This window comes from Microbacterium sp. ABRD28, from assembly GCF_003850245.1.
Taxonomy (GTDB): Bacteria; Actinomycetota; Actinomycetes; order Actinomycetales; family Microbacteriaceae; genus Microbacterium.
On sequence record NZ_CP031015.1, the window covers coordinates 2,667,744 to 3,123,874 of the forward strand.

Annotated in this window: 438 protein-coding genes, 9 tRNA genes, 1 other RNA gene, 4 pseudogenes and 1 riboswitch (2 of these 453 cut by a window edge); of the genes and pseudogenes, 180 read left to right on the forward strand and 272 right to left on the reverse strand. The window is 70.1% G+C overall.

The genetic code is table 11. The features are described 5' to 3' along the window. Positions 1–168, reverse strand: the 5' portion of a protein-coding gene (locus DT073_RS12865; protein WP_124293744.1) for a general stress protein. 348 nt of this gene lie to the left of the window's left edge; only the first 168 of its 516 coding nucleotides appear in the window; its start codon is at positions 166–168; its stop codon lies beyond the left edge, outside the window. A 176-nt stretch (positions 169–344) separates the two neighbouring features. Here DT073_RS12865 and DT073_RS12870 point away from each other — a divergent pair. After that, a pseudogene (locus DT073_RS12870) lies at positions 345–928 on the forward strand (LLM class flavin-dependent oxidoreductase); the annotation flags it as partial. A 47-nt stretch (positions 929–975) separates the two neighbouring features. On the opposite strand, the gene DT073_RS12875 reads toward DT073_RS12870, so the two are convergent. After that, positions 976–2,253, reverse strand: a complete 1,278-nt coding sequence (locus DT073_RS12875; RefSeq protein ID WP_124293745.1) for an ATP-binding protein — start codon at positions 2,251–2,253, stop codon at positions 976–978. 181 nt (positions 2,254–2,434) lie between these two features. On the opposite strand from DT073_RS12875, the gene DT073_RS12880 reads away from it, so the two are divergent. The 6 genes from DT073_RS12880 to DT073_RS12900 all read left to right on the forward strand — a co-directional run bounded on the left by DT073_RS12880 (position 2,435) and on the right by DT073_RS12900 (position 6,751). Continuing rightward, on the forward strand, positions 2,435–4,081 hold the full coding sequence (locus tag DT073_RS12880) for a sulfatase-like hydrolase/transferase (protein WP_164478191.1): 1,647 nt from the start codon (positions 2,435–2,437) through the stop codon (positions 4,079–4,081). Between the two features lie 48 nt (positions 4,082–4,129). Then, complete coding sequence (locus tag DT073_RS12885; RefSeq protein ID WP_124293747.1) at positions 4,130–4,912, forward strand: isocitrate lyase/PEP mutase family protein; 783 nt, start codon at positions 4,130–4,132, stop codon at positions 4,910–4,912. A 19-nt stretch (positions 4,913–4,931) separates the two neighbouring features. Next, a complete protein-coding gene (locus DT073_RS12890; RefSeq protein ID WP_124293748.1) occupies positions 4,932–5,363 on the forward strand; it encodes an SRPBCC family protein in 432 nt (143 codons plus the stop codon). A gap of 61 nt (positions 5,364–5,424) precedes the next feature. Continuing rightward, positions 5,425–5,595 (forward strand): hypothetical protein, encoded by a 171-nt coding sequence (locus DT073_RS15855; RefSeq protein WP_164478192.1) that lies wholly within the window; start codon positions 5,425–5,427, stop codon positions 5,593–5,595. 46 nt (positions 5,596–5,641) lie between these two features. Further along, positions 5,642–6,367: a VIT1/CCC1 transporter family protein gene (locus tag DT073_RS12895; RefSeq protein WP_124293749.1), complete on the forward strand. Its 726-nt coding sequence runs from the start codon at positions 5,642–5,644 to the stop codon at positions 6,365–6,367. A gap of 105 nt (positions 6,368–6,472) precedes the next feature. Then, positions 6,473–6,751, forward strand: a complete 279-nt coding sequence (locus tag DT073_RS12900) for a hypothetical protein (RefSeq protein WP_124293750.1) — start codon at positions 6,473–6,475, stop codon at positions 6,749–6,751. 16 nt (positions 6,752–6,767) lie between these two features. Here DT073_RS12900 and DT073_RS12905 read toward each other — a convergent pair whose 3' ends face one another. The 7 genes from DT073_RS12905 to DT073_RS12935 all read right to left on the reverse strand — a co-directional run bounded on the left by DT073_RS12905 (position 6,768) and on the right by DT073_RS12935 (position 16,585). Further along, positions 6,768–10,178, reverse strand: a complete 3,411-nt coding sequence (locus DT073_RS12905; protein WP_124294520.1) for an error-prone DNA polymerase — start codon at positions 10,176–10,178, stop codon at positions 6,768–6,770. A 21-nt stretch (positions 10,179–10,199) separates the two neighbouring features. Further along, positions 10,200–11,768, reverse strand: a complete 1,569-nt coding sequence (locus DT073_RS12910) for a DNA polymerase Y family protein (protein WP_124293751.1) — start codon at positions 11,766–11,768, stop codon at positions 10,200–10,202. Continuing rightward, the gene (gene imuA', locus DT073_RS12915) at positions 11,768–12,481 is read right to left on the reverse strand and encodes a DnaE2-dependent mutagenesis accessory factor ImuA' (RefSeq protein ID WP_240638611.1); all 714 of its coding nucleotides are present in this window, start codon (positions 12,479–12,481) and stop codon (positions 11,768–11,770) included. Before imuA' ends, DT073_RS12910 begins: the two co-directional genes overlap by 1 nt. A gap of 102 nt (positions 12,482–12,583) precedes the next feature. Continuing rightward, entirely contained in the window at positions 12,584–13,852 is a 1,269-nt protein-coding gene (locus DT073_RS12920; RefSeq protein ID WP_124293752.1) for an endo-1,4-beta-xylanase, read from the reverse strand. 75 nt (positions 13,853–13,927) lie between these two features. Then, entirely contained in the window at positions 13,928–14,425 is a 498-nt protein-coding gene (locus tag DT073_RS12925) for an HNH endonuclease (protein ID WP_124293753.1), read from the reverse strand. 353 nt (positions 14,426–14,778) lie between these two features. Beyond that, entirely contained in the window at positions 14,779–15,660 is an 882-nt protein-coding gene (locus DT073_RS12930) for a M23 family metallopeptidase (protein WP_240638612.1), read from the reverse strand. 208 nt (positions 15,661–15,868) lie between these two features. Beyond that, on the reverse strand, positions 15,869–16,585 hold the full coding sequence (locus tag DT073_RS12935; protein ID WP_124293755.1) for an iron-dependent transcriptional repressor DtxR: 717 nt from the start codon (positions 16,583–16,585) through the stop codon (positions 15,869–15,871). Positions 16,586–16,704: 119 nt separating this feature from the next. Here DT073_RS12935 and serC point away from each other — a divergent pair, with 119 nt between their 5' ends. After that, positions 16,705–17,817 carry a phosphoserine transaminase gene (gene serC / locus DT073_RS12940; RefSeq protein WP_124293756.1) on the forward strand — a complete coding sequence of 371 codons (1,113 nt, stop codon included), beginning with the start codon at positions 16,705–16,707 and terminating at the stop codon, positions 17,815–17,817. 1 nt (position 17,818) lies between these two features. Here the strand turns inward: serC and DT073_RS12945 are convergent, their stop codons facing one another. Further along, positions 17,819–18,460 (reverse strand): TetR/AcrR family transcriptional regulator, encoded by a 642-nt coding sequence (locus tag DT073_RS12945; RefSeq protein ID WP_124293757.1) that lies wholly within the window; start codon positions 18,458–18,460, stop codon positions 17,819–17,821. A 173-nt stretch (positions 18,461–18,633) separates the two neighbouring features. Here DT073_RS12945 and DT073_RS12950 point away from each other — a divergent pair, with 173 nt between their 5' ends. The 6 genes from DT073_RS12950 to DT073_RS12975 all read left to right on the forward strand — a co-directional run bounded on the left by DT073_RS12950 (position 18,634) and on the right by DT073_RS12975 (position 26,440). After that, positions 18,634–20,289: an ABC transporter substrate-binding protein gene (locus tag DT073_RS12950; RefSeq protein ID WP_124293758.1), complete on the forward strand. Its 1,656-nt coding sequence runs from the start codon at positions 18,634–18,636 to the stop codon at positions 20,287–20,289. 73 nt (positions 20,290–20,362) lie between these two features. Next, positions 20,363–21,187, forward strand: a complete 825-nt coding sequence (locus DT073_RS12955) for an ABC transporter ATP-binding protein (protein ID WP_124293759.1) — start codon at positions 20,363–20,365, stop codon at positions 21,185–21,187. Next, positions 21,184–21,993, forward strand: a complete 810-nt coding sequence (locus DT073_RS12960; RefSeq protein WP_124293760.1) for an ABC transporter ATP-binding protein — start codon at positions 21,184–21,186, stop codon at positions 21,991–21,993. Before DT073_RS12955 ends, DT073_RS12960 begins: the two co-directional genes overlap by 4 nt. Further along, positions 21,990–23,093 carry an ABC transporter permease gene (locus DT073_RS12965; RefSeq protein WP_124293761.1) on the forward strand — a complete coding sequence of 368 codons (1,104 nt, stop codon included), beginning with the start codon at positions 21,990–21,992 and terminating at the stop codon, positions 23,091–23,093. The genes DT073_RS12960 and DT073_RS12965 overlap by 4 nt, the downstream gene beginning before the upstream one ends. Before the next feature lie 3 nt (positions 23,094–23,096). Beyond that, complete coding sequence (locus tag DT073_RS12970; RefSeq protein ID WP_240638613.1) at positions 23,097–24,146, forward strand: ABC transporter permease; 1,050 nt, start codon at positions 23,097–23,099, stop codon at positions 24,144–24,146. After that, entirely contained in the window at positions 24,143–26,440 is a 2,298-nt protein-coding gene (locus DT073_RS12975; protein WP_124293762.1) for an exo-beta-d-1,3/1,6-glucosidase, read from the forward strand. Before DT073_RS12970 ends, DT073_RS12975 begins: the two co-directional genes overlap by 4 nt. Positions 26,441–26,468: 28 nt before the next feature. Here the strand turns inward: DT073_RS12975 and DT073_RS12980 are convergent, their stop codons facing one another. After that, positions 26,469–27,038: a DUF3027 domain-containing protein gene (locus DT073_RS12980; protein ID WP_124293763.1), complete on the reverse strand. Its 570-nt coding sequence runs from the start codon at positions 27,036–27,038 to the stop codon at positions 26,469–26,471. After that, positions 27,022–27,405 (reverse strand): cold-shock protein, encoded by a 384-nt coding sequence (locus DT073_RS12985; protein ID WP_124293764.1) that lies wholly within the window; start codon positions 27,403–27,405, stop codon positions 27,022–27,024. The genes DT073_RS12980 and DT073_RS12985 overlap by 17 nt, the downstream gene beginning before the upstream one ends. 153 nt (positions 27,406–27,558) lie before the next feature. On the opposite strand from DT073_RS12985, the gene DT073_RS12990 reads away from it, so the two are divergent. From DT073_RS12990 to DT073_RS13030, 9 genes are all read left to right on the forward strand, one after another. Further along, entirely contained in the window at positions 27,559–27,825 is a 267-nt protein-coding gene (locus tag DT073_RS12990) for a multidrug ABC transporter ATPase (RefSeq protein ID WP_124293765.1), read from the forward strand. Continuing rightward, positions 27,825–29,558 (forward strand): helicase-associated domain-containing protein, encoded by a 1,734-nt coding sequence (locus tag DT073_RS12995; protein ID WP_205782942.1) that lies wholly within the window; start codon positions 27,825–27,827, stop codon positions 29,556–29,558. Before DT073_RS12990 ends, DT073_RS12995 begins: the two co-directional genes overlap by 1 nt. Before the next feature lie 59 nt (positions 29,559–29,617). Then, complete coding sequence (locus DT073_RS13000; RefSeq protein WP_124293767.1) at positions 29,618–31,261, forward strand: DNA repair helicase XPB; 1,644 nt, start codon at positions 29,618–29,620, stop codon at positions 31,259–31,261. Between the two features lie 7 nt (positions 31,262–31,268). Continuing rightward, positions 31,269–32,483: a saccharopine dehydrogenase family protein gene (locus DT073_RS13005; RefSeq protein WP_124293768.1), complete on the forward strand. Its 1,215-nt coding sequence runs from the start codon at positions 31,269–31,271 to the stop codon at positions 32,481–32,483. Positions 32,484–32,579: 96 nt separating this feature from the next. Continuing rightward, a complete protein-coding gene (locus DT073_RS13010; RefSeq protein WP_124293769.1) occupies positions 32,580–33,272 on the forward strand; it encodes a response regulator transcription factor in 693 nt (230 codons plus the stop codon). A 113-nt stretch (positions 33,273–33,385) separates the two neighbouring features. Next, entirely contained in the window at positions 33,386–35,077 is a 1,692-nt protein-coding gene (locus tag DT073_RS13015) for a sensor histidine kinase (RefSeq protein WP_240638614.1), read from the forward strand. Positions 35,078–35,205: 128 nt separating this feature from the next. Continuing rightward, positions 35,206–35,493: a WXG100 family type VII secretion target gene (locus DT073_RS13020; RefSeq protein ID WP_124293771.1), complete on the forward strand. Its 288-nt coding sequence runs from the start codon at positions 35,206–35,208 to the stop codon at positions 35,491–35,493. Between the two features lie 146 nt (positions 35,494–35,639). Continuing rightward, positions 35,640–37,367 (forward strand): AMP-binding protein, encoded by a 1,728-nt coding sequence (locus DT073_RS13025; RefSeq protein WP_124293772.1) that lies wholly within the window; start codon positions 35,640–35,642, stop codon positions 37,365–37,367. Beyond that, complete coding sequence (locus DT073_RS13030) at positions 37,364–38,329, forward strand: bile acid:sodium symporter family protein (RefSeq protein ID WP_124293773.1); 966 nt, start codon at positions 37,364–37,366, stop codon at positions 38,327–38,329. Before DT073_RS13025 ends, DT073_RS13030 begins: the two co-directional genes overlap by 4 nt. Before the next feature lie 10 nt (positions 38,330–38,339). Here the strand turns inward: DT073_RS13030 and DT073_RS13035 are convergent, their stop codons facing one another. The 6 genes from DT073_RS13035 to DT073_RS13060 all read right to left on the reverse strand — a co-directional run bounded on the left by DT073_RS13035 (position 38,340) and on the right by DT073_RS13060 (position 43,201). Further along, a complete protein-coding gene (locus tag DT073_RS13035) occupies positions 38,340–39,008 on the reverse strand; it encodes a DUF2461 domain-containing protein (RefSeq protein WP_124293774.1) in 669 nt (222 codons plus the stop codon). A 104-nt stretch (positions 39,009–39,112) separates the two neighbouring features. Then, the gene (gene groL / locus DT073_RS13040) at positions 39,113–40,732 is read right to left on the reverse strand and encodes a chaperonin GroEL (protein ID WP_124293775.1); all 1,620 of its coding nucleotides are present in this window, start codon (positions 40,730–40,732) and stop codon (positions 39,113–39,115) included. A 156-nt stretch (positions 40,733–40,888) separates the two neighbouring features. Continuing rightward, entirely contained in the window at positions 40,889–41,089 is a 201-nt protein-coding gene (locus tag DT073_RS13045; RefSeq protein ID WP_124293776.1) for a cold-shock protein, read from the reverse strand. A gap of 130 nt (positions 41,090–41,219) precedes the next feature. Then, complete coding sequence (locus tag DT073_RS13050) at positions 41,220–41,822, reverse strand: LytR C-terminal domain-containing protein (protein ID WP_124293777.1); 603 nt, start codon at positions 41,820–41,822, stop codon at positions 41,220–41,222. 77 nt (positions 41,823–41,899) lie between these two features. Continuing rightward, positions 41,900–42,145 (reverse strand): DUF3263 domain-containing protein, encoded by a 246-nt coding sequence (locus tag DT073_RS13055; RefSeq protein WP_240638615.1) that lies wholly within the window; start codon positions 42,143–42,145, stop codon positions 41,900–41,902. A 30-nt stretch (positions 42,146–42,175) separates the two neighbouring features. Continuing rightward, the gene (locus tag DT073_RS13060; protein WP_124293778.1) at positions 42,176–43,201 is read right to left on the reverse strand and encodes a DUF2332 domain-containing protein; all 1,026 of its coding nucleotides are present in this window, start codon (positions 43,199–43,201) and stop codon (positions 42,176–42,178) included. Between the two features lie 120 nt (positions 43,202–43,321). On the opposite strand from DT073_RS13060, the gene msrB (DT073_RS13065) reads away from it, so the two are divergent. Together msrB (DT073_RS13065) and DT073_RS13070 are read left to right on the forward strand one after the other, a co-directional pair. Beyond that, entirely contained in the window at positions 43,322–43,729 is a 408-nt protein-coding gene (gene msrB / locus DT073_RS13065) for a peptide-methionine (R)-S-oxide reductase MsrB (RefSeq protein WP_124293779.1), read from the forward strand. Between the two features lie 5 nt (positions 43,730–43,734). Further along, entirely contained in the window at positions 43,735–44,295 is a 561-nt protein-coding gene (locus DT073_RS13070; RefSeq protein ID WP_124293780.1) for a nitroreductase family protein, read from the forward strand. Positions 44,296–44,313: 18 nt separating this feature from the next. Here DT073_RS13070 and DT073_RS13075 read toward each other — a convergent pair whose 3' ends face one another. Then, positions 44,314–45,261 (reverse strand): DMT family transporter, encoded by a 948-nt coding sequence (locus tag DT073_RS13075; protein WP_124293781.1) that lies wholly within the window; start codon positions 45,259–45,261, stop codon positions 44,314–44,316. 74 nt (positions 45,262–45,335) lie between these two features. Here DT073_RS13075 and DT073_RS13080 point away from each other — a divergent pair, with 74 nt between their 5' ends. After that, complete coding sequence (locus DT073_RS13080) at positions 45,336–45,998, forward strand: hypothetical protein (protein WP_124293782.1); 663 nt, start codon at positions 45,336–45,338, stop codon at positions 45,996–45,998. Positions 45,999–46,114: 116 nt separating this feature from the next. On the opposite strand, the gene DT073_RS13085 is transcribed toward DT073_RS13080, so the two are convergent. Next, positions 46,115–46,190 (reverse strand) — tRNA-Thr (locus DT073_RS13085). Positions 46,191–46,224: 34 nt separating this feature from the next. Then, positions 46,225–47,187, reverse strand: coding sequence for a DsbA family protein (locus DT073_RS13090; RefSeq protein WP_124293783.1), 963 nt, complete (start codon positions 47,185–47,187; stop codon positions 46,225–46,227). A 260-nt stretch (positions 47,188–47,447) separates the two neighbouring features. Here DT073_RS13090 and DT073_RS13095 point away from each other — a divergent pair, with 260 nt between their 5' ends. Both DT073_RS13095 and DT073_RS13100 read left to right on the forward strand, forming a co-directional pair. Then, the gene (locus DT073_RS13095) at positions 47,448–48,554 is read left to right on the forward strand and encodes an ABC transporter ATP-binding protein (RefSeq protein WP_124293784.1); all 1,107 of its coding nucleotides are present in this window, start codon (positions 47,448–47,450) and stop codon (positions 48,552–48,554) included. Between the two features lie 67 nt (positions 48,555–48,621). Continuing rightward, positions 48,622–49,932, forward strand: a complete 1,311-nt coding sequence (locus DT073_RS13100) for a DUF4032 domain-containing protein (protein WP_124293785.1) — start codon at positions 48,622–48,624, stop codon at positions 49,930–49,932. An 8-nt stretch (positions 49,933–49,940) separates the two neighbouring features. Here DT073_RS13100 and DT073_RS13105 read toward each other — a convergent pair whose 3' ends face one another. The 3 genes from DT073_RS13105 to DT073_RS13115 are packed head-to-tail and all read right to left on the reverse strand — an operon-like array spanning position 49,941 to position 54,133. Beyond that, positions 49,941–50,582: an NAD(P)-dependent oxidoreductase gene (locus DT073_RS13105; protein ID WP_124293786.1), complete on the reverse strand. Its 642-nt coding sequence runs from the start codon at positions 50,580–50,582 to the stop codon at positions 49,941–49,943. A 60-nt stretch (positions 50,583–50,642) separates the two neighbouring features. Further along, the gene (locus tag DT073_RS13110; RefSeq protein ID WP_124293787.1) at positions 50,643–51,944 is read right to left on the reverse strand and encodes a dihydrolipoamide acetyltransferase family protein; all 1,302 of its coding nucleotides are present in this window, start codon (positions 51,942–51,944) and stop codon (positions 50,643–50,645) included. Then, positions 51,944–54,133, reverse strand: a complete 2,190-nt coding sequence (locus DT073_RS13115) for an alpha-ketoacid dehydrogenase subunit alpha/beta (protein ID WP_124293788.1) — start codon at positions 54,131–54,133, stop codon at positions 51,944–51,946. Before DT073_RS13115 ends, DT073_RS13110 begins: the two co-directional genes overlap by 1 nt. Before the next feature lie 146 nt (positions 54,134–54,279). Between DT073_RS13115 and DT073_RS13120 the strand changes: the two genes are divergently transcribed. Together DT073_RS13120 and DT073_RS13125 are read left to right on the forward strand one after the other, a co-directional pair. Continuing rightward, positions 54,280–54,810 carry a VOC family protein gene (locus DT073_RS13120; protein ID WP_240638616.1) on the forward strand — a complete coding sequence of 177 codons (531 nt, stop codon included), beginning with the start codon at positions 54,280–54,282 and terminating at the stop codon, positions 54,808–54,810. Next, the gene (locus DT073_RS13125) at positions 54,807–55,490 is read left to right on the forward strand and encodes a GntR family transcriptional regulator (RefSeq protein WP_124293789.1); all 684 of its coding nucleotides are present in this window, start codon (positions 54,807–54,809) and stop codon (positions 55,488–55,490) included. The genes DT073_RS13120 and DT073_RS13125 overlap by 4 nt, the downstream gene beginning before the upstream one ends. On the opposite strand, the gene DT073_RS13130 is transcribed toward DT073_RS13125, so the two are convergent. Then, on the reverse strand, positions 55,483–56,508 hold the full coding sequence (locus DT073_RS13130) for a ketopantoate reductase family protein (RefSeq protein ID WP_124293790.1): 1,026 nt from the start codon (positions 56,506–56,508) through the stop codon (positions 55,483–55,485). The two genes, DT073_RS13125 and DT073_RS13130, sit on opposite strands and share 8 nt — an antisense overlap. Before the next feature lie 169 nt (positions 56,509–56,677). Here DT073_RS13130 and DT073_RS13135 point away from each other — a divergent pair, with 169 nt between their 5' ends. Further along, the gene (locus DT073_RS13135; protein ID WP_124293791.1) at positions 56,678–56,989 is read left to right on the forward strand and encodes a Dabb family protein; all 312 of its coding nucleotides are present in this window, start codon (positions 56,678–56,680) and stop codon (positions 56,987–56,989) included. A 5-nt stretch (positions 56,990–56,994) separates the two neighbouring features. Beyond that, positions 56,995–58,113: a zinc-dependent alcohol dehydrogenase gene (locus DT073_RS13140; RefSeq protein ID WP_240638858.1), complete on the forward strand. Its 1,119-nt coding sequence runs from the start codon at positions 56,995–56,997 to the stop codon at positions 58,111–58,113. Here the strand turns inward: DT073_RS13140 and DT073_RS13145 are convergent. Beyond that, a complete protein-coding gene (locus tag DT073_RS13145) occupies positions 58,035–58,745 on the reverse strand; it encodes a cupin domain-containing protein (RefSeq protein ID WP_124293793.1) in 711 nt (236 codons plus the stop codon). The two genes, DT073_RS13140 and DT073_RS13145, sit on opposite strands and share 79 nt — an antisense overlap. Positions 58,746–58,762: 17 nt before the next feature. Continuing rightward, a complete protein-coding gene (locus tag DT073_RS13150) occupies positions 58,763–59,470 on the reverse strand; it encodes an SDR family NAD(P)-dependent oxidoreductase (protein ID WP_124293794.1) in 708 nt (235 codons plus the stop codon). Positions 59,471–59,643: 173 nt separating this feature from the next. On the opposite strand from DT073_RS13150, the gene DT073_RS13155 reads away from it, so the two are divergent. From DT073_RS13155 to DT073_RS13165, 3 genes are all read left to right on the forward strand, one after another. After that, positions 59,644–61,026: a M24 family metallopeptidase gene (locus DT073_RS13155; RefSeq protein WP_124293795.1), complete on the forward strand. Its 1,383-nt coding sequence runs from the start codon at positions 59,644–59,646 to the stop codon at positions 61,024–61,026. After that, positions 61,023–61,892, forward strand: coding sequence for an NAD(P)-dependent oxidoreductase (locus DT073_RS13160; protein ID WP_124293796.1), 870 nt, complete (start codon positions 61,023–61,025; stop codon positions 61,890–61,892). The genes DT073_RS13155 and DT073_RS13160 overlap by 4 nt, the downstream gene beginning before the upstream one ends. Before the next feature lie 69 nt (positions 61,893–61,961). Further along, positions 61,962–63,389, forward strand: a complete 1,428-nt coding sequence (locus DT073_RS13165; protein ID WP_124293797.1) for an amidohydrolase family protein — start codon at positions 61,962–61,964, stop codon at positions 63,387–63,389. 63 nt (positions 63,390–63,452) lie between these two features. Here the strand turns inward: DT073_RS13165 and rlmB are convergent, their stop codons facing one another. Both rlmB and cysS read right to left on the reverse strand, forming a co-directional pair. Continuing rightward, positions 63,453–64,451: a 23S rRNA (guanosine(2251)-2'-O)-methyltransferase RlmB gene (gene rlmB, locus DT073_RS13170; protein ID WP_124293798.1), complete on the reverse strand. Its 999-nt coding sequence runs from the start codon at positions 64,449–64,451 to the stop codon at positions 63,453–63,455. Then, positions 64,444–65,850: a cysteine--tRNA ligase gene (gene cysS / locus DT073_RS13175; protein ID WP_124293799.1), complete on the reverse strand. Its 1,407-nt coding sequence runs from the start codon at positions 65,848–65,850 to the stop codon at positions 64,444–64,446. Before cysS ends, rlmB begins: the two co-directional genes overlap by 8 nt. Positions 65,851–65,929: 79 nt before the next feature. Between cysS and DT073_RS13180 the strand changes: the two genes are divergently transcribed. Both DT073_RS13180 and DT073_RS13185 read left to right on the forward strand, forming a co-directional pair. After that, positions 65,930–66,862 carry a DMT family transporter gene (locus tag DT073_RS13180; RefSeq protein WP_124293800.1) on the forward strand — a complete coding sequence of 311 codons (933 nt, stop codon included), beginning with the start codon at positions 65,930–65,932 and terminating at the stop codon, positions 66,860–66,862. After that, entirely contained in the window at positions 66,862–67,326 is a 465-nt protein-coding gene (locus tag DT073_RS13185) for a GNAT family N-acetyltransferase (protein ID WP_124293801.1), read from the forward strand. Before DT073_RS13180 ends, DT073_RS13185 begins: the two co-directional genes overlap by 1 nt. 21 nt (positions 67,327–67,347) lie before the next feature. Here the strand turns inward: DT073_RS13185 and ispD are convergent, their stop codons facing one another. Then, a complete protein-coding gene (gene ispD / locus DT073_RS13190) occupies positions 67,348–68,550 on the reverse strand; it encodes a 2-C-methyl-D-erythritol 4-phosphate cytidylyltransferase (RefSeq protein ID WP_124293802.1) in 1,203 nt (400 codons plus the stop codon). A 16-nt stretch (positions 68,551–68,566) separates the two neighbouring features. Further along, on the reverse strand, positions 68,567–69,049 hold the full coding sequence (locus DT073_RS13195) for a CarD family transcriptional regulator (RefSeq protein ID WP_124293803.1): 483 nt from the start codon (positions 69,047–69,049) through the stop codon (positions 68,567–68,569). Between the two features lie 218 nt (positions 69,050–69,267). Between DT073_RS13195 and DT073_RS13200 the strand changes: the two genes are divergently transcribed. Next, positions 69,268–69,738, forward strand: coding sequence for a DNA modification methylase (locus DT073_RS13200; protein WP_124293804.1), 471 nt, complete (start codon positions 69,268–69,270; stop codon positions 69,736–69,738). A gap of 42 nt (positions 69,739–69,780) precedes the next feature. Here the strand turns inward: DT073_RS13200 and DT073_RS13205 are convergent, their stop codons facing one another. Both DT073_RS13205 and DT073_RS13210 read right to left on the reverse strand, forming a co-directional pair. Continuing rightward, the gene (locus DT073_RS13205; protein WP_124293805.1) at positions 69,781–70,464 is read right to left on the reverse strand and encodes a response regulator; all 684 of its coding nucleotides are present in this window, start codon (positions 70,462–70,464) and stop codon (positions 69,781–69,783) included. Next, positions 70,461–71,696: a sensor histidine kinase gene (locus DT073_RS13210; protein ID WP_124293806.1), complete on the reverse strand. Its 1,236-nt coding sequence runs from the start codon at positions 71,694–71,696 to the stop codon at positions 70,461–70,463. The genes DT073_RS13205 and DT073_RS13210 overlap by 4 nt, the downstream gene beginning before the upstream one ends. A 174-nt stretch (positions 71,697–71,870) precedes the next feature. Here DT073_RS13210 and phoU point away from each other — a divergent pair, with 174 nt between their 5' ends. After that, positions 71,871–72,554 (forward strand): phosphate signaling complex protein PhoU, encoded by a 684-nt coding sequence (phoU, locus tag DT073_RS13215; RefSeq protein ID WP_124293807.1) that lies wholly within the window; start codon positions 71,871–71,873, stop codon positions 72,552–72,554. Positions 72,555–72,621: 67 nt separating this feature from the next. Here the strand turns inward: phoU and DT073_RS13220 are convergent, their stop codons facing one another. Then, positions 72,622–73,374, reverse strand: coding sequence for a phosphoglyceromutase (locus tag DT073_RS13220; RefSeq protein WP_124293808.1), 753 nt, complete (start codon positions 73,372–73,374; stop codon positions 72,622–72,624). A 56-nt stretch (positions 73,375–73,430) separates the two neighbouring features. Here DT073_RS13220 and DT073_RS13225 point away from each other — a divergent pair, with 56 nt between their 5' ends. After that, positions 73,431–74,255 (forward strand): class I SAM-dependent methyltransferase, encoded by an 825-nt coding sequence (locus tag DT073_RS13225; RefSeq protein WP_124293809.1) that lies wholly within the window; start codon positions 73,431–73,433, stop codon positions 74,253–74,255. A gap of 28 nt (positions 74,256–74,283) precedes the next feature. On the opposite strand, the gene ygfZ is transcribed toward DT073_RS13225, so the two are convergent. The 3 genes from ygfZ to DT073_RS13240 form a co-directional block, all read right to left on the reverse strand. After that, on the reverse strand, positions 74,284–75,390 hold the full coding sequence (ygfZ, locus tag DT073_RS13230) for a CAF17-like 4Fe-4S cluster assembly/insertion protein YgfZ (protein WP_124293810.1): 1,107 nt from the start codon (positions 75,388–75,390) through the stop codon (positions 74,284–74,286). Between the two features lies 1 nt (position 75,391). Further along, positions 75,392–76,000, reverse strand: a complete 609-nt coding sequence (locus DT073_RS13235; RefSeq protein ID WP_124293811.1) for a nitrobindin family protein — start codon at positions 75,998–76,000, stop codon at positions 75,392–75,394. 153 nt (positions 76,001–76,153) lie between these two features. Further along, positions 76,154–76,444, reverse strand: a complete 291-nt coding sequence (locus DT073_RS13240; protein WP_124293812.1) for a hypothetical protein — start codon at positions 76,442–76,444, stop codon at positions 76,154–76,156. Between the two features lie 146 nt (positions 76,445–76,590). On the opposite strand from DT073_RS13240, the gene DT073_RS13245 reads away from it, so the two are divergent. From DT073_RS13245 to DT073_RS13260, 4 genes are all read left to right on the forward strand, one after another. Continuing rightward, on the forward strand, positions 76,591–77,307 hold the full coding sequence (locus DT073_RS13245; protein ID WP_124293813.1) for a winged helix-turn-helix domain-containing protein: 717 nt from the start codon (positions 76,591–76,593) through the stop codon (positions 77,305–77,307). 82 nt (positions 77,308–77,389) lie between these two features. After that, complete coding sequence (locus DT073_RS13250; RefSeq protein WP_124293814.1) at positions 77,390–79,555, forward strand: RNA degradosome polyphosphate kinase; 2,166 nt, start codon at positions 77,390–77,392, stop codon at positions 79,553–79,555. After that, the gene (locus DT073_RS13255) at positions 79,552–80,487 is read left to right on the forward strand and encodes an NUDIX hydrolase (RefSeq protein ID WP_124293815.1); all 936 of its coding nucleotides are present in this window, start codon (positions 79,552–79,554) and stop codon (positions 80,485–80,487) included. Before DT073_RS13250 ends, DT073_RS13255 begins: the two co-directional genes overlap by 4 nt. Positions 80,488–80,503: 16 nt before the next feature. Continuing rightward, positions 80,504–81,055: a 4'-phosphopantetheinyl transferase family protein gene (locus tag DT073_RS13260; protein WP_124293816.1), complete on the forward strand. Its 552-nt coding sequence runs from the start codon at positions 80,504–80,506 to the stop codon at positions 81,053–81,055. Here DT073_RS13260 and DT073_RS13265 read toward each other — a convergent pair. Beyond that, positions 81,049–82,335, reverse strand: coding sequence for a M1 family metallopeptidase (locus DT073_RS13265; protein ID WP_124293817.1), 1,287 nt, complete (start codon positions 82,333–82,335; stop codon positions 81,049–81,051). The genes DT073_RS13260 and DT073_RS13265 overlap by 7 nt on opposite strands. A 13-nt stretch (positions 82,336–82,348) precedes the next feature. Then, positions 82,349–86,326 carry a Pls/PosA family non-ribosomal peptide synthetase gene (locus DT073_RS13270; protein WP_124293818.1) on the reverse strand — a complete coding sequence of 1,326 codons (3,978 nt, stop codon included), beginning with the start codon at positions 86,324–86,326 and terminating at the stop codon, positions 82,349–82,351. Positions 86,327–86,489: 163 nt separating this feature from the next. Between DT073_RS13270 and pstS the strand changes: the two genes are divergently transcribed. The 4 genes from pstS (at position 86,490) to pstB (ending at position 90,561) form a co-directional block, all read left to right on the forward strand. Beyond that, positions 86,490–87,599 (forward strand): phosphate ABC transporter substrate-binding protein PstS, encoded by a 1,110-nt coding sequence (pstS, locus tag DT073_RS13275; RefSeq protein WP_124293819.1) that lies wholly within the window; start codon positions 86,490–86,492, stop codon positions 87,597–87,599. Positions 87,600–87,687: 88 nt separating this feature from the next. Continuing rightward, a complete protein-coding gene (pstC, locus tag DT073_RS13280) occupies positions 87,688–88,641 on the forward strand; it encodes a phosphate ABC transporter permease subunit PstC (protein WP_124293820.1) in 954 nt (317 codons plus the stop codon). Between the two features lies 1 nt (position 88,642). After that, positions 88,643–89,752 carry a phosphate ABC transporter permease PstA gene (gene pstA, locus DT073_RS13285; protein WP_124293821.1) on the forward strand — a complete coding sequence of 370 codons (1,110 nt, stop codon included), beginning with the start codon at positions 88,643–88,645 and terminating at the stop codon, positions 89,750–89,752. Between the two features lie 29 nt (positions 89,753–89,781). Continuing rightward, positions 89,782–90,561: a phosphate ABC transporter ATP-binding protein PstB gene (gene pstB, locus DT073_RS13290; RefSeq protein ID WP_124293822.1), complete on the forward strand. Its 780-nt coding sequence runs from the start codon at positions 89,782–89,784 to the stop codon at positions 90,559–90,561. An 87-nt stretch (positions 90,562–90,648) separates the two neighbouring features. Here the strand turns inward: pstB and DT073_RS13295 are convergent, their stop codons facing one another. From DT073_RS13295 to sigK, 4 genes are all read right to left on the reverse strand, one after another. After that, positions 90,649–91,533 (reverse strand): aminotransferase class IV, encoded by an 885-nt coding sequence (locus DT073_RS13295; protein ID WP_124293823.1) that lies wholly within the window; start codon positions 91,531–91,533, stop codon positions 90,649–90,651. A gap of 163 nt (positions 91,534–91,696) precedes the next feature. Next, positions 91,697–92,335: a DNA-directed RNA polymerase subunit beta gene (locus tag DT073_RS13300; protein WP_124293824.1), complete on the reverse strand. Its 639-nt coding sequence runs from the start codon at positions 92,333–92,335 to the stop codon at positions 91,697–91,699. A gap of 40 nt (positions 92,336–92,375) precedes the next feature. Then, positions 92,376–93,221 carry an anti-sigma factor gene (locus DT073_RS13305; RefSeq protein WP_124293825.1) on the reverse strand — a complete coding sequence of 282 codons (846 nt, stop codon included), beginning with the start codon at positions 93,219–93,221 and terminating at the stop codon, positions 92,376–92,378. Beyond that, positions 93,218–93,817 (reverse strand): ECF RNA polymerase sigma factor SigK, encoded by a 600-nt coding sequence (gene sigK / locus DT073_RS13310; RefSeq protein ID WP_124293826.1) that lies wholly within the window; start codon positions 93,815–93,817, stop codon positions 93,218–93,220. Before sigK ends, DT073_RS13305 begins: the two co-directional genes overlap by 4 nt. A 206-nt stretch (positions 93,818–94,023) precedes the next feature. On the opposite strand from sigK, the gene DT073_RS13315 reads away from it, so the two are divergent. From DT073_RS13315 to DT073_RS13325, 3 genes are all read left to right on the forward strand, one after another. After that, positions 94,024–94,695, forward strand: a complete 672-nt coding sequence (locus tag DT073_RS13315; RefSeq protein WP_124293827.1) for a fasciclin domain-containing protein — start codon at positions 94,024–94,026, stop codon at positions 94,693–94,695. Between the two features lie 141 nt (positions 94,696–94,836). Continuing rightward, positions 94,837–94,909: transfer RNA gene (locus DT073_RS13320), tRNA-Lys, on the forward strand. A gap of 80 nt (positions 94,910–94,989) precedes the next feature. Further along, a complete protein-coding gene (locus tag DT073_RS13325) occupies positions 94,990–96,585 on the forward strand; it encodes a serine/threonine-protein kinase (protein ID WP_124293828.1) in 1,596 nt (531 codons plus the stop codon). 1 nt (position 96,586) lies between these two features. Here DT073_RS13325 and DT073_RS13330 read toward each other — a convergent pair whose 3' ends face one another. The 10 genes and pseudogenes from DT073_RS13330 to DT073_RS16090 all read right to left on the reverse strand — a co-directional run. Next, positions 96,587–97,165, reverse strand: coding sequence for an isochorismatase family protein (locus tag DT073_RS13330; protein ID WP_124293829.1), 579 nt, complete (start codon positions 97,163–97,165; stop codon positions 96,587–96,589). Between the two features lie 51 nt (positions 97,166–97,216). After that, positions 97,217–97,627 (reverse strand): hypothetical protein, encoded by a 411-nt coding sequence (locus DT073_RS13335; protein ID WP_124293830.1) that lies wholly within the window; start codon positions 97,625–97,627, stop codon positions 97,217–97,219. Between the two features lie 57 nt (positions 97,628–97,684). Beyond that, positions 97,685–97,760, reverse strand: a tRNA-Thr gene (locus tag DT073_RS13340). 83 nt (positions 97,761–97,843) lie between these two features. Continuing rightward, positions 97,844–99,340, reverse strand: a complete 1,497-nt coding sequence (locus tag DT073_RS13345) for an alpha/beta hydrolase (protein ID WP_124294524.1) — start codon at positions 99,338–99,340, stop codon at positions 97,844–97,846. Positions 99,341–99,399: 59 nt separating this feature from the next. Next, a complete protein-coding gene (locus DT073_RS13350; protein WP_124293831.1) occupies positions 99,400–100,566 on the reverse strand; it encodes a DNA polymerase III subunit delta' in 1,167 nt (388 codons plus the stop codon). Positions 100,567–100,613: 47 nt separating this feature from the next. Further along, positions 100,614–101,288: a dTMP kinase gene (gene tmk / locus DT073_RS13355; RefSeq protein ID WP_240638617.1), complete on the reverse strand. Its 675-nt coding sequence runs from the start codon at positions 101,286–101,288 to the stop codon at positions 100,614–100,616. After that, entirely contained in the window at positions 101,285–104,032 is a 2,748-nt protein-coding gene (gene topA, locus DT073_RS13360) for a type I DNA topoisomerase (RefSeq protein WP_276310434.1), read from the reverse strand. The genes tmk and topA overlap by 4 nt, the downstream gene beginning before the upstream one ends. Before the next feature lie 82 nt (positions 104,033–104,114). After that, positions 104,115–104,438 carry an Rv3654c family TadE-like protein gene (locus DT073_RS13365; protein ID WP_124293833.1) on the reverse strand — a complete coding sequence of 108 codons (324 nt, stop codon included), beginning with the start codon at positions 104,436–104,438 and terminating at the stop codon, positions 104,115–104,117. 4 nt (positions 104,439–104,442) lie between these two features. After that, positions 104,443–104,784 carry a TadE family type IV pilus minor pilin gene (locus DT073_RS13370; protein ID WP_124293834.1) on the reverse strand — a complete coding sequence of 114 codons (342 nt, stop codon included), beginning with the start codon at positions 104,782–104,784 and terminating at the stop codon, positions 104,443–104,445. After that, positions 104,781–104,891 (reverse strand): annotated as a pseudogene (locus tag DT073_RS16090) (DUF4244 domain-containing protein); the annotation flags it as partial. The pseudogene DT073_RS16090 and the gene DT073_RS13370, both read right to left, overlap by 4 nt. Before the next feature lie 85 nt (positions 104,892–104,976). Between DT073_RS16090 and DT073_RS15860 the strand changes: the two are divergent. Further along, positions 104,977–105,480, forward strand: coding sequence for a GvpU-like protein (locus DT073_RS15860; RefSeq protein WP_164478099.1), 504 nt, complete (start codon positions 104,977–104,979; stop codon positions 105,478–105,480). A 235-nt stretch (positions 105,481–105,715) separates the two neighbouring features. On the opposite strand, the gene DT073_RS13380 is transcribed toward DT073_RS15860, so the two are convergent. From DT073_RS13380 to DT073_RS15865, 8 genes are read right to left on the reverse strand one after another with little or no spacing between them, the layout of a single operon-like run. Then, positions 105,716–106,024, reverse strand: a complete 309-nt coding sequence (locus tag DT073_RS13380) for a hypothetical protein (RefSeq protein WP_124293835.1) — start codon at positions 106,022–106,024, stop codon at positions 105,716–105,718. 4 nt (positions 106,025–106,028) lie between these two features. Continuing rightward, the gene (locus DT073_RS13385) at positions 106,029–106,349 is read right to left on the reverse strand and encodes a hypothetical protein (protein ID WP_124293836.1); all 321 of its coding nucleotides are present in this window, start codon (positions 106,347–106,349) and stop codon (positions 106,029–106,031) included. A gap of 37 nt (positions 106,350–106,386) precedes the next feature. After that, the gene (locus DT073_RS13390) at positions 106,387–106,920 is read right to left on the reverse strand and encodes a hypothetical protein (RefSeq protein WP_124293837.1); all 534 of its coding nucleotides are present in this window, start codon (positions 106,918–106,920) and stop codon (positions 106,387–106,389) included. Beyond that, positions 106,907–107,290 (reverse strand): hypothetical protein, encoded by a 384-nt coding sequence (locus DT073_RS13395; protein ID WP_124293838.1) that lies wholly within the window; start codon positions 107,288–107,290, stop codon positions 106,907–106,909. Before DT073_RS13395 ends, DT073_RS13390 begins: the two co-directional genes overlap by 14 nt. Beyond that, on the reverse strand, positions 107,287–108,060 hold the full coding sequence (locus DT073_RS13400) for a hypothetical protein (protein ID WP_124293839.1): 774 nt from the start codon (positions 108,058–108,060) through the stop codon (positions 107,287–107,289). Before DT073_RS13400 ends, DT073_RS13395 begins: the two co-directional genes overlap by 4 nt. Before the next feature lie 6 nt (positions 108,061–108,066). Further along, a complete protein-coding gene (locus DT073_RS13405; RefSeq protein WP_124293840.1) occupies positions 108,067–110,085 on the reverse strand; it encodes a bifunctional DNA primase/polymerase in 2,019 nt (672 codons plus the stop codon). Next, positions 110,082–110,447 (reverse strand): hypothetical protein, encoded by a 366-nt coding sequence (locus tag DT073_RS13410; RefSeq protein WP_124293841.1) that lies wholly within the window; start codon positions 110,445–110,447, stop codon positions 110,082–110,084. The genes DT073_RS13405 and DT073_RS13410 overlap by 4 nt, the downstream gene beginning before the upstream one ends. After that, positions 110,444–110,590, reverse strand: a complete 147-nt coding sequence (locus DT073_RS15865) for a hypothetical protein (RefSeq protein WP_164478195.1) — start codon at positions 110,588–110,590, stop codon at positions 110,444–110,446. The genes DT073_RS13410 and DT073_RS15865 overlap by 4 nt, the downstream gene beginning before the upstream one ends. Before the next feature lie 752 nt (positions 110,591–111,342). Between DT073_RS15865 and DT073_RS15870 the strand changes: the two genes are divergently transcribed. Both DT073_RS15870 and DT073_RS15875 read left to right on the forward strand, forming a co-directional pair. Beyond that, positions 111,343–111,516 (forward strand): hypothetical protein, encoded by a 174-nt coding sequence (locus tag DT073_RS15870; RefSeq protein WP_164478196.1) that lies wholly within the window; start codon positions 111,343–111,345, stop codon positions 111,514–111,516. 17 nt (positions 111,517–111,533) lie between these two features. Next, positions 111,534–111,689 carry a TFIIB-type zinc ribbon-containing protein gene (locus DT073_RS15875; protein ID WP_164478100.1) on the forward strand — a complete coding sequence of 52 codons (156 nt, stop codon included), beginning with the start codon at positions 111,534–111,536 and terminating at the stop codon, positions 111,687–111,689. On the opposite strand, the gene DT073_RS13415 is transcribed toward DT073_RS15875, so the two are convergent. The 5 genes and pseudogenes from DT073_RS13415 to DT073_RS13435 form a co-directional block, all read right to left on the reverse strand. Beyond that, positions 111,686–111,922, reverse strand: a complete 237-nt coding sequence (locus tag DT073_RS13415; protein ID WP_124293842.1) for a hypothetical protein — start codon at positions 111,920–111,922, stop codon at positions 111,686–111,688. The genes DT073_RS15875 and DT073_RS13415 overlap by 4 nt on opposite strands. Positions 111,923–111,938: 16 nt before the next feature. Then, positions 111,939–113,393 (reverse strand): recombinase family protein, encoded by a 1,455-nt coding sequence (locus DT073_RS13420; protein WP_124293843.1) that lies wholly within the window; start codon positions 113,391–113,393, stop codon positions 111,939–111,941. Positions 113,394–113,414: 21 nt separating this feature from the next. Then, positions 113,415–113,543, reverse strand: a pseudogene (locus DT073_RS13425) (DUF4244 domain-containing protein); the annotation flags it as partial. 53 nt (positions 113,544–113,596) lie between these two features. Continuing rightward, positions 113,597–114,511 (reverse strand): type II secretion system F family protein, encoded by a 915-nt coding sequence (locus DT073_RS13430; RefSeq protein ID WP_124293844.1) that lies wholly within the window; start codon positions 114,509–114,511, stop codon positions 113,597–113,599. Continuing rightward, entirely contained in the window at positions 114,508–115,533 is a 1,026-nt protein-coding gene (locus DT073_RS13435) for a TadA family conjugal transfer-associated ATPase (RefSeq protein ID WP_124293845.1), read from the reverse strand. Before DT073_RS13435 ends, DT073_RS13430 begins: the two co-directional genes overlap by 4 nt. Positions 115,534–116,052: 519 nt before the next feature. Between DT073_RS13435 and acs the strand changes: the two genes are divergently transcribed. Continuing rightward, positions 116,053–118,026, forward strand: a complete 1,974-nt coding sequence (gene acs / locus DT073_RS13440) for an acetate--CoA ligase (protein ID WP_124294527.1) — start codon at positions 116,053–116,055, stop codon at positions 118,024–118,026. Positions 118,027–118,158: 132 nt separating this feature from the next. Here the strand turns inward: acs and DT073_RS13445 are convergent, their stop codons facing one another. Further along, positions 118,159–118,626: a RidA family protein gene (locus DT073_RS13445; protein WP_124293846.1), complete on the reverse strand. Its 468-nt coding sequence runs from the start codon at positions 118,624–118,626 to the stop codon at positions 118,159–118,161. Then, positions 118,623–118,841, reverse strand: a complete 219-nt coding sequence (gene sp36, locus DT073_RS13450) for a Sp36 family protein (protein ID WP_124293847.1) — start codon at positions 118,839–118,841, stop codon at positions 118,623–118,625. Before sp36 ends, DT073_RS13445 begins: the two co-directional genes overlap by 4 nt. Before the next feature lie 107 nt (positions 118,842–118,948). Between sp36 and DT073_RS13455 the strand changes: the two genes are divergently transcribed. From DT073_RS13455 to DT073_RS13475, 5 genes are all read left to right on the forward strand, one after another. Next, positions 118,949–121,693 (forward strand): transglycosylase domain-containing protein, encoded by a 2,745-nt coding sequence (locus tag DT073_RS13455; RefSeq protein ID WP_124293848.1) that lies wholly within the window; start codon positions 118,949–118,951, stop codon positions 121,691–121,693. Then, positions 121,693–122,625, forward strand: a complete 933-nt coding sequence (locus DT073_RS13460; RefSeq protein ID WP_124293849.1) for a metallophosphoesterase — start codon at positions 121,693–121,695, stop codon at positions 122,623–122,625. Before DT073_RS13455 ends, DT073_RS13460 begins: the two co-directional genes overlap by 1 nt. A gap of 131 nt (positions 122,626–122,756) precedes the next feature. Beyond that, positions 122,757–124,586: a hypothetical protein gene (locus DT073_RS13465; RefSeq protein WP_124293850.1), complete on the forward strand. Its 1,830-nt coding sequence runs from the start codon at positions 122,757–122,759 to the stop codon at positions 124,584–124,586. A gap of 16 nt (positions 124,587–124,602) precedes the next feature. Beyond that, a tRNA-Pro gene (locus tag DT073_RS13470) sits at positions 124,603–124,676 on the forward strand. A 60-nt stretch (positions 124,677–124,736) separates the two neighbouring features. After that, positions 124,737–125,522 (forward strand): HAD-IIB family hydrolase, encoded by a 786-nt coding sequence (locus DT073_RS13475; protein ID WP_124293851.1) that lies wholly within the window; start codon positions 124,737–124,739, stop codon positions 125,520–125,522. 7 nt (positions 125,523–125,529) lie between these two features. On the opposite strand, the gene DT073_RS13480 is transcribed toward DT073_RS13475, so the two are convergent. The 7 genes from DT073_RS13480 to DT073_RS13510 form a co-directional block, all read right to left on the reverse strand. Next, positions 125,530–126,801, reverse strand: coding sequence for an alpha-hydroxy acid oxidase (locus DT073_RS13480; protein WP_124293852.1), 1,272 nt, complete (start codon positions 126,799–126,801; stop codon positions 125,530–125,532). After that, complete coding sequence (locus DT073_RS13485; RefSeq protein WP_124293853.1) at positions 126,798–127,553, reverse strand: FadR/GntR family transcriptional regulator; 756 nt, start codon at positions 127,551–127,553, stop codon at positions 126,798–126,800. Before DT073_RS13485 ends, DT073_RS13480 begins: the two co-directional genes overlap by 4 nt. A 63-nt stretch (positions 127,554–127,616) precedes the next feature. Beyond that, the gene (locus DT073_RS13490) at positions 127,617–128,270 is read right to left on the reverse strand and encodes a thymidine kinase (RefSeq protein WP_124293854.1); all 654 of its coding nucleotides are present in this window, start codon (positions 128,268–128,270) and stop codon (positions 127,617–127,619) included. A gap of 29 nt (positions 128,271–128,299) precedes the next feature. Next, complete coding sequence (locus DT073_RS13495; protein ID WP_124293855.1) at positions 128,300–130,288, reverse strand: DUF2207 domain-containing protein; 1,989 nt, start codon at positions 130,286–130,288, stop codon at positions 128,300–128,302. A 25-nt stretch (positions 130,289–130,313) separates the two neighbouring features. Further along, the gene (locus DT073_RS13500; protein WP_124293856.1) at positions 130,314–131,825 is read right to left on the reverse strand and encodes a malate:quinone oxidoreductase; all 1,512 of its coding nucleotides are present in this window, start codon (positions 131,823–131,825) and stop codon (positions 130,314–130,316) included. A gap of 99 nt (positions 131,826–131,924) precedes the next feature. Next, a complete protein-coding gene (locus tag DT073_RS13505) occupies positions 131,925–133,001 on the reverse strand; it encodes an aspartate-semialdehyde dehydrogenase (RefSeq protein ID WP_124293857.1) in 1,077 nt (358 codons plus the stop codon). Positions 133,002–133,150: 149 nt separating this feature from the next. Then, the gene (locus DT073_RS13510) at positions 133,151–133,732 is read right to left on the reverse strand and encodes a dihydrofolate reductase family protein (protein WP_124293858.1); all 582 of its coding nucleotides are present in this window, start codon (positions 133,730–133,732) and stop codon (positions 133,151–133,153) included. 70 nt (positions 133,733–133,802) lie between these two features. Between DT073_RS13510 and DT073_RS13515 the strand changes: the two genes are divergently transcribed. Then, the gene (locus tag DT073_RS13515; protein ID WP_124293859.1) at positions 133,803–134,405 is read left to right on the forward strand and encodes a TetR/AcrR family transcriptional regulator; all 603 of its coding nucleotides are present in this window, start codon (positions 133,803–133,805) and stop codon (positions 134,403–134,405) included. Here the strand turns inward: DT073_RS13515 and DT073_RS13520 are convergent. Then, complete coding sequence (locus DT073_RS13520; RefSeq protein WP_124293860.1) at positions 134,384–135,670, reverse strand: aspartate kinase; 1,287 nt, start codon at positions 135,668–135,670, stop codon at positions 134,384–134,386. The genes DT073_RS13515 and DT073_RS13520 overlap by 22 nt on opposite strands. Before the next feature lie 122 nt (positions 135,671–135,792). Here DT073_RS13520 and DT073_RS13525 point away from each other — a divergent pair, with 122 nt between their 5' ends. Then, complete coding sequence (locus tag DT073_RS13525) at positions 135,793–136,290, forward strand: hypothetical protein (protein ID WP_124293861.1); 498 nt, start codon at positions 135,793–135,795, stop codon at positions 136,288–136,290. Here DT073_RS13525 and DT073_RS13530 read toward each other — a convergent pair whose 3' ends face one another. From DT073_RS13530 to ffs, 8 genes are all read right to left on the reverse strand, one after another. After that, on the reverse strand, positions 136,291–137,244 hold the full coding sequence (locus DT073_RS13530) for a DMT family transporter (RefSeq protein WP_240638619.1): 954 nt from the start codon (positions 137,242–137,244) through the stop codon (positions 136,291–136,293). Then, complete coding sequence (gene recR / locus DT073_RS13535; protein ID WP_124293862.1) at positions 137,241–137,834, reverse strand: recombination mediator RecR; 594 nt, start codon at positions 137,832–137,834, stop codon at positions 137,241–137,243. The genes DT073_RS13530 and recR overlap by 4 nt, the downstream gene beginning before the upstream one ends. Next, positions 137,834–140,047, reverse strand: a complete 2,214-nt coding sequence (locus tag DT073_RS13540) for a DNA polymerase III subunit gamma and tau (protein ID WP_124293863.1) — start codon at positions 140,045–140,047, stop codon at positions 137,834–137,836. The genes recR and DT073_RS13540 overlap by 1 nt, the downstream gene beginning before the upstream one ends. Before the next feature lie 67 nt (positions 140,048–140,114). Continuing rightward, positions 140,115–142,646, reverse strand: a complete 2,532-nt coding sequence (locus DT073_RS13545) for a glycoside hydrolase family 65 protein (RefSeq protein ID WP_124293864.1) — start codon at positions 142,644–142,646, stop codon at positions 140,115–140,117. After that, a complete protein-coding gene (locus DT073_RS13550) occupies positions 142,643–143,389 on the reverse strand; it encodes an HAD family hydrolase (protein ID WP_124293865.1) in 747 nt (248 codons plus the stop codon). The genes DT073_RS13545 and DT073_RS13550 overlap by 4 nt, the downstream gene beginning before the upstream one ends. 118 nt (positions 143,390–143,507) lie before the next feature. Continuing rightward, positions 143,508–144,749, reverse strand: coding sequence for an acetate/propionate family kinase (locus tag DT073_RS13555; protein ID WP_124293866.1), 1,242 nt, complete (start codon positions 144,747–144,749; stop codon positions 143,508–143,510). After that, positions 144,746–146,899 (reverse strand): phosphate acetyltransferase, encoded by a 2,154-nt coding sequence (pta, locus tag DT073_RS13560; protein ID WP_124293867.1) that lies wholly within the window; start codon positions 146,897–146,899, stop codon positions 144,746–144,748. The genes DT073_RS13555 and pta overlap by 4 nt, the downstream gene beginning before the upstream one ends. Before the next feature lie 46 nt (positions 146,900–146,945). Beyond that, positions 146,946–147,042, reverse strand: an RNA gene (gene ffs, locus DT073_RS13565) — signal recognition particle sRNA small type. 161 nt (positions 147,043–147,203) lie between these two features. Between ffs and DT073_RS13570 the strand changes: the two genes are divergently transcribed. Genes DT073_RS13570 through DT073_RS13580 form a run of 3 tightly spaced genes read left to right on the forward strand, consistent with a single transcriptional unit; the run spans position 147,204 to position 151,738 of the window. After that, positions 147,204–148,187, forward strand: a complete 984-nt coding sequence (locus tag DT073_RS13570) for an AAA family ATPase (protein ID WP_240638861.1) — start codon at positions 147,204–147,206, stop codon at positions 148,185–148,187. Between the two features lie 4 nt (positions 148,188–148,191). Then, positions 148,192–149,442 carry a DUF58 domain-containing protein gene (locus tag DT073_RS13575; RefSeq protein ID WP_124293868.1) on the forward strand — a complete coding sequence of 417 codons (1,251 nt, stop codon included), beginning with the start codon at positions 148,192–148,194 and terminating at the stop codon, positions 149,440–149,442. Beyond that, the gene (locus DT073_RS13580; RefSeq protein ID WP_240638620.1) at positions 149,429–151,738 is read left to right on the forward strand and encodes a transglutaminase TgpA family protein; all 2,310 of its coding nucleotides are present in this window, start codon (positions 149,429–149,431) and stop codon (positions 151,736–151,738) included. Before DT073_RS13575 ends, DT073_RS13580 begins: the two co-directional genes overlap by 14 nt. 38 nt (positions 151,739–151,776) lie before the next feature. Here the strand turns inward: DT073_RS13580 and DT073_RS13585 are convergent, their stop codons facing one another. The 3 genes from DT073_RS13585 to DT073_RS13595 form a co-directional block, all read right to left on the reverse strand. Beyond that, positions 151,777–153,270: a dicarboxylate/amino acid:cation symporter gene (locus DT073_RS13585; protein WP_124293869.1), complete on the reverse strand. Its 1,494-nt coding sequence runs from the start codon at positions 153,268–153,270 to the stop codon at positions 151,777–151,779. Positions 153,271–153,492: 222 nt separating this feature from the next. Next, positions 153,493–153,581: transfer RNA gene (locus DT073_RS13590), tRNA-Ser, on the reverse strand. 42 nt (positions 153,582–153,623) lie between these two features. Next, entirely contained in the window at positions 153,624–154,121 is a 498-nt protein-coding gene (locus DT073_RS13595; protein ID WP_124293870.1) for a DUF427 domain-containing protein, read from the reverse strand. Positions 154,122–154,225: 104 nt separating this feature from the next. Between DT073_RS13595 and DT073_RS13600 the strand changes: the two genes are divergently transcribed. Then, on the forward strand, positions 154,226–154,861 hold the full coding sequence (locus tag DT073_RS13600) for an LON peptidase substrate-binding domain-containing protein (RefSeq protein WP_124293871.1): 636 nt from the start codon (positions 154,226–154,228) through the stop codon (positions 154,859–154,861). Positions 154,862–154,887: 26 nt separating this feature from the next. Next, the gene (locus DT073_RS13605) at positions 154,888–155,931 is read left to right on the forward strand and encodes an LLM class flavin-dependent oxidoreductase (RefSeq protein WP_124293872.1); all 1,044 of its coding nucleotides are present in this window, start codon (positions 154,888–154,890) and stop codon (positions 155,929–155,931) included. 13 nt (positions 155,932–155,944) lie between these two features. Here the strand turns inward: DT073_RS13605 and DT073_RS13610 are convergent, their stop codons facing one another. Continuing rightward, on the reverse strand, positions 155,945–157,018 hold the full coding sequence (locus DT073_RS13610; RefSeq protein ID WP_124293873.1) for a DNA glycosylase AlkZ-like family protein: 1,074 nt from the start codon (positions 157,016–157,018) through the stop codon (positions 155,945–155,947). A 158-nt stretch (positions 157,019–157,176) separates the two neighbouring features. Between DT073_RS13610 and DT073_RS13615 the strand changes: the two genes are divergently transcribed. The 3 genes from DT073_RS13615 to DT073_RS13625 all read left to right on the forward strand — a co-directional run bounded on the left by DT073_RS13615 (position 157,177) and on the right by DT073_RS13625 (position 161,129). Then, complete coding sequence (locus DT073_RS13615) at positions 157,177–157,368, forward strand: hypothetical protein (protein ID WP_124293874.1); 192 nt, start codon at positions 157,177–157,179, stop codon at positions 157,366–157,368. A gap of 97 nt (positions 157,369–157,465) precedes the next feature. Next, positions 157,466–160,432 (forward strand): helix-turn-helix transcriptional regulator, encoded by a 2,967-nt coding sequence (locus DT073_RS13620; protein ID WP_124293875.1) that lies wholly within the window; start codon positions 157,466–157,468, stop codon positions 160,430–160,432. A 166-nt stretch (positions 160,433–160,598) separates the two neighbouring features. Then, the gene (locus DT073_RS13625) at positions 160,599–161,129 is read left to right on the forward strand and encodes a hypothetical protein (RefSeq protein WP_124293876.1); all 531 of its coding nucleotides are present in this window, start codon (positions 160,599–160,601) and stop codon (positions 161,127–161,129) included. Here the strand turns inward: DT073_RS13625 and DT073_RS13630 are convergent. Further along, a complete protein-coding gene (locus DT073_RS13630) occupies positions 161,101–161,853 on the reverse strand; it encodes an NUDIX hydrolase (RefSeq protein WP_124293877.1) in 753 nt (250 codons plus the stop codon). The two genes, DT073_RS13625 and DT073_RS13630, sit on opposite strands and share 29 nt — an antisense overlap. Positions 161,854–162,053: 200 nt before the next feature. On the opposite strand from DT073_RS13630, the gene DT073_RS13635 reads away from it, so the two are divergent. After that, complete coding sequence (locus DT073_RS13635; RefSeq protein WP_124293878.1) at positions 162,054–163,043, forward strand: aggregation-promoting factor C-terminal-like domain-containing protein; 990 nt, start codon at positions 162,054–162,056, stop codon at positions 163,041–163,043. 18 nt (positions 163,044–163,061) lie between these two features. Here DT073_RS13635 and DT073_RS13640 read toward each other — a convergent pair whose 3' ends face one another. Then, on the reverse strand, positions 163,062–163,370 hold the full coding sequence (locus tag DT073_RS13640) for a hypothetical protein (protein ID WP_124293879.1): 309 nt from the start codon (positions 163,368–163,370) through the stop codon (positions 163,062–163,064). Positions 163,371–163,454: 84 nt separating this feature from the next. After that, positions 163,455–164,267: a cation-transporting ATPase gene (locus tag DT073_RS13645; RefSeq protein WP_124293880.1), complete on the reverse strand. Its 813-nt coding sequence runs from the start codon at positions 164,265–164,267 to the stop codon at positions 163,455–163,457. A gap of 224 nt (positions 164,268–164,491) precedes the next feature. Here DT073_RS13645 and DT073_RS13650 point away from each other — a divergent pair, with 224 nt between their 5' ends. Genes DT073_RS13650 through DT073_RS13660 form a run of 3 tightly spaced genes read left to right on the forward strand, consistent with a single transcriptional unit; the run spans position 164,492 to position 167,198 of the window. Further along, on the forward strand, positions 164,492–166,282 hold the full coding sequence (locus DT073_RS13650; RefSeq protein WP_124293881.1) for a TIGR03767 family metallophosphoesterase: 1,791 nt from the start codon (positions 164,492–164,494) through the stop codon (positions 166,280–166,282). Beyond that, complete coding sequence (locus DT073_RS13655) at positions 166,279–166,632, forward strand: hypothetical protein (RefSeq protein ID WP_124293882.1); 354 nt, start codon at positions 166,279–166,281, stop codon at positions 166,630–166,632. The genes DT073_RS13650 and DT073_RS13655 overlap by 4 nt, the downstream gene beginning before the upstream one ends. Then, complete coding sequence (locus DT073_RS13660; RefSeq protein ID WP_124293883.1) at positions 166,629–167,198, forward strand: hypothetical protein; 570 nt, start codon at positions 166,629–166,631, stop codon at positions 167,196–167,198. The genes DT073_RS13655 and DT073_RS13660 overlap by 4 nt, the downstream gene beginning before the upstream one ends. Before the next feature lie 3 nt (positions 167,199–167,201). On the opposite strand, the gene DT073_RS13665 is transcribed toward DT073_RS13660, so the two are convergent. The 4 genes from DT073_RS13665 to DT073_RS13680 form a co-directional block, all read right to left on the reverse strand. After that, positions 167,202–168,911 carry an ABC1 kinase family protein gene (locus tag DT073_RS13665; RefSeq protein WP_124293884.1) on the reverse strand — a complete coding sequence of 570 codons (1,710 nt, stop codon included), beginning with the start codon at positions 168,909–168,911 and terminating at the stop codon, positions 167,202–167,204. 37 nt (positions 168,912–168,948) lie between these two features. Continuing rightward, complete coding sequence (locus DT073_RS13670) at positions 168,949–169,533, reverse strand: PadR family transcriptional regulator (protein WP_124293885.1); 585 nt, start codon at positions 169,531–169,533, stop codon at positions 168,949–168,951. A gap of 136 nt (positions 169,534–169,669) precedes the next feature. Further along, positions 169,670–170,785 (reverse strand): NADH:flavin oxidoreductase/NADH oxidase, encoded by a 1,116-nt coding sequence (locus tag DT073_RS13675; protein WP_124293886.1) that lies wholly within the window; start codon positions 170,783–170,785, stop codon positions 169,670–169,672. 74 nt (positions 170,786–170,859) lie between these two features. After that, a complete protein-coding gene (locus tag DT073_RS13680) occupies positions 170,860–171,375 on the reverse strand; it encodes a glycine cleavage system transcriptional repressor (RefSeq protein WP_124293887.1) in 516 nt (171 codons plus the stop codon). A 55-nt stretch (positions 171,376–171,430) separates the two neighbouring features. Between DT073_RS13680 and DT073_RS13685 the strand changes: the two genes are divergently transcribed. Beyond that, on the forward strand, positions 171,431–171,826 hold the full coding sequence (locus DT073_RS13685) for a hypothetical protein (RefSeq protein ID WP_124293888.1): 396 nt from the start codon (positions 171,431–171,433) through the stop codon (positions 171,824–171,826). Positions 171,827–171,848: 22 nt separating this feature from the next. Next, positions 171,849–172,250 carry a glucose-6-phosphate dehydrogenase gene (locus DT073_RS13690; RefSeq protein WP_124293889.1) on the forward strand — a complete coding sequence of 134 codons (402 nt, stop codon included), beginning with the start codon at positions 171,849–171,851 and terminating at the stop codon, positions 172,248–172,250. A gap of 1 nt (position 172,251) precedes the next feature. On the opposite strand, the gene DT073_RS13695 is transcribed toward DT073_RS13690, so the two are convergent. Genes DT073_RS13695 through speB form a run of 4 tightly spaced genes read right to left on the reverse strand, consistent with a single transcriptional unit; the run spans position 172,252 to position 175,647 of the window. Next, entirely contained in the window at positions 172,252–172,881 is a 630-nt protein-coding gene (locus DT073_RS13695) for a cyclase family protein (RefSeq protein ID WP_124293890.1), read from the reverse strand. A gap of 6 nt (positions 172,882–172,887) precedes the next feature. Beyond that, complete coding sequence (locus tag DT073_RS13700; RefSeq protein ID WP_124293891.1) at positions 172,888–174,264, reverse strand: purine-cytosine permease family protein; 1,377 nt, start codon at positions 174,262–174,264, stop codon at positions 172,888–172,890. Positions 174,265–174,295: 31 nt separating this feature from the next. After that, complete coding sequence (locus DT073_RS13705) at positions 174,296–174,685, reverse strand: nuclear transport factor 2 family protein (RefSeq protein ID WP_124293892.1); 390 nt, start codon at positions 174,683–174,685, stop codon at positions 174,296–174,298. Continuing rightward, positions 174,682–175,647 carry an agmatinase gene (speB, locus tag DT073_RS13710; RefSeq protein ID WP_124293893.1) on the reverse strand — a complete coding sequence of 322 codons (966 nt, stop codon included), beginning with the start codon at positions 175,645–175,647 and terminating at the stop codon, positions 174,682–174,684. Before speB ends, DT073_RS13705 begins: the two co-directional genes overlap by 4 nt. Before the next feature lie 93 nt (positions 175,648–175,740). On the opposite strand from speB, the gene DT073_RS13715 reads away from it, so the two are divergent. Continuing rightward, the gene (locus tag DT073_RS13715; protein WP_124293894.1) at positions 175,741–176,325 is read left to right on the forward strand and encodes a helix-turn-helix domain-containing protein; all 585 of its coding nucleotides are present in this window, start codon (positions 175,741–175,743) and stop codon (positions 176,323–176,325) included. A 1-nt stretch (position 176,326) separates the two neighbouring features. Here DT073_RS13715 and DT073_RS13720 read toward each other — a convergent pair whose 3' ends face one another. Next, positions 176,327–177,538, reverse strand: coding sequence for an NAD(P)/FAD-dependent oxidoreductase (locus tag DT073_RS13720; protein ID WP_502697154.1), 1,212 nt, complete (start codon positions 177,536–177,538; stop codon positions 176,327–176,329). Continuing rightward, a complete protein-coding gene (locus tag DT073_RS13725; protein WP_124293895.1) occupies positions 177,535–178,029 on the reverse strand; it encodes a pyridoxamine 5'-phosphate oxidase family protein in 495 nt (164 codons plus the stop codon). The genes DT073_RS13720 and DT073_RS13725 overlap by 4 nt, the downstream gene beginning before the upstream one ends. A 190-nt stretch (positions 178,030–178,219) precedes the next feature. Between DT073_RS13725 and msrB (DT073_RS13730) the strand changes: the two genes are divergently transcribed. The 5 genes from msrB (DT073_RS13730) to DT073_RS13750 all read left to right on the forward strand — a co-directional run bounded on the left by msrB (DT073_RS13730) (position 178,220) and on the right by DT073_RS13750 (position 181,178). Then, positions 178,220–178,687, forward strand: a complete 468-nt coding sequence (msrB, locus tag DT073_RS13730) for a peptide-methionine (R)-S-oxide reductase MsrB (protein ID WP_124293896.1) — start codon at positions 178,220–178,222, stop codon at positions 178,685–178,687. Then, positions 178,684–179,244, forward strand: a complete 561-nt coding sequence (msrA, locus tag DT073_RS13735; protein WP_124293897.1) for a peptide-methionine (S)-S-oxide reductase MsrA — start codon at positions 178,684–178,686, stop codon at positions 179,242–179,244. Before msrB (DT073_RS13730) ends, msrA begins: the two co-directional genes overlap by 4 nt. Positions 179,245–179,336: 92 nt before the next feature. Then, the gene (locus DT073_RS13740; protein WP_124293898.1) at positions 179,337–179,549 is read left to right on the forward strand and encodes a hypervirulence associated TUDOR domain-containing protein; all 213 of its coding nucleotides are present in this window, start codon (positions 179,337–179,339) and stop codon (positions 179,547–179,549) included. Positions 179,550–179,688: 139 nt separating this feature from the next. Further along, positions 179,689–179,892, forward strand: coding sequence for a cold-shock protein (locus DT073_RS13745; RefSeq protein WP_124293899.1), 204 nt, complete (start codon positions 179,689–179,691; stop codon positions 179,890–179,892). Positions 179,893–180,146: 254 nt separating this feature from the next. Continuing rightward, complete coding sequence (locus DT073_RS13750; protein WP_442927911.1) at positions 180,147–181,178, forward strand: fatty acid desaturase family protein; 1,032 nt, start codon at positions 180,147–180,149, stop codon at positions 181,176–181,178. Positions 181,179–181,263: 85 nt separating this feature from the next. Here DT073_RS13750 and DT073_RS13755 read toward each other — a convergent pair whose 3' ends face one another. Beyond that, entirely contained in the window at positions 181,264–181,779 is a 516-nt protein-coding gene (locus DT073_RS13755) for a GNAT family N-acetyltransferase (protein ID WP_240638621.1), read from the reverse strand. Between the two features lie 145 nt (positions 181,780–181,924). On the opposite strand from DT073_RS13755, the gene DT073_RS13760 reads away from it, so the two are divergent. Beyond that, on the forward strand, positions 181,925–183,277 hold the full coding sequence (locus tag DT073_RS13760) for an HNH endonuclease signature motif containing protein (RefSeq protein WP_164478197.1): 1,353 nt from the start codon (positions 181,925–181,927) through the stop codon (positions 183,275–183,277). Positions 183,278–183,317: 40 nt separating this feature from the next. Here the strand turns inward: DT073_RS13760 and DT073_RS13765 are convergent, their stop codons facing one another. Beyond that, entirely contained in the window at positions 183,318–183,890 is a 573-nt protein-coding gene (locus DT073_RS13765; RefSeq protein WP_124293903.1) for a P-loop NTPase family protein, read from the reverse strand. Positions 183,891–183,921: 31 nt separating this feature from the next. On the opposite strand from DT073_RS13765, the gene DT073_RS13770 reads away from it, so the two are divergent. Then, on the forward strand, positions 183,922–184,287 hold the full coding sequence (locus DT073_RS13770) for a DUF2834 domain-containing protein (protein ID WP_124293904.1): 366 nt from the start codon (positions 183,922–183,924) through the stop codon (positions 184,285–184,287). 63 nt (positions 184,288–184,350) lie between these two features. Here DT073_RS13770 and DT073_RS13775 read toward each other — a convergent pair whose 3' ends face one another. Next, entirely contained in the window at positions 184,351–185,790 is a 1,440-nt protein-coding gene (locus DT073_RS13775) for a cryptochrome/photolyase family protein (protein ID WP_124293905.1), read from the reverse strand. A gap of 72 nt (positions 185,791–185,862) precedes the next feature. Here DT073_RS13775 and DT073_RS13780 point away from each other — a divergent pair, with 72 nt between their 5' ends. Next, a complete protein-coding gene (locus DT073_RS13780) occupies positions 185,863–187,122 on the forward strand; it encodes an NAD(P)/FAD-dependent oxidoreductase (protein ID WP_124293906.1) in 1,260 nt (419 codons plus the stop codon). Between the two features lie 12 nt (positions 187,123–187,134). On the opposite strand, the gene DT073_RS13785 is transcribed toward DT073_RS13780, so the two are convergent. From DT073_RS13785 to gnd, 3 genes are read right to left on the reverse strand one after another with little or no spacing between them, the layout of a single operon-like run. After that, entirely contained in the window at positions 187,135–187,812 is a 678-nt protein-coding gene (locus DT073_RS13785; RefSeq protein WP_164478198.1) for a DUF1345 domain-containing protein, read from the reverse strand. A gap of 1 nt (position 187,813) precedes the next feature. Then, entirely contained in the window at positions 187,814–188,584 is a 771-nt protein-coding gene (locus tag DT073_RS15880; RefSeq protein ID WP_164478199.1) for a hypothetical protein, read from the reverse strand. A gap of 12 nt (positions 188,585–188,596) precedes the next feature. Further along, positions 188,597–189,649, reverse strand: a complete 1,053-nt coding sequence (gene gnd / locus DT073_RS13790; protein ID WP_124293908.1) for a phosphogluconate dehydrogenase (NAD(+)-dependent, decarboxylating) — start codon at positions 189,647–189,649, stop codon at positions 188,597–188,599. A 163-nt stretch (positions 189,650–189,812) separates the two neighbouring features. Here gnd and DT073_RS13795 point away from each other — a divergent pair, with 163 nt between their 5' ends. After that, positions 189,813–190,367: a Dps family protein gene (locus tag DT073_RS13795; RefSeq protein WP_124293909.1), complete on the forward strand. Its 555-nt coding sequence runs from the start codon at positions 189,813–189,815 to the stop codon at positions 190,365–190,367. 149 nt (positions 190,368–190,516) lie between these two features. Then, positions 190,517–191,701 (forward strand): hypothetical protein, encoded by a 1,185-nt coding sequence (locus DT073_RS13800; RefSeq protein ID WP_124293910.1) that lies wholly within the window; start codon positions 190,517–190,519, stop codon positions 191,699–191,701. Between the two features lie 36 nt (positions 191,702–191,737). Here the strand turns inward: DT073_RS13800 and fdhD are convergent, their stop codons facing one another. The 3 genes from fdhD to DT073_RS13815 all read right to left on the reverse strand — a co-directional run bounded on the left by fdhD (position 191,738) and on the right by DT073_RS13815 (position 195,337). After that, a complete protein-coding gene (fdhD, locus tag DT073_RS13805; RefSeq protein ID WP_124293911.1) occupies positions 191,738–192,658 on the reverse strand; it encodes a formate dehydrogenase accessory sulfurtransferase FdhD in 921 nt (306 codons plus the stop codon). 1 nt (position 192,659) lies between these two features. Beyond that, a complete protein-coding gene (moaA, locus tag DT073_RS13810) occupies positions 192,660–193,736 on the reverse strand; it encodes a GTP 3',8-cyclase MoaA (protein ID WP_124293912.1) in 1,077 nt (358 codons plus the stop codon). 95 nt (positions 193,737–193,831) lie between these two features. Next, on the reverse strand, positions 193,832–195,337 hold the full coding sequence (locus tag DT073_RS13815; protein WP_124293913.1) for an L-serine ammonia-lyase, iron-sulfur-dependent, subunit alpha: 1,506 nt from the start codon (positions 195,335–195,337) through the stop codon (positions 193,832–193,834). 135 nt (positions 195,338–195,472) lie between these two features. On the opposite strand from DT073_RS13815, the gene DT073_RS13820 reads away from it, so the two are divergent. Genes DT073_RS13820 through cydC form a run of 4 tightly spaced genes read left to right on the forward strand, consistent with a single transcriptional unit; the run spans position 195,473 to position 201,340 of the window. After that, complete coding sequence (locus DT073_RS13820) at positions 195,473–196,891, forward strand: cytochrome ubiquinol oxidase subunit I (RefSeq protein WP_124293914.1); 1,419 nt, start codon at positions 195,473–195,475, stop codon at positions 196,889–196,891. A 14-nt stretch (positions 196,892–196,905) separates the two neighbouring features. Next, positions 196,906–197,940 carry a cytochrome d ubiquinol oxidase subunit II gene (cydB, locus tag DT073_RS13825; protein ID WP_124293915.1) on the forward strand — a complete coding sequence of 345 codons (1,035 nt, stop codon included), beginning with the start codon at positions 196,906–196,908 and terminating at the stop codon, positions 197,938–197,940. Between the two features lie 9 nt (positions 197,941–197,949). Beyond that, positions 197,950–199,647 (forward strand): thiol reductant ABC exporter subunit CydD, encoded by a 1,698-nt coding sequence (cydD, locus tag DT073_RS13830; protein WP_124293916.1) that lies wholly within the window; start codon positions 197,950–197,952, stop codon positions 199,645–199,647. Beyond that, a complete protein-coding gene (gene cydC, locus DT073_RS13835; RefSeq protein WP_124293917.1) occupies positions 199,634–201,340 on the forward strand; it encodes a thiol reductant ABC exporter subunit CydC in 1,707 nt (568 codons plus the stop codon). The genes cydD and cydC overlap by 14 nt, the downstream gene beginning before the upstream one ends. Before the next feature lie 20 nt (positions 201,341–201,360). On the opposite strand, the gene DT073_RS13840 is transcribed toward cydC, so the two are convergent. The 6 genes from DT073_RS13840 to DT073_RS13865 are packed head-to-tail and all read right to left on the reverse strand — an operon-like array spanning position 201,361 to position 206,717. Then, entirely contained in the window at positions 201,361–202,926 is a 1,566-nt protein-coding gene (locus tag DT073_RS13840; protein ID WP_124293918.1) for an SDR family oxidoreductase, read from the reverse strand. 46 nt (positions 202,927–202,972) lie between these two features. Next, on the reverse strand, positions 202,973–203,572 hold the full coding sequence (locus DT073_RS13845) for a GNAT family N-acetyltransferase (RefSeq protein ID WP_124293919.1): 600 nt from the start codon (positions 203,570–203,572) through the stop codon (positions 202,973–202,975). Continuing rightward, entirely contained in the window at positions 203,541–204,689 is a 1,149-nt protein-coding gene (locus DT073_RS13850; RefSeq protein ID WP_240638622.1) for an ABC transporter ATP-binding protein, read from the reverse strand. The genes DT073_RS13845 and DT073_RS13850 overlap by 32 nt, the downstream gene beginning before the upstream one ends. Beyond that, entirely contained in the window at positions 204,686–205,510 is an 825-nt protein-coding gene (locus DT073_RS13855) for an ABC transporter permease (RefSeq protein ID WP_124293920.1), read from the reverse strand. Before DT073_RS13855 ends, DT073_RS13850 begins: the two co-directional genes overlap by 4 nt. Continuing rightward, positions 205,507–206,331: a molybdate ABC transporter substrate-binding protein gene (gene modA, locus DT073_RS13860; protein ID WP_240638623.1), complete on the reverse strand. Its 825-nt coding sequence runs from the start codon at positions 206,329–206,331 to the stop codon at positions 205,507–205,509. The genes DT073_RS13855 and modA overlap by 4 nt, the downstream gene beginning before the upstream one ends. Further along, positions 206,328–206,717, reverse strand: coding sequence for a TOBE domain-containing protein (locus DT073_RS13865; protein ID WP_124293921.1), 390 nt, complete (start codon positions 206,715–206,717; stop codon positions 206,328–206,330). The genes modA and DT073_RS13865 overlap by 4 nt, the downstream gene beginning before the upstream one ends. 68 nt (positions 206,718–206,785) lie before the next feature. On the opposite strand from DT073_RS13865, the gene DT073_RS13870 reads away from it, so the two are divergent. From DT073_RS13870 to DT073_RS13895, 6 genes are read left to right on the forward strand one after another with little or no spacing between them, the layout of a single operon-like run. Beyond that, positions 206,786–207,910: a ThiF family adenylyltransferase gene (locus DT073_RS13870; RefSeq protein ID WP_124293922.1), complete on the forward strand. Its 1,125-nt coding sequence runs from the start codon at positions 206,786–206,788 to the stop codon at positions 207,908–207,910. Continuing rightward, complete coding sequence (locus DT073_RS13875) at positions 207,907–209,172, forward strand: molybdopterin molybdotransferase MoeA (protein ID WP_124293923.1); 1,266 nt, start codon at positions 207,907–207,909, stop codon at positions 209,170–209,172. Before DT073_RS13870 ends, DT073_RS13875 begins: the two co-directional genes overlap by 4 nt. 4 nt (positions 209,173–209,176) lie before the next feature. Then, entirely contained in the window at positions 209,177–209,650 is a 474-nt protein-coding gene (gene moaC / locus DT073_RS13880) for a cyclic pyranopterin monophosphate synthase MoaC (protein ID WP_124293924.1), read from the forward strand. Then, positions 209,647–210,291 carry a molybdenum cofactor guanylyltransferase gene (gene mobA, locus DT073_RS13885; RefSeq protein WP_124293925.1) on the forward strand — a complete coding sequence of 215 codons (645 nt, stop codon included), beginning with the start codon at positions 209,647–209,649 and terminating at the stop codon, positions 210,289–210,291. The genes moaC and mobA overlap by 4 nt, the downstream gene beginning before the upstream one ends. Further along, positions 210,284–210,592 carry a DUF6457 domain-containing protein gene (locus DT073_RS13890; RefSeq protein WP_240638624.1) on the forward strand — a complete coding sequence of 103 codons (309 nt, stop codon included), beginning with the start codon at positions 210,284–210,286 and terminating at the stop codon, positions 210,590–210,592. Before mobA ends, DT073_RS13890 begins: the two co-directional genes overlap by 8 nt. Beyond that, positions 210,593–210,826 carry a MoaD/ThiS family protein gene (locus tag DT073_RS13895; RefSeq protein ID WP_124293926.1) on the forward strand — a complete coding sequence of 78 codons (234 nt, stop codon included), beginning with the start codon at positions 210,593–210,595 and terminating at the stop codon, positions 210,824–210,826. 3 nt (positions 210,827–210,829) lie between these two features. Here the strand turns inward: DT073_RS13895 and DT073_RS13900 are convergent, their stop codons facing one another. The 6 genes from DT073_RS13900 to DT073_RS13925 are packed head-to-tail and all read right to left on the reverse strand — an operon-like array spanning position 210,830 to position 218,172. Beyond that, the gene (locus DT073_RS13900) at positions 210,830–211,258 is read right to left on the reverse strand and encodes a molybdenum cofactor biosynthesis protein MoaE (RefSeq protein WP_124293927.1); all 429 of its coding nucleotides are present in this window, start codon (positions 211,256–211,258) and stop codon (positions 210,830–210,832) included. Continuing rightward, a complete protein-coding gene (locus tag DT073_RS13905; RefSeq protein WP_124293928.1) occupies positions 211,255–211,737 on the reverse strand; it encodes a MogA/MoaB family molybdenum cofactor biosynthesis protein in 483 nt (160 codons plus the stop codon). The genes DT073_RS13900 and DT073_RS13905 overlap by 4 nt, the downstream gene beginning before the upstream one ends. 9 nt (positions 211,738–211,746) lie before the next feature. Further along, the gene (locus DT073_RS13910; RefSeq protein ID WP_124293929.1) at positions 211,747–214,209 is read right to left on the reverse strand and encodes an FdhF/YdeP family oxidoreductase; all 2,463 of its coding nucleotides are present in this window, start codon (positions 214,207–214,209) and stop codon (positions 211,747–211,749) included. Positions 214,210–214,256: 47 nt separating this feature from the next. After that, the gene (locus DT073_RS13915) at positions 214,257–216,089 is read right to left on the reverse strand and encodes a helicase HerA-like domain-containing protein (RefSeq protein ID WP_124293930.1); all 1,833 of its coding nucleotides are present in this window, start codon (positions 216,087–216,089) and stop codon (positions 214,257–214,259) included. 4 nt (positions 216,090–216,093) lie between these two features. Beyond that, entirely contained in the window at positions 216,094–216,774 is a 681-nt protein-coding gene (locus tag DT073_RS13920; RefSeq protein ID WP_124293931.1) for a phosphatase PAP2 family protein, read from the reverse strand. A gap of 57 nt (positions 216,775–216,831) precedes the next feature. Next, positions 216,832–218,172, reverse strand: coding sequence for a multidrug effflux MFS transporter (locus tag DT073_RS13925; RefSeq protein ID WP_442927943.1), 1,341 nt, complete (start codon positions 218,170–218,172; stop codon positions 216,832–216,834). A gap of 237 nt (positions 218,173–218,409) precedes the next feature. On the opposite strand from DT073_RS13925, the gene DT073_RS13930 reads away from it, so the two are divergent. Genes DT073_RS13930 through DT073_RS13940 form a run of 3 tightly spaced genes read left to right on the forward strand, consistent with a single transcriptional unit; the run spans position 218,410 to position 220,329 of the window. After that, positions 218,410–219,132, forward strand: coding sequence for a thioredoxin-like domain-containing protein (locus DT073_RS13930; protein WP_124293932.1), 723 nt, complete (start codon positions 218,410–218,412; stop codon positions 219,130–219,132). Between the two features lie 10 nt (positions 219,133–219,142). Beyond that, positions 219,143–219,823, forward strand: coding sequence for a DUF305 domain-containing protein (locus DT073_RS13935; protein ID WP_124293933.1), 681 nt, complete (start codon positions 219,143–219,145; stop codon positions 219,821–219,823). 35 nt (positions 219,824–219,858) lie between these two features. After that, on the forward strand, positions 219,859–220,329 hold the full coding sequence (locus DT073_RS13940; RefSeq protein WP_124293934.1) for a hypothetical protein: 471 nt from the start codon (positions 219,859–219,861) through the stop codon (positions 220,327–220,329). On the opposite strand, the gene DT073_RS13945 is transcribed toward DT073_RS13940, so the two are convergent. From DT073_RS13945 to DT073_RS13960, 4 genes are all read right to left on the reverse strand, one after another. Next, positions 220,278–222,788, reverse strand: a complete 2,511-nt coding sequence (locus DT073_RS13945; protein WP_124294536.1) for an HAD-IC family P-type ATPase — start codon at positions 222,786–222,788, stop codon at positions 220,278–220,280. The two genes, DT073_RS13940 and DT073_RS13945, sit on opposite strands and share 52 nt — an antisense overlap. Before the next feature lie 114 nt (positions 222,789–222,902). Then, the gene (locus DT073_RS13950; protein WP_124293935.1) at positions 222,903–223,889 is read right to left on the reverse strand and encodes a carbohydrate ABC transporter permease; all 987 of its coding nucleotides are present in this window, start codon (positions 223,887–223,889) and stop codon (positions 222,903–222,905) included. After that, positions 223,886–224,854, reverse strand: coding sequence for a carbohydrate ABC transporter permease (locus tag DT073_RS13955; protein WP_124293936.1), 969 nt, complete (start codon positions 224,852–224,854; stop codon positions 223,886–223,888). Before DT073_RS13955 ends, DT073_RS13950 begins: the two co-directional genes overlap by 4 nt. A gap of 117 nt (positions 224,855–224,971) precedes the next feature. Continuing rightward, positions 224,972–226,321 (reverse strand): ABC transporter substrate-binding protein, encoded by a 1,350-nt coding sequence (locus DT073_RS13960; RefSeq protein WP_124293937.1) that lies wholly within the window; start codon positions 226,319–226,321, stop codon positions 224,972–224,974. Positions 226,322–226,562: 241 nt separating this feature from the next. Between DT073_RS13960 and DT073_RS13965 the strand changes: the two genes are divergently transcribed. After that, positions 226,563–227,618, forward strand: a complete 1,056-nt coding sequence (locus DT073_RS13965) for a LacI family DNA-binding transcriptional regulator (protein WP_124293938.1) — start codon at positions 226,563–226,565, stop codon at positions 227,616–227,618. A gap of 233 nt (positions 227,619–227,851) precedes the next feature. On the opposite strand, the gene rplL is transcribed toward DT073_RS13965, so the two are convergent. Beyond that, positions 227,852–228,241, reverse strand: coding sequence for a 50S ribosomal protein L7/L12 (gene rplL, locus DT073_RS13970; RefSeq protein WP_124293939.1), 390 nt, complete (start codon positions 228,239–228,241; stop codon positions 227,852–227,854). A gap of 42 nt (positions 228,242–228,283) precedes the next feature. Further along, the gene (gene rplJ, locus DT073_RS13975) at positions 228,284–228,799 is read right to left on the reverse strand and encodes a 50S ribosomal protein L10 (protein WP_124293940.1); all 516 of its coding nucleotides are present in this window, start codon (positions 228,797–228,799) and stop codon (positions 228,284–228,286) included. Positions 228,800–229,123: 324 nt separating this feature from the next. On the opposite strand from rplJ, the gene DT073_RS13980 reads away from it, so the two are divergent. The 4 genes from DT073_RS13980 (at position 229,124) to DT073_RS13995 (ending at position 233,526) form a co-directional block, all read left to right on the forward strand. Then, complete coding sequence (locus DT073_RS13980; protein WP_124293941.1) at positions 229,124–230,164, forward strand: iron ABC transporter substrate-binding protein; 1,041 nt, start codon at positions 229,124–229,126, stop codon at positions 230,162–230,164. Positions 230,165–230,391: 227 nt separating this feature from the next. Further along, on the forward strand, positions 230,392–231,777 hold the full coding sequence (locus DT073_RS13985; protein WP_205782943.1) for an ABC transporter permease: 1,386 nt from the start codon (positions 230,392–230,394) through the stop codon (positions 231,775–231,777). Next, on the forward strand, positions 231,774–232,805 hold the full coding sequence (locus DT073_RS13990; RefSeq protein WP_124293942.1) for an ABC transporter ATP-binding protein: 1,032 nt from the start codon (positions 231,774–231,776) through the stop codon (positions 232,803–232,805). Before DT073_RS13985 ends, DT073_RS13990 begins: the two co-directional genes overlap by 4 nt. 64 nt (positions 232,806–232,869) lie before the next feature. Further along, on the forward strand, positions 232,870–233,526 hold the full coding sequence (locus tag DT073_RS13995) for a YqaJ viral recombinase family protein (protein WP_124293943.1): 657 nt from the start codon (positions 232,870–232,872) through the stop codon (positions 233,524–233,526). Positions 233,527–233,535: 9 nt separating this feature from the next. On the opposite strand, the gene DT073_RS14000 is transcribed toward DT073_RS13995, so the two are convergent. Continuing rightward, the gene (locus tag DT073_RS14000) at positions 233,536–234,039 is read right to left on the reverse strand and encodes a 2'-5' RNA ligase family protein (protein ID WP_164478200.1); all 504 of its coding nucleotides are present in this window, start codon (positions 234,037–234,039) and stop codon (positions 233,536–233,538) included. Between the two features lie 107 nt (positions 234,040–234,146). Here DT073_RS14000 and DT073_RS14005 point away from each other — a divergent pair, with 107 nt between their 5' ends. Together DT073_RS14005 and DT073_RS14010 are read left to right on the forward strand one after the other, a co-directional pair. Continuing rightward, positions 234,147–235,808 carry an MDR family MFS transporter gene (locus tag DT073_RS14005; protein ID WP_276310435.1) on the forward strand — a complete coding sequence of 554 codons (1,662 nt, stop codon included), beginning with the start codon at positions 234,147–234,149 and terminating at the stop codon, positions 235,806–235,808. Positions 235,809–235,831: 23 nt separating this feature from the next. After that, a complete protein-coding gene (locus tag DT073_RS14010; RefSeq protein ID WP_124293945.1) occupies positions 235,832–236,290 on the forward strand; it encodes a MarR family winged helix-turn-helix transcriptional regulator in 459 nt (152 codons plus the stop codon). A gap of 72 nt (positions 236,291–236,362) precedes the next feature. Here DT073_RS14010 and DT073_RS14015 read toward each other — a convergent pair whose 3' ends face one another. The 3 genes from DT073_RS14015 to DT073_RS14025 all read right to left on the reverse strand — a co-directional run bounded on the left by DT073_RS14015 (position 236,363) and on the right by DT073_RS14025 (position 239,619). Beyond that, positions 236,363–237,364 carry a sugar phosphate isomerase/epimerase family protein gene (locus DT073_RS14015; protein ID WP_124293946.1) on the reverse strand — a complete coding sequence of 334 codons (1,002 nt, stop codon included), beginning with the start codon at positions 237,362–237,364 and terminating at the stop codon, positions 236,363–236,365. 55 nt (positions 237,365–237,419) lie between these two features. Beyond that, complete coding sequence (locus DT073_RS14020; RefSeq protein ID WP_124294539.1) at positions 237,420–238,562, reverse strand: Gfo/Idh/MocA family protein; 1,143 nt, start codon at positions 238,560–238,562, stop codon at positions 237,420–237,422. Between the two features lie 85 nt (positions 238,563–238,647). After that, positions 238,648–239,619: a substrate-binding domain-containing protein gene (locus DT073_RS14025; protein WP_502697155.1), complete on the reverse strand. Its 972-nt coding sequence runs from the start codon at positions 239,617–239,619 to the stop codon at positions 238,648–238,650. Between DT073_RS14025 and DT073_RS14030 the strand changes: the two are divergent. Both DT073_RS14030 and DT073_RS14035 read left to right on the forward strand, forming a co-directional pair. Continuing rightward, a pseudogene (locus DT073_RS14030) lies at positions 239,531–239,923 on the forward strand (ROK family protein); the annotation flags it as partial. The gene DT073_RS14025 and the pseudogene DT073_RS14030 sit on opposite strands and share 89 nt — an antisense overlap. A 129-nt stretch (positions 239,924–240,052) precedes the next feature. Continuing rightward, positions 240,053–241,084: an NADP-dependent oxidoreductase gene (locus DT073_RS14035; protein WP_124293949.1), complete on the forward strand. Its 1,032-nt coding sequence runs from the start codon at positions 240,053–240,055 to the stop codon at positions 241,082–241,084. Here the strand turns inward: DT073_RS14035 and DT073_RS14040 are convergent. Next, positions 241,071–241,991, reverse strand: a complete 921-nt coding sequence (locus DT073_RS14040; protein ID WP_124293950.1) for a LysR family transcriptional regulator ArgP — start codon at positions 241,989–241,991, stop codon at positions 241,071–241,073. The two genes, DT073_RS14035 and DT073_RS14040, sit on opposite strands and share 14 nt — an antisense overlap. Before the next feature lie 71 nt (positions 241,992–242,062). Here DT073_RS14040 and DT073_RS14045 point away from each other — a divergent pair, with 71 nt between their 5' ends. After that, positions 242,063–242,731 carry a LysE/ArgO family amino acid transporter gene (locus DT073_RS14045; protein WP_124293951.1) on the forward strand — a complete coding sequence of 223 codons (669 nt, stop codon included), beginning with the start codon at positions 242,063–242,065 and terminating at the stop codon, positions 242,729–242,731. 82 nt (positions 242,732–242,813) lie between these two features. On the opposite strand, the gene rplA is transcribed toward DT073_RS14045, so the two are convergent. From rplA to DT073_RS14100, 11 genes are all read right to left on the reverse strand, one after another. Then, entirely contained in the window at positions 242,814–243,506 is a 693-nt protein-coding gene (rplA, locus tag DT073_RS14050; RefSeq protein WP_124293952.1) for a 50S ribosomal protein L1, read from the reverse strand. Positions 243,507–243,520: 14 nt separating this feature from the next. Then, entirely contained in the window at positions 243,521–243,952 is a 432-nt protein-coding gene (gene rplK / locus DT073_RS14055; protein ID WP_124293953.1) for a 50S ribosomal protein L11, read from the reverse strand. Between the two features lie 84 nt (positions 243,953–244,036). Continuing rightward, positions 244,037–245,059, reverse strand: a complete 1,023-nt coding sequence (gene nusG / locus DT073_RS14060) for a transcription termination/antitermination protein NusG (RefSeq protein WP_124293954.1) — start codon at positions 245,057–245,059, stop codon at positions 244,037–244,039. An 87-nt stretch (positions 245,060–245,146) separates the two neighbouring features. After that, complete coding sequence (gene secE, locus DT073_RS14065; RefSeq protein WP_124293955.1) at positions 245,147–245,413, reverse strand: preprotein translocase subunit SecE; 267 nt, start codon at positions 245,411–245,413, stop codon at positions 245,147–245,149. 44 nt (positions 245,414–245,457) lie between these two features. Beyond that, a tRNA-Trp gene (locus DT073_RS14070) sits at positions 245,458–245,530 on the reverse strand. A 142-nt stretch (positions 245,531–245,672) separates the two neighbouring features. Beyond that, the gene (locus tag DT073_RS14075; RefSeq protein WP_124293956.1) at positions 245,673–246,110 is read right to left on the reverse strand and encodes a pyridoxamine 5'-phosphate oxidase family protein; all 438 of its coding nucleotides are present in this window, start codon (positions 246,108–246,110) and stop codon (positions 245,673–245,675) included. 57 nt (positions 246,111–246,167) lie between these two features. Then, positions 246,168–246,629 carry a nuclear transport factor 2 family protein gene (locus DT073_RS14080; protein WP_164478202.1) on the reverse strand — a complete coding sequence of 154 codons (462 nt, stop codon included), beginning with the start codon at positions 246,627–246,629 and terminating at the stop codon, positions 246,168–246,170. After that, positions 246,626–248,164: an aminomethyl-transferring glycine dehydrogenase subunit GcvPB gene (gcvPB, locus tag DT073_RS14085; RefSeq protein WP_124293958.1), complete on the reverse strand. Its 1,539-nt coding sequence runs from the start codon at positions 248,162–248,164 to the stop codon at positions 246,626–246,628. The genes DT073_RS14080 and gcvPB overlap by 4 nt, the downstream gene beginning before the upstream one ends. Continuing rightward, complete coding sequence (gcvPA, locus tag DT073_RS14090) at positions 248,161–249,561, reverse strand: aminomethyl-transferring glycine dehydrogenase subunit GcvPA (protein WP_205782944.1); 1,401 nt, start codon at positions 249,559–249,561, stop codon at positions 248,161–248,163. Before gcvPA ends, gcvPB begins: the two co-directional genes overlap by 4 nt. A 45-nt stretch (positions 249,562–249,606) precedes the next feature. Continuing rightward, positions 249,607–250,821 carry an ATP-NAD kinase family protein gene (locus DT073_RS14095; protein WP_124293959.1) on the reverse strand — a complete coding sequence of 405 codons (1,215 nt, stop codon included), beginning with the start codon at positions 250,819–250,821 and terminating at the stop codon, positions 249,607–249,609. Next, positions 250,748–252,121, reverse strand: a complete 1,374-nt coding sequence (locus tag DT073_RS14100) for an aminotransferase (RefSeq protein WP_124293960.1) — start codon at positions 252,119–252,121, stop codon at positions 250,748–250,750. Before DT073_RS14100 ends, DT073_RS14095 begins: the two co-directional genes overlap by 74 nt. A gap of 112 nt (positions 252,122–252,233) precedes the next feature. On the opposite strand from DT073_RS14100, the gene DT073_RS14105 reads away from it, so the two are divergent. The 3 genes from DT073_RS14105 to DT073_RS14115 all read left to right on the forward strand — a co-directional run bounded on the left by DT073_RS14105 (position 252,234) and on the right by DT073_RS14115 (position 255,735). Further along, complete coding sequence (locus tag DT073_RS14105; protein WP_124293961.1) at positions 252,234–253,700, forward strand: NAD-dependent succinate-semialdehyde dehydrogenase; 1,467 nt, start codon at positions 252,234–252,236, stop codon at positions 253,698–253,700. Between the two features lie 90 nt (positions 253,701–253,790). Continuing rightward, complete coding sequence (locus DT073_RS14110; RefSeq protein WP_124293962.1) at positions 253,791–254,594, forward strand: IclR family transcriptional regulator domain-containing protein; 804 nt, start codon at positions 253,791–253,793, stop codon at positions 254,592–254,594. A 58-nt stretch (positions 254,595–254,652) separates the two neighbouring features. Continuing rightward, positions 254,653–255,735 carry an NADH:flavin oxidoreductase/NADH oxidase gene (locus tag DT073_RS14115; protein ID WP_240638625.1) on the forward strand — a complete coding sequence of 361 codons (1,083 nt, stop codon included), beginning with the start codon at positions 254,653–254,655 and terminating at the stop codon, positions 255,733–255,735. A gap of 37 nt (positions 255,736–255,772) precedes the next feature. Here DT073_RS14115 and DT073_RS14120 read toward each other — a convergent pair whose 3' ends face one another. Genes DT073_RS14120 through DT073_RS14150 form a run of 7 tightly spaced genes read right to left on the reverse strand, consistent with a single transcriptional unit; the run spans position 255,773 to position 263,199 of the window. After that, positions 255,773–256,096, reverse strand: a complete 324-nt coding sequence (locus DT073_RS14120; protein WP_124293964.1) for a (2Fe-2S)-binding protein — start codon at positions 256,094–256,096, stop codon at positions 255,773–255,775. Beyond that, complete coding sequence (locus tag DT073_RS14125; protein WP_124293965.1) at positions 256,093–257,037, reverse strand: dihydrodipicolinate synthase family protein; 945 nt, start codon at positions 257,035–257,037, stop codon at positions 256,093–256,095. The genes DT073_RS14120 and DT073_RS14125 overlap by 4 nt, the downstream gene beginning before the upstream one ends. Positions 257,038–257,062: 25 nt before the next feature. Beyond that, on the reverse strand, positions 257,063–259,756 hold the full coding sequence (locus DT073_RS14130; RefSeq protein ID WP_124293966.1) for an FAD-dependent oxidoreductase: 2,694 nt from the start codon (positions 259,754–259,756) through the stop codon (positions 257,063–257,065). 3 nt (positions 259,757–259,759) lie between these two features. Further along, positions 259,760–260,620 carry a transporter substrate-binding domain-containing protein gene (locus DT073_RS14135; RefSeq protein WP_124293967.1) on the reverse strand — a complete coding sequence of 287 codons (861 nt, stop codon included), beginning with the start codon at positions 260,618–260,620 and terminating at the stop codon, positions 259,760–259,762. 52 nt (positions 260,621–260,672) lie between these two features. Beyond that, positions 260,673–261,449, reverse strand: coding sequence for an amino acid ABC transporter permease (locus DT073_RS14140; RefSeq protein WP_124293968.1), 777 nt, complete (start codon positions 261,447–261,449; stop codon positions 260,673–260,675). After that, positions 261,449–262,240 carry an amino acid ABC transporter ATP-binding protein gene (locus DT073_RS14145; protein ID WP_124293969.1) on the reverse strand — a complete coding sequence of 264 codons (792 nt, stop codon included), beginning with the start codon at positions 262,238–262,240 and terminating at the stop codon, positions 261,449–261,451. Before DT073_RS14145 ends, DT073_RS14140 begins: the two co-directional genes overlap by 1 nt. Further along, positions 262,237–263,199 carry a VOC family protein gene (locus DT073_RS14150; protein WP_124293970.1) on the reverse strand — a complete coding sequence of 321 codons (963 nt, stop codon included), beginning with the start codon at positions 263,197–263,199 and terminating at the stop codon, positions 262,237–262,239. The genes DT073_RS14145 and DT073_RS14150 overlap by 4 nt, the downstream gene beginning before the upstream one ends. 136 nt (positions 263,200–263,335) lie before the next feature. On the opposite strand from DT073_RS14150, the gene DT073_RS14155 reads away from it, so the two are divergent. Genes DT073_RS14155 through DT073_RS14170 form a run of 4 tightly spaced genes read left to right on the forward strand, consistent with a single transcriptional unit; the run spans position 263,336 to position 266,764 of the window. Continuing rightward, positions 263,336–264,133, forward strand: a complete 798-nt coding sequence (locus DT073_RS14155; RefSeq protein ID WP_124293971.1) for an SDR family NAD(P)-dependent oxidoreductase — start codon at positions 263,336–263,338, stop codon at positions 264,131–264,133. 7 nt (positions 264,134–264,140) lie between these two features. Next, positions 264,141–264,899, forward strand: coding sequence for an SDR family NAD(P)-dependent oxidoreductase (locus tag DT073_RS14160; protein ID WP_164478203.1), 759 nt, complete (start codon positions 264,141–264,143; stop codon positions 264,897–264,899). 47 nt (positions 264,900–264,946) lie between these two features. Beyond that, positions 264,947–265,990: a 3-hydroxyacyl-CoA dehydrogenase gene (locus DT073_RS14165; RefSeq protein WP_124293973.1), complete on the forward strand. Its 1,044-nt coding sequence runs from the start codon at positions 264,947–264,949 to the stop codon at positions 265,988–265,990. A gap of 9 nt (positions 265,991–265,999) precedes the next feature. Then, the gene (locus DT073_RS14170) at positions 266,000–266,764 is read left to right on the forward strand and encodes an HpcH/HpaI aldolase family protein (RefSeq protein ID WP_124293974.1); all 765 of its coding nucleotides are present in this window, start codon (positions 266,000–266,002) and stop codon (positions 266,762–266,764) included. On the opposite strand, the gene DT073_RS14175 is transcribed toward DT073_RS14170, so the two are convergent. The 21 genes from DT073_RS14175 to DT073_RS14275 all read right to left on the reverse strand — a co-directional run bounded on the left by DT073_RS14175 (position 266,712) and on the right by DT073_RS14275 (position 292,877). After that, on the reverse strand, positions 266,712–267,800 hold the full coding sequence (locus DT073_RS14175; RefSeq protein ID WP_124293975.1) for an ABC transporter ATP-binding protein: 1,089 nt from the start codon (positions 267,798–267,800) through the stop codon (positions 266,712–266,714). The genes DT073_RS14170 and DT073_RS14175 overlap by 53 nt on opposite strands. Then, positions 267,797–269,392: an ABC transporter permease gene (locus DT073_RS14180; RefSeq protein ID WP_124293976.1), complete on the reverse strand. Its 1,596-nt coding sequence runs from the start codon at positions 269,390–269,392 to the stop codon at positions 267,797–267,799. Before DT073_RS14180 ends, DT073_RS14175 begins: the two co-directional genes overlap by 4 nt. A gap of 20 nt (positions 269,393–269,412) precedes the next feature. Further along, the gene (locus DT073_RS14185; RefSeq protein WP_124293977.1) at positions 269,413–270,462 is read right to left on the reverse strand and encodes an extracellular solute-binding protein; all 1,050 of its coding nucleotides are present in this window, start codon (positions 270,460–270,462) and stop codon (positions 269,413–269,415) included. A gap of 13 nt (positions 270,463–270,475) precedes the next feature. Continuing rightward, positions 270,476–273,649, reverse strand: coding sequence for a glycosyl hydrolase (locus DT073_RS14190; protein ID WP_124293978.1), 3,174 nt, complete (start codon positions 273,647–273,649; stop codon positions 270,476–270,478). Positions 273,650–273,665: 16 nt separating this feature from the next. After that, positions 273,666–274,040, reverse strand: coding sequence for a PPOX class F420-dependent oxidoreductase (locus tag DT073_RS14195; RefSeq protein ID WP_124293979.1), 375 nt, complete (start codon positions 274,038–274,040; stop codon positions 273,666–273,668). An 18-nt stretch (positions 274,041–274,058) separates the two neighbouring features. Further along, positions 274,059–275,018: an ABC transporter permease gene (locus DT073_RS14200; protein ID WP_124293980.1), complete on the reverse strand. Its 960-nt coding sequence runs from the start codon at positions 275,016–275,018 to the stop codon at positions 274,059–274,061. After that, positions 275,015–276,070: an ABC transporter permease gene (locus DT073_RS14205; RefSeq protein ID WP_124293981.1), complete on the reverse strand. Its 1,056-nt coding sequence runs from the start codon at positions 276,068–276,070 to the stop codon at positions 275,015–275,017. Before DT073_RS14205 ends, DT073_RS14200 begins: the two co-directional genes overlap by 4 nt. Next, positions 276,067–277,914 carry an ABC transporter ATP-binding protein gene (locus DT073_RS14210; protein ID WP_124293982.1) on the reverse strand — a complete coding sequence of 616 codons (1,848 nt, stop codon included), beginning with the start codon at positions 277,912–277,914 and terminating at the stop codon, positions 276,067–276,069. The genes DT073_RS14205 and DT073_RS14210 overlap by 4 nt, the downstream gene beginning before the upstream one ends. A 48-nt stretch (positions 277,915–277,962) precedes the next feature. Continuing rightward, positions 277,963–279,753, reverse strand: a complete 1,791-nt coding sequence (locus tag DT073_RS14215; RefSeq protein WP_164478204.1) for an ABC transporter substrate-binding protein — start codon at positions 279,751–279,753, stop codon at positions 277,963–277,965. 195 nt (positions 279,754–279,948) lie between these two features. Next, a complete protein-coding gene (locus DT073_RS14220; protein WP_124293984.1) occupies positions 279,949–281,583 on the reverse strand; it encodes a DUF885 family protein in 1,635 nt (544 codons plus the stop codon). Beyond that, the gene (locus DT073_RS14225; protein WP_124293985.1) at positions 281,580–282,617 is read right to left on the reverse strand and encodes an LLM class flavin-dependent oxidoreductase; all 1,038 of its coding nucleotides are present in this window, start codon (positions 282,615–282,617) and stop codon (positions 281,580–281,582) included. The genes DT073_RS14220 and DT073_RS14225 overlap by 4 nt, the downstream gene beginning before the upstream one ends. Positions 282,618–282,619: 2 nt before the next feature. Further along, a complete protein-coding gene (locus DT073_RS14230) occupies positions 282,620–283,801 on the reverse strand; it encodes a pyridoxal phosphate-dependent aminotransferase (protein WP_164478205.1) in 1,182 nt (393 codons plus the stop codon). A gap of 189 nt (positions 283,802–283,990) precedes the next feature. After that, on the reverse strand, positions 283,991–284,608 hold the full coding sequence (locus DT073_RS14235; RefSeq protein ID WP_164478206.1) for an Lrp/AsnC family transcriptional regulator: 618 nt from the start codon (positions 284,606–284,608) through the stop codon (positions 283,991–283,993). A gap of 134 nt (positions 284,609–284,742) precedes the next feature. Continuing rightward, positions 284,743–285,987 carry a M24 family metallopeptidase gene (locus tag DT073_RS14240; protein ID WP_164478207.1) on the reverse strand — a complete coding sequence of 415 codons (1,245 nt, stop codon included), beginning with the start codon at positions 285,985–285,987 and terminating at the stop codon, positions 284,743–284,745. 92 nt (positions 285,988–286,079) lie between these two features. Beyond that, positions 286,080–286,967: an ABC transporter ATP-binding protein gene (locus DT073_RS14245; RefSeq protein ID WP_124293989.1), complete on the reverse strand. Its 888-nt coding sequence runs from the start codon at positions 286,965–286,967 to the stop codon at positions 286,080–286,082. Further along, positions 286,964–287,749 carry an ATP-binding cassette domain-containing protein gene (locus DT073_RS14250; protein ID WP_124293990.1) on the reverse strand — a complete coding sequence of 262 codons (786 nt, stop codon included), beginning with the start codon at positions 287,747–287,749 and terminating at the stop codon, positions 286,964–286,966. Before DT073_RS14250 ends, DT073_RS14245 begins: the two co-directional genes overlap by 4 nt. Next, a complete protein-coding gene (locus DT073_RS14255; RefSeq protein ID WP_205782945.1) occupies positions 287,746–288,660 on the reverse strand; it encodes an ABC transporter permease in 915 nt (304 codons plus the stop codon). Before DT073_RS14255 ends, DT073_RS14250 begins: the two co-directional genes overlap by 4 nt. Next, positions 288,657–289,670: an ABC transporter permease gene (locus tag DT073_RS14260; RefSeq protein WP_124293991.1), complete on the reverse strand. Its 1,014-nt coding sequence runs from the start codon at positions 289,668–289,670 to the stop codon at positions 288,657–288,659. Before DT073_RS14260 ends, DT073_RS14255 begins: the two co-directional genes overlap by 4 nt. Positions 289,671–289,754: 84 nt before the next feature. Then, positions 289,755–291,350 (reverse strand): ABC transporter substrate-binding protein, encoded by a 1,596-nt coding sequence (locus DT073_RS14265; protein ID WP_124293992.1) that lies wholly within the window; start codon positions 291,348–291,350, stop codon positions 289,755–289,757. A gap of 26 nt (positions 291,351–291,376) precedes the next feature. Then, positions 291,377–291,781 carry a YybH family protein gene (locus DT073_RS14270; RefSeq protein ID WP_124293993.1) on the reverse strand — a complete coding sequence of 135 codons (405 nt, stop codon included), beginning with the start codon at positions 291,779–291,781 and terminating at the stop codon, positions 291,377–291,379. A 163-nt stretch (positions 291,782–291,944) separates the two neighbouring features. Further along, positions 291,945–292,877: a dihydrodipicolinate synthase family protein gene (locus tag DT073_RS14275; protein WP_124293994.1), complete on the reverse strand. Its 933-nt coding sequence runs from the start codon at positions 292,875–292,877 to the stop codon at positions 291,945–291,947. Between the two features lie 59 nt (positions 292,878–292,936). Between DT073_RS14275 and DT073_RS14280 the strand changes: the two genes are divergently transcribed. Further along, positions 292,937–294,094 carry an NAD(P)/FAD-dependent oxidoreductase gene (locus tag DT073_RS14280; RefSeq protein ID WP_124293995.1) on the forward strand — a complete coding sequence of 386 codons (1,158 nt, stop codon included), beginning with the start codon at positions 292,937–292,939 and terminating at the stop codon, positions 294,092–294,094. A gap of 30 nt (positions 294,095–294,124) precedes the next feature. Here the strand turns inward: DT073_RS14280 and DT073_RS14285 are convergent, their stop codons facing one another. Further along, positions 294,125–295,840 carry an FAD-dependent oxidoreductase gene (locus DT073_RS14285; protein ID WP_164478208.1) on the reverse strand — a complete coding sequence of 572 codons (1,716 nt, stop codon included), beginning with the start codon at positions 295,838–295,840 and terminating at the stop codon, positions 294,125–294,127. A 157-nt stretch (positions 295,841–295,997) separates the two neighbouring features. Here DT073_RS14285 and DT073_RS14290 point away from each other — a divergent pair, with 157 nt between their 5' ends. Further along, positions 295,998–296,762, forward strand: a complete 765-nt coding sequence (locus DT073_RS14290; protein WP_124293997.1) for an SDR family NAD(P)-dependent oxidoreductase — start codon at positions 295,998–296,000, stop codon at positions 296,760–296,762. 10 nt (positions 296,763–296,772) lie between these two features. On the opposite strand, the gene DT073_RS14295 is transcribed toward DT073_RS14290, so the two are convergent. From DT073_RS14295 to DT073_RS14315, 5 genes are all read right to left on the reverse strand, one after another. Continuing rightward, a complete protein-coding gene (locus tag DT073_RS14295; protein WP_124293998.1) occupies positions 296,773–297,441 on the reverse strand; it encodes an SDR family NAD(P)-dependent oxidoreductase in 669 nt (222 codons plus the stop codon). A gap of 128 nt (positions 297,442–297,569) precedes the next feature. Then, positions 297,570–298,382 carry an amino acid ABC transporter ATP-binding protein gene (locus DT073_RS14300; RefSeq protein WP_124293999.1) on the reverse strand — a complete coding sequence of 271 codons (813 nt, stop codon included), beginning with the start codon at positions 298,380–298,382 and terminating at the stop codon, positions 297,570–297,572. Continuing rightward, positions 298,379–299,395, reverse strand: coding sequence for an amino acid ABC transporter permease (locus tag DT073_RS14305; RefSeq protein WP_124294000.1), 1,017 nt, complete (start codon positions 299,393–299,395; stop codon positions 298,379–298,381). Before DT073_RS14305 ends, DT073_RS14300 begins: the two co-directional genes overlap by 4 nt. After that, positions 299,392–300,327 carry a transporter substrate-binding domain-containing protein gene (locus DT073_RS14310; protein WP_164478209.1) on the reverse strand — a complete coding sequence of 312 codons (936 nt, stop codon included), beginning with the start codon at positions 300,325–300,327 and terminating at the stop codon, positions 299,392–299,394. The genes DT073_RS14305 and DT073_RS14310 overlap by 4 nt, the downstream gene beginning before the upstream one ends. Before the next feature lie 114 nt (positions 300,328–300,441). Further along, positions 300,442–300,936, reverse strand: coding sequence for an Lrp/AsnC family transcriptional regulator (locus DT073_RS14315; protein ID WP_124294002.1), 495 nt, complete (start codon positions 300,934–300,936; stop codon positions 300,442–300,444). Positions 300,937–301,058: 122 nt separating this feature from the next. Between DT073_RS14315 and ald the strand changes: the two genes are divergently transcribed. Continuing rightward, the gene (gene ald / locus DT073_RS14320; RefSeq protein ID WP_124294003.1) at positions 301,059–302,177 is read left to right on the forward strand and encodes an alanine dehydrogenase; all 1,119 of its coding nucleotides are present in this window, start codon (positions 301,059–301,061) and stop codon (positions 302,175–302,177) included. A gap of 59 nt (positions 302,178–302,236) precedes the next feature. Here the strand turns inward: ald and DT073_RS14325 are convergent, their stop codons facing one another. From DT073_RS14325 to gabT, 5 genes are all read right to left on the reverse strand, one after another. Then, positions 302,237–303,601: an NAD-dependent succinate-semialdehyde dehydrogenase gene (locus DT073_RS14325; RefSeq protein ID WP_124294004.1), complete on the reverse strand. Its 1,365-nt coding sequence runs from the start codon at positions 303,599–303,601 to the stop codon at positions 302,237–302,239. Positions 303,602–303,655: 54 nt separating this feature from the next. Then, positions 303,656–305,236, reverse strand: a complete 1,581-nt coding sequence (locus DT073_RS14330) for an APC family permease (RefSeq protein ID WP_124294005.1) — start codon at positions 305,234–305,236, stop codon at positions 303,656–303,658. Further along, on the reverse strand, positions 305,233–306,129 hold the full coding sequence (locus DT073_RS14335) for a universal stress protein (RefSeq protein WP_124294006.1): 897 nt from the start codon (positions 306,127–306,129) through the stop codon (positions 305,233–305,235). Before DT073_RS14335 ends, DT073_RS14330 begins: the two co-directional genes overlap by 4 nt. Further along, positions 306,126–307,499 (reverse strand): flavin monoamine oxidase family protein, encoded by a 1,374-nt coding sequence (locus DT073_RS14340; RefSeq protein ID WP_124294007.1) that lies wholly within the window; start codon positions 307,497–307,499, stop codon positions 306,126–306,128. The genes DT073_RS14335 and DT073_RS14340 overlap by 4 nt, the downstream gene beginning before the upstream one ends. A 62-nt stretch (positions 307,500–307,561) precedes the next feature. Continuing rightward, positions 307,562–308,974 carry a 4-aminobutyrate--2-oxoglutarate transaminase gene (gene gabT / locus DT073_RS14345; protein ID WP_124294008.1) on the reverse strand — a complete coding sequence of 471 codons (1,413 nt, stop codon included), beginning with the start codon at positions 308,972–308,974 and terminating at the stop codon, positions 307,562–307,564. A gap of 118 nt (positions 308,975–309,092) precedes the next feature. Between gabT and DT073_RS14350 the strand changes: the two genes are divergently transcribed. Beyond that, positions 309,093–310,646 carry a PucR family transcriptional regulator gene (locus DT073_RS14350; RefSeq protein WP_124294009.1) on the forward strand — a complete coding sequence of 518 codons (1,554 nt, stop codon included), beginning with the start codon at positions 309,093–309,095 and terminating at the stop codon, positions 310,644–310,646. A 153-nt stretch (positions 310,647–310,799) separates the two neighbouring features. Here the strand turns inward: DT073_RS14350 and DT073_RS14355 are convergent, their stop codons facing one another. Next, positions 310,800–312,296, reverse strand: a complete 1,497-nt coding sequence (locus tag DT073_RS14355; RefSeq protein WP_124294010.1) for a helix-turn-helix transcriptional regulator — start codon at positions 312,294–312,296, stop codon at positions 310,800–310,802. 146 nt (positions 312,297–312,442) lie between these two features. On the opposite strand from DT073_RS14355, the gene aceA reads away from it, so the two are divergent. From aceA to DT073_RS14375, 4 genes are all read left to right on the forward strand, one after another. Further along, a complete protein-coding gene (gene aceA, locus DT073_RS14360) occupies positions 312,443–313,756 on the forward strand; it encodes an isocitrate lyase (RefSeq protein WP_124294011.1) in 1,314 nt (437 codons plus the stop codon). Between the two features lie 32 nt (positions 313,757–313,788). Further along, positions 313,789–315,462: a malate synthase A gene (gene aceB, locus DT073_RS14365; protein WP_205782947.1), complete on the forward strand. Its 1,674-nt coding sequence runs from the start codon at positions 313,789–313,791 to the stop codon at positions 315,460–315,462. Positions 315,463–315,607: 145 nt separating this feature from the next. Beyond that, a complete protein-coding gene (locus DT073_RS14370) occupies positions 315,608–316,810 on the forward strand; it encodes a pyridoxal phosphate-dependent aminotransferase (protein ID WP_124294012.1) in 1,203 nt (400 codons plus the stop codon). A gap of 69 nt (positions 316,811–316,879) precedes the next feature. After that, positions 316,880–318,268 carry a dihydrolipoyl dehydrogenase family protein gene (locus tag DT073_RS14375; protein ID WP_240638626.1) on the forward strand — a complete coding sequence of 463 codons (1,389 nt, stop codon included), beginning with the start codon at positions 316,880–316,882 and terminating at the stop codon, positions 318,266–318,268. Positions 318,269–318,635: 367 nt separating this feature from the next. Here the strand turns inward: DT073_RS14375 and DT073_RS14380 are convergent, their stop codons facing one another. Genes DT073_RS14380 through DT073_RS14405 form a run of 6 tightly spaced genes read right to left on the reverse strand, consistent with a single transcriptional unit; the run spans position 318,636 to position 322,563 of the window. Continuing rightward, positions 318,636–319,772: a UDP-N-acetylmuramate dehydrogenase gene (locus DT073_RS14380; RefSeq protein WP_124294014.1), complete on the reverse strand. Its 1,137-nt coding sequence runs from the start codon at positions 319,770–319,772 to the stop codon at positions 318,636–318,638. Next, a complete protein-coding gene (locus tag DT073_RS14385; protein WP_124294015.1) occupies positions 319,769–320,209 on the reverse strand; it encodes a MaoC/PaaZ C-terminal domain-containing protein in 441 nt (146 codons plus the stop codon). Before DT073_RS14385 ends, DT073_RS14380 begins: the two co-directional genes overlap by 4 nt. Next, positions 320,206–320,655 carry a MaoC family dehydratase N-terminal domain-containing protein gene (locus DT073_RS14390; protein ID WP_124294016.1) on the reverse strand — a complete coding sequence of 150 codons (450 nt, stop codon included), beginning with the start codon at positions 320,653–320,655 and terminating at the stop codon, positions 320,206–320,208. The genes DT073_RS14385 and DT073_RS14390 overlap by 4 nt, the downstream gene beginning before the upstream one ends. Before the next feature lie 9 nt (positions 320,656–320,664). Next, on the reverse strand, positions 320,665–321,462 hold the full coding sequence (locus DT073_RS14395; protein WP_124294017.1) for a sulfite exporter TauE/SafE family protein: 798 nt from the start codon (positions 321,460–321,462) through the stop codon (positions 320,665–320,667). Then, positions 321,459–322,160, reverse strand: a complete 702-nt coding sequence (locus tag DT073_RS14400; RefSeq protein ID WP_124294018.1) for a DUF2510 domain-containing protein — start codon at positions 322,158–322,160, stop codon at positions 321,459–321,461. The genes DT073_RS14395 and DT073_RS14400 overlap by 4 nt, the downstream gene beginning before the upstream one ends. Before the next feature lie 58 nt (positions 322,161–322,218). After that, complete coding sequence (locus DT073_RS14405; RefSeq protein ID WP_240638627.1) at positions 322,219–322,563, reverse strand: TraR/DksA family transcriptional regulator; 345 nt, start codon at positions 322,561–322,563, stop codon at positions 322,219–322,221. An 89-nt stretch (positions 322,564–322,652) separates the two neighbouring features. Here DT073_RS14405 and DT073_RS14410 point away from each other — a divergent pair, with 89 nt between their 5' ends. Further along, on the forward strand, positions 322,653–323,624 hold the full coding sequence (locus DT073_RS14410) for an NAD-dependent epimerase/dehydratase family protein (protein ID WP_124294020.1): 972 nt from the start codon (positions 322,653–322,655) through the stop codon (positions 323,622–323,624). A 149-nt stretch (positions 323,625–323,773) separates the two neighbouring features. Continuing rightward, positions 323,774–325,072 carry a hemolysin family protein gene (locus DT073_RS14415; protein ID WP_124294021.1) on the forward strand — a complete coding sequence of 433 codons (1,299 nt, stop codon included), beginning with the start codon at positions 323,774–323,776 and terminating at the stop codon, positions 325,070–325,072. Here DT073_RS14415 and DT073_RS14420 read toward each other — a convergent pair. From DT073_RS14420 to DT073_RS14445, 6 genes are all read right to left on the reverse strand, one after another. Continuing rightward, positions 324,996–326,414 (reverse strand): APC family permease, encoded by a 1,419-nt coding sequence (locus DT073_RS14420; RefSeq protein ID WP_124294022.1) that lies wholly within the window; start codon positions 326,412–326,414, stop codon positions 324,996–324,998. The genes DT073_RS14415 and DT073_RS14420 overlap by 77 nt on opposite strands. 83 nt (positions 326,415–326,497) lie before the next feature. Further along, entirely contained in the window at positions 326,498–326,821 is a 324-nt protein-coding gene (locus DT073_RS14425; protein WP_124294543.1) for a DMT family transporter, read from the reverse strand. Between the two features lie 13 nt (positions 326,822–326,834). Continuing rightward, a riboswitch (guanidine-III (ykkC-III) riboswitch) is annotated at positions 326,835–326,897 on the reverse strand. A 117-nt stretch (positions 326,898–327,014) separates the two neighbouring features. Then, positions 327,015–327,088 (reverse strand) — tRNA-Met (locus tag DT073_RS14430). Positions 327,089–327,122: 34 nt separating this feature from the next. Further along, positions 327,123–327,194 (reverse strand) — tRNA-Thr (locus tag DT073_RS14435). Positions 327,195–327,258: 64 nt separating this feature from the next. Then, complete coding sequence (locus tag DT073_RS14440) at positions 327,259–328,593, reverse strand: M23 family metallopeptidase (RefSeq protein ID WP_205782948.1); 1,335 nt, start codon at positions 328,591–328,593, stop codon at positions 327,259–327,261. 302 nt (positions 328,594–328,895) lie between these two features. Further along, entirely contained in the window at positions 328,896–329,705 is an 810-nt protein-coding gene (locus DT073_RS14445; RefSeq protein WP_124294023.1) for an inositol monophosphatase family protein, read from the reverse strand. Positions 329,706–329,779: 74 nt separating this feature from the next. On the opposite strand from DT073_RS14445, the gene DT073_RS14450 reads away from it, so the two are divergent. Then, entirely contained in the window at positions 329,780–331,378 is a 1,599-nt protein-coding gene (locus DT073_RS14450) for a phytoene desaturase family protein (protein WP_124294024.1), read from the forward strand. On the opposite strand, the gene DT073_RS14455 is transcribed toward DT073_RS14450, so the two are convergent. The 4 genes from DT073_RS14455 to DT073_RS14470 form a co-directional block, all read right to left on the reverse strand. Then, positions 331,379–332,701, reverse strand: coding sequence for a hypothetical protein (locus DT073_RS14455; protein ID WP_124294025.1), 1,323 nt, complete (start codon positions 332,699–332,701; stop codon positions 331,379–331,381). It abuts the gene before it with no gap. A 110-nt stretch (positions 332,702–332,811) separates the two neighbouring features. Continuing rightward, positions 332,812–332,893, reverse strand: a tRNA-Tyr gene (locus DT073_RS14460). A gap of 107 nt (positions 332,894–333,000) precedes the next feature. Further along, complete coding sequence (locus tag DT073_RS14465) at positions 333,001–333,915, reverse strand: PfkB family carbohydrate kinase (RefSeq protein WP_124294026.1); 915 nt, start codon at positions 333,913–333,915, stop codon at positions 333,001–333,003. Then, positions 333,912–334,412, reverse strand: a complete 501-nt coding sequence (locus DT073_RS14470; RefSeq protein ID WP_124294027.1) for an FBP domain-containing protein — start codon at positions 334,410–334,412, stop codon at positions 333,912–333,914. Before DT073_RS14470 ends, DT073_RS14465 begins: the two co-directional genes overlap by 4 nt. A 306-nt stretch (positions 334,413–334,718) precedes the next feature. Here DT073_RS14470 and DT073_RS14475 point away from each other — a divergent pair, with 306 nt between their 5' ends. Further along, on the forward strand, positions 334,719–335,441 hold the full coding sequence (locus DT073_RS14475) for a class I SAM-dependent methyltransferase (RefSeq protein WP_240638628.1): 723 nt from the start codon (positions 334,719–334,721) through the stop codon (positions 335,439–335,441). A gap of 3 nt (positions 335,442–335,444) precedes the next feature. On the opposite strand, the gene DT073_RS14480 is transcribed toward DT073_RS14475, so the two are convergent. The 4 genes from DT073_RS14480 to DT073_RS14495 form a co-directional block, all read right to left on the reverse strand. After that, positions 335,445–336,239 carry a hypothetical protein gene (locus DT073_RS14480; protein ID WP_124294029.1) on the reverse strand — a complete coding sequence of 265 codons (795 nt, stop codon included), beginning with the start codon at positions 336,237–336,239 and terminating at the stop codon, positions 335,445–335,447. A gap of 4 nt (positions 336,240–336,243) precedes the next feature. Continuing rightward, complete coding sequence (locus DT073_RS14485; RefSeq protein WP_124294030.1) at positions 336,244–337,212, reverse strand: sugar ABC transporter permease; 969 nt, start codon at positions 337,210–337,212, stop codon at positions 336,244–336,246. A 1-nt stretch (position 337,213) separates the two neighbouring features. Then, positions 337,214–338,827: an ABC transporter permease subunit gene (locus tag DT073_RS14490; protein ID WP_124294031.1), complete on the reverse strand. Its 1,614-nt coding sequence runs from the start codon at positions 338,825–338,827 to the stop codon at positions 337,214–337,216. Between the two features lie 97 nt (positions 338,828–338,924). After that, entirely contained in the window at positions 338,925–340,178 is a 1,254-nt protein-coding gene (locus DT073_RS14495; RefSeq protein WP_124294032.1) for a sugar ABC transporter substrate-binding protein, read from the reverse strand. A 318-nt stretch (positions 340,179–340,496) separates the two neighbouring features. Here DT073_RS14495 and DT073_RS14500 point away from each other — a divergent pair, with 318 nt between their 5' ends. The 3 genes from DT073_RS14500 to DT073_RS14510 are packed head-to-tail and all read left to right on the forward strand — an operon-like array spanning position 340,497 to position 342,454. Next, positions 340,497–340,985 (forward strand): YajQ family cyclic di-GMP-binding protein, encoded by a 489-nt coding sequence (locus tag DT073_RS14500; protein WP_124294033.1) that lies wholly within the window; start codon positions 340,497–340,499, stop codon positions 340,983–340,985. A 26-nt stretch (positions 340,986–341,011) separates the two neighbouring features. Then, complete coding sequence (locus tag DT073_RS14505) at positions 341,012–341,386, forward strand: DoxX family protein (protein WP_124294545.1); 375 nt, start codon at positions 341,012–341,014, stop codon at positions 341,384–341,386. Positions 341,387–341,425: 39 nt separating this feature from the next. Further along, on the forward strand, positions 341,426–342,454 hold the full coding sequence (locus DT073_RS14510; protein ID WP_124294034.1) for an NADPH:quinone reductase: 1,029 nt from the start codon (positions 341,426–341,428) through the stop codon (positions 342,452–342,454). A gap of 19 nt (positions 342,455–342,473) precedes the next feature. Here the strand turns inward: DT073_RS14510 and DT073_RS14515 are convergent, their stop codons facing one another. Beyond that, entirely contained in the window at positions 342,474–343,529 is a 1,056-nt protein-coding gene (locus DT073_RS14515) for an alcohol dehydrogenase catalytic domain-containing protein (protein WP_124294035.1), read from the reverse strand. A gap of 105 nt (positions 343,530–343,634) precedes the next feature. Between DT073_RS14515 and DT073_RS14520 the strand changes: the two genes are divergently transcribed. Next, positions 343,635–344,180, forward strand: a complete 546-nt coding sequence (locus tag DT073_RS14520; RefSeq protein ID WP_124294036.1) for a universal stress protein — start codon at positions 343,635–343,637, stop codon at positions 344,178–344,180. Continuing rightward, complete coding sequence (locus DT073_RS14525; protein WP_124294037.1) at positions 344,173–344,649, forward strand: GyrI-like domain-containing protein; 477 nt, start codon at positions 344,173–344,175, stop codon at positions 344,647–344,649. Before DT073_RS14520 ends, DT073_RS14525 begins: the two co-directional genes overlap by 8 nt. Here the strand turns inward: DT073_RS14525 and DT073_RS14530 are convergent. Further along, positions 344,627–345,532 (reverse strand): alpha/beta hydrolase, encoded by a 906-nt coding sequence (locus DT073_RS14530; protein ID WP_124294038.1) that lies wholly within the window; start codon positions 345,530–345,532, stop codon positions 344,627–344,629. The two genes, DT073_RS14525 and DT073_RS14530, sit on opposite strands and share 23 nt — an antisense overlap. A gap of 78 nt (positions 345,533–345,610) precedes the next feature. After that, positions 345,611–346,276 (reverse strand): BON domain-containing protein, encoded by a 666-nt coding sequence (locus DT073_RS14535; RefSeq protein ID WP_124294039.1) that lies wholly within the window; start codon positions 346,274–346,276, stop codon positions 345,611–345,613. A gap of 176 nt (positions 346,277–346,452) precedes the next feature. Between DT073_RS14535 and DT073_RS14540 the strand changes: the two genes are divergently transcribed. Then, a complete protein-coding gene (locus DT073_RS14540; protein ID WP_124294040.1) occupies positions 346,453–348,141 on the forward strand; it encodes a sensor histidine kinase in 1,689 nt (562 codons plus the stop codon). Between the two features lie 226 nt (positions 348,142–348,367). On the opposite strand, the gene DT073_RS14545 is transcribed toward DT073_RS14540, so the two are convergent. Continuing rightward, on the reverse strand, positions 348,368–349,765 hold the full coding sequence (locus DT073_RS14545; protein WP_240638629.1) for an MBL fold metallo-hydrolase RNA specificity domain-containing protein: 1,398 nt from the start codon (positions 349,763–349,765) through the stop codon (positions 348,368–348,370). A gap of 131 nt (positions 349,766–349,896) precedes the next feature. Here DT073_RS14545 and DT073_RS14550 point away from each other — a divergent pair, with 131 nt between their 5' ends. The 3 genes from DT073_RS14550 to DT073_RS14560 are packed head-to-tail and all read left to right on the forward strand — an operon-like array spanning position 349,897 to position 352,225. Then, complete coding sequence (locus DT073_RS14550) at positions 349,897–350,874, forward strand: 1-phosphofructokinase family hexose kinase (RefSeq protein WP_124294041.1); 978 nt, start codon at positions 349,897–349,899, stop codon at positions 350,872–350,874. Positions 350,875–350,912: 38 nt separating this feature from the next. Then, positions 350,913–351,752 carry a universal stress protein gene (locus DT073_RS14555; RefSeq protein WP_124294042.1) on the forward strand — a complete coding sequence of 280 codons (840 nt, stop codon included), beginning with the start codon at positions 350,913–350,915 and terminating at the stop codon, positions 351,750–351,752. A 23-nt stretch (positions 351,753–351,775) separates the two neighbouring features. Continuing rightward, complete coding sequence (locus DT073_RS14560) at positions 351,776–352,225, forward strand: hypothetical protein (protein ID WP_124294043.1); 450 nt, start codon at positions 351,776–351,778, stop codon at positions 352,223–352,225. Positions 352,226–352,227: 2 nt separating this feature from the next. Here the strand turns inward: DT073_RS14560 and DT073_RS14565 are convergent, their stop codons facing one another. Further along, complete coding sequence (locus tag DT073_RS14565) at positions 352,228–352,875, reverse strand: response regulator (protein ID WP_124294044.1); 648 nt, start codon at positions 352,873–352,875, stop codon at positions 352,228–352,230. A gap of 166 nt (positions 352,876–353,041) precedes the next feature. Here DT073_RS14565 and DT073_RS14570 point away from each other — a divergent pair, with 166 nt between their 5' ends. Next, positions 353,042–353,608, forward strand: coding sequence for a pyridoxamine 5'-phosphate oxidase family protein (locus DT073_RS14570; RefSeq protein WP_164478210.1), 567 nt, complete (start codon positions 353,042–353,044; stop codon positions 353,606–353,608). Here the strand turns inward: DT073_RS14570 and DT073_RS14575 are convergent. The 6 genes from DT073_RS14575 to DT073_RS14600 form a co-directional block, all read right to left on the reverse strand. Further along, positions 353,600–354,604: an alpha/beta hydrolase gene (locus DT073_RS14575; protein ID WP_124294547.1), complete on the reverse strand. Its 1,005-nt coding sequence runs from the start codon at positions 354,602–354,604 to the stop codon at positions 353,600–353,602. The two genes, DT073_RS14570 and DT073_RS14575, sit on opposite strands and share 9 nt — an antisense overlap. Before the next feature lie 35 nt (positions 354,605–354,639). Beyond that, entirely contained in the window at positions 354,640–354,825 is a 186-nt protein-coding gene (locus DT073_RS14580) for a hypothetical protein (protein WP_124294046.1), read from the reverse strand. Positions 354,826–354,892: 67 nt separating this feature from the next. Further along, positions 354,893–356,266: an FAD-dependent oxidoreductase gene (locus tag DT073_RS14585; protein WP_124294047.1), complete on the reverse strand. Its 1,374-nt coding sequence runs from the start codon at positions 356,264–356,266 to the stop codon at positions 354,893–354,895. Between the two features lie 52 nt (positions 356,267–356,318). Then, the gene (locus DT073_RS14590) at positions 356,319–357,374 is read right to left on the reverse strand and encodes a polyprenyl synthetase family protein (protein ID WP_124294048.1); all 1,056 of its coding nucleotides are present in this window, start codon (positions 357,372–357,374) and stop codon (positions 356,319–356,321) included. 39 nt (positions 357,375–357,413) lie between these two features. Then, positions 357,414–358,151: a demethylmenaquinone methyltransferase gene (locus DT073_RS14595; RefSeq protein WP_276310436.1), complete on the reverse strand. Its 738-nt coding sequence runs from the start codon at positions 358,149–358,151 to the stop codon at positions 357,414–357,416. Between the two features lie 58 nt (positions 358,152–358,209). Next, the gene (locus tag DT073_RS14600; RefSeq protein ID WP_124294049.1) at positions 358,210–358,758 is read right to left on the reverse strand and encodes a DUF402 domain-containing protein; all 549 of its coding nucleotides are present in this window, start codon (positions 358,756–358,758) and stop codon (positions 358,210–358,212) included. 57 nt (positions 358,759–358,815) lie between these two features. Here DT073_RS14600 and DT073_RS14605 point away from each other — a divergent pair, with 57 nt between their 5' ends. Genes DT073_RS14605 through DT073_RS14620 form a run of 4 tightly spaced genes read left to right on the forward strand, consistent with a single transcriptional unit; the run spans position 358,816 to position 362,753 of the window. Continuing rightward, positions 358,816–360,099 carry an isochorismate synthase gene (locus tag DT073_RS14605; RefSeq protein WP_240638630.1) on the forward strand — a complete coding sequence of 428 codons (1,284 nt, stop codon included), beginning with the start codon at positions 358,816–358,818 and terminating at the stop codon, positions 360,097–360,099. After that, positions 360,096–361,352: an amidohydrolase family protein gene (locus DT073_RS14610; RefSeq protein ID WP_124294050.1), complete on the forward strand. Its 1,257-nt coding sequence runs from the start codon at positions 360,096–360,098 to the stop codon at positions 361,350–361,352. Before DT073_RS14605 ends, DT073_RS14610 begins: the two co-directional genes overlap by 4 nt. Before the next feature lie 31 nt (positions 361,353–361,383). Further along, complete coding sequence (locus DT073_RS14615) at positions 361,384–361,743, forward strand: TIGR04076 family protein (RefSeq protein WP_124294051.1); 360 nt, start codon at positions 361,384–361,386, stop codon at positions 361,741–361,743. Continuing rightward, entirely contained in the window at positions 361,740–362,753 is a 1,014-nt protein-coding gene (locus DT073_RS14620; protein WP_240638631.1) for an LLM class flavin-dependent oxidoreductase, read from the forward strand. Before DT073_RS14615 ends, DT073_RS14620 begins: the two co-directional genes overlap by 4 nt. Before the next feature lie 25 nt (positions 362,754–362,778). Here DT073_RS14620 and DT073_RS14625 read toward each other — a convergent pair whose 3' ends face one another. From DT073_RS14625 to DT073_RS14640, 4 genes are read right to left on the reverse strand one after another with little or no spacing between them, the layout of a single operon-like run. Further along, positions 362,779–364,464, reverse strand: coding sequence for a DUF885 domain-containing protein (locus tag DT073_RS14625; protein WP_124294052.1), 1,686 nt, complete (start codon positions 364,462–364,464; stop codon positions 362,779–362,781). Between the two features lie 37 nt (positions 364,465–364,501). Continuing rightward, positions 364,502–365,380 carry a polyphosphate kinase 2 family protein gene (locus tag DT073_RS14630; protein WP_124294053.1) on the reverse strand — a complete coding sequence of 293 codons (879 nt, stop codon included), beginning with the start codon at positions 365,378–365,380 and terminating at the stop codon, positions 364,502–364,504. Positions 365,381–365,427: 47 nt separating this feature from the next. Then, positions 365,428–367,224, reverse strand: coding sequence for a 2-succinyl-5-enolpyruvyl-6-hydroxy-3-cyclohexene-1-carboxylic-acid synthase (menD, locus tag DT073_RS14635; protein WP_124294054.1), 1,797 nt, complete (start codon positions 367,222–367,224; stop codon positions 365,428–365,430). Position 367,225: 1 nt separating this feature from the next. After that, the gene (locus tag DT073_RS14640) at positions 367,226–367,690 is read right to left on the reverse strand and encodes a PLD nuclease N-terminal domain-containing protein (RefSeq protein WP_124294055.1); all 465 of its coding nucleotides are present in this window, start codon (positions 367,688–367,690) and stop codon (positions 367,226–367,228) included. An 84-nt stretch (positions 367,691–367,774) separates the two neighbouring features. Between DT073_RS14640 and DT073_RS14645 the strand changes: the two genes are divergently transcribed. Next, positions 367,775–368,140 (forward strand): DUF4229 domain-containing protein, encoded by a 366-nt coding sequence (locus DT073_RS14645; protein ID WP_124294056.1) that lies wholly within the window; start codon positions 367,775–367,777, stop codon positions 368,138–368,140. Here DT073_RS14645 and DT073_RS14650 read toward each other — a convergent pair. From DT073_RS14650 to DT073_RS14675, 6 genes are read right to left on the reverse strand one after another with little or no spacing between them, the layout of a single operon-like run. Beyond that, on the reverse strand, positions 368,104–369,078 hold the full coding sequence (locus DT073_RS14650; protein WP_124294057.1) for a 1,4-dihydroxy-2-naphthoate polyprenyltransferase: 975 nt from the start codon (positions 369,076–369,078) through the stop codon (positions 368,104–368,106). The two genes, DT073_RS14645 and DT073_RS14650, sit on opposite strands and share 37 nt — an antisense overlap. Before the next feature lie 24 nt (positions 369,079–369,102). Further along, on the reverse strand, positions 369,103–370,263 hold the full coding sequence (locus DT073_RS14655) for an AMP-binding protein (protein WP_124294058.1): 1,161 nt from the start codon (positions 370,261–370,263) through the stop codon (positions 369,103–369,105). A 10-nt stretch (positions 370,264–370,273) separates the two neighbouring features. Then, on the reverse strand, positions 370,274–371,197 hold the full coding sequence (locus tag DT073_RS14660) for a 1,4-dihydroxy-2-naphthoyl-CoA synthase (RefSeq protein WP_124294059.1): 924 nt from the start codon (positions 371,195–371,197) through the stop codon (positions 370,274–370,276). Next, complete coding sequence (locus DT073_RS14665; RefSeq protein WP_124294060.1) at positions 371,194–371,991, reverse strand: LLM class F420-dependent oxidoreductase; 798 nt, start codon at positions 371,989–371,991, stop codon at positions 371,194–371,196. Before DT073_RS14665 ends, DT073_RS14660 begins: the two co-directional genes overlap by 4 nt. 52 nt (positions 371,992–372,043) lie before the next feature. Further along, on the reverse strand, positions 372,044–373,018 hold the full coding sequence (locus DT073_RS14670) for a permease prefix domain 1-containing protein (RefSeq protein ID WP_124294061.1): 975 nt from the start codon (positions 373,016–373,018) through the stop codon (positions 372,044–372,046). A 9-nt stretch (positions 373,019–373,027) separates the two neighbouring features. Continuing rightward, positions 373,028–373,369, reverse strand: a complete 342-nt coding sequence (locus DT073_RS14675) for a PadR family transcriptional regulator (RefSeq protein ID WP_124294062.1) — start codon at positions 373,367–373,369, stop codon at positions 373,028–373,030. Positions 373,370–373,448: 79 nt separating this feature from the next. On the opposite strand from DT073_RS14675, the gene DT073_RS14680 reads away from it, so the two are divergent. Further along, entirely contained in the window at positions 373,449–374,429 is a 981-nt protein-coding gene (locus DT073_RS14680; RefSeq protein WP_124294063.1) for an o-succinylbenzoate synthase, read from the forward strand. Between the two features lie 17 nt (positions 374,430–374,446). Here DT073_RS14680 and DT073_RS14685 read toward each other — a convergent pair whose 3' ends face one another. Then, positions 374,447–375,079, reverse strand: coding sequence for a TetR/AcrR family transcriptional regulator (locus tag DT073_RS14685; RefSeq protein WP_124294064.1), 633 nt, complete (start codon positions 375,077–375,079; stop codon positions 374,447–374,449). A 121-nt stretch (positions 375,080–375,200) separates the two neighbouring features. On the opposite strand from DT073_RS14685, the gene DT073_RS14690 reads away from it, so the two are divergent. Continuing rightward, positions 375,201–378,047 (forward strand): efflux RND transporter permease subunit, encoded by a 2,847-nt coding sequence (locus DT073_RS14690; RefSeq protein WP_124294065.1) that lies wholly within the window; start codon positions 375,201–375,203, stop codon positions 378,045–378,047. Then, positions 378,044–380,389: a YhgE/Pip family protein gene (locus DT073_RS14695; RefSeq protein WP_124294066.1), complete on the forward strand. Its 2,346-nt coding sequence runs from the start codon at positions 378,044–378,046 to the stop codon at positions 380,387–380,389. Before DT073_RS14690 ends, DT073_RS14695 begins: the two co-directional genes overlap by 4 nt. Positions 380,390–380,931: 542 nt before the next feature. Here the strand turns inward: DT073_RS14695 and ccsB are convergent. The 7 genes from ccsB to DT073_RS14730 all read right to left on the reverse strand — a co-directional run bounded on the left by ccsB (position 380,932) and on the right by DT073_RS14730 (position 387,717). Further along, positions 380,932–381,963, reverse strand: coding sequence for a c-type cytochrome biogenesis protein CcsB (ccsB, locus tag DT073_RS14700; protein WP_124294067.1), 1,032 nt, complete (start codon positions 381,961–381,963; stop codon positions 380,932–380,934). 266 nt (positions 381,964–382,229) lie between these two features. Next, positions 382,230–383,924 carry a cytochrome c biogenesis protein ResB gene (resB, locus tag DT073_RS14705; RefSeq protein WP_205782949.1) on the reverse strand — a complete coding sequence of 565 codons (1,695 nt, stop codon included), beginning with the start codon at positions 383,922–383,924 and terminating at the stop codon, positions 382,230–382,232. Further along, entirely contained in the window at positions 383,905–384,786 is an 882-nt protein-coding gene (locus tag DT073_RS14710; protein WP_124294068.1) for a cytochrome c biogenesis CcdA family protein, read from the reverse strand. Before DT073_RS14710 ends, resB begins: the two co-directional genes overlap by 20 nt. Further along, a complete protein-coding gene (locus DT073_RS14715; RefSeq protein ID WP_124294069.1) occupies positions 384,783–385,391 on the reverse strand; it encodes a TlpA family protein disulfide reductase in 609 nt (202 codons plus the stop codon). The genes DT073_RS14710 and DT073_RS14715 overlap by 4 nt, the downstream gene beginning before the upstream one ends. Then, positions 385,388–386,017, reverse strand: coding sequence for a histidine phosphatase family protein (locus DT073_RS14720; protein WP_124294070.1), 630 nt, complete (start codon positions 386,015–386,017; stop codon positions 385,388–385,390). Before DT073_RS14720 ends, DT073_RS14715 begins: the two co-directional genes overlap by 4 nt. 9 nt (positions 386,018–386,026) lie before the next feature. Further along, a complete protein-coding gene (locus tag DT073_RS14725; RefSeq protein ID WP_124294071.1) occupies positions 386,027–387,046 on the reverse strand; it encodes a DUF368 domain-containing protein in 1,020 nt (339 codons plus the stop codon). 20 nt (positions 387,047–387,066) lie between these two features. Then, complete coding sequence (locus DT073_RS14730; protein ID WP_124294072.1) at positions 387,067–387,717, reverse strand: DedA family protein; 651 nt, start codon at positions 387,715–387,717, stop codon at positions 387,067–387,069. A gap of 121 nt (positions 387,718–387,838) precedes the next feature. Here DT073_RS14730 and aspS point away from each other — a divergent pair, with 121 nt between their 5' ends. The 6 genes from aspS to DT073_RS14760 all read left to right on the forward strand — a co-directional run bounded on the left by aspS (position 387,839) and on the right by DT073_RS14760 (position 394,670). Continuing rightward, the gene (aspS, locus tag DT073_RS14735) at positions 387,839–389,179 is read left to right on the forward strand and encodes an aspartate--tRNA(Asn) ligase (protein WP_124294073.1); all 1,341 of its coding nucleotides are present in this window, start codon (positions 387,839–387,841) and stop codon (positions 389,177–389,179) included. Positions 389,180–389,332: 153 nt separating this feature from the next. Next, complete coding sequence (locus DT073_RS14740) at positions 389,333–390,481, forward strand: ABC transporter substrate-binding protein (RefSeq protein WP_124294074.1); 1,149 nt, start codon at positions 389,333–389,335, stop codon at positions 390,479–390,481. Between the two features lie 38 nt (positions 390,482–390,519). Then, positions 390,520–391,434, forward strand: a complete 915-nt coding sequence (locus DT073_RS14745; protein ID WP_205782950.1) for an ABC transporter permease subunit — start codon at positions 390,520–390,522, stop codon at positions 391,432–391,434. Further along, the gene (locus DT073_RS14750) at positions 391,431–392,270 is read left to right on the forward strand and encodes an ABC transporter permease (protein WP_124294076.1); all 840 of its coding nucleotides are present in this window, start codon (positions 391,431–391,433) and stop codon (positions 392,268–392,270) included. The genes DT073_RS14745 and DT073_RS14750 overlap by 4 nt, the downstream gene beginning before the upstream one ends. Continuing rightward, on the forward strand, positions 392,267–393,391 hold the full coding sequence (locus DT073_RS14755; RefSeq protein ID WP_124294077.1) for an ABC transporter ATP-binding protein: 1,125 nt from the start codon (positions 392,267–392,269) through the stop codon (positions 393,389–393,391). Before DT073_RS14750 ends, DT073_RS14755 begins: the two co-directional genes overlap by 4 nt. Before the next feature lie 94 nt (positions 393,392–393,485). After that, on the forward strand, positions 393,486–394,670 hold the full coding sequence (locus DT073_RS14760) for a mechanosensitive ion channel family protein (protein WP_124294078.1): 1,185 nt from the start codon (positions 393,486–393,488) through the stop codon (positions 394,668–394,670). Position 394,671: 1 nt separating this feature from the next. On the opposite strand, the gene DT073_RS14765 is transcribed toward DT073_RS14760, so the two are convergent. From DT073_RS14765 to DT073_RS14785, 5 genes are all read right to left on the reverse strand, one after another. Further along, complete coding sequence (locus tag DT073_RS14765; RefSeq protein ID WP_205782951.1) at positions 394,672–394,929, reverse strand: glutaredoxin family protein; 258 nt, start codon at positions 394,927–394,929, stop codon at positions 394,672–394,674. 83 nt (positions 394,930–395,012) lie between these two features. Next, positions 395,013–395,306 (reverse strand): rhodanese-like domain-containing protein, encoded by a 294-nt coding sequence (locus tag DT073_RS14770; protein ID WP_124294080.1) that lies wholly within the window; start codon positions 395,304–395,306, stop codon positions 395,013–395,015. Positions 395,307–395,394: 88 nt separating this feature from the next. After that, positions 395,395–395,493 (reverse strand): 30S ribosomal protein bS22, encoded by a 99-nt coding sequence (locus DT073_RS14775; protein ID WP_003792170.1) that lies wholly within the window; start codon positions 395,491–395,493, stop codon positions 395,395–395,397. Positions 395,494–395,575: 82 nt separating this feature from the next. Beyond that, positions 395,576–395,767 carry a helix-turn-helix domain-containing protein gene (locus tag DT073_RS14780; protein ID WP_124294081.1) on the reverse strand — a complete coding sequence of 64 codons (192 nt, stop codon included), beginning with the start codon at positions 395,765–395,767 and terminating at the stop codon, positions 395,576–395,578. A 136-nt stretch (positions 395,768–395,903) separates the two neighbouring features. Next, positions 395,904–396,317: an ArsR/SmtB family transcription factor gene (locus tag DT073_RS14785; RefSeq protein WP_124294082.1), complete on the reverse strand. Its 414-nt coding sequence runs from the start codon at positions 396,315–396,317 to the stop codon at positions 395,904–395,906. A 69-nt stretch (positions 396,318–396,386) separates the two neighbouring features. Between DT073_RS14785 and DT073_RS14790 the strand changes: the two genes are divergently transcribed. The 3 genes from DT073_RS14790 (at position 396,387) to DT073_RS14800 (ending at position 399,026) form a co-directional block, all read left to right on the forward strand. Then, positions 396,387–397,823, forward strand: coding sequence for a TrkH family potassium uptake protein (locus tag DT073_RS14790; RefSeq protein ID WP_124294083.1), 1,437 nt, complete (start codon positions 396,387–396,389; stop codon positions 397,821–397,823). After that, complete coding sequence (locus DT073_RS14795; RefSeq protein WP_124294084.1) at positions 397,816–398,487, forward strand: potassium channel family protein; 672 nt, start codon at positions 397,816–397,818, stop codon at positions 398,485–398,487. The genes DT073_RS14790 and DT073_RS14795 overlap by 8 nt, the downstream gene beginning before the upstream one ends. A gap of 161 nt (positions 398,488–398,648) precedes the next feature. Then, the gene (locus tag DT073_RS14800) at positions 398,649–399,026 is read left to right on the forward strand and encodes a nuclear transport factor 2 family protein (protein WP_124294085.1); all 378 of its coding nucleotides are present in this window, start codon (positions 398,649–398,651) and stop codon (positions 399,024–399,026) included. 12 nt (positions 399,027–399,038) lie between these two features. On the opposite strand, the gene DT073_RS14805 is transcribed toward DT073_RS14800, so the two are convergent. The 3 genes from DT073_RS14805 to proC are packed head-to-tail and all read right to left on the reverse strand — an operon-like array spanning position 399,039 to position 401,992. Continuing rightward, complete coding sequence (locus tag DT073_RS14805) at positions 399,039–399,734, reverse strand: potassium channel family protein (RefSeq protein WP_205782952.1); 696 nt, start codon at positions 399,732–399,734, stop codon at positions 399,039–399,041. After that, on the reverse strand, positions 399,727–401,091 hold the full coding sequence (locus DT073_RS14810; RefSeq protein ID WP_124294086.1) for a TrkH family potassium uptake protein: 1,365 nt from the start codon (positions 401,089–401,091) through the stop codon (positions 399,727–399,729). The genes DT073_RS14805 and DT073_RS14810 overlap by 8 nt, the downstream gene beginning before the upstream one ends. A gap of 58 nt (positions 401,092–401,149) precedes the next feature. Beyond that, positions 401,150–401,992, reverse strand: a complete 843-nt coding sequence (proC, locus tag DT073_RS14815; protein ID WP_124294087.1) for a pyrroline-5-carboxylate reductase — start codon at positions 401,990–401,992, stop codon at positions 401,150–401,152. A gap of 95 nt (positions 401,993–402,087) precedes the next feature. On the opposite strand from proC, the gene DT073_RS14820 reads away from it, so the two are divergent. Together DT073_RS14820 and DT073_RS14825 are read left to right on the forward strand one after the other, a co-directional pair. After that, a complete protein-coding gene (locus DT073_RS14820; protein WP_124294088.1) occupies positions 402,088–403,212 on the forward strand; it encodes an alpha/beta fold hydrolase in 1,125 nt (374 codons plus the stop codon). Between the two features lie 27 nt (positions 403,213–403,239). Further along, positions 403,240–404,166, forward strand: a complete 927-nt coding sequence (locus tag DT073_RS14825; RefSeq protein ID WP_124294089.1) for an LLM class F420-dependent oxidoreductase — start codon at positions 403,240–403,242, stop codon at positions 404,164–404,166. A 16-nt stretch (positions 404,167–404,182) separates the two neighbouring features. On the opposite strand, the gene DT073_RS14830 is transcribed toward DT073_RS14825, so the two are convergent. Beyond that, positions 404,183–404,614 (reverse strand): nucleoside deaminase, encoded by a 432-nt coding sequence (locus DT073_RS14830; protein WP_124294553.1) that lies wholly within the window; start codon positions 404,612–404,614, stop codon positions 404,183–404,185. A gap of 78 nt (positions 404,615–404,692) precedes the next feature. Between DT073_RS14830 and upp the strand changes: the two genes are divergently transcribed. Continuing rightward, the gene (gene upp / locus DT073_RS14835; protein WP_124294090.1) at positions 404,693–405,325 is read left to right on the forward strand and encodes a uracil phosphoribosyltransferase; all 633 of its coding nucleotides are present in this window, start codon (positions 404,693–404,695) and stop codon (positions 405,323–405,325) included. Between the two features lie 200 nt (positions 405,326–405,525). On the opposite strand, the gene DT073_RS14840 is transcribed toward upp, so the two are convergent. The 3 genes from DT073_RS14840 to DT073_RS14850 all read right to left on the reverse strand — a co-directional run bounded on the left by DT073_RS14840 (position 405,526) and on the right by DT073_RS14850 (position 410,746). Next, the gene (locus tag DT073_RS14840; RefSeq protein ID WP_124294091.1) at positions 405,526–405,846 is read right to left on the reverse strand and encodes a DUF3467 domain-containing protein; all 321 of its coding nucleotides are present in this window, start codon (positions 405,844–405,846) and stop codon (positions 405,526–405,528) included. 46 nt (positions 405,847–405,892) lie between these two features. Beyond that, positions 405,893–409,447, reverse strand: a complete 3,555-nt coding sequence (locus DT073_RS14845; protein WP_124294092.1) for a TM0106 family RecB-like putative nuclease — start codon at positions 409,445–409,447, stop codon at positions 405,893–405,895. 105 nt (positions 409,448–409,552) lie between these two features. After that, a complete protein-coding gene (locus DT073_RS14850) occupies positions 409,553–410,746 on the reverse strand; it encodes a low temperature requirement protein A (RefSeq protein ID WP_164478211.1) in 1,194 nt (397 codons plus the stop codon). A gap of 184 nt (positions 410,747–410,930) precedes the next feature. Between DT073_RS14850 and DT073_RS14855 the strand changes: the two genes are divergently transcribed. The 3 genes from DT073_RS14855 (at position 410,931) to DT073_RS14865 (ending at position 413,014) form a co-directional block, all read left to right on the forward strand. Beyond that, entirely contained in the window at positions 410,931–411,290 is a 360-nt protein-coding gene (locus DT073_RS14855; RefSeq protein WP_124294094.1) for a YciI family protein, read from the forward strand. Positions 411,291–411,373: 83 nt separating this feature from the next. Then, a complete protein-coding gene (locus DT073_RS14860; RefSeq protein WP_124294095.1) occupies positions 411,374–411,724 on the forward strand; it encodes a YciI family protein in 351 nt (116 codons plus the stop codon). A gap of 15 nt (positions 411,725–411,739) precedes the next feature. Then, entirely contained in the window at positions 411,740–413,014 is a 1,275-nt protein-coding gene (locus DT073_RS14865; RefSeq protein WP_124294096.1) for an RNA polymerase sigma factor, read from the forward strand. A 25-nt stretch (positions 413,015–413,039) separates the two neighbouring features. Here the strand turns inward: DT073_RS14865 and DT073_RS14870 are convergent, their stop codons facing one another. Further along, positions 413,040–413,768, reverse strand: a complete 729-nt coding sequence (locus DT073_RS14870) for an alpha/beta hydrolase fold domain-containing protein (RefSeq protein WP_240638632.1) — start codon at positions 413,766–413,768, stop codon at positions 413,040–413,042. Between the two features lie 229 nt (positions 413,769–413,997). Continuing rightward, positions 413,998–414,273: a hypothetical protein gene (locus tag DT073_RS14875; protein WP_124294098.1), complete on the reverse strand. Its 276-nt coding sequence runs from the start codon at positions 414,271–414,273 to the stop codon at positions 413,998–414,000. Positions 414,274–414,417: 144 nt separating this feature from the next. On the opposite strand from DT073_RS14875, the gene glsA reads away from it, so the two are divergent. Both glsA and DT073_RS14885 read left to right on the forward strand, forming a co-directional pair. Next, positions 414,418–415,347 (forward strand): glutaminase A, encoded by a 930-nt coding sequence (glsA, locus tag DT073_RS14880; RefSeq protein WP_124294099.1) that lies wholly within the window; start codon positions 414,418–414,420, stop codon positions 415,345–415,347. Positions 415,348–415,420: 73 nt separating this feature from the next. Then, positions 415,421–415,828 (forward strand): GNAT family N-acetyltransferase, encoded by a 408-nt coding sequence (locus DT073_RS14885; protein ID WP_124294100.1) that lies wholly within the window; start codon positions 415,421–415,423, stop codon positions 415,826–415,828. Here the strand turns inward: DT073_RS14885 and DT073_RS14890 are convergent. The 3 genes from DT073_RS14890 to DT073_RS14900 all read right to left on the reverse strand — a co-directional run bounded on the left by DT073_RS14890 (position 415,812) and on the right by DT073_RS14900 (position 417,510). Further along, the gene (locus DT073_RS14890) at positions 415,812–416,324 is read right to left on the reverse strand and encodes a DUF1990 domain-containing protein (protein WP_124294101.1); all 513 of its coding nucleotides are present in this window, start codon (positions 416,322–416,324) and stop codon (positions 415,812–415,814) included. The two genes, DT073_RS14885 and DT073_RS14890, sit on opposite strands and share 17 nt — an antisense overlap. Positions 416,325–416,375: 51 nt before the next feature. Then, the gene (locus tag DT073_RS14895; protein ID WP_124294102.1) at positions 416,376–417,131 is read right to left on the reverse strand and encodes a YidC/Oxa1 family membrane protein insertase; all 756 of its coding nucleotides are present in this window, start codon (positions 417,129–417,131) and stop codon (positions 416,376–416,378) included. Between the two features lie 100 nt (positions 417,132–417,231). After that, positions 417,232–417,510, reverse strand: a complete 279-nt coding sequence (locus tag DT073_RS14900) for a DUF6412 domain-containing protein (protein ID WP_124294103.1) — start codon at positions 417,508–417,510, stop codon at positions 417,232–417,234. A gap of 181 nt (positions 417,511–417,691) precedes the next feature. Here DT073_RS14900 and DT073_RS14905 point away from each other — a divergent pair, with 181 nt between their 5' ends. Beyond that, positions 417,692–417,901 carry a hypothetical protein gene (locus DT073_RS14905; protein WP_124294104.1) on the forward strand — a complete coding sequence of 70 codons (210 nt, stop codon included), beginning with the start codon at positions 417,692–417,694 and terminating at the stop codon, positions 417,899–417,901. Positions 417,902–417,916: 15 nt separating this feature from the next. Here the strand turns inward: DT073_RS14905 and DT073_RS14910 are convergent, their stop codons facing one another. Further along, on the reverse strand, positions 417,917–419,128 hold the full coding sequence (locus tag DT073_RS14910; RefSeq protein WP_124294105.1) for a glycosyltransferase: 1,212 nt from the start codon (positions 419,126–419,128) through the stop codon (positions 417,917–417,919). A gap of 92 nt (positions 419,129–419,220) precedes the next feature. Between DT073_RS14910 and DT073_RS16100 the strand changes: the two genes are divergently transcribed. From DT073_RS16100 to DT073_RS14920, 4 genes are all read left to right on the forward strand, one after another. Continuing rightward, positions 419,221–419,415 carry a hypothetical protein gene (locus tag DT073_RS16100; RefSeq protein ID WP_240638633.1) on the forward strand — a complete coding sequence of 65 codons (195 nt, stop codon included), beginning with the start codon at positions 419,221–419,223 and terminating at the stop codon, positions 419,413–419,415. A gap of 15 nt (positions 419,416–419,430) precedes the next feature. Further along, the gene (locus DT073_RS16105; protein ID WP_353681956.1) at positions 419,431–419,667 is read left to right on the forward strand and encodes a GNAT family N-acetyltransferase; all 237 of its coding nucleotides are present in this window, start codon (positions 419,431–419,433) and stop codon (positions 419,665–419,667) included. A 2-nt stretch (positions 419,668–419,669) separates the two neighbouring features. Further along, positions 419,670–419,792 carry a hypothetical protein gene (locus DT073_RS16165; RefSeq protein WP_276310437.1) on the forward strand — a complete coding sequence of 41 codons (123 nt, stop codon included), beginning with the start codon at positions 419,670–419,672 and terminating at the stop codon, positions 419,790–419,792. Positions 419,793–419,858: 66 nt separating this feature from the next. Beyond that, positions 419,859–421,937, forward strand: coding sequence for an NAD(+) synthase (locus DT073_RS14920; protein ID WP_124294106.1), 2,079 nt, complete (start codon positions 419,859–419,861; stop codon positions 421,935–421,937). A gap of 21 nt (positions 421,938–421,958) precedes the next feature. Here DT073_RS14920 and DT073_RS14925 read toward each other — a convergent pair whose 3' ends face one another. The 3 genes from DT073_RS14925 to DT073_RS14935 all read right to left on the reverse strand — a co-directional run bounded on the left by DT073_RS14925 (position 421,959) and on the right by DT073_RS14935 (position 424,513). Then, positions 421,959–422,516 carry a hypothetical protein gene (locus DT073_RS14925; RefSeq protein WP_124294107.1) on the reverse strand — a complete coding sequence of 186 codons (558 nt, stop codon included), beginning with the start codon at positions 422,514–422,516 and terminating at the stop codon, positions 421,959–421,961. A 301-nt stretch (positions 422,517–422,817) separates the two neighbouring features. Then, positions 422,818–423,228 carry a hypothetical protein gene (locus tag DT073_RS14930; RefSeq protein WP_124294108.1) on the reverse strand — a complete coding sequence of 137 codons (411 nt, stop codon included), beginning with the start codon at positions 423,226–423,228 and terminating at the stop codon, positions 422,818–422,820. Between the two features lie 109 nt (positions 423,229–423,337). Continuing rightward, positions 423,338–424,513, reverse strand: coding sequence for a phosphotransferase (locus DT073_RS14935; RefSeq protein WP_164478212.1), 1,176 nt, complete (start codon positions 424,511–424,513; stop codon positions 423,338–423,340). 90 nt (positions 424,514–424,603) lie between these two features. Between DT073_RS14935 and DT073_RS14940 the strand changes: the two genes are divergently transcribed. Next, positions 424,604–426,172 (forward strand): sensor histidine kinase, encoded by a 1,569-nt coding sequence (locus tag DT073_RS14940; protein WP_164478213.1) that lies wholly within the window; start codon positions 424,604–424,606, stop codon positions 426,170–426,172. 10 nt (positions 426,173–426,182) lie between these two features. Continuing rightward, positions 426,183–426,839 carry a response regulator transcription factor gene (locus DT073_RS14945; RefSeq protein ID WP_124294110.1) on the forward strand — a complete coding sequence of 219 codons (657 nt, stop codon included), beginning with the start codon at positions 426,183–426,185 and terminating at the stop codon, positions 426,837–426,839. Positions 426,840–427,006: 167 nt separating this feature from the next. Here DT073_RS14945 and DT073_RS14950 read toward each other — a convergent pair whose 3' ends face one another. The 4 genes from DT073_RS14950 to DT073_RS14965 form a co-directional block, all read right to left on the reverse strand. Continuing rightward, on the reverse strand, positions 427,007–428,479 hold the full coding sequence (locus DT073_RS14950) for an MFS transporter (protein WP_124294111.1): 1,473 nt from the start codon (positions 428,477–428,479) through the stop codon (positions 427,007–427,009). Continuing rightward, the gene (locus DT073_RS14955) at positions 428,476–428,664 is read right to left on the reverse strand and encodes a hypothetical protein (protein WP_124294112.1); all 189 of its coding nucleotides are present in this window, start codon (positions 428,662–428,664) and stop codon (positions 428,476–428,478) included. The genes DT073_RS14950 and DT073_RS14955 overlap by 4 nt, the downstream gene beginning before the upstream one ends. A gap of 138 nt (positions 428,665–428,802) precedes the next feature. Beyond that, complete coding sequence (locus DT073_RS14960; RefSeq protein WP_124294113.1) at positions 428,803–431,859, reverse strand: AAA family ATPase; 3,057 nt, start codon at positions 431,857–431,859, stop codon at positions 428,803–428,805. Beyond that, on the reverse strand, positions 431,856–433,010 hold the full coding sequence (locus DT073_RS14965) for an exonuclease SbcCD subunit D (protein ID WP_124294114.1): 1,155 nt from the start codon (positions 433,008–433,010) through the stop codon (positions 431,856–431,858). The genes DT073_RS14960 and DT073_RS14965 overlap by 4 nt, the downstream gene beginning before the upstream one ends. An 89-nt stretch (positions 433,011–433,099) precedes the next feature. Here DT073_RS14965 and DT073_RS14970 point away from each other — a divergent pair, with 89 nt between their 5' ends. Beyond that, the gene (locus DT073_RS14970) at positions 433,100–433,861 is read left to right on the forward strand and encodes an alpha/beta fold hydrolase (RefSeq protein ID WP_164478214.1); all 762 of its coding nucleotides are present in this window, start codon (positions 433,100–433,102) and stop codon (positions 433,859–433,861) included. A gap of 4 nt (positions 433,862–433,865) precedes the next feature. On the opposite strand, the gene DT073_RS15885 is transcribed toward DT073_RS14970, so the two are convergent. The 10 genes from DT073_RS15885 to DT073_RS15020 all read right to left on the reverse strand — a co-directional run bounded on the left by DT073_RS15885 (position 433,866) and on the right by DT073_RS15020 (position 443,461). Continuing rightward, complete coding sequence (locus tag DT073_RS15885; RefSeq protein WP_164478215.1) at positions 433,866–434,180, reverse strand: hypothetical protein; 315 nt, start codon at positions 434,178–434,180, stop codon at positions 433,866–433,868. Next, complete coding sequence (locus tag DT073_RS14980) at positions 434,180–434,440, reverse strand: hypothetical protein (protein ID WP_124294115.1); 261 nt, start codon at positions 434,438–434,440, stop codon at positions 434,180–434,182. The genes DT073_RS15885 and DT073_RS14980 overlap by 1 nt, the downstream gene beginning before the upstream one ends. A 61-nt stretch (positions 434,441–434,501) precedes the next feature. Continuing rightward, on the reverse strand, positions 434,502–434,918 hold the full coding sequence (locus tag DT073_RS14985; RefSeq protein ID WP_124294116.1) for a DUF1622 domain-containing protein: 417 nt from the start codon (positions 434,916–434,918) through the stop codon (positions 434,502–434,504). 45 nt (positions 434,919–434,963) lie between these two features. Beyond that, positions 434,964–435,263: a GNAT family N-acetyltransferase gene (locus tag DT073_RS14990; RefSeq protein WP_124294117.1), complete on the reverse strand. Its 300-nt coding sequence runs from the start codon at positions 435,261–435,263 to the stop codon at positions 434,964–434,966. Between the two features lie 61 nt (positions 435,264–435,324). Next, positions 435,325–436,755 (reverse strand): GH1 family beta-glucosidase, encoded by a 1,431-nt coding sequence (locus DT073_RS14995; RefSeq protein ID WP_124294118.1) that lies wholly within the window; start codon positions 436,753–436,755, stop codon positions 435,325–435,327. A 35-nt stretch (positions 436,756–436,790) separates the two neighbouring features. Further along, the gene (gene yicI, locus DT073_RS15000; protein ID WP_124294119.1) at positions 436,791–439,028 is read right to left on the reverse strand and encodes an alpha-xylosidase; all 2,238 of its coding nucleotides are present in this window, start codon (positions 439,026–439,028) and stop codon (positions 436,791–436,793) included. Beyond that, entirely contained in the window at positions 439,028–439,855 is an 828-nt protein-coding gene (locus DT073_RS15005) for a carbohydrate ABC transporter permease (protein WP_502697156.1), read from the reverse strand. Before DT073_RS15005 ends, yicI begins: the two co-directional genes overlap by 1 nt. 77 nt (positions 439,856–439,932) lie before the next feature. After that, on the reverse strand, positions 439,933–440,907 hold the full coding sequence (locus DT073_RS15010) for a carbohydrate ABC transporter permease (protein ID WP_124294120.1): 975 nt from the start codon (positions 440,905–440,907) through the stop codon (positions 439,933–439,935). A gap of 76 nt (positions 440,908–440,983) precedes the next feature. Beyond that, complete coding sequence (locus tag DT073_RS15015; RefSeq protein ID WP_124294121.1) at positions 440,984–442,291, reverse strand: ABC transporter substrate-binding protein; 1,308 nt, start codon at positions 442,289–442,291, stop codon at positions 440,984–440,986. 120 nt (positions 442,292–442,411) lie between these two features. Further along, positions 442,412–443,461, reverse strand: a complete 1,050-nt coding sequence (locus DT073_RS15020) for a LacI family DNA-binding transcriptional regulator (protein ID WP_124294122.1) — start codon at positions 443,459–443,461, stop codon at positions 442,412–442,414. A 500-nt stretch (positions 443,462–443,961) separates the two neighbouring features. Between DT073_RS15020 and DT073_RS15025 the strand changes: the two genes are divergently transcribed. Further along, positions 443,962–444,729, forward strand: coding sequence for a winged helix-turn-helix domain-containing protein (locus DT073_RS15025; protein WP_124294123.1), 768 nt, complete (start codon positions 443,962–443,964; stop codon positions 444,727–444,729). A gap of 20 nt (positions 444,730–444,749) precedes the next feature. On the opposite strand, the gene DT073_RS15030 is transcribed toward DT073_RS15025, so the two are convergent. Continuing rightward, positions 444,750–445,919 carry a polysaccharide pyruvyl transferase family protein gene (locus tag DT073_RS15030; protein ID WP_124294124.1) on the reverse strand — a complete coding sequence of 390 codons (1,170 nt, stop codon included), beginning with the start codon at positions 445,917–445,919 and terminating at the stop codon, positions 444,750–444,752. Positions 445,920–446,014: 95 nt separating this feature from the next. Here DT073_RS15030 and DT073_RS15035 point away from each other — a divergent pair, with 95 nt between their 5' ends. Next, positions 446,015–448,195: a glycosyltransferase gene (locus tag DT073_RS15035; RefSeq protein WP_240638635.1), complete on the forward strand. Its 2,181-nt coding sequence runs from the start codon at positions 446,015–446,017 to the stop codon at positions 448,193–448,195. Further along, positions 448,192–449,502 carry a nucleotide disphospho-sugar-binding domain-containing protein gene (locus DT073_RS15040; protein WP_124294125.1) on the forward strand — a complete coding sequence of 437 codons (1,311 nt, stop codon included), beginning with the start codon at positions 448,192–448,194 and terminating at the stop codon, positions 449,500–449,502. Before DT073_RS15035 ends, DT073_RS15040 begins: the two co-directional genes overlap by 4 nt. Positions 449,503–449,511: 9 nt before the next feature. Here DT073_RS15040 and DT073_RS15045 read toward each other — a convergent pair whose 3' ends face one another. Next, positions 449,512–450,261: a hypothetical protein gene (locus tag DT073_RS15045; protein WP_124294126.1), complete on the reverse strand. Its 750-nt coding sequence runs from the start codon at positions 450,259–450,261 to the stop codon at positions 449,512–449,514. Positions 450,262–450,420: 159 nt separating this feature from the next. Here DT073_RS15045 and DT073_RS15050 point away from each other — a divergent pair, with 159 nt between their 5' ends. Beyond that, on the forward strand, positions 450,421–451,359 hold the full coding sequence (locus DT073_RS15050; RefSeq protein WP_124294558.1) for a DNA-3-methyladenine glycosylase family protein: 939 nt from the start codon (positions 450,421–450,423) through the stop codon (positions 451,357–451,359). 21 nt (positions 451,360–451,380) lie between these two features. Continuing rightward, complete coding sequence (locus tag DT073_RS15055) at positions 451,381–451,602, forward strand: hypothetical protein (protein ID WP_124294127.1); 222 nt, start codon at positions 451,381–451,383, stop codon at positions 451,600–451,602. A gap of 6 nt (positions 451,603–451,608) precedes the next feature. Here the strand turns inward: DT073_RS15055 and DT073_RS15060 are convergent, their stop codons facing one another. After that, positions 451,609–453,735: a S9 family peptidase gene (locus DT073_RS15060; RefSeq protein WP_124294128.1), complete on the reverse strand. Its 2,127-nt coding sequence runs from the start codon at positions 453,733–453,735 to the stop codon at positions 451,609–451,611. A 76-nt stretch (positions 453,736–453,811) separates the two neighbouring features. Here DT073_RS15060 and DT073_RS15065 point away from each other — a divergent pair, with 76 nt between their 5' ends. Together DT073_RS15065 and DT073_RS15070 are read left to right on the forward strand one after the other, a co-directional pair. Continuing rightward, positions 453,812–454,558, forward strand: a complete 747-nt coding sequence (locus tag DT073_RS15065) for an SDR family oxidoreductase (protein ID WP_124294129.1) — start codon at positions 453,812–453,814, stop codon at positions 454,556–454,558. 88 nt (positions 454,559–454,646) lie between these two features. Further along, positions 454,647–454,826 carry a DUF1918 domain-containing protein gene (locus DT073_RS15070; protein WP_205782953.1) on the forward strand — a complete coding sequence of 60 codons (180 nt, stop codon included), beginning with the start codon at positions 454,647–454,649 and terminating at the stop codon, positions 454,824–454,826. 40 nt (positions 454,827–454,866) lie between these two features. Here DT073_RS15070 and DT073_RS15075 read toward each other — a convergent pair whose 3' ends face one another. Continuing rightward, positions 454,867–455,700: an aldo/keto reductase gene (locus DT073_RS15075; RefSeq protein ID WP_124294130.1), complete on the reverse strand. Its 834-nt coding sequence runs from the start codon at positions 455,698–455,700 to the stop codon at positions 454,867–454,869. Positions 455,701–455,815: 115 nt separating this feature from the next. Between DT073_RS15075 and DT073_RS15080 the strand changes: the two genes are divergently transcribed. Beyond that, positions 455,816–456,131, forward strand: the 5' portion of a protein-coding gene (locus DT073_RS15080) for a nuclear transport factor 2 family protein (RefSeq protein ID WP_164478216.1). The gene runs 86 nt beyond the window's last position; the window shows 316 of its 402 coding nt (coding positions 1–316); the start codon lies at positions 455,816–455,818; its stop codon lies beyond the right edge, outside the window.

A 456,131-nucleotide genomic window follows, 5' to 3' on the forward strand; every position in this document is an offset into this window, starting at 1 on the left:
CCGCCCGGTCACCTGCTCTTCGATCCGGACGTTGTAGCCGATGATCGCGACGTGCTCGACCGGGAACTGCTGGTCAGACAGTCTGTCGACCATCGCCTGCGCGTCGGCGTACTCGGTGAAGCTCGCCAGCACGGAGCGTGCCTGGCTGGGAGCTGCTGCGTCGGTCATGGTCGGTCCCCCGGTTCCTGCGGTGTCGGGCCTCACCGAACACCTCGGCTGGCCTCAACGCCCATCGTCCGCCTCGTCGTAGACCACGTCAACGGCCTCCGAGCCGCGCACCCCGCAGTGTGACGCTTGATGACAGCCCGTTCGACCTCCCCGGACGTCATCCCGGTGCTGGGGGCATGAGCAGGCAGATCCGGTTCAACGCCTTCGACATGAACTGCGTCGCGCACAGTCATCCGGCATGTGGCGGCATCCCGATGACCAGTCCGCCCGGTACAAGGACCTCTCCTACTGGACCGATCTCGCTCGCCTCCTCGAATAGGGCACCTTCGACGGCATCTTCATCGCCGATGTGCTCGGCACCTACGACGTGTACGGCAACTCCAACGAGGCCGCGATCCGTCACGGCGCGCAAGTGCCGGTGAACGACCCGATTCTCCTCGTGTCGGCGATGGCCGCCGTCACCGAGAACCTGGGTTTCGGGGTGACCGCGGGCACCGCGTACGAGCACCCGTACCCGTTCGCCCGGCGCATGTCGACGCTCGATCACCTCACCAAGGGCCGGGTGGGCTGGAACGTCGTCACCGGATACCTGCCGAGCGCCGCGCGGAACATGGGGCACGACGACCAGCTCGAGCACGACCAGCGCTACGACGTCGCCGACGAGTACCTCGAGGTGCTCTACAAGCTCTGGGAGGGATCCTGGGAGGATGACGCGGTGGTCCGCGACCGCGAGAGCGGCGTCTTGGCCGACCCGAGCAGGCCGCCACGGTCGGGTAGCGCCGGCGTATCGAGCGGCGCTTCCGCTCCCTACATCCGGCCCACCGTCTCGATGTCTTCCAGGAAGTCAGCGGCGACCTGGGCGGAGACCGTTGCCCGCGTTCCGGCGATCGCGGTGGTGTAGTCGGCCATGAAGGGGCCCTGCGGTTCGGCTGCTCCCGAATCGACCGCGTTCTCGAGGGCGGACTGCGAGGCCTTCCGCGCGGCGAACTCGATGTCGGCGGGCGAGAATCCCTCGCTCATGGCCACCAGCTCGGCGACATCCACGCCCACCGCCGCCTCGGGGATGTACCGGCGCCAGATGGCTTCGCGTGCCATGCCATCGGGAAGGCCGATCGGAATGACGTAGTCGAATCGCCCGTGCCGGAGAAAGGCCGCGTCCAGCGACCGGATGAAGTTGGTCGCACAGATGAGGAGACGGCCAGGCTGCTCACGGAACGCCGGGATGATCTTCAGCAGCTCGTTGGTGACGCCCTGGGTCGGCGACGGCGGTTCGCCCTGCCGATGCGAAGCGATCTCCTCCGCCTCATCGATGAACACCACGGCGTGCTCGAGCTCTGCGATCGACGCAAAGGTCTCTCGCAGCGCACCGGCCAGCCCGCCGGCGTGCGCGGCGAGACGGGACGGGAAGACTTCGACGAACGACCATTCCAGTCGTGACGCGATGGCTTTGGCGAAGGTCGTCTTGCCTGTTCCGGGCGGGCCGAACAGCACGATGGCGCGCGGCGGCACCACACCGAATCGCTCCGCGAGATCCGACTGCGCGAGCGGAAGCACGACGCGGCGCTCGAGAAGCTGTTTCTCGGCGTTCATCCCCCCGACGGCGTCCCACAGGCCACGCGGAAGGACGCGACCGCCCAGCTCGGCGAGCCGCTTGAGTTCGTTGCCCTGCACCGGGATGTGACGCTCGAGATAGTGGAGGTCTTGCTTCAGCTCGAAGCCCTGCGACAGGAAGGCATCCACTTTCGTCTCGGTCGCCGGGATCAGTGCGGAGAGTTTGGAGATTCCGTGCGGAGCCATACGGACCTCTAGTGCCGCGAGCAGCGAGGAACCGAGACCCCCTGCGCCGAATCCCGTGGCAGTGGCCAGGAAGACCACCCACCCCTGGGCGTGCGCAGCGCGCCCGACCGCTGCTCCGACGATCTGCTCCCCGGAAACGGCGACGACCGCGTGGTCCTTCGCGCACGACGCGAGAACCTCCGACAGGCCGTAGACCGCTTCGGCACCATCGCGCGAGAGCTGCTCCCAGAGACTGAGGATGCCGTCGACATCTTCCGCGTGATAATCACGGATGCGCCACGATGCCACGTCTTCTCCGTCCCTCATCTGCCGAGCACAGGCGGTGGCGTCGGTCCGCGAACCGCAGACCTGCCGTTCGCCGAGTTCGACGCGGTGGTCAGGGCACCACCTTGACACAGGAACCACCCCGTTCGGCCGGTGGGTCGATCATCCGCGCGACGAGTACCGCGGGGTCGGGTACCGTCGCGGTATGACGGCCCAGGGGGTGGCACCCACTCTCCCGGCCCGTCGTCCGCAGGCCCGGACGCCGGAGCTCGTCGTCACCGCGCTCGCCTGGGTGACGGTGTTCGGCGCTCCGCTCATCCCCGGCGCGCTCGACGCCGGTACGGGCCTCGCGGCGCGGCTGCCGGTGGAGACGATCCTCGTGCTGCTGCTTGTCGTCGCCGTTCGCGGCGTCTTCCAGCGAGTCGCCGCGTATGCGTTCGGGGCGGTCACGGTGCTGGCTGCGCTCGTCGCCCTGCTCGACCTGTCGTTCCGGGGAACGATCGACCGCGGCTTCGCCGCCACCGAAGACTGGCGCGCCGTCGTCAACGCCTACAAGGTGGTGCAGGACGTCGTGGGTCCGTTCACCGCAGCCCTCGCAGCGCTGATGGTCATCGGTGTCGCTGTTGCCGCCGTGTTCGTGGTCGGCCGGTGCGTGCTGCGGTGCGCCCGGTCGGTGTCGCACTTCGGCGCGCGGGGGCGGGTGGCGGTGGCCGCCGCGGCGACGGCGTGGGTGATCCTGTCGGTCGTCGGGGCGCAGCATCCCACCGGAGCAGCTGTCGCGGCGGCGGATGTCACGAGAACCCTCGTCGGCGAAGCCGTGCAGGCGGCGGAGAGCGTCCCCGACCAGGAGGCCTTCGAACGGGCGCTCCAGGACGACTCGCTTGCCGGCGGCGCCCCCGACGACCCTCTCGCCGGCCTCCGCGGCAAGGACGTCGTCATCGCCTTCGTCGAGAGCTACGGCGAGGTCGCGGTGTCGGACACCGACGAGATGGCGGGCATCACCCGGCTGATCGACGAGAGCGCCGAGCGGCTCACCGAGAACGGATACCGCGCCGAGAGCGCGTTCCTCACCTCCCCCACCTTCGGCGGCGTGAGCTGGCTCGCCCACGGCACGCTGCAGAGCGGCGCGTGGGTCGACACGCAGCAGAAATACGACGCGCTGCTGTCGAGTGAGCGGATGACGCTGAGCCGCCTGTTCGGCGACGCCGGCTGGCGCACGGTCACGGTCAACCCCGCGCATACCGAGCCCTGGCCGGAGGGTGAGGCGTTCTACGGTTTCGATCGGATGCTCGACGAGCAGGAACTGGCCTACGCCGGCCCCGCCTTCGGCTTCGCGCGTGTGCCCGATCAGTACACGTGGCAGCGCTTCTTCGACGAGGAGCTCGCCGGCGACGGCGCGCCGATCATGGCCGAGGTCTCCCTCGTCTCCTCCCACACGCCGTGGACGCCGACGCCCCGGCTCGTGCCGTGGGCGGACCTCGGTGACGGCAGCCTCTTCGCCGGTCAGCTGGATGACACGGCCGCGGCAAGCTTCTGGCCCGACGAGCGGCGCACCCGCGCCGACTACGCCGAATCGATGGAGTACTCGCTCGGTGCGACCCTGTCGTTCGTCGAGACCTACGACCCCTCAGATCTCGTTCTCGTGCTGGTCGGCGACCACCAGCCTTCCCGTGTCGTCAGCGGGCCGGATGCCGACAGCGACGTGCCCGTCACGATCGTGTCGAAAGACCCCGCGGTGTTCGAGCGGATCGAGGCGTGGGAATGGGATGCCGGTTTCCGCCCGTCCGTGGATTCGCCGGTGTGGCGCATGGATGCGTTCCGCGACCGGTTCGTCGAGGCGTTCAGCGGCTGATCCCGACCTCTGCGCCGGCAGGCCCCCACCGTCGGGTAGCGTCGCGGTATGACCTCAGGTACCACCATCCAGGACAAGGCACAGACTCTTCAGACGCTCCACCAGGCACCCGAGATCCTGCGGGTGGTGAACGTCTGGGACGTCATCAGCGCCCGGACGATCGCCGACCTGCCCGAGACTCGCGCGCTCGCGACCGCCGGGCACTCGATCGCCGCGAGCCTGGGGTACCCCGACGGCGGCATGCCGCTCGACACCGCCCTCGAGGCGGCGGGGCGGATCGCACAGTCGGTCGACCTGCCGGTCAGCGCCGACCTCGACGACGGGTACGACGAGCCGGGCGAGACGGTGCGCCGCGCGATCGGGCTCGGCATCGTGGGCGCCAATGTCGAAGACCGCATGCGCCCCTTCGACGAAGCCGTCGCGCGGGTTCGTGCGATCGTGCGTGCGGCCGAGGCCGAGGGCGTGCCCTTCCAGCTGAACGCCCGCACCGACGCGCTTCTGCGCGGAGGCGATGCCCCCATCGATCAGCAGCTCGACGAGGCCATCCGACGCGGCCGGGCCTTCCTCGACGAGGGCGCCGCGGTGGTGTTCGTCCCGGGCGCCATCGATCGTGCTCACGTCGAGCGGATCGTCGAGGGGCTGGGGCGCGGGAAGCTCTCGGTCATCGGCTTCCCCGGTGCCCTCCCGGCGAAGGAGTACGAGGAGCTCGGCGTCGCCCGCATCTCGTACGGTCCGCTCACGCAGCGGGTCGCGCTCCGCGCGCTTCGGGACCTCGGTGAGTCGCTGTACGCCGACGGGGTCATCCCCGACGACACCCCCGCGCTGAACTGACGCTGGCGCCGTTCCCGCCATGTTCACCGTCACCGAGGTCGTCGTGATCGCGCGTTCGCGCTCCGACGTGTTCGCCTATCTCACCGACGCCGGCCGGCGCCCCGAGTGGGACGAGACCGTCATCTCCGAGACGCTGACCTCGGCCGCCCCGGTCGGGGTGGGGAGCACGATCCACAGCCGGATGCGGGTCATGGGCCGCGAGGTGGAGTTCGACTGGCGCGTCACCGAGTTCGTGCCGCCGGGACGGATGGCGATCGTCAGTACGCGGGGGACGTTCCCGACATCCCTGCTGTTCGACCTGGCCGACCACGCCGCAGGAACGCGGGTCAGCGCCACGATCGACGGCGAGCCGTCGGGGATGCTGCGGCTGGTGGAGCCGATGATCGAAGACACCATCCGCTCCACCCTGGCGACCGGTCTCGGTCGCGTCGTCCGCATCCTGGAGGCGTGATCAGGCCCGTCGTCGAGACATCCTCGGGCACGGGATGACGCGGATGCGCCATCATGGAGGGGTGACCTCCCGCCTTCCCCTCCTGCTCTCCCTGGCGTCGCTCGGCATCCTGTTCCTGTCGATCGTCTTCGTCTTCCTGCTGGTGATCGGCAGCTACTTCGGCATCGTCCCCTTCACCGAGACCCACGAGTCTTCCGACGCGCTCGCGCAGGCGCTTTCGCTCGTCGCCTGATCGGCGCCCCCTGGCCGGGGCACCGTCCCGCCGCTAACGTCGGGACATGAGCGACGATCGGCCTTCCACGGCGCCTCCCGATGAACCGCACCGGCCGGGGCTCGCCCAGCGCCTCAACGGTCTGCGCGCCGGAGTTCTCGGTGCCAATGACGGCATCGTCTCCACTGCGGCGGTGGTCGTCGGTGTCGCCGGTGCCACCTCGGCTGTCGGGCCCGTCCTGCTCGCGGGCGCCGCGGCACTCGTCGGCGGCGCCGTCTCGATGGCGCTCGGCGAGTACGTCTCGGTATCGAGTCAGCGCGACAGCGAGCACGCGCTCATCGAGAAGGAGCGTCGCGAACTCGCCACCGACCCGGACGGCGAGTTCGCCGAACTCGTGGGCCTCTACCGCGCGCAGGGGTTGAGCGAGCAGACGGCGACGGCGGTCGCGAAGGAGCTGACCGAGAGCGATGCCCTCGCCGCGCACCTCTCGATCGAGTTGAACATCGATCAGAGCGACGTCGTGAGTCCCTGGTCGGCCGCCATCGCCTCGGCGGTCGCCTTCACGATCGGCGCGCTCCTCCCCCTCGCCACGATCCTCTTCGTCCCCCACCCCGCCCGCATCTGGCTCACCTTCGCGAGTGTTCTCGTCGCCCTGGCCGTCACCGGGTACGTCGCGGCGTGGATCGGCGGCGCGCGACAGCTACGCGCCGTCATCCGCACGGTCGTCGGCGGAGCCCTCGCGCTCGGCGCCACCTTCCTCATCGGCACGCTGCTCGGAACCGGAGTGGCCTGACCGCTGCGGGCGGATCTTGCCACACCGGCGCCGGAAGCGAAAGGGAGCAGTCAGCACGCAGGAAAGGCGCTTCACTGGTTTCCCAGGCAGAAGGACGAGGACGCCATGCTGACCGAGTCACCCCGCACATCGACGGAGCCGTTCGACAGAGAATCGTTCGGCGCAGACCAGTTCGAACTGGTGCGGCTTGCGGCAGGCGGCTGGGTCATCACCGATCTCGCCCTGCCTCACGACGATCCGGCATGCCTCCTCGCCTACGTGCAGGAGGACGGGTCGAGGTTCGAGGTCGTCTGGGTCCAGGCCCCGATGCGGACGGGATGGTTCGACTCGCTCGAGGCGATCCTCGACGAGGCTCGCGCACGCCGGCAGCGCCGCGTCGCCTGAGCGCGGAACGGCGCCGTCAGCGGAAATCCCTCGACCGGTGCCCGACGCCCACGCGCAGATCTTCGAAGCGATCGGCCACGAGGTTGGTCACGCCCTCCTCCGATCGCTCGAGCATTCCCCGCACGATGAGAGCCGGAGCATCTCTGGCGACACGTCGATACCGGTTCCACACCCCGACGGAGCAGATCACGTTGACCACGCCGTGCTCGTCCTCCAGGTTGAGGAAGGTGATGCCCGACGCGGTCGCGGGTCGCTGACGGTGGGTGACGAGCCCCGCCACCTCGACGCGCCGCCCCGGGTCGTGCGTCCGCAGCTCTTGTGAGGTGAGCACCCCGCGGGTATCCAGCCCCGAGCGGAAGTGCGTGAGGGGGTGGTCGTCGGTGGAGATCCCGGTCGCCCACAGGTCTGCGGCGAGGATGTCGTAGCTGGACTGATCCGGGAAGAGCGGCGGCTGCACCGCGACCATCGAGTCGGGGAGGAACTCCGCGCGGTCCTGTGCGGCGGAGCCGGCGATCCAGAGCGCCTCGCGGCGGGTGATCCCGAAGCACTCGAACGCTCCTGCGGTCGCGAGCGCCTCGAGGTGCGCTGCGGTGGCTCCGGTCCGGCGGACGAGATCCCGCATGTCGCGGAAGTCGCCCCGCTGCCGTCGCTCGGTCACGATCTTCGCCGCGAGGGTCTCACCGATCCCCTTGATCGCCGCGAGCCCCAGCCGCACGGCGTGATGGCCGTCGCGCCGATGCGCCTCGGACTCGTCGGGCGCCTTCGGGTCGAACACCGGCACCGGAGGCTGGTTCCGGTGCGCGCACTCGGGGCGGCCGGTGGCGCCGCGCGCGTCGCCGACCGGTTCGAGCGTCGCGTGCACGTCGGAACGGAGCAAATCGGGGCGCTGCACCTCGACCCCGTGCCGGCGCGCATCGGCGACGAGGGTCGCGGGCGAGTAGAACCCCATCGGCTGGGCCCGGAGAAGCCCGGCGAGGAAGGCGGCGGGATAGTGCAGCTTGATCCAGGAGCTTGCGTAGACGAGGAGCCCGAACGACAGCGAGTGCGACTCGGCGAAGCCGAAGTTCGCGAAGGCCTGGATCTGACGGTAGATCGCGTCGGCATCTTCTCCGACGAGGCCGTTGCGGGCCATCCCCTCGTACAGGCGCTCGCGCAGCGACTCGATGCGCTCGACTCCCCGCTTGGAGCCCATCACACGACGCAGCAGGTCGGCATCCTCTCCCGAGCAGTCGCCGATGGCCATCGCCATCTGCATGAGCTGCTCCTGGAAGACCGGCACCCCCAGGGTGCGCTGCAGCACGGGCGCGAGCTTCGGATGCGCGTAGGTCACCGGCTCCTGGCCCAGCTTCCTCCGCACGAACGGATGCACCGCCCCGCCCTGGATCGGACCGGGGCGGATGAGGGCGATCTCCACAACAAGGTCGTAGAACCGCCGCGGCTGCAGTCGCGGGAGAAGTCCCATCTGGGCACGGGATTCCACCTGGAACACCCCGATCGAATCGGCCCGGCAGAGCATGTCGTACACCGCCTGCTCCTCCTTGGGCAGCGTCGCCAGCTCCCACCGCTCACCGGTGGCGGTGTGGACCATGTCGAAGCAGTACTGCAGGGCGGCGAGCATCCCGAGGCCCAGCAGATCGAACTTCACCAGCCCCATCCAGGCCGCGTCGTCCTTGTCCCACTGGATGACGGTGCGATCCTCCATCCGGGCGTGCTCGATGGGGACGACCTCGCCGACGGGGCGGTCGGTGAGCACCATCCCCCCGGAGTGGATCCCGAGGTGGCGCGGGGCCTTCAGCAGCTCGGAAGCGTACTCGATCACCTGGGCCGGGATGTCGTTGTCGGGGCCCGATTCCAGCGACGCCCCCCAGCGCTCGACCTGCTTCGACCACGCATCCTGCTGCCCGGTGGAGTAGCCGAGGGCTTTGGCGACGTCGCGGACGGCGTTCTTGGGCCGGTACTGGATGACGTTAGCCACCTGGGCGGCGCGGTCACGGCCGTAGGTGGCGTAGACCCACTGGATGATCTCCTCGCGCCGGTCGGAGTCGAAGTCGACGTCGATGTCGGGCTCTTCATCCCGGAGGCTCGAGAGGAAGCGCTCGAAGGGCAGCTCGTAGGCGATGGCGTCGACGGCGGTGATGTCGAGCAGGTAGCAGACCGCGCTGTTGGCGGCAGACCCACGACCCTGACAGAGGATGCCGCGGCGCCGCGCCTCTTGCACGATGCCGTGCACGATGAGGAAGTAGCCGGGGAAGTCCTTGGTCTCGATGACCTGCAGCTCGCGCTCGATGCGGGCGCGGTTGTCGGCCGACAGGTCGGGATACTTGCGGGGAACGGCCTCCCAGACCAGGTGCCGCAGCCACGACATCGGCGTGTGCCCTTCGGGCACCTTCTGTCGCGGCAGCGCCGGGCGCGCGCGACGCAGCGGGAAGGCGAGCTCGTCGGCGAGCTCCACCGTGCGCGCCACCGCTCCGGGGTACCGGGCGAAGCGCTCGGCCATCTCGGCGCCCGAACGCAGGTGAGCCGCGGCATGGGCGGGCAGCCATCCGTCGAGCTCGTCGAGCCCTCGGCGCGCGCGGATCGCGGCGACGGCGGCGGCGAGCCGTGCCCGTTCGGGGGCGGCGTAGTGGACGTTGTTCGAGGCCAGGATGGGCAGGCCGCGTTCCCGGGCGAGGGCGGCGAGGACGTCGTTGTCGCGGGTGTCGGTCGGATTGCCGTGATCCGTCAGCTCCACGTTCACCGCCTCCGGGCCGAACAGCGCTACGAGGCGGTCGAGCGCCGCCGCGGCGCCCGCCGGTCCTTCCTCGGCGAGCGCGCGGCGAACCGCGCCCTTGCGGCATCCGGTGAGGATCGCCCAGTGCCCGTCGGCCCGCGCCGACAGCTCGTCGAGATCGTAGACAGGGCGTCCCTTCTCCGACCCCGCGAGCTGGGCTCGCGTGAGGGCGGCGGCGAGCCGGTGATAGCCCTCCTCCCCGCGGGCGAGCACCAGCAGGTGCGACCCCTCGGGGTCGGCGTCTCCTGCCCGCGACGGCGTGGGCGCCCGATCGTCGAAACCGAGCGACAGCTCTGCTCCGAACACGGTCTTCACCTGCAGGTTCTCGGCGGCCTCGGCGAACCGCACGATCCCGTAGAACCCGTCGTGGTCGGTGACGGCCAGGGCATGGAGGCCGAGACGCTCGGCTTCCTCTGCCAGCTCCTCCGGAGAAGACGCGCCGTCGAGGAACGAGAACGACGAGTGCGCATGCAGCTCGGCATAGGGCACCGTCTCCGCGGGCCGTTCGATGGCGGGCGGGACATAGGGGCCCCGCTTGTGCGACCAGGCGGGACTGTCTCCCCCGTCGGCCCCCGCGGGGATGTTGCGCGGTCGACGCCGGTCGCTGAGGACGCGCTCGAGCTCCGACCAGGGGACGCCAGGATTGTTGAAGCCCATCAGCGGCTCCGTCCGCATCGATCAGTCATAGCGACCCTCGGCGATCCACGTCCCGCCCACGCAGACCAGCAGCCAGGCGGTGCGGTCGGCGTCGACCACCTGGAACCGGTGCGCACGACGGCTGCGGGCGGCATCCCACGTGCGCTCCACGATCGGCCAGGGACCCGCCCACTCCCTGATCGCCCGGGGGCGCCCCGACTCCACCAGCACCGAGGGCGTCGCCGTCATCCGATCGCGCTCGTCGACGGCGACCGGCCCTCCCTCCCCGGTGACGACCTGCACCGGCACCGGCTCGGGGAAGACGGTGCCCGGGAGGGGGTCGGGAAGGCTCCCCGGCCAGGGGCGGGTGCGCTCCGCGGTCACGACGGTGCGGTCTCCCCAGGGCACGAGCACCTGGCGCTCGGTGAGCCACCGCCCCCCTCCCACCTCGGCCGTCATCACGCCGCGATGGCCGAGCATCGCCTGCACGCGGGAGAGGACATGGTGGACCCGCTCGTCGGTCCCGGCGCCGAACATCGCCGGGGCGTGGTGCGAGGCGGCGTCCACCGCCTCGGGTGAGATGCGCACGAGCGCCACGCCGCTGGCCAGCACTCCCCCGCCGTCGCCGGTGGCCTCTTCGGCGAGCTGCCATCTGACCCGGTCCACGACCGCCGCCGCATCGAAGGAGTTCGGATGGAGCCAGACCCGCTCGCTGCGCTCTCCGCGGTCTCCGGTGAGCTCGACCCGCAATTCGGTGCAGACGAGGTCGATCGCGCCGAGACGCGAGATGAACTCGTCGGCCGCGATGCGCAGGGCGAACGCCACCTGCTCGGCGATCTCGAGGGGCGGTTCGAAGGCGACCTCGCGATGCAGCTCGGGAGGAGGCACGCGCGGCTCGACGGGACGCGAATCCAGACCCGACGCCAGGCGGTGCAGCCGCATGCCCGGCTCGCCCAGCCGTTCCCGCACCCGCTCGGAGTCGAGACGGCTGAAGTCGCCGAGCGTCTGCACCCCCAGGCGCGCCAGCAGCGCCACGACATCGGGATCGGCGAGGGCGGTGATCGGAAGAGGCGCGAGGAAGCCCGCCGCACCCCCGGTGGGAACGACCGAGACCGGATCGGAGGCGCGGGTGATGCGCGCGGCCTGTTCGGCGGTGAAGGGGCCGTCGGCGATGCCCGCGCGCACGTCGGCGACGCCCTGCGCACGGACCGTGCTCACGAGCACGCGGGCGGCCTCGGTCTCGCCCCCGTAGTACCGGGCAGGCCCGCGGGCGCGCAGCGCGCACAGACCCGGGCGGATGATCTGCACCCCCGGCGCCCGCTCCTCCAGCGCCGCCACCAGCGGCGCGAACGCGCGGTGATCGCGGGCGTCGTCGGCGTCGACCACGCGCAGTCCCGGGCACCGGGACTGCGCGTCCCGGCGACGCTGTCCGCGGCGGACCCCCTCGGCACGGGCCGTCGCCGAGCAGGCGGTCACCATCCCCCCGGCGATGATGGCCACCGGGGCGTCCTCGGCGACCGGAGCGGAGCCGGCGGCGTCCCGCGCCAGCGCCGCCACGGGCCAATCCGGGAACCACAGCACGAGGCTGCGCACCGGGGCGTCGGAGCGCATCAGCCGACGGCCTCGAGACGGGGAAGAGCCGGGACCGCCGATGCCGCCGAGCGGACGGCGCCGACGCCACCGTCGGCCGCGGGAAGGCTCATCCGCGCGCGCCGGGGCATCGGCCACCGCCGGCTGCGCACATCGATCGTGACCTCGCGCGCCGCCAGGTACCCGTGTCCTCGCCCCACCCCCGACCACTCCGGGTCGGCGAGATCCAGCGAGGCCTCGGCCTGAGGCCACGGCCCCTGCACCAGCAGCACCGCTGCGCGATCACGCAGGCGCGCCCCCAGCCGAGACACCTCGGCATCCGCCGCTCTGGCCGCCGGGCGCACCGCGACCACCGGGATGACCTCGGCGAGGGTCGCGGCGACCGCCAGCCACCGCGGGCCGGGATCGGGCACGAGGACGAGATGGGACAGATCCACGCCCGCGCTCTCGGCGGCTTCGACGCCGAAATCGGGCATGCCCACCACGGCGCACCAGGTGCCGTCCTGCGAGGGACCGGCCAGCAGCGCCGCCAGCAGCGAGGCGGAGCGGGTGAGCGAGTAGGCCGATCCGGTGCGCAGCCCTCCCCCAGGCAGGATGCCGGTCAACGGGGCGAGGACCGGCAGCACCGGGGCATCCATCCGGCGCCCCTGCACACGTTCGAGTTGCGCGCGGAGGCGATGCACTTCACCGCGAACCTCGTCGCGGGTCGTCTCGCTCTGCACGATCGCCCTCACCTCCACAGGGTAGAACATGTGTTCTACGAACTCAACGCCTGTGGTGAGCGTAAGAGGGGCCTCCGACATCCTCAGCGCGGGGAAACGCGGAGGATGTTCGAATCACGGGTGCGTCGGCGACATCCGGATCGTCTCTGCGAGCGCGTCCCTGCCGATGCCGAGCGGCACCGGCGGATCCCCCGCCACGCTCACCTCGTAGTCGCCCCGGAAGCCTGTGACGCGCACGCGCCCGTCGGCGTCGGTGCGCACGGTCGCCCGCGACACCCACCACTCGTCCGCGATCATCCGGTGCAGTGCGTCGTACGCGGGCTTCGGTGAGCCGTCGGCGCGGACCAGCCCGCCGGGCGCCCCCAGCCACATGCCGCGGTCGCTGAATCCCCAGAAGGTGATGGCCTCGACCGCCGGATGCGACACGAGCGACCGGTAGTGCCGTTCGATCTCGTCGGCCTGCCGGGCCTCCCCCTCCGGTGTCGACGGCCAGTGGTCGACCCGGTAATCGTTGAGGTCGTCGATCTCAGGAGGCATCAGGTCGCCGGACAGCAGGGTCGTCTCGGTGAAGTGCAGCGGCAGACCGAACCGGGCGAAGCGGTCGGCGACCTCGAGGATCTCCTCCTCTCCGCGGTACCCCTGGTGCATGTGCGTCTGCAACCCGATCGCATCCGGGCGGATGCCCGCATCCAGCATCTCGTCGATGACGCGCTCGTACGCCGGCGACAGATCGAAGTCGTTCACGAGCAGAAAGGCGTTCGGGTTGGCCTCTCGCGCCTCCTCGAAGGCCAGCCGCAGCATCGCCAGGCGGCCGCGATCCTTCGCCAGCCTCGTGATGCCGTTGTCGCCGTTGTCGAAGACCGGCATGATCACCGTCTCGTTGATGGCGTCCCAGGTGTCGACGATCCCCGCGAAATCGGCGACGTCGCGGCGGATGCGCTCGCGCTGCGCGCGCTCGATCTCGTCGAGCTCGAGGTCGAGCAGCCAGGGCGCAGTCACGGTGTGCCAGACGAGCGGATGCCCCTTCAGCGTCACACCGCGTTGTCGCAGCCACTGCGCGGTCCGGCGCATCTCGGCCGTGCGCGGAGCGCCGCGGGTCGGCTCGAACCTCCCCCAGTAGAACGGAAGGGTCGCGGCGTTGTGGATCTGCAGCCAGAGCTCGGCCTCTGCCGCCGTCAGCTGCCACTCCCCGGTCAGGTCCTCGTCGTCACCGACGTCGAATCCGGTGTTGCCGAAGGCGAACTCGTGACGAGTCTGGATGATCGTGACCTCGGCGTTCGCGATCGGCTCGTCGTCGACACCGACGACCGTGACGACGGCCTCACCGAGGCGGTGTGCGGGAACGGTGCCGAGGGCGACGGCGGGTGGCGCGACAGTGTGCATCCGTCGATGCTACGAACCGCGCGGTTCAGCGCCGCCATGCCGGCGCTCTTTTCGAAAGAGCTTGCGCCGCGGCGCTCAGGCCGCCAGGGCCAGATACGGCTCCCACCGGGGGTCGGAGCGCTCGGTGCCGCGCACCGTCCACTGCCCGCCCCGCGGTGGCTGCGGGGTGATGCGCAGCTCCCACGCCATCTCTTGCGGCGTGCGATCGCCCTTGACGTTGTTGCAGCGCAGGCAGCAGGCCACGAGGTTCTCCCACGAGTCCGCTCCGCCCCGCGATCGCGGCAGGATGTGATCGATCGTCGACGCGGTCTTTCCGCAGTACCCGCAGCGGTGCCCGTCGCGGCGCAGCACGCCCCGTCGGGTGACCGGCACGCGCCGGGCTCCCGGGACGCGCACATATCTGGTCAGGAGGATGACCGCGGGGCGATCGTACGCCCCGGTCGCCCCCCAGACCGGTTCGTCGTGGATGTGCTCCACGACGGTGGCCTTGTCGTTCATCACGAGCACGAGCGCCCGCTTGAACGACACGACGGCCAGGGGCTCGTAGCCCGCGTTCAGCACCAGAGTGCGCATTCCTGTTCCCCTCGAATGGCCGGGACGGCTTTCACGGTTATTCGACTCGTGACGTTTCGAGGGGCTGAGGGCATGAAAAAAGGCGCTGTCTACAGACAGCGCCTTGGCGCCACGGTCACACCGTGGCCTCCATCGACATGATGCCGAAGGACGAGCAGGCCCAACGCATCCATGGTTCGGATACGTGGTGCGCCGTCCATCGGCTCCCTCCGCTTCTCTAGAGCGTCAGCTGACCTCAGGCTAATGCACGCGACACGCCCGGGGGTTCAGCGACGTGAACATCGTGTGACGTGTCGACGAACGACGCGGGCGCCGGGATCTCTCCCGGCGCCCGCGTCATTCAGTGCTGTGCGTCATCCCGCGTTGGCGAGCAGCCATTCGTAGGAGTCGACGACGGAGCCGTTGATGTAGGTCTCGAAGTGCAGGTGGCAGGCGGTCGAGCGCCCGGTGCTGCCCACGAGGCCGATGATCTGACCGGCCGAGACGGTCTGGCCGGCCTGGACGGCGCGGCTGCCGTAGGTCATGTGGCCGTAGAGCGTGGACACGCGCTGGCCGTTGATGACGTGGTCGATGGTGACGGCGACGCCGTAGCCGCCGTAGCTCTCCTGCGAGACACGGACCACGCCGGCCGCTGCGGCGAACAGCGGCTCGCCGCAGGGAGCGAGCATGTCGGTTCCCATGTGGGCGCCGCCGCGCGCGAACGTGCGGTCGCCGACGGTGAAGCCCGAGAGCGGCCAGCGCACCTCGCCGGTGCCCGGGGCCACCATGGTGAGGTCGACGTTGGCACGGGAGCCCGACGAAGACGACGACGACGCCGCCGCCGACGCAGCGAGTTCGGCCGCGATGCGCGCACGCTCAGCGGCGGCCTCCTCGGCCTTCTTCTTCTCGATCTCCTCCGCGGTGGTGGCGGAGTAGCTGCTGCGGGAGAGTTCCGCCGCGCCCGCGTCGGAGGCGACCACGAGCGACTGGGCGTCGTCGACGGCCACCTGCTGCAGCGTCATCGGATCGGCGGTGGCACTCTCGACCGCGGCGTAGGCGGGCAGCGCCACGGTGGCGATCAGCCCACCCACCATCGTCAGGATGACGAGGGTGCGCGCGGGCTTGCGGCCCGTTCGGGGCCGTCTGCTCTTGGGCGGAGCGGTCACCACCGGGCGGGCGGTCGTGACGGATGTCGTGCGGGCCGAGGCCTTGCGTCGGGTGCGGTCTCGGCGTTCCAGCCCCGGTCCGTCGGTCACCGATGGAGACTCGGGGGTGTTCTGATGATCGGCCATTGTCCTCCGGCGCCTCCGCGCGGTCTGCGCTGGCTCGTCGACACTCAGTGTGGGGGCACGATGTGCGGGGCGGGCCGCGTGAACGACGAGCCGATGAGGCAATTCACGCGGAGTCCGTCGGCGGGCTTCTCGCCTGTGGACCCTCAGAGGCTACCCGAAGGTAACGAATAAGTCACGTTGCGAGGATCTGGACCTCGTCGTCGACGAGGAAGATGTGCGATGCCACCTCGACGGGAAGCTCCAGCGCTTCGTCGTTGTCGTCCATCTCCACGAGCACGTAACCCTCGCTGTAGCGGTAGCTGCCGGTGCCGCCGGGAACGACGCCGGCCGCCTTCAGCTGCTGCAGCAGTTCGGGGTCGACCTGGGCGGGCTCCGCCAGGCGCCGCACCGTGCCGCGCAACGGACCTCCTGCCGCGTTGAGCTTGGTCACCAGCCCGATGACGCCCTGTTCGAAGGTGTTCGCCGGGACGTCTCCCAGCTGGTCGAGCCCGGGGATGGGGTTGCCGTACGGAGACTCCGTGGGGTGGCCGAGCAGCTCGACGAGACGCCGTTCGACCTGCTCGCTCATGACGTGCTCCCAGCGGCAGGCCTCTTCATGGACGTAGGCCCAGTCCAGCCCGATGACGTCGGAGAGCAGCCGTTCGGCCAGACGATGCTTGCGCATCACGTCGACGGCCTTCTGACGCCCCGCATCGGTCAGCTCGAGCCGGCGGTCTTCGGACACGACGACCAGACCGTCGCGCTCCATCCGCCCCACCGTCTGCGACACCGTCGGGCCCGAGTGACCGAGGCGCTCGGAGATGCGCGCACGCAGCGGCACGATCCGCTCCTCCTCGAGCTCGAGGATGGTCCGCAGGTACATCTCGGTGGTGTCGATGAGGTCTGTCATGTGGCGGTGTCCTCGCGGGTCTCAGGGGCGTTTCCAGCCTAGTCGTCGTCACCGACGCCGAGCCCGGGCCGGCGCCCAGGCGGAAACGACGCGCACGCGACATCCCTAGAATCACTCGCATGGCCCACGTCGCACTGCCCCACGACCTGCTGCCCACCGACGGCCGTTTCGGCTGCGGTCCGTCGAAGGTCCGCGGTGCACAGCTGGAGGCACTCGTCACCCGCGGCGCGACCCTGCTGGGCACCTCGCACCGCCAGTCGGGCGTGAAGAGCCTCGTCGGATCGGTGCGCGAGCGACTGGCCTCCCTCTTCTCGCTGCCCGACGGCTACGAGATCCTCCTCGGCAACGGCGGCTCGACCGCGTTCTGGGACGCCGCGGCGTTCGGACTGATCGAGCGGCGCAGCCAGAACCTCGTCTTCGGAGAGTTCGGCGGGAAGTTCGCGGCCGCCGCGCGCGCCCCCTGGCTGCAGGCGCCGGACGTCCGCACCGCCGACCCGGGCGGCCGCGCCCGGCCGGAGGCCGTCGACGGCGTCGACGTGTACGCCTGGCCACACAACGAGACCTCCACCGGCGTCGCCGCACCCGTCGAACGCGTCGTCGGCGACGACGGAGCGCTGACGGTCATCGATGCGACCAGCGCCGCGGGCGGGATCGACCTCGACATGTCGCAGGCGGACGTGTACTACTTCGCCCCGCAGAAGAACCTCGGCTCGGACGGCGGTCTGTGGTTCGCCGCGGTCTCCCCGGCCGCGATCGAGCGGATCGAGCGCATCGCCGCCTCGGATCGCTACATCCCCGAGTTCCTGAGTCTGAAGAACGCGCTGGACAACTCCCGCCTGCAGCAGACGCTCAACACCCCCGCCGTGGCGACCCTCGTGCTGCTGGACGAGCAGCTCGCATGGATCCTCGACAGCGGCGGCCTCGCGTGGGCCGACGCGCGGACGCGCGAGTCGTCGGGGGCGCTCTACGAGTGGGCCGAGGCGTCGTCGGTCGCCACGCCTTTCGTCGAAGACCCGGCCGACCGATCCCCGGTCGTGGTGACGATCGATTTCGACGACACCGTGGATGCCGCCGCGGTGGCGGCGAGCCTTCGCTCGAACGGGATCGTCGACACCGAGCCGTACCGCAAGCTCGGCCGCAACCAGCTGCGGGTCGCCACGTTCGTCTCCATCGAGCCCGACGACGTCCGCACCCTGATCCGCGCGATCGACTACACGCTCGAGCGACTCTGAGCTACGCCAGCCGGGGCTGAAGGGGCTCTGTCGAAAGCACCGAGGCCAGGATCGCCTCGATGGCGAACGCCGACGCCTGTCCCAGATCCACGTTCTGGGGGTCGAGCAGCCACTGCACCTGCAGCCCGTCCATGACGGCGAGGATGCTCGCGGAGGCGAGCCCGATCGTGTCAGGTGCGGTGATCCCCCGCTCGGCGCAGACCACGCGGAAGGCCTGCGCAACCTCTCGGCGCAGGGTCTCGTAGCGCTTCTCGAAGTACACCCGCCCCGGATGGTCGTCGGTGACGGACTCGGCCGAGAGCACCACGTAGGCCTGCACGATGCCGGCGCGCTGGGCGTTGACGAAGGCCGTCTGCACGAGATGCCGGAACAGCTCCAGCCCGTCGGGCATGTGCTGCTCCTCGAGGTCGGCGACGTCGGTCTCATCGCGGTGCCGCAGCACCTCGAGCAGCAGCTGATCCTTCGACCCGAAGTGGTGAAGGATCCCCGCGTGGGTCATGCCCACCTGATCGGCGATGTCCTGCAGCGTGCCGGCGGCGAAGCCCTTGCTGCCGAAGATCTCGACCGCGGCATCGAGGATGTCGCGCTTGCGCGCCAGCGTCGCCGGACGTGAACGCGGCTGCCGTCGCTGCGTCGTCGTCATCTCGCACCCCCTCTCGCGATCCGGCTCAGAGTCTACGCAGACCCCCGGACGTGGTCCGGCAGACGCGCTTGCAAAACTTACTTACTTGATTGTAAGTTTCTCAGGCAATCACTCGCCAGCCGTCGGATAGCCGCGGCCGAGAACCCGCACGGTGTCGTGCAGAAGGAGAAGCAATGAGGCTCAGAACGTCACTCGGCGCCGCCGGGATCATCACGGCGCTCGCACTCACCGGCTGCGCCGGCGGCGGCAGCGACACCGGCTCCGCGGAGTCGGGCGCCGCGCTGACCATCGCGAAGCCCGACGGTGCGATCACGACCGAATCGCACAACCCGTTCCTCGGCGACTCGTCGGCGTCGAAGTACGGCTACGCGAAGGTGATCTTCGAGCCCATGGCCCTGGTCAACCCCACTGGCGACCTCGGCACCACTCCGTGGCTCGCCGAGTCGGTCGAGTGGAACGACGACTACACCCAGCTGACCGTGGTCCCCCGCAGCGGAGTGACCTGGAGCGACGGCACGCCGTTCACGGGCGAGGACATCGTCTTCACCTTCGACCAGTTCCTCGACGGCCGCCTGGCCGACACCTCGGGCCTGAAGTACGAGGGCGCCACGGTCGACGGCGACGCCATCACGCTGACGTTCGCGGACTCGAAGTTCGTCTCGCAGGCGCGCGTGCTGCACACCCCGATCGTGCCCAAGCACATCTGGGAGAACATCGACGACCCCAACACCGACCCGCTGACCGGCGAGGGCCTGGCTGTGGGAACCGGCCCGTACGTCTTGGACAACTGGTCCACCGAATCGGTCACCCTCACCGCCAACCCCGACTACTGGGGCGGCGAGCTGGCCGTTCCCGCGCTGAACTACGTCTCCTACGGAGACAACGCCGCCCTCACCACCGCTCTCGTCTCGGGTGAGGCCGACTGGGCGCAGGCCTTCATCCCGCAGATCCAGGAGAGCTACCTGGCCGCCGACGAGGACAACCACTACCTCGTCTCGCCGACCGCCGGTTCGGGCACGCTCTTCATGAACCTGCAGGCCGAGCCCTTCGACGACCCGGCCCTGCGCGAAGCCCTGGCCTGGACCATCGACCGTCAGGCCTACGTCGACATCGCCCGTGAAGGCGCGAGCGAGGCGGTCTGGAGCGTCACCGGTCTCGGGAACCTGCTCGAGAACGAGGTGCTGCCCGAGTTCGCCGACCAGGAGTACGCGGTCGACGTGGACAAGGCGCGCGACATCCTGAGCGAGGCCGGCTACACCTGGGAGGACGACACCCTCATCGATCCCGACGGCGAGGCGGTGTCGTTCTCGATCTCGGTTCCCGCGGGGTGGAGCGACTGGAACACCGAGCAGGCCCTGCTCGCCGAAGAGCTCGACGCGGCGCTCGGCATCGAGGTCCAGGTCGACCAGCCGGACTGGGGCGGCTGGGACGCCGCCCGTCAGGAGGGCACCTTCCAGGCGATCATCCACTGGCTCGAGGACACCGGCAACGCCTACGGGCTGTACACCTCGACGATGGACCCGAAGTGGATCGTCGACGACCGCGCCCAGTTCAACTTCGGTCGCTTCGAGGACCCCGCGGTGACCGAGGCGCTGAACACCTACGCCAACACCGCGTCCGAAGACGAGCGTCAGGCGGCGCTGGAGACGATGCAGCGGGCGTTCGTGGAGAACGTGCCGGCCATCCCGCTCGGATCGCACCCGCTGCTGGGCCAGTACAACACCCGCAGCTACGTCGGATTCCCCACGGATGACGACCAGTACGCCTCGGCAGACCCGACGCAGCCCGGAATCGTCCAGATCCTGACGAAGCTGCAGCCGGCAGGCTGAACCGTCCGGGCGGGGCGGGAGCCCGCGCTCCCGTCCCGCCCGGGCCCGGCATCACGAAAGCGAGCACGCACCGATGAGCGACACCCTGCTCTCCGTCCGCGACTTCTCCGTCGTCTACGACGTCGATCCCCCCGTTCGGGCCGTCTCCGACATCACCCTCGAGCTCCGCCGCGGCGAGATCCTCGGCCTCGCCGGTGAGAGCGGCTGCGGCAAGACCACCCTCGCCTACGGCGTACAGCGGCTTCTGAAGCCCCCGGCGGTCATCACCGACGGCACCGTCGTCTTCCACGACGTCTCGGGTGAGGACATCGACGTCAATCACCTCGGCGCCGAGGAGATGCGGCGATTCCGCTGGGACAAGATCTCGATGGTCTTCCAGGGGGCGATGAACTCCCTCAATCCCGTGGCCACCGTCGGCTCGCAGCTCGAGGACGTCTTCGAGGTGCACCGCCCCGAGATGACCCGCGGGCAGCGGCGCCGAGCCGCCGCCGAGCTGCTGGACATCGTCAAGGTCGGCGCGCAGCGGCGACGCTCGTTCCCGCACGAACTCTCGGGCGGCATGCGCCAGCGCGTGATGATCGCGATGGCTCTCGCCCTCCGGCCTCAGCTGATGATCATGGATGAGCCGACGACGGCGCTGGACGTGCTGGTCCAGCGCGAGATCCTCCGCCAGATCTCGGCGCTCCGCCACGAGTTCGGCTTCTCGGTGATCTTCATCACCCACGACCTCCCCCTTCTGCTCGAGATCAGCGACCGCATCGCGATCATGCGCGAGGGGCGCATCGTGGAGCTCGCCACCGCCGAGCGGATCTGGACCGATCCGCAGGACGAGTACACCCGGACGCTCCTGGGCTCCTTCCCCCGGCTCACCGGCGAGCGGGGGGTGGTGCGGCGATGACCGTCCTCGAATTCGACGCCGTCACCAAGCGCTACGCCGTGCGCGGCGCCGGGCAGATCACCGCCCTGGACGATGTCAGCTTCCGGCTGAAGTCGGGCCGGACGATCGGCCTGGTCGGCCAATCCGGAAGCGGCAAGTCGACGATCGCGAAGATCCTCACCCAGCTCGAGACGCCGACGAGCGGCGAGGTGCGCCTGGACGGGCGGCCGATCCCGCGCCGCGGACGCGCGCTTCGCGCGTATCGTCAACAGCTGCGCATGGTGTTCCAGGACCCCTTCGCCTCCCTGAACCCCTACCACTCCATCCGCTACCACCTCCAGCGGCCGCTGCGCCTGCACGACGTCGTGCCCGCCGGTGAGGTCGACAGCGAGGTGCGCCGCCTGCTGGATCGGGTGCGGCTGGACCCGGATGCCGTCATCGACCGGCGCCCGCACGAGCTCTCGGGGGGTCAGCGTCAGCGCGTCGCCATCGCCCGCGCGCTGGCGTCGCGCCCGAAGCTGCTCGTCGCCGACGAACCCGTCTCGATGCTCGATGTCTCCATCCGCCTCGGCGTGCTGAACCTCCTCGCCGACCTCCAGCGCGAGGAGGGGCTCGGCGTGCTCTACATCACGCACGACCTGGCCACGGCACGCCACTTCAGCGACGAGATCCTCGTCCTCAACCACGGACGCGTCGTCGAGCGGGGCGCCGCCGACGAGGTCATCCTGCGCCCGCAGCATCCGTACACACGCGAGCTGCTGGCGGCTTCCCCTGATCCCGACACCTTCTTCGGTGTGGCATCCGGCATCCATGGAGGTGCGCAATGACCGCGGTCCAGCCTCAGATCCCGACCGACGCGGGTGAGCCCGCAGGCGATTCCGCCGCCGATGCGGTGACCCAGGGCACCACGGCGACCGTCGCCGAGGCCTCCGGGCCGCGGATCCCCTGGCGCTTCCTCGGCGGACGGGCCGTCTTCTACCTGTTCACCCTGTGGGCGGCGATCACGATCAACTTCTTCCTGCCGCGCCTGATGAAAGGCGATGCGGTCACCCAGTACCTCGCCCGCAACCGCAACATCAGCCCGGAAGCCGCGGAGGCCCTCCGCTCGCTGCTGGGGCTGGACACCGACAAGAGCCTGTGGCAGCAGTACCTCGACTACTGGGGCCTTCTGCTGCGGGGCGACCTGGGGGTCTCGCTCCTCCACGGGCTCCGACCGGTGACGGAGGTCATCGGTCAGGCCCTCCCCTGGACGATCGGGCTCGTCGGATTCGCCACGATCATCTCGTTCGCGATCGGGACGATCGGCGGCGCGATCGTGGGCTGGCGCCGGGGCAGCCGGATGGACGGCCTCATCCCGATCACCACGTTCCTCAGCACCATCCCGTACTTCTGGCTGGGACTGCTGGCGATCGCCGTCTTCTCGGTGAATCTCGGCTGGTTCCCGATCGGCAAGGCCTACGGCGTCGGGATCTCACCCGAGTGGTCGCCGGAATTCATCGGCCAGGTCATCCACCATGGGACCCTGCCGGCCGTCACGATCATCATCGCCTCGCTGGGCGGATGGATGCTCGGCATGCGCAACATGATGCTGACCGTCCTCGACGAGGACTACATCACCGTCGCACAGGCGAAGGGCATGACGAACCGCCGCGTGCTGTGGGGCTACGCGGCGCGCAACGCCGTGCTGCCGCAGGTGCAGAGCTTCGCGCTGTCGATCGGCTTCATCGTCGGCGGCACCATCGTCATGGAGATGGTCTTCAGCTACCCGGGGGTCGGCAAGCTGCTGCTGGATGCGACCAACGCCAAGGACTACGCCCTCATGCAAGGGGTCTTCCTCGTGCTCACGATCTCGGTCCTGCTGGCCAACCTGCTCGCCGACCTCGCCTACGCATTCCTCGACCCGCGCACGCGCCAGACGGAGGCCTGAACAATGGATGCTCCCGACAACCGCCCCGCGGCGGCAGAGCCGACCTTCGGCTCCAAGCTCGCCTCGGCCTTCGCGATGTTCCGCAATCGGAAATCGATCGCGGGCCTGGCGATCCTCGGCTTCTTCGTGCTGGTCGCCGTCTTCGCCGACGTGCTCGCGCCCTACTCCCCCACCGCCGTCGACAACAGTGCGCGGTTCCAGCCCCCGTCGGCGGAGCACTGGCTGGGAACGACCCACATCGGTGAGGACGTCCTCAGCCAGGTCATCCACGGGACGCGCGGCGTCATCGTGGTCGGCTTCCTGGCAGCGCTCATGGCCACGCTCATCGCCGTCATCATCGGCGTCATCGCCGGTTACGTCCGCGGATGGCGGAGCGAAAGCCTGTCCGCCCTGACCAACGTCTTCCTGGTGATCCCGGGCCTTCCCCTCATCATCATCGTCGCCTCGATGTTCGACGACCCCCCGCTGGCGGTGATCGCCGCCGTCCTCGGCATCACGGGATGGGCGTGGGGCGCCCGCGTCCTGCGCGCCCAGACGATGTCGCTGCGCAATCGCGACTTCATCCAGGCGGCACGGGCGAACGGCGAGCCGCTGCGTCGCATCATCACCGTCGAGATGCTGCCGAACCTCATGGCGCTCATCGCCGCGAGCTTCGTCGGCACCGTCACCGCCGCGATCCTCGCCCTGACCACGCTGTCCTACATCGGGGTCATCCCGGTGACGACGTACAACTGGGGCACGATCCTCAACTGGGCGTCCGCGCAGGGAGCCTTCCGGCAGAACCAGTGGTGGTGGTACCTGCCGCCCGGGCTGTGCATCGCCGCCATCGGCGTCGCGCTCTCGCTGATCAACTTCGGCATCGACGAGTACGTCAACCCCCGGCTCCGCTCGGCGGGCGAGCGCGCCCGTGCGATGAAGAAGAAGGGCATGAACGTCAACGACACCGTGACGGTCGTCCGCTCCGCATCCGCGCAGCCCGGCACGCGTCCCGCCCACGCATCCGTCCCTGCATCCGCAACCGTCCCCGCTTCCACAACCGAGGAGAACCCGTGACCACCGCCGACATCGCCGCCCCGCTCTATCTCGATGCGGCGCGGCCGGTGGCCGAACGCATCGCCGATCTGCTGTCGCGCATGACGGTGGAGGAGAAGATCGGGCAGATGATGCAGCTCGACGCGCGTGACGACATCGAGGACCAGGTCCTCCGGCGCCACGTGGGATCGATCCTGCACGCCTCACCCGAACGGCTGCTGCGCGCACACGACCTCGTCGCGCAGACCCGGCTGGGCATTCCGCTCCTCGTCGGCGAGGACTGCATCCACGGCCACTCCTTCTTCGAGGGTGCGACGATCTTCCCGACCCAGCTGGGAATGGCCGCGTCGTGGGACACCGAGCTGGTGGAGCGGATCGCCCGCGCGACCGCCGAGGAGGTCTCGGCCACCGGGGTCCACTGGACGTTCTCGCCGGTGCTGTGCATCGCGCGCGATCTGCGGTGGGGACGGGTCGGTGAGACCTTCGGCGAGGACCCCTTCCTCATCGGTGAGCTGGCCTCGGCGATGGTGCGCGGATATCAGGGCGACGGGCTGGCCGATGAGACGGCGATCCTGGCGACCGCGAAGCACTTCGCCGGCTACTCCGAGACGCAGGGCGGACGCGACGCCAGCGAGGCCGACATCTCCCGACGGAAACTCCGGTCCTGGTTCCTGCCTCCCTTCGAACGCGTGGCGAAGGAGGGATGCCGCACCTTCATGCTCGGCTACCAGAGCACCGACGGCGTTCCGATCACGATCAACGACTGGCTTCTCAGCGACGTGCTGCGCGGGGAATGGGGCTACACCGGCACCCTCATCACCGACTGGGACAACGTGGGGCGGATGGTGTGGGAGCAGCGCGTGCAGCCCGACTACGCCCACGCCGCCGCCGCGGCGGTCAAGGCCGGCAACGACATGATCATGACGACCCCGGGCTTCTTCGACGGAGCACGCGAGGCCATCGAGCGGGGCCTCCTCGCCGAGTCCGACCTCGACCCCGCGGTGGCGCGCATTCTGCTGCTGAAGTTCGAGTTCGGCCTCTTCGAGAATCCCCGCCGCCCCGACCCCGCGCGCATCCACGCGTCGGTGGGGAGCACCGCGCACGCCGCGCTGAACCTCGAGGCGGCACGACGATCGCTGGTCCTGCTTCGCAACGACGGGACCCTCCCCCTGCTGCCCGACTCCTCCGCAGACGACACCGGTCGCGCCCGGGACCACGCCGCGCCGCGACGGATCGCGGTTCTCGGGCCCCTCGCCGACGACGCGCAGACGCAGCTCGGAGACTGGGCGGGGTCATCGGGACAGGCGGATTGGCTCCCCGACGGGCACCCCCGGGAGATGATCACCACGGTGCTCGACGGGATGAACCGGGTCGCCCCGGAATCGTGGGTCATCGAAAGCGCCGAAGGCGCCCGCATCCTGAGCCTGGAGGAAGACCCGGCGGGGGCGTTCTTCCCCGACGGACAGCCGCGCCCGCAGGTGGTCGTGCCGGCCGAGCCCGATCCGGCGCTGATCGCCGACGCCGTGGCCGCCGCCCGCCGCGCCGATCTGGCGGTGGTGGTGGTCGGCGACCGGATCGAGCTGGTCGGCGAGGGTCGCTCGACCGCGACGCTCGAGCTGATCGGCGCACAGGTGGCACTGCTCGACGCGGTCGCCGCGACCGGCACCCCGTTCGTCGTGGTCCTCCTCGCCTCCAAGCCCCTCGTCCTGCCGCCCGCGCTCGAGCGGGCCGCCGCGCTCATCTGGGCCGCGAGCCCGGGCATGGAAGGCGGCCGTGCCATCGCCGAGGTGATCCTCGGACTGACCGAGCCGACCGGTCGCCTGCCGATCTCGTTCGCCCGCCACGCGGGTCAGCAGCCCATCTACTACAACCAGATCCGCGGCCAGCACGGCGACCGGTACGCCGACCTGACGCAGAGCCCCGCGTTCGTCTTCGGCGAGGGTCTGTCGTACACGAACGTCGACTACGACGATCTGCGCATCGCCGAGCCCGACGTGGAGCTGACCGACATCGTCCGCGCGCAGGTGCGGGTGACCAACGGCGGCGACCGCCCCACCCGCGAGACCGTCCAGGTCTACGTCCGCGACCGCGTCACCTCGGTGAGCTGGGCCGATCGCGAGCTCAAGGCCTATCGGCGCGTGGACCTGGCGCCCGGCGAGTCGCGCGTGGTGTCGTTCGAACTGCCGGTGTCGGCGTGCAGCCTCGTGGATGCGCACGGCGAGCGGCGGGTCGAGGCGGGCGAGTTCGATCTGCTGGTCGGGCCGTCCTCACGCGAGGATCGGCTGCTCTCGGCGACCTTCACCGTCACGGGGTGACGTCGGGGCCGGCGCCGGCCCCGAGCGCTCAGTCGTCCTCGGGGTCGGCGTCGTCCTCGGAGTCGGCGTCGTCCGCGTCGTCCTCGTCCTCGTCGGCACCCTCGGCGAGCTCGTCGATGTCGACGCCGTCGAGATCACCCGCGTGGAGGATCGGCGACCCGTCCTCGTCGAAATCCGTGGCGTCCAGGTCATCGAGGTCGTCGACATCGGCGTCGTCGTCGAAGTCGGCGTCGTCGTCATCATCCTTGTCGGTGTCGTCGTCACCGTCGGCGGCGGCCGCCTGGGCGGCCTGATACTCCGCCAGGCGCACCGCCCACGGAACCCACTCGGGGGCGAGCAGCGCGCCGTCGCCGGGGAGCAGTTCCACCTCGAGCACGGTCGGCTCGGCATCCTCGACGCGGGCGAGGCTGACGGTCCAGAACCACCCCGGATACCCGTTGAGGCGGTTCTCGAACCGGAGTGAGACGACCCCGTCGTCTTCGACCCGCACATCGGCGGGCGCGCCGATCGTATCGGCCGGCGTGATCTCGCGAAGTGCCGCGAGTGCGAGGTCGTGGGCCTCGAGCAGCCGGGGGTCGGCCTCAGGCTTCGAAGTCATCGGCGACCTTGCGGAGGACGGCGGCGACCTTCTTCGACTGCGAGGAGCTGGGGTAGCGGCCGCGGCGCAGATCGGCGCCGATGCCGTCGAGCAGCTTCACCAGGTCCTCGACGATGACAGCCATGTCGTCGGCGGGTTTGCGTGCCCGCTTCGCAAGGCTCACCGGAGCCTCCAGCACCCGCACCGAGAGAGCCTGCAGACCGCGACGGCCGTCCGCGACGCCGAACTCCACGCGCGCACCGGGCTTGGGTGCCGCCGAGCCCGCGGGGAGCGCGGTGGCGTGCAGGAACACGTCCTGGCCCTCATCGGTGGTGATGAAGCCGAAACCCTTCTCCTCGTCGTAGAACCTGACCTTGCCGGTGGGCATGAGACCTCGCTGAAATCGGTGCCTGCGTGGCGCGGGCATGACGGATGACGGGCAGAGTTGCGCCCTCCCCCAGCCTACGCGGGCGCGCGTGGGCTCGTCACCGCGACGCCTGCGATCGCCGCTGCGGGAGCGCACCCGATAGGCTGAGCCACGATGAGCACGCCGACTTCGAACGCCGACCTTCCGGTGCGGCGGATCGACCGCATCCTGGCCTTCATGTCGCTGGGACTGATTCTGCTGTCGATCGTGTGCTTCCTGGCCATCATGATCGGTTCGGCAGCCGGCGCGGAGATGTCCGGCGGCATCTGGCCCACGATCGGTGTCATCGTCTGGATCGCGCCGCCTCTGGCGTTCGTGCTGATGCTGACGGTTCTCATCATGAGCTTCGTGCGAAGGGCGCGGGCCAACCGGGCAGGGTGATGGCTTCCGACGAGCGCGCCCTCGCGACGTGGCTCGCGGGTCGCGACGACCGCGAGCTCGCCGACATCTTCCTGGCCCGGGGTGTGTCCCCCTCGGCGCCCTGGAAGGACTTCTTCGACGCCGCAGACGCACTGCTGGAGAAGACGTCGGTCGATCGCGCGATGATCCACCTCACGCGGGGTGAGCTGATCGCCCTGGCGGCGGCGGTCGACGGCAGGCCCCTCCCCGCGTCGGCGATCCCACCGTCGGCGCGACTGGCGCTCACGGGCGACGACGGCGCCCCGTGGCATCCGGTGGTCAGCGCCCTCCGTGACATCCGCGCGCAGGTCCCCGACGCCTTCGAACCCGTGGAGGGTGGGATCGACCTCGCGCCGGCGTCGGAGGAGGAGACACTCGCGGCGGCCGAGCGGGTGTTCGCGACCGTCGGGTCGCTCGCCGATGTCCTCGTGGCCGCCACCCACGCACCGCTCGCGCGCATCACCTCGGGGGGCGTCAGCGCCGCCGACCGACGGAAGCTCCTCGATGCCGGGGCGCTCGGCGAGTCCGACGAGCTCGACGACATCGTCGGGGCGGCCGCGGCGGCGGGCCTGCTCACCTCCAGTGGGCGGGACTGGACGGTCTCGGACTCCGGCGCTCGGTGGCTGGAGGCGTCGACCCCCGAGCGCTGGCGGCTCGTCGTGACCGGTTTCCGTGATGCCCTGCCGTCCGGCGTGCGCACCCCGAGCGGCGGCTATCTCCCGGTGACGGCGTGGATGAGACGCTACCCGCTCGACGGGGAGTGGGAGCGCCGGTCCGAGGGACTCACACGCATCGCGCTGCAGTGGGGTCTCATCACCCCCGATTCCCGCGAGCCGGCGTGGGCGAGGGGGCTCCGCCGCGGCGACGACCCGCAGACCGAGGAACTGACCCGGCACCTCCCCGCCGAGATCGACCGCGTCTACCTCCAGGCAGACCTGACGGCGATCGCCCCCGGTCCCCTGGCCCCGCGCCTGGAGCTGCGTCTGCGCCGACTGGCCGCACGCGAATCGCGGGCGCAGGCCTCGACGTACCGGTTCACCGCGGAATCGCTGACCGCGGGGCTCACCGAGGGCGAGACCGCCGACTCCATCCGCGAGTTCCTCACCGGTCTGTCCCTCACCGGACTCCCCCAACCCCTCGGCTACCTGATCGACAGCACCGCGGCCCGGCACGGGCTGATCCGGGTCAGAACGGATGCCGCGACGCGGCGCACCATGGTCGAAAGCGGCGATCCCTCACTCCTCGACGCCGTCTCGGTCGATCAGGGGCTGCGCGCGCTCGGCCTTGTCGCCGACGGCGACGCCCTGACGACGGGGGTCTCGCAGGAGACGGTGGCCTGGGCCCTCAGCGACGCCCGGTATCCCGTGGTCTCCGTCGGCGACGACGGCCGCCCCGTGGTGCTGCGTCACCGGGTGCGTCAGAGCTCCGATCGGCCCGAAGCGCCGGCCGAGCCGCACGCGGCTCTCATCCGGGTGCTGCGCGGATCCCACGGCGATGACGCCGAGAACGCCTGGCTCGAACGCGAGATCGTGCAGGCGGTGCGCAGCCGCGCCGTGATCGATGTCGTCGTCCGCATGCCCGACGGGGCCGAACGCACCTTCACCCTGGAGGCGACCGGATTCGGCGGCGGCCGGCTCCGCGGCCGCGATCAGTCGAGCGACGTCGAACGCACCCTTCCGCTCTCGCACGTGGTCACCGTCCGCAGCGTGGCCTGAGCCCCGGCGCCCCACCCTGGCGGGACCGTCTCCCCGCCGCACCGGTAGACTGGAACGCTATGGCTGACGGACCCCTCATCGTGCAGAGCGATCGAACGGTGCTGCTGGAAGTCGCCCATCCCGAGGCGGAATCCGCGCGGCACGAGCTGGCGATCTTCGCCGAGCTCGAGCGTGCGCCGGAGCACATCCACACCTACCGGATCACACGTCTGGGTCTCTGGAACGCCCGGGCGGCCGGCCACGCCGCCGACGACATGCTCGCCACCCTCGACCGCTGGTCGCGTTTCCCGGTGCCGCCGTCGGTGTCGCTCGACATCCGCGAGACCGTCGGACGGTACGGACGACTCGTCATCCAACGCGACGACGAGGGCACGCTCGTCCTGCGATCCGGTGACGCCGCGGTGCTGGCGGAGGTGTCGCGGAACAAGCGCATCCAGCCGCTCCTCATCGGCCACCCCTCGCCCGACACCTACGTCGTGGACGCCTGGGCGCGCGGTCAGATCAAGCAGGAGCTGCTGAAGATCGGATGGCCCGCGGAGGACCACGCCGGGTACACGCCGGGCACGCCGCATCCGATCGATCTGGCCGAGAACGGCTGGCACCTGCGCCCGTACCAGCAGAAAGCCGTCGAGACCTTCGCCGACGGGGGCTCGGGCGTCGTCGTCCTCCCCTGCGGCGCTGGAAAGACCCTCGTCGGGGCCGGCGCGATGGCCGAGACGAAGACGACCACCCTCATCCTCGTCACCAACACCGTCAGCGCCCGTCAGTGGCGCGACGAACTGCTGCGGCGCACGAGCCTGACCCCGGAAGAGATCGGCGAGTACTCGGGGCAGGCCAAGGAGGTCAAGCCCGTCACCATCGCGACGTACCAGATCCTCACCGCCAAGCGGAAGGGCCAGTACGCCCACCTCGCGCTGCTCGACGCGCTCGACTGGGGTCTCATCGTCTACGACGAGGTCCATCTGCTCCCCGCGCCGGTGTTCAAGCTCACCGCCGATCTGCAGGCACGACGGCGTCTGGGCCTGACCGCGACCCTCGTGCGCGAGGACGGCCGCGAGGGCGACGTGTTCAGCCTCATCGGTCCCAAGCGGTTCGATGCGCCCTGGAAGGAGATCGAGGCGCAGGGCTTCATCTCCCCCGCCGTCTGCTACGAGGTGCGGGTCGACCTGCCCGCCGACGAGCGCCTGGAGTACGCCGCGGCGGCGGATGAGGAGCGCTATCGCCTCGCCGCCACCGCGCCGGCGAAGATCGACGTCGTCCGGCAGCTCGTCTCACGCCACCCCGGCGAGCGCATCCTCGTGATCGGGCAGTACCTCGATCAGATCGACGAGCTCGCCGACGCCCTGCAGGCACCCAAGATCACCGGGGCCACCCCCGTGGACGAGCGCGAGGAGCTCTACGGGGCATTCCGCGAGGGCGAGATCTCGCTCCTCGTGGTGTCGAAGGTGGCGAACTTCTCGGTCGACCTTCCGGAGGCATCCGTCGCCATCCAGGTCTCGGGATCGTTCGGCTCCCGTCAGGAGGAGGCGCAGCGCCTCGGGCGTCTGCTGCGGCCGAAGGAATCCGGCCGCACCGCGAGCTTCTACACGCTCATCGCCCGCGACACCGTCGATCAGGACTTCGCGCAGAACCGCCAGCGCTTCCTCGCCGAGCAGGGCTACAGCTACACGATCCTCGATGCCGACGAGGTGGCGGCGGCGTAGCCGGATCATGAACAGCGGAGAGCGGCAGTACGACATCGTCCTGGTGGGTGCCACCGGTTTCGTCGGACGCCTCACCGCCGCGCATCTCTCGCGCAGCGCCGGAGAGGGCGCGCGCGTCGCCCTGGCGGGCCGCTCCCCCGAGCGTCTCGCAGCCCTCCGCCGGGAGCTGGATGTCCCGTGGGACATCCTGACCGTCGATGTCGACGACGCCGCTTCCGTCGATGAGGTGGCCGCGTCCACGCGGGTGATCGCGTCGACCGTCGGTCCGTACGCGCGGCACGGCCTCCCCCTGGTCAGGGCGTGTGCGCGCGCGGGCACGGCCTACGCCGATCTCACCGGCGAAAGCACCTTCGCTGCGCGCAGCGTGTCGGAGGCGCACGCGGCAGCCCGCGAGCGTGGTGCCCGGATCGTCCACTCCTGCGGGTTCGATTCGATCCCGTCCGATCTCGGCGTCGGGCTCGCCCACGCCGCGGCCGGCGGCGGGCCGCTCGCCGAGGCGATCGTGCAGGTGCGCGCGATTAAGGGTGGTGTGAGCGGCGGGACGATCGACTCCCTCCGACAGCAGCTGCTCGACGCGCGGACGGATTCCGCCGCCCGCCGCGCCGTGGGGAACCCGTACGCACTCACTCCGGGCCCGTCCCGCCGCCTGCCCGCGAGCAGCCGCCCTCGCGGGATGCGTCTCGACGAGACATCCGGAATCTGGCAGGCCCCGTTCGTGATGGGCGCGTACAACCAGCAGATCGTGCAGCGGACGAGCTATCTCCACGGCTGGTCCTACGGCGAGCTGATGCGGTACCGCGAGGTCGTCGACACCACGACCGGCGTGTCGGGGCGCATCATCGCCGCCGCGGTGTCGGCGGCGACCGGAGTCCTCGTCGCGGGGCTTCTGTTCCCTCCCACCCGCGCGATCCTCGACCGCGTCCTGCCGGCACCCGGGGAGGGACCGAGCCTGCGAACGAGGGAAGCCGGCCGGTTCACGGTCGAGTCGGACGTCTATCCCGTCGATGGCCCACCGACGCGCACGCGGATCTCGGCGCCCTACGATCCGGGCTACGACGGCACCGCGGTGATGCTCGGAGAGTCGGCGCTCTGCCTCGCGTTCGACGACCTGCCGTCCGGTGGCGGTGTCCTCACCCCGATGACGGCGATGGGCGAGGCGCTCGCCGAGCGCCTTCGTCGCCACCGCTTCACCGTGGAGACGATGCCCCTCCCCACCGGATGACCCCACCCGCCGAACCGCCGCATCCGCGACGGGCATGTCGGCGCCCCTCCGCACGATATCCAGGCAGGGTATGAGATCGATGGCCATAATGAGGGGATGACTGCACCCCGCATCCTCGTTGTGGACGATGAGCCGAACATCCGCGATCTGCTCATCACGAGCCTCCGATTCGCCGGCTTCCAGGTCAGGGCCGTCTCCAACGGTGCGCAGACGATCTCGGCCGTGCTCGAGGAGGAACCCGACCTCATCGTGCTGGACGTCATGCTTCCCGACATGAACGGCTTCAGCGTCACCAAACGCCTCCGGGGCGCCGGCTACACCGCCCCCATTCTGTTCCTCACGGCCAAGGACGAGACCGAGGACAAGATCACGGGCCTGAACGTCGGCGGCGACGACTACGTCACCAAGCCCTTCAGCCTCGACGAGATCGTCGCCCGCATCCAGGCGATCCTGCGACGGACCATGCAGGCCGACGAGGAGTCGGTCATCCGCGCCGGCGAGTTGACGATGGATCAGGACACCCACGACGTCCGCGTCGGAGACGTCTCGATCGATCTCTCCCCCACCGAGTTCAAGCTGCTGCGGTATCTCATGCTGAACCCGAACCGGGTGCTGTCGAAGGCGCAGATCCTCGATCACGTCTGGGAGTACGACTTCAACGGCGACGCCGGGATCGTCGAGAGCTATATCTCCTACCTGCGTCGCAAGATCGATCCCCACTCGTCCGAGGCGCTCATCCAGACCAAGCGCGGGTTCGGCTACATGCTGAAAGCCGGCAAGACCGTCTGACACCGGGCAGCACGGCGCTCCGCACGAGCGCCGGATACGACGAGGAGCAGACCCTGGGGCAACAGCCGGACGCGATCACGCGATGGTGGCGCGGCACGAGTCTGCGCACGAAGGTGACCGGCGTCACGGTGGCCCTGCTGGTCGTCGGTCTCTTCGCCGCCGGCATCGGAACCGCGATCTTCCTCCGCAACAGCCTGATCGCCAGTCTCGACACCCAGGTCGAGGCCCTGGCGGCCACGGATTCTGCGGGTCCGTTGATCGACATCGGAGTCGAAGACGGGGTTCTGCAGGCTCGCGCGATCCAGGGCGCGCCGCTGACGGATTATTTCGTCGCGGTCTACGATCGAAACGGCGAACTGCTGACGACGGCGGGAGGTCGAGGCGGAACGCAACCCCAGCCGACATTCCCCGCCACCTATCCGGTCGCCGATGCGCAGACCAATCAGCTGAACATCGTGACCCTCCTCTCACGCAACGGCGAGGCGGAGTTCCGTGCGACGGTCGCCGTCAGCGAGTACCCGGGCGGCGGTGGGGTCTACTCCCAGATGGTCGCGCTCCCCGTCTCGTCGGTGAATCGCACGATCGCCAATTACATCGCGATCTACGGCATCCTCGCCGTCATCATCATCGCGGTCGCCGCTGCTCTCACCCGGTTCCTCGTGACCTTGACCTTCCGCAGTCTCGGGCAGGTGGAGACGACCGCCGACGCCATCGCGGCCGGTGACTTCAGCCAGCGGATGACCGACATCGAACCGAAGACCACCGAGGTGGGGCGGCTGAAGACCGCCATCAACGCGATGCTGTCGCGTGTCGACGCCGCGATCACGCAACGCGACGCCACCGTGCGCCAGATGCGTCGATTCATCGGCGACGCGAGCCACGAGCTGCGGACGCCGCTCGTCACGGTGCGCGGCTACGCGGAGCTCTATCGCATGGGGGGGATCTCGGGAGACGAGGCGACCGGCCAGGCGATGGAACGTATCGAGAAGGAGGCCGTCCGCATGGGTCTCCTCGTCGAGGATCTCCTCGCCCTCGCCCGCCTCGACGAACGCAAGGACGTCGCGATCACCCCGGTCGATCTGGTGCCGATCGCGCGGGACGCGGGCCTGGATGCCCGCGCCGCGTCGCCCCAGCGAACGGTGACGGTGCTCGATGCCACCGTCCACGAGCTCCGTCCTGCCCTGTCACCCGAGGTCGATCCGGGTGTCGCCGGCACCGGCCGACGCGGTGGATCACCCGCCACCGCGGCCACCCCGCGGCGCGGTGCCTCGCTGTCGCGCCTGCGCCGCCGCCCGCGGACGGCCCCCGATGCCCCCGTGGTCGCGGCCGATGTCGCGCCCGCTCCCGCGCCGACCGCCGCCACCGCCGCGGCAGCATCCGCCGTCGTCGTCTGGGGAGACGAGAATCGCATCCGCCAGGTCGTCGCGAACCTCCTCGGGAACGCGCGTCGATTCACACGGGACGACTCGCCGATCGAGCTGCGCGTGGGGGTGGACCGCGATGCCAATCTCGGCTGGATCGAGGTCATCGACCACGGCGACGGCGTCCCCGACCAGATCAAAGACAAGATCTTCCAGCGGTTCTGGAGAGCCGACACCTCCCGCACCCGCGAGACCGGCGGCACCGGACTCGGACTGTCGATCGTCGCGTCGATCGTCGACGCGCTGCACGGATCGGTCGACGTGTTCGACACCCTCGGTGGCGGTGCGACGTTCCGGGTCGGTTTTCCGCTGGCGGAATCGAGGGATGCCACCGAGCACCTCCTGCTGGAGACACAGCCGCTGCCGCGTCCGCCTCGGGAGTGAGGCGCTGTCGTCCTCTCCTGCACAACCGGGGCGATTCAGACCGTTCTCCACCGATCCCCCGGTCACCGAAGACCGGAGGCCGTCGGCTCTCTAGCGTGACGGGTGTCCCACTTCGAAAAGGAGCACCCATGGCCACCTACTCCGTCGACAGCGACTCCCTTCTCGCGGCGACATCCACCATTCGCGGCACCATCGACCGGATCCAAGCCGACACGCAGTCGATGCTGGCTCAGCTGACCCATCTGCAGGGCTCCTGGACCGGGAGCGCCGCCGTCGCCTTCCACTCCGTCGTGGACCAGTGGCGGGCCACCCAGCGCCAGGTCGAAGACAGCCTGAACGGCATCAACGCCGCCCTGGCCTCCGCCGGCCGGCAGTACGCCGACGCCGAACTGGCCACCGCGAGCCTCTTCCGCTGACCCCCACACGAAGCTGCAGCGGAAGACCGAACGGTCCCTCCCCTCCGGAGGGACCGTTCACCCGTGCGGGCGTCGGCTACAGTCGAGATGAATCACCAGCGTCGGTGTGTTCGCCGGCGTTGCCCGCCCCCGGCAAAGGATCGAAGATGACCTCACGGCCCTGGCTCGCCCACTATCCACCCGACGTGTCTCCCGAACTCGAGGAGACGCCCTTCGCCCATCTGCCCGCGATGCTCCGGCAGGACGCCGTCGACTACGCCGACACGATCGCCTTCACACAGTGCATGCCGAACGGCATGAACGGTTCGCTCACCTATGCCGACGTCGATTCGCTCTCGGACGATTTCGCCGCGTATCTCCGAGAAGTGGTGGGACTGTCCGCCGGAGACCGCGTCGCCGTGCAGATGCCCAACTGCCTGAGCTATCCCGTCGTCGCGTTCGGCATCCTGAAGGCCGGATGCGTCCTGGTCAACACCAATCCCCTGTACACGGCCACCGAGATGGCACGGCAGTTCGCCGACTCGGGCGCCACGACGCTCGTCATCATCGACATGTTCGCCGATCGCCTGCCGGAGGTGCTGTCCTCGACGTCGATCGGCACGGTGGTGACGGTGCGCATCGCCGAGTTCTTCCCACCCGTCATCGCCGGCGTCATCCGTATGGTGCAGAGATTCTGGAATCGCTCGCTCCCCGCGATCAGCGTGGCGCACACCCCCTTCCAGGACGCGTTGAAGGCGGGCCGCGCGCGCAAGACCGCGGAAGCCGTCGCGGCCTATCTCGACGACGTCGACCTCGATTCCGTCGCCGCGCTGCAGTACACCGGCGGCACCACCGGCATCGCCAAGGGCGCGATGCTCACCCACGGGAACCTCGTCGCCAACACGCTGCAGACGATCACGATGTGCAGCACGCATATGCGGCGCGGACGTGAGATCGTGCTGACCGCCCTGCCGATCTACCACATCTTCGCGTTCACGGTGAATCTCCTCGGCTTCCACCATCTCGGTGCACGGAACATCCTCATCCCCACCCCGCGACCCCCGAGCAATCTCAAGCGGGCCTTCGAGAACTACCGGATCACGTGGCTCACCGGGGTGAACACCCTGTTCAACGCGCTGCTGAATGAACGATGGTTCGTCGACAGCCCTCCCCGGCACCTGCACGCCTCAGCCGCAGGCGGGATGGCGCTTCACGAGTCGGTCGCCGCACGGTGGCGCGAGGTGACCGGCACCCCCATCGTCGAGGGGTACGGGCTCACCGAGTCCTCCCCCGTCCTGACGTTCAATCCGCTCGGGGGGAACGGCAAGGACGGCAGCATCGGCATCCCCGTTCCCTCCACCGACGTGCGGTGCCTCGATGCGGAGGGCCGGGAGACCGCCGTCGGCGAGGCCGGAGAGCTCGTGGCGCGAGGGCCGCAGATCATGAAGGGGTACTGGCAACGCTCCGACGAGACCTCGGTCACCGTCGTGGACGGATGGCTGCATACGGGCGACATCGCCACCATGGACGCCGAGGGGTACTTCACCATCGTCGATCGCAAGAAGGACATGGTGATCGTGAGCGGCTTCAACGTCTACCCCAACGAGATCGAGGAGCGCATCGCCGCGATGCCCGGCATCGTCGAGGTGGGCGTGATCGGGATCGACGATGACAGGACCGGCGAGGCGGTTCGGGCCTACGTCGTCGCAGGAACGTCGGCGCCCACCGAGGCCGAGGTGATCGCCCACTGCCGCGAGACCCTCGCGGCGTACAAGGTTCCCAAGTCGGTGGTGTTCGTCGAGGAGCTCCCCAAGAGCCCCATCGGCAAGATCCTCCGCCGGGAGCTCCGCGACGGCGCGCAGCCTGCGCCGACGACGAGCGGTGAAGCGCGATGATCGAGGTGTTCCTGGCCACGGGTCAGGCCGTGGTCGACGAGCAGGACGTCGTCACCCCGTTCGAGCAGGTGCTGCTGGTCGGACTGGTGTTCGTCATCATGTTCGGCCTGGGCGCGGGGCTCACGCCGCGCGACTTCAAGCTGGCGCTCCGACGGCCCTATGGGCTCATCATCGGTCTCGTCACCCAGTTCGGCATCATGCCGCTCCTGTCGTACGTCCTCGTCGTGCTGGTGCTGTTCCAGCTCCCCCGGGAGTACGCCATCCCGGTGGCGATCGGTGCGCTGCTGATGGGGTGCGTGCCGGCGGGGACGACCTCGAACATCTTCACCTACTTCTCGAAGGGCAATCTGGCCCTGAGCGTGATCATGACCACCAACTCCACGCTGTGGGCCCTGGTGCTGACACCTCTGATGCTCGCCCTCTACGGGTCGTTCATCTTCACCGAATCGACCGACCTGCAGATCCCGATCGTGAACATCGTCGTCACCCTGGCCACCCTCCTCATCCCGGTGGTCGCGGGGATGCTCGTGCGGAGATTCAGTGCGAACGTCGGAGCGGTGATGGAACTGCTCGGCGGCTTCTTCGGCCTGTTCTTCATCGTGTTCCTCATGGCGACGTGGGTGCCGCGCAACTGGGGACTGCTGACCTCCACGCCGTGGCAGACCTATCTCGTCGCGATCGGACTCGGTCTGTTCGGCATCGCCATCGCGTACGGGATCGCCCGCGCCATCCGCCTGCACCCGATGAATGCGCGCACGATCGGTCTGGAGACGGGGATCCAGAACGGACCACTCGCGATCGCGATCGTGCTGCTGAGCTTCTCGGGGAACCCCGACATCGGGCTGATCCTGATCGTCCCGGCGCTGTACTCGCTGTTCATCGTCATCGTGTCGACGTTCGTGACGCTGTGGTTCCGGCGCGCGAACCTTGCGGAGGAGCAGAAGATCCCGAGCCTCCTCTGACAGGAATCCGTCAGCGCCGACCGGGCCGCTCGCGATCGGGGCGCATCAGCAGGTCCCCCAGGTTCTGCGCGATCCACCCGTTCCACATTCCCACGCCGCGCCAGGCGTCGCTGACGATGTCGAACACCTCGGGGCCCCACATCCAGTCCGCGAGCGGCTCGGTGCGCCCGACCGCCAGGTGCTTGAGACGCAGCAGCTCGATCCGGGGGTGGTCGATGGAGTACCCCCTCGGCGCGGTGCGCAACGCGTCCTCGCTCATCGGCACGAGGTCGTCCTCGGCAAGCGCCGAGAGGAGACCCTCCACCTCGGGGCCACGACGGTCGTCGTCGACGAGCTCACGGAATCGCGCGAGCGCGGCCGGCGGAACGTCGTACGAACCGCCGCCGATGAGAAGTCCGGTGGCCGAGAGCTGCAGGTAGTACGCGACCGGCGTGAGCGAGACCATCCCGATGTGCAGCTTGTAGGGCGACTTGTCGGCGCTGAACCGCACATCGCGGTTCGGCCGGAAGATCTTCAGCTGACCGAACTCCGGCTCGAGCTCGGCGGCGAGCGCCTCGAACGGACCACGCACGACCGCGTCGTAGCGGGCCTTGTTCGCGAGCCACCATTCGCGGGTGTTGTCGGCGGCGAGGTCGTCGTAGAAGCGCGGGGCGTCGGAGTCCAGTCCGTCGAAGGCCATGCGGCAGATGGTAGCCGTCGGGATCCGGGATGAGGACCGGAATGCTCCGGTCACACGCAGAAGCGCCCCTCCTGGAGGAGAGGCGCCTCTGTGTGGGACTGCTATCAGAAGTCCATGCCACCCGTGGGGTCGGCGGGCGCCGCGGCAGCCTTCTCGGGCTTGTCGGCGACCACGACCTCGGTGGTGAGGAACAGGCCGGCGATCGACGCGGCGTTCTGCAGCGCCGAGCGGGTGACCTTGGCCGGGTCGATGATGCCCTGCGCGAACAGGTCACCGTACTCGCCGGTCGCAGCGTTCAGGCCGTGACCGACCGGCAGCTCGGCGACCTTGTTGGCCACGACACCGGGCTCGAGACCGGCGTTCAGGGCGATCTGCTTCAGCGGAGCCTCGATGGCGACCTTGACGATGTTCGCACCGGTGGCCTCGTCACCCACGAGCTCGAGAGCCTCGAAGGCGATCTTGCCGGCCTGGATCAGCGCGACACCACCACCGGGGACGATGCCCTCCTCGACGGCAGCCTTCGCGTTGCGGACGGCGTCCTCGATGCGGTGCTTGCGCTCCTTCAGCTCGACCTCGGTGGCCGCACCCGCCTTGATGACGGCCACGCCGCCGGCGAGCTTGGCGAGGCGCTCCTGGAGCTTCTCGCGGTCGTAGTCGCTGTCGGTGTTGTCGATCTCGCGACGGATCTGGGTCACGCGACCCTCGATCTGCGCAGCGTCGCCGGCACCTTCGACGATGGTGGTCTCGTCCTTGGTGATGATGACCTTGCGCGCACGGCCGAGCAGGTCGAGGGTGGCGTTCTCGAGCTTGAGACCGACCTCCTCGGTGATGACCTGGCCGCCGGTGAGGATCGCGATGTCCTGCAGCTGCGCCTTGCGACGGTCGCCGAAGCCGGGAGCCTTGACGGCAGCCGACTTGAAGATGCCGCGGATCTTGTTCAGCACCAGGGTCGCCAGCGCCTCACCCTCGACGTCCTCGGCGATGATGACGAGCTCCTTGCCGTCCTGGATCACCTTGTCGACGACGGGCAGAAGGTCCTTGATGTTGGAGATCTTCTGGTTGGCGATCAGGATGTAGGGGTCTTCGAAGACCGCTTCCTGACGCTCGGGGTCGGTGACGAAGTAGGGGTTGATGAAGCCCTTGTCGAAACGCATACCCTCGGTGAGCTCGAGCTCGGTGCCGAACGTCTGCGACTCCTCGACGGTGACCACGCCCTCCTTGCCGACCTTGTCGATCGCCTCGGCGATCAGGTCGCCGATGGTGGGGTCAGCCGCGGAGATCGACGCGGTCGCGGCGATCTGCTCCTTGGACTCGACCTCCTTGGCGTCGGCCAGCAGCTGGTCGGTCACGGCCTTGACGGCCTTCTCGATACCGCGCTTGAGCGAGATCGGGTCGGCACCGGCGGCGACGTTGCGCAGACCCTCGCGAACGAGCGCCTGGGCGAGCACGGTCGCGGTGGTCGTACCGTCACCGGCGACGTCGTCGGTCTTCTTCGCGACCTCCTTGACCAGCTCGGCGCCGATCTTCTCGTAGGGGTCGTCCAGCTCGATCTCCTTGGCGATCGAGACACCGTCGTTGGTGATCGTGGGGGCGCCCCACTTCTTCTCCAGCACGACGTTGCGACCGCGGGGACCCAGGGTCACCTTGACGGCGTCGGCCAGGGTGTTCAGGCCGCGCTCGAGGCCGCGACGGGCCTCCTCATCGAAAGCGATGATCTTTGCCATGTGTGTGTCGTCCCTCCCGGACGTAGGCTTTCGGACTTAGCACTCAACAATCACGAGTGCTAATCCATTCTGGCACTCGGCATGGGTGAGTGCAAGCCACGGCACACGCGGCGTGTGGCGGGTCGGCGCGCGACGCCGACCCGCGTCATCCGCTTCTCAGACGACGCGGACCGATTCGGCCTGCGGGCCCTTCTGTCCCGACCCGACGGTGAACTCGACGGTCTGACCCTCCTCGAGAACCCGGAACCCGGTCATGTCGATGTTCGAGTAGTGGACGAAGACATCCTGACCGTCACCGGCGGTGATGAAACCGTAACCCTTCTCGGCGTTGAACCACTTGACGGTGCCCTGTGTCATGGCGAACTCTCCTGTACTGCGGCGGGACAGGGCCCATGCTAGGGACCGCCGACAGGCGGGAACCGGCTCTCACGCGATTGTTGACATGCCCGCTGTCAAACATTTACGCGGGCGAAACACATCTCTCGGTTCAGGGAGCGGGTGTCTCTTCGGCGGGCGCGTCGGTCGTGCGGTCCAGCCCGATGACGACGGTCAGCTGCAGAGCCTGGCTCTCGTCCTCCGGGGTGTTCGGGTCGTCGGCGAGCTGGTAGACATCGGTCTGCTCGATGCGTGCGCCGCCGAGCACGAGGTCGGCGAGACCCGCGGCGGCCGCCTGGTCTCCGGGGAAGGCGTAGTAGACCGTGGTCTCGGCGAAGTCGGTCGTCCCGGCGCCGCTGGCCGAGACGGCGTCGGCGGACCATCCGGCCGCGACGATCTCATCCTTCACCTGGGTCGCCAGCCCCTGCTCCGGCGTGGCGTTGAGCACCTGCACCGAGTACGACGTGTCGATCACCGGCTCGACCGTGGGTTGCGGTGACGCCGTCGGCTCGGCGTCGGGGGCGAGCTGGATGCGCCCCGACGTCAGCAGAGTTCCGAAGATGCCGACGACGATGAGCACGATGGTGGCCAGGCTCGCCCAGAGCAGCACCACTCCCGGACGCATCCGGGGATTCTCCGCACGGTGGGCGCCGACACGTCCTCCGTCCGCGGGGAGGTCATCGAAGCGATCCCGCGGATAGGTCCTTTTCGGCACCAGAAGATGCTACCGAAGCGGGCAGAGGCAACCTAAGCGTCAGCTGGACGGAAGATCCCCCTGCCGCGTCGCCGCCCTCAGCGCCCGGTGGCGGCGGTGCGGATGACCCGCGCGCGCAGGCGCGCGTCGCGGATGCGGCGCAGACGCTTGACCAGCATGGGGTCGTACTCCTGCGCTTCGGTGGTGTCGATGAGCCGTGTGAGCAGCTGGTAATACCGCCCTGGAGACATACCGAGCCGAAGGCGGATGGCCTCTTCCTTGGCGCTGCCGTGTCGCGTCCACAGCGCCTCGAAGTCGAGGATCAGCCGATCTCGTTCACTCAAGGGCCTGTCACTCAGGGGCACCCGCCCACGCTAACCCCGGGCCCCCTGCTCCCCCGCGCGCCACTCCACGAATCCGCCGAGCGGATCGACCTCGGCGCAGGGATTCCCGTCGATCGCGAGGACGAACCCCGACCATCGCCGGGGATCGAGAGGGGGATGCCACTGGTCGGCCATGTCCGCGGGGGTGAGGGTGATCCACCGCGCCCCCACCGTGGCGCCGAGCGCGTCGATCTCTGCGCGCAGACGCTGCCGACCCGCGCGCGGGATGTGCGGGAGGACTCCGGGGGTGGTGATCACGAGAGTGGCCTCCGCGGGAGCGGAGGCGGCGGCCTGCGCCACCACGCCCGGTTCCGAGGCGTCACCCCACCACATCCGCGGCGGATCCGCCGCCGCGATGTCGAGCGCGGCCATGACGCGCTCTTGTCGTCCCGTCTCGCCCGGCCAGACCAGGGCGGCGAGGAATGTGCGATCCGCCGCGTCCGCGGCATCCAGGGGTGCGAGATCGACTCCTGCACGCCAGACCACCTCGGGCAGCGTCAGCGTCTCGGCGAGGCGTTCAGCGCCAGGTCCCCGGAGCGCACTGTCGAGGATGACCGCGGAGGGCCCGTCGACGGGGTCGAGGGCGGGCCCGTCGGCATACCGGTAGGAATACCGGTCGGGATACAGGCACAGGCCGGCACTCGCGCCGATCTCGAGCAGGGCGATCGGTCCCGTGATGGCGGAGAGCGCAGGAAGGAGCGCGGCGCAGCGAAGAGGCTCGTTGGTCTGCAGCGAGCGGGCCGCGCACTCCTCGACCACGGCCCGCGCGTGGCGCTTCGTCCACGCCGCCCACGCGGGGTAGTCGTCCTCCGGTGCACCGAGGAGACGCGTGACGGCGAACACGAGAGGCGGCTGACGGTGCGTCGCGGGGATCCTCGCGAGGATTCGCTGCACCGCCCGGTCGCCCGACACCCCGGCGGCCCAGGCTTCGTACAGCATCGAGCGCCCCGGCGCTTCGATCTCGGCGAACCTGCGATACCGCTCGGCGACGTCAACGACAGCATCGGAGTCGGGCATCGTCCCATCGTGCCGCGGTCGAGCGTCGTCGGCATCACCGATGTGTCGCCGCGTGTACGCGCATGGCGGACCAGGCGCCCCGGGTCGCGGGTCTGCGGTTGAATGGATGCAGGAGGTTCCATGTCTTACACGGTGGACAAGTCCGACGAGCAGTGGCGAGCCGAGCTCACCCCCGAGCAGTACGCGGTTCTGCGCGAGTCGGCGACCGAGCGCCCCTGGACCGGAGAGTTGCTCGACGAGGAACGCGCGGGTCTCTACGCCTGCGCCGCCTGCGGCGCCGAGCTGTTCAAGAGCGGTACGAAGTTCGACTCCCACTGCGGGTGGCCGAGCTTCTACGAGTCGATCCGACCCGAAGCCGTCGAGCTCATCGAGGACAACAGTCACGGGATGGTGCGCACCGAGGTGCGCTGCGCCGCCTGCGGGTCGCATCTCGGCCACGTCTTCCCCGACGGCTTCGGCACTCCGACCGGTGATCGGTACTGCATGAACTCGCTCGCTCTGGACTTCACGCCCGAACCGTCCGCGTGAGTGCGATGAGTGAGGCGGTGTACGACGCCGTCGCCGGTCGACGCTCGTGGTCTCGTGTGACGGCCGACGCGCCGACGCACGAGGAGCTGGTCCGGCTCGTCGCCGCGGCCGGGAGGGTGGCCGACCATTCCTCCCTGCGCCCCTGGAGACTGATCGAATTGCGCGGCGCCGACCGCGATCGACTCGGCCGGGCGATCAACAAGGCCGAGGGGCACAAGGGCGCATCCACGAAGCCCCAGCGTGCGCCCCTCCTCCTCGCCGTCGTCGCGAGCTATCGCAAGAGCGGCAAGGTTCCGCGGTGGGAGCAGGAGGCCGTCGCCTCCGGCGTCGCGCACGTGCTGAGCCTGCTGCTCGACGATGCGGGCTGGGGTGTGATCTGGCGCACCGGCCACTACACGCGCAGCAAAGCGGTGGCCAAGGCTCACGGGCTGAAGAAGAACGAGGAGCTGCTCGGGTGGCTCTACGTCGGCGGCAAGCCGAGTGACGCTCGTCCGGGTCGGCGCGCGCCGATCGAGGCCGACCGTTTCCTCTCGCGCATGCCGGCCGACAAGCGCGACCCGCGCTGACGCGAGCCGGCGGGCACGTCAACGCCGGCGCATCCGACGCCACGGCAGGCTCACGACGATCACCGACAGCAAGGCGAGCGTGATCATGGCGACCGCCTGCAGCGGGTCGGGGGTGCCGACCGCCGGCCAGAACGCGTCGATGAGGACGGATGTCGCGAGCTGTCCGACGACGGCGCCGAGGCCTAGCAGCAGCACGCCGGTGGAGCCCACGATCGCCGCCGAGAGGACGATGTAGACCACGCCGACCGCACCGCCGAGGTAGAGCAGCGGATTCGTGGGGAACTGCGTGGGCGCACCGACGAGGGCGACGCTGATCCCCGCCCCCACCGCGAGGATCGCCGTGCCTCCGATGAAATTGACCAGGGTCGCCGTGAGGGGTGAGCCGACCCGCGCGCGGAGACGACCGTTGGTCGCTTGCTGCCAGGCGATGCCGGCGCCGGTGAGCAGCGGAAGGACGAGCATCCACAGGGGAACGGTGGCCAGCGTGTCGCCGCTCAGCGCGAAGGCGACGGCGGCCACGGCGAGAAGGGCGCCCAGGAGCCGGGGGACCGTGACCGCGACCGCCCCCGCAGGTCCGTAGCCGGTGCGATCGAGGATGAGGCCCGCGACCGCCTGGCCGGCGACCATGCCCACGGTGAACAGGGAGACCCCGATGATGCCGACGGCGAGTCCCTGCGTCGCGACCGTGAGCGCGCCCGCCGCTCCCCCGAGGAGCATCCACCACGGGATCGAGCGTTCCCTGACGCCCCGTCGCAGCGCCGTGACCCCTCGGCGGCCGCCCGGTGTCAGCGCGGTGATGACGGCCACGATGACAAGACCCGACGCGAACGATATGACGGCGGCGACCACCCCGTTGCCGACGCTCACGCCCAGCTGACCGTTCACCCGCGCCTGCAGAGCCGTCAAAACGCCGACGAGGACGGCGCCCGCGACGGCGAGGGCGAGCGGAACACGTGGAGCGGGCATCCCTCCATCATGCAGGGACAGGCGGCGCTGTCCGGATGAGGGACGAGGAGTGGTGCGCCGACGTACGCTGAAGTGTGCCCGTCACCCGTCGAACCCGAACACTCCTCAGCTGGCTGCCCGCGGCGCTTCTCGTGCTGATCATCGGCGCCGTCGTCGTCGGAACATTCACGGTTCAGGGGTCGTGGTGGGCCGAGGATGAGCCCGAGGCCTCGGCGGATCAGAAGGCGTCCGACGGTGGGAGCATGCTGACCGACGCCGGATTCGACTACGTCAACGTCGAAGGCGTGCTGCGGGTCCGCGTCGGCGACGGGGCCCTTCCGGCATCCGACCTCGGGCTTCGCGCCAACGAGACCAAGGACGCCGAGTTCCGCCGGCCGGTCCGGGCGCTCATCGCCGCCGGAGACGAGGTGCACGTCGTCGAAGACGTCGTCACCGCCACCGCGACGGCGGCGGATGATCGGCTTGCCTCGATCACCGTGGGGATCGACGGGGCGGGCTCGTGGCGTGGCGCGATCGACGGGCTGCGAGCGCGGGCGCCGGAGTTCGGCTGGGACGCGTCGCAGTTCGAGGGGCTGGACGAACGCCTGCTGGAGTTCAACTCCACGGGATCGGGCGAGGTCTTCGAGGTCGAGATCGGGCCGGGAGCGGATGCGGACACCGCCGTCACGGCCGAGGTCGCCTTCTTCCGCGAGGGCGGTGCGACGACGGTGTCACTGCGCTTCGCGCCGCCGCAGTAGCGCGTCGCGCACGGTCCGGGGGCCCCGTCCCGCCGCGCCCATTCGTCGCGACCCGTCAGAAAACGCGGCCCGGATCGACGTGAGGCCGCGTTTTCTGACGACTCGCGGAGGGGCTCTGGAGCCGGCTACGGGACTCGAACCCGTAACCCCCTAATTACAAGTTAGGTGCGCTACCAATTGCGCCAAGCCGGCAAGGCATCCCATCCTATCGAGGGATGCGAGCCGGTCAGGGAGTCGCCGTCGGAGTCGGCGTCTGCGTCGGACTGGGCGAAGCCGTCTTGTAGTACGCGTCGCTGCCGATGGTCAGCACGAACTGCGAGAACTCCTGCGGATCGTCCAGGGCGCCGACGTAGGGCACACCGTTCACGAGCACCATCGGAGTACCCGTCAGGGTGACGCCCTCGGTCTCGGGGATTCCGTTCAGCGCCCGTTCGGTCGCATCCCGAGCCCAGTCCAGGTACGACTCCTCCTCGATGCACGAGCGCACGAGCTTCGGCGACTCGGCACCGGCCGCCTGCGCCAGGTCGGCGAGCTGGCTGTCGGTGAAGCCGTCGGTGTCCACCTCGGGCTGCTCACGCAGCAGGGCGTCGTTGAACGCGAAGAACTCCTCGGGCGAGTGCGTCGCCACGCAGGCGGCTGCCGCCGCCGCGCGGAGCGAATACTTCGTGCCGTTGGACTTGGCCGTGAGCATCGCGACCGGGTGGTAGGTCAGATCCGCCGCGCCCTGCGAGACCCAGGTCTTCAGCTGCTGGACGTTGGCGAGCTGGAACTCCCGCGAACCGGTCGACAGATAGTCGACGTAGACCCGGATGTCGACGACCGCCGCCTCGGTGGGCGTCGGCGTGGGAGTGGGGGTGGCCTCGGGCGTCGCCTCGACCGTGGCGCTCGCCGTAGCGTCATCCGGAGCCGCCGCCACCTCGGGGGCTGCCACACCCGAGACCGACGTCACGGCGAACCCGTCGTCGGTGACGTTCTGGGGGCGCAGCTCGGGGCGGGACATCGAGGATCCGACCGCCCACGTCACCATCACGGCAGCGACCGTCACGACACCCACGGCCAGCAGCGTCAGGCCGCCACGACGCAGCCAGCGCAGACGCGACTGACGCGCCTGGACCTGCTGGGCCTTCTCGCGTACCGCATTCCGGCGTTCACGGTGGGCCGGAACGTTCGGTGACTGGTCGTGGGACATGAAACCTCTCGGACGAATGGAGCTGCCGATGGGCAACAGGGCGGGGCGCTGGCGAGGCGGGCCGGGGACGATGCTAATCAGGCAGGCTGGGAAAAGCCCAGACGGACGACCCTCACCGCTGCCCGCTTCGCCGTCGTTTCCGCTCGCGCGCACGCGTGACATACTGAGGGCAGGCGCCCGATGGTGGGCGTCTGCGGTCACACCGCTCCATTCACAACGGATCGTCCGGCACGTACCTGCCGGTGAAGGAGAAGAAAACAATGGCGTCCGTCACGTTCGACAACGCAACCCGTCTCTACCCGGGCGGCACCCGCCCCGCCGTCGACAAGCTCAACCTCGAGGTGGGCGACGGCGAATTCCTGGTCCTCGTCGGACCCTCCGGCTGCGGCAAGTCCACGTCGCTGCGCATGCTGGCCGGCCTCGAAGAGGTCAACTCCGGCCGCATCCTCATCGGTGACCGCGACGTCACCGATGTCCCGCCGAAGGACCGCGACATCGCGATGGTCTTCCAGAACTACGCGCTCTACCCGCACATGACCGTGGCCGAGAACATGGGCTTCGCCCTGAAGATCGCGGGCGTCGGCAAGGAAGAGCGCGCGCAGCGCGTGCTCGAGGCCGCGAAGCTCCTCGACCTCGAGCAGTACCTCACGCGCAAGCCGAAGGCCCTCTCGGGTGGTCAGCGTCAGCGCGTCGCGATGGGCCGCGCCATCGTCCGCCAGCCCCAGGTGTTCCTCATGGACGAGCCGCTGTCGAACCTCGACGCCAAGCTCCGCGTGCAGACCCGCACCCAGATCGCGTCGCTCCAGCGTCGCCTGGGCGTCACCACGGTCTACGTCACCCACGACCAGACCGAGGCCCTCACGATGGGTGACCGCATCGCGGTGCTCAAGGACGGTCTGCTCCAGCAGGTCGGCACCCCGCGTGATCTGTACGAGCGCCCGAACAACGTCTTCGTGGCCGGCTTCATCGGCTCGCCCGCGATGAACCTGTTCCCGTCCTCGCTCGCCGAGGGTGGCGTGCACTTCGGTTCGGAGATCGTGCCGCTCGACCGCGACACCGTCGGCCGCGCCCACGGCTCCGAGGTCACCGTCGGTGTCCGCCCCGAAGACATCGTGGTCGGCCCCGCCGACGGCAAGGGCCTGTCGGTCACGGTCGACCTGGTCGAAGAGCTCGGTGCGGACGGGTACCTGTACGGCCACACCGACATCAACGGCAAGCGCACCGACATCGTCGCCCGCGTCGACGGCCGCCGCCACCCGATGGCCGGCGACACCGTCACCCTCGCCGCGACCGCGGGCCACGTGCACGCGTTCGACATGGAGACCGGCGAGCGCCTCAACGACGCCCCCGTCGTCTCCGGCTCCTGACACACCACGACGCGGCGCGGGCGGGTTCTCTGAGCCCCCCGCGCCGCGGCATGTCCCGGGAGGAAAGATGGTCGATTCCCTGAGCATCACCGCCAGCGCGGTGGATCCGGGCCTGCTGACACTCCCCTGGTCGACACCGCTGGCCGACTGGCCGTCGAATCACATCGTCTTCCTCCCCAAGGGCATCTCACGCCACCTGGTGCGCTTCGCCACCCTCTCGGGCCGGGTCGTGGCCATCAAGGAGACCACCGAGGAGATGGCCCGCCGCGAGTACGACATGCTGGGAAACCTGCACCGGCTCGATGCCCCCTGCGTGGAGCGCGTCGCGGTGATCGCCGGCAGGACGGATGCCGCGGGCGAGCCGCTCCCCGCCGCACTCGTCACCTCGCATCTGCGCTTCTCGCTCCCCTACCGCGCCCTGTTCACCCAGGTTCTGCGTCCTGACACCGCGACCCGCCTGGTCGACGCCCTGGCGCTCCTGCTCGTGCGCCTCCACAACGTCGGCTTCTTCTGGGGCGATGTCTCACTCTCCAACACCCTCTTCCGCCGAGACGCCGGAGCCTTCGCCGCCTACCTCGTCGACGCCGAGACCGGCGAACTGCACGAGAGCGGGCTGACGGCCGGGCAGCGGGCGCACGACCTCGACGTCGCCCGCACGAACATCGCCGGCGAGATCATGGATCTCGAAGCCGGTGGGCGGCTGGAGGGCGGCGTGGACGCGATCGCGATCGCCGACGGCATCATGGAGTCCTACCACTCCCTCTGGGGTGCGCTGACGGACACCGAGACGTTCCGCTCGGACGAGATCTGGCACATCACCGAACGCGTGCATCGCCTCAACGACCTCGGCTTCGACATCGGCGAGATGTCCATCGACACCACGCGTGACGGCACGCGCGTGTCGATCCAGCCGAAGGTCGTCGACGCCGGGCACCACCAGCGTCGGCTGCTGCGCCTCACGGGCCTGGACGTCGAGGAGAATCAGGCGCGCCGGCTCCTCAACGACCTCGACGAGTACCGCGCGCGGGTGTCTCGGCTGGGGGCCGACGAGGAGATGGTCGCCCACGAGTGGCTGACCCGGGTGTTCGAGCCCGTGGTCAAAGCCATCCCGTTCGAGTACCGGGCCAAGCTCGAGCCCGCCGAGGTCTTCCACCAGGTGCTCGAGCATCGCTGGTACATGTCACAGGAGCGCGGCCGCTCGGTGCCGCTCGCCGAGGTGCTGACGAGCTACGTCGACGACGTGCTGCGCCATCGCCGAGACGAAGCGACGGTGATGGGCCCCGTCACCGAGACGACGTCGCTGCCGGTCATCACCGGCGAGCTCGAGGCGGTCGAATCCGACGAGTCCGACGACGTCGACTGGCGCGACCTGGTCTGAGACCGGTCTCAGTACCCCACGGTGAACCGTTCGCGGCGATGCTTCGGCTGCTCGATCTCGTCGACGACGGCCACGCCGAGGTCGGGACCGGAGATGAAGGACTCCCCGTCGGCGTCGGTGACGAGCACGTCGCCGCCGTCGCGGTAGGTCCCCGTCCGCTCTCCCGGATTCCACGCCCCGAAGCCGCCCGCCGGGTGGACGTAGAACCAGTCGCGACCGACCGCGTCGGCCTGCAGGTCTTCGAGCACACCGATCGCCTCGAGCGCTTCGGGTTTGTACTCCTCGGTGAACCCCGGCGTGTCGACGACGCGGGGCCCACCCGGCGACACCAGGCTCCCCCCGGCTCCGCCGATCACGCCGATGCGCACCGAGGCGGGCAGCTCGCGCACGAGCTCGGCGACGGCGGGGCGCACCTTGCCCGCCATCTCTCCGCGGGCGGGGACGCTGATGACGACGACATCCACCCCCTGCAGTTCGGCGACGAGGCCGGGCACATCCATGATCGTCCCCTCGACGTAGGTGACGTGGTCCAGCCGCTCGCTCGGCACCGAGCGGGCGACGGAGACGACGGTGTGGCCCCGTGAGGCGGCCTCTGCGGCGATGTGACCTCCGGCGTAGCCGGTTCCTCCGATGACGGCGATACGAGCCATGGTGTGATCCTTTCCTGGTCCTCGGATCATTCAAGCCGACGATCGCACCGGCGCCGGACGTCACACGAGGATGCTGAGCGGATTCTCCATCTTCGCCGCGAACGCTGCGAGCCACTGTGCGGCCAGCGCACCGTCGAGCACCCGGTGATCGGCCGACAGCGTCACCGTCATGACGGTCCCGACCGCGAGCTCGCCGTCGACCACGATCGGCGAGGGGCGCGCCGCACCGATCGCGAGGATGCCGGAATGCGGCGGATTGATGATGGCGGCGAATTCCTCCGTGCCGTACATGCCGAGATTCGACACCGAGAAGCTGCCGCCCTCGAGTTCCTCCTGCGTGAGCCTTCCGGCCCGTGCACGCGCCACGTGATCCGCGATCGCCGCGCTCACCTCGCCCAGCGACATCCGATCGACCCCGCGGATGACGGGGGTGACGAGGCCTCCGGGAACGGAGACCGCGACGGCGATGTCGGCGTGGGAGAAGCGGTGCATCGCCTGGTCGGTCCAGATCGCATTCGCCTCGGGCACCTCCAGGAGGGCGGCCGCCACCGCCTTGACCACGAAGTCGTTCACCGAGACGCGGTTCGCCCGCCCCTCGTTGATCCGGGTGCGGAGGGCGAGGAGCTCATCGACCCGGATGCGGGCCCGCAGGAAGAAGTGCGGCACGATCGACGTGCTCTCGGTCAGCCGGCGCGCGATCGCGCGGCGCATCCGGGAGTGCGGGATCACCTCGACGTCGGCCGCGGGGGATTCCTCCGTGCGTGCGGCGGTGGGGGGAGCCGCGGGTGCACGCACATGAGGAGCGGCCGGCGTCGAGGGGGACTGTGCTGCGGGAAGGGAGTGCTCGTCGAGGTCGCGTCGGACGATCCGGCCGTTCGGACCGGTGCCGACCAGGGACGACAGGTCGAGGCCGCGCTCGGCGGCCAGGCGCCGCACCAGCGGCGAGGCGAAGAGGCGGCGCGGGGTCTCGGGGGCCGACGAGGGCTCGAACTCCTCGATATTCGGCGGCGGGAGGAGGATGCCGTCCTCAGAGGACTCCGTCCCCGCGGCTGCGCCGGTCGTGACCGGTGTCTCCTCGGCCTGGCCGGCGGGCACGCTCCGCCCTGCGACGGCGAGGTCCTCCCCCGCCGCGGCGAGCACCGCGATGGGAGAGCCGACGTCGGCGGATGCACCTTCGTCCACGAGGATCCGGGCGAGCACTCCTGCCTCTTCGGCTTCGTATTCGACGACGGCCTTGTCGGTCTCGATCTCGACGATCGGCTGCCCCGCCGACACCTCGTCGCCCACGGCGACGAGCCAGCTCTGGATTGCGGCTTCGGTCGCCCCCGCGGCGAGCGCGGGCATCCGCACGACCGCGGCCATCAGCGGCCTCCCCACTCGGCCCGGACGCGTTCCAGCCCGCGCGCCACCTCTTCGGTGCGGGCGATCGCGGCGCGCTCGAGCACCTTGGAGATGCTGGGACTCGCCTCTCCCCCGGTCACCCGCTGGACGGGCTGGTCGAGCCAGTCGAAGAAGCGGCGTTGGATCTCGTCCGAGAGCCACGCGCCGTACGACGGCCCCTGCGCCCCCTGCTCGACGATGAGGACGTTGTTGGTCTTGCGGATGCTCTCGCCGACGGTGTCCCAGTCCAGCGACGCCCGGTCGAGCCAGCGGAGGTCGATGACCTCTGCGTCGATCCCCGTCTGCGTCACCGCCTCGAGACTGTGACCGACCATCGACAGGTAGGTGAGCACGGTCACCTCCTCGCCCGCGCGACGGATCGCGGCGCTGCGCGGAGGGATCATGTAATCGAGGTCGCCCTCGGGAACGCGGTCCGCGGTGCCGTAGAGGTCGACATGCTCGATGACGAGCACGGGATCGTCGAGCGCGAGCGCGGCGTTCATGAGCCCGACGTAGTCGGCGGCGGTGGAGGCGGCGACGATCCGCCAGCCGACGCTTGTGGCGAAGATGCCCGCGGGGTCCATGAGGTGCTGCGAGCCGTACCCCGAGCCCATCGCGACCTTCGTGCGCAGCACGAGGGGAACGCGGTTGTTGTCGCCGAACATGTGCCGGGCCTTGCCGACCTGGTTGAACACCTGGTCGGCGGCGACCCACATGAAGTCGGGGTACATGAACTCCACGACCGGGCGGAAGCGTCCGTCGAGGGCGATCCCGCCCGCAAGGCCGAAGAAGCCGTTCTCACTGATGGGGGTGCCGATGACCCGGTCGGGACCGAACGCCTTCGCGAGGCCCTTCGTGGCACCGTTGGTCCCGCCGCCCAGGCGATGGACGTCCTCGCCGAGCACGATGATGCGCGGGTCCTGCGACATCCGCCGGTTCATCGTCTCGGCGACCGCATCGACGAACTTCACCTCCCGCCAGCCCCCGGTGTGCGCAGCGGGCTCGGCGGGGACGAGGCGGGCGAGCTCGCTCTCGTCGCCGCGGATGCCGCGATCGACGTGGGCCGGGTCGGGCCACAGCTCCGGACGGATGCGGGAGCGACCGGCGTCGTCGGGATCGTCCTCGATCAGCGCAGAGACCGCATCGGCCATCGCGCTGACGGCCTGTTCGCGCACTCCGGCGATCTCCTCCGGGGAGGCGATCCCCAGCGCGGCGAGCTCGCGGGCGGTCTTCTCCAGGGGGTCACGCGAGCGCCACTCGGCCTCCTCCTGCTTCGTGCGGTAGCCGAAGGCGCTGCCGGGATAGGGCCCGTTCTGGTGGAAGAACCGATAGACCTCGGCCTCGATCACCGCGGGGCCCTCTCCTGCTCGCATGCGCTCGAGGGCTTCCTGGGTGGCGAGGTGGACGGCCAGCGGATCCATCCCGTCCACGCGCCAGGCAGGGATGCTGAACCCCTGAGCCCGGATCGAGAACCGCGGGTCGGCGGAGGCCTCGCTGGCATGGGTCGACACCGCGTAGAGGTTGTTCTCGATGAAGGACATCACCGGCAGCCGCCAGGTGGCGGCGAGGTTCATCGACTCCAGCACCGAGCCGATCTGACTCGCGCCGTCGCCGAAGTAGTTGATGCTGACGTCGGTGGTGCCCGCGTGCTTCTGCGCCCACGCGTTGCCGGCGGCCAGCGGCGCCCCAGCCCCGACGATCGCGTTGGTGCCCAGCGCTCCGGCTGCCAGCCACTGCAGGTGCATCGATCCCCCACGGCCCCCCGAGAACCCCTGCGCGAGGCCGAGGATCTCGGCGAGCGTGCGCTGCAGAAGAGCCTGCAGGTCGGGCGTGACCAGGGCGTCCAGCGACAGGCCGCCGTCGGAGACGTGCGCGATGGCCTTGGCCAGGAACTGGTGGTGGCCCCGGTGGGAGCCGTTGACCGCGTCGGATGACCGCAGGGTCACGATCGACCCGACCGCCCCGCCCTCCTGGCCGATGCTCGAATGCGCCGGGCCGTGGACGAGGCCCTGCGCAGCGAGGTCGAGGACGGACTCCTCGAAGGCACGGATCAGATGCAGCTGACCGAGCATCGTCGCCAGCAGCGCCGGGTCGGCCGCCTTCCAGTCGGCGGCGGTGGTGCGCAGCTCCACCCACGGTGTTCCGGTCTCCAGCCGGCGACGTCGCGGCATCGCATCTCCTTCGATGGTCGGCGGCCGCGGATGGCGGCGATCCTCACGGTACGACTGATTGGATCCAATATCAAGGCTTCGCCGGAGAATTCATGGTGATTGCGCCTCGCAGGTGGCATCCTGGATCCAAACGGAAGGTGAACGCGATGACGCGAGGCTTACCCGGGATGCGGGGAATGGACCACATCGGCATCACGGTGCCTGATCTCGACGAGGCCGAACGCTTCTTCGTGGAGGTCCTCGGCGCCGTTCCGGTCTACCGCCTGGGGCCCAAGCGGGCGGATGACGACTGGATGAGCGTCCAGCTCGGGGTCCACCCCCGAACGCAGATCCGCGAGATCCGCTTCTACCGTCTCGGGCACGGGACCAACCTCGAGGTGTTCGCCTACGACGCCGCGGACGGGCAGGCCCCGCCCCCGCGCAACAGCGACCTCGGCGGTCACCACCTCGCGATCTATGTCGACGACATGGATGCCGCCATCGACCACCTGCGCGCGCACGACGTGGAGATCATGGGAGAGCCCGTCGCCAGCGCCGGAGCGAGCACCGGACAGCGATGGCTGTACTTCCGGGCGCCGTGGGGACTGCAGCTCGAGCTGGTCAGCTTCCCCGCCGGCAAGGCGTACGAGAGCGGCGCCGACACGCTGCTGTGGCACCCGGCGAGGCCGGCCGAATGAGCGGGAGCGACATCCGCAGTCGTGACGGCGACGCCGGAGCCCGCATCGCCGATCAGGTACGCGAGGGAATCGTGCGCGGGATCTTCCCGCCGGGAACGCGCATCCGACAGGAGGATCTCGCCGAGCAGTTCGGCGCCAGCCGCGTGCCGGTCAGGGAGGCGATCCGGCAGCTCGAATACGAGGGGCTCATCACCGTCGTCCCCAACGCCGGGGCCTGGGTGGCACGCCTCACCCTCGCCGAGTGCGAGGAGATCTATCGCATGCGCGAGCGCCTCGAGCCGCTGCTGCTCGGCTACAGCGCACCGCTGCTGACCGGCGAGGCGATCGCCGAGCTCGACGCTCTCGCCACGCGGATCAGCGAGGTCGGCGCCGACACCGACGCCTTCCTTCAGCTCGATGCCGAGTTCCACCTGCGCAGCTACCGCGCCGCCCGCACGGCCCACCTCGGCGAGCTGGTGGGCAGGCTGTGGAACGCGACGGCGCCCTACCGGCGGGCGTACGTCTCCTCGTGGGCCGAGGAATCCCGTCGCATCGCCCACGAGGAGCACCATCTCATCGTGGCCGCCCTCCAGGACGGCGACACCGAGGAGGCCGAACGGGTCCTCGCCGGCCACATCCGGCGCACGCGCCGTCAGCTGGCGCGCAGTCCCGAGATCTTCGCACCCGACCCGCTCACCTGAGGGCGTCGAGAAGGAGGGGGAGGTGCGCGGCCCCCGGTTCGATCTCCCGCCGTTCGATCCGATGCGCGATCTCGGTGATCCTCGCGTTGACCGGCGTGGCGATGCCGAGCTCCGCCCCCCGGCGCACCACCTCTCCGTTGAGATCGTCCACTTCGCTGTGGCGGCCCTTCCGCCAATCCTGCAGCACGGTCGTCGTCGCACCGGGCACGACGAAGCCGGCGAAGAGGCGATCGGTCATGACCTCGACCACGCCTCTCGGGTCGTCGAGGTCGGCGGGTTCGAGACCGAAGATCGGCAGGGTCCGGTAACCCCGGGCTGCACCGACGGTCAGGGCTTCGTCACCGGCCGCGACCATCACGTCGCGGAAGCCGGGCTGATGGAGCGCGTCGAGCATCGGCAGGCCGAGGATCGCGGAGGTCACGAGAAGGGTGCAGTTGCTGACGAGCTTCATCCACTTGGCACTGAGGATGTCGTCGAAGCGCGCCACGGTGCCCGAGAGCGCGAGGAGATCCGCCACCGGCTCGATCTCCTCGGCTCCCCCGGGAAGCCGGCCCACGGCGAACCAGGATCGCTCCCGCGGTGTGTGCCGGTGCACCACAGCGGGCTCGGTCATCGTCGCGGAGCATTCGATCACCGCTCCCGCCGCGCGTGAGGCGCCCACCGCCTCGGTGAGGGCGTCGGCCGTCATCCCGTTCTGCACCGCCGCCATCAGCCCGTCGGGCGCGAGATAGGGCGCGATCAGCCGGCTCGCCCAGCCGGCGTCGTAGGCCTTCATCACCAGCAGCACGACATCGAAGCCCGATCGCAGCTCGGCGACCTCGCAGAGGTGGATGATGCGAGGACGCACGTGAAGTTCGTCGTCGGGGGTGATGACGCGCAGCCCCTCCGACCTGATCGCCTCGACGTGCGCGGGCCACTGCTCCACGAGCGTCACATCCACGCCTGCGCGGTACAGGTCTGCTCCGATCGAGGCGCCGTTGGCGCCCGCTCCGACGACGGCGACGCGGGGACCGGCCATGGTTCCTCCCGAATTCGGCGACGGGCGGCGGTGCCCGTCGAGCCAGCGTGTCTATCAAGCCAGAGTGTACAGATCGGCTTGCCGCGTGGCAGGCCACCGTCTAGCGTAGGGACGACGTCCGCTGAGGCTGGACACTGCTCCGGCTTTCGACGAAGAGAGCGAGAACCCCATGATCCTCCACCTGGTCACCTTCCGATGGGTCGACGGTGTCACCGACGAGCGCGTCTCCGCGCTGACCGAGGCACTGAACCGGATGGCCGAAGGCATCGACGTGCTCCGGTCGTACGTCGCGGGCGCGAACCTCCACCTGCGACCCGGCGGAGCCGACTACGCCGTCGCGGCAGTCGTCGACGATGCGGCCGCGCTCGACGCCTACCTCGACCACCCGCTTCACGCGGAGGTGTACCGCGACCACCTCGGTGCGATGATCGCCGACCGCTCGGCCGTGCAGCTTCCGCTGACGTCGGGCACTCTCACGTGACGACGATGCGCGCCGCCGTCCTGCACGCGATCGGCGACCTTCGCGTGGAGGACCGGCCCATCCCCTCGCCGGCACCCGACGAGGTGCTGATCCGCATCGCGGTGTGCGGCGTGTGCGGGTCGGATGCCACGGAGTTCGGCCGCGGGAAGGTCCTCGCCGAACCGCCGGTCGTCCTCGGCCACGAATTCGTCGGCACGATCGAGGCGGTCGGCTCGGAGGTCACCGATCTCGCCCCCGGCGCCACGGTCGTCTGCGGCGCGGGGGTCTCGTGCGGCGACTGCGCGCCCTGCCGCGCCGGGCGGACGAATCTCTGCCGCACCTACCGCACCCTCGGCTTCCACCGCGACGGGGGCCTGGCGGGGTTCGTCGTCGCCCCGGCGGCGATCGTCTACGACGTCAGCGACGCGGGACTCCCCACAGACACGCTGGGGCTCGCCCAGCCGATGGCGATCGCGGTCCACGCCGTGCGCCGCAGCGGCCTGGCGGCCGGGCAGGATGCCGTGGTCGTCGGCGCCGGGGGCATCGGCGCGTTCATCGCCTTCGCCGCCGCCAGCACCGGCGCGCGCGTCCTCGTCTTCGATCGGAACGACGACAGGCTCGACCTCGCCCTCCGGCTCGGAGCCTTCGCCGCGCGGAACGCCCGCACGACCGGACTCTCCCCGGCGATCGAGGACACCGGGCTCGAGCCGGAGGTGTTCTTCGAGGTGTCGGGAAGCTCCGAGGGACTCGCGCAGGTGCTCGGGGCGGCGCGCCCGGGGGCGACCCTCGTCACGGTGGGAATCCAACGCGGCGAGCCCGCCCTCCCGCTCGGGTCCTTCACCCTGCGCGAGATCACCATCGTCGGGACCGTCGCGCATGTCTTCCGCGATGACATCCCCGAGGCGGTGAGGCTGCTCGGTACCCGCGACGACTGGTCGGATGTCGCGGGGACCGTGGTGCCGCTGGAAGATGTCGAGGCGGCCGCACTGCGTCCGCTCCTGGCCGGCGGATCGCGTCAGATCAAGACCCTCGTGGACCCGTGGATCGGTTCCGCGCGCCGCGCCCGTCACCTCGCTGCGGGGTCTGCCAGCCCTTCCATCGCTCTCAGCACGTCCACGGCCGAGGCGGGTCCGCCGGCGGACTGACCGCCGGAGTCAGCCCGGTGGCCGCCCGGGGCGAGGGGCATCTCCTGGTGGTGCTGGCGCCGTCCGACGACGAACCAGACCCCGCGCGCGGGCTCCTCGCCGCGGTTGGAGAACAGGTGCGGTCTCGTGGAGTCGAAGTGCAGTGAGTCCCCGGCGTGCAGGACGTGGGTGTCGAATTCGAGCTGCAGGGTCAGCGCCCCTTCCAGAAGGTAGGCGTACTCGACGCCCGCGTGCCGCATGAGCTTCCCCTCGATCGAGCTGCTGGCGCCCGGCTGATAGGTGACCAGCAGCGCGTCGGCGGGGCCGCCCGGCCGACCCGCGAGGCGCTCCCAGCGCACACCGTTCTCCATCTCGATCGCCGGATTGTCGGCACCGCGCTGGATCGCTGACGCCGTCTCCTCGGCAGGCGCATCGGCCGGTGCGGTGGTCACGGCACCGCCGACCAGCTCGTCGAGAGACACCCCGAGGTGGCTGGCGATGGCGTAGAGCGTCGAGACGGACGGCTGGGTCTTGCCGATCTCCACCTGCGACACCAGGCTCGCCGACACCCCCAGTGACTGGGCGACGGAGCGGAGGCTGAGCCCGCGGCTCACGCGCGCGGCGCGGATGCGGGCTCCGAGATTGTCAGCCATCCCCTGATTCTCGTTGGTCAGAGCAGCGCCGTGCCACGATCGACCGGGAGATTGACCGCCGAGACACCGCGATTGCGCAGCAGGAACTGCGTGGCATCCACGACATCGGCCATGGTGGCCAGCCGGCCGCCCGGAGTATGGCGCTCGTACTGCTCGAGGACCCCGGCGGGCTTGGAGGCCCAGAACGGACTGTCGCCGATGATCCCGGGGTGAAGGGCGTTGACGCGGATCGGGGCGAGCTCGAGGGCGAGGGTGTTGATGAGACCGGTCACCCCGCCGTTGATCGTCGACACCGTGGTCGAGCCGGGGTAGGGCAGATCCTTCGCGCGGCCGCCGAAGAGGACGATGCCGGTGTCGGCCGAGACCGGCATGCGATCCAGCAGCGCCCGGACGGTCGCCGCGTAGCCGACCAGCTTCAGGGTCGTGAGGCGGATGGCGCGATCGATGTCGTAGTCGCGGATGGTGTTGGCATCGCGCTCGATCGCCGCGAGCACGAGTCCGTCGACCGTCTCGACGGAGGAGAGGCTGTCGGCGACGGTGTGGGGCTCGGAGATGTCGAGGGCCACGCCGCGGGCAGCCGGTCCGAGTTCGGCGGCGATCGCCTCCGTGCGTTCTCGGTCACGACCGGTGATCACCACCCTGTCGCCGCGTCGCACGCAGTCCGCGGCGATCTCCCGCCCGATGCCCGACGTCCCTCCGACCACGACGATGGTGCGTTGGCTCACATCTCCTCCTTGCGATGTCGCCGACCCGTCGCATCCCACCTGAGGGGGCTCGGTGGAAGCGTGTGAGTCGGAAGTGATACTGGACATCGGTGTCCAGTAGCGCTTTACTGAGGAAGTCAACTCGACGCGGGCGGTGAAGTCAAGACACCCTCGCCGGCGAAGGAGAGCACTCGATGAAGAGCACCGGAACGACGGGTCCCGCAGCGGTCGACTGGGAAGAGCGCGTCGACATGGAGCGGCTGCGTGATGCGCGTCTGGCCCGCCTGCATGCCGAGCTGGACCGTTCGCATCTGGGCGCCGTCCTCGCGTTCGACTTCTCCAACATCCGCTACATGAGCGGCACCCACATCGGCACATGGGCGATGGACAAGCTCATCCGTTTCGCGTTGCTCACCCGCAAGACCGATCCGATCGTCTGGGACTTCGGCTCGGCGGCGAAGCACCACGCGTTCTACAACCCGTGGCTGGACGTCACCACCGCCGAGGCGGACGCGAACCCGCACGCCCCGCACGAGGGCGCCAAGCGGCCTCGCCAGGAGAGCGGCGCGCGCGCCGGGATCTCGACGCTTCGCGGGGCGTTCCCGCCCGACGCCGACCTCGCGGGCGACGTCGCCCGCAAGATCAAGCGCGAGCTGGAGAAGTTCGGCCTGGCGAACGAGCCGCTCGGCGTCGACGTGGTCGAGATGCCGGTCCTTCTGGCGCTCCAGCGCGAAGGGATCGAGGTCGCCGACGGCCAGCAGGTGTTCATGGAGGCGCGACGCATCAAGACCCACGACGAGATCCGCCTCCTCACCCAGGCGGCGTCGATGGTAGACGCCGCGTACGAGGAGCTCTACCGATTCCTGCGCCCGGGAGTGCGCGAGAACGAAGCGGTGGGGCTCGTCGCCAAGACGCTCTACGACCTCGGATCCGAGTACGTCGAGGGGGTCAACGCCATTTCCGGCGAGCGCTGCTCACCGCATCCGCACGTCTTCTCCGACCGCTTGATCCGACCGGGCGACCCCGCCTTCTTCGACATCCTGCACAGCTACAACGGCTACCGCACCTGCTACTACCGCACGTTCGCCGTCGGGTCGGCGAGCCCCGCGCAGAAGGACGCCTACACCCGGGCACGCGAGTACATGGACCGGGCGATCGCCCTGGTCAAACCCGGAGCGACGACCGCCGACATCGTCGCGGTGTGGCCCGAGGCGAGCGAGTTCGGCTTCCCCGACGAGATGGCGGCGTTCGCCCTGCAGTACGGCCACGGTGTAGGCCTGTCGATCTGGGAGAAGCCCATCTTCTCCCGCCTCACCTCCTTCGATCACCCCGAGACCCTCGAAGAGGGGATGGTGTTCGCACTGGAGACGTATTGGCCGGCCGCCGACGGCTGGGGCGCCGCGCGCATCGAAGAGGAGGTGGTGGTCACCGCCGACGGCTGCGAGGTCATCACCAAATTCCCCGCGGAAGAACTCATCGTCGCCGGGCGCCGCTACTACACGATCGACGGGCCGCTGAACCTCAATCGCGATGCGCAATCGCACCTGAACACCGTCTGGGGGCGCGGCGAAGCGTGAGTACGATCGCATTCCTCGGTCTCGGCTCGATGGGGTCGGCGATGGCCGGTCGCCTGATCGACGCCGGACACGACGTCGTGCTGTGGAACCGCTCGCCGGGCGCCGCCGACCCGCTGGTCGAACGCGGCGGCCGGCGGGCGCCGTCGGCGGCCGAGGCCCTCGCCGTCGACGTGTCGTTCTCGATGCTCGCCGACGACGCGGCGATGACGGCGGTCTTCACCGATGAGGCCGTCGCCCGCGCTCGCGACGGCATCCACGTCGCGATGGGGTCGATCAGCCCCTCCCTCGCCGACGAGCTCGACACCCGGTTCGGGGCGGTCGGCGCGCGCTACGTCGGCGCCCCGGTCCTCGGGCGCCCTGCCGTCGCCGCGGAGGGGAAGCTGAACATCCTCACCGCAGGCCCCGCCGACGCCGTGGACGCCGTCGCTCCCCTGCTGGATGTCCTGGGAGTGCGCACCTGGCGGCTCGGCACCCGCCCCGCTGTGGCCAACGCGGTCAAGGCGGCGGTGAACTACAACATCATCCACGCCATGCAGGCGATCGGCGAGACCGTGGCGATGACCGAGCGCCTCGGCGTCGACCCCGGCCAGTTCACCCGTCTGCTCGCCGAGACGCTGTTCGGAGGGGTCGTGTACACCGGTTACGGCCGGATCATCGCCGAGCGCGCCTACGACCCGCCGGGGTTCCACATCGCCCTCGGCCGGAAGGACCTCGATCTCGCCCAGCAGGTCGCGACGTCGGTCGACGTCGATCCCGCCACGCTCCCCGCCCTCATCTCCGTGTTCGATCGCGCCCTCGCCGATCCCGAGCTGAAGGACCTGGACTGGTCCGCCATCGCGGAGGTGAGCAGACGCCGGCAGAGCTGAGACCCGACATCCCGCACCCGCCTCGCCCCACCATCGCAACGAACCGCCCGTCAAGGAGGATGAGCGTTTATGCCTGAAACCCCGCGGCCGCAGAGCGGCCAGCCCATCGTGTTCCGTCACGGCATCGTCTTGACCATGGACGACGCCCACACGGTCCTTCCCGACGGCGATGTCCTCGTCGTCGACGGCAAGATCGCCGAGGTCGGAACGAACCTCTCGGTCCCCGACAACACCTTCGAGATCGACGCCACCGGCGGCATCCTCATGCCCGGCATGGTCGACACCCACCGGCACATGTGGCAGACGGCCATGCGCGCCTACGGAGCGGACTGGACGTTGACGCAGTACTTCGTCTGGTACTACCTGCAGCACGGCGTGAAGTTCCGCCCTCAGGACTACGCAGCCGGAAACCTCATCTCGGCCCTCGACGCGGTCGAGTCCGGCGTCACGACGAGCGTCGACTGGTCGCACGGCCTGCGCACCCCCGAGCACGGGTGGGCCGCCTACGAGGCCCTGGCGACCTCGCCCGGGCGGTTCGTCTTCGCCTACGGCAACATCCACGTCTCCCCGTGGGAGTGGACCGCCGATCCCGAGGTGCAGAAGATCCTCACCGCCTCACGGGACGACTCGCGCATGTTCGGCACCCAGATCGCCTTCGACGTGCCGAACCAGGACGAGAACTTCCCCGAGCTCGCCGCCTACCGCGTCGCGAAGGACCTGGGTCTGCGGGTCACCACCCACGCGGGCGTCTGGGGTGCGACCAACGACTGGGGGATCCGCAACGCCTACGCCGCCGGGGTGATGGACGAGGGTTTCACCTACGTCCACGCTGCGACGCTGTCGGCCGACTCGTACCAGAAGATCGCCGCGACCGGCGGCAACGTCTCCCTCGCCACCGAGTCCGAGGACACGTGCGGCCAGGGCTATCCGCCCGTGCACCAGCTGCGCAAGTACGGCATCCCCACCTCGCTCTCGGTCGACACCAGTGTGTGGTTCAGCGCCGACCTGTTCTCGGCCATGCGGGCGACCGTCAACGCCGACCGTGCGCTCGAGCACTACCTCGCTCATCAGCTCGAGCCGGCCGAGACCGTGACGCACGTGAAGCTCCGCGCGGAGGACGTCGTGCACATGGCCACCCGCGGCGGCGCGCAGGCGCTCGGCAAGGACGGCGAGATCGGGTCGCTGGAGAAGGGCAAGCTCGCCGACGTCGTGCTGCTGAAGAACGAGCACTCCGCCACCTGGGCGCCGCTGGTGAACCCCTGGGGGCAGGTCGTCTACCAGGCCCAGCGCGGCGACGTGCACACGGTGCTCGTCGGCGGCGAGGTCGTCAAGGCCGAGGGGCGCCTCGTGGCGGGCGATCTCGCGGGCGTCAAGGCGAAGCTCGACGACACGATCGCCCACCTCGAACGTGAGGTCGGCGACGACTGGGTCGCGGGGATGCATCCCGAGATCCCCGAGGTCGAGGTGCTCTACAACCCCTACCAGTACAAGAAGTGACCGTCCCCCTCCGCGGGTGACGGCCGGGGGCGGCGTCGCGACGAAGCCGGACGCCGCCCCCGGTCATCCCGTCGGCTTCGCGGCCCGCAGCGTCGCGACCTGGTAGAGGGCGACGGATGCCGCGATGCCGGCGTTCAACGACTCCGCGGCCGCGGAGATCGGAATCGACACGATCTGATCGCAGGTCTCCGTCACGAGCCGCGACAGTCCCTTGCCTTCGGAGCCCACGACGATCACCACCGGCCGATCGGCGAGCTGCAGGTCGGGGAGGGCGATGTCTCCCCCGCCGTCGAGGCCCAGCACGAAGACGCCCTGCTTCTTGAACTCCTTCAGCGTCGTGGTGAGGTTGGCCGCGAGCGCCACGGGCACCCGGGCCGCTGCTCCCGCGCTGGTCTTCCACGCCGCCGAGTTGACCCCCGCCGAGCGTCGCTGCGGCACGAGGATCCCCTGTCCGCCGAACGCCGCGGTGGAGCGGATGATCGCGCCGAGATTGCGCGGGTCGGTGATGCCGTCCAGGGCCACGAGCAGCGGGGTCTGACCGCTGTCGACGATCTTCTCGAGCAGGTCCTGCGGATGGGCGTACTCGTAGGGCGGCACCTTGAGCGCCACCCCCTGATGCACACCGTCGAATCCCGCCATCCGATCGAGCTCGGGACGGGTGACCTCCAAGACCGGGATGTCGCGGTGCGTCGCGATCGCGAGCATCTCCTTGACCCGGTCGTCCATCTCTACACGCTGCGCGATGTAGAGGGCGGTCGCCGGGATCTTCGCCCGCAGCGCCTCGAGGACGGAATTGCGACCGGTGACGTTCTCGGTGTCTTCGTCCTTCTTCGGAGCACGGCGCGGCGCGGTCGTGCCGGCACCGCTCGAGCGTCCCTTGCCGCCCGCAGCCGCATACCGCTCGGCGGCCGCCTTGCGCTTACCGGCAGGGTGCCACGCGCGATCCTCGGCCTTCGGTGTCGGACCGCGACCCTCGAGCGAGCGGCGGTTCTTGCCTCCCGAGCCCTTGGTGGCGCCCTTCTTCTTGCCGCGACCGGCGGCGGGGTTACCTGGCTTAGCCATTCGTCAGACTCCAATGCGTTCCATCGGCGGTGTCCTCCAGGACCACGCCTGCTGCGGCGATCGCATCGCGGATGCGATCCGCGCTCGCCCAATCCTTCTCGGCGCGCGCTCGTGCGCGCTGCGCGATCATCGTGTGCACCAGCGCGTCGAGGGCCGCAGCCTCGGCCCCGCCCCCGGAGCGCCAGCGGGGGTCTTCCGGATCGATGCCGAGGATGCCCACGCAGACGGCGACATCGGCCCACGCCGCGCGCGCGGCATCCTTCTCCCCCGCATCCAGCGCGGTGTTGCCCTGCCGCACCCGCTCATGGACGACGGCGAGGGCCTGCGGCACGTTGAGGTCGTCGTCCATCGCGACGGCGAACGCGTCGGGAACGGTCGCGGCCACCACCGTGTCGTCCTCGGCCTGCGCGAGCGTGCGGGCAGCGCGCTCGAGGAACGAGCGGATCCGCTCGATCGCGGCGGACGCCTCCTCGAAGCTCGAGGCCGTGATATCCAGGCTCGAGCGGTAGTGGGCGGCGGCGAGCGCGTAGCGCACGACGAGGGGATCGTGCTCGCGGAGGACGTCGGCGGCCAGGAGGTAGTTGCCGAGCGACTTCGACATCTTCTGGTCTCCGACGGTCACCAGACCGTTGTGCACCCAGTAACGCGCGAAGCCGTCTCCAGCAGCCGCAGACTGGGCGAGCTCGTTCTCGTGATGCGGGAAGCGGAGGTCCAATCCGCCGCCGTGGATGTCGAATGCGGGACCGAGATAGCGCCGCGACATCGCCGAGCACTCGATGTGCCAGCCGGGTCGCCCGGGGCCCCACGGCGATTCCCAGGTCGCCGACTCGGGTTCGTCGGATTTCGCGCCCTTCCACAGCGCGAAATCACGGGGGTCGCGCTTGCCGCGAGGATCGGCGTCGGCGGCCGGTTCCATCGCGTCGAGACTCTGCCGCGTCAGTTCGCCGTACGACGGCCACGAGCGCACGTCGAAGTAGACATCACCCGCCGCGGCATAGGCGTGCCCGCGCTGGATGAGCCGCTCGATGAGGGCGAGCATCTGGGGAATCGATCCGGTCGCCCGGGGTTCGTAGGTGGGGGGAAGGATGCCGATCTCGGCGTAGGCGCGCGAAAACTGCTGCTCCATGCGATAGGCCAGAGCCCACCAGGTCTCGAGGTCCGTCGCGTTGGCCAGGACCTTGTCGTCGATGTCGGTGACGTTGCGCACGAAGGTCACCCGGCCGTACCGGTGCCGGAGCCACCGCCGAAGGATGTCGAAGCTCAGGGCCCCGCGGAGGTGCCCGATGTGCGGGCCGGACTGCACGGTCGGCCCGCACACGTACACGGTGATCTCGGCGGGGTCGAGCGGCACGAAGTCGCGCAGGGCCTGCGCTTTCGTGTCGTAGAGCCGGAGGGTCACCGATCCAGCCTACCGGCGCGTCTGTCCGTCCCACGCGGGGCTGTCCCGGCGCGAAGGGCCGGGCCGGTAGAACTGTAGGGTGCACGTGTTCGCCGTCCTCGCCGCCGCTGTGCTGTTCGGCACGACCGGCACGTCGCAGGCCCTCGGTCCCGACGACACCACCCCCCTGTCCATCGGCGTCATGCGCATGGTCATCGGCGGCACCGGACTCGCTCTGCTGGCCGGACTCCTCGCGCGACGCCATGCCCGGCGACGCCCCGCGGACGCACCCCCGACGCCGCGTCCGGGCTTCCGCCCCCTCCTGCTCATGGCCGTCACCGGGATCTGCCTCGCGCTCTATCAGCCGCTGTTCTTCCTCGGCACCGAGCGCAACGGCGTCGCCGTCGGGACGGTGGTGGCCCTGGGGTCGGCCCCGGTGATGGCCGGATTGCTCGAGTGGCTGCTCACCCGGCGTCTGCCCAGCGCCACATGGGTCGTGGCGACCGGTGCCGCCACGATCGGCGTCGTGCTGCTGGGCGCCGGGGGTGACGCCGCCGGCGGCGGCGGGACGGATCCCGCGGGCCTTCTGGGTTCGCTCGGCGCGGCGGCCACCTTCGCGGTCATCGCGAACGTGCAGCGACGGCTGCTGGATGCGGGGTGGGATCCCTTCACGGTCGTCGGCGGGATGGGGGCGAGTTCGGCTCTTGTGGCCCTGCCCGCCCTGCCGTTCGTGGACGTGTCGTGGCTCGGCGAACCGGCGGGGCTCGCGATGGCGCTCTGGCTGGGTCTCGGTACCATCTCCGTCGCCTACGTCCTGTTCACCTGGGGGCTCGGCGGCCTCACGGCGGCGACCGCCGCGACCCTCACCCTCGGTGAGCCGCTGACCGCCGCCATCCTCGGGCTCACGGTCCTGGGCGAACGCCTCTCGGTGCTCGCGGTGATCGGTCTCGTCGTCCTGGGGATCGGCCTCGCCCTCCTCGCCCGGGGATCGCGCGCGCCGCGCGATCCCCAACCCTTCGCGGTGGAGGGCTGATGACCGTGTTCGCCCTGCGTCGGGCCGCAACCGCCGATCCGCCGGTGCGGAATCTCATCGACGTCCACCTGCGCGACATGCACGGCCTCTCACCCGAGGGGAGCGTGCACGCCCTCGGCGCGGACGCGCTGGATGTCGCGTCGGTGGAACTCTGGGCGGCATGGGACGGTGCCGTGCTGGCGGGCGTCGGAGCGCTGGCCGCCCTGGACGCCGATCGGGGAGAGCTGAAATCCATGAGGGTCGCCGACGAGTACCGCGGCCGCGGCGTCGGGCGAATGATCCTGCGACACCTGATCGAGCGTGCCCGGCAGCGCGGCATGACCTCGCTCTGGCTGGAGACGGGGTCGGCGCCGGCTTTCGCACCGGCCCGCGGGCTCTATTTCAGCGAGGGATTCGTCCTGTGCGAGCCCTTCGGCGGTTACTCCCCCGATCCGCACTCGGTCTTCCTGACCCGGCGCGTGTGATCCCCGCCGCCGCGGCTGCGCTCAGGCGGGCAGGACGAGCGCGACCGCGAAGGCGGCCACACCGTCACCGCGGCCGGTGAAGCCGAGCCCGTCCGTCGTCGTCGCCGACACCGACACGGGCACTCCGCCCAGCGCCCGGGAGAGCACCGTCTCGGCTTCGGCACGTCGCGCGGCGAACCGCGGCCGCCGCGCCTGGATCTGCACCGAGACGTTCCCGATCCGGAAACCGGCCTCGCCGAGGAGCGCGCGCGTGCGGGCGAGGAAAGCGTCGGCATGCGCACCGGCGAACTCCGGTCGGTCGGTGCCGAAGTGGGTGCCGATGTCGCCGAGACCTGCTGCCGCCAGCAGGGCGTCGACGATCGCATGAGCGACCGCGTCTCCGTCGGAGTGTCCCGAGAGCGCGGGCTCGCCCGGCCATTCGAGTCCGGCGAGCCAGAGCGACCCGTCGCCGCCGACGGCATGGACGTCGGTGCCGATCCCCACGCGTGGGGACGCGAGAACACGATGCAGGGATGACTCCGCGGCCGCCAGCGGCTGGACGGCGACGAGCCTGCGAGCCCGGTCGAGATCGGCGGGGGTGGTGATCTTGAATGCCCGCTCGTCGCCCTGCACCGCGAGCACCACGTGTCCGGCCTCGCCGACGAGCGCCGCGTCGTCGGTGAACTCCGCCGTCGCCGAGCGATAGGCCGTTTCGAGGATGTCGCGACGGAACCCCTGCGGTGTCTGCGCCGCGGAGAGTTCGCTGCGATCGACCACGCCGACGATGAGGTCATCCTGCACGCGCTTGATGGTGTCGACGACCGGGAGCACCGGCACCGCGCCGGCATGGCCCAGCTCGAGGGCGGCGATGACCCGGTCGAACACCTCGGACGGTGTCAGGCAGCGCGCAGCGTCGTGCACGAGGACGTAGTCCACGTCCGGCCAGAGCGCGTCGATGCCCGCCGCGACGGACGACTGCCGCGAGGCGCCTCCCGTCACGACGGTGACGAGATCGCGTCGGTCGCCCGCGGTCTCCAGCGCGTCGGTGAGGGCGTCGCCCTCGCGACCGGCCGGCGCGACGATCACGACCTGCGCCGCTCCCGCCTCGAAGACGCGCACGAGCGCGTGACGCAGGATGGTGTGGTCGTCCAGTCCGACGAATGCCTTCGGTCCGGCGCCCAGGCGGGTGCCGGAGCCCGCCGCGACGACGATGATCGCGACGCGGGGAACGGGGGTGATGCTCACACCCCCACGCTATCGACTACGAGGCCAGAACCTCGTCGAGAAGGACGCTGGCCTTCTCTTCATCGGTCTTCTCCGCCAGCGCGAGCTCGGAGATGAGGATCTGCTTCGCCTTCGCGAGCATCCGCTTCTCGCCCGCCGACAGACCGCGGTCCTGATCGCGGCGCCACAGGTCGCGGACGACCTCGCTCACCTTGATGACATCACCCGAGGCGAGCTTCTCGAGGTTCGCCTTGTATCGGCGCGACCAGTTCGTCGGCTCTTCGGTGAAGGGAGCGCGAAGAACGTCGAAGACGCGCTCGAGGCCTTCCTTGCCGATCACATCACGGACCCCGACCAGGTCGACGTTGTCAGCGGGAACCTCGATGGTGAGATCGCCCTGTGTGACGCGGAGCTTCAGATAGACCTTCTCTTCGCCTTTGATGATGCGGGTCTTCACTTCCGCGATCGTCGCTGCCCCGTGATGGGGGTAGACGACCGTTTCGCCAACCTCAAAAAGCATGGAGTTATGTCCTTTCGGCAACGTCCAGGATACCACAGGCGACATACGCTAGAGTTCGCCGGTCCACCGCACCGCCGCACCGATCCCGACCCCCGCGTGGCCCGGCTCGACCGGGCGCACCCCATAGAATGCAAGGGTTGCCGCCATCCGTTCCGGGAGGATCCGTGATTTCGTTGAACCGCACTTTCGGCACGGGACGCTCCCGGACCGCAGCGCGCATGCTGGCCGCCGGCGCCCTCGGCACCGCCGTGCTCCTCGGCGCGAGCGGATGCGCCCTGATCTCCACGCAGGCCACGACCATCCAGTACTCCCCGTCGGACGGCATCACCGTGTCGGCCGAGAGCGGACCGGTGCAGATCCGCAACGTGCTCATCGTGGCGAACGAAGACGGCTCGGCGGGCAACCTCCTGGGCGCCTTCGTCAACTCCACCGATGACAACCACACCGTCAGCATGGAGTTCGGCGAGCCCGGGAGCGGCATCTCCGAGACCGTCCGCGTACCCGCCAACACCGTGATCAGCCTCGGCGTCGACGGTGAGGAGCCCATCCTCCTGGAGGGCATCGAGATGCTTCCGGGCAGCGACGTGCCGGCGAGCTTCCAGTCCGGCGACGGTGAGACGATCCTCACCGACGTCCCCGTCCTCGACGGTGAGCAGGACTACCTCGCACCGTTCGTCCCGGAGTCCTGAGGCCGCTGCCGACCGCGGCTCCGGTGCGACCGCGCGCCGATCTCAGCCCTCGAAGCGGTACCCGAGCCCCCGCACGGTCACGAGCATCGTCGGGTCGGAGGGGTTCTGCTCGATCCGCGAACGGATCCGCTTGATGTGCACGTCCAGCGTCTTGGTGTCGCCGAAGTAGTCGCTCCCCCAGACCCGGTCGATCAGCTGACCCCGGGTGAGCACGCGGCCCGCGTTGCGCATCAGAACCTCGAGCAGCTCGAATTCCTTCAGCGGCATGTTGATCTGCTGGTCGTCGACGCTCACCGTGTGCCGGTCGATGTCGAGCACGACCCGCCCGCCGACGAGCACGTGATCCTGGAGGTCCGAGTCGGCCTGCTGCAGACGGCGGAGGACGGCGCGCATCCGCGCCAGCAGCTCGCGTGCCGAATACGGCTTGGTGACATAGTCGTCGGCGCCGAGTTCCAGCCCGACGACGATGTCGACCTCCGAGTCCTTCGCGGTCAGCATGATGATCGGCACGGCCGAGGTCGTGCGGATCTGCCGGCAGACCTCCGTTCCCGGCATGCTCGGGAGCATCAGATCCAGCAGCACGATGTCGGCCCCACGCTCACGGAAGGCCGCGAGCGCCGCCGCGCCGTCCTCGGCGATCTCGACCTCGTAGCCCTCGCGCTTGAGCAGGTAGGCCAGCGGGTCGGCGAGATCGGGTTCATCCTCGACGAGCAGGACGCGGGTCATTCGGGTTCTCCGTTCGGGACGGGGCGGGAGGGGACGGATGCCGCGGCGCGGCCGACCCCGGAGGCGGGACGCTTGCGTCGGGGGCGGCGACCCGGGCTGTCATCCAGGGGCGGTTCGACCAGGGGCAGCCGGATCGTGAAGGTGGAGCCTCGCCCGGGCCGGGACCACAGGCGCACCTCGCCGCCGTGGCGCTGCACGGCGTGCTTGACGATCGCGAGGCCGAGACCCGTTCCGCCGGTGCGGCGCGATCGCGCCTGATCGGTGCGATAGAAGCGTTCGAAGATGCGCTCCTGGTCGGCCTCGGGAATGCCGATGCCGCGGTCGGTGACGGCGATCTCGACGATGTCGTCGACGGCCTTGACCCCGACCCCGACGCTCGAACCCTTCGGGGAGTACGCGATCGCGTTGGCGATGAGGTTGCCGACGGCCTCGCTGAGGATCTGGCCGTCGCCGCGCACGTAGAGGCCGCGCGAGCCTCCTCGGGTCAGCACGACGTCGGCGGATTCCGCCTGCAGGGTGTGCGCGTCGACCGCGGACGCGATGACCTCGTCGACCGACACGCTGCGCTCCTCGGACAGCTCGTCGGCCGACTGCAGCCGGGAGAGGTTCATGATGCGGGAGGTCAGGAGCGCGAGCCGGTTCGCCTCGGCCGTCAGGCGGGAGGAGAACACGCGCACCTGATCGGGATCGTCGGCAGCGGATTCGATCGCCTCGGCCAGCAGGCTCACCGCACCCACCGGTGTCTTCAACTCGTGGCTGGTGTTCGCCACGAAATCGCGACGCATCTGCTCGACCCGCTCCCGCTCCGTGATGTCACGCAGAACCAGGAGCGTCAGCCGCGGCGAGATCCGGGTCGCCCGCACCGACACCAGCCGTGGCTCGGCAGGCGGCGCGCCCCGCTGCAGGCGGAGCGTGGAGGACGCCGACGTGGCGTCATCCTTCATCTTGCGCACGAGCACGCGCAGGTCGTCGCCGGGGAGGGCCGCGCCCTCCCTCAGATGGAAGGGCGTCGCCGACGCCGATGCGGCCAGGACGGTGAAGGAGTTGTCGACCACGACGGCCGGGTCGTCCATGCCGTGGAGCACCTCGCTCATGCCCTCGGGGAGCTCGCGGGAGTCCGCCGCACGCAGGCGGTCGCGAGCCCGCATCGACACCAGGACGATGGCACTCAGGAGTGCCCCGATGACCACCCCGGCGAGGAGGGCCAGCAGCGCGAGCTGCGTCGTGTCCATGGGTTCCAGCGTAGAGTGCCAGGCACCGGCGCTCCGGCGCAACGAGAGGCCCGGCGAGGGCGGGGTCGCTACTATTCACTGTCCGGGCACCGTTCGTTAACCTCCGCTGATGACAATCGCGGGGTTACGCGTGCCCGCCCGACGCGAAAGACCATCACGAGGAAAGGTGCTGCGATGCGCGAAGTGTTCCATCAGTCGCTGGAGGACGTGCAGTCGCGTCTGGTCGAGATCTCCGAGCTCGTCACGGTGGCGATCGACAAGGCCACCCGCGCCTTCGGCTCCAGCGACGTCTCGCTGGCGGAGGAGGTCATCGACGCCGACCTCATCATCGATCAGAAGACGGTCGAACTCGATGAGCTCGCGATCGAGATCCTCGCCCGGCAGCAGCCTGTCGCCCGCGACCTGCGCATCGTCGTCAGCGCCCTCCGCGTCAGCGCGTCGCTCGAGCGCATGGGCGACATCGCCGAGCACATCGCCCAGCTGACCCGCATGCGCTTCCCGGAGCGGGCGGTCCCGAAGGGCCTGAAGTCGACGTTCTCCAAGATGGGTCAGCTCGATGTCGAAGCCGCGCGCCTTCTGACCGAGCTCCTTCGGACCATCGACCTGACGATCACCGATCGCATCCGCGACCTCGACGACAAGATCGACGACCTCCACGTCAGCGTCTTCGAGAAGGTGCTCTCCGACAGCTGGGAGGGCGAGGCCTCGGCGACGGTGGACGCCACTCTCGCGAGCCGTTATCACGAGCGCTTCGCCGACCACGCCGTGTCGATCGGGAAGAAGATGATCTATCTCGCCACCGGCGACTGGGCGAGTCACGGCGAGGCGTTCGAAGAGGCCCAGGCCGCGAACGCCTGATCCACTCCCCCGACGCAGAAACGGGCCCGCGCTGTGTGCGCGGGCCCGTTTCTGCGTTCTGGAAGTGCTACTTCTTCGCGCCCTGAGCGGCGACGGCCGCAGCCCCGGCGGCGGCGGCCTCGGGGTCGAGGTACTGCCCCGGCCCGTCGGCGACGAGGTTCTCGTCGAGGCGGTACACCAGCGGAATGCCCGTGGGGATGTTCACCTCGGCGATGTCGGCGTCGCTGATGCCCTCGAGGTGCTTCACCAGTCCTCGCAGCGAGTTGCCGTGCGCGGTGACGAGGACCGTCTTGCCCGCCTGGAGATCGGGCACGATGTCGCTGTTCCAGTAGGGCAGCAGGCGGTCGATCACCAGTGCGAGCGACTCGGTGCGCGGCACCTCGCCGTCGATGCCGTGGTAGCGCGGGTCGCCGACCTGGCTGAACTCGTCGTCATCGGCCAGCGGCGGCGGCGGCACGTCGAAGGAGCGGCGCCAGAGCATGAACTGCTCCTGCCCGTATTCGGCCAGGGTCTGCGCCTTGTCCTTCCCCTGCAGCGCGCCGTAGTGCCGCTCGTTCAGGCGCCACGACCGCTTCACCGGGATCCACAGCCGATCGGCCGCATCGAGGGCGATGTTCGCGGTCTGGATGGCGCGGCTGAGCACCGAGGTGTAGAGGATGTCGGGAGCCAGGCCCGACTCGGCCAGGAGCTGGCCGCCACGGGTGGCCTCGGCCTTGCCCTGCTCGGTCAGGCGGACATCGACCCACCCGGTGAAGAGGTTCAGCTCGTTCCACTCACTCTGGCCGTGACGAAGGAGGATCAGCGTAGAGGGCTCGGTCATACCTTCATGCTACTGAGCGCATCGGCAGCGCCCGAACCCGCTGGCATCATGGAGAGATGACCGGCGGACGCGCTCCCATCGGGCGTGCGACGCGCGGGACCACCGGCACCAACCGCCTTCGCCGGGTGGACCGCTGGATCGCCCGGCACCCCGCCCTCCGCCGCTCGGCCGATCCCCTCGTCGTCGACCTCGGCTACGGAGCCCGCGGCTGGACGACGCTGGAGCTGTGGTCCCGCATCTCGCGGGTCCATCCCGCCGCTGAGGTGGTGGGCCTCGAGATCGATCCCGCGCGGGTGGACCGCGCCCGTGAGGAACTCGCGCGCGTCCGCGCCGGCGAGACCTCGTTCGCCCCTCACGCTCGGGTGCACTTCGATCGCGGCGGCTTCGAGATTCCCCTTCCGGCCGGACGCCGCCCCGCGGTCATCCGCGCCATGAACGTCCTCCGCCAGTACGACGAGACCGAGGTCGTGTCCGCCTGGGAGCAGATGGCCGCCCGGCTCCCGACGGGCGGCGTGCTCGTCGAGGGCACGTGCGACGAGCAGGGCCGGATCGCCAGCTGGATCGCCATCGACCACACCGCGCATCCGCGGAGCCTCACGATCTCGCTGCGCCTGGCCGATCTCGAGCGGCCGGGGGTCGTCGCCGAGCGACTCCCGAAGGCCCTGATCCATCGCAACGTGCCGGGCGAGCGGATCCACGACCTGCTCCAGGCCGTGGACGATGCGTGGGAGCGGGCCGCGAGCCTCGCCCCGTTCGGCCCGGTCCAACGCTGGGAGGGAGCCCTGGAGGCGCTCCGGGCGCGAGGGATGGACCTCCCCGACCGCCGGCGCTGGCGCCTGGGTGAGATGACGGTCCCGTGGGAGACCGTCGCCCCCCGCTGACGGGGTCCGGTCAGGCCGACGCCCCGATTCAGGCCTCGGCGACCTTGCGCCGGGAGAGACGGGTGATGCGCGGCACGCCGGCGACCGCGCCCGCCTCCGGCGGCACGATGGCGACCTGCGCGGCCGCGACCTCACCGTCGTCGGTGTCGACGACGAGGTCGGTGTCGATGGGGGTGTTCCGGCGCACCAGCGCCAGAGCGATGGGCCCCTCCTCGTAATGCAACGCCGACGAGGTGATCGCCCCCACGACGTCCTCTCCGCTGCGGACCGGGGATCCGTGCGCCGGGAGGGTGCTGTCACTGCCGTCGAGGTGCAGGGCGACGAGGCGGCGGGGCGGGTGGCCGAGATTGTGCACCTTGGCCACCGTCTCCTGTCCGCGGTAGCAGCCCTTGCTCAGGTGCACCGCGGTCCGCAGCCAATCGGCCTCGTGCGGGAGTGCACGCTCGTCGGCCTCACTCCGCCAGCGCGGACGCCACGCGGCGATGCGCAGGGCGTCGGCGGCGAGCGAGCCGGCAAGGCTCCGTTCGCCGCGGCGGGCGTCGTCGATGAGCCGCGCGGCGTCGTCCGGGAGCACGAGCGCCTCGGTCCAATCCCAGTCCGCGCCGGGGTGGTCGTCAGCCGGTCCGTAGGCGTGCCCCCCGACCTGGACCCGGGGCCACGGGTCGTGCCACGTGAGCGGGTGTCCGGCCGGCTCGGCCGCAGGAACGCCGCGCACCGCGGCATCCGTCCCCCCGACCACGACGACCTCGTCGGTCGCATCCCTGATCTCCACGCGCAGCCGGAACCGCATCCGCATCAGCCACGACGCCAGCGGCTCGACGTCGGCGGCATCGACGATCAACCAGGTCGTCTCGCCGTCGTCGAGGACGGATGCCGCGTGCTCGACGTGTCCGTGCGGATCGAGCACGAGCAGCTCGGTGCTCTCACCTGGAGAGAGATGCGCCACCGCCTGCGACGTGAGCGAGTCCAGCCACGACAGCCGGTCGGGTCCGGCGACGGCGATGACCCCACGATCACCGAGGAGTGCGACAGCGCGACCGTGGGCCAACGCGCGCTGCTCTCCCAGCGGATTGCCGAGGTGGCGGAGCGCGCCGTCTTCGACGATCGCTCCGGGAAGGTCGATGGGGGGGAGCATGTCAGTCCGCCTTCGCCAGTCGGGCCGACGCGTGCGCGCCCAGACGCGCGCCCACGGCGGCGATGTCCCAGGCCCACAGCAGGTGGCCGTCCACGAGCCCGTACATCCGTGTGGCGGCGGTGTAGGGCTTGGCGCCCGCGGTGCGGACCACCGCGTCGGTGGCGAGGTCGATGCGCGGACCGCGGACGCGTCCGAGGTACAGCTCGCTGACGCCGTCGGAGTGAACGATCGCCGCTTCCACCTCGAAGTCGCCCTCGGACGTCCGCAGGGCCTCGACGTCATCGACGGTGCGCGCGCGGGCGCTCGCGGTGGGGGGAAGGAGCCCGGGTCCGGCGTCGGCAGCGGTCGCGGGACGCGACAGGCGCCAGAATCCCATCTCCGAGACCAGCTCCTGCGGCTGCGGGTCGGGCGCGGGAGCGATCAGCCATGCGCGGGCGGAGTAGTTGAGGTGGTCTCCCCCGTCGTGACTGAAGCTCACCCGGTGACGGAACTCGCCGACGTAATGGTGCTCAGGCGCGTCGTAGTCGATGACACCCGTTCCCTCCCACACGCCCAGGAGCCATGAGAGAGGAGCGAGATCGGCGGGGAGGTCGGTCGGCAGGTCGAGCACGAAGGGCTCGTCAGCGCTGACCGCGGTAGAGGTTCTTGATCACGACAGCCGACACGAACGCGATCGCGACCGACGCGAGACCCAGCAACCCCAGGTAGAAGATTTCCAGCGCAAGGAGGTCCATACGCCCGAGTCTAGTGCCGCCGGCGGCACCTAGCCCGTCACGACGGCAGCGAGCGCGAAGCCCATGCTCAGCACGCCCAACACCAGCAGGGCGCCGAGGACGCTGGCCGCCACACGCTCCGTGAAACCCTGGGAACGCCCGTACCACAGCTGCACCGCGAACGCGATGATCAGGCAGCCGCCGAGACTCACCGTCAACCACGCGGCCCGCCACTCCACCGGCACGAGCACCCCGATCGCCACTCCGGCGACCGCCGCGAACACCCACACGGCGATGATCCCGCCGATGGTGCGGCGGGGAACGAGCTCGATCTCGGACATCTCCTCCATTGTGTCCCATCACCGGGGCGGGAACACCCCCGCTCGCCGACCGCGTCAGGCCGGTTCTCGCCACGCTCTACACTGGGCTTCACGACGTGAAGTCAAAGTGCACGACGCCCCAGAGCGTCGGGAGGACGGTCCAGCGAGTGGCACAGCTTCTGGTGTTGAGCTCCACGCAGGGAGCAGGACCGGTCTTGCCTGCCCTGGAACTGCTCAGTCACCGCGTGCGGCTCATCCCCGCCGAACCGGCTCAGCTGGTCAACGCCCCCGCAGCAGACGTCATCTTCGTCGACGCCCGAGTCGACCTCGTCGGCGCCAAGTCGCTCTGCAAGATCCTCAACACCACGGGCCTGGACGCACCCCTCGTCCTCGTCGTCACCGAGGGCGGCCTGACGGCGGTGTCCACCGATTGGGGCGTCGACGACGTCATCCTGGTCACCGCAGGCCCAGCCGAGGTCGACGCCCGCGTCCGCCTCGCGATCGGCCGAGTCTCCAAGGAGCAGGTCTCCACCCGCATCCAGACCTCCGGCATCAGCATCGATGAATCCTCGTACTCCGCCAAGGTGCACGGCAAACCGCTGGATCTGACCTATAAGGAGTTCCAACTCCTGCACTTCTTCGCCACGCACCCCTCGCGGGTGTTCACGCGCGAGCAGCTGCTGAGCGAGGTGTGGGGCTACGACTACTTCGGGGGTACCCGCACCGTCGACGTGCATGTCCGGCGACTGCGCGCGAAGCTCGGCGATCTGGAGCAGCTGATCGGCACCGTGCGCAACGTCGGCTATCGGTTCAACGTCTACGAGGACGATCAGGTTCCCGCCCCCCGCGACCGGACCGCGAACCGGGAGCGTACGGAGGCGTGATCGCCTCGCCGAGACCGGCTGACCGCCGGTCCGGCACGGGTCTGTTCACGCGGCCGACACCTCTCCCTGCAATGATGTGGGGATGATCGAACACGATGTGCTCGACGCCGGCCTCGGCGATGCGGATGACGACGACTTCGACGTTCCCGAGGCATTCGACTCCGAGCTCCCGGACGATCGGTATCTCGATCGCGAGCTGAGCTGGCTGGCTTTCAATCAGCGGGTCCTCGAGCTCGCCGAAGACCCCTCGCTGCCGGTGCTCGAGCGGGCGAACTTCCTGGCCATCTTCGCCAGCAACCTCGACGAGTTCTTCATGGTGCGGGTCGCCGGGCTGAAGCGCCGCATCATCACCGGCCTCGCGGTCCCCACCAACGTCGGCCGGTCCCCCCAGGAAGTGCTGGCCGACATCTCCTCGGCGGCGCACGACCTCCAGCTCCGACACGCCGACGCCTGGACGAGCCTGGTACGGCCGGGGCTCTCCGAGAAGGGGATCGAGATCCTCTCCTACGACGATCTCAGCGCGGATGAGCGCACCGCGCTGTACGACTTCTTCCAGGCGCAGGTCTTCCCCGTCCTCATGCCTCTCGCGGTCGACCCGGCCCACCCCTTCCCCTACATCTCCGGCCTGTCGCTGAACCTCGCCATCCGCATCCGCAACGCCCGCACCGGTCGGCAGGAGTTCGCGCGGCTGAAGGTGCCGCCGATGCTGCCGCGGTTCGTCGAGGTCGCGCGAGACGGCGAGCGCGTGCGCTACCTGCCGCTGGAGGACCTGATCGCCCACAATCTCGACGATCTCTTCCCCGGCATGGAGATCCTCGACCATCACGCCTTCCGCCTCACCCGAAACGAGGACATGACGATCGAGGAGGATGAGACCGAGAACCTCATCCAGGCCCTCGAGGCCGAGCTCCTGCGCCGCCGGTTCGGCCCGCCGATCCGGCTCGAGGTCACCGAGGACATGGACGACCTGACGCTGGACCTCCTTCTCAGCGAGCTCGACATCACCGCCCAGGAGGTCTACCGCCTTCCGGGGCCGCTGGATCTGCGAGGGCTGTTCGACCTGTCGCGGATCGACCGCCCCGAGCTGCACTACAAGCCGCACCTGCCCACGACGGCGGTGGCGTTCCAGCCGGGCGACAACAACGAACGTGCCGACATCTTCGCCGCCATCCGCAAGGCCGACGTGCTGGTCCATCACCCGTACGAGTCCTTCGCGACGAGCGTCCAGGCGTTCCTCGAGCAGGCGGCCAAAGACCCGCACGTGCTCGCCATCAAGCAGACGCTGTACCGCACCTCGGGAGACAGCCCGATCGTGCAGGCGCTCATCGATGCCGCCGAAGCCGGCAAGCAGGTACTGGCGCTGGTCGAGGTCAAGGCACGGTTCGACGAGGCGGCCAACATCGTCTGGGCGCGCAAGCTCGAAAAGGCGGGCGTCCACGTCGTCTACGGCCTCGTGGGGCTGAAGACCCACTGCAAGCTCGCCCACGTCATCCGCGAGGAGGACGGCGTGCTGCGCTCGTACAGCCACGTCGGCACCGGCAACTACAACCCCAAGACCAGCCGGATCTACGAGGATTTCGGCCTGTTCACGGCCAACGATCAGGTCGGGCGCGATCTCACACGGCTGTTCAACGAGCTGTCGGGCTACGCGATCGAGAAGAAGTTCAAGCGCCTCCTCGTCGCTCCCCTGCACCTGCGCAAGGGCTTGCTGCGACTGATCGACCGGGAGCGCCGCAACGCGCTGGCGGGTAAGCCCGCGCGCATCCGGATCAAGGTCAACTCCATGGTCGACGAACAGATCATCGACGCCCTCTACCGGGCGAGCCAGGCCGGCGTGCCCGTGGACATCTGGGTGCGCGGCATCTGCTCGCTCAAGCCCGGTGTCCCCGGCATGAGCGAGAACATCACCGTCCGCAGCATCCTCGGTCGCTATCTGGAGCACTCGCGGATCTTCTCGTTCGCGCACGACGGCGACCCGCAGGTGTTCATCGGCAGCGCCGACATGATGCACCGCAACCTCGACCGTCGTGTCGAGGCGCTCGTCCGGGTCACCGCCGAACAGCACCTGAAGGAGCTCTCCGACCTGTTCGACCTCGCGATGAACGACGGGACGAGCTCCTGGTGGCTCGGCCCCGAGGGCGAGTGGACCCGTCACAGCCGAGACGACGACGGCAAGGCGCTGATCGATCTGCAGGACCGGACGATGACGAACGTGCAGCGCCGTCGGCGTGCACGGGCGGTGCGATGACGGCCGACACGGTCTGGGCTGCAGGCGGCGTGGTCTGGCGTCTGGTGGAGGGGAAGCTCCGGATCCTCCTCATCCATCGCACGAAGTACCGCGACATCACGCTCCCGAAGGGCAAGGTCGACCCGGGCGAGACCCTCCCCGAGACGGCGGCGCGCGAGATCCATGAAGAGACCGGGATCAAGGTGAGCCTCGGCGCACCCGTCGGGGTGTCCCGCTACCACCTGCCGAGCAAACGCGAGAAGGTCGTGCACTACTGGGCGGCCGAGGCGACCGAGACGGCCATCCGCACCTCCTCGTTCGTGCCGAACCGTGAGATCGCTGCCCTGGAGTGGCGGTCGCCGAAGAAGGCGCTGAAGCTGCTCAGCTATCCCGTCGACATCGACATCGTCGAGCGGTTCCTCGCGCTTCGCGAAGGCGATCCGCCTCGCACGTTCCCGGTGGTGGTCCTGCGCCACGGGAAGGCGCTCGCGCGGGAAGACTGGGACGGAAAAGACACCGACCGGCCGCTGACGGTCCGCGGCAAGCGCCAGGCGACGGCGCTCGTCGGCCAGCTGCAGGCCTTCGGCGTCCGACAGGTGCTCTCCAGTCCCGCCGTCCGCTGCGTCAAGACGATCGCGCCCTTCGCCGCCGCGGCCGGACGGAAGGTGGAGCTCTGCCGGAACATCAGCGAGGACGCCTGGGACGAAGGATCGGCGGACGTGCGCCGGGTGATCGGCGAGCGGGTCCGCAGCCGCAAGCCCGTGGTGCTCGTGAGTCACCGCCCGGTCCTGCCCACGATCCTCAGCGAGGTCGTGCTCGCGACGGGGACGCTCCCCGGCATGCTGGCCAAGACACCGCCGCTCGAGCCGGCCGGGTACTCGGTCCTCCATGTCTCCGCCGACGCCCCGGGCTCGGGCCTCCTCTCGATCGAGACCTTCACGCCCGCACTGTGATCGCAGGTCGGGCACGATGAGGGCCGCGCGGTCGCAGCCATCCGGGTTCGTCATCCGCTGGGCCCGAGTGCCCGAGGGGATGCCGCGTCGCGACGTCGCCTGGAGCATGATCGCCGAGCTGGCCGGAAACCCGGCGGCCCTTCGCCTTCGCAACCCCTGTCCTCGCTGCGGCGGACCGCACGGACCGGTCGTCCTGGAGGGCACGGGACTGCGCGGATCGGTGGCCTACGCCGGACGCATCGCGGTCGCGGCCGTCACGCCCGCCGCGGGGACCGTCGGGTTCGGGATCGATGCCGAAGCACGGCTGGATCCCGTGCGCGACACCGCCGGGTGGGACGGGGTGCCCGGGCCGGGACGGCGCGGCACCGTCCGCGAGTGGACTCGGATCGAGGCTGCGCTGAAGGCGGACGGCCGGGGGCTCGACGTCGACCCCGCCGACGTCGTCGTGCGAGAGAGGGCGGACGGCACCTGGTCGGCGACGCTCCCCGGTCGCCGGGAGCCGGCCGAGGGATGGGACGTTCCCGCGACCTCGGATCTCGTCGTCAGTGCGGCGATCCTCCGTCAGTGACGCCGCGGGAGGGCGACGCCGTCGATCCAGCGCGACAGGAGCGCTTCCCCGGACGGTCCGAACGACTCGGCGACGGCGAGACGGAACTCGTGGGTGCCGACCACCTGGTGGCGGTGCACGGTGGTCCAGCGCCGCAGGAAGGGGAAGAACGCCGCATCGCCGGCGGCTGAGCGCAGTGCGTGCAGCGTCAGCGCTCCGCGCTTGTAGACCCGATCGTCGAACATCGCCTCCGGACCGGGGTCGGCGAGGAGCAGATCGGCCGGCTCGGCCGCCACACGCTCCCAGTGCGCAGCGGCGTGGGCGTCGGCGGTCGCCCCGCCCGAGCGCTCGGACCACAGCCATTCGGCGTAGCAGGCGAAGCCCTCGTTCAGCCAGATGTCGCTCCAGTCGCGGAGGCCCACGCTGTTGCCCACCCACTGATGGGCGAGCTCATGGGCGATGAGCCGCTCGAACGACAGCGCGAGGTGGTTGACGCCGAACAGCGCCATTCCCTGCGCTTCGAGCGGGATCTCCAGGACGTCCGGGGTGACGACCATCGTGCAGCGCTCCTGGGGATACGCGCCGAAGACATCCTCCAGGACCGCCATCATCCGCGGCAGCGGAGCAAAGGCCTGCGCGGCGCGCTCTGCGAGTTCGGGGGGATGGACCAGCTCCGCCACCACCCCCGGAACGGTCACCGCGGTGGTGGTGAAGCGCCCGACGTGCGCAGCCACGAGGTAGGTCGGCGTCGGAACGCGCAGCTCGAAGGTGCGGGCTTCGAGCCGGCCACGGCGCCGGACGTCCATCGGCACCCCTGTCGCGATGGCGCGGTACGGCGCGTCCGTCGCCAGGGTCACGCGGTAGGTCGCCCGGTCGTCGGGGCGGTCGTTGCACGGGAACCAGGTCGGCGCACCGGTCGGCTGCGCGGCGACGAGGGCGCCGTCATCGAGCTCCTCCCACCCGAGCGTCCCCCAGCGGGTCCGGCGCGGTCGCGGTGCGCCGCCGTAGGCGACGTCGACGGAGAACCGCTCCCCCGGTTCCAACGGCGCGGCCAGGGTGAGGTGAAGGGCGCGGGAGTCCTGGCGGAACGCCACCGGGTCGCCGTCCACGCGGACCGAGGCCGCCCGCAGGCCGACGAGATCGAGGCGCACCTGTCGCGTCGAGAGGGCCGCGACGGCGTTCAGAAGCGCCCGCCCGTCGAGGCGGTTGGTGCGCACGCGGTACGTCAGGTCGAGGTCGTACGACTCGACGTCGAAGGCGGCGTCCCCGCTGTCGGGGGTGTAGGCCGAGACCGGGGTCACGAGGTCGAGGACATCACGAGGTCGACTGGTAGGCGCGCACCTTCACCGCGCGCCAGGGTCCGATCGGGTTTCCGCTCCAGCGTGACCCGACGGGCACCGCCTCGCCCCGCATCACCAGCGACGCCGGGCCCACCGTCGCGTGCGACCCGATCACCGCGCCCGGGAGGATGACGCTGTGCGGACCGAGGGTCGCGCCGGGTTCGAGAGTGACCGTGTCCATACTCATGATTCGATCATGGAACAGGTGGGTCTGCACGACGCACCCGCGATTGACCGTGCTGCCGTCGCCGAGGGTGACGAGGTCGGGTTCGGGGAGCCAGTAGCTGTCGCACCACACTCCCCGACCGATACGAGCCCCGAGGGTACGCAGCCACACGGCCAGGGCCGGTGTGCCGGCGGCCGCCCGGGCGAACCAGGGTGCGGCGACCATCTCGGTGAAGGTGTCCGACACCTCGGTGCGCCAGACGAAGCTCGACCACAGGGGGGACTCGCCCGCGGGGATCGACCCGACGATGAGCCACTTCGCCGCGGTGGTCACGAGCGCCGCCACGGCTCCGGCGGCCAGAAGCACGACGCCCGAGAGCAGCAGGGCGGCGATCGGGGCCGCCTCCCACAGGGCGGCGAGGACGAAGAGCACACCCAACCCGATGCCGCAGGTGACGATGACGGGCACGAACCGGCACAGCTCCCACAGCGTCCGTGCGACGCGGAGCCGGACCGGCGGGTGATAGGTGCGCGCGTCGTCTCCGCCCGCGGTGACCCGTCGCAGGCGCACGGCCGGCGAGCCGAGCCACGACGATCCGGCCTTCGCCTTGCGCGGCGCGGAGGACAGCACCGCCACGAGGCCGTCACGGGGCACACGGTGCCCCGGCGCGGCCATGCCGGAGTTGCCGAGGAAGGCGCGCTTGCCGATGCGCACCGCGCCGATCCGCACCCAGCCGCGCCGCAGCTCGTAGGACGCCACCATCGTGTCGTCGGCGAGGAACGCCCCGTCTTCGATGCGGGTCATCGACGGCAGAAGCAGCACGGTCGACGCCTCGACGTCCTTCCCGACCTGGGCGCCGAGAAGCCGGAGCCACACCGGTGTGAACAGGCTCGAGTAGAGCGGGAAGAGGATCGTGCGGGCGGAGTCGAGCAGTCGCTCGATGGTCCAGGCCCGCCAGCCGTTCGCACTCCGCACCGGGAAGGTGCCCTCGCCCAGGCCGAGAGACAGCAGGCGTACCGCGACGATCACGGCGGCGGCGAAGACGACACCGGCGACCAGGACTCCCGGGACGAGCAGGGCGAGCGCGCCGAGGAACGCGGTGCCGAGGTCATCCGCCCCCCGGATCCCCGCGGCCACCACGAGCCCTCCGAGGGCGAAGGCGACGATCGGAAGGAGGGCGAGCAGAACGGATGACGCGGCGTAGGCCCACAGCCACCGGGTCGGCGCGGGGGCGCGCTCTGTCGGCCACCCTGCCGCGACCTCCCCCACCCGGACGGCGGGCGACCCGGCCCACGACTGATCGGCCTTGACCCGGCCGAACACCGCCGACCCGGGTGCGATCTCGGCGCGCTGTCCGATGCGCGTGCCCGGGGCCAGCGTCGACCGCGCGCCGACCGTGGCGTCCGCCCCGATGCGCACAGGTCCGATCCGCACGACGTCGCCGTCGATCCACGTGCCGGTGAGATCCACCTCCGGCTCGATCGCCGCACCGTCACCGATGACGAGCATGCCGGTGATGGGCGGCAGGGTGTGCAGATCGACGCCCCGGCCCACCGTGGCCCCGAGGGCCCTGGCGTAGTAGACCACCCAGGGGGCGCCGGCGAGCCCGACCGCATCCACCTGGTCGGCGATCTGCTCGGCGAGCCACAGCCGAAGATGCACACCACCCCCGCGCGGGTGATCACCCGCCTTCACCCCGGCCAGCAGCAGTCGCGCCGCCGCGGCGGCGATCGCCATGCGACCGAACGGCGTGGCGAACAGCAGCAGTCCCGCCACGAGCACCGGCCACGGCGCGGTCGGCAGCACCTCGAATCCCGGTACGAGCTGAAGAAGCGCCGAGGCGGTGAGGAGGTACAGCAGCCACCGGATTCCGCTGAGCACGAACAGCGGCACCGCGAGCAGCGTCTGCGCCCACTGGGTTCGGCGCGGGGTCGGCACCGGCCGATGGAAGTCGGTGCGGGCATCCTCGGCCACGGCTCCGACCGCCTTCGCCATCGCACCGAGCCGCGGGACGTCGTAGATGTCGGCGACCGAGAACTCCGGCACCCGCGCCCGCAGCCGCGACACCAGCTGCGCGGCGGCGAGCGACCCCCCGCCCAGGTCGAAGAAATCCGCTTCCCGGTCGCCCACCGGCATCCCGAGCACCGCCTGCCACTGCGCGGCCAGCCACACCTCGTCGGGTGAGAGGCCGCTGACATCGAGCTCGACGCCCGGGAGCGGCCACGGCAGGGCGGCACGATCGACCTTGCCGGAGGTGCGCACGGGAAGGTCGTCGACGACGGCGAGGAGTGGCACCAGCGCGGCCGGCAGTCGCTCGGCGAGGAAGGCCCGCGCGGCCGCACGATCGAGGTCCGCGGGAGCGACGAGGTATCCGACGAGGAGGGGGACGCCGGCATCGCTGGTGCGCACCGCCGCGGCGGCCGCGGCGACACCGGGGATGTCCTGCAGGGCCGCCTCCACCTCACCGAGCTCGATGCGCCGGCCGCCCACCTTCACCTGGTCGTCGGCGCGACCGACGAACACCAGGCCCTCGGGGTCGTACCGCACGAGGTCACCGGAGCGGTAGGCCCGTTCCCAGCCCAGCTGCGCGAACGGCGCGTATTTCTCGGCGTCTTTCGCGGGATCGAGGTAGCGAGCCAGGCCCACGCCGCCGATGATGAGCTCGCCGATCTCGCCCGGCGCGACCCGTACGCCCTCGGCGTCCACGACCGCGAGCGCCCACCCGTCGAGGGGCAGACCGATCCGCACCGGCCCCCCGTCGCCGAGCGGGGCCGCGCAGGCCACGACGGTGGCCTCGGTCGGGCCGTAGGTGTTCCACACCTCGCGCCCTTCCACCGACAGGCGGGCGGCGAGGTCGGGCGGGCATGCCTCGCCGCCGAAGATCAGCAGCCGCACGCTCTCGAGCGCATCCTGCGGCCACATCGCCGCGAGGGTCGGCACGGTCGAGACCACGGTGATCCCCTGCCTGATGAGCCACGGCGCCAGATCCTCGCCCGACCGCACCAGCGCGCGAGGTGCGGGGACGAGGCACGCGCCGTGCCGCCAGGCGAGCCACATCTCCTCGCACGACGCGTCGAAGGCGACGGACAATCCGGCGAGCACGCGGTCGTCGGGGCCGAGCGGCGCGTCCTGGAGGAACAGCCGCGCCTCGGCGTCGACGAACGCCGCAGCCGACCGGTGCGTGACGGCGACGCCCTTCGGCACGCCCGTGGAGCCGGACGTGAAGATGACCCACGCGTCGTCGTCGGGCGTCGGGGGCTCGAGCAGGGCGAGCGCAGCGGTGTCGGTCGGCACCCCGGCGGCCCCGTGATCGGCGGGAACGGCCCGACGAGACGATGCCTGGCGCACGACGTCATCGCCGACGAACACCAGGCCGTCGGTGAGGATCCCGGCGACCCGGGCCTCGCCGAAGACCAGGCGGGCCCGCTCGTCCGGGTCGTCGGCGTCGACCGGCACGTACGCGGCGCCTGCGGCGAGGATCCCGAGGATCGCGAGATACAGGTCCTTGGAACCGGAGGCGATCCGCACTCCGATGCGATCACCTCGCGTCACCCCCGCCTCGTGCAGGCGGAGCGCGAGGCGGCCGGCGGCTCGCACCGTTTCGCGGTAGCTGAGGGCGGTCGACCCGTCATCGATCGCGGAGGCCTCGGGGTGGCGGGCGGCGGTCTCGCGGACGATGTCCCACAGCGTCCGAGAAGGCGGGGCGGCGCCGGCGCGGTCGAGCTCGGACTGGTGGCGATCGTTCCCGGGACGGGGTCGGACCGAGTCCGGTTCGGGCGCGGGCATGTCTCGGATCGTAGCGAGAGAAGGTAACGCAGTCGGCCGTTCGGGGGCGTGACCCGTTCACCTGCCGTTCACCGGCCCAGCGCACTCTCTTAAGAGTCGATGCTTAGCGTGCCCTCCGGACCCTGCACCGGGCATCCATTCCCCAACCCGAAGGATTCACACAGTGAAGATCTCCCGTATTGCTCAGCTGGGCGCCGTCGCGGCCGTCGCGGCGCTGACGCTCACCGCCTGCGCCGCCAACGAGACCGCCCCCGCCGGCGGCGACTCCTCCGACGCTCCCGCCGAGTCGACTCTCTCGGGTGAGCTCGTCGGCTCGGGTGCCTCCTCGCAGGAGGTCGCGGTCCAGGCCTGGTCCGCCGGCTTCCAGGGCGCAAACCCCGATGTGACCGTCTCGTACGACCCCTCGGGCTCGGGTGCGGGTCGCGACTCGTTCCAGGCCGGCGCCGTCGCCTTCGCCGGCTCCGACCGCGCCTTCACCGCCGACGAGATCGCCGAGGGCCCCTTCGACGGCTGCGTCGAGGGCTCCGGAATCATCGAGCTGCCCTCCTACATCTCGCCCATCGCTGTCATCTTCAACCTCGAGGGCGTCGACGAGCTGAACATGGATGCCGCCACTATCGCGGGCATCTTCGCGGGAACCATCTCCAACTGGAACGACCCGGCGATCGCCGCGCTGAACGAGGGCGTCGAGCTGCCCGACCAGCAGATCACTCCGGTTCACCGCGCCGACGACTCGGGCACCACCGAGAACTTCACCGACTACCTCTACCAGGCTGCTCCCGACGTGTGGACCTACGAGCCCGACGGCGTGTGGCCGCTCAGCTCGGGTGAGGCCGCGCAGGGCACCTCGGGTGTCGTGGCCGCCGTCGAGGGTGGCGTCGGCACGATCGGCTACGCCGACGCGTCGCGCGCCGAGGGCTTCGGCCAGGTCGCCGTGCAGGTCGGCGAAGAGTTCGTCGCCTTCTCGCCCGAGGCCGCCGCCGCCGTCGTCGACGCCTCGCCGCGTGAAGAGGGCCGCACCGACGGCGACCTCGCGATCGCCCTGGACCGCACCCCCGACGAGGCTGCTTACCCGATCGTTCTGGTCAGCTACATGATCGCGTGCGAGGAGTACGTCGATGCCGCTCAGGCGCCGCTGGTCAAGGGCTTCCTCGAGTACGTCATCAGCCCGGAGGGTCAGGACGCCGCGGCCGAGGCCGCCGGTTCGGCTCCGGTCTCGGACACCCAGCGCGAGAACATGCAGGCTGCGATCGACCTGATCGTCACCGAGTGACACCATGGTGTCCGACCCGCTTCGGCGGGTCGGACACCATTCCTCTCCCCCGGGAGAACATCCGCACCCCACCCGAGAACAGGATGAGATGACCACTCTGGCTCCTCCGGCGGCCGAACCCCGCACGAAGCCGAAGCAGCGCCCCGGCGACCGCTGGTTCTCGGGAACCGCGCTGTTCGCGGGCTCGATGATCCTCGTGACCCTTGCCGCCGTCGCGATCTTCCTCATCGTCCAGTCGATCCCCGGCCTCACCGCCACGAGCGAGAACGCCTCGGTGCTGACCTCGACCTTCTGGTCGTATGTCTGGCCCCTCGCCTTCGGAACCCTCTGGGCCTCCCTCCTCGCGCTCGTGATGGCTGTGCCGCTGTCCGTGGCCGTCGCCCTCTTCATCTCCCACTACGCCCCGCGCCGTCTGGCGCAGACCCTCGGTTACATCGTCGACCTGCTGGCCGCCGTCCCGTCGGTCGTCTTCGGCCTCTGGGGAATCCTCGTCCTCGCGCCCGCCGTCCAGCCGGTCTACACCTGGCTCGTCGACAACGCGGGGTGGTTCCCGCTGTTCGCCGGGCCCGTCTCGGGCACCGGCCGCACGATCTTCACCGCCGCGATGGTGCTGGCGGTCATGGTGACACCGATCATCACCGCCATCTGCCGCGAGATCTTCCTGCAGACCCCGGTCCTCCACGAAGAGGCGGCCCTCGCCCTCGGCGCCACGCGCTGGGAGATGGTGAGGATGGCGGTGTTCCCCTTCGGCCGCTCCGGCATCGTCTCGGCCTCGATGCTCGGCCTCGGCCGCGCCCTCGGCGAGACGATGGCCGTGGCCATGGTGCTCTCGGCCACCGGCGTGGTGACCTTCCGGCTCTTCACCTCCGAGAACCCCAGCACCATCCCCGCGAACATCGCCCTGACCTTCCCCGAGGCGTACGGCGTCAACGTCAACGTCCTCATCGCCACCGGCCTGATCCTCTTCATCGTGACCTTCGCCGTCAACGCGCTCGCTCGCTGGATCGTCAGCCGGCGCAAGGAATTCTCGGGAGCGAACTGACATGGCCCTCACCTCCGCTCCCCCGACCGAGTCCCCCTCGGCTCCCCCGCTCACCGTCGACCAGCGGATCACCACCGGTCGGCTGCCGAAGTGGGCGCCCTGGGGCATCCTGGGCGCCAGCATCCTGCTCAGCCTGATCTTCTTCGGCATCCTCGCCCTCGCCCCCGAGGGAAGCTTCAACATCGCCGGCTTCGCGGTCGTCGCCGCGCTGGTCTACCTGGTCCTCATCACGGTCGTCTCCAGCGTCGTCGAGGGTCGCCGCAAGGCCGTGGACCGGCTCGTGACGGGCGTCGTCACCACCGCCTTCGCCATCGCCATGGTGCCGCTGATCTCGCTCGCCTTCACCGCGATCACCAATGGCATCGCGGGGCTCTCGGCGGAGTTCTTCACCTCCTCGATGCGCAACGTCGTCGGCGAGGGCGGCGGCGCTCTCCACGCCATCGTGGGAACGCTCCTCATCACCGGCGCGGCCGCGATCATCTCCATCCCGATCGGGCTGTTCACCGCGATCTACCTCGTCGAGTACGGCGACGGAAAGCGCCTGGCGCGGGGCATCACCTTCCTCGTCGACGTCATGACCGGCATCCCCTCGATCGTGGCGGGCTTGTTCGCCTACGCGCTCTTCGCGATCTTCTTCGGCCAGGGCATCCGGCTCGGCATCATGGGCGCGATCGCGCTGTCGGTGCTCATGATCCCCGTGGTCGTCCGTTCGTGCGAGGAGATGCTGCGGCTCGTTCCCAATGAGCTGCGTGAGGCGTCGCTCGCGCTCGGCGTTCCGAAGTGGCTGACCATCGCCAAGGTGGTCCTCCCCACCGCGATCGGCGGCATCGTCACCGGCATCATGCTCTCGATCGCCCGCGTCATCGGCGAGACCGCGCCGCTGCTCATCACCGCCGGCTTCACCACGAGCATGAACTACAACCTGTTCGAGGGGCGCATGATGACCCTCCCGGTGTTCACGTACACCCAGTTCATGAACCAGGGCATCCCGGCCGAGGCGTACATCAACCGCGCCTGGGCTGCCGCGCTCGTTCTCATCCTGATCGTCATGGCCCTCAACATCGTCGCGCGCGTGATCGCCAACTTCTACGCGCCCTCCAAGGGCCGCTGACCCCGTTCTCCACCCGAATCAGAGGAATCGTGTCCAAGAGCATCGAAGTCAATGACCTGAACGTCTACTACGGCGACTTCCTCGCCGTCGAAGGCGTCTCCCTCAACATCGAGCCTCGCAGTGTCACCGCGTTCATCGGTCCGTCGGGCTGCGGCAAGTCGACGTTCCTGCGCACCCTGAACCGCATGCACGAGGTCATCCCCGGCGCTCGCGTGGAAGGCGATGTGCTGCTCGACGGAGACAACCTGTACGGCTCGAACGTCGACCCGGTGCTGGTCCGCCGCCAGATCGGTATGGTCTTCCAGCGGCCGAACCCCTTCCCCACGATGTCGATCCGCGACAACGTGCTCGCCGGGGTGAAGCTGAACAACAAGCGGATGTCCAAGTCCGACGCCGACGGCCTCGTGGAGCAGTCGCTGAAGGGCGCCAACCTCTGGAACGAGGTCAAGGACCGCCTCGACCGCCCTGGTTCGAGCCTGTCGGGCGGTCAGCAGCAGCGTCTGTGCATCGCGCGGGCCATCGCCGTGTCACCGCAGGTGCTGCTGATGGACGAGCCCTGCTCGGCCCTCGACCCGATCTCGACCTACGCCATCGAAGAGCTCATCGCCGAGCTGAAGAACGAGTACACCGTCGTCATCGTCACCCACAACATGCAGCAGGCGTCGCGGGTGTCGGACAAGACGGCGTTCTTCAACATCGCCGGCACCGGCAAGCCCGGCAAGCTCATCGAATACGACGACACGACCACGATCTTCACGACGCCCTCGGTGCAGGCCACCGAGGACTACGTCTCCGGTCGCTTCGGATAGACCTCGCAGACCTCCGCCGCGCGGCGTGCCCTGCTGGGGGGCTCGGCCCGTCGCGCGGCGAGAGCACTGCCGTGCGTTCCGCGGTCGTCAGTCGCGCGGCGACAGCAGGTAGTCGGTCATCGATGCCGTCAGGGCGGCGTCCAGGGCGATCTCGTGGTCGTCCACCGCAACGATCGGTGCCGCGAGCCGCACGCTGGAGACCAGCCATCCAGCGTCGGCGTGTCTCAGTCGGTCGACCGAGATGGTGTCGTACCCCACGTCGAACCCCCGTCCGGCGAGATACGCGAACAGGCTCAGCTGCGTCGTTCCGTGGAGGATTCCCGTTGCCGGCTCGGGGGTGACGAAGCGGTCGCCGAAACGGACGATGACCGATGCGGTCGGCGCCTCCAGCACGATCCCGTCGGATGACACGAAGACGGCGTCATCCGCTCCCCTGCGGCCCGCTTCGCGGATCGCGGCCATGTTCACCGCGTACGACAGGGTCTTCGCGCCGAGGAGCAGCCACGGGGCGCGGGTGAAGGCGCCGCTGTCGACGCCCCGGTCGAGGGTCACCACTCGGACGCCATCGCGGCGCACCCGCGAGAAGTCGGGGGCGGGCGAGGCGGTGACCCAGGCCGTGGGTCCGGGCCGATGATCGACGCCTCGGCTCAGGACGAGCTTGATGACAGACTCCCCGGCGGGGCATCGCGACGCGATCTCCGCCACCGCCGCGCGCCACTGACCGAGGTGCGGAGCCGGAAGGTCGCACAGCGCCGCAGAATGCGCGAGACGCTCCAGGTGCGCGGTGACCTCCTGCGGGTGCCCGTCGACGACGCCGACGGATTCGAAGACACCGTCGCCGCGCTGCGCGCTCAGCTCGCCGACGCTCAGGACCGGGCCGGCGGGATCAACGGTCGAGAAGGTGTCGGAGAAGTCGCCGCGGTCGTCATCGGATGCGACGGGGTCGATCAACAGGGCGTGGCGCCGGGTCATCCCTCGAGCCTAGGTCAGCACACGGACGTGACGGGAAGAGCTCCCGCGTCGGGTCGGTTAGACTGGTCTCGCCGGGCCGCAGTAACCCCGGGCTCCATCTTCTGCCGCTGCGAGCGGCCATGCGCCGAGAGGCGTTCTGCGGCCCGGCACTCACGTCTCCCGCTCAGGTGAGCGCGTCGCGGCGCCACAGGCCCGCGCAGGCTGAGAGGTCGGCCGCGTAGTCGGTGAGGCGCAGGGCCCGGGTCGTCAGCGCAGCGGCGCGGTCGGGTTCGGTCGATTCGTAGTCGTCCGCCAGATGGCTCGCACCCGACGCCTGCACCCGGCAGAACGCCGCGGCCCGTTCGAGCGCGACGGCGAAATCTCCCTGGAAGAGCCCGCGCAGCAGGGTGTCCACGAGCTCGACGAGCTCATCCGGCCCCGCAGGTGTCGGAGCCCCGGCGATGACCTCGTCGGCCGAGGCGAGCTCCACGCGCCCCCGCTCGTACAGCAGTGCGGCGGTGCGGGGGTCGTCGTGGATCATGAGCTGCAAGAGGTACAGGCGCCAGAGCGCGCCCGGCAGGCTCTTCGCGGGCGCGTGCGACCACAGCTCGGCGATGTCGTCGATCCCGTGGTGATCGGTGAAGGCCACGAGGCGATCCACGATCTCGGCGGTGGGCTCGGAGCGCACCCGCGTCAGCAGGGCCTGGGCGGTGGAGTGGGCCACCCGCGAGACTTCGGCGGGATCGCGCGAGGCGAACACCCGATCGAACAACTCCGCGGGGCGGCGCACCGGCTTGTGGAATTCCCTCGATCCGTCACTCACCCGCCCCAGGCTACCCCCGTCTTTCGCGGGGCGGCGTGTCTCAGGCGTCGGTGGTGATCGCGACCAGGGGGTCTGACGTGGGCAGGCCCGTCGGCGAACCGCCTGCGGGCTCGACCGACATCGCGATGGTGTCCCCCTGCTCGAAGCTGGCCTCCAGCAGCGCGACGGCCTCCCCGCCGGGAGCCGGTTCGAAGGTCCCCGCAGAGGTCACGTCGTCGCCCCGGAGCACCCAGAGTTCGAAGACCTGATCGTCGGTGAGCTGCGGCAGTCCGTCAGTGACGACGACCGCCTGCTCCAGCGAAGGCGACCAGCGGGCCGTCACCACACCGCCGTCGGCGGCCTCGGCGGTCACGGACGCGGCGTCGGGCGCGGCCTCGATGGCGGCGAGCACCACCTGGGCGGGAGTGCGGCTCAGATACTCGTTCACCGACGCGGCGCCGAACCCGAGCGCGACGAGCAGGACGAAGCTCGCCGCGAGGGCGAGCATGCCCCGCGTCCAACGACGGCGGACGACGGCGATCGCCCCTGTGGTGGCGGGGTGGGCGTCGTGGTCGTCCGTGCGAGGACCGGCCGGCGGCGCAGCATCCGGACTCGGAGATGCCGAGGTGTCCTGCACCGCAGCCAAGAGACCGGTGGCCGACGAGATCTCGATCTCGCTCGCGGATTCGCCGGTGATCCGAGCCAACAGGGCGTCGCGGACAGACGGCGGCGGACTGACGGCAGGGACACCGTCTGCAAGGAGTGCAGCGGACTCGAGGGCGTCCTCGACGTGGTGAGCCCACTCAGGATGCGCGATCCGGGCCTGTTCGAACGCCTGCGCGTCTTCCGGCGACAGCGCGGCGAGCGCGTAGCCGGCCGCAAGCTCGGCGAATTCCTGTTCGTTCACGTTGTCACCCCCATCTCCACACGCAGTCGCGAGAGACCGTCCCGCATCCTGGTCTTGATCGTTCCGAGCGGCGCTCCCACGAGCGCCGCGATTTCGCTCTGACTGTAACCACCGAAGTACGCAAGAGTCAGTGCTTCCCGCTGCGCCTCCGGCAGGGTTCCGAGCGCTCGATTGACTTTTTCTGCTTCCAGGCGCAGCTCCACGTGCTCCGAGACCGTGTCGTGGGCGACCCCGAGGTCGCGATAGCCCACGCGGATGTCGCGATCGGAACTCGACTGCGACGACCGGACCCGGTCGACCGCGCGGCGATGTGCGATCGTGAGCACCCACGTTCTGCCCTGCCCCTTGTTCGGGGCGAAGCGGGAAGCGGATTGCCAGACTTCCAGGAAGACCTCCTGGAGCACTTCTTCGCTCTGGGAGCGGTCGACGAGCACGCGCAGGATCAGACCGAACACCCGCGGCGAGAGCATGTCGTAGAGCCGGGTGAAGGCGTCGGCGTCGCCCTGAGCGACCTGCTGGAGGAGATCTCCGACGTGGTCGGCGTGCGGTTCGTCCTCGCGCACGTCGGCTCCGTCGATCACCACATCCAACAGCATGCCGTACTCCCCTCGGAATCCCGATTCCGGCGCTCGGTCGACACCTGTTCGTTGCGAAGCATCCAGCGGTTTGCCAGAACACGACGTCCCGCGCATCCCATCCGATCCGGGAGGGGTTCCGAAGGACCCGTTGTACCCGCTGAACCCAGTGGGGTCCCTGCACCGGGGACGCGGCCCGTGCCGCTTCGACTATCAGGAGGAACGCAATGTCACGCAAGACTCGTCTCACCGCCGGTCTTTCCCTCGCCTTCGCTGCGACGCTCGCGCTGAGCGCCTGTTCGTCCGGCGCCGGCACCGCGGAAGACACCATGGAGCCCTCGATGGAGCCGTCGACCGAGGCCTCGTCCCCCGCCATGGAAGAGGACATGGCGATGGACCCGGCCGCCAACCTCGTCGGCCCCGGTTGCGAGGCCTACGCCGAGCAGGTGCCCGACGGCGCCGGTTCGATCGAGGGCATGTCGACCGAGCCCGTCGCGGTGGCCGCATCGAACAACCCGCTGCTGAGCACCCTCGTGCAGGCTGTCAGCGGTCAGCTCAACCCCGAGGTCGACCTCGTCGACACGCTGAACGGTGACGAGTTCACCGTGTTCGCTCCGGTCAACGACGCGTTCGCCGCGCTCGACCCGGCGACGCTGGAGTCCCTCCAGACCGACACCGCCGGTCTGACCTCGATCCTCACGTACCACGTGGTCCCCGGCCAGCTGTCGCCCGACGAGGTCGTCGGCACCCAGACCACGGTCCAAGGCGCCGACCTCGAGGTGACCGGCTCGGGCGACGAGCTCATGGTCAACCAGGCCAGCGTGATCTGCGGTGGCGTCGTCACCGCCAACGCCACGGTCTACCTGATCGACTCGGTCCTGACGCCGCCGGCTCAGTGATCTGATACTCCCGGCCGTATCTGGGGTACGGCCGGGTGAATGGGGCGATGTGACCGCCGGTGCCTGGCGAGGTGGGCACCGGCGGTCGCGTCGTTTCCCTCTGAGCGGTCGACCAGCCCGACACCGTTAGGCTGGAACCGCGGGCCTCTAGCTCAGTCGGTAGAGCATCGGACTTTTAATCCGCGGGTCGTGGGTTCGAGCCCCACGGGGCCCACCGCAACCACCCCCCCTGCATGCCCGAGACGATCCGTCAAGGGCCCGGGAGGGGACCTTTTCCCCCGTACCGTTTCAGGTATGTCACCGGCTGAACCCCCCTTGCTCTCGGGGCGTTATCGCGTCGGCGAATGCATCGGCGAAGGCGGAATGGCACGGGTCTACCGTGCGGAGGACGTCGCTCTCGGGCGCACGGTCGCCATCAAGCGGATGCGGGGATCGATCGACGACGACCAGCCGCGCGTCCGGTCGGAGATGCGGCTTCTCGCCGGGCTGAGCCATCCTTCGCTCGTCACCCTTCTGGACGCGCATCTCGGTGACGAGACCCCCGGGGGCGACGGCGATTTCCTCGTGATGGAGTACGTCGAGGGACCGACCCTGGCGCAGTGTCTGAGCGGCGGCCCGCTGCCCCCTGCCACGGCCGCGGCGCTCACGATGGATCTCGCCGATGCACTGCACACGGTGCACGACGCGGGAATCGTCCACCGCGACATCAAGCCGTCGAACATCCTGCTCTCGCCCTCGCCGCTGCCGATGCGCCAGTTCCGCGCCAAGCTCGCCGACTTCGGCATCGCCTATCTGCACGACGGCGCGCGGATCACCTCGCCCGGCCTCGTTCTGGGCACCGCCGCCTACCTCGCTCCCGAGCAGGTCAGGGGCGACGCGCCCACCCCGGCGGTGGATGTGTTCTCGCTGGGCCTGGTGATCATCGAGGCGCTCACGGGCCTCCGCGCCTACCGACGCGGCACGGGCGCCGAAGCTCTCGTGGCGCGGTTGGCTTCTGCGCCGGCCATCCCGCCCGACCTCGACGACGGTTGGCGCGAGCTCCTGGTCGCGATGACCTCGCTCGACCCGCGCGATCGTCCCACTGCCCTCGATGTCGCCGTCGCCGCGTCCGCCCTCACCAGCACCGGTGTGATGATCGCCATGCCGCCGGCCGCGCCGGCGCCCGCACCCGCACCGTCGGGCAGCGTCGCCCTCGAGCCCACGATGTCGGGCCGGGATCTCGACACCTCCGAACTTCCCGCCACGATGCCGACCGCGCTCCCCGTCGCCGCGATCGCAGACGAGACGCCGCTCCCGGTGCAGTACACCTCGAGTCGCCGCGCGACGCGTACCGAGCGCACGCGACGGTCCCGCCGCGTCACGGCCCTCTGGGGCACAGCGGCCGTGGCCGCGCTTCTGATCGTCGGGGTCGTCAGCGCGCTCTCCGGCGCGTTCGGCACCGCCGGCTCGCTGACCCCCGTGGTGTCCGAACCGACGCCCGCGCAGATCCTGCCGGAGCCCGACCCCACCGAGGAGATCGCAGAGGATGCGGGCACCGCACCGGCACCGGTCCTGGACTCGGTGCCGGCGTCGGACACCGAGCTTCGAACCGATGACGCACAGGTCACGGATCCGCAGACACCGCCCGCCCCCGCGGTGAGCCCGAGTCCGACCGAGGCGACCACGACGCCGCGCCCGAACTCGACGCCCCCTGCACCTCGCGGCGACACCGACGAGGACGGCGAAGTCGACCCGTCTCCGACGCCGTCGCCACCCAGCCCCGACCCGACCCAGACGGCGCCGGAGGAGAACGGGACGCCAGGACCCGGCGCGGGAAACGGTCGCGGCAGCGGCATCCCGGGTTGGCTCCGCCCTCCCCCGTTCGACCGCGAGTCGGGTTCGCGCAGCTGACTCAGCTCTGCGCGGGAACGAGCTCCGCCCCCGCGCGTGCGATCTCGTCGAGCGCTCGGGCACTGGATTCGGGGTGGACGCCCGCGATGAGGTCGGTCAGCACCCGCACCCGCCGTCCGGCCGCGAGCGCGTCCAGGGCCGAGGCCCGCACGCAGTAGTCCGTCGCGATCCCCGCGACGTCGATGTCGATGATGCCGTGGGAGTCGAGCAGCTGGGCGGCCGTGGCGCCGTCATCCGCATGCCCTTCGAACAGCGAATAGGCGGGCCGACCCTGCCCCTTCTTCAGATGATGGGTGACCGACGACGCATCGAACAGCTCGTCGTACTCCGCACCGTACGTGCCGCCGACGCAGTGCGGCGGCCATGTGTCGACGAAATCCGGGGTGTCGGAGAAGTGACCGCCGTTGTCGTTGTCGGAGTCGTGCCAGTCGCGGGAGGCCACGATCAGGGCGTAGTCACCAGCATGCTTCGCGAGGAACTCCGTCACCCGGGCCGCGACCTCGTCTCCCCCGGCCACGCCCAGGGCACCGCGCTCGGTGAAGTCGTTCTGCAGATCGACGATGAACAGCGCCCGGGTCATGCGTCGAGCCTACGACGGCGCCTGCTCCTCCGGGTGAGAAGGCACCCGGAGTCATCCGGCCGCGAAAAGGAGGGTCCAGGAGATCACGAGGGCGACCAGCCCCAGACCGGTGAGGCCCACCCCGAACCAGGCGACGAAGCGCACCACTGGTGATCCCCGGGTCAGCCGCATCCGTCCGGAGGAGTCGCGCCGGGCGAACACCGAGGCGGAATCCTGACCGTCGAGCACCCGGAGCTGCTCGGGCGTCAGGTGCGCCTCGCCGACCTCACCGTCCGATCCGAACCAGCGGGCGATCCGACCGCCGTCCTCGTCGTCGTCGATCATGACGGTGACCGGCTCCCACGTTCCGTCGGCAAGAGCGAGGATCACACCGACCAGCAGCACCACCCCGCCGAGACCCAGCCCCACCCAGCTGAAGATCTCCAGCACCGCGTTCACCGCGATGTCGGCAGAGGTGGTCACTCCGTGAGTTTATTCCGCGTGCTGGCCCTCGCGGACACAGGGAGCCCGACCGAAACGTGGAGCCACCTAAGGGAATCGAACCCTTGACCTATTCATTACGAGTGAATCGCTCTGCCGACTGAGCTAAGGTGGCGCGCGTCGCTCGCGCGATGCACGATCACCGATCTTACAGCCTCGCCCGGCGCGGAGCGAACCGTGCCGGGCGCGACCCCGGGGCTACTCGCAGCGCAACCCGTCCTCGGGAACCACACCGTCGACGAGATACGCCTCCACCGCGGAGTCGACGCACGCGTTGCCCTTGTTGTACCCGGTGTGGCCTTCCCCGACGCGGGTAACGAGAACCCCGGACGCCAGCTGATCGGCCAGCGCCACCGACCATTCGTACGGGGTCGCCGGATCATTGGTCGTGCCGACCACGACGATGGGCGCGGCGCCCTCGGCGGTGATCGCCTCACGCACACCCGTCGGCGGGTAGGGCCACGCGTCGCACGGGTCGGGTCCCGCCCAATAGGGCGCGATCGTCGGGGCCTCCGCCTCGAGCTGGGCCTCGGCGGCCTCCTCGTCCGCCTCGAAGGTGGGATCGTCGGGATAGTCCATGCAGTTGTACGCCCGGAAGGCCTCGGTGGAATTGTCGAGGTACTGGCCCTCCTGGCGGTTGTAGTAGAAGTCCGCCAGCACGAACGCGAACTCCGGGTCTCCCTGCAGCGCGTCGCTGAGCGCGGTGGTGAGGAACGTCCAGTTGTCGCGGGAATACAGCGCCGCCACAATCGAGGTGGTCAGCGCGTCGGCGTTGAGCTCACGCCCGTCGGATGCGATGAGCGGGGCCGCGTCGGCGCTGGCGAGGAGCGCCCCCAGATCGGCCATCGCCTCATCCACCGAACCTCGGAACGGACAGTCGTCGCCTGCCAGACAGTCGCTCATGTACGCGCGCAACGCCGACTCGAAGCCGATCGCCTGCGTCGTGCTGACGTCGAAGCCCGACGCCGCCGGGTCGATCGCCCCGTCGAGCACGAGGCGGCCCACCCGCTCGGGGTAGAGCTTCGCGTAGGTGGCGCCGAGGAAGGTGCCGTACGAATAGCCGAGATAGTTCAGCTGCTCATCTCCGAGGACGGCGCGCAGGAGGTCCATGTCGCGGGCTGCGTTCTCTGTGGTGATGTGCGGGAGGATGCCGCCGCTGTTGGCGTCGCACGCCTCAGCGAACCCCGCGTGGCGGTCCAGCCACTCCTGGGTCCACTCGTCGCTGCCGCGCGGCGCGGAGACGTCGGGGTAGAGGTAGTCATCCATCTGCGCGGCGTCGTAGCACCGCACCGCGGTGGACTCCCCCACCCCGCGCGGGTCGAATCCGATCACGTCGAAGCTCTGCTGCAGCTGCTGACCGACGGCGAAGCCCAGGGAGTCGCGGATGAGGGAGACCCCGCTCGCACCCGGCCCGCCGGGGTTGGTCAGCAGGGAGCCGATCGCCTCGCCCCCGGTCGCCCGGTGGCGGACGACGGAGAGCTGGATGTCGCCTGCCGACGGGTCGCTCCAATCCAGCGGTGCCCGCACCATGGTGCAGTCGAAGCCGTCGCCGCAGTCGCTCCATGTCAGCGTCTGCTCGTAGAACGGCAGCAGCTCCTGATCGACCCCGTCCGTGTCGGGGGCGGGGCTCGCCGTGGATGCCGGCCGGGTCTCGGGGATCAGCGAGTACACGCATCCCGACAGCACCAGCGTCATCGCGACGACGGTGGCGAGTGCTGCCGCGACGCGGCGGCGGAGGCGAGGGGGTGCGACGGTCACGGGGTCCTTCCGGTGGCAACGGTGATCAGCATGCTCTCGATGGCCAGCGTCGGGGCGACGTTCTGCTCGAGATTTCGGCGGGTCTCGGAGATCTGATCGAGCACGACGAGCGTGCGCGAGGGCTGCCACTGATCGGCGAGAGCGCGGATGTCATCAGCGAATTCGCGATTGATCATGTCGTCCTCCCGGCCGAACTGCCGCATGAGGACATCGCGGAACAGCGACTGCAGGTCGGTGAGGACGCGATCGATCCCGTCTCGCAGACTCCGGGTGGCGCGGCGCTTCTGGTCGTCCTCCAGCGCGGACAACTGGCCGCGGACCGCAGGTGGCACGGGAGCCCCCTCGGCGATGCCGAGGGTACGCCGCAACTGCAGACGCTCGGCCTCGTCGCGCTCGGCGCTGAGCGCCTTGGCGTCATCGGTGGCCGCCGCGACGATCCGCGCGGCCACATCGACCGCGCCCCCCACACCGCGGACGGAGAGAACGCCGGCGAGGGTCTCGGCGCGCCGCCGGCGCGCCGCGTCGTCGCTCGCCAAGCGCTGGGCCATGCCGATGTGCCGCTGCGCGTGCCGCGCCGACTGTTCGGCGATCTCCGGTGTCGCCCCGGTGCGGGCCGCGATGAGAGCGGCGACGTCGGCGACGTCGGGCTCGCGCAGCCGCACGGTGCGGACCCGCGACCGGATCGTGGGAAGCAGGTCGGCGTCGCTCGGCGCACACAGCACCCACACCGTCCGCTCGGGCGGCTCCTCCAGTGCCTTCAGCAGCACGTTGGAGGTGCGCTCCGCCATCCGATCGGCGTCCTCGACGACGATGACCCGGTGCCGCCCGATCGAAGGCGCGAAGTAGGCCCGCTCGACCAGCCGCCGGGCCTCGTCGATGCGGATGATGACCTGTTCGGTGCGCAGCGCCGTCAGGTCGGGATGGGTGCCTGCGAGCACCTGGGCCACGGCGGCGTCGTCGCCGGGCTCGGCGATCAGAGCGGCGGCGAACGCGTACGCGAGGGTCGATCGGCCCGATCCGGGCGGCCCGACGAGGAGCCACGCGTGCGTCATCGCACCGGGGTCGGCGGCGGCGGCCTGAAGGGCGGCCACGGCGTCGGGCTGCCCCCACACGCCGCGCCACGGGTCGGTCGCCGTGCCGATCGTGGTCGCGGTGGCCTCCATGGGCTTCAGCCTAATCTTCCCGCCCGACACCCCGGCTGGGGGGTTGCTCACGATGTGCGGGCGTCCAGCAGTGCGGCCACGCGCGTGCGGACGGCGGCCGCGATCTCGTCGGCCGGCGCGGTGGCGTCGAGCACGAGGAAGCGCTCCGGCTCCGCGGCGGCGAGCGAGAGGAACTCGCTGCGCACTCTCGCGTGGAAATCATCCTGCTCGGCTTCGAGCCGGTCGAACGGCTTGTCGTCGGCATCGCGACGCGCGCGCGCCGACGCGGGGTCGAGGTCGAGCAGCACCGTGAGGTGGGGCAGCAGGCCCTCGGTGGCCCAGAGCGACAGATCGCGCACTTCGCCCGGACCGAGCACCCGGCCGGCACCCTGGTAGGCGACCGAGGAGTCGAGGTAACGATCCTGGATCACGACATCGCCGCGGGCGAGCGCCGGACGCACCACCGTCGCGACATGATGGGCCCGGTCGGCGGCGTAGAGCAGCGCCTCGGCACGCGGTGAGACGTCACCGCGGTGGTGGAGCACGATGTCGCGGATGAGCACCCCCACCTCGGTCCCGCCCGGTTCGCGGGTGCGGACCACGCGCCGGCCCTGCCCTGTCAGCCACTTCTCGAGCAGCGCCGCCTGTGTGGTCTTCCCGGCGCCGTCGCCGCCCTCCAGGGTGACGAACAGTCCGGATGCCGCGAGCTCGCCCTCCGACGCCACGGCGGCGCCGGAGCTCACTTCTTCTTCGCCGCGGGCTTGCGGGTGGTGGTGGTGGTGCGTCGAGTCGTGCGTTTGGGCGCCGGGCCCTTCGCGCGCTTGTCGGCGATCAGCTGCACGGCGCGCTCGTAGGTGACATCCATCGCGTTCTCACCCCGGGGGATGGTCGCGTTCGTCTCGCCGTCGGTGACGTACGGACCGAAACGGCCGTCGCGCAGCTTGATGGGCTTGCCGCTCACGGGATCGTTGTCGAACTCCTTCAGCGCGCTCGACGCCTTCCGCGCGCCGTACTTGGGCTGCGCGTACAGCGCGAGGGCCTGTTCGAGCGTCACGTCGAAGATCTGCTGCTCCGATTCCAGCGAACGGGAGTCCGACCCCTTCTTCAGGTACGGGCCGAACCGGCCGTTCTGCGCCGTGATCGGCTCGCCCGACTCGGGATCCTCTCCGACCACGCGGGGAAGATCGAGCAGTCGCAGTGCGGTCTCGAGGTCGATCGTGTCGGGGGTCATCGACGCGAAGAGAGACGCGGTGCGGGGCTTGGGCGCCGCCTTGGCGGCATCCTTCTTACCCTTCTTCGGAGCTTCCTCGATCACCTCGCCGGTGGCCTCATCGACCTCGGCGGGCTCTTCGGGGTCGGTCTCTTCGATGTAGGGACCGAAGCGGCCGTCCTTGACCACGACCAGCTTGCCGTTGGCCGGGTTGGTGCCGAGGACGCGGTTGCCCGCGACCGGGGCGTCGCGCAGCTCCTGCACCTTCTCGGGGGTGAGCTCGTCGGGAGCGAGGTCGTCGGGGATGTTCACCCGGCGCGGCTCGGCCTCGGGCTGCTCGGGATCGGTGATCTCGAGGTAGGGCCCGAACTTGCCGAAACGCAGGGTGGCGGTGTCGGTGATGCGGGTCGAGTTCAGCTCGCGGGCGTCGATCTCGCCGAGGTTCTCGACGATGTTGCGCAGGCCCGGGTGCTCCTCGTTGCCGAAATAGAAGGCGCGGAGCCAATCGGTGCGGCGCTGCTCGCCACGAGCGATGCGGTCGAGGTCGTCCTCGAGGGCGGCGGTGAAGTCGTAGTCGACCAGGTCGGCGAAGTGCTGTTCGAGCAGTCGCACGACACTGAAGGCGAGCCAGCTGGGCACGAGGGCCTGTCCGCGCTTGCGGACGTAGCCGCGATCGAGGATCACGTCGATGATGCTCGCGAACGTCGAGGGACGCCCGATCCCCTTCTCCTCCAACGCCTTGACCAGGCTCGCCTCGGTGTAGCGCGGTTTCGGCGACGTCGCGTGACCCTTGGCTTCGATGTCGCGCAGGCGAACCTGGTCGCCCACGCTCAGCACGGGCAGGGACTGATCGTCGCTGCGGTGGGAATCCCCCCGCTTCTCGTCGGTGCCCTCTTCGTAAGCCTCGAGGAAGCCCTTGAAGGTGTAGACGGTGCCCGATGCGGTGAACTCGGCGCGCTGGACGACGCCGTCGACCGAGACGTCCGCGGTGATGGTCACCGTCGTCGTCTCGTATTTGGCGTCGGACATCTGGCTGGCGACGGTGCGCTTCCAGATGAGGTCGTACATCCGCAGCTCATCGCGATCGAGCTGATCCTTCACGGAGGACGGCGTCCGGAAATCCTCACCCGAGGGGCGGATCGCCTCGTGGGCCTCCTGGGCGTTCTTGCTGTTGTTGCGGTACGTCCGGGGATTGGCCGGCACGGCCTTGTCGCCGTACAGGCTCACCGCCTGCGCACGAGCCGCCGTGACCGCCTGGGCCGACAGCGCCGTCGAGTCGGTGCGCATATAGGTGATGTAGCCCTTTTCGTACAGACGCTGCGCCACGCCCATGGCGTGCTTCGCGCTCATCGAGAGCTTCCGCCCCGCCTCCTGCTGAAGCGTCGAGGTGGTGAAGGGGGGCTTGGGACTGCGGGTGCCGGGCTTGGATTCCAGACCCGAGACGGATGCTTCGCCGGCCGCCTCCAGCGCGGCGGCCAGGGCACGCGCCCGAACCTCATCGAGGACGACGACCGCCTTCTTCAGCTGACCGGCGTCGTCGAAGTCGGTGCCACGGGCGAGGGCGGCGCCGTCCAGGCGCGCGAGACGCGCCGTGAACGGCTGGGCGCCGTCGGCGAGCGATCCCTTGACCGCTCCCGTCTCGACGTCCCAATAGCTGGCCGTGACGAAGGCCATCCGCTCGCGCTCGCGGTCGACCACCATCCGAGTCGCCGCGGACTGCACACGACCGGCGCTCAACGCCGCGCCTTCCCGACCGCTGCCGACCTTGCGCCACAGAACCGGCGAGACATCCCAGCCGTAGAGCCGGTCGAGGACGCGTCGGGTCTCCTGGGCGTCGACGAGAGCGTGATCGAGTTCACGGGTGTTGTCGACCGCGGCGCGGATGGCGTCCTTCGTGATCTCGTGGAAGACCATGCGCTTGACGGGCACCTTGGGCTTGAGCACCTCGAGCAGATGCCACGCGATCGCCTCGCCCTCACGGTCCTCATCGGTGGCGAGGAGGACTTCGTCGGCCCCCTTCAACGCACGCTTGAGTTCAGCGACGGTTTTGGTCTTGCGGTCGTTTACGACGTAGAGGGGATCGAAGTCGTTGTCGATGTCGATCGAGTACTTGCCGTACGCGGCCTTCTTGTCGGCCGGGATGTCCTTCTTGTTCGCCAGGTCGCGAATGTGCCCGACCGAGCTGAGCACCTCGTATCCGTCGCCGAGGTACCCCTGAATGGAGCGCATCTTCGTCGGGGACTCGACGATGACGAGCTTCTTGCCTGTGGATGCCACGGGGGTCCTTTCTTCGTTGCACACCATACACACCGCACAGGGGGGTGATCGCTGAGAGCGGGAGCGGCGTTCCCCCGGGGCGTCACGGGAAAGCGGGCGGCCCGGCGCGGGCCGACGCCGAGACCGGGAGGCCGAGGACGCGGCCTTCGACCGTCACGGTCGCGATGAGGTCGTCGAGCTCGCAGCGGACGAGCTCGGCCCCGATGGTGGCCGCCAGTTGCTCGGCTCGCTCGCAGGGCACCCCCGACAGCACGCCCGACGCGGCGTCGGCGGCGGCGAGTGCGGCCGCATCGGCGGCGCCCGCCACGCGTTGGGCCTGGACGGCGGCGCCGCCCACGGCGAGCAGACCCACCGCGAGTGCGGCGGTCACGCCGACGACGCCGACGGCGATCGACGTGCCGGCCACCGGATCACCATCCCCCGGACAGCCCGCAGCTGCGCGCCGTCAGGGTCATCGGCAGGACGGGGTGCGCCGGCGCGACGGCCGATACGCACACGAGATCTCCTTCGTGCGACACGGTGCCCCGAGCACCCGCCACGGCAGCCCTGATCGCGCCGTGGACGCGATCACCGTCTTCGCCGCGCGCGGCGAGGCGCGCCGCGTCTGCGGCGGCGTCCTGAAGCCGCACCTGCTGGGCAGAAACCGTCAACGCGGCGACCGAAAGCAGGACCACGACGATGACGGCGGGCAGCGCCACCGCGAACTCGGCGACGACCGACCCCCGGTCGCCGCCGAGCTCACGGCCCCTCACGCCACCGTCAGGGCGAGGCGGACCAGTTCGGTCAGGATGCCCCGCACCTCGTCGCTGCGCATGATCAGGACGAGGAGGCCGGCGAAAGCGACGGCGGCAAGCGTGGCGGAATTAAGGCTGAAGTGTCGATGTCCGAGCGCGCCGCTAACGTAGACGCACCCCGGCGAGGGGCGAAACGGAATGAGGACTGTTATGACCGACGCGGAAACTAAGGCTGCCGACGGCGAAACGAAAAAGTACAACATCGCTGAAGATCCCGACGAGCCGACGCTCGAAGACCTGACGTCGCCGGACTTGACCTTGAATGACGTTCTAGACGTCTTCTTCGGAACGGGCGAAGAGGCTGACGACGTTGAGATCCCCTTGACTCTCGTAGTCCAGGGATTGGTGGTCAGCGGCACAGCCATCAGCCGCCCTGCATGGGTGCGGGGACTAACGGAATCAGGCGGCGAAACGGAAGGAACCGTGACTCACGCACTCCGCCTCCGCTGGGAGCAAGATCAGGTGGATTCAGTAGCGATGCGTGATCGGCGAATCGAAGCCGGACTGCCGAGCCTCACGAGGAAGTTCGTCCATCTCAAGGACGCCTCCCTCATGCCGAGCGGCGGGAATGGGCGAGTTGTCGCCCCCTACTTCCGGGCACGACTCAGCGAAATCGGCGGTTGGACACTCGGCGCCGCGACCTTCAACGAGTGACGCAGAAGCGGCCCGTGCGCACTTTCGCCCACGGGCCGCTTGCGAACCGATGCAGAGGACTACGCCCGCCTCGTCGCCGCTGCCGCCTGGCGCTGGGACGGCGTGTAGATACTGACGCTCCGTTCGTGATCGCTGCGCCGAGCGAAATCGGCTTGGCGCTGCGAAGGTGTCTTCCGTCGCTCGAGCTCGGCGACGAGCTTGCTCTCGCGCTTCTCAAGGCGCTTGGTGTCTTCAGTCACGGTCGGATCTCCTGTCGGTGGTGGTTGGTCTTCCATACCGCGGCGAGGCGCGCGAATTCGGCATCCTCTTCCTCGGTGCTCTCGTCGAGCGCGAGCAATTCCCGCAGGCGCTCTCGCACGTAGTCGACGTCGCTCTCACGCTCAAGGCGCTGCCATTCCGCTATCCGTTTCCGGCGTTTGGGGAAGGTGTGGTCAAGCCACACGAGGCAGGCGACCAGGAAGTCGGGGTCGCTGCGATAGTCGACGCGGCGGGGTCGCTCGGGGTGAAGCTTCACACCGCACGACCAGCATTCGGTCTCGTCCACTGGCTTAGGAGAAGCGGGCGCCCGAGATGGCGACGTCGGCGCTTCCGCTCGTGAGGCTGTCGAGCCGCACGCGGAACGCGATGTATGGCGCGACGTTCAGCCGCCACGCGCCCGTCCCGGTCGCGATCTCCGTCAGCACGTCACGGCCGACGACCCGCGTCGCCGACACGGGAAAGAATCGCCCCGGTCGGACGGCGGCCTCGAAGACGGCGATGAGGTCGAGCGCGTCGGGCGCGTCGATGTCGACGGCAACGACGGCCACCTCGGTCACGTCGAGCGTGACGGCGTCGCCGGGAGTGGTGAGGGTTGCTCGTGTGTTCTTCACGGTGCGTTTTCCTTTCGGTGGGGTGATGTCGGGGGGCTTAGAGGTCGTCGTCGTCGTAGATCGGCGCGATCAGGCGCCCGTCTGGAAGTTGGATCGCGGTGACACCGACCCGCCTGCGCCGTTTTCCCCGCTTCTTGGGCTCATCGGGCGCGGGGGTGCGATCCGTCGCGGGAGCGGGCGGCGTGGCCCGCGGGGGGCGCGGTTTCGGGGTGACCGGCTGTCCTTTCCGCTCCTGCGCGACCCTGGCCGACTCTTCTGCCGCGCGTCGGGCGTACCAGTCGCCCACGCGCGTCACGGCGAAGAGGTCGCGATTCTCGGCCTCCCGCCGAGGGAGCTTCGGCTCGACGGATGGATGACGTTCGCGCTCGGCGGCGAGGTAGGTCGCCCTCCACTCGGCGCGCTCGGTCGGGCTCATCCGGTCCCAACGCCGGCGCGCCTTCGCGAGGCGACGATCGAACTCGATGCCGGTCTCCGACGGCGTATCGCCGCCGAGACGTGCGGCGGCTTCGCTGAGCGCTTCGAGCACGGGGTCGAAGCGTGGTTCGGTGCTCTTGCGTCTAACCCTGGGCATCGTCGCCTCCTCTCAGATTGAGACCGAGAAGGCGGGCGCGCTGCGCTTCCACGGATGCCAGGAAGCGGTAAAGCGCCGTCCGCTCGCCCTGTGAGTCGGCGAGGGCGAGGTCGACATGAGCCTTTTTCACGAGGGCGTCGAGGCGATCCTCGACCTCGATGCGCAGCTGTTCCGCCTCGGCCTCACCGAGGCGCGCGTACGCAACTCGGGCGAGCTCCTGCGCCTCGACGATTGAGATTCCGAGCCGGTCGGCGATGTCGCCCCACGAGAATCCCTCGCGGCGCATTACGACCGCGCGGAGGGCGCGCTCGACGGCGCGATCCGCTTCGATCTCTGCGCGGGCGATTTCGAGATCCTTCTTCTTGCTCACGATTCCTCGTCTCCGTCGTCGCCCTCGTCGTCGTCGTCGAGGTCGGGCGCCTCGTCTGCCTCGGCCTCGAGCCGAGAACGCGCGGTCTGCTCCTTCTCGGCGGCATCGAGATCGTCGAGCACTCGCTTAGCGAAGCCGATCGCTTTGACGAGGCGGTCTGCGGCGATCTGAGCGTGAACCTCGGGAGCGCGACCTTCGCCGAATTCGTCGGCGCTGTTCTTGCTGGCCGCGGGCGGGACGGGCGCAAAGTCGTCACCGCCGACCACGCGCGGGAGCGCGGCGAGGAGCGCCGTCGACGATGCGACCTTCGCGCCGGCCTGACGGGCGATCCCGAGTGCGGATGCGAGCTCGAGAATGCCTGCCTCGGCGTCTGAGCGTGCTTCGGCGGCGAGAGCGGGCGCGTGGTGCGCCAGCGTCTCGAGGTAGCTCATGCGAAGCGCCCCGAGTGCCGCCGTGGCGGCCGTGAAGTCGAGCTCGGCGTCCTCGACGCGCTCGATGGCGGCGAGCTTCTTCTTCTTGAGCGCCTTCTTGTCAGGCACCTTGCCGTCGCTCCCGGCCTGGAACGCGGCTCGGTTCGTCTCTCGGGCGACACCGTCGGCTTCTCGGCGGGCGGCGGTGAGTTCGCGCCACGCGGTCTTCTGCGCCGCGTGCGCCTCGATGCACTTGACGCTGATATCGCGGACAGCGGCGACCGACGAGGTCGGCAGGACGTGGAGCGTCCAGTGACCGCCTGCGCCGGACCACGAGAGCTGAGTAGTTGAGTCGGGCATGGTGGGTTACTCCTTTTCGGTGGTGGGTTTGGCGATGGCGCCGACGTCGATGCCCTCGGCGAGGGTGTAACGCCACGTGGTGGTCTCGCGGAGGGCAAGCCCGACGGTGGCGACCTCCTCGTCGACGGTGAGAAGGCCGAGGAGGTGGAGCGCCTGTAGTTGCCGGTCAACGGTCGAGCGGGGCTTCTGTACGCGCTTCACGACGTCCCGCAGCGGCGTCCAAGGGTGGGCGGCGACGTCCTCGAGGATCTCGAGCCGCAGCGGCGGCATCGAATCGCGCGCGACGCGGATCGCGAGGGCGAGCGCATCCTCAGCGGAGAGGCCGACCGCGACCCCGCCGCGGTAGATCTGTGCGAGTTGCTTCGCGAAACGGGTCGGCATCTCGGGCGCGTGGGAGTCGATGACGTTGCCCCGATAGTCCAGATCGACGGCGGTGCGGGCGAGGGTGACGAGATCCGCCGCCGCGAGGATGCGCGCGGCGTCTTCGTCGCCGGGACCGTCGGCGCTGAGATCTGCGCCCTCGAGCACGCCCGCAACCGTGGCGGCGAGCTCGGCGCGCATCGCCTCTTCGCTGCCGGTATTGCCGATCGCCTTGCGTCCTGCGGCGATGCGTCCCGTGGTGGAGTCCATGCGGACGACGACGAAGCGGTCGCCGAATGCGGCGATGGTGTCGGCGTGTGTGCGATCCCATGCGGTCGTCACGGCGCCGATGACCGTGATCCGGCCTCGCCACTCAAGGGAACGTCCGCCGTCGGTGCCGACGTTACGCACCCAGTGACCGTCGTACACCTCGCGCAGCGCGGCGAAGACTTGAGCGCGTGCGTCGCGGCTCATCGAGAGCATCGAAGTCACGTCTTTCGCGACGAGGATGCCGCGATCGCCGATCTCGCGCAGTAGGCCGCCCGTTGCGCTCGCGGTGCGTTCGCCCTTCGAGGTCGCCGACAAGAGCGCGCCCTCCGAGGCGATCGCCGAGACGACGTGAGCGCCCGCGCCGGCGAGTGGCTGGACCGTTTCCGTCTTCGCGTTGCCCGAGCCCGAGATGACGAGGAGCCAAGCGGGATCGCCGTCCATGCGGTCGATGACCGCGGCGGCGAGCACGGCGTTGAGCGCCTGTAGGTCGTAGTCGATGCCTAGCCACCCGCGGAAGGCTTCGTGACAGGCGGCGAGAGTCACGGGGACCACTCGCCGGGGGCGGTTCCGCTCCTTGATCGCTCGCTTCTCGACCTTCGAGAGCTTGAACGATGGCAACGGCAGGCCGAAGCGTCGCACACTGCCCGCGAGCGCCTTGTCGAAGTGCCCGAGGTAGTCGGCCGACCATCCGCGCCCGTAGGTGTCTCGGGCGGCGTCGAGCACAGCCGCGACGCCGGGCTCGCCTGCCTGCCCGAGCTTCACGAGCTCTGCGACTGCTTCGAGGAGGTCGCCGTGACTCATCCCGCTCGATCGGAAGCGGCGCGCTGCCTTCTTGACTGACTTCGACGGCTTGCCCCCGACGAGTCGCGAGCGGAACGCTTCGACGCTCGCGCGCGTGCGCGGCGCGGCCTGCCGTGGCTCGCCCGAGACGAGCCAGTCGGGCGCCGACGCGAGTGCGTCGAGCGATGTCGGAGGGGCGGTGTAAAGGACGGCGTACGAGTTGCCCGTGCGGCGGTCGATGCCGCTGCCCTTCTCGAAGAGATCCGCGGATCCGTTAGGCGGCTCGACGCCGTCGGGCACGGCGAAAAAGGCATGCACGCCGCCCGAGGGGGTGTCTTGCGTCCACGTCGCCGGGAGAGGATGCCCTAGGCGCTCAAGCGTTGCGACGCCGTCCTTGTCGCCCTTCACGTCGAGATCCGCGATCGCGAGCCCCGACGGGCCGGCGACGATGCCGGGGAGCGCCTCGGGGTGCTTCTCCCACCACGCGCGGATGCGGTCAGGGTCGGCGCTCGCGTCGGTGAGGCCGCGCTTCGTGAGCGGCGTCTTGTCTACGCCGCACGGGATGACGTGCCAGCCAAGCACAGCGGCGGCGAGGGCGTGGTCGAGTGCGCTCATTTGCCTGCCTCGTGGCCGTTGCGCATCGCTTGGGCGACGGCCTCAGCGGTCGCCATGCGAAGAAGGAGGATCGCCTGACGGCGTCGGGCTTCGGGGCTTGACCATTCCCGATCCGGCCAGCGCCGATCCACCTCCTCGAGCCACGGCGCGAGGGCGGCGGCGGATGGCTGCGGGGGACGCTTCTTCGTAGGCGGGAGCCCTTGCGCGGCGCGCTTCGCCGCCTTCTTCGCGTTCGTCACCTCGGCGCCTCGACGTCCGCGCTCGGCCCGCTCCTCGGGGCTCATGTTCATTGCGGCCTTGAGCCCGCCGAGCGCGCGGCTCGCCCGCGTCGCGTCGGACGGCTGACGGTTCTCACCGCTCATCGCGCGGCCGCCAGGAGAGCGGAGATGCGGAGGGCGCGCGACGTCTCAGGGGCGGGGAGATCCGCCACGAGAGCGGCGATGACGCCGTCAGGGTCTGGGAAAAGCTCGTCGAGCGGGTCGACGGTGGGGGCGACGGTGGCCACGATGGGGAGCCCAATCGGTCGGACCGCGAGCACTCATTTCCCGATGTCGGGCCGAGTGTCGGTCGACCGGCTGTAGCCTCCGCCGCTTCCGCGGTGGGTTTGGAGCCGTCCCCCGCAAAGGATGGTCGTCCTGTGCGGTGCGGTGTCGGTGATTCCCCGGTGCATCGGTCCGGAGCCCTAGCCGCGATCCACGACCGCCAGCAACTCCCGGATCTGTGTCCTAGATGTCCACCGGGCCTGTCGGCGATTCAACGCCTGCGGTCGAGACCACCTTAACGCCTAAGCAAGCGTGCACGCAAGCCGGAAATGGCATCTGATCGGGTACTTTCGCCTATTAGGTGAGAGGAGGCCGCCGAGGCTCACCAGATTTGGCGGAAGGGGTGTGTACTCCCGACGACGCCTCTTCCGGGGGGTGGGGGGGTAGTGCCGTTTCTGGTTAATCTCGACGTCACTATTTTGCGATTTTCGCGTCAGTTGTTGCCGTAACGCGCTACGTCTCTACGGGGGTAGGGGGTGTAGCCGTTTCTGGTGAGGTCATGGAGACTCGGAGCGCATCGGGGAGTGAGTTAGCGTGCGGGTTCGGATTAACCCCGTGGCGACAGGGCGAGTTGTGACCGCCGCGCGAGACTCGGGGTAGTCGCCCCCACCGCCTCGAGATAACGCGCCGGGGTCCGCGCCATTAGCAACAGCGCCCGCCGTCGCTATCCGAGCGCACCCGAAGCGATGTCTGAGCCTGCGACTACCGTTCTCGCATGGCCACATACCTCCAACTCAGAGACGCCGCCGAAGAGGCTCATCGACAGGCGGCGGCAATCGCACGCGGTAACCCCGAGAGCGAGCAAGTTCGCATTCTCGCGATCGCGACAGCCGAGACAGCGCGCGTCGTCGCCGAGCTGGCGCGGAAGGTACGCGACCTCGACGATTAGGCGGGTACGCTCGCCCCGTGGATCTGATCGAGCAGCCGCGATGCCCGAATTGCGGCGTCGTGATGCGTGACGAGCCGGGCGCCTACCGCTGTCCCGCTTGCGGTCGCGTCATCGAGGTCGCGGACGTGCCGCCGGCGCCTGTCTTCGACGGTCCCGCGATCCACGGCGGCTAGCGGTCGAGCGTTCCCGAGCGACGGATCGGGTCGTTGCCCGCGTCGCGCAGCGCCTGTTCCGAGAAGTGCCTAAGCTCGCCGTTCTCACTCAGTACGGCGATGATCGGGGTCAGGTCCGTTTGGTCTTCGCCTTGATACTCGCGCCAGACGCCATTACCGGGCCCGGTGGCGGGCTTGACGATCTTGCCGAATTGACCGTCAGGAAGGCGCACCGTCATACCCGCGTAGAACATGGCGCGAGCGTAGCGCCTAGCGCGGCGTGATCGTCAGCGTTCTGGCGAACTTCTCGGCGGGCATGTTGCGGCGGTTACCCTGCCCGACCGAGTGAACGCGGATCTCGAAGAGCTCGCCGAGCACGGTGCGCTTCTGCCCGAGCGTCAGCGCCTGCCACGTCGCCAGGACGTCGGCGGCGTCGACGATGCCCTCGAGCGCTGACCGGTCGGCCCCCTCGGCGAGGTCGCGGCGCAGCGCGTCGCGCTTCTTCACGAGCCGATCGCGGCGGCGGAGGTACTCGGCGCGGTCGACGAGCCCGGCGTCGCGGTCCTCGCCGAGCTCTATGACGAGCGCTTCGAGCTTGGCGAGTTCCGCCGTTAGGGCAGCGGCGTCGGCACGCTCGCGCGGTGCGAGCAAGGCGCCGCGGTGCTCGGCGATGTACTCGACCGCGTGGCGCTCGACGAAGCCGTCGAGGGGGTCGCCCTGGCGCATGAAATGTCGCATCGACGGGCATCGGTACGAGTGAATGCCCTTCTCGCCGCCGCCCGCGACGATGGGGCGACCGCATCCGTCGACGCCGCAGGTCGCCAGTCCTGAGAGCAACCATCGCCGCGTCGGGCCCGGTGATGTCTTCCGGTCGGGATGCTTGAGCTTCGCCTTGGCCGCTTCCCATTGCGCGACGGTGACGATCGCCGGCCACGCTCCCGCGACAGTGCGGTCGAGCGTGATCGCGTCGAGGTCGTACGCACCGCCGTTCGGGTCGGGGAGCGGCAGGCGCGCGGCGTAGTACGGCGAGCGCAGCATCCGCCCGAGCGTCGTCGGCGTGAACGGCACTCCCGAAACAGTCAGCTTCTTCGCCTCGGTGAGGTCGCGGGCGATCGAGCCGAGCGGGACGCCCGCGAGGAACATCTCGAAGATGCGCCGCACGTCCTCGGCGCGGTCGCCGTCGAGTTCGTACGCCTCGACGCTCCCGCGCTCCTTCCGAACCTTCGTCGGCACCCACTTGTAGCCGTACGGCACGCGCCCCGAGGTCGGAATGCCTTCGACGCGCCGCCCGGCGTTAGCGAACACGCGCCGCTCGGCCTTCGTCTCGCTCTCGGCGCGAGCGACGGCGGTTAAGACGTTGGCGATGAGTCGCCCGTTCACCGTCGTGAGGTCGAGCTCGCCGTCGGTCGTCACGACCTGCACACGAGCGGCAGTGAGCGATTCGATCGCAGACAGTGACCGGGCGAGACGGTCGAGCTTCCGCACGACGAGCACGTCGAACTTCCCGGCGCGGGCGTCCTCGAGCATGCGCGCAAAAGCGGTGCCCTCGCCCCGGTCGCGGTAGCCGCTGACGTTGTCGTCTTCGTAGACCTTCACGACGTGGTAGTCGCGGGACTGCGCGAGCTGGCGGCACGATTCGGTCTGTCGTTCGATGCCTTCTGGCTCGCTGACGGACTGTCGCGCGTACACGGCCGCGCGCACGGTCACGGGCATCTTCGGGGCCATGTGTCAATTCTGCCTTGAGGCGGCGACAATGGCCATCGTCGCGATGGCGTATTCGGCGGTCGCCGCGCCGGTGTCGTCGGTGAACAGGGTCGCGGCGCGGCGGCGGGTCAGTCGGATCGGGCGTGTGATGGTGTCGTGCGGGTGGGTCATGGTGGTCGCTTCTCTCTGCGATGGGGTGGACGGTGGGCACGTTCGTTGATGTGTCAAAGGCTGAGCGCCGACGAGGACAGGACGCTGAGGAACATGGGTCCGACCCCGAGGAGCAGGAACGACGGAAGCGTGCAGACGCCGAGCGGCAGGAGAAGCCTCGTCGCGAGCTTCGCGGCACGGAGCCTGCCCTCGACGCGGGCTTGGTGACGCGCGAGCGCGGCAGCGGCGCGCAGCAATTCGACAGCGGGCACCCCAGCCCTCCGTGACAGATCGAGCAGGCCGACGGTCGCCGGCGCGGGAGGGGTCCCGCATGCCGCGGCGACGAGGGTCCTCGCCCGTTCGATCGAGACGCCGCCGCTGAGGGCGATCGCCAGAAGCTCTCCGTCGAGGCCCGCGATTCCACCGGGCGGACGGGCCCTGCGGGCGAGGGATGCCGTCCAGCGCCGCGCGATGAGGATGAGGGCGCCGCCGATGACGAGGCAGGCGATACCCAGGGGGTGCGTCGTGAGGATCCCGACCGTATCGAAGCCGAGCAGAAGCCCCAGCGCGACCCCGAGAAGGGGCAGCCAGCCGATCAGTCGGGCGGTTCCGGTGGGCTCGGCCAGGGCCACCCGGATCTCATCCGCTGCCTCCTGCGCGTCGCGGAGGGCGACGGCCAGACCGCGCAGGCTCGGCGCGAGAGGCGCACCGACGACGGTGGCAACCTCCCATGCCGCCCCGACCTCCCGCCAGGGACTCGCTTCCGGCTCCGTTCCACTGATCGCCGACGCGAGGGCGGCACCCTCTCGTCTCCGGTCGCGAATCGTCCGCGCCGCGGCATCCCCCGCCTCGGCGAGGTGCTCCCACGCCCGGTCGGGCGTCACCCCCGCCTGTAACAGCACCGCCAGTTTCAGGACGGTGTCGGCGGCGGGGGTCGCGGGCGGAGCGGGTGAGGCCCGACCGGGGAGACGGGCGAGGAGCGCGCTCATCGGCCGGCCACCTCCGCCAGCTCCACGGGCGCGATCTCGAGCCGACCGACCGACGACAGCTGCGGACGCCCGGCGCCGGCGAGGCGGCGCCCGCTCCCGCTCCTCTCGACATGCAGCACGACGTCGATCGCGCTGGTCACCTGGCGGGCGAGCGCGTGGTCCCCGAGACCTGCCAGCGCGCCGAGTGCTTCGAGGCGCGTGGCGACATCGCCGAGCCCGTTCGCGTGCACGGTTCCCGCACCTCCGTCATGACCGGTGTTCAGCGCCGAGAGGAGCTCACGCACCTCTGCCCCGCGGCACTCCCCCACCACCAGCCGGTCGGGACGCATCCGCAGCGCTTCGCGCACGAGCCGAGCCAGGGCGATCTCGCCCGCCCCCTCGAGGTTGGCCTGGCGCGCCTCGAGGCGAGCATGGTGCGGATGCGAGAGGCGCAGCTCCGCGACATCCTCGATCGTGACGATCCTCTCCTCTGCGGGGGCGGCGGACAGCAGGGCGGCCAGAAGCGTGGTCTTCCCGGCGCCGGCGGCGCCGCTGACGAGCAGGTTCGCCCGCCGGGCGACCAATCGCTCGAGCGCGCGTTGGGCGGGCGGGTCGAACATGCCCGTCGCGGCGAGATCGTCCAGAGTGGGGGTACCCAGCCGCGGGATGCGCAGGGAGATGAGGGTGCCCTCCGGCGAGATCGGCGGAAGCACCGCGTGGACGCGGATCCCGCCCTCCAGACGCACATCGACGCACGGCGTCGCGTCGTCGATGTGGCGACCGCCCGCACCGATGAGGTGCACGGCGAGATCGCGGACCTCCTCCTCGCCGGCACACCACCCGTCCGCGCGCCGGGGCCCCGCACCACGGTCGACGAACAGACCCTGTGCGCCGTTGACGAAGACGTCCGACACATCCGGGTCGTCGATGAACGGCGAGAAGGCGTCGAGAACCGCTGGCCGCCGAACCCCGGTCCGTGCGGGTTCGCTCGCGCCGCCGCCCCCTCCCGCGATGCGGGGACGGGCGACGAACGGGATCGACATGCCCTCGACCGTAGGGACGGCACAGACTGCGCACAGCGCCGGAGGCGGGACCGGTGGACAGTCGAGCAGCCGGCGAGGATGTGCAGGAGACGACGGGGGACCGCCCCCCGTGTGACCCCCCGCCCCGCGACTCGTCAGAAAGCGCGGCCCGGGTCGCGAGAAGGCGGCAGTATTCGACGGGTCGCGACGCGCCTCAGCGGCGCACCGACCCCAGAAGACGACAGACAGAAGGAGGCGGTATCCCATTGGGGGGGAATGGGATACCGCCTCCTGCGACGCCCTGGCTCGGGGGGATGGGCGGGCGTCGCGAATGCCAGAATCGAAGTTCGGCCGGTGATGATCATACGCAGTCGTCACAGGCCGGCAAAACGGCGCCGGCGATCTCTCATCGGAATATCACATTCGTCTCATCCACCCACTAACGGAGGTAGTGAGGCGTTGCGGGGCGTCGGTACTCTCACGAGTGTTGTGGCCGGAAACGGCACCCGTTCGCCCGCGAAGGAGCGCGCACCGATGAGCATGACCAGCAGTCAGATCGATCACCTGTTGAACGAGAACCGACGGTTCGCGCCGTCGCCGGGTTTCGCCGACGACGCCGTTGCGAACGCCGATCTCTATGCCCGCGCGGATGAGGATCGCGAGGGGTTCTGGGCCGACCAGGCCCGCGAGCTGCTGCACTGGCACACGCCCTTCACGCAGGTGCTGAACTGGTCGAACCCGCCGTTCGCCGAGTGGTTCGCCGACGGCGAGCTCAACGTCGCCTACAACTGCCTCGACCGGCACGTCGAAGCCGGCAACGGCGACCGCGTCGCCCTGCTGTGGGAGGGCGAACCGGGTGATGAGCGGCGTGTGACGTACGCCGAGCTGACCGATGAGGTCAAGCGCCTCGCCAATGTGCTCGTGGGCCTCGGCGTCGGCGTCAACGACCGTGTGGCCATCTACATGCCGATGATCCCCGAGGCGATCGCCGCGATGCTCGCCGTCGCTCGTATCGGCGCTGTGCACTCCGTGGTCTTCGGCGGTTTCTCGGCTGACAGCCTCCGGGCGCGCATCGACGACGCCGGCGCGAAGCTCGTCATCACCGCCGACGGCGGCTACCGCAAGGGGAAGGTGTCACCCCTCAAGCCCGCCGTCGACATGGCGCTGGCCGACCGCAACGGCTCAGGCCCGCAGGAGACGGTCGAGAACGTCCTCGTCGTCCGCCGCGGCGGCAACGACGTCGACTGGGTCGAGGGCCGCGACCTGTGGTGGCACGACGTCGTCCCGGCGGCATCGGCCGAGCACGAGGCATCCGCCTTCCCCGCCGAGAATCCCCTCTTCATCCTCTACACCTCCGGCACCACGGGGAAGCCGAAGGGGATCCTCCACACCTCCGGCGGCTATCTGACCCAGGCCGCGTTCACGAACCGGGTCGTCCACGACATCCACCCCGAGACCGATGTGTACTGGTGCACCGCCGACATCGGCTGGATCACCGGTCACTCGTACGTCACCTACGGTCCCCTCGCGAACGGCGCCACGCAGGTCCTGTACGAGGGCACGCCCGACACCCCGCACCCCGGTCGCTGGTGGGAGGTCGTGGAGAAGTACGGCGTCACGATCCTCTACACCGCTCCCACCGCCATCCGCTCGTTCATGAAGATCGGGCGCGCGGTTCCGCAGAAGTTCGACCTGTCGTCCCTGCGCCTCCTCGGTTCCGTCGGAGAGCCGATCAACCCCGAGGCGTGGGTCTGGTACCGCGAGATCATCGGCCACGGCGAGACGCCCATCGTCGACACGTGGTGGCAGACCGAGACGGGCGCGATGATGATCTCCGCCCTTCCGGGTGTGACCGAGACCAAGCCGGGGTCTGCCCAGGTTCCCCTCCCCGGCATCTCGGTCGACGTCGTCGACGACGACGGCACCCACGTCGGCAACGGCAACGGCGGCCTGCTGGTGATCACCGAGCCCTGGCCATCGATGCTCCGCGGCATCTGGGGCGACCCGGAACGGTTCAAGGAGACCTACTGGGACAAGTTCCGCGACAAGGGGTACTACTTCGCGGGCGACGGCGCGCGCCTGGACGACGACGGAGACGTGTGGCTGCTCGGCCGCGTCGACGACGTGATGAACGTCTCGGGCCACCGCCTGTCGACGACCGAGATCGAGTCGGCGCTCGTCGCGCACGAGGCCACCGCGGAGGCGGCGGTGGTCGGCGCGTCCGACGAGACGACGGGCCAGGCCGTCGTGGCCTTCGTCATCATCAAGCAGAGCTACCTCGACAAGCACTCGCCCGAGGGGCTTGCGCAGGCGCTGCGGGCGTGGGTGAGCGAGCAGATCGGGCCGATCGCCCGGCCGCGCGACGTCTACATCGTCGGTGAGCTGCCGAAGACCCGGTCGGGCAAGATCATGCGCCGGCTCCTGCGGGATGTCGCGGAGGGCCGTGAGGTCGGCGACACCACGACGCTCGCCGACACCGCGGTGATGAGCGTCATCTCCGCCCAGGTGAAGTAGCCCCACGCGGCTCACCCGCGCCGAGAGTGCATCTGGGCGCCGAGGGTGCGGGGTTCACTCGCATCCTCGGCGCGCAGATGCACTTTCGCGGTTTCGTGAGGAACCGCGAAAGCGGGATGCCGCGGCGCGGCGTCAGGCGAGGGTGAAGACGACCTCGACCTCGACCGGGGCGTCCAGGGGCAGGACCGGCACGCCGACGGCGGAGCGGGCATGACGACCAGCGTCGCCGAAGATCTCACCGAGGACGGTGCTCGCACCGTTGATGACCCCGGGCTGACCGATGAACGCGGGCACCGAGGCGACGAATCCGGTGACCTTCAGCACACCGACCAGTCGGTCGACGCCCCCGGCGGCGGCTGCCGCCGCCGCGACGGCGTTGAGCGCGCACTGGCGGGCGTAACCCGCCGCGGCATCCGGGGTCACCAGACCGTCACCCTCGCCGACCTTGCCGGTCTCGGGAAGCGCACCCGAGACCATCGGGAGCTGGCCCGCGGTGTACACCAGGTCGCCGTGCACCTTGGCGGGGATGTAGGCGGCCACCGGCGGGACGACCGAGGGGAGCTCGATGCCGAGCTCGGCCAGGCGCTGCGAAACGCTCACTGCTCGTCTCCGAACTGGCGCGCCGCCTGCTCTGCCGCGCCGAGCGCCGCATTGGGAGCGCCGCCGCCGGTGGGCCGCTTGAAGTAGGCCACGAGGCCCCCTTCCGGACCCTGGACGACCTGCACGAGCTCCCAGCCCTGCTTCCCCCAGTTGTTGAGGATGGCGGCGGTGTTGTGGATCAGCAGCGGAGTGGTGAGGTACTCCCACGTCGTCATCGAGGCTCCTGTGGTCGGGGCGGTATCGCGGGCGGATGCTGGGAAAGATCTCCGTGGGCGCACGCCGGTCGAGGGATCGCCCAGGAAGCTCCCTTACGATCAACCCTATGCCTGAGACGAAACGGACGGGTAGCGGTGTGCTCGGCGGCCTCCTCGGGGTCGTCGGACTGAGCGCCGTCGCCGGTGTGCTCGTGACCGCCGCCGTCACCCCCGCGATCGCGGTCTCGGGGGCCGCGGCCTCGAGCGCCATCTCGATGTTCGACAACATGCCGAGCTACCTCGAGATCGACGAGCTGATGCTGCCGACGACCCTCATGTACGTGAACCCCGACAACGGGCAAGAGGTCGAGTGGACGAAGTTCTACGACCAGAACCGGTCGCCGGTGACCTTCGATCAGGTGGCGCCGGTCGTCTACGACGCCGTGCTGTCGTCGGAGGACCCGCGCTACTACCAGCACGGTGGTGTCGACCTCATCGGCACGACCCGCGCGCTGCTGAGCAACGCGCAGGGCGGTCAGACCCAGGGTGGGTCGTCGATCAGCCAGCAGTACGTCAAGAACGTGCTCATCCAGCGCTGCGAGCGGGATGCGGAAGCCGAGGTCGACGCTGACGGCAACGTCCTGAAGACCCGCGACGAGGTCCTCCGCAACTGCTGGGAAGAGGCGACGAACGCCACCGGCGCCGAGGGCTACGAGCGCAAGCTCCAGGAGATGCGGTACGCGATCGCCCTCGAACAGCGGTATTCGAAGAACGACATCCTGCTCGGATACCTCAACATCGCCAACTTCGGCGGCACGAACTACGGCATCGATGCGTCGTCCAAGTACTACTTCAACGTTCCCGCGTCGCAGCTGAGCGTCTCTCAGGCCGCAACCCTCGCCGGCATCGTCCAGAACCCGAACACCTACCGGATCGACCGACCGAACGGTTCGATCGTCAACTCCGAAGGTGTGGGGTACAACAAGGCGCCCGATGGCTCGATCGAGGACGTCGAGCCCGGCACGATCCAGGCGCTCTACACCCTCCGTGATGAGGGCGTCATCAACGACGAGCAGCTGCTCGCCGCGGCGGACGGCTACAGCGCCACCAAGGGCCGGCAGCTGTACGTGCTCAGTCGCATGCTGGATGACGGCAAGATCAACCGCGACCAGTACATCCAGGCGGCGGTGGAGCCGATCACCCCGACGATCACGCAGCCGGTGACGGGGTGCCAGTCCACCGGTGCCGCTGCCTACTTCTGCCAGTACGTCGTGTCCACGATCCAGAATGATCCCGCTTTCGGGGAGACACGCGAGGCTCGGGACCGGGCGCTCCGCCAGGACGGCCTGAAGATCTACACCACGATCGACCCCCGTGTGCAGGGCGCCGCCGAGCAGGCCATGGCCGACTACGCGCCGACGTCGATCGAGGGCATGGAGTTCGGGGCGACCGCCACGAGCATCGAGGCCAAGACCGGCCGCGTCCTCGCGATCGCGCAGAACACCCGCTACGTGCCGGGTGCAACCGAGGATCCCAACGAATCGTCCATCGTGTTCGCCGGCGACTCCACCTACGGCGGCTCGGGCGGCTTCGGCGCCGGTTCGACCTTCAAGCTGTTCACCCTCATCGACTGGCTCGAGCAGGGCAAGTCCCTCCGCGAGGTCGTCAACGGCACCGATCGCAACATCCCCCGGATGACCTCCTGCGCGGGCGACTGGGTCAACCCCGGCAGCGACCGGATCCGCAACTTCGGTAACCAGCGCGGCTACAACGGCACCCCCCTGCAGTTCACCGCGCAGTCGCTCAACACCGGCTTCATCGGCATGGCTGCGGAGCTCGACCTCTGCGACATCACCAACGTGGTGGCCAAGATGGGTGTGACCAGCGGGAACGGCGAGCCGATCAACGTCACCGTGCCCTCGCAGATCATCGGCGTCAACGACGTCTCACCGATCGCGATGGCGGGCGCCTACGCCACCGTCGCCAATGGCGGCACCCTCTGCCAGCCGAAGGTCATCGACCGCGTGGTGGACAACAACGGCGTCGACCGCCCGGAGCTCGTCCCGGTGCGCAACTGCTCGCCCGTCCTCACCCCCGAGGTGGCGTCGACGGCCGCGTTCGCTCTCCAGGGCGTGATGGCTCGCGGTGGAACCGGTGCCCAGGCGAACCCGTTCGACGGCACCCCGATGCTCGGAAAGACCGGCACCAACGAACAGCGTCACTCGTGGATGATCGAGTCGTCGACGAACGTCACGACCGCCGTGATGGCCGGCAACGTCCGCGGCACCGTCGACATCGCGCGCGCCTATGCCTATGACCGACGTGTCATGGACATCCGGTACCCGATCGCCCAGCGCATCCAGGCGACCGCCAATGCCGCGTACGGCGGAGACGACTTCCCGCCGCCCGCCGAGAACCTGATCCGTCAGGTGGTCCGTGACGTTCCGAACGTGGTCGGACAGACGATCGACCAGGCCCGGGCGACCCTGGAAGGCGCCGGCTGGGAGGTCAGCGTGGGCGAGGCGGTGAACTCCGACCAGCCGACGAACATCATCGTGCAGCAGAACCCCTCGGGTCAGGCACCGGCCGGCAGCGTCGTGACGATCAACCCCAGTAACGGTCAGGCCGCCACCGTCCCCGACGTCAGCGGGCAGAATCCCGCCGTCGCCGCGGGAGCCCTCAACGCGGCCGGGTTCTCCGCCCAACTGGGGTCGTGTACTCCCGATCCCGGATCCGGTGGCGGTCGTGTCACCGGAACCGACCCTGCGGCAGGAACCGCGACCACCCGCGGCGCCACGGTGACGATCAACTTCGCCGCCGCAGCGTGCCCCGGCCAGGGCGCGCCCGGCAACGACGAAGACGACGACGAGTAGTGCCGCACCCTCTGACGAGGGCCGCCCTCACCACGCTCGGCGTGGTGGGGGCGGCCGGCACCGCCGCGGCCGTCTGGGGTGTCGGTGTCGAGCGTTACCTCTTCACGGTGCGTGAGCACCAGCTGCAGCTCCTTCCCGCGGGCGCCCGGCCGTTGCGCATCCTCCACGTCTCCGACGCGCACATGGCGCCGTGGCAGCGGCGGAAGCAGCGCTGGATCGCCGGCCTCGCGGCGCTCGAACCCGACCTGATCATCAACACCGGCGACAACCTCGGCCACCCCCTGGGGCTCGACGGCATCCGCGCCGCATTCGGGCCGTTCCGCGGCATCCCCGGGGTGTATGTCCACGGCTCAAACGATCACGTGGCACCCAGTCCGCGCAATCCGTTCAAGTACTTCCTGGGCCCGTCGAAGATCAAGACCGAGCCCGAGCTGCTCGACACCGACCTGCTCGATCGATATCTCACCGATGAGCTCGGCTGGCACGATCTGAACAACAACGTCGCCGCTCTCGACGCCGCCGGAGCCCGTATCCACGCGTTCGGTGTCAACGACGCCCACCGCGGGTGGGATCGCCTGGGGTCGCTTCCCGAACCGATCCAGCGGATGCGAGAGGGCGAGGATGCAGCGCTCACGATCGGTGTGACCCACGCGCCCTACCGCCGCGTTCTGGACGCCTTCGTCGATCTCGGGGCGGACGCGGTTCTCGCCGGGCACACGCACGGCGGACAGGTGCGCCTTCCCGGCGTCGGCGCACTCGTGGCGAACTGCGACATCCCGCTCGATCAGGCGCGGGGGCTCAGCACCTGGTCGCACGCCGGCCGCACCGTACCGCTGAATGTCAGCGCGGGTCTCGGCCACTCCATCTATGCCCCGGTACGCTTCGCGTGCCGCCCGGAGGCGACGCTCATCACGGTCCTCCCCTGCCGCTGAGTCCTCGACGTCCTCTCCTGCACAACGGCGGGGTGCGCGGACTTCTCCACCGAAGCGTCTCCTGACGACCTGCGCGATGGGCCCGGCGGCGACGATCGATCCGTCCGATCGTCTAGCCGGGAGTCCGCACGATGCCCTTCACCACCCTTCGCCCCGCCGCGTTCCCCTCCTCGATCCGAGGACTCCTTCGACTCCTGGCCGCGAGCGTCGCGCTGAGCGTCGTCGTGATCGCGGGATCGGTCTTCGCCGCTGCTTCGGCCTCGGCCGCCGAGCGCGGGACGGGTTTCGGCACCTGGGCGCCGATATCGGCGCACGGATGGCACGGCTCCATGCTCGTGAACGGCGTCCACACGTACTGCATCGTCCCAGGCCTGCCGTTGCCGACCGGCCCGAGCATCGACCACGGCATCAGCGGCGGCGCAGCGGGGCTCTCCGGCGAGCAGCTGACCCGCATCAATCACCTCGTGTCCACTCACGGACAGACGGATGACCCGGTGCAGGCGGCCGCGGTCGGCTGGGCCGTCAAGGCGATCGCGAACTGGAATGACACGCTCCGCCAGTTCGGCTATGAGGGCGACTCGCTCGCCGGCGTCATCGACCGGGTCTTCTCCCGTCTTGCGCCCGAGCACAACGCGGCGGTCCAGCAGCGTGCGGTGGCGTTCTACGACGAGGCGATGCGGCGTGGAACCAACGCCCCCACGGGGACGCTGGTCTTCACCGTCGACCCGGTCGATCATCGCCGCGGCACGGTCAGAGTCGAGACGAGCGCTGCCGACGCGGTCGGAACGGTGACGCTCGTCGACGCGGTGTTCAGCGAGTCCGGTGCGCCGACCCTCGAGGGGGTGACGCCGGGAACCGAGTATGCGATCACGACAGCACCACCGGCGCCCGGCCGCGCGTACACGGTGAGCGGGACCGGCCGCTTCGCGGGCGGAGTCGCCCCGGCGGTCCGCCACGTCACCACCGCGGGCGGCCAGGACACCGCAGGCCCTGGGGGCCCCGCGACCTTCGAGGTGTCCGGCGCCGACACCGCGCCGCGCGTCCCCCTCTTCTCCCCCGCGATCACGACGCAGGTCGCTGCGCGCTACGTCCCCGGTGGGGCGTTCGTCGATGACGTGAACATCACTCTCTCCGACGGCGACTGGCCTCGGTCGACTGACGGATCACCCCTGCCGATCACCGCCGGCGCTGAGGTCTACCGCACGTCGTGGGAACCCACCGAACCGCAGGCATCGGTCCCCGCCGACGCCGAACCGGTGGGCTCGCTGGCGCTCGTGACCGGTGACCAGGGCGGAGACGTCCCCTATCGCGTCACCTCCGACTGGGAGCTGCCCGGCCCCGGCTTCTACACCGCAGTGTGGACGATCACCCGCGACACCCAGCACCCCGACGTCGCCGCGCATCTGCCGGCGGAGTTCTCGTGGACGGAGTCGTTCGGCGTGCGAAGCCAGATCAGCGTCGTCCCCGACGTCTCGTCGAAGGCGGAGGAGCACGTCGCCGTCGGCGATCCGGTGTCGGACACGATCATCGTCGGCGGCGTGATCCCCACCGGTGGTCTGTCCGTGTCCTCCGCCGTCTACCGCTCCGCCGACGGCGTGCCGGCCGCCGACGCCTGCACCCCGGAGGCCCTCGTCTGGGAGAGCGAGCCGATCGCGGTGACCGAGGCGGGCGAGTACATCGTGACGTCCCCTGCGATGACGGAACCGGGAACGTACTACTGGCGGGAGCGTGCGGTGGATGCCGCCGGCGAGGAGGTGCATCACGGAGCGTGCGGCGTCGCCGCCGAGACGACGATCGTCACGGAAGCGCCTCCCGCCCCGACCCCGTCCCTCGCGGCGACCGGGGCGAGCATCGCCACGGTGGCTGCCCCTCTCGTCGTCGGGCTGACGGTGGTGGCCACCGGCATCGCGCTCGGGACGTCGCGCCGCCGTCGGTTCGAACACGGCGCGGGCATCGGGTAGGCTTGGGGGGTTGCCACGGGGTGTGGCGCAGCTTGGTAGCGCGCTTCGTTCGGGACGAAGAGGCCGCAGGTTCAAATCCTGTCACCCCGACCGCAGAGAGGCCTCACCGATATCGGTGAGGCCTCTCGCACGACACCGAACAGGAGCGCCGTGAACGACACCTCGCCCCAGCCCGCCCCGAAGCTCGTCGCCTTCGATCTGGACGACACCCTCGCGCCCTCCAAGAGCGCCATCGATCCCCGCATCGGCGATCAGCTGATCGCGCTGGCCGAGCGCGTCGAGGTCGCCATCATCTCGGGCGGTCAGCTGTCGCAGTTCCGCACGCAGGTCGTCGATCTTCTGCCGGCGGCCGCGCCCGACATCCTCGATCACGTCCACCTGCTGCCCACGTGCGGCACCCAGTACTACCGGATCGACGCCGACGGCATACGCACCGTGTACGCGCACAGCCTCACCGACGACCAGAAGTCTCGCGCCATCGCCGCCGTCGAGGAGGAGGCCCGACGGTTGGGCCTGTGGGAGAGCGAGCCGTGGGGTGAGATCCTCGAAGACCGAGGGTCGCAGATCACCTTCTCGGCTCTGGGCCAGCAGGCGCCGCTGGACGCCAAGACGGCGTGGGACCCGACCGGCGAAAAGAAGAACGCCCTCCGCGACGCCGTCGCCGTTCGCATCCCCGACCTCGAGGTCCGATCAGGCGGCTCGACGTCGGTCGACATCACGCACCGCGGAATCGACAAGGCCTACGGCATGCGTCAGCTCTCCGATCAGACGGGCATCGCGCTCGATGACATGCTCTTCGTCGGAGACCGCCTCGACCCGCACGGCAACGACTACCCCGTCCTGGCGATGGGCGTGCGCTGCCAGGCCGTCGAGGGATGGGAGGACACCGCGACCTTCCTCGATGCGCTGCTGCCGACCCTCTCCCCTCGCGCCTGAATCTCGCTCAGCGCGCACGCTCAGCGCGCGCGGCGTCACCCACCGGCACCAGGCGGGTGAGCTGCGTCACGTGCGCGGGTTCGAGCTCCGCGAGGCTGGACACTCCCAGCAGGCGCATCGTGCGCTCGATCTCCTCCCGGAGGATCGCGATCGCGCGATCGACGCCGGCACGCCCGCCCGCCATCAGGCCGTAGAGGTACGCCCGCCCGACGAGGGTGAAGGACGCGCCGAGCGCGATCGACGCGACGATGTCGGCACCGTGCATGATCCCGGTGTCGACCATCACCGTGGCATCCTGGCCGACCTCCCGCACCACACGCGGAAGCAGGTGGAAGGGCACCGGTGCGCGATCGAGCTGACGCCCGCCGTGGTTGGAGAGCACGATGCCGTCGACCCCGGCATCGATGAGGCGCACGGCGTCCTCGACCGTCTGCACCCCCTTGACGACGATCTTCCCCGGCCAGAGATCGCGGATGACACCGAGGTCGTCGTAGCTGATGGTCGGGTCCATCGCGGCATCCAGCAGTTCTCCGACCGTGCCGCCGGTCGAACTCAGTGACGCGAACTCCAGCTTCGGTGTGGTCAGGAAATCGAACCACCACCACGGCCGCGGGAGGGCGTCGAGGATCGTCCGTATCGTCAGCTGCGGCGGAATCGAGAAGCCGTTCCGCTTGTCCCGGAGGCGCGCCCCCGCAACCGGGGTGTCGACGGTGAACAGCAGCGTGTCGAAACCCGCCGCCGCAGCCCGTCGAACAAGCTCGTAGGAGATCTCCCGGTCGCGCATGACGTACAGCTGGAACCAGTTGCGACCGTGCGGGTTCGCAGCTCTCACGTCCTCGATGGAGGTCGTCCCGAGGGTCGAGAGCGCGAAGGGGATTCCCGCGGCGCCCGCCGCCGAGGCGCCGGCCCGCTCGCCCGCGGTGTGCATCAGCCGGGTGAATCCCGTGGGGGCGATGCCGAACGGCAAGGCGCTCGCGCCACCGAGGACGGTGAGGGAGGTGTCGACGTGCTCGGCGGGTCGGAGGATCGACGGGTGGAACTCCACGTCCTCGAAGGCGCGCCGAGCCCGCGCCAGCGACAGCTCGCCCTCAGCCGCCCCGTCGGTGTAGTCGAACGCCGCCTTCGGCGTGCGGCGCTGGGCGATCGCCCGGAGGTCGGCGATGGTGAGGGCCGAGGTGAGGCGTCGCCGGGTGCCGTTCAGCTCGGGACGCTTGAACCGCATGAGCTCGCGGAGGTCTCCCGGCACGGGCAGCTGTCGCCGGATGGTGGGCTCGGTCATGTCTTCGTCCCCTCGGAGGGCGTGGCTGTCTCGCGAGCCAGATGGGCGTCGGCGTAGTACCCGATGATGTGGGCGCGCACGAGGTCACGGGCGCGTCCGGGATCACCCGCCTCGACGGCCGCCACGATGGCGCGGTGCTCATGCTGGAGCCGCGTCGACATCGCCGCCCAGTCCGGCACTCGTGCGGCACCGATCCGCACATACGACTCGATCGCACTACGCAGGCCCGCCATCGTCGCGGTGATGACGAGATTTCCGGATGCTTCGGCGAGGCCGAGGTGGAACTGCGCGTCGAGCGTCAGGAATTCGTCACGGGTACGCTCTGCGGCGTCCATGGCATCGAGGATGCGGCGGACCGGGGCCGTGTCGGGCGCCCCCTGCGAGGCGAGATCTTCGACGACGGCGCTCTCCAGCGCCACCCGGGTACGCACGACGTCGTCGAGGGGGAACCCGTGTGCCGCCACCTGCAGCCGGAGAAGCGCCGACATTCCACCGCGCGGGGTGGCGATGATCACCGCCCCCGAACTCGGCCCCGAGCCGGTCCCGGTGCGGATGAGCCCCATCACCTCGAGAACACGGAGCGCTTCACGCACGCTCGAGCGTCCGACCCCGAGGCGTGACGCGAGGTCGCGCTCGGGCGGAAGGCGATCACCGGGGGCGAGGGTGTCGTCGAGGAGGTCGCGCTCGATGTGCTCGAGGACGACCTGCCACGCTCGCGGGGCGGGCGGCGGGGGATCGTCGGGTGAGGGCATGCGGTCTCCGATGGGCAGGTGGCCACCCTACTCTGTGGTCAGACCACATGCAACCGCACAGAACTACCGCCCGTCGAGACGACCGCCCGACTCACGCAGGTAGCACTCCGCGCACATCGACTCGTAGGTCACGCGGTCGGCCGAGAGCTCGTCGATCGCGACCTGGTCGCCGTCGAAGACGAACCGGCCGCTGACCAGCCGGGCGTTGAAGAGCGCCTTGCTCCCGCACCGGCAGATCGTCTTCAGCTCCTCGAGACTGTGGGCGAGCTCCATCAGCCGTGCGGACCCGGGGAACGCATCGGTGCGGAAATCGGTACGGATGCCGTAGGCGAGAACCGGCACACGGTCGAGAACGACGATGCGGAGCAGATCATCGACCTGCTCGCGCGTGAGGAACTGGGCCTCGTCGATGAGGAGACAGGCCACGTCGGGGCTCGTCTCCCCCGTCTCGGGAACGAGCGCATCCTCTGCCGTTCGCCGGACGCGCTCACGGTGCTCGCCGAACAGCAGGCGGATGTCGTCGTCGGGCCCGACGAGGAAGTCGACGTCGCGGGTGACCCCCAGGCGGCTGGAGACCTTGGCGGCGTCCTTGGTGTCGATCGCGGGCTTGGCGAGCAGCACATGCTGTCCGCGCTCTTCGTAGTTGTAGGCGGCCTGCAGCAGAGCGGTCGACTTCCCGGAGTTCATCGCGCCGTAGCGGAAATACAGCTTTGCCACCCCGAGAGTCTAGGCCCCGGCGGATCCGATCACCGGCCGCCGAATCCGCCGCCGCCTCCCCCGCCTCCCGAGAACCCCCCGCCGCCGGAGCTGCCCGATGACGACCAGCTGCTCGAAGACGACGAACGGGACGACGAGAACGATCCGCTCCGCGAGACCGGCGTGGCCGCGAGGCGACCGATCGAGGAGGACGCCCGCGACAGGGAGTCGGTGGTGACCGCGTCGAAGAGGGCCGCACGTGCACCCGCCGCGTCCGTGGGCGCGTGCGCGGCGGTGCGGATCACGTCGATCCAGTCCTGCTGCATCCCGAACAGCACCGCGTAGGGCAGCAGTCGCTCATAGAGGTTGACCACGTCGGCTCCGGGCGCTCCCGGCGCTTCGGCGAACGGGCGACGGCCGGAGGAGACCAGATCCGCCGTCGCCGGCGCCTGGGCCGCCCGGAGGCGATCCTCCTCCACGAGCGAGAGGTAGCGGCGGATGCCCTCGAGGTAGGTACGGTGGCGTCCCCCGGCGAGGGTCAGGGTCGAACCCGGCACGGAGAAGAAGGGCAGGACGATGAACGCCGCGAACGCGCTGGCGATCGCAAGCCCGTAGATCCACCCGCCGATCTCGCCCACGTCCTGGATCACCGACGGAACCTCGTCGAGGAAGAAGGCCAGGAGGATGCCGGTGGTCAGGCCGGCGAACTGAAGGAGGCTCCGGACGCGTCCGATCCAGCCGGGCGTGGCGGTCCGGTACCCGCGATCGATGGTGGCCCGATCGATCTGGCGCACATAAGCCACGGCGCGACTGGGCGGGTTGCGCGTAAAGGCCCCGAGATCGACCCGGTCGCCGGGAGCGGCATCCTTGCCGTACAACGCCGTCACGACGCGGCGATCGTCATGGGCGAGCCCGGTGTCATCCCGCAGGACGACGGAGAAGTCGTCAGCTTCGGCCCTGTCACCCGAGCCGATGATCTCGACCTTGTCGCGGACAGCCAGATCGACGATGTGCGCGGCCAGAGCGCGTTCGGGAACACCCCACACCCCCGCCGACAGCGTGGGCGACTCGTCCTCGGCGGGGGTGTAGTGAACGACCACCGGCGACCGGTCGGGATTCCGCCGCAGCACCCCTCGCAGCACCACCAGGAAGAGAAGGCCACCGATACCGCACAGAAGCCCCAACCCGGGCAGTATCCACTCCCACCACGGGTAGGGCGGCGCGGGTGGCGGAGAGACAGCGGCGAACGTGCCGGTGGCGAAGCCGAGCGAGACGGTGAGGTTCTCGTCGGGACCGAGCCCGGTGTCATCCGCGATGAACGAGGCGTCGACCGGCGGCGCGGCGCCGGCACCGAGACCGGCAGCCCAGACCGCGACCGCCCCGTCCAGCGCCGCCGGCGGGGCCGCCTCCCGGATCTCGCAGACATCCGTCGAGCCCGCGGGACCGGTGTAGCAGTACGCACGCCCCGGCAGCAGGTCGTCGGCCGGGTCGCCGAGCACATGCACGACGGCTTCGACGGCATCGAAGGGCTGCGCGTGATCGGTGCCGACGGTATCCCACGTGAACTCGTCGGCGTCGGTGTCGTCGTAACGCACGACCACGTCGGTCATCGTGTAGGAGATGACGTAGGTCTGCGCGCCGCGCACGTAGGAGTCGTCTCCGGTCAGAACGTAGACGAACTCGTCATCCTCCTCCGTCCACCACGGGATCGGCTCCCCGCCCTCACCCGTGACGCTGACGACGGACGTGTCATGATCCACGCCCGAGTCCGCCTTCGGGATGGCACGAACGATGCCGCGGTTCTGGTCGTACTCGGGGAACCGAGCGACGATCGTCTCGGTCGTGAACAGCGCACTGCGTCCGCTCGGCTCCCGCCCGAGCCAGTACTCCCCCGTGAAGGAGTCGTAGGAGAAATCGTCGACGTCAGCCGCAACGGCCTCCGCTGCATTCGATTCCGCCGCACTCGATCCCGCCGCCGAGATGCCGCCGGCGGATGCCAGCAGCAGCCCCGCGACCACCACGCTCTTCGCGATCCCCACCGCGCCAGCGTAGCGATCGCCGAGATCACGCGGTGAGCGCGAGCGCCTCTGCCGTCTCGGACAGCACCTCTTCGGCGACCTCGGGCCGCGGGTTCAGCGTGTGGCCGTAGCTCGGGATCAGCTGCTGCAACCGCGGCTCCCACTCAGCGATCCGGTCGGGGAAGCACGTCTTCAGCAGCCCGAGCATGATCGACACCGCCGTCGACGCCCCGGGCGAGGCTCCGAGAAGCCCGGCGATCGTGCCGTCCGCCGAGGTGACCACCTCGGTGCCGAACTGCAGCACGCCGCCCTTCTTCGGATCCTTCTTCATGACCTGCGCACGTTGACCGGCCTGCAGCAGCTCCCAATCCTCGTCACGCGCGGTCGGCATGAAGTCACGGAGACTGTCGACCTTGCGCGCGTGGTTCTTCAGCAGCTCGCCGACGAGGTACTTGATGAGCCCGGGGTTGTCGACGGCGACCTTCAGCATCGGCAGGATGTTCCCCGGTCTGACCTGCGCGACGATGTCGGTGATCTTGCCGTGCTTCAAGAACTTCGGGCTGAAGGTGGCGAACGGGCCGAACAGCAGCGAGGCCTCGCCGTCGACGACGCGGGTGTCGAGGTGCGGCACCGACATCGGCGGCGCCCCGACCGAGGCCTGGGAGTAGACCTTGGCGCGGTGCTGCGCAACGAGGGCGGGATTGCTGGTCTTCAGCCACTGCCCCCCGATCGGGAAGACTCCGTATCCGCTGATCTCGGGGATGCGGCTGGATTGCAGGAGCTTCAGGGCCCATCCGCCCGCGCCGACGAACACGAACCGCGCGCGGGTCTCTCCGGGGGTGTGGCCGATGGTGTTGCGCCACTGCACCCGCCACGTGCCGTCCTTGGCTCGCCGGATCTTCTTCACCTCGCGATTGGTGACGACCTCCGCGCCCTTCTCGACGAGGTCGTCGAACAGCTGGCGGGTGAGCGCACCGAAGTCGACATCGGTCCCACTGGGGACCCGCGTCGCGGCGAACGGTTCGCCCTTCCTGCGCTTCTTCATCAGCAGCGGGGCCCACTGGTTGATGACCCGCGAGTCCTCGCTGTACTCGATGCCGGCGAAGAGCGGCTGCTGCCTGAGGACCTCGTAGCGTTTCCGGAGGTAGGCGACGTCCTTCTCACCCGTGACGAAGGTCATGTGCGGGGTGGCGTTGATGAAAGTGGACGGCTCGTCGAGCACACCCCGGTCGACCAGGGATGACCACAGCTGGCGGCTCTGCTGGAACTGCTCGTTGATCGCGATCGCCTTGGCGGGGTCGAGCGATCCGTCCGGGCCCTCGGGCATGTAGTTCAGCTCGCACAACGCTGCGTGACCGGTCCCGGCGTTGTTCCACGCGTTGGAGCTCTCCAGGGCCACGTCGCTCAGTCGTTCGTAGACGACGATCTTCCAGTCGGGCTGGATTTCCTTGAGCAGAGTTCCGAGGGTGGCCGACATGATGCCCCCGCCGATCAAGACGACGTCGATGACCTCGTCTGGTGCCGCCGGTGGGGTCTCGGAATCGGAGGAATCAGTCACGGAACGATTCTACGCGCCGCGGAAAACCTCCCGATCAGAGCACGGGTCCGAGCGCCCGAAAGGATGGCGGAACTTTCTCGTCGTCGAAAGACCGGTGGGTCAGGCGCCGGCTCCTGCGAACCGTCGGGATGCCACGAGCTCGGCGATCTGCACCGCGTTGAGAGCGGCGCCCTTGCGGAGATTGTCGTTGCTGATGAACAGGACGAGTCCTCGCCCCTCGGGGGCCGACTGGTCGGCGCGGATCCGGCCGACGAAGCTTGCGTCCTTCCCCGCCGCCTGCAACGGCGTCGGCACCTCTTCGAGACTGACCCCGGGAGCATCGGCGAGGATCTCGGCTGCCCGTGACGGCGAGAGCTCGCGGGCGAACTCCGCGTGGATGCTGAGCGAGTGGCCGGTGAAGACCGGTACCCGCACACAGGTGCCCGCGACACGGAGGTCGGGAAGCTCGAGGATCTTGCGGCTCTCGTTGCGGAGCTTCTTCTCCTCGTCGGTCTCGTTCTCGCCGTCATCGACGAGGTTGCCGGCGAGCGGAATCACGTCGAAGGCGATCGGTGCGACGTACTTCTTCGGCTCGGGGAAGTCCACCGCGGAGCCATCATGGACGAGACGGAGCGTTTCGCCCTGTGCCAGCACACCCTCGACCTGGCCGAGCAGCTCCTCCGCGCCCGCCAGTCCCGATCCGCTGACCGCCTGGTAGGTGCTGACGATCAACCGCTCGAGACCCGCCTCGGCGTCGAGCGGCTTCAGCACGGGCATGGCCGCCATCGTCGTGCAGTTCGGGTTGGCGATGATGCCTTTGACGGCCTCGTCGATCGCGTGGGGGTTGACCTCGCTGACGACGAGGGGCACCTCGGGGTCCATGCGCCAGGCGCTGGAGTTGTCGATGACGACGGCGCCCGCCTCGGCGAAACGCGGCGCGTGTGCCCGGCTGCCGGTCGCGCCGGCCGAGAAGAGGGCGATGTCGATGCCCTGCGGGTCGGCGGTGGCGATGTCCTCGATGACCACCGTGTGCCCGGCGAAGTCCACCGCGGTGCCCGCGGAGCGGGAAGTGGCGAAGAGTCGGAGCTCACGGATCGGGAAGGAGCGCTCCAGGAGGATCTCGCGCATGACGGTGCCGACCTGACCGGTGGCACCGACGACGGCGAGGGACAGACCGGAGTCGGAGATGCGGGCCATGGGTAGGGAGTCTATCGCTCGGGCTGCGGCCCTTTCCTGTGTGACGCCGCTGGCCCGCCTCGATCAGCCGAGTGCGGCGGCACCGAAGGAGACGGCGAACTGGATGGAGCCGATACGCGGATGCGAGAGCGCGAGGCTGGACATGCGCCTCACGTTCCCGGACGAGGACGGGCGTACTCGTTGATGAGGACGCCGGAGCGGAAGGTCCGGCTGGTCTCCAGGGTGAACGCCGTCGGGTCATAGCCGGCGGCGAAGAGCGGACGCCCGTCGCCGAAGACGACGGGATTGACCTTCAGCACCAGACGGTCGATGTCGTCGAGCAGCTGCCCGGCGAGATCGCCTCCTCCGCAAAGCCAGATGTCACCGCCGCCGCGCGCCTTCAGGTCTGCCACGACACGGCGGGGGTCCCCCCGCTCCACGCGCACCCCCGCACCCACGTCGGCCTGGGTGCGGGTGCGCGAGAAGACGATCTGGTCGAGATGCGCGTACGGCGAGTCGGTCACGCTCAGTCCGGCGGCGAAGGTGTTCCATCCCATCAGCACGGTGGAGAACCTCTCGCGTGGCGCGGTCGATCCGGACTGTTCGTAGAAGGCGGAGGGGAGCGTGTCCGCCCAGTCGACCTGAATCGCCTCCAGGTGATCACCGGTCACCGGAAAGGCCTCGAACCCCCCGTCGGGCGCGCAGATCCGCCCGTCGAGACTGGTCGCGACGTAGTAGACGAGGTCCGTCATGGCTTCACCTTTCACAACATCTGTTGTGGTTAACATACGACAGATGTCGTGGTCACGCTAGGGTGAGGGCGTGGCCCGGAACGATGCACGGCGGCAGACGCTCGCAGACGCGGGACTGTCCGTCATCGCGCGAGAGGGGATGCGGGGACTGACCCATCGGGCCGTCGACGCTCAGGCCGGCGTGCCTGTGGGCACGACCTCGAACTACTTCCGCAACCGCGCCGCGCTCATCGCGGCGCTGGTGCACCGGATCGGCGAGCGACTGGCGCCGGACCCGACGGTGTACGCCCCGTGGCAGGATCGCGCCCCGACGCCCTCTCTGTTCGCCGACTACGCGCGTGACATCGTCCGCCGACTGCTGGCCGACCGCGACGTCTCCCTCGCGCTGTTCACCCTCCGCATCGAGGCCGCGCGCAATCCGGAGATCGCCGTCCCCCTGGGGGAATGGATGCGCACGGGCTTCGCCGCCGACGTCGCGTTCAACCGGAGTGCGGGCCTCCCCGGGGGCGACTTCGAGATCGCGCTGTTCCACTACGCCCTCGAGGGGCTGGTCCTGGACAGGCTGACGGTGTCGATCGATCCGGAGATCTCGACCGACGCCGCTGTCGACGCCTTCGTGCGGGGGATCCTGGGCGATGACCCGGCCGCGGGTCAGCGCCCCGTGCCGGCGTAGACGACAGCCTCGGTCTCGCCGTCGAGACCGTAGGCGGTATGGACGACGCGGGCGGCCTCACCGAGGTTGTCACCCCGGACGACGACGGAGGTGCGGATCTCGGATGTCGAGATCATCTCGATGTTGATCCGCGCGACGCTCAAAGCCTCGAACAGCGTCGCCGCGACGCCCGAATGCGTGCGCATCCCGGCACCGACGATCGAGAGCTTGCCGATCTGGTCATCGTGGACGAGGCTCTGGAACCCCACCTCCGACTGCTCGCCGGCGAGGGCCTTCAGTGCCGCCGTCGCGTCGGACTTCGGCAGAGTGAAGGAGATGTCGGTGAGACCGGTCGCCGCTGCGGAGGCGTTCTGGACGATCATGTCGACGTTCGCGCCCGACTTGGCCACGATCTTGAAGATGTCCGCCGCCTTGCCGGGTACATCGGGAACACCGATGACGGTGATCTTGGCCTGGCTGAGGTCGGTGGCGACTCCGGCGACGATCGGCTCTTCCATGTTCTCTCCCTTTTCCCCGTCGGGAAGACTCTGGCCCGGACCGACGACCCACGTCCCGACGTCCGGGCTGAACGTCGAACGTGCGTGGATCAGCACCCCGTGCCGGCGGGCGTACTCCACCGCGCGGATGTAGAGCACCTTCGCCCCGTTGGCCGCGAGCTCGAGCATCTCCTCGCTGGAGATGCTCCCCAGCTTCTGCGCCTTGGGCACGACCCGCGGGTCAGCGGTGAAGATCCCGTCGACGTCGCTGTAGATCTCGCACACGTCGGCCTCGAGCGCGGCGGCCAGGGCCACGGCGGTCGTGTCCGACCCGCCGCGACCGAGCGTGGTGATGTCGCGGGTGTCGCGGTTGAACCCCTGGAACCCGGCGACGATCACGATCGCCCCGTCATCGAGCGCCTCTCGAAGGCGTACCGGCGTGACGTCGACGATGCGCGCCGCACCGTGCGTCGCATCCGTGATCATGCCCGCCTGGCTGCCGGTGAACGATCGCGCCTCGAAGCCCATCGAGTGGATGGCCATCGCCAGCAGCGCCATCGAGATCCGCTCGCCGCTGGACAGAAGCATGTCGAGCTCGCGCGGAGCCGGCATCGGCGCGACCTTGCCCGCGAGCTCGAGGAGTTCGTCGGTGGTGTCGCCCATCGCACTGACGGCGACGACGACTTCGTGACCGGCGCGCCGGGTGTCGACGATCCGCTTGGCGACCCGCTTGATGCTCTCGGCATCGGCGACCGACGAGCCACCGTATTTCTGGACGATCAACGCCACGTGCAAGACCCCCGCGTACGTCTGGCGCCACAGCGCCCGGCGACGGCGCGCGACGGGACGGCGCGCCGATGCACCATCTTACGGACGTTCGCATTCCCCGACTTCCATGTAGCCTGCCGACCATGACGGCGGACCTGGCTGCGTGGTCGGACTTCAACGTGGCGATCGTGGGTGCCACCGCGGCTCTCGCGGGCCTGGTTATCGTCGCCGCGAGCGTCAACATCCGAGAGGTCATCCAGGCGACGACCGTCACGGCCCGTCTGGGGGCCGGCATCGTCGCCCTCGTGGTCGCCCTCTCGATCGCGGCGATCGGCCTGGTCCCCGACCTCGGCGCCGTCGCCTACGGCGTGACCGTCCTCGTCCTCACCCTGATCGCCGCCCTCTTCCAGGGACATGCGGCGCGTGTCATCGTCCGCACGCCCCCACCCGGTGACGACACGCGACCGGCGGCGGTGAAGGCCGTGATCGGCTTCGTGCCGATCGCCGCCTACGCTGTGGCCGGGTTCGCGCTCGTCGTCGGTCACCCCGCCGGGCTGTATGCCGCCGCCGCTGCCGCGCTCCTGACGATCGCCTCCGCGCTGCTGGTGTCGTGGATCGCGTTGGTCGAGGTGCTGCGCTGATCAGCCCGGGGCGACCGGTGGCGGATCGACCGCGGGGCGACGCAGCCGGAGGGTGCCGCCCGTGGCGGCGAGCCAGCAGCCGAGGATGACCAGCGGGAAGCCGAGGAGCAGTCCCACGGTGAGGGGTTCGGAGAGAACGATCACCCCGAGAAGGATGGCGACGACGGGGTTGACGTAGGTGAACAGCGGCGCACGGGCGGGGCCGACCTCGCGGATCAGGGCGAAGAAGGCGATGAAAGCGAGCGCCGTGCACAGCACGGCGAGGAGGCCGAGCGCCCAGAGGCTCCGCGCGCTCGGTGGGGCCGGCTGCACGATCAGCGCCACCGGGAGGTAGCACAGTCCGACCACCAGGAGCGAAACGGTGATGGTGCCGAGCGGAGGGACGTCGCGCAGCTTATGGGCGACGATGAAGGGAGCGGTGGCGTAGAGCACGGCCACCAGCAGCACTTCGCCGACGGCGACGAGGCCGGCGGCGACGTCGCCCTCGGAGATGGCGGGCCCGGCGACGATCACGCCCACGCCGACGAATCCGATCACGAGGCCGAGGATCCGGGAGGGGCGGAGGACGGCACGGTCACCGCCGACGACGGCGATGACCGCCGCGAACAGCGGCACCGTGGCCACGAGGAGTCCGGTCAGACCTGACGACAGCGTCAACTCGGCGTGGCTGAGCAGGAAGAACGGTCCCGCCATCTCGACCGCTCCGAACGCCAGCACCCACCCGATCTTGGCGAACGCGGGGCGCATCGCCTTCGCGCGAAGCGCGAAGGGCAGCAGCAGCAGGGCAGCGGCAAGCGTTCGGCCCGCGACCACACCCGCCGGGGAGATCGTCTCGACGGCCTCCTTGATGAAGAGATACGGCATGCCCCAGAGCACCGACATGACCGCGAAGAGGATCCAGCCGCGCGTGCTGAACCGACCTCCGGCCGGAGGGGCGGTGACGGGTGCGGTCACATCGAGCGCCGACCTTCGAAGGCGCGCCCGAGGGTCACCTCGTCGGCGTACTCGAGGTCGCCTCCGACCGGCAGCCCCGAGGCCAACCGGGTGACGGTGATCTGCAGTGTGTGGAGCAATCGGCTGAGGTACGTCGCCGTCGCCTCGCCCTCGAGGTTGGGATTCGTGGCGAGGATGACCTCCTGCACGGTGCCGTCGGCGAGGCGCTGCATGAGCGACGCGATCCGCAGGTCGTCGGGTCCGATTCCCGCGATCGGGCTGATGGCGCCGCCGAGCACGTGGTACAGCCCGCGGAACTCCCGAGTCCGTTCGATCGCGGCGACGTCTTTGGCGTCCTCGACCACGCAGATGAGCGTGGCGTTGCGACGCGGGTCGCGGCAGATCGCGCAGCGCTCCTGCTCGGAGACGTTGCCGCAGATCTCGCAGAAGCGCACCTTCTCCCGCACGTCGGCGAGCAGGTGCGCCAGGCGGGAGACGTCGAAGTTCGGCGTCTGCAGGATGTGGAAAACGATTCGCTGCGCCGATTTCGGTCCGATGCCCGGAAGACGGCCGAACTCGTCGATCAGGTCCTGAACGATGCCGTCGTACATCAGCCGAACCTCGTCGGTGCCTGGTGCGGCTCCTCGCGGACGAATCGTGCACCCAGCACCTGGCGGACGACCGCCTCACCGTACCTCTGCATGCCCCCGGAGGATCGCGCGGGCGGCACGATCGGCGGAGCGATGACCGGCGGCACCGGCGCGTCGACGGCCGTCGGCGCCACCTCCGCGTCTGAATCGTCGTCGGGCTCGGCCGAAGACACGACTTCGGAGGCGGGGAGCACCTGACCCTCGCGTCGGGGGCCCGCGGATGCCGCCCGGACGCGGGCGACCTCGATCGCGGCGTCTTCCGGATCGTCGTCGACGGCCAGAGCCGGCATCGCTCGGGCATCGGCGGCGCCTGCGCCGCCGGGGATCGGGGCCACCGCCCACTCCGTGACCGACGCCACGGCGCCGGTCGCCGATCCGCCCGGCGCGGACGCGACCGAACGATCGGTCGCTCCGCGCATCGGCGCGCCCCGCGGAGGCCGCGCCGCGGCTGCCTGGTGCGCTCCTCCGCCCCGACCGGGAGGATCGGAGGGGCCGGGGTCGTCGTGGGGATCCGGTGGCGGCGGAGGCCCATCTTCCCCACCGATGTCGCGCGGACCTTCGTCGCGGGGCGCGTCGCCGGCACCGGCGTCATGGCGGGCGAGGTACTTCACCCGTATGCCCAGGACACCCTGGATCGCGGTACGGAGGTCTTCGCTGGGTCCCGCGCCGGCGGTCCGCTGCTTGAACTTCACCAGATCGGCCTGACTCTGGAACGACAGCGTGAGCACGTCGTCCTGCAGGCCGGCGACGCGTGCGGTCGAGGCGACCAGCCACGACGAACGGCTCAGATCCTCGAGCCGCGCCAGTACCTCGGGCCAGGCGTTGCGCATGAGATCGAGTGTCACGGGCCCGGCCGGCGGTGTGGCGACCGGTTGCACCGGTGTCGGCGCGGCCGTCGCGGGCACGTCGGTCGCATCCTCGGCGGGCGGCGAGGACTCCGCGGCGGAGGACGCCGCCGGGGTCACCGCCGCCGGGCTCGGCGGCGTCGCCGGCGCGGCCACGGCATGCGCAGGGGGCGCCGGCGCGGCCACGACATGCGCGGCCGGCGATGCTCCGACACTTCCCACCGTCGAGCCGGTGTGCGTCAGCACGCGGGCGATCATGAGCTCGAGCTGCAGACGCGGCGAGGTCGCTCCGGTCATGTCGTCCAAAGCGCCGATGACGATGTCGGCGGTGCGTGAGAGCCGCTCGACGCCGAAGGCATCGGCCTGCCGCATCATCTGCGCCAGGTCCTCCTCCGACGTCCCACGCAGGACCGCGGCCGCCCCCTGTCCGGCGGCGCCGACGATGATGAGGTCCCGCAGCCGCTCGAGCAGGTCGTCGACGAAACGGCGCGGGTCCTGCCCGGTCTGCACCACGCGATCGACCGCCGCGAACGCGGCGGCGGCATCGGCTGCGGCGAAGGCGTCGACGACCTCGTTCAGCAGCTCGCCGTGGGTGTAGCCGAGCAGAGCGACGGCGCGCTCGTATCGCACGACCGGGCCATCGGACCCGGCGATCAGCTGGTCGAGCAGCGACAGGGTGTCGCGAGGCGACCCGCCGCCGGCACGCACGACGAGCGGGAGCACGCCCGTCTCGACCGTCACGCCCTCGCTCTCGCAGAGCGTCTGGACGTACTCCAGCATCGCGGCGGGCGGCACGAGCCGGAACGGGTAATGGTGCGTCCGCGACCGGATCGTGCCGATGACCTTTTCGGGCTCGGTGGTGGCGAAGATGAACTTCACGTGCTCGGGCGGTTCTTCGACGAGCTTCAGCAGGGCGTTGAAGCCCTGCGGGGTGACCATGTGCGCCTCGTCGAGGATGAAGATCTTGAAGCGGTCGCGCGCGGGGGCGAACACCGCCCGTTCCCGAAGATCTCGCGCATCGTCCACGCCGTTGTGGGAGGCTGCGTCGATCTCGACCACATCGAGCGAACCGCCACCGCCCCGCCCCAGCTCGACGCAGCTCTCACAGGTGCCGCAGGGAGTGTCGGTGGGACCCTCGGCGCAGTTCAGGCAGCGGGCGAGGATGCGCGCCGACGTCGTCTTCCCGCAGCCGCGAGGACCCGAGAACAGGTAGGCGTGGCCGACCCGATCGCTGCGCAGCGCGGTCATGAGCGGCTCGGTGACCTGCGACTGCCCGATCATCTCGCCGAACGCCTCGGGACGGTAGCGGCGGTATAGGGCGGTGGTCACCCGAACAGCCTACGGCGTGCCTCCCACATCCGTTCTGCCGTCTCCTCCCCCTCCGCAACGAACGGGATCACCGTTCTGTCGCGGGCTCCGGCTCCCCAGCCGCTGCGGGGACCGGGGAGGTGATGATCGGGATGGAGGCGGTGACCGTCGGCACCGACGCCGACAGCGTCGTGCCGTCCTCGAGTCGCACATCGGCGAACTGCGTCAGCGACGGCCGGCCGGGGATGACCGGTCCTTGGTTCTCCAGGGGAACGACGACCTCCTCTCCGGGCGCGACCACGTAGGGCGTCCCGCGCACGCTGAAGATCAGGGGCACCTCCCCCTCGATCCGCACGCGCATCTCGGCGGCGCGGATCGCCACGGAGACCGGAGTGTCACGCCACCGGAGCGGGAACGACAGCTCCTCCCATCCGGCGGGCAGACGCGGGTCGAACGAGAGTTCGCCGGCGTGATCGCGCATGCCGCCGAAGCCGCTGACGAGCGCCGTCCACACCCCACCCGCCGAGGCGACGTGCACGCCGTCGGCCGCGTTGTGGTGGAGGTCGGCGAGATCGACGAAGATCGCCTGCCGGAAGTAGTCCAGCGCCAGCTCCTGATAGCCGACCTCGGCGGCGAGGATCGTCTGCACCACCGCCGACAGGGTGGAGTCCCCCGTCGTCAGCGGGTCGTAGTACTCGAAGTCGGCGAGCTTGTCCTCGTCGGAGAAATGCTCCCCCTGCAGGAAGAGGGCGAGGACGACGTCGGCCTGCTTGAGCACCTGGTAGCGGTAGATGACCAGCGGGTGGAAGTGGAGCAGGAGCGGACGCTTGTCGGCCGGCGTCGCCTCGAGATCCCACACCTCGCGCTCGAGGAAGATCTCGTCCTGCGGGTGGATGCCGAGCGCCGTGCTGAAGGGGATGTGCATGGCCTCGGCCGCGCGCTCCCAATGCTCCGGTTCGGCCGGATCCAGCGACAGCCGCTCCGCCGTCACGCGGTAGGCATCGGGATCGCCCTCGGCCATGTCCCGAAGCGTCCTGGCGGCGAAACGCAGGTTGAAGCGCGCCATGACGTTGGTGAAGAGGTTGTCGTTGACGACGGTGGTGTACTCGTCGGGCCCGGTGACGCCGTGGATGTGGAACGACTCGATCGCGTCGCCGTTGGACGTGCGCCAGAACCCCAGCGTGGTCCACAGCCGCGCGGTCTCGACGGCGATGTCCACCCCCTCGCGGTACAGGAAGTCGGTGTCGCCGGTCGCCCGCACGTACTTCGCCAGGGCGAAGCAGACGTCGGCGTTGATGTGGTACTGCGCGGTACCGGCGGCGTAGTAGGCCGAGGCCTCCTCGCCGTTGATGGTGCGCCAGGGGAAGAGGGCGCCGGCCTCGTTGAGCTGGTAGGCGCGCCGGCGCGCGGCGGGCAGCATGAGATAGCGCATCCGCAGCGCGTTGCGAGCCCACAGCGGCGTCGTGTAGGCCAGGAACGGCAGGACGTACACCTCGGTGTCCCAGAAGTAGTGGCCGCTGTAGCCCGATCCGGTGACGCCCTTGGCCGGCACGCCCTGCTGATCGGCCCGCGCGGCGGCCTGCGCCAGCTCGTACAGGCACCAGCGGGTGGCCTGCTGGATCTCGGGCTGGCCCTCGATCCGGATGTCGCTGCGCGCCCAGAACGCGTCCAGCCACGCCCGCTGCCGGTCGAACTGGTGTGCGACGCCCTCGGCCAGGGCACGGTCGATGGTGCGCCGGCAGCGGTCGACGAGTTCCCGGGCGGGGACGCCCCGCGAGGTGTGGTAGCTGACGAGCTTGGTCACCCGGATGGGGACTCCTGCTCGCGCCTGCACGCGGAAGACGTTCTTGGCGATGTCGGGCTCGACGATACCCCGTGCCGAGTAGTGGTTCTCGGTCTCCACGACATGGTCGGCGACGACGGCCAGCGTCATCCCCGAGTCGGTCACCTGGTACGCCAGGGCCGAGCGGTCGCGATCCTGCCAGTACTCCTTGGGCTGGAGCACCCGCTCGTGGATCTTGTCGCTGCGCCGGGGGTCGAATCCGGCCTTCTTCGCCGGCGCGGGAGACCCGCCGTAGACGTCCTCGCCGTCCTGCCGGTTGATCAGCTGGCAGTTGATGGTCACCGGGGCGTCGGCGTTCAGCACGGTGACGTCGAGTCGGAGGATCACCAGGTGCTTCTCCTCGAACGACACCATGCGCTCGTCCTCGATCAGCACCTCCTTGCCGGAGGGGGTCACCCAGAGCACACGGCGGCGCAGCACGCCGCTCTCCATGTCGAGCTCGCGGTGGTACTCGCGCACATCCGCCACGTCGAGCGAGAGCGGTTCGTCGTCGACGTAGACCCGCATGATCTTGGCGTCGGGCGCGTTGACGATGATCTGGCCGACCTCGGCGAAGCCGTAGGCCTGCTCGGCGTGGTGGATCGGGAAGGTCTCGTGGAACCCGTTGATGAACGTGCCGTGTTCGTGGGCGTGCCGCCCCTCGGGCGTGTTCCCCCGGAGTCCGACGTAGCCGTTGCCGACGGAGAACAGCGTCTCGGTGACGCCCTGATCCTCCAGGGAGAACCGCTTCTCGATCAGCCGCCAGGGATCGACGGGGAACCGGTCGCGGTCCATCATGCCGGGATCTCCTTCTCGACGAACTCCGCGAGGTCGCTCACCACGACGTGGGCGCCGGCGTCGCGCAGGGTCTCGGCACCGGCGCCACGGTCGACCCCGACCACGAGCCCGTAACCGGCGGCCACGGCCGACTGCACGCCGCTCAGGGCATCTTCGACGGCCGCGCTGCGCGCGGGGTCGACGCCCAGCATCCGAGCCGCCTCGGCGAAGACGTCGGGCGCGGGCTTAGAGGCCAGATGGTCGCGCTCGGCGATGACGCCGTCCATCACGACCGAGAAGCGGTCGCGGATGCCGGCGACGGCGAGCACCTCCTCGGCGTTCTTCGAGCTGGACACCACCGCGATGGGCACCTCCGCGGCGATGAGGACGTCCAGAAGGGCGACCGATCCGGGGTAGGGGGCGATGCCCTCGCTTCGGAGCACCCGGGCGAAGACGTCGTTCTTGCGGTTGCCGATTCCGCAGACCGTGTCGGCGGTGGAGGCATCGGACGGCTCTCCCCACGGAACCTCGACGTCCCTGCTGCGCAGCAGACTCGCCACGCCGTCGTACCTCTTCTTGCCGTCGAGGTGGGCGAAGTAATCGGCGTCGCTGTAGGGCGGAGTGACGTCCCACGCGGCGAAGAGCTCCTCGAACATCGTCCGCCACGCGTGCATGTGCACCTCGGCGGTCGGGGTGAGGACGCCGTCGAGATCGAACAGCACGCCGTCGTAGGTGGTGAGGTCGGGAAGGGCGGGGGCGGTCACGGGTTCTCCATACGCGAGCGAGGCTCCTGCCGGGGGGTGAGGCACGGAGCAGCGAGAGGGACGGATAAAGCGTAGTGGCCCGCGATCGAGGCGGGTGAACGCCGGGGTTTCGAGCGCGTTACGGGGCCGGGGTGCGTCCCGCCACGGTCAGGGTCTGCCGGGCGATCTCGAGTTCTTCGTCGGTCGGGACGACGAGCACGGTGACCGCCGAATCATCGGCGGAGATGACCCGGATGCCGCGCTCGCGCGCGTCGTTTCGCGCAGGATCGACCAGGACGCCGGCGAACCCGAGGGTCGCCAGCGCCGCAGCGCGCACACGGGGGACGTTCTCACCGACGCCGGCGGTGAAGGAGATCACGTCGACCCCGCCGAGCTGCGCGAGATAGGCCCCCGCGTACGCACGGAGCCGGTGCACGTAGACCTCGAACGCGAGGGCGGCCGCCGCGTCGCCGCGGTCGATCCCGGCCTGGATGTCCCGCATGTCCGACACCCCGGCGAGCCCCAGCAGTCCGCTGCGCTTGTTCAGCAGCGCATCGAGCTCGTCGATGGAGAGCCCGGCACGACGGGAGAGCTGGAACAGCACCGCCGGATCGACGTCGCCCGAGCGGGTGCCCATCACGAGCCCCTCGAGCGGTGTGAGGCCCATCGAGGTCTCGACGGATCGACCGCCCTCGATCGCGGTGACCGACGCCCCGTTCCCGAGGTGGAAGACGATCTGACGGAGCTCGGTCGTCGGGCGCCCGAGGAAGGCGGCGGCCGCTTCGCTGACGAACTTGTGGCTCGTGCCGTGGAAGCCGTAGCGCCGGATGCGATGGGTCGCGGCGAGTTCGGCGTCGATCGCGTAGGTGTAGGCGGCGGGCGGAAGTGTCTGATGGAACGCGGTGTCGAAGACGGCCACGTGGGGGACGCCGGGGAAGGCCTTCTTGGCCGCGACGATGCCGGCGAGATTCGCCGGGTTGTGCAGCGGCGCGAGGACCGACAGCTCGTCGATGTTGATCTCGACGAGCGGTGTCACCAGGGTGGGTTCGAAGAACCGTGCGCCGCCGTGGACGACCCGGTGCCCGACCGCGACCGGGGCGGTGTCGGTCAGCGACGGACCGTTCTCGGCGAAGGCCTCGAGCATGACCCCGAAACCGGCCGTGTGGTCGGGGATCGGGAGCTCGCGCTCGAAGGTGGCATCGACCATCGTGGTCGCGGGGCCCGTCAGCGAGGCTTGATGGACCGTGTGGATCGCGCGCCCCGGGCCTGCCTGTCCGATGCGTTCGACCAGTCCCGATGCCAGCAGGGTCTCCCCCGTCATGTCGATGAGCTGGTACTTGAACGACGACGATCCGCTGTTGACGACGAGGACCGGGTTCACTGTCCGTCCTCCCCCTGCGCCTGGATCGCCGTGATCGCGATGGTGTTGACGATGTCGTCGACGAGCGCGCCCCGCGAGAGGTCGTTGATGGGCTTGTTCAGCCCCTGCAGCACGGGACCGATCGCGACTGCTCCGGCCGAGCGTTGCACCGCCTTGTAGGTGTTGTTCCCGGTGTTCAAGTCGGGGAAGACGAACACCGTCGCCCGCCCCGCGACAGCCGAACCGGGGGCCTTGGCGGCCGCGACCGCGGCGTCGGCGGCGGCGTCGTACTGGATCGGGCCCTCGACGGGGAGCTCGGGTGCCCGCTCGCGGACGATCGCCGTGGCCGCCCGGACCTTCTCGACGTCGGCCCCGGAGCCGGACTCCCCGGTCGAGTACGACAGCATCGCCACGCGCGGCTCGATGCCGAACTGCTCAGCGGTCGCCGCGGACGAGATGGCGATGTCGGCGAGCTGTTCCGCCGTCGGATCGGGGATCACGGCGCAGTCGCCGTACACCAGCACGCGGTCGGCCAGCGCCATGAGGAAGACGCTGGAGACCACCGAGACGCCGGGCTTGGTCTTGATGATCTCGAACGCCGGGCGGATGGTGTGGGCGGTCGTGTGCGCCGCGCCCGACACCATGCCGTCCGCCAGTCCCAGGTGGACCATGAGTGTCCCGAAGTAGGACACGTCGGTCACCGTGTCGGCCGCCTGGGAGTAGGTGACCCCCTTGTGGGCGCGCAGTCGCTCGTACTCGCGCGCGAAGCGGTCGACGTGCACGGCGTCGAAGGGCGAGATGACCTGGGCGTCGCGGATGTCGATCCCGAGCTCGATCGCCCGGTTCCGCACCTCGATCTCCTCGCCGAGGATCGTCAGGTCGGCGATGCCCCGAGCCAGCACCGTGGCGGCGGCGCGGAGGATGCGGTCGTCGTCGCCCTCGGGAAGGACGATCCGGCGGCGTTGCGCGCGCGCACGCTCGAGCAGGCGGTACTCGAACATCAGCGGAGTGACGACGGTGGGCCGGGCGAGTCCCAGCGCGGTGACCAGGGTGTCGGTGTCGACGTGCCGCTCGAACATCGACAGGGCGGTGTCGTATCGGCGCTGCGAGTCGGCGGCGAGACGGCCCCGCGTCCCCATGATCCTCACCGCGGTGTCATAGGTCCCGAGGTCGGTGGCGATGATCGGCAGCGACGAGTCGAGGCCGTCGATGAGGGTGTCGACCGGCTCGGGCAGCGGGAAGGGACCGTTGAGGATGACCGCGGCGATACTCGGGAACGTGCCCGACGAGTTCGCCAGCAGGGTGGCGAGCAGCACCTCGGTGCGATCGGCGGGGATCACCACGATCGCCGACTCGGTCAGTCGCGGCAGCACGTTCACCATCGACATGCCGGCGATGACCACTCCGAGCACCTCGCGGGTCAACAGGTCGGCATCACCCTTGATGAGGCGACCATCGACGGCACGGGCGACGTCGCGGACGGACGGGGCGACCAGCAGACGGTCTTCCGGAAGCGCCCAGACGGGCACCGCTACGCCGCCCGCCGCGGAATCGCCCGCGCCCCGCGACGCGGAGACCACGCCCGAGATCGCGGCGACGACGTCGTCGAGGCGATCGGGGTCGGCGCGGTTGGCGACCACGGCGAACAGCTCGGCACGCTCGTGGGCGAGCTCGGCGAGCGCGAGCGCGGTGATCTGGCCCATCTCGGCGGGTGTGCGGGCGATGGTGGTACCCAGCTGCTCACCCTGCCCGTGCTGGGCGCGGCCGCCGAGCACGAGAAGCACCGGAGCTCCGAGATTCACCGCGATGCGGGCGTTGTAGGTGAGCTCCGCCGGGCTGCCGACGTCGGTGTAGTCGCTGCCGAGCACCACCACGGCGTCGCAGGCCGCGGCGACGGCGTGGTAGCGCTCCACGATGGTCGCCAGCGCCTGCTCGGGATCGCGGCGCACGTCGTCGTAGGTCACGCCGATGCAGTCCTCGTACGGCAGGTCGACGCCGTCGTGGTCGAGGAGCATCTCGAGGACGTAGTCCGGCTCGATCGTGGAACGGGCGATCGTGCGGAACACCCCCACGCGCGACGCGGCGTGACTGAGAGCGTCGAGCACGCCGAGCGCGATCGTCGACTTGCCCGAGTGACCCTCGGCCGAGGTGATGTAGATGCTCTGCGCCACCTGTCCAGCCTATGGGCGGGGCCCTCACCGGGCACGTTCCCGGGAAAAGTAAGACTCTCCGCGAACCCGGCAGAGCCTGGTTACCCTTGCTACGTTTCCGTCCTGGGGGAGTTGGCCTGGATGCCGCCTCGCGGAGAGCTGACGCCAGTCTACCCCGGGAGAGGTCGGGGGATTCCCAGGCCCTCCTCTCCCGTCGGCGGTTACGATCGCATAACGAGCGCCGATGCTCGGCCCGCGCGCCGTCCGAGAGGACCCCATGGATCACCCCGTCACGACCGAGCAGGTCGCGTCCGTCCGCTCCGCCCTGCCCGATCGACCGGCGTCGGCCGAGGAGTTCGCGCAGCTGACCGAGGCCATCGTGGCCTCGGTGGAGCGGGTGATCGACGGCAAGCCCGACGCGGTGCGGAGCGCCCTGGTGTGCCTCCTCGCCGAAGGCCACCTCCTCATCGAGGACGTCCCGGGCGTCGGGAAGACCATGCTCGCCCGAGCGCTGGCCGCGAGTGTGGATGCCACGGTGCGTCGCATCCAGTTCACTCCCGACCTGCTGCCGGGCGATGTCACCGGGGTGAGCGTGTTCAATCCCGTTGCGCGGGAGTTCGAATTCAAGCACGGCGCGGTGTTCGCCAACATCGTCATCGCCGACGAGATCAACCGCTCCTCCCCCAAGACGCAGTCCGCCCTCCTCGAGGCCATGGAGGAGGGGCAGGTCACCGTCGACGGAGCGACCCACCTCCTTCCCGACCCGTTCCTCGTCGTGGCGACGCAGAACCCGCTGGAGATGGAGGGGACCTATGCCCTCCCCGAGGCCCAGCGCGACCGCTTCATGATGCGCATCTCGATGGGCTATCCCGATGCCCGCTCCGAGGCACTGATGCTGCGTCAGCGCGAGACCGTCAATCCGCTCGACGCCATCCGACCCGTCGCCTCCGCATCCCAGATCGCCGGCCTCATCGCCTGGGCCCGCGCGGTGCACGTCGCACCGGCGATCGAGGACTACGCCGTCGCGCTCGCGGCGGCCACCCGCACCCACGCCGACCTGCGTCTGGGGGCCAGCCCCCGCGCCACGCTGCAGCTGGTGCGGGCCGCGAAGGTCTGGGCCGCCCTCGACGGCCGCGGATTCGTCATCCCCGACGACATCACCGCGCTCCTCATCCCCGTCTTCGCGCACCGGCTCATCCCGACCCGATCCGCCGGCGGCGCCCGGGCGAAGTCGATGACCGATGTCATCTCGTCGGTGCTCGAACAGATCGCCGCGAGCGTGCGGGTGCCGATCGCCGCACGGCAGTGATCCGATGCTCCGACGACTCTGGCCCCTGACGCTGCGCGGAACCGGTGCGGCGCTTCTGGCGCTGGTCTGCTTCGTCGTCGCGAGCGAGGTCGGGATCCCCGAGCTGATGTACTTCGGGATGCTGCTGGTCGCCGTCCTCGTCGCCGCGGTGGCCTCGCTCTACCTCACCCGCCACGCCGACTCGGTCACCCGCTCGCTGGCGCCGGACACCGTCGGGGTGGGTCGCGCGTCGCTCGTCCGCGTGCGCGTCGGCGTCCGCACCGCGCTGCCGACGCCCCCCGGAACCTGGACCGATACGCTCCCCGCCGGGCTGGCGGGCGCGGCGGCGGGGGTCTTCCCTGCGCTCGGTTCGGGGCTGCGGGGCTCGGATCGCACGGTGGACCTCGCCTACACCGTGACCGGGGTGCGCCGCGGCATCCACCATCTCGGTCCGCTGCGGGTGCACTCGGCCGACCCCTTCGCCCTCGCTCGCCGCAGCACCCTGTACGGTCAGCGCACCCGTGTCACCGTCGCCCCCGCCGTGATCGACCTGCCACCCCTCACGGGTCTGGCCGGTGAAGCCGGGGGCACACTCCAGACGCAGAACAATCAGCCCGGTCAGGGCGCCGACAATCTCATCGCCCGCCCCTACGCGCCCGGTGATTCGATGCGGCGCATCCACTGGCGGGCGACCGCCCACCGCGACGAGCTGATGGTGCGTCAGGAGGAGCAGGAAGCGACCCCGGAGGCGACCGTCGTCCTCGACCGGGGAGTGCTGCGGTGGTCGACCGAAGCCCTCCACGAGCCGGGAGCCGATGACGCCTTCGAGACGGCGGTGGCGGCGTGCGTCTCGGTGGTTTCACGGCTGGTGCGCGACGGATACGGCGTGAGCGTGCTCGACAGCGACGGCACCGCCCTCGCCGCACGAATCGACGGCGGAGACACCGCGGCAGTGGAAGACCTCGTCACCCGGTTCGCGACGGTCACGGCGCGACGCGACGACCACCTTCCGCGCCTGGCCCGTCAGTTCGCGGGTGTCATGACCGGGCCGGTGATCGTCTTGACCGGACGCCTCGACCCCGCCGACGTCGACGCGCTCGCGCCGATCGTCCACCACTCGACCTTCGCCGTGCTGCTCGCGGCCTCGCCGCGCAGCGGCGCGCTGGACCGCGCGGGCGACATCGGCTGGCACGCGGTCCACCTCGATCCCGACGGCGATCTGGTGCAGGAGTGGGCCGCCGCGGGCGAGCGGGGGGTGAGCCGTGCCCTCCGCTGAGCCGTCATCGCGCCGGGGTGCGGATCTGCTCCTCACGGCCGGGGTCTTCGCCGCCCTGATCGCGGCGCTCCTCCCCCTCATGCGGGTGGTCCGCCCCACGGGATGGCTCCTCGGGACCCTGGTGATCGTGGCCGTGGTGCTCGCCACCGGATACGTCGCGCGACGCTTCCGGCTGCCGGCGCTGGCGGTGTCGCTCATCGAAGTGGTCGTGTGGGTTGCTTTCGTCACCGTGGTGTTCCTCCGCGACACCGCCTTCCTCCTGGTGATTCCGACCGTGGAGACGTTCCGCGAGCTTCCCGACATCCTCGCCGCCGCCGGGGAGGAGATCGCGCTCGGGGTCGCGCCGCTGACTCCCAGCGCCCCGCTCTCGATGCTGATCGTCGGGGCGACGGGGCTCCTCGCCGTGGTCATCGACCACGTCGTCCTCACGGCTCGGATGCCGCTGCTCGCGGGCGTCGGATTGATCGCGGTCTCCCTCATCCCCGCGATCGCGGTGCCGGCGGAGATCGACGTGGTCGCCTTCGTGCTGCTGGCCGCCGCGATCCTCTTCCTCATCCGCACCGACACCCGGACGCGTGAAGGGGCGGGGAGTGCGGAGTCGACCCGCGCGACCGGCTCGTCGGCGTCCGGGGGGTCGGCGTCCGGGGTGTCGGCCACCGCGATCGGCATCGGCGCCATCGCCGTCGTCGTCGCCCTCGTGGCCACCCCGCTCCTCCCCCAGCCCGCGATCCGGCCGGGGTCGGGGGATCTCGGCCCCGGTCCCGGCATCGACGCCACCCTTCAGCTGGGCGACGACCTGCGGCGACCGCGCGAGGTCGAGGTGCTGCAGATGCGCAGCGACGCGCCCACCCCGCCCTACCTCCGGGCGACGACCCTCACCGAGTTCACCGGCGCGGTGTGGGAGCCCGACAGCGGGCGTTCCTATCCGCTCGACAGCGCCGAGGCGCTCACCGCCCTCCCGGTCGATCCCGAGATCCAGGTCGCGGAGTATTCGACGACGGTGGAGATCCGCAACCTCAATTCCTCGTGGCTGCCCGTGTCGTACCCCGCAACCGGCATCGAGGGACTCGACGGGGTGTGGGGGGCGTTCCCCTACAACCGCACCGTCGAAGCCCGACAGGGCGGGACGCAGGGTCAGGACTACGAGGTGCTCTCCAGCGTCCCTCGTCCGACGCTCGAGCAGATCCGCGCCCGGTCGGCCGGGGGCGAGGGCGTCCGCGCCGACACCCTCGGGCTGCCCGTCGATCTGCCTCCCATCGTCGGCGAGCTCGCCGCCGAGGTGACAGCCGGGGCGGCGTCGGATTACGACGCGCTCCTGGCGCTGCAGAGCTGGTTCCGCGGAGCCGACTTCCGCTATTCGCTCGAAGCGCCCGTCGAGGAGGGTTTCGACGGCAGCGGCGCCGAGGCGGTCGCCCGCTTCCTCGAGGTGCGGGAGGGCTATTGCGTGCACTACGCCTCGGCGTTCGCCCTGATGGCGCGCACCCTCGGCATGCCGAGCCGCATCGTCGTGGGGTACCTGCCGGGAACCTCGACCGGCGACGCCGTGGACTTCCAGACGGTGTACTCGGTGATGTCGGGACAGCTGCACGCGTGGCCGGAGATCTACTTCGAAGGCGTCGGATGGATCCCCTTCGAACCGACCAACGGCCTGGGTCAGCCGACCCGCTTCTCCCCCGAGGCCTCGGCCCCCGGAGAGACCGCCGACGGCGCGGACGACGCCCCCGAACCATCGGCCCCCGCCGACGTGCCCGACGCGGTCGACCCCGACACGGGCGAGCCGCTGACCCCGGAGGCCGGCACCGCCGCCCCTGACGACGGGGTCGACGCTCTCCCGACGGTGACGGTGGTCTTCGCCGTCCTCGTGGTGCTGGCGATCCCGCTCATCGTGAGAGATCTGCGGAGGAGGCAGCAGCTGTCGGCCGCGCGGTCCGGCGACGCCGCCGCCGCGTGGGCCATCGTGCAGGACACCGCGATCGACCTCGGGATCCCGTCGCCGGTCAGCGAGAGTCCGCGGGCGCTCGGCGCCCGGCTCATCGCCGAGGCCGGGGCCCCCGCCGAGGCCATGGGTGTGCTCATCCGGGCGATCGAGCGGGCCAGCTACGCGCCCGGCGGGCGTCACGGCTTCGGTCAGGGCGAGGCGACCGCGGCCGCGGCGAGCGAGGTGCGGGCGGAGGTGCTGGCTGCGGCGCAACCCGCGCGACGCCTTCTCGCGCTCGTCGTGCCGCGCTCGCTCATCATCCGCCCCGGGTCGCTCTACGCCGGCGCCGGCCGCGGCACCTCCCGCCCGGCCGGCTGACCGACCGCCGGCGGCGGGAGGCGGGCGGCGGGATGGGGTCAGCGGGAAGAGCGTTGCAGCTGCGCGTCCGCCGAGGGGCCCTCGAACTCGTCGGCGCTCGGCCGCTCCGCGGCATCCGTCCGCCCGTCTTCGTCGACGACGACGTCATCGGCGGAGTCGTCGTCGAAGGGCACGGCGCCACGGGGGGCGTCGTAGAGCCCGGCGTCGAGGATGCCCTCGCGCGCGGCGACGATCGTCGGCACGAGCGCCTGGCCTGCGACGTTGACCGCGGTGCGCCCCATGTCGAGGATCGGGTCGATCGCGAGGAGCAGTCCGACGCCCTCGAGCGGCAGACCGAGCGTCGACAGCGTCAGGGTGAGCATCACCGTCGCCCCGGTCGTCCCGGCCGTGGCGGCCGAGCCGACGACCGAGACCAGGGCGATGAGCACGTACTGCCAGATCGACAGGTCGATGCCGAAGAACTGCGCCACGAAGATCGCCGCGATCGCGGGATAGATCGCCGCGCAGCCGTCCATCTTGGTCGTCGCCCCGAAGGGCACGGCGAAGGAGGCGTATTCGCGCGGGACACCGAGGTTGCGCTCGGTCACCCGCTGGGTCAGCGGCAGCGTGCCGATGGACGACCGGCTGACGAACGCCAGCTGGACGGCAGGCCAGACACCGGAGAAGTACTGCCGGATCGACAGGCCGTGGGTGCGCAGAAGCGTCGGGTAGACCACGAACAGCACGAGCGCCAGGCCCGCGTAGACGGCGAGCGCGAACCACGCCAGGGTGGTCAGCTTCTCCCAGCCGTACTCCACGACCGCCGAGGCGATGAGGCCGAGGGTGCCGAGCGGCGCGATGCGGATGATCCACCACAGCACACGCTGGATCACCTTCAGCGTGGATTCAGTGAAGGCCAGGAACGGCTCGGCGCGACGGCCGAGCTTGAGTGCGGCGATCCCGACCGCGGCCGCGACGACGATCACCTGGAGCACGTTGAACCCGACGGATGACGAGGCGGCGCCCGTCTCGGCGTCGACCGACGTCGAGACGGTGAGGCCGAGGAAGTTCTGCGGCACGAGACCGACGAGGAAGTTCCACCATGTGCCGACCGTCGTGGGTTCGGCGGCGGTGAGGGCGGCCTGATCGACGCGAGCACCCGGCTGGATGGTGACACCGAGCACGATCCCGATCGACACGGCGATGAGGGCGGTGATGGCGAACCACAGCAGGGTCTGCCCCGCGAGACGGGCGGCGTTGGTCACGCGCCGCAGCTGCGCGATGCTCGCGACGATCGCGAAGAAGATGAGCGGGATGACCGCGGTCTTGAGCAGCGTGACGTAGGAGTCGCCGATCGTGTTCACCGTGGCGGCGAGCGCGTTGGGGGTGCCGTCGGCGAGGGGGCCGATCTGTCGGGCCACCAGACCCAGGACGACCCCGAGCACGAGGGCGACGGTGATCTGGAACCCGAACGAGGTCAGGATGCGGCGGGCGCGGGTCTTCTCGGGCGTGGGCCGGGAGGGCGCGGTGGCAGCGCTCGGGGCGGAACTCATATCTCTCCTGTGGGGGCGTCGGTCATCCGGGGGTGGGGACGGCCTGGTCGAGGCTACGGCGAGCCGGGGGGTTCACGCGGTCGTGTGACCCCGGATGACAACCACGCACACCCCCGCGATCATTCCCCCCTCGTCGCTCTCCTCCCCGCGAGGGGATGGGTGGGAGGAGGGGGACGCGGGGAAAGGGAGAGGCCCCCATCCCGGAGGATGAGGGCCTCGACGCGGAAGCGACAGGATTTGAACCTGCGAGGCGAGTTACCCCGCCTACATGGATTCCAGCCATGCTCCTTAGGCCGCTCGGACACGCTTCCGTCGCCGACTTTATCACGCGGCCCGGGAGCAACCCGGCGTCGTCACCAGCCCATCGAGCCCGCAACGCCCTTGAACGGCCCCGCGACGCGCGAGGTGATCCACCCGCCGTAGAAGCGTCCGGTCTGGGGGGTGACGACCTCGCCGTCGACCGTGCAGCGGTCCATCACCTGCGCGTACACCGCAACCCGGTCGGCCAGTAGTTCGTACCCGGCGCTCGGTCGTGGATAGTTCCACGCAGCGGCCGGCCGGTGCTCCTCGCCGCCGTGGACGTCGAGGTAGCGCGCCGCACCTTTGAACTCGCAGAACGACGACCCGACACCGTCGGTGAGCGCCCCCTCGACGAACGCCGCGATCGGCAGGTAGTACACCGGCGGATGGCTGGTCTCGAGGACGCGGACGACGTCGCCGGTGTCGACGATCACCTCGCCTCCGAGGGTGATGGTGACGCGGGTGTCGACCTTCTCGATCCGCGGCGGCCGCGGGTAGTCCCACACCGATTCCTGCCCCGGTGCGATGGGGTCGGGTGACGGATGACGCATGGTTTCAGGCTACGCCCCGCCGACCCCGTGGGCTCCGGATGCGAGGCAGCGGCGAACCGGCGCGAAATCGCCCTCGCCGCGTCATCCGCTGGTTGACTGAGGGGGTGACGCAGGTGGCGATGTTCCCCCTCGGCAGTGTGCTCTTCCCGCACGCGCCCCTGGCGCTGCGGATCTTCGAGCCGCGCTATCTCACCATGCTCGGGCGCCTGCTCGACGAGGAGGACCCGCAGTTCGGAGTGGTGCTCATCGAGCGCGGACCCGAGGCGGGTGGCGGCGATCAGCGAAGCTCGTTGGGCACCATGGCACGACTCGCGCAGGTGCAGGTCGGCAAGGATGACATCTTCGTCCTCGCCGTGGGCGACCAGCGCGTGAGGGTGGACACCTGGCTCGACGACGACCCGCATCCTCTCGCCGAGGTCACGCCCCTCGAGGCGTTGACCTGGGACGACGCCCTGACACCGTTGCGGACGGAGGCCGAGAGCATCGTGCGACGCGTGCTGGGGAAGGCCGACACGGCGGGCCTGGCCTCGTACGATCCGAACATCGAACTGTCGGAAGACCCTGTCGAGTCGACATGGCAGCTCGCCGCGATCGCACCGCTCGGCGAGCTCGACCGCTTCACCCTCCTGCAGGCCACCACCTTGGGCGGCCTCCTGCGGCAGATCATCGACATGACCCTCGACATCGAACCCGTCCTGGGCGGCGGAGACGAGACATCCGATCCATTCGCGGGAATGTGAATCGACCCGATCGGGTTGTGGTCGGCATGAAGAGTTTCGGCACCCTCTCCTTCGGTCACTACGGTCCGCTCGGCGGAGGCCGCCAGCTCACCGCCGGTGAGTCGATGCTCCAGGCCATCGATCTCGCGCAGGGGATGGACGACCTCGGCGTGAACGGCATCTTCTTCCGCGTACACCACTTCGCCCGGCAGCAGTCCTCGCCCATGCCGCTCCTCGCCGCGATCGCCGCGCGGACGCGGCACATCGAGATGGGCACCGGCGTCATCGACATGCGCTACGAGAATCCTCTCTCCCTCGCCGAGGAGGCGGCGTCGGTCGACCTCATCAGCGGCGGTCGCCTCGCGCTCGGCGTCAGCCGCGGCTCACCCGAGACGGTGGTGCGCGGCTACGAGGCGTTCGGGTACACGGGCGCGTCGGATCCGCGGGGCGCCGACCTCGCGCGGGAGCATTTCGCGACCTTCCTGCATGCGATCGAGGGCAACGGCATCGCCGAACGCGACCCGTCCAGCCCGTTCGGCGGCGGCACAGGACTGCAGCGCATCGAGCCGTACTCCCCCGGTCTGCGCTCGCGGATCTGGTGGGGCGCGGGCAACCGCGAGACCGCCGAGTGGGCGGGCCGTATGGGAGTGAACCTCATGTCGTCCACGCTCCTCACCGAGGACCGGGGTCTGCCGTTCGACGTGCTCCAGGCCGAGCAGATCGACGCCTTCCGCGCCGCGTGGCGTGAAGCCGGACATGCCGGCGAGCCGCGGGTGTCGGTGAGCCGCTCGGTCTTCCCGATCACCACGGCCGAGGACGAGATGTACTTCGGCGGCCGTCAGGACGGCGACGGGGTGGGGTACATCGACGGCTTCCGCTCGACCTTCGGCAAGACCTACGCGGCCGCACCGGACGTGCTGGTGGAGGAGCTGCGGGAGGATGCCGCAGTCATGAGCGCCGACACGCTCATGCTCACGATCCCGAGCCAGCTCGGGGTCGCGTTCAACCTGCGCCTGGTGGAGTCCTTCGCCCGCCACGTGGCACCGCACCTGGGGTGGGTCCCCTCCACGCAGAGCCTCGTGGCCAGCTGAGCCCCGTCGCCGCTTACTCCACCCCCGTGACGCGCGCGCCGAGCCATTCGGCGAGGTCGTTCAGCTCGGCCCGGATCATGTCGGTCTCCTCCGGTTCGAACGGCAGGAACCCGTGGACGGCGTTCACCCGCAGGAGGTCTCGGTCGCGATCGACCTCGGCATCCAGCATCCCGACGAAGCGGTCGCCCATCAGGATCGGGTGGGCGAAGAAGCCGTAGCGGCGTCGGGCCTTGGGCTTGAACTGCTCGAGCACATAGTCGAAGTCGAACACCTCAGCGAGGCGCTGACGGTCGAACAGGACGCTGTCATACGGGTTCAGAAGTGCCACGCGGCCGTCGACGTCGGCGGCTTCCAGCGCATCGGGATCGACGCGCCACTTCCATGACGACCCCTCGACCTCGGCCGGCTCCCCCGCCTTCCCCACCCGTGTCCAGACCGACTTCTCCCGGGCCAGACCCGCGGCCTTCAGGCGACGGGTCTCGAGCTCTCGCGCAGCGGTGTCGTCGTCCAGATCCATGAGATCGCGGGGGTACACGCGCTCGGCGAGATCCCACACGCGCGTGCGCCCTTCCCGCCTGGTCACGGCCACCTCGCCCCGGCGCGCCAGGAGGTCGAGCATCAGCGGCACCTGGCTCGACCCCGACCACCCGTCCGGCGTCCGGGCCACCGAGGCCGTGTCGGGGATCTCCCGCGAGGTCAGCGGACCCTCGGCCCGTAAACGGGCCAGGACGTCGGAACGGAAAGCGGCGTTCGCCTCCAGCCACTGCCGGCTGCTCTCACGTTCGGGGTGGCGACGCATGGCGGGACGAAGCAGCGGCAGCAGGCTCATCGGGTGGAACGCGCCCTGGAACTCGAACAGAAGGCGGTCGATCTCCACCGCCTTCTTCAGCTGGCCGGGCTCGTACGACCACCCGATCCGCGACCACAGCACCGTGTGCTCGCAGGTGGCGATCACCGCGGTCGGGTCGATCTTGATGTACCCCAGCTGCTCAGCCACCTCCACCACGTCGCCAGGCCGGTCGGCATCGAGGAGCTGCGCCCGCACGACGATGCGCCGCGCCTGTTCCCGGCTGAGTCGGTGCGTCACGCGTCGAGTATCCCCCGTGCCTCCGACAGCGAGCGACTCCTTACCTCGGGGTCCCCGCCCCCGGTCGCGAAATAGGGCGATCGCCCGATCCGCGCCTCCCGCCTCAGGGAGGAAAGTCGACGTCCAGAACGAACGACGGGAGAACGACGATGGACGCGATGACCTACGCCGCAAGCCGGATCGCGGCGCAGCGTGCGGAGATGCTGGCCTCCGAGGTGAGACTTCGACAGGCCCGGGCCCGACGACGCGAGACGGCGGACCCGGGTGCCGCGGCCCAGGGCATCAGCGAAGCGACCGGGAGCGATGAGGCGAGCGTCGAGTGCTTCGGATTGGCGGGCCCCGCGGCATGACGGGAGTGCGGGGTCACGGGAACGGCGACGGGGCGCGCGCCGGGTTGCCGCGAGGATTCCTGTCGCAGCTGTCGGAGGGCGGTGCCACGATATGACCATGCCCGCGCTCGCCTCGAGTCCCCGCATGGTCGGTCGTGGCATCGAGCTGGGTGCGCTGCTCGACGCTCTTGACGACGCACGTCGTGGAACACCCCGTTCGGTCATCGTGCGAGGAGAGGCCGGCATCGGGAAGACGCGCCTCGTGCAGGAGTTCTTGAGCGCAGCGACGAGAGGGCAGGACGCGCAGCTGCCGGTGGTGGTCGCCGTCGGTCAGTGCGTCGACCTCGGCCCGATCGGCGCTCCGTTCGGCCCGGTGCGTCGCGTGCTGCGTGACCTCCACGCCGCGGTGGGCACCGAGGCGCTCCGTGAGGCGGCCGGCTCACCGGCAGCTGTGGCGACCCTCGCGGCGTTCGTCCCGGGGGTCATGACCGAGACGCCCTCGGCGGATGTTCCGACCGGCGACTTCGCCGAGGCGATCGAGGTCGTGCTCGAGAACCTGTCGACGACACGGCATCTCGTGATCGTCATCGAGGACCTGCAGTGGGCCGACGCCGCGACACTCGCCCTGCTGAAGACACTCGCCAGCACGTTGCGCGGCCGCCACCTCATCATCGTCGCGACCTATCGGTCCGACGACATCGATCGTTTCCATCCGCTGCGTCCGATCCTCGCCGAGTTGGACCGCACGAGGGCGATCATCCGCGTCGAGGTGGCTCCGTTGAGCGCGGCCGAGGTCGCCGAACAGGTGGCGCTCCTGGCGACAGCGGACCTCGGCGAGACCGAACTGGCAGCCCTCGTCGAGCGCAGCGGCGGAATCCCCTTCCTCGTCGAGGAGCTCGTCGACCTCGGCAGCGCGGAACTGCCGGACACCCTGCGCGAGCTCGTCCTCGCGCGCTACTCCCGGCTGGATGACACCGCCCAAGAGGTCGTCCGTGTCCTGGCTGCCGGCGGGATGCACACCGAGCATGTCACTCTCACCGCGGTCAGCGGACACGACGAGCGCACGATCGATCAGGCCGTCCGCGATGCCATCGCGGCCCGTGTCATCGCCGCGGACGGCGCCGGCTACACCTTCCGTCATGCCTTGACGCAGGAAGCGGTCCACGACGAGATGCTGCCCAGCGAGCGCGTGCGGGTGCATCGTCGGTACGCCGAATACCTCGCCGCAGGCCGCGCCGACTCTCCGGACGCCGTATCCGCGGTCGCCGAGCACTGGTTGATCGCGCGGGAGCTGGCGCCGGCCTTCGACGCCACCGTTCGCGCGCTGGAGCAGTCTCGCGCCACGTTCGCACCGGCGACATCGGTCAAGCTCGCGGAGAGGCTGACGGAGCTGTGGTGGCAGGTCCCCGACGCCGCGACGCGGTCGGGGACGACCCTGCCCGAACTGCACCTGAGCGCGGCGCAGGCCTGGCACGACCTCGGCGATCCCGACCGTGCCCTCCGTGCCGCACTCGAGGGCCTCGCCACGGATCCGCAGGATCCGATGGTGCGTGCGGCGCTCATTCGCCAGAAGATCGTTCAGGAGTTCAACACCGGCCGGCATCCGGATCACGAAGAGCTCCTCGGCGCCATCGCGCTGCTGGAGGGAATCGACACCGACGCATCGCGCGTGCTGCAGTCGCGCATCCTGTCGAATCTGGCGCTGAGCTACGCGGACGGCCGAGCAGAGGAGTACCTGCGGACGGCAGTGCACCTGGCCGAAGGCGCCGGGGACGACGTCGCCCTCGCGATCGCCCTCGTCAATGAGTCGTGGCGGTACTCCGACGCCGCAGGTGACGAGATCGCCGCTCTCGCCCCGCTCGAGCGTGCCCGGGAGCTGCAGGTGAATCCCGCGGTGCGCGCGTACGTCGGAGCGGCCTACGTCGACCTTCTGGCCCGGCTGGGACGCTACGACGACGCCGCGCTCGTCGGAGAGGCGCATTTCGCCGACGCGGTACGCGGCGGAATCGAGCGCGGCTCAGGCGGATCGATCGCCGTGCAGATCGCGCACGCGCACTTCTGCGCAGGGCGACCCGACGAGGCGAGGCGCTACGCCGCGCGGGCCAGGCGGCTCCTCGACCGGCCGTCGCGGGCGTCGGTCATCCGCATGCTGGCCGCCCACTACGCGTGGAACGATCAACCGGGCGAGCACGACACCCTGCTCGCCGTCGAGCACGCGACGATCGAGGAGGCCCGGCGATCGCACCCGGACAAGCACGAGATGTGGGAACCGGAGACCGTCGACGTGGTGCTGATGTCGTCGTCCGGTCTGCGGGTCACGACCGACCCTGACGACAGCTCGGCGTGGACCCAGCGGATCGATCGGCTTCATCGCAACATCGCGAAAGGGGGCGCATCTGCGGCTCGGCGTTTCACGACGCTCACCGCGGCCCTGATGCTGCGCGCGGTGTCGCCGATGCATGCCGGCGGTGAGGCGCGCGTGGACTCGGACGAGCTGCGCACGGCGATCATGGACGCCACCCGGGCGTGGCCGCGGACGGGCGTGACCCCCGTGATCGTCGACGCCATCGACGCCGTGCTCGCTGATGCCGGTCGCCGCGACCCTGACGAGCGCGTACGCCTCTGGCGCGCCGTCGTCGATGAGGCGAAGACGGGGGTCTTGCCGGTTCGTCATCGACAGATCGCACACCTGAGCCTTGCCGCCGCCCTCATCGACGGAGGCGACCGCGATGCGGCGGCGCGCGCGCTGGATGCCGTCATCGCAGACGCCCCGCGGCTCGGCGTCGCTCGGGCCGCGTTCTGGGCGGAGGACCTCGCCGAACGCGCAGGACTTCGCCGCCGGGCGATCGAGTCGTCTCGAGCGGTGGATGCCGCCGGTTCGCCCGGCCTGACCCCTCGTGAGCGTCAGGTGCTGGCCCTCGTCGCCGAGGGGCTCACCAATGCACAGATCGGCGCGCGGCTGTACATCAGCCCGAAGACCGCCTCCGTCCACGTGTCGGCGATCCTCTCGAAAGTGGGCGCGTCCAACCGGGCCGAGGCGGCGGCGCTCTTCATCGCGAGCACCGACGCCGGTCGCGGCCTCTGACAGGCGCGAGGTCGACCGCACCCGTCACGTCATCGCCGCTCGACCGTCGAACGTGCATCTGCGCGCCGAGAGCGCGGGGTCCGTCCGCATCCTCGGCACCCAGATGCACACTCGCGGGAAGGGCGCGGGTCGTAGGCTGGCCGCGGGAAGAGGGGGGATGCCGCAAATGGGAGCGCTTCACGAAAGGGCGACGGCGAACGATCACCGCACGGGCCGGGTGCCGGTACGCGTCGTCCGGGGTCTGGGAGCCGGGGGCATCGGCCTCGCCCTCGCCGCCGCGCTGTCGGGCTGCGGGATCGTCGAACGGATCGTCGCGGACAGTGAGACGCCCACCCCCACGCCCACCGCCCCGATCGCGCCGACACCGTCCGGACCGGATCCGGTCCTGGCCTGGGAGTGCGGGCAGATCAGCGCGCTCAGCGGCGTGGCGATCCGCACGAACTTCGAGTACCAGACGGGTCGGATCGACGAGGTCGAGTACGTCTCGCGTCTGGCCGCCCTGCAGGACGCCTGGGTCTACATGCCGACCTACGACACGGAGATCACCCCGTTCATCTACGAGGTACAGGTGCAGGCGGCCGCCGACCCGTCGGGCGCCAACCAGGGCTACATCGACGCGATCAACGCGGCGACTGCGGCCTGCCAGGAGGCAGGCTCGCTCGCGGTGGTCACCCCGCTGCCGGAGATGGGCGGCTAGCCTCGTCCGGCAGCACGAGAGGGAGCTCGCGCGAGGCGTCCCAGGGGCGGGTCCAGCCGACGCTGTCGAACAGACCGTCCAGCAGCATGCCGGTGAAGCCCCAGACGAGGTGCTCGCGCACGCCGTCGCGCACCAGGAAGCCCGGTCCGCGCCATTCGCGGCCCTCGCGTCGGATGACCGTCACTCCGCGATTGGCCGGGTCGAGGAGGTCGGCGACCGGCGCGCGGAAGACATCCGCGGACTCGGCCTCATCGACGACCCCCACCGGGGAGGGGCGACGCCACCACGCGATCACGGGGGTGACCCGGTGTCGGGAGTACTCCAGCGGAATCGCACCGAGAGTGCCGAGCACTTCGACCCCGTCGGGATCCAGCCCGGTCTCCTCCTGGGCCTCGCGGAGCGCCGCTGCGACGGGTCCGTCGTCCCCGTCATCCACCCGTCCCCCGGGGAAGGCGACCTGCCCGGGATGCGATCGGAGCGTCAGCGCCCGCGCGAGGAGCAGCACGTCCAGGTCGCGCGAGACCGCACCGCCGTCGGCTCCCCCGGCGCTGGGCTCGGTATCGAGCACGCCGAAGAGGATCAGTACCGCGGCGTCTCGAGCGTCAGCGACATCGGGAAGCTCCGCCACACGGTCGCCGAGGCCGCCCCGGGGGTCTGATGCCGCCGCGCGGACGAGCTCTCGCAGCGCCTGTCGCGCGGCATCCGCCCGGAGAGCTGGGGTCACCCTGACAGCGTACGCGGCGCCCCGACATCCGCTCCGTCGCCCGGCGATCAGGACTTTTCCGGACGCGCGAGGAGAACATCACATTCAGGTAACGTACGGGAAGCGTCCAGACTCAGAGACCAGACTCGGGGACTTGTGCCCCGCCCGGGCGCGTGCCGCGTCACCCGAAGACGCATCCCCCGACACGAAACCGGTACTCCATGCGCTCCACCACGACGACCACCTCCGCCCGCCGCACCCGTCGCGCCGCTGACCGGCGCTCACGCCGCCGGCCCGCCCTCGTCGTCGCCGGCCTGAGCTTCTCGGTCCTCGCGGCCGTCGGCATCACCGCGACCGCACCCACGGCCGCGGCATCGTCGACGACCGCCTTCGGCCCGGTCACGCTCGCCTCGTACACGACGGCGTCGACCTCGCCCCTGGCCGCGAACACGGCGGCGGATGCGACCGCCGACGTCGACGCGACGGCGACCGACGCGGCCGGCGCGGCCCTGGCCGCCGCCGACACGATCGAGGCCGACATCCAGGCGGCAGCACTCGACATCGGCGAGGCCGACCCGACCGTCGACACCGCTGAGCTCGAAGCGGCGCTCGCGAGGCTGCAGGCAGCCGACGTCCTGCCCGCGGCGTTCCTGCCCGATCTCGCCGACGACGTGACCGACGCGGTGGCGGAAGTCGACCAGCGGGTCACCCAGCTGCGGGGCAGCCTCGACGGAGCGCTGGCGAAGAAGGCCGAGGAAGAGGCCGCCGAGAAGGCACGTCTCGAGGCCGAGGCGGCGGCCGCAGCGGCGGCCGAGGCAGCCGCTCAGGCCCGGAGCACCCCGAGCGGAAGCGGCGGCGGGGGCGGTGGCTTCATCCCCACCGGCGGTAGCACCGGCGGCGACAACAGCCCCGCGGGCGCTCAGGCGACCGCCCGGGCGATGCTCGGCAACTACGGCTGGGGCGATGACCAGTTCTCATGCCTGGTGTCGCTGTGGAACAAGGAGTCGGGCTGGAACTACCAGGCCTACAACGCCTCGAGCGGTGCGTTCGGCATTCCACAGGCCCTCCCCGGCAACAAGATGGCCTCGGCCGGCGCCGACTGGCAGACCAACGCCGCCACGCAGATCTCGTGGGGACTCGGCTACATCTCCGGCCGCTACGGCACCCCCTGCGGCGCCTGGAACCACTCGCAGTCGGTCGGCTGGTACTGAGCTCAGACCCGACGCGACTCACTCGGCTGGCGGATCACCGAAAGGTTCGATCCGCCAGCCGACGCGTTCCAGGGCCGCTGCCAGGCGCAGCGCATCCTCCCGCGCCGCGGCAGGCTCGTGCGAGCAGACGTCGACGGCGAACGGCGGCGGTTCGGCGAAGCGGGGCAGATCGACCATCGCCCACGATTTCGCACTGACCCACACCCGCGGGTCGGCTGAACCGGCATCCTGGACCTCGCCGTCGGACACCAGTGCGATGACGGCGAGCGCGTCAGGCTTCGCAATGGGAAGATTCACCACGAGCGAGACCACGTGCACGACCTCCATGGTCGCAGACCCCGACCCCGCCGAGGTCGAACCGGTTCGGTGTCCGATGATCAGGGATGACCCGGCACGGCCGGGTCGCCCGCCTCACCGTCCGAAGAAGTCACCAAGGGCGCCGAACTGGTCGCCGATGTTCGAGACCTGATCACCGAATCCCGACACGACGTCCCCGGCGCCTCCGACCAGGCCCTCCGCGCCCTCGGCGAAGCCCGAGACGTCGACGCCGTCCGCTAGGCCCGTGAGGTCGACACCGTCGGCGAGGGCGTCGAAGTCGACCCCGAACCCCGCGGCCTGCTCGAGGAGCGGCGTCGCCACCGAGCTGACCACCGCGGCTCCCGCCACCGCTCCGAGGACTCCGATGGCGAGGCCGCCGGCGCCGACCATCGCCGCACCGCCTCCGACCCGGCCGAGAAGGCCGCGCATCCGGCCAGGGCGCAGGGCCTCGGCGCGGCCCGCCGCACGAGCGAGGTCTTCCGGAGCGGCCGACCGCGGTCGCTCCGCGGGCGGGAACTCTGTCCGCATGCGCGACTCGATCTGCTGGCGCTGCTGCGGAGTAAGCCGGGCGAACGCCTCGCGATGGATCTGCTCCACCTGGTGCGGGTCGGCGGTTTGCATCAGATAGTCGTACCGGGCGATCGCCGCCCGGTCGGCCTCGCTCGGACGGCCGGAGGATGTGCCGCCCGCCGGTGGCGGCGTGGTCGAGGGACGACCGCGCGGCACGGACGAGGACGGCGGGGTGGTCGACCCGGCGCCCGCGGGGGGACGACCGTCACCGCCGAGTGCGTCGGCGGCGCTTCGGACGATCCCCCGCCAATCCGGGGAGGAGGAACTCTGGGCGGAGCCGCCCTGGTTGTCCAGCGCCTTGGCGGCCATGCCGATCAGCTTGGAGAGCTTGCTCATGACGATCCCTTCTGAACGTCAAGGTCTCCTCCACCCTCACGGGCCGGTGGGCCGGAACGCCACGGGGCGTCCGTACTGACGGGTCCACCGCAATCGGGAGTACTCCCCTTGCCTCCCCCAACGGTAGCCAGGCGGACCTATGGATTCGCTTGAAAAAGAAGCGCGCACCTCCGCTGTTCCTGGCATGATGGCGTCACCCGATCCGCCCTGACCGAAGGGGCACGATGCGCTCGCTCACGCGTCGACAGTTCCTTGCGCGCACCGCCGCGCTCGCCGCCGCGCTGTCCCTCGACCCCGACGATCTCGGTCGCCTCCTCGCCGCCGCCCCGACGGCGACGAGCGGCACCACCGACATCCCCTCCACGCTCCTGCAGACGATCCTGTACGGACCGACGGTGCAGGGCAGCTACCGCCGGCTGGTCGCCGGACCTGGCGAACCCTACCTCCCCCGCGTGGACGTGCTCGGACGTGATCCCGACCCGTCCCGGACGTCGCGGCGACGGTCGTTGCTCTACCTCGGCCATCTCTCCGATCTCCACGTCATCGACGCCCAGTCGCCGGGCCGGATCGAGCCGATGATCGTCCAGGATCATTCGGCATGGGGCTCGGCGTTCCACCCGCACGATCCGCTGAGCCCCCACACGGTCGCGGCGATGGTGGGCGCGTTCCACGACGCGCGGTCCAGTCCGCTCACCGGAGCACCGATGGGAGCCGCAGTGGTCACGGGTGACAGCGCCGACATGCACTCGCACCTCGAGCTGCGCTGGTACATCGATCTGATGGACGGGCTGGCCATCGACCCCGCCACCGCGGGGCCGGTCTTCCAGGGCGTGCAGGCGTGGCCGGAAGCCATCTGGGCGTACCGCCCCGAGGATCCGACCGGCGGATCATTCGGTGATTACGGCTTCCCGGCACTCCCCGACATGCTCGAGCGGGCGATCGCCGGCGAGATCCGTTCGACCGGGCTCCCCGCGCCCTGGTACGCCGTGTACGGAAACCACGACACGCTCCTGCTCGGGACGTTCGAGCTCAGCCCCTCCCTGCATGCGCTCGCGGTCGGCGGGCGGAAGTCCTACACGCTGGATGCGACGGCATCGACGTTCCTTCGCGGCTGGGCCGCGAGCGGCAGCGCGATCCAGCAGGGATGGGACGCCCTCAATCTCGCGTGGGGCCGTTCGGGCTTCCGCGCGGTCTCTGCGAACCCGGAACGCCGTATCTACGAGACGCGGGAATTCATGGCCGAGCATTTCGTGACGCAGCCCGAGCCGGGGCCGATCGGGCACGGGTTCACCCGTCGGAACCTCCAGACGGGTGAGACGTGGTGGCGCGCCGAACTGAGTCCGCATGTGCGTGCGCTGGGCCTGGACACCTGCAACGCCGTCGCAGGCCCCGACGGCGCCCTCCCCGACGTGCAGTTCCGGTGGCTCCGCACCGAGCTCGAGCGCGCCCAGCGTGAGCAGAAGCTCGTGCTCATCCTCAGCCACCACAACAGTCTGACCATGGAGAACACCGCTCAGCGCCCGGGCGAGACCGAGATCCTGCGTCACGGGCCCGAGGTGGTCGATCTCATCCTGCAGTTCCCCGTCGCCATCGCCTGGCTGAACGGGCACACGCATCTGAATCAGATCCTCGCCCACCGATCAGGCGACCGAGGGTTCTGGGAGATCACGACGGCCTCGTGCATCGACTTCCCCCAGCAGCAGCAGGTCGTCGAGATCGTCGACAACCGGGATGGCACGCTGTCGCTGTTCACCACGGTTCTCGACCACGCCTCTCCGGTCTCACCGGGTGCGCCTGGCCGAACGGGTGACCTCGCCGCGCGGGCCCGCGAGCTGGCCGCCAACGACTGGGCCGAGACGCCGATCATGCGTCGAGGATCTCCGCTCGACCGCAACACCGAGCTCCTCCTCCCTTCCCCGTTCGATCTGGAGACCATCACCGACGCCTCCCTGGAGGCGCAGCGGATGACGGAGCGGGCGCGCATCCTCGCGCACGAAGAGCGGATCGCCTCATGATCGGTCGCTTCGCCTCGGCGGCCGCGTTGGCGCTCACCGTCGCAATCACTGCCGCGGGCTGTTCGCAGATCGCCGCGATCGCGCCGGTCGGCGGCGACAGGTTGGCAGAGGTCCGGTACGCCGTGAACGACATCCTCCTCGAGGAAGGGATCGACATCCTCGTCGCGCCGGTCTGCACGGTCGCGGCCGACGAGGTGACGGTCGCGTGCGAGGGATCGACCCGAGACGAGCGCGCGATCGACGCCGTCTCCGAGGCGGCATCATCCGATCAGATCGTCGTCCGCGTCGACGAAGAGGTCGTCTACGAGGGCTCGCTCATGACCGTCCTCGAGAGGGGATCGAGCGGATGAGGCGGTCGCGCACCCTTCCGCTCCTCGTCGCCGCCGCCGCGATCGTCATCGGTGCCCTTCTCCAGGCCGCCACCGCCGTCCCGGGCCTCGGGCGCGTGGCCCCGGTGTGGTTCGTGCTGGCCGCCCTCGCCTCGCTCCTCGTCCTGTGGGCGCAGCTCAGCGGCCTCACGTGGGCGATCATGGCTCTCGATCGCGGCGCAGCATCCGTCCGAGTGCTCCCGATCGCGGCATGGTCGGGGATCACCCTGATCGTCGTCGGGGTGCTGCTCGTGGTCTTTCCGCTCGGTGCGGCGCTCGCGGGGCTCGCGGCGCTCTTCGTCCTCCCCGGTGCGAGTTCCGGTATGGGGCACGCCCTCCGGGAGGCGGGACGCATGATTCGGCGTCATCCCTGGCGATCAGTCCTCCTCGCGCTCGGCGCGATCATCGCCCTCGTCACGCTCGCGGTCGTGGCGGTCGCCGCAGGCCTGTTCCTGACCGGGTTGCTGGGCGGAATGGCGATGTGGATCGCCTTCGGCACCGCGGCGGCGGTTCTGCTCGCCGCGGCGGCGCACCTCCAGGCGATGTGACGATCAGACCGGTCCGCGGGAACCGAGGACGCCCGCCAGGAGCGCATGCAGAAGCGGCGGCACTGAGGCGATGAGGAGGATCGTTCCGAACACCGGATCGTCGGGTCGGAGCAGGATGCCGCCGATGAGGAGGGCACCGAACAGCACCGCCGAGAGAAGGCGACGCCCGAGGCGCTCGAGCCGCGCGAGGCGACGGTCGACCCGCGGCGCGTCGACCGCGAGGCGCCCCTCCTCCATACGGGTGGCGAGCTTGTCGATCCGGCGCGGGAGGCGCGCGACGAGCCCCACGGTGTCGACCGCCTGACGCGTGACGGCCTGCACGACGTTGCCCCGCTCCTCGCGCAACAGGGTGGCGGCGTACGGCTCGACGGCCTCCCAGATGTTGAAGGCGGGGTCGAGCGCACTCGACACACCGGAGGTGAGCGACATCGCCCGGATGACCAGGAGGAAGTTCTCCGGCAGCTGGAAGGGAAGCGCCCGGACGAGATCGCCGAACTCGATCGCGAAGTCACGGAATTCGCGGGGATCGACCTCGGCGAGCTCGGCGAACCCCATGCCGCCGAACCGCGCGAACAGCTGCGTCATGGCTCGCTCGAGCTCGGCGGTGTCGGCCGAGGGAAGCAGAACCCCGACCTCGCGGATGCTGTCGACGAGGCCCACGCCATCGCGCGCCGCGACGGCGATCACGAGGCGCCGAAGCCCGGCGCGAAGCGAATCGGGGACCTGGCCCATCATCCCGAAATCGATGAAGGTGAGCGTCCAGCCCTCCGCCCCGCCCTCCTCCGCGGTACCGGGCTCACTCGCCGAGGGGGTGACGAAGATGTTCCCCGGATGCGGGTCGGCGTGGAAGTAGCCGTTGCCGAACAGCTGCTGGAACATCACCGAGGCGAAGGCCAACGCGACGTCGGTGGGGTCGATCCCCGCGGCGACGAGCGCCTCGCGGTCGTTGATCTTGATCGCCGTCACGTCCTGGAGCGTCAGGACGCGCCGGGTCGATCGCTCCCACACGACCGCGGGCGTCGCCACGCGGGAGTCATCGGCGAAATCCCGCGCGAATCGCTCACCGTTGACGCCCTCCTGCAGGTAGTCGATCTCCTGCAGCGACGTCTCGGCGAACTCCTCGACGAGCTCCGGCATGTCCACCCGCCGCGAGACCAGCGACACCCTGCTGAGCCACACGCCGACTTTGCGCAGCGCCCGCAGGTCGACGTCGACGATCTGGTCGATGCCGGGGCGCTGGACCTTGACCACGACGTCGGTGAACCCGGCGAGCTCAGCGTCAGCGGTCGACAGCCGCGCCCGGTGCGCCTGCCCGAGCGAGGCCGCGGCGACCGGTTGCGGGTCGACGAACGAGAAAGCCTGCTCGAGCGGCACGCCGAGCTCGCTCTCGGCCAACGCACGGATCCGGTCGAACGCGACCGGGGGCACTTCGTCCTGCAGGCCCTCCAGTTCCTTCGTGATCTCGGGCGGCAGGATGTCGAGCCGGGACGAGAGGAACTGGCCCACCTTGATCATGAGACCGCCGAGGTCCACGGCGAGCGCGTGGAAGCGCTGGGCGATCCGTCGCATCCGCCGCGCGCGCCCGCGCGCCACGAGGGCGGTGAGTCCGAACCTCGGAAGGAACAGCTCCCACCACCACGTCTGCAGCATGACGCGCAGCGCGAAGCGGGTGATGCGGCGGTAGCGAGCGCGCATCCGTCGGGCGTCGGTCATCGATTCTCCTGGACGCCGACGCACGAGTGGCGTCGAATCAGCTCTGGGCGAGGATGGAGTAGAGCCTACGGCGCGCGTCCTCGAGGACGGCGACAGCCTCTTCCACCTGAGCCGACGAGCCGGAGCGCGCCACCTGTGCCGCGGCCTGTGCCAGATCGAGACCAGCCTTAGGGAGAGCCGTCATGCGCGGCGACTCACGGTGCGACGCCCCGCCGGACTCCCAGGGCGCTCCGCGTTCGGCGGCGGCCTCGGCCTCGGCGATTCCGCCCTCGGTCAGGCTGTAGGTCTTGCGCCCATCCGCTTCCGTGGCCTCGATCAGGCCTTCGTCAGCGAGGAGCTGGAGCGTGGGGTAGACCGAGCCGGCGCTGGGCTTCCAGCTGCCGCCGCTGCGTTCCTCGATGAGCTGGATGATCTGGTAGCCGTGCATGGGGCGCTCCAGCAGAAGGGTGAGGACGGCCGTGCGCACGTCGCCTCGGTTCATCCGCGGCGCGGACCCGCTGCCGACGCCCTTCTCGAAGGCGGAGCGCAACTGGTCCATGGCCTCCGCGATGTTCGACATCGGCCATCCCGACGCCGACCCGCCGCGCCCCGAGAATGCTTCGCCGAAGAATGAGTTGCTCATGATGACCTCCTCCGCTCCGTCGCGGTCGCGACGTCGAGCGATACTCAACGATATGTCGTTATGCATCGCTGAGGGTCGGCATGGAGCAAACTCGCAGGCGCGGGGCGCCCCGGGGCACCCTGGGGCGCCGCCGGATTCAGACCGATGTGCGTGCGTCCCGTCGCGCGAGGATCTCCGCCCGCTCGTACTGCGGCGCGAGCGACCACTCCTCCCCCAGGTGGCGCGCGGCGGTCACGGGCCAGAGGGGGTCGAGAAGGAACTCCCGCGCGAGCGCGACGAGGTCGGCGTCTCCGGCATCGAGGATCTCCTCGGCCTGTTCGGGGTCGCGGATCAGACCCACGGCCGCCGTGAGCACCTGGGCCTCCTGCCGGATGCGGCGGGAGAACGGCACCTGATACCCCGGTCCGACGGGGATCCGCGCGTCGGCGACGTTGCCGCCCGTCGAGACGTGCACGACGTCCACGCCGCGCTCTCGAAGCAGGCCGGCGAGCCGCACGCTGTCATCCGCCGTCCAGCCGGCCGGTTCCACCCAGTCGGTGGCCGAGATCCTCACGAAGATCGGCGTCTGGTCGCCGACCGCCTGCCGCACCGCATCCGTCACCTGCTCGAGGAGCCGCACGCGGTTCTCGAAAGAGCCGCCGTACTCGTCGGTGCGGGTGTTCGACACGGGCGAGAGGAACTCGTGCAGCAGATACCCGTGGGCGGCGTGGATCTCGATGACGTCGTAGCCGGCCTCACGCGCACGTTCCGCAGCGGCGGCGAACTGCCCGATGACCTCGTCGATTCCCGCACGGTCCAGCGCCGTCGGAACCTGCTTGCCGGGCGCGAACGCCACGGCGCTCGGGGCGACCGGCTGCCAGTCGGCGGCAGGCTCGTCACTCCCGAACGGGCCGTCGAACGGTCGCGGTGAACTCGCCTTCCGCCCGGCGTGGGCGAGCTGGATCCCGGCGGCCACGCCGTTGTCGCGGAAGAACCGGGTGAGCCGGCGGTGTGCGGCCACCTGCGTGTCGTTCCAGATGCCCAGGTCGTAGGCCGAGATGCGACCCTCGGCGCTGACCGCGGTCGCTTCGACGATGATGAGGCCGGGGCGCCCGAGTGACCGGGAACCGTAGTGCTGAACGTGCCAGTCGTTCGGTGCGCCGACGTCGGGTCCGTCGGGGTCGGCGGAGTACTGGCACATGGGCGCCATCACGATCCGGTTGGCCAGGGTGATGCCGCGCACGGTGAGCGGGCTGAACAGGGGGGATGTCACGGGCGTACCTCCATTGATCGCAACGCCGCCGGCGCGGCAGGGAATTCCCACCGGGGAAGGGAGTGGTGGTGCGCTCAGTCGCGCGCGGCGACGTCGACCTGGAGCTCGGCGGCGATCCGCTCGAGGTCGGCGATGACCGCGGCGACCTCGACCGAGGGCGGCACCACGGCCGAGACGGTCGCCTCGAACAGGCGACCGCCGGCCATCGCCGCATCGCGGGTCTCGGTCCTCATCCGGTCGATGCTCACGCCGTGGGAGCCGAGGGCTGCGGAGATCTCGTGGACGATCCCCGGGTGATCATTGCCGAGCACGGTGAAAGACAGGCGGCGCGACGTCGTGTCGTGCGGCGCACCGCCCCCTTCCCCCGGCACACTCACCGTGACGAGCCCAGGGACCGCATCCAGAGCCGCCTGCAGGTCGTCGAGTCGCTCCTCGGGCACCGACACCTGCACGACGCCGGCGAAGGCCCCGGCGAGCTCTGCCAGCTCGCTGTGCTCCCAGTTGCCGCCGTGGGCGTCGATCACCTCGGCCACCGCGGCCACGAGGCCGGCGCGGTCGGTTCCGACGAGGGTGAGCACGAGGATCGCCATGGATTCAGCGTACGACTCCGCGCCACGCGTCGCCGGGGGCTGGTTGACTGGATTCATGTCCGCCCCACCTGATGCGTCGGCCGCCGAGCCTGCCGTGGCCACCCTCGTCGCCGCCGACGCGGTCGACAAGCTCGCGGCCCTCGCGATCATCGCGCGTGCGACGGGCAGCACCGTGGTCGGCGGTGGCACCGCGCACCCTCGGATCCCCCTCCGCGACGGAGTGTGGATCGAGATCGAGATCCCCAAGTTCGGTGAGCCCCCGCCGCTGGCGATCGATGTCCATGCGACCGAGGGGCCGGCCGCTGCCAGGCGCGAGGCGATCGCGTTGCGCGGCGTTCTCCGAAGCGTCACCGAATGGTCGGTGACCACAGCGTTCCCCGAGAGCGACCCGCCCCGCGCGGCGCCTACGATGAACAGCGCGGCGTCGGCGTCGACCACCGACAGCCGATGACACCTCCGGGAGGCCCACCGAGATGAGAGTCGCATCCTCAGCGGACTGGCGAGACGCCCTCCCGTTCGACACCCCCGTCCCCGCCGCCGACGTCGCTCCCGGCGATCCCGCGCGCTGCTCGGGGTGCCCGGCCGAGGTGGCGGCGTGGGAACGCACCGCGCTCTTCGCGGTCAAGCACCGTCATCCGAATCATCACTCGGGGTTCGTCCGCTTCTACTGCGCCGCGCACGTGCCGGCTGTGACGCCCCCTCCACCAGCCGCGCCGGCACCGGTCCGCAAGGCGCGAGCTCCCCGTGCGCCGCGCGAGCAGACGACGCCGCAACGCCGGGTGGTGGAGGACAAACCCCGGCCGGTGTGCCCCGACTGCTTCATCGAGGTGTCGGCGACCGGGATCTGCGGCATGTGCGGCGAGCGGATCGCCTGACTCAGGTTAAGGCGACCGCGCGCACCGGCGCACCGTCGCCGGAGATCCTCAGCGGGAAGAACCCCACGCGCACGCGATCGGGCAGCGCCGCGACCCCGCGGACATTCTCGACGATGAGGTGATCGGAGCCGAGGACGACGTCGTGCACGGGGAAGTCGGCACCGCCCGTCGGGTCGGGGCTCAGGGTGTCGACGGCGATGACGTGAACACCGCGGTCGATGAGAATCCGCGCGGCAGCGGGATCGAGGGCCGGATGCCGCAGGCGCCGCCGATCATCGGTGAAGAAGGCGTCCCAGCCGGTGCTGATCAGGGCGATCGAGGGCAGCGTCTCCGGCAGATCTCCCCGCGGGTCGAGTTCGGCCCAGCCGTAGGTCTCGCCCTCGCCGACCCGGACCCGGAACACGATGGCGTCGCCCACGAGCTCGTCGAGACCCACCGACGCCATCGTCCGTCCGCCCGGGACGGTGTGCGAGGGCGCGTCGACGTGCGTGCCCGTGTGCGAACCCATGGTCAGCCGAGCGACATCGACCCCGTCCGCCGCGATGGTCAGCCCGGCCTCGACGTGCACCTCGGGATCACCCGGGTACACCGGCATCCCGTCGGAGACGACATGGCTGAGATCGTGGATCACGGCGCCTCAGTCCATCCGACTCTCAGCGAGATGGCGTTCCGGCGCGAACGGTCCGCTCCGGCGGGTGCGAAGGGAGACCAGAAGGTAGAGCAGGAAGGTGACGACGAAGGCGGGCACGGTCGCTCCGAACGGCAGCGGCCAGACGTAGGCCCACACATAGGCGAGGACCGCACCGACTGCCCAGGCTGCCACAGCCAGGAGGTTGACACCCCCGGTGTACCAGAAGCGGCCGCCGTTCGGCCGGAGGATGTCGCCGTCGTAGTCACCCCGCTTGATGACGTAGTAGTCGACGATCATGATCGCGAAGACCGGTGCGAACAGCGCGCTGATCGTCACGAGGAAGGTCGTGAACTGATCCAGCAGCCCGAAGAACGTCGCACCGATGATCGAGATGACACCCAGCGCGAGGGCGGCGGGAAGGAACCGTAACCGTGACCCCGGTACGGCGTTGACCACCGTGGTCACCATTCCGTAGACCACCATCGTGTTCGTCGCCATGACGGAGAGGAAGATGGCCACCGCGAACAGGGCGCCGAAGGGTTCCACGACGGTCGCGGGATCGAACGGGATCGCCTCACCACCGCTGAGGACCACATATCCGATCGCCGTCGCTCCGAGCGACATCGCGATGACGGTCGAAAGGGTGTAGCCCACGCCCGCGCCGATGACACCGGCGCGGGTCGAGCGTGCGAAGCGGTTGAAGTCGGCTGAGAGCACCGTCCACGAGATGGCGGTGGCGAGCACCACGTCGAAGACGAGACCGGGCGTGTAGAACGGCACCTGAGGAGCCGGGATGGCGGCGAACTCCGCCGGGCTGAAGGTCGCGAACGCGACGGCGAAGATGTAGACCGCGATGGCGAGGATGACCGCTGCGAACCACGGCTCCACCCGTGCCACCCCCGCATGACCGAAGATCGCGAGGACGACGACGATCGTCTGGCAGATCACGGCGAAGAGCACGGGGCTGGAGAACCCCGTCACCGCTGCGACGATGTAGTTCAGGGCCAGTCCGGCGAGCATCGCCTGCACCCAGCTCCACCCCATGAGGATCACGACGTTGGCGGCCACCGGGAGAAGGCTGCCGCGCGTGCCGAACGGGCCCCGTGTGAGCGCCATCGTCGGCAGTCCCGTGCGGGTTCCGATCGCACCCACCGTCACGAGCACCGCGGCGCCGAGGATCGTTCCCCCGACGATCAGGCCGATGACGGTGCCGAAGCCGACCTCGGGAACGAACAGCGTTCCTGTGAGCAGGGTGGTCACGACGAGGTTGGCAGCGAGCCAGATCATCAGGATGCGACCGAGCGAATAGTCCCCTCGGACGGGCCCGGCGTCATCGGACTGGGACTGCAGACGGCGATCGAGGCGGGTGTAGAGCGACATCATCGGGCTCCTTGGGAGAGGGAGAGGGAGGGTCTCAGCTGAGAGGCGAGAGGTGTTCGTGGACGGCGACGAGCTGTGCGTCCTCGACGGCGAAGACGATGGTCTCGCGCTCGCGGAAGGACTCCTCACCGCCTTCGGTCGCCACCGTGGTGTCCACGGTGTGGGTGAAGACGGCGAACCCCGGGTGGAGCTGCACGAGCGGATCGGACGAGACGCACGACACGACGCGCCATCCCTCGCCGATCCACGAGTCCCAGAGCCGCTCGTAGGCGGCGCGGTCGTCGAGCCGCCGCGGCTCGGTGTGGAAGAGGAAGGTCGCCGAGGGCGCGAACAGGGAGAAGTACCGCCCGCCGTCGGTGGCGGCGTAGGCGTCGACGATCTCGGCCGCGGCCTGGATCACCTCGTCATGCGTCGGGGTCCTCATGCGTTCGCCCCCTTCGGAGCCATCGCGCTGAGCAGCTCAAAGAGGGTGTGGCTGGCCGCGACCGCGGTGATCTGCGCGTGGTCGTATGCCGGTGCGACCTCGACGACGTCGGCGCCGACGATCGGCAGATCGCTGAGACTGCGGATGATGGTGAGGAGCTCGCGGCTGGTGAGCCCTCCGGCCTCGGGGGTGCCGGTACCGGGGGCGTGCGCGGGGTCGAGGACGTCGATGTCGATCGACAGATAGACCGGCGCACCGGCGACGCGGGTGCGGATCCGCTCGATCGCACGCGCCACGCCGTCGCGCTCGATCTCGTCGGTCGTCACGATGGCGAAACCGAGCCGCTCGTCGTCGCTGAGGTCGCTCTTGTCGTACAGCGGTCCGCGGATGCCGACGTGCATGCTGGCGGTGAGATCGATCAGCCCCTCCTCCGACGCCCGCCGGAACGGTGTGCCGTGGGTGGTCGGCGCGCCGAAGTAGGTGTCCCAGGTGTCGAGGTGCGCATCGAAGTGGATGACGGCGACCGGGCCGTGGCGCTCGCTGACCGCTCGCAGCAGCGGCAGGGCGATCGTGTGGTCGCCGCCGATCGTGACCAGGCGCGTGGCCCGCTCGCCGAGCTTCCTCGCGGCCGCGGCGATCTCGGTCACCGCTGCGTCGATGTCGAACGGGTTGGCGGCGATGTCGCCGGCGTCGGCGACCTGCTGAGCCCCGAAGGGGAAGACGTCCTGGGCGGGGTTGTACGGACGCAGCAGTCGCGAGGCCTCGCGCACATGCGCGGGTCCGAAGCGCGCGCCCGGCCGGTAGCTGACCCCGCTGTCGAAGGGCACGCCCACGACAGCGACGTCCGCGCGTCCGACCTCGTCGAGGGTCGGCAGGCGCGCGAAGGTGGCGATGCCTGCGAATCGAGGGACGACGCTCGCATCCACCGGGCCACGCGGTGTCGAGGAAGAAGAGGGTTGCATATTAGTAAACCTTTGGTACGCTGGGCGCAACTGCTGCGCTGCACGCTACGCCCGTGCACGCCCGGCGTCAAGAGCGACGCGGAAGGAGGAGCGGTGAGGGCGATCCATCCGGCGGCCGAAGAGAAGGTGGCCCCCATCGGCGCGAAGCTGCGCGCCGCTCGCACTGCGCAGGGCATGTCGCTCGCGCAGGTGGCCACGACCACCGGCCTGTCGAAGGGATTCCTCAGCCGTGTCGAGCGGGACGAGACCTCACCGAGCGTGTCGACGCTCGTGCAGCTGTGCCAGGTGCTGTCCCTGCCGATGGGTGCGCTGTTCGCCGAGCCCGAAGTGCAGCGCGTGACCTGGGACGATGCTCCCCGCGTCAATCTCGGTGGCGTCCACGTCGACGATCGACTCCTCTCGCCGCGTTCCGAACAGCGGGTACAGCTGCTGCGATCCGAGCTCGCCGCCGACGCCCACGGGGGCCGCGAACTCTACACGATCAACTGCGACGTCGAGGTGGTCCACGTCGTCACGGGCCGGATGACCGTGCGGTTCGCCGATCGAACGGTCTCGCTCTCGCCGGGCGACGCCCTGACCTTCCCGGGCCGCGAACCCCACACATGGGAGGTCGACGGCGGCGCCCCCGCGGTCGTCCTCTGGGTCATCGTCCCGGCCCCCTGGAGCGGCTCCGCCTGAGTCAGAGCCGACCCGGCAGGATGGCGTGCCAGTACAGCCAGGGGAGGATGCGTCGGTCGAAGATCCACGACAGCCGGTTCTCGCGGTACATCGACCGCCAGAAGGGGATCGTCGGCTTGAGCCCCCCGCGATCATCGAACTCCGCGAAGACGACCGTCGAGCGGGAGACGGTGAACGGGCAGACCGAGTACCCGTCGTAGCGCGCCGTCGGGCGACGCCCGGCGATCACGGCGGCGAGGTTCTTCGCCAGCACGTAACTCTGCTTGCGCAGGGCCCCACCCGACTTCGAATTCGTCGTGTCCGCGGCATCGCCCAGACTCCAGACATTCGGCCATCGGGGGTGCCGGAGTGTCTCGGCGTCGACGGCGACGAATCCGCCCGGGTCGGATTCCGCGGACAGCGGCGTCGCTTTGAGCCAATCGGGTGCCGACTGGGACGGTTCGACCGCCAGCACGTCGTAATCGATCCTCTCCCGCGTCCCGTGCGACTCGAGGGTGACGTGACGCTGATCACCGTCGACGATCGCCAGCTCGGTCGAGTAGCGCACCTCGATGCCGTACCGGGCGACGACCCGCTCCAGCTCGGCGTCGATCTCGGGAATCCCGAACATCGTCGGAGTGGGAAGGACGAGGATGACGCGGATGTCGTCGAGCACGCCGATGCGACGCCAGTAGTCGCACGCCTGGTACATCGGCTTCTGCCCGGCCCCCGCGCAGGAGGCGGGGCCGGGTGGCTGGACGAAGACCGCGGTGCCGCGCCGGAGATCGCGCAGAGCCACGCTCGCCTTCCCCGCGAGATCGGGCTCGTAGTTCGACACCACGTTCGGAGTGGTCAGCGCCGCAGACAACCCCGGCACCTGCGTCCAGTCGTGCTGCACGCCGGCGCTGACGATGAGGTGGTCGTATCCGATGACCTCGCCGCTGCCGAGGGTCACCGTCGAGCGTTCCGGATCGATGTCGCTCGCAGCATCCTGGATCCAGGCGACTCCGCGCGGGGTCACCTCACCCTGCGGACGCAGCGTCTCGTGAAGTCGCGCCGTCCCGCCCGCGACGTGCGAGAGCAGCGGCTTGTAGACGTGCTCGCTGCGGGGCTCGATGACGGCGATGTCGGAGACTCCGCGCCGGACGAGTCGACCGGCGACCGAGAGCCCGCCGTTGCCACCGCCGATCACCACGACCCGGTGTCGGCGGGTCACCGTCGCGATGGGTGTCACAGGTCGAACTTCTCGTTCTCACCCTCGAGGCGCTCGCCGGTCACCTTGTGCTTCACGAAGGCCAGGAGGGTGGCGACCCGGCCACCTGGGCTGTCCCAGTACTCCCCTCCCTCGGCGTCGAACCGAAGGAGGACGATCTCGGGATCCTCGGGACCGTTCGGGAACCAGGCCTCGACGCCGGCGTTCCAGAGCTCCCGCAGCTTCGCGTCGTCGGTCACCACCTCGGCACGACCCGACAGCGACAGCCAGGCGTCGTTCGAGCTGAAGGACACCCCGACGCGAGGGTCGGCCTGGACGTGCTGCACGGCAGACGCATGGCGTGCGATCACGAACCACAGGTCGCCGTCGAATGCCGCCTCCTGAACTGTGAGGGGGTGGGCCTGGAGCGAACCGTCCGCAGCACGCGTGGTCACCATCGCGAAGCGGAATTTCTTCAGCAGTTCTCGGAGCTTGGCCTGCTCGTCGTTCTCTGGGGTGGCCGTCTCGTTCATCACGTCCCTTTCGTCGAGGTCTGCGTCCATTCCATCCCCCAGGCACAGGGGGCGCTCCCCGGTTGACAAGCGGCCACCACCCTGCCAGTGGCGACGGATTCGCAGGCGGCTCCCAGCTTCACGGGACCAAATCCGTCCTGCCGACGGTTCTCTTACTGTGACGCGGCAGCCAGCCGCGTGAGGAGGAATCGTGACGAACGAGTACCGCAAGACCCCCGAGGCGATCAGCGCCTTGACCGACCTGCAGTATCAGGTCACGCAGCGCGACGGCACCGAGCCGCCGTTCCGCAACGCCCATTGGAACAACCACGACCCGGGAATCTACGTCGACGTGGTGTCGGGAGAACCGCTGTTCTCCTCCACCGACAAGTTCGACAGCGGAACGGGATGGCCGAGCTTCACGCGCCCCATCGACCCCGAAGCGGTGACGACGAAGACGGACTGGAAGATGATCCTGCCGCGCACCGAGGTGCGGTCGGCGATCGCTGACAGCCACCTCGGGCACGTCTTCCGAGATGGACCGCGGGATGCCGGTGGGCTGCGCTACTGCATGAATTCCGCCGCGCTGCGCTTCGTGCCTGCATCGGACCTGCAGGCCCAGGGGTACGGCGCATACCGCAGACTGTTCGAGAACACCCAGAAGGAGAACGCCTCATGACCAGTGGACCCACCGACACCGGAGCGATCACCCACCTCCCCGGCACCGAGACCGCCGTCCTCGCGGGCGGATGCTTCTGGGGCATGGAGGATCTGATCCGCAGGCAGCCCGGGGTCCTGCAGACCCGCGTCGGCTACACCGGCGGGAGCAACGATCACGCCACCTACCGCAACCACCCCGGCCACGCCGAGGCGGTGGAGATCGTCTTCGATCCTTCGCAGACGACGTATCGCGACATCCTGGCGTTCTTCTTCCAGATCCACGACCCGTCGACGCTGAACCGTCAGGGCAACGACATCGGCACCAGCTACCGTTCGGCGATCTTCCCGCTGACCCCGGAGCAGGAGCGGGTCGCGCGCGACACCATCGCCGACGTCGACGCCTCGGGCCTCTGGCCCGGCAAGGTCGTCACGACGATCGAGCCCTCAGGACCCTTCTGGGAGGCCGAGCCCGAGCACCAGGACTACCTGCTGCGCATCCCGAACGGCTACACCTGCCACTTCCCGCGCGCAGGGTGGGTCCTCCCCCGCCGCTCGGAGGCGACGTCGACGGTCTGACCGGCCGCTCTTCGCAGGTTTCGCCCCCGCGGTCAAGGGCTTCGTCCCCCGCCGCGGGGGCGCGACCATTCTCGGAAGAGAAGGAGGATGTCGTGACCAAGGACCTCAAGAAGGGCGATCGCGTCAGCTGGAGCACGTCGCAGGGACGCACCCAGGGCACGGTGGTGGAGCGTCGTACGAAGGACTTCCAGTTCGCCGGCCAGAAGTTCACCGCCAGTGACGACGAGCCGGCGTACATCGTCGAATCGGAGAAGAGCGGCGACAAAGCCGCACACAAGGGCTCCGCGCTGCGAAAGCTCTCCTGATCCGCACCCGTTGCCGTGCTACGGTTGACGGGCTTCACGCGGGTCTGTTTTCGGGCCGCGCTGAACACGTCCGCTCCGCACTTGTGGGAGCGGCACACCCGGTCGCCTCCGCGGCCCGAAAAGAAAAAGGAAAGACACGATGGCCACTGGCACCGTGAAATGGTTCAACTCCGAGAAGGGCTACGGGTTCATCGCACCCGACGACGGCTCGGCCGATCTCTTCGCGCACTTCAGCGCGATCACCGGTGAGGGCTTCAAGGAGCTCCACGAAGCGCAGAAAGTCGAATTCGACGCCGAGCGTGGCCCCAAGGGCATGCAGGCTGCGAACATCCGCGCACTCTGATCTTCATCCCGTCAGCCGGCGGGGGTGACCGAAAGGTCTCCCCGCCGGCTGACGGCTTTCTGGGAACTCGGGCGTATACCGCTTCGTGGATACGAGGGTACGTACGCTGAAGAAAGCGATCGGCATCCGCCTTTGGCTTTCCAGGCCGAAGTGGTCGCGATCGAAACCGAGGTAACCCCATCTCTTCCACCGTCCTCGAGCCCCGCCTCGGACCTGTTCGTCAGACGTACGCCGGCACGGCGGAATTCCCGCCCATGGCCCGCGCCTACACCGATGTGGCGCAGATCGTCCGTGAAACCGGCCTCCTCGCCCGCGCACGCTGGTTCTACGCCCTGGTGGGCGCCGCGATCGCACTCGGCTTCGGTGCCTGCATCGCCGGCTTCATCCTGCTGGGTGACAGCTGGTTCCAGCTCCTCATCGCCGCGGCCCTCGGCATCCTCTTCACTCAGGTGGCCTTCCTGGCGCACGAGGCGGCTCACCGTCAGATCCTCAGCTCCGGCCCCGCGAACGATCGGCTGGCGCTCATCCTCGGCAACGGGGTCGTGGGCATGAGCTTCTCGTGGTGGGCCAGCAAGCACACCCGGCACCACGCGAACCCGAACCGCGTCGGGAAGGACCCCGACATCGAGATCGACACGATCTCGTTCATCGATGAGGATGCGGCGACGGCCCGGGGCCTGCGGCGGGCCATCACGCGGCGACAGGGGTACCTGTTCTTCCCCCTGCTGACGCTCGAGGGGCTGAACCTGCACGCCATCGCGTTCCGCCACCTGTTCAGCCGGCAGCCCGTGAAGGGCCGGATCACCGAGCTCGCACTGCTGTTCCTTCGCTTCGGCGTCGTGCTCGTGCCCGTCTTCCTCTTCCTGCCCCTGGGCATGGCCTTCGCCTTCCTGGGCGTGCAGCTGGCCGTCTTCGGCGTCTACATGGGAGCCTCCTTCGCCCCCAACCACAAGGGCATGCCGGTCATCGCCAAGGACGCCAAGCTCGACTTCTTCTCCAAGCAGGTGCGCACCTCGCGCAACGTCAGCGGCGGATGGTGGGCGACCGTGCTCATGGGCGGTTTGAACTACCAGGTGGAGCACCACCTCTTCCCGAACATGCCTCGCCCGCATCTGGCCAAGGCCCGTGACATCGTCCGCGACCACTGCGAGACGCTGAATGTGCCGTACACCGAGACCACACTGTGGCGCTCCTACGCCATTGTGATCGCGTACCTGAACAGGGTGGGGCTCGCGGCCCGCGACCCCTTCGACTGCCCGATGACGGGAACATATCGCCGCGTCTGACATGGGCGCGCGAAGCGGCGGGTGCGGTGCAGGACATGCCGCACCCGCCGCTTTCGTGTAGGTGTGTGGGAGGTGATCCCCGCGGTCATCCCCGCTCGGGAGCGGTCTGCGCGAGGGCTCGCAGGGCGTCACCGCTGAGACGCTGGCTGGTCCACTCCTCCATCGGCAGGGCGCCGATCGCCCGGTAGAACCCGATCGAGGGTTCGTTCCAGTCGAGAACCGTCCACTCGAACCGTGCGTACCCGCGTTCAACGCACTCGTCCGCGAGCGCCTGCATGAGCGCGCGACCGTAGCCGCGGCCCCGGGCGACGTCGTGCACGTAGAGATCCTCGAGCCAGATGCCGTGCGTTCCGGTCCAGGTGGAGTAAGTGAGGAACCAGATCGCGATGCCGAAGATCGCCCCGTCGCGTTCCACGACGTGGGCGAAGACACGCGGCTCGGGTCCGAACAGCGAAGCGGTCAGCGCCTCGACGGTGTTCTCCACCGCATCGGGTTCTCGCTCGTAGACCGCGAGGGCGGAGATGGCGTCGAGGATGCCCGGCTCATCGCCGGGCTGGGCGCGGCGGAGAACCGCACCATCGGGGAGGGTGTGCGAGGTCACCGGTTGAGCGTACTGTCTCGAGTGGGCGGCGGCCGGTAGCGCATCCGGATTGCGAAGATACATACGACACTACTTGGCTTTTCACCATGCGCAATGTCGTAACCCTCTGCGATGATTCGGGTAGGTCATCGAGACGGGGATTGCAGTGGACGCGGACGAGAAGCGGCGGCGGGCGGAGGACAAGCGCGCCGGGGTGTTCGCGGATGAGCTGGCGAAGCTGCGGAGGCGTCGGGCAGCGCTCGAAGCGAAGGAGACCCGGTTGCTCGCCGACGCGTACGCGTTGACGCTTGAGCAGCGGTCACGAATCGGGTCGGTGTCGTCGCGGGAGCGGGACATGCCGTTGCGGTCGATGGCGCTGGAGCTCGGGATGGCGGTGCGGGTGAATGACCGGGCGATGCAGACCCAGATGCACGACGCGCACGAGCTGATCGAGCTGTTCCCGCAGACGATGGAAGCCCTGGTCGAGGGGCGGGTCACGCGGGCGCACGCGCAGGTGATCCAGGACGCCGGCCGGGTGATCGAGGATGCCAACGACCGGGCGGCGTTCGAACGCATCGTGCTTGTGGAAGCGGAGCGGCAGACGGTGCCGAGGACGAAGAAGTACGCCCTCCAGCGTGCGGCGGTGTTGGACCCGAGGCCGTTGCAGGAACGACATGACACGGCGATCCGGGAGCGGCGGGTGTGGGTTACCGACCTGGACGACACCCTGTCGACCCTGACGATCCTGGGCGGGAACGTGTACATCCACGGCGCGTTCAACCGGCTCACCGGGCAGGGCACCACGATCAAGGACGTCGACCGCGCGAAGCGGCGCAAGTACGCCGCGACGCAGGGTGAAGCGGATGCGCCGGAGGAGGAAACGGCGGAGCCGTGGTTCGACGACCGGTCGCTGGATGAGATCCGCTGCGACCTCGCCCTGGACATGCTCCTCGCCGGGTCCCCGGTGATCGACCCCACCGACGGGGCGAAGGGTGGGCTCGGCGCCATCCGGGCCGAAGTGCAGATCACCCTCCCGATCACCACCCTCACCGGCGTCACCGGGTCAGGAGCCGAGTTGAACGGAGTCACCCCGGTCGACCCGGAAACGGCCCGGCGGATGGCAGGAACCGCGAGGGTGTGGGACCGGGTGATGACCGACCCCATCAGCGGGGTCGTCACCGCCGTGGACCGATACCAACTGCATCCCTCCCAAACCCGGTTCCTCAACGCCCGCGACGTCACCTGCCGAACACCCGGATGCCGAAGGCCCGCGAAACTCTGCGACAAAGACCACTCGAGGGACTTCGCGTTAGGCGGACCAACGTCCAACGACAACCTCTGCAGCGAATGCGTGAGGCACCACACGCTGAAACACGCCACGAACTGGCACGTCGAACAACTCCCCGGCGGGGTGCTGAAATTCACCAGCCCCGGAGGAAAGAACTACAACAGCCACCCACCCTCACGCGTCGCGTTCGTCCCCACCGACGACGACGGACTCACCGTCGCCCCCTTCTGAATGAGCAGGAGCGGGTGAGCATGGTGGCGAGGGTGCGGGATCAGGAGAGTCGCGCACTGGCCCGCAGCGGTCCATCGACCCACTGATCGACCTCGTTCTGCGAACGCAGACGAATCACCGCCGGCGCCGTGTCATCGCGGGCCAGTCGGGGAATCCGCTCGTCGTACTTGTGCCTGGTGCCGATCGACACGCGCACGATGTGCTCGGGGTCGGTGAAGAAGGTGTGGAGCGCAGGCTCGATGTTGCCGTTCCACAGTTCCTCGCGGCGGAGCCGCCGCCGAAGGGTCCGCCGCACGACCCGGGGGAACACGCAGCTCCAGTAGGGCAGGTCGAGCCAGACCAGGATGTCGGCACGCGCGGTGAGGAGAGGACGCGCGGTCGCGTACTGCCATTCGGTCACCCAGGACTCCCCCGCCACCAGCCGCCCGACATCGTCGAGGAACTCTGGCCGCTCGGTCCAACCGGCTCCGTGGAAGAGGGCGTCGATCTCGGTGTGCGGCGCGCCGGTGACCTCTGCGATCCTCGCCGCGAGCGTCGTCTTCCCCGCCCCCGACACCCCTGCCACCGCGACCCGGCGCGGGCGGCGGGGCAGGGGATCGTCGAAGGCGAGCACCGCACGATGATACGGCGCTAGCCTTCGACCCATGACCCGCGCCCGCGACCCCTGGCCCCCACTCGCCATCGCCTTCCTCGTCCTGGCTCTCGCGGGACTCGTCGCCACCTTCGTCTTCAACGTCTGGGCTGTCGTGCAGATGCGCGACTTCATCGGCGACCTCGTCAGCAGCGGCCCCGCGGTCTCATCCATCACCGTCGACCTCTTGGTCGTCGCGATCGCCGCCTGCGTTGTGATCGTCGTCGAGGGGCGACGGCTCGGGATGAAGCGGTGGTGGCTTTACATCGTGCTGTCGGGCATCACGGCCATCGCCTTCACTTTTCCGCTGTTCCTCGCGATGCGCGAGCGCCGACTGGCCGCGCAGCGCGCGACGGACGAGGCCGCGCCGATGGGGTGACGGCACCCGGAGTCGCACGTGCCCACCTCCTGCAGCGCCTGATATGCCCGATGGCGAGCCCGGTCAGTCTCCCCGGCGCCGGCGCATCTGCGCGAGCGGCATGTTCAACCGGGGGTTGCCGGCGAGCTTCGCCTCGTGCCGATCGAGGAAGGCCCAGTAGGCGCTGGTGAAGACCGAGTCGCGGGCCTCGCGGTCGCTGCCCCACCACCGGCCCATCTTCTGCAGGTAGGCCCCACCCGAGACGTAGGGCTTGGTGGCCACGCCGCCGCCGTCGGCGTACTGACTCATCCCCTGCACGTTGGGCACCATCACCCACTCGTACGCGTCGACGAAGAGCGCCGAGTACCAGTCGAACACCGCCCGCGGGTGATAGCCCTGGAGCAGGAACCAGTTGCCGAGGACCATGAGTCGCTCGATGTGGTGGGCGTAACCCCATCGATGGACACGGTCGAGCACCACCCGCACCGGTATCGGCAGATCGTCGGGGATGCCGGCGCCGGTATACCACCAGTCCTCGAGGGGGCGGGTGAGCTCGAAGTGATTGGCATCGATGAGGGCCGGATCGGCGCGGTAGGACCCCCGCATGTACTCCCGCCAGCCGATCACCTGACGCACGAACCCCTCGAGCGAGGCGATCGGCACCGCGTCACGGTGGGTCACGGCGGCGCGGACGACCTCCTCGACGCGGAGCAGACCGACGTTGAGGAACGGGCTGATGATCGCGTGGAAGAGGAACGGCTCATCGGCGGCCATGGCGTCCTCGTAGCGGCCGAAAAGCTCCAGACGCTCGGCCACGAACGAGGTCAGCCACTCCCGAGCCCCGGGAGCGGTGACCGGCAGCCAGAACTCCGCCGCGTCTCCCGGATGATCGGCGAACCGGTCGGTGACGAGGGCCATCACCTCCCGTGTGATCTCGTCATGCCGGGCCTCGGGAAGGGCGGGGATCGAGATCCCGCCCGCGGGAAGCGGATGACGGTTGTCGGCGTCGAAGTTCCAGGCACCCCCCGCGGGCTTCTCCCCGTCCATGAGGACGCCGGTACGAAGGCGCTGCCATCGGTAGAAATCCTCCATCTTGGCCCGCGGGTGCCCGCCGAACCAGCCATCGAGATCCTCGGCAGCAGTGAGGAACAGCGCGTCCGGATAGATGCGGGTCGCGACCCCCTCGTCATCGCAGACCCGGCGCAGGCGCTCGTCCACCCCACGATCCGTCGCGCTCATCCACGCCAGCCCCTCGATCCCGTGCTCGCGGATCAGCCGACGAAGGCCCGCCGCGAAGCTCCACTCCTCCCCGACCCGGAGGGAGGCCACCCGGTGTCCGGCTTCCTCGGCGCGCGCGGCGGCATGTCGGAGTCCGGAGAGGATGAGCACGAGCTTGTGCGCGTGGAACGGTCGCCGGGTGAGAGCCGACTCGGCCTCGATGAAGAACAGGATGTCGATGTCGGGATCGCTGAGGGCCGGATGATCCTCGAAGAGCTGGGTGGCGAGGATCAGTGCGGCCTTCATGCCGTCATCCTTCCACCGCCCGGGCGGGGCCGGGGTCGTCCGGGGAGGCTGCGGTCGTCGTAGGCTCGGCACATGTCCCGCACCGGCGCCGCCGCGCACGACGTCGTCGTGATCGGAGCCGGCCTGGCGGGTCTTCGGGCGGCGGACATCCTCGCCCGGGCAGGACGCGATGTCGTGGTGCTCGAGGCGGCCGACGACGTCGGCGGCAGGGAACGCACCGACATCGTCGACGGGTTCCTCCTCGACCGCGGCTTCCACGTCCTGAACCCGGCCTACCCCGCTCTCCGGCGCGCGGTCGACCTCCCGGGCCTGGACGTCCAGGCCTTCCCCGTCGGGGTGCGCGTGCGCCGCGAGGGGCGTTCGGTGCGCCTGGGGCACCCCCTGCGGCATCCGGGCCTCATCCCGGCGTCCGTCGCGAGCGGGCTCGTCCGCCCCGCCGACCTCTGGGCGCTCGCCCGGTGGATCATCCCGGTGCTCCTCGACCCGAAGGGCGTCGTCTCCGGGCCCGACGGCAGCCTCGCCGAGGGGTGGACGCGGGCGGGTCTGAGCGGGCCGCTGCGCACCGAGGTGCTCGAACCTTTCCTCGCCGGCGTGATCGCCGACGACACCGGCACGACCTCCGACGCGTTCGTCAAACTGCTCGTGCGCATGTTCGCGCTCGGGCGGCCGGGGCTGCCCGCCGGGGGAATCGCAGCCCTCCCCCGACAGCTGGCGTCGCGGGCCGAGGCGGCGGGTGCCGACATCCGTCTCTCCCACCGGGTCACCGCCGTGTCTCGCGGAACGAACGTCTGCGAGGTGGCGATCGCAGGGGCCGACACCGTGCACGCGAGCCACGTCATCGTCGCGGTGGGGCCCGAGACGGTCGCGACGCTCACCGATCTCCCGGCACCGAAGACGAAGGGACTGCAGACCTGGTGGTTCGACGCCGAGCACGAGCCCGCGTTCGACGCCCTCTTGGCCGTCGACGGGCGACGCCGGGGTCCGATCGTCAACACCGCGGTCCTCTCGCGCACGGCGCGCTCCTCCGCCCCGACCGGCCATCACCTCGTGCAGGCCACCTGCCTGCTCTCCGCCGACGGCGGGGGCGCTCCGGAGGCCGACGTCCGCCGTCAGCTCGCGGAGCTGTGGGGGAAGGATGCCGCGCAGTGGCGTCTTCTCCGCCGCGACGACGTGCGCCACGCCCTTCCCGCCCAGCCGGCTCCCCTCCGCACGCGGAGTGCGCCCTGGATCGCAGAGCGGATCCTGATCGCCGGCGACCACCGTGACACCGCCTCGATCCAGGGCGCGCTCGTCTCGGGAGCGCGCGTCGCGCGGGCGATGCTCTCGGCGTGAGACCCTCCGGCCTCAGCGCCCGCCGGCCTCGGCGATGGCGCTCAGGGCGGTGACGATGATCAGGCCGTTGACGAAGTACCCGATGACGGAGTGGGTCATCACCCGCCACCGCATCCGACGGTCGTGCACCTCGACATCGGAGGCGGCGAAACTGACCGCGACCGTATACGAGAAGTAGGCGAACTCGAGGATGCCGGGGGTCGTCGTGCCGGGGAAACGCAGCGGACGGTCGTTCTCGCGGTAGTACAGCTGCAGGTAGAGCTGCGCGTACCCCCAGTGCAGCAGGGTCCAGGCGAGCAGCATGGCCCAGATCCCGATGACGTCGAGCAGCGGGGTGATCGCGTCGTCGGGCTGGAGGAAGATGTGCTGGACGGTGGCGACGACGCCGACGGCGCTGGTGAAGATGGTCGCCGTCAGCGAGATCGTGCGCGGCACGATGCCGAGCTCCATCAGCAGCGGTGGCCCGTCACTCTCGGCTCGACGCCCCGCGACCCACAGGACCACCCAGATGCCTGCCGCGTATGCCGTGCCCACGGCGCACCAGGCCAACAGAAGGACGGCGGAGGCCGCGTTGCCGGGGGCGAGGATGAAGCCGATCCCCAGCAGCACGAGCGCCAGTTGCAGCACCGAGCTGATGACGAGCCCCCACACGGCGGAGCGTCGCCGCGCACCCGTGACGAGGCCGCTCACCTCAGAACATCCACGGCTCGATCCCCTCCATACCCTGGCCGCTCTCCCGGGGCGGATCGGCGATGATCGGCGGCGGCGTCCACCGGCGGCGCAGGCGCCGCACGGCGGGGTTGCGGCCGATCCCCTGCGCCCCGCGCATCCCCGCGCGCAATCGGATGAGATCGGCGGCGCGAGGACCGGTGGGAATGTCACGCGGCAGCGAGGATGCTGCGACGATCCAGTCGGGGAGCGAGAGGAGACGCAGGATGACCCTCAGCCGCTCGGACTCGGACACGCTGTCGCGCTCCAGCTCCTCGTCGAGGATCTCCGTCAGCTTCTCGCCGGCCTCGGGGACCCCCGCGAGGGCCGCGAACTCCGGCGCCGCGGCGACACCCACCGGCTCGGCGGCGACATCGTCGTCAGCGCCGGGCTCGGCCGACGGGTCGCTGTCGTAGCGGCCGAGCTCCTCCGTGCCCCGCCAGGCGACCACCCCGAGCTGCCGGTCGCGGCGCACCCGCACGGCCAGGACCGCACACTCGAGCTGCTCGGCGACCACCGCTGCGACCTCGATGATCCCGCGGCGTTCCGCCGCCACGACTCCCGCTCCCGGATCGCCGATCACGACCTGCGTGCCCGATGATGCGGGTGCGATCCAACCGGTGAAGCGGATGACGCGGAGAATCCTCTCCAGAGAGGCTGCGTCCGCGGCATCCGTCAACAGCACCAGCGCGCCGTAGGAGTATCCGTCGGGTCCGCCGACCTCGCCGGGTGTGGAGATGGGCAGATAGGCCATCGCGATGTCCGATCAGGCGTCGGCCTTGCGGCCCCCCGCTTCGAGCACGTCGCCCGCGGGGAGCTCCTGGTGACCGCCGAACTGCAGGCGCATCGCCGAGAGCACCTGGTTGGCGAAGTGGTCCTCGCCCCGCGATGCGAAACGTTCGAACAGCGACGCGGCGAGCACCGGGGCGGGCACGCCGGTGTCGACGGCGGCCTTGACCGTCCACCGGCCCTCGCCCGAATCGGACACCCGGCCGGCGAGACCGTCGAGCGTGGGGTTGTCCTGCAGCGCGGCCGCGGTGAGATCGAGCAGCCACGAGGAGATGACCGACCCGCGGCGCCAGAGCTCCGCGACCTTGGGCGTGTCGATGGTGAACTGGTAGAACTCCGGCTCCTCCAGCGGCGCCACTTCTGCGGAGTGCTCCGCCTGATGGATGCCGGCATCAGCATGTTCGAGGATGTTGAGGCCCTCGGCGAGCGCGGCCATGATCCCGTATTCGATGCCGTTGTGCACCATCTTCACGAAGTGGCCGGCACCCGACGGACCGCAGTGGAGGTAGCCCAGCTCCTCCGGCGCGAAATCGCCTTCGCGGCCCGGGGTCCGTTCGATCTCCCCTCGACCGGGGGCGATCGTCGCCAGCACCGGCTCGATGCGGGTGAAGGCCTCGTCCGGGCCTCCGACCATCAGGCAGTAGCCGCGGTCGAGGCCGAAGACGCCACCGCTCGTGCCGACGTCGACGTAGTGGATGCCCTTCGGCTTCAGCGCGGCCGCCCGACGAACGTCGTCGCGATAGTTGGAGTTGCCGCCGTCGATGATGATGTCGCCCGGTTCGAGCACCTGGACGAGCTGGTCGACGACCCCGCCGGTGAGACCTGCGGGGATCATCAACCACACCACGCGCGGGGTCTCGAGCTTGCCCGCGAGATCGGCCAGGGTCGCCGCGCCCGTCGCACCTTCCGCGGCGAGAGTGGAGACCGCGTCCTGATTGACGTCGTAGACGACGCAGTCGTGACCGTCGCGCATCAACCGTCGGACGATGTTCGCACCCATCCGCCCCAGTCCCACCATCGCCAGTTGCATCTGTCCTCGCTCCGCTTCGCGCACCGGACGGTCCGGCCCCTGCTCGCAGTCTAGGGACGCCGTGCGACGAGCGGCTATCACTGCTGTCGGCCCGGTGCAAGCTCTCCCTCCGAATTCGTCGCTCGCCTATCGTCGATTCCACCCCGACCGATAGGAGCGTTCCGTGGCCACCACGTCCGACAAAGCCTCTTCCGCCACCCGCAACAAGCGGCGGCCGTCGCGCGGCGCCGAACTCACCGATGAGCAGAATGCCGAGAAGGGCTTCCAGGCGTCCGAGACCCTGAGCAACAGCCTGCAGCGTGTTCTGGTCGACCTGATCGAACTCTCCCTGCAGGGCAAGCAGGCCCACTGGAACGTCGTCGGGACGAACTTCCGTGACACCCACCTTCAGCTCGACGAGATCATCGACGCAGCCCGCGAATTCGCCGACGACATCGCCGAGCGGATGCGGGCGCTCCACGCCCTGCCTGACGGCCGCAGCGACACCGTCGCCGAGACGACCACCCTGCCGGAGTTCCCGCAGGGCGAGATCGCTACGACCGAGGTGATCGACCTGATGACCGAACGTCTCGACGCCGTCGCCGGCACCGTCCGCGAGGTGCACGACCCCGTCGATGATGAAGACCCCACGAGCGCCGACATCCTGCACGGGGTTCTCGAGCGCGTGGAACAGCTGTCGTGGATGGTGAGCGCGGAGAACCGCAAGCCCCGGCGCTGACAGCGAAAGACGAGAGCGGATGCCGTGGGGGCGGCATCCGCTCTCGTCATGTCCGGGGGGCGGTCGCGCCGGAGTTTGGGCCGTGTCCGCCGACCTCGCTACTGTGTAGCGGCGGCGCTGACGCGGATCCGTCGCATGGAGAGGAAGCCATGTCCGACCAGAACCCTTCTCCCGGAGACGGGCAGCAGCCCGCCGATCCTCCGCCCGCGGGCCCCTACGCGCCTCCCGCAGGTCACTACGCGCCACCGCCGGGGCCGCAGTACGCCCCTCCCGCGGGGCAGTATGCACCTCCGGCGGGGCAGTACGCCCCTCCGGCGGGGCAGTACGCGCCTCCGACCGGGCAGTATCCCGCGCCGCCCTCCTATCCGGGCGCCCCGCTCCCGCCGTATGCCCAACCCGGCATGGCCTATCCGGGGTCGCCGTCCTCCCCGGGAGCACCCGATACGCGCCCCAAGGTCCTCGCGATCGTCGCACTGGCTGCGGCGATCGTCGGTCTCCTCATCGCCTTCATCCCCTTCTTCGGGTGGCTCTCCGCACCGGTCCTGCTGGCCGCGCTGGTGATGGCCATCATCGGCCTGGCGGTGAAGTCGCAGGGGGGCAAGGGCTTCAGCATCTCCGCGCTGATCATCTCGGTGCTCGGCGGCATCACGGCGATCGTGGTGACGATCGTGGCGACGCTGTTCACGACGATCTCGACCATCGAGACGATCGACGACGGCATGACCGACCCGTTGGCCCCCGGCGGTGGGGAACCGGTCGCCTCGGCCGAACCGATCCAGGTCGTGGAGACGGCCTTCGGCCAGGACACCCTGGATCCCGGACTGTGGTGGTACGTCGTGATCGTCGACAACCCGAACCCCGACGCGGTCTTCGAGTTCGGGGAGATCACCACCGAGGCGGTCGACGCCTCGGGCACGATCCTCGACAGCTCCACCGACTACATCACGATGCTTCCCGGTCAGGTCGCCGTTTCCGGATCGTTCTACGAGGTGGGCGCGAACGAGATCATCGCGCTGGAGGTCATCGGTCCCGATCCCGCCGAAGCGGTATCCGAGCCCTCGACCGGTGCCGGCACGTTCTCGGTCGGCGAGCTGGCGGCGACCGGCGACGACTACGTCACCGAGGTCTCCGGCACCGTCACCGGGGAGTTCCCGGTGGATCAGGAGTTCGTGGGGGTCACCGTCGTGGCCCGCGATCCGGGCGGAGCGATCATCGGCGGCACGTCGACCTACATCGAGCGCCTGCCCGCCGACGGCGGCAGCGCCCGCTTCGAGGCGATCTTCTTCACCCCGCTGCCGGCCGACACCGTGTACGAGGCGTATCCGTTCCTCTGATCGGCCGGCGCGGACCGGTCTTCCCGGCGACGGGTTTCAGCCGGCGAGGAGGATCCTGTCGGGGTGCGTGTAGACGTTCATCGACGCGCCCCGCAGGAAACCCACGAGCGTGAGACCCGAATCCTCGGCGAGTTCGACGGCGAGCGACGACGGCGCCGAGACCGCCGCAAGGATCGGGATGCCGGCCATCACGGCCTTCTGCACGAGCTCGAAGCTCGCCCGCCCCGACACCTGCAGCACCGTGCCCGCGAGCGGAAGCCGGTGGTTCAGCACCGCCCACCCGACCACCTTGTCCACCGCGTTGTGGCGCCCGACGTCCTCGCGCACCACGAGCGCCTCACCGGTCGCGGCGTCGAAGAGCGCGGCAGCGTGCAGCCCGCCGGTCTTGTCGAAGACATCCTGCTGGCGCCGCAGCTCGTCGGGAAAGCCGGAGAGCATCGCCGCCGGCACCCTCGCCTGGTCGAGCGCGATGTCGTAGCTCGACACCGTGCGGACGGCATCGATCGACGCCTTGCCGCACAGCCCGCAGCTGCTCGTCGTGTAGAAGTTCCGGGCGAGATCCGGGTCCAGCGGCGGGACGTCAGAGGCCAGCGTCACATCGAGCACGTTGTAGGTGTTGCCGTCAGCCGATGATCCCGCGAACGATGCGGTGGCGCCCGGCATCCCTCCCGGCATCCCTCCCGTCAGCCCTCCCGTCCCCGGGCCCCCGCAGTGGATGGCCGAACGGAACTGGTCACCGCGGGAGATCACCCCCTCCGACACCAGGAAGCCCGCGGCGAGCTCGACGTCGTGCCCGGGCGTGCGCATCGTGACCGCGAGCGACGTGCCGCGCACCCGGATCTCGAGGGGCTCCTCCACGGCGAGCGCGTCGGGACGCCTGCGCGCCGCATCCGTTCCCCCCTCGCCGCCGCCGATCGTGACGCGTGTGACGGGTCGGCGCGCGGTGATGCGTCCCATCTCAGCCGCCGATCGCGTTCATCCCGCGTGCGGGCTGAAGGAAGGACGGATCGTTGATGGCGTGTCCGGGGAGCTTCCCGTGGACGCAGGAGCGGAGCATCCGGTCGATCGCGTCATCGCCCGCAGCGGGCCCGCGCAGGACGGGGAGCAGGTCGTACTCGGTCGTGGAGAACAGGCAGTTGCGCAGCTGCCCGTCTGCGGTGAGACGGAGCCGGTCGCAGGCGCCGCAGAACGGCGCGGTCACCGAGGCGATCACACCGACCGAGGCCGGACCACCGTCGAGGAGGAAGCGCTCCGCCGGCGCGCCCCCGCGACCGGGCACCGGGGTGAGATGCCAGCGTTCCGAGAGCGCGGCCAGGATCTCGTCGCGTGTGACCATGCGCTGCCGGTCCCAGGTGTGACCGGCGTCGAGGGGCATCTGCTCGATGAAGCGCAGCTGCGCGTCGTGGGTGAGCGCGAAGTCGACCAGGTCGACCAGCTCGTCGTCGTTGACGTCGCGCATGGCGACGGCGTTGATCTTGAGGGGGCGCAGTGCTGACGCCGCGGCGGCGTCGATCCCGTCGAGGACATCGGCGAGCCGGTCGCGGCGGGTGAGGTCGCGGAAGCGGTCGCGGCGGAGCGTGTCGAGCGAGATGTTCACCCGCGAAAGGCCCGCGCCGATGAGGGCGGGGAGCGCCGCACGCAACCCGATGCCGTTGGTCGTCATCGCGATCTGCACCGGCCCGTCGGGTCCGCGCAGGGCCGCGAGCCGCGCGACGATCTCGGGGAGGTCGCGACGCAGCAGCGGCTCGCCCCCCGTCAGCCGGAAGGTCGAGACCCCGTCGGCGGCGGCGATACGGGCGACACGCTCGATCTCGTCGAGGGTCAGGATGCTGGTGCGCGCGAGCCACTCGTTGCCCTGCTCGGGCATGCAGTACGTGCAGCGGAGGGAGCAGCGGTCGGTCAGCGAGACGCGCAGGTCGCGGTGCACCCGGCCATGGGTGTCGACGAGCGGATCGCCGATCGTGCCGGGATCTTCGACCGGATGAGCCTGCGGGCGCGACCGCGCGGGTGAGATCGTCACCGGGATGGCCACCATCTCAGCTGCTCCCTCGCCGCGCAGTCATCCTTCGAGCGTAGTCCCGCCCTGGGCCGGTGTCGCTTCCTCCCCACGAGAGCGGCGCGACGCGCGGATCAGCACTCGATGACGTTGACGGCGAGGCCGCCCTCGCTCGTCTCCTTGTACTTGTGCGACATGTCGATGCCGGTCTGGCGCATGGTCTCGACCACGGCGTCGAGCGAGACGAAATGCGATCCGTCGCCGCGAAGCGCCAGGCGCGCCGCGGTCACGGCGGTCGACGCCGCGATGGCGTTGCGCTCGATGCACGGGATCTGCACGAGCCCGCCCACAGGGTCGCACGTCAGCCCCAGGTGATGCTCCATCGCGATCTCGGCGGCGTTCTCGATCTGCCGCGTCGTGCCGCCCATGACCGCCGTCAGGCCGCCCGCGGCCATCGCGCATGCCGAACCCACCTCGGCCTGACACCCGCCCTCGGCCCCCGAGATCGACGCGTTGGCCTTGAACAGCGACCCGAGCGCGGTCGCCGTCAGCAGGAACCGCCGGATGCCACGCCGCCGGTTCGCCTCGGCGACGAAGGCGGGGTCCTCCGCAGAGACTCCCCCGCCGGCAGCCCCGGCCCCGTCCGCGTTGAAGCCGAGAAGGGCGCTCCCGACGAGCTCGCCCCACGGGGTGACGGCATTGCCGACACCCAGCCCCGAATCCGACAGGAATCGCCACCAGTACATCGCCACCGCCGGGAGGATCCCCGCGGCACCGTTGGTCGGCGCGGTGACGACACGACCGCCGGCCGCGTTCTCCTCATTCACGGCGAGCGCGAACGCGCCGAGCCATTCCCCGGGGAGCTCGCGGTGCCCGGAGGACTCCGCCTCCTCGAGCTGCGCACGAATGGCCGCCGCGCGGCGCTTGACCCCCAGCATCCCGGGAAGGACCCCGTCGGTGTGAAGACCCGCCGCAACGCACCCCGCCATGGCATCCCAGATCGCATCCAGGCCCGCGGCGATCTCATCCGGTGAGCGCAGCGCCTCTTCGTTGCGCCGAGCGAGCTCGGCGATCGTGATGCCGTGATCATCGCAGAGGCTGATGAGCTCCGCCGCGCTCGCGAACGCGAAGGGGAAGGTGGCCGCCACCACCTCGTCGTCGGCCCCCTCGCGCCGGATGAACCCGCCGCCGATCGAGAGGTAGGTCTCCGACAGCAGCGGAGCCTCGCCCGCCGAACCCCATGCCTCCAGGGTCAGCGCGTTGGGGTGGCCCGGCATCCGGGTCCGCGGAGCGAACACGACGTCGTCCTTCGAGAACGCGATCGAATGGGTCCCGGCGACCTCGAGCAGCCCACCGGTCGGCCACTGCGCCCACGCCGCTCGCACGACGTTCGGATCCACCGTCTCGGGCTCGAATCCCTGGAGCCCCGCGACCACCGCGTCGGGAGTGCCATGACCGAGCCCTGTCGCCCCGAGCGACCCGAACAGCGTGCAGGAGATGCGGATGACGCGATCGAGCGTTCCGCCAGCGCGCAGCCGTCGAGCGAAGTCACCGGCAGCCCGCATGGGGCCGACCGTGTGGGAGCTCGAGGGTCCTACACCGATGGAGAACAGCTCGAACGCCGAGATGTAGGCGCTCACCCGTCTACCGTACGCCGCTCGCCTCGCTCGACATCGAGACACATCCGCTCGACGTCGAGACAGTCCTCCACGCTGTGGTCAGACCACAGCGTACGCTCGGTCCCGAAGGCCTCAACCGGAGATCGGAGAGCTGACGTGGACCTCCTCGACCCGCTGCTGCTGGCGCGGTGGCAATTCGGGCTCACCACCCTGTACCACTACCTCTTCGTCCCGCTGACCCTGGGGCTCGTGCTCGTCGTGGCGATCTTCCAGACGGCATGGCACCGCACCGGGAACGTGAAGTGGCTGCACCTCACGCGTCTGTTCGGCAAGATCTTCCTCATCAACTTCGCCATGGGCGTGGTGACGGGAATCGTGCAGGAGTTCCAGTTCGGCATGAACTGGTCGGCCTACTCACGATTCGTCGGCGACGTCTTCGGCGCCCCGCTCGCCTTCGAGGGCCTCATGGCCTTCTTCTTCGAGGCGACGTTCATCGGGCTGTGGATCTTCGGGTGGGATCGGCTGCCGCGGCTGCTGCACCTGGCCTCGATCTGGATGGTCGTGCTCGGCTCGACCCTGTCGGCCTACTTCATCCTCGCCGCGAACGCGTTCATGCAGAACCCGGTCGGCTATCAGCTCGCCGCCGACGGCGGCCGCGCCGAACTGATCGACATCGGCGCCGTGCTGACCAACCCCGTCGTGCTCGCGGCCTTCCCGCACACGATCTTCGCCGCGTGGATGTTCGCCGGCACGGTCGTCGTCGCCGTCTCGGCATGGCACCTCTCTCGCGGCCAGCACCTCGACACGATGCGCTCGTCGCTGCGCTTCGGCCTGTGGTTCGTCATCGCCTCGTTCATCGGCGTCGCCATCAGCGGCGACCAGCTGAGCCTGGTCATGGTGGCGACCCAGCCGATGAAGATGGCCGCGGCCGAAGCGATGTGGGACACCGCCTGCGGGGCGGACGCGTCGTTCTCGATCTTCTCCATCGGCACCCCCGACGGCACCGAGGAGATCTGGTCGCTGCGCGTGCCGTACCTCCTCTCGCTGCTGTCCACCCACAGCCTCGACGGATGCGTCGAGGGCCTGAACGACCTGCAGGCTCTGTACACCGAGCAGTTCGGCGCCGGCGTCGACTACCGCCCGATCGTGTGGGTGACGTACTGGTCGTTCCGGTGGATGATCGCCCTCGGCGGCCTCGCCGCTCTCGTCGCCGTGGCGGGGCTGTGGGTCACCCGCAAGAAGGCGACCCGCCCGGTGGCGACGTGGATGTGGAAGGTCGCGATCTGGTCGGCCCCGCTCCCCCTCCTCGGCAGCCTCGTGGGCTGGGTGTTCACCGAGATGGGCAGGCAGCCGTGGATCGTCTTCGGGCTGATGCTCACCGAGGACGGGGTCTCGCCGAATGTCCCGGGGTGGACGGTGCTGATCTCGCTCATCGCCTTCACGCTGATCTACGCCACCCTCGCCGTCGTGGAGTTCGGACTCATCCTCCGCGCCGCGCAGAAGGGACCGGAGACGACCCTTCCCGCCGGTGACGACGAGGACGCGGAACTGGCCACCCGGACGACGGTCTACTAGGCGAAAGGCGCATCATGGATCTCCCCTCCCTGTGGTTCTGGATCGTCGGCTTCCTCTTCCTCGGTTACTTCGTGCTCGACGGCTTCGATTTCGGCGTCGGGATGTCGCTGCCGTTCCTCGGCCGGGACGAGACCTCGCGCCGTCAGATCATCAACACCATCGGGCCGGTGTGGGACCTCAACGAGACCTGGGTCATCGTCGCCGGCGCGTGCCTGTTCGCGGCCTTCCCCGAGTGGTACGCGACCCTGTTCAGCGGCTTCTACCTGCCGCTGCTGCTGATCCTTCTGGCCCTCATCGTCCGCGGGGTGTCGTTCGAATACCGCCACCAGCGCGATGACCTCCGCTGGAAGCGGCGCTTCGACCTCATGATCGTCGTCGGTTCGGCGGTCCCGGCGTTCCTCTGGGGTGTCGCGGTGGCGAACATCGTCCGCGGCGTGCCGATCGACCAGGACTTCGAATTCACCGGAACCCTGCTCGACCTGCTGAACCCCTACGCGCTCCTGGGCGGAGCGACGACCCTGCTGCTCTTCTTCACCCACGGGGTGACGTTCGTGGCTCTGAAGACCGATGGACCGGTGCACGCCGGCGCGCGCCGGCTCGCCGTCCGCGCCGGCATCGTGACCCTCGCCGTCGCCGCGGTGTTCCTCACCTGGACCCTCGCCGACGCCTGGGGCGGGGGCGCCCCCGCCTTCCCCGCCGCCCTGATCGCCGCCGGTGTGGCCGCCGTGTGCGTGCTCGGCGGGGTGATCGCCAGCGCCCGAGACCGCGAGGGCCGCGCCTTCGCGCTCGGGGTGGGCGGGGTCGCGGGCGCGGTGCTCACGCTGTGGTTCGCGCTGTTCCCGAACGTGATGCCCTCGGCCACCGACCCCGCGTTCAGCCTGACGATCCAGAACGCCTCGAGCACCGATTACACCCTCACGATCATGTCGTGGGCAGCGCTCATCTTCCTTCCGCTGGTTCTGGCCTACCAGGGCTGGACGTACTGGGTGTTCCGCAAGCGCGTCACCCGCCGTCACATCGAGACCGCGGGCGCCGCGGCCGCCCACTGAGAATCCCTCATGGCTCGTCCCGTCGACCCTCGGCTTCTCCGCTACGCCGCGGCATCCCGTCCGTTCTTCGCGCTCCTCGTGCTGATCGGGTTCGCTCAGGCGGTGGTGGTCGTCGCCTTCGCCTGGCTGCTCACGCAGGCGATCGTCGGCGCGATCGACGGGATGCCGCCGGCCGAGCTCGCCGGGATCCTCACCGCACTGGTGGCGGTCGTCGCCCTCCGCGCCGCGCTCGCCTGGGTGCGTGAGGCTGCGGCGGCGCGGGCCGCGGCCCGCGCGCAGTCAGAACTGCGAGCAGCCGTCCTCGCCGCCATCGACCGCCTGGGCCCCGGCTGGCTCGCCGGCCGCAACACCGCACGGCTGGCCGTCACCGCCGGCCGAGGGCTCGAGGCGATGGAGGCCTACTTCGGCCGCTACCTGCCGCAGCTGGTTCTCACCGCCGTGGCCACGCCGCTGCTGGTGGCGGTGATGTGGTGGCAGGACTGGGTCTCGGCCCTCACCGTCGCACTGACCCTCCCGCTCATTCCGCTGTTCATGGTGCTCATCGGCCTTGCGACCCGGTCAGTGCAGAAGCGGCAGTGGGACACGCTCGGCCGGCTGGCCGCCCGCTTCGCCGACACCGTGCGGGGCCTGGGCACCCTGAAGCTCTACCAGCGCCAGGACCGCGCGGTCTCCTCGATCGGCGAGACCACCGCCCGGTACCGCCGCGAGACGATGACCGTGCTGAGGGTGTCGTTCCTGTCGGGTTTCGCCCTGGAGTTCCTCGCCAGCATCGCCGTGGCCATCGTCGCGGTCTCGATCGGCTTCCGACTCCTCGACGGCGCGCTGCCCCTCGCCGTGGGCCTGTTCGTCCTCCTCCTCGCCCCCGAGGCGTATCTGCCGCTGCGTCAGGTGGGCGTGCAGTTCCATGCGGCGGCCGAAGGCGTCGCCGCGACCGAGGAGGTCTTCGACGTGCTCGACGCCGCCGGCGACACCGCTCCCGCCGGCGATGATCGGCCGTTCCCATCGGATGCCGCGGGGCAGGGTCCGGGCGGAGGGGAAGAGGGTCTCGTCGTGGAGGGCCTGCGGGTACGCCGTGGCGACGTCTTCCTCGCCGCGGTCGACCTCACGGCGGCACCCGGCACCGTCACCCTCCTCACCGGCCCGAGCGGAGCAGGCAAGAGCAGCCTGTTCGCGGCGCTCCGCGGAGCTGCCGCTGCCGAGGGCACGGCGACCTGGCAGGGACGGGATGTCCGGGCGCTCTCTCCCGCGGATTGGCTGGCGTGGGCGGGTCAGGACGCGGGCCTTCTCCACGGCAGCGTCGCGGACAACGTCGCCCTCGGCGATCCCGACCCGGATGAGGCGCTGGTGCGCCGCGCGCTGCACCTCGCGTGCGCGGACGGGGTCTCTCCCGACACCGGTCTGGGCGTGCGCGGAGCCGGTCTCTCGGGGGGCCAGGCCCAGCGCGTCGCCGTGGCGCGGGCGTTCTACCGCCTGCTCCGCGACCCGGCTGGTCGCGGTGCCCGCCTGCTCGCGCTCGACGAACCGAGCGCCGCTCTCGACGCCGACACCGAGGAGCGCCTCTGGCGCTCGGTGCGCATCCTCGCCGACGAGGGTGCCGCGGTGCTGCTGATCTCCCACCGTGCCAGCGCGCGCCGGATCGCCGACCGCATCGCGTCGATGACCGCGGAGACGATCCCCGTCCCGGAGGCCCGTCATGTCGCAGCCTGAAGCCCGGACGAGCGCTCGCTCGATCCTCCGCGGCGCGCTGCCACCGGCGCCGCGGTGGGTGCCGACGATCGTGACCGGCCTCGCCGCGGAGGCATCAGCGGTCGCACTGCTGGCGGTCAGCGCATGGCTCATCGTGCGCGCGTCGGAGCAGCCGCCGGTGCTGTACCTCTCGCTCGCGGTCGTCGGGGTGCGCTTCTTCGCCCTCTCCCGGGCCGCCGCCCGCTATCTCGAGCGCCTGTTCGGACACGACGCCGCCCTCGGCCAGCTCGTGCGCACCCGCACCGACCTCGTCCGCCGCCTCGTTCCCCTCGCCCCCGACGGCCTCAGCCGGACGCGGAGCGGCTCGGTGCTCGGCGCCCTCGTCGACGATGTCGACGAGCTGCAGGACCTCCCCCTCCGGGTCATCCAGCCCCTCGCCTCCTCGGCGCTCGTGGCAGCGCTGTCGGTGATCCTCGTCGGGCTGGTGTGGTGGGCTGCGGCCCTCACCCTGCTGGCCTGCCTGGCGCTGGCCGCCGTCACCGCCGCGGTGTGGGGCTGGGCTGCCGGGTCACGCGCCGAGCGCGCTGTGGCGCCCCTGCGGGCGCGGGTCACAGAGGCCCTGATGGATCACTTCTCCGCCCTCGACGTCCTCCACGCCTACGGCGCGACCGAGACCAGTCGCGCCCGGATCGACGCCGCCGATCGCGCCCTCCGCCGCGCCGTCGTGCGTCGCGCCGGAGCTCAGGCCGCGACGACCGCGGTCGTGTCGGTCGCGGCCGGCGTCGCATCGATCGCCGCCGTGCTCGTCAGCGCGCCCGCCGTGGCCTCGGGGGCGCTGTCCGGTCCCGGACTCGCGGTCGTCGTCCTCGTACCGATGGCGGTCTTCGAGGTCTTCACCGTCGTGCCGCTGGCGGCGGCAGCGTGGCGGCGCGTGCACGCCGCGGCGACCCGCATCGCCGACGCGGTGCCGGACGCCCTTCCGACCGAGCTCGTGTCCGATCGGCCGGGGCCACCCACCGGAATGGGCCCGTCCCTGGGGGAAGGGCTGTCCCTGCGGGGCGTGACGGCGAGGTGGCCGGGCAGCGCGGAGGCCGTGCTGCGCGGCGTCGACCTGGACGTCGCCCCCGGCGAGCGCGTGCTGGTGTCGGGCGCGAGCGGGGCGGGGAAGACCACGCTCGCGCACGTGCTGGTGCGCTTCCTCGAGGCCGGCGGCGACTACACGATCGGCGGCGTTCCGGTCACCGCGTTCTCGTCCGACGACGTCCGCCGCACGATCGGTCTCGTCGAGCAGCATCCGATGCTCTTCGATGACAACATCCGCCAGAACCTGCTGTTCGCACGGCCCACCGCGAGCGACGCGCACCTGGAGCGGGCCCTCGAACGGGTGGGGCTGTGGGACTGGGTCGGTCGGCGCGGGGGCCTCGACGCGCGAGTCGGCGAGCGCGGCGCCTGGGTCTCGGGGGGCCAGGCCCAGCGGCTCGCCCTCGCCCGAGCGCTCCTGCGCGGCTTCCCCGTCCTCGTCCTCGACGAACCCACCGCCGGCGTCGATCCGGCTGCCGCTGATGAGCTTCTTCGCGACCTCCTCTCGGCCGCCGGGTCCGAGCAGGCCGTGATCCTCATCTCGCACGCCGACGTCCCCGCGGGCGGTGTGGATCGCGTGGTGCGCCTGGAGGCCGGCCGCGTCGTCCGCGAGGTGGGCGCGACGACGCCGTAGGCCGGCGCCGCGCCCGCCGCTCAGGCGGGCGAGGTCACGGTCGGCCGGGCGCTGCTTCCCACCACCGTCTCGGCAGCCGCGGCGATGCGATTGGCCATGCCCGCGAAGATGAAGCCGTGGAACGGAAGCACGGCGAACCAGTACAGGCGCCCCGAGAGGCCGTGGGGGAAGAACACGGCGCGCTGCTCGTACCGTGAGCCGCCCGCCTCGGGGCGCGCCCGCAGCTCGAGCCACGCGAGCCCCGGCACCTTCATCTCGGCACGGAGGCGGAGGAACCTTCCCGGCTCGATCGCCTCCACACGCCAGAAGTCCAGGGCGTCGCCCACGACCAGACGGGCGCGGCTGCGTCGCCCGCGTGCCAGGCCGATACCCCCGACGACACGGTCCATCCACCCGCGGATCGCCCAGAGCACCGGGGAGGAGTACCACCCGTTCTCGCCGCCGATCCCCTCGATGACCTGCCAGAGCGCCTCGGGAGGGGCGGTGGTGTGCGCTGACCGCTCGTCGACGAAGACCGCCTTCCCCGCCCAGTCCGGGTCGCTCGGGAGCGGATCGCTCGGAACGCCGAGCACCTCGGCGTCTTGCCAGCTCGTCTCGATCGCATCCTCCGCCACCCGTCCGAGAGCTCGCGCCACCGCCTCCCGGTACGGCATCAGCCCGCCTTCGGGACGCGGGATCAGAGCGTCGACATCGTTGTCCTTCATGACGCACTCGTTCTGCAGGGACTCCACCAGCGGACGCGCGATCGAGCGCGGGATGGGGGTCACGAGGTTCACCCAGTGCGAGGCGAGACGGGGCGTCAGCACCGGCAGCGCCGCGATCGCCCGCTGCGGGAGCCCGGCCTCGAGCGCGTAGCCGTTCATCATCTGGCCGTAGCGGAGCACATCGGGGCCGCCGATGTCGACGGCGCGATTGACATCGGGGGCGACGCGCGCGGCGCCGAGGAGATAGTGCAGCACGTCACGCACCGCGATGGGCTGGATGCGGTTGCGCACCCACCGCGGCGCGGGCATGTACGGGAGCACGTCGGTGAGGTGGCGGACCATCTCGAAGGACGCCGAACCCGACCCGATCACGACGCCCGCCTGAAGCACGAGCGTGGGCACACCGCTGTCGAGGAACACCTGTCCCACCTCGACGCGCGACCGCAGGTGCGCCGACAGCGGCACCCCCTCGGGATGGAGACCACCGAGGTACACCAGGCGCGCGACGCCCGCGCGGGCGGCGGCGTGGGCGACGGTTTCGGCGGCCTCCCGGTCGGCCGTCTCGAACCCCCGACCCGCCGACATCGAGTGCACGAGGTAGTACAGGACGTCCACGTCGGCAGCAGCGCCTGTCATGACGGTCGCATCCGCGGCATCCCCCGACACGATCTCGACCCGCTCGCCCCAGGCGAAGGCGGCCACGCGACGCGGATCGCGCGCGAGGACCCGCACCCGATAGCCGGCGTTGAGCAGCCGCGGCACCAGGCGTCCGCCGATGTAGCCGGTCGCTCCCAGGACGAGGGCGCGGGGGGCGGTGCCGTCATCGCGCGCGACGGCGACGAGCGCCGCTTCGCGACCGGTCGGAGCGGAGAGGTCGTCCATGCCAGCGAGGCTACCGCCGCCGCGGGGGGCGGAGGGCGGCGCGCGATCAGTCCAGACGCATCCCGAAGGCCTGACTCCCGGGCGTCGACGGCAGCGCCGCGAAGCCCAGGCGACGATAGAACGCCAGCGCCCCGGTGTTGCCGGCGGAGGCGACGAGGTGCACACCCGGCACGCCCCGGTCCCGGAGCGTCTGGACGAAGCCGGCGATGAGCAGGCGCCCCCACCCCTGTCCCTGCACTTCGGGGAGGAGGTCGATGTGCAGGTGAGCGGGATACTCGCCGGCATACGGATGTGCGCTCGTCCCCCGAGCGGCGGCGTCGTTCAGCAGGTCGGCGTGGCGCCCCTCGGCCCCCTCCCTCCCGGGACGGTGCGGGGCGACCCGCGGCCACCAGTCGCGCGCGAACCAGCCCTCGAACGCGGCGGTGTCAGAAGTTCCGACGAGGTAACCGGCGACCCGACCGTCATCGGTCTCGACGACCGAGGCCAGGTCGGGGTGCCGCGCGACGTAGGGGAGGACGAAGAGCGCGGCCCAGAGATCGTCATCGGGCAGCACGCCGGCCGCGTCGGCGCCGTCGTCGGCGGTGCGCAGACAGATCTCGGCGAGCGCCGGTTCGTCACCGGGGCGGAAGGGGCGAAGGCGCGGCACGCCGGGAGTCTACGCGGCCGGCGTGCGGGACGGCGCGCGTGTCAGGTGTCAGCCGGACCGCCGCCTCGTCGAGCGTGACGGTGACGTCGGCGCCGACGGGGAAGCGCGCGGCGGCGGCCAGGTCGGCATCGACGAAGAGGGGAGGCTCGTCGGTGTGCAGACGCACCCCCGAGGGCGTGGCCTCGTGCCGGACGATCCGCGCCGACCATCCGCCCACTCCCTCCGCCGCGGCGCCGCCACCGCCGTCGGGTGCCCCGATCGCCGCCGCCGAGGGGCGGAACACCGCCCACACCCGCCCACCCGTCACGAGAAGGGCGCGCGAGGCGGCATCCGCGGGAACGACCCGCCGCCCTGCGCGCTCCCAGGCTCCGTCCCGCGCAACCCCCTCGACCCGGTTCAGACCCGCGATGCGCGCGACGAACGCCGTCGCCGGGGTGGCGAGCACCTCGCGGGTCGGCCCGCGCTGGCTGACGCGACCGGCTTCGACGACGATCAGGGTGTCGGTGAGCACCGCGGCATCAAGAGCGTCATGGGTGACGACGACGGCGGTGACGCCCGTCGCGGCGAGCTGATCGCGCAGCACCGCGCGCAGGTCGTCAGCGGTGACGGGGTCGAGCGAGGTGAAGGGTTCATCCAGCAGCAGCACGGCCGGGTCGGTCACGAGCGCGCGTGCGAGGGCCACCCGTTGCTGCTGACCGCCCGAGAGTTCTCCGGGCCGCCGATCGCCGAGGCCCGCCAGGCCCACCCGTTCGAGCCAGGATGCCGCGTCGGAGCGCGCCTTCGACCGCGAGACGCCGCGCGCCCGCGGCCCGAACGCGATGTTCTCGGCAGCGGAGAGGTGCGGGAACAGCCGCGCGTCCTGGCCGAGCAGCACCACCTCGCGTGCCGCGGCCGGCACGAGGCGTCCGGGGGCCGACAGCACACGTCCGTCCCGGACGACGCGTCCCGAGTCCAGCCGCACCGTTCCCGCGATCACTCCGAGGAGCGTGGACTTGCCCGCACCGCTCGGACCCATGATGCCCACGACCTCGCCCGGCTCGGCGACGAACGACACCGACAGCCGGATGTCGCCGCGCGCCTGGTCGTCGACCTCGACCTCGAGTCGCCCCGCCGTCACCGGAGGCTCCCCGGTCGCCAGGCACGGACGAGGAGCAGGACCACCAGGGCGGTGACGAGCAGGAGGAGCGACAGAGCCACTCCGGTCCCCTGCGCCACGCCCGCACCGTTGAAGGCGCTGTAGATGGCGAGCGGCATGGTCTGGGTGACCCCCGGGGCGTTCCCCGCGAACAGTGCCGTCGCGCCGAACTCCCCCACCGCCCGAGCGAAGCAGAGGATGACACCGGCGATGAGCCCCGGTGCGGCCAGCGGAAGAGTGATGCGGGCGAGGATCGTCCAGTGACCGGCGCCGAGCGCGCCTGCCGCCTCCTCGAACCGGCTCCCGATCGCCCGCAGCGACCCTTCCAGAGCGAGGACGAGGAACGGCAGCGCGACGAAGGCCTGGGCGAGGACGACGGCGGTGGTGGTGAAGGGCAGTCGGATGCCGACGGCATCCAGTGCAGGACCGAGCCAGCCGTTGCGGCCGAAGAGGAACAGCAGCGCCACCCCGCCCACCATCGGCGGGAGGACCAGCGGAACGGTGACGACCGCACGCAGAACAGCAGCGGTCCGCGTCGAGGCGCGCGCGATCACGAGCGCGAGGGGGATGCCGAGGATGATGCACAGCGCCGTGGCCGCGAGTCCGGTCTGCAGCGACAGCAGCAGCGCCGACACCGCCGGGGGCGAGGTCACGTCCGCCCAGAGCGTCGACCACTGCGCCCGCGACACCAGCGCGGCCAGGGGGACGACGAGCAGGGCGAGTCCCAGGACGGCAGGGACGGCGAGGATCGGAGGAACCGCGGGGGCGGGCGCCGATCGGAGCGAGCGCGAGTCGGAGGTCATGGTCCGGCAGACGCGAACCCGGCGTCGGCGAGCACACGCTGCCCCTCGGGACCGGTGACGAGGTCGACGAAGGCGCGGGCGACCTCGTCGGAGGCGGCCCCGGTGGTCACCGCGATCGGGTACAGGTTGACCACGTCCGCGGCTCCGCCGGGCACGATCACCTCGACGTCATCGCGGCCGACGACGTCGGTGGCGTACACCAGGCCCGCGTCGGCCTCGCCGGCGGCGACCTTGGTCACCACCGCCGTGACGTTCTGCTCCAGGCTCGCGGGGGTGAGACTCACCCCTGCGTTCTGGAGGAGCGTCCTCGAGGCGGCGCCGCACGGGACATCGGGCTCGCACAGCACCACCGTCGCATCGACGAGGTCGGCGAGCCCTGCGATGCCCGCGGGGTTGCCCGTCGGGGTGACGAGGACCAGGGTGTTCGCGGCGAAGACCACCGGATCGGCCGCAACCCCGGCGTCGACCGCCTGCTGCATGATGCGCTCATCGGCACTGGCGAACACATCAGCGGGCGCCCCCTCGATGATCTGGGTGGCGAGGGCCGATGATCCGTCGGTGACGAGAGGCTGCACCGCGACATCCGGATGCTCCTCGGCGAAGACCGTCAGGAGATCATCGAACGCGCTCTGCAGGGACGCCGCCGCGTAGACCGTGAGGCTCCCTGTGAGTCCTCCCTGGGCAGAACCCGGCGACGGCGAGGTCGGGGCCGACCCGGCGCAACCGCTGAGGATGACGGCGGCTGCCGCGAGAGCACCGATCGTGACACGACGGATGTGACGTCGAGATCTCGCACGACCGGTCGAGGGAGCGCCCGTCACCGGGGGACCTCCACGGTCACCGTGGTGGCCTTGACCGACGCCACTGCGAGCGACCCGACCTCGAGCCCCAGGTCGTCGACCGCTTCGGACGACATGAGCGACACCACCCGGTGCGGCCCGCACTGGATGTCGACCTGGGCCATGACGCCGTCTCGCTGCACGCGGGTCACGAGCCCCACGAAGCGGTTGCGGGCGCTGGAGAGAACCCCGGTGGGGTCGCCCGCCTGCTTCGCCAGGGCGAGCGCGTGTGCGGCCAGGACGGTTCCCGAGATCTCCGCCGGGACCGCACCCGTGGTCTCGAGCGTTCCCTGATCGATCCATCGGCGCACCGTGTCATCGCTCACCCCCAGAAGGGCCGCGGCGTCTGAGATCCGAAAATTCGGCACAATACGCATCATATCTCCGCAGACGCGGAGGCGGCGCGGGGCATCGGCGGCGGGGCTAGCCTGATGCCATGCCGTTGCCACCCCTTGTCGACCCGGCACCGCTGCTCGACCCCGCCGAGCAGGAGCGGACGCTCCGACACGCCGCCCTGGCCGGGCTCGGCGAGATCGGTCAGCGGCGCCTCGCTGCCGCGCACGTCGCCGTCATCGGGGCCGGAGGGCTCGGCTCGCCGGTCATCCTCGCGCTCGCCGCCGCGGGCGTGGGAACCCTGACCGTCATCGACGACGACGTGGTGGATCTGTCCAACCTCCAGCGTCAGGTCCTGCACCGCGTGGCCGATCTCGGCAGACCCAAGACCGACAGCGTCGAACGCGTCACCCGCGACCTGTCCCCCACCACTCGCGTCCACGCGCGGCGAGAGCGCCTGACCGCTCACAACGCGGCCGATCTGCTCCGCGGCGCCGATCTCGTCGTCGACGGCAGCGACAGCTTCGTCACCCGGGAGGCCGTGGCGAGGGCGACCGAGACGCTCGGGGTGCCGCTGGTGTGGGGAGCCCTGCAGGGGGCCGCCGCTCAGGTGACCGTGTTCTGGTCGACCCCGCCGGACGGCGCCGCGCGGGTCGTCCTCGACGACCTCTACCCCACCGGGTCGGCTCACGACGCCCCCTCGTGCGCCGAGGCGGGAGTCCTCGGCCCCCTGTGCCTGCAGGTCGGCGGACTGCTCGCGACCGAGGCGGTGAAGCTCATCGCCGGCGTCGGCGAGCCGCTCCTCGGCCGCATCCTGGTGGTCGACGCCTGGGCGGGTGCGGTGCGTGACGTGCCGCTGGCGCCCGCGCGACGATCCTCCCCCGCGCCGATCGTCGCCGCGACCGACATCCTCGAGATCGAACCGGAGCGACTGGCCGAGAAGCTCGACACGGGGGCGGTGCTGCTCGACGTCCGCGAACCGTGGGAGACCGCCCGCGGCGTCATCCCGGGTTCTGTTCTCCGCCCCCTTGCCGACGTGCTCGCCGCGCCCACCGCGCTCGCAAGCCCCGCCGGCGACGGTCCCGTCGTGGTCGTCTGCCAGGCGGGCGGCCGCGCCCGGCGGGCCGCCGAGGCGCTTCGCGCCACCGGTGTCGACGCCTCGGTGCTCCGGGGCGGTTACACGGCGTGGATCGCCGCGGCAGGCGCACCCGCCGGAGCGAACACGTGAGCTCCGTCCACGCTCTGCGGTCGGTCGAGGAGCACCGCGACGCCATCCTCGCCGCGGTCCGCCCCTGCGACGTCGTCGCATCGCCCGTCGAGACCGCGCTCGGTCTGACCCTCGCCGAACCGGTGCGCGCACGGGTGCCGATTCCGGTCTTCGACAATTCGGCGATGGACGGCTTCGCCGTGCGCTACGACGACGTCGCCGGTGCGACGCCGTCGACACCGGTCGCGCTGCGCGTCGTCGCCGACCTGCCCGCAGGGAGCCCCCTCGACCCCTCCCTCCGCCCCGGCGAGGCCGCTCGCATCATGACGGGGTCGGCGATGCCCACCGCCGCCGACACCGTCGTGCCGTTCGAGGACACCGCCGACGGTCTGGCCGACTCCCTCGGCGAGATCCAGGTGCTGCGCGCCCCACGAGCCCGCGGCGCCCACCGCCGGCACCGTGGTGGTGATCTGTCCCCCGGCGACGAAGTGGTCGCCGCGGGTGTCGCGCTCGGGCCCTTCCAGCTCGGAGCGGCCGCTGCTGCGGGTGTCGCCGTCGTCCGGGTACGCCGCCGACCACGCGTGGCGGTGATCTCGACGGGATCCGAACTCGTCGCCCCCGGCGCCGACCTGGCGCGGGGCCAGATCCCGGAGTCCAACAGCATTCTCCTCGCGGGGCTCGCGCGCGACGCGGAATCCGAGGTCGTCCTGCGCACGACCGTCGCCGACGACGACGAGGGCCTCCGACCCGCGCTCGCCGCAGCCCGGGACGCGGGCGCGGACGCCGTGGTGTTCTCCGGGGGCGTGAGCGCGGGCGCCTACGAGGTGGTGAAGTCCACCCTCGGTCCCACCGGGGAGATGACCTTCACCGGCGTGGCCATGCAACCCGGCAAGCCGCAGGGGTTCGGCGCACTCGACGACGGCACGCTGCTGTTCGGTCTCCCGGGCAACCCCGTGAGTGCCGCGGTGTCGTTCGAGGTCTTCGTGCGCCCGGCCCTGCTCCTCATGGCCGGGCGCGCGCAGCTCGAGCGGCCCGTGCTGCGACTCGCCGCCGGCACGGGGTGGCGCACGCCCCCCGGTCGCCGCCAGTACCTCCCCGCCGCCATCGATCGCAGCGACCCCGCCGCGTGGCGCGTGGTCCCCGCGACCGCGGGCGGCTCGGGCTCGCACCTGGCCGGCGGCCTCGCTCAGGCCGAGGCCTTCGCGATCGTCCCGGCCGAGGTGGAGCAGGTCGAGCCGGGCGACAGGGTTGACGTCATGCTCAGAGGGTCGATGTCATGCTGAGGGGATGAGCTTCACACACCTCGACGCCGCCGGCCGGGCCCGCATGGTGGACGTCACCGAGAAGACCCCGACCGTCCGCGCCGCCACCGCGCGCGGCTTCGTCCGCTGCGCGCCCGCGGTCGTCGCCGCCCTGCGGGATGGGGCGATCCCCAAGGGCGATGTCTTGGCGGTGGCGCGGATCGCCGGCATCCAGGCGGCCAAGCTCACCCCCACCCTGCTGCCCCTCGCCCACGTCATCGGCGTGCACGGCGCGACGGTCGACCTCGTCGTCGAGGACGAGGGCGTGTCGGTCGAGGCGACCGTCCGCACCGCCGATCGCACCGGCGTGGAGATGGAGGCTCTCACCGCGGTGAGCGTTGCCGCCCTCGCGGTCGTCGACATGGTCAAGGGCATGGACAAGTCCACCTCCATCGAGGCCGTGCGGATCGTGGCGAAGGAGGGCGGGCGCTCAGGAACGTGGGTGCGCCCGGAAGGATGATCGATCTCTCCGCGATCCTGCTCGCCGGCGGGCGCGCGCGGCGGCTCGGCGGGGTGGCCAAGCCGCTCCAGACCGTCGGAGGCAGATCCCTGCTCGACATCGCCGTCTCCGCAGCGACCCGTGCCGGCGCCTATCCGATCATCGCCGTCGGCCCTGAGATGCCGGTTGTGGGCACGGTGCGGTGGACACGCGAAGATCCCGCGTTCGGCGGACCGGTGGCAGGGATCGTCGCGGGGTTCGACGCCGCGATGGCAGCGGCGGACACTCGGCCCGCGTGGACGCTCGTGCTCGCGTGCGACCTCCCCCACGCCGAATCCGCCGTCCCCCTTCTCACGGCCGCGGCCGCGCTGGTGCCGAGCGACGTCGAGGCCGTCTGCCTCGGTGACGCCACCAGCCGACCGCAGTTCCTCGTCGGCCTGTTCCGTACCGCCCCCCTCGGGCGCCAGATCGAGCGGATGCCGCGACGCGGCCGTGACGCGGCCGTGCGCGACCTCGTGAACGACCTCGCCGTGACGGTCGTCAGCGATCCGGGAGCCGCGGCTCTCTCCTCCGACGCCGCCGCGGCTCTCTCCTTCGACGTCGACACGTGGGAGGATCTTGAAGCGGCGCGCCGCGCCGGGGAGGACGGGAACCGTGAGTGAGACACCCACACCGACACCGCGCACGCTGCCCCCGGAGGCTCTGGACCGCTGGGCCGAGCTGATGCGCGACCACTTCGACCTCGCCGCCGATCAGGTGCCCGTCTCGGGCGTCCTCGACCTCGCGCGGGAGGTCGCGAACGGCGTCGCCCGACCCGGCGCCCCCCTGGGAGCCTTCGTCGCCGGTCTCGTCGCCGGTCGGGCCGGAGCCGGCCCCGACGACGTCAGGGCCGCGCTCGCCGCCGTCGTCGACCTCGTCGCCCAGTACGACGACGCACCTTCCGAGCAGACGGCGGAGACCTGAATGGCGCGCGTGAGGTACTTCGCCGCGGCCGAGGAGATGGCCGGCACGAGCGAGGAGACGAGGGCCGAGCCGACCCTCGGCGCGCTGCGCGCGGCGCTGGCCACCGAGCGTCCGGGAATGGCGGGCCTCCTCCCCCGCTGTGCGGTGCTCGTCGGCGGCAGCCGGGTCGATGACGACGAGCCGCTCAGCGCCGAGACCGTCGTGGATGTCCTCCCGCCCTTCGCCGGCGGGTGAGGATCAGCCGCCGAGGCCGAGCCAGGTCGCGGTCCCGTCGACCTCGATCTGCCTCTTCCACACCGGCAGATCCGTCTTGATCCGCTCGATGAGCTGACGGCAGGTGTCGAAGGCGGTGCCGCGATGCGCCGCGGCCACCGCGATGAGCACCGCGGCGTCTCCGACCCCGAGCGTTCCCACGCGATGGCTGACCGCGACGAGCGCGCCGGTGTCACCGGCGGCCTCCTGCGCGAGCGAGGCGAGGACCGTCTCGGCATCGGGATGAGCGGTGTACTCCAGGGCCCGCACCGCTGCTGCGGCATCCGGATCGTGGTCTCGCACCCGCCCGATGAAGGTAGTGACCGCGCCCGCCGCGACGTCTTCCACGGCATCGAGATGTGCGGTGAGATTCAGGGGGTCGGCGCTGATCCGCGCCATCCGCACCGGCGTCATCGGTGGTCCTCACCCGCGAGCTGATCGAGCACGTGCCGGGCGACCGACAGGACGACCGGCATGCCCGACGTCACGGCCCGCGGGGAGCCGGGAAGGTTCACCACCATCACACCGTGCGGGTCCACCACCCCGGCAAGCCCCCGCGTGAGCATGCCCGCGGGCTTTTCCGCCGCACCCCGTCGGCGCAGTTCCTCCGCGATCCCCGGGATCTCGCGGGTGATCACCCTCGCGGTTCCCTCGGGCGTCGCGTCGCGCGGTCCGACGCCCGTGCCGCCGGTCGTGATCACGAGTTTCACCCCTGCGAGCACCTGAGCCGTGACCGCACGCTCGACGCTGTCGGCCCCGTCGGCGATCACGACCGCCTCGTCGCAGTCGAAGCCGGCCTCGCGGAGCGCGGCGACGGCGAGCGGTCCGCTCTCATCGGCACGCGTGCCGGCGGCGGAGCGGTCGGAGACGGTGATGACGGCGGCGGTGTGCACGCCCTCAGCCTAGGCGCGCGCAGCTGCCGCGACCTGTTCGAGGCGGACCACGACCGACTTCGACGTGGGTGTGCCGCTGACGTCGGCGACCGAGTCCAGCGGAACGAGGACGTTCGTCTCGGGATAGTAGGCCGCGGCGTTGCCGCGCGGGGTGGGGTAGGCGACGACCCGGAACCGTTCTGCGCGGCGCTCCTCGACCGCGCCGTTCGTCATCGTCCACTCCGATACGAGGTCGACGAGGTCGCCGTCGCGCAGCCCCTGGGCGCCGAGGTCGTGCTCGTTGACGAGGACCACCCGGCGGCCCCCGTGGATGCCGCGGTAGCGATCATCCTTGCCGTAGATCGTGGTGTTGTACTGATCGTGCGACCGCAGCGTCTGCAGCAGCAGCCTTCCGGCCGGGATCTCGGGGTATTCGAGGCGGTTGGCGGTGAACATCGCCCGCCCGGTCTCGGTGGCGAAGGTGCGTGCGTCGCGGGGGCCGTTCGGGAGGATGAACGTGCGCCCCTTGGCGATCCGCTCCTCGAAGTCCTCGAAGCCGGGGACCACCCGGGCGATGTGAGCGCGGATGAGTGCATAGTCGTTCTCCAGGGCCGACCAGTCCGCGTGGGGAACATTGCGCGGGCGATCCACCCCGGCGGGGTCGGCGCCGCCCGGCTCCACGGTGTCGCGCTCGACCTGCCGGCGATCGACCTCCTCGGGTGCCGGCTGGGTCTCGAGCGGCGGCGCCGTGGGCGGCGCATCGACCGCGTCGCCGTCGACGTCGCCGAACAGCATCCGGCAGAGGCGCGCGATGATCGCCACCTCGCTGAGGAGGTCGTCCGACGGCGGTGCGAGCCGGCCGCGGGAGGCGTGGACCGCACTCATCGAGTCCTCCACCGTGACCCGCTGCTCTCCGCCGCCCCGGCGGTCGCGGTCGGTGCGGCCGAGCGTGGGCAGGATGATCGCCCGACGCCCGGTCACCAGGTGCGAGCGGTTGAGCTTGGTCGAGACCTGCACGGTCAGATCCGTCGTCGCCAGGGCCGCCTCGGTCACCGCGGTGTCGGGCGTGGCGCTGGCGAAGTTGCCGCCCATCGCGAAGAACACCCGGACCCGCCCGTCGCGCATGGCGCGGATCGCGTCGACGGTGTCATAGCCCCACTCGCGCGGGGCGGCGAAGTCGAACTCGCGGTCGAGCGCGTCGAGGAACGCCGTGGAGGGCTTCTCGTAGATGCCCATGGTGCGATCGCCCTGGACGTTGGAGTGGCCGCGGACGGGGCAGACCCCGGCACCGGGGCGCCCGATGTTCCCCTGGAGGAGCAGGACGTTCACGATATCGCGCAGCGTCGGCACGGAGTGCTTGTGCTGGGTCAGCCCCATGGCCCAGCAGACGATCGTGGCCCCCGATCCCCGGACGGTCTCGGCGACGTGGCGGAGGCGGTCCTCGGCGATCCCCGTCGCGACGACCAGCTCCTCCCAGGGCACCGCGGCGATCGCCGCCCGGTACTCTTCGAAGCCCGAGGTGTAGGCGTCGATGAACGGGCGGTCGATCACGCCTCCCGCACGGTCTTCTGCTTCGAGCAGATGCTTGCCGATGGCCTGGAACAGCGCCTGGTCGCCGCCGAGGCGGATCTGCACGAACTGGTCGGCGATCCGCGTGCCGCCGAGGATCATGCCCTTGGGGGTCTGAGGGTTCTCGAACCGGATGAGCCCGGCCTCGGGGAGCGGGTTGACCGCGATGATCGTCGCTCCGCGGGCCTTGGCCTTCTCGAGCGCGCTCAGCATGCGGGGGTGGTTCGTGCCCGGGTTCTGCCCGGCGACGATGAGGAGATCCGCCTCGTGAATGTCGGTGATGGAGACCGTGCCCTTGCCGATCCCGAGCGTCTGGGTCAGCGCCGACCCGGATGATTCGTGGCACATGTTCGAGCAATCGGGGAGGTTGTTCGTCCCGAGCCCGCGGACGAGCAGCTGGTAGAGGAAGGCGGCTTCGTTCGACGTGCGCCCGGAGGTGTAGAACACCGCCTCGTCAGGATCATCGAGCCCCCGGAGTTCATCGGCGATGACGCGGAGGGCGTCGTCCCACGAGACCTCCCGATAGTGCGTAGCCCCCTCGTCGAGGATCATCGGGTGGGTCAGACGACCCTGCTGACCCAGCCAGTAGTCGTCGCGCTCCCGCAACTCGGCGACGCTGTGTCGCGCGAAGAAATCCGGACCCACCTTCCGCAGCGTCGCCTCTTCGGCGACGGCCTTGGCCCCGTTCTCGCAGAACTCCGCGATATGACGTTTGTCCTCCTCCGGCCACGCGCAGCCCGGACAGTCGAAGCCGTCCTTCTGGTTCACCCGGAGCAGGGTCTGGGCGCTGCGCACCACCCCCATCTGCTCGTAGGACATCTGCAGGGCGTGGAGAACGGCGGGAACGCCGACCGCGACCTTCTTGCGGTCACCGACCTTCAGGTCGTTCTCATCGATGTCGGAGGTGGGGGGCTTCGTCGCCATGTCCACAGGCTACCCTCGCCCCGGCGACGGCGAACGGGGGTTCCCACTCAGCGGCGCGCGGTGCCGAAGACGCCGCGGATCACCTCGCGGAGGATGCTCTGCGTCGCCTTCGAGCCCAGCACCCGGTCGATCGGCGACGGGTCGGCGCGCCGGGTGGTGCGGGTGGAGCGACTGCCCGCGCTCTGTTTCAGGAGACGTTCGTACTCTTTCCGCGCCTTCTTCTCAGCGTCCGCCTGGGCCCTGTCGTGGGCTGCGCGCTGCTTCGCCAGCTCGGCCTCGATCCTGGCCTGCTCCGCGGCCGCATCGGCGGCGGCCGCGGCCTCCGCCGCGGCGTTCATCCGGGCGGTGAGGATCTCCCGCGCCGACTCGCGGTCGACGGCCTCGGCGTACGCGGCGAGGAGGGGAGATCCGGCGACGGTGGCCTGGATCTTCTCCGAGGCTGAGGGGCTCATGAGCCCCAGGGGCGCCCGCAGCCTGGTCCAGGCCACGGGTGTGGGAGCGCCTTTCTCGCTCATCACGGTCACGATCGCCTCCCCCGTGCCCAGTTCCTGCAGGACGCGCTCGAGGTCGTACCCCGAGGTCGGGTACGTGCGGACGGTTGCGCGCAGGGCCGCGGCGTCCTCGGGGGTGAAGGCCCGCAGCGCGTGCTGCACCCGCGAGCCGAGCTGGGCGAGTACGTCGGACGGGACGTCCTTCGGCGTCTGCGTGACGAAGAACACCCCGACGCCCTTGGAGCGGATGAGACGCACGGTCTGCACGATGGCCGCCACGAAATCCTTCGAGGCGTCGCGGAAGAGGAGGTGCGCCTCGTCGAAGAAGAACACCAGCTTCGGCCTGTCGAGGTCGCCGACTTCGGGGAGGATCTCGAAGAGCTCCGCCAGGAGGTACATGAGGAACGTCGAGAAGAGTTCGGGCTTGTCGGCGACACCCGGGATCTCGAGGAGATTGATGATGCCGCGGCCGTCGGGAGCCGTGCGGAGGATGTCGCGGACGTCGAACTCCGGCTCGCCGAAGAAGACGTCGGCGCCGCCATCGGCGAAGGTGATGAGTTCTCTGAGGATCACCCCGGCCGTCGCCGCGGAGAGTCCGCCGAGCTCCTTCAACTCCGCCTTGCCCTCTGCGCTGGTGAGATAGGTCAGCACCGCCCGGAGGTCGGAGAGGTCCACGAGCGCCAGGCCGTTGGCATCGGCATAGTGGAACACCAGCCCGAGGCTGGACTCCTGGGTCTGATTCAGTCCCAGCACTTTGCTCAGCAGCAGCGGCCCGAATGCCGACACCGTCGCGCGGATCGGCACGCCGGTTCCGATGCCCCCGAGGGAGAAGTACTCGGTCGCGGATGCCGCGGGCTGCCAGTCCTGCCCGATGGCACGCGTGCGCGCGAGCAGCTTCTCGCTCGGCTCACCGGGCGTGGCGACCCCCGACAGATCTCCCTTGATGTCGGCGGCGAAGACAGGAACCCCGCCGGCGGCGATCTGCTCGGCCAGCAGCTGCAGGGTGCGGGTCTTGCCGGTGCCGGTCGCGCCCGCGACGAGCCCGTGTCGATTCAGCATCCCGAACGGAATGCGCACCTGTGCGGTCGGCACGGCCTCGCCGTTCACGAGGGCGCCGAGATGCAGGCCCGGTTCGTCGAAGGTGTAGCCGCGGACGACGGCGGCGACGCCATCCTCGGTGAGCGGACCGTCCCCCACCGGCTCCGATACGGGTCTGGGGGTATCGGGCGGCGCCTGAGACGCGCGAGCGGCCGCTTCTTCGGCTGCGGCGAGCGCGGCGCGCGCTCGGGCGGCCTTCAGCTCCGCCTCGGCGGCCTCCGCGTCGGCGCGGAGCCGCGCGAGTTCGGCGGCCACCACCGCATCGGGATCGGACGACTCCGCCTGGGTCATGGGTTCACAGTAGCGAGACGGGCTCCGCCGCGGCATCCGTCCGCCGTCGTCTCTCCCTCACCAACGGCACGGCGAAAGCCGCGGCGAGCAGCAGCGTCACGCCTGCCCCGACGAGCGCGCCGCCGAGGGTGTCGCTGAGCCAGTGGGCATGGAGGTAGGTGCGGCTGAAAGCCATGAGGAGCGTCCACACCGCACCCACGATCCCCACCCACACCCGCGGGAAGAGAACGAGCGCGATCGCGGCGACGGTCGCGGCGTTCGCGGCGTGACCGGACGGGAAGGAGCCGTAGTCGCTGACCACGACGATGTCCTCCGGCCGCGCTCGGCCGAACGTCTGCTTGAGCACCTGCACGCTCGCGGCCGAGGCTGCGAGGGACACGACGAGGAACAGCGCCCCCCAGGGCCGGCGGAGGAGGATCAGGAGGAGCGCACCGGCGAGGGGGACGACGGCGATCGAGAACCACCCCGCGCCGACGACGTTCATGAACTGCGAGAAGGCGGTCGCCACCGGCGACGACCAGCCCGCCAGGAGGATGTTCCACTCGGCGTCGAGGTCGAACGGCTCGTTGCCCCGGATGAAGATCCAGGCCCCGAGACCGACCGCGAGGGCGACGAGGATCAGTCCGGCGACCAGCGGCACGGTCCACGCCCGTCGATCCAGCGTCGGCGGTGTGGCGGTGTCCATCGGCTCATTCTGCCCCGCGGTTCTCGCACGGGGTGGACAGCCGCGGGGGGCTTGCGCTCAGGGTGTCAGCTGTGCAACCGACCGCGGGCGGACGATCAGCCAGAGAGCGAGCACGGCGACCACGCCGCATCCGACCATCACGACGGCCATCGAGGTGCCGGTGATGCCGGTGTCCTGCGAGATCCACCCGACCACCGGGGAGATGAGGCCGGCGACGCCGAAGTTGACCGCGCCGAGGATGGATGCCGCCGTGCCGGCGGCCTTGCCGTGCCGATCGAGCGCCAGCACCTGGATGCAGGGGAAGGTGAACCCGCACGCCGTCATGAAGAGGAACAGCGGCACGACGGTGCCCCACAGACCCAGGCCGAGCTGATCGAGGACGATGATCATGCTGGAGGCGAGCACCAGCGTCGCCGTGGATCCCGCCAGGACCCACTGCGGGCCGAACCGCGCCGCGAGCCGCGACGCGGTCTGCACCCCGACCACGAGACCGAGGGAGTTCACGGCGAACAGCAGGCCGTACTGCTGCGCGTCGAAGCCGTAGCCCTCCTGGAACAGGAACGAGGAGGCCGAGAGGTACGAGAACAGCCCGCTGAAGGTCATGCCGCCGATGACGAGGACGCCCAGGAACACCCGGTCGCTGAGGACGCTCCGGTACCGCTGCAGAACGGTCGTGCCGCCCCTGCCGCCTCGGCGGGCCGGGGGGAGCGTCTCGGGGACGAGAAGGACGGCGCACACCAGCAGGAGAGCCCCGTAGACGGCGAGCACGATGAACAGTCCCCGCCACGGCATGACGGCGAGCAGCCCGGCGCCCACGAGCGGTGCGACGACCGGCGCGACACCGGTGACGAGGGCGAGGCGGCTGAGCATGACCACGAGCCGCTTGCCGCCGAAGAGATCGCGGACGATCGCCATCGCGACCACACCGCCGGCAGCGGCGCCGATCCCCATGAAGACGCGAGAGACGCTGAGGAGCATCAACGTCGGCGCGAGGGCGGCGGCGATGCTCGCGATGACGTGGAGGGCCGTGACGGAGATGAGCGGCACGCGGCGCCCGACCTTGTCGCTGAGCGGTCCGACGATCAGCTGTCCGACACCGAACCCGATCATCGTGCCGGTCAGGGTCAGCTGGATCGCGGCAGCGGTGGTCTGGAAGTCGTCCTCGAGGACCGGGAAGGCCGGCAGGTAGAGGTCGATCGTGAACGGCCCGAGGGCCGTGAGCGCCCCGAGCAGGATGATGTAGAGCAGGCGCTTGCGGGCGGGGATGGCGTCGCCCGGATGGAGCATGACGGGCGCCGTCGCGGGATTGGATCCGAGGGTGCGGATGGCTCCGGTGGTCGTGCGAGCCGGGGAGGCAGCGGCGGGCGGGACGGTCGGCTGGGAGGCGGTATCGAGCACAGTCACTCTCGGTTTCGTGGCAGGGTGTCGCGCGGCCGGAAGAGGAGGCAGCCGACGGGGGTCGTCGCTGCGTCGGAGAGAGACGCGCGTCGAATCGATTCGAAGACCACCCGAGTCTAGCGGATGCGGGGCCGTTTACGAGCCCGTTCCCAGGGCTCACCCCCATGCGCCCGCATAAGATGGGCACGTCCCTCCTGCCTCGACGCGCTCGCCGCGCCAGACCCGAGAGCCCATGCCATGACCCCGTCTTCGTCCTCCCGTCCGTCCGGAAAGCGCGCCAGCGGCAATCCGGCCACCCAGGCCGAGATCAATCAGACCGTCAAGCAGCAGCGCGAGCAGAAGAAGCAGGAGAAGCTCGCGGAGTATCAGCGCCAGCTCGCCAAGCGCCGCCGCAGCAAGGTGGTCTGGTGGGCCGTGGGCTCGACGGCGGCGGTCGCCGTGATCGCGGCCATCGTGGCATCCATCGTCTTCGCCCCCGCCCCTCCCCCCACGTACGGCGCCCTCGACAGCACGGGCGCCGAGATCGAGGGTGTCGAGACGTTCGAGCTGGCCACCGACCACGTCGACGGTGCCGTCGAGTACGAGCAGACTCCTCCCGCCGGCGGTCCGCACAATGCCGTGTGGCTGAACTGCGGCGTCTACACCGAACCGCAGGCCAACGAGAACGCGGTGCACTCGATGGAGCACGGCGCGGTCTGGGTCACCTACGACCCCGCGCAGGTGAGCGCCGAGGACGTCGACACCCTCGAAAGCTACCTGCCCTCCAGCTACGCGATCCTCTCCCCCTACGAGGGCATGGACACCCCGATCGCCGTCAGCGCGTGGAACGCACAGCTGAAGGTCGACTCGGCCTCCGACGAGCGCATCACGGAGTTCTTCGAGGAGTACTGGCGCAGCCAAAACGCCCCTGAACCCAACGCCGCCTGCAGCGGCGCCATCGACGGTCCCGGGCGTCAGTGATCGGGAGCCGATGACCGACCCCACCGCTTCGCGCCGCGGACTCCCCCGCTGGGTGCTGATCGCGCTCGTCGCGCTCGGCATCGGGGCGCTCGCCTTCGCGATCGGCCGGTTCTCGATGTTCGGTGCGGCGAGCGCGGTCGCCGCACCCGGCACGACATCCGCCGAGGCGGGCTTCGCCCGCGACATGCAGGTGCATCACGCCCAGGCCATCGAGATGGCCATGGAGATCTACCGCAAGGCCGAGGACGACGAGGTGCGTGCCCTCTCCTACGACATCGCCACCGGCCAATCTGGTCAACGCGGTGAGATGTACGGCTGGCTCGTCAGCTGGGGTCTGCCGCAGTCGGGGGGTCCGCTGATGGGCTGGATGGCGGGGACCGACCACGCCCACGGCGGGCACGGCGGCGGGGACGGTGAAGCCCTGACGAATGCCGAGCTGGAGGCCGAGATGGGCATGGCGACCCCGGCCGAGCTCGACGCCCTCCGTGCGGCGACGGGCGCGCAGGCCGACTGCGACTTCCTCGCCCTGATGATCCGCCATCACCAGGGCGCCATCCCGATGTCGGAGGCGGTGATCGACCTCGGTTCCGAACCTCGGGTCCTCGCCGTCGCGCAGTCGATCATCGAGACCCAGGAGGCCGAGATCGACCGGATGACGAGCATGCAGCAGCGCCTCGGCTGCACGGACTGATGCCGCGCGGGAGGGTGCACCACTAGGGTGAACCCGTGAGCGCGCCTCGGAGTGACAGCGTCCGCGGCGACGCTGCGACCGGCGAGACGCGGCCTCGACGCGGGGTCGTCCTGACCGTCGTGGTGGTGCTGGTCTATACCGTCGCCTTCGCCAATGTCGCCCTCGGCATCCTCGTCCTCCTCAGCCGATACGACGTCGCCGCCGACGAGGTGCTCCCCGTGTCGCTGCTGGGCGCGGGCATCATCCTCTTCGGTCTTCTGGTGGTCGCCCTCGCCTCCGCGCTCGCCCGGGGCAGTCGGTTGGCACGCCTGTTCCTGACAGGCTATGTCGCCCTCCTGGTCGCGCTGCAGGTGGTCACGATCGTCTCCAGCGACAGCTGGGACATCCCCGCGACCGTTCAGCTGCTGGTGCAGGTGATCGCCGTCGTCTTCGTGTGGGTGCCGCCCGCGTCGCGCTATTTCACCGCACCCGCCGGGCGGTCGGACGCCGGCGAACCCGTCGGCTGACCCGTCGGCCGCCCCCGATCGCGCGCGAGGTCGCGCGCGACGACGCGCCGGTGGAAGAAGCGCACGATCTCGATCGCCCCGATCGTGACGATGATCACGCCGGTGATGAGCCAGGCGGCATCCCGTCCGGGGTCGACCAGCTGGAAGAAGGCCGTCGTCGCCGGGAGGGTGAAGATGGCCAGCAGCGCGATGAACATGGCCCCGATCACGAGCACCTTCACCCGGGTGACGGGCCGGGACAGGACGGTCAGCACCCAGATCCCCACGACGGCGAGGATGATCGTCGACCCCGTTCGAAGCTCGGCCTCGCCGATACCGAGTGACGAGGCGGCGAGGGTGTAGAGCGTCAACGAGATCGCGATGATCAGACCCGCGGGGATCGCGAAGCTCAACGAGCGCCGGAGGAATCCGGGGATGTAGCGCTGGGTGTTCGGCAGCAGCGCAAGGAAGAACGCCGGGATGCCGATGGTGAGACCGTCGGTGATGGAGAGCTGTCGCGGCAGGAACGGGAACTCCAGCACGAGCAGACCGAACAGCAGCGCGAGCCCGGTCGCGTACGCGGTCTTGGTGAGGAAGAGCATCGAGACCCGCTCGATGTTGGCGATGACCTGCCGCCCCTCCGCGACGACGTCGGGGAGGTGCGAGAACTTGCCGTCCAAGAGCACCAGGCGCGCGACCGCCTTCGTCGCCGCCGACCCCGAGTTCATCGCGATGCCGATGTCGGCCGTCTTGATGGCGAGGGCGTCGTTCACGCCGTCGCCGGTCATCGCCACGGTGTGTCCGCGGCTCTGCAGGGCGACGACCATCCGCTTCTTCTGCTCGGGGGTGACACGCCCGAAGACCGTGTGCTCCTCCAGCACGCCCGCCAGCGCCTCGTCGTCCTCGGGGAGGCGCCGGGCATCGTATCCCTCGGGGGCTTCGACCCCGAGGTCACGGGCGATGGCTGCGACTGTGCGCGGGTTGTCGCCGGAGATGATGCGCACGCCCACGCCCTGACGCGCGAAGTACGCCAGCGTCTGCGCCGCATCGGGACGCACGGTCTCTCGGAACGTCAGGACCGCGGCAGGTTGCAGCTGCGCGGGGAGACGCTCCGCAGCGACATCCTCATCGGTCAGCGACAGAGCGGTGCGAGCCAGGACGAGGGTCCGACGGCCGGTGGCGGCGAGGGTGACGACACGCTCACCCAGCGGCGTGGCGGTGTCGGTGGCGATGTCGCCGAAGATCATCTCGGGCGCCCCCAGGATCCAGGTGCCCGCGGGGCCGTGAGCGAACGACACGGCGCTCCACTTCCGCGCCGAGGAGAACGCGATGGCGTGCGCGGGCACGCTCGGGTCCGCGACCGGGAAGGGTTCCCGCAGACAGCGCGCCGTCGCGTTGGCATCCGGCGCGGCTCCGTACCAGGCGAGCACAGCTGCGACCTCGGCCGGCTCCGCCGCACCGTCGAGGGGGTGCAGGGCGTCGAACGCGATGTCGCCGACGGTCAGAGTGCCGGTCTTGTCCAGGCAGATGACGTCGACGCGCGCGAGACCCTCCACGGCGGGGAGCTCGTTGACGAGCACCTGCCGACTCGCGAGACGTGCCGCGCCGACCGCGAACGCGATGGAGGTCATCAGCACCAGCCCGAGCGGGATCATCGCCGTCAGAGCAGCGATCGTGTTGACGATCGCCTGCACCCAGCCGCCCGACTCCCAGGCTGCGGCCCACCCGCCGGCGACCATCATCTGGGCGTTCAGCACCAGGAGCCCCAGCGGTCCGATCAGCCAGCTCATCCACCGCAGCACGCGGTTGATCGAGGTCCGCAGCTCCGAGGCGACGAGCGAGAACCGCTTGGCCTCGCCGGCGAACCTGTTCGCATAGGAGTCAGCCCCCACTCGGGTGACCTGCGCCTCGCCCTCGCCGGCGACCACCACGGAGCCGGAGAGCACCTCCGCGCCGTCGCGCTTGTCGACCGGGTCGGCTTCGCCGGTGAGCATCGATTCGTCCAGCTGCAGCCCCCGCGCGCGGCGGACGACACCGTCGGCGGGCACCTGATCACCGGCGCGGAGGACGAGGATGTCGTCGATGACCACCTCGCCCGGCGCGATCTCGCCCTCCTCGCCATCGCGACGGATGCGCGCCCGGGGGGCGTTCAGAAGCGCGAGCCTGTCCAGTGCCGCCTTGGCGCGGAACTCCTGCACGCATCCGATGATCGAGTTCGCGAACGCGGCGAAGCCGAACAGTGCGTCCTGCCATCTGCCGAGCACGAACAGCACGAAGAAGCATCCGAAGACGATTCCGTTGAACAGCGTGAAGACGTTCGCCCGGACGATGTTCCACACGCTTCGACTGGTGTCGGCGGTGAACGCGTTGGTGCGGCCGGCGGCCGCACGCTCGGCGACCTCGGCCGCGCGCAGCCCCGTGTCGGGATCGATCTCGATCAGCGTCGCCGTGATGACGCCGTCATCGGCGTGGGCGTCCATCTCAGGCGTGGCCATGCTCAGACAGTAGCGGTCGTCCCGCCACGGTGAATCCCGGATCGGTTGACGCGACGCACATCGTCGGACGCCGCGCCAACACCATCCGGAACCCTCGTCCTACCCCTTCGTCGATCCCGCCAAGAGTCCTCTGACGAAGAATCTCTGGAGCGAGAAGAACACGATCAGTGGCACCACCAGCGAGACGAAGGCACCCGCCGTCAGACGCTGCCAGTCCTGTCCACGCGACCCGACCAGTTCGGCGAGGCGCTGCGTCAGCGGCGCCACGTCCTGCGTACCGCCGGAGAAGATGAGGGCGACCAGCAGGTCGTTCCACACCCACAGGAACTGGAAGATCGCGAAGGACGCGATCGCCGGGATGGCCAGCGGCAGCACGATCCGGAAGAAGATCTGGCTGTGCGAGGCGCCGTCCACGCGCGCCGCCTCGATGACGTCGCCGGGGATCTCATGGATGAAGTTGTGCAGCAGGAAGATCGCGAGCGGAAGGGCGAAGATCGTGTGCGCGATCCAGACCGGCAGATAGTTCTGCTCCGGGATGATCGGGATCAGATTGTGCAACCCCACCTGCAGCGGCCGGAGCCATGAGGAGAAGAACTGCAGGAGCGGCACGAGGGCCATCTGCAGCGGCACGATCTGGAGGGCAAACACCAGGATGAACAGCACGTTCGCTCCGCGGAACTTGATCCACGCGAACGCGTAGGCCGCCATGCAGGCGATCACCAGCGGGAAGATCGTCGCCGGGATGGCGATCGCCAACGAGTTGACGAAGTACGCCCCCAGCTGAGGCGCCGACTGCGACGGCGAGAAGAGGACGTCGCGGTAGTTGTCCAGCGTGAAGCCGGGGTTCTGGAAGATCGTCCACCAGCCGGTGGTCTGGATCAGTTCCGCGGGCCGGAACGAGGAGATGAACAGACCGAAGGTGGGGATGGTCCAGACGACCGCGATCGCGATCGCTGCGGCGGTGGCCCACGGCGAGGTCAGCCGACGCTTGATCCGGCTCGACTTGGTGTCGCGGGCTGCCTCTTCGAAACTCGAGTCGTCTCTTCCTTCACCGGTGGGAAGATCGACGGGGGCGACGCTGCTCATCGGATCTCCCTCTGCTTGCGAAGCACGTTGACGTTGTAGATGACGATGGGCAGGACGAGCAGGAAGAGGATGACGGCGAGCGCCGACCCTCGTCCGACCTCGCTCGCGCGGAACGCCTGGGTGTACATCTCGTTGGCGACGACCGAGGTGTTGAAGTTACCGGCGGTCATCGTGCGCACGATGTCAAACACCTTCAGCGTCGCGATGGAGATCGTCGTGAGCACGACCACCAGTGAGCCGCGGATGCCGGGAACGGTGACGTTGGTGAACCGCTGCCACGGGTTGGTCCCGTCGAGCTGAGCGGCTTCGATCTGCTCGGCGGGGATGCCCTTGATCGCGGCGCTCAGGACGACCATCGCGAAACCGGTCTGGATCCAGATCATCACGACGATGAGGAGGAACGTATTGAGCGGATCGGTCTGGAGCCATTGCACCGGCTCGCCGCCGAGACCCGTCACGATCGCGTTGAGAAGACCGATCTGCTCGCGCTCACCGGCGCGGTACTCGTAGACGAAGCGCCAGATGATGCCCGCGCCGACGAACGAGATCGCCATCGGCATGAACACCAGAGCCTTGTAGTAGCGCTCACCGCGCGACTTGTCGATGAAGACCGCGTACGCCAGCCCCAGGGCGGTGGCGAGGGTGGGGACCAAGAGCACCCAGACGACGGTGTTGATGAGAGTACGGATGGCGGCGGGCTGGGTGAACATCCAGATGAAGTTGTCCCAGCTGAAGTTGCCGCTGTTGTCGAGGAAGGCCAGTCCCGTCGTGCGGATCGCCGGCCAGATCAGGCCGATGGCCAGGAGGATGATGGCGGGGGCGAGGAAGCCGACGAGCTGCCAGTAGTCTCGGCCCTTCTTCGGAGCCCGGTCGATGAAGAAGACCAGCAGGCCCACGATGGCGGCGAACACGGCCAGTCCCATCACGACCTGGAGGATCTTCCCCAGAAGATCGGCGGTGGTCATCGGTCACGATCCCTTCTTCGTCGTTGAAGTACGGACGACGCGGTGCCGCGTCATCCGGCGTTCGGAGTGGTCGGGGGCGGGGCGAACGGTGCCCCACCCCCGACCTGGATCAGCCGATCAGCTGGCCGGCCAGCTGGACTCGATCGCGTCGACCGTTTCCTGCGTGCTCTGCCCGGTGACCCACGCCACCACGCCGCGCCAGAACGAGTCGGCGCCGACCGCGCCGGGCATGAGGTCCGACCCGTCGAAGCGGAAGGTGGTCTCGGGATCCTGCAGGATCTCGATCGACTGCACCAGCAGCTCGCTCGACGCGTTCTCGGGGTCCACACCCTTGTTGGCGCTGATCACGCCGCCGAGGCTGACGCGGTTGTTCGCCCAGGTGTCGCTGGAGAGGAACGCGCGCACCGTCTCGACCTCTTCGGCGTCGCGGAAGGCGACGGGGAACTCGCCACCACCGGTCACCGACAGCGGGTCACCGGCCGTGGCCGGCGGGGTGAGGAAGCCGAACACATCGCCGTCCGAGGCCACGACGACCTCGTCGCCGCCCTCTGCGTTCCAGAAGGTCTCGTAGAACGAGGCCTGGTGGTGCAGCGAGCACTCGCCGTCGAGGATGGGCAGACCCGCGGTCTGGAAGGCCTCGGTGACGAGGGTCGACACGTCGCCGATGCCGCCGTTGACGTAGTCCTCGTTCTTGATGTAGGCACCCACGGCGTCGAAAGCCTCGACGATGCGGGGGTCGTTGAACGGGATCTCGTGGGTCACCCACTGGTCGTAGACCTCGGGGCCGTGCAGGCGCAGCACCCAGTCCTCGATCCAGTCGGTGGCCGGCCAACCGGTGGCGTCACCGGACTCGAGCCCGACGCACCAGGGCTTCTGACCCGTGGCCGCGATCTCCTCGGTCAGCGCGGTCAGCTCGTCGAGGGTCTGGGGGATCTCCCACCCGTTCTCCTCGAACTGCGCCGGCGAGTACCAGACGTAGCCCTTGATGCTGGCCATCAGCGGCGCGGCGTAGAACGTGCCGTCATAGGTGCCGTACTGCTTCCAGTCCTCGGACCACCACTCGTCGACGTTGGCCTCGACCTCGGCCGATGCCGGGATCAGCCAGCCACCCTCGGCCAGACGCGCAAGAAGACCCGGCTGCGGCACGATGCCGATGTCGGGAGCGTTGCCACCCTCGGCGAGAACGGCGATCTGCGCCTCGAACTCGCTCGAGCCCTGGTATTCGATGTTGATACCCGTGCACTGGGCGAAGTCGCTCCAGGACTCCACCAGGCGATCAGCCTCGAGGTCGAGGATGGTGCCGCCGATGGTGACCTCGGCACCATCGAACGTGCCGTACTCCTCGTACTCCGTGCAGTCGACGTCTTCGTTCGCCGCGATGTCGCCGGTACATGCCGACAGCGCGAGGGCGGAAACACCGAGGGCCGCGACGGCTGTGACGACGCGACCCGCTTTTCCGAATCTCATTTTGCCTCCTCATCGAGCAGTTCCCACCGTCCTGCGACCCGCAGGCGTCGGGTAGGGAACCGATTCCAGGATCACCGTACGGGATACCGCCTTGGCTTCACAACGCGAATTGATCACGACTCGATAACCGATGCGCACACTGGTGGCGCGCCGACGATCGACGTTGCATGATGACGTGGAAACGGTTCCAGATTTCGGTGGCACCGCACCGGCCCCGAGAGCCCGAAGGAGGGTTCGCACGATGATGGGGATCGCCGACGTCGCACGCCTCGCGGGGGTGTCGAAGTCCACGGCGAGCCGCGCCCTGACAGGAGCGGGGTATGTGTCGACCGAGACGCGCGAGCGCGTGCAGCGGGCGGCCGCCGAGCTCGGCTACGTCGCCTCGACGAGCGCAGTGAGTCTCGTCACCGGTCGCACCCGCAACGTCGGGGTCGTGATGCCGTGCGTGAACCGCTGGTTCTTCGCCGAGGTTCTCGAAGGCATCCAGGACAGCCTCCTGGATGAGGGTCTGAATCTCACCCTCTACGACGCCCAGCCGGGCACCCCGGGCCGTCGGCGCATCTTCGAGGACTTCCTCTCTCGCAAGCAGTTCGACGGGCTGATCGCCGTCGGGCTCGAACCCGAGGACGCTGAGCTCGCGCGGTTGCGACGGATCGGCAAGCCCGTCGTCAGCATCGTCGGCGGAGCAGACGGACTCAGTGTCATCGCCCTCGACGACGATTACGCCGCTCGACGGGCCACCGACCACCTCATCGCCCTCGGTCACCGTCGCATCCTGTTCCTCGGCGGGGGCGCCCCCGACGGGCCGAAGGTGGCCGGGTCCGACGTCGAACGCGCACGCCGCGAGGGCTACCGAGGAGCGATGGAGGATGCCGGCATGGGCGACCTCGCGCAGCACGTGATGTCGCGCCTCAGCCTGCCCTCCGGCTACGCCGCCGCCGTCGACGTGCTCGGTTCCCGGGATCGACCGACCGCGATCGTCGGGGTCTGCGACGAGGTCGCCATCGGCGCCATCATCGCGGCGCGCAGGCTGGGCATCCAGGTGCCCAACGATCTCAGCGTGATCGGCATCGACGACCACGAGTACGCCGAGATGTTCGCCCTCACCACCCTGCGGCAGACACCGCGCGAGCAGGGCGCCGCGGCGGTGCGGACCCTGCTCGAGCACCTCGCCGATCCTGAACGGCCGCCCTCCGTCATCCGCACGCAGGCACGCCTGGTCGTTCGCAACTCGACGGGACCGGTCAATCCCCGCCAGTCGGCCGCGGTGGCGGATGCGTCGCTGGGGCGGATGTAGGGACTCCCCCTCGCGACCCGTCGGGAAACGCGGTGCACGCGCGCGTCCAGCCGCTTTCTTCGACGGGTCGAGGTCAGTGGGAACGACGAAAGACCCGGGACACGACGGGTGTCCCGGGTCTTTCGATGTGGCGCTGTGAGCGCCGAGAGGTTTCGATACGCCGCTTGGGCGGCATCTCAACCTGAGTCGACGCCGCGTCGACGCGCGCTATGCGCGCATCGACCCGGCACGGCTCACTTGAGGGTGACGGTGGCGCCGGCCTCTTCGAGAGCGGCCTTGGCCTTGTCGGCGGTCTCCTTGTTGGCGCCCTCGAGAACGGGCTTGGGGGCACCGTCGACGACGGCCTTCGCCTCGCCGAGGCCGAGCGAGGTGAGCTCGCGGACGACCTTGATGACCTGGATCTTCTTGTCGCCGACCGACTCGAGGATGACGTCGAAGGAGTCCTTGACCTCTTCCTCCTCGGCGGGGGCACCACCGGCGGGGGCGCCGGAAGCGGCGACCGCGACGGGGGCGGCGGCGGTGACGTCGAAGGTCTCCTCGAAGGCCTTGACGAACTCGGACAGCTCGATGAGCGTGAGCTCCTTGAACGCGTCGAGCAGCTCCTCAGTGCTGAGCTTTGCCATGATGTATCTCCTTGTTGGGTGGTTTTATCTGCCGGGCCCGTGTCAGGCCGCGGACTCCTGCTTCTCACGCAGCGCGTCGACCGTGCGAACGGCCTTCGACGGCAGCGCGTTGAAGACGTAGGCCGCCTTGGTCAGCGAGGCCTTCATCGCGCCGGCGAGCTTCGCCAGCAGGACTTCACGGCTCTCGAGATCGGCGAGCTTGTTGACCTCCTCCGCGGTGAGGGGGTTTCCGTCGAAGAATCCGCCCTTGACCACCAGGAGGGGGTGTGCCTTGGCAAAGGCACGCAGACCCTTCGCGACGGCGACCGGGTCGCCGTGCACGAACGCGATGGCCGACGGACCCTTCAGTCCCTCGTCCAGCCCCGTGACCCCCGCGTTGCCCGCGGCGATCTTGGTCAGCGTGTTCTTCACCACGGCGTATTCCGCATCCTGACGGATGGTGTTGCGAAGCTCCTTGAGCTCGGCAACCGTCAGGCCGCGGTACTCGGTGAGCAAGACGGCGGTCGAGTCCTCGAATTGCTTCGTGAGCTCGGCGACCGATGCTTCCTTCTGCGCCATGGCCACTCCTTGTATCTGTGAGACGCACCACGGTGGCGGTGCGTCGGCCTGCGACATCCGGTCGTCACGGCAAAACAAAACGCTCCGGCGCAAGCGCACGGAGCGTCATCCTGGAAAGGGTTTCGATCGTGTCACCTGCGCGGGCCCCTGCGATGCAGTGCTTCGGTCTCGGTGCTCGCGCACCTCGATGACCAGCGGTCTTCGGCTCCGACCATGGTACGCCGAGCGCAGACGTCCCGCCAAATCGGCGTCTCCGCCGGAATGGTTAGGGTAGCCTTACCATGGCGCTTCCGCCTTCCCTCCCCTCCCCCAAGGATGTCCTGCATGCCCTCTCGCCGCTCCACGCTCCTCGTCGCCGCCGTCGCCGGCCTCGTCGTCCTGTCGCTGACGGCCTGCGCCGGGCAGACCCCCGGTGACCCGGGCACGCCGTCGGACGAACCGCAGACGCTGACGGTGTACTCCGGCCGAGACGCCGAGCTCATCGACCCGCTCATGGAGATGTTCGAGGAGCAGTCGGGAATCGACGTCGAAGTGCGCTACGCCGGGACCACGGAGCTGGCTGCGCAGCTGCTCGAAGAGGGCGAGCGCACGCCCGCGCAGGTCTTCCTCTCGCAGGACGCCGGCGCGTTGGGCGCCGTCTCCGACGCCGGCATGTTCGCGACCCTTCCCGATGAGATCACCTCGCTCGTGCCGGCCGAGTACACCTCGTCGGATGGATCGTGGGTGGGATTGACCGGACGAGCCCGCGTGATCGCGTATGACAGCGAGAAGTACACCGCCGACCAGGTGCCCGGCGACGTTCTGGAACTCGTCGAACCCGAATGGGCCGGGAAAGTGGGCATCGTGCCGAGCAACGCCTCGTTCCAGGCGTTCGTCACCGCGCTGCGCGTGAGCGAGGGAGAAGATGTGGCCAGGTCCTGGCTGGAAGGCCTGGTGGCCGGAGACGCCCCGATCTACGCGAGCAACGGCGAACTGCTCGAAGCCGTCAATTCCGGGGCCGTGGACCTCGGGCTGATCAATCACTACTACTGGGCGCGATCGGAGCAGGACCCCGCGACGCTGCGCGCGCAGCTGAAGTTCGGAGATCCCGGCTCGATCTCCGCGCTGGTCAATGTCACCGGGGTCGGAGTGCTCACCGGGGCCGCGGATTCACCCGAGGCCATCGCGTTGGTCGAGTTCCTCGTGTCGGAGGAAGCGCAGACCTACTTCCGCGAGGAGACCTTCGAGTACCCGCTCGTGGGAGACCTCCCGGGACCCGAGGGCGTTCCGGCACGGGAGGATCTCGGCGCCCCCGACATCGACCTGTCCGACCTCGCATCGCTTCAGGAGACGGTGGCGCTGATCACCGAGGCGGGACTGCTCTGACCGCCGCGCCGGTCATCGCACGTCCGGGCCGACGGCCGCGGACGTCGTCTCGGCGCGCCCCCCTCCCCCTCCTGGCCGCCGCGGCGCTCGTCGCGGCGTGCGCGGCGGCACCGCTGGTCCAGCTCATCGTCCGGGCGGCGTCCGGTGGCGCCGAGGCGGCGGCGACGGCGCTGCTGCGACCACGCACCGTCGAGCTCCTGGCGAACACGCTGATCCTGGTCGCGACGGTGAGCGTCGCGGCGCTGCTGCTGGGGATCACGCTCGCCGTCGCGGCGGTCCGGGTGCGTCTTCCCGGACGGCGCCTGTGGTGGGTGGCGCTCTGCCTGCCGCTCGCCGTTCCGAGCTTCGTCGCCGCCTTCGCCTGGACGGCCACGTGGCCGACGGTCGACGGCTTCTGGCCGCTCGTGATCGTCCTCACCCTGTGCACCGCGCCGTATGTGACGCTTCCGGCGATGGCTGCGCTGTCCACCCTCGACGACGGCCTGGTGGATGTCGCCCGCACCCTCGGCAGGAGCCGGGCCCGGGTCTTCCTCACCATCGTGCTCCCGCACGTCCTCCCTGCCGCGGCCGCCGGAGCGCTGTTGGTCGCGCTGTACACCCTTTCCGACTTCGGCGCACCGGCGATCCTCCGCTTCGAGACCCTGACCACGGGCATCTACGCGCAGTTCAGCAGCGGGTTCGACCGCACTCTTGCCGCCACCACGGCTCTGCTCCTGGCCGTCGTCGCGATGTTCTGCGTCGCGGGCGAGCGCGTCGTCCGCCCGCGACCCGCCCGCATCCGCACCGCGGTGACCTCGCGTCCGCCGACCGAGCTCGGTCGCGCTCGCACTGCCCTGACGCTGTGCGGACTCGGTGCGGTCACCGCGGCCGCCGTGGCCTTCCCGCTCGTGGCCCTGGGGATTCGGATGCTCAGCAGCGACCGGTACTCCTCGGCACCCACCGACCTCGTCGGCGCTCTGGTCACGACCCTGGGCGTCTCCGCGCTGGCTGCCACCGTCGCCGTGCTCCTCGCCCTGCCGGTCAGCGTGCTGGCGGCGCGCTTCCGCGGCCCGGTCGTCGCCGGCCTGGAGTCGGTGTCCTACCTCGGGCACGCGCTCCCGGGCGTCGTGGTGGCCCTGGCCCTGGTGACCCTGTCGCTGCAGTTCTTCCCCGGCGCCTACCAGAGCATCCTCGTCCTGCTCGTGGCCTACGCCGTCCTGTTCCTGCCCAAGACCGTCGGCGCCTCGCGCACCGCCGTCGCGCAGGTTCCGCCGGAGCTCGAGGAGGTCTCGCGCTCGCTCGGCCGCGGCCCCGTCCGCACCTGGATCCGGGTGACCCTCCCCGCCGCGCTCCCCGGCATCCTCGCCGGATGGGTGCTCGTGGCCACCGCCGTCGCCAAAGAGCTGCCCGCGACGCTCATGCTGCGTCCGATCGGATTCGAGACCCTCGCCACCGAGCTGTGGAGCAAGACCTCGCTCGGCGCCTACGGTGCGGCCGCCCCCGTGGGTCTTCTGCTCATCGTCGCCGGAATCGCACCGGCGCTGCTGCTGGCCCGCGGACTGGAACGCCGACGCGGATCCGACGGGCCGACGCGCGCCGACGCGCTCGCCGGCACCGTGAGGAGGGAAGCATGACGACCCGCGTGGAGCAGGTGCGCGCCGCCTATGAAGAGCGCGAGGTGCTGCACGGCGTCGATCTCGTCATCGGTCCCGGCGAACGGGTGAGCGTGCTCGGGCCGTCGGGGAGCGGCAAATCCACACTCCTGCGCGTCATCGCGGGCCTGCACCCCGCTGCCGGCGGACGTGTCGTCATCGACGGCGACGACGTCACCGTGCTCCCGCCGGAGGCACGCGGGATCGGGCTGGTCCCCCAGGAGGGCGCGCTGTTCCCGCACCTCGACGTCGCCGCGAACGTCGGCTACGGCATCCGAGGCCTCCGCCTCCGTCACGCGCACCGCGATCCCCGCGTCCGCGGCCTGGTGGACGTCGTCGGTCTCGGCGGTCTCCTCCGTCGCCGCCCCCATGAGTTGTCCGGTGGTCAGCGACAGCGTGTCGCCGTCGCCCGCGCGCTCGCGCACGAGCCCCGTCTGGTGCTCCTGGACGAGCCGTTCAGTGCGCTGGATGCCGGCCTGCGGCAGCAGGTGCGCGACGACGTCGCCCAGATCCTCCGCGACCGCGGTGTGGGGGTGGCACTGATCACCCACGATCAGGAGGAGGCGCTCTCGCTCGGCGATCGCGTGGCGGTGATGCGCGACGGGCGGATCGTGCAGGCCGGCACGCCCCGCGAGGTGTACACCGCGCCGGTGGACGCGTGGACGGCGCGCTTCCTCGGCGAAGCCCTGGTGCTGCCGGCCGAGGCCCGCAGCGACCGGGCCACCTGTGCGCTCGGCGTCATCGCGCTCGCCGCACCCGCGCAGGGCGCGGTGGCGATCGTCCTGCGGCCCGAGCAGATCGCCCTGGACGCCGCCTCGAGCCCGACCCCGGGCCCCGGCTCGGGAGAGGTGATCCGCGTGCGCTACTTCGGGCATGACGTCCTGGTCGACCTCCGGCTCGACGGCGGGACCGGGCTCACGGTCCGGACCGGCCCCGACACGCACGTCTCCCCCGGTCAACGCGCAACGATCTCGGTGCACGGCGCCGCGGTCGCCGTCGCCCCGGAGTGAGCGCACCCGCCGTCTCGGGTGTCGCGTCCCGCCACCACCGCCACCCCGGGTTACCCTCGAACGCGTGACACCCGAACTCGCCGCCCGCATCGTCGCGGATTCCCGCGATCGGGTCGCATGGGTGCGGGCCCGCTCCCGTGGGATCACGGCGACCGACGTGGCAGCGCTCACCTCCGAGCGCGTCATCCCCCGAGCCGCCGACGCCAAGCTCATGGGCTCGAACTTCTCGGGCAACGCCTATACCGCTCACGGACGAATCCGCGAGCCCGAGATCGCCGCGTGGGTGGCCGCCACCCACGGGATCCGGCCATCGAGCGCGCTCTTCCACGCCGAGATCGAGAAGCGCCACCTCGCCACTCCCGACGGCATCGCCGTCGATCCGACCGGCCGCGTGGTCCTCGCCGAGATCAAGACGACGAAGAAGGCGTGGCGGAGCATCCCCCGCACCTACCTCCGGCAGGTGTGGTGGCAGCAGCATGTCCTGGGCGCCGAACGCACCCTCGTCGTCTGGGAGGAGCACGACGGCTTCGTCCCCGTGGGCGATGAGCCCCGGTGCGCCTGGGTCGATCGCGACGAGGTCGAGATCGGTCGACTGGTGCGCCTGGCGACATCCCTCATCGACGAGCTGTACCGACGCACGCAGCTGTCGCGAGCCGAGCGGATGACGCAACCCGCCGGCCCGCCCGCGCAGCCCTATCGCGCGCTCGCCCTCGCTGACTGACGCAGCCGGTCAGCGCAACGTCGTGACCGTCCGGCTGGTCGCATTCCAGATGCGCAGTCCCGTGACCTCGCCGACGTGCGGGGAGAGGTCGATCGCCTCGACGGCCGCGCCGAGATCGGCGAGCCTCACCCGGCGGGCCATCGTCACGTGCGGCGTCCAGTCGTCGGGCGCGGTGTGCGCGTAGCGCTCGTCGGCCGGGCCGAGAGCGGCGGCGACGCGGCGATGGAACTCCGCCAGCGGAGCCGTGACGATCACCTGCCAGCTGACGACCGCCTGACCCGAGCGCGGGAACAGCAGCACCCCACCGAGACGGAGGGTGAGGGGAAGCAGATCCGCGAGGTCCGCGAGCTTGTCGAGGTCGGGTGAATCGCGCACGGCCACAGTGATGTGGGGCCGGTTGCTCTCGCCGGTGTGGCGGCCGGCGCTCGGCAGTCCGGCGTCGATCAGACGCTGCCACGCGGCACGGGCGAGCGCATCCGTGGCGGCGTCGGGCAGCACCTCGACACTGATCACTCCTCCATCCTTGCGTGAGCCGAGGCCGGGGACCCAGCTCTCCACATTCGTTGACAAAGATCAACATTCGGAATATCGTTGATATAAATCAACCTTCAGGAGGACACGTGGCGAGGAATGCAGACGCTCCACCGGCTCACCGGCCCGGCGTGGTGAAGGCGCTCATCGGGCTCCTCCTCGGCATGTTCGTGTCGATGCTCGCCTCCACAGTGGTCTCGACCTCGCTGCCGGTGATCGTGCACGACCTCGACGGCGACCAGGCCGCGTACACGTGGGTGGTGACCGCGACGCTGCTGACCACCGCCATCTCCACCCCGGTCTGGGGGAAGCTCGCCGATCTGTTCGACCGCAAGCTCCTCATCCAGATCGCGATCGTGATCTTCGTGCTTGCGACGGCGGCCGCCGGGTTCTCGCAGAACCCCGAGACCCTCATCGCCTTCCGCGCGCTGCAGGGAGTGGGCGCGGGCGGGCTCGCCGCCCTCAGTCAGGTGATCATGGCCGACATCATCAGCCCGCGCGAGCGCGGCCGCTACATGGGACTGTTCGGTGCCGTGATGGCGGTGGCCACGATCGGCGGGCCGCTCCTCGGCGGGGTCATCACCGATGCCTTCGGCTGGCGGTGGAACTTCTTCGTCGCCCTCCCCGTCGCCGTCGCCGCCCTCATCATCCAGCAGCGCACCCTGCATCTGCCGGGGCGCCCGCGCCGCGCGGTGCGGATCGACTACGTGGGGATCGTCCTGCTCAGCGCCGCCGTGTCGCTGCTGCTGGTGTGGGTGACGAACGCCGGCACGTCGTTCGACTGGTGGAGCCTGCCGACGGGCCTCATGGTGGGAGGGTCGGCCTTGGCGACCCTCCTGTTCATCGTCGTCGAGCTGCGCACCGCCGAGCCGCTCATCCCGCTCCGCCTCTTCCGCAGCGCCACCTTCTCGCTCGCGGTGGTCGCCTCCATCGCCACGGGCATCTCGATGTTCGGCACCACGGTCTTCCTCAGCCAGTACATGCAGATGGCCCGGGGAGCCACCCCCACCGAGGCGGGCATCATGACGATCCCGATGATCGCGGGGCTGCTCCTCGCCTCCGTCATCATCGGTGCGCTGATCTCGCGCTACGGCCACTGGAAGCCCTACCTGATCGTCGGCGGTGTCCTGCTCACCGCCGGCACCGCCCTGCTCTCGACGATCCACTACGACACCCCGTTCGTCCTGGTGTCGGTGTACATGTTCCTCCTCGGCGCCGGTGTCGGCATGACCATGCAGAACCTCGTGCTGGTCGTGCAGAACACCGCCGATCCGCGGGAGATGGGGGTGGCGAGCTCCGGCGTGACCTTCTTCCGCAGCCTCGGCGGCACGATCGGGGTGTCGGTGATGGGCGCGGCCCTGGCCAGCCAGGCGACCACCCTCACCGGCGAACGTCAGGGCGACATCGCGACCGCGCTGTCGAACCTCGGCGCCGAAGGCGCAACCCTCGCGCAGGAGCTGCAGTCGGGCACGATCCCGCAGGTCGCCGCCCTCCCCGAGGCGCTCCGGGTGATCTTCGAGGATGTCTACGCTCAGGCGATCGCGCACTCGTTCCTCATCGCCGTGCCGGTGGCGATCCTCAGTCTGATCGCGATCGTGTTCCTCCCGAACACACCACTGAATCGGATGACGACGACCGAGCGCATCCACGCCGGCGAAGCCGATCTCGCCACCGTGTCCACCAGCACGGGGATGAACGCCCTTCCCGCCACCGGTCGGACCCCTGCCCCGCGGGCCGCGCGCCGGCGGTGAGGACGACGTTAGTCTCGAAGGCGATGAGCGCCGCACCCGACCCCGACGCCCGCACGGAGGCCGTGCGGGCGCTCGAGGCGGAATTCAGCGGTCTCATCCATCAGGTGCGCCGGATCGTCAGTGAGAACGCCGAGCGGGTGAGCCCCGGCATGCTGCCCGCCGCTTACAAGGTGTTCACCACGATCGTCCGCCGCGAACGCGTGACGCAGTCGGAGCTCTCCGAGATGCTCGTCGCCGACAAGGGCCAGATCAGTCGCACCGTGCGCGAGCTCGAGGAGCTGGGGCTCATCGGACGCGAACCCGATCCCACCGACCGCCGCTCCAGCATCCTCTTCCCCACTCCGTTCGGCCTGGAGCGGCTCGCCGAGGCTCGAGCACCGCAGGAGAGCACGCTCCTGCACGCCCTCGAGGAGTGGTCGATCGACGACATCCAGACCCTCACCCGCCTGCTGCACGCCCTCACGGCGCGCGAACGTCCCTGAGCAGCATCCGGCAAGAGGGACAGCGCCGGTACCGGAGCCCGCGCTCCCCCCTTGCGCGGGCTCCGGAGCGTGCTACTTCGAGCTGAAGGCGGCGTCGAAGAGCTGGTGGGGCGGAGTGATCCGGGCGAGTCTCCGTACGAATTCCAGGGCCTCGGGAGCGCCGACGAGACGGTCCATGCCGGCGTCCTCCCATTCCACGCTCGTCGGCCCGTCGTAGCCGATCGCATTCAGGGCGCGGAAGATCGGCTCCCACGGCACGGCGCCGTGCCCGGTGGAGACGAATGTCCACCCCCGCCGCGGGTCATCCCACGAGAGGTGCGACCCGAGCACGCCGTTGCGGCCGTCCAGGTTGGTGACCGACTCCTTGCAGTGCACATGGAAGATGTGGTCGGCGAAGTCGAGCACGAACGCGACGCTGTCCAGCTGCTGCCACACGAAGTGCGACGGGTCGAAGTTGAATCCGAAGCTCTTCCGATGTCCGATGGCCTCGAGCGTCCGCTTCGCCGTCCAGTAGTCGTAGGCGATCTCGGACGGGTGCACCTCCAGGGCGAAGCGGACCCCGACCTCCTCGAAGACGTCGAGGATCGGATGCCACCGCGCCGCGAAGTCGGCATACCCGGCGTCGACCATCGCCTCCGACGCCGGCGGGAACATCGCCACGTACTTCCAGATCGACGAACCACTGAATCCGTTGACCGTGGTCACGCCGAGCTTCGCCGCCATCCGCGCGGTGTCCTTGAGGTCCTCCGCAGCCCGCTGCCGCACACCCTCGGGGTCACCGTCGCCCCAGACACGGTCGGACAGGATGTCGCGGTGCCGCTGGTCGATCGGGTCGTCGCACACCGCCTGACCGGTGAGGTGATTCGAGATCGCCCACACCGTCAGCCCGTTGCGCTCGAGGATGTCCTTCCGCGACTGCACGTACTCCGCGTCATCCCACCGCGACACATCCAGATGATCGCCCCAGCACGCGATCTCGAGACCGTCGTACCCCCACTCGCCCGCCAGGCGCCCCACCTCCTCGAAGGGGAGATCCGCCCACTGGCCGGTGAACAACGTGATCGGTCGCGCCATGCTGTCGTCCTCTCTGAAAGGTGCCGGAGACGTGCGTCACCCGGGCTCGGAATGGTCAGCGGGTCGTCTGCCAGGACCCGTCGGCCTCAGACGAGCGTTCGACGGCGTCGAGAACCCGCTGGATGTGGAGTCCGTCCGCGAAGGACGGCGCGGGGTCGGTGCCCTCGGCGATCGCGGTGACGAGGTCGACCACCTGGTGGCTGAAGCCGTGCTCGTACCCGAGCATGTGACCCGTGGGCCACCAGCGATCGGCATACGGGTGCGAGGGCTCGGTGACGAGGATGCGCCGGAAGCCCTGCTCGGAATCGGGGAGGGTGGCGTCGTAGAACTCGAGCTCGTTCATGCGCTCGAGGTCGAACGCGAGCGCACCGCGCGACCCCGAGATCTCGATGCGGAGCGCGTTCTTCCGACCGGTGCGGAAGCGGGTGGCCTCGAACGACGCGAGCGCGCCGCCGGAGAGCCGGCCGGTGAACAGCGCCAGGTCGTCGACGGTGACGGGGCCGCGCTCTGAGCCCGCGGTCCCTGACAGCCCGACTCCCTCGGCCATGACCGGGCGCTCGGCGACGAGCGTCTCGAGGATGCCCGAGACCCGGTCCACGGTCTGGCCGGTGATGTATTCGGCGAGGTCGACCGCGTGCGCCCCGATGTCACCGAGCGACCCGGAGCCCGCGATGTCCTTGTTCAGGCGCCACGTCAGGGGTGCGTTCTCATCGGCGAGCCAGTCCTGCAGATACTCGGCACGCACCTGACGGATGTCACCGAGGCGGCCTTCGGCCACGAGCTGACGCGCGAAGGTCGTCGCCGGCACGCGGCGGTAGGTGAAACCGACCATCGACCGCACGCCCGACCGTGCCGCCTCTTCTGCGGCGGCCGTCATCGCCTCGGCCTCGACGACCGTGTTGGCGAGAGGTTTCTCGCAGAGCACATGCTTTCCCGCCCGAAGAGCCGCGATCGCGATCTCGGCATGGGTGTCGCCGGGGGTGACGATGTCGACGAGGTCGATGTCATCGCGTCGGATGACCTCGCGCCAGTCCGTCGCCGCTTCGTGCCATCCCCATGTGGCCGCCGCCTCAGCGGTGCGCTCGGCATCCCGGCCGACGACGACCTGCATCACCGGGTCGCGGGGAAGATCGAAGAACCGCGGGGCCACCCGCCATCCCTGCGAGTGCGCGGCTCCCATGAAGCCGTGCCCGATCATGGCGACGCGCAGCGGTGCTCCCACGCGATTCTCCTTTCGAAGGACGGGGCGCCCGAGGGTTCTCGGGCGCCCCGCGATGGTTGTGTCAGGACTCGAACGACAGGTCGATGAACTCCTCGACGTTGTCCTTCGTGACCACGGGTGCGTCCAGCACGACCCGGTTCGGCACGCTGGGCGTGATGAGGTCGCCCACGGTCTTCTGCTGGGCGATCAAGCGGGCCAAAGCGATGCCGTCGGCCGCCTGCGTCGACGGGTAGATGACCGTGGCCTTCAGCACCGAGTCATCGGCCTGGATGGCCTCCATGGCGTTGCGCGACCCGGCGCCGCCCATCATGATGAACTCGTCGCGGCCTGCGGCCTCGACGGCGGCCAGAACGCCGATCCCCTGGTCGTCGTCATGGTTCCAGATGGCATCGATCTGCGGGTTCGCGGCGAGCAGCTGCGATGCTGCCGCCTCCCCTCCGGCGACGGTGAAGTCCGCCGCGACACGGGCTGAGACGTCGAGGCCGCAGTCCGACAGAGCGTCTTCGAAGCCCTGCGATCGATCCTGGGTGAGAGGCAGCGAGTCGATGCCCGCGATCTCGGCCACGACAGCGTCGGGGTTGTCCCCGATCTGCTCGCAGATGTAGGTGCCCGCGCTGACGCCCATACCGTAATTGTCGCCGAGGATCGTCGTGCGTGCGGCGAACGGGCTCGAGAACTCCCGGTCGACGTTGATGACGGGGATCCCCGCCTGCATGGCCTCGATCGCCACCTCGGTCAGTGCCGCACCGTCGGTGGGCAGCAGGACGATGGCGTCCACACCGTCGTTGATGAACGTCTCGACCGCGGCGATCTGGGCGTTGGCGTCGTTGGTGCCCTCTGCGACGCGAAGCTCGACGTCGTCGAAGCTGTCGGCGGCGGCCTGGGCCCCCGAGTTGATGGCTCCGAGCCAGCCGTGGTCGGCGGCGGGCCCGGAGAAGCCGATGACGGGTCCGGCGATGGCACGGACGCTGCGGTCGCAGGGGATCGAGGCGCACGACGGCGGTGATGTCGTCGCCCTGGTGAAGCAGGGCAACGTCGAAGCCGTCCAGACGGTCCGCCAGGCCGGCCGCGACATCGGCGAGGTGCTCACGACCTGCGTGAGCCTGATCAACCCCTCCGTGATCGCGATCGGCGGATCGATGGCCCGTGTCGGCGAGCACCTCCTCGCCGGCGTCCGCGAGGTGGTCTACACCCGGTCGATGCCTCTGGCGACCGAGCACCTCACCATCGCCCAGTCCGTCACGGCCGAACGGGCCGCCGTCCTCGGCGCGAGCATGCTGGCCGTCGAGCACGCCCTCTCCCCTGAATCACTGAGCCGCCAGTTCGAGGCACGCTGAGACGAGGGACGCCGACGCCGTTCTTTAGCACCGGCGTAACACGGGCGAGACAATGGCCGGGTGTACTGAGTCTCACCGACCCATCTGCCTGCGTCCCCGACGAGGGGCGGCGCGAGAAAGGAGCGACCGATGCGATTCCGGCCGCTGCGATCCCCCTCTCCCCCGCAGGCCCCGGCGGCGCAGCCCGACGCGCCGCCCGAGACGATGCGCGCCGTCACCCTCGCCCGCGCCGGCGGACCCGACGTGCTCCGATGGGGCGAGGCACCGACACCGAGCCCCGTGCTCAGCGAACTCCTCGTGCGGGTTGTGGCGGCGGGAGTCAACCCGATCGACGCCAAGACCCGGGCCGGACGAGGCGTGTCGGCCGCGCTCGGCGACACCCCGGTCGTTCCGGGCTTCGACTTCAGCGGCGTCGTCGTCTCGTCTCCCTTCGAAGCGCATCCGCTGACGCCGGGGACCGAGGTGTTCGGCATGGTGCCCTTCCCGCGAACCGGCGGCACGTACGCCGAGTACGTGGTGGTCCCCTCCCAGTCGGTGACGCGCAAGCCCGCCTCCCTCTCGCACGTCGAGGCGGCCGGTGTGCCGCTGGCCGCCCTCACGGCCTGGGGTCTGGTCGTCGAGATCGCACACGCCCATGAGGGACAGCGGATGCTGATCCACGCCGGCAGCGGTGGCGTGGGGCATTTCGCCGTGCAGTTCGCCGCCTACTTCGGCGCCCATGTCACCGTCACCGCCTCCGGGCGCAACGCCGCCTGGCTGCGCGAACTCGGCGCCGCCGTGGTCGTGGACTACACCTCCACCCGTTTCGAGGAGGTCGTCGGCGAGATGGACGTCGTCATCGACCTCGTCGGCAACGTGTCGGACCGCACCGCCAGCCGATCCCTGCAGGTGCTCCGACCGGGAGGTCTGTACGTGCTGGTGCCCACCGGCTCGTGGCCCGATTACGCACAGGCCGCCGAAGAGGCGGGGGTTCGCGCCACGGCGTACAAGGTGATCCCCGACGGTGGCACGCTGGCGACGATCGCCCGCCTGCTGGACTCGGGTGCCGTGCAGGTCTACATCGATCGGGTCTTCGACCTGCCCGACGCCGCGACGGCGCACACCGAGCTGGAGCAGGGCCACACCCGCGGGAAGATCGTGCTGCGCGTCAGCGACGACTGACCGATCCGGCGGTCGCGGGCGCGACGAGCACGCGCCTGCCCTCGGCGACGATCTCCTCGGCGACGGCGTCGAGGAGCGGCGATCGCAGGTTCCACTGCTGCCAGGAGAGGGGGACGTCCACCGACGGTCCCCCGAGCGCGACGAGCTCTCCCGACGCCAGCCCCTCGGCGGACTGCGAGGTGGGAAGGAGCGCCCATCCCAGACCCAGGCGGGTCGCGGTGGCGAAGTCGTGCGAGGCGGGGACGTAATGGCGAGGCGGCGCGGTCGCCTCCACGCCGTGCACCCGCAGCCAGCGCCGCTGCAGGTCGTCGCGACGATCGAAGTCGATCACGGGGGCGGCCGTCAGCGCCTCGACGGTCACGCCGTCCGCGAACCACCGATCGTGGAACGCGGGGGTGGCGACAGCCTGATATCTCATGAGGCCGAGAGCGATCGCGCGGCATCCGGCCACGGGCTCCTCGCGCGAGGTGACCGCGCCCATCACCGTTCCGGACTCGAGCAGTCCCGCGGTGAAATCCTGATCGTCGCGGTGCAGATCGAAGACGATCGGATGCCGCGCGGCCAAGGTCGCGAGCGGCGTCAGGAACCACGTGGCGAGCGAATCGGCGTTCACCGCCAGCGGCACCGACACCCGGGTCCCCGCCGCGTCGTCGCCGGTGAGGCCCGCGATCGCATCGTGCTCGAGGAGGGCGAGCTGCCGGGCCAGACGGACGACGGCGATGCCGGCTGCGGTCGGGCGCACGGGTCGGGATCGGACGAGGAGCACCTGCCCGAGCAACGATTCGAGGGACTTCACCCGCTGGCTCACCGCGCTCGGCGTGATCCGCAGCCGCCGGGCCGCGGCATCCATCGTGCCCTCGTCCGCCACCGCGGCGAGGGTCTCGGCGAGATCGAAGGGGATGCGCATCTGAAGTGATGCTAATGCACCTGAAGAAGTCTGAACTGGTGCTTCTTCTGACCCGGTCGTAACGTGCAAGGGTGACTCTCCCCCTTCTCGCCGGACTCGGCCTGGGCTTCTCCCTCATCATCGCCATCGGTGCCCAGAATCTCTTCGTCCTCCGCCAGGGACTTCGGCGTGAGCACGTGATCGTCGTCGCGGCGCTCTGCGCCGTGTCGGACGCCGTCCTCATCGGCATCGGCGTGTCGGGGATCGGTCTGCTGCTCCAGGCTGTGCCGTGGTTGGTGACCGCCGTCCGATGGACGGGAGCGGCCTTCCTCATCGGCTACGGTGTGATCGCCGCCCACCGCGCCTGGCGCCCGAGCGGGCAGGCGCTCACGGTGCGGGACCAGGACGCGTCGACGGGGGATGCCACGGGCGGGGGCGCGGGCGCCGTGGGCGTGGCGACCACCACACAGACACGGCTTCTCCCCGTCATCCTCACGACGCTCGCCCTGACGTGGCTGAACCCCCATGTCTACCTCGACACCGTCTTCCTGCTGGGCTCGGTCGCCAACACCCACGGCGACGCCCGCTGGCTCTTCGCCTTCGGGGCCATGTCCGCCAGCGTCATCTGGTTCTTCGGCCTCGCCATCGGGGCTCGCTATCTCGGACGGTGGCTCTCGACACCGACCTCGTGGCGGATCCTCGACGGCGGCGTCGCGGTCGTCATGATCGCGCTCGGGGTGTCACTGGTCCTGCCTCACTGAGCCGAGGCCGTGCCGAGGCCGCAGCACGGGGAACGACGAAGGGGCCCCGCCTGACGGCGGAGCCCCTTGTGCGCGACGGCGATCAGGCCAGCGAGTTGACGTCCAGCGGGATGCCGGGGCCGAACGTGGTCGACACGGCACCCTTCTGGATGTATCGACCCTTCGAGCTCGACGGCTTCAGACGGATGATCTCCTCGAGGGCGACCTTGAGGTTCTCGTCCAGCTGCTCGGCGCTGAAAGACGCCTTGCCGACGACGAAGTGCACATTGGCGTGCTTGTCGACGCGGAACTCGATCTTTCCGCCCTTGATGTCCTCGACCGCCTTGGCCGGGTTCGGGGTCACCGTTCCGGTCTTGGGGTTGGGCATGAGGCCGCGGGGACCCAGCACCTTGCCGAGGCGCCCGACCTGGCCCATGAGCTCAGGGGTGGCGACGGCGGCGTCGAAGGCGGTGTAGCCGCCCGCGACCTTCTCGATGAGCTCGGCGCCGCCGACCTCGTCCGCACCGGCCGCGATGGCGGCCTCGGCCGCGGGGCCGGTGGCGAAGACGATGACGCGGGCGGTCTTACCGGTGCCGTGAGGCAGGATGACGGTGCCGCGCACCATCTGGTCTGCCTTGCGGGGGTCGACCGAGAGCTTCAGTGCGACCTCGACGGTCGAGTCGAACTTCGCAGAGCCCGTCTCCTTGGCGAGGGCGACGGCCTCGGTCGGCGAGTAGAACGTGTCGGCCGCGATCTTCGCGGCGGCGGCCTGATAGGCCTTGGACTTCTGTGCCATGGTTATTCTCCCCCTCAGTCCTCGACCGTGATGCCCATGGAACGGGCGGTGCCGGCGATGATCAGCGAGGCGGCCTCGATGTCGTTCGCGTTCAGGTCGGGCATCTTCGTCTCGGCGATCTGGCGCACCTGGTCCTTGGTGAGCTTGCCCACCTTGGCCGTGTGCGGCGTCTGCGAACCCTTCTGCACGCCCGCAGCCTTCTTGATCAGCTCGGCGGCCGGCGGGGTCTTCAGGACGAAGGTGAAGCTGCGGTCCTCGTAGACGGTGATCTCGACGGGGATGACGTTGCCGCGCTGCGACTCGGTCGCGGCGTTGTACGCCTTGCAGAACTCCATGATGTTCACACCGTGCTGACCGAGCGCGGGGCCGATCGGCGGTGCCGGGTTGGCGGCGCCGGCGTTGATCTGGAGCTTGATCAGGCCGGTCACCTTCTTCTTCGGTGCCATTGTCGTTTCCTTTCTTCGAACCGGATGCCGCGGCATCCGCTTCTCCCGCGGTTCCGGCCGTTCCGGAGCGCGGTGCCTATGGAGTCAGAGCTTCGTGACCTGGTCGAACGACAGCTCGACGGGGGTCTCGCGCTCGAACAGCGAGACGAGGACCGTGAGCTTGCCGCTCTCGGGCTTGATCTCGCTGATGGTGCCGGGAAGGCCCGCGAACGAACCCTCCTTGATCGTGATGGTCTCGCCGACCTCGAAGTCGACCTCGGCGGGGATGCTGCGCGCGGTCGCGGGAGAACCCTTGGCCGCGCCCTTGGCGGGGGCCACCTCCTTGACCTCGACGAGGCTCTTCAGCATGGTGAAGGCCTCCTCGAAACGGAGGGGGGTGGGGTTGTGCGCGTTGCCGACGAAGCCGGTGACACCGGGCGTGTGACGCACGACCGACCAGGTGTCCTCGTTCAGGTCCATGCGCACCAGCACGTAGCCCGGGATACGGACGCGGGTGACCATCTTGCGCTGGCCGTTCTTGATCTCCACGACGTCTTCCATCGGGACCTCGACCTGGTAGATCTCGTCCTCGACCTCGAGCGTGGACTTGCGCTGCTCGATGTTCGCCTTCACCTTGCGCTCGAACCCGGCGTAGGAGTGGATGACGTACCACTTGCCCGGCAGCGACCGCAGCTCGGCGCGGAAGGCCTCGAACGGGTCGAGCTCCTCGTCGTCGGCGGCGTCTTCACGGTCGTCCTCGCCGTTGACGTCGGGCCCGTCGTAGGGGGTGACCTCGTCGGCGGCCTCGGCCTCGAGCTCCGCGATCTCCTCGGCCACGGAGTCGCTGAGGACCTCCGCCGCGGCCTCGGCCTCGGCGGTCTCGTCGATGTTCAGGGCGTCGTTCACGATGGCGTCTGCCTCCGGATCCTGGATCTCGATGTCGTCGAGCTCTTCGGTGTCGTCCTCGACGTCGTCCTCGTCGTCGACGATGTGGATGGCGCTGTGCTCGGCGGGGGTGTTCGCGCGCTCCTCGTACTCGAGGATGTTGCCCTCCTGGGCCTCGTCCTCCTCGGAGGACTGCTCCGCCGCGGGCGCCCAGTCGGCGTCGTCGACATATCTTTCAGACACTTGTGTTCTCTTCCTCTGTCGTGGCCGGGGGTCCGGCTCGACGCGTCGCGCGCCGCCACCGGACGAACCCGTGGGCGCGTTGTCGGCTCAGGCGCCCGGGATCCCGAAGACGTACTGCGCGATCCAGACGAACAGCACGTCGAGTCCGTACACGATCGCCATCATCACCAGAACGAAACCGAGCACCACGGCGGTGAACTTCACCAGTTCCTGCCGCGTCGGCGTGACGACCTTGCGGAGCTCGGCGAAGACCTGTCGGATGAACAGGACGATGCGCGCGAAGAAGTTGGGCTTCTTCTCTCGGGGCGCGTCGCTGCGTGCGACCACCTCGTTCTTCGGCTCGTCCTGGAGCATGCCACCCACCTGATTGTTTCCTCGTGCCAGCAGACGCTGACGCGCAGGGCGGACAGGAATCGAACCTGCAACCTGCGGTTTTGGAGACCGCTGCTCTGCCAATTGAGCTACCGCCCTAAGGGTCTGCGACCCCGGGATGCCTGCAGACTTCTGCCCCTGCCTGGAAGGAAGGAGGTCCCGACCGGCGGGCACGGCGAAAGAATGCAGACTTCAACTGCATCTCCCAGTCTACGCCATGCCCGAGGACCCCGCGAATCACTCAGTCCGACGCGACGCCGTATCGGTCCGGTTCGGGGCCGCGCAGGAAGGCGCGGCCGGAGATGGCGTGCGGCACGATCCGCACGTACACGTACTTCAGCGTGGGGATCCAGGGGGTGAGCCCCAGACCATCCGCGCGTTCCACCTCGGCGGAGGTGTCCAGGCGCTGGGCGCGTCCGCGCACGACCACACTCCAGGCGTCGTCTGCGGTGACGTCGTCGACTTCGAAGACGACCTCGTCGTTGACGGTGAGTTCGAACAGCTTGCTGCCCTCGGCCGTGCGGAACAGGACCGTCCGGTCATCCTCGACGAAGTTGACCGGGAAGATGTCCAGCACGTCGCCGACACGGGTGACCAGGCGCCCCAGCTGGTGGCCGCGCACCCGCTCCCAGCACTGGTCGTCGTCGAGGGCGGTCACGGCGTCGTGGTGGTCGGACATGTTCCCATCATGGCCCGCGGCCGTGCACGACGACACCTTTCTCGCCCGCGCAGGCGGTCACGCCGAGACGGGCGGTCCCGGGATCACCTGGTGGACGTAGCGGGCCTCGGTGATCACCTCGCGCCGCGTGAACAGCCACCGGTCCCCGATGCGGGCGTACTCGTCCTCGTAGCGGATCAGGAAGGCGTGCGTGAGGTCGAACGGGAAGCGCCCGTGCTGATGGGTGTCGCGATACAGGTGGTGCGCGATGCAGTAGACCGTGCCCGTGGCCCGGTCACCGTCGCGCGCGATGACCTGCGTCGTCACGGCGTGAAGTGTCCGCTCGTAGCGCGCCAGCTGGTCGCCGGGGATGGTGAGGACGTCGTCTCGTCCGCGGACGGTGTCGCCGCTTGCGAAGGCGATGTCGTCGGCGAAGAGCGCCGCCCATGCGTCGGCGTCGCCGCGGTCGAGCGCGACGGCGTAGCGGTGGGACAGATCCCGGATCTCCCGCTCGTCCTCACCCTCCCCGGCGGATGTCACGAGCCGACCGTCTGGCGCGCGGCGGTCTTGCGCCGATAGGCGGCCCAGGTGACCGCCCACGTGTCGGGGTCGTCGAGACCGGAACCGTCGATCTGGGCGACGACCTGGTTGTGCGGCGCGGTGCGCACGAGCTCCGGGTCACGCCGGCCCTCCTCGAGGACGTGCGCGAGCACGGCGATCCACTCGTCCAGATCCTCCTTGGACCACATCTCCCCCGCCTCGGGGGTGAAGGGTTCGGGGATGAAGGCCGGCTCGTGGGATGTCCAGAACGCGTCGATGCCGAAGTCCGTCATCCGGTTCTGCACGTCATGGCCGGTCACACCGGTCTCGGCGGTGTACTCCTCCAGCGAGTAGCGCGTCATCTCCAGGCGCGGCAGAGCCTTTCCGGGGAAGGCCATCGTCACCCCCGGGATGGCCATCAGCTGCTTCTCCATGTAGTTGTTGGCCAGCACCGACAGGTCGGCGGCCTCGCGCAGCCCATCGGTGCCCATCGCGCGGGTCCAGGAGTAGGCCTTCACCAGCTGCTGGACGTTGCCGAGGAACTCGCGGACGCGGCCGACGCTGTTCTCGGGCTCGATGAGGTCGTAGGTCTCGCCGTTCTTGACCACGCGGGGTCCCGGGAGGAAGCGGGCGAGCTCCTCGGAGCAGCCGTACGCACCGACCGAGGGGCCGTTGCCGCCCTTGGGCACACCGAAGGTCTTGTGGAGCATGTACATGCAGGCGTCGAACCCGAGGTCGCGGGCGCGCAGCCGCGTCATCACCCCGTTGAAGTTCGCGCTGTCGTAGAACGCCAGCCCGCCGACCTCGTGCACGGCGTCGATGAACTCGGTGATGTGCGGGTTGTAGATCCCTATGTCATCCGGGTTGTTCAGCATCAGTGCGGCCGTGTGAGGTCCGACCACGGCCCGCAGCGCCTCGACGCTGGGGTATCCGTCCTCCTCGATCGGGAGGGTGATGACCTCGAAGCCCGCCGCCTTCGCCGTCGCCGGGTTGCAGGGGTGCGCTTGGGCGGTCGTGATGATCTGCCGCCGCTGGGCGAGCTCGCCCTTCGAGGCGAAGTAGGCCCGGGTGATCACGGTGTGGAGGTACGCCGCGTCGGCGCCGCCTCCGGGCTGGAAGCTGAAGGCCGACATCCCCGAGAGGTTTCGCAGCTCGTCCTCCAGCGAGTGCACGATCCCGAGCAGCCCCTGGTAGGTCGAAGGATCCTGCCGCGGGTGCACGGCGGCGACCTCGGGACGGGCTGTGATCTGCTCGTTCACGGTCGGGTTGTGCTTCATCGTGCACGTGCCGAAGAGGCTGATGCCCACCATCCCCATCGTCTGCTGAGACAGGTGGGTGTAGTGACGGCGGACCTCGTACTCGGCCAGCTCGGGCAGGTCGGGGTCGGCCGCGCGGCGCAGGTCCGCGGGGATCAGGTCATCGGCCGCCGGCGCCCAGGACGACGGCGGGACGACGCCGCGGCGCCCGGGGGCGCCCAGCTCGTAGATGACGGGCTCATCCCACGACGCGGCGTGGTAGCGACGGATGGTGCTCATGAGGCGACGACCTCCTCCAGTGCGGTGATCAAGCGACGGACGTCCGATTCGGAGGTGACCTCCGTGACGCAGTACAGAGCGCAGCCCTCGAGTCCCTCACCCGTGCCGGACAGGTCGTGGCCCCCGAGGATTCCGCGGGCGAACAGCGCGGCGTTGATCCGGGCGACCGAGAGGCCGGTGTCCGAGAAGTCGACGATGAATTCCTTGAAGATGCCGTCGGCGTATCTCACCGACACCCCGGGCACCTCGGCGATCAGGGCGGCTGCCCGCCGAGCGTTGCCGACCACCGTGGTGGCCAGCTCCCGCATCCCCTGCGGTCCGAGGAGCGCGAGGTAGATCGCCGCGCGCACGGCCCACAGGTAGACCGAGTTGCCGGTCCAGTCGTTGCCGAGTTCGCGGGCGCCGTAGGAGCTCTGGCCGAACAGCGTCATCCCGAACGCCCGCTCGCCCTCGCGGATCGTCGGGGCGATGCTGACCTGCAGCGTGGGGAACTGCCGGGCGTAGCGCTCCTCGTCGCGGCTGGCGATGAAGCCGCCGACACCACCGCCGGCGTTCAGCGGAATCCCGAGGGGCTGCAGCGAACCCACGACGATGTCGGCCCCGAAGCTCGCCGGCGACGCCATGACCCCGAGCGAGATCGGGTCGACCCCGACGATGGCCTCCGCCCCGACCGCGTGGGCGGCGTCGATGATGCGCGCGATGTCGGCCTCGATGACCCCCCACGAGTTGGGCGTCTCGACGTAGACGGCGGCCACGGCGTCATCCAGCACGTCGGCCAGGGCGGCGAGCGAGACCGTGCCGGTGGCGGGGTCCAGCGCCACCTCGCGGATGCTGAGCGAGCCGTCCAACTCGCGGTAGCCGCAATAGGTCTCGATCACGAGGCGGCGCTCACGGTCGAGCCCCGCGGGGATGACCACGACCGAGCGCCCGGTGAGGCGGGCCGCCATGCGCAGCGCGTGACCGGCGGCGCACCCCCAGCTGTAGACCGGCAGGCCGACGAACTCGAGGTCGACGAGCGCGCCCATCTGGGAGGTGAACTCGAACCACGCCTGGTTGCGCCCGTGATCGGAGCTCGGCGTGCCCCACACCGACGTCGAGATCTCGGGCCGAGCCGCGATCTCGTCGCACAGCGCCGGGATGTGGTGCTTCCAGTACCCGCCGCCGAGGAACGACACGTGCGAGTCGGTCGAGGCGACACCGCGGAGCCGGTCTTCGAGCATGCGGCGCAGCTCGAACTCCGAGCGGATGCCGGCGGACGGCACGATCGCGTCATCCGAGCGGTGGTCCGCCGGGATCTGCCGGAACAGTTCGTCCGGGTCGCTCACGCCGACCGCCTCGAGGAGGGCGTTCCTGCTCCCCTCCGCCGAGTTGGCCATGTAGGGATGGGACGGGCTCATCTGCAGTGCTCCTTCGCGGGCGATGACGGAAACGGGTGGGGATTCTCAGGCTGCGGCGTCGACGACCCTGAGGACCCGGATGTCGCGGGCCCCGGTGCGCACGCGCCGATAACCGAGGAGGGGATGGGGGGACGAAGAGCCGGCGGCGAGGCCGGGCGAGGGGTCGGCGTCGACGAAGAGGACCGGCGGATGCAGAGCGCCGACCTTGTCCTCGGTCGCGACGATCTCGATGTTGTCGGCGCCGACGGCGGCGACAACGCGGGGGCTTATCTCCTGATTGCCGCGCCCGAGGAGGAATCCCTGTCCTCCGACGACGCCGAGCACGAGTCGGGGGTGGCGGGCCTTGCCCACGAGGTCGAACAGTCGCGGTTCGGTGACGTCGTGCTCGAGCGCGCCGCCCGGCAGGCGCACGTCCACGCCCCGTAGGGTGGCGGTGAACCCCAGCACCTCCGCCAGCGCGGCCGTGGTGGTCCCGGGGCCGAGGATCCACGTGGTGTCGGGGTGGGCTGCGGCCACGAGCGCCTCGGCGATCCGGCGGCGATCGCCCTCGCCCGTGCCGGGCGGCGCGACGGCCTTCGCCCCCTGCAGCGGGTCGGTGGAAACCGGTGCGATGACGGTGTGCAGCCGGCGCGGGCATCCGGACTCGCCCGGGACGACGTCGAGGATCTCGACCCGGCGGCGCGAGGCCCGCCCGGCGACGAGGTCGCGGAGCAGACGACCGGCGCTCTCGGGCGATCGGGCGAACACCTCCGAGTGCATCTTCACCCCCGCAGGGACGCCGATGACCGGTACCGCATCGCCGAGCACCTCGGCGATGTCGGTCGCGGTGCCGTCACCGCCGGCGAACACCAGGCAGTCCGCCCCCGCCGCCAGAAGCGCGCGGACGGCGGCCTGCGTGTCGGCCGACGACGTGCGGTGCGGCGTCGCGGCGGCCGAGACCACGTCGAACGCGACACCGGCCTCGGCGAGCGCGTCAGCGCCCAGGATGCCGTCGGCGGTGAGGAAGACCGCGGCCTCCCGCTCCGCTTCGGCGCGCCGCAGCATCCGCACGAGCCGGTCGCGGGCACGCCCGGCGCTCACCGCCGCGTCGAACTGCTCGGGCGACAGGTCGTCGGTGCCGTGCATCGCACGCGTGCCGCCGTACCCCGCAACGGGGTTCAGCACCACGCCCACGCGCACGGGAACCTCAGCTGCGGCGGAGGTCGGCGACGGCGCGATCGAGTCCGGTGCGCACACCGGCGACCATGCGCTCGAGCTCATCGGGGGTGGTGACGAACGGCGGCGAGAACGACACCGTGTCGGCAGCCGGGAGGGCGCGGGTGATGACGCCCGCGGCGAGGGAGGCCTTGGTGACCGCGGCGGCGAACGAGCCCTGCGCGGCGAAGGGGCGCAGCGGATCGCGAGACTCCACGAACTCCACCGCCGCCATGAGGCCCCGCCCGCGCACCTCGGCGACGTGGGGGTGATCGGCGAACGCGTCGCGCAGCATCTCGTGCAGCAGCTCGCCGTTGCGCGCCACGGTGGCGATCAGGTCCTCGCGTTCGATGATGTCGAGGTTCGCCATCGCCGCCGCCGCCGCCAGCGGGTGGGCGGAGTAGGTGTAGCCGTGGCCGAAGCTGCCGTACTTCGTCGATCCGTCCAGCAGCACCTTCCAGACCTTCTCGCTGACGAGGATGGCCGACAGGGGAACGTAGGCGGAGGTGATGCCCTTGGCGAGCGTCATCAGGTCGGGCTTCATCCCGACCGACTGGCTGCCGAAGGGAACCCCCAGGCGTCCGAAGCCGTTGACGACCTCGTCGGCGATGAGGAGCACGTCGTGCCGGTCCAGCACCTCCTGGATCTTCGGGAAGTAGGTGTCGGGGGGAACGATCACCCCACCGGCGGCCATGACCGGCTCGGCGATCATCGCGGCGACCGTCTCGGGGCCCTCCTCGATGATGAAGCGGTCGAGTTCAGCCGCGAGCGCCGTGGCGAATTCGTCGTCGGTCTGCCCGGGTGCCCGCTCCCAGAGGCGGTGAGGCGGGCGGACGTGACGGATCATCGGCAGGGGCAGGTCGAACCCGTCATGGAGGTTCTGCAGGCCCGTCAGTCCGCCGGACAGCACCGTCACGCCGTGGTACCCGCGACGGCGGGCGATGATCTTCTTCTTCTCGGGACGGCCGAGGACGTTGTTGTAGTACCAGACGAGCTTGGCCTGGGTGTCATTGGCGTCCGAGCCCGAGTTGCCGTAGAAGACCGTGCTCATCGGCACCGGGGCCATCCGGATGAGGCGCTCGGACAGGCGCGCGGGGAGGTCGGTGCCCATCGACGAGAAGGCGTGGAAGTAGGGCAGCTTCAACGCCTGGGCGCGCAGCGCCTCGGCCATGTCGGGGTGGGAGTAGCCCACGTTGACGCACCATAGCCCCGCCATGGCGTCGAGATATCGATTGCCGGCACGATCGATGATCGTCGCGCCGTGACCCTCGACCACGGTCATGTGGGGGCCGTTCTGCGCGTGGGCAGCAAGGTTGGTCATCGGGTGGAACAGGTAGTTCCGGTCCAACTCCTCGACGTTCGTCATGGGCTTCATCCGTTCGCATTACGCACTTATGGTCGCTTCTCGCACACTACCTCTATGCTGGGTGAGGATCAAACACCACCTTCTGTTCGGTCCGGAAAGGACGAGGGCGCCCATGTCCACACCAGCGACGCTGATCGCCGACGATCTGCTACGTACCCAGCTTCACATCGCCGGCGGGTGGCGGGACGGTTCCGCCGGAGAGTCCTCCCCGGTCATCGATCCGGCCACCGGCGAGACCGTCGCCGAGGTGGCCGTCGCGACCCCCGATGACATGGTGGCGGCGATCGACGCGGCGCAGGAGGCCTTCGCCAGCTGGTCGCGCACGCCGGCTCCGCAGCGCTCGCGCCTTCTGCGCCGCTGGTACGAGCTCATCGTCGAGCGCGCGGACGACCTCGCACAGCTGCTGACCGCCGAGCAGGGCAAGCCACTGGCCGAAGCGCGCGGCGAGATCCTCTACGGCGCCGGCTTCATCGAGTGGTTCGCCGAGGAGGCCAAGCGTCTCTACGGCGAGGTCATCCCGACCAACAACCCCGACCGCCGCATGATGACCATCCGCAGCGCCGTCGGCGTGACCGCGGCGATCACACCGTGGAACTTCCCGTGCGCGATGATCCTGCGCAAGGCCGCGCCCGCCCTCGCGGCCGGCTGCTCGATGATCATCAAGCCCGCCGAAGAGACGCCGCTGTCGGCCCTCGCCCTGGCCGCCCTCGCCCAGGAGGCGGGGATCCCCGCCGGCGTGCTGAGCGTCGTCACCGGGTCCGGCCCCCGCCTGGGCGAGGTGCTGACCCGTGACGAGCGCGTGCGCACCATCAGCTTCACCGGCTCCACCGAGGTCGGGCGCATCCTCATGGCCCAGTCGGCGGGCACCCTCAAGCGCCTGGCTCTCGAGCTCGGCGGGAACGCCCCCCTCATCGTCTTCGACGACGCCGACCTCGACAACGCCGTCAAGGGCGCGATGGACTCGAAGTTCCGCAACGCCGGGCAGACCTGTGTGTGCGCCAACCGCATCTTCGTCCAGGACGGCATCCACGACGCGTTCGTCGAGGCGCTCGGCCGCGAGATGGCGAAGCTTCGGGTCGGCGACGGCCGCGAGCCCGGGACGACCCAGGGGCCCCTCATCTCCCCCGCCGCCGTCGACAAGGTCCGCCGCCACATCGACGACGCCCGAGACAAGGGCGCCCGCGTCGTGCAGGGCGGCGATCTCACCGAGCGAGGACGCACGTTCTTCACCCCCACCCTCATCGTCGACGCGAGCCCCGACATGCTGCTCGCGCGCGAGGAGACCTTCGGACCGCTCGCCCCCGTCATCCGCTTCTCCACCGAGGAGGAGGCCATCCGGATGGCCAACGACACCGAGTTCGGCCTCGCCGGGTATTTCTTCAGCCGCGACATCGGACGCATCACGCGGGTGTCCGAAGCCCTCGAGGTCGGAGTGGTCGGTGTCAACACGGGCCTCATCTCCTATGAGGGCGCGCCCTTCGGCGGGGTGAAGCAGTCGGGCATCGGCCGCGAGGGCTCGCGGCACGGGATCGAGGAGTACACCGACCTGAAATACATCTGCATCGAGGGCGTCGCGTGACCCGGATGCCGCGGGGCGGCCGGTCCACGGCTGAGGCGGATTGATATGGTGATCCCACTTTCCGCCGACGTCACAGAGGAACGTAGCGCGATGACCGACACCGAGACCGACCGCAAGTCGGGCGAGTTCATCCAGTCCCTGGATCGCGGGCTCGCCGTCATCCGCGCCTTCTCCAACGAACGCGACCTGCTGTCCCTGGCCGACGTCGCCAAGATCACCCACCTCAGCCGCGCATCGGTGCGCCGGGCGCTGTTGACCCTCGAGACCCTGGGGTACGTCGGCAGCCGTCAGAACCGGTTCTACCTGCGCCCTCGGGTGCTCGACCTCGGCTACGCGTTCCTGTCGTCCTCGAGCCGGATCGACATCATCCAGGACCACCTGCGGCGACTGTCGGCGCAGATCGGCGAGTCGGTGTCGGCGTGCGAGTACGACGACGGCGATGTGGTCTACGTCGCCCGCGCCGCGACCGAGACGATCATGCCCATCCGCCTGGGAATCGGCCGGCGGCTGCCCGCCTTCTGCACCTCGACCGGACGGGTGCTGCTCTCGGAGTTCGATGACGCCGCGCTCGATGAGTACTTCCGCACCTATCCGCGCGAGAAGCTCTCCCCCGCGACGATCGTCGACGAGCAGGAGTTGCGCGAACGCATCGCCGAGGTCCGTCAGCAGGGCTGGGCGCTGAACAACCAGGAGGTCGACCTCGGCGCGCGTTCCGTCGCGGCCCCCGTCATCGGCGCCGACGGTCGTTACGTCAGCGCGGTGAACCTCTCGGTGTCGACCTCTCGGGTCTCGGTCGAGCAGCTCGTCACCGACTACCTCCCGCAGCTGCTCGACGCCACCCGCGCCATGAGCGCGGACCTCGCGCTGCTGGACCGGCGCAAGACCTACGAGTGATCCCCTCGTAGATCGCATCACTTTCTCGCTCTTTCTCGCTCTTTCTCGAAGGACCCCTGTGCCTCGTCTGTCTCCGCGCCTGTTCGACCCCATCACCGTCGGCGGCCTGACCGTTCCCCATCGTCTCTGGGTCGCTCCCATGTGCCAGTACTCCTCGGTCGACGGCATGCCCGGCGAATGGCATCTGGTCCACCTCGGCTCGTTCGCCATCGGGCGCGCCGGCCTCATCATGACCGAGGCCGCGGCGGTCTCGCCCATCGGACGCATCACGCCCGACGACGCGGGCATCTGGAACGACGACCACACCGCCGGATGGCGGCGTGTGGTCGATTTCGTCCACGGCATGGACGGCCTGATCGGCATCCAGCTGTCGCACGCCGGGCGGAAGGCCTCGACCTATCCCCCGACGCGAGGGCGCGGATCGGTGCCGGCGTCCGAGGGCGGGTGGACCACGGTCGGGCCGTCAGCGGTCGCGTGGGGACCGTTCACGCCGCCGGTCGAACTCGACCGCGAGGGGATCGCGCGCATCGTCGCGGAGTTCGGCGATGCCGCTGCGCGATCGGTGGAGGCCGGCTTCGACCTCGTCGAGATCCATGCGGCGCACGGATACCTGCTGGGCCAGTTCCTGTCCCCCACCTCCAACCTCCGCACCGATGAGTACGGCGGCGACGTCGCGGGGCGCTCGCGCATCGTGCGCGAGGTCGTCGAGGCCGTGCGTGCGCGCGTTCCGTCCGAGATGCCCGTGGTGCTGCGCGTGTCGGCGTCGGAGTGGGTGCCGGGCGGGGTCACCGTCGACGACACCATCGCTGCGCTCCACCTGATCGAGGGTGTCGACCTCGTGAGCGTGTCCTCCGGGGGGAACAATCCCGACCAGGCCATCCCCTCCGGGCCCGGTTACCAGCAGCCGCTCTCGCGCGCCGTACGCGCCGCGATCGACGCTCCGGTCGGTGTGGCGGGCCTGATCACCACCCCCGAGCAGGCCGAGGCGGCGCTCGGGGCGGAAGACACCGACGTCGTCTACGTCGCCCGGCAGTTCCTGCGCGAGCCGACGTTCGCCCTGCGCGCGGCGGCGGCGCTCGGCGGTGAGCTGGCGTGGCCGTGGCAGTACAACCGCGCGAAGTACGTCGAGAGCATCCCCTGAGCCGCGACCCGTCCCGCCTCGCGCCGACCGCGGAGGGTCAGTGGGCGATGTCGGGCTCCGGCTCGCCGGCACCGGCTCCCACCTGGTGCTCGACGGTCATCCCTTCGCGCACCCACGTCATGCAGGTGCGGGTCTGCGGCACTCCGTCGACCACCATCGTGCAGTCGAAGCACACCCCCATGCCGCAGAAGTATCCGCGCGGGGCGCCGCCCTCGGTCAGGCGCAGGGCCAGCGTCTCGGCGGCCATGACGGCGGCGGCGACGCTCTCACCCTCGTAAGCGGTCACCGCGACGCCGTCCACGACGATGTCGACCGGACGGCCGCGCTCCAGCCCGTGGCCGGGCAGCCTGCGGCCGCTCACGCGGTCACCCGATCCGGTGCGAGCAGCCCCTCCTCCTGGAGGATCGATCGCATCGTGCGAAGGTCGTCGGCGTCGGTGATGGGCAGCCGCGGTCGGCGCACGTGGCCCGCCGGCTGATCCAGCATGTGCATCAGGGCCTTCAGCTGCGCCTGGTACGAGCCGAACTGCCCCGCCCAACCGCCGGGAAGCCACAGCTTCGGGAACAGACGGTCCGATCGTTCGGCGTGCGCGCGCATCCGATCGACGTCGCCCGCCCAGTGGTCCTCCCAGAACTGCGGATCCGGTCGGCCGTAGAGCGAACCGCCCCCGACGGTGCCGTCGCCGCCCTCGCTGCGGAGCACCTCGACCCCTCGCGCCGACATGTACGGACCGAAGACCCGTACCCGATCGCGCACGCGCCGCGACGTCTCGAAGAACTGATCGGCGTCCGGCGTGGAGTCCTTGATCGCCACGACGGCATCGACGTCGGCCAGGCGGTCGGCCAGCTCCGTGCCGATGTCGATGCCGGTCCCGTGCGGCCAGTTGTAGACCACCACGGGCGCTCGGAGCGACGCGCCGATCTCCTCGTACCAGGCGACGACCTCGTTCGGGAAGAGCTTGATGTACGGCGGCGGCGAGACGAGCACGCCGTCGACGCCGGCATCGATCGCATGACGGCCGAGGGCCTGGACATTGGCGGCGGTGTTCGACGTGCATCCCACCAGAACGCGGAGCCGGCCACGCGCGGCAGCGACCGCGGTCTCGGCAACCTGCCGTCGCTCGTCCTCGCTCTGCGAGAACCACTCGCCGCAGGTGCCGTTCACGACCACGCCGTGCATGCCGCGGTCGGCGTACTGATCGATCAGCGCGTGGAGGGTGGGCAGGTCGAGTTCGCCGGTCTCGGTGAAGGGGGTGACGACGGCGGGGTAATAGCCGGCCCAGTCGACATCGTCGCGGTTCATCAGGCAGTGCTCCTCAGGGTTGTTGTCATCGCGTCGGTGCCGAGGCGATGGTGCGGTCCAGCGAGAACCGGGTCGGGAATCGGGAGGCGGTGCGCGCGGGATCGACGATGGACTCGGCGACCTGGCGGGCGTAGATCGGGGAGAAGGTGAAGCCGGTCGAGGCGACACAGGCGTGATAGCCGGGCACCCGCTCGGACTCTCCGACGATCGGCGAGTAGTCGTCGGTGAAGGCGATGACCCCCGACCACGTGCGCACGACACGGACGTCCTCGAGCTGCGGGACGACGTCGAGGGCCACTCGCAGATTGCCTGCGGCGCTGCGCCAGGTGGTCGGATAGCGGCGCGGGTAGCCCGTCGCCGGGCTCGGCCACCCGCCGCCGATGATGAACGACCCGTGATGGGTCTGCTTGAGGGTGAGCCGGCGGCCGATGTGCTGGATCATGGAGGGCAGGAGAGGCCTGCGCGCCTCGGTGACGTTGACGTGCAGACCCTCGCGCCTGATGGGGAAGTCCAGTCCCACCATCGCGCCGATCTCGCCCGCCCAGCCGCCTGCGCAGTTGACGATGTGGCGCGCACGGATGACACCGGCGCTCGTCGTCACTCGGAAGCGGAACGAGGAGTCGGACTCGTCGACCTCGATGGCGAACACCTCGGTGTCCACGCGGAACCGCGCGCCGTGCTCTCGCGCCCTCCGGGCGTACAGCGGCGCGACGATGAGCGGATTGGCATGACCCTCGAGGTCGCAGTAGGTCGCCCCGAGCACGCGATCGGAGAAGTACGGGGCACGGGCGCGCAGCGCCGCACCTTCGAGCACCTCGGTGTGGATGCCCGCTTCCTCCTCGAGAAGGTGCTTCTCGTGAAGGAGGGCGAGCTGCTCCGGCGTCTCGGCGACCATCCAGCCGCCGGTCTGATGGAGCCCGACATCGGCGCCGAGCTCCTGGGAGAGAGACGTCCACAGCGCATAGGCCTCGACGCTCGCCCGCGCGTCGCTGAGAAGCCGCGACCGATCGGCCTCGGTGCCCTTCCCAGAGAGCTGATGAATGGCGAGTTGGAAGTGGAAGCTGCCGGCGTTGGTCCCGGATGCTTCGCGGTTGAGCTGGCCGCGATCGAGCAGTTCCACCTCGACACCTTCGCGGGCGAGGTAGTAGGCGACGGCCGCACCGGCGATGCCGCCGCCGATGACGAGGACGTCAGTGTCGGTCAGCGGGTCGCGTGGCCGGCTCGCGAGGTCGCCCGGGGCGAGGTCGGTGCGCTCGGGTTCGACGGGATCGTCTTCCCCCGCCTGGAACAGGCCCGGATCGGCCACGTCGGCATCGGCGATCGCGCCGATCGGCACGGGCCGCGCAGGCATTCGCGGGGTGGCCGGCATCACCGTCGCCGGGGCCACGCCCTTCTCCCCCGCGATCAGGGCGGCGATGTGCCGGCCGCACATCCGGCCCTGGCACGGACCCATGCCCGCACGGGTGAGCGCCTTGACGGCGCTGACGTCGGGTGCTTCGGCGACCGCGGCACGGATCTCGCCTTCGCGGACGCCCTCGCAACGGCAGACGACGGTGTCGTCCTCGGCGAGGTCGAAGATCCCCTCGCCCACGTGGTACATCCGGGTGGTCGCGCGGGTGAGCGCCCGGCGCCGGCTGATCCGGCGACGCAGGCCCTCGATCGCCGGGCTGTCGACGGATGTGCCGATGTCCTGCGTCACGGCGAGCGCCGCGAGGCGCCCCTCGTCGGCGGCCACGGCGGATCCTTCGACGCCCGCGCCGTCACCGGCGACATAGATGCCGGCGACATCGGTGCGGCCGAGGTCGTCGCGGTGCACGACGGGGCCGCCGAGATCCTCGTCGATGTCGAAACGGCAGCCGACGAGCCGCAAGAGCTCGGCACTGGGGGTGAACCCGTAGCCGATGCAGAGGATGTCGGCCTCGATGCTCTCCTCGGTACCGGGAAGCACGCGCCACCGCTCGTCCACGCGCGCGTGGACGACGCGTTCGACGCGCCCTTCACCCTCGGCGCGCACGACGATGCGCCGATACTTCAGTGGGATCCCGCGACGCAGCAGGGTCGCCTGGTACCGCGCGGCGTCGCCGAGCAGGCCGACGTTGCCCGGGGCGGCGGCGGCGATCCGGGCGAGGTCGGTGACGGATGGTGCGGGCCCGGCCTCGAGCGCGGTGACGATGTTGGCGCCGTATCCGGCCAGCTGCGCGGGGAAGGCGAGGGCGACCGGACCGGAGCCTGCGAACACCACCCGGTCTCCCGGGACGAAGGACTGCGTCTTGGCCAGGGTCTGCAGACCGCCGGCGGTGATGACACCGGGGAGATCCCAGCCGGGGAAGACGACCGGACGGTCGTGCGCTCCCGTCGCGAGGATGACCGCTCGCGCACGGAGCGGAACGACGGCGCCGTCTTCGGGGTGGACCATGGCCGTCCACCCCGTCTCGGACGGCTCGAGATCCACCACGCTGGAGCGAAGCCGCACCGTCGCCCCCGAGGCCTCGACCTCGTCGATGAGACTCCGACCCTGGCGGTACTGCTTCCCCATCTCGCGGGCGTTCACCACCTGCATCCCGGGACCCGGCTGCTTGTACACCTGCCCACCGAGGGTCGGACGCTCGTCGATGAGCACCGCATCCAGTCCGCGCGTCGCCGCGGTCGCGGCGGCGGCCATGCCGGCCGGACCGCCCCCGATGATCAGGACGTCGTGCACGTGCTCATCGACGGTCATCGATCAGCAGCCTCCGGGCATCTCGGGCATGGTCGGGGCCATCCACTTCGTGTACAGCTCCTCGAGGGTGCCGTCCTCCTGAGCCTGGCACAGGAATGCATCGAGCTGGTCGACCAGAGCGCCGTTGTCCTTCTGCACGCCCCACGCGCCGTAGTAGAGGCTGAGGGGCTCGTCCAGGTCGAGCGCGGTGAGCTGGTCGGGGTTGGACCGATCGAACTCGGCGAGGATGTAGTCCTCCACGACCACCGCGTCCGCGCGGCCGGTGGCGACTTCGAGAAGCGCCGCGTTCTGGTCGGGGAAGCCGGCAACGGTCGCATTGGGGAAGGTGTCGCGCACGAGCTGCTCGCCGGTCGAGCCCTGGAGCGCGGTGATGACGACACCTTCCTGGTTGTAGTCCTCGAGCGTCGACCCGAGCTCCTCGCCGGGCTGAACGCCCAGGATGGTGGCGTAGGGGACATAGCCGCGGCTGAAGTCGATGACCTCTTTGCGCTCGTCGGTGGCGCCCAGGCCCACCGACACCATGTCGAACTGCCGGGACTGCAGACCCGGGATCAGACCGTTGAAGTCGAGGTTCTGGATGTCCAGTTCCACACCGAGCTCGTCGGCGAGCGCGTTGAGGAGATCGACGTCGTAGCCCGAGGGGGTATCGCCCTCGAGGAACATCTGCGGCTTGTACTGGAGGTTCATTCCGACCACCAGGGTTCCCGGGGTCATGAGGCCGATGTCGTCCGCCGGAGCCTCACCGCCGGAATCCGCGTCGGCGCCCGCGTTGCCTCCGCCGCAGGCGGAGAGCACCAGTGCTGCCGCCGCCAGAGCGGTGATGACGGGAAGGCGCAGCGCCTTCCGGCTGAATCGTGTGTTCACAACGGTTTCCAATCGTTCGGATGGGTGGGAGTGCTCGAAGGGTCGAGAGGGATCATTTGGGGGTGGCGATGACCCCGGTGCCGGGCGTGACGGCCTTCACCCGTGCCGCCAGCGCCTCGATACGTCGCCGCTGGCGGGCTCGCAGGGCACGGCCGAGGACCCCGAGGGGCGGGCGGACGTACGTGCTCTCGATGAGGCGGAACACCAGATCGATGGCGAAAGCGGCGAGGACGTAGATCACGGCAGCGGCGGTGTACAGCACGAACGGCTGGAAACTCGTCGCGACGAGGTTCTGGGTCACCCGCACGACCTCGAGCAACCCGATGACGGTGAAGGTCGAGGTGTCCTTGACCATGCCGATGAACATGCTGCCGATGTTCGGCAGGGCGATCTTCACCGCCTGCGGGAGCGTGACGGAGAAGAAGATCTGGATCGACCGCATTCCCAGCGCCCAACCGGCCTCGGTGTGGCCGCTCGGCACCGCCTGGAGAGCGGAACGGAAGATCTCGGCGAAGAAGGCGCTGTAGAGCAGCGAGAGGGCGATCACTCCGGCCTCGAAGACCGAGAATCGCACTCCGAGCAGCAGGGCCAGTCCGAAGTACACCCAGATCACGCTCACGAGCGCCGGTACGCCGCGGAAGATGTTGATGTAGGCCAGGGCGATCCAGGAGAACGGCTTCGGCGCGGAGCGGAGCACCGCGAGCAGGAGACCGAAGACGAGCGAGATGGCCAGGCCCACGATCGCCACGGCGAATGCGGTCCACAGGCCGGCAAGGAGCGCCTCGCGGTTCTCCCAGATGAGGCTCCAGTCGTAGTCGGTGATCGACATCACATCACCGCCCGAAGGAACTCGCGGGCGCGCTCGCTGCGGCAGTTGTCGTAGAACCCGCGCGGTCCGGTCTCCACGATCCGCCCATCCTCCATGAAGACGTTGAGATCCCCGATCTCGCGGGCGAATCCGAGCTCGTGGGTGACGACGACCATCGTCATCCCGGTCTCGGCGACTTCTCTCATCGTCTTCAGCACCTCACCCACCAGTTCCGGGTCGAGGGCCGACGTGGGTTCGTCGAACAGCATGACCTCCGGGTCCAGGGCGAGCGCGCGAGCGATGGCGACGCGCTGCTGCTGTCCGCCGCTGAGCTCAGCCGGGTAGTTCGCCGCGCGGTCGATCAGGCCCACTCGGCGCAGCGTCACGGCCGCCTTCTCGCGCGCCGCCGACCGACTCATCCCCCGCACCTTCCGCAGTGGCAGGGCCACGTTGTCGAGGGCGCACAGGTGAGGGAACAGATTGAACTGCTGGAAGACCATTCCCACCCGGCGGCGCAGCGCCAAGCGGCCGCCGCGCGGTGCCCGGTCACCGGCGAGCCCAGGGCCGAACTCGACCCCGTCGACCTTGAGAGAACCCGAATCGGGGTCGGCGAGCAGGTTGATGCTGCGCAGGACCGTCGACTTGCCCGACCCGGACGGGCCGAACAGCACGACGTGCTGACCCCGCTCGATCGTGAGGTCGATGTCGAACAGCACCTGCGTCTTGCCGAAGGATTTGTTGATCTTCTGGAGTTGGATGATCGGGACAGCGTGCGACGTGACCTCGTCCACCGTGGCTGTGCGCGTGCTCACGCCCGCACCTCCGTGACCGACACGTAGAGGTCGTCGGGGTCGCGGAAGTAGGCGTAGCGCCACGAGCGACGGTCATCGAGGGCGATCTCCGCGGGTTCGCCGACGAGCTCGACGCCGATCGATCCGAGATGGTCGACGGCGAGGTCGAGGTTGCGCGCACCGATCGCGAATTCGAAGGTGCCGAGGTGCCCCCACTCGCCCCGCATGTCCGGACCGGCGGGGGTCTGCTCGACGGGCTCGAGCGAGCCGCCGTGCGGGCTCATCAGCATCATCATCCGCTGGCTGGGCGGCTGGCGGCCGACGTCGAGGAACCACTGATTCATCGGCTCGTTGATGCCGGCCATGTCGAAGAGCTTCGCGGTGAAGCCGAGCTTGCGGTAGAACTCCTCGGTCCGATCGGCGCTGCCGACGCCGAAGGCGACGTGATTGACCCCCTGGGGGCCGTCGGGGTAGGGCCAGCCCGCTTCGAGGGATCGCCACTCGATGAACTCGAGTTTGGCCCCGTCGGGGTCTTCGACGTACGACAGGCCGCAGTGGGTGTCGTAGGGCTCGAGGACCTGGTCGTTCGGCTCCATCAGGACGCGGTGCCCCGCGGCCACGAGCTTGTCGTGGAACTCCTCGTAGGACTGCACGTGGATGCAGACCTCGCAGATGCCCGGCTCGCCATACGCGAATCCATCCGGAAGCGGGGGCTGGGGGCGGTCGAGGATCTGGACCAGCTTGATCCCCGACCGACCCAGCACGGTCGGCTGGCTCGAGCGCAGATAGACCACGCGCGCGCGTGTGCTCGCGTGCCCGGTGAGAGGAGACATCCCGGGGAGTTCGCCGGTGTAGTCGAAGGCCACGTCGATGAAGCCGAGCTGGGCGTAGAAGGCCAGCGACGCCGCCATGTCGGAGACTCCGACCCCGATGTGGTCGACCCCCAGCAGCGTTCCGAATCGGAAATCTGTCCCGTGCATCTCTTCTTCCCCGGACTGTCGTTGTGGAGTGATGTTTGCACAACGAACACTTGTCCGCAATACGCACAGAACTGTTCGGATTGCGATACTTCGTTCGCATAACGTACGTTACTGACAACGAAACAAAGGCAGACAGGTGGCACAGGACGATCTCTCCTCCGGCGCATCGCCCGCAGCGGCGATGGCGCCGACCTTGCTTTCCGGCCGCCGATTCCTCGTGACGGGCGGAGCGCGTGGCCTGGGCGCCGCCGTGGTCGAGGCGTTGTCGGCGGCAGGCGCCACCGGTGCGGTGGTCGATCTGCTCCCCCCTGAACCCGGCGTCGCCTCCACATGGCCCTCGGCGCAGGCCGACCTGACCGACGAGCGCGGGGCGCGCGAGGCGATCCGGGCCCTCGCCGAGGAAAGCGGACCCTTCGACGGTCTCGTCGCCGCCGCGGGGATCGTTCCGTCCTGGCACGCTCCCGACCAGGTGGATCTGGAGGACTTCGACCGCGTGATGGCCGTCAACGTCACAGGCGTCGTCACCACGATCGCCGCGGTCTCGCCCGCCATGCCGCCGGGATCGACGATCGTCGCGATCGGATCCCTCAACTCCTGGCGCGGTGATCCCCACCTGCTGTCCTATGTCGCCAGCAAGCACGCGGTGCTGGGCGTCGTGCGGTCGGCGGCGATGGCGCTCGGCCCGCGCGGCATCCGCGTGAATGCGATCGCGCCCGGTCCCGTCGCCACCGCTGCCCTCCTCTCCCGCGTCGACGGCCGTACCGCAACCACGGGCCTCTCCCGCACCGAGGCGTTGGCCAAGGCGGCGGAACTCACCGCGCTCGGCCGGCTGGCAGAGGAGCAGGATGTCGCGGATGCGGCCGTGTTCCTCTCTTCCCCGCTCTCGCGGGCCATCACGGGGCACCTCCTCCCCGTCGACGGCGGGATGCTCTGAGAACGCCATGACGACGCTTGCGGAACGCACCGCCCTCATCACCGGAGTATCCGGGGCTCTCGGAGCCGCCGCCGCCGCAACGTTCGGCCGGGAGGGCGCCCGGGTCATCGGCACCTTCCGCAGCCGACCCGCCGAAGCCGAAGGCGCCCTCGCCGGCATCCCCGAGTCGCGACGCGCTCTGCTCCACGCCGATCTCGACACCGCCGAGGCTGCCCGCACCCTCTGGCACCGCGCATGCGAGATGTCGACCATCGACACCGTCGTCGTCAATGCCGCCGCCCTCACGCCCACGCCTCTGGACGGCGCGGACGAGATCTGGGACCCAGGCTGGCAGCTGTCGCTCCAGGTCAACGTCGTGGCCGCGGCCACGCTCATGCGGGAAGCGGCGGCGACGATGTCGGCCCGCGGTTCGGGAACCATCATCGCGATCTCCAGCTGGGCGGCACTGCAGGGCAGCCGCATCCCCGATCTCGGCGCCTACGCCGCCTCGAAGGCGGCCCTGCGCAACTTCGCCCAGACACTCGCTCGCGCCCATGCACGGTCGGGTGTGCGGGTCTACACGATCGCGCCCGGCGTCGTGGGTGCCGGGATGGGCACCGCCGACCTGGATCCCGCGCAGATCGACGCCGTCGCCGACGGCCTGGCGATGGGTGACCACGTCCACCCCTCGGAGGTCGCCGAACTGGCCGCTTTCCTCGCCTCGGATCGATGCCCGAGCCTCACCGGTTCGACGATCGACCTCAACGGAGCCTCGTACATCCGGTGACCGTCTTCGATCACCGCCTAGAACGCCACCTCGGATCGGATGCCGATATGACCTCACCCCCGCCCGCTCGACCCGACGCCGCGGCGTCCGTCGCCGATACCGTGGCGGTCATCGGCGCCGGCAGCATCGGCATCGCCTGGACGATCGTCTTCGCCTCCGCAGGGATCCGCGTGCGCATCTTCGAGGCCGCGCCGGGGGTGCGCAGAGCCGCGATGGACGAGGTGGCCCACATGCTCGGCGAGCTGTCCGGAGCGGGGCTCCTGGATGAGCCGGTCGCCACGGTGCTGAAGCGGGTGCAGGTGCTCGAGAGCCTCGAGGCGGCGGTGAGCGGGGCCGATTTCGTGCAGGAGTGCGTGATCGAAGACCTCGGCGTCAAGCAGGGTCTCTTCGCCCAGCTCGATGCACTGACCGATCCCCGAGTGGTGCTGGCCAGCTCCACCTCGACGATCACGGCCTCGGCCTTCGCCGAGGGTCTCGCCGGACGTGAGCGGTGTCTCGTCGTCCACCCCGCCAATCCCCCGTACTTCCTCCGCGTCGCCGAGGTCGTTCCCGCGCCGTTCACCGCCGCGAGCACCGTCGCCACCGCCCAGGCGCTCCTCCTGCGCGCGCGGCTGACCCCGATCGTGCTCGGCCGCGAGATCGAGGGATTCGCCTTCAACCGCCTGCAGGCCGCGATGCTCCGCGAGGCCTACTGCCTCGTCCGTGACGGCGTGGTGTCGGCCGAGGACATCGACACCCTCGTGCGGGAGGGCCTGGGCCTGCGCTGGTCGGTGATCGGCCCCTTCACCACGAGTGAGCTCAACACGCGGGGTGGGCTGCGCCGCCACGCCGAGGTCCTCGGGCCGGTGTACGCCCGCATCGCGCTCGAGCGCGGCGGCGACAACCCCTGGAATCCCGACACCATCGAACACGTGGCCACGACCATCGAGCAGCGCCTGCCGCATCCGGCATGGGAGGACAACGTGCGCGAGCGCGACCGCGCGATGATGCGTCTGGCGTCTCTGCTGCAGCACTTCGACAACCCCCTCGCCGACGTCCGCCCCCGCCGGGAGGATCTGGCCGGTGTGACGCCGATGGCGGCGCCTCAGTAGAGTCGGCCCGTGACCTCCTCCCCCTCCCCGGTGCGCCTCGCCGCATGGTCGATGCTCGGCGTCCCCGCCGCGGCATCCCTCCTCGCCGGGATCGGCGCCGATCTGCTCGTGCTCGACGGGCAGCACGGCCTGTACGACGACGCCGCCCTGGTCGCGGCCATCCCCGGCGCCGCACGAGTCCCGGTGCACGTGCGCGTGCCGCACAACTCCCCCGCTCTCATCGGACGTGCCCTCGACGCCGGGGCGCGCGGGGTGATCGTGCCGATGGTCCAGAGCGGCGACGAGGCGATCGCGGCGGCACGCGCCAGCCGGTACCCCCCGCTCGGAGAGCGCTCCTGGGGTCCTCTCGCGGCCTACCGGGGCGAACCGACGATCGACCCGGTGACGGCGAACGAAGCCGTCTGGTGTGCCGTCATGGTCGAGACCGCGCGCGCCGTGGCCGACGTCGAGGCGATCGCCGCGGCCCCCGGGGTGGATGAGGTGTTCGTCGGTCCCTTCGACCTCGCCCTTGCCCTGGGCACCACGGTCGGCGATCTCCTGGCCGACCGGTCGCCCGGCAACCCGCTCGACACCGTCGTGGCGGCGTGCCGCCGGGCGGGCACGGTGGCGGGCGCTTTCGCGGGAGGTCTGGCAGCGGCCGAGAACCTCATCGGCCGCGGGTACACCAGCGTCGCGGTGGCCGTGGACACCCAGGTGATCGCCGCCGCCGGCGCCGACCTCATCAGCGCCGCGCGCTCGCTTCCCGCTCCCGCGAGTCCGCCGCCCGCGGCGTGAGGTGAGCGGCGGCTCCGTCATCCGCGACGGTCGCGACCACTCCCTCGACGATCACACCGACCCGATCACCGGGACCGAGGTCGGCGGGCGTCACGGCCTCGATCTCGCCCCCGCCCGGAAGGGCGATCCGCACCAGTCGGTCGGCACCGCGGAAGGAGGCGCGGACGACCGTTGCGCCGAGACCGGCGGCCGGATCGGTGAGCGACACCGACTCGGGCCGGAGCACCGCCAGACGCGCGCCCGGCGGTGTTTCGGGGTCGACGGCGATCTGGCCGAGCGGGGTGACGGCGACGCCGGGCCGTGTCACCCGCGCCGGAAGAAGGGTGGATCGCCCGACGAACTCGGCGGTGAAACGGTCGGCCGGGCGCCGGTAGACCTCGGCCGGATGCCCTGCCTGGTGGACCCGACCGGCCCCCATGACCACCACGCGATCGGCGACGGCGAGCGCCTCGCCCTGATCGTGGGTGACCAGCAGCGCCGAGGTCCCGGTGCGGCGCAGCGCCGCGACGGTCTCGTCACGAACGTGTTCGCGCAGACTCGCATCGAGGTGCGAGAAGGGCTCGTCCAGAAGCACCAGCGCGGGCCGCGCCGCCAGGGTCCTCGCCAGGGCCACCCGCTGCTGCTCGCCGCCGCTGATCTCCGACGGCATCCGCGCCGCCAGGTGCGCGATGCCCAGGAGGTCGAGGATGCGGCCCGCCTGCGCCATCCGATCGGCCCCGCGCAGTCCGAAGGCGGCGTTGCCGGCGACGTCGAGGTGAGGGAAGAGGACGCTGTCCTGGAAAACCAGCCCGACCCCGCGCGCCTCGGGCGGCACGAACCGCGCACCCCCGCTCATGCGCACCCCGGCGATGTCGACAGTCCCCGCGCCGCGGTCGAGGCCGGCGACCAGGCGCAGGATCGAGGTCTTTCCGCAGCCCGACGGTCCGAGAAGGGCGACCAGCTCGCCCTGCCGAACCGTGAGATCGACGTGATCGACGGCGACGACGTCGCCGAAGCGGCGGACCAGTGCGCGCGCGTCGAGCGCTGCGACGCTCACGACGCCACGCTCACACGCACCTGCGACCGCGCGTGCAGCGCGAGGAGGGGGACACTGATGACGACCATGAGGAGTGCGGCGATGCTGGCAGTGGTGTACTGCCCCTCGATCATCGCACCCCACAGGCGCACCGCGAGCGTCTCCGACCCCGTCGGACGCAGCAACAGCGTCACCGGCAGCTCGTGCAGCGTCGCGAAGAACACCAGCGCCGCCCCGGTCAGCATGGCAGGTCGGACCAGTGGCAGGACGACGCCGACGAGGGTGCGCATCTCACTTCGTCCGAGAGACCGGGAGACGTCGAGAAGCCGTTCGTCGATGCCGCGCAGCGCCTCGGAGAGCGGACCGATCGCCAAGGGGAGGAACAGTGCGGCGTACGCGAGGACGAGCGTGGTGCGGGACTGGTAGAGCGCCGCCGGGCCGGCGATGGAGAGGACCAGGATCGCCAGGCCCACCGCAAGGTGCGGCAGGGAATGGGTGATCCACGGCACGCCTTCCATCGCCCGCGTGAATCTGCTGCGCCTCCGCGCCGCCAGGGCGATGGGGAACGCCAGGAGCGTCGTGACCGCACCCGCCAGGAGGGCGAGACCGAAAGCGTTCACCGCCTCTTCCAGGACGGGGCCGGGCCGCGCCCCCGCTGCCCATCCCCGCAGAGCCCAGGTTGTCAGCGTCATCACGGGCAGCACGGTCGAGAAGAGCACGAGCACTCCGAGGAGCGTCGAGGCGATCGCCGCGGCGAGCGGTCGGAGCGGGGTGACGGCCGCCGGCCGGGTGTGGGCGGCCCCGGCGCCGTGCCGGCCGCGCAGCATGACCTGACCGGCGATGAGAACGCCCGAGACCAGGACCAGGGTGAGGCACAGCGCGAAAGCCGGGCCGACCTCGACGCGTCCGCGGAACTGTGCGTAGATCGCCCGGGTGAAGGTCTCGTAGCGCAGCATCGACACCGCGCCGAAGTCGGAGATGACGTACAGCGCGACCACGCAGGCGGCGAGGGCGAGAGTGCCGCGCAGCTGCGGGAGGATCACGCGGAAGAACAGCCTCGGGCCGCTCTGGCCGAGGAGGCGCGCGGTCTCCTCGAGCGCCGGGTCCATCCTCGAGAGCGCGACGGTGACCAGGGTGTGGACGATAGGCACCGCCACGATCGTGAGGCACAGTGTCGCCGCCCAGAGCCCCGCAGCGGGCGGCAGGCGGGAGATCCCCCAGGGGCGGAGAATGTCGGTGAGAAGCCCGTCTCCGCCGAACATGCCCGACAGGGCGACCGCGACGACGTAGGCGGGAAGCACGAGGGGGATCGTGATCACCGTCGCCCACACCCGCCGGCCCGCGAAGGTCGTGCGCACCGTCAGCCACGCCGTGGCCGTGCCGACGGGCAGCGAGAGGGCGACGACGAGGGCGGCGAGCAGGAGGGTGTTCCCCAGGAGCATCAGCAAGCGTGCCGGAGGGACGGTTTCAGCTCCCATCCCCGCCACCCCCTGGACCACGAGGACGACGAGCGGCGGCACGCTGAGTCCGAGGACCACGACCACGGCGATGATCGTCGCGACTCGGCCTCTGCTCGCCGCCGCGCCGCCGCGCACCACCGGGCTCACCGTCACGGTCGACGATCTCACACGGGTCAGATCAGGCCTGCCCGTGCGATCAGGTCGGTGGCGACATCCAGGTTGCCGGCCACCTCGGCGAGGTTCATGGCATCGATGAGTTCCGGATCGAGCGGCCGCTCGCCCGCGGGCGTTCCGATGCCGGGCACGAGCGGGTACTCACCGACCTCGTCGAGGAAGTGGCGCTGCGCCTGGTCTGAGAGGAGGAACCGGATGAACTCCACCGCAGCCTCGGGGTGCGCACCGCCGGTCAGGCGGCCGATCGCGGTGGGCATCAGCACGTCGCCGGCGTCGCCCGCGGCGAAGGAGTGGTTGCGCACCGAGAAGGCGGGATCCTCGGCCCGCAGCCGGTGGACGTAGTAGTGGTTGACCAGCCCCACATCCAGATCTCCCGCCGCGATCGCTCGCAGCTGCTCCTCGTTGCCGTCGAAGATCTGGGGATCGTTGGCGGCGATGCCCTCGAGCCAGGCGAGCGCCTCGCCCTCGCCGCGGATCGCCACGAGAGCCGCCACGAACGAGACGAAGGAGCTGTGGGTGGGCGCGAGCCCCACCCGCCCGCGCCACGGCTCTTCCACGAGCTCCGAGATCGTGTCCGGAAGCTGATCGGCCGATGTCGTCGCGGGGTCGTAGGCCAGGACCCGCCGTCGAGCCGTCACGCCGACCCAGTCGCCGTCGCTTCCCGCGATCCCGGGGACGACGGCGTCGAGAACATCGTCGGGCAGGCGGCTCAGCAGCCCTGCCTCCGAGATCGCGCCGATGTAGGCGGGGTCCTGCGTGAAGAAGAGGTCGGCGGGAGACGACGCCCCCTCCTGCAGGATGGTCGTCGCGAGCTCACCGGTGCTGCCGTACCGCGCGTCGACGTCGAGCCCGGTGCGCCGCTCGAACTCCTCCACGAGCGGCCGCACGTGGTCTTCGTTGCGCCCGACATAGACGACGAGGTCGGCTCCCCCCATCGCCGACGCCCCATCCGTCGACGAGGAGCCCCCGGGGGCACCGGTACCCGTTGCGCAGCCGGTGAGGGCGAGCACGGCGGCGAGCGCCAGAACGACGGAACGGGGGGCACGCATGCGCACGACTCTCCTACAGACTCAGTCCGAGCAAGGGGACGGTGGTGTCCGCGCGCAGGGCTGCATCGAGCTGCGGCAGCCCGTCCGCGCGCAGGGCGGCCAGGCGCCGGAGTGCCTCGTCGGCCTCGGCCTCGAAGCGGTCGAGCACCTCGTACACCCCCGGCACGGGCCGGGTGTCGGAGAGCTCGACGACGATCTCGGGCAGGAGCACGATCTTCTGCTCGAGGCCCGCCGCCATCTTCAGCGCGTCGTTGTGATCCTTCATGTCGGGATTGGTGAGGATCCGACGCACCGCGTCGGCCTCCTCGGCGATCTCGGCGATGCGTGCCGTGAGCGGATGATCCCCGAGGCGGCGTGTGAGCCCCGAGAGCACGTCGTGCACGGCCGTCGATGTGCCGATGCCGTCGGCGACCCGCTGCAGCAGGTCCCGGATGCGCAGAAGCAGGCGGTACTGCTCGCGCAGATCGTCGTCGTCGGCCACGCCGCGGGGGTCGCGGTGCACCGCCACGACCTGCGCACGGCTGTCGCCGTCGGCCGTGATCGTGACGGTGTAGCGCCCTGGCGCCACACGGGGACCGGGGTAGACCACGCCGCGTCGCCCGTCCTCACCCGGCGCGGTGAGGGCCGGCTCCACGCGCAGATCCCACAGGAAGGCGTGCGCGCCGGCGTCGGTGGACGGCACTTCGGCGGGCGGGAGTTTCCGGTCTTCCGGCACGGAGGAGCGGAAGGTGCGCAGCGTCTGGCCCTCGGCGTCGGCGATGGCGATCGTGACCGAAGAGACGTCGGCGGGCAGGCGATAGATGAGCTGTGCGCCGTTCGGCGGGTTCTTCCCCCCGTCCAGCCACACCGTCTCGGCACTGCCGTCCGGCAGGTGGCGACGGGTGAAGGTCGCACCGCCCAGGGGAACCCCCGGGAAGCCGCCCACCCAGGTGCCCTCGCCGGGCATGTCGAAGCCGTCCGGAGTGGGATAGCGGTAGACCGTCGGCGGGGTGAAGAGGTGAAGCCCGTCGGATGCGAGCGCGGCGATCTCGCGCAGCGGCGCCAGATCGTCGAGGATCCAGAACGCCCGCCCGTGCGTGCCCGCGATGAGTTCGTGGTCGCGCACCTTGATGTCGTAGACCGGCACCGAGGGCATGTTCCCGCGCAGGCTCGCCCAGGTGCTCCCCCGGTCGACCGAGAACCACACCCGCCGTTCGGTGGCCAGGAACAGCAGGTCGGGCTGCGTGGGATCCTCGCGGATGCTGCGCGCCCACTCCGACTCGGGGATGCCGGTGGCGATCGCCTCCCACGTCGCGCCGAAGTCATCCGTCCGATAGACCAGCGGCCGCAGGTCTTGCAGCCGGTAGGCATGCGCAGTGAGGTAGGCACGCCCGGCGCGGTGCTGGGAGGGCTCGATCCGGGTGACCGTCGCCCACTCCGGCAGACCCGTCGGGAACAGCTCCGTCCATTCGCCGCCGCCGTCGCGGGAGAGGTGGACGCGTCCGTCATCGGTCCCGACCCACAGTTCGCCCGGCGTGATCGGCGACTCGGCGAAGGCGTGGATCGTGCAGTAGACCTCGGCTCCGGTGGAATCCCCCGAGATCGGCCCGCCCGTCGGCTGCTGCTTGGCGGGGTCGTCACGGGTGAGGTCGCCGCTGATGCTCTGCCAGGTGATCCCGCCGTCGGGCGAGCGGAAGACCCGCTCACCGCCGACGTAGAGCACCTTCGGCTCGTGCGGCGAGAACTCGATCGGATACGTCCATCCGAAGCGGTGCTTCATCTCGCTCGCACCGATGCCCATGAAGTACTCCGGCCACACCGCCACGTCGCGGGCCTGCTCCGTGACCTGATCGAAGCGCAGCAGCGGACCGGGGTGGCCGAAGCCGGCCCCGCCCAGCATGACGAAACGAGGGTCGGAGCGATCCAGAGCGACATCGCCGGCCTCGGCCTCGCCGAGCTCGAGGCAATCGGGCCAGCGCAAGGCCCCCTTCCACGACCGCGAGGGCGCGCGGATGCCGGAGTTGTCCTGCTGGGTGGCGTAGAGGTCGAACGGGAACCGGTGGTCGACGTCGAACCGGTAGAACTGCGCGGTGGGCTGGTTGTAGATCGACGACCAGGTCATCCCGCCGTTGACGCTCACGCACGCGCCACCGTCGTTGCCGTTGATCATCCGCTGCGGGTCGCTCGGGTCGATCCACAGATCGTGGTTGTCGCCGTGCGGGGTCTGGACCTGCTGGAAGGTCCGGCCGCCGTCGCGCGAACGCCAGGCCCAGGTGTTCATGCACCACACGGTGTCGGCCTCGGTGGGGTGCGCGATGATGTGGCTGTAGTACCAGGGTCGGCCCTGCACCGACCGCTCGGTGGACACCTGCGACCAGGTCTGGCCCGCGTCATCCGATCGGTAGACGCCGCCCTGTTCCCCGATCGCCTCGACCAGCGCCCACACCCGACCGGGGCGCGCCGGGCTGGCCGCGATGCCGATCCGCCCGAGCAGGCCGGAGGCGAAGCCGGGGTGATCGGAGATCCGCTCCCACGTGTCTCCGGCGTCGCGCGATCGCCACAGGCCCGAGTCCTCCCCGCCCGAGACGATGTCCCAGGGGTGGCGGACCATCTGCCAGATGGAGGCGTACACGACGCGGGGATTCGTCGGGTCCAGAACGAGGTCGGCGGCCCCGGCACGTTCGGAGACGTGCAGCACGAGGTCCCAGGTGTCGCCGCCGTCGCGGGTGCGGTACACGCCGCGCTCGGCGGAGGGGCCGAACACGTCTCCGAGCGCCGCGACGAACGCGACGTCGGCGTCGCGCGGATCGACGCGGACCTTGGCGATGTGCTTGGTGGCATCCAGCCCCCGGTGCTGCCAGGTCTGGCCGCCGTCGACGGTGCGGTACACCCCATCACCGGGCACGACGTTGTTGCGGGCGAAGGATTCGCCCGTTCCCACCCAGATCACCTGCGGATCGGCGTCGGCGACGGCGATCGCCCCCACCGAGGCGGACTCGAGGAAGCCGTCGGACATGGGCTTCCAGTACTGGCCGGCATCGTCGGTCATCCAGACCCCGCCGGAGCACGCGCCCATCCAGAAACGGGAGCGGTCGGAAGGATCGCCCGCGACGGCGACGACGCGGCCGCCGCGGGAGGGTCCGACGCTGCGCCAGCGGATGACGTCGGGGCCGAGTTCGGCGGCCAGGTCCTCGCTCGAACGGGTCATGCCTTCTCCTTCGCGCTCACGCATGGGGCCGGATCTTGCAGATGACGCGTTCGCTCTCGATCTGCTCGGCGATGTAGGGGCGCCCGAAGTACCGTTCGGACAGCTCGTCGATGTGGGCGCGCGCCCGATCGCCGAGGATGAACTCGACCACCTCGCCGCGCACCTCGGCGTAGCTGTAGGGGTTCGCCTGATCGATGATCAGCACCGCGACCCGGGGGTCGCGTCTCATATGACGGTACTTCAGACGGTGCACCTCGGTGTTGATGAGGATGTGCTCGTCGTCGCAGTCGACCCACATCACCTGCGCGGTGGGCGATCCGTCTTTGCGCAGCGTCGTCAGAGAGGCGAAGTTCTTCCCCTTGGCGAGGGCGCGCGTGTGCTCATCGAGCATGATGACCTTTCTTCGATCTCACTTCACGCGGACGCGCGAATCGAGCAGCGCGTACACGATGTCGACCAGGATCGACGAGATCACCACGAACAGCGAGGCCAGCAGCATCGTTCCGATGATGACCGGCTGGTCGCCGCGGGTGACCGACTGGATCGCCAGACGACCGATGCCGTTGATCCCGAAGATCTGCTCGGTCACGACCAGGCCGCCCATGAGCACCGCGATGTCCAGGCTCACCTGGGTGACGACAGGCGTCAGGGCGCTGCGCATTCCGTGCCGGTAGACCACGGCGCCCTCGCTCAAGCCCTTTGCGCGGGCGGTGCGGATGTAGTCCTCGCCGAGCACCCCCGCCAGCTGGCTGCGCGTGAGTCGGGCGTAGGTCGCCGCCGAGACGAAGCCCACCGTGATCCACGGGAGGATCAGGTGCCGCGCCCACTCCCAGGGGTTCTCGGTGAGGGGAACGTACCCCGCGGCGGGGAAGAGGGGCAGCCCCAGCACGGTGAGCTGGAAGAAGAAGACGTACAGCAGAAGCAGGCCGACGACGAAGGTGGGGACGCTCAGACCGCTGAGCACGAACACGGTGCTCACCCGGTCGCGGAACGATCCGGGACGCCGGGCGGCGCCGATGCCGATGCTGATGCCGATCAGAAGCGCCATCGCAAGTCCGCCGATCGCGATGGAGGCGGTCTCGGGAAGGCGCGCGACGATCGAGTCGAGGACCGGCTGCTGGTTGAAGAACGAATACCCGAGGTCGCCCCTGAGCAGTCCGCCCATGTAGATCGCGTAGCGCTCGAGGATCGGCAGATCCAGCCCCAGGCGCTCGCGCACCTGGTCGACCTGGGCGTTCGTCGCCTGCACGCCCGCGATGGTGCGTGCCGGGTCGTTGGGCGCGACGTAGAACAGCAGGAACATGATCGCGCTGATCGCGAACAGGGTGAGGATGCCGGAGACCACCCGGCGGCTGAGGAAGCGGATCATGCGTGCGCGGCCTTCCGTGCGGCGCGCTTGGCGGCGCGGCGGCGGGCGAGACCTCGGCGTCCGGCGAAGAGCGTCTGCCGCGGGTCCAACGCGTCGCGGATCGAGTCGCCGAGGAGGTTGAAGGCGAGGGTCACCGACAGCAGCGCCGCCGAGGGGAAGATGACCAGCCACGGAGCGATCGTGTAGAGCGACCCCTGGGAGGCGATCGAGAGCATGTTCCCCCAGGTCGCCGTCGGAGGCAGCACACCGAGCCCGAGGAACGACAGGGTCGCTTCGAAGACGATCGCCTGCGGGATCAGCAGGGTGCCGTAGACGAGGATCGGCACGAGCAGGTTCGGCAGCACGTCCACGCGCATGATGCGCCAGTTCGACGCACCGAGGGAACGGGCGGCTTCGACGAACTCGCGTTCGCGAAGCGAGAGCACCTGCCCACGCACCACTCGGGCGATCGGTGCCCAGGAGAACAGCACGATGACCACCACGGTCGTCGTCAGCGACGGTCCGACGAGCGCCACGAGGGAGATGGCGAAGAGCAGCTGCGGAAGGCTGAGGGTCGTGTCCATCAGCCACGTCAGGACGGTGTCGACCCAGCCGCGCAGGAACCCGGCGATGAGTCCGACCAGCGTGCCGATCCCCAGCGCCCCGATGGTGGCCGCGAAGGCGACGATGAGGCTGACCTGGGCACCGTAGACGAGTCGGACCAGTACGTCGCGACCGAGGTTGTCGGTGCCGAGGAGGAACTGCGGCCCCGGCGGGACGGGAGCACCGAACTCCGAGAGTCCTTCCTGACGGAACTGCTCGTTCGGACCGTGGCCCACCCACGCGGCGACCAGCGGCGCGGCGAAGGCCGCGACGATGACGAGGAGGATGACGACGGCGGAGATCATCGCCGTGCGGTCGCGCCGCAGGCGGCCCCAGACCAGCTGGAGCGGGCTGCGCGCGACGACAGCGGTCTGCCGGGTCTGGCCCGGGACCGCCTGCGCCTCGATGGCCTCGGCCTCCTCCTCACGTTCTGCCTCCACGCGCGCATCCGTGGGTCCGGGCCCGCTCATCGCTCTCCACCTTTCGCGAACATCCCGCCGCCGTCCAGAGCGGCATCCACGTGCGGCGCGGCTTCGAGAAGCGCACGGGTGTAGTCCTCCTTCGGCGAACGGTAGATCTCGTCCACCGTCCCCTTCTCGACCACCACGCCGCGATACATCACGGCCACCACATCGGCGATGTGCTCGACGACCGCGAGGTCATGGGCGATGAAGACGTAGGTGAGTCCGAGCTCGTCCTGCAGCGAGCTGAGGAGGTTGAGGATCTGCGCCTGGATCGACACGTCGAGCGCCGAGACGGGCTCGTCGCAGACGATCAGCTTGGGATTGAGTGCGAGCGCCCGGGCGATGCCGATGCGCTGGCGCTGTCCACCCGAGAATTCGGCCGGGAAGCGGTTGTAGTGCTCGGGGTTCAACCCCACGAGCTCCATCAGCTCCTGCACACGAGGGCGCAGTCCCCTGCCCTCGGCCTGGTCGTGGATGACGAGCGGGTCGGCGATGATCGATCCGACCCGTCGCTGCTGGTTCAGAGAGCCGTACGGGTCCTGGAAGACCATCTGCACTTCTCGACGAAGCGCGCGCCGCTCCGCGCGTCGCATCGTGGAGATGTCGCGACCTTCGAACTCGACGCGGCCGCTGGTGAGCGGGATGAGCCCGGTCAGCGCGCGAGCGAGGGTCGATTTGCCGCTTCCTGACTCTCCGACGATGCCGAGGGTTCCGCCGCGCGGAATGTCGAGGCTGACGCCGTCGACGGCGACGACCGTGTCGGACTTCAGGCCCAGGACACCCTTCCGCGCACCGGGGAAGGTGATCCGGACGTCCTCGATCCTGGCGAGGATCTCCCGGTCGGCACTCGCGGCGGCGTGGACCTCTTCGATGACGGGGAGGACGACGGGGCCGGCGTTCTCGACCGGCAGGACGCAGGCCGATCCGTGCCCCGGCGCGATCCGCTTCTCCTCGGGGAATCTCGGGAGGCACTCGGCGTGCGCGAAGGCGCACCGCGAGGCGAAGGGGCAGCCGGGCTCATCGATCAGCAGGCTCGGGGGATTTCCGGGGATGGCCTGCAGCACCGTGCGCTGCGAGCCGACCCGGGGGACGGAGCCGAGCAGACCCCGCGTGTAGGGGTGGTGAGGCTGGGCGAGGACGTCGGTGCGCGAGCCCCGCTCGACGATCCGCCCGCCGTACATCGTGATGACGCGGTCGGCGATGCCGGCGACAACCCCGAGGTCGTGGGTGATCATCAGGATGGCCGTGCCATGCTCGCGCTGGAGACGGTTCATCAGCTCGAGCAGCTGCGCCTGCACCGTGACATCCAGCGCCGTGGTCGGCTCGTCCGCGATCAGCAGCGACGGGCGCAGCGCGAGAGCGAGACCGATCATGACGCGCTGGCGCATGCCGCCCGAGAACTGGTGCGGGTAGTCGTCCACGCGCTTGTCGGGATTCGGGATCCCGACCTCGTCGAGGACGTCGATCACCCGCGAGCGCAGCGCCTTCGGCGAGGTGCGCTCATGAACCCGGATCGCCTCGGCGATCTGGGCGCCGACGCGGAACTGCGGATGCAGCGACGACAGCGGGTCCTGGAAGACCATGCCGATCTCGCGCCCTCGGATCGAGCGCAGGTCGGCGTCACCCATCGTCAGCAGGTCGCGTCCCTCGAACAGCGCGCGTCCGGAGACGATCGCGCCGCTGGAGAGCCCGACCATCGCCTGGGTGCTGACGGACTTGCCCGAACCGGACTCTCCGACCACACCGAGGGTCTCCCCCCGGTCGAGATCGAAGGAGATGCCACGCACCGCGTGTAGTCGACCGTCTCCCGTGTCGAACGACACATCAAGATCCTCGACGCTCAGCAACACGTGGCACCTCCTTCTCTCTCATTCAGCGGTATTCAGATTCCTCGACGATCACTCGTTGAGGAACACCTTCGTCATGTCACCGTTGTTGGTCCACGCGTTCCACTCGAACCCGCCGACCCGCTCGGAGTGGAAGACGGGGGTGCGAGCGAAGGCGATCGGCACCCAGGCCGCATCCTCGGTCGCGACCGCGTCGGCCTCGATCCACAGCTCGTTCGCCTGTTCCGGGGTCTCTGCCGCGAGGGCCTCGTCCACGAGGGCGTTGAACTCCTCGTTGTTCCAGCCACCGAAGTTCGGCGAGCCGTCGACGTAGCCGCGACCGTCGAGCATGGGGACGAGGTAGGGGCGCCCACCGAAGTAGTCCGCACTCCACGCCGCGATGGCGATGTCCCACTCGCCGGCCTCGGTGATGTCCTGGTTGAGCAGGAACTCGCCGTAGAAGGCGTTCTGAGTGGTGACCTTCATCTCGACCTGGAAGCCTGCGGCCTCGAGGTCCTGCTGCATCGCCGTGGCGAGCGAGGCATAGGGCTCGGTCTCGCGGTAGAGCAGCTTGACGGGAAGACCGTCGGCGTAACCGGCTTCTTCCAGCAGCTCCTGCGCACGCTCGGTGTCACCCTCGGCGGGCACGTCGAGAACGTTGGCCTGCTCGGTGCCCAGAACCTCGGGCGGAAGGATCTGCGTGGCGACCTCGGCAAGGCCCGGGCCACCCAGGATCTGCTGCGACGCGGCGCGGTCGATGGCGAAGTTGAGCGCCTGACGCACCGTGGTGTCGCCGTACGCGCCGTCAGCGTTGGGGCTGAGGGTGTTGATCACCACGTAGGGACGGATCGCGCCGTCGCTGCCGATGACAAGACGCTCGTCGTTCGCACCGATCAGCGCCGGGACCGAGGCGGTCGGGGTGACCGTGTCGGCCCACTGCATGTCGACGGTGCCGGCTTCCAGCTGCTGCTGCACGGCGGCGGCGTCCTGACCCATCGAGATCTCGATCGCGTCGACGTTGGCGTCGCGGATCGGGTCGAGCTCGGCGTTCCACACCGGGTTGCGCTCGAGGGTGAAGCTCTCCTCGGGGACGTACTCGGCGATGCGGTACGGGCCCGTCGAGATGATGTTCTGGCGAAGCTCCGGGGAGTCGGGCAGGTACTCCAGGTACTCGACCGGCTGCGGCGCGAGGAAGACGCCGAGGGCCATGATGTCGATGAAGTCGGCGGCCGGCTGCGTGATGGTGAACTCGACGGTGCGCTCGTCCACGGCGCGCACGCCCTCGACGTCATTGCCCTCGATGTACTCGCGGATCGCCTCGACCGTCGGCTCCACCTCGGCGAACCCCTCGCAGTACGCGTCGAGGCCGACGATGGTGTCGGTGAAGTAGCCGAGGGCGTTGGACGGCGAGACCGGGTTGCAGATGCGCTTCGCGGCGAGCACGACGTCTTCGGCGACGATCTCGCGCGCGCCGTCGGGCGCGTCGAACTCGACACCCTCCTGGAGTTCGACGGTGTAGACGGTCCCGTCCTCGGAGATGCCGCCGTTCTCCACGGTCGGGATCTCCAGGGCCAGGTCGGGCACGATCTCGGTGTTGCCGGTGTCGTTGCCGGTCGGGACGTGCGCGAAGAGCGTCCGGGTGAGGGTGCGGTGGATTTGGTAGTCCGGCGCGGAGTAGGCCGCCGCAGGATCCAGGTAGAGCACGTCGGAGTTCCCCGCGAGGCGGAGGGTGCCGCCCGTCGCGGCGTCGTCGCCGCCGGATGCGTCCGTCTCGCCTCCCCCGGGGTTGGAGCACGCGCTCAGAACGAGCGCGGGCAACGCGAGGGCTGCGGCGATGACCGCCAGCCGTGATCTCTTATGCATGGTGTTTCCTCTCATGCGTTTCGTCGGCTTTCCCTCCGCACGGGCGCCGAAGGGGGTTGTGAACACCGTGCCGCGACTGTGTTTCGATGCACGGCCACATGTGTTTCAGTTTTGCAAACAATCACTCTTCATTGCGTGAAGTTTGGCTTTGACAAGCCTAACGTCAAACTCACCTTACATTCGATACCAATTCGGTTACGCCTGCGCAGGGGTCGCCTCGATCGCGTCGAGGTCGCTCCGATCCCCGAGGATCTCCCAGCGCTGCAGTGAGAAGGGCACGTTGCCGTTCTGCCACACCCGGTCGTGAAGGCGCTGCAGCGAGAAGCTCTCACCCTCGGCGACCATCGCGTCGGTGACGAGGCGCAGCAGCTGCTGCTTGCCCACGTGGTACGACATCGCGAGCCCCGGGGTCGCCAGATACATGGCGCACTCTTCGCGCGCGGTCTCGACGTCCATCGGGACGAGGCGGACGAAGAAGTCGATCGCCTCGTCGAGGGAGAAGGCGCCGGTGGCGAGGTTCACGTCGACCACGACGCGCAGGCTCCGCAGGCGGTTGAAGTTGTGGACGACCTCCTGCGAGTGGGGGGCGTCGTCGAACAGCCCGGCGAGCAGCATCAGCTCCTCGTTGTAGAAGGCGATGCCCTCGTTCGCGACGGAATCGACGTAGCGACGGCGTACCGGATCCGGGTTCGCCCACGACAGCGCCAGCTGCTTGTAATGGGCGCCCTCGTGGATGATCCCCAGGCGGGGGTCGCGGGCGTTGGCGGCGTAGAAGTAGGGCAGGTCCGGTCGGGGCGGCGGCATGTACGACACCCCGTCCTGGTCGAGCCGGTCCTGGTCGGTGAGGTCGTCGGTGACGCCGAGGAATCGGATCGGTTCGAGGTAGGCCGGCATCGGCGCCACGTGGTATCGCTGCAGGCCGTCGGGCTGCGACAGCAGGCCCTCGCGCTCGGAGAAGGCGCGCACCTCGGCTTCCTGGACGATCTGTCGCTGCACCTGATCGTCGATGGTCGCGGCGATCGGATCGGGCGCAACATCTCGGAAGCGGTTGCGGGTGACGGTCTCGGCGAGTACCGCGCGACGGTAGTCCTGCAAAGCGGCGCGGACCAGTTCTTCGGGCTCCTCGGCGATGAAGGCGATGTTGCGCAGGAACCAGACGAACTTCTCGCGCCCCACCGGCACCGACGGGGCGAAGCCCGAGGCCTCGGCGTCCAGCCACTCGCCGAACCGCGCCAGCGCTTCGCCGGCAGCCGGCGCGAGGAGGCGCAGCTCGCGGAGCACGTCGCCGGCGACGACACCGTCGAGGGCCTCGACCGAGGCGGGGAAGCGCTCGCGCATGCCGCGGAGCTCGAGAGCGGCCACGCGGGCCAGGTCGGCCACCCCCGCGCGCCGGAGGTTCTCCTCGGCGAGTGAGACCCGCTCGGGGATCGACCGGGCGACCTCGATGAGCCCCTCCTGAACCTCGGCGGCGAAGGGAGGCCGGGGAAGGAGCAGGTCGAACCAGGGGCCCAGGATCTGACCGACCAGGAAGACCGCATCCCGTTCCCAGTTGCGGAGCACATCGGTGTCCCACTCCATCCTGTTCAGCACCGAGCGCAGGAGCCGGAGATCGACCTGCCCGGCGACATCGCCGTCGGCGATCCGAAGCGCGTCCAGCCGCTCGCGGAACTCCGACACCGCCCGACGCCGATCCTCGATGGAGGCGGGAGTGAAGTCGGGCAGCCACCGGGGGTCGCGGCGCAGGCGTGGGATGTCGTCGGACGAGCGGAAGGCCGCGCGGCGCGCCCACTCCTCGATGTCGTTGGAGAGCGCGATCAGGGCGTCGTTCATGGGGTGCTCCTCAGGGCGGGAAGGACGCGGCGACCGAGCAGCTCGATCGCGGCGACGGGATCGGGGCCGAGCGGGGGTCCGAAGGAGAGATGGTCGACCCCGAGCGCCATCAGCGCCCGGCACCGCTCGATGACCGTGTCGGGATCTCCGGAGATGCCGAGGGACAGCATCTGCGGGGTGATGGTGTCGATCGCCGCCTCCTCGTCGCCCTCGCGCAGCGCGTCCGACGCCGCAGCGAAGTCCTCCGTGCGTAGGCCCGCCCGTTCCAGGAGGTAGGGCGAGAACGCCCCGCCGTAATAGGCGAGCTTGCGGGCGAGGGCGCGATCCGCCGATCGACGGTCCTCGTCGATCGAGAGCCAGATGCAGGCGGGCATGTCGACCGAGGCCATCGTGCGGCCGGCGCGCTGTGCGCCGTCTGCGACCAGAGCCGACGCGGTGGTGAAGTGCTCCGGAGGGAACAGCAGCGCCAGAACGCCGTCGGCTTCTTCGCCCGCGAGCCCCAGCATCCGGGGGCTCATCGCCCCGATGTAGATGGGGACCGACGTCGGCGCGAGACGCAGATAGGCGTCACGGGTCCACCCCTCCCCCGCTCCAACCACGTCCATCGGCCGCTGGCCGGACAGGAGCGCACGCACGGACCGGAGGGCTTCGCGGGTGGCGGTGAGGGGCCTCGGCTGCTCGATCCCGATCCACGACAGGAATTCGCCCGAGCCCGCCGCGAGGCCGAGCAGGAATCGTCCACCGGAGATCTCCTGCAGCGTCGCTGCCGTCATCGCCAGCTCAGCGGGATGGACGGAGTACGGATTCATGATGCCGATGCCGAGGTGGATGCGCGTCGTGCGCGTGAACAGCGCTCCCAGGAGTGCGGGCGCCGAACGCAACATCAGGTCATGGGAGACCCACAGCTGGTCGATCCCCGCCTCCTCGGCGGCGAGTGCCATGGCGCTCAGCGCCTCGAGGTCGAGGTCGTTGTTGACGCGAAGGCTGAAGCGAAGAGGCTTCTCGGTCGCTGAGCCCGTCGGCGTTTCGGACATCGTCAGGCTCCTCGGACCGAGACACCAGAGCCGGTCGGCAGCGTGAGACGTGCGTCCCGCCACGTGAGGAAGCGGCCGAGTCCCTCGCGGATCGTCTCGTCGGCGGCCGCGAGCGACACCCGGAGATGGTGCGGGGTCTGCCGACCGAAGGCGGTGCCCGGAGCGAACGAGACACCGTGAGCGACGAGCTCGAGCGCTGCGCTGCGCGCATCGATGTCACCGGGGAGCGGAAGCATCAGATAGAAGGCACCGTGCGGGCGGACGATCTCGGTACCGGCACCGGCGAGGATGCCGACCGCCAGATCGCGACGCCGGCGGTAGGCGTCGCGCATCTCGCCGACGATCTTCTGCGGACCCGTGATCGCCGCCAGCGCGGCAGCCTGGGTGACGCTGGACACGCACGAGGACTGCAGCTCGAGGATGCGAACGACGGTGTCGGCGAGCCAGCTCGGCACGAGCGCGTATCCCACGCGCCATCCGGTCATGGCGTAGGTCTTGGAGAAGCTGAAGACCGACACGACGTGCTGCGGAGCCAGGGCCGCAGCCGTGGTGTGTCCCCCGTCGAAGACCATCTCGTCGTAGACCTCGTCGCTGATGACGAGGATGTCGCGCGACACGGCGAACTCGACGATCGCCGCCACCGTCTCGGCGGGCATCACCGCGCCGGTGGGATTGCTCGGAGAGTTGATCACGATCACCCGCGTCCGGGGCGTCACGAGCGCACGGATCTCGGCGAGGTCCGGCTGGAAGGCGTCTTCGGGACGCAGACCGTAGCGCACCGGAACGGCGCCGAGCAGGGTCGCCTGCATCTCGTAGTTCGGCCACGCGGGGTCGGGGATGAGGACCTCGTCCCCCGCCGCGACCACCGCCGCCATCACGGCGTCGACCGCCTGGACGGCGCCGTGGGAGATGAGAACGCGTTCGATCGGTGCCCGGAGGCCGTAATCACCCGCCAGACGCTCGGAGATCGCCTCACGCAGCACGGGGATGCCGGCGGTCTGCACGTAGGAGGTCTTCTTCCGCGCCGCTTCGAAGGCGGCGTCGATGATGTGTGCCGGTGTCGCGAAGTCCGGTTCGCCGATCTCGAGACGGATCATCGGCGATGACGAACCCAATGCCAGGTCGACGATCTCGCGGATGCCCGAGTGCGGCAGGTGCGACGCCGGAACGGCGGTGCGTGGCATCTCAGGTCCTTTCTGACAGGGGGGAGCCGAACGCACGACGGTGTGCGTCATCCGGAATCATTCGTAAACACCGCAATGCTCTGGAATTTCCCATCGCCAAGAATCTTACGTGAAACTCCGAACATTTGAATTACCGTCCGCGCGCGCGGCAGCGCGCCGGCGTTCGCGGTCGAACCAGATCGGGAACCGTCAGGCGGCGTCGTCGCCGGAGTGGTCCTCGACGTCTTCCGCGGCGTCGTCGACAGAGCCCTCGAGCAGTTCGCGCACCGCGCGTTCGCGGATGACCTCGCCGAGGCTGAGGAACGTCTCGATGCGCTGGAGGCCGCGAATCGGCCAGATCCGATCCAGCAGCAGCGCCTGCAGGTGGGCATGATCGCGGATGCGGAACCGAGCGATCATGTCGAAGCTGCCGGTGACGACGACCAGCTCGGTGAGCTCGGAGATCGACCGGAGCTCGGTCAGGATCTCCCCGAGATCGGCGTCGGTCGCGAGCGTCATCGGGATGTAGACCAGCCCCGGGTAGCCGAGCGCCGACCAGTCCACGACGGTCGTGTACCCCCTGATGACCTGCTGCCGCTCCAGACGCGCGATGCGCTCGCCGACGGCCGGAGGCGACATCCCCACCGCACGAGCGAGCTGGCGCTGGGACACCCGCGGGTCGTCGCTGAGCAGGAAGAGGATCCTCCGGTCGATCTCGTCGAGTTCGACCACCGGGTGGGGCTTCTCCACCTCACGGGTCATGTTCGACATGGGCGAGCGCTTCGCGCGGACCTCCGGCGGTTCCTCCGGCGAGGATGATCGGGCCATGCCGTTCCTTGTCTGGTCGTGATGATGGTCTTCGTCGATCACTGTCGGATCGAGCATACGGTCGGCGTCCACCGGGGTGACAGCGGCACGCGAAGGGCTGCGGGGGTGCCACAAGAGGGAAGCACCCCCGCAGGTCAGTTGACGACGGGCGCGTTGGGGTGGTCGTTGATCGACGCGCAGCCGTCGTCGGAGAGCAGGAACACGTCCTCGACGCGGACCCCCACCCGGCCGGGCCAGAAGACCGACGGCTCGATGGTGAAGAGCATCCCTGCTTCCAGAGGCGTCTCATCCTCTTCGGAGATGTACGGCAGCTCGTGGACATCGAGTCCGATGCAGTGGCCGGTGCGGTGACGGAACCAATCTCCGTATCCCGCGTCCTCGATGACCGCGCGGGTCGCTCGGTGGACATCGCCTCCCGTCGCCCCGACGACCGCGGCTCGACGCCCGGCCTCCTGGGCGGCGATGACGATGTCGTAGACCTCGAGGTACTCCTCGTTCGGATCGCCGATGTGCACCGTGCGCCCGAAGTCGGAGCAGTAGCCCCGGGTGATGGCACCGAAGTCGAAGCTGACGCCCGACCCCGGGCCGAGCGTGTTCGTCGACACCCGCACCGAGGCATCGCGACCCAGCGCCGGCCCCATCGCCCAGACGCCGGTGTCGAACGAGGCACCGGGAGACCCCAGGCGCCGCATCTGCAGATCCACCTCGGCGGCGAGATCGAGCTCGGTCACCCCCGACACGACCAGAGGAGCCACCGCCTGCATCACGTGGTCCACAATGGCGGCCGATCGCCGCATGAGGGCGATCTCCTGGTCATCCTTGATCCGTCGGATCTCGTTGATGAGACCATCGGCGACGACGAACTCGGCCTCCGGCCGGTGGTTGCGCAGCTCGACGGCGGTCTCGGCCCAGGTGCGACCGGCCAGCGCGATCCGCTCCGAGCTCACGCCCTCGTGAGCGCAGTGCTCATCGGTCGGGCGCCCGCCGATCGCCACCACACCCGTACGCGCGCGGTAGCTGTCGAAGGCGCGGCGGAACACCTCGCGGCCGTCATCGCTTTCGGTGGCGGTGACCACCTCGCCCGAGACCCCCTCGGGGAGGTCGAACTCCTGGAAGTGGCGCGTCAGGACGAACAGCGGCTCCTCGCCGGGGCTGACGAAGGCCCCCGAGATCCAGTGGTTGGTGTAGCCGATGTTCCCGAACGACGGCGCACGTCGTGGGACCCCGGTGAAGTACTCCAGGTCGGACTGGGACGCGGGAAGGAACAGCACGTCGACGCCCGCGGCGTCCATCTTCTCCCAGAGCCGGCGTTGCCGCGCAGCGTGATCGAAGGGGGTCGAGAGGGTGTCGGTGCCCGACGCGGAATCGGTGGTGAGCATGGGAACAGTCTGCCTCATCTCACCGCCGTTTGGCTAGCGAATGTCACGTACATCCCGCCAATGCTTTGAACTTGAAAAGCCAGAGTGACCTTTCACATTACTTTCGTGACATCCTGTTCCACGGCTTCGGCGGCGACGAAGTGGCCGGGTGCGCATTCCACCAGTCGGGCCTCCTCGTCGCTCACCTCTCGCGGGACGCGCCGGTCGGGTTCGCTCGGCAGGGGCGCTCCCCGGCCCATCCGCGGAATGGCGCCGATGAGCGTGCGCGTATAGGGGTGACGCGGCTGTGCCCAGATCGCCTCGGTCGGCCCCGTCTCCACGATGCGTCCGAAGTACATCACCGCCAGGCGGTGGGCGATGGTGCGCAATCCCGACAGGTCGTGCGAGATCATCAGCAGTGCGACCCCCCGGGCGGTCGCGGTGTCCGAGAGGAGGCCCGCCACCTGCTGCCGGGTCGAGGCGTCCAGGGCCGACACCGGTTCGTCGGCGACGATCACGCTCGGATCGGATGCCAGGGCGCGGGCGATCGCGATGCGCTGGCGTTGTCCTCCCGAGAACTGGTGGGGGAAGCGCAGGAGGGCCGACGCCGGCAAGCCGACGGATTCGAGCAGCTCTCCGGCTCGCGCCGAGCCGCCGCGGGCGGAGATCGCATCCTGGATCTGGCGACCGATCCGGCGCCGCGGGTTGAGGGAGGAGTACGGATCCTGGAAGACCATCTGCACGGCACGGTCAGCCACGGGCCGGGCGCGGCGGCGGAGGGGCGCGAGTTCGCGCCCCTCGACCAGGATGTGTCCGGAGCTGAGCGGGTTCAACCCCACGATGGCCTTGCCGAGCGAGGACTTGCCGCAGCCGGATTCGCCGACCAGGCCCAGGACCTCGCCCGCCTCGACCCGGAGGGAGACCCGCGAGACCGCCCGAACGGTCTTCGCGCCGGGAACGCGGTATTCCACGACGGCGTCCTGCACCTCCAGTGCGCTCATGCGATGGCCTCCGTGTCGGGCAGGGCGTCCACGAGCGCCCGGGTGTAGTCGTCGGTGGGGGCGGCGAGCACCTCTCGCGTGGAGCCCGACTCGACCACGCGACCGGAGCGCATGACGTACAGGCGATCGGTCAGCACGTTCATCACCGCCAGGTCGTGTGTGATGAACAGCATGGCCATGCCCAGCTCCTGCCGGAGTCCCTCGAGAAGTCGGAGGATTCCGGCCTGCACGGTGACATCGAGGGCGGTGGTCACTTCGTCGGCGATCAGCAGCTCGGGCTCGCAGGCCAGCGCCGACGCGATCGCGATGCGCTGCCGCATCCCCCCGGAGAACCGGTGAGGATACGAGCGGATCGCGAGGTGCGGGTCGGGGATTCGGACGCGGTCCAGCAGCTCGATGCCGCGCTGGCGCGCCTGCTTGCGCGTCACCGATCGATGGACGAGCTGGTGCTCGGTCAGCTGTCGTTCGATGGTCAGCATCGGATGCAGGGACGTCATCGGGTCCTGGAACACCACGGAGACGCGGTCCCCCCGCAGCGCCCGGAGATCGCGCTTGCTGAGGGTCAGGACGTCGCGACCGTCGAACAGCACCTCCCCCTCCGTCGCCGAGCCATCGGGGATGAGCCCGAGGGCGGTCAGGGCGGTGAGGGTCTTGCCGCTTCCGCTCTCGCCGGCCAGCCCCACGATCTCGCCCGGGGCCACCGAGAGCGAGACCCCGTCGACCAGGGCACGACCGCCCAAGCGCAGGCGGAGGTCGCGGACATCGAGGAGAGGCGCGTTCACAGTTCCACCGCCTGCACGGCGCGCGAGGTGCGGGGGTCGAGCGCGTCGCGGAGCGAGTCGCCGATGAAGTTGAACGCCAGCACGATGCTGAGGATCGCCACGCCCGGGAAGAGGGCCACCCAGTAGTTGTAGAACACCCGCGACCCTTCGGAGACCATGGCCCCCCACTCGGGGGTGGGGGGCACCGCACCGAGACCGAGGTAACTGAGCCCCGCCAGCAGCAGGATGGCGTTGCCGAGTTCGAGCGTCGAGATCACGGCGATGGGGCCGAGGATGTTCGGCGCGATGTCGCGAAGCAGTGTGCGAAGCGACGATGCACCCAGCAGCCGGGAGGCGGCGATGAAGTTGCTGTCGCGCAGCCCCAGCACGAGCGATCGGGTCACGCGCGCATAAGCGGGCCACGACACCACCACGATCGCCAGCACCGCATTCACCAGCGACGGGCCGAGGGCCGCAGAGACGGCCATCGCCAGGATGATGGCGGGGAAGGAGAAGAACAGGTCGACGATGCGCATCAGGACGGCATCGACGGCGCCACCGAAGTACCCCGCGACGGCTCCCACCGTCGAGCCGACGATGAGCGAGAGCGCGACGAGCATGATGGCGATGGGGATGCTGATGCGGGCGCCGTAGATCACGCGCGAGAGGACATCGCGCCCCACTCCGTCGGTGCCGAAGGGATGCTCGAGCGAGGGCGGCAGGAAGCGGGCCGAGTCCTGGGCGAGCGGATCGTAGGGAGCCAGCAGCGGCGCGAAGATGATCACGACGATCCAGAACACCACGATGACGATGCCGACGATCGCGAGCGGACGCCGCCACGCCGCGGGGAGGCGCCAGCGCGGCATCCATCGACGACCGTCTGCCGCCTCGATGGGATCGACCGTGTCGAGGGCCTTCTCTGTGGTGCTCATGCGCGCCGGATCCTCGGGTCGATGATGCCGTACAGGATGTCGGTGATCAGGTTCACGAAGATGTAGATCAGCGCGACGAAGATCGTCACTCCCACGATCGCCGACAGGTCGAGCGTGGAGGCCGCCCGGTAGGCGTAGGAGCCGATGCCCGGCCAAGCGAAGATCTGCTCGACCAGCACCGTTCCCGCCAGAAGCGACGCGAAGGCCGTTCCCACGACGGTGATCACCGGCACGAGCGCGCCGCGGAGGACGTGACCGAAGACGACCGAGCGGGGACTGAGGCCCTTGGCTTCGGCGGCGCGGATGTACTCCTGTCCGAGGACGTCGAGCACGGAAGCCCGGGTGAAGCGCATCAGCAGCCCCACCATCGGTGCCGACAGCACGATGGCGGGGAGGATCAGGTGATCCACGGCCTGGAAGAACAGGGGCAGGTCGCCGGCCAGCAGCGAGTCGATCGTGTAGAAGCCGGTGACACGTGGCGGCGGGATCTCTCCCGCGTCCAATCGCCCGGAGGAGGGGAACCACTGCAGCCGGGTGGCGAAGATCGAGGTGGCGATCAACGCGAACCAGAAGATCGGGATGGACACGCCGCCGAGGCTGAATGCCCGCAGCACGTTGTCCACCGCGGTGTTGGCCCGCAGGGCCGCCACGATTCCCAGCCCGCCGCCGACCACGACGGCGATCAGCGTGGCCGAGAGCGCCAGCTCTGCAGAGGCGGGCCCGAACAGCATGAGATCGGTCAGGACGGGGCGCGTGGTCTGGACGGAGTCGCCGAGGTCACCACGGAAGAGCCCGCCGAGATAGATGAAGAACTGCTCGTACAGGGGGCGGTCGAGCCCCATCTGCCGGCGCATCGCCTCGACGATCTCGGGGTTCGCAGCGGCCTGTTCGCCCAGGCGCGCCGTCGCGGCGTCGCCGGGGAGGACGGCGGTGAGCACGAACGCCACCAGGATGGTGCCGACGACCAGGAGAAGGGCAGCGCCGAGACGTTTGGCGATGAACAATGCCACGCGACGACCTCGATCTGGATGGGGTGGGGGGAAGGGGAGGAGAGCACGCTCCCGGATGCGTTCCCGGGAGCGTGCTCCCCGTGCTCAGCGACCGATGGCCGCGATGTCGAGCGAGAATACCGGGTCGTACGCGACCTCGCCGACAGCGGACGTGGACACCACCGACGCCGCGGGCTGGAACAGCGGCACGATCACACCGGCTTCGTTGCTGAGCTCCTGGAACTCCTGGTACAGAGGCTCGCGTGCCGCGGGGTCGATCTCGCTGCGCACTTCCTCCATGACCGCTTCGATCTCAGGCGCCATCCCGGCCGTCCAGCCGGCGCGTTCGCCGACGATCCCACCGGGGCCGAACGCGAGGTAGTCGGCCGAGTCCGGGTAGTCCGGGTTCCACAGCCACAGGCCCATCTCTTCGGTACCCGCGCGGTAGCTCTCGAGCGTCGTCGCGATCGGGCCGGGAGCGAGGTTGACGGTGATGCCGACCTCGGCGAGCTGTGCCGCGATGCGCTCGGCGAACGGGCCCATGCTCAGACCGTTGCTCGAGAAGTCGCTGGCGTATTCCAGCTCGACGGTGACATCGCCACCCAGTCGCTCGACGGCAGCCTGGGCGCGCTCGACGTCGCGCTCGACGGCGCTGTCCGCTCCGAGCGCCCCCAGATACGACGAGGGGATGATCCCGTAGGCGCGTTCTGCGCCCTCGCCGGCGAGCTCGAGCATCGCATCGAAGTCGATGCCGTACCGGACGGCCTCGCGGAAGTCGGGCGACGAGGTGATCTCGGAGACCTCGGGGTTGGCGTTGAGGAAGAAGAAGAACATCGTCGGCGCCTGTGCGGTGTCGATCACGACATCGCCGCCGAGACCGTTGATCTGGTCCGAACCGAGGTCGAGCGCGATGTCGGCCGTCCCGCTCTGGATGTCCATCAGCTGCGCCTCTGCGGTGGCGTTGCGCAGCACGACGCGGTCGTACACCGGCGCCTCGCCCCAGTACTCGGGGTTCGCCACGAGCACGGTCTCGGTGGTCGTGTCGAAGGTCTCGAGCATGTAGGGTCCGCTGCCGGCGGAGGTGGTGTTCAAGAACTCCTCCGCCGTGTCGGTCTCGGCGGCATCCTCGGCGTCCGTGCCGCCGTTCTCGCTCACCAGAGCGCTGTTGACGATTCCGAGCGTGGGGCTGGTCACGATGGCCGGGACCGCGGTGTTCGCCGTCTCCGACGTGATGACCACGGTGGATTCGTCCGGCGAGGTGACGCTCAGGCCGCTCATCAGGAAGGATCCGTTGCCCTGGACGTTCTTCACGCGGTTGAGCGAGAAGACGACGTCTTCGGCCGTCAGCGGGGTGCCGTCGGAGAACGTGATGCCGTCGCGGATCGTGAAGGTGTACTCCGTCGCGTCGTCGTTGACGGACCATTCGGACGCCACACTCGGCAGCGGCTCGGTGGCATCCCCATCCGCGAAGGTGAGGAGGCTGTCATAGACCGCGTGCAGCACGATGTTTCCGGTGGTCTCGAACATCCGCGCGGGGTCGGCCGTGACGAGGTCGAAGGACTTGTCGATGACGAGCGATTCGCTCTGCTCGCCATCGGGCTGGTCGGTGTCGGTGTCGGCCGGAGCCGCGCACGCGGCGAGGGCGAGGGCCGTGGCGGCGACGAGGGTCGCCGCCGTGAGGAGCCTTCTGGGTGTTTTCACGGGACTCTTCTTTCTCGGGTGGGGGGTTACTGCTCGGGCAGGACGTCTTCGTGATTGTGGACGAGGAGCCACGTGCCCTCTCGCCGCCGCCAGACGCCGGTGTTCCGGACACGTTCAGGGCGGGCGGCGGGATCGGTGAAACGAACGGTGAAGGTGTGCCGGACGAGCGCGAAGTCGTCCCAGACGTCGATGACCGGTTCGGTGACGTCGATTCCGGCGACGGCCGCGACGCTTCCCGCGGGCCGGCTGTCGCGCAGCGCATTCAGGCCCGAGAGCCCGAAGACCAGGGGCTCGTGCTCGGTGTCCCAGAGCGTGACGTCTTCGGCGATGTAGCTGTCGGCTCGCGCACGGTCACTGGTCAGGTACGCGTCGTACATGGCGTACACGGCGTCGTGCAGCCACTTCTCGTCGTCGGTCACGGGTGCTGACATGTCACTTCCTCGGTGTTGGGGGGGGAACCGCGGTTGCTCAGATGGAAACAGATTCTTCGTTTCAGCCGTATTTCGTAAAGAGAAATCCGTCTCACGTCTTACGTTCAGAAGAAATCTGACGGATCAACCGGCCGTTTGTCTATAGGGAGTTGCAACGGAATCGTCACAGTCCGAGCTGGCGGGTCACGTCGTCCAGCTCGTCGATCACGACGCCGATGCGCCCGAGACGCTCTTCGCCCTCCGCTCCCAGCTGCGCGAACGTCGTCAGCGGCGGGCGCACCGTGCCCATCGGGAAGCCGGCTCGCTCGGCAAGCCGCTTGGAGTAGCACTGGTGACCGTAGGTGGGGTGCCCCGCGGCGATGATCGCGTCGAACCGCTTGATCAGATCGTCGATCCGTCGAGCATCCTCGATGCGTCCTTCCTCCAGCAGACCCCAGATTCCCGCGGAAGCGCGGGGGATGTAGTTGCCGTACGGATTGACGTACCCCTTCGCGCCCAGGAGGTAGGAGTCCACCACCCGCTCACCCGCGTAGACGGTGATGGCGTCACCGGCGAGGTCGATCACGTCGCGCACGCGCGCGATGTCCTGGGAGGACTCCTTGATGTACGAGATCGTGGCGAAGTCCTTCGCCAGACGCGCGACGAGCTCAGCGCTCATGTCCACGTTCGAGGTGACGGGATTGTTGTAGAGCATGATCGGCAGATCGACCGCTCCGACGATCGCTTCGTAGTGACGATAGATCTCGTCGTCGGTGGGCGTGTAGTAGTAGGGGGGCACGATCATCAGGCCGTCCGCCCCGAGGTCCTGCGCCTCGACGCTGAACTGCACCGCCCGTGTCGTGGAGGCGTCGGCTGTGCCGACGAGCACGGGAATCCGCCCGTCGATGTGCTCGACGGTCGCCCCCACCAGCTCGCGACGCTCTTCCGGCGTGACCGACAGGAACTCGCCCGTCGTTCCGAGCATGATGATTCCGGGAACGCCCTCTGCGAGCTGCCAATCGAGGAACGCACGCAGCCGGTCGAGGTCGATCCGGCTGAGGTCGTCGGTGAAGGGCGTGACCGCGACGGTGTAGGAACCCGAGAAAGTGGCGGGCATGAAGTGACCTCTCTGCGAACAACTGTACGTAAAGTGAACACCCAGGATACGGTGTAGGCATGTTGGATCGGAAGCATCCCGGGCATGTCTTCGATGTCGCGGTGGTCGGTGGCGGCGCGAGCGGAGCTTCGGCGACCTACCATCTGAGCCGAGCCGGACTCGATGTGGTGCTCCTGGACCGCAACGATCTCAATACCGAGGCGTCTGGGCGAAACGCCGGAAGCCTCCACGGTCAGATCCAGCACGAGCCGTTCCTGGAGGAAGGTGCCGAGTGGGCGGAGGCGTGGCTGCCCGCACTGCGATTCCTGGCCGACTCCCTCACGCTCTGGGACGATCTGAGCGACGACCTGGGCACGGATCTGCAGGTGGCCAAGAAGGGCGGCATCCTCGTCGCAGACGACGTGAGCCAGCTCGCCGCGATCGAGCGGAAGGTCGCGCTCGAGAATCGGATCGGCATTCCCAGTCGGATGCTGTCCGCCGACGAACTCCGAAGCCTCGCGCCGTGGCTCAGCGATGCCGTCGTCGGCGGAGAGCTGTGCCCCATCGAGGGGAAGGCGAATCCCCTGCTCGTCGCGCCGGCCTTCGCGCGCCGCGCCGTCGAGGCAGGAGCCCTCGTACGCACCCAGACCCCGGCGGTGGGCTTCGATCGCGACGGCGACACGCGCGTCATCCGGACCCCCGGCGGTGATGTGCGGGCGCGGCGCGTCGTCCTCGCGGGAGGGGACGGGATGCCGGACCTGGCCCGCCACTTCGACCTCGACCTGCCGATCTCGAGCGGCGCGGTGCAGGTGAGTGTCACCGAGCGCGTCGATCCGATGGTGGCGCACCTGTTCTACTACGCCGGCGGAAAGCTGACCTTCAAGCAGGCGCAGTCCGGCACCCTGCTCATCGGCGGCGGATGGCCGGCCCGGCGCAATGCCGCCGGGGAATGGGTCGTCAACCCCGACTCGCTGCGTGCGAACCTGGCGATGGCGATCCGCATCGCCCCGATGATCGCCGACCTCGCCCTCCTTCGCACCTGGACCGGCATCGGCAACGGAACCCCCGACCACAGCCCGATCATCGGCCCCGTGACGGCCGAGGGCGACGTCGTCGTCGGGTTCTATCCGTACATGGGCTTCACGGCGGCCCCCCTCATGGGGCGGATCCTCGCCGATCTGGCCCAGGGCAAGGATCCGGGACTCGACCTCGCGCCGTTCGCCCCGACCCGGTTCTGAGCGGGCGGAGCGCTTCCGGGCCGACGGCTCTCACCCCTGGGCGACGTCCCCGAGCGGAACCGGCTTGACCGGGGCCTGCGGGGCGAACCCGGAGCGCTCCGCGACGGCGACACCGGTGCGCGCAGCCTGCATCGCCGTGAGGACCGGTCCGCAGTACCGCCCCTGGCATTTGCCCATGCCGGCGCGCGTGACGCGCTTGACCGCGCCGGCCGTCGTCACGCCGTCGGTCATCGACTCGGCGAGGTCGCCGTACGTCGTGCCTTCGCAACGGCAGACCACCGTGTCGGGCCGGGCGAGCTGGTCGGTGAGGACCGGGGCGGCGAACAGCGTGTTGACGGCCCGCTGGAACGCCGCCTGACGGCGTGCGTCCGCCGCCGCCTGCCGCGGGGCGCCCGACGGCTCGCCCCGGAGGTCTCTGCGGATGGCGGCCGCAGCCAGTTTCGCCTGCGCCTGGGCGAACTTCGCGCCGCGCACGCCGGCAGTGTCTCCGATCGCGAAGACCGACTCGATCGATGTGCGGCCGTCACCGTCGGTGACCGTGCGCAACGCTCCGCGGGCCGCATCCACCTCGTGCCGGCACCCGAGCGATCGTGCGAGATCGTTTCCCGGGAGGAAGCCGTAGCCGAGACACACCGCGTCGACGTCGAAGGAACGGAGCTCCCGCGTCATCCGCCCCTGTTCATCGATGCGCCCGATGTTCGCGCGGGAGACACCGTCTGCGGGATCCCCCTCGAGCCCCACCACGGCCGCGCCGGTGATGATCGGAACCCGGCGCGCGGTCAGCTCGGCGAGGTAACGGACGCCGTCGGCGGTGAGACCGGGGACCGCGAGGGCCATGCGCGCGACCGCGGCTGCCCGAAGCGGCGAGAAGATCCGCGCGGCCTCGACCAGCGCGACGACGTTCACTCCCCCGCGCGACAGCTCAGCGGCCAGCTGGACGTTCAAGGGGCCGTTCCCCGCCACGAGGACACGGTCGCCGGGGGAGACCTGGTAGGACCGGAGCAGGGTCTGGCCGGCACCGGTGGTCATGACACCCGGGAGGGTCCACCCCGGGATCGGCGCGCCGCGCTCATAGGCGCCGGCGGCGATCACCACGCGTCGGGGGCGGATGATCCAGCGCTCCCGCTCCGACCGCGCGAGGAGGCGATCGGGCTCGAAGGCCGCCCACACCGTGGTGCCGAGGAGGGTACGCACCCCCGCGGTCTGAGCCGCGCGGATCAATCGGCGACCCGCGGTGTACTGCCCGTCCAGGCGGTCCTCGTCGACGTGGAACGCCGGGTCGGGCTGCTTGTAGTACTGCCCTCCGAGCTTCGGACGATCATCGACCAGCAGCACATCCAGACCCGCTGCGGCGAGATCTGTCGCAGCGACGAGACCTGCGGGCCCGGCCCCGATGACGAGGACGTCGGGCTCGATCTCGGTCTCGGGGCGCGCCGGGGCCGACGCGACGGGAACCCGACGCCGGGGCGGTTGGGTCTCGACGATCTGGCCGTCCCGCGCGGGGGTCATGCAGGCGAGCCGGGCATCCTCGCCATCGATGCGCACCGCGCACTCATGACACACGCCCATGCCGCACCAGATCCCGCGCCGACCGCCCGTGTCATCGGCGCGATTGCCCCGCTCTCCCGCCGCGACCATCGCGCTGGCGACCGAGTCGGTGGCGGTGACGGGCACGGTGCCGCCGTCGAAGCACAGCGCGCCATCGCCCTCCGCGTCGCCGCTGATGCCGGGGGTGGTCACTCTCATCCGCGTCTCCTCTGTCTCGTTCGCAGGACGCACGTTCATTCGCCATACGAACCGGATCCATTATGCTGGTTCCCGACGTCCCGCGACCGTTCCCGGAGGCAATCATGACCCGTCCGCCTGCTGATCTCCCCACGTCCGACCGCGTCGGCGGTGGACGATGAGCGGGCTGGCGGGACGGACGATCCTCGTCACGGGCGCGTCCGGCGGGATCGGCCGCGCAACAGTCGAGCGGCTCGCGTCGACCGGCGCCCGGGTCATCGGGCATTGCCGCTCGAATCCCGAGGGGGCCCTGGAGGCCATCGCCGCTTTCCCCGAGGGAAAAGCCACGATCGTCCAGGCCGACCTCGCCGACCCGCAGGGCGCATCCGACCTGTGGCAGGCCGCTCTGGACTGGGCGGGACGGATCGACGTGGTGGTTCTGAATGCGGCGATGATGCCCAAGGTCGAGCTCGATGACACCGACGACGCGTGGAACGACACCTTCGAACAGGCCCTGCAGGTCAACACGCTCAGCCAGCTCACCCTCATCCGACGGTCGTTGGCGCACTTCCTGACCGAGGGCGGCGGCACGATCGTCGGACTCAGCAGTTGGGTGACACAGCGGGGAGCGGGAAACCCCAACCTCGTCGCCTACGCCGCTTCGAAGGCGGCGACGGCCGCGGCTCTGAAGACGGTCGCCCGCGCGTACGCAGCCGACGGCGTCCTGACCTACCTGATCGCCCCCGGCGCCGTGGACACCGCGATGTCCGCCTCAGCGGGAGCCGACCGCGGCGGGCGCGACGCCGTGCTGCAGACGCTCGCCATGGGCGAGATGGTCCCGCCGGCCGAGATCGCCGAGCTCATCGCGCTGCTGGCCGGCGGTCGGGTTCGCCATCTGAGCGGCGCCACGCTCGACGTCAACGGCGCCACGTACGTGCGCTGACCTGCTGATCTCAGCGGGTGCCGACGCGCTCTTCGATGCGTTCGATGACGCTCCACCCCGACTCGATCACCACGAGGGCGCCGGTGACGTGTCGCGAGACATCGGAGGCGAGGAAGCGCAGCGCCGTCTCATCCTGATCGCCGGCGGGCGCCAGGGCGTTCACCCGCACACCGTGGGGCTGGAGCTCCTGAGCGAACTCCCGCACCATCTGATTGATCGCCTCCGAGGTCATCGCGCGCGTGCCGCGTTCCCCGCCCGTCGCGGCACGAGTCCCCGAGTAGGCGATGATCGATCCGCGACCCCGGGCGGCCATCGCGGGAGCGAAATGGCGAAGCGCTGCCCAGCACGACGCGACCTCGGCGGCGAACGCATCGACGAGGTCCTGTTCCGCCGTCATCGGGACAGCCGTGGTCGATCCGGCATCGGCGCAGTGGATCAGCACCTCGGTGTCGTCGAACTCCGCGGCCAACCGCTGCACGTGGGTGCCGTCGGTGACGTCGGCTTCCCACACCTGGAAGCGGTCATCGGCGCCGAAGGCGGCCTCGAGCTGCGCGACATCCTCGTCGGCGACGATCACGCGCGCCCCGTGCCCCGCGAGCGTGCGCGCCGCCGAGCGCCCCATGGCGCCCGCGGCACCGAGGACCAGCACGGTGCGGCCGGTCAGGTCAGGGGCGGACATGCCGCATCCGTCGATCGCGGGGGGTCATCACGGAAGTATCCTCGCCTCTTGTTCGCTTACCGCACAAACGTTCACTGTGCGTTCACCATGTCCATCTTGCCCCAGAACCACGGGGACCGCATCCCCGATCATGGGAAAGATTCGCCGGCATCCTCCGCGGAGCGCGTGTCGAGGATTCGGGAGAGGAAGCGTCGGGTGCGCTCCTCCACCGGGCGATCGAGCACCTCTGCCGCACTGCCGCTTTCCACGATCCGTCCGTCGTCCATGAACACCACCCGGTCGGCGACCTCCCGCGCGAACTCGATCTCATGCGTGACGACGATCATCGTCAATCCCTCGGACGCGAGGCGCCGCATGACGGAGAGCACCTCCCCGACGGTCTCGGGATCAAGGGCCGAGGTGGGCTCGTCGAAGAGCATGACGCGCGGGCGCATGGCCAGAGCCCGGGCGATCGCCGCGCGCTGCTGCTGACCGCCGGAGAGCTGCCGCGGGTAGGCCGACTCCTTGCCGCTCAGCTGTACCCACTCCAGCAGCTGTCGCGCATGGGTCTCCGCCTCGGCACGCGGGGTGCGCAGCACCTGGATCGGAGCTTCGATGATGTTCTGCAGCACCGTCATGTGACCGAAGAGATTGAAGTTCTGGAACACCATGCCGATCTCGGTGCGCTGACGTGCGAGCTCCGCCGGGGCGATCTCGATGAGATGGCCCCGGCTCTCACGCACCCCCACCGGCTCGTCACCGAGCCATACGATCCCCGCGGTCGGGGTCTCGAGGTGGTTGATGCAGCGCAGCAGCGTGGACTTCCCCGACCCGGATGGACCGATCACGCAGACGACCTCGCCGCGGAAGACCTCGAGATCGACGGCATGGAGGACCGCAAGCGATCCGAAGCTCTTGCTCACCGATTGCAGACGGATGACGGGATCGACGATCGTTGTCATACCGGCGCCTTCTCTTTCAGCCCCGAAGAGGGCGTGGTGCGGGGAAGGAGCTTGCGCAGCTTCTGGGCGTACGTGTCGGGAGCGCTGCGGGTGGCGCCGCGCGCGTAGTACTTCTCGATGTAGTGCTGGCCGATGGAGAGCACGGTCGTCAGCACGAGGTACCAGATGCACGCCACCACCAGAAGCGGGATGGTCTCGAACGTACGCGCGTAGATCACCTGGACGGTGTAGAGAAGCTCACTGATGGCGACGATGCTGACCAGGCTCGTTCCCTTGAGCATCGAGATCACCTGGTTGCCCGTCGGTGGGACGATGACCCGCATCGCCTGCGGCAGGACGATGCGCCGCATCGCGCGACGGCGCGACATGCCGAGCGCGGCCGCAGCCTCACTCTGGCCCTGATCGACCGATTGGATGCCGGCACGGATGATCTCGGACATGTACGCACCCTCGTTCAGCCCGAGCCCGAGCAGCGCGGCGATGAGGGAGCTGACCACCGTGTTGGTGTCCCATTCGAACCACTGCGGGCCGAACGGGATCCCGAGGGTGAGCTTGGGGAGGAAGCTGGCGAGGTTGTACCAGAACAGCAGCTGCACCAGCAGGGGCGTCCCCCGGAACAGCCAGATGTAGCCATCGGCCGCCACGTTGAACAGCAGGCTGTTCGAGATCTTCATCAGGGCGAGGATCAACCCGATGAGGCAGCCGAGCACCATCGCGACCGCGGTGAGGAACAGGGTCAGGCCGACCCCCTGAAGCACGCGGGCACTGAACAGGTACTCGCCGACGACATCCCACCGCATGGCATCGGCGGTGAGGAACTTCGAGATGATCTCGAGCACGAACAGCACCAGCAGGATGCGCAGCGCCCAGCCCGCGGCCTTCAGAGCGATCTGGCGCCCGGTGGTGGTCCGTACCCGCGGCCCCTCCGGACCTCGGCCGATCTGCAGCGTCGCCGTCAGCGGCCCCCGGCTCCGACGATCGTCGGGTGCCTCATCTGTGCCGGTCGAGGTCACTGCTCGACGCTCGGATTGACGACCGCCTCGTCGAGGAGGCCGAAATCGACATCCCAGCTGGTCATGATCGTCTCGTACGTCCCGTCCTCGATCAGCTGGTTCATGGCCGCCGCGATGGCCTCGGTCATGCCGGAGTCCTTCCCCACGGCCACGCCCTCGAGGTTCGGCTGGTAGTCCAGCGGCTGGATCTCGAGACCCTCGGCGCTGCTGTCCTCGCGCAGCAGCCACGAGAGCTGCCCCTTGGCGGTCATGAACGCGTCGATGCGGTCGGAGCTGACGGCCAGCAGCGCCGCGCCCTGCTGCGGGAAGGAGTCGATGGTCGGAGCAGGCTCCCCGGCGTCTTCGCAGATGGCGACGATCTCCTCGATCTGGATGAGGAACGCCGAGCCCGCCAAGGCCCCGACACGCAGGCCGCAGAGGTCCTCCGGGGTGCTGATGTCCAGGCCCGCGTCCTCACTCGTGATGACCCCGGTCGTGCTCTCGTGCACGGCGACGATGTCGACGACGTCGAGCCGCTCCTGCGTCACGATGATCGACGCCCAGGAGCTGTCGAATCGGCCGTTATCGATCCCCGGGATGAATGTGTCGAACGCGCCCGACACCTCTGCGGTGTACTCCAATCCGAGGAGCGCTGCAGCCGCGCGACCGAGGTCAGGACCCCATCCGGCGATCTCGTCGTTCTCGTCGAGGAACGTGTCGGCGGGGGCGTTGTCGAACTGGATGGCCGTCAGGGTTCCCCGTTCGGCCACGTCATCGGGCACAAGCGCGGCGAGCTCGTCGTTCGTCTCGATCGTGACTCCGGCGACCTCGATCGAGAGGTCCGAATCGCCGGCGTCCGCGGCGGAACCCGAGGTGCAGCCCGCGAGTGCGAGCCCGAGGGCGGAGAAGGCGGCAAGGCCGACGAGAACGCGGCGGGAGGCGGGGGTGTTCATCGGGAGCTGCTCCTTCGAGGCATGACAACGGGGCGGGAAGTGTGCGTTATACGCACGAGTGTTCACTATGCGTTCATCGAAGTCAACACATCCGTCGGCCATGCAGCCCGGGGATCAGCGGAACGAATCGACGACGGCGTTGCGGTGGTAGTCGAAGATGATGTTCGTCCGCGTCGAAGCCACGCGGTCATGACCCGAGATCTGCTCGACGACGAATCGTCGCAGCGCTGAGGAGTCGGTCACCGCGACGTGGACGATGAAGTCGTCGGCGCCGCCGAGGAAGAACACCTGCACCACCTCCGCCAGCGAGCGGGTGTGTTCAGCGAAATCGGTGATGCTGGCCTGCCGAGCACCGGGGCGGAGCGTCACCCCGACCAGGGCCTGCAGCGCTCTTCCAAGCCTGGCCTGGGCGACGCTCGCGGTGAACGACGAGATGACTCCGCGGTCGATGAGCCCCCGGAGGCGCGTGTGAGCGGTGGACGGGGCGACACCGACCTGCTCTGCCAGCGCCGCGTTGGTGATTCTGCCGTCCGCCGTGACCGCCTCGAGGATCCGGCGATCGAGCTCGTCCAGCGGAACAGGCTGTGGATCGTTCGGCTCACGCGTCATCCGACACCTCCTTCTTCGTTGCAGACCCGCCGATCAGCGGTATCCGCCGAATCTTCATCGGAAGGACTGCCATCCTGACGACTTTTCTCCAACACTATTCATCAACTGCGAAAGGAGCTGTGATGCGCGTCGGTATCCCAGCAGAAATCAAGAACAACGAAGATCGCGTGGCAGCGACGCCCGCGATCGTGGACCAGCTGCGGCGCCGCGGCCACGAGGTCGTCATCCAATCCGGCGCCGGGGAGGGATCGCGCATCTCCGACGCCGACTTCTCCGCCGCGGGAGCCCGGATCGCCGCGAGCGCGGACGAGGTGTGGGAGCAGGGCGACCTGATCCTCAAGGTCAAGGAGCCGATCGCCGCCGAATACGGCAGGATGCGACGAGGGCAGGTGCTCTTCACCTTCCTCCACCTCGCTGCCTCGCGCGCGTGCACCGACGCGCTGCTTTCGAGCGGGGTCACCTCGATCGCCTACGAGACGGTGCAGCTCCCCGATCGCTCGCTGCCTCTGCTCACCCCCATGAGCGAGGTCGCCGGACGCCTCTCGATCCAGGTCGGTGCCACGAACCTCATGCGTCCGGCCGGGGGACGCGGCACGCTCCTCGGCGGAATCGCCGGCACCCGCAAGGGCAAGGTCGTCGTCATCGGCGGCGGGGTGGCCGGCGAGAACGCTGCCCGCAACGCCGTGGGGTTCGGGGCCGACGTCACGGTGATCGACATCTCGCTCCCCCGCCTGCGCGCCCTGGAATCGGAGTTCGGCGGTCTCATCCAGACCCGCCACTCCTCACCCCTCGAGATCGCCGACCAGCTCGTCGACGCCGATCTCGTCATCGGATCGGTCCTGATCCCCGGGGCGGCCGCACCCAAGCTCGTCACCGACGACATGGTCGCGGCGATGAGGCCGGGGTCGGTGCTGGTGGACATCGCCATCGACCAGGGCGGCTGCTTCGAGGGCTCGCGCCCCACCACCCACGATGAGCCGACCTTCGCCGTGCACGAGAGCCTGTACTACTGCGTCGCGAACATGCCCGGTGCCGTTCCCGAGACCGCCACCCGGGCCCTCACGAACGCCACCGCGCCCTACGTGCTGCGCCTGGCCGACCGCGGATGGCAGGACGCGCTGCGCGCCGATGCGGCGCTGAAGGCCGGCCTCAGCACGCACGACGGGATGCTCACCAACGCCGACGTCGGCGCGGCGCTGCAGATCGAGGTGGCGAGCGCGGACGTGGTCCTCGCGGCCTGAACCACGCAAAGCGACGTCGGGGGCGGTGCGGCACGATGCCGCGCCGCCCCCCGACGCACTCAGCCGGCGACCCGGATGAGCTTCTTGTTGACGAACTCGTCGGCGCCGATGAGTCCCAGTTCGCGTCCGGTACCCGAGCGCTTCACCCCGCCGAACGGGAGCTCGGGCGAGTCGGCCAGCACCACGTTGACGTAGACCATGCCGGCATCGATCTCGTCGGCCACGCGCTGGGCCTGCTCAGGATCGGTGGTGAAGACATAAGATCCCAGCCCGAAGCCGGTGTCGTTGGCGACGCGGATGGCCTCGGCCTCGTCCTTGACGCGGTAGACGACTCCCGCCGGGCCGAAGAGCTCCTCGCCGTAGACATCCATCTCCGGCGTGACATCGGTGAGCACCGTGCCCGGGAAGAAGGCGCCGTCCCGCGCCCCTCCCGTCACCAGCCGGGCCCCCTGGGAGACGGCGTCATCGATCTGCTTCTGCAGTCGCTCGGCCGCCGTCTCGGAGGAGAGCGGACCGAGGATGGTGTCTTCGGCCAGCGGATCGCCCACTTTCGCCGCGCCCATCGCCGCGGAGAACTTCTCGAGGAAGGGCTCGTACAGCTCGTCGATGATGATGAAGCGCTTGGCCGCGTTGCACGACTGTCCGTTGTTGTCCAGACGGGCGTCCACCGCCGCCTGCACGGTGGCGTCGAGATCATCCGTGGACAGGAGGATGAAGGGATCTGATCCGCCGAGCTCGAGAGCGACCTTCTTCAGGTGACGCCCGGCGACTTCGGCGACCGCCGCACCGGCCCGTTCCGAGCCCGTGACCGACACGCCCTGGACGCGCGGATCGGCAATGACCGCCGCGGCCTGATCGTTCGTGGCGTAGATGTTCGTGTACGCACCGACGGGAAGTCCCGCGTCGCGGTAGATCGCCTCCAGGGCGGCCGCGGACTCGGGGCACTGCGGCGCATGCTTGAGCAGGATGGTGTTGCCGAGGATCAGGTTCGGGGCCGCGAAGCGCGCGACCTGGTAGTACGGGAAATTCCACGGCATGATGCCCAGGAGAACTCCGAGCGGCGTCCGACGGATGACGGCGGTACCCTCCCCCTCGATCTCCAGCGGCTGGTCGGCGGTGACCCGCTCGGCGACGTTCGCGTAGTACTCGGTGATGTCGGCGGCGAAGTCGACCTCGCCGAGGGCCGCGACGAGCGGCTTGCCCATCTCGCGCACGATGATGGCCGCCAGTTCGTCGCGACGCTCTCGGTGCAGGTCGGCGACCCGGCGGAGCAGCGCAGCGCGCTCCGAGACCGGCAGGTGGCGCCAGGAGCGATAGGCGATGTCGGCCCGATCGATCGCTGCAGCCAGTTCGTCGTCGCTGATCGTCGGGTAGGTGGCGAGGGTCTCCCCCGTGGCGGGGTTGATGACGGCATAGTCACTCATCGGTTTCGTGCCTTTCTTGTCGTTCAGGTCGTATCGGCCATCGCCGTCTGATGGTCAGCGACGCCGGAGGCTCTCCGGCGCGTCGAGGCTGAGCGTCTCCCCCCGGAAGAACGCCGGACGCCTGATCGCCTGCCAGATCATGATGACGATACCGAGACCGATGATGACCACGCCGAGCACGAACACGCTTCCGACCCCGAACCACTCGGTGCCGCTGCCGTAGTCGGGGTCGAGGCTCTCCACCAGGGTGATGACGAACAGGGCAGCCAGGATCACACCGCCGACCAGCGGGAACAGCAGCGTGAAGACGAAGCTGCGCACCGAGTCGAACCATTGCCGGCGGAAGTACCACACGCACGCGAACGCCGTGATGCCGTAGTAGAAGCAGATCATCATGCCGAGTGTCGTGATGGTGTCCCACAGCACGTTCTCGTTGATGAAGCGCATCACCGCGTAGAACACCGACGCCACGACGGCCGAGACGACGGTGGCGTACCCGGGTGTGAAGAACCGCGGCGAGACGCGGGCGAACGCGGGCGGGAGCGCGCCGTAGTGCCCCATCGCGAGGAGCGTGCGGGCCGGGCCCACGAACGTCGACTGCAGCGACGACGCCGAGCTCGTGAGCACGGCGAGCGAGACCAGGAACGCGAGCGGCCCCAGGATGGGCCCGGAGAGGTAGAAGAAGACATTCGCCTGGATGTCGGGGTTCCCCAGGCCCAATCCCTCCTCGCCCGTGCCCGCGAAGGCGAGCAGCGCGATCGAGATGAGGAGGTACAGCGTGACGATCGTCACCACGGTGACGGTCGCGGCGCGTCCGGGCGTCTTCTCGGGGTTGCGGGTCTCCTCGTTCATCGTGAGCGTGACATCCCACCCCCAGAAGATGAAGATCGACAACGACAGGCCGGCCACGATCGCGATCGCCGGCGTGACGGTCAGCGGATTGAACCAGGAGGCCTCGACCGGACTCGCGTCGAACGCCGTGCCGTTCGCCACGTGCACGAAGGCGGCGATGGAGAAGACGAGGAGGACCAGCACCTGGAAGCTCACCAGCACGTACTGCAGCTTCTGGGTCGTCTGCATGTCCCGATAGGAGATGAAGGTCGCACCCAGCATGAACAGCAGACACACCGCGACGTTGATGAAGGGGTTGAAGGCGAGTTCGGCGATCGTCCCGGGGCTTCCCGCGATCTGGTCGATCAGCAGGAAGAGGAATTCCACGGCGATGCCGGCGAGGTTCGACAGCACGAGGATCGTCGCCGCGACGAGGCCCCAGCCGGCCATCCACCCCACCCACGGCCCGAACGCCCGCACGGCCCACGTGAACGAGGTGCCCGAGTCGGGCATGGTGCGGTTGAGCTCGCGGTATCCGAACGCGACCAGGAGCATCGGGATGAACCCGAGCAGGATGATGGCCGGCACCTGGAAACCGACCTCCGAGACCGTCGGCCCGAGCGCCGCGGTGAGCGTGTAGGCCGGCGCGATACAGGAGATGCCGATGACGACCGCGCCGATGAGGCCGACCGTGCCCGCGCTCAGGCCTTTCTTGGACAGCCCGCCGGTCAGTGCCTCGGGTGCGGGGGCCGTGGCGGTCGGTGTCGGGCCGCCGCTTCGCGACCCGCGGTGTGCAGCGCTCATCGCCGCTCTCCGTTCATGCTTTCGTGGACGCGCGTTCGGGGCACGACGACCATCGGGACGGGAAGCTCGTGCAGCATCTTCGCTGCCGTCGAGCCGAGGAACAGCCGCCGGGGTTGCGCGAGGCGACTCGATCCGACGATCGCAAGCTCACCGGGCTCCCAGCTGAGGTGCGAGACGGCGTCCTCGATGCTCTCGCCACGCGCGACGACGACGTCGGCCGTGATGCCTTCGGGAAGCGACGCGAGAGCTTTGGTAAGCACGTCGTCGGCGTGGGCGGCGCCGGCCAGACGGATGACGCCGGTGTCGACGCTCGACGGCAGGTCGACCGAGACGAGCGACAGCAGCCGAAGCTCCGCCCCGGTCGCCGCGGCGAGCGCCACGCTCTCCTCCATGAGCGCTTCGGCGCCCGGACGTGTGCCGATCGCGGCTGTGATGCGGGTGAGGCCGAGGGACGCGTCCTGGCGGCGCGACCCTTCAGGGGCGAGGACGACCGGCACGTCGGAGGAGTGCAGCAGCTCGGTCGCGACCGTGCCGAGGCGATGGCGGCCACGCAGGCCTCCGTTGGCCGCGCCGACAACGATGTGCGACGCGCCGAACTCGTCGGCGGCGGCGATCAGGCCCTCGGCGAACGAGTCGCTGTAGCGGACGTGGCCGACGTGCGCGATGTCTGCGGGGATGCCGGCGGCCGCGCCCTCCAACCAGGTCGTCGCCTGCTCGCGCAGGTAGCGGTCGTAGCTGGCGTTCGGGGGTGTGATGACGCTGCGGTCGTCGCTGGGAAGCACAACGACGAGGTCGAGCTGCGCGCTCGTCGCTTTCGCGAGCCGCGCCCCCAGGGCGACCGCATCGGCTCCGGCATCCGTCGCGGTGTAGCCGACGACGATGCGGCCGCTCATGCGCGCGCCGCCTCGACGATGTTCGCGGCGACGAGCCGGCCCATGCGGATGGCGCCGTCGACGTGCTGGTAGCCGAGGCCCGCCATGTCGCTGCAGGCGAAGTGGATCGGGCCGACCGGCTCGCGCTGATCCGCGCCGTACCGCGCGAGCCCGCCGAGGTCGAAGCTCGCGGCGTACGCGCCGCGCGTCCACTCCTCGGTCCCCCAGTCGCTTTCGTAGTAGACCACCGGGTTCTTCGCCTCGGGCCCGTAGTAGTGCGAGAGCGACTCGAGGATCCGCTCCTTGCGCTCCTCGGCCGAAAGGCGGAAGACGTCGTCGGCATGCCGGTCGGAGACGAACCCGACCAGGGTGCCGCGCTCGTCGCCATGGTTGGTGTTGTCGTAGGCCTCGTGCGAAAGCTCGTACGGGCTGAAGGCCGTGCCCGAGAGCCCCTGCTCCCGCCAGAACGGGCGGTCGTAGACCGCGTGGACCTTGATGACGAATCCCATCGAGATGTGCTGGTGCATCTGGTGCTGCAGTCTCGGCAGGGGCGGCGAGAACGAGATGCGCGGGTAGAGCACCGGCGCCAGGGCCAGGATGACGAAGCGGGCGCGCACCGTCATCCGGTCGGCCTCCACGGTCACGCCGCCGTCGCTCCACTCGATGCGACGCACCGGCTGATCGAGGAAGACGTCGCCCCCCAGACGCTCGGCAAGGAGGAGCGGCACCTGCTGCAGACCCCCGACGACGCGCTTGTCGAGGATGAAATCGGCATCGACCAGGTGCGAGAAGCTCCCGGCCGAGGCCGCCATGAGCAGTGCCTGAAGGGTGGAGAACGCGTGGGGCGGCTTGGTGAGCATCGCCCCCGCGATGAAGAGCGCGATGTTGTCGCGGGCCTCGACATCGTCGGTCTGCGCCGCCAACCACGCCTCGAAGGAGGTGCGGTCGAGCTCCTCGGCGTCGGGATGCTCCCAAGGACGGTCCGGGTCGATCTCTGCGACCATCCGGTCGAGCCGCTCGATGAGGTCGACCATCACCTTCTCGGTCGCCTCGGGCACGGGGAAGATCTCGCCGGTGAACCGCGTGAGCGCACCCTCGGCGTTGATGTACACCGAGTCGCCCTCGCGGTAACGGGAGTAGGTCTCCAGCCCGAGGTCCTCGAGCGTCTCGATCAGGGCCTCCTGGTCGGGCGAGACCCACTGTCCGCCCACTTCGAGCATGGCGCCGTCGATCACATCGGTGTGCAGGCGCCCGCCGACCCGGTCGCGCGCTTCGAGAACGGCGACCGAGAGGCCGGCCTTGCGCAGCTCATTCGCCGCGGTGAGGCCCGCCGCTCCCGCGCCGACGACGACGACGTCGCGCGTCAGCACGCCGGTGGTGGGATCTGTCATGGTGCTCCTTTGCATCGGGTTCGAGCAGGCCACCCGGTGCCGCGGCACCGGGTAATCCCGGGTCAGTCTGCCGTGGGGGCGGGGGCGTCGTCACCGACGAGCACGGGCTCGCTGTCGGTGCGGGACTCGTCGAGCACGTTCGCGAGGACATCGAGCCCCTCGTTCAGCAGCGCGTCGCCGATCGCCAGCGGAGGGAGGAATCGGATGACGTTGCCGAACGTCCCGCAGGTGAGGACGATCACTCCCTCGGCGATGCACGCCTTCGCAACCGCAGCGGTCAGGGCGGCGTCGGGTGCACCGGTAGCCGGATCGACGAATTCGACCGCCACCATCGCGCCGCGGCCGCGGACGTCGCCCAGCCGCGGGTCCGTCGCCTGAATCGCCCGGAGGCGCTCGGTGAGGATGCCGCCGATCTCGCGGGCCCTGTCGATGAGGGCCTCCGTCTCGAAGGCCTCGATCGCCGCCAGGGCCGCCGCGCAGGCGATGGGGTTTCCGCCGTACGTGCCGCCCAGTCCGCCGAGGTGGGAGGCGTCCATGATCTCCGCGCGCCCGGTGACGGCGGCCAGGGGCAGGCCCCCCGCCATTCCCTTGGCCGTGGTGATGAGGTCGGGCACGATGCCGAACACGTCGCTGGCGAACATCGCGCCGGTGCGGGCGAACCCGGTCTGCACCTCGTCGGCGATGAAGACCACATCGTTCGCGCGGCACCACTCCACGAGCGCCGACAGGAAGCCGTCGGCGGGAACGATGAATCCGCCCTCGCCCTGGATGGGCTCGATGATGACGGCAGCGAGGTTGTCGGCCCCGACCTGCTTCTCGATGACCGAGATGGCTCGCGCCGCAGCATCCGCTCCACTCAGTCCGTCCCGGAACGGGTAGGACAGCGGCGCCCGGTAGATCTCCGAGGCGAACGGCCCGAACCCGCTCTTGTAGGGCATCGCCTTGGCGGTGAGCGCCATCGTCAGATTCGTGCGCCCGTGGTAGCCGTGGTCGAAGGCGACGACGGCCGGCTTGCCGGTGTACTTGCGGGCGATCTTGACGGCGTTCTCCACCGCTTCGGCGCCGGAGTTGAACAGCGCGCTCTTCTTGGCGTGGTCGCCAGGGGTGACGCGGTTCAGCGCTTCGGCGACGGCGACGTACGACTCGTACGGCGAGATCATGAAGCAGGTGTGGGTGAACTGCGCGACCTGGGCCTGCACGGCCTCGACGATGCGGGGGTGGGCGTTGCCGACCGTGGTGACGGCGATGCCCGACCCGAGATCGATGAAGGAGTTGCCGTCCGCGTCGACGACCACCCCGCCGCCGGCGGCGACGGCCTCGACCGGCACGGTGTGTCCGACACCGGCGCTGACGGCCGCGGCCTTCCGGGCCAGCAGCTCCTGCGACCGGGGGCCCGGGATGGAGGTGACGAGTCGGCGCTCCTGCGGAAGGGTCGGTCCGCCGAGCGGGGGCGCGATGAGGGTGGCAGCGGTCATGCCGGGAGCGTAGGGTTCCGGATGCCGCCGGCGCACCGGCCCCGGCGTACATTCTGCATCCGGGGCTGTACCATCCGTACAGTGGAGCGGCGCGGACCGTTCCCCGCGAGGAGACACGATGACGACGTCGGCCCATGCCGCTGCGCCCCCCACCCTGCGCTCCCTTCTCGCCCGCACCGACCTCCACCTCCGCGCCGAGGACACCGCCCCCGACGACGCCCTGTCTCGCCCCGTGCGGTGGGTCCACAGCACCGATCTGCTCGATCCGACGCCGTTTCTCTCCGAAGGCCTCGTGCTGCTGACCACCGGCACCCAGTTCCTCGAGTCCGCCGACGAGGCGTCCGTCGTCGACGCGTACGTGCGGCGCCTGTCGGAGCGGGGCGTGGTGGGGGTCGGGTTCGGCACCGAAGTCGTGCGCGACGGCATTCCGCCCACGCTCATCGACGCGTGCCGGCGCCACCGCATGCCGCTGTTCGAAGTGCCCTACCGCACGCCCTTCATCGCCGTCGCCCGCGCCAACGCCGAAGCCATCGCCGCCGTCGGCTACGCCCGCCGATCGTGGGCGCTCGCGGCGCAGCGCGCCATCTCGATGGCGGCCCTGCGCCCCGACGGACTCGGAGCCACGGTGGCCGAGCTCGCCAAGCAGCTGGGCACCTGGGTCGGACTGTACGACGCCGCGGGCGAGCTCTCGCGCGAGCACCCCACCGGGGGCCTGGCCGAGGCGACCGCCGTGGCGCTGCACGGCGAGATCGACGCAGTGCTGCGTCGCGGTGCCCGTGCCGGGTCGTCGATGCGCCTGGGAGGTCTGCCGTTCACCCTGCAGACCCTCGGCCGCGGCGGGCACCTGCGCGGTGTCATCGCCATCGCCGCCGGCGACCTCGATCAGGAGGGCCGCGGGGTCGTGACCGCGGTGATCGCGATGGCCGGCCTCGCCCTCGAACAGCAGCAGGGTCTCGCCCGCGCCCGAGGCACCCTTCGGGCCGGTCTCGTGCAGTCGCTGCTGTCGGGCGATCCCGCTCTCGCGCGGCGGATCTCCCGCGATCTCTGGGGTTCGCTGCCGGCCCCGCCGGTGGTGGTGGCGATGACGGATGCCACGACCGCGCGCGTCGACAGTGTCGCCGAATTCCTGGAGCTGCGCGCTGAGGAACGGCGCGGGGCGGTGTTCTTCGGACGAAGCGGAGACGGACTCGCGGTGGTCGTCCCGGCCGCAGCGCCCGACGTGCTCGACGAGCTCGTCGAGCGGTTCGATGCGCGACTCGGCGTGTCCGACGGCGCCGGCTACGACGGCTTCGCGGCGGCGGTCGAACAGGCGCGCATCGCACGCGACCGCGCGGCGGAGCGCGGCGGCGGACCCGTGACGCACTTCGCCGAGGTGGCACGATCGGGCGTGATCGCCGCGCTGACCGCGCTCTCGGGCGAGGCGCGCGCCGTCGCCGACGCCGAGCTCGCACCGCTCGCGACCCACGATGCCGACCACGCCACGGCGCTCGTCGCAACGCTGCGCACCTGGCTCGAGCAGGACTGCTCGCACGAGGCGTGCGCACGCGCCCTCGGGGTGCACCGCCACACGGTGCGCACCCGCCTGGCCCTGGCCGAACGGGTGCTCGGCCGCGACCTGTCGTCGTTCGCGGTGCGTGCGGAGCTGTGGGCCGCCTTCGCGGCATCCTCCTGACCCAGCTCCTCCCACCCCCTCCCCCGCCCAGCATCGCGAGCCGTCAGAAATGGCTGCTTCCGCCGCATCCGGGCCGCAAAAATCGACGGGTCACGAGTCACGGGTCACGGGTCACGGGTCACGGGTCGCGGGTCACCGGTCACGGGTCACGGATCAGGAGCCGGATGCCGGGGCGTGCGCCTGAAGGAACTCGTAGACCTCCGTCGTGTCCACCCCGGGGAAGGAACCGGTCGGGAGCGTCGCGAGCAGGGTCCGGGGCGTCCGGACATTCGGCCAGGAGTGCTCGCGCCACACCGACTCCAGCTCCGCCGGCGCCCGACGACAGCAGACCTCGACCGAGTGCCGCGACACGCCGCGGTTCGCGGTGTCGCGCCCGTGGAACCACTTGGTGTCGTCGAAGCGGACCCCCACCGACACCGAGTGCGCGCCCTCGCTCGAGGGCTCCACCCGCGCGGTGCACCAGTAGGTGCCGTTGCCGGTGTCGGTGTACTGGTAGTACGGGTTGAACTTGTCGGCGATGTCGAACACGACCCGCGAGGTCCACCGCCGGCAGCACATCTGTCCCTCGATGGAGCCGAGTCGATCGGTGGGGAAGTTCACGTCGTCGTTCTCGTACGCCTTGGTGATCGTTCCCGACTCGTGCACCTTGAGGAAGTGCACCGGGATGCCCAGGTGCACCGTCGCGAGATTCGTGAAGCGGTGTGCGGCGGTCTCGTACGTCACCGAGTACGCGTCTCGCAGATCTTCGATCGAGATCGCGCGGTCCTTCTTCGCCTCCTGCAGATAGGGCACCACGTGCGCCTCGGGAACGAGCAGCGCACCGGTGAGGTAGTTCGTCTCCACCCGCTGGCGGAGGAACTCGGCGTAACTCCTCGGCTCCTGATGACCCAGGATGCGGCTGGACAGCGCCTGCAGCACCGCGGTGCGCGGGTCGCCCTTGGCGGGCACGCGACTGGAGAGGTAGAGGCGGCCGTTCTTCATGTCGGCGACGCTCCGCGTGGTCTGCGGCAGGTCGGCGACGTAGTGCAGGGTGAAGCCGAGGTGCGCGGCGATGTCGGAGGCCGCGCGCTGGGTCAGCGGTCCGCCGGGGTGATCCACGGCGTCGAGGACCCGCCGGGCCTCGGTCTCGAGTTCGGGGAAGTAGTTGTCCTGCGTACGCATGAGGCGCCGAAGCGCCACGTTGGCGCGCCGTGCTTCCTCGGGCGTGGCCGAGCGCTCGTCGCGGAGGCGCTCGATCTCGCCCTGCAGGGTCATCAGGGCCGAGAGCACCTCGGTCGGGATCGTCTTGCCGACGCGGAACGGAGGGATGCCGAGCGCCTGGAACGTCTGCCCGCGCATCGCGCGCTCGAGCGAGATCTCGAGTGTCGCCCGCTCGTCGAGCGGATCGCCGGCGAGCAGGGCGTCGAGCGTCGTTCCGAGCGCCTTCGCGATGGACTGCAGCAGTGACAGACGCGCCTCGCGGCGGCCGTTCTCGATCATGGAGAGCTGGCTCGGCGCCCGGCCGACCGCGTCCGCGAGGGATTCCAGTGTCATCCCGCGCTGGGTGCGCGCGGCTCGGATGCGACGGCCGATCATCAGCGGATCGAGCGCGTCGTCCTCGATGCCCGAGCCGGGGTCGACGGTTTCTTCGCGGTCGGAGGCGAGCGTCATGACCGGCATTCTGTCACAGAAGCAGAATTTTGGTGAAACTTCACACGCGAATCGGTGGGTGGGGGTCGTGAACTTCACGGAGAGTGAGTTCACGACCTTCTCGTTTCGACCCGGTCGGCACCAGACATCCGATGAAGGAGAGCACCATGACCGCCACCGCCGCCAGCCGCCCGCCGCTCCGCGCCGGAGACCAGACGCAGACCGCCGCGGAGCTGCAGGAGGCCTGGGAGACCGATCCTCGCTGGGACGGTGTCCAGCGCACCTACACCGCCGACGATGTCGTCGCCCTCCGTGGTTCGGTGCGCGAGGAGAGCACCCTCGCCCGCCGAGGAGCGGAGAGCCTGTGGAACCTGCTCCACACCGAGGACTACATCCGGGCCCTCGGCGCCTACACCGGAGGTCAGGCCGTGCAGCAGGTGCGTGCGGGACTGAAGGCCATCTACCTCTCGGGCTGGCAGGTCGCCGCCGACGGAAACCTCGCCGGGCAGACCTACCCCGACCAGAGCCTGTACCCCGCCAACTCGGTTCCCGCCGTGGTGCGCCGGATCAACAATGCACTCCTCCGCCAGGACCAGATCGAGCACGCCGAGGGAACGCCCACCCGGGATTGGCTTGCGCCGATCGTGGCCGATGCCGAGGCCGGCTTCGGCGGCCCGCTGAACGCCTACGAACTGGCGCAGTCGCTGATCCAGTCGGGTGCGGCCGGCATCCACTGGGAAGACCAGCTGGCCAGCGAGAAGAAGTGCGGCCACCTCGGCGGCAAGGTCCTCGTGCCGATCCAGCAGCACATCCGGACCCTGAATGCGGCGAGACTGGCGGCGGATGTCGCGGGCGTGCCCACCGTCATGATCGCGCGCACCGACGCCCTGGCGGCCGACCTCCTCACCAGCGACGTCGACGAGCGCGACCGCCCGTTCCTCACCGGCGAGCGCACCGCCGAGGGGTTCTACCGGGTGCGTCCGGGCCTGGACTCGGTGATCGCCCGTGGCCTCGCCTTCGCGCCCTATGCCGACCTGCTGTGGGTCGAGACCGGCGAACCCGACATCGAACTCGCCCGCGAATTCGCCGCGGCCGTGCACGCGCAGTTCCCCGGAAAGCTCCTGGCGTACAACTGCTCGCCGAGCTTCAACTGGAAGCGGCACCTCGATGACCGGCAGATCGCGACATTCCAGCAGGAGCTGGCAGAGCTGGGCTACAAGTTCCAGTTCATCACCCTCGCCGGTTTCCACGCCCTGAACTACTCGATGTTCGACCTCGCTCGCGGCTACGCCGACCGGGCGATGACCGCCTACGTCGAGCTCCAAGAGGCGGAGTTCGCCGCCGAGGCGGCGGGCTACACCGCCACCCGGCATCAGCGGGAGGCCGGAACCGGCTACTTCGACCGCGTGTCCACGGCGCTCAACCCCGACAGCGCCACCCTCGCCCTGGTGGGATCCACCGAGGCTCAGCAGTTCCACTGACCCGTGCTTCGTCGAACCAGAAGGACCCGATCATGACCCTCACGACAGCCCCACCGCTCCCGACCACTCCGCCGCCGATGCTGCGGCCGACCACCGGGCCCATCCGCACGCACCAGCCGACGATCCGGGTGACCGGTGAGCTGGGCCCGCGGTACGACGAGATCCTCACCCCCGAGGCCCTCGCCTTCGTCACCTCCCTCCATGACCGCTTCGGTGGTCGCCGCCACGACCGCCTCGCCGAGCGCATGCGTCACCGCTTCGAGATCGGCAATGGTCGCGACCCGCACTTCCGCCACGACACCGCGCACATCCGCGACGATCCGCAGTGGCGGGTGGCCGGTGCCGGCCCGGGCCTGGAGGACCGCCGGGTCGAGATCACCGGCCCGACCGATCCGAAGATGACGATCAACGCGTTGAACTCCGGCGCGAAGGTGTGGCTCGCCGACCAGGAGGACGCCACCTCGCCGACGTGGCGGAACGTCATCGAGGGCCAACTGTCGCTGTTCGACGCCATCCGTGGACAGCTGTCGTACACGAGCCCCGAGGGCAAGAGCTACCGCGTGACGGCGGAGCAGACCCCGACGATCGTGATGCGTCCGCGGGGCTGGCACCTGCCCGAGGCGCACATCGAGTTCACCGATCGCACCGGTCGCACTCTGTCGGCATCGGGATCACTCGTCGACTACGGCCTGTACGTCTTCCACAACGCGCAGGCGCTGATCGACGCCGGCCGCGGCCCCTACTTCTATCTCGCGAAGCTCGAGAGCGCGGAGGAGGCGCGGCTGTGGGATGACGTCTTCACCTTCACCGAGCGCGCCCTGGGCATACCGCACGGCACGATCCGCGCCACGGTGCTGATCGAGACGCTTCCCGCGGCGTTCGAGATGGAGGAGATCCTGTTCGAGCTGCGCGACCACTGCGCGGGGCTGAACGCCGGGCGCTGGGACTACATCTTCTCGATCATCAAGAACTATCGCGGGCGCGGTGCGCGATTCGTCCTCCCCGATCGCAGCGACGTGACGATGACGGTGCCGTTCATGCGGGCGTACACCGAGTTGCTGGTGCAGACGTGCCACAGGCGCGGGGCGTTCGCGATCGGCGGGATGAGCGCCTTCATCCCGAACCGGCGCGACCCCGAGGTGACCACGAGGGCATTCGAGAAGGTCGCCGCCGACAAGAAGCGCGAGGCCGCGGACGGCTTCGACGGCACCTGGGTCGCCCACCCCGACCTCATCCCGATCGCCCGGGCGGAGTTCGATGCGGTGCTCGGCGACCGGCCGAATCAGGTCGACCGCCGGCGCGACGACGTGACGGTGACCGCGGCGCAGCTGATCGACGTGCACATCGGACTCCCCGTCACCGCCGCGGGTGTGCACGCCAACGTGTCGGTGGCGATCCGCTATCTCGAGGCATGGCTGCGGGGAGTGGGCGCGGTCGCCATCGACAATCTGATGGAAGACGCGGCCACCGCCGAGATCAGCCGCTCGCAGATCTGGCAGTGGATCCACCAGGACCGCTCTCTTTCGGACGGCACGCCCATCACGGCCGACTACGTCGAGGGGCTCATCGGACGGGTGCTGGGCGAGGTGGCTCGCAGCGACGGCGACCGGTTCGACGACGCCGCCGAGCTGTTCCGCGAGGTCGCGCTGCAGCCGGAGTTCCCCGCGTTCCTCACCGTCCCGGCCTACACCCGCTACCTCGCCTGAGCCGGCCTGCCGAGACCGCACTCGCCCGTCGAGACGCACGCCCACGCGTGCGGTCCCGGCGGGCGGTGTCGGTTTCGGCGTCGGCGGGGACCGGCAGAGGCCATTCGACCCGGTGCGCGCGGCGGTGCGCCGCTACTCTCATATCGTGACCTCCCGCGCTCCTCTCTCCCGCAAACTGTCCGCGATCGCCGAATCGGCCACGCTCAAGGTCGACGCGAAGGCCAAGGCGCTGCAGGCCGCCGGCCGCCCGGTGATCTCGTACGCCGCGGGGGAACCCGACTTCGCCACGCCTTCGTTCATCGTCGACGCCGCTGCCGAAGCCCTGAGCGACCCGGCGAACTACCGCTACACCCCCGCTGCAGGACTGCCGGTGCTGCGCGAGGCGATCGCCGCCAAGACCCTTCGCGACTCGGGGTGGGACGTCGAGTCGTCGCAGATCATCGTCACCAACGGCGGCAAGCAGGCGGTGTATCAGGCGTTCCAGGCCGTGGTGAACCCCGGCGACGAGGTGCTGCTGCCCGCACCGTACTGGACGACCTATCCCGAGGCGATCCGCCTTGCAGACGGCGTGCCCGTGGAAGTCTTCGCCGGGGCCGACCAGGAGTACAAGGTCACCGTCGAACAGCTGGAAGCGGCGCGCACCGAGCGGACGACGGTGCTCGTCTTCGTCTCGCCCTCCAATCCCACCGGCGCGGTCTACTCCGCCGATGAGACGCGCGCGATCGGAGAATGGGCGCTCGAGCACGGCATCTGGGTGATCTCCGACGAGATCTACCAGAACCTCGTCTACGACGGCGCCCGCGCCACATCGATCGTCGAGGCGGTGCCGGATGTCGCCGGCCAGACCATCCTCGTCAATGGCGTCGCCAAGACCTACGCGATGACCGGATGGCGGGTGGGCTGGATGGTCGGGCCGGCCGACGCCATCAAGCTCGCCGCGAACCTGCAGTCGCACCTGTCGAGCAACGTCAACAACATCGCGCAGCGTGCCGCCCTGGCTGCCCTCACCGGCCCGCAGGTCGAGGCCGAGAAGATGCGGAGCGCGTTCAACCGCCGTCGCCGCGTGATCGTGACGGAGCTGGCGAAGATCCCCGGCGTCACGGTGCCGAACCCGCTCGGCGCCTTCTACGTCTACCCCGACGTGCAGGGGCTCCTCGGCCGTGAGTGGGCCGGCGTGACGCCGACCACCACCCTCGAGCTCGCCGACCTGATCCTCGAGAAGGCCGAGGTGGCGGTGGTTCCGGGCGAGGCGTTCGGACCCAGCGGGTACCTCCGCCTGTCGTACGCGCTCGGCGACGACGCCCTCCTCGAGGGTGTGCAGCGCCTGCAGCGCCTGTTCGGCGCCTGATCACCCCACCTCGTCGCGGTTTGACCGCCGGCGGGTCCTGCCGTGGTGATCGGATGCCACACTGACTGCGTGACCCCTCCTACCGCCTCATACGATCTCGCCGTCATCGGAGCAGGCCCCGCCGGGACGGCGGCAGCCCTTCGCGCCACAGAGCTCGGTGCGAAGGTGGTCGTGCTCGAGGCATCCGACCGCCTCGGCGGCACGTGCGTGAACACCGGCTGCGTGCCCACCCGTGTGCTCGCCAAGGCCGCCCGGCTGATGCGCGAGGTGGGTGCGGCCCGAGATTACGGCGTGGTGACCCACCCCGAGGCACTGGACTGGCCCGCCACCGTCGCCCGCGTCCATGAGCGGGTCGACCGGGTGCGGGCGGTGAAGAACGAGGCCGAGAGGTTCGGCGCGGCGGGGATCGACCTCGTGCAGGAGGGGCGGGCGCGCTTCGCCGATGCGCACACCCTGCGTCTGGACTCCGGTCGGCGCATCCGTGCCTCCTCGGTCATCGTGGCGGTCGGCGGGCACTCCCGGCGGCTCCCCCTTCCGGGCGCGGAGTTCGCGACCGTGCCCGAACACGTGCTGGAGCTGCCGGGCCTTCCGCCTCGCGTCGCGATCATCGGTGCGGGCAACACCGGCGCGCAGCTGGCGACCGTTTTCGAGTCGTTCGGCTCGAAGGTGAGTCTGCTCGACGTGGCACCGCGCGTGCTCATGGCCTCCGACCCCGAGGTCTCCGCCGCGATCGCCGCCTCGTTCGAGGGCCACGGGATGACGGTGCGCACCGGAATCGCCGGCGTCGACGCCCTGGAGAAGGACGGCAGCGGGATCGTGCTCCGCTGGCGCGAGCAGGACGGACCGGCCGAGGATCGCTTCGACGCGGTGGTGATGGCCACCGGATGGCCCGCCGACGTCGAAGATCTCGGGCTCGAGCACGCGGGCGTCCGGATCGAGCGTTCGTCGATCCCGGTCGACGCGTATTTCCGTTCGGAGGTGTCGCACATCCTGGCCGTGGGCGACGCGATCGGGCGCGACATGCTCGTGCAGGCCGCGCAGTTCGAAGGCGAGGCGGCGGCGGAGAACGCGGTCCTCGGCGTCAATCGCCGCACCCCGCATCACCTTCTCCCGGCGGGCGGATTCACCGATCCCGATTACGCCGGAGTCGGACTCACCGAGGAGCAGGCCCGGCAGCGCGACGCGCGCTGCATCGTGGCTGTGGCCGACTACGCCGATCTCGAGCGGGCCGTCATCGACGACCGCGCCGTGGGCTTCCTCAAGCTCATCACCGACAACCGACGCGAGCTGATCCTCGGCGCTCACGCCGTCGGCGAGAACGCCGTCGAGGTGATCCAGTCGGTGACGACCGCGATGGCGGCCGGCATCGATGTCGCAACCCTTGCGGGCGTGAAGTTCGCCTACCCCACCTACAGCGCGATCATCGGGCTGGCCGCCCGGCAGCTCCTTCGCGCGTGATCTTCGCGGCGCGCCGCGCCGCAGCATCCGCTCGCTCCCGCTCCGCACCCCCGCGCCCCGCACTCATCCCGGTTCGTTCGTCGCATACGTACGTCCGGGGCGTCCCATCGCGTACATCTGCGACGAACGAACGGGAGTAGGACCGCGAGGCGGGTCAGCCGGGGCGATGGGCGAGGGGTGACGGATCAATGACCGCGCTCCCTCGCCCCACCCCACCCACCCATCCCCACCTCGATCACGGTTCGTTCGTCGCATACGTACGTCCGGGGCGTCCCATCGCGTACATCTGCGACGAACGAACCGCGGAATGAGCACGAAGCGGGTGAGCTGGGGAGAGTGGATGACCGCGAGGACGCGTCGTCGCAGGCTAGAGGTCGACGCCGATCAAGACCGGCTCGGGCTGGAGCAGCAGGCCGAACTCGGCGTGCACCCGGCCCTGGATGAAGCGCGCCAGCTCCGCGATCTCGGCGGCGGTCGCGCCGCCCCGGTTGGTCAGCGCGAGAGCGTGCTTGGTCGACACCGCGGCGCGCGAACGCGGAAGCTTGAAGCCCTTGCGGATGCCCGACTGCTCGATGAGCCAGCCCGCACTGACCTTCACATCGGACTCCGCTGTCGACAGGGGCGGCACGCTGCCGTCGAAGTTCGACAACGCCACCACCACCACCGGATCGAAGTCGGGCGCGACCGGCCAGCGCGGGCACTCCGGCGGGAGGGTCCGGGCGAAGGATGCCGAGACGACGGCGTTCTGGAAGAAGGATCCGGCGCTCCACGTGTCGGGGTCGGCGTCATCGAGCACCATGCCCTTCCGCGCGCGGATCTGCAGCACCTGTTCGCGCACGAAGGCCAGCGTCACCGCGGCGCCGGGCTGGAGGCCGAGCGCCGTCCGCAGCTGATCGCCGTGGATCTCACGGGGCGCGTCTCCGATGACCGCGAGCTCCACCGTGACCGACAGGATCACCGCACGTCGTTCGGGCACCGAGCCGTAGTGGTGTTTGAGCACCGAGGTGCGGAAGCCGAGCCCGAGCTCGGCGGCCGGAACGGTGGACACCTCGCCGGTGGTCTCGTCGATGAGCTCGACCTCGATGAGGGTCTGGACGATCTCCTGGCCGTACGCGCCGATGTTCTGCACGGGCGCGGCCCCGATGGTCCCGGGAATGCCCGACATCGCCTCGACGCCCGCGAACCCGTGCTCGACGGTGTACCCCACGAATGCGTCCCAGTCGTGCCCGGCCTGTACCCGGAGGCGGATGAATCCCTCGCGTGCGGTGGGGAGCGTCTCGATCCCGTGGGTCAGGATCCGCACGACCGTGCCCGGGAACGGCTCGTCGCCCACGAGCAGGTTCGATCCGCCGCCGAGCACGAACCAGGGGTCACCCGTCGCCCACACCTCGCGGAGCGCGTCGACGAGTTCACCGGTCGTCCGCGCCTCGATCATCCGCTCGGGGATTCCGCCTGCGCGAAGCGTCGTGAGGCTCGAGAGCGCGACGGGGGAAACCTCGGTCATCGAGTCCCGTCGCCGACAGGCGCACCGGCGGCGTCCGCCGGCCGCACGCGCACCTGCGCCTTTCCGAGCACCGTGGTGTCGGCGGCGGTCACGGTGAGGTCGATGCGGACCGCCTCGTCGGTCACCTGACCGATCCGGGCGACGATGTGAAGATCGGCGCCGTCGACCGCGTCGACGACGACCGGTCGAGTGAACCGCACACCGTAGTCGAGGATGCGACCGCCGTCGCCGAGCCACGGCATGATCGTGCCGACGGCGACACCCATCGTGAGCATGCCGTGCGCGAGGACTCCGGGAAGCCCGACCTCGGCGGCGATGTCGTCGCGGTAGTGGATGGGGTTGAAATCGCCCGACGCTCCGGCGTAGCGCACCAGCGATTCGCGTGTGAGGTGGATCGTGCGTTCGGCGACGACATCGCCCACGGTGACGGCGTTCATGCGTCGCCCTCGCCCACGAGCAGAACGGATGTCGCGGTCACGACGTGGGCGCCGGCGGCGTCGACCATCTCGGCTTCGCTGGTGACCATGGCGTTGCCGCCGAGGGTGCGGATGCCGGTGACGCTGAGCTGGGCGGTCAGCTCGTCGCCCGCGACGATCGGACGCGAGTACCGGAAGCGCTGCTCGGCGTGGAGCACGCGCGACAGCTCGATGCCGCTGTCGGGTTCGGCGAGCAGCTGCTGCAGCGTGACGTCCTGCAGCACGATCGGGAACGTCGGGGGCGCGACGACGTCGGCGTAGCCGAGGGCACGCGCGGCCTCGGGGTCGAGGTGCTGGGGGTCGTCGGCGAAGACCGCTCGCGCGAACTCGCGCACTTTCTCGCGGCCCACGAGATACGGCGGCGTCGGAGGGAACACGCGACCGACGAGTTCGGGGTTCACTGGCACCGGATCATCCTACCGAGCGGTCTTGCGCCCCCGAATGGCGCGCACGGCCATCTGCACGGCGATGACCGTCAGGAAGGCCGCAAAGAGGATGTTGCCCAGCTGCGGGTCGACGAGGGTGGCCAGCCACGTGCCGACGGGGGCGGTCGCACACGCGGCGATCCCGACGATCGCGGCGGCAGGGAGGTCGACGTTCTTGCGGATCAGGTTGCCGACGGTGCCCGAGATCGCCGTCGGGATCATCATCAGCAGCGAGGTCCCCTTGGCGAGGAGGTCACTCGTGCCGAAGAGGAGCAGCAGCACCGGGACCACGATCACCCCGCCGCCGACGCCGAGAAGACCCGCGAGGATGCCGGTGACGACACCCAGCGCGACGAGGCCGAGCACTGTCACGACGGTGAGCGCAAGGCCGGCATCCCGCGAGGGGATCACCAGGAAAAGGGACACGATCACGATCACGAGGAATCCGACGAAACCCCACCGAAGGACCGTCACGGGTGTCCGCGGAAGCAGCCAGGTGCCGATCTGCGCCCCCACTACCGCGCCCGCGGCGAGGATGAGAGCGGGGATCCAGGCGACGGAGTCGTTCACCGCATAGGCGATCACCCCGACCGCGGCCGTCGGAACGATGGCCGCCAGCGACGTTCCCGCCGCAAGCCGCTGACCGTACCCGAGCACGAGCACGAGGAGCGGGACGACGACGGTGCCGCCCCCGACCCCGAACAGGCCGGACATCAGTCCGGCGACGAAACCGACGCCGAGGCACGTGAAGACGAAGCGCGCATCGCGCGCCGTGGGGGCGTCGGTCATTCCTCGAAGTACGCGTTGTCGATGACCCAGGCACCATCGACTTCGACGACGGTGTACTGCCAGCTTTCGACGATCGGCGCAGGGGTCTCCAACGGCTCGCCGTCAAGGAAGAGACTGTCGTACGTCTCCGTCGTGTCGATGAAGATCGAGCCCTCGGACGAACTGATGCCCACGACCTCCACCTGATAGTTCTCCACCGACTGCGCGAAACCGGCCGACTGCTCCTCAAACGCAGCACAATCGGTGAGTCCACCCCCCTCGCGGAAGGCCTCCGACGTCGCCTCGAGGTACTTGTCGCAGTCACCCTCGCGCCATGCCTCGTCGTAGAGCTCGACCGCCCGGACGGCCTCCTGCTGGTCGGCTTCGTCGACGCCGCCCCCCGACGAGAAGACCCCGATCAGGATGGGAATGAGCACGGCGGCGGCGATGACGATGCCGAGGAGCACGACACCCAGAACCACCCACAGGATCCAGAGCTTGGACTTCTTCGGCTCGGTCGCCGCGGTGAAGGCTCCCCCGGCGGGTGCATTCCCGGGCGCACCCGTGAAACCCGGAGCCGAGGGAGGGGCATCGGGTCCGGCCGGCGGCGCATCCGTTCCGTCCTCGGTCGACTGCACGTGCTCGGTCCACTTCGCACCGTCCCACCACCGACGGGTGCCGGGGCCGTAGTCGTACCAGCCGGGAGGGTTCGTGCTCATGCTCGCTCGTTTCGTCGTCTTCCGGCCGTGCGAGGAACCGGTGGCCGCCGCACTAAGACTACTGCCGCCTCTCGGCGCAGCGAACGCAGCGGGTCGCGGTGGGACGCACCTCCAGCCGCCCTTCCGGGATGGGGTCCGCGCACACCTCGCAGATGCCGTAGGAACCCGCCGACACCCGGTCGAAGGCGGCGTCGATGCCCACGAGCTCGGCCATCACGCCAACACGCACCCCCTCGATGCGCGACCACTCCGCAGAAAGGGTTCCTCCCTCGGGATCGTGTTCGTCGTCGGCGGACTCGGCGCCGCGCGCATCGCGCAGCTGCGCGAGCTGCACCTCGACCTCGGCGAGGCGCCGCTGCGCGGATTCGCGCGCCGCACGGAGGGCGTCGACCGGGACCTTCATGACGCGCACGCTACCGGCCGCGTCCGACATCGGCGCCCCTAGGCTCGAGGGGTGCGCCGGCGCCCCGCCCGCACGGAGAGGCAGACAGCGTGCGCGTCGTCGTCATCGGCGGAACCGGCCACATCGGCACCTTCCTCGTTCCACGGCTCATCCGCGCCGGCCACGAGGTCGTCTCGATCAGCAGAGGTGCGAGGCCGCCGTACGTCGCCTCCTCGGAGTGGAACGCGGTACAGCAGGTCGTCGCCGACAGAGAGGCCGCCGACCGCGACGGCACGTTCGGCGAGATCGTGCTCGCCCACGACCCCGACGCCGTCGTCGACCTCCTCGCCTTCACCCCGGAGTCCTCGCGCTCCCTCGTCGAGGCCCTGCGCGGTCGCGGCGGGCACCTCGTCCACTGCGGAACCCTCTGGCGCTACGGCCCGAGCGACCGGGTGCCGATCCGTGAGGGCGAGGGCACGCCGCCGTTCGACGAGTACGGCATCCTCAAGGCCGAGATCGCCGCGCTGCTGGCCGCGGAGACCGCCGCCGGGGGGCTCGTCACCACCACCGTCGACCCCGGTCACATCGTCGGCCCGGGCTGGACGCCGGTCGGGCCGCTCGGCAACGGCGATCCGCGCGTCTGGTCCGATCTGTCGGCGGGCCGCACGCTCCGAGTGCCGGGAGGCGACGGCGCCCTCATGCACCACGTCCACGCCGACGACGTCGCGCAGGTCTTCGAGCTCGCCCTCGCGCACCGCGACGCCGCCGCCGGCGAAGACTTCCACGCCGTCGCGCCGTCCGCGCTGACCGTCCGGGGATACGCGGCGGCCGCGGCATCCTGGTTCGGACAGCCTCTGTCTCTGGAGTGCATCACCTGGGAGCAGTTCCGCACCGAGACGAGCGAACGGTACGCCAACGCGAGCTGGGGGCATCTGCACCGCAACCACTACCTCAGCATCGACAAGGCTCGTTCGCTGCTCGGCTATCGCCCGCGGTACGAACCCGAAGACGCGATCCTCGAGTCGGTCAGGTGGCTCATCGACAACGACAGGATGGATGTCGCGGGGCCGCTCCTGGTCTGATCGGCGTCGTCCCGGCATGCGGCACACGGCGGTTTCGAAGCGTGGACCGCTACCGTGGCTCGCATGCCGAAAACTGCGGACGGATCCGACTGTCATAGTCCCGGCGCCCGGGTGACCCCGGGCGCGTCCCCGCGAGGGGAGGTGAACCGATGAACGGCGACCTCCTCCTCAACATCGCCCTCGTGGTGGTCTTCGTCCTCATCGGCGGGGTGTTCGCCGCCACCGAGATGGCGCTGGTGACCCTCCGCGACAGCCAGGTGAACGCCCTCGCCGCGCGCGGCAAGCGCGGCCAGAAGGTCGCCGACCTGGCCCGCAACCCCAACACGTTCCTCTCGGCCGTGCAGATCGGCGTGACGGTGGCGGGCTTCGCGTCAGCCGCCTACGGCGCATCGTCGATCGCTCCGAGTGTCGCGCCGCTCTTCGTCTCCCTCGGACTCGACGAGGGCCTCTCACTCACGATCGCCACCGTGGTCCTGACGCTGATGATCGCGTACCTCTCGCTCGTGCTGGGCGAGCTCGTGCCCAAGCGTCTGGCGATCCAGCGGAACGTGCAGTTCGCCTATGGTGTCGCCCCGGTGCTGAACGGCTTCGCCGTGCTCATGCGCCCGGTGATCTGGCTGCTGTCGGTGTCGACGAACGCCGTGGTGCGCCTTCTCGGCGGCGACCCGCACAAGACCGGCGACGAGCTCACCGAGGAAGAGCTGCGCGACATCGTCTCGAGCCACCAGGGTCTGCCCGAGGACGAGCGGCGCATCCTCGACGACGTGCTCTCGCTCCGGGGACGTCAGATCAGCGAGGTCATGCGCCCCCGCCCCGAGGTGGTCGCGCTGGATCACGCCGACGAGGTGGGCGATGCCGCCGCGCGGGTGCGCGAGCTGCCGTACTCGCGCTATCCCGTCGTCGATCAGTCGATCGACGACATCACGGGGTTCGTCCATGTCCGCGACCTGTTCGAGGCCGCGGCGGTCGACCCGCGTCAGCCCATCGGGCCGCTCGTTCGCGCCATCCCCTATCTGCCCTCGACCGCGCGGGTGCTCCCGACCCTCACGGGCATGCGGGCGGCCGGCGACCAGATCGCCGTCGTCGTCGACGAGTACGGCGGCACCGACGGGATCGTCACCCTCGAGGACCTGGTCGAGGAGGTCGTGGGTGAGATCTTCGATGAGTACGACACGGATGCCGCGACCGCCGACCTGTCGGAGAACGGCGGCACCGTCGACGGCCGGCTGAATCTGCAGGACTTCGAGGAGGCCACCGGGCTCACCCTCCCCCGCGGGTCGTCCGACACGATCGCCGGTTTCATGCTGGAGCGGCTCGGGCGCCTGGCCGTCGTCGGCGACACCGTCGAGGTGGATGGGGCGACGCTCAAGGTCACCGGGCTCGATCGTCGTCGGATCTCGGAGCTGCTGGTGATTCCGAAGGAGCCGGCGCCGTCGACGGCGGAATGACGTCGATCCGCTCAGTGCGCATCTCGTGCTTTCGCCGCGCCCTGGCGACGACGAAGAGCACCGAGCCGACCGCGAGATAGACCAGCGTTCCGAGCCACACGGGGCCGGTCTGCTGGGTGAGGAGCACGATACTGGCGATGATCGCCAGGATCGGGACGACCCGGGGGACGGAGAAGTGGGGGTGCTCCACGCGGTCCTTCTTCAAGACCAGGACGCTGACGTTGGCGGAGAGGAAGACCAGCAGCAGCAGGAGGACGGTCGTCTCTGCGAGCGTCGCGACGTCACCGAGCAGCGTCAAGAGGATCGTGACGGCCGCCACGACGACGATCGACACCCACGGCGTGCGACGTTTCGGGAGAACCCGCCGGAACGCCCGCGGAAGCAATCCCGCCTCTCCGAGGCCGTAGCCGACCCGGCTTGCCATGACCATGAACAGCAGCGCGCCGTTGGCGATGGCGATCAGGGCGATGATGCTGAACAGCCAGCCCGGAACGGGGAGTCCGCTCGCCGTCACCACCTCGAGGAGCGGTCCGGTCGATTCGGCGAGGTCGGCCGGCGGCACAACGATCACGGCCCCGATGGCGATAAGCAGGTAGACAACGGCGGCGGTGAGGATGGCGCCGAACAACGCCCGGGGGTAGGCGTGGGAGGGGTTCTTCACCTCCTCGGCCATGTTCGCCGCCGCCTCGAACCCCAGGAAGGAGAAGAACGCGATGATCGTCGCTGCGAACGCCCCCTGCAGGGGCGGCACATCGGGCGCGAACTCGACCAGGCGACTCGGGTCGCCGCCGCCGCCTCCGAAGACGATGGCCGCGATGACGATGATCAGCACGAGTCCCGAGACCTCGATCATCGCCGCGACCATGTTCGCGCCGAGCGACTCGCGCACGCCGCGGAGGTTGATCAGCGTCAGCACGAGGATGAACGCGACGGCCATCGGCGCCGCGGGGAGGTCGACGAGGGTGGCGAGATAGTCACCGGCGAAGGCGTTGGCGAGTGCCGCCGCGGTCGTGATCCCCGACGCCATCATCAAGAACCCGACGAGGAACGACACGAAGGGGATCCCGAATGCCCGCTCGACGTAGCGCGCGGCCCCGCCGGCATGCGGGTACTTCGTGATGAGCTCGGCGTACGTGCCGGCGGTCAGCAGGGCCACCACCAGCGCGATGAGCAGCGGCAGCCAGATGACGCCGCCGACATCCAGGGCCATCGTGCCCACCAGGGTGTAGATCCCGGCGCCGAGCGTGTCGCCCACGATGAACGCGAAGAGGAGCCACACCCCCACCACGCGCCTCAGTCCGTGTTTCTCCTCGACGGGTGCCGCGCTGACGTCTTGAGCCATCTGGCCACTTCATCGGTGCGCGGCGCGACCATGCAACCTCTCCCGGTGCGACATGCACTGCCGTACAATCGCGCGACCTCCGGCTATTCGGCGTCGCTGACGAGTTTCAGTCCGACGATGCAGCCGACGAGTCCGATGATCAGCAGCATCCGGACCCAGGAGAAGCCCTCGTCGCCCGTGATCATGGCGTAGAGCACGGTGAGGGATGCGCCGATGCCGACCCAGACGGCGTATGCGGTGCCGGTCGGGATCTCGCGCATCGCCCAGGCCAGCCCGCCCATGCTCGCTACGAGGGCGATGCCGAACACGACGCTCGGCCAGAGCTTGGTGAAGCCCTCGCTCTTTCCGAGGGCCGTGGCCCAGACGGCCTCGAGGACTCCGGAGATGATGAGGATGACCCACGACATGATGCTCGCCTCCATGGCCAGTCTTGTCGCTCACCGGGTACTGAACCCTCGTCCGGGGATCCGGTCGGGATCCGTCGACCAGGCTACCGCCACCCCCTGATCACCGCCTGGGCAGCGATCACGGGGCGGCGGGCTGGGCGCGACGGCGCCGGAGAACACGAAAAGCCCCCGGAGTGCCGGGGGCTTGTCTCTGTAGCAGGAGCGGGGCTTGAACCCGCGACCTCACGATTATGAGTCGTGCGCTCTCACCAACTGAGCTACCCTGCCGCGATACACCGGCAGCAAGATGCCGGATGCTGCGAGCCCCGAGTCAGGATTGAACTGACGACCCCTTCCTTACCATGGAAGTGCTCTGCCACTGAGCTATCGGGGCGTGCTGCCCTGCGCGGGCAACTCAACGAGAATACCAGAGCCGAGGCTCCCCGTTGAATCGGCGGTCACCCTCCCGCGTGCTGCCGAAGCCACGGCAGCGGGTCGATCGGCGTGGTGCCGTTCATGAGCAGCTCGAAGTGCGTGTGGGCGCCGAACGAGCGGCCGGTGTTGCCGGTGCGTCCGAGGACGGTGCCGACCGTGACCTGCTGACCGGGCACGACCTGCATCGAGTCGTACTCCATGTGCGCATAGTGGCTCGAGATCAGCTGACCGTCCACGACGTGGTCGATGATCACGTGCACCCCGTACGCGCCGCCCGACTCGCTGGCCACACGCACGGTACCGTCCGCGATCGCCTGGATCGGTGCTCCGGCGCCGGGGACGAAGTCGAGGCCTTCGTGCATCTTCCCCGAGCGCATGCCGAACCCGTAGCTGATCGGCACGCCGACCGCGAACGGCCACTGGATGGCGGCGGTGGGGTCGTTGACGTAGAAGTTCGAGAAGTTCGTGATCCCCGACGCGGCAGCCAGGTCGGCCATCGTCACCGTCTCGTAGCTCTCGCCGCGGGCGATCTGGGCGTTCTCGGTGGTGGCCGGGGCGACGTATGCCTGGATCTCGTCGGGGTCGACCGAGAGGTCTGTCGACGCCGGTGCCATCGTGGAGAGCGTGGCCGATTCGCTGCCGGTGGCAGCGGCCACGGCCTCGGCAGGAGTCGTGGTGGCGACGGCGAGAAGACCGACGATCCCCATGACGCTCACCGAGAAGGATGCCGCTGCGGCGCGACGGAAGGCGGCTCCGCGTGCCGGGCGACGGCGACGGGCGGCCGCAACGTGCGCGGCGATGTCGGGGGTTGCGGGCGCGGGATCGCTGTCCGCCGCGGTGTCATCGGCGGGGGCGAGCTTCTGCACCGGCGTCTCGCCGGTGAAGCAGAACAGTCGCGCGGCGGCCTCGAACTCATCGTCCGCCTGCGGCGCAGCGTCACGGGTGTCCTCCGGATCTGCCGCCGGAACCTCGTCGGCGACCGAGTGACCCATGGGCGGCTCGAGGAGACGGAAGGGTCCGGTCGTCGTGGAGGCGTCGAAGAGGAGCGCCCCGGTCCCCCCGGTGAAGGTCGCCGGGGAGTCGGGATGCTCGGGATCCGCCCCCTCGGCGTCGCCGTTATCGGCGTCGGTCGACGATCCTTCCGCCGATGCCTCGGGCACCTCGGTCACGCTCGCCTGGGCCACGGGGGCCGACTCGGCGGGGGTCGCCGTCACCGACGAGGCGGGCGAGTGCGCGACATCCCCGGCGTCACCGGTCATCGAGGCGGAGCCGGCCACCGGCACGGACCCGGTCGAGAAGACGGGGTTGATGAGGAACGGCTGCGCGGCAGCCCGGGCGCGCAGCGCTCGGCGGCTCATCGCCGGCGGAGCGGTAGAGGGCTCACCGGCGGGGGGAACGGTCGTCGTCTCCGCCGGGGTCTGAACGTCCGCGGGGGAGACTCGACTCGACCGGCGGGTGCGCGGGCGAAGAGCCGAGGATGAATCGTGGGGCAAAACGGGGGCGTGCTTCCGAGTCGTTGCCGCACATGGGGGTGCACGGCAGGCGGTCGTTGGGGGATACTTCCGGTTCGGACACCAAAAGTAACGAACGGATAAACACTACCCGGCGACGTCTGGGAATGCCATGTACGACACCGGCGCGCAACCGGTCACGCGGCGGCTCAATCTGTGGTGAGCGACACCAGGCGCTCGAAGATCCCGGGACCGGCGGCGACCGTGAGGGGCCGCGCCGCGGCATCCGGCATCTCCACTCGCGCGAACCGCCCGCCCGCCTCGGTCACGAGCAGCGCCCCTGCCGCGAAGTCCCAGGGCTGCAGCCCGCGTTCGAAGTAGCCGTCGAGCCGCCCCGCGGCCACGAACGCGAGATCGAGCGACGCGGCACCGATGCGGCGGATGTCGCGGGCGATCGTCATCGCACGGCCCACGCGTGCGAGGTCGGAGGCGTGGGTCGCGGGGTCGTAACCGAATCCGGTGGCCAGGAGCGCTCCGGCGGCGGCCGGTTCGGCGTTGACCGTCAGGCGCGCCCCGTTCAGCCACGCACCCTCGCCGCGGGTGGCATGGAAGAGCTCCCCGCTCGCGGGGTTGAAGACGGCGCCGGCGAGGGCGTCCCAGTGCTCCGGGTCGCTCCCGCCCGCGACGGCGGCGACGCTGACGGCGTACGAGGGGATGCCGTAGGCGTAGTTGACGGTGCCGTCGATCGGATCGATGACCCAGGTGACGTCGGAGTCACCGCCGTGCGACACCGGCGCTGCACCCGACTCCTCGCCGAGGAAACCGTCACCCGGGCGCTCGCGGCGGAGCCGATCGCGGATCAGCTCCTCGACCTCGCGGTCGGCCTCGGTGACGATGTCGGCGAGGGCCGACTTCGTCGCCGCGATCGCGACGCCCTCGGTGCGGCGGCGACGGGCGAGCTCCCCCGCCTCCCGGGCGAGGTCGACGGCCAGATCGTGCAGCTGCGCGGCAAGCGTCATGCCCCTCACGCTACCGCGGCGGTTTCGTCGCCAGGATCCATGCGGAGGTCGGCGAGCGCCTCTACGGTGGAGCCATGCCTCTCCCCCGTGATGCCGCTACGCACGATGTCGTGATCGTCGGCGGCGGTCACAACGCCCTCGTCGCCGCCGCGTACCTCGCCGGCTCAGGTCACCGCGTCGTCGTCCTCGAGCGACTCGACCACGTCGGCGGAGCCGCCGTGTCGGAGGAACCCTGGCCGGGGGTGGCTGCCCGCCTGTCGCGGTACTCGTACCTCGTGAGCCTGCTCCCCCGCGCGATCATCGACGACCTCGGACTTCGGATCGACCTTCGGCGCCGGCGCTACTCCTCCTACACGCCCTCTCCCACCGATCCCTCTCGCGGCATCCTCATCGATCGGGGCGACGCGGCGGCCACGACGCGCAGCTTCGTCCGGACGACCGGCGACCCCGCCGAGGCCGATCGCTTCGCCGCTTTCGGCGACAGGCTCCTCCCGCTCGCCCGCCGGGTCTTCCCCACGATGACCGAGCCCCTCCGCCCCCGCACCCAGGTGCGCTCGCTCGTCGACGACGACGAGCTCTGGACGGATGTCGTCGACCGGCCCCTGGGCGAGATGCTGCGTCGTTCGCTGGAGACCGACCTCGCCCGCGGGATCGCGCTGACGGACGGGCTCATCGGCACGTTCGCCACAGCCGACGACGCGAGCCTCGCTCAGAACCGCTGCTTCCTCTATCACGTCATCGGCGGGGGCACCGGGGACTGGGACGTGCCCGTCGGCGGAATGGGACGGGTCAGCGCCGAGCTCGCCCGAGCCGCCCGCGACGCCGGCGCAGAGGTCCGCACGGGCGCCGAGGTCACCGCCATCGATCCCGACGGCGAGGTGACCGTGGCGGGTCCCGACGGGCGGAGCGAGACCCTGCGGGGCCGGCTGGTGCTGATGGGCGCAGGACCCGCGGTGCTGACCGACCTGCTGCGAGCGGGGGGCGCCGCGGCCGAGAACGCCGGCATCGCGCCCGAGGGCGCGCAGGTGAAGGTCAACATGCTGCTCCGGCGGCTTCCCCGCCTGCGCGACAGCGAGGTGTCAGCTGAGGCGGCCTTCTCGGGCACCTTCCACATCAACGAGACCCTGAGCCAGCTCGACCGCGCGCATGCCGCCGCCTCAGCGGGCGAATTCCCCGATCCGCTGCCGGCGGAGATCTACTGCCACTCCTTGACCGATCCCTCGATCCTCGGACCGCAGCTACGGTCCGAGGGGGCGCAGACCCTGACCCTCTTCGGGCTTCAGGTGCCCCACCGTCTGGTCGCCGGCCGCGACGCCGACGCTGCCCGGGCGGAGGCACTCGCCGCGGCGTCATCGTCACTGAATGCCGTGCTCGCAGAACCGATCGAGGACTGTCTGTACACCGCGCCTGACGGATCGCCGTGCGTGGAGGTGCGAACGACCGCCGACCTGGAGGAGGCGCTGCGGATGGCCGGGGGCGACATCTTCCACGGCGGACTCGCCTGGCCGTGGGCGGACGATGACGCCGACCTGTCGACCCCCGCATCGCGGTGGGGTGTGGCCACCGCGCACGAACGCATCCTGCTGTGCGGCTCGGGCGCCCAGCGCGGCGGCGCGGTCAGCGGGATCGGCGGGCACAACGCCGCGATGGCCGCGCGGGAGATGCTCGGCTGACTAGTTGCGCGGCGGAAGCGGCGGCGGGGGCGGGAAGCCCTCGTAGCCCTGCGTACCGTGAGAGGCCTGTGCTCCTCCCGGGCCCTGGGCGCCCGGCACCGGCGGCGGGAACGTCGGCTGCGACGCCTGCTCGGGTGCGATCGGCACGAACGACTGGGCTCCCGGCGAGGGTCGGCCGGTCTGGTAGGCCTGCCAGTCGGGGCTGCCGTCGGGGAGCATCGGCAACGGCGTGCGGCCGTCGGCGTACATCGGCCACGGGAGAAGCTCCCCGTCGGTGGGTGCCGGGGCGGCGGAATAGGATGCCGCGGACACCGGCGCAGCGGACGCCGGAGCAGGTACCCCCTCCGTGACATCGGCTGCGGCGGCGTCGTCCTCAGAGGCGGTGGCACGGGGAGCGGACGGCGCGGAAGCGGCGGCGACGGGAGCTGCGGGCGCGGGGGCCCCAGGGGTCGGGGCGGCGGAGGTCGGCGCGAAAGGCTGCGGAGCGTTCTGCCCCTGCCATCCGGCCTGGGGCTGCCAGGCGGCCTGCGGCTGCCAGGCGGCCTGGGCCTGTCCCGGCCAGGTCTGGCCCTGGGGCGCGTGGGGGGCCCAGGCGGGGATGACGCCGGTCTGCTGCGCATCCGCGCCGGGGTATCCCGCGTAACCCGGGTACGTCGGGGCGACAGGCCGCGGCCGACGCGGCGCGAAGAGCACATTGATCAGCGGGAGAAGCGCGGTACCCACGGCGGCGAGGATCGTGATGGAGACGACGAAGCGCCAGTAGAGGTCGCCCAGCTGCGCGTACTCCGACAGCATCAGCGGGATCACCAGCATGATCGCAAGGGCGATCACGAGCACGATCGTCACGATCGCGATCACGGAGGTGAAGGTCGTGCGGTTGCGGGCGAGGGCCTTCAGGAACAGGCGGATGTGCAGCAGTGCCAGCTGCAGGATCAGCACGATGAGGAGGAACGACACGAAGCGGCCGAATCCCGAGTAGGGGAAGCGCTCCGGCATCCAGATCATCACCGCCCCGATCAGCAGCGTCACGACCCACACGCCCATGCTCGCCAGCGCCAGCCATGCCGGCCGGTTGGGAGCGAGATTCGCGTCGAGGATCGCCGCGCCGGCGAAGCCGGCGAGCAGCAGCACGGTGAGGAACGCGCGCGCGACGATGCCGTTCTCCGGCCCGATCAGCACCCAGACGACGCAGACGATCGCCGCTGCGATGAGAGCACCGATCGCCACCCAGATGGCGGCACGGATGAGGGGTGACCGACCCGGGTCATCCGTGGCCTGCGATCCGGCGGACGCGGGCGTCTCGTGCGGCTGGGGCTGTGTCATCTCGGTCCTCTCGTTGACGCATGCCCATCCTGGCACGCGCGGGCGGACGTGTCAGGCGGCCCGGCAGGAGCGAGAACGACAAGAGCCCGGCCGAAGCCGGGCTCTCTGGGTGGCGAGTGAGGGATTCGAACCCCCGAAGGCTACGCCGGCTGATTTACAGTCAGATCCCTTTGGCCGCTTGGGTAACTCGCCAAGTGCGCACCCGCCCGGCTTGTGCAGTCGACCGGAGGCGCGAGAAACAAGTCTAGACCCCCGACGGGCGTCGAAAAAATCCACCCCGGATGCCTGCGCTGCGCCCCTCAGGTTCCGAGGCGATCGAGGTCGGGGGCGGTCAGCGCCGAGGGAAGGCGCAGGAGCGCGCCCTCGAAGCGGCAGGTTGCGGCAGCGACATCCATGGCCCGCTGCAGCGCCTCACCCCACGCCTCGGAATCGGCGGGAACACCGTCGATCATGGCGGCGATGATGGTCGCGAAGGCCGCGTCGCCCGCACCCATGGTGTCGACGATGCGACCCGGCAGATCGGAGATCGGGCGGGTGACGACATCCGCCCCCGCCTCGATGGTGGCACCCGCGCGTCCCTGTGTGGCCAGGACCGCGGCCGCGCCGGCGTCGATGAGTCGCGCGCGCAGGGCGTCGAGGGGTTCCCCGTAGAGCAGCTCGGCGTCGTCTTCGCCGATCTTGACCAGCGCCGCGCCCGCGGCGAGCTGCTCGAAGCCGCGGACGAACTCCGCGCGGTCGTGCATCATCCCCTCGCGGGGGTTGACGTCGATCGCGAGTGGGGCGCCTGACGCGCGGACGGCCTGCGACAGCGCGAGGGTCTGGGCGACGTCGTCGAACGGGAAGCAGCTGATCGCGATGACGGATGCCGCATCGAGGGCGGCCCGCTCGGCGGCACCGAGGTGCACCGCGCGATGCTGGGCGGCGTCGTTGAAGACGTAGGTCGGCTCGCCTCCGCCGCTGCGCGTGCTCACCGCGCGCGACGAGCCGCGCGGTGACGGTGTCGAGAGCAGCACGACCCCGAAGTCGTCGAGGTACGACCGGATGCGGCCACCTGCTTCGTCGTCGCCGACCATCGCGATGAGGGTCGCGGGCACGCCGAGGCGTGCGAGACCGACGGCCACGTTCAGCGCGGCGCCGCCGACGAATTCGCGGACGCCGTGGTCGTCGCGCAGTTCGTCGATGAGGGCGTCGCCGATGACGACGGCGCGGCTCACGACCGGCTCCGCGCGTGCTGGGCGACGCTCTCGACGAAGGCCTCGGTGCGCCGACGCGTGCCGTCGATGCGCCGGTCGACGCTCGCGCGGATCTCACTCGGCGCAAGGGGGGCGGCCAGCCGGACGTTCTCGTGGCACGACAGGTCGGCGCACATGTAGGTGCCGACGCTGTCGCCGTTGCGGCCCGCCTCACCTGCCTTGCGCGCGGTGAAGAGCGCGACCTGATCGGCGGGCTGCATCGTGTGGCACAGGTTGCACATCGCCGAACGCGCCGACGAGGTGCCCTCGGCGGCACGCAGCAGCACACCGACGGCCTCGCCGTCGACCTCGGCGATCACATAGGCGCGCCCACGCGTGCGCGGGTCGCGCCAGGCCAGGAAGTCGAGATGATCCCAGTCGGTCAGCACGAAGTCGTTCGGCAGGGCCATCACCTGCAGCTCTTCGGGACGGGCGTTCACGAACGACGTGTGGATGTCGCTCTCGGTCAGCGGGCTCATGCACTCTCCTCGCCTGGTCTCGGGACAGTCTACGAACCTCTCCCCGCCCGCGGGCGGGTTGTGCGGCGCGGGAGCGTCGTCCGCCTCTCACGCCGGACGACCTCGCCCACTCCTCACGCCGGACGATCTCGCCCACTCCTCACGCGGGACGACCCCCGTCCACCCTCACGCCGCGCGACCCCCGTCCACTCCTCACGCCGACCCGTCAAGAATTGCGGCCCACGGAGCCGGGAAACGACAGAATTCGACGGGTCGCGAAGGATGAGCGACATTGATCGACGGGTCACGGAGGATAGGGTGGCGCCCGTGACGGAGGACGGTGGGTGGTCCGCCCTCGCGGAGGGATGGGCCGCACGGTGGGGCGGAGTGTCGGCGCCCGCGCGACAGGCGCTCATCACCGCGTGCGCCATCGGCCCGGGCACGCGGGTGCTCGACGTCGGCTGCGGCTCGGGCGAGTTCCTCGCCGAGCTGGCCGCGGCCGGAGCGCGGGCGATCGGGGTCGACTCCGCGTCGGCGATGGTCGCGATCGCCGCGCTTCGCGGCGACGCGCGGGAGGCGGATGCCGCCGCCCTCCCCTTCGAGGATGACTCGTTCGATGTCGTGACCGCGGTCACGGTCCTGCACCTCACCGACGACCTCGATCACGCCGTCCTCGAGTGCGCACGCGTGCTGCGGCCGGGGGGTCTGCTCGGCATCGCGGAATGGGACGACACCGGGCGGAGCGACCTGGCGGTCATCGAGCAGGCCCTCGAGGCTGCGCCGGCTCCCGCGGGGTCCCCGCATCCGTCCCCTCTCGATCTCGCGCTGGACGCGGCGGGCTTCCGTCAGGTCTCGCAGGGCGAGGTCGAGGTGCGGGTGCGGGCCGCCGACGCCGGCGACCTCGCGACGACCGTGCTGCTCGGTGAGGACGAGGCGACGATCGGCGAGCTCTGCGGAATCATCGGGACGGCGGCGGAACCGTTCCGGAGGGTGGACGGGAGCTACGAGCTGACGAACACCTTCCGCTGGCGCGTGGTCTCGCGCGGCTGAGCCTCAGAAGCCGAGTCGGCGGGCCACCGCGTCCGCCGCGCGCACCGGGAACGCGTCCCAGCCGGGCTCGAGGATCTCGCGGGCCAGCGCGTACAGCTCGCGTGCGGCGTCTTCGACCGGCGCCGACGTCGCCTCGGCGATGCGGGCGCCCCACTCGGGGAAGTCGCGCTCGAACCGGCGAAGCGGATCGATGATGTCGCGACGCGCCGTCGACCGCTCGCCGAAGCGACCGCGGATCGCGCGGACCAGATGGATGACCGCGGCACCGCGCACGAACTGCCCCGCGTTGAGCACCTCACCACGACGTGCCCGGCCGGTGCCGAGCAGGAGCTTGACGAAGACGAGCGCGGCGTCGTTGACGGGATCGAACCGATCGCGTGCGGCTGCGTTCGCGCGGGCGCGCGCGATCAGGTCGGCCGTCGTGCCCCGGTCGTCGTCGACGACGACGGTGGCCTCCCCCGCGACCGCGCCCTCCAGTTCCACGGCCTCCGAGAAGGCGAACTCGAACACATGCCCGTCGTCGTACACGGCGACGAACCCGATCTCGCCCTCGCGCGCGGTCACGGCGAGTCGGTCCTGATCGGGCAGCCACGTCAGGTCGGGCCGGACCTCCTGTCCGCGACCGTCGGCGATCAGGGCGAAGAAATCGTGATCAGACCATTCGTCGCGGCGATGCGCCGCGTCGTCCGATGCCGAGCCGAGAAGGACGAGGCCGATCAATCCGTCGCGCTCCTCCACCCCGGCTGCAAGGCCGCGGCTGAGCGCGGTGAATCGCGTGGGATCGGTGTGCACCGTCATCCGGTCACTTCACACTGCCGGCGGTGAGGCCGCCGACGATGAAGCGCTGCAGGGCGAGGAACAGCGCGACGGGGATGATGGCGGCCAGGACCGCACCCGCGGCGAAGACGCTCCAGTTGCGCGCGGTCTCCTGCGAGACGAACTGGTAGAGACCGACGGCGAGCGTCTGCTTGTCGGGGTCGGAGAGCACGACCGACGCGATGACGAAGTCGTTCGTCGTCGCCAGGAACGACAGCAGCCCGACGACGGCGAGGATCGGCGCGACCAGGCGCAGGATGATCGTGAAGAAGATGCGGGCATGGCCGGCGCCGTCGATCTTCGCCGCCTCGTCGATGGACGCCGGCACGGTGTTGAAGAACCCGTACATGAGGTACGTGTTCACCCCGAGCGCACCGCCGAGGTAGACCATGATCAGCCCGAGCTGGGAGTTCAGGCCCAGCGCCGGGAAGATGTCGGCGATCGCCGACATGAGCAGGAAGATCGCCACGAAGGCCAGCAGCTGCGGGAACATCTGCACCAGCAGCAGGGTGAGGAGGCCGAACCGGCGGCCCGTGAAGCGCATGCGCGAGAACGCATACGCCGCGAGGGCGCCGAGCAGCACCGTGCCGAATGCCGTGGCGAGTCCGATCACGAGCGTGTTGACGAACCACGCGCCGTACGGCTGCGACGGGTTCTCGAACAGCCGGAAGTAGGCGCCCAGGTCGAAGGTGGAGAACAGGCTGTTCGCCGTCAGCAGCGTACCGCCGGGGTTGAGCGACGCCGACAGCACGTAGGCGAGCGGGAACGCGCAGAACAGCAGCATGACGATGCCGATGATGTGGCGCCATCCGGTCTCGCGGAACCAGCGACCGAACGGTCGCCGCGGGGTGGGAGCGGCCTTCTCCGCCGCGGCAGCGCCGCGGCGATCGTCGGCGAGGGCCTCCGCGAGGGCCGGGGCGGGCTGCGAGGTCAACGGATTGGAGTTCAGTGCCATCTCAGTTCAGCTCCTCGAGGACCTTGGTCTGTCGGAAGCTCACGTAGGAGATGACGGCGACCAGGATGAAGATGATGATCGAGAACGCGCTCGCGAGCCCGTAATCGCGGTTGGCACCGACGAAGGCCACCTTGTAGACCATGGAGATCAGGATGTCGGTGGCGCCGACGTTGATCGACGCGTCGGCGAACCTCGGCCCGCCGTTGGTGAGCATGTAGACGATGTTGAAGTTGTTGAAGTTGAACGCGAACGACGAAATCAGCAGCGGGGCGACCGAGACCAGGAGGAGCGGGAACTTGATGTGGCGGAAGACCTGCCACACGCCCGCACCGTCGACGCGACCCGCCTCCTGGATGTCATCGGGGATCGACTGCAGCGCACCCGTGCACACCAGGAACATGTAGGGGAAGCCGAGCCAGAGGTTGACGATGAGAATCGCGACCTTCGCGAGTATGGGGTCGAGCAACCACGGTATGGAGGCGCCGCCGAGGAGCACCTGGTTGATGAACCCGAAGTCCTGGTTGAACATGCCCGCCCAGATCAGGGCCGACAGGAACGCCGGGAACGCGTACGGGAGGATGAGGATGACCCGGTAGTACTTGCGGCTCTTCATCTTCGGGTCGTTGAAGACGACGGCGAGGAAGAGCCCGAGGACGAAGGTGGTCGCCACCGAGAGGAAGGCGAAGACGAAGGTCCAGACCAGGACCGCGATGAACGGGCCACGGATGGATTCCTCGGTCACGGCGCGGACGAAGTTCTCCCCGCCGACCCAGACCTGCCATCCCGGAAGGATCTCGGTTCCGTCGTCGGCGGTGAAGGCACCGGTGCCGATGTCGCGGTAGACCACACCCGTTTCGGTGTCGGTCATGGTGTCGGCGACGGGATCCCACTCCAGACTCGACTGGAACAGGTAGGCGTTCGAACCGTCGGTGGTGCGCAGGTAGCCGTCGTTGAGATCGTCGTCGAGCGGGACGGTCAACGCGCCGATCTCGGCCTGATTGGCGAGGATCTGCGAGAAGTCGAGCACGTCGTAGCCCGCAGCCTCGGGCGAGGAGATCGATTCCAGCGGCATCTCGTTGCCGCCGACGCTGAGGTCTCCGGTCTCGGGGTCCTCCACGACGAGGAAGAACTCCCCGTCGCGGGTGGCGATCTGCACCGGGTACGTGGCGGAGTCCTCCACGCGCGTCTGCGACTGCTGGAGGAGGGAGGTGATCGCGTCTTCCTTGTCGGAGTTGTGCCCCGACCCGTAGTTGGTGAACGCGATGTAGACGGTGTAGAGCACGACGAAGATCTGGAAGATGAAGAGGAACACCAGACCGGGCGCGAGGTACTTGGCCGGGAGGAGTCCCGGGATGAGGTAGATCGCGTTGAGGACGACCACGCCGACCGCGATGGCCACGGCGATGACCCACTGCTCCTGGACGACGAGCACGAGGATGGCGTAGATCGCCATCGCGTCGACGATGCCCAGGGCGACGATCTTGAACAGCCAGACCTTCCAGCCGGCCGACGCGGCGTCGGCGAAGGCCGCGGCGCGGCGGCGCCGCTTCTCCGTGGCCGGATCGGCGCGACGATCGGACGCGCGGTCGTCGGTGTCGAGTGTCGGAATCGTCATCGAGGCTCCTTGGCGGACGATCGACGGCGCGGTCGATCTGTCAGGGGAAAGGGGTTCGGCGGGGATGCCGCGTGAGCGACACCCCCGCCGAAGGCGATCAGCCGATCTTGCCCTGGATGTTCTCGGCCATGGTGGTCCAGCTGGAGACCGGGTCGGAACCCTGGATGATGGCGACCTCGGTGGTGCCCCAGTCATCCCACACGGCACCCATCTGAGGGATGCTCGGCATCGGCACGGCCTCGGCGCCCACCGATGCGAAGCCGGCGACGATCGGGTCGGCCTGCGCGGCCTCGAAGGACTCGGTGAGCGCGGGGGCACGACCGCCGGCCTCGAACAGCGCGGTCTGCACCTCGGGGGTGGCGATGTAGTTCACGAGGAACTCGTTCGCCGCGAGGGCGTTCTCCGACTGCGAGCTGAGGAAGAAGGTCTGCACACCCGCGAACGGACGGGCGGTCTGGCCACCGGCCGACGGGATCGGGTCGACGGCGACGTTGACGCCCGCGTCCACCGCGTCGGCGATGTTCCAGGGACCGGTGAGGAAGAACGGCGCCTGGCCGGCGTTGAAAGCCTCCTTGGCGAGGTCGCCGTCGAGGTTGAGGTTGAACACGCCCGCGGCACCCTGCTGGCCGAGCCACGTCGCGAACTGCTGACCGGCCTCGTCACCGATGGTGAGGTTGGCGGCGTCGTACGAGCCGTCCGCGTTCTGGGCGAAGACCGAGTTCCCGAAGGAGGTCTGGAACGGGTACAGGTGGTACGGGTCGGAGTTCTGCGGGTTCAGGCCCACCACGAACGGGTACTGCGTACCGGCCGCGGTGCCCTTGGCGATCATGTCGTCGAAGTTCGTGGGCGCCTCGGGAACGAGGTCGGCGTTGCGGACCAGCGCGATGTTCTCGATCGCGTAGGGCAGGCCGTAGGTGTTGCCGTCGTAGGTGACCGCCGCGATGGCGACCTCTTCGAACTCGGCGGCCTTGTCGCCGAGCTCGACGGGCGCGACGACGCCGTCCTGCACGAAGGCACCGGTCCAGTCGTGGCCACCGATCGTGATGTCGGGGCCCTCACCGCTCGGCACCTGGGTGATGAAGTCCTGCTGGATGTCCTCGTACTCCTTGACGACGAGGTCGACGGCGATGCCCTTCTCCTCTTCGAAGGCGGTCGCGACATCCTGGAGGGCGCGCTCGCGGTCGGCGTCGACCCAGACGGTCAGGGTGTTCTCGGCGGCACCGGAGTCGCCACCGTTGTCGGCGCCGCCGGAGCTCTCGCCACCGCCGCCGCCCGCGCAGCCGGCGAGCACAACGGCTCCGCCGACCAGGAATGCGCTGAGACCCAGCGCACGCTTGTTCATCACCTTCATCGGTGTTCGCCTCTTTCTTTGGGGAGGGCGACAGGTCCGCGGGAGGCGGCTCCCTTGTCGCCAGCTCGTGTTGCAAGCGCTTACAGTTTGCGTCAGTCGCACGTGGTTCGCAATCCCGTGAGTCGGTCGATACCATCCTGTGACCGTTCCGCCGCGGGAATTGTGCCGGAGCCACAACGACAGACCCGCGCTTCAGGTTTGGAAGCGCTTACATCTACAGGCGGGAATTGTTGTCGTTTCCGAGATTCTCCCCGTGCGGCTTCGCGATCGCCGAGGGCTTCCCGAATCGGCGGCAGAAGGGCTCGCTAGACTCCCGGCATGGCCGACTCAAGTTTTGACATCGTCTCGAAGATCGATCGGCAGGAAGCCGACAACGCCCTGAACCAGGCGCGTAAAGAGGTCGAGCAGCGCTACGACTTCAAGGGCACCGACGCCTCCATCGAGTGGAGCGGCGAGGCGATCCTCATCAAGGCGAATTCCGAGGAGCGCGCCAAGGCGGTGCTCGACGTCTTCCAGACGAAGCTCATCAAGCGCGGCATCTCGCTGAAGAGCCTCGACTCGGGAGAGCCGACGGCCAGCGGCAAGGAGTACCGCATCGTCTCGACCCTCAAGGAAGGCATCTCGCAGGAGAACGCCAAGAAGATCGGCAAGATCATCCGTGATGAGGGCCCGAAGTCGGTGAAGTCGCAGATCCAGGGCGACGAGCTGCGCGTGCAGTCGAAGTCTCGCGATGATCTGCAGGAGGTCCAGCGCCTTCTGAAGGCCGCCGACCTCGACGTCGACCTGCAGTTCGTCAACTACCGATAAGCGGCAGATCCCGTTCCGTGGAACTCTTGCGCACCGGCGCACGATGGCTCCTCGCCGCGCTCCTCGCGGCCGCGGGGATCTCCCACCTCACCTGGGGCCGGCGCGGGTACCGGATCGTGGTGCCCGACTGGTCGACCCGGATGACCGGACTGAGCAAAGACGCCATCGTGGTGGGCTCGGGCGTCGCCGAACTCCTGCTCGCCGGCGCGGTCGCCACGATCCCCCGGGAACGCAGTGTGGGGTGGCTCGTCGCCGCGTTCTTCGTGGCCGTCTTCCCCGGCAACGTCCACCAGTGGCGCACCGGCCGTTCCGCCCCGATGTTGCGGACCGAACGCGCACGATTCATCCGCCTGCTCCTCCAACCCGCCCTCGTCGCGTGGGCGCTGTGGGCGAATCGCTGAGGGGGAATGGGCGAGGCCCGTACGCGCGTTGAAGGTCGCATGCGATCGATCGTGTACTCCCGCGCCGGCGACTCCTCCGTTCTCGACGTCGTGGAGCGAAGCATTCCGCAGCCCGGACCGGGCGAGGTGCGCGTCCGCGTCGCCGTCTCCGGCGTGAATCCGACCGATTGGAAGGCTCGTCGAACGGGGACGGCCGCCACGGCCTTCGGCGAGGTGACCCCCAACCAGGACGGCGCCGGCGTCGTCGACGCCGTCGGCGACGGCGTCGACGCGCCCTCCGTGGGTGAACGCGTCTGGATCTTTCTCGCGCAGCACGAGCGACCGACGGGAACCGCCCAGGAATACACGGTCGTTCCCGCCGCACGCGCCGTTCCTCTTCCCGAAGACATCGGTTTCGATGTCGCCGCCGGCCTCGGCGTTCCCGCGATGACCGCGCACCGCGCCCTCACCATCCACGAAGACGGTCCCGAGCGCCTCTCCGCCGGCGCACTGGCCGGACGCACCGTTCTCGTCGCCGGCGGCGCGGGCGCCGTCGGCCACGCGGCCATCCAACTGGCGCGCTGGGCCGGGGCCACCGTCATCGCCACGGTCTCCAGCGACCAGAAGGCCACGCTCGCCCGCGACGCGGGCGCGCACCACACGGTGAATTACCGCCGCGAAGACACGGCCCGTCGCATCCTCGAGATCGCTCCTGGCGGGGTCGAGCAGATCGTCGAGGTGTCACCGGCCCACAACTTCGCACTCGACACCGACGTCATCGCCAATCACGGAAGCATCGCGTACTACGCCGACAACGGCGGTGACGAGGCGATCATCCCCGTCGTGCCGACCTTCGCGAAGAACATCCGGTTCCAGGGCCTGCTCATGTACACCGTGGGCGAGCGCGCGCTGACGGCGGCGGTCGAGGACATCACTGCGGCGCTTCGCGACGGCGCCCTTCCCGTCGGCGAGGACGCGGGGCTCCCCCTCACGTGGTTCGGCCTCGACGACACCGCGGCAGCCCACGACGCTGTCGAGAACGGGGCGATCGGCAAGGTCCTGATCGACGTCTCGGGCGACAACCACTGACCGGCAGCCGCCCTGAACGTCAGCCGGACGTCTTCGACGCCGGCCGCGGCAGCAGGTCAGCGGTGTGGTAGGCGAAGACGAGTCGCGCCGGCACCCGCCCGGTGAGGACTTCCTCCACCGCCTCGTTGACGTCCTCGAGATCCCGCTCCTCGGCGATCACCCGTGTCCTTCCTGCGGCATGCAGATCGAAGACTTCCGCAAGATCCTGCCGCGTCCCCACGATCGAGCCGACGACGCTGATCCCGCGAAGGACTGTGTCGAACACCGGCAGGGTGTACTCCCCGCCCGCGGGCAACGCCACCAGCACCAGGCGTCCCCCGCGATTGAGGGCGTCGAATGCCTGGCGAGTCACCTCCGGTGCAACGGCGAGCACGATCGCGACGTCCGCGCCGCCGAGTTCCGCGATCATCGCCACCGGATCGTCCGTCGATGCGTTCACGACATGATCGGCACCCAGATCTTCAGCGAGCGCGAGTTTGTCGCCGGTGACGTCGACAGCGATCACCTTGGCCCCGACCAACCGGGCGTACTGCACAGCCAGATGCCCGAGTCCCCCGACGCCGAAGATCGCCACGGTCTCGTCCGGTCGAACACGGGCGTTCTTCACGGCCGCATACGTCGTCACCCCCGCGCAGGTGAGCGGCGCGGCATCCACGGGATGAACGCCGTCGGGGACGGAAACGACGAAGCGCGCGTCGGCGACCAGGTATTCGGCGTATCCGCCCGACACCGAGAATCCCGTGTTCGCCTGGCTGACGCAGAGATCCTCGCGCCCATCGATGCAGTAGCGGCAGCGACCGCATGCCCGTCCGAGCCACGGCACGGCAACGCGCTGGCCCACTCGAGGCTCGGTCACGCCGGCACCGTGCCCCTCGACGATCCCCACCGCCTCGTGTCCGGGGATCAGCGGGAAGGTCGCGGCCACCGGCCAATCGCCGTTCATCGCATGGATGTCGGTGTGGCACAGCCCGCACGTCTCGACGCGCAGGAGCACCTGACCGGGCCCCGGTTCGGGAACCGGAAGCTCCTCCACCTGCGCCGACGCACCGGCACGACTGACGACTGCTGCTTTCACGACTGGTCCTCCTCAGGCTGATGGAGGGAGTCTGCTCGTTCCCTCACGCGCGCCGGTGGGACCTTCGACCCCCGAGGAGAACGGATCGCGCACGACGATGGCCGCATGCGCGCCTCCCAGACCGACACCGCTGTCTCACCCGCCCCCGGTGAAGAGTCCCTCCCCTGGTCGCAACCGGGGATCCTCGTGGGGGTCGACGGCTCGGAATCCGCCGCCGCTGCGCTGGAATATGCGGTCGAGATCGCCCCGAAACTGGGGCTGCCCGTGCATGCCATGGCCGTCTGGGACGATCCGGGTCTGATCTGGGGAGACGCCCCCACGCCCGACGACGGCACGGACTACGAGGCGCTGGCACGCGATCTCGCGTCCCGCGCTGCCCTGGAGATCTTCCCGGCGGGGCCGCCACCGTGGCTGACCACCGGGACGCGCCGCGGCACGGCCGAGCACACGCTCGTCGACGCGTCGGAGCACGCGGCGATGCTGGTGCTGGGCTCACACGGCCGCAGTCGGATCGGCAGCCTCTTCCTCGGGTCTGTGAGCGCGGTGTGCGCCTCGCACGCGGCCTGTCCGGTGATGATCGTCCGCCACCGCCCGCGCCGCGGCACATCGTCGACGCCGGAGACGACGACAGCGGGTGGCGACCGTGTCTGACGATGTGCGCGTCGTCCGGCACGAGGCTGAGCTCACGGCGGGTGTTCGCCGACGCGTGGCGATGTCGGAACTGACCGACTTCTTCGCCGCGGCCTACACCGAGACAGCCAGAGCTTTGGAGGAGCAGGGGACGGCCCCGATCGGACCGCCGTTCGGAAAGTACTACGGGGTACCCGACACGACCGTCGACGTCGAGGCGGGCTTTCCCGTTGCGGGGACGGTGCGCCCGCAGGGGAACGTCCACCCCGGGGAGCTCCCGGCGGGCCTGGTCGCAGAGGTGATCCATGAGGGGTCCTACGACACCATGCATCAGACCTACGCGGCGGTGCAGCGACACTGCGACGCGGTCGGGTTGACACCGGGGCCGGTCTGTTGGGAGCAGTATCTGAGCGACCCCGAGGTCGAGCCTGATCCCGCGCGGTGGCGCACCCTGATCCGCTGGCCCGTCACCGATCCCCTCGGGGGGTGAGCAACGCGTCCTGGTAGAACGCGATCACTCGCTCACGCCACTGGTGACGGTCGGTGGTCAGGGCGCCGGTATGGTCGGCACCCGACGCCACCCACACCGATACCTGCGAAGGAGCGGCGGCCGCCAGGCGTTCGGCGACGAGTTGTTCGTCGGCTACCGTTCCCGCAGCGATCATCAGCACCTCGGTGTGCTGCGGGAGCATGCGAACGGCGTCGTCGAGAGAACCCGGCATCTCGGCGGGGCTGAGCAGATCGGTGAGAGTGAACGTGCCGGCATCCAGCAGATTCTGCAGGCTCCCTCGCAGCCCGTAGGTCTCCGAAAGCCACCATTTGTCCGCCGCAACCCTCCCGGTCGCCCCCTCCGCCACGACAGCGCGGATGCGGGGGTCGGACGAGGCCGCACCGATCGCTTCCTCACCCCCCATCGACAGTCCGAGCACGCCGACGGCGGCGATGGGCGGGTGCGCGCGGCCGAGCACCTCGTCCACGGCCGCGGTGATGTCCTCGTCGCCGTACCAGCCCAGCTCCATGCCGTGTCCTTCGCTGAGACCGTGACCCCGTGCGTCGGTGGCGAGAACGCTGAAACCCGCCTCGTTCAAGACCCGAGCATGCGCCTCGACGTCATTGGCCGTCGACCCGGCGCCGTGTCTTACGATCACCGCCGCTCCGTTGTCTCCGGCGAGGAACCATCCCGCGAACATCACTCCCGCCTCCGAGGAGAAGCGCACCTCCTGTGCACCGTCGGGTGTGCCCGGCCGGACGGGGTGGGGCGGGTGAGCCGCGGCGAGCGCGATGGACGAGCTGTAAACCCCCGACGCGAGCAGGACGACAAGGGCGGGGATGACGGCGAGCGACCACCAGCGAAGCGAGCGCGTCAGGGCCACCGCCGATCAGGCCGAGCGAGCCCCAGAGGAGCGGGTGTCCGCCGCGGTGATCATCAGCCACCAACGCCGGCACCCCGATCAGGCCGACGGGACGATGAGCCGATTGTCGACATCGGTGACGTGCGGCGTAGCCCACGCGGCACGTGTCGCTTCCTCGCGCTCGGTCCAGGTGGACACGGTGCCGGTGAGGGTGACCGTCGTACCCATCACCGCGACATCGATCTGTCGCGCCTGCAGCAGTGCTTTTCGCGATATCGCTCGCCGAATGCGATCCTCGGTGTCCGCGCTGGCCGGACGCTCCCGCAGAGTGATCATGTTGTCGACGGTGGAGACGCCCCGGAGGAGCTGCACGGCCCGCGTCGCGGCGTAGCGCTCGGAGTTTCCCCGCACCTCCCCGATGAGGGTGACGTCATGGCCGTGGACGATCGCCTGCACCGAGTCGGGCACGGTGATCGCCGCACGCAGGGCGCGCTCGACCTCTTTGGCGACGTCCGCTTGCGTCACCGGCCACTTGGTCCGCGGATGCACCGTCAGCGCATCGACGAGCGTGCGAACGCCGCGGACCCGAAGCGCTGCCTTCGTCGCTGCCCGTCGCTCGGCGTTCGTCGCCACCTCGCCGGAGAGCGTGACCGCGCCGCCACGCACGGAGACGCCGATCTCGGCAGCATCCAGGTCGGGATTCCCTTCCAGCTCCGCTTCGACGTCCGTCTTCACGATGAGATCGTGCTCCGTCTTTGTGGCCATGGTGAGCTTCTCTTTCCTTGGGGGGCGAGGTCATCGTGCACCTCCGCCCCTCGGCCGCTCGGGTCGTTGGTCCTGCGACGGGCGGTGATCGCCATGGGTGCAGCCTGCGCCTTGTCGCCGCACCTGCGGCGGAGTAGCGTGGGGTCTCCAGCGGACGCAGGGGGCGGGAGCGGTCCATGAGTGACTCCCCGGGTTTTCTCGACGGCTCGCGATCGGATCTCGAGAAAACCCTCGACGATCTGATCGCCGACGCTCAGCGCGTGCTCACCGCGGAGACGCGCGTGAGAAGCCTGCTCGCCGCCAACCGGGCAGTGACAGAAGAACTCGACCTCGACCACACGCTGCATCGGATCGTCGAGGTCGCCGCCGCCCTCGTCAAGGCGGAGTACGCGGCCCTGGGCGTTCTCGGCGGCGACGGCAGGCTGGAGCGGTTCATCCATACCGGAATGGACCCTGCCCAGGTCGAGGCCATTGGCCGCCTGCCCGAAGGACGTGGTCTGCTGGGCGCCGTCATCGAGGAGGCGCACACGATCCGTCTCCGCGACCTCGCCGAAGATCCGCGATCTGTCGGTTTCCCCCCGCATCACCCGCCCATGCACGGGTTTCTCGGAGTTCCGGTGCGTACGAGGGAAGAGGTCTTCGGCAACCTGTACCTGACCAACCCCGCGGCGGGGGAATTCACTTCCGAAGACGCGGAGCTGATCGAAGCGCTGGCAGCCACGGCAGGAATCGCGATAGACAACGCCCGCCTGTTCGAGCGAGCCGTGCGGCAGCGACGACTGGCCAGTGCGCTGTCGAGCATCAGCGGCGCGCTCCTCGCCCCTGCGGGCGAGGACCCGATGGACATCGTGGTCCGCGGACTCAGCGACGTCGTCGCAGCCGACCTCGTCACGATCGTGGTGCCCGAGCAGGAGGGGAGGATGCATCGGGTGGTCGCCGTCTGGGGGGAGCACGCCGAGCAGTTGGAGGGAACCCTCCACCCGGCGGAATCCTCGGTCGCCGAGCAGGCGATGAGGACCGGGAAGATCGCCACCGTGAGCCACAGGCGCTCCTACCTCGACGGCCGCCTCGTGCTCGGGTCCACCGCCGCGGTACCCTTCGTCGCGACGCAGGCCCCCACGGGAGCCATCCTCGTCGCACGACATCCCGACCGGCCGCACCTCACTCCCGCTGACCTCGAAGCGGTGTCCGAGTTCGCCTCGCAGGCAGGCATCGCCGTGACCCTCGCGTGGGCACGCCGCGATCGACAGCGACTGGAAGTGATGGAGGATCGAGCCCGAATCGCCCGGGATCTCCATGACCATGTCATCCAGCGCCTGTTCGCATCGGGCATCCGGCTGCAGGCCCTGGCATCGATCGACGGTCCGCACACCGCCGCGCTCGAGGGCGAGGTCACCGAGATCGATGCCGCGATCAACGACATCCGCGCGGCGATCTTCACCCTCCGCACCCGCCCCGAGTCGGGTGTTCCGGTGGCGAGGCACCGGGTGATCGACGTCATCACCGAACTCTCACCCACCCTGACCTCCCCTCCCCGTCTGACCTTCCGCGGTCCTGTCGACCTCGTTCTGAGCGGCGACCTCGCCGACGACGTCGTCGCGGTCATCCGCGAATCCCTTGCGAACATCTCCCGGCACGCCGGGGCGACGGCGTCCTCCGTGTCGGTCGAGGCGACCGACAGCGCTGTGACCGTGATCGTCGAGGACGACGGACACGGGCCGCCGTCGCACGTGACCCGCCGTGGGGGAACGAAGAACCTGGAAGACCGGGCGTCCCGGCGCGGGGGCACCTACGCGCTCACGACCGGCTCCGAGCGGGGCGCGCGGTCGGAGTGGCGCGTGCCTCTTCTTCCCGCCACGGGATGATGCGCAACGGCCACGAGACGCCACAGCACGGGGAGACGCCCGTCGTCGCGGTCGCGCCTCCCCTGGCTGCGGCAGCCTGGTGTCATGACGCAGCCCGTCACGACACGTCCGAAACGGCTGCGCGGGTGCGACCCGCGCTGTCACGATAGGCGCACGCAGCCGCCCTCCTCGGGACGAAAGTCTCTCCGGCGCCCGGCCCGGTGAGACGCGAAGGGTGGGCCACGGTTCAGATCGTCACCTTCTCCCCCTGCTCGGGGACGCGCGCAGCCCAGTGGAGTTCGCGCTCGATGCGCAGTCGCAGCGCATCGGCGGCCGCGGGCTCACCGTGGGTGACGTAGACCATGCTCGGCCGCGATCCGGTCCTCATCCAGTCGATCGTCTGACGGGCGTCGGCATGAGCCGACATGGTGTGCAGATGGTGCACCTCTGCGCGGACGGCGACGTCTTTTCCGAAGATCCTGAGGGTGTCGGCACCCGCGAGCAGTGCAGCGCCTCGTGTTCCTCCCGCTTGGAATCCGGTGAGGACGATGGCGTTCTTGGGGTCGGGCCCGTATGCGACGAGGTGATGCAGCACCCGGCCGCCGGTCAGCATCCCGCTGGCGGAGATGATGATCATCGGACCGCCGCGGAGATTCAGGAGCTTGGAGTCGTCGACGCTCCTGATCATCGTCGCGAGGTCGTACATGCGATCGAGTTCGGCCTGGTCGATCCGGTGTTCCGCGGCGTGTCGTCGATACACGTCCACGACGCTGACGGCCATCGGACTGTTGACGAAGATCGGGATGTCGGGGATTTCGCCGGCCGCCCGCAGGCGAGAGAGGTGAAGGAGGATCGTCTCCGTGCGCCCCACGGCGAAAGCCGGTATCAGAACGACGCCACCGGCTGCCGCGACCCTTCGCACGATCTCTCCGAGAACGACCTGCGGATCGGCCAATCCGTGGGAGTGATCGCCGTAGGTCGATTCCGTCACCAGGATGTCGCACGTCCCGAGCTCTTCCGGTGGCGGCATCAGCGGGTCATCCGGTCGTCCGAGATCGCCGGTGAATCGGACGACTCTGTCGCCGAGGCGCAGCGCGACCCCCGCCGCGCCGAGGATGTGTCCGGCGCGGATGAGAGAGAACTCGAACTCGTCGCCGATCCTCTGCGGCTCGTGGAAGGCCACGGGGTCCATCAGATGCATCGCCCGCTCGACGTCGTGCGTGTCGTAGAGCGGGCGCGGATGCTCGTGCCGAGACCATCCGCCCCGGGCGGCCGCCCGCGCTTCCTCCTCCAGGAGGTGGGCGCTGTCGGGAAGGAGGATCCCGCAGAGCTCCGCCGTGCCCTCGCTCGCGAAGATCGGGCCGTCGAAGCCGTCACGGACGAGAGCCGGCAGGTAGCCGGAGTGATCGAGGTGGGCGTGCGTCAGGATCACCGCATCGATCGAACTCGGATCGATGGGGAAGGGCGCGCGATTGCGCGCCCGCAGCACCTTGAAGCCCTGGAAGAGCCCGCAGTCGACCAAGACCCGGCGACCCGCACGCTCGACGAGGAACCGCGATCCCGTCACGGTGTCGGCCGCGCCGAGGAACCGGAGCGATCCTCCTGTCCCGGTCATGATGCGGTCCATGACCTCTGCATCCGCCATGACGCCTTCTCCTGTGCTCTCGTCGTCCATACAAGCGAGGGCGCGGGCGTGAGGAGGGGACCAAAGACCCGGGAGCGGGGCGACCGCCGATAGACGCTGATGTCGCCGTCACGGCCGGGCAGGAGGACGCCATGCACCCCGCAGCAATCGTGACGCTCACCATGAACCCCGCCCTCGACGTGTCCACCTGCATCGACCGGCTCGAGCCGGAGCGGAAGCTGCGGTGCGATCGGCCCCAGTACGATCCGGGCGGAGGCGGGGTGAACGTCAGCAGAACCATCCGACAGCTGAACGGACGGTCGCTGGCGATCTGCGCGCTGGGAGGGCCGTCGGCTGACACGTACCTCGGTCTGCTCGAGCGAGAAGGCGTGGAAACCGTCATCGTTCCCATCGGGGGGACGACCCGCCAGAGCTTCACGGTCACGGAGACCACCACGGCGTGCCAGTACCGGTTCATCCTGCCCGGCCCGGCTCTGACGGAAGCGGAGTGGCGGCGCTGCCTGCAGATCGCGGTGGAGCGGAGCCCACGCGAGGGATACCTCGTCGCCAGCGGCAGCCTCCCGCCCGGCGTGCCGACCGACTTCTACGCACAGCTGTCGAAGGCCGCAGTCCGTCACGGGAGCCGGGTGGTCATCGACACGGCGGGCCCGGCCCTGGCGGCAGCCCTCGACGCGGGGGTCTTCCTCATTAAGCCGAGCCGCGACGAGCTGGCGCACCTCGCCGGGATCGATCCCGGGTCGTCCCTTCCCGAACTCGTCGGCGTCGCCCGGTCGCTCATCCGTGCCGAACGCACGGAGCTGGTCGCGCTCAGCCTGGGCCGGGAGGGGGCCGTCCTGATCTCGCGCGACACCGAGATCTTCATCCCCGTTCCCGAAGTCAGGGTGATCAGCACCGTCGGGGCCGGCGACGCCTTCCTCGGCGGATTCATCTCGGCCCTCGCCACGGGCCGGGAACGGGGGGACGCGCTCCGGGTCGCCGTCGCAGCGGGAACGGCGACCGCAATGCGTCCGAGCACCGAGGTGTGTCGCAACGAGGACGTCGAACAGCTGCTGACACGTCTGACGCCCTCAGGGACTTTGTACCTTTCGCCGGAGCGCGGCTCGGCCTAGCCTCGACGCCACCCAGCTCTCGATACCGAAGGTCGCACATGGAATCGATCGTGCTCGGCTACGACGGCTCGCCGGCGTCGGTGGCCGCGCTGTCATGGGTAGCGGCGCGGGCTGCCCGCACGGTCGTCGGCGTCGATGTCGTGACGGTGATCTCGCGCTTCGCGCAGGAACGGAGTTCCGCCCTGCGACACCTCGGTAACGCCGAGGGCTTTCTTCGGGATCGCGTTCCCGGCATCGGGGTGCAGCTGCACCGGCTCGAAGGCGGCGTCGAGCCTGCCCTGACCCTCATGAGCAGCAACGCCGATGTGGTGGTCCTCGGTGTGACCCTCGGCCGCCCGGTCCGCGCGGCTCTGTCGGGTGCGCTGCCGCTGCAGGTCAGCGCCCGCTCCCGTGCACCGGTCGTGCTCGTGCCTGCCGACTGGTCCGACCTCGGCGACCCCGTCACGGTGGGTGTGAGCGCGGACGACAGTTCGGATGCCGCCGTCGCCTTCGCCGCACGCGAGGCCGACCTCACGAGCGTCTCCCTGCGGTTGGTCCATGCCTGGCAGATGCCTCCTCCGTCCTTCGCGAGCGACGCGGTCCCCACGGTCGATGCCGTCATGGCTGAACACCGAGGCGTTCTGGACACGCGGATGCGCTGGGTCATCGCCCGTTATCCGAGCATGGGCCTCCGCAGCGACCTGGTGCGCGACCTCGCCGGACCGACGCTTCTCCGACACGCCGCGCACTCGTCTCTCCTGGTCATCGGAACTCATCACCGCGGCGTGGTGCAGGGCCGCCTGAGCGGATCCGTGGCCCAGGACCTGGTGTGGCGGGTGCCGTGTCCCCTCGCAGTCGTGCCCGCGGAGACGACGGATGATGAAGGAGAGGAAGACTGATGCGCGCCATCCGAATCGCACTCATGACGGTCCAGACATTCATCGCACTGACCGCAGCGCTCGGGGGTGTCGCCCTCATCGTCGGCACGCTGTTGCCGTCCCTCGCGACTGTCTTCATGCCTCCCCTGGACTATCTGGCGGGCTCCCCGTTCTCCTCCTACCTCGTTCCGGGCCTGGCGCTCCTGCTGGTGGTGGGCGGGACACAGGCGGCCGCGCTGCTGCTCACGCTGATCCGCTCGCCGTGGTCTGCGGTCACCAGTGCGCTGGCGGGATTCGCCTGCCTCGCCTGGATCTTCGTGCAGATGATCTACATCCCCTTCAGCGTGCTCCAGCTGGTGTACGCGGCGCTGGGGGGCATCGAGCTCGCGCTGACCATGTTGACACTGGGGATCTGGGACCAGCGGCACGTGACCCACCGGTCGACCTTCGTCGCCGCCTCACGTTCCGAACCCGGACGCACGCACCGCGTCTGACGTCACCCGTCGGCGCGCTCCTGCGTGTGGTGCAGCTCCACGATGGCCGCCTGGGTGCGGCTGTCGACACCGAGCTTGCGAAGCAGCGACGAGACGTAGTTCTTGACCGTCTTCTCGGCGATGCCGAGGCGCTCACCGATCTGGCGGTTGGTCATGCCGTCCGCGATCAAGCGGAGGATCTGGCGCTCGCGCAGGCCGAGCGACCCCCATCGCGGGTCGTCGCTGTCGGCCTGGCTCCGAAGCGCCTGGGCCGAGCGCTGTCCCAGCGGACTGTCCACCAGGCGCCGTCCGGCGGCGATGGCGCGGATCGCCGCCACGAGCCCGGTTCCCCGGATGTCCTTCAGGACGTAACCGGCCGCACCGGCGAGCGTCGCAGCGTGCAGCGCCGCATCGTCGTCGAATGCGGTGAGGATCAGGCAGCGCACGTCGGGGAGACGCGACCCGATCTCCCGGCACAGATCGATCCCGTTCCCGTCAGGCAGATGGACATCGAGAACCGCGATGTCGGGGCGCGTCGCCTCGATGCGGCTGAGCCCATCACGGATTGTCCCCGCCTCGCCGATGACCTCGATGTCGGAATGAGCCTCGAGGATGTCGGCCAGCCCACGGCGGAGGATCTCGTGATCGTCGACGAGGAAGACGCGGATCATGACGGACTCCTTCCGGCTGAGCCCCGGATCCACGGCGATACGGGTCGGGCGTTGCGATCAAGGCTACGGTCGCGCAACCACCCAGAGAAGACCCGCACGGGACCTTCGTTCCTCCTTCGCTTCGCGACAGGGGTTCGGATGGGAACCGGAACGGAAGGAGTCCCCCTTGGCCGAGACATCACGCGCACGAGATCTGACCACCGCGGAATGCTGGTCGCTGCTCGAGAACGGGGACATCGGACGACTCGCCGTCACCCGCACCGACGGAACGCCGGATATCTTCCCCGTCAACTTCGTCGCGCATGAGGGAGCGGTGTACATCCGCAGCGCGCCCGACGCGAAGGTCGTCAGTCTGGACGCGCGGCCGGCCGCCGCCTTCGAGATCGACGGTCACGATGACGACGGAACGTGGAGCGTGGTCGTGCGAGGCACGGCGGCGCGCACCGTCGACGACGTGGAGATCGACGGCAGCGGTATCCGGCGGATCGTGACGGTGAGTCCTCGCCACAAGCCCCACGTTCTGAAGCTGGCGGCCCGGACCGTGACGGGTCGGCGATTCACCGACCCGGTCCCCGTTCCGTCTCCGGGCGACGAGCACGGCATCTCCTTCCCCAGCAGCAGGCCGAGGTTTCTCCGCCCCGAACCCATTCCCTCGCACCGTCCATGGTCGGAGGGCGTGTCGCTCGAGCCATCGGAAGAGAGCCGAGAGGCGTCGGATCCGCCGTCAGCGTGACAGCATCGCGGTCGTCCAGCGCCCCATCCGCTCGTAAGCCTCGGCGCGCGCCTCGCGCCGGGACAGGAAGACATCGTGCAGCGCGCCGTCGATCCGCTCGATCGTCACCGACGAACCGAGCTTGAGCGCCGCGCGCGCGATGTCGTCGACCACCAGCACCGAATCGGCGCGGGTGAGCTCGTCATCCCACCGCGTCGGCGCGACGCTCCGCGCCGACAGCAGCACGCAGACCGGCACCGGGATACCGAGGCCTTTCGAGACCGCCGCGTGACCTGCGACGATCGCCCGCATCCACCCCACGTGCACGGGCAGGCTGCGTTCCGGTCGCCACGCGACATCCACCTGCACGGGGTCGTCGGCATCCGCCACCTCGGCCTGCGCCCGCGCGTAGAAGCCTCCGTCCACCTGTGGCCACAGATCCAGCGGCCGACGGCGGGAGTGGATGTCGAGCACCGGCGTGATCGCCTGCCGCACCGACGCGCTCAGCTGGAATTCGAGCCATGGGCTGTTCAGGACGATCGCAGCGGCAGCGCCCGGATGACGCGCGGCCCACAGACTCAGGGTCAGCCCCCCGGTCGAGTGCCCGAAGAGCACGAGGCGTCGCTCCCCCGTGCCATCCGCTCTCCTCCCCATCGCGGTCAGCGCTTCGGCGATGTCGGCGTCGTAGTCGGCGAGGTCGCCGATGTAGCCCGGTGTCTGACCGGGCCGCAGGCTCCGGCCGTACTTCCGCAGGTCCAGCGCGTAGAATCGCGCGCCGCGCTCGACCCAGAAGCGGGCGAGACGCGTCTGGAAGAAGTAGTCCGACCAGCCGTGGACGTAGAGCACGTCGACGTCGGCGAAGGGCCGCGGTCCTCCGGAGAAGAACTCCCTGAGGGAGCGCCGAGGCATCAGCCGCACGAGCGTCGCGACGACCGCGCCCTCGTCGTCATCGGGGAGCGGCAGCGTCTGCTGCTCGAACGGCGCCCCGAGGACATCCGGCACCCAGCCCTCGGTCATCCGATCGGCCGCGCCCGGGGTCACCGACCCGCCGGCTACCAGTTGCCGGGGTTCGAGTCGCGATTCTCGTGACGGCTGAGTGTCACCGGCAGCGCCACCGCGGCGCAGATGATGAGCACCCCAGCGGCGAACAGCACGGCGCCGAAGTCAGGGAAGTTGAAGCTCGCCCCCAGGATCCACATCCCGCCTACGAGCAGGACCATGTACAGCGCGATCAGCATGGGGTGACCTCCTGGTGAAGGGAAACTCCCCCCAGCCTATCCGGGTCGCAGCACCTGCCGCAGGCGACTACTCCCCGCGCGAGACCGCGATCATCTCGTCACGCGGCACGACCTTGATCCGCGCGCGGCCGTGCGGCGCGCCGAGAGCCACCTCATGCTCGTCGAGGCGGTGCCAGCCGTCGAGGTCGGTCCACGCGACGCCGCGCGATTCCAGCAGCGCGGGGATGGCCTCCTCCGACGGATCGGTCGGCTGCCACCACGAACCCTGGTCGTTGATGATGTGACGCACGGTCTCCATCGCGTCGGACTTGGTGTGGCCGATCAGGCCCACCGGTCCGCGCTTGATCCATCCGGTCGCATAGACGCCGGGGACCCGCTCATTCGAGTCCTTGCGCAGCACCTGACCCTCGTGGTTGGGGATGACCCCGTGGCGCTTGTCGAACGGCACTCCCGGCAGCGGCGACCCGAAGTAGCCGACCGCGCGATAGATCGCCTGCACGGCGATCTCGCGCATTTCGCCGGTGCCCACGACACCGCCCTCGCCGTCGGGACGGGTGCGCTCGTACACGAACGCCGACACCCGGCCGTTCTCGTCGGTCTTCACCTCGACGGGCTTCGCCCAGAAGTGCAGATGCAGGCGACGCGAGGCCTCACCCCCGGCGTTGTTGACGCTCGGGCGCTTGCGCCACGCCTGCAGCACGCGGTCGATGACCATCACCTGCTTGTTGCTCGCGATGGCGTCCTTCGACGCCTCGTCGTAGTCGAAATCCTCGTCGTAGACGACCATGTCGACATCGCGCAGCTCACCGAGCTCGCGAAGCTCGAGCGGGGTGAACTTCACCTGCGCGGGGCCCCGGCGGCCGAACACGTGCACGTCGGTCACCGGCGAGGCCTTCAGGCCCTCATAGACGTTGTCGGGAATCTCGGTGGGGAGCAGATCCTCGGCATGCTTGGCGAGCATGCGCGACACGTCGAGCGCGACGTTGCCGTTGCCGATGACGGCCACCGACTCCGCCTCCAGCGGCCAGGTGCGCGGCACGTCGGGGTGGCCATCGAACCAGCTGACGAAGTCGGCCGCACCGTAGGAGCCCTCGGCGTCGATCCCGGGGATGCGCAGGTCGGTGTCGCGCACCGCCCCGGTGGCGAAGATCACCGCGTGGTAGTGCTGCTTGAGGTCGTCGAGCGTGATGTCCTCGCCGAAGCGGACGTTGCCGAAAATGCGGATGTCACCGCGGTCGAGCACTTCGCGCAGCGCCGTGATGATGCCCTTGATGCGCGGATGGTCGGGCGCCACCCCGTAGCGCACCAGTCCGTAGGGGGCGGGCAGCTGCTCGAACAGGTCGATGGAGACATCGAAGCGACGCTCTGCCTTCAGCAGGATGTCGGCGGCGTAGATGCCGGCGGGTCCTGCACCGACGATGGCAAGCCTGAGCTTGGTCATGAAGTCCTTTCTGACGGATGCCGCGCCGCGGCGTTCCCGGAGACGCCGCCGATCAGCTCGCGCGATCGGCGACCGCCCGCGCGAAGCGCGTCAGCGCGTCGCGCACCGGCCCCTCGGGCAGTGGCTCCAGCGCATCGATCGCTTCAAGAGAGTACCGGTGCGCGAGCTCGCGCGTGGCCTCGGTGGTCTCGTGCTCTCTCAGTTCGGCGAGAGGACCGTCGAGGATCGCGGGGTCGGCGCCCTCGGCGATCCGCTCCACGCCCTCGTCGATCGTCTCGCGCAGTCGCACCGCGTCGGCGTCTCGTCGCTGACCGAGCAGCAGGAACGGCATCGTGGGAACGCCTGCGCGCAGGTCGGTACCGGGGACCTTGCCGGTCTCACCGGGGTCGGGCGAGAGGTCGATCACGTCGTCGAGCAGCTGGAAGGCGACACCGGCCTTCTCCCCGAACACCACCATGGGCGCCTCGAAGGCGGGGTCGGCGTCGGAGAAGATCACCCCGGCCTGCGCGGCCGCGGCGATGAGCGAACCGGTCTTGTCCGAGAGCACCTGCAGGTAGAACTCCACCGGGTCATCGTCCTCGGTGGCCCCGACCGTTTCGTGCATCTGTCCGAGCACGAGACGCTCGAAGGTGTCGGCCTGGATCCGGATCGCGCGCTCCCCCAGCCGCGCCATGATCTGGCTGGCGCGGGAGAAGAGCAGGTCGCCGGTGAGGATCGCGACGTTGTTGCCCCACACGGCGTGGGCGGACGGCACCCCTCGACGTTTGTCGGCGACATCCATCACGTCGTCGTGGTACAGCGAGCCGAGGTGGGTCATCTCCAGGGCCGAGGCCGCCTCGACGACCTCATCGGTGACCCCGTCGCCGAGCTGCGAGGTGAGGAGCGCCAGGGTGGGACGCACGCGCTTGCCGCCGGCGTTGTACAGGTAACGGCTGGTGGCGTTGGCGAGCGCGTCGGTCACGCGCAGTTCGCTGCGCAGGTGTTCGTCGACGCGCGCGAGCCCGTCCTCGATCGCCGCGAGAAGGCGACGGGCGCCGGGCCCGGCGAAGACCCGCTCGGTCAGGCTCAGCTGACCGGTGATCGGCGAGCCGGGAGCGGAAGGAGTCACGGATCCAGCCTAGCGGCGCGCGGATCGCAGGCGGTCGCCTCAGGGCTTGCGGCCCCGGTGCAGGGCGACGATGCCCATCGACAGGTTGCGGAACGCGACATCCGTCCATCCCGCCTCGCGGATCCACGCCGACAGCGTGCGCTGATCCGGCCAGTCGCGGATCGACTCGTTCAGATAGTCGTACGCCTCGGCGTTCGAGCTCACGGCCTTGGCCACGGTCGGCAGCACGCGGTCGTTGTAGAAGCGGTACAGCCGGTTGAAGGCGCCCGACGGCGGCTGCGAGAACTCGCAGATCACCACGCGTCCGCCGGGCTTGGTCACCCGCCACAGCTCCCGCAGGGCCTTCTTCGGATCGTTGACGTTGCGAAGACCGAACGACATGGTGACGGCGTCGAACTCCGCGTCGCCGAAAGGCAGGTCGGTCGCGTCCGCCTGCACGAACGTCAGGTTCCGGATGCCGCCGCCCGGCGACGTCGCTCCGTAACGGCGCTCGCCTTCGGCGATCATCCCGGGTGAGAAATCGGCGGCCACGACCTGGGCTCCGCTCTTGGCCAGTGCGACGCTGGAGGCGCCGGTGCCGGCGGCGAGGTCGAGGATGCGCTCGCCCGGTCGCGGCGAGACCGCGCGGGTCGTCGCCGCACGCCACATCCGGTCGTTGCCGAGGCTCAGCACGGTGTTCGTCCGGTCGTAGCCGCGGGCGACCTGATCGAACATGCCGCTGACGCGTCGCGGGTCCTTGCCGAGGTCGGCGCGGTTGGGTTCGCGATCGGTCGTCACGGGTCGAGTCTAAGCGCGTCGCCGTCGTCGCAGACCGGACGAGCACCGGTCTGCATCCTCAGAGGTTCAGCGCCTCGAGCCGTGAGAGCCAGTGGGCGGGTGTCGCCTCGTCGAAGGGCGCGACGCCCGCGCGAACCTTCTGCTCGAGGTCGACCGCGAGCGACTCGAGGCGCGCGACGATGTCGAGCGGATAGCCGTAGGCCACCCGGTGCTCGTCCCACTCGTCGCGGTCGTCGATGTAGATGCCCCGCTCGGTGTGCTTGACGACATCGAGATCCATGTCGACCCCGACCGGCGCACCGTCTCGCCAGCCCACATCCCAGCCCAGGTCGATGTAGATCTGCGTCCGGTTCGGATCCGCGTTCCGGGTATAGGCGTACTCCCCGCTCGGAGGGAGCAGCATCACACACGCCTGACGCGTCACCATCTGCCGTCCGGGCCGCTCGCTGATCCAGCCGGCGGGCTGGCCGACCCAGTCGCCCCACCGGTCGCTGCCGAGATACACGCAGTCGTGCTCCCAGTGCACCCCGCCGTTCCATTTGCGCCAGCGGAAGCGCACGCGCTGCCCGATCTCGGGGCGGGGGGCGGATGACGAGGCGTCGGTCACCTCGTCAATATACGGCGTCGCCGTCCGGCCCCGGGCGCCCGGATCTAGAGTGGAGCCGTGATCTCCCCCCTCCCCCGGCTGGTGGTCGAGACCTCTCCGATCGATCCCGTCGAGGAGCTGCTCCCCTTCGCCGATGCCGCGTCACCGCTGTGCTGGATTCGCCGCGCGGAGGGCATCGCCGGATTCGGCGAGGCGCTCCGACTCGAGGAACCCGGAGGTCAGGACCCGGACGGCGAACCGCGCAACGCGCGCATCGCCCGCCTCGCCGACGTGTGGCGAGAGGTGGCGTCGCACGCGCGGGTCGACGATGCGGTCGGCGTTCCCGGATCGGGACTGGTCGCTTTCGGCGCGTTCAGTTTCACCGCCGCATCGGCCGCATCGAGCGTGCTCATCGTGCCGCGCGTCATCGTCGGCCGGCGGGGCGGACGCGGGTGGATCACCTCCATCCGCACCGTCGACGAGGCGGCCGTCGAGCCCTCCCCCCGCCGTCTCGGCCCGTACTGGCCGGGTGCGGTGGGCCCGGGCCGGATGACGCATGAGGGGTATCAGTCGGCGGTCCGCGCGGCGGTCGGTGCGATCGGCGCCGGAGAAGTCGGCAAAGTGGTGCTCGCCCGCGACCTCGTCGGCGCGGTGCCGCACGACGCCGACCTCCGCCGCCTGGTGCGAGCTCTTGCGACCGACTACCCCGACTGCTGGACCTTCGCCGTCGACGGCCTCATCGGAGCGAGTCCTGAGACCCTCGTCACGGTGCACGACGGCACCGTGACCGCCCGCGTCCTCGCCGGCACGCGCGCCCGGGGGGCCGACGCCGACGCCGACAACGCCGCATCGCTCGCGCTCGCCACGAGCGCGAAGGATCTCGACGAGCACCGGTACGCCGCCCACAGCGTGCTGTCCTCCCTCCGCCCCCACACCAGCGCCCTCGCCTCGAGCGAGCAGCCCTTCACCCTGAAGCTCCCCAACGTCTGGCACCTGGCCACCGACATCGAGGGCACTCTGGACGACGGGGCGTCGTCGCTCGACCTCGTCGCGGCCCTCCACCCCACCGCCGCGGTGGCCGGTTCTCCCACGGAGGCCGCCCTCGCCGTCATCCGCCGCCTGGAGCCCTTCGACCGGGGACGATATGCCGGGCCCGTGGGCTGGGTCGACCAGTCCGGCAACGGCGAGTGGGCGATCGCGCTGCGCTGCGCGCAGTTCGGCCTCGACGGGGTCGACATCCACGGCGACGGGATCCCCGTCGTCGCCCACGCCGGGGCGGGCATCGTCGCCGGCAGCGACCCGGAGGCAGAGCTGTTGGAGACACGCGTGAAGTTCCGTCCGATCGTGGACGCCCTCGCATGAGCGGCGCCGTCCCTTCGCTTCCGACCCGCGGCGACGCGGTCCTGGTGGGCCTGAACCTCATCGACGGCGTCGAGCCCGAACCCCGCGACGGCGTGGCCCTCGTCATCGCGGACGGCAGGATCGCGCGGGTCACGACCCCGGGCGATGCGGTGACCGGGGCCGAACGGGTGATCGACCTCGACGGCGCCTTCGTCATGCCGGGCCTGATCAACATGCACACGCACTTCTCACTGTCCCTCCCGGGATCCGGCGGCGACGCGGTCAGCAGCCTCAGCCCGCACGAGCTCTCGCTGTACATGGCAGACGGCGCGCGCCGCACTCTGCTGTCGGGGGTGACGACGGTGCGCTGCGTCGCCGAGAAGGGCGGCGCCGACTTCGCGCTGCGCCGCGCGATCGCCGCCGGTCACGTGCCGGGCCCCCGCATCTACACCGCGGGGCGCGCGCTGTGCTGCACCGGCGGACACGGGTTCGACAGCGACGACACCCTCGAGTGCGACGGCGCCGACGCGTTCGCGCGAGGGGTCCGTTCGCAGGTCAAGGCCGGCGCCGACCTCATCAAGCTCATGATCTCGGGCGGCATCGCCGGCGAGCACGAGGAGATCACCACGCCCCAGCTCACCCGCGAGGAGATGGCCGCGGCGATCTCGACCGCCCATGCGTGGGGCCGCAAGGTCACGGCCCACGCCGGGCCGGCGGCCATCATCGCCGAAGCGGTGGCGCTGGGCCTGGACTGCGTCGAGCACGGGTACGAGCTCACCCCCGAGGTCGCCCGCCTCATGGCCGAGCACGGCACAGCGCTCGTGCCGACGCTCGTCGTCACCCGGGCGAGCGCGTTCTTCGACGACCTCGGCGTGCCGGCGTGGATGCAGCAGCGCTCCCTCGGCGCGGGACCGCGCCATATGGCCTCGTACCGCCACGCACTCGACGCCGGCGTCGAGGTGCTCCTGGGCAGTGACATGCCGCCGTTCTGGAACTTCGAGGGGACGACCGCCGTGGTGCGCGAACTCGAGCACATGCAGGCGGGCGGCCTCGCCGCCCCTGACGCCGTGCGCGCAGCGACAGCCGCTCCCGCCCGCTGGCTGGGCGCCGAGGGTCACCTCGGCACCCTCACGCCGGGCGCATGGGCCGACCTCGTCGTGACCCCGGGCGACCCGATGGCCGACGTCAGCGCACTCCGCGACCTCGACCTGGTCATGAAGGGCGGTGTCGTCGTCCGCGACGACCGGGGCCGTGTCCGCGGCGCCTTCGCGTGAAGACGCGCGAGCGACTGACAGGATGAGCAAGATGAGCACCGTGAACCCGACCGAGCCTGCCTCCGAGAGTGGCGACGGCGCCACCTCCGATCTCTACGACCTCCGGGTCGTCGTCGAACGGATCGAGGGCCGGTCGGTCTGCGGCATGGCCGTGGGCGACCACATCGATCTCGTCGAGAGCAGCCGGCTGTGCCTTCCCGACGGCGGTCACTTCTGCCTCTACGCCCTCCAGGCCGTGCTCCCCCTCCTCCCGGCCAAGCAGCGGCAGCTTCCGGCCGGCGATTGGCTGGAGAGGGATGACCTCGTCGCCTGCCCCGACCCCGAGGAGCGACTGATCATGCGGATCGAGCGCACCGGCATCCGCTCCATCCCGACCGACGAGCTCACGTGAGCCGCCCCTCGCACCGGGTGCAGGTGAGCCTGGGCCTGCAGACCGACAAGCGCCTCGGCGAGTACGGCGCCCTCGCGCGCCTGGCCGAGGACCTCGGCTTCGACGGGGTGAGCGTCTTCTCCGATCTGCTCTATCAGCCGCCGATCGCCGCGCTGCTGGAGATGGCGGGCGCCACCTCCCGCATCCGGCTCGGATGCGCGTGCTGGAACCCCTTCACCCTCCATCCGTATGAGATCGCCGGTCAGTTCGCGCTCGTCGACGACGCGTCCGAGGGCCGTGCGTACCTGGGCCTCGCCCGCGGTTCGTGGCTCGAGGCCATCGGGCTCGAGCCCGAGCGGCCGATCACTGCGCTGCGCGATGCCGCCGGAGTGATCCAAGCCCTGCTCAGCGGCGCGGGTGAAGGGTACGACGGCCGGGTGTTCCGTCTCGAACCGGACGTGCGGCTGCGGTATCCGGTGGTGCGTCCGCAGGCCCCGGTGCTCATCGGCTCGTGGGGCCCGCGAGGCATGGCCCTGGCGGGCGAGATCGCCGACGAGATCAAGATCGGCGGCTCGGCGAATCCGGCGATGGTGCAGGTCGTGCGTGAGTGCCTCCGCCCCGGTGCGCAGAAGGCGGGTCGCGCCGAGGGCGAAGTCGGCGTCGTGCTCGGCGCCGTGACGGTCGTCGATCGCGACGGCGATGCGGCCCGGGCGCTGGCCCGGCGTGAGGTGGCGATGTACCTCGACGTGATCGCCGCCCTCGACCCGACCGTGGATCTTCCCGAGGGGCTGCTCCCCGGCATCCGCTCCCGGCTCGCCGAGGGCGACGAGGAGGGCGCGGGACGCCTGGTCCCCCGCGACGTGCTGGAGCTGTTCGCGTTCGCCGGCACTCCCGAAGACATCGCACGCCAGGCGCATCTCCTGATCGATGCCGGTGTCGACCGGATCGAGTTCGGAACCCCTCACGGCCGGGTGCCTGCCGAGGGGATCGCGCTTCTCGGGCGTGAGGTGCTGCCGCAGCTGGCGGACTGACCGACGGCGCGTCGGCGGCGGTCGCTCAGCCCAGCAGGCGCTCGCGGAGCGGGTCGAGACCCATCGGACCGAGCGCCAGCGCGTCGCGATGGAATCGGCGGAGCGAGAACGCCTCGCCGTCGACGACCTCCCGCGCGTCGCGGGCCTGAGCCCACAGACGCGCACCGACGCGGAACGCCAGCGCCTGACCCGGCCAGCCGAGATAGCGGTCGACTTCGAATCCGGCGAGCGCCGGCTCGACGAGGGCGAAACGCTCGAGCAGATCGCGGGCGAGCTCGGATGTCCAGGGCTGCGCGGGGACGATCACGTCGCCGGGTACCGGCCACCCGGTGTGCAGCCCGATGTCGGCGACGATGCGCACGGTGCGCCAGATCTGTCCGAGGAGGAGCCCCAGCCGCTCGGCGGGATCGCGGATGAGACCGAGTTCGTCCGAGAGCTGCTCGGCGTAGTGGGCCCACCCTTCGGCGTAGCCGTGGATGTGGCAGAGGTGCCGCTGCCACGGGTGCAGACCCGGATCGGAGGCGGTGACGACGAACTGCAGGTGATGACCGGGGAGGCCCTCGTGGTGGACGCTCGTCACCTCCTGCCAGCTGGCCGCGACCGGGATGCCGCTCGGAATCGTCCACACGATGCGGCTGGGTGCCGATCCATCCGGCGGCGCCGGGGTGTAGTAGACGACACCGCTGGATGCTTCGGAGACGACGCACTCCACGCGATCGACGGTCGGGGGCAGCTCGAAGGCGTCCGCGAGCGCGGAGATCGTCTCGGACACGCGGCTGCGAAGCCACGCGCGGATGGCGGGGATGCCGTCGAGCCGGTAGCGCGGGTCGACGTCGAGAAGGGCGGCGGCCGTGCGCACCGGGTCTTCACCCCCGCCCGGCACGGCTGAGCCCCCGAGGGTCGTGGCGAGCTCGCGCGACGCCGCGACGAGCCGGGTGAGCTCGGACCATCCCCACGCGTACGTCTCGGCGAGGTCGATCGAGGCGCCGAGCATCGCCGCGGCCATGCTCGGGTAGACCTCCGCCCCCACCCCGTCGACCGTCGGGGCCACGGGTCGCAGTTCGTCGCGGAGCACCCCGACCAGCTCGCGCAGGGCGTCGGCGCACAGGTCACCGGCGGTGCGCAGCCGGGCGCGGGTGGCGGAGTCGACGGCGTCATCGACCGGGATCGTGCCGAACCAATCGGTGTCGATCCACCGCTCGACCTGCGCGGCGAGCGTGTCGAGCTGCCGCACGGGCGCCACGCCTCCCCCGGTGAACCGCGCGGTGTTCTCGCGGGCCCAGCGCAGGCTGTCGATGTACTGGCGGGTGGCGGCGGGTACCGCTTCGATCCGGCGCAGCAGCGCCTCGCCCGCGGCATCCGCAGTCACGGTCAGGCCCTCGACGGCGTAGCGCACGAGATGGATCGGAGTGGCGAGCCCCGCGACGAGCCGCGGGGTGAAGCCGGTGTCGAAGAGCAGCCGCTCGCGCTCCATGCGCTCCCGGAGGGCTGCGCGAAGCGCGGGGTCGCCGACCTCGGGGGCGAGGGCGTCGAGCCGGGCGATCACCTCGCCCTGCAGCGCGTAGCGCTCCTGCAGCCACGCCGCAGACAGATCCGGGAGGGCGGGTGCATCACTGAGGCCGATCGCCTGCGCCGCATCGGGCTCGCGTTCGGCGAGGCGGGCCACGTAGTGGTCGGCGATCAGGTGGACCGGGTCGGTGCTGGCGCTCACCGACCCAGCCTACGGACGCGCGGTCGAACCGGTGGTCCTAAGCACTCGAGGCGGGCATCGTGGCGGCCAGCCGCTCCTTCTCGCGTTCGACGTCGAACGTCGCCGCAGGCCACCGCGGGTCGAGCGTCTCGAGCGCTTCCACGAGAAGGCGCTGCACGGCGATGCGCGCGTACCACTTGCGGTTGGCCGGAACCACATACCAGGGCGCGGCGGCCGTCGAGGTCCGGTCGAACACCGTCTGGTACGCCGCCATATAGTCGGGCCAGAGCGCGCGTTCGTCCACGTCGCCGGGGTTGTACTTCCAGTGCTTATCGGGCCGGTCGAGCCGCTCCATGAGGCGGACGCCCTGCTCGGCGTACGAGATGTGCAGCATGACCTTGACGATGCGGGTGCCGCTCGCCACGACGCGCGCCTCGAAATCGTTGATGGCGTCGTAGCGCCGCTCGATCTCGTCGGCCGGGGCGAGGGCGCGGACGCGCCCGACGAGCACATCCTCGTAGTGCGACCGATCGAACACCCCGATGAATCCCGGCTCGGGGAGGCGTCGCTCGATACGCCAGAGGAAGTCGTGCGCGAGCTCCTCGGGGGTCGGCTTCTTGAACGCGGTGAGCATGACGCCCTGGGGGTCGACCGATCCGACGACATGCCGGACGATCCCTCCCTTGCCGGCGGAATCCATCGCCTGCAGCACGAGGAGCACGGCCTGGTCGGCCGCCCCGTTCCTGCTCGCGGCGTAGAGACGCTCCTGCAGCTCATCGAGTCGGGAATCGTCGGCCAGGTCGGCGACACCGTCGGCTTTGGAGCCGTCGTAAGCCGGGGTGGCGTCGGGGTCGACGGCCGCGAGCTCGAAACCCTCCTCGACGCGAAGGGCGATCGCGGGGTCGCCGACCCAACCGGTGTCTTGTGCCGTCGTCATCCCGCCATGATGTCCCACCGTGGGTTGACGAGGGAAGAGCGGGGCGGTCAGCGGGTGAGCGGCACTTCGACGAGCAGACGCGACGCGCTCCCGGAGGTGAGCGCCTGATCGAGTTCCGACCGCGTTGCGGCCCGCCGGTACTCCCACCCGTAGGCGCTCGCGATCGCCTCGAGCCGCACCTCGTGAGGGGTGTAGAGCACGCGGTCCATGGCCTCGGGTCCGGCGACACCCGCGACCTCGAGCCCGTCGAAGATCGTTCCCCCGCCGTCGTTGCCGACGATCACCTGTATCCGCGGTGAGGGTTCGGCCGGCGGCACGAGCAGCGCGCCGACGTCGTGGAGCATCGCCAGGTCTCCGAGCAGCACCCGCGTCACACCGGCGGCCGCACCGCCGACGGCGTCCTGGCTGGCCAGGGCGATCCCCGTCGCGGTGGCGATCGTGCCGTCGATGCCGGCGAGACCCCGGTTGGCGTGTACCCGCACCTTCTTGCCGCCGAGCAGGCTGTCAGCCACCCGCACCAACCGCGACGAGCCGAACATCAGGCGGTCGTGGGGCCAGGTCGCGCGCCACACCGCGTCGACGAGCGCAGCGCGGTCGACCGGTGCACGGAGCACCGCCAGCTCAGCAGCGATCGCCGGGAGCCGCTCATCGGGCACGGCCGAAGACAGCGCATCGGGATCGGGCGCGGGAGGGCTGAGATCGATGGATGCCGCCTGCGAGGCGCGCATCCAGGCACCGAGCCATTCGCGGTCGGTCGCTCCCGGGGCGACGGAGACGGCGTCGACCTGCAGGGTCGAGCCGTTGAGGTTGAGCGCCTCGCCCGGGCCGCGGACCGCGAGCACCGTCAGGTCATCGCGCGAGAGGAGGGAGGCGACCTCGCGACTGAGCGTGGGGTGGCCGAACACGACGACGCGTTCGACGCGGCCGCCGAGCGCAGGGTCGGCGAGCAGCGCGCGATACCCGTGCACCAGGTGCCGACCGAAGCGCGCGCCGCTGACGATCTCGGCGATGAGCGGCCACCCGCCCTCGTGGGCGAGCGCCTCCGCCCCGGCACCGGCGTCGGCCCCGGCGACGACCACGGTGCGGGGACCGCGTTCGAGCACGGTGCCGAGGTCGGTGTCGGTGGCGCTCGCCTCGTGCGCTCCCTCCGACCCGCCGATTCCCCCGCCGCCCTGGTAGAGAGCGCCGGAGGGTTCGGGCGGAGCGGCGTCGGAGGCGTCCGCGCCGGCCCGCGCAGCGAGCCACGTCGGCAGGGCGCCGGCGAGCGGGTCGCGGTACGGCAGGTTGAGGTGCACGGGCCCCGCGGGTCGCCCGGTCTCGCCGCGCGCGGCGGCGAGCGCTTCGCCGGCGGTCTGGCGCAGCATCGTCGTCTGGTCGCTCCCACCCGATCGGTCGACCTCGGTCGGGACGGGGAGATCGGCATCCCACCGCGTGAACCCGGCGTACAGACCGGGCTGGCGCGTGGCTTGATTGGCGCCGATGCCGCGCAGCTCCGGCGGGCGGTCGGCTGTGAGGAGGATCAGCGGCACCCCCGCGTGATGGGCCTCGAGCACGGCCGGGAGGTAGTTCGCCGTCGCGGTTCCCGACGTGCAGACGAGCGCGGCCGGCATCCCCGTCTCGCGTCCGATCCCGAGGGCCACGAACCCCGCCACGCGTTCGTCGATGCGCACGTGGAGTCGCACGGCGCCCCGCCGTTCGAACTCGGCGGCGACCAACGCGAGCGCCTGCGAGCGCGAGCCGGGGCTCAGCACGAGGTGTCGGACACCGCCGGCCACGAGCGCCCCGATGAGGGCTGCGGCGGCATCGGTCGAGGGAGCCTGCGCCCCGGAGGTGTCGCGGGTCACCTCAGCTCAGCGGTCCGCGGGTGCCGAGCGGGTCATCGTCATCGGCCGGTCGCTCCCCCGTCCGGGCGGAGCGGTCGCGACCGCTCGAGGGCGGTTCGATCGTGCTGTCGGGCGCGGCACCGTGCTCGGGCGGCAGGAAGCGGGGGTCATCGGCCTCGGCATCCAGCTGCGCGAGTTCTTCTTCGAGGCGGCGGATGCGCTCGTCCTGATCGCTGATCGAGCCGATGCGCCCCAGGAACTCGGGGTCGTCGTCGGGAGCGCGACGCGCGGCGATCGTCTTCTTGCGCAGTCGTCCCACCACGAACCACAGCGCGCCGCCGAGCACGGGGAGGAGGATGACGATGAGGATCCAGATCGGCTTGCTCACACCCCGATGGCGGTTCGGCGGCTGCAGGGCGCAGTCGACGATGCTGTAGACCCAGAACACCGTGGCCAGCAATGCCGCGATGAGGAGCACCCTCGTCATGGGTCCATCCTAGGCGCGCTGGGCTGGGCGGGGCCTGGGGGTCGGGGGCGGAGGGGAGGAGGGAGCCCGACGTAAACTGGAGCCGTGAAAGCCCGATCCGCCCTGGTCTACTCCGTGTTGCGGCTTCTGGCGTTCCTGGTGCCCTTCGGCATCATGATGCTCTTCCCGATCTTCCAGCAGCTCTACTGGCTCGCGGCGATCTTCGCCGCCCTCATCGGGCTGAGCCTGTCGCTGCTGTTCCTGCGCCGCCCGCTCAACGAGGTCACCTCATCGCTCGGCGCCGGCCGCCGCGAGCGCGCGGTCCGCGCCGAGAGTGCGGCCACCGACGCCGATGCGGATGCGGAGGATGCCGCCGCCGACGCGATCGGTACTGACGCGCGGGGTTCTGACGCGAGGGGTGAGCGTGCGGGCGATCAGCCGACGAACGCCCAGAACAAGAACACCCCGTAGGTCAGCGACGCGAGCGAGCTCAGCGCCAGCGCGACGACGAGTTCCCTGGGGAGCCGGTACGTCCAGACGATGAGCACCGCCGGGAGCGCCGCGAGCAGACCGAACAGGGTCAGCCACGCGATCGGGTAGAACAGCGCCAGCCATCCGGAGATGACGAACGGCACGAGGATCAGCACGGTGAAGAGCACCTGCGACCCGCGGCGCCCGATCAGCACCGACAGCGTGCGCTTGCCCGCCGTGCGGTCCTGATCGATGTCGCGGAGGTTGTTCGCCAACAGCACGGCGCATGCGAACAGGCCTGCGCCCACCGCCCCGAACCAGGCCTCCTGCGGCAGTGCGAGCGCCTGAACCCAGGTCGTCCCGAGGGTCGCGACGAGGCCGAAGAAGAGGAAGACGACGACCTCGCCCAGCCCGTAGTACCCGTAGGGGCGCTTCCCGCCGGTGTAGAACCAGGCCGCGACGAGGCAGACGGCGCCCACGAGCAGCAGCCACCACTGCTGGGTGCGGATGACGATGGCAAGGCCCGCCACCGCGGCGAGCCCGAAGAACACCAGCGCCACGATGAGCACGGTGCGCGGCTTCGCCTTGCGGGCGCCGGTCAGCCGCGCGGGGCCGACGCGGAAGTCGTCGGTGCCCCGGATGCCGTCGCTGTAGTCGTTGGCGTAGTTGACCCCGATCTGGAGGCACACCGCCACCGCGAGGCAGCACAGCGCCACGACCCACCGGAGCGAGTCGAGCACGAGCATCGAGGCGCCCGTGCCGATGAGCACCGGGGTGACCGCGAGCGGCAGGGTGCGCAGGCGCGCGGCGCCGATCCAGTCGCGCGCGGTCGCCTTCTGCGGCGCGCGGGTCGGGGCGACCGGAACCCGCTGCGGGTTGCCGCCGGGGCGGGGGCGGGATGCCGGACGCTTGCGCTTCTTGCTGGAGGTTCGTGCCACGAGGTCACATCCTAGGGCTGCCCACTATCGGTGCCCCGCCACGAGCCGACGGATCGCCTCACGGTCGGGCTTTCCCGAGGGCAGGGCGGCCACCTCGTCGACGAGGATCAGGCGGGAGGGGCGGGCGTGGGCGCCGATCTCGGCGGCCACGGCCGCCCGGGCCTCGGCGAGCTGGGTGGCTTCGCTGCGGCGGAGCGCCTCCCCGCGGGCGGCGACGATCACCGAGGCCTCGCCCCAGCGGTCATCCGCCACCCCCACCACGACGGCGGAGTGCAGTCCCGGCACCGATCGCACCACGCGCTCGACCCGGTCGAGCGAGACGTTGATGCCGCCCGAGACGATCACGTTGTCCAGGCGCCCGCGCACCCGCAGCACACCGTCGTCGATGAGGCCCGCATCGCCGGTGCGGTACCAGCGCGTACCGTCGCGTGCGGTGACGAAGGCCGCATCGGTGCGCACCGGGTCGTCGAGGTATCCCTCGGCGAGGGTCGGACCCGACAGCTGCACCTCCCCGCTCTCGATCCGCAGTCCCACCCCGTCGAGCGGCACGCCGTCGTAGACGCAGCCGCCGCTCGTCTCGGTCGCGCCATAGGTGCGGACGATCCGCGCCCCGGCCTCCTCAGCGCGCTCGAGCACCGCTGCGGGGAGGGCCTGGCCGCCGATGAGGATCGCCTCGAAGGAGCGGAGGGCCGTGCGCACCGCGGTGTCGTGCTCGGCGGCGTCGAGGAGGCGGATCAGCTGGGCGGGGACCAGGGAGGTGAAGGTCGGCACGCGATGCCCGTTCTCGCTCGAGACGAGCATGAGCGCCGCCGATGCGAACGCCTGCGGCTGGAACGGACCCGAGAGCAGGCCCGGCTGCCGGTCGGCGACGAGCGACCGGACGAGTACCTGGAGACCGGCCACATAGCTCGCGGGGAGCGCGAGGAGCCACGCCCCGTCGCCGATGCGTGCCGCGGTGGCGAGTGCACTGGCGGTGAGCGCCGATCGGCTGAGGACGACGCGTTTGGGGATCCCGGTCGACCCCGACGTCGTGACCACCACCGCGGTCCCGGCAGGGACCTCCTCCTCCGGCCTCGCCCCATCGGTCATGCCGAGGCCGAGCGCAGGACCGGCCCCGAGCACGGCCGCGCGCAGAGCCGGCAGGATGTCGCGGGGGTCGTCGCCGTCGACCGGGTGGAGCTTCACGCCGGACCCGTCAGTAGTGCCAGGGGTAGGGGGACCAGTCGGGGTCGCGCTTCTGCAGGAACGCGTCGCGGCCTTCGACCGCCTCGTCGGTGCCGTAGGCGAGGCGCGTCGCCTCGCCCGCGAACAGCTGCTGGCCGGCGATGCCGTCGTCGACGGCATTGAAGGCGAACTTCAGCATGCGGATCGCGGTCGGAGACTTCGTGAGGATGACCCGGGCCATCGACAGCGCCTCGCGCTCGAGATCGTCGTGGTCGACCACACGGTTGACCGCCCCCATCTCGTAGGCCCGCTCGGCGGAGTACTCCTCGGCGAGGAAGAACACCTCCCGGGCGAACTTCTGCCCGATCTGACGGGCGAAGAACGCCGAACCGTAGCCGGCGTCGAACGACCCGACGTCGGCGTCGGTCTGCTTGAATCGGCCGTGCTCGCGGCTGGCGATCGTGAGATCGCACACCACGTGCAGCGAGTGCCCTCCACCCGCCGCCCATCCCGGCACCACCGCGATGACCACCTTCGGCATGAACCGGATGAGACGCTGCACCTCGAGGATGTGCAGTCGCCCGAGCGCCGCGCGCGCTTCGCCGGACTCATCGCCGGCGTCATCCGTCCCGTCGTACTGGTAGCCGGTACGCCCGCGGATGCGCTGGTCGCCGCCCGAGCAGAACGCCCAGCCGCCGTCCTTGGGGCTCGGGCCGTTGCCGGTGAGGAGCACCACGCCGATGCGCGGATCCTGCCGGGCGATGTCGAGGGCGTCGTAGAGCTCGTCGACCGTCCGCGGACGGAAGGCGTTGCGCACCTCGGGACGGTCGAATGCGATGCGCGCGATCCGCCCGTCGGTGGAGACGTGGGCGGTGATGTCGGTGTATCGCTCCGCGCCGGGGGCTGCGACCCACTCGGCCGGATCGAAGAGGTCGGAGACCGCTTCGGGACTCACACCGCGCTCCCGCTGCCGTTCTTGGCGTCGCGCCAGCGCAGCCACCCGGCGATCACGTCGTAGTCGGCCTCGGAGGGCGCCCACCCGAGGGTGAACAGCCGGACGCCGGCGTCGAAGAGAGCGTCGGCGTCGGACTGGTCGCGGCGCTGCAACTCGTTCGAGACGACGAGGTCGGTGACATCGGTCCCCTCCTTCTCAGCCCAGGTGTCGATGACACCGAGCTTGTGGCCGAGCTCGTCGGGGGTGACGAAGCTGTGCCAGATGTCGGCGTGGCGGGCGACCAGGCGCAGGGTCTTCTGCTCACCCTTGCCGCCGATCATGATCGGGATGTCACGGGTGGGTGCCGGGTTGAGCTTGCCCCACCGCGCGACCACGCGCTCGAGGCCCTCGGCGAGATCGTTCAGGCGCGAGCCGGCGGTGCCGAACTCGTAGCCGTACTCGGTGTAGTCGCGCTCGAACCAGCCCGAGCCCGTGCCGAAGATGAAGCGGCCGCCGCTGATGTGGTCGAGGGTGCGGGCCATGTCGGCCTGCAGGTCGGCGTTGCGGTAGCTGTTGCAGTTCACCAGCGAGCCGAACTCGACCCGCTCGGTCTGCTCGGCCCAGGCGCCGAGCATGGTCCACGACTCGAAGTGCAGGCCGTCGGGGTCGCCGAACAGGGGGAAGAAGTGGTCCCAGTTGAACAGGATGTCCACGCCCATCTCCTCCAGGCGGAGGACCGCGTCGCGGATCTGCGGGTAGGTGGCGTGCTGGGGCTGGATCTGCACGCCGAGGCGCACGGGAGTATCGAGAAGCATGTCGCCAGCCTAGAACGCGGGGCGTGGGGCCGGATCGCGGTTCGACGTCGGGTCACCGCCCGAGCATCGCTCCGCCCCGCCCTCGGCGCGCCTTGAGGAAGGCGTCCACCGTGTCCCACGCCGCGATGGCGACGATCCCGAAGCCGAAGATCACCGAGAGGATGCCGGCGACATCGTCGCCGCCCTCGCCGATCACCGTAGGGAAGAACGCGGCGTTCAGCAGCCGTCCCTGCGTGAGGAGCCACACCGCCGCGGCGACGAACACGGCGTTCAGCACGAGGTTCGCCACGGCGAGCGCCGGCGTCCAGCGCCCGACGAGGTAGACGACGATCGTGAGAACAGCCTCGGCAACGGCGAGGATCACGAGGCCCGCGAACCACGTCGGCCAGAGACCGGGGTCGAGGAACGACAGCCCGCGCTCGGACGGGACGAATCCGATGGCGAGATCCCACAGCACCAGCCCCACCCCCAGCACGAGGAACACCAGCTGCCCCACCATGTCGCCGAATCCGGCGCCGCGCGGGCGCGGCTCGGGGAGCCGGTCGAGCGACCATTCCCCGAGACCCATGTCGGCGCGACGCTGGACGGTGCGCTCCACGATGGCGAAGACGAGGACGGTCCAGAACCCGAGGTTGACCGTCACTTGGATCAGCGTCACGACGACCGAGCCGACCAGCTCGCCGAAGCTCGCTCCGCTCAGGGTCTGGGCGAGTGCCACGCCGAAGGCGGCGCACGGCAGCACGATCGCGAGCAGCAGCTTCAGCAGCCGCCACCAGTCGAGGAAGTAGCGGGGGCCGATCAGCTGCAGCGGCCGATCGGTGTACTGGGCGGCGAGCACCTCCGGGTCGCCGAGCGAGAGCAGCACCGCCCGCTCGGCGGCAGCGGGGTCTTCGCCGCCGGCGATGCGGGCGTCGATCTGGTCGTCGATGGATCCGCGGAGTTCCGCAGCGAGATCGGGGCGCTGCGCCTCGGGCACCGTGCGCATCGCGGCGTCGATGTAGCGGTCGGTCAGGGTGGTCGTGGTCATGGCGTGTCCTCAGGCGGCGGATGAAGCGGGAAGGTCGGCGATCGCGCGGGCGAGCGCCTCGAAGTCGGCGCCGAGGGCAGCGGCGAGCCGCACCCCTTCGGCGCTCGTGCGATAGAACTTGCGCGGACGTGCCTCGTCGGTATTCCACTCGCTGGTCAGGTGCCCCTGCTTCTCGAGGCGGCGCAGCAGGGGGTAGAGCGTGTTGGCGTCGACGTCGAAGCCGCGCGACTGCAGCTCCTCCAGCAGGCCGTAGCCGTACCCGGGATCCTGCAGCAGCCGCAGGCACGCCAGCACGACGGTCCCGCGACGGAGCTCCTGCAGGTGGGTGTCGAGGGCTTCGGTCTCGCTCATGGCTCACACTGTACTGTGCATCACACACTATCGTCAATGACACGATGATGGATGCTGCGGCACCGGCCACAATGGGCGGATGACACTCCCCCGGCTCGACGACGTCCTGGAACGACTGCATGTCGTGTCCCTGCCGCTCGTCACGCGCTTCCGCGGTCTCGACAGCCGCGAACTGGCCCTGATCGAGGGACCCGAGGGGTGGACGGAGTTCTCGCCCTTCGTGGAGTACGACGATCGCGAGTCGAGCGCGTGGCTCGCCGCCGCGCTGGAGTACGGCTGGTCCCCCACTCCCCCGGCACGGCGCGACCTCATCCCGGTGAATGCGACCGTGCCGGCCGTGCCCGCGGCATCCGTCCCCGAGGTGCTCGCGCGGTTCGCCGGCTGCCGCACCGCGAAGGTGAAGGTCGCCGACCCGGGCCAGCGCCTGGCCGACGATGTGGCCCGCGTGGCGGCCGTGCGCGAGGCGATGGGACCGGAGGGACGCATCAGGATCGACGCCAACGGCGCCTGGAACATCGACGAGGCCGAGCACGCCGTGCGGGCCATGGAGCATTACGACCTCGAATACGTCGAGCAGCCCTGCGCGAGCATCGACGAGCTCGCCGAGCTCCGGCGCCGCATCTCGCGTCTGGACATCCCCGTGGCCGCCGACGAGAGCGTGCGCAAGGCCGACGACCCACTGGCCGTCGCCCGCGCCGAGGCCGCGGACCTCCTGGTCATCAAGGCCCAGCCGCTCGGCGGGGTGTCACGCGCGCTGCGCATCGTCGCCGAGGCGGGGCTTCCCGTCGTCGTCTCCAGCGCGCTGGACTCCGCGGTCGGCCTGTCGATGGGGGCCGCCCTGGCCGCAGCGCTCCCCGAGCTCCCCTATGACTGCGGCCTGGGCACCGGGGCCCTCTTCACCGAGGACGTCTCGGACTATGTCGCCCAGGACGGAGCTCTGCGCGTGGTCCGGCCGGTTCCCGACCTCGGAGTGTTGGAGCGCCGCGCCGTCGACGCCGAGCGCCGGCAGTGGTGGGTGGAGCGCATCGCGCGCTGCCACGCCCTTCTCGCGATGGAGTGACGCGCCCCCGGCCGGGCTCAGTCGTCGACGAGCACCAGGTGCGCGATCTGCGCGACCTCGGCACGGCAGCGCTTCTCGCGTTCGTCGTCGTCGAGACCGGCCATCACCGCGCGGACGAGCGTGGACTCCCACGACGAGATGAACAGGCGGGCAGCGTCGGCAGCCGGCACCCGGAAGCGCACCCTCGTCGAGCGTCCGATGTCGTCGATGATGCGCGCGACGCTCGCGTGCATCTCGTCCTGCTGCCGCAGGTACCCCTCGGCGAAGCGAGGGTTGCGGAGCGCGTGCATGCGGATCTCGCTCATGAGGAGCACGCCCAGCCGGTCTTCGGCGGGTCCGTCCAGCACCCGCTGCACCACCGCCTGGATGGCATCGGTGGTCACCTCGAGGTGGCCGCCGTCTTCGAGCTCGGCCACCCGCACCGCAACCGCCTCGACGCGCGCCTCCCAGACTCGGGCCGCGAGCTCCAGGAAGAGCTCCTCTTTGCTGTCGAAGTTGGAGTAGAACGCGCCGCGGGTGAACCCGGCGCGCTCGCACACCGCCTCGACCGAGGCGGCGTCGAGGCCTGACTCAGCGAAGACCTCACCGGCGGCATCGAGCAGGCGCTGACGCGTGGCATCGCGACGGCGTGCGGGGGTGGTGCTCGTCATCGATCCTCCTTCGACTTTCACGGGAACTCCCCAGACTGGCGGTCCGGGCGCGCTTTACGATACACCTGTGTATTGGATACAGCGCTGTATCGATATCTGATCCCCGTTTCCAGGAGGCGCCGTGTCCACACTGCTGTACGCACTCGGACGTTGGTCGTTCCGTCGGCCGTGGAAGGTGCTCGTCGCCTGGCTGCTCCTGCTCGCCCTGGCCGGCGGCGGCGCCGCCCTGTTCTCCCAGGGAACCGACAACTCCTTCTCGATCCCCGGCACCGAGGCGCAGGAAGGCCTTGAGGAGCTCAATCGCACGTTCCCGCAGGTGAGCGGCACGAGCGCGCAGCTGGTGGTGGTCGCCGCGGACGGCGACCAGATCGACGACGAGGCGTATCGCAGCGCCATCGACGACGCGGTGGCGGATTTCGCCGACCTCGACGATGTCATCGCCGTCACCGACCCCTACGACGACACCATCAGCGGCCTTGTCTCCGATGACGGCACCGCCGCCATCATCCGGATGCAGTTCGAGGGTCAGGCGACCGAGATCTCGGACGAGACCGTCTCGTCGGCCGAGGCCATCGCCGACGAGCTCGCCGAGACTCTGCCCGCGGGGTCGCAGGCGGCTCTCGGCGGCGATCTGTTCTCCACGGCGGTGCCGACGCTGACCATCATCGAGGCGATCGGCGTGCTCATCGCCCTGTTCGTGCTGATGATCACCTTCCGCTCGATCGCCGTGGCGTGGTTCCCGCTCATCAGCGCCATCATCGGCGTCGGTCTCGCGGTCGCCCTGATCTTCGTCGCCACGGTGTTCTCGACCATCTCGTCGACGACGCCGCTCTTGGCGGTGATGCTCGGACTCGCGGTCGGCATCGACTACTCCCTCTTCATCGTCGCGCGACATCAAGATCAGGTGCGCGCCGGGATGGAACCCGAGGAGTCGGCCGCGCGCGCCACCGGCACCGCCGGCTCGGCCGTCGTCTTCGCCGGGGTGACGGTGCTGATCGCGCTCATCGGCCTGTCGTTCGCCGGCATCCCGTTCCTCACCACCATGGGGATCGCCGCGGCCGTCGCCGTCGCGATCGCCGTGGTGGTGGCACTGACCCTCACTCCGGCTCTTCTCGGCTTCGCCAAGGGGCGGGTCGTCGGCTGGAAGCGGCGACGGGCACCCAAGGCGCTGAAGGCGGACGGCCCGAAACGCCCCAACCGCTGGGTGATGATCGTCACGCGCCGCCCCCTCCTCACCACCATCGCGGTCGTCGCGGCGCTCGGCGCGGCCGCGATTCCGGCCGCGAGCCTCACCCTCGCCCTCCCCAACGCCGGGATGCAGAGCGAGGAGAGCGAGGCCCGCCAGGCCTACGACCTCGTCGCGGAGAAGTTCGGCCCCGGGGCCAACGGCCCGCTCATCATGACCGGGACGATCGTCACCTCGACCGACCCGCTCGGCCTGATGGACGACCTCGCGGCCGAGATCGAGCAGGTGCCCGGCGTGAAGGAGGTGGCCCTGGCCACCCCCAACGAGACCGCTGACACCGGCATCATCCAGATCGTCCCCGAGACCGCTCCCGACGACCCGGCCACCGCCGACCTCGTCCGCGAGCTGCGTGCGCAGCACGACCGGCTCCTCGATGAGTACGGCGTGGATCTGAAGGTCACCGGCTTCACGGCGGTCGCCATCGACATCTCCGACCGGCTGGGTGAGGCGCTGCTCCCCTTCGGGATCTTCGTGGTCGGGCTCTCGCTCGTCCTCCTGATGATCGTCTTCCGCTCGATCTGGGTGCCGCTGAAGGCCGCCGCCGGCTACCTCCTCTCGGTCGCCGCCGGATTCGGCGCCGTCGCGGCGGTGTTCGAGTGGGGCTGGTTCGCCGACCTGCTCCACGTCTCGCGCACCGGACCGGTGATCAGCTTCATGCCGATCATCCTCATGGGCGTGCTGTTCGGCCTGGCCATGGACTACGAGGTCTTCCTCGTCTCGCGCATGCGCGAAGACTTCGTCCATGCACGACGGCGCCTGGGCCGCAATCCTTCGCGCGACGAGCTCCGGGCGATCGCGGTCGGCGCGGTGCGCTCGGGCTTCACCGCGTCCGCCCGCGTGGTGACCGCGGCGGCGGTGATCATGTTCGCCGTGTTCGCGGCCTTCGTCCCCGAGGGGGATACGTCGATCAAGCCCATCGCGCTCGGGCTCGCCGTCGGGATCGCCGTCGACGCCTTCATCGTGCGCATGACGCTCGTGCCCGCGGTCATGACCCTGCTGGGTGAGAAGGCCTGGTGGTTCCCGAAGGCGCTCGACCGGATGCTGCCGCACTTCGACATCGAGGGTGAGGCCGTCGAGCGCGAGATCGCGCTCGAGGACTGGCCCGAGCGCGACACGACCGCCGCGGTCGTGGCCGAGGGGGTCGGCGTCGGCGACGGCGGCGAGGGCGAGGGTGGCGGTGACGTCGTGTACGCCGGCGCCTCGTTCCGGGTGGAGCCGGGGTCGACACTCATCGTCACCTCCGATGATGCGCGCGCTGCACGCGGACTGCTCCTGACCATCGCGGGGCGCCTGGCCCCCACCGAGGGTCGCATCAAGGTCGAGGGGCACCTCCTCCCCGAGCGTGCCGCATGGGTGCGCCCACGGGTCGGTGTGGCGCTGCTGCACAACAACGACGACCCCGCGAGCGAGCTCCGCGAGGCCTTCGACGGCGGCAGCCGGGTGGTGGTGGTCGACGCGCTGGACTCGATCGAGACCCAGTCGCTCGCCGCTCGCGATCAGGCCCTCGCCGTGCTGCGGCAGAGCGGCGAGACGACCCTCATCGTGTCGGCCAGCGACGCGGCCTTCGCCGAGCGCGCCCTCACCGAAGCAGGTCGCGCCGGGGTCACGGTGCTGTCGGTGAGCGGCCCGCCCGCGGCATCCGCACTCTCCCGCTCGTCCCGTTCTTCGCGCTCCGATGACGCAGCGTCTTCGACCTCCCCCTTCGATGAGGTGTTCTCATGACTCTTCCCCTCGAACGCGCGCGCAGCCCGAAGCCGGTGACGTGGCTGACGATCCTCGGGGTGCTGCTGCTGCCGGTGATCGTCGGCGGCATCCTCGTCGCCGCGCTCTACAACCCCACCGAGCGGCTCGATCAGCTGAACGCCGCGATCGTGAACGACGACGAACCGGTCGAGATCAACGGACAGACGGTGCCTCTCGGCCGTCAGCTGAGCGCCGGGCTCGTCGAAGGGTCGGATGACCTCGAGAGCAACCTCACCTGGACGATCTCGAACGAGGATGACGCAGCCGAAGGCCTCGCCGACGGCACGTATGCGGCGGTCGTGACGATCCCCGCGAACTTCTCGGCCGCGGCGACCTCGACGCAGCCGGGCGAGACGCCCGAGCAGGCGACGATCGAGGTGACGACACCACCCGACAGCCGCGTGGTCGACGACGCGATCACCGCGCAGGTGACGACCACCGCCGCCTCGCTCGTGGGACAGCAGCTGTCGGAGACCTACCTCGAGAACGTGTTCCTCGGATTCACGACGCTCGGCGAGCAGCTCGGCGAGGCGGCCTCCGGGGCGGACCAGCTCGCCGACGGCGCGGGCCAGCTCGCCGACGGCGCCTCGCAGGCCGCCGACGGGGCGGCCGCGCTGGCCGACGGTGCCAGTCAGCTCGCCGACGGTGCGGCGCAGGCTGCGGATGGCGCGGCGGCACTCCCCGGGGGGATCAGCCAGCTCGGCTCGGGTGCGGGGCAGCTCGCCGGTGGCGCGAGCGGACTCTCGCAGGGGGCTGTGGAGCTCCAGAATGGCCTAACGCAGATCGCCGGTGGGATCCGAGGAGCCGCCGACGGCGCTGCCCAGATCTCCGCGGGCGTCCGTGCGGGCGCCGATGAACTCGAACGCACCGGCCTGGTCCCTGATGAGATCTCCGGCTTCGCTCAGTCGGCCGCGGACGACTCGGCAGACTCCGCGGAGCAGATCGGCGGCGTAGCCCAGAGTCTCGGAACCATCGCCCCCGCTGCGGGCGGACTCGCGGAGTCGCTCGGTCAGCTGGCCGCGACCTGCGCCGCCTCGGGCGCTTCAGAGGAATTCTGCGCTCAGCTCACCGCGGTCGCCGGTACCGCGGGCACGACGGCGGCGGATATCGGTGCCACGGCGCAATCCGCCGGCGGAGCGGCCCAGACCGCCGTCGACGCGGCAACCGCGGCCGGGACGACGAATGGGGCGCTCCAGCAGTTCGACACCCAGGGCGCGACGGAGTTCGCGGGTCAGTTCCGCACCATTGCCGACAGCGTCGACCAGCTCGGCGGAGGGCTGGGTCAGCTGGCGGATGCAACCGATCAGTCCGCCGCGGGCGCAGGACAGCTCGCGGGCGGAGCCGGGCAGCTCGGAAGCGGGGCGTCGGCGCTGGCAAGCGGCGCTCAGCAGGCGGCGGAGGGTGCGCAATCTCTGGCGACCGGCGTGCGCGGTATCAGTGACGGCGCTGCCGGTGTGTCCGAAGGGACAGCGGGGCTCGCCGACGGCGTGCAGGGGCTCAACGACGGCGCGGCCGGCGTCGCGGAGGGGACGACGAGCTTGGCCGACGGACTCGCGACCGCGACGGAGGAGATCCCGACCTACACCGACAGCGAGGCGACCGACCTCGCCACGGTGGTGGCCGACCCGGTCGCCGCGCAGGGGGTGGGCGACAACCTGTTCGGCGCCTCGGCGATCCCGCTGCTGTCCACCCTCGCGCTGTGGTTCGGCGGACTCGGCACGTTCGTGGCGCTCCAGGCGGTGTCACGGCGCGCCCTGACCTCTCGTGCACCGTCGGCCGTGCTGGCGCTCCGCGGGTTCCTGCCCGCGGCCGTCATCGGCGCCGTGCAGGGCGTGCTGATCGCCGGCATCGTGCAGCTCGCGGCGGCGTACACGTGGGGCGAATGGACGGTCTACGCCGCGGTCTGCGTCGCCGCCGGTGTCGCCTTCGCCGCTGTGAACCAGGCGTTGGTCGCCGTCTTCGGCGGTGTGGGCCGGTGGATCTCGGCGCTCGTGGGTGTGCTCGTCGTCGCGACCGGGGTCGTCTCGACGGTGCCGGGCGCACTGACCTCGGTCGCGTCGCTGCTGCCGACCGCCCCCGCGTACCAGGGGATGCTCGCCGCCCTCACCTCGGCCGACGGTCTCGGTGCGGGTCTGGCCGGCCTCGCCGTCTGGACGATCCTGGCGCTCATCGCCTCTGTGCTGGCGGTGGCCCGTCGGCGGACGGTGTCGGTCCGATCGCTGAAGGCCGCCCCCGCCCCCTGCCCCTGCCCCAGCCCCTCGTCCCCTTCGCCGACCCGTCAGAAAACGCGGCCCCGAGGCATCCGGAGCCGCGTTTTCTGACGGATCGTGCGTGGGGTGGCGCGCCCGCGGACCCACCGCCCGCGGACCCACCGCCCGCCCGACCTCCCCGCACCGCGAGCGGTCGAGGAGCGCCGCCCCGCGTCGGCCTGACTCGGCCCCGGTGTCGCACGCGATCCGTCAGGAAACGCGGCCCCGAGGCATCCGGAGCCGCGCTTTCTGACGGGTCGCGCGTGGCGGGCACGCCCGCGCGCACGCGATCCGTCAGAAGATGCGGCCCCGGTTCGTCGCGGGCCGCGTTTTCTGACGGGTCGTGCGTGGCGGGCACGCTCGCGCGCACGCGGACCCACCGCCGCGCGCCTGCCGCCGCCCGGCCTCCCCGCACCGCGAGCGGTCAAGAAGCGCCGCCCTACGCCATCCGGAGCCGCGTTTTCTGACGGGTCGCGCGTGGGGTGGCGCGCCCGCGCGCCGCGCGCCCGACCTCCCCGCACCGCGAGCGGTCGAGAAACGCCGCCCTGCGCCATCCGGAGCCGCGTTTTCTGACGGGTCGTGAATGCGGGCTGGGCGATCGCGCGGAGCGCGCCTCAGCTCAAGCCGCTGTAGGCGTGCAGGCCCTTGAAGAACATGTTCACGATCGTGAAGTTGAACAGCACCGCGGCGAACCCGATGATCGACAGCCATGCCGACCGCGAGCCGCGCCAGCCGCGCGTCGCGCGCGCGTGGATGTACCCGGCGTAGAGCACCCAGATGACGAACGTCCAGACTTCCTTGGTGTCGAAGCCCCAGTAGCGGCCCCAGGCGTCGTTGGCCCAGATCGCACCGGCGATGAGCGTGAACGTCCAGAACATGAAGCCGATGATGGTGAAGCGGTAGGCGAGCGACTCCAGCGCCTCCGAGCGCGGCAGGGTGCGCAGGAACCCCGGTCCCTTCGCCTTCGTCTCGCGCCGCGACTGCATGAGCTGGAGCACCGACAGCCCGAAGGCCAGGGCGAACAGCGCCGTCGCGAGCGACGCGACGAAGACGTGGATGACGAGCCACACGCTCTTGAGCGGGTCCATCAGCGGCACGATCTCGACGTAGAACGCCAGCGTCGCCCCGCCGAGGAGCAGCACGGTGAGCCCGGTGATGAGCGAGCCGAGGAAGCGCAGATCCGACCGCACGAGCGCGGCGAGGTACACCGCGATGATGAGGAGCGTGCCGGTCAGGGCGAACTCGTACATGTTCGACCACGGCACACGCTCGGCGGCGATGCCGCGCGTGACGGTCGCCCCCAGGTGGAAGATGAACCCCAGCACCGTCAGCACGGTGCCGACCCGCGCCCACACCAGCCGGGGCTTCTTGCCCGAGGCATCCTGCGTCCACGACACGGAGTCGGAAGCGGATGCCGCCGAGCCCGCGCCCCGCGCCGACGTCGTCGATCCGCCTGCGGCAGCCCCGACGAGTTCGCGTGCCTCGGTGCGGACGGCGCCGCTCGCGGCATCCTTCTCCTCGATCGCCGACGCCGAACGGCGGGCGAGATCGATCGCATAGGCGATGAAGGCGAGGGCGTAGATCGCGATGGCGGTCCAGACCAGGAGAACCGAGACCGAATCGAGCGTCAGGGCGGCGTCGGGCATGGATCCCAGTCTACGCTTGGGCCTCAGCGCCGAGCCGGGGTTGGTTCGCCGTCGTGACATCCCGCCCGCCTCGCCGCCCTCGGGCTGCTCCGCGGAGAAATCCGCGCTCGCGACGAGTCACCCTCCGGTGCGCGGCGGCTTCGCGCGAAGGCGGGTTGGTCGGCGGGACGAGCCCCTTCGCCGAGCGAGTGCACCCTCGCGAGCATGGAGTGCACCCTCGCGGGCGGGGCGGGGCGGGGCGGGGCGGGGCGGGGACCGCCCGCGGGCTAGACGCGCTCGCGGAGCACGCCGTCCACGGCATCGCCGTGACGCTGAGCCAGCTGATCGACGGCTCCGGCCAAGCCCGGATCCTCGCCGCGGGCGAGCCCCGCGTACTCGAGCTTCACGGAGTCGCCGGACGGCGTGGCGCGCACCCACATGCGGCGCCGCGGCACGAACAGGCCCGCGAGCAGCCCCGCCGTGGCGAGAACCGAGAACGCCAGCACCCACGGCGCACCCACATCGCGGTGCACCGAGAGCGACACGTACCTCTTGACCGACTCGTCGTACCCCTGCGCGCCCTCGGTCGCCTCGTCTTCGAAGGTGATGGTCCCGCGCCCGCCGGGAAGGTCGGCGGTGTCGCCGGGGGCGAGCTGGATCGAGTCGACACCGGTGTCGCCACCGGTCAATCGGTCCATGTCGCCGGTGTCGAGCGCGTAGACCGAACGAGGAATACCGTCGTCGATCCCCAAGTCGCCCTCGTAGACGTCGAGCGAGACGACGGGGTTGATGAGCGCCGGATAGGCCGACGTGAACGCCCCGGTGTCCAGCGGCGCCTCGGTCGGGTAGAAGAACCCCACGAGGCCGAGCTGCTCCGACAGCCCGTCGGGGATCTTCACCACGCCGAGCGAGGTCATGTTCGTGTCCTGCGGCAGGAAGGGCACCGACTCGGAGAACACCACCTCGCCCGCCGGATCGCGGACGGTGAGCGTCGGGGCGTACCCGTTGCCCATGAGGTAGATGCGGTCGCCGGCGAGCTCGAGCGGGGCGTTCACGCGCACCACGCCCTCCTGCGGCGCCTCGCCCGCGAGCTGCGTGGTGAGGTTCGCGGCGAAATCGCCCGCCTGCCCCGCCCCGTTGGAGCCGACGGGCTGGTAGGTCACCTCGAAGTCCTCGAGCGTCATCGCGTAGGGCACGAGCTGCTCTTCGTCGACGAAGCGGCCGGGGTTGAACGAGGAGTAGTCCAGCAGCGAATTGACCCAGGTGCGCCCCTCGATGATCACGCTCTGACCGGTGTAGGTGAAGCCGCCGCCGATCCCGACCGCGAGGAGCACGCCGACGAGTGCGCCGTGGAACAGCAGGTTCCCGGTCTCACGCAGGTACCCGCGTTCGGCCGACACCGACAGCCCATCGTCGTACCGTTCGACGCGGTAGCCGGCCCGCCGCAGCTGGTCGTGGGCGAGGTCGATCGCGAGGCGCGCGTCATCCGCGGCATCCTCCGACGGCACCGGCACGACCCGCTCGCGATGGTCTTCCAGCCGCGTCAACCGCGCGGGCGTGCGCGGCGGACGAGCGCGCAACGCCTTCCAGTGATGCTTGGTGCGCGGGATGACGCAGCCGATCAGCGAGATGAACAGCAGGATGTAGATCGCCGAGAACCACGGCGATATGTAGACGTCGAACAGGCTCAGGTTGTCGAGCACCGGCGCCAGGTCGGGATTGTCGGTGAACCACTGCGTCACACCGTTCGGGTCGGCGCTGCGCTGCGGGAAGATCGAGCCCGGCACCGCGGCGATCGCGAGGAGCAGCAGCAGCACGAGCGCGGTGCGCATCGACGTCAGCTGACGCCACGCCCAGCGCAGCCAGCCGACGAGTCCGAGCGCGGGCTGGTCGGGTGCGGATGATCCGGAGTCGGCGTGATCCGATGGCCGCAGCGGATCCGCGGCGACACCGGCACCGGCGTCAGAGCGGGAGCGGGACACTGAGGAACACCCCCTGCAGTTGCGCCATGAGGACGGTCCAGACGCCGGTGACCATGAGCAGACCGAGGATCACCAGCAGGGTCCCGCCGACGAGGTTGACGGTGCGGATGTGACGGCGGAGGAACGCCACCGATCGCGTCGCCCAGCCGAAGCCGAGGGCGAGCAGGAGGAACGGGATGCCGAGGCCGAGCGAATATGCCAATCCGAGCATGCCCGCCCGAACCGGGTCGCCGAAGTTCCACGACATCGCGAGGATCGCGCTGAGCGTCGGGCCGATGCAGGGCGCCCAGCCGATCCCGAGCGCGAGACCGAGGAGGGGCGCGCCGACGAGCCCCAGGCTGCTGCGGATCTGCGGCCGTGCGATCTTCTGAGCGAACCCGAAGACCCCGATGAAGACGAGCCCGAGGAGGATGACCACGACACCGAGCACGCGCGTGATGAGGTCGGTGTACTCGATGAAGAAGCGCCCGAGCGTGCCGCCGAAGATGTTGATCGCCATGAACACGACGGTGAAGCCGGCGATGAAGAGCAGGGTGCCGAGCACAAGGCGACCGCGACCGGCCTGCGTGCGCCCGGCCTCGTCTGCGTCGGCTTCTCCGCCCGCATCGGCGCGCGGAGAATCGGCTGAGTCGCGGAGGCCCGAGGCCGAATCGTCCGCGCCTCGGCCGATCGTCCGCGCGCCGGAAGGCGCAGGGGTGCGCACCGGCGCGGGCCTCGACGCCACCGCGCCCCCGATGAAGCCGAGATACCCCGGCACGAGCGGGAGTACGCACGGCGAGAGGAACGACACCAGCCCCGCGGCGACCGCGATCGGCAGCGCGAGCCAGAGAGCGCCGTCGGCGATCAGCGCGGAGATGTTCACGACGGGTCCGCCAACTCGCCCACGATGGTGTCGAGCACCGAGGCGTCTTCGAGCTGGCCGATGATCCGCGCGGCGACGCGCCCCTCGCGGTCGAGCACGAGCGTGGTCGGCGTGGCGTTCAGCGGTGTCCGCTCGGCGAAGGCCAGCTTGATCGAGCCGTCTTCCACGGCGAGCGCGCTGGGGTAGGTGACCCCGTACGTGTCGGCGAACGCCAGCGACGCCTGCGCGGAGTCGTACGTGTTGACCCCGAGGAACGACACCCCGTCGTCGGCGTACTCCTGGTTGACCTCTTCGAGGAACGGCGCCTCCACCCGGCAGGGCGCGCACGCGGCGTACCAGAAGTTCACCACCAGCACCTCGCCGGCGTAGTCGGCCTCGGTGACCGTCGAGCCGTCGTCGAGCACGCCCGAGAAGGCGACCGGCTCGCCACGATCGGCTTCGGGGATCTCCACGACCCGGAAATCGCCGGCGATGAACCCGGTGTTCGCCCCCTCGCGATACTGCTCGGCGAGCGGGTCGCTCGAGCACGCGGCGAGACCGCCGACCAGCACGAGGGCGACGAGAGCGGATGCCACGGCCCGGCCGCGACGCATGAGCGAGGTCATACGGCCCCCTCGTCACGCGCGCCGGCGAGACTCGCCGGTTCGACGTAGCCGACCTCGGTCCAGGTGTTCTTCACCATCTCGAAACTCGTCACACTCGACAGGGCGCAGCGGCGCTCACGGGGATCGTGCCGCGAGGGCAGACCCGCCGCAGCGAGGTGGGTGACCCAGATCGGCAGCTGATGCGAGACGATCACCACATCGCCGCCGTCCACCGCCTCCCACGCCTCGGTCATCGCCGCGTTCATCCGCGCGATCACCTCGTTGTAGGGCTCACCCCAGCTCGGCAGGGCCGGTCGGCGCAGGTGCCGCCAGTTCCACGGGTTCAGCAGGGCCCGGAACATCCGCTTCCCCTCGAACACGTTCGTCGGCTCGATCACGCGCTCGTCGACGACGGGCTCGAGTCCGAATGTCTCGGTGAACGGCTCGGCCGACTCGCGGGTGCGCTGCAGCGGCGAGCACACCAGGCGGCTGACGCCCCGCCCGGTCTCGCGGACGTATTCGGCCGCCTCCTGCGTCATCCGTCGCCCTTCGGCGCTCAATCCGTAGCCGGGAAGACGGCCGTAGAGCACGCGGCGGGGGTTGTCGACCTCCCCGTGACGCACGAGATGGAGGCGGTCTGCGGGCACCTGCCCAGTCTAAAGGCGCGGCTTCTGGGGAGTTTCTGAACCATGCTCGGCGTCGAGAGATCGACGCGCCAGCGCATTCTCGACGAGCAGGAGCACGAACACCGCCGCAGCGCCCAGCAGTGCCAACACGAGAGGCCCCGCCACCGGGTCGTAGGGCGCGACCGGCGAACCCACGCCGTGCGTCTCGCCGGGAGACAGTTCCTGCCAGGGCCAGAGCGCCCGGAGCGACCCGAGCATCAGCCCCGACATCGCCAGCAGTGTCAGCCGGCGGTGGCGCTCGAGCAGGCGTCGCATGGCCTGCACGATGGTGACGAGACCGAGCAGCGCACCCGCGGCGAACACCCCGAGGTAGGCGAGGTTCCTCTCATCCACGGCGAGGAGCGTGGGCGAGTACAGCCCGATCGCGAGGAGGAAGAACGAGCCCGAGACGCCCGGGACGACGAGGGCGCAGACGGCGATCGCCGCGGCGAAGAAGACGATGATCAGGGAAGGGTCGACGGCCACCGCGCCGCCTGCCAGGCCCACGAGCGCGAAGGCGAGGATGGCGGAGGCGAAGAAGACCGCGACTCCCCCGATGCGTGCGGTCGTGAAACGCCGGAGGCGTGGGATCTGCTGCAGGGGAACGACAATGCTCGCAGCGACGAGACCGAAGAACAGTCCGCGGGACAGTTCCGGGTTGGCCGACACCATCGACTCCACGATCCCCGCCAGGGTGAGCACCATCGCCACCATGCCGAGGAGGACGGGAAGGATCAGCGCGACGTCGACCTGCCGAAGCTCCCGGGCGGCGTTTCGTCGCCGGTCGGGGCCCGAGACCACGATGCGCGCAGCCGTGACGACGTGCGACGCCGACGTGATGAGCCTTTCGTAGACGCCGGTGATGAGCGCCACGGTGCCGCCGGAGATCCCGGGGATGAGCTCTGCGAGGCCGATCAGGGCGCCGCGGACCACGTTCAGCAGGAAGGAGGGGATCGCGAGGATCGCCTGCGCGAACGTGGCGGCTGGCGGCGTCGTGGCAGGCGTCGTCATGCCAGCGAGGATACGGGGGTTCACCCCTCGGCCTGCTGCTCCTCCCGCAGCGCGCGGACCCGGACGACGACGAACCACACCACCGCGACCACGGCGGCGGCGATCACGAGGTACTGCAGGATCTCGGCGTACTGCTCGACGACGGGCCAGGCCTCACCGAGGAAGAAGCCCGACAGCACGAAGATCGTGTTCCAGATGAGACTTCCGGCGGCGGTGAGGAGACCGAATTTCCACAGCGGCATCCGCGTGATCCCGGCGGGGATGGAGATGAAGCTCCGGAAGATCGGCACCATCCGCCCGAAGAACACCGCCTTGCCGCCGTGCCGGTGGAACCACGCCACCGTCTTGTCGATGTCTTCGCCCTTCATCAGCGGGAGGCGTTCAGCGATGCGGCGCAGACGATCGGCGCCCAGCCAGGCGCCGAGCCCGTAGAGCACGAACGCGCCGACGATCGAGCCGAGCGTGGTCCAGATGAGGGCCTCGGCGAGCGTGAACGACCCTCGACTTGCGGTCAGACCCGCCAGCGGCAGGATGACTTCACTGGGGAGGGGCGGGAACAGGTTCTCCAGCGCGATGCCGATGCCGGCCCCGACCGGGCCGATCACCTCCATCAGCGAGACGGTCCAGTCGATGAGCGCACCCAGCCATGAACCGTCGCTTCCCGAAGCCATCCCCCCAGGGTAGGCGGCGCAGGTTACCGGCACCTGTGCGCTGGCCGCCGGGAGTGTTTCGGGGTATCCCCCGTCTCCCCGGCCCGGGAGGCTGCGGCGCCGCGGACTAGACTCGACCCTCGTGAGTGAACGCGTGCTGGTGGAAGAACTGCAGGGTCGCGCCGACGGGCCGGTCACCGTCTCGGGCTGGGTCGAGACCGTCCGAGACCAGAAGAAGGTGCAGTTCGTCATTCTGCGCGATGAGACCGGGGCGGTGCAGCTGGTCAATCCCGCCACGCGGCCGACGGAGGAGCCGTCGGAGCAGGATGCTGCAGCGCTGGCCCTGACCGAGACGATCTCGGGCCTTGCCACCGGCACCTTCCTGACCGTCCAGGGGGAGCTCAAGCACGATGAGCGCGTGAAGCTCGGCGGGGTCGAGGTCAAGATCGGCTCGCTCGCCATTGCTTCCGCGGCGCTGCCGGAGACCCCGATCGCCGCCGACAGCGGCATGGACAAGCGCATGGACTGGCGCTTTCTCGACCTCCGCCAGCGCCGCAACAACCTGATCTTCCGCGTGCAGACGACGCTCGAGCACGCGATGCGGTCGTACTGGGTGGAGCGCGACTACATCGAGATCCACTCCCCCAAGCTCATGGCGAGCCCGTCGGAGTCGCGCGCCGAGCTGTTCCAGCTGGAGTACTTCGGCGACCAGACCGCCTACCTCGCTCAGAGCCCGCAGCACTTCAAGCAGATGGCCCAGGCCGCCGGATTCGGCAAGGTCTTCGAGATCGCCGACGCATTCCGTGCCGACCCCTCGTTCACCAGCCGCCATGCCACCGAGTTCACCTCGATCGACGCCGAGATCAGCTGGATCGACTCCCACGAAGACGTCGCTGCGATGCAGGAGGAGCTTCTGGCCACCGCGATCGCCGCGGTGAAGGACAAGCACGGCGACGAGATCCGCGACCTGTTCGGCATCGAGGTCGAGGTGCCGGCGGTGCCCTTCCCCCGCATCCCGCTCGCCGAGGCGCGCGAGATCGTCGCCGCCCGCGGGTACGAGATCCCCCGCGCCGACGGCGACCTCGACCCCGAAGGCGAGCGTCAGCTGTCGGCCCACGTGAAGGAGACCTTCGGCCACGACTTCGTCTTCGTGACCGACTACCACGCCGAGATCCGGCCGTTCTACCACATGCGCGACGAGGAGACGGGGCTCACCAAGAGCTACGACCTGCTGTATCGCGGCACCGAGATCACCACGGGCGCGCAGCGCGAGCACCGCGTCGAGGTGCTCGAGAAGCAGGCGGTCGAGAAGGGCCTCGAGCTGGAGGGTCTGGAGCACTACCTCGACTTCTTCCGCTACGGCGTTCCTCCGCACGGCGGCTTCGGCATGGGCCTCGCACGCGTGCTCATGCTTCTGCTCGGCGAGTCTTCGATCCGCGAGGTCACGTTCCTCTTCCGCGGTCCGACCCGCCTGGCGCCGTAACGCATCCCCCGCGAACCCGTCACCGGGCGCTCACCGATCGTTCACCTCGGCCGGTGCGCCCGGTAACCGGGCGCTTCTAGGTTCCTCTCGTCCCCCGCATCGCACGCGCTTCGGCGCGACACGGCGGTGCGCTCACCCGAGAGGAACAACTCCATGTCACGCACCCCTCGCCCGGCGTCGCGCACGCTCGCCGTCCTGGCCTTGGCCACCGCCGCTGCGGTCATGCTCGCCGGTTGCGGCGGCGCCGCCGCCGGTTCCGGCGACGCCTCATCCGACTCCGGGGTCGACGCCGCCACCGCGACGAGCCTCGAAGACTTCGGGACGTTCGAAGACCTCGAAGAAGCCGCCAGGGCCGAAGGCCAGCTGAACGTCATCGCGCTCCCCCGCGACTGGGCGAACTACGGCGAGATCATCGACCTGTTCGCGGAGCGCTACCCCGAGATCACCATCAACGAGCAGTCGCCCGACGCCTCCAGCGCCGAAGAGATCCAGGCCGCCGAGACCAACCAGGGCCTCGACACCGCCCCCGACGTGTTCGACCTCGGCCTCACCGTGGCGCTGCAGAGCACCGACTACTTCGCCCCGTACCAGGTGCAGACCTGGGACGACATCCCCGACGAGCTGAAGCACCCCGAGGGCCTGTTCGTCGGCGACTACGGCGGCTACATGTCGGTCGGCTACGACTCGTCGCGCTTCCCCGCCCCCGAGAGCATCGAGGATCTCCTCGGTGACGACTACCGCGGTTCGGTGGCACTGAACGGCGACCCGACCCAGGCGGGCGCCGCGTTCGCCGCCGTGGGGCTCGCGACGGTGCAGACCGGCGGCGACCTCGACGACTTCCAGCCCGGCATCGACTTCTTCTCCGAGCTCAACGCCGTCGGCAACCTGCTGAAGCTCGACGTGACCTCGGCGACGGTCGCCAGCGGAGAGACCCCGGTGGTGTTCGACTGGGATTACCTCAACGCCGCGCACGCCGCCGACAACCCCGCGTGGGAGGTCGTCGTCTTCCCCGGCACCGGGTACGCCGGTTACTACAACCAGGCGATCAACAAAGATGCCCCGAACCCCGCCGCTGCCCGCCTGTGGCAGGAGTTCCTCTACAGCGACGAGGTGCAGAACCTCTGGCTGAAGGGGGGCGCCCGCCCCGTGCGCATGGACGCCATGATCGAAGCGGGCACGATCGACGAGGAGCTGGCGGCGGCCCTGCCCGAGGCCCCCGAGGACACCGTCGTGCCGACCGAGGAGCAGAGCGCCGCGGCCGGCGAGCTCCTCGGCCAGGAGTGGGCAGCGGCGATCCAGTGACAGGAGCCCCCGCTCACGCCGGGGAATCACCCGCAGACGTGACGAGTGCTGCCGCGCCGGAGCCCCAGGTTCCGGCGCGGCAGCGCCGCGTGCCGCGGAACGCCAGGGTCCGCGAGTGGTCGTGGCTGGGTCTGACCCCGTTCGCCCTCTACGTGCTGCTCTTCCTCGCCCTCCCCACGATCCTCGCCATCGCCTCCGGGCTCTTCGACGGCGACAGCGCCTTCACCCTGGCGAACATCGCGGCGCTCGGCGACCCCGTGATCATCACCACGTTCGTCAACTCGACCGGGATCTCCCTCCTCACCGCGATCGTCGGCGCGGTCGTGGGGGCGGCGGTCTGCTACGCGTTGCTCGGCCTCCCCGACACCGGCGTCATCCGCACGACGGTCGACGCGGCATCCGGCGTTCTCGCCCAGTTCGGCGGGGTCATGCTCGCCTTCGCGATGATCGCGACGATCGGCACGCAGGGGATCGTCACGCGCTTCCTGCGTGATGCCCTCGGCATCGACATCTTCGCCGACGGCGCGTGGATCTACGCCCTTCCCGGGCTCATCCCCGCCTACCTCGTCTTCCAGATCCCGCTGATGGTGATCACGTTCATGCCCGCCCTCGCCGCGCTCCGGCCGCAGTGGTTCGAGGCGCACCTCACCCTCGGCGGCACCCGCGGCGGGTTCTGGCGGCACGTCGGCTTCCCCGTGCTCGCTCCGTCGTTCCTCGCCAGCCTGCTGCTGCTGTTCGCCAACGCGTTCTCGTCCTACGCCACCGCTGCGGCGCTCGCGAGCCAGGGGTCGCAGATCGTGCCGCTGCAGATCCGGGCCGCGCTGACGAGCGAGACCGTCCTCGGCCGCGAGAACCTCGCCGGCGCCCTCGCGCTCGGCATGATCGTCGTCGTCGCCGTCGTGATGTGGCTGTACTCCCTCATCCAGCGTCGGACGGCGAGGTGGCAGGCATGAGAGGCATCGCCCCCTCACCGGTCGTCCGGTGGCTCATCGGCCTCGTCGTCGGGCTCGTCTTCGCGGTGCCCTTCGTCGCCACCTTCCTGTTCACCCTGTCTTCCCCCGCCGGCGGCGTGTACACGTTCGAGCGCTGGCTGTCGGTCTTCGATCCGGCGAACGCCGCGAGGTACGCGCCGATCTGGACGGGGCTCGGCAACTCGCTCGTCCTCGCCGCGGTGACGGTCCTGATCGTGCTGTTCCTCTTCACCCCGACGATGGTGCTCGTGGCGCTGAAGTTCCCGAAACTCCGGCGCGGGTTCGAGTTCCTCGCCCTCCTGCCCATCACGATCCCCGCCATCGTGCTCGTCGTCGGGCTCGCACCGATCTACCTGCAGATCGGTCGCACCCTCGGCACCGGCGCGTGGACGCTCGCCTTCGCGTACGGCATCCTCGTGCTCCCCTTCACCTACCGCTCGATCCAGGCCTCCATCGACGCCGTCGACGTGAAGACCCTGGCCGAAGCGGCACGAACGCTCGGCGCCGGCTGGTTCACCGTGCTCCTGCGTGTGATCGCGCCGAACCTGCGTCAGGGCCTGCTCGCAGCATCCCTCATCTCGGTCGCCGTCGTCCTCGGCGAGTTCACCATCGCGTCACTGTTGAACCGGCAGGTGCTGCAGACGGGACTGGTCGTCATCAACCGACAGGATGCGTACGCCGCGGCCATCTTCACGCTGCTCGCCCTCGCCTTCGCGTTCGTGCTGCTGCTCATCATCGGGCGCGCCGGCCGGATCGGCGCCTCCGTCGCCTCCCGCCCCGCTTCGCCCCGCCGCACCCTTCGAAGGAGCCGTTCGTGACCACCTCCGACACCAGCCCGCGCACTCTCCCCGCCACGGCCGACAACGCCCTCCTCGCCGAGGCGGGCACCGGCACCCGGGTCGAGCTGCGCAGCGTGGTGAAGGACTACGGCCCGACCCGCGTGCTGCACGGCGTCGACCTCGACATCGCGCCGGGTGAGTTCGTCTCGCTCCTCGGCCCCTCGGGATGCGGCAAGACCACAGCTCTCCGCGTCCTCGCAGGCCTCGAGCGGGCGACCGAAGGGCACATCCTGCTCGGCGGCAGCGACGTGTCATCCGTCCCCACCAATAGGCGCGACATCGGCATGGTCTTCCAGTCGTACTCGCTCTTGCCGCACCTGCGGGCGCTCGAGAACACCGCGTTCGGGCTGCGCCGACGGGGGGTGGGGAAGAAGGATGCCGCGGCGCGCGCGGCCGACGCGCTCGACCTCGTGGGGCTCGGGCATCTGGCCGACCGTTTCCCCCACCAGCTCTCGGGCGGCCAGCAGCAGCGCGTGGCCCTCGCCCGCGCCCTCGTCACCGAGCCGCGGGTGCTGCTGCTGGACGAACCGCTGTCGGCCCTCGACGCGAAGGTGCGGGTGCAGCTGCGCGACGAGATCCGCCGCATCCAGCTGCGCCTGGGCATCACCACGGTCTTCGTCACCCACGATCAGGAGGAGGCCCTGGCCGTCTCCGACCGCATCGCGGTGATGAATGCCGGTCGCATCGAGCAGATCGGCACTCCGGAAGACCTGTACCTCCGGCCGGCGACACCGTACGTCGCGGCGTTCGTGGGGGTGTCGAGCGTCGTGCCCGGCACGGTCGCCGTCACCGGCGACGCCGTCGAGGTGTGGGGTGTGCCGCTGCCGCTGCGCCTCATCGAGGGTGCCGCTCCTTCCGCGGGCGAGGTCGAGGTGTTCCTGCGGCCCGAGAACGTGCGACTCGCCGCGGCGGACGAGGCAGGGGTCGACGCGGTGGTGCAGGAGAGCACCTTCCTCGGGAATTCCCGGCGCACCCTCGTGCACACCGCCGACGGGTCGCTCGTGCAGGTGCAGCACCCGGTGGCAGAGCGGGTCCAGTTCGGCGACCGGGTGCGGATCGCCTTCGCGTCGGAACCGGTGGTGGTGCGACCACGGGCGTGAGGTCAGCCGCCGGCCGGTGAGCGGATGCGGGGATCCCATCGGCCTGTCGCCTAAGGTGGTCGTTCCGCCGACTACCCGAACGGAGGGCCCTCTCATGTGGCAGGAATGGTTGCAGTTCGCCATCGCGATCGCCGTTGCGGTGATCGGAGCCATCGCCGTCGCCCTGATCGTCACCGGCGCGATGCGCCTCTTCGTCCGGAAGCGGCAGTGGCCGGCATCCCTCATCACTCGCGCGCGCCGGCCGTTCCGCGCGTTCGTCCTGGTGATCGCCCTGTGGATCGCTATCGCCGTGACCTTCCCCGATCCGGCGTGGAAACCCGCGCTCAACCACGCGATGACGATCGTGACGATCATCGTCGGGGCGTGGCTCGTGGGGGCGCTGGTGCTTTTCCTCTCCGACCTCGCTCTCGGTCGATACCGCATCGACGTGCCCGACAACCGCGTCGCGCGGCGGATCCGCACGCAGACGCTGATCCTCCGGCGCCTCGCCATCGCGATCATCGTGGTGCTCGCGGGCGGGGCGATCCTGCTGACCTTCCCCGAGGTGCGCGCGGTGGGGGCGAGCGTGCTGGCGTCGGCCGGTATCGCGTCGGTCATCGCGGGACTGGCCGCTCAGTCGGTGCTGGCGAACATGTTCGCGGGCATCCAACTCGTCTTCAGTGAGGCGCTGCGCGTCGATGACGTGGTGGTCGTCGAGGGCGAATGGGGCCGGGTCGGTGAGATCACGCTCAGCTACGTGGTGCTCGACCTGTGGGACGAACGGCGCCTGGTGCTGCCGTGCACGTACTTCACCACGACGCCCTTCGAGAACTGGACCCGGCAGGGCAGCGCGCTTCTCGGAGCCGTCGAGCTCGACGTCGACTGGCGGGTGTCGCCCTCCAGGATGCGCGACCAGCTCACCCGCGTCGTCGCGGACAACGACCTGTGGGACGGACGCACCGCGGTGCTGCAGGTCACCGATGCCGTCGCCGGCTTCGTGCGAGTGCGCATCCTCGTCTCGGCCGTGGACGCCCCCACCCTGTTCGACCTGCGCTGTGCCGTCCGCGAGGCGATGGTCACCTGGATGCAGCGGACCATGCCCACCGCGCTTCCGACCCAGCGGGTGCTCCTCACCGAGGCCGAAGGCGAGACCGCCGAAGCCGAAGAGCCGCGCCCCGACACCGGCGGGCTCTTCACCGGGAGCGCCGAGGCCGTCGAGCGCGCGAGCGCGTTCACGCAGGCGATCCCCGTCGTCGGCGCGACGGCCGACGGTGCCGACGACGGAGACCCAAGGAGCTGAGTCAGGACTGCTTGGCTTCGCGGAGCGCCGTGCTGAGGCGATCGGCCGACACCCGCCAGTAGGTGTGGAGCCGCCCGTCGATGAGCACGACGGGGATCTTCTCCCACCATTCGGCGTGCAGCGCGGGGTCATCGACGATCGAGCGGTGCTCGACGATGACCTCATCCTCGGGGAAGTCGGCGACCACGGCCTCGACGACGCCCTGCGCGACATCGCACAGGTGGCAGTCGGGCTTTCCGATGACGGTGAGGGTGGTCACATCCGCCATTTTACGGCGGTGTGGGAGGGGCGGGGCGGTCGACGGAGCGGATGCCCCGGAGCGGCGTCACCCGCACCGCGGCGTCAGCGCTCGAGCGGGAAGCCCGCCTCGGCCCACGCCGTCGTGCCGCCCTCGACGTTGGTGGCGTCGTAGCCGCGCGCCTCGAGCACCTCGACGACGCGCGCCGAGCGCCCGCCCAGGGCGCAGACGACGCGGAACGGCCCGTCGGGCAACTCGTCGATCCGCTCACCGAGTGTCGACATCGGCAGGTTGACCGCGCCGGGCACGCGCCCTTCGGCGAACTCGTGCTCCTCCCGGACGTCCACGAGGGGGAGGTCCGGGTTCTGCTGCAGTTCCTGAACGGTGATCGTCTTCATGCTTCCTCCGAACGCCGGATGACGGGGCGGACCGCGCGACCAACACGAAGCGCCCGTCCATCGGACAGGCGCTCGGTGTCGGTGCCGCTTACTTCTTGTTGCGGCGCTGGTGGCGAGTCTTGCGAAGCAGCTTGCGGTGCTTCTTCTTCGCCATGCGCTTGCGGCGCTTCTTGATGACTGAACCCACGGAAACCTCACTATGTCGGGGTCTGATCGCACGGGCATGCGCGATCGGGAACGGGCAAAAGCGGAAAATGCCTCGGGTCAGTCTAGCCGACGTCGGCGATCGGCCGCTGCAGGGCCTCGGTGACGGCCGATTCGGGCACCCGGTAGCTGCGTCCGAACCGGACAGCGGGGAGCTCTCCGGCATGCACGAGGCGGTAGACCGTCATCTTCGACACCCGCATGAGCTCGGCCACCTCGGCGACGGTGAGGAAGCGGACATCCGGCAAATCAGCCACGGTGCCCCCTTCCGGCGCTCGGCTCGCCTTTTGCAGTTCTGCTGGGCCTACTTTATGGGGTCGCCGCGACGCGTGTAAACCCGTGTGACTGATGAGATCCGCGCGGCGGCCCCGTCGCCCCGGTGGACCGGGATGCTCAGCGTCCGGGCAGCTTCTTCAGCGCGTTCGCGACGGCGTGCTGAGCGGATGCCGCCGCCCGCCCGACGAGCTCCGCCGCGTGCGCCGCGGGCTCGGGCAGGGAGATCAGCGCGGCGGCGTCGGCGGCGACGAGCTCAGGGGTGTCGAGGAAGGGCACGAGCCAGTCATCGATCTCGTCGAGGGGCGCCGCCAGCAGGCTGTAGTAGCGGTGCTGGCCGACCTCGCGCACCGAGACGAGGTGCGCCTCGCGCAACACCTTCAGGTGCTTCGAGACCGTCGGCTGGCTGACACCGAGGGCACTGACGATCTGCGACACGCTCGTGCCGTTCTCACCGGCGGTGGAGCGATCGAGCAGGAGCCTGAGGATGTCGCGTCGCGTCCCGTCTGCGATCACGTCGAAGATGTCCGCCATGGCATTAGGTTAGTGCCGCCCAGCGGCGGAGTACCATGACTGAGGTTTTCTCGGCGAAAGGGGCGGCGCATGCCGACGGGCCAGGCACGTGCGGCGTGGCGTCGAGTCCTCGCCGTCGGCGAACGCGCCTGGGACGCGCTGCGCAACCTCACCACGTCCTCCCCCGCACGCTTCGCCGTGCTGGTGTTCGCGTCGCTGATCCTCGTCTTCACCGCGCTCCTGTCCCTGCCCGCGGCGACCTACGGCGAGCGGCTGTCGTTGGCTGACGCGCTGTTCATGGCGGTGTCGACGATCTGCGTCACAGGTCTGACCACTGTCGACATCGCCACGACCTTCACCCCCCTCGGCCTGGTGATCATCTTCATCGGTGTCAACATCGGCGGCATGGGCGTGCTCACGCTCGCCTCGATCCTCGGCCTGATCATCTCCAAACGACTGGGACTGCGCGCCAAGCTCATCGCCGCCAGCGACACCAACCCGCTCCGCAGCCACGGCGGACCCGTCAACGAGGGCCAGGCGGTGCGGCTCGGCGAGGTCGGCCAGCTGCTGCGCACCGTCGCCCTCTCGACACTCCTGATCGAAGCGGCCGTCGCGATTGCGCTGTGGCCGGCGCTGGTGTTCGCCGGCGTCGGCCCGCTCGAGGCCCTCTGGGAGGCGCCGTTCTATGCGGCGATGGCCTTCACCAACACCGGGTTCACCCCCAACGTCGGAGGACTCGAGCCGTTCGCCGACGACTACATCCTGCTGACGATCCTGATGATCGCGGTCTTCCTCGGCAGCATCGGCTTCCCCGTCATCTACGCCCTCTGGAAGAACGTCTGGCACGTCAAGGCCTGGTCGCTGCACACCAAGCTGACTCTGATCACGACGGCGGTGCTGTTCGTCGCCGGCGCCGCGGCCTTCCTCACGCTCGAGTACGACAACCCCGGAACCTTCGGCTCGATGGACGCCTGGGACACCACGTTCCAAGCCTTCTTCCTTTCGGCGATGACACGCTCCGGCGGGTTCTCGGTCGTCGACATCGGCGAACTCAACGGCTCGTCGCTCGTGGTCGGGTCGATGCTCATGTTCGTCGGCGGAGGTTCCGCGTCCACGGCGGGCGGCATCAAGGTCACGACCTTGGCCGTCCTGGCTCTCGCGGTCTGGTCGGAGGCGAAGGGCCGCCAGTCGGTCGAGGTCTTCGGGCGTCGCATCCCCAGCGACGTGCAGCGCGTGGCCCTGTCGGTCGTGGCGTGGGGCGCGACGATCGTCGCTCTGTCGACGATCACCATCGCGCAGATCACCAAGGCACCGGTCGACGAGGTGCTCTTCGACGTCATCTCGGCGTTCGGCACCGTGGGCCTGTCGACCGGCCTGACGATGGAGCTTCCCGACTCCGCCGTGTACGTCCAGGCGCTCACCATCTTCATGGGCCGCATTGGTACAGTGACACTCGCCGCGGCCGTGGCCGCGTCATCCCGTTCGCAGCTCTACTCGCTGCCCGTGGAAAGGCCGATCGTTGGGTGATCGCATCAGGGGGGACGCGCCCGTCCTCGTCATCGGGCTCGGACGCTTCGGCGCCGCCTGCGCCGGCGAGCTCGACCGACTCGAGCGAGAAGTCCTCGCGATCGACGAGAGCCTCGAGCTCGTGCAGAAGTGGTCGGACCGGGTCACCCACACCGTCCAGGCCGACGCGCGCAACATCGATGCACTGAAGCAGATCGGCGCGCAGGACTTCCAGGTCGCCGTCGTCGCGGTCGGGTCGCTCATCGAGGCATCCGTCCTCATCACCGCCAACCTCGTCGACCTGAAGGTGCCGCAGATCTGGGCGAAGGCGGTCTCGCAGTCCCACGGCAAGATCCTCGCCCGCGTCGGCGCGAACCACGTCATCTACCCCGAGCGCGAAGCCGGCGAGCGCGTCGCCCACCTCGTCAGCGGACGCATGCTCGACTTCATCCGCTTCGACGACGATTTCGTGCTGGCCAAGATGTACCCGCCGAAGTTCATCCGCGGCGTGGGCCTGAACGAATCGGGCGTGCGCACCAAGTACAACGTCACCGTCGTCGGGGTGAAGAGCCCCGGCAAGCCGTTCCGCTACGCCGAGGCCAACACGGTCGTCACCAACCACGACCTCATCATCGTCTCGGGCACCAACTCCGACATCGAGCGGTTCGCGGCGCTCGACCGCTGATGGGGATCGTCCCCAACTCCTGCAGAACTCCGCAAGAATCGGCTGAAACCCGTGTGGAACCGGTTGCAACGGCGCCGCGGCGCACGGTTTGCAGGAGTTAGGCACGCGCCGGACTCGTCAACCCGGTGGCAGGTGTCGCGGGGTGGGGCCAGAATGCCCGCATGACCGACAGACAGCAGACGGATGCCGCGGCGCGCCGCTTCATCGACAGCTACCTCATCGCCTGGCGCTCGAATGAGCCCGACGACATCCGGGCCCTCTTCACCGAGGACGCCGTGCTGAGGTTCGAGCCGTGGACGACGGCGTTCACCGGTCACGACGCGATCGTCGCCGAATGGCTGCGACGACGGGACGAACCCGACTCGTTCACCTTCACCTGGGACGTGGTGGGCATCGACGGCGACCGCGCGTTCATCCAGGCGGAGACGGCGTACACGGGTGGCCGGAGCTACAGCAACCTCTGGGTGATCGACCTCGCCGAGGACGGCCGGGCTCGGTCGTTCGTCGAATGGTGGATGGACCGCTCGAAGACCAGTTGATCCGCGCGGCGGTCAGCGCAGCTGCGCGAACGACTCCACGCGCTGGGTCGGTCCGACGATGAGGATCGCGTCGCCGTCCCCGACGACGGTCTGCCCGTCGGCGTTCTGCCACTCATGACCCGCGCTTTTGAACGCGGTCACGGTTATGCCGTGCGTCTTGCGGATCGAGGTCTCCCCCAGCGGCACCCCGCGGATGAAGGCGGGCGGCGCGATCTTGGCCAGGGCGTACCCCGGCTCGATCTCGAGGTAGTCCATCGCGGCGCCTCGGACGAGGTGCGCGACTCGCCGCCCCATGTCGTTCTCGGGGAAGACGACCCGGTGCACGCCGAGCTGGGAGAGGATGCGGCCGTGCTGGGCGTTCTCGGCTTTGGCCCAGATGACCGGCACCTTCAGGTGAAGCAGCAGCGACGCGGTGAGGATCGACGCTTCGATGTCGTGCCCGATCGAGACCACCACCCGGTCGAACTGGTCGACGGCGAGCTGGCGGAGGACCTCCTCCTTCGTCGCGTCCGCGCGCACCACCTGGGTCAACACGCCGTTGAACGACTGCACGATCTCTTCGTCGCGATCGATGCCGAGCACCTCGGTGCCGGTGAGCATGAGCTCCTCAGCCAGAGCGCTGCCGAAGCGGCCGAGGCCGATGACGGCGACGGAGTCGGCCTCGGCGATGCGCCGGGACGTGTCGCTGAAGAGCGAGAACTTAGCCAATGGCGGGCCTCTCTTTCGGAAGTTCGTAGAGCACGCGCCGCTCGCGCAGGGCGAGGGCGGTGCCGAGCGTGAGCGGTCCGATCCGGCCGAGGAACATCAGGATCACCAGGATGACCTCGGCGGCCGGTGGCAGCGTGCCAGTGATGCCCGTCGACAGCCCCACCGTGCCGAACGCCGACACCGCCTCGAAAAGGACGCGGTCGAAATCGAGGTCCGTGATGAGCATCAGCGCGATGACGGCCGTCATGATCGCGGCGATGGCCATCAGCACCACCGCGATCGCCTGCCGGTGCACCGCCCGCGACAGCCGCTTGCCGAAGACGTTCACGGCCCCCTCGCCGCGGAGCTCGGTGAGCAGGATGAAGAAGAGCACCGCGAAGGTGGTCACCTTGATGCCGCCGGCGGTGCCGGCTGGCCCGCCGCCGATAAACATCAGCACGTCCATGCCGACCCAGGTCTCGTCGCGCATCAGGCCGATGTCGACGGAGTTGAATCCCGCGGTGCGGGTCTGGACCGAGTGGAAGAACCCGATCAGCAGACGCGACATCGGATCGTAGGCGCCGAGGGTGTCGGGGTTCGACCACTCCAGCGCGGTGATGAAGATCCATCCCGCGACGAGGAGCACCGCGGTGGCCCAGAGCACGATCCGGGTGTTCATGCTCCAGTGCAGGGGTCGGCGCCACTCCCGCCGCAGCTGCATGATCACGGGGAACCCCAGACCACCGAGGATGACCGCAGCGCAGATGGGCAGGCAGATCCACGGGTCGGCGGCGAAGCCGATGAGGTTGTCGGTGTACAGCGCGAAGCCGGCGTTGTTGAACGACGACACGGCGTGGAACAGCCCGTGCCAGGCCGCCTCGCCGGGCGAATAGGCGTACCCCCAGAGGAAGCGTGCGAAGAGGAAGACGAAGACGACAGCTTCCACGGCGAGGGAGATCAGCACGATCCCGCGGATCGCAGTCCGCACGTCGGCGAAGCCGACGGCGCGGGATTCCGCGGCGGCGTTCAACCGCGACCGCACGCTCACCCGACGAGCCAGTACCAGGCCGATGAGCGTCGCCATGATCATGATGCCGAGACCGCCGAGCTGGATCAGCAGCATGATCACCACCAGTCCGAACCCGCTCCAGTGCGTCGCGGTGTCGACCACGGTGAGCCCGGTCACCGCGACCGCGGAGGTCGCAGTGAACAGTGCGTCGTAGAAGTCCGTCCACTCGCCCCGTGCTGACGAGATCGGCAGTGCCAGCAGTCCGGTGCCCGCGAAGATCGCGCCGGCGAAGCCGAGCGCGACAGCCTGCGGCGGCTGGAGACGGATCCGGCGGCCACGGCGGGTGGGCGCGGTGACGCGGGTCGACACGGCTGTGTAGCCTACGCCGTTCCGCAGAGCGCGGCGATGACGCGCCGAGGCGGGACCCTCACGCGCCGGCGGCGAGCTCCTTCGCCCGCGCGAGCGCGGCGTCGGTGGCGCGGGTGAACACCTCGTCGAGGCGTGCCTCCTGCAGCACGGCCACGGCCCGCTCGGTGGTGCCCTTGGGGCTCGTGACGCGGCGCCGCAACTCGGCAGGGTCTTCCCCGGTCGCCGCGAGCAGCGCCGTCGCGCCGGCGAAGGTCTGCTCGACCATCACACGGGCGTCCCCCTCGGCGAAGCCCTTGCCGATCGCCGCGCGCGTCAGCTGCTCGATGAGGAGGAAGACGTACGCCGGCCCCGACCCCGAGATCGTCGACAGCGCGTCGATCTGCTCCTCGGGCAGTTCGATCACGGTCCCCACGGTCTCGAAGAGACGGCGGATGACGCGGGTATCGTCCTCGCTCGCCCGGTTCCCCGCCGCGAGCCCGGTGACGGCCTTGCCGACGAGCGCCGGTGTGTTCGGCATGGAGCGGAACACGGCGACATCCGTCCCCAGGATCTGCTCGAACGTGGCCAGTGTCACCCCGGCCGCGAGGCTCACCACGATCGTGCCGGGGCGCAGGTGCGGGCCGATCTCATGCAGGAGGTCGGGCACCATTGCGGGCTTCACCCCGACGAGGACGATGTCGGCCTTCGCCGCCGCCCGGGCGTTGGCGTCGGGCTCGTCCTCGAGGGCGAGACTCGTCACCGACGGGACGGATGCCAGCTCCTCGGCCTTCGCACGGGAGCGGTTGGTCGCGATGATCCCTTCCGTGGCGAGCGCCGACGCCGCGACACCGCGGAGAACCGCTCCTCCCATCGACCCTGCTCCGAGAACGGCGATGGACGGCAGTGTGAAGTCGTCGGTCATCCCGCCATCCTACGAACCCACCCCGACGCGCCCGAGGCCCCGGGCTATAGTCGAGACGGCGGGGCGTGGACGCCCCGGGCGAGAAGGAGACTGCGATGATCACGCCCCCGAATTCGCTCTTCGACGGCATCAGCTCACGAATCATCGACACGCCCGACGTGGCGATCAACATCCTCGAACGCCGCGGTGACGACCCCGAGACGACACCTCAGAAGACGGTGGTCCTGGTGCACGGGAACGTCTCGTCGGCACTCTTCTGGCAGCCCACCATGCTCGATCTGCCGAGCGATCTGCGCGTGATCGCCATCGACCTGCGGGGTTTCGGCGGCAGCGAGCACACCCCCGTCGACGCCACGCGGGGTGTCCGAGACTTCAGCGACGACATCTTCGCCGTCCTGCAGGTTCTCGGCCTCCCCACGGCGCACTTCGTCGGCTGGTCGATGGGCGGCGGTGTGGTCATGCAGTACGCCCTCGATCATCCCGTGCTGAGCCTGACCCTTCAGGCCCCCGTCTCGCCGTACGGCTTCGGCGGCACCCGCCGCGACGGCTCGCGGCTCACCGGCGACGACGCCGGCTGCGGCGGCGGCGGGGCGAACCCCGACTTCGTCGAACGCCTCATCTCGCATGACACCGGCGACGCGGCCCAGACCTCCCCTCGCAGCGTCTTCCGCGCCGCCTACGTCGCCCCGGGCTTCACCACGCCCCACGAAGACGTCTTCGTCGAGTCGATGCTCACCACCTCGACCGCCGAGGGCAACTACCCCGGCAACTCGGTGCCGAGCAAGAACTGGCCGGGCTTCGGCGCGGGACACCTCGGGGTGCTCAACACCATGGCCCCGAAGTACTTCGACGTCTCGGGCATCGTCGACCTCGACGACAAGCCGCCGGTCCTGTGGATCCACGGCAGCGTCGACGCGATCGTCGCCGACGGGTCGTTCTACGATTTCAACCACCTCGGCGCCCTCGGGATCGTCCCCGGCTGGCCGGGGGCCGACGTCGCCCCCGCCCAGGAGATGATCTCGCAGACCCGCGACGTGCTGAAGACCTACAAGGCAGGCGGGGGCGATGTCACCGAGATCGAACTCGAGGGCACCGGTCACGCCCCGCACCTCGAGCGGCCCGACGAGTTCCGTCGCGCCCTGCTCCTGACGATCGGCTACACCGGCGATCGCCCCGATGCGCCGCCCACCGAGGCGATCGTCATCCGCTCGGCCGACTGACCGTCTCGACATTCGAGCCGCCACGCAATGGAGTACTGCGTCTTCACCGAGCCCCACCTCGGTGCGAGCTACGACGACCAGCTCGCCTTCGCCCAGGCCGCCGAGCGCCACGGGTTCCATGGGTTCTTCCGCTCCGACCACTACCTGAACGGGCGAGACGAGGGCCTGCCCGGGCCCACCGATGCCTGGACCACCCTTGCCGGGCTCGCCCGTGAGACGAGCCGCATCCGCCTGGGCACCCTGGTCTCCCCCGTCACCTTCCGCCACCCCGGCGTGCTCGCCATCCAGGTCGCGCAGGTCGACGCGATGTCGGGCGGCCGGGTCGAGCTCGGGCTCGGTGCAGGGTGGTTCGAGCGTGAGCACGAGGCGTACGGGATCCCCTTCCCCAAGAACCGATTCGACCTTCTCGAGGAACAGCTGCAGATCGTCACCGGGCTCTGGGAGACTCCGGTGGGCCAGAGCTACAGCTTCGCGGGTGAGAACTACGTATTGGTGGATGCCCCTGGTCTGCCCAAACCGGTGCAGCAGCCGGTGCCCGTGATCATCGGCGGCGCCGGTCGACGGCGGACCCCCGAGCTCGTCGCGCGCTTCGCCCGCGAGTACAACGTCGGCTTCCCCACGGACGCGCAGATCGCCGAGCGCCTCGGCAACCTCCACGCCGCCTGCGAGCGGGTCGGCCGCGACCCCGCGACCGTGCGCCTGTCGGTGGCGATGTCGGTGATCGCCGGCGCCGACGACGCCGAGGTCGTACGCCGCGCGGGCCGGCTCGGGAAGACGCTCGACGAGGTGCGCGACGGGGTCAACCTCGTCGGCGGGCCCGACGAGATCGGCGAGCGCATCGAGCGCTGGCGCTCGTTCGGCATCGAGCGCGTGTACTTCCAGTTCCTCGACAACCAAGACGTCGCGCACGTCGACTACGTGGGCGAGGCGGTGCTGCCGGCGCTGCCGCGGTGAGCGACAGCCGCGCGATTCAGCGCCGCGCGGCGAAGAACTCCTGCAGGAGCGCCGCGGCCTCCTCGGCACGGACGCCCCCGACGACCTCGGCGCGCACCGGCAGTCGCCGGTCGCGCAGCACATCGTGCACCGACCCGGCCGCGCCGGCCTTCTCGTCCCACGCACCGAACACCACGCGGCTCACATGCGACTGCAGCGCCGCGCCGGCACACATCACGCACGGTTCGAGCGTGACCACGAGCGTGCAGCCCGCGAGATTCCACGAGCCTCGGGATGACGCGGCCGCGCGCAGCGCGACCACCTCGGCGTGAGCGGTGGGGTCCCCGGTGGTCTCGCGCAGATTCCTTCCCTCGCCGATGACGTGCCCCGTGGCATCCGTCACCACCGCCCCGACGGGTACCTCGCTCTCGGCCGCAGCCTCGGCGGCGAGCGCAAGCGCGCGCATCATCGCGACGTCGTCGGCGGGGTCGGGCTGCACACCTCCAGCGTACGGACCGACAGCCGCGCAGCGGATACCCTGGGATCCATGCGCCTCCACGTCGCCGACCACCCGCTCATCACCCACAAGCTCACGGTGCTGCGTGACAAGACGACCTCGTCGCCGGTGTTCCGGCAGCTGACGGAGGAGCTCGTCACCCTTCTCGCCTACGAGGCGACCCGGTCGGTGAGGGTCGATCCCATCGAGATCCAGACCCCGGTCTCTCTGACGATGGGCGTGAAGATCAGCGAGCCGCGCCCGATCGTCGTGCCGATCCTCCGCGCCGGTCTCGGAATGCTCGAGGGCATGGTCAAGCTCCTTCCGACCGCCGAGGTGGGCTTTCTCGGCATGGTGCGGAACGAAGAGACCCTCGAGCCCACGACCTACGCCGAGCGTCTGCCCGACGACCTCTCCGACCGGCAGTGCTTCGTGCTCGACCCGATGCTCGCGACCGGCGGGTCGCTGGGTGCGGCCGTCGAGTTCCTCTTCACACGGGGGGCGCAGGACGTCACCGCCATCTGCCTGCTCGGCGCACCCGAAGGGGTTGCCGCGATCGAACGTCAGGTCGGCGACAAGGATGTCACCCTCGTGCTCGGCGCGCTGGATGAGCGGCTGAACGAGAAGGGCTACATCGTGCCCGGCCTCGGTGACGCGGGCGACCGCCTGTACGGCACCGTCTGACGGGATTGCCCGACCCGTCTCGCGTGCGGGCATCGCCGCGATTTCCCGCGCCCTGAGACGAATGTGGCGCGGTATCCGCCCCTCGCCGAACGGACACCGCGCCTGCGCCTTGCGGCGCGAATCCAAGCGTATGACGGGGGCGATTCGGGTTTTCAGGGGGTTGACATCGGCCCTCCGAATGGCTAGCCGGACGGACCCTGTCAGTCGGGGATGACAGGCTCGGTCGGAGGCTTCCGACCGGTCTCCTGCTCCCAGAACTCGAGCTGCTGCGTGAGGGCTTTGGCGAGCTCGAACACCTGCTCCGGAGGGATGCGGATGCGGCTGACGACGCGGGCCGGCACCACCGTGCGACGCTCCCCCGTCTCGGGGTCGGTCTCGTCGTGCGGCGGCTGGGCGAGGGTGAGGAAATCCATCACGAACACCGTCGAGCTGTGCCAGACGTTGGCGAAATCGGCGTAGTTGCCGCCGATCAGGTCGGGCGGCAGATCGATCTCGAATTGACGGGGCACCTGGTCGGACATGCGGCAGTTCCTCCTCGCCGGGGGGATGGTGTGGCGTCTGGCGAGTCTATTGGGCGGCCATCGCGGGCTGAACGGGGTTGCGCGCGGCCGCGCCGTCGCCCGATGCGTCGGATGCGGACGGCTGGGCACCGACGAGGCGCGCGAAACCGCTCAGGCGCGCGACGCCCTCGGGGGTGCGCGGCAGGTCGTCGAGGAGTCCGGGTGAGTAGACGAGGTACGCGGTGTGCATCGCCCGTGAGATGGCGACGTTCAGCCGGTTGCGCAGGAGGAGGAACTCCAGGCCCCGGGGCGCGTCACGCCCGGAGGATGCCGCGAGCGACACGATCGCCACCGCCGCCTCCTGTCCCTGGAACCTGTCGACGGTGCCGACCGGCACGTCGTCGAACCCGGCGGCCGCGAGCGCCTCTTCGACCAGCACCTGCTGGGCGTTGTACGGGGTGACGACGATGATGTCTTTCGCCACGAGGGGGCGCGCGGGCGTCAGCGCAGCGCCGCCGGTGTCGTCGATGTCGATGCCGGTCCACTCCCGCCCGACGAGGTCTCGGACGAGGTCGACGACGATCGCCGCCTCCTCCGGCGACCGGGTGGCGTTGCCCCGGTGACGAAGCGGCAGCGGGTGGAGGCCCGGCGCGATCCCCTGGAGGGCCCGCATGGCCGTCGCGGGCTGCGCGGCGAGTTCACCGCGATACGACAGATCGGAGACGGCACGCGCGACGGCGGGGTGCATCCGCCACGACCGGGCGAGGAAGAAGCCGAAGGCGGGCGGGATCACGTCGGCTCCGTCCATGACCCACCCGAGCGCGGAGGTGTCGACCGGCTCGGGGTGGGTGCCCTGACTCACCTGCGGCAGCTGTTGCGGGTCCCCGAGGAGGAGCAGGCGGGATGAGGCGAGCGAGACCGCGATCGTCGACGCGAGCGAGAACTGCCCGGCCTCGTCGATGACGAGGAGATCGAGGCTGCCGCGCGGGATGCGCCCCTCATGGGCGAAGTCCCACGCGGTGCCGCCGACGACGAATCCGGATGCCGCATGCTCGGCCGTGAAGGCTGCGACTCCGTTCTTGGGAATGGGCGTGAACCGCACCCGCTCCGCGTCATCGGGCTTCTTCAACGCCTTGCCCACGTGCTGCGGGGCCACGCCCGCGGCCACGATCCGGTCGAGCATGTGCTCGACGACCGCGTGCGACTGGGCAACGACACCGACCTTGTAGCCGTGCTCGGCGACGAGGCGGGCGATGACGTGCGAGCCGACGAAGGTCTTGCCGGTGCCGGGCGGTCCCTGCACCGCGAGGTAGCTGCGGTCGAGATCGAGAAGGGCGGCGGTGATGTCGCCGATGTCGTCGCCGCCCTGCGGCGGCAGCGCTCCGGCACGCGTGCGGGGCGGGCGACGCAGCAGGATGTCGGTGGCGGGGTCGTACGGAAGCTCGGGCGACGCGGCGACGACGGCGTCGGCCCATGCGTCGATCGCGGTCTGCTGGTTCATCGCCCGCGGCGGCGCGGCGGGCGTGAGGGCGATCGGCAGCTCGGTCCAGGTCTCGCCGTCGATGGCGAATTCCTCCACGATCGCGCCGTCGTCGAGGGTCTCGATGACGGTGACGCGGTGATCGGCGTGGATCCAGCGTGGCTTGTCGGCGAAGGGGAACGACACCGGCAGCTCGTAGAGCGCGAACGGGTCGCTGCCCTCGCTGATGCGTGTGCCGGGCGCGAGTTCGCCGCGCAGCTCGAGGCGGCGACGCAGGGTCCGCTTTCCCTCCTCCTGATACCAGTCGGTGACGACGTGGCAGCGCGAGGAGTCGAGCATGACGACATCCCGCGTCTCCTCCCACACCGACGCGGGCTCGCGCAGACGGAGGAAGTGGGTGGCCCAGAACGACTTGGCCTCGCGTGGGTAATAGTCGATCGCGGCCGCGCCGAGGCGGAGCGCGCGCGACTCCGGCGAGTCGGCGTCGCGCTGGGCGGCGAGGGCGTTCAGCCGGTCGGCGCGATCGGACGGGGTGTAGGCGTGCTCGTCGGGATCGGGATTCGGGGTGGGGCGCAGCTGCGCCTCACGGGCGCGGTCGACGAGCCAGTCACGCAGGCGCAGCGTCGAGACGCAGTCGTAGCGGTTGTAATCGGCCAGGTCGCTCAGGATGCGGGCGGCCTCTGCCGCAGCATCCGGGCCGTCCTGCTGAAGCGCTCGGGCCTGCACGTACTTGACGATCGAGTCGTCGCCCTTCTGCACGTCGCTCGTGCGCACCTCGTCACCCATGTAGAGCGGTTCGAGCTTCTTGATGGAGTACGAGCGCGAGCCGACGCGGAGGGCCCGCCGCACGATCGGATAGAGGTCGACGAAGACGCCGTCGCGAAGCAGCTGATCGACGTCGGACTCACGCACGCCGTAGCGCGCCGCCATGGCGAGCAGGTGCGTGGGCTCGTAGGGCGCGTAATGATAGATGTGCAGGTCGGGGTGGGTCTTGCGCCGGAGGGCCACCATGTCGAGGAAGCGCTCGAGCGCCTCCTTCTCCTCGGCGAACGAATGCGCCCACAGCGCCGAGTACTGCTCCCGCAGATCCACCCAGCCGAAGAGGTAGTCGATCCCCCAGGTGGTTCCCTCCCCCTCCGTGTAGAGCGGGTCTCCTTCGAAGTCGAAGAAGATGTCGCCCTGGCTCGGCCGCGGGAGCGCGCCGAGCGCCTGCGGCTGCACGACCTCGTAGTTCGGGATGTCGGAAGGCGAGCTGAGCTGCAGCCGCGCCTGGGTGCGCAGCAGCGCGATGGTGTCGGGATTCATCCCCGTCGGCGCGGTGCCGAGCCGCGCGAGGTCGTCGATCGTCTGGACGCCGGCCGCGCGGAGGCGTTCGCGCTGCACCGGCCGCATCCCTGCGACGAGAAGAAGATCGCCGGATGCCACGACTTCCAGGTCGCAGGTCGCGCAGCGGCCGCAGGCGACCACACCGAGGTCACCGCGCGGGTCGCCCCACGCGATCGGGTCGCCGGCCATCCCGAGGTCGAGGCGACGGTCGGCGATGAGCGTCTGCAGGCGGTCGCGTCGCAGCTGGAAGACGGGGAGGAGATCGTCGACCTCGTGGCTGCTGGTGGTGCCGTCGCCGAGCAGCAGTTCGACGCGGTCGGAGCGCGGAATGCCGAGCCGGTCGAGCTGGACGACATAGGCGGCGAGCTGCATGAGCGCGGTGACGCGGGCGTGACGGGCGAGCTTGGTGTCCTGCACGAGCCACGCGCCGAACTCGTCGCGGACGAGGAAGTCGGCGAAGCCGACGAAGTCGTGGGTGGCGAACGTCGCCTGATAGACGACGTCGGCATCGGAGTTCAGAGCCGCGTCGGTGAGCCGCACCGCCTCGGCGAGCGCCGCGGCGTCGGAGGAGCGCGTCTCGGGGATCTCGATGACACCGTCGCCGAACCGCTCCCGGTACCGGGCGAGGACGCGTCGTTCGTGCTCGCCGCCGAGCTCACCCGCGCGACGCAGCGTCGGGTCATCCGGCTCTTCGACGGGTGCGACGCGACCGAGCTTGGCGTCGATGGCGCGCAGCCACGCGAACTCGCATTCGGCGGCCGCTTTCAGGTCGCTCGCGCTCCAGACGATCCGGCCCTCGTCCTCGATGTACCGCAACGTTCCCTTCCCGACGCCCCGCCGCTCGGACCGTCCCCCCGACCCTAACCGGGGCCGCCGACGTCGTTCTGTGGGCGCTCGTGGGTCAGGCCTTCCCGCCCGACGTCACCCTCCCGCGCGACGGCCGCGCCTCACGCGCTCGATGGTCTCACCGGCCGCGACACCGACAAGAACCACCGCGGCCGTGATGGACGCCGTGAGTGCGTCGAGGAACGGGACAGCGAGAGCCGCGCCGCCGAGCACGGCGAGAGCGACCAGCCCGATGAGTTGAGCTCGCGACCAGCGTCGTTCGAGCACGCGACGGAAGAGCACCGTGCCGGCGAGAAAGAGGATCGGTGCGCCGAGGATCACGATCGTCGGCGCGAGGCCGCGCTGGTCGGGGCGTGCGAGCATCTCTTTGTCGCCCACGCTCATCAGCACGATGCCGGCGATGATCGGAAGATGCACCCAGGTGTAGGCGGTGCGAGCGAGCCTGGCCGGCTCGTCCGACGCTTCGATCGCCTCCGCGCCCACGCGTTCGCCGTGATCGAAGTAGATCCACCACGCGGCCGCGGCGGCGACGAACGCCGTCACCATCGCCGCGATGGATGAGGGGGAGGATTCCTTCTCCACGAACGTGAAGCCTGTGATCAGCAGTCCCTCACCGAGCGCGATGAGCACGAACAAGGCCGTGCGCTCGGCGATGTGCGGGCCGGAGAGATCCCAGGAGCGCAGGAGCACTTTGCCCCGTCCGGGGACGGGGAAACCGAGTACGGTGCCCAGCAGTTCGAGGGCGAGCGCGGCGGACCAGAACGGCAGCTGCCAGGCGAGAGGGAGAAGCGCGCCGGCGATCCACAACACCGCCCCGGCGACGGTCCAGAACAGCACGAAGGTGAAGTCGCGGGCGACCTGTCGGTCGTGACGGGCGGTCGCCCACACGATGAAACCCGTTCGCCCGACCTGGAGGACGACGTAAGCGATCGCGAACGCCCACGCGCGGTCGCCGAACGCCTCCGCGATCGAGACGCTCACCACGAGCGCCACGAACGCAAGCGCGATCACCGCCCCGCGGACCGGGAGCTTCACCGGGTCGAGCCAGTTCGTCACCCACGTGGTGGAGACCCATCCCCACCACAACGCGCACACCATGATGAGGCCCTCGAACGCACCCAGCAGCGTCTGGTTCTCATACAAGTAGGAAGACAACTGCGTCAACGCGACAACGAAGACCAGATCGAAGAAGAGCTCGACGTAGGTCACTCGATCCGCGCGCGCGGAATCCGTGGGTCGCACCACGTTCCGGGTCATCCCGAATGCCATGCGCTCATCCTGGCACCATGGCTCGACCCAGCGACGATCGACGTCAGCCCCGTCGGAGAGCTCGCCGAGGGCGACGTGATCGAGAGAGGTTTCCGGCCGGTTGTCGATTTCGCGGCCGGATGTTCGCTGTCCTTGTGACGGAGCCGGATCGGCCGGTCCGCTACCCAGTGCAGGAGGCACGTCCATGTCCCAGTTCGCGATCCTCATCTACGAAGACCCGACCTACTACGAGACCATGCCGCCCGAGGGATGGGCCCAGGTGGTCGACGCCCACAACACCTTCACCAGCCAGGTCGCAGAGCGGGGCGGAACGCTGACGGGCGGAGGTGCGCTCGCGCCCGTGACGACAGCGACCACCATCAAGGGCGGAACCGCGATGACCGACGGCCCGTTCGTCCGGAGCAGGGAGGCCCTCCTCGGCTACTACGTCGTCGAGGCGCGCGACCTCGACCATGCTCTCGAGATCGGAAAGCTGTGCCCCGCCACCGGCGGCGGCGTCGAGGTCCGCCCGATCGTCGACCCGACGGTGAACAACCCGTTCTGATCGCTCCTCGCCGCTCGTGTCGATTTCGGGCTTGCCCGTTCGCTGTAGGGGTGAAACGGTTCCCATAACGAAAGGACACGGTCGTGAAGTACGTCATCATGTTCACCACCACTCCCGAGCTCGACGCAGCGGCATCGCCTGAGCACCTCAACGACGCGTACGGCCGCACCTATGACTGGTTCGGCACGCACGGCGAGGTGATGACCGAGTCCGGCGCCCAGTTGCAGCCCGTCGCCACCGCGACCACCGTCAGGTACGGCAGCGAGGGGCCGGTGGTGGCCGACGGGCCCTTCTCAGAGGCCAAAGAGGTCATCGGCGGATTCCAGGTGATCGACGTGCCCGACCTCGACGCGGCGATCGCCATCGTCAAGACGTGGCCGCTCCTCGAGCTGCCCGGCGTTGCGGTCGAGATCCGACCGATCGTCACCTACTGAAGGCTGCAGAACGTCGTGAACGATCCGGATGCCGCGGCAGCGGAGACACACCGCGCCGCGGCATCCGATCATCTGCTGGCGAGAGTCATCCGAGAGGAGTCCGCGCGCATCGTCGCGGCCCTCACGAACTGGCTCGGGAGCCTCGACCTGGCAGAGGAGTCGGTCGCCGAGGCGATCGAGGAAGCCATTCGTCAGTGGCGAGCGCGTGGGGTTCCCCCCAATCCCGGTGCATGGCTGACACAGGCGGCTCGGCACAACGCGCTCGACCGTCTGCGGCGGGAGAAGCGGTACCGCGAAAAGCTCGTCCAGCTCGCCGATCAGGCCGTGACCGCACCGGTCACGGATCCGGGAAACGGCGAACCCGACGAGCGACTACCGCTCCTGTTCGGCTGCTGTCACCCCGCGATCTCGCCGGACGCGCAGCTCGCTCTGACGCTCCGGGCGATCTGCGGCCTCACGACCGCCCAGATCGCACGGGCGACGCTGGCCGCGGAATCGACGGTGGCGCAGCGCATTGTGCGAGCCAAGCGGAAGATCGTCGCCACCGGCATCCCCCTTCGGATCCCCGAGAGCTCGGAGCGCGGCGAACGACTGGATATCGTCCTGACCGTCATCTCGGTCATGTACAGCGAAGCCCACCTGGTCGCCGGCGGCGACGCTGCCGCAGACCGCGACCTCGCTGACGACGCGCTCTGGCTCGCGCGGGTTGTGGCACACGAGCTGCCGCGCGAGCCGGAGGCGCAGGGACTTCTGGCGCTGCTGCTGTTCCATCGAGCGCGCGAAGGCGCGCGGGCGGTCGATGGGGAACTCATCCTGCTCGCTGATCAGGACCGAACGCGGTGGGATCGTCAGCTGATCGCCGAAGCACAGTCCGTGCTCGAGAAGGCGGCGATGCTCCGGCGCCCGGGGCGCTGGCAACTGCACGCCGCGATCGCCGCCTGCCATTCCGATACGCGGGACGGTGAAGACACCGACTGGCCCCAGGTGCTCACGTTGTACGACATGCTGCTGGCCTACGACCACTCGCCGGTCGTTCGGCTGAACCGTGCGGTGGCGCTTGCCGAGGTCGACGGACCGCAGGCGGCACTGGACGAGGTGGATGCACTCGGAGACGCCCTCAGCGGATACCACCTCTGGCACGCCGTGCGCGCGCGCATGCTCCGGCAGCTCGGCCAGCGCGATGCGGCGATGGCCGAGGATCTGCACGCCCTCGAACTCACGGCGAACGACGCCGAGCGGCGCCTTCTCGCGGCGCGGGTGGATCGCGCGGGCGGCCTCGCTCAGCCCTGATGGAGCGCGCACTCGGCCGCGCCGTTCAGCCGGGGGCTGCCGCGCGCAGGCTCTCGACGATCTGCCGCTGCGCGTCGCGTCCGGCGCGCGTCGGAAGGAGCGGATAGACGTGCACCTGCCCGGCGACCTCGCAGAGTTCCAGCGGCACGCCTGCCGTGCGGGCCTTCACCGCCAGAACGTGCGCGTCCGGATTCAGTACGTCACGAGTCCCGGTGAAGACCGTGATCGGACCCAGTCCCGTCAGGTCCCCGAACAGAGGGCTGACCGCGGGATCGAGAAGGTCGAGGTCGCCGCGCCAGTGCTCGGCGAGGACCTTGCCTCCCGGGGTCGCGAGCCACGGGTCGGTCGGCTGCACGGCCGGGATGCGAGGGTTGCTCCACGTCAGATCCAGCGCAGGAGAGATGAGGAGGGTGCGGGGCAGCACCACCCCGGCGTCTCGAAGAGCGAGCGCCGTGGACAGGGCGATCTGGCCACCCGCCGAATCTCCGGCGAGGAAGGTCGCACCCCACCGGTCGATACTCCTCCTGACGAGCGCGGCAGTCTTGTCGCGAGCCTCGAGCGCGGCGCCGAACGGGATCAACGGGTAGATCGGAACCGTCACCGCCATGGATGCCTCGGCGGCGATCGCAGCCACGAGATGCCAGTGCTGGGGCGCGATCTCGTTGACCCATCCGCCGCCGTGCACGTAGACGACGGCCCCCCGCACTTGCGGCGGCACGATCGTGTACACCGGCCACCCGTCGACATGTTCCACGTCGACGCGAATGCCGGGTCGCAAGTGAGACGGCGGCCCGTACGGCTTCGGGCGCAACTCGCGCTCTCGTATGCGTCTCCTCGCGCCCTCGGCTGTCACGAAGGTGCGATTGGCGCGCATCAACCGAAGGACGACCGGCACCAACGCGTCAGGCAAGACAGGCGGCATCCCGCCAGGATCACACACCGTGGTGACCACGGCCGACATGCGCCCGCTGCCCCCGCAGCGGTCAGGCCTGCGCCTGCCCGTCCTCCTCCGGCTCGAAACTCGACCGCTCCCCCGTGTGACCGGCGGCGACGCCGTCCGGCTCGTCCGGAATCGTGCCGTCCTGCCCCAGCCCGCCCTTCTTCACGTCGCCCTCCGAGCTGTCGGAGCGCGCCGCATCCACCGTCGACTCCTCGGAGGGAGGCTCGTCGTCACCCAGCGGCATCTCGATGTCAGGTCCCTCGTAGCCTTCGTCTTCGGCGGCGACAGGGTCGTGGCCGTGCGATTCGTGAGTCATCATGAGCGCCTTCCTGTAGGTCACGTCCAGCGTCCACCCGTCCCGTCGCGAATGAGACGGGGTTGACAACCGCAGGCGCTCACCTGATGCAGCTTTCGTGGTCGCTCGGATCGAACCGCGGCGACGGAACCGTGACAAGGTCGATTCATGACCGCCACCGCAGACCCGAGCTCGTACGACCTCGACGCGCTGCGCTCGCGCGTCCTCCCCCACGACGACGGGACCGTCGACGACAGCATCCCCCGCCTTGCAGATGCCGACCCCGGGCTCTGCGCCGTCGCCCTCGCCCTGAAGGACGGCACCGTGCGCAGCAGTGACGACTCCGACGCGCCCTTCACGATGCAGTCGTCGGTGAAGCCCTTCCTCTTCGCCCTGGCCCTCCTCGACACCGACGGTGAGGCGCTGCACCGGGTCGGCATCGAGCCGACCGGCGAAGCGTTCGATGCGATCAAGCTCGAAAGCGGTACCGGACGTCCGCCGAACCCGATGGTCAACGCGGGCGCGCTGCTCACCGCCTCCCTCGTCGACGGCGGCGATGTCGAGGCCAGAACCGACCGAATCATCCGCGGACTCTCCGCGTTCGCCGGCCGACCCCTCGAGATCGACGAGCGCACCGCCGGCGAGGAGCGCGAGCACGGCGAACGCAACCATGCCCTCGCGCACCTCATGCGTTCCGAAGACACCCTCCACGTCACCGCCGATGACGCCGTCGAGGTCTACGGGAGGGCGTGCGCCGTGCTGCTCGACGTCGAGGCCCTCGCGGTGATGGGTGCCACCCTCGCCTTCGGCGGTGTGAACCCCGTGACGGGCGAGCGCGTCGTGCCCGCGCCGGTCGCGCGCGACGTCATCTCGGTCATGGCGACGTGCGGGGTCTACGACGGCTCGGGAACATGGATGCGACGCGTCGGCGTCCCCGCGAAATCCAGCGTCTCGGGAGCCATCGTGCTCGCCGCCCCCCGAATGCTGGGGGCCGCCGTCGTGAGCCCGCCCCTGGACGAGCAGGGCACGAGCGTGCGAGGGCGGATCGCCAGCGAGATGCTCAGCGACGACCTCGGGCTACACGTCTTCGCGACGTAGCGAGCGACGATTCGGGCCGCGGTCTTTGCATCGGCCTGATCGCAACCTCGCCGCATCCCGCGACAATGAGCGGATGGAGTACGACGTCGACGACGATCCCGGGCGAATTCAGACGGACGCCGTGTGGGCGTGGCTGTCGACCGAGGCGTACTGGGGTCGCCAGCGCACCCGCGCCGACGTGGAGACGCAGATCGCCGGCGCCTGGCGCGTGGTCGGTGCCTACCGCTCAGACACCGGCGAGCAGGTGGGCTTCGCGCGTGCCGTATCCGACGGTGTCACCTTCGCCTACCTCGCCGACGTCTTCGTGAACGCGGCACACCGCGGGAGTGAGCTCGGCAAACGGATCGTGCGACTCATGATCGACGAGGGGCCGGGAAGGGACTTCCGCTGGGTCCTTTTCACCGGCGACGCGCACGGCCTCTACGCCCAGTTCGGGTTCGAGGCGCCTGACGCCACGGCGATGGTCAGGCCGGCGCGGTGAATCCGGGAGAATCGAGCGTCGCGAGATAGCGACGCGTCATGTACGCCTGGAACCGGCGCGCCACCGGCCCGCCCAGCCAGGTGAACCACCGGCCCGGGCGCGAGAATGCGGTGATCGTGAAGACGACGTCGCCCGAGGAATCGAGCCGGAGCTCGAAGCGCTCCTCGCCGCGCTCGGGATGCCCGGGGAGCGTCCCGTAGGCGAAGCCACACGCATCGATCTCCCGCTCGGCCCACACCACCAGGCACGGGATCGGGAAGACGAACGGGCCGAGTCGCAGCCGCATCTCGACGCGTGTCCCCGCACGCAGCGGCGTCTCCGACATCCGCACCTCCGCACCGGCTCGGCGCTGCACCGCGCCGGCGAACAGCAGGTCGGCCGCGCGGTCGAAATCCACACGACCGTGCCCGATCACCCGCCGCAGGCGGGTGTGGTCGTAGCCGGCGGGGAGCGCGCCACCCGTCGCGCCGACCTCGGCATAGGTCAGGTCGTCCACGCCTCCACGCTAGGCGCCCGCGGGGCGCCGCGGCCCGGCATCCGCCCTTCCTCAGGTGCCCGTGCCCGGCTCGATCGGGAACCTCCGTCGCAGCACGAGTCGCTGCACAAGGGTCCACGCGACGGTGACGAGGAGGTAGAGCGCTGCGGCGAGGGGGACGAAGATCGCGACCACGGCGGTTCCGAACTGCAGGAACCCCGCCATTCGCGCGAGCGCCTCACCGCCGGGAACTTCCTCTGACGCCGCGACCTCGGGCCGGAAGAGCCGGCGTGTGACCTCGGCGATGAGAAGGATCAGCACGAGGACGACTCCGAAGACGAGAGCGGCCGACGCCGTGGCCGTGCCGCTCACGATCGATCCCGCAAGGCTCGCACCGAGCGGCACGCCGAACAGCTCCTCGCTGAGGAGCGCGTTCGGGTGCCCCGCGATCACCGGATAGAGGAACAGTGCGTAGACGACACCGACGATCGGTGCCTGCACGAGCACGGGGGCACAGCCGGCCAAGGGCGAGGCCTTCTCGTCGGCGTAGAGCTTCATCGTCTCGCGCGACATCCGCTCTCGGTCGTTCTTGTAACGCCGCCGGAGCGCTTGCAGCTTCGGCGCCAGCCGGGCGCGCGTCTGCTCGGCTCGCGCCTGCGCGATGCCGGTGGGAATCAGGATCGTGCGCACCGACAGAGTCAGCACGACGACGGCGAGAGCAGCGGATGCCGCACCGGCGACGGGCTGCAGGATGTCGGCGAGTGCCATGAGCAGCCCGTACGCCGCGTCGAGGATGGCCGCGATGGGGGGAAAGGAAAGAAGGTCCACGGTGAGTCCGTTCGTCGATGGGGAGGGGTCGCGGAACGGCCGCGACGAACATCGACGAAGACGGAACGACCCGCGAGCGCGGGCCGGAGGACGTCGAGTGCTACGCGGCCGAAGCCGCGGCACCCGGAGCGCGCGAACGGATGTGCCCGGCGGCATCCGGATCGCTTTGGGCCACCGACACGGAGATGTCGATGGCGCGCTCGGTGCCGGAGCGCGATGCGCCGCGTTCGAGCAGCGACGCGGTCGTCAGCAGCAGTGCGACGAGGAGAGCGGAGGCGGCGACCAGTACCCAGACGGCCGCGGAGTCGGACGGACTCAACACGACGACGCCCGAAAGCGTCAGCAGCACCTGGAAGAAGGAGGTCACCGCGTCGACCATCGCGTTGCTCCTCCCCTGGACCCGCTCACGCTAACACGGAGGGAGAGGAGGCAGGCGAAGCGTCAGGAGTGCGACCCCATACCGGAATCCGCGCGTCGTCTGGCTGTAACGCGCACGTCTTACGATTCGACCAGGCCGAGGCCCTGTTCTGTCGATCCGATTGCGAGACGAGGTGAGAAGCGTGACCGCACCCCAGTACGAGATGAGCGTGTGGGAGCGCTACGCCACCGAGTTCGCCCTCGTGTTCGCCGACACCCCCACCCGCATCCGAGCCGTGCGCGAGGCCTACTTCGTGCACGGCTTCGACGTCGACCTGATCGAGCAGATCAGCGGCTTCCCGATCTGGCGGATCCGGCAGGCGATCCGCACGGGACCGTCCCGTCGCGACTGAATGGATGCCGCGCCATCACCCCGCGACGACCGACTCGAGGTGATCGACGACGCCGGCCGCGCCGGGCTCGCGACGGAGGGTGTCGCCAAGGGCGGCGGCGCGCTCGCGCATGACGCCGTCACGCAGCATCCGGTCAAGGGCCCGGCTCAGGACATCCACCGTCAACCGCGACTGCGGCACAGGGGCCGGTGACACGCCCAGGCGGTGGGTGCGGCTTCCCCAGAACGGTTGATCTGCGCCGAACGGCGCGATGAAGGTCGGCACCCCTGCGCGAAGCGATGCGCCGGTCGTTCCTGCGCCGCCGTGGTGCACCGTTGCCGCGACCCGGGGGAACAGCCAGCCGTGCGGCACAGCAGTGACGGCACGGATGTCGGGGGTCGGCGATGTCCCAGCCAGACCACCCCACCCGGTGAGCATCACCGCGCGGACGCCGACAGCCGTGACGGCCCGTGCAACGGTGTCGAACAGTCGCTCGGGCGCCGGGCCGAGCATGCTGCCGAAGCCGATGCTCACGACCTGGGAGGACTCGTCGAGGAACGACGCCAGCTCGGGCGGGATGTCGACGGCGGCATCGCCCGGAAGCGCCCACCAACCCGTGGCGATCCGTCGCGTCGCGCGGTCGGAGGCCACCGGCACGACGGAGGCGCTGAAGCCGTAGACGATCGAGGGAAGCACCACCGGGGGCGTCGTCGCGACACCGAGCGCCCGACGCGCGACACGCTCGGGGCCGGCGAGCAGGGCGGTGGTCCCGACCCGCGTCACGACGTGCGACAGTCGGCGGCCAGGCGGTCCGAGCCGATCGAATCGCGGAGCCAGTGGTCCGGGGTAGTCGCGGCTCGGGGCGTCGAGCGGCTGCAGGTGCGCGCGCAGGAGCGGCACCTGCAGTGCTGCAGCGACCGGGCGGGCAAGGCCCATGCCGCCGATGCCGGCCATGATCAGATCGGTCCCCTCGGCGGCATCGCGCACGTCACGCGCCCAGACGGGCACGAGCCCCTCGACGTGACGGCCCATCTCGCGCAGCGACGAACGGTCGGCGTGCGCCGAGATGGCCTCGCGATCGACACCGGAAAGGGGGATGAAGCGGATGCCGGCCTGAGTGAAGGCGGTCGCGTAGTCATCGGGTGCTGCCGCCCGCACCTCGTGGCCGCGTTTCGCGGCCTCGATCCCGAGCGCCAGATAGGGTTCCACCCCGCCACGGGTGTCGTTGGCGATGATCGTCACATCCACGATGCCATTATGTGCAGTGACTGTAAGTTATGTCGACCCGTGGTCCCGCGGCGACCACCGCCGATGTCGCGCCCCCTCGCTATCGTTCCGGCATGAATGAACTCCGACTGGCCGAACTCGACGCGGACAATCTCGCAGGGGCGATACGGATTCCTCCCGGCGTAGGCGAGAAGGCGTACGTCGCGCCCGTCGTCTTCTCCATCGCCGAGGCGTACGTCACTCCGACGGCCTGGCCACGCGTCATCCTCGATGGTGACACCGTCGTCGGCTTCGTGATGGCCAATTAGGATCCCGACAATGAGATCCCTGCCTTCCGCGGCGGCATCTGGCGTCTCAACGTGGCCGACGAGGCGAAGGGCCGCGGCGTCGGCCGCTTCGCCGTGGAGGCAGTCGCGGCCGAAGCGCGCCGTCGCGGCTATGACGAGATCACCGTTCTCTGGGACCCGGCTCCCGACGGCCCGGAGCAGTTCTACCTGCGCGTGGGCTTCGAGAAGACCGGCGAGCTGTTCGGCGAGACCGTCGGAACCCGGAAGGTGTGACCGTGACCGAGACGAGAGCTGCGGTCAGGATGTGGCGGGGCGCCGTTGGCACAGAGCACGGCGACCAGTACGTCGCCTACGTCGAGCGCGACAAGGCGGTGCGTCACTGGGTTCAGACGTTGTGACCTTACCGCGCAGACGACCGCCGCACGGGGGCTTGCCGGACGAGACCCGCCTGCCAGACTGAGGGCATGAGCCTGCCGTTCGAGAGCGCCTACCGTCACGGCTTCGCACGCGCCGCGGCCTGCACCATCCCGGTCGCCATCGCCGACCCGGCGACCAATGCCGCCGCGGTTCTCGAGACCGTTCGCGCGCTCGACGCTGACGCGGTCGCCGTCGCGCTCTTCCCCGAGCTGTGTCTCACGGGATACGCCATCGACGACCTCTTCCTTCAAGACGCCGTGCTCGACGGCGTGGTCACCGCCGTCGAAGCGCTCGTCGCGGCATCCGAAGATCTCATGCCCGTGCTCGTCGTCGGCGCGCCTCTTCGGCACCGCAACCGCCTCTACAACTGCGCGGTCGTGATCCACCGCGGCGAACTGCTCGGTGTCGCGCCGAAGTCGTACCTTCCGACGTACCGCGAGTTCTACGAGCGGCGCTGGTTCGCACCGGGAGACGACCAGCGCGGCGAAGACATCCAGGTCGGCTCTCTCCAGGCGCCCTTCGGGCCCGACCTGCTCTTCGAAGCGCTCGACGTGCCCGATCTCGTGATCCATGCCGAGGTCTGCGAAGACCTCTGGGTGCCCATTCCGCCGTCGTCCTCGGCGGCGCTCGCGGGTGCCACGGTGCTGCTGAACCTCTCGGGGAGCCCGATCACGATCGCACGCGCCGACGACCGGAAAGACCTCTGCCGATCGCAGTCGCTGCGCTGCCTCGCCGGCTACGTGTATGCCGCGGCAGGCATGGGCGAGTCGACCAACGACCTGTCGTGGGACGGGCAGACGATGATCTACGAGGGCGGCAACCTGCTCGCCGAAACCGAGCGCTTCCCCGACGGACCCCGCCACGCGGTGGCGGACATCGATCTCGATCGGCTCCGCCAGGACCGGATGCGACAGGGCACCTTCGACGACAATCGCCGCACCCTGCACGCTGACGAGATGTTCCGCACCGTGCACTTCCGCCTCGACCCGCCGGCGCGCGACATCGGCCTCCGACGCGTGCTCGACCGCTTCCCGTTCGTACCTGACGATCCCGCACGCCTCGCCCAGGACTGCTACGAAGCGTTCAACATCCAGGTCTCGGGCCTCGAGCAGCGGATGCGCGCGATCGGCGGGCCGAAGCCGGTCATCGGCGTGAGCGGCGGACTCGACTCCACGCACGCCCTCCTCGTCGTGGCGCGGGCGATGGATCGGATGGGACGCCCGCGCAGCGACATCCTCGCCTACACGATGCCGGGGTTCGCGACCTCGGATCACACGAAATCCAACGCCATCGCCCTCGCCGAGGCCATCGGCGCCTCGATCGAAACGATCGACATCCGGCCCGCCGCGACCGAGATCCTGAAGGGCATCGACCACCCGTTCTCGGGTGGCGAGCCGGTCTACGACGTCACGTTCGAGAACGTGCAGGCCGGCATCCGCACCGACTTCCTGTTCCGCCTGGCCAACCAGAACGGCGGCATCGTCATCGGCACCTCCGACCTGTCCGAGCTGGCGCTCGGGTGGGCGACGTACGGCGTCGGCGACCAGATGAGCCACTACGCCGTCAACGCCGGGGTGCCGAAGACGCTCATCCAGCACCTCATCCGCTGGGTGATCTCGCGACCGGCGACCGAGGGCGGGTCGACGGCGCTGTCCGATCGGGCGGTCGAGGTGCTGCAGTCGGTGCTCGACACCGAGATCAGCCCCGAACTGGTGCCGGCGGGCGAGGATGGTGAGATCCAGTCGACCGAGAGCAAGATCGGCCCCTACTCGCTCAACGACTTCACACTGTTCCACGTGCTGCGCTACGGCCTGCGGCCGTCGAAGATCGCCTTCCTCGCCGAACGCGCGTGGAGAGATCCCGATGCTGGGGCGTGGCCGCCCGGCTTCCCCACCGACGACCGGTACGCCTACGAGCTTCCCGAGATCGTGCGGTGGCTGCGGAACTTCCTGCAGCGCTACTTCGCCTTCGCCGAGTTCAAGCGGTCGGCGATCCCGAACGGACCGAAGGTCTCGCCCGCAGGCTCGCTGTCACCGCGGGGTGACTGGCGCGCGCCGTCGGATGGCAACGCCGCAGCGTGGCTGGCCGAGCTCGACGCGGCGCTGCCGCAGTTCGCCGGCGACTGAGGGTCGGAGGGTCGGCACGCGTCAGAGCCCGGTGTCGCGCACCCCGACACGGTCGGGGATGTCGAAAGCGAGCCGCGGCAGCCACGTCTCGGGCTCCGGCCAGGGGCGCGACGACGGCAGAGCCGCGAGAAGGCGCCGCAGCGCAGCATCCCTCGGCGACGTCGGCGACGCTGCCGGCAGCACACGACGCGGAGCGCGGTATCCGAGCGCGCCGCACCACCAGTGCCGCCACGTGTCGTCGGCGTCGGCGGGGTCGAGCACGATGTAGTAGTCGGGCATGATGGCCGCGCCCTCCTCGAACTGGGCGAGGGCGTTCTCGACCTCGACCTCGAGCACACCCAGGGTCGAGCGGGCCTCGAACAGTTCGACCCAGGCGGCCGCGACGTGCTCGAGAGGGTCGGCATCGTGGACCACGAGAGGGGCGGATGCGGCGGCGATGCGCCGCGCGCCGAGAGCCGGCTCGCTCCCCTGCAGGCTGAGAGTCTCCACGCCGGGGACGCTGGAGAGAACGTGCAGCGCCTCCTCCGAGGCGGATCCCACGACGGCGACGACGGTTCCAGAAGCGGATAGTGACACCATGCTTCACATTACGTCGGGGTCGGGCGGGCGGCACGGAACGTGCGCGAGTCGCAACGAGAACGTAACGCGCCGCCGCGCCGCAGTGTTGCGCCGCCCGGCCACGCCGCGATCGTTCGTCCGTCGCAGATGTACGCAAAACGGCCCGGTTCCCGTGCATCTGCGACGAACGAACGGGAGAGGGGGACGCGGGGCGCGGGGTGGGGGCGGGTAGAGGTGTGGGCGCGGGCGTGGGGGCCGCGCCCACCCATGCGCAGAGGGGATGACCTCGCGGTCATCCCCTCTGCTTTGCGGGGGGCTGGGATCAGCTGTTCGCCGAGGCCACGGAGCCCGCCGACGGAGCCGACGCGGGCGAGTCGGCGGGGGCCGGTGCCGGGGCCGCCGGGGCGGGCGGGGGCACCGGGGTGGGGGCGCTCACCACCGAGACCGAGCTGGCGGGGGCCGCCGGGCTCGCGGGCGACGGGATGTCGGCCGTCGGCGACGGAGTCGGCGAGGCCGCCGAGACCACGGTGGCCGAGGTGTCGGTGACGCTCATCTGCACGCCGGTGCGGTCGAGGACCGACCCGCCCGGGCCGACGATCGAACCGCCCGGGACGGTGGTGCCATCGGTGGACTGCAGGTTCATCGAGGCGGCGGTGGCGGCGGCTGCGCCGCCGACGAGGGTCAGTCCCATCGCGCCGGCGATGCCGTAGGTGAGCCACTTCTTCTGGGCCATGTCTGTTCTCCTTCGTCTGTCCGCCGGGACTCCGGGGGGTCGGCCCCGGCGGTGATTCCAGCATGCCGAGCCCGACTAAGCCGTTTCCAAGGCGTTCATGAGACACCTCTTACGTTCTCAAGGCGACAGGGCGACGCACCTTCCCGGAGGGATCGAGCACCTCCTCCGCGAGGGTGAGGAGGTCGTCCGGGGCACCGTCCTGTCGGTCTTCTCGGCGATCGCGTTCCTGGGCACCGAGCACCTGCCCGAGAAGCAGGGTCGCGACCCGTGCCCGCACCGGATCGCTCCCCCACCGCGCGAGCGCGCCATGCGCGAGTTCCCACACGCGCTCGTCACGGTCTTCGGGGGTGAGATACGCGCTCGCAACGGCGTGCGCGATGAAGGCTGCCGCGTCGTCGGCGGGGTCGCCGCGGCCGGTGGTGTCGACGTCGATGAGGCCCGAGATGGCGCCCTCATCATCGAGGAACAGCTGGCCGAAGTGCAGGTCACCGTGCACGGTCACCCGCGGATCGACGTCTCGCCAGACACGCGCGATCCTGTCGAGCAGGCGCGCCACGCGCGCGGCCCGGACCGGGTCGGCTCCGTCGCGGAAGCGCGCGGCGTACCAGTCGCGCCGGTCAGCGAGCCCGACCCGCGCCGCATGGTCGAGGGGCACCGTGGCGAGGGCCTCACGCAGCCGATCGACGGCGTCGAGCAACGCAGGCGGTTGCCACACGACATCCGGAGCTGGGGTCCCCCGCGCCTGGTCGAGCACGATGAGGCCGTCCGATGACCAGCCGACCAGGTCAGCCATCGGGATGCCCGCGTCGGCGAGGCTCCGGTGCGTTCCGACGATGCGGTCCAGACGGCTCGGCGGCACCACCTTGATCCATCGCGCGCCGTCCTCGACGTCGACCCGCAGCACCGCCCGCCGCCCGGCGCGGTAGCCGACGATGCGCGGCGGCGCGATGGCGGTGATGCCGAGCCGGGCGAGAAGGGTCTCCGCTGCCTGCGAGAACGCGGCCGGCGCGAGCGCCGGCAGATACGGGTCGGCGGGGTGGACCCAGATGCGGCACTCGGGCGCCGCGGGGCTGCCCAGCAGCATCCCGGTCTCCTCGATCACCACTCTGCGCGACGTGTCGACGAAGTAGGTCATCGACGCGGAGCCCGCAGGAGTCACCTCGAAACCGGTGATCGACCCCGCACCGAACGGCTCGCGGCTGATGAGCACCACCGGGGTGTCGGCGGCGAGCTCGAGCGCGTCGCGCAGCAGCTCGGCCTCACCCGCGGATGTGGAGAGGGTCATCCTCCGATTCCAGCACGGATGCCGCGGCTCGGTCATGAGACCTCTCTTAGGCTTCGACGGCCGAGCAGGGCTCCCCTCGATACTGGAGGGGTGACTCTCCCGCCGACCCCGCCGAGCCGCCGCCGGTTGCCGGTGCTGTCGGTGCGGGCCCGGATCATCCTCGCCATCACGCTCGTTGCGGGTCTCGGCATGGTCGTCGTGGGCGCCGCGGTGTACCTCGAGGAACGCGGACGGATCCTCCGTCAGGTCGACGACCTCCTCAGCGCGAACCTCGAAGCCGCCAGGTTCCTCGTCGAGCAGGGCGACGCGGACACCGGCACCTGGGCGTCGACCGAGAGCGCCCTCGCCGCTGTCGTTCAGCGCGCAGCACCCGATGACAACACCGGCGTGATGGGCCTGGTCGCCGGGGAACCGCGCCTCGTGCCGGGCGTGCCGCTCGATGTCGATCTGCGCGACGCGGCCGGCTTCGTCGCCCATGTGAACGGGGTGACCGCCGGCGGAGAGCCCTACATCGGAACGTATGCCGAAGACGGGGTGACGTGGCGCTTCCTTGCAACCCCCATCGAGGTGGCGGTCGAGGGCAGCGCCGTGACGGGAAGCGGAGAGGACGCGGTGTTCGTCATCGCCTACGATCTCGACGCCGAGCTCGCCGAGATCGACGCGGCCGCACGCGTGTGGATCATCGCCAGCACCATCACGCTCATCGCCATCGGCGCTGTGGCCGCGCTCGTGACCGGGCGCCTGCTGCGGCCACTCCGGCAGATGCGCGAAACCGCCGAGCGGGTGTCGGCACAATCACTGTCGGAGCGCCTGCCGATCTCGGGACGAGACGACGTCTCAGAGCTCGCGCGCACCATGAACGACATGCTCGACCGCCTCGATCAGGCCCTCGAGTCGCAGCGCCGGCTGCTCAGCGACGTCGGGCACGAGCTGAAGACGCCGATCACGATCGTGCGCGGCTATCTCGAGGTGGTCGACCCTGACAGCCCGACCGATGTGCGCGAAACCCGTGACCTCGCCGTCGATGAGCTGGAACGGATGGGTCGACTGGTCCAGGACCTCGCCGCCACCGCAGCCCTGCACGGGCCGGCCCCGGTGAAGCCCGTGCCGCTGGACGCCGCGGATCTCATGCGCCAGATCACCCGCAAGGCCGAGGGCATCGCGGGAGCGGAGGTGGGGGTCGGAGGTTTCGCCGAAGTGGTCGCCGTGCTCGACGCCGCTCGGGTGACCCAGGCGGTGCTCCAGTTGGCCCAGAACGCGGTGACCCACGGCGGTGGACGCATGGTGCTCTCGAGCCGGCGCGTAGGCGATCAGCTGGAGATCTCGGTGCGCGACTTCGGTCCGGGCGTGCCCGATGGCGAGAAGGCCGCGATCTTCGACCGCTTCCACCGCGGTGCAGCCTCGGCCGAACAGGCGGGGAGCGGACTCGGCCTCAACATCGTGCAGGTGATCGCTCGCGCTCACGGTGGTCGGGCGAGGGTGGAGGATGCCGCGGACGGCGGCGCCCTCTTCGTGATGTCGCTGCCCGTGGTCGACGGGCCGACGCCCCGGCTGGTCATCCCGCCGCGACCGCCGCTGCCCGCGTGGGCCGCCGCGGGTACGCCCGGTGGCGCCGAAGGATCGGGGCCGCGGCGGCCCGACGCCGAAGTGAGCGCGTGAGGAGGACGACGTGGCATCCATATTGATCGCCGATGACGAGGCCCGCATCTCGGGATTCATCGACAAGGGTCTGCGCGCCGCGGGGTTCGCCACGCGCGTCGCGCCCACCGGCCCCGAAGCGCTGACCCTGGCGCTCAGTGGTGAGTTCGACCTGCTGGTGCTCGACGTGAACCTGCCCGGCATGGACGGCTTCCGGGTGCTCGAAGAACTCCGCGGCAGCGGATCGTCGATGCCGGTCATCATGCTCACCGCTCGAGTGGAGCTCGAAGACACCGTCGCCGGCCTCGAGGGCGGCGCCGACGACTACCTCGGCAAGCCGTTCCGCTTCGACGAGCTGGTCGCCCGGATCCGACTGCGCATGCGCCGCGATGAGACCGTCGCCCCCACGCAGGTGAACCACCGCGACCTGGTGCTCGACATCCGCACCCGGCGTGCGCACGTGGGCGGAACCGCGGTGGAGCTGTCGGCCCGGGAGTTCGCCCTCGCCGAGGAGCTCGTGCGCCATGCCGGGCAGGTGCTCAGCCGCGAGCAGCTGCTGAGCCGGGTCTGGGGGTTCGACTTCGACCCCGGCTCGAACGTCGTCGACGTCTACATCGGTTATCTGCGCCAGAAGCTCGGCCCGGGCCGCATCGAGACGATGCGCGGGGTCGGCTATCGCCTCACCTGAGAGCGGCGGAATCGCGGCCAGGCGACGACGCGGCCGGTAGGCGCTTCGGAGAATCGGGCGAACTTCGGAGTGAGCGGACGTCGCGCTCCGACGTCCGCTCGCATCTCCGAAGCCGGACACTCGACGAGGCGGCAGGACGGGCCGGCGAGGTGAGCCGCGGCGGGCGGTCAGCTCTCGGCGGCCGCCGCCTTGCGCTTGGCGAGGTCGAGGATCGACACGATCAGGGCGAGGGTGAGGAAAGCGGCAACCGACAGCATCCCGAACAGATACGCGTCGTGATAGACGACGAGGTCATCGGCGGTGCCCTGCTCGCGGTTGATCGTGGCGTAGAAGAGCGAGAGCGCGACCGCGGTGCCCACGGCGGTGCCGATGCGCTGGCCGAGCTGGCCCACCGAGCCGGCGACACCGCCCTGCTTGACGGGGATCTCGGCGAGAGTGAGGGTCTGGTTCGGCGCGATGACGAGACCACCGCCGAAGCCGCCGACGATCATCACCGCGGCCATCAGGTACGGCGTGAGGGCGGGAGCGGAGAAGACGGCGGCGGTCACGAGCCCGACCACCGAGACCAGCACTCCCACGACGCCGAAAACCACCACGGGGCGCCCGAATCGGGTCACCAGGTTGCCGCCGACCCACGACGCGATCGCGCTCGCAAGCGCGAAACCGATCGAGACCATGCCGGCGAAGACGGGCTCGAGGCCGAGTCCGAACTGCAGGTAGAGCGTCGTCAGCAGGAAGAGCGCAGGAAGCGCCGTGAAGTAGGTCGTCTGGATGATCGTGCCGTTGCGGTACGAGCTGATGCGGAAGAGTTTCAGCGGGATGAGCGGCTGACCGCCGCGCGCCGCGTACCGGCGCTCCCAGAGGAGGAACAGCGTGAGGAAGGCTGCGAAGGCGACGAGCAGCCACCAGCGGGCGGGGTCGTCGTCGGGCGACCCGGTGGTGAAGAGGAACGGCCACATCAGCGAGAGCACGGTCAGCCCGAACAGCAGCAGGCCGACGGGGTCGAGCTGCACCTTGCGTGCCGACGGGGTGCGGGTGTCGGGCAGCAGCCACAGCACGAGCGCGATCGCGATGAGGCAGAGCGGCACGTTCATCCAGAAGATGAGGCGCCAGCCGTCGGTCTCGCCGCCGAGCGCGATGAGGAGACCGCCGATCGTGGGACCGAAGGCGGTGGCGATGCCGATCGTCGCGCCGAAGAGACCGAACGCGCGGCCGCGCTCCTTCCCCTGGAAGAGCTCCTGGGCGGTGCCGAGCACCTGGGGCATCTGGATGCCGGCCGCGACACCCTGCAGCAGGCGCGCGATGAGCAGCACCAGCGCATTGGGCGCGAGGGCGCACAGGATGCTGGTGAGGGTGTACAGCGCCAGGCCGACCACGAACAGGGTGCGGCGTGATCGCTGATCGCCGAGTCGCCCCATCGGGACGAGCGTGAGGCCGAAGGTCAGGACGAAGCCCGAGACGATGAGCTGGACCTCGGTCGACCCGGCGCCCAGGCCCGTCTCGATCGACGGCAGGGCCACGTTGACCTTGGTGAGGTCGAGGATCGTGAGCGCGGCGACGGCGACGCACACCCAGAACGCCTGCCACTTGCGGGCGTTCGAGAGCGGGATGATCGCAGTCGTCGGCGCGCTCGAGGTCACGGCCGCTCCGACCCGTCCCGGGTGAAGACGGCGCGGAGCACGAAGAAGACGATCACCGCGACGATGGCGACGACGATCAGCTTGCCGATGAACCAGAGCAGCGAGAAGAGGATATTGACGAGGAACCACGCGATGACGATCGCGACGATCACTCCGATGACGGTCCAGATCGTGCCCTTGTTCACCCGGATAGCCTACGCCCGGCCGCGCGGGGAGGACGCGCCGTGCTCCGGTGACCGGGCGGCCGCCGTCGAGAAACCACGTCTGCGCCGAGACACCGGCCGGACGCGTGGTGTCTGGGCGTGAATGTGGTTTTCCGGCGCTCAGGCCGAGAGAAGGGATGCCGCGACGGCGGCGTCCTGCCGGATGACGCTCGGCCCCTGTGGTGTGGCCCGCACGTGCAGCTGCGCGGCGATGCGTTCCTTCATCGTCGCGACGTGGCTGATGAGTCCCACAGTGCGCCCGCCCTGGCGGAGCTCGTCGAGCGTCGCCATGGCCAGCTCGAGGGTGTCGTCGTCGAGGGAGCCGAAGCCCTCATCGATGAACAGGGTGTCGAGTCTCACCCCGCCGGCGCGCGCGGTGACGACCTCCGCGAGCCCGAGCGCGAGCGCGAGCGACGCGAGGAAGGTTTCGCCGCCCGACAGCGAGTGCGCGGGGCGTGCGGCGCCGGTATGCGCGTCGAGGATCTCGAGGCCGAGACCCGACGCCGCACCACGGGCCGCGAGCGCGTCGGTGTGCCGCAGCTGGTATCGACCCGACGACATGTCGCCCAGCCGCAGATTCGCCGCGGCGACGATCTCCTCCAGTTCGGCGGCGAGGACGAACGACTCCAGGGTCATCCGGTGGGTGTTGGGCGCGCGGCCGGCGACGGTGTCGGCCAGCCGCGCGACGATCTGGTGCTCGTCGGCGAGCTCCGCGACGTCGCCGAGGGCGGCGCGGGCGCGGTCGCGCAGGGTGCGGAGCCGCTCCGCGGTCGCCCCGGCATCGGCGGCCGCGTCGACGGCGGCGACCCACGCGTCGCGCGCGGCGGCCAGGGCCGATTCCGCCGCCGAGACGTCCACGAGCTCCTCGGGCTCTCCCGCGAGGGCGAGCTCGAGGTCGCGAAGACGGTCGCGCTCGGCGCGGAGCGCCGCCTCGTGGGTGCGGATGCGTTCGTCGAGCGCGTCGCGCGCGGCAGCCGTCCGCAGGGCGTCACGTGCGGCGACCACGTCGGGGAAGCCGGATGCCGCCACCCGGCCGTCACGGTCGACCGCGGCGCGATCGGCCGCGGCCGCTGCGGTCTCGCCGACCCGTCGGGCAGCGGCGAGACGAGTGGCGCGGTCGCGTCGCAGCGTCGTGGCGTGAACGCGCGCGGCGACGGAGTCGTGGTCGCCGCGTGCCGCGGCGACCACGCGGCGCTTCTCGCGCAGTCCCGCCTCGCGGGCGGACACCTCCTCGCGCAGGGCGGCGAGGTGAGCGGCCAGTCGCTCTCGCTCCTGTGCGGCGTCGGCCTCGAGCACCGTGAGCGTCTCCAGCGTCGCCAGGAGCCGATCGCGCTCGGCGACGGCGGCTTCGCCGGCGGAGACGGCAGCCTCCGCCGCGCCCAGCGCGGCCGCCGCGTCATCGAGCTCGAGGCCACCCGCCCGCGCCGCGGCGGCGGCCTGCGCCTCGCGCGCGGCGCGGAACTCCTCGGCCGCGCGGCGCGCCCGCTCGGCCGCCTGCTGCTGCGCCGCCTCGGCACGCTCGATGTCGCCGTCGGAGACGGGTTCGCTCGTCGGCTCCGCCGGATGCGGGTGTTCGGCCGATCCGCACACGGGGCAGGGTTCACCGTCGACGAGGTCGGCGGCGAGCGAGCCGGCGCGGTCGGCGGCACGGCGGCGCAACAGCGACACCACGGCCTCGTTCGCTGCCGCCGCAGCCTCGGCGGCAGCGAGCGACGCCTCCTCGGCGATGACCGTGAGCGGAGCGAGATCGGCGGCCTGGGCGGCCGCGTCGCGACGGACCTGCGCCTCGTCGCGGCGCGTGCGCGCGGCATCCACACCCGCGGCGGCGTCGCGCACCGGAGCCAGCTCGACGTCGACGGCGGCCCGCTGCACGGGAATCCGCGCCCGATCGGCGTCGAGACGGGCGATCAGCTCCTCCTCGTCGCGGATGCGGGCGACGTCGTCCGCGAGCGCCCGCTCGGCGGCATCCATCGTCTTCTCGACGATCTGCGCCTCGCGCCACACCGCCAGATCTCCGGTCAGCTCCAGCACAAGGGCGTCGAGCTCGTCGAGTGAGAACGCGGAAAGATCGTCGTCCTCTCCCGTGATTCTGAGCTCATCCACCAGCATCTGCACGGCCGCCGCAGCGGTCGTGCGCTCGGCATCGGCTGTGTCGGCCGCGTCGAGCGGTGCGCGCAGCGCCTCGGCATCGCGCGCGGTCGCAAGCTCGCGGCGCGCGAGGTCGACTGCCGGGATCTCGGCCTCCAGCTCGGCCAGCGCACGACGCGAGCGCGCCCGGTCCTCCTGCATCTGGCGGAGGCGCAGCACCCCTGCGTGGTGGTCTTCTGCGCGGCGGTGCGCGGCCTCGGCGGCGTCGCGGGCGTTGCGCAGGGTCTCGGCGCGATAGTCCGCGGGCTGCGCGCCCCGCTCGACAGCCTCGAGACGTGCACCCACGGCGAGCGAGCTCGACGGCGGCGGCGCGCCGGCATCGTCCGTGGCATCGTCGCCGGAGGATTCATCCGGCTCTCCGACGGGGAGCAGCCGCTCCGCCTCACCCAACAGCAAGACGGCTGCCCCCGTCGCGTCGGCGACCTCCCGCTCGACGGCGCGCCGGCGTTCCTCGAAGGCGTGGAGGTAGTCCTCGTAGGTGCGGGTGCCGAAGAGGCGCCGCAGCAGTTTCTGCCGGTCATCGTTCTTCGCCAGGAGAAACTCGGCGAACCGGTTCTGCGCGAGGAGGATCACCTGCAGGAACTGCTGCTGACTGAGACCCAGGATCTCGTCGAGCTCCATCCCGACCTGGCGGGGCCCGCTCGCGAGTCCTCGCCATGCACCGTCGACGAGTTCGGCGAGCTCGGCGTCGGCAGCGACGACGGTGAAGCCCTCCCCCCGGCGCTTACGACGCGGGTAGTCCGGTGATCGGGTGACGCGGAATCGACGACCCCCGGTGGAGAATTCCACGGCGACGCTCGTGGGGTCATCCGGCCCGCAGTGATCGCTGCGCAACCGCTTCTCGGCACCGTCGTAGCGCGGCACACCGCCGTAGAGGGCGAAGCAGATGCCGTCGAGCACGCTCGACTTGCCCGCCCCCGTGCGCCCGGAGATGAGGAAGATGCCGTCGGCCCCGAAGGCGTCGAGATCGACGACCTGACGCTCGCGGAACGGCCCGAATCCCTCGAGTTCGATGCGGTGGAGTTTCACGCGCTGACCTCTGCGGCGACGCGCTCGTCGACGACGTCGGCGATGATCTCGCGCTCACGCTCGCCGGCGCCCTCGCCGTCGCGGACGTGGGCGAGGAACGCGTCGATCAGTTCACGGTCGTTCCGGGCGGCTCGGACGCGCCGGGCATACGTCGATCCGTCGTCCGCACGTGCCCCCTCGGGCGCGTGCGTCACCGTGGCGCAGTGCGGGAAGCGCGCACGCAGGCGCCGCATCGGATCGGTCTGAGGGGTCGGATCGGTGTACTGCACGCCCACCCACGCGTTTTCCCACGCGGCGTACTCGGCGGCGGTGAGGAGATCGTCCAGCCTCCCGCGCAGCGTGACCAGCCGGCGGGGCACCGGGAGGTCGAGCCACGTGACGGCCGCGAGTCCGTCGGCGTCGAGGTCGATCAGCCACGAACCGCGCGGCTTGTCGGCCTCGCCGAAGCTGTAGTGCAGCGGCGCCCCGGCGTAGCGGACCGCGTCGGACAGCCGCTGCCGCCCGTGGATGTGCCCGAGAGCGACGTAGTCGAACCCGTCGAACGCCGCGAGCGGCACCACGTCGAGCCCGCCCTGCTGGATGTCGCGCTCGAGGTTCGGGGTCGGCTCCACACCCGCGGCGAAACAGTGCGCGATCGCCACCGAGCGGCCCCCGCGCGCGGCGAGGTCGGTGCGGATGAGGCCGATCGCCTGATCGAGGGCCTGCGCCTGGGACCGCACCTCCACGCCCGCCCAGAGGTGACGAACGAGCGACGGTTCGAGGAACGGGATGCCGTAGACGTGCACCGGACCGTGCTCGTCGTCGATGGTCACGGGTCTGCCGACGTCGGCGGGGTCGGTGAGGACGTGGATCCCGTCGCGCAGCAGACCGGCCTGGAACCCCAGCCGCGCCGCGGAGTCGTGGTTGCCGCTGGTGACCACCACACGGGCACCGGCGTCGCTGATGCCCACGAGGGCATCGGTGAGCAGCCGATAGCAGTCGGCGGCCGGCGCCGCCGAGTCGAAGACATCCCCCGCCACGATCACCAGATCGACATCGGTCTCACGCACCTGGGTGATCAGCGCGTCGAGCACGCCACGCAGCGCATCGAGGGTGGAATGGCCGTGGAACGACCTCCCGATGTGCCAGTCGGAGGTGTGCAGGATCCGCATGTCCCACACCGTATGCGCAGCCGCCGACATCGCCCCGCTGCACCCCCGCGGTTCGCCGGAAACACCGGGCTCACCTAGTGTCAGGAGCAATGAGCGACGCCCCCACCTTCGCGATCGAGCGGTTCACCCACGCCGGAGCGACGCTCGTCGCGCAGGAGTCCGGTGAAGGCCGTGACCTCTTCGTCCTCATCCACGGCATCGGCATGGGGCGATCGGCGTTCGCCGAGCTGGAGGGCCTTCTCGACGACATCGGCCGCGTCGTGGCCGTGGACCTCCCGGGGTACGGCGAGACACCGGAACCCGGCCGCGTGCTGTCGATGGCGGAGAACGCCGACGTCGTCGCCGCCTATCTCAGCGATCTGACCTCCGGCGAAGAGAGCCCCCGCATCGTCGTCCTCGGCCACTCGATGGGGGCGCAGGTGGCGCTGGAGGTCGCCGCGCGGCATCCGCACCTCGTCGACGCCCTCGTGCTCGTCGGCCCGACCGTCGAACCGGGCGCACGATCGACCCTGCGTCAACTGTGGCGGCTCATCCGAGACATCATCCCCGAGAGCCCGCGCGTGATCGCCGTCGGGGCGCGGGAGTACCTGCGAGCGGGGCCGCGCCTGCTCGCCAAGGTGCGTGCGGTGATGGTGCACCGGCCCGAAGACACCGCCCGGCAGGTGACGGCGCCTGCGCTGGTGATCCGCGGCGAGCGCGACATCCTGGTGCCCGTGGAATGGGCCCGTCACCTGACGGAGGCGCTTCCCCACGCATGCTTGCGCGAAGTGGCCGAGTTCGGCCACGAAACCATGATCCGTAACGCCGGCCCGACCGCGACCCTGATCCGCGAGTTCCTCGCGGATCAGTGACCCCTCAGGCCTCTTCGTCGCCGGTCGTCACCTGCTCGGCGAGATCGTCGACCTCGTCGTCGGACGCCCGCCCGCCGACGTCTTCCACGCGCTCGCGCAGGTCGTCCTCCACCTTCTCGGGGTCGGGGTCGGAGGCCTCGGCCCGCGCCTCGGCGGCGGCGACGGCGCGCTCGGCGACGTCGTCTTCGGATCCGGATGCGGCGGTGTCGGCCGGCTCACCGGCCGGATCGGATGCGGCATCCTCGGGCGCCTGAAGCGGCTCGGCGGGTGGGATGCCGATTCCCACGGCCTCGTGGTCGGGTCCGCGCGTGTCGGCCATCAGTCCTCCTCGGTCTGGTCGTCGGTGGAGAGGTCGGGGTCGAGACCCTGTGTCGGAACGTCGCTCTCGATCTCCCCGTCAGAAGCCTTGTCAGGGCCGTCGGGAATGGTCTCGGGGTTGACCGGCAGACCCGAGCGGTCGAGCGCCTCGGAGTCGGCGCCGGCGCTGCTGCGCTCGGCGGCGGCGGTGTCGTGCTGATCGCCGTATCCCCCGGCGGGGTCGGCGTTGATCACGCCCTCGGGCAGGTCTTTGTCGTCCATGCCGCCATCCTGCTCTCCGCGGCTACGCCCGGCGCGGGGTTGACGGGCGAGCGGGACGTCGCTATCCGCTTCGCTCCGCCTGCGCCGCACGGTCGCGCCGGACGGCCTCACCCAGCAACTGCCCCCCGCTCGTGAGCAGGGCGCGGCGCCAGGGCAGCACGCCCTCGATCTCGATCTGGATGGAGATCGACAGCACGGTCCGGATCAGCACGATGAGGCCGAGGATCAGGGCGTCCTCGACCGACGGCTTGGAGGTGATCGTGCGGATCAGATCGGCCGCGACGAGGATCTCCAGCCCCAGCAGGATCGCCGAGCCGAGGGCGTTGCGCAGCACCGAGAATGCGGCACGCCCACCCTCACGGCGACGCAGGGAGCGCACACCGAGCACGAGGGCGATGACGAAGCCGATGATCATGGCCGCGGCGCCGGTCGCCTCGAAGGCGACAGCGACGCCGGAGAAGACCTCTTCGAGCCGCACGGGCCCAGTGTAGGACCAGCGGAACGCGGAGCGCGGAAGCGGGGCTCAGGCCGTGGAACGCTGCCGCAGGATGCCCGCGCGATCGGGGTGCAGGTCGAACCAGTCCGCGACGTACCAGCACACCGGGATCACCTGACGGCCTTTCTCGGCCTCGAGGTGCGCGACGGCCCGGTCGACCAGCTCTCCGGCGTAGCCCTTTCCGCGGAAGGTCGGGATCGTGTACGCCCGGGTCATGGCGACGGTGCGGCCGTCGTCCTTGTAGTCGAGGACGCTGACGAGGTCGTCGCCGCGGTGCAACGTGTACCGCGAGGCGTCCTTCTCGTCGGTGAAGCGCAGTTCGGTCACCCCGACAGGCTACGCCCGGTTCGCTGGGGCGGCGCTGAAGGAACGCCGGGCCTTCACCTGCTCATTCCGGGATCGCCCGGGTGCGCACGAGCTCCCGATACCACCGGCCGCTGTCCTTGACGGTACGTTCGAGCGTGTCGAAATCGACCCGCACGATGCCGAACCGCTTGGCGTAGCCGTAGCCCCATTCGAAGTTGTCCAGAAGCGACCAGACGAAGTATCCGCGCAGGTCGACTCCCCGAGCCATCGCCCGGTGCGCCGCGGTGAAGTGCCGGCGCAGATAGTCGAGTCGCTCGGGGTCGGGAACCGACCCGTCGGGGGCGACCTCGTCATCGAATGCGGCACCGTTCTCGGTGACCATGAGCGCCTGCTCGGGGAACTGCTCCGACAGCGACACCAGAAGCTCCTCGAGGCCCTCGGGCGCGATGTTCCACCCCATGGCGGTGTACGGTCCCGGCTGCTCCACGAACTCCACAGCCTGGTCGCTCCCGGGCCACGCGGTCCCGCCGGCGACCCCCTTGTGCCCGTCGTTCATCTGCTTGGGCGACACCCCGTCCCACAGGCGCACGGTTGCCGTGGAGTAATAGTTGACGCCCAGCACATCGATCGGCTGATGGATGTCGGCGAGGTCGCCGTCCTGCACGAAGGCCCAGTCGGTCACCCCTGCGGTGTCCTGCAGCAGATCTTCGGGGTACTCGCCGCGCAGCATCGGCCCGGTGAAGGCTCGATTGGCCAGCGCATCGATCCGTCGCATCGCCTCGCCCGCCCCGTCGCCGACCCCGCGGAGCACGTGGAAGTTGAGGGTGACGGAGTACTCCGGCGTTCCGGTCGAGGTCGCCCGCAGCGCCTGCAACGCCCGGCCGTGCCCCAGGTTCAGGTGATGCACGGCGGCGAGCGCCGCTGCCGGCTCGTGCCGGCCCGGCGCGTGGCCGCCCTGGCCGTAGCCGAGGTAGGCCGAGCACCACGGCTCGTTCAGCGTCGTCCACGTGTGCACCCGGTCGCCGAACGCCTCGCCGACCACCTCGGCGTAGCGTGCGAAGGCGTCGACGGTCGCGCGCGCCGGCCAGCCGCCGGCATCCTCGAGCGGCTGGGGAAGATCCCAGTGATAGAGGGTGGCGACCGGACGGATGCCGCGGGCGAGAAGTCCGTCGATGAGGCGCGAATAGAAGTCCAGGCCCGCCTGATTCACCGCACCGGTGCCCGTCGGCACGATGCGTGGCCAGGCGATCGAGAAGCGGTATGCCTCGAGCCCCAGATCCTTCATCAGGTCGAGATCGCCCTCCCACCGGTGGTAGTGGTCGCACGCGACGTCGCCGGTGTCACCGTTCCAGACCTTGCCGGGGGTCTTCGAGAAGGTGTCCCAGATCGACGGACCGCGCCCGTCCTCGCTGGCCGCCCCCTCGATCTGGTACGACGCCGTCGCCGACCCGAAGGTGAAGTCGGGCGGGAACACCAGCCCCGCGTCACGATAGTCCGCTCGCCCCTCGACCATGGCTGCTCCCCCTTGGACTCCGCCGACTCCCACCGTCATCCGGTCACGTCCGACAGGTCAACGCTATAGTCCCGCGACGCCCCGTCGGGAGCCGTGACGGTCACATCGCGCATCCCGCTCCCGCCGGGGAACACCCGGAGGGCGAGGCCGTCGTGGTAGTCGTAGTCGGGCCGGTCGTCGCGCGCCCCCCACGGGATGACCGCGCCCGGCCGGGCATACAGCGGCAGGCTGTCGAAGCCGTGCACCTCGCGGCGCCAGCCGCCGCCGGTCACCGTCTCGCCCGTGAGGAGGCTCGTCCACTCTCCCGGCGGCAGGTAGAAATCGACCTCACCCGTCTCGGAGAAGACCGGGGCGACCAGCAGCTCGGAGCCGAGAAGGTACTGCCGGTCGAGGTAGGCCACCGCCGGGTCATCCGGGAACTCCAGCTGCATCGGGCGCATGATCGGGGCACCCGTGCGGGCGGCGTTGATACCCACCTGGAAGAGGTAGGGCATGAGCCGCATCTTCAGCTGCGCGAAGCGGCGCGTGATATCGACGGCCTCATCGTCGAACGCCCACGGAACCCGGTACGAGTCCGACCCGTGGAAGCGGCTGTGGCTCGAGAGCAGGCCGAAGGCCACCCACCGCTTGAACACCGCCGGATCGGGGGTTCCCTCGAACCCGCCGATGTCGTGACTCCAGTGCGCGAAGCCGCTCATCGCCAGCGACAGGCCGCCCCGCAGGCTCTCGGCCATCGAGGGGAACGTCGAGGTGTTGTCACCGCCCCAGTGCACCGGCATCGTCTGACCGCCGGCGGTGGCCGAGCGGGCGAACAGCACCGCGTCGCCCTCGCCGCGCTCGGCCACGAGCACGTCGTGGACGGCCCGGTTGTACAGCTGTGCGTAGAGGTTGTGCATGCGGGCGGGGTCGGAGCCGTCGTGCCAGACGACGTCGGTGGGGATCCGCTCGCCGAAGTCGGTCTTGAAGCAGTCGACGCCCTGCGCGAGGAGCACTCGCAGCTTGTCCTGGTACCAGCGCACCGCGGCGGGATTGGTAAAGTCGACCAGGCCCATCCCGGCCTGCCAGAGGTCCCACTGCCACACCGACCCGTCGCCGCGCTGCACGAGGTAGTCGGCGGCGGCCGCCTCGGCGAACAGCGGCGAGCGCTGGGCGATGTAGGGGTTGATCCACACCGAGACCTTCAACCCGCGGTCGTGAAGGCGACGGAGCATGCCGTCGGGGTCGGGGAAGACCCGGGGGTCCCATTCGAAGTCGCACCAGTTGAACTCGCGCATCCAGAAGCAGTCGAAGTGGAACACCGACAGCGGGATGTCGCGCTCGGCCATCCCCTCGATGAACGAGGTGACGGTCTGCTCGTCATAGTCGGTCGTGAACGACGTCGACAGCCACGGGCCGTACGACCAGGCGGGCACGACGGGGGCGCGTCCGGTGAGGGAGGTGTACCGGGTCAGCACGTCCTTGGGCGTCGGGCCGGCGAAGACGAAGTACTCCAGCACCTCGCCGGGCACGCTGAACTGCACGCGTTCGACGGCCTCGGACCCGACTTCGAACGAGACGTGCCCGGGATCGTTGACGAGCACACCGTACCCGCGCGAGGAGAGGTAGAACGGCACGTTCTTGTATGCCTGCTCGCTGGAGGTGCCGCCGTCGGCATTCCAGACGTCGATGGTCTGGCCGTTCTTGACCAGCGGACCGAAACGCTCGCCGAGGCCATAGACCGTCTCGCCCACCCCCAGGTCGAGCTGCTCGTGGACGAAGACCCGCTCGGGCGGCACGCCGGTCTCGGCGCGGGCGTTCCCCACGATGCCGTGCTCGACGGCGGCCTCGGCGCCCAGGCGCACGAAGGCCTGCGCCTTGTGTCCGCTGCCGGTCACCCGCACGCCGTCGACCTCGAACGACAGCGCCCACGGCGCTCCCGGAGCGATCCGCGCGGTGAGCGCGCCGCTGGTCAGTGTGCCGGCGCCGGCATCGGCGACCCCCGCACCGGTTCCTCGCTCGCCCGCGCCCGGCAGGGCGAACCCTCCATGCCACCGGCCGCCGATGTGGTGGGCGATCCGCACCCGGATGACACCCTCGATCGGCGAGGAGATGGTCGTGGTGAGGGTGGTGCGGTTCAGCACGTCGCCGCGGCGGGCGATCACCTGGGTGGGCGCGGTGATCTCGAGCGCAACGCCGTCGACACCGTCATCCGTCTGCCGGATGTCGTACGCCTCCGCGGCGTAGAGCGCGGTGACGCCGGGGCGCAGCTGCCAGAACCCGTCGGTGAACTTCATTACTTGACTGCTCCTGCCGTGATGCCCCTGGTGAGGGTGCGCTGGAAGATGAGGAAGAAGAGGAGGGTGGGGATGAGGCCGAGGAGAGCCGACGCGCTGGTGGTCGTGACATCCATCAGCCGCTCCCCCTGAAGGAGGCTGATCGCGACCGGCACCGTCTGGTTCTCGTTGGAGACGAGGAAGGTGAGGGGGATCAGGAACTCGTTCCAGGTCCAGATGATGAAGAAGATCAGCAGCACCGAGAGCGTCGGACGACTGATCGGGAAGATCACCCGCCACAGGATCTGCCACCGGCTCGCCCCGTCGATCGCGGCGGCCTCGAGCACCTCCTTGGGGAAGGTGCCGTAGACGGCCGAGAGCAGGTAGGTGCCGAAGGCCGCCTGGATGACGGTGAAGACGATGATCACCGACCACACGTTGTTGTACAGCCCGACCTCTCGGAACATGTAGTACAGCGGGTAGAGCAGCGCCTCCTGCGGGAGCAGGTTGGCCAGCAGGAACAGCAGCACGATCCAGGAGCGGCCGCGGATGCGTCCGATCCCGATCGCGAACGCGTTCAGCACCGAGATCAGCACCGCGAGGATCGCGACGGTGCCCGAGATGAACACCGAGTTCCAGACCTTCTGGGGGAAGTTGACCCGCTCCCAGAACGCGGCGATCCCGTCGAGGTAGATCGCCGAGGGAAGCGCGAGCGGACCACCCGTGGAGTAGTCGGCGGGCGATTTGAACGAGTTGATGAGGATCAGGTAGAACGGTGCGGCGATGAGGATCGCAGCGACGATCGCGAAGGCGAGCATCAGCCAGTCGACACCGTTCTTACGGGTCATTCCACCGCGCGCCTTCGGCGGACGATTCGAACGGCGCCCTGTCTTCGGGGCCGTCGTCACGGCGAGGGTCGTGGCCATCACAGTCCCGCCCTTTCTTTGCGCTCCGCGGCGTTCTGCGCACGGATGAAGAGGATCGACACGACCGCGATCACGACCGTCAGCGCGGTCGCGATGGTCGCGCCGTAGCCGACCTGCTGCGACTGGAAGAACTCGCTGTAGGCGTAGTACGCCGGCACGATGGTCGAGTCGCCGGGGCCGCCGCGGGTGAGCACGTAGACGGGGCCGAAGACTTTCAACGCCGCGATCGTGCAGGTGAGGGTGACGACGTAGATCTCGGGGCGGATGATGCTGACGGTGATCGCCCGGAACCGCTGGAACCAGTTGGCACCATCGAGCTCGGCGGCCTCGTAGAGCTCGGGGTCGACCCGCTGGAGCGCGGCCATGAAGACCACGACGGGGTAGCCGATCTGGATCCAGACGAGCACCACCATGATGCTGCCGAGCGCGGTGTCGGGAGACCCGAGCCAGTTCTGGGCGAGGAAGCCGAGGCCGATGCTCTCGAGGATGGTGTTCAACGCACCGTCCTGCGGGCGGAGGATCCAGCCGATCACGATGCCGGCGATCGCCGCGGGGAGGATCTGAGGGAGGTAATAGGTGGCGCGCAGGAAGCTCGCGAGGCGCCCGCCGTACTTGCGGCCGATCACATCGAAGAGCAGGGCTGCGAGCACGAGGCCGATGAGGGTCGGGAAGATGACCATCGCCACGATCATCCAGATGCTGTTGACGAACGAGGTCCAGAAGGTCGCGTCGCCGAAGAGCTCGATCCAGTTCTCGAGGCCGATGAACTCGGGCGGACGGATGCCGCGCCAGTCGGTGAAGCTGAGGTAGATGTTCCATACCAGCGGCACCACGACGATGACGGTGACCAGCACCAGACCCGGCATGAGGTACAGCCAGTAGCCGGCGGTGCCACCGCCCCGCCGTTGCGGGATCAGCGGCTCCTCGGGAGGGAGCTTGGTCCGCGGAGCGCGGACGAAGGGGACAGCGGACATCGCGGGGACTCCTGGGGTAGGCCGGGGTGGGAGCCGGGGCGCCGCCGCGTGGCTGACGGCGCCCCGGCCGGTTCGATCAGCGGAAGTCCGCCACGTAGGAGTCGTACTCCTCGCCGAGCGACTGCTGGACCTCGGCGGGCGTCTTCGTGCCGTTGACGAGCTCCTGGAGCTCGGCCACGAGGGCGTCGTAGAAGGTGGGGGTCGGCCAGTCGGGATAGAACGACAGCCCGTCGGCCTCGTTGACGGCGTTGAAGGCCTGGATCAGCTCGAGGCTCTTCTCGTCGGTGATGTCGGCCTCATCGGCGGCGACGGGGAGCCCGCCGTTGTTGCCGATGAGCGCCTGCACCTCGGGGCGCATCGTGATGTCGATGAACTCGTAGGCGAGATCCTTGTTGGCGGCGCGCTCGGGGACGACCCAGATGTTGCCCGACGAGCCGAGGCTGAGGTCGCTCCCCGGGAACGGGAAGACGCCGAACTCGAAGTCGGTGATCTCATCGACCAAGCGGCCGTACCACCAGCTGCCCGAGACGAAGATCGGCGAAGTGCCGTTGATGAACGACAGTCCCGCGTCCTCGGCGGCGATGCCGGTCACGTCAGGCGAGAAATAGCCCGCGTCGAGGTACTCCTTCACCGTCTCGGTGGCGTAGGTGATCTCCTCGCCGCTCCAATCGACCGGGTTCTCGTACAGCTGGTAGTCGTTGACCCACTGGCGGTCGGCCTGGCTGAGCGCCAGCTGATACCAGAGCTGCCCGAGCGGGTATTCCAGTCCGCCCTCGGCGAGGGGCGTGACGCCCTGCGCGACGAAGGCGTCGAGCACCGCGATGAACTCGTCGTAGGTCGTCGGTACTTCGAGGCCGGCTTCGGCGAAGGCATCCTTGTTGTAGTAGACCGTGACGAACTCGCCGTAGTTGGGCACCCCGTACCAGGCGCCCGAGCCCATCACGCCCTCGTCGGTGTAGCGCGCGGTGGTCTGCAGCGCCGGGGCGAGCTGGTCGTCCCAGCCGTACTCCTCGACCGCCTCGGTGATGTCGGTGATGAGTCCCTGGCTCGCCAGGAACCCGGCCGTGGCGTTGCCCTTGTTGAACTCCATGAGGTCGGGCGCCTCGTCGGAGTTCAGCACCTGGCTGGCGGTGGAGCGGATCTGCTCGAAGCTGCGCTCCTCGAATTCGACCGTGGCCCCGGTCTCCTCTTCGAAGATGCGGATCGCCTCGTCCCAGGCGATGCCCATGGCGCTGTTCTCGCCCTCGTAGTGCCAGAGGGTCAGGGTGTCGTCGGATTCGCCACCCGATCCGCCGGCGCAGGCGGAGAGCACGAGTGCGGTGGCGACGAGCGCCCCTCCGGCCGTGGCCGCCCGCGCGGTCGTCTTACGTGTGATGCGTGCCATCGGTGGCACTCCTTTCTCGGTGACCTTCGTCGGCCGGGTTTTCACGTGTGCAGGTGGTGCGGTGGGTCTTGTCGAAGCGCTTCGATGATGCGCGAGCGGATAGGGCGGGAGGCTCCGGGGTCAGGCGACGGCGGAACCGGCCACGGCCGCTGACGGGGCGTCGGGAACCCGCGCGAGCGAGCCGTGGTCGAGATAGGCGGGTGGAATCAAGCGGATGCCGGGGGCCGGGCGGTCCCCGTCGAAGAACGTCAGGGCGAGGTCGACGGCGAGGTCGCACGAGGCCTGCGGGACGAGCGGGAGCGCGTCGAGGGGACGCGGGAGCGCGGAAGTGTCGAAGGTCGGCGCGACCGAGATGACCGAGATGTCGTCGGGAACACGCAGCCCGCGGCCGGCGAGTTCGGCGAGCACCGCCCGGTGCGACTCCTCGGGGCAGTGCAGCACGAGGGCGGTGACCCCGGCGTCGAGGAGCTCCCCGGTCGCCGCGCGCACGGTCGCGTCGGTGGCGTACTCGTGCCCCGTGGCGCGGAACTCGGCGGCGACGCCGAACATCCCGGCCGCAGCGAGGAACTCGTCGCGCACCCGCGGGGGGAAGTTCGATCGCGAGTACGTCACCTCAGGCTGTCCGACGAGCCCGATGCGCGCGTGGCCGGTCCGCGCGATCCTCGCCACCGCTTCTCTCGTGGCGGCCTTGAAATCGAGGTCGACGCAGACGAGACCTTCGTTGTCGTTCGGCACGCCGATGAAGACGGTGGGCGTATCGATCTCCCGCGCGAGTGCGACACGCGGGTCGTCAGGGGCGACGTCGAGCACCAGGATCGCGTCGACCAGGCGGTTGGAGGCGACCCGGCGCATGCCGGCCTGAGCGTCCTCGTCGGTCAGGAGAAGGACGTCGTAGTCGTTGCGGCGCGCGGCCACCGCGGTCGCGAGGACGAAAGCCATGTGGGTCGGCGCGTGCGTGTCTTTCCGCAGCGGCTCGGTCAGCGCGAAGATGCGCGTGCGGCGCCCGGCCAGCATGCGGGCACCGGCGTTCGGGCTGTACCCCAGACGCTGCACGGCCTCCTCGATCCGGCGTCGCGTGTCGGCCGAGACCGGTCGCTTGCCGCTGAGGGCATAGGAGACGGTGCTGATCGAGACACCGGCGGCCTTGGCCACCTCATCGATCTTCGCCATGAGGACTCCGTCGTCAGGTGTGGGGTGAGGACTATCGAAGCGCTTCGCGGAAGCGTTTCGACGATGCTGGCACATCCTCCGCGGGAAGCACAAGAGGTTTGAGGCAGATCACAACAAATGGATGCTGACGTCGCCCGCGGCATCCGCTCTCGTCGATTTCCGAGTTTGCGAAGAACGGGGAGCATCGGTCATAATCAGCGCATGACTGACGACGCACGCTCTCTGTCCGCCTGGGAGGCGAACGGGACTGCCGGCATGATGGTGGCCGGCCGCGTTGTCATGTGTTGTCGAATGTGCCGCTGACTCGGTAATCCCGCCGGACATCAGCGTCGCCGCTCCGCTTACCCGCGCAGGCGACGCGCGACACGTCCCCCGAGACTTCGTCCTTCTCGCGCATCACTGAGCGCAGCGGATGTCTCGAGCCCGGCCCCACCGGCCGATTTCGCAGCACTTCTCCGAACCCCGACTCCGCGGGTTCCGCTCCCTCGAGGAACATCATCATGTCGACCACCGCTCTTCTCGACCGTCCCGCCCCCGCCCGTCACCTGCGAGCCGTTCCGCGCGTCAGTGACGACACCCCCGCAGCCGCGACGACGCCCGCCGCCGCGCAGGCCGCCGCGCCCCGACCCGCCACGGGCGCCACGCAGCGCCACCTTCCGCCCGGCACCGCTCCGCGCGGCTTCGCCCTCTACGTCGGGTTCGACGAGGCGAAGGCACAGGCCTCGGGCGTGAGCCTTCCCGTCCTCGTCGACGCGCTGCGCCGCACCCTCGCCGAGCTCGCCCCCGATGCCGAAACCTACGCCACGGTGGCCCTCGCCCCTGCCGGCGCCGGCGGCCGCGACGTCGACGTCGTGCGCCTCGCCCTCCAGGAGCCCGCCGCGGTCGCCCGCACCAAGCCCGACGAGCCCGAAGAGCACGACGAGACGGTCCGCGGTGTGGTCGTTGACATCTCGCGCAAGCGCGTCGTCATCGACGGCGAGTCGGCGGCGCTGACCTTCAAGGAGTTCGAGCTGCTGCAGTACCTGGTCCTGCGTGAGGGGCGCACGATCGAGCGCGCCGAGCTGGTGGCCTCCCTCTGGCAGGGCGCCGAGGAGCACGACGCCCCGGGCGAGCGCACCATCGACGTGCACGTCCGGCGTCTGCGGGCCAAGCTCGGCCGCTACGAGGACATCGTCCGCACCGTCCGCGGTGTCGGCTACCGCTTCGACCGTCACGCCGACGTCGTCATCCGGTTCGGCCACGGAACGCCCTCGCCCGACCGCTTCTGATCAGCCCGGCGCGGCCGTCCTCACCGCAGCGACTCGGCGACCGTGTCCCACCACCGCACCGCGGCGGCGCGGTGCGGCTCGAACCGCCCCGCCGCCGCATCGGCGATCTCCACGCGTCGTGCGTCGAGCTCGCGCAGGCGTTCCGGCGCGCCGCCCAGGTCATCGAGATCGACGACGCCCGTCTGACCCCAGTGCCCGAGCGCGCCACTGAGCTTGATCCGCGTGTAGTCGTCGGCGGCGAGACCGAGGACCGGCACGCCCGCGGGGGCGGCGAAGACCGCCGGGTGGTATCTGCTCGTGACGAGCAGCCGCGCGCGACGCGCCAGCGCCGCCGCACCCCGGGAATCACCGCTCGGCAGAACGCGGCTCTCGCGCGTCATCCGCTCCCGCACCCGCTCGTGCAGCGCCGCATCGCCCATCGGCTCCGCGCCGGCGGACACCGGACCGAAGTGAGCGTGGAAGATGACGGGCCCGACGGCGTCGGACGCGGCATCCAGCAACCGGGCGATCCTGCTCTCGACGACGTCGGCGGGCCGTCCTGCGAACCACCCCGACAGGCTCACGAGAACGTACGGCTCGGACGGCGGGTCCTCGCTGCCGACGAGGAAGGAGGCGTCGTCCACGCCGGCGTGGACCTGGGCCCCCCACGACCGGGCGAGTGCGGCCGAGTCGTGCTCGCGCACCCCCGTCCACGCGGCGTCACGGGTCATGACGGCGACGCGTTCGGCGTCTTCGGCAACGAGGTCGGGCCCGAAGGTCTGACCGCTCACGACCACCGGAAGCCCCCGCGCGCGGGCCATCGCCGCGAGCGTGGTCCGCTCGTACACGTGAACCGGCCAGCGCGAAGCGAGGTTGCCGCCGCCGGCGATGAGCACGCCCGAGGCTTCGCTCAGCGCGTCGAGGGCTCCGCGAGCGGGGTCCCCCGACGCCAGCTCGGCCTCACCGGCCGCCGCGGCGCGAAGGAGCGATGCGCGCTCGCGCGCCACCGCACGTTCGAGTCCGACGAAACCCAGGCGATCGACGGTGGCCAGCCCATAGCGTGCCGCCGACTCCTCCGGCGCGGAGGACACCCCGATGACGCGTCCACCGCGGTCGGCGAGCTCGACGGCCGCAACCTCGAACATCGCCTCGTCACCGATGTGGATGATGCCGCCGAGCACCCCGATGTCGCCGATGGTCAGTACGTTCACGCATGGTCCTTTCCCGTCAAGCCGGTCCTCCGGCACCCGGACAACCGTAGACTTCCGAGCGGGTCACCGCACCTCGTCCGATCGCCGATCGGGCGGTGACCGCTTCGGAGGCAGCGATGGGCATCCAGACGGCGATGGACCGCATCATCGAAGCGCCCACGATCGTGCAGGCTCTGCAGGCCGCCGACGACGTCGCGTTCGAGGCAGGGCGCGACCCGGGGGTCCGCACCCTGCGCGTGTTGTCGGCCGCCCTCGTCGGCACCGACGACATCGCGGCGATCGCCGCCGTCCATGCCCTCGCCGAGATGAACGACGAAGCGGCCGGCGCCCTGCTGGTGACCCTCCTCGGCGATGAGCGCCGCTTCGTCGTCGAGCACGCCGCCTGGGCTCTCGGGCGTCGTCCCGCCCGCGCCGCCGCGATCGCGCCCCTCATCTCCCTGGTCATCGCCGGCGGTTTCACCGGAATGCTCGCCCAGCACACGCTGGAGAAGTGGGCGGCCGGCAGCGGCGAACTCCTCGCCGTCGCCCTGCTCAGCGCCACCACCGGCGAGGTCGGCGTCGAGGCTCGTGTGCGCCTCACCGAGACGCTCGGTCTGGTGCGTCATCCGCTCACGACGGCGCCGCTGTGCAGCCTCGCCGCCGACACGTCATCCCCCGCGATCGTTCGCGAGGCGGCGATCGCCGCTCTCGGGCAGCGCGCCGATGCGGACGTCATCGCTCACCTCGAAGACCTCGTCGCCGAGGGAGGCCTCACCGGCGACCTCGCACGCCTCGCGCTCATCGATGCCGATCCGCCGCACACCCGCACCTCGGCCGACGACGCCGGTGGCGAGGGGGGCCTCACCGTCGCCCAGCTCTTCCTCCACGCCGACATCGATCCCGCCCTCTCGTCCTCCGGCGCCGGCGACAACGGCGGCATCGCGACGCTGCTCGTGCGACTCGGCGACGCCCTCATCTCCGACAGCTCGGTGGTCGATCGCGTGCTCACCCTCTCGCGCGGGACGGTTGCGCAGGCGGGTCCCGACCTGCTGCAGATGGCCGGCGGCGAGCGCGGCCACCTCTACGGACATGTGCCGTTGACGAGCATCCCGGCCTCGTCGGCGACCGCCTGGCATCTGCGGGTGACGGTGCGTCGCGGCATCCGTCGTCTTCTGCGCGCCGCGGGGCGGGTCGACGTGCTGCACCTGAGGATGGCGGATGTCGGGAGCCTCGCCGCCGCTGATGTCGCGCGTGAGCTCGGCATCCCGACGGTGTTCACCGTCGCGCCCGATCCGCACAGTGTGATCGCCTCACTCGAGCGGTCGGGACGGCTGTCGCGTGAGGACTTCGGCGAGATCGACCGCACCGAGCACTTCTGGTTCCGCAGCCACCTGGTCCAGAGTCTTGCCGCTTCGGCCGCCCACTCGGTCTTCTTCCCCCGGCCCGAGCTCGAGCGCGACATGCGGGCGCTCATCGGCATCGACCTCACCTCCCATCCCGAGCGCCACACCGTCGTCGCCGAGGGCGTGGACCTCGCGGTCGTCGACGACGCCCTCTCCCGCGCCGTCGGGGTCGCGGCCGGCGCCGAGCCCGACGGCTCCATCGCCGAGCTCGCGGCTCTGATCGACGACCTCGCCCCCGACCGCCGCGGACTCCCGCTGCTCGTCACCGTCGGTCGGATGCACCGCATCAAGGGGATGGCCGCGCTCGTCGAGGCATGGTCCGCAAGCGACCTGTCCGCCCGCGCGAACCTGCTCGTCGTCGGCGGTGACCTCGCACACCCGTCAGGTGATGAGCAGCAGCAGCTCGACCTGATCGACGGCTCGGTCCCCCCGCCCGAGCGGGCCGAGCGCGGCCTCGTCGTGGCGGGTCACCGCTCGAACGACGTCGCGGCCGCCTGGCTCGCCGCAGCTCGGTTCGGCATCCCCGGCAGCGTCGCCCCGGGCGGCGCGTACGTCTGCGCGAGCGTCAAAGAGGAGTTCGGCCTGGCGATCCTCGAGGCGATGGCCACAGGGCTCGTCGTCGTCGCCCCCGACAGCGGGGGACCTGCCACCTACGTCGACGATGGCGACACCGGCTTCCTCACCGACACCGCCGACCGGGAGGCCCTCGTCACGGCGATCGGGCGGGCGCTCGATGCTGCGGCCGACGCAGATCCGCGCCGCGCCGCACGCTCGCGCACGCTTGTGGCCGAACGCTTCACGATCCAGGGCATGGCGGCCACCCTCACCCCGATGTATCAGAACGTCGCCCGGCACGAGGCGGAGCTGCGCCGCACCGCGGGACTGCTGACGTGACGCTCCTCGTCATCAGCCCCGACTACGCCTCGCACCTCCTCCCCCTCGCAGCGCTCGCGACGGCCTGGCAGAGCGCCGGCGACGACGTCGTGGTCGCCACAGGCCCCGCAACCGCGCCGATCGTGGCGGAGTTCGGGTACCGGCGCACCGACCTCCCCCTCGGGCGCGGAGCCAATGCCCGTGTCATCCGATCGTCGGAGCAGGATGCCGCGGAGGCGGCGTCTCTCGAGGGGTTCTTCGCCGCCACCCGGCGGGGCATGGTGCCCACGCTCGCCTACCAGGCGCGGGAGCGCCTGACCGACCTGATGTGGCAGCCGGTCGAGCGGGCCCGCGCGACACTGGCGGTCATCGATGAGGTCGCGCCCGATGCCATCCTCGTCGATCACCTCGCCTTCAGCGCGCGGCTCGCGCTCCACACCGCGGGGATCGCCTACGGCGACGTGGTGCTGGGGCATCCCAGCGCGCTGCCGGTACCGGGCGAGGTGTACGGCTACCCGCCGGCGTGGCCGTCGACCCTCCGGCCCGACCCGGCGGAGCTCGCCGACCTGCGGGCGCTCTGCGACGAGGTCGCTCGCCGCTTCACCGACCAGTGGAACACCACCGCCGTGGCGTTGGACCCCGGCGCGAGGGCGGTCGACGACGCCTTCATGGTGCACGGCGAGACCACGCTGTTCAACTATCCCGCCGAGCTCGCCGAGGGCGATGGACGGATGCTGCCGCCCCACCGCTTCCTCGGGTCCACACCGCGCGAGGAGCCTGCCGCCGACGACGTCGACGCCTGGATCGCGCGCGGAGAGCCGTTCGTGTACGTCAGCCTCGGAAGTTTCCTGTCGGTTCGCGACGACGTGCTCGCGCGCATCGCCGACGCGCTCCGCCGCGCCGGCCTCCGCGCGGCGATCGCGACGGGCACGACCCCGGCCTCGGCCCTCGGCGACGTGCCCGCCGGATGGCTCGTCGCCGACTACCTGCCTCAGGTGCGCCTGCTCGGCGCGGCCGCGGCAGCGGTCACCCACGGCGGCAACAATTCCGTCACCGAGGCGGTCGGCCAGGGCGTACCCCTCGTCGTCCTCCCCTTCTCGACCGACCAGTTCGCCGGGGCCGCCGCGATCGAGCGCACCGGCACCGGCCGCGCGCTCGACCCGAATCTCGACGACGTCGACGCCCTCGCCGAGGCGCTCGGGGAGGTCGCCGATCCGGGCTTCGCGGGTCGAGCGGTGCTCGAACGCATGGCGGCGGCGCAGCACGCGCACCCGGGGCCGCTCATCGCCTACGAGTCGCTCGCGCGGGCGGCACGCGGAGTCAGCTGACGGCGATGCTCAGCTGACCGCGTCCGGCACGGCGTCGGGTTCCCCGCCGAGTTCCGCCAGCACTGCGGCATCCAGGTCGTCGTAGCCGAAGACCAGCGCGGCCATCCGGTCGGGATCGTGCGCGGCGTCGCGATAGCGCTCCATCCGCGCCGCATTGGCGTCGTAGGCGGTACCGGCACGCACCTCTCCGACGTGGTGCAGGGCGTACACCCGACCCCGATGGCGGCGCGGAGGTGCGCCCAGGAGCGTCGTGTGCGCCAGGTACCAGGCGGCGTCTTCGAAGCCCCAACCGCGGAAGCCCTCGTCCTGTCCCCCGTGCGCCGCCCAGGTGCGGGGCGTCGCCACATAGATCCCCGAGCAGGCGCCGTCGACGAACTGCTCGACCGTGCAGCGTTCGAGGGGCACGCCGGCGGCGTAGTCGGCCGACCCGGTGCGGCCGAGCCAGCGGTACTCGTCGTAGGGCAGGTGCACCAGATCGCTCGTCGCGGCCGCACGGATGGCGGCGAGCAGCGGCTCGCGCTCGGGAATGGTGTCGGCGTCACCGATGACCACCACCTCGTCGATCGCCGCATCGCGCATCGCGGCGTTGCGACAGGCGGCCAGCACGAACGGATCATCTCCGGTGTCGATCGTCAGGATCGGAACCCCCGGGAGGTTCTGCTGATACCAGGCGACGACGCGATCGAAGGCGTCCAGACGTGACGGCGCGGGGCGCCAGGGGATCACGATTCTCACTGCGGGCACGACGGGAGTGATCAATGCACCTTCCTTTCCTCGGCGAGCATAAGCGACGGCGGACCCCTCGCGGACACGGGACCTGATGTCGGTGGACGGGCGTACCGTGAGGGGGTGACCTCGCCCGTTCCGCCCCGGCTTCCGCGGCGGTCGGGCGCGCGGTTACGCCCCGATCTCGCAGCCGTGCCGGGCACCCCCGCGAGCGGCCCGCCGATCGAGACCGAGTACCGTCCGCGGCATCCGCTCGACCTGCGTCGCGTGCTCCTCTTCCAGCGCCGGGGCTACGGCGATCCCACTCATCTCGATGACGGCCCGGTGATCTGGCGCGCGTGCCGAACGCCGGAGGGCGTGGCGACCATCGCGATCCGCGCGGCCGCCGGCGGCGCGGTGCGCGGGGCGGCGTGGGGCCCGGGGGCGGCCTGGGCGATCGCTCAGCTGCCGGCGCTCTGCGGCAGGGACGACGACCTCGACGGGTTCGATGCGTCGCGTCACCCCCTCATCGCCGAGACCCATCGACGCAATCCGGGTCTCCGGCTCGGTCGCACCGACCTCGTCTTCGACGCGCTGGCGGGCGCGATCATCGAGCAGAAGGTCACCGGCAAGCAGGCTTTCGCCGCGTGGCGGCGGATCGTGCGCGGGTTCGGCGAGCGCGCGCCCGGCCCGACGCCGGTGCCGATGTACGCACCGCCGTCGGTCGACGGCTGGCGGCACGTGCCGTCGTGGGCCTGGCATCGCGCCGGGCTCGAGCCACCGCAGGCGCGCACCCTCGTCGCCGCCGCGCAGCGGGGCACGCGCATCGAGCAGGCCACCCACGCCGCCGCGACGGGCGACGAGCGCGACCGCGTTCTCACCAGCCTCCCCGGGGTGGGAGTCTGGACCGCCGCCGAGACGCGGATCCGCGCCTTCGGCGACCCCGATGCCGTGAGCGTCGGCGACTACCACGTGGCCCACGAGGTCGGATTCGCCCTGACCGGTGCGCGCGCGGACGACGACGGGATGCTGGAACTCCTCGCCCCCTGGAAGGGCCACCGTCAGCGCGTCATCCGCCTCATCGGTCTCAGCGGAGTGCGGGAGCAGCGGCGCGGTCCCCGGGTGCACCCGGAAGACCACCGCGACCGATGAGCAGCGCCGTAGGCTGAGCGCATGGCTTCTCGCACGGGCTGGCCTCGCGGCCGCACCAACTGGGTGATCGGCAGCATCCTCATCTTCGCCGGCGGCGCGTTGTTCGGACTGATCTGGGGATCGGTCGGGCTCGGGCTCGCTGTCGCGGCCGCCGTGTCGATCGGGTGGCTCATCGCCTACGAGTCGTGGCGGGGCCAGAAGGTCGGGCTGAACGACCCCGACGACGACGGCGCCCGCCTGTAGCGCGGGTCAGCCGAGGACGGCCGGGGGCGCGGACTCCTCACCGAGAACGTGCTCGGCGAGGAAGGCGAACACCGTTTCGTACCAGACGACAGCGTGCTGGGGCTTCAGGATCCAGTGATTCTCGTCGGGGAAGTACAGGAAGCGGTGGGGCATGCGCCCGTCGGCGTCGGCGTGGTGCTCGGCGAGATCCGACCAGAGGCGCAGCCCCTCGCCGATGGGCACCCGGTAATCCCTGTCGCCGTGGACGACGAGGACGGGGGTGCGGATGTCGGCGACGAAGCGGTGCGGTGAGTGCTCGATCATCGCCTCGGGCGTGAAGATGCGCTGCCAGTAGTCCGCGCTGTCGGTCGTGCCCGCGAACTGGTCGAGTGCCCACAGGCTCGCGTGCGTGACGATCGCCCGGAACCGATCGGTGTGTCCGGCGACCCAGTTGGCCATGTACCCGCCGAACGATCCGCCCATCGCGGCGGTGCGGGACTCGTCGATGTCGTCGCGCGCGACGACGGCGTCGGTGATCGCCATGAGGTCGGTGTAGGGCTTGCCGCCCCAGCTGTTCCACCCGCGGGCGATGAACTCCAATCCGTAGCCGGTGGACAGCGCCGGGTCGGGAAGCAGCACGGCGTAGCCGCGTGCCGCGGCCAGGAGCGGCGCCCACCGCCAGCTCCACGCGTTCCAGCTGTTGAGCGGGCCTCCGTGGATCCACAGCAGCAGCGGGGCCGGCGCCTCGGCCGACGCACCCTCGGGGAGCACGAGCCACGCCCGCACCCGGGCGCCGTCTTCAGCCGTGGTCTCGACCTCGGTGATGCGACCGGGAACGGCCGGCGCGGGAGTGGGAGTGGCCAGGGGCGTCACCTCACCCGACGGCTCGATCCGCACGGGGTGCGGGGGAACGAGCCACGAGGAGCGGAGCGCGACCAGCCCCCCGCCCGAGCGATCGATGCGGACATGCGAGTACGTGAAGTCGTCCGAGACGATCGCCGTGACCTCGCTGTCCTCTTCGCCAGGGCTGCTCGTCAACGCGATCCGGAAGACCGGACCGCGCCCGTTGTCGTCGGCGGTGACGATCAGTGCGTCATCCGCCGCGGCGAAGGCGATCGACGACGGCCAACGGTCCCAGTCGGCGGCGACGCGTCGCGCGTCCGACCCATCGAGCTGCGAGACCCAGAGCTCCTGCTCGGTCGGCCCTGAGGGGGTGGTCACCGCGGTGCGCAGGAAGGCCAGGCGCGTGCCGTCGTGGCTGATCGCGGGCATCTCGATGTCGAAGCCGTCTTCATCGCGCAGCACGGTGTGCGTTCCGGTGGCGACATCGATGCTCACCAGGATCCGTCGCCCGCCGCGCGCCTCGGGGCGATCGATGCTGGCGACGAGGGTGGTGCCGTCGGGGCTCAGCGCGGCCTCGGCGTGCCGGAGGGCTCGGCCCGGAGCGGGCATCAGATCGGCGGGGCGCGGGAGGGTCGTCGGGTAGGGGGTCGGTTCGGCCGCCTCGGCCGTGAGGTGTGCGACGACCTCCGCTTCCTCGGTGGCGGTGTCTTCCACGGCCGCGGCGAGCGTGTCGGCGAGGCCCTCGAGGTCGACCGCGAGCAGGTGGGGCTCGGCGGGGCCCAGGTCGTGGTCCCAGAACCTGACCGGGTAGGAGTCGTGGAGGATCGCCGAGACCTTCTTCTTCGTGCGCTCGGCACGTCGCGCCGCGTCATCCTCGATCGACGAGGCCGAACGCAGCAGCGGGGCCGAGACGACGACGCGTCCCGTCTGCTCCGCCGTCGCGGCGATGCTGCTCACGCCGCCGGCGAGCCGCGTCACCGGGCGGGCCTCACCGCCCTGCGCCGGGAGGAGCCAGAGCTGGCCCGGCTCGTCGTCGACATCCGATTCGATGTCATCGCGCGCCGAGACGAACAGGATGTCACCGCCCGGCGTGAACGCCGCACCGCTCTCGCCCTTCGCCGACCGGGTGAGGCGCCGGGGCGCACCGTCTCCCCGCACGGGCACCGCCCACAGGGAACGCTCGTACCCTGTGGCATCCTTCTTCAGAGCGGCCACCGTCAGCACCGCGGTGCTGCCGTCGGGCGAAAGGGCCAGACCTTCCACGCGAGGAAGGGCGATGTAGTCGTCGAGCGCGTCGAAGGGGGTGGGCATTCCCCCACGCTAACCGAGCGCCTCGCGGACGCGGTCGACCGGGTGCGCCATGCTGTGGACGAGGAGAGGGGTGCCGATGCTGGTCGCCGTCGTCGGAGGAACGGGAACCGTGGGCGCGCACGCCGTGCGTGCGCTGCGCGACAAGGGGCACGACGCCGTGGCGCTCAGCCGGGCGAGCGGCGTGGATGTCTCCGGGGGCGTGGGGCTGGATGACGCGCTCGTCGGCGTCGAGGCGGTCATCGACACCACCAACGTCTCCACGCTCTCCGCCAAGGCCTCGGTCGCGTTCTTCGAGGCCGGCACCCGGCACCTGCTCACCGCGGCCGATCGGGCGGGGGTGTCGCACCTGGTGACCCTCTCCATCGTCGGCGTCGACCGCATGCCGCACGACTACTACGCCGGCAAGGTGGGGCAGGAGCGCCTCGTCGCCGGGGGCGCGGTGCCGTGGAGCATCGTCCGCGCGACGCAGTTCCACGAGTTCGCGGCTCAGATCTACCGGCAGGCGGCCTTCGGACCGCTCCACCTCGCACCGCGGGCACGCCTCCAGCCCGTCGCCGCCGCGGAGGTGGGGGCCTACCTCGCCGAGGTCGCCGTCGGCGCCCCGCAGGGGCGCGCGCAGGAGATCGCCGGCCCGCTCGAGGAGGCGCTCGACCGGATGGTGCAGGACTACGCCGGCACCCTCGACGAGAAAGTGTGGACGCCGTCGGTGAGCCTGCCGGGAAAGCAGATGAAGGCCCTCCGGGACGGCCTCGGCCTCCCCGTCGGCGAGCCCCGCCGCGGCTACCAGACGTACGCGGAGTGGCTCACATCTCGCCGTGCGTGAGCGGCTCACCGGTCCCGCCTCGTGAGGCCCGACCCTTCTGGTGCCGGCGCGGAAGCAGTCGTATCGTTGGCGCCAGGAGGTGATGGTCATGGCTGAGATCGGCGATCGCGTCATCATCCACGGCAGGACAGTGGGCGCTGCGGAGCGGACCGGCGTGGTGACCGGCGTCCGCGGGCACGCCGACGAACCGCTCCTGGTCGTCCGCTTCGATGACGGTCACGAATCGATGCTCTCGCCGGGAAGCGACTGCGTCATCGTGCCGCACTGAGTGCGGCGCGGGACGGGCGGTGTGGAGGTGTGCGAGATGGCTACATCTCTTCGTGCGTGAGCGGGTCGCCGTCCCACAGACGACCGCGCTCGAGGCCGGAGATCTCGGCGACCTCGTCGGCGCTGAGAGAGAAGTCGAAGATGTCGGCGTTCTCACGCTGACGCTCGGGGTCGGCCGACTTCGGGATCGCGGTGCTGCCGAGCTCGACGTGCCACCGCAGCACGATCTGCGTCGGCGTCTTACCGTGCGCCTCGGCGAGCTGGACGATCACCCGCTCGGTGAGAAGCTCGCTGCGCCGCGCGAGCGGGCTCCAGCTCTCGGTGCGGACGCCGAGCTCGTCGTGGAAGGCGCGAAGCTTCGCCTGCGGGAAGTAGGGGTGGAGCTCCACCTGGTTCACGGCCGGAACGACACCGGTCGCGTCGACGAGTTCGGTGAGCATCTCCTCGGTGAAGTTCGACACCCCGATCGATCCGACCAGACCGGCCTCGCGCGCATCGATCATGCCGCGCCAGGTGTCGATGTACTTCCCCACGCTCGGGTTGGGCCAGTGGATGAGGTGAAGGTCGATGCGCTCGAGGCCGAGCCGGTCGAGCGAGTCGCGGATGCTCCGCACCGCCTCGGTGCGGCCGTGCTCACGCCCGGGGATCTTCGACGTCACGAGGATCTCGTCGCGAGGGACGGATGACCGCCGCACAGCCTCGCCGACCTCGCGCTCGTTCTCGTAGTTGACCGCCGAGTCGAGCAGCCGATAGCCGGTGTCGAGCGCCGCGACGATCGCGTCCGAGCCCTCCGCTCCGCGCAGGTTGTACGTGCCGAGCCCCACCTGGGGGAAGGACACACCGTCATTGAGGGTCACCGTCGGAATGGAGATCATGTCTCCATTGTGGCCGCGGCCCGGCATCCGACCTCCACTCTTGACGCGACGATCACCGCCCAACCCGTGCCCGCAGCGCGATAGCGTCGGAAGGGGAGCACTCGAGGAGGAGACCATGCCCGACGATCCGCTGCGGCCGCAGACCCAGGCTCTGCTCGACGCCGTCAACGCGCTCGATCTCGACGCGCTCCGCGCGATGGTCGACGACGATTACGGCATCGTCGACGTCGATCCTCAGGGACAGTCGGTCGTGATCGAGACCAAGGACGCGTGGGATGCCTACATGACCACGAACTTCGCGGCGATGCGGGCCGCGGGCGCCGCGCTGTCGTCTCGGGTGACGGGGTATCACGGCGAAGAGGCCGGGGAGATGGGTTACTCGGTGGTGACGTTCGTCCAGCGGGTGCAGATCGGTGAGACCGTGATCGAGA

Coding starts and splice junctions, on each gene's coding strand:
- DT073_RS14040 (WP_124293950.1), bottom strand. CDS start 241,991: ATGCGCATCCCCTTCGATCTCGCCGAGACCCTCGCCGCGGTGGCGGAC.
- DT073_RS13225 (WP_124293809.1), top strand. CDS start 73,431: ATGACCGGCGGACGCGCTCCCATCGGGCGTGCGACGCGCGGGACCACC.
- DT073_RS14190 (WP_124293978.1), bottom strand. CDS start 273,649: ATGACCCGTTCGAGCGAGGACCTGGCCGCCGAACTCGGCCCCGACGTC.
- DT073_RS13130 (WP_124293790.1), bottom strand. CDS start 56,508: ATGGCCGGTCCCCGCGTCGCCGTCGTCGGAGCGGGCGCCAACGGCGCC.
- DT073_RS13945 (WP_124294536.1), bottom strand. CDS start 222,788: ATGGACGCCCACGCCGATGACGGCGTCATCACGGCGACGCTGATCGAG.
- DT073_RS13010 (WP_124293769.1), top strand. CDS start 32,580: ATGACTGCACCCCGCATCCTCGTTGTGGACGATGAGCCGAACATCCGC.
- DT073_RS14335 (WP_124294006.1), bottom strand. CDS start 306,129: ATGAGCGGCCGCATCGTCGTCGGCTACACCGCGACGGATGCCGGAGCC.
- DT073_RS13315 (WP_124293827.1), top strand. CDS start 94,024: ATGTCACGCAAGACTCGTCTCACCGCCGGTCTTTCCCTCGCCTTCGCT.
- moaC (WP_124293924.1), top strand. CDS start 209,177: ATGAGCTTCACACACCTCGACGCCGCCGGCCGGGCCCGCATGGTGGAC.
- DT073_RS12995 (WP_205782942.1), top strand. CDS start 27,825: ATGGCTTCCGACGAGCGCGCCCTCGCGACGTGGCTCGCGGGTCGCGAC.
- DT073_RS12960 (WP_124293760.1), top strand. CDS start 21,184: ATGACCGTCCTCGAATTCGACGCCGTCACCAAGCGCTACGCCGTGCGC.
- DT073_RS14670 (WP_124294061.1), bottom strand. CDS start 373,018: ATGACCACGACCACCCTGACCGACCGCTACATCGACGCCGCGATGCGC.
- DT073_RS14420 (WP_124294022.1), bottom strand. CDS start 326,414: ATGGCTCAAGACGTCAGCGCGGCACCCGTCGAGGAGAAACACGGACTG.
- DT073_RS13800 (WP_124293910.1), top strand. CDS start 190,517: ATGTCCGACCAGAACCCTTCTCCCGGAGACGGGCAGCAGCCCGCCGAT.
- DT073_RS14385 (WP_124294015.1), bottom strand. CDS start 320,209: ATGAACGCCGTCACCGTGGGCGATGTCGTCGCCGAACGCACGATCCAC.
- rlmB (WP_124293798.1), bottom strand. CDS start 64,451: ATGGCTAAGCCAGGTAACCCCGCCGCCGGTCGCGGCAAGAAGAAGGGC.
- DT073_RS14325 (WP_124294004.1), bottom strand. CDS start 303,601: ATGAGTGACTATGCCGTCATCAACCCCGCCACGGGGGAGACCCTCGCC.
- DT073_RS12970 (WP_240638613.1), top strand. CDS start 23,097: ATGGATGCTCCCGACAACCGCCCCGCGGCGGCAGAGCCGACCTTCGGC.
- DT073_RS14125 (WP_124293965.1), bottom strand. CDS start 257,037: ATGAACCGCGACGATGTCGACTGGGCCGGCTATTACCCCGCCGTCGTC.
- DT073_RS13775 (WP_124293905.1), bottom strand. CDS start 185,790: ATGAAGGCCGCACTGATCCTCGCCACCCAGCTCTTCGAGGATCATCCG.
- rplJ (WP_124293940.1), bottom strand. CDS start 228,799: ATGGCGCAGAAGGAAGCATCGGTCGCCGAGCTCACGAAGCAATTCGAG.
- DT073_RS13485 (WP_124293853.1), bottom strand. CDS start 127,553: ATGCCCTCACCCGACGATCCCCCGCCGCCCGCCCCGCGAGCGTGGCAG.
- DT073_RS14195 (WP_124293979.1), bottom strand. CDS start 274,040: ATGCTCGATGAGCACACGCGCGCCCTCGCCAAGGGGAAGAACTTCGCC.
- DT073_RS14640 (WP_124294055.1), bottom strand. CDS start 367,690: ATGACGAGGGTGCTCCTCATCGCGGCATTGCTGGCCACGGTGTTCTGG.
- DT073_RS14495 (WP_124294032.1), bottom strand. CDS start 340,178: ATGAAGGTGATGAACAAGCGTGCGCTGGGTCTCAGCGCATTCCTGGTC.
- DT073_RS14480 (WP_124294029.1), bottom strand. CDS start 336,239: ATGACGGTGCACACCGATCCCACGCGATTCACCGCGCTCAGCCGCGGC.
- DT073_RS14240 (WP_164478207.1), bottom strand. CDS start 285,987: ATGCTCACCACCGATTCCGCGTCGGGCACCGACACCCTCTCGACCCCC.
- DT073_RS13115 (WP_124293788.1), bottom strand. CDS start 54,133: ATGCCGCGACGTCGCCGGCTGGAGACCGGAACACCGTGGGTGGAGCTG.
- acs (WP_124294527.1), top strand. CDS start 116,053: ATGACCAGCAGTCAGATCGATCACCTGTTGAACGAGAACCGACGGTTC.
- DT073_RS13140 (WP_240638858.1), top strand. CDS start 56,995: ATGCGCGCCGCCGTCCTGCACGCGATCGGCGACCTTCGCGTGGAGGAC.
- DT073_RS15020 (WP_124294122.1), bottom strand. CDS start 443,461: ATGGCGAAGATCGATGAGGTGGCCAAGGCCGCCGGTGTCTCGATCAGC.
- DT073_RS12980 (WP_124293763.1), bottom strand. CDS start 27,038: ATGACTTCGAAGCCTGAGGCCGACCCCCGGCTGCTCGAGGCCCACGAC.
- DT073_RS14500 (WP_124294033.1), top strand. CDS start 340,497: ATGGCCGACTCAAGTTTTGACATCGTCTCGAAGATCGATCGGCAGGAA.
- DT073_RS14965 (WP_124294114.1), bottom strand. CDS start 433,010: ATGCGGATCCTGCACACCTCCGACTGGCACATCGGGAGGTCGTTCCAC.
- mobA (WP_124293925.1), top strand. CDS start 209,647: ATGATCGATCTCTCCGCGATCCTGCTCGCCGGCGGGCGCGCGCGGCGG.
- DT073_RS13350 (WP_124293831.1), bottom strand. CDS start 100,566: ATGGAGGCCACCGCGACCACGATCGGCACGGCGACCGACCCGTGGCGC.
- DT073_RS14555 (WP_124294042.1), top strand. CDS start 350,913: ATGGAATCGATCGTGCTCGGCTACGACGGCTCGCCGGCGTCGGTGGCC.
- DT073_RS14885 (WP_124294100.1), top strand. CDS start 415,421: ATGGAGTACGACGTCGACGACGATCCCGGGCGAATTCAGACGGACGCC.
- DT073_RS13420 (WP_124293843.1), bottom strand. CDS start 113,393: ATGGCCCCGAAGATGCCCGTGACCGTGCGCGCGGCCGTGTACGCGCGA.
- DT073_RS12900 (WP_124293750.1), top strand. CDS start 6,473: ATGCTGACCGAGTCACCCCGCACATCGACGGAGCCGTTCGACAGAGAA.
- DT073_RS13405 (WP_124293840.1), bottom strand. CDS start 110,085: ATGAGCGCACTCGACCACGCCCTCGCCGCCGCTGTGCTTGGCTGGCAC.
- DT073_RS14760 (WP_124294078.1), top strand. CDS start 393,486: ATGTGGCAGGAATGGTTGCAGTTCGCCATCGCGATCGCCGTTGCGGTG.
- DT073_RS13615 (WP_124293874.1), top strand. CDS start 157,177: ATGACCTACGCCGCAAGCCGGATCGCGGCGCAGCGTGCGGAGATGCTG.
- DT073_RS14970 (WP_164478214.1), top strand. CDS start 433,100: ATGAGCGACGCCCCCACCTTCGCGATCGAGCGGTTCACCCACGCCGGA.
- DT073_RS14935 (WP_164478212.1), bottom strand. CDS start 424,513: ATGACCCTCTCCACATCCGCGGGTGAGGCCGAGCTGCTGCGCGACGCG.
- DT073_RS13060 (WP_124293778.1), bottom strand. CDS start 43,201: ATGCCCGACTCCGATGCTGTCGTTGACGTCGCCGAGCGGTATCGCAGG.
- cydD (WP_124293916.1), top strand. CDS start 197,950: ATGGCTCGTCCCGTCGACCCTCGGCTTCTCCGCTACGCCGCGGCATCC.
- rplL (WP_124293939.1), bottom strand. CDS start 228,241: ATGGCAAAGCTCAGCACTGAGGAGCTGCTCGACGCGTTCAAGGAGCTC.
- DT073_RS13965 (WP_124293938.1), top strand. CDS start 226,563: ATGATGGGGATCGCCGACGTCGCACGCCTCGCGGGGGTGTCGAAGTCC.
- sp36 (WP_124293847.1), bottom strand. CDS start 118,841: ATGACGACGTGGGAGTACCTCACCACTCCGCTGCTGATCCACAACACC.
- DT073_RS13935 (WP_124293933.1), top strand. CDS start 219,143: ATGACCGACCCCACCGCTTCGCGCCGCGGACTCCCCCGCTGGGTGCTG.
- DT073_RS15075 (WP_124294130.1), bottom strand. CDS start 455,700: ATGATCTCCATTCCGACGGTGACCCTCAATGACGGTGTGTCCTTCCCC.
- DT073_RS13025 (WP_124293772.1), top strand. CDS start 35,640: ATGACCTCACGGCCCTGGCTCGCCCACTATCCACCCGACGTGTCTCCC.
- DT073_RS13900 (WP_124293927.1), bottom strand. CDS start 211,258: ATGACGCCGGTGCGGATGGCGCGGATCAGCGCCGACCCCCTGAATCTC.
- DT073_RS12965 (WP_124293761.1), top strand. CDS start 21,990: ATGACCGCGGTCCAGCCTCAGATCCCGACCGACGCGGGTGAGCCCGCA.
- DT073_RS14685 (WP_124294064.1), bottom strand. CDS start 375,079: ATGACGAGCACCACCCCCGCACGCCGTCGCGATGCCACGCGTCAGCGC.
- yicI (WP_124294119.1), bottom strand. CDS start 439,028: ATGAAGTTCACCGACGGGTTCTGGCAGCTGCGCCCCGGCGTCACCGCG.
- pstC (WP_124293820.1), top strand. CDS start 87,688: ATGACCACTCTGGCTCCTCCGGCGGCCGAACCCCGCACGAAGCCGAAG.
- DT073_RS15010 (WP_124294120.1), bottom strand. CDS start 440,907: ATGTCCGCTGTCCCCTTCGTCCGCGCTCCGCGGACCAAGCTCCCTCCC.
- cydB (WP_124293915.1), top strand. CDS start 196,906: ATGGATCTCCCCTCCCTGTGGTTCTGGATCGTCGGCTTCCTCTTCCTC.
- gnd (WP_124293908.1), bottom strand. CDS start 189,649: ATGCAACTGGCGATGGTGGGACTGGGGCGGATGGGTGCGAACATCGTC.
- DT073_RS15015 (WP_124294121.1), bottom strand. CDS start 442,291: ATGGCACGCATCACACGTAAGACGACCGCGCGGGCGGCCACGGCCGGA.
- DT073_RS13510 (WP_124293858.1), bottom strand. CDS start 133,732: ATGACGGACCTCGTCTACTACGTCGCGACCAGTCTCGACGGGCGGATC.
- DT073_RS13345 (WP_124294524.1), bottom strand. CDS start 99,340: ATGACGCTGGTGCTGTCGGGATGCGTGTACTCGCTGATCCCCGAGACC.
- DT073_RS13435 (WP_124293845.1), bottom strand. CDS start 115,533: ATGTCGATCCCGTTCGTCGCCCGTCCCCGCATCGCGGGAGGGGGCGGC.
- DT073_RS14830 (WP_124294553.1), bottom strand. CDS start 404,614: ATGATGCGCGCGCTTGCGCTCGCCGCCGAGGCTGCGGCCGAGAGCGAG.
- DT073_RS14730 (WP_124294072.1), bottom strand. CDS start 387,717: ATGGCTTCGGGAAGCGACGGTTCATGGCTGGGTGCGCTCATCGACTGG.
- DT073_RS15025 (WP_124294123.1), top strand. CDS start 443,962: ATGTCGACCACCGCTCTTCTCGACCGTCCCGCCCCCGCCCGTCACCTG.
- DT073_RS13895 (WP_124293926.1), top strand. CDS start 210,593: ATGGCGCGCGTGAGGTACTTCGCCGCGGCCGAGGAGATGGCCGGCACG.
- DT073_RS14875 (WP_124294098.1), bottom strand. CDS start 414,273: ATGATGACTCACGAATCGCACGGCCACGACCCTGTCGCCGCCGAAGAC.
- DT073_RS12920 (WP_124293752.1), bottom strand. CDS start 13,852: ATGCACACTGTCGCGCCACCCGCCGTCGCCCTCGGCACCGTTCCCGCA.
- DT073_RS13780 (WP_124293906.1), top strand. CDS start 185,863: ATGTCCCGCACCGGCGCCGCCGCGCACGACGTCGTCGTGATCGGAGCC.
- DT073_RS14015 (WP_124293946.1), bottom strand. CDS start 237,364: ATGGCGCGACCGATCACGTTGTTCACCGGCCAGTGGGCGGATCTCCCC.
- DT073_RS13855 (WP_124293920.1), bottom strand. CDS start 205,510: ATGACCTCCGACTCGCGCTCGCTCCGATCGGCGCCCGCCCCCGCGGTT.
- DT073_RS13955 (WP_124293936.1), bottom strand. CDS start 224,854: ATGACCACCGCCGATCTTCTGGGGAAGATCCTCCAGGTCGTGATGGGA.
- DT073_RS13270 (WP_124293818.1), bottom strand. CDS start 86,326: ATGCCCGCGCCCGAACCGGACTCGGTCCGACCCCGTCCCGGGAACGAT.
- DT073_RS16100 (WP_240638633.1), top strand. CDS start 419,221: ATGAATGAACTCCGACTGGCCGAACTCGACGCGGACAATCTCGCAGGG.
- DT073_RS13155 (WP_124293795.1), top strand. CDS start 59,644: ATGAAGAGCACCGGAACGACGGGTCCCGCAGCGGTCGACTGGGAAGAG.
- DT073_RS14485 (WP_124294030.1), bottom strand. CDS start 337,212: ATGGCACTGAACTCCAATCCGTTGACCTCGCAGCCCGCCCCGGCCCTC.
- DT073_RS12885 (WP_124293747.1), top strand. CDS start 4,130: ATGACCTCAGGTACCACCATCCAGGACAAGGCACAGACTCTTCAGACG.
- DT073_RS13745 (WP_124293899.1), top strand. CDS start 179,689: ATGGCCACTGGCACCGTGAAATGGTTCAACTCCGAGAAGGGCTACGGG.
- DT073_RS14455 (WP_124294025.1), bottom strand. CDS start 332,701: ATGACACAGCCCCAGCCGCACGAGACGCCCGCGTCCGCCGGATCGCAG.
- DT073_RS14255 (WP_205782945.1), bottom strand. CDS start 288,660: ATGAGCACCACAGAGAAGGCCCTCGACACGGTCGATCCCATCGAGGCG.
- DT073_RS14205 (WP_124293981.1), bottom strand. CDS start 276,070: ATGAGCGGGCCCGGACCCACGGATGCGCGCGTGGAGGCAGAACGTGAG.
- DT073_RS14930 (WP_124294108.1), bottom strand. CDS start 423,228: ATGGCCCAGAAGAAGTGGCTCACCTACGGCATCGCCGGCGCGATGGGA.
- DT073_RS14550 (WP_124294041.1), top strand. CDS start 349,897: ATGCACCCCGCAGCAATCGTGACGCTCACCATGAACCCCGCCCTCGAC.
- DT073_RS12985 (WP_124293764.1), bottom strand. CDS start 27,405: ATGCCCACCGGCAAGGTCAGGTTCTACGACGAGGAGAAGGGTTTCGGC.
- DT073_RS13990 (WP_124293942.1), top strand. CDS start 231,774: ATGACGACCCGCGTGGAGCAGGTGCGCGCCGCCTATGAAGAGCGCGAG.
- DT073_RS14405 (WP_240638627.1), bottom strand. CDS start 322,563: ATGAAGGTCCCGGTCGACGCCCTCCGTGCGGCGCGCGAATCCGCGCAG.
- DT073_RS14840 (WP_124294091.1), bottom strand. CDS start 405,846: ATGTCCGACCAGGTGCCCCGTCAATTCGAGATCGATCTGCCGCCCGAC.
- DT073_RS15005 (WP_502697156.1), bottom strand. CDS start 439,855: ATGACCCGTAAGAACGGTGTCGACTGGCTGATGCTCGCCTTCGCGATC.
- DT073_RS13690 (WP_124293889.1), top strand. CDS start 171,849: ATGAGAGTCGCATCCTCAGCGGACTGGCGAGACGCCCTCCCGTTCGAC.
- secE (WP_124293955.1), bottom strand. CDS start 245,413: ATGCTCCAGGACGAGCCGAAGAACGAGGTGGTCGCACGCAGCGACGCG.
- DT073_RS15880 (WP_164478199.1), bottom strand. CDS start 188,584: ATGGCCTATCTGCCCATCTCCACACCCGGCGAGGTCGGCGGACCCGAC.
- DT073_RS14035 (WP_124293949.1), top strand. CDS start 240,053: ATGCGATTCCGGCCGCTGCGATCCCCCTCTCCCCCGCAGGCCCCGGCG.
- DT073_RS13670 (WP_124293885.1), bottom strand. CDS start 169,533: ATGAGCAACTCATTCTTCGGCGAAGCATTCTCGGGGCGCGGCGGGTCG.
- DT073_RS13870 (WP_124293922.1), top strand. CDS start 206,786: ATGCCGTTGCCACCCCTTGTCGACCCGGCACCGCTGCTCGACCCCGCC.
- DT073_RS14535 (WP_124294039.1), bottom strand. CDS start 346,276: ATGGCCACAAAGACGGAGCACGATCTCATCGTGAAGACGGACGTCGAA.
- DT073_RS13770 (WP_124293904.1), top strand. CDS start 183,922: ATGACCCGCGCCCGCGACCCCTGGCCCCCACTCGCCATCGCCTTCCTC.
- DT073_RS12895 (WP_124293749.1), top strand. CDS start 5,642: ATGAGCGACGATCGGCCTTCCACGGCGCCTCCCGATGAACCGCACCGG.
- DT073_RS13295 (WP_124293823.1), bottom strand. CDS start 91,533: ATGACCCGGCGCCACGCCCTGTTGATCGACCCCGTCGCATCCGATGAC.
- DT073_RS14820 (WP_124294088.1), top strand. CDS start 402,088: ATGATCACGCCCCCGAATTCGCTCTTCGACGGCATCAGCTCACGAATC.
- DT073_RS13090 (WP_124293783.1), bottom strand. CDS start 47,187: ATGTCCCACGACCAGTCACCGAACGTTCCGGCCCACCGTGAACGCCGG.
- sigK (WP_124293826.1), bottom strand. CDS start 93,817: ATGCTGTTGGATGTGGTGATCGACGGAGCCGACGTGCGCGAGGACGAA.
- DT073_RS14235 (WP_164478206.1), bottom strand. CDS start 284,608: ATGGCCCGATCATCCTCGCCGGAGGAACCGCCGGAGGTCCGCGCGAAG.
- DT073_RS13400 (WP_124293839.1), bottom strand. CDS start 108,060: ATGCCCGACTCAACTACTCAGCTCTCGTGGTCCGGCGCAGGCGGTCAC.
- DT073_RS12925 (WP_124293753.1), bottom strand. CDS start 14,425: ATGCGCACTCTGGTGCTGAACGCGGGCTACGAGCCCCTGGCCGTCGTG.
- DT073_RS14510 (WP_124294034.1), top strand. CDS start 341,426: ATGCGATCGATCGTGTACTCCCGCGCCGGCGACTCCTCCGTTCTCGAC.
- DT073_RS13505 (WP_124293857.1), bottom strand. CDS start 133,001: ATGGCCCGCATCTCCGACTCCGGTCTGTCCCTCGCCGTCGTCGGTGCC.
- DT073_RS13210 (WP_124293806.1), bottom strand. CDS start 71,696: ATGGACACGACGCAGCTCGCGCTGCTGGCCCTCCTCGCCGGGGTGGTC.
- DT073_RS13240 (WP_124293812.1), bottom strand. CDS start 76,444: ATGTCCGAGATCGAGCTCGTTCCCCGCCGCACCATCGGCGGGATCATC.
- DT073_RS12910 (WP_124293751.1), bottom strand. CDS start 11,768: ATGCGCTCCGACGCCCCGGTGCGCAGCCTCGTGCTGTGGTTCCCGGAT.
- DT073_RS15070 (WP_205782953.1), top strand. CDS start 454,647: ATGGCTGAGATCGGCGATCGCGTCATCATCCACGGCAGGACAGTGGGC.
- DT073_RS14610 (WP_124294050.1), top strand. CDS start 360,096: ATGAGCGGCGCCGTCCCTTCGCTTCCGACCCGCGGCGACGCGGTCCTG.
- DT073_RS13980 (WP_124293941.1), top strand. CDS start 229,124: ATGCCCTCTCGCCGCTCCACGCTCCTCGTCGCCGCCGTCGCCGGCCTC.
- DT073_RS12890 (WP_124293748.1), top strand. CDS start 4,932: ATGTTCACCGTCACCGAGGTCGTCGTGATCGCGCGTTCGCGCTCCGAC.
- phoU (WP_124293807.1), top strand. CDS start 71,871: ATGCGCGAAGTGTTCCATCAGTCGCTGGAGGACGTGCAGTCGCGTCTG.
- DT073_RS14110 (WP_124293962.1), top strand. CDS start 253,791: ATGACCGACACCGAGACCGACCGCAAGTCGGGCGAGTTCATCCAGTCC.
- moaA (WP_124293912.1), bottom strand. CDS start 193,736: ATGGTGGCCATCCCGGTGACGATCTCACCCGCGCGGTCGCGCCCGCAG.
- DT073_RS14425 (WP_124294543.1), bottom strand. CDS start 326,821: ATGTCGTGGGTCATCCTCATCATCTCCGGAGTCCTCGAGGCCGTCTGG.
- DT073_RS14770 (WP_124294080.1), bottom strand. CDS start 395,306: ATGAAGACGATCACCGTTCAGGAACTGCAGCAGAACCCGGACCTCCCC.
- groL (WP_124293775.1), bottom strand. CDS start 40,732: ATGGCAAAGATCATCGCTTTCGATGAGGAGGCCCGTCGCGGCCTCGAG.
- DT073_RS13415 (WP_124293842.1), bottom strand. CDS start 111,922: ATGTTCTACGCGGGTATGACGGTGCGCCTTCCTGACGGTCAATTCGGC.
- recR (WP_124293862.1), bottom strand. CDS start 137,834: ATGTACGACGGCATCGTTCAGGACCTGATCGACGAGTTCGGCCGTCTT.
- DT073_RS14200 (WP_124293980.1), bottom strand. CDS start 275,018: ATGATCCGCTTCCTCAGCCGCCGGGTGGTCTCCGGCATCCTCACCCTG.
- DT073_RS14545 (WP_240638629.1), bottom strand. CDS start 349,765: ATGGCGGATGCAGAGGTCATGGACCGCATCATGACCGGGACAGGAGGA.
- DT073_RS13595 (WP_124293870.1), bottom strand. CDS start 154,121: ATGCGTCATCCGTCACCCGACCCCATCGCACCGGGGCAGGAATCGGTG.
- DT073_RS14750 (WP_124294076.1), top strand. CDS start 391,431: ATGAGAGGCATCGCCCCCTCACCGGTCGTCCGGTGGCTCATCGGCCTC.
- DT073_RS13030 (WP_124293773.1), top strand. CDS start 37,364: ATGATCGAGGTGTTCCTGGCCACGGGTCAGGCCGTGGTCGACGAGCAG.
- DT073_RS13100 (WP_124293785.1), top strand. CDS start 48,622: ATGGTCGATTCCCTGAGCATCACCGCCAGCGCGGTGGATCCGGGCCTG.
- DT073_RS13105 (WP_124293786.1), bottom strand. CDS start 50,582: ATGGCTCGTATCGCCGTCATCGGAGGAACCGGCTACGCCGGAGGTCAC.
- DT073_RS13635 (WP_124293878.1), top strand. CDS start 162,054: ATGCGCTCCACCACGACGACCACCTCCGCCCGCCGCACCCGTCGCGCC.
- DT073_RS14585 (WP_124294047.1), bottom strand. CDS start 356,266: ATGACCAAGCTCAGGCTTGCCATCGTCGGTGCAGGACCCGCCGGCATC.
- DT073_RS14925 (WP_124294107.1), bottom strand. CDS start 422,516: ATGGTGTCACTATCCGCTTCTGGAACCGTCGTCGCCGTCGTGGGATCC.
- upp (WP_124294090.1), top strand. CDS start 404,693: ATGCGCCTCCACGTCGCCGACCACCCGCTCATCACCCACAAGCTCACG.
- DT073_RS14440 (WP_205782948.1), bottom strand. CDS start 328,593: ATGAGCCGCCGAGCGCTGCGCGCCCGGGCTGCCGCGCAGCCGTTCCTC.
- DT073_RS13605 (WP_124293872.1), top strand. CDS start 154,888: ATGAAGAGTTTCGGCACCCTCTCCTTCGGTCACTACGGTCCGCTCGGC.
- DT073_RS15885 (WP_164478215.1), bottom strand. CDS start 434,180: ATGGCCGACACGCGCGGACCCGACCACGAGGCCGTGGGAATCGGCATC.
- DT073_RS13840 (WP_124293918.1), bottom strand. CDS start 202,926: ATGGACGACCTCTCCGCTCCGACCGGTCGCGAAGCGGCGCTCGTCGCC.
- DT073_RS12950 (WP_124293758.1), top strand. CDS start 18,634: ATGAGGCTCAGAACGTCACTCGGCGCCGCCGGGATCATCACGGCGCTC.
- DT073_RS13750 (WP_442927911.1), top strand. CDS start 180,147: ATGGCCCGCGCCTACACCGATGTGGCGCAGATCGTCCGTGAAACCGGC.
- DT073_RS13585 (WP_124293869.1), bottom strand. CDS start 153,270: ATGAGTTCCGCCCCGAGCGCTGCCACCGCGCCCTCCCGGCCCACGCCC.
- DT073_RS15065 (WP_124294129.1), top strand. CDS start 453,812: ATGCTGGTCGCCGTCGTCGGAGGAACGGGAACCGTGGGCGCGCACGCC.
- DT073_RS12935 (WP_124293755.1), bottom strand. CDS start 16,585: ATGACAGACCTCATCGACACCACCGAGATGTACCTGCGGACCATCCTC.
- DT073_RS14445 (WP_124294023.1), bottom strand. CDS start 329,705: ATGACGCTTGCCGCGCAGCTGCACGATCTGGCCGTCGACCTCGCCCGG.
- DT073_RS12990 (WP_124293765.1), top strand. CDS start 27,559: ATGAGCACGCCGACTTCGAACGCCGACCTTCCGGTGCGGCGGATCGAC.
- DT073_RS14270 (WP_124293993.1), bottom strand. CDS start 291,781: ATGTCAGCACCCGTGACCGACGACGAGAAGTGGCTGCACGACGCCGTG.
- DT073_RS14095 (WP_124293959.1), bottom strand. CDS start 250,821: ATGAGCTCGAGCGCATGGTCGCCGGTGTGCGCACCGGACTCGATCGCG.
- DT073_RS13410 (WP_124293841.1), bottom strand. CDS start 110,447: ATGAGCGGTGAGAACCGTCAGCCGTCCGACGCGACGCGGGCGAGCCGC.
- DT073_RS14130 (WP_124293966.1), bottom strand. CDS start 259,756: ATGACCGTCGATGAGCACGTGCACGACGTCCTGATCATCGGGGGCGGT.
- DT073_RS14415 (WP_124294021.1), top strand. CDS start 323,774: ATGAACGGCGACCTCCTCCTCAACATCGCCCTCGTGGTGGTCTTCGTC.
- DT073_RS14165 (WP_124293973.1), top strand. CDS start 264,947: ATGACCTCACCCCCGCCCGCTCGACCCGACGCCGCGGCGTCCGTCGCC.
- DT073_RS14275 (WP_124293994.1), bottom strand. CDS start 292,877: ATGCCCGCCACTTTCTCGGGTTCCTACACCGTCGCGGTCACGCCCTTC.
- DT073_RS14470 (WP_124294027.1), bottom strand. CDS start 334,412: ATGAGCCCGCTGACCGAGAGCGACATCCACACGTCGTTCGTGAACGCC.
- DT073_RS14400 (WP_124294018.1), bottom strand. CDS start 322,160: ATGAGCACGAACCCTCCCGGCTGGTACGACTACGGCCCCGGCACCCGT.
- DT073_RS15055 (WP_124294127.1), top strand. CDS start 451,381: ATGGCTTCTCGCACGGGCTGGCCTCGCGGCCGCACCAACTGGGTGATC.
- ccsB (WP_124294067.1), bottom strand. CDS start 381,963: ATGCCCGACGCCGCCCTGACGCTCGATTCGGTCTCGGTTCTCCTGGTC.
- DT073_RS14280 (WP_124293995.1), top strand. CDS start 292,937: ATGTTGGATCGGAAGCATCCCGGGCATGTCTTCGATGTCGCGGTGGTC.
- DT073_RS14790 (WP_124294083.1), top strand. CDS start 396,387: ATGCCGACGGGCCAGGCACGTGCGGCGTGGCGTCGAGTCCTCGCCGTC.
- DT073_RS14185 (WP_124293977.1), bottom strand. CDS start 270,462: ATGCGTGCCCCCCGTTCCGTCGTTCTGGCGCTCGCCGCCGTGCTCGCC.
- DT073_RS14785 (WP_124294082.1), bottom strand. CDS start 396,317: ATGGCGGACATCTTCGACGTGATCGCAGACGGGACGCGACGCGACATC.
- DT073_RS13705 (WP_124293892.1), bottom strand. CDS start 174,685: ATGAGGACCCCGACGCATGACGAGGTGATCCAGGCCGCGGCCGAGATC.
- DT073_RS14350 (WP_124294009.1), top strand. CDS start 309,093: ATGACGACGTCGGCCCATGCCGCTGCGCCCCCCACCCTGCGCTCCCTT.
- DT073_RS13660 (WP_124293883.1), top strand. CDS start 166,629: ATGAGGCGGTCGCGCACCCTTCCGCTCCTCGTCGCCGCCGCCGCGATC.
- DT073_RS14540 (WP_124294040.1), top strand. CDS start 346,453: ATGAGTGACTCCCCGGGTTTTCTCGACGGCTCGCGATCGGATCTCGAG.
- rplK (WP_124293953.1), bottom strand. CDS start 243,952: ATGGCACCGAAGAAGAAGGTGACCGGCCTGATCAAGCTCCAGATCAAC.
- DT073_RS13005 (WP_124293768.1), top strand. CDS start 31,269: ATGAACAGCGGAGAGCGGCAGTACGACATCGTCCTGGTGGGTGCCACC.
- msrA (WP_124293897.1), top strand. CDS start 178,684: ATGACCAGTGGACCCACCGACACCGGAGCGATCACCCACCTCCCCGGC.
- msrB (WP_124293779.1), top strand. CDS start 43,322: ATGTCTTACACGGTGGACAAGTCCGACGAGCAGTGGCGAGCCGAGCTC.
- cydC (WP_124293917.1), top strand. CDS start 199,634: ATGTCGCAGCCTGAAGCCCGGACGAGCGCTCGCTCGATCCTCCGCGGC.
- DT073_RS14980 (WP_124294115.1), bottom strand. CDS start 434,440: ATGGACGACAAAGACCTGCCCGAGGGCGTGATCAACGCCGACCCCGCC.
- DT073_RS13255 (WP_124293815.1), top strand. CDS start 79,552: ATGACGGCCGACACGGTCTGGGCTGCAGGCGGCGTGGTCTGGCGTCTG.
- DT073_RS14725 (WP_124294071.1), bottom strand. CDS start 387,046: ATGACGACGCCTGCCACGACGCCGCCAGCCGCCACGTTCGCGCAGGCG.
- DT073_RS14245 (WP_124293989.1), bottom strand. CDS start 286,967: ATGAGCGCACTGGAGGTGCAGGACGCCGTCGTGGAATACCGCGTTCCC.
- DT073_RS14825 (WP_124294089.1), top strand. CDS start 403,240: ATGGAGTACTGCGTCTTCACCGAGCCCCACCTCGGTGCGAGCTACGAC.
- DT073_RS14855 (WP_124294094.1), top strand. CDS start 410,931: ATGTCCCAGTTCGCGATCCTCATCTACGAAGACCCGACCTACTACGAG.
- ygfZ (WP_124293810.1), bottom strand. CDS start 75,390: ATGCTCCCCCCCATCGACCTTCCCGGAGCGATCGTCGAAGACGGCGCG.
- DT073_RS14380 (WP_124294014.1), bottom strand. CDS start 319,772: ATGACCGAGGTTTCCCCCGTCGCGCTCTCGAGCCTCACGACGCTTCGC.
- DT073_RS14675 (WP_124294062.1), bottom strand. CDS start 373,369: ATGAGCGAGACCGAAGCCCTCGACACCCACCTGCAGGAGCTCCGTCGC.
- pstA (WP_124293821.1), top strand. CDS start 88,643: ATGGCCCTCACCTCCGCTCCCCCGACCGAGTCCCCCTCGGCTCCCCCG.
- DT073_RS13650 (WP_124293881.1), top strand. CDS start 164,492: ATGCGCTCGCTCACGCGTCGACAGTTCCTTGCGCGCACCGCCGCGCTC.
- DT073_RS13205 (WP_124293805.1), bottom strand. CDS start 70,464: ATGACCCGCGTCCTGCTCGTCGAGGATGAACCCGATCTCGCCGACCCG.
- DT073_RS13620 (WP_124293875.1), top strand. CDS start 157,466: ATGCCCGCGCTCGCCTCGAGTCCCCGCATGGTCGGTCGTGGCATCGAG.
- DT073_RS13960 (WP_124293937.1), bottom strand. CDS start 226,321: ATGAGATTCGGAAAAGCGGGTCGCGTCGTCACAGCCGTCGCGGCCCTC.
- DT073_RS13950 (WP_124293935.1), bottom strand. CDS start 223,889: ATGAGCAGCGTCGCCCCCGTCGATCTTCCCACCGGTGAAGGAAGAGAC.
- DT073_RS13465 (WP_124293850.1), top strand. CDS start 122,757: ATGCCCTTCACCACCCTTCGCCCCGCCGCGTTCCCCTCCTCGATCCGA.
- DT073_RS13645 (WP_124293880.1), bottom strand. CDS start 164,267: ATGAGCAAGCTCTCCAAGCTGATCGGCATGGCCGCCAAGGCGCTGGAC.
- DT073_RS13575 (WP_124293868.1), top strand. CDS start 148,192: ATGCTCCGACGACTCTGGCCCCTGACGCTGCGCGGAACCGGTGCGGCG.
- DT073_RS14160 (WP_164478203.1), top strand. CDS start 264,141: ATGACGACGCTTGCGGAACGCACCGCCCTCATCACCGGAGTATCCGGG.
- DT073_RS14215 (WP_164478204.1), bottom strand. CDS start 279,753: ATGCATAAGAGATCACGGCTGGCGGTCATCGCCGCAGCCCTCGCGTTG.
- DT073_RS14665 (WP_124294060.1), bottom strand. CDS start 371,991: ATGCTTCTCGATACTCCCGTGCGCCTCGGCGTGCAGATCCAGCCCCAG.
- DT073_RS14100 (WP_124293960.1), bottom strand. CDS start 252,121: ATGACGAACGTCGAGGAGTTGGACCGGAACTACCTGTTCCACCCGATG.
- DT073_RS14680 (WP_124294063.1), top strand. CDS start 373,449: ATGACACTCCCCCGGCTCGACGACGTCCTGGAACGACTGCATGTCGTG.
- DT073_RS14010 (WP_124293945.1), top strand. CDS start 235,832: ATGAGCGCCGCACCCGACCCCGACGCCCGCACGGAGGCCGTGCGGGCG.
- DT073_RS13390 (WP_124293837.1), bottom strand. CDS start 106,920: ATGCCCAGGGTTAGACGCAAGAGCACCGAACCACGCTTCGACCCCGTG.
- DT073_RS14580 (WP_124294046.1), bottom strand. CDS start 354,825: ATGCTGATCGCGCTGTACATGGTCCTGCTCGTAGGCGGGATGTGGATC.
- rplA (WP_124293952.1), bottom strand. CDS start 243,506: ATGGCACAGAAGTCCAAGGCCTATCAGGCCGCCGCCGCGAAGATCGCG.
- proC (WP_124294087.1), bottom strand. CDS start 401,992: ATGACCGACGACTTCACACTGCCGTCCATCGCCGTTCTCGGAGCAGGG.
- DT073_RS13915 (WP_124293930.1), bottom strand. CDS start 216,089: ATGACCCAGGCGGAGTCGTCCGATCCCGATGCGGTGGTGGCCGCCGAA.
- DT073_RS13200 (WP_124293804.1), top strand. CDS start 69,268: ATGCTGGCCGCCGGCGCCCTCGGCACCGCCGTGCTCCTCGGCGCGAGC.
- DT073_RS13480 (WP_124293852.1), bottom strand. CDS start 126,801: ATGACCGAGCCCACCATCCGGCGACAGCTGCCCGTGCCGGGAGACCTC.
- DT073_RS13020 (WP_124293771.1), top strand. CDS start 35,206: ATGGCCACCTACTCCGTCGACAGCGACTCCCTTCTCGCGGCGACATCC.
- gabT (WP_124294008.1), bottom strand. CDS start 308,974: ATGACCGCTGCCACCCTCATCGCGCCCCCGCTCGGCGGACCGACCCTT.
- DT073_RS13930 (WP_124293932.1), top strand. CDS start 218,410: ATGACCCCGTCTTCGTCCTCCCGTCCGTCCGGAAAGCGCGCCAGCGGC.
- DT073_RS13045 (WP_124293776.1), bottom strand. CDS start 41,089: ATGACACAGGGCACCGTCAAGTGGTTCAACGCCGAGAAGGGTTACGGT.
- serC (WP_124293756.1), top strand. CDS start 16,705: ATGGCCCACGTCGCACTGCCCCACGACCTGCTGCCCACCGACGGCCGT.
- speB (WP_124293893.1), bottom strand. CDS start 175,647: ATGCAACCCTCTTCTTCCTCGACACCGCGTGGCCCGGTGGATGCGAGC.
- DT073_RS14900 (WP_124294103.1), bottom strand. CDS start 417,510: ATGGTCGACGCGGTGACCTCCTTCTTCCAGGTGCTGCTGACGCTTTCG.
- DT073_RS14285 (WP_164478208.1), bottom strand. CDS start 295,840: ATGAGAGTGACCACCCCCGGCATCAGCGGCGACGCGGAGGGCGATGGC.
- DT073_RS13220 (WP_124293808.1), bottom strand. CDS start 73,374: ATGACCGAGCCCTCTACGCTGATCCTCCTTCGTCACGGCCAGAGTGAG.
- DT073_RS13655 (WP_124293882.1), top strand. CDS start 166,279: ATGATCGGTCGCTTCGCCTCGGCGGCCGCGTTGGCGCTCACCGTCGCA.
- DT073_RS13110 (WP_124293787.1), bottom strand. CDS start 51,944: ATGGCCGCGGTCGTGCGGATGCCCGCGCTCGCCGCGGGGGCGACCGAA.
- DT073_RS14715 (WP_124294069.1), bottom strand. CDS start 385,391: ATGACCTCGCTCATGCGTCGCGGCCGGGCCGTGGCATCCGCTCTCGTC.
- DT073_RS13165 (WP_124293797.1), top strand. CDS start 61,962: ATGCCTGAAACCCCGCGGCCGCAGAGCGGCCAGCCCATCGTGTTCCGT.
- DT073_RS14615 (WP_124294051.1), top strand. CDS start 361,384: ATGAGCACCGTGAACCCGACCGAGCCTGCCTCCGAGAGTGGCGACGGC.
- DT073_RS14565 (WP_124294044.1), bottom strand. CDS start 352,875: ATGATCCGCGTCTTCCTCGTCGACGATCACGAGATCCTCCGCCGTGGG.
- DT073_RS13700 (WP_124293891.1), bottom strand. CDS start 174,264: ATGATGTCGCTCTACACCCGCCTCGATCGCCGTCTGCAGTCCCAGTCC.
- DT073_RS13095 (WP_124293784.1), top strand. CDS start 47,448: ATGGCGTCCGTCACGTTCGACAACGCAACCCGTCTCTACCCGGGCGGC.
- DT073_RS14560 (WP_124294043.1), top strand. CDS start 351,776: ATGACGGTCCAGACATTCATCGCACTGACCGCAGCGCTCGGGGGTGTC.
- DT073_RS13430 (WP_124293844.1), bottom strand. CDS start 114,511: ATGAGCGCGCTCCTCGCCCGTCTCCCCGGTCGGGCCTCACCCGCTCCG.
- aceB (WP_205782947.1), top strand. CDS start 313,789: ATGACCCTCACGACAGCCCCACCGCTCCCGACCACTCCGCCGCCGATG.
- DT073_RS13680 (WP_124293887.1), bottom strand. CDS start 171,375: ATGGCGATCCTCGTGCTCACCCTCGTCGGAACCGACCGCGCCGGCCTC.
- DT073_RS14310 (WP_164478209.1), bottom strand. CDS start 300,327: ATGAACACCCCCGCCTCCCGCCGCGTTCTCGTCGGCCTTGCCGCCTTC.
- DT073_RS13185 (WP_124293801.1), top strand. CDS start 66,862: ATGACCGTGTTCGCCCTGCGTCGGGCCGCAACCGCCGATCCGCCGGTG.
- DT073_RS14850 (WP_164478211.1), bottom strand. CDS start 410,746: ATGGCATTCGGGATGACCCGGAACGTGGTGCGACCCACGGATTCCGCG.
- DT073_RS14520 (WP_124294036.1), top strand. CDS start 343,635: ATGCGCGCCTCCCAGACCGACACCGCTGTCTCACCCGCCCCCGGTGAA.
- DT073_RS13525 (WP_124293861.1), top strand. CDS start 135,793: ATGACGGCGGACCTGGCTGCGTGGTCGGACTTCAACGTGGCGATCGTG.
- fdhD (WP_124293911.1), bottom strand. CDS start 192,658: ATGGGACGCATCACCGCGCGCCGACCCGTCACACGCGTCACGATCGGC.
- DT073_RS14695 (WP_124294066.1), top strand. CDS start 378,044: ATGACTCTTCCCCTCGAACGCGCGCGCAGCCCGAAGCCGGTGACGTGG.
- DT073_RS13070 (WP_124293780.1), top strand. CDS start 43,735: ATGAGTGAGGCGGTGTACGACGCCGTCGCCGGTCGACGCTCGTGGTCT.
- DT073_RS14220 (WP_124293984.1), bottom strand. CDS start 281,583: ATGAACGACGCCCTGATCGCGCTCTCCAACGACATCGAGGAGTGGGCG.
- DT073_RS13325 (WP_124293828.1), top strand. CDS start 94,990: ATGTCACCGGCTGAACCCCCCTTGCTCTCGGGGCGTTATCGCGTCGGC.
- DT073_RS13120 (WP_240638616.1), top strand. CDS start 54,280: ATGACGCGAGGCTTACCCGGGATGCGGGGAATGGACCACATCGGCATC.
- DT073_RS15060 (WP_124294128.1), bottom strand. CDS start 453,735: ATGCCCACCCCCTTCGACGCGCTCGACGACTACATCGCCCTTCCTCGC.
- DT073_RS14295 (WP_124293998.1), bottom strand. CDS start 297,441: ATGTCCGCCCCTGACCTGACCGGCCGCACCGTGCTGGTCCTCGGTGCC.
- DT073_RS13665 (WP_124293884.1), bottom strand. CDS start 168,911: ATGACCGACGCCCGACGGATGCGCGCTCGCTACCGCCGCATCACCCGC.
- DT073_RS14920 (WP_124294106.1), top strand. CDS start 419,859: ATGAGCCTGCCGTTCGAGAGCGCCTACCGTCACGGCTTCGCACGCGCC.
- DT073_RS14800 (WP_124294085.1), top strand. CDS start 398,649: ATGACCGACAGACAGCAGACGGATGCCGCGGCGCGCCGCTTCATCGAC.
- DT073_RS14140 (WP_124293968.1), bottom strand. CDS start 261,449: ATGTCGATCACCGACTACGACTGGAGCCTCATCTGGGAGAACCGCGAG.
- DT073_RS14340 (WP_124294007.1), bottom strand. CDS start 307,499: ATGACAGATCCCACCACCGGCGTGCTGACGCGCGACGTCGTCGTCGTC.
- DT073_RS14315 (WP_124294002.1), bottom strand. CDS start 300,936: ATGACGCGTGAGCCGAACGATCCACAGCCTGTTCCGCTGGACGAGCTC.
- DT073_RS12880 (WP_164478191.1), top strand. CDS start 2,435: ATGACGGCCCAGGGGGTGGCACCCACTCTCCCGGCCCGTCGTCCGCAG.
- DT073_RS14020 (WP_124294539.1), bottom strand. CDS start 238,562: ATGATCGGGCACGGCTTCATGGGAGCCGCGCACTCGCAGGGATGGCGG.
- gcvPB (WP_124293958.1), bottom strand. CDS start 248,164: ATGAGCACCATCCGTCGCTACCACGCCGCGTCGTGGGATGAGCCCGTC.
- DT073_RS14995 (WP_124294118.1), bottom strand. CDS start 436,755: ATGGTCGAGGGGCGAGCGGACTATCGTGACGCGGGGCTGGTGTTCCCG.
- aceA (WP_124294011.1), top strand. CDS start 312,443: ATGACCGCCACCGCCGCCAGCCGCCCGCCGCTCCGCGCCGGAGACCAG.
- DT073_RS13260 (WP_124293816.1), top strand. CDS start 80,504: ATGAGGGCCGCGCGGTCGCAGCCATCCGGGTTCGTCATCCGCTGGGCC.
- gcvPA (WP_205782944.1), bottom strand. CDS start 249,561: ATGAGCCCGTCCCATCCCTACATGGCCAACTCGGCGGAGGGGAGCAGG.
- DT073_RS15860 (WP_164478099.1), top strand. CDS start 104,977: ATGACCGACGCGGAAACTAAGGCTGCCGACGGCGAAACGAAAAAGTAC.
- DT073_RS13545 (WP_124293864.1), bottom strand. CDS start 142,646: ATGATGGACCGCGACCGGTTCCCCGTCGATCCCTGGCGGCTGATCGAG.
- DT073_RS14450 (WP_124294024.1), top strand. CDS start 329,780: ATGCCTCTCCCCCGTGATGCCGCTACGCACGATGTCGTGATCGTCGGC.
- ald (WP_124294003.1), top strand. CDS start 301,059: ATGCGCGTCGGTATCCCAGCAGAAATCAAGAACAACGAAGATCGCGTG.
- DT073_RS13135 (WP_124293791.1), top strand. CDS start 56,678: ATGATCCTCCACCTGGTCACCTTCCGATGGGTCGACGGTGTCACCGAC.
- DT073_RS14330 (WP_124294005.1), bottom strand. CDS start 305,236: ATGAGCGCTGCACACCGCGGGTCGCGAAGCGGCGGCCCGACACCGACC.
- DT073_RS14105 (WP_124293961.1), top strand. CDS start 252,234: ATGTCCACACCAGCGACGCTGATCGCCGACGATCTGCTACGTACCCAG.
- DT073_RS14355 (WP_124294010.1), bottom strand. CDS start 312,296: ATGACGCTCGCCTCCGACCGCGAAGAAACCGTCGACCCCGGCTCGGGC.
- DT073_RS12955 (WP_124293759.1), top strand. CDS start 20,363: ATGAGCGACACCCTGCTCTCCGTCCGCGACTTCTCCGTCGTCTACGAC.
- DT073_RS13725 (WP_124293895.1), bottom strand. CDS start 178,029: ATGAACGAGACGGCCACCCCAGAGAACGACGAGCAGGCCAAGCTCCGA.
- DT073_RS13685 (WP_124293888.1), top strand. CDS start 171,431: ATGTCCGCCCCACCTGATGCGTCGGCCGCCGAGCCTGCCGTGGCCACC.
- glsA (WP_124294099.1), top strand. CDS start 414,418: ATGACCGCCACCGCAGACCCGAGCTCGTACGACCTCGACGCGCTGCGC.
- DT073_RS13250 (WP_124293814.1), top strand. CDS start 77,390: ATGATCGAACACGATGTGCTCGACGCCGGCCTCGGCGATGCGGATGAC.
- DT073_RS14300 (WP_124293999.1), bottom strand. CDS start 298,382: ATGACAACGATCGTCGATCCCGTCATCCGTCTGCAATCGGTGAGCAAG.
- DT073_RS14490 (WP_124294031.1), bottom strand. CDS start 338,827: ATGACGATTCCGACACTCGACACCGACGACCGCGCGTCCGATCGTCGC.
- DT073_RS12905 (WP_124294520.1), bottom strand. CDS start 10,178: ATGGGCTTCAACAATCCTGGCGTCCCCTGGTCGGAGCTCGAGCGCGTC.
- DT073_RS13145 (WP_124293793.1), bottom strand. CDS start 58,745: ATGGCTGACAATCTCGGAGCCCGCATCCGCGCCGCGCGCGTGAGCCGC.
- DT073_RS14740 (WP_124294074.1), top strand. CDS start 389,333: ATGTCACGCACCCCTCGCCCGGCGTCGCGCACGCTCGCCGTCCTGGCC.
- DT073_RS13195 (WP_124293803.1), bottom strand. CDS start 69,049: ATGCTTTTTGAGGTTGGCGAAACGGTCGTCTACCCCCATCACGGGGCA.
- DT073_RS13625 (WP_124293876.1), top strand. CDS start 160,599: ATGGGAGCGCTTCACGAAAGGGCGACGGCGAACGATCACCGCACGGGC.
- DT073_RS14075 (WP_124293956.1), bottom strand. CDS start 246,110: ATGTCCGACCACCACGACGCCGTGACCGCCCTCGACGACGACCAGTGC.
- DT073_RS14230 (WP_164478205.1), bottom strand. CDS start 283,801: ATGCCACGCACCGCCGTTCCGGCGTCGCACCTGCCGCACTCGGGCATC.
- DT073_RS14630 (WP_124294053.1), bottom strand. CDS start 365,380: ATGACGACGGCACAAGACACCGGTTGGGTCGGCGACCCCGCGATCGCC.
- DT073_RS14150 (WP_124293970.1), bottom strand. CDS start 263,199: ATGCACGGGACAGATTTCCGATTCGGAACGCTGCTGGGGGTCGACCAC.
- DT073_RS13035 (WP_124293774.1), bottom strand. CDS start 39,008: ATGGCCTTCGACGGACTGGACTCCGACGCCCCGCGCTTCTACGACGAC.
- DT073_RS13455 (WP_124293848.1), top strand. CDS start 118,949: ATGCCTGAGACGAAACGGACGGGTAGCGGTGTGCTCGGCGGCCTCCTC.
- DT073_RS14290 (WP_124293997.1), top strand. CDS start 295,998: ATGAGCGGGCTGGCGGGACGGACGATCCTCGTCACGGGCGCGTCCGGC.
- DT073_RS13910 (WP_124293929.1), bottom strand. CDS start 214,209: ATGGCGACGAAGCCCCCCACCTCCGACATCGATGAGAACGACCTGAAG.
- DT073_RS13125 (WP_124293789.1), top strand. CDS start 54,807: ATGAGCGGGAGCGACATCCGCAGTCGTGACGGCGACGCCGGAGCCCGC.
- DT073_RS12945 (WP_124293757.1), bottom strand. CDS start 18,460: ATGACGACGACGCAGCGACGGCAGCCGCGTTCACGTCCGGCGACGCTG.
- DT073_RS15870 (WP_164478196.1), top strand. CDS start 111,343: ATGGCCACATACCTCCAACTCAGAGACGCCGCCGAAGAGGCTCATCGA.
- DT073_RS13000 (WP_124293767.1), top strand. CDS start 29,618: ATGGCTGACGGACCCCTCATCGTGCAGAGCGATCGAACGGTGCTGCTG.
- DT073_RS14575 (WP_124294547.1), bottom strand. CDS start 354,604: ATGACCGAGGGCTGGGTGCCGGATGTCCTCGGGGCGCCGTTCGAGCAG.
- DT073_RS13640 (WP_124293879.1), bottom strand. CDS start 163,370: ATGGAGGTCGTGCACGTGGTCTCGCTCGTGGTGAATCTTCCCATTGCG.
- DT073_RS13330 (WP_124293829.1), bottom strand. CDS start 97,165: ATGACCCGGGCGCTGTTCATCGTCGATCTGCAGAACGACTTCACCGAG.
- DT073_RS13920 (WP_124293931.1), bottom strand. CDS start 216,774: ATGGACACCGCCACACCGCCGACGCTGGATCGACGGGCGTGGACCGTG.
- DT073_RS14395 (WP_124294017.1), bottom strand. CDS start 321,462: ATGACCGACGCCCCCACGGCGCGCGATGCGCGCTTCGTCTTCACGTGC.
- DT073_RS14225 (WP_124293985.1), bottom strand. CDS start 282,617: ATGTCCGAAACGCCGACGGGCTCAGCGACCGAGAAGCCTCTTCGCTTC.
- DT073_RS13075 (WP_124293781.1), bottom strand. CDS start 45,261: ATGCCCGCTCCACGTGTTCCGCTCGCCCTCGCCGTCGCGGGCGCCGTC.